Annotated in this window: 419 protein-coding genes, 4 tRNA genes, 1 other RNA gene, 2 pseudogenes and 1 CRISPR repeat array (1 of these 427 only partly in view); of the genes and pseudogenes, 226 read left to right on the top strand and 200 right to left on the bottom strand. The window is 33.8% G+C overall.

The window, feature by feature from the left end; translation table 11 throughout:
- The 13 genes from rpoN to CDH50_RS05900 all read right to left on the bottom strand — a co-directional run.
- Window positions 1–31, bottom strand: the beginning of a protein-coding gene (gene rpoN / locus CDH50_RS05960) for an RNA polymerase factor sigma-54 (protein WP_100611094.1). It extends 1,430 nt beyond the left edge of the window; 31 of the gene's 1,461 nt are visible here — the first part of the coding sequence; the start codon lies at window positions 29–31; its stop codon lies beyond the left edge, outside the window.
- 83 nt (window positions 32–114) lie between these two features.
- Window positions 115–1,548 (bottom strand): asparagine--tRNA ligase, encoded by a 1,434-nt coding sequence (gene asnS, locus CDH50_RS05955; RefSeq protein ID WP_100611093.1) that lies wholly within the window; start codon window positions 1,546–1,548, stop codon window positions 115–117.
- A gap of 103 nt (window positions 1,549–1,651) precedes the next feature.
- A complete protein-coding gene (locus tag CDH50_RS05950) occupies window positions 1,652–4,051 on the bottom strand; it encodes an efflux RND transporter permease subunit (protein WP_100611092.1) in 2,400 nt (799 codons plus the stop codon).
- A gap of 57 nt (window positions 4,052–4,108) precedes the next feature.
- A complete protein-coding gene (locus CDH50_RS05945) occupies window positions 4,109–5,380 on the bottom strand; it encodes a hypothetical protein (RefSeq protein ID WP_100611091.1) in 1,272 nt (423 codons plus the stop codon).
- A 64-nt stretch (window positions 5,381–5,444) separates the two neighbouring features.
- Window positions 5,445–6,002, bottom strand: a complete 558-nt coding sequence (frr, locus tag CDH50_RS05940) for a ribosome recycling factor (RefSeq protein WP_100611090.1) — start codon at window positions 6,000–6,002, stop codon at window positions 5,445–5,447.
- Between the two features lie 48 nt (window positions 6,003–6,050).
- On the bottom strand, window positions 6,051–6,758 hold the full coding sequence (pyrH, locus tag CDH50_RS05935; RefSeq protein ID WP_100611089.1) for a UMP kinase: 708 nt from the start codon (window positions 6,756–6,758) through the stop codon (window positions 6,051–6,053).
- Between the two features lie 127 nt (window positions 6,759–6,885).
- Complete coding sequence (gene tsf, locus CDH50_RS05930; protein WP_100611088.1) at window positions 6,886–7,860, bottom strand: translation elongation factor Ts; 975 nt, start codon at window positions 7,858–7,860, stop codon at window positions 6,886–6,888.
- 85 nt (window positions 7,861–7,945) lie between these two features.
- A complete protein-coding gene (rpsB, locus tag CDH50_RS05925) occupies window positions 7,946–8,734 on the bottom strand; it encodes a 30S ribosomal protein S2 (RefSeq protein ID WP_100611087.1) in 789 nt (262 codons plus the stop codon).
- Window positions 8,735–8,945: 211 nt separating this feature from the next.
- On the bottom strand, window positions 8,946–9,332 hold the full coding sequence (gene rpsI / locus CDH50_RS05920; RefSeq protein ID WP_100611086.1) for a 30S ribosomal protein S9: 387 nt from the start codon (window positions 9,330–9,332) through the stop codon (window positions 8,946–8,948).
- Complete coding sequence (gene rplM / locus CDH50_RS05915; protein WP_100611085.1) at window positions 9,332–9,787, bottom strand: 50S ribosomal protein L13; 456 nt, start codon at window positions 9,785–9,787, stop codon at window positions 9,332–9,334. Before rplM ends, rpsI begins: the two co-directional genes overlap by 1 nt.
- Window positions 9,788–10,023: 236 nt before the next feature.
- The gene (locus CDH50_RS05910; protein ID WP_100611084.1) at window positions 10,024–10,791 is read right to left on the bottom strand and encodes an abortive infection family protein; all 768 of its coding nucleotides are present in this window, start codon (window positions 10,789–10,791) and stop codon (window positions 10,024–10,026) included.
- 83 nt (window positions 10,792–10,874) lie between these two features.
- Window positions 10,875–12,506 (bottom strand): glycoside hydrolase family 9 protein, encoded by a 1,632-nt coding sequence (locus CDH50_RS05905; protein WP_100611083.1) that lies wholly within the window; start codon window positions 12,504–12,506, stop codon window positions 10,875–10,877.
- Window positions 12,507–12,674: 168 nt separating this feature from the next.
- Window positions 12,675–13,016, bottom strand: a complete 342-nt coding sequence (locus CDH50_RS05900) for a T9SS type A sorting domain-containing protein (RefSeq protein WP_100611082.1) — start codon at window positions 13,014–13,016, stop codon at window positions 12,675–12,677.
- A 199-nt stretch (window positions 13,017–13,215) separates the two neighbouring features.
- Here CDH50_RS05900 and CDH50_RS05895 point away from each other — a divergent pair, with 199 nt between their 5' ends.
- Together CDH50_RS05895 and CDH50_RS05890 are read left to right on the top strand one after the other, a co-directional pair.
- The gene (locus CDH50_RS05895) at window positions 13,216–13,896 is read left to right on the top strand and encodes a response regulator transcription factor (protein WP_100611081.1); all 681 of its coding nucleotides are present in this window, start codon (window positions 13,216–13,218) and stop codon (window positions 13,894–13,896) included.
- Window positions 13,897–13,899: 3 nt separating this feature from the next.
- The gene (locus tag CDH50_RS05890; RefSeq protein WP_100611080.1) at window positions 13,900–14,943 is read left to right on the top strand and encodes a sensor histidine kinase; all 1,044 of its coding nucleotides are present in this window, start codon (window positions 13,900–13,902) and stop codon (window positions 14,941–14,943) included.
- Here CDH50_RS05890 and CDH50_RS05885 read toward each other — a convergent pair.
- The gene (locus tag CDH50_RS05885; RefSeq protein ID WP_100611079.1) at window positions 14,917–15,972 is read right to left on the bottom strand and encodes a glycosyltransferase; all 1,056 of its coding nucleotides are present in this window, start codon (window positions 15,970–15,972) and stop codon (window positions 14,917–14,919) included. The genes CDH50_RS05890 and CDH50_RS05885 overlap by 27 nt on opposite strands.
- Before the next feature lie 198 nt (window positions 15,973–16,170).
- Here CDH50_RS05885 and trmB point away from each other — a divergent pair, with 198 nt between their 5' ends.
- From trmB to CDH50_RS05870, 3 genes are read left to right on the top strand one after another with little or no spacing between them, the layout of a single operon-like run.
- Window positions 16,171–16,845 (top strand): tRNA (guanosine(46)-N7)-methyltransferase TrmB, encoded by a 675-nt coding sequence (gene trmB / locus CDH50_RS05880; RefSeq protein WP_100611270.1) that lies wholly within the window; start codon window positions 16,171–16,173, stop codon window positions 16,843–16,845.
- 3 nt (window positions 16,846–16,848) lie between these two features.
- Window positions 16,849–17,478 (top strand): LysE family transporter, encoded by a 630-nt coding sequence (locus CDH50_RS05875; RefSeq protein ID WP_100611078.1) that lies wholly within the window; start codon window positions 16,849–16,851, stop codon window positions 17,476–17,478.
- Window positions 17,478–17,807 (top strand): MGMT family protein, encoded by a 330-nt coding sequence (locus tag CDH50_RS05870; RefSeq protein WP_100611077.1) that lies wholly within the window; start codon window positions 17,478–17,480, stop codon window positions 17,805–17,807. The genes CDH50_RS05875 and CDH50_RS05870 overlap by 1 nt, the downstream gene beginning before the upstream one ends.
- Here the strand turns inward: CDH50_RS05870 and CDH50_RS05865 are convergent.
- Window positions 17,802–19,100: a Fic family protein gene (locus tag CDH50_RS05865; RefSeq protein ID WP_100611076.1), complete on the bottom strand. Its 1,299-nt coding sequence runs from the start codon at window positions 19,098–19,100 to the stop codon at window positions 17,802–17,804. The two genes, CDH50_RS05870 and CDH50_RS05865, sit on opposite strands and share 6 nt — an antisense overlap.
- A gap of 217 nt (window positions 19,101–19,317) precedes the next feature.
- Here CDH50_RS05865 and CDH50_RS05860 point away from each other — a divergent pair, with 217 nt between their 5' ends.
- Both CDH50_RS05860 and CDH50_RS05855 read left to right on the top strand, forming a co-directional pair.
- Complete coding sequence (locus tag CDH50_RS05860) at window positions 19,318–20,454, top strand: Mrp/NBP35 family ATP-binding protein (protein WP_100611075.1); 1,137 nt, start codon at window positions 19,318–19,320, stop codon at window positions 20,452–20,454.
- Between the two features lie 3 nt (window positions 20,455–20,457).
- Window positions 20,458–20,700, top strand: coding sequence for a NifU family protein (locus CDH50_RS05855; RefSeq protein ID WP_100611074.1), 243 nt, complete (start codon window positions 20,458–20,460; stop codon window positions 20,698–20,700).
- Window positions 20,701–20,745: 45 nt separating this feature from the next.
- Here CDH50_RS05855 and CDH50_RS05850 read toward each other — a convergent pair whose 3' ends face one another.
- The 10 genes from CDH50_RS05850 to CDH50_RS05805 form a co-directional block, all read right to left on the bottom strand.
- Window positions 20,746–21,123, bottom strand: coding sequence for a HEPN domain-containing protein (locus tag CDH50_RS05850; protein WP_100611073.1), 378 nt, complete (start codon window positions 21,121–21,123; stop codon window positions 20,746–20,748).
- Window positions 21,124–21,223: 100 nt separating this feature from the next.
- A complete protein-coding gene (nifJ, locus tag CDH50_RS05845) occupies window positions 21,224–24,757 on the bottom strand; it encodes a pyruvate:ferredoxin (flavodoxin) oxidoreductase (RefSeq protein WP_100611072.1) in 3,534 nt (1,177 codons plus the stop codon).
- 241 nt (window positions 24,758–24,998) lie between these two features.
- Complete coding sequence (locus tag CDH50_RS05840) at window positions 24,999–25,349, bottom strand: 4Fe-4S dicluster domain-containing protein (RefSeq protein WP_100611269.1); 351 nt, start codon at window positions 25,347–25,349, stop codon at window positions 24,999–25,001.
- Between the two features lie 296 nt (window positions 25,350–25,645).
- A complete protein-coding gene (locus tag CDH50_RS05835; RefSeq protein ID WP_100611070.1) occupies window positions 25,646–26,221 on the bottom strand; it encodes an electron transport complex protein RnfA in 576 nt (191 codons plus the stop codon).
- 2 nt (window positions 26,222–26,223) lie between these two features.
- The gene (locus CDH50_RS05830; RefSeq protein ID WP_198513438.1) at window positions 26,224–26,826 is read right to left on the bottom strand and encodes an RnfABCDGE type electron transport complex subunit E; all 603 of its coding nucleotides are present in this window, start codon (window positions 26,824–26,826) and stop codon (window positions 26,224–26,226) included.
- 5 nt (window positions 26,827–26,831) lie between these two features.
- On the bottom strand, window positions 26,832–27,428 hold the full coding sequence (locus CDH50_RS05825; RefSeq protein ID WP_100611068.1) for an RnfABCDGE type electron transport complex subunit G: 597 nt from the start codon (window positions 27,426–27,428) through the stop codon (window positions 26,832–26,834).
- A gap of 2 nt (window positions 27,429–27,430) precedes the next feature.
- Window positions 27,431–28,441: an RnfABCDGE type electron transport complex subunit D gene (locus CDH50_RS05820; RefSeq protein WP_100611067.1), complete on the bottom strand. Its 1,011-nt coding sequence runs from the start codon at window positions 28,439–28,441 to the stop codon at window positions 27,431–27,433.
- 2 nt (window positions 28,442–28,443) lie between these two features.
- A complete protein-coding gene (gene rsxC / locus CDH50_RS05815; protein ID WP_100611065.1) occupies window positions 28,444–29,772 on the bottom strand; it encodes an electron transport complex subunit RsxC in 1,329 nt (442 codons plus the stop codon).
- Complete coding sequence (locus CDH50_RS05810; protein WP_100611063.1) at window positions 29,765–30,655, bottom strand: Fe-S cluster domain-containing protein; 891 nt, start codon at window positions 30,653–30,655, stop codon at window positions 29,765–29,767. The genes rsxC and CDH50_RS05810 overlap by 8 nt, the downstream gene beginning before the upstream one ends.
- Before the next feature lie 5 nt (window positions 30,656–30,660).
- Entirely contained in the window at window positions 30,661–31,089 is a 429-nt protein-coding gene (locus CDH50_RS05805; RefSeq protein ID WP_100611061.1) for a SoxR reducing system RseC family protein, read from the bottom strand.
- 228 nt (window positions 31,090–31,317) lie between these two features.
- On the opposite strand from CDH50_RS05805, the gene CDH50_RS05800 reads away from it, so the two are divergent.
- Window positions 31,318–31,647 carry a 2Fe-2S iron-sulfur cluster-binding family protein gene (locus tag CDH50_RS05800; protein ID WP_100611059.1) on the top strand — a complete coding sequence of 110 codons (330 nt, stop codon included), beginning with the start codon at window positions 31,318–31,320 and terminating at the stop codon, window positions 31,645–31,647.
- Here the strand turns inward: CDH50_RS05800 and CDH50_RS05795 are convergent.
- From CDH50_RS05795 to CDH50_RS05765, 7 genes are all read right to left on the bottom strand, one after another.
- The gene (locus CDH50_RS05795) at window positions 31,644–32,543 is read right to left on the bottom strand and encodes a metallophosphoesterase family protein (RefSeq protein WP_100611057.1); all 900 of its coding nucleotides are present in this window, start codon (window positions 32,541–32,543) and stop codon (window positions 31,644–31,646) included. The genes CDH50_RS05800 and CDH50_RS05795 overlap by 4 nt on opposite strands.
- Before the next feature lie 104 nt (window positions 32,544–32,647).
- A complete protein-coding gene (locus CDH50_RS05790) occupies window positions 32,648–33,826 on the bottom strand; it encodes an acyl-CoA dehydrogenase family protein (RefSeq protein WP_100611055.1) in 1,179 nt (392 codons plus the stop codon).
- Between the two features lie 108 nt (window positions 33,827–33,934).
- Window positions 33,935–34,645, bottom strand: coding sequence for a tRNA1(Val) (adenine(37)-N6)-methyltransferase (locus CDH50_RS05785; protein WP_100611054.1), 711 nt, complete (start codon window positions 34,643–34,645; stop codon window positions 33,935–33,937).
- A gap of 38 nt (window positions 34,646–34,683) precedes the next feature.
- Complete coding sequence (locus CDH50_RS05780) at window positions 34,684–35,034, bottom strand: four helix bundle protein (protein WP_100611052.1); 351 nt, start codon at window positions 35,032–35,034, stop codon at window positions 34,684–34,686.
- 59 nt (window positions 35,035–35,093) lie between these two features.
- Window positions 35,094–35,618, bottom strand: a complete 525-nt coding sequence (gene rimM / locus CDH50_RS05775) for a ribosome maturation factor RimM (RefSeq protein WP_100611050.1) — start codon at window positions 35,616–35,618, stop codon at window positions 35,094–35,096.
- A 157-nt stretch (window positions 35,619–35,775) separates the two neighbouring features.
- Entirely contained in the window at window positions 35,776–36,324 is a 549-nt protein-coding gene (locus tag CDH50_RS05770) for a 30S ribosomal protein S16 (RefSeq protein WP_100611049.1), read from the bottom strand.
- Window positions 36,325–36,419: 95 nt separating this feature from the next.
- Entirely contained in the window at window positions 36,420–37,481 is a 1,062-nt protein-coding gene (locus CDH50_RS05765; protein ID WP_100611047.1) for a lactonase family protein, read from the bottom strand.
- A 170-nt stretch (window positions 37,482–37,651) separates the two neighbouring features.
- Here CDH50_RS05765 and dnaE point away from each other — a divergent pair, with 170 nt between their 5' ends.
- Window positions 37,652–42,040: a DNA polymerase III subunit alpha gene (gene dnaE / locus CDH50_RS05760; protein WP_100611045.1), complete on the top strand. Its 4,389-nt coding sequence runs from the start codon at window positions 37,652–37,654 to the stop codon at window positions 42,038–42,040.
- On the opposite strand, the gene CDH50_RS05755 is transcribed toward dnaE, so the two are convergent.
- A complete protein-coding gene (locus CDH50_RS05755; protein WP_100611043.1) occupies window positions 42,037–42,642 on the bottom strand; it encodes a MarR family winged helix-turn-helix transcriptional regulator in 606 nt (201 codons plus the stop codon). The two genes, dnaE and CDH50_RS05755, sit on opposite strands and share 4 nt — an antisense overlap.
- A 68-nt stretch (window positions 42,643–42,710) precedes the next feature.
- A complete protein-coding gene (locus tag CDH50_RS05750; protein ID WP_100611041.1) occupies window positions 42,711–42,944 on the bottom strand; it encodes a thioredoxin family protein in 234 nt (77 codons plus the stop codon).
- A 321-nt stretch (window positions 42,945–43,265) separates the two neighbouring features.
- Between CDH50_RS05750 and trxA the strand changes: the two genes are divergently transcribed.
- The 5 genes from trxA (at window position 43,266) to cas9 (ending at window position 50,374) form a co-directional block, all read left to right on the top strand.
- On the top strand, window positions 43,266–43,583 hold the full coding sequence (gene trxA / locus CDH50_RS05745; RefSeq protein WP_100611039.1) for a thioredoxin: 318 nt from the start codon (window positions 43,266–43,268) through the stop codon (window positions 43,581–43,583).
- Between the two features lie 78 nt (window positions 43,584–43,661).
- Window positions 43,662–44,204 (top strand): ClpP family protease, encoded by a 543-nt coding sequence (locus CDH50_RS05740; RefSeq protein WP_394337007.1) that lies wholly within the window; start codon window positions 43,662–43,664, stop codon window positions 44,202–44,204.
- Between the two features lie 90 nt (window positions 44,205–44,294).
- On the top strand, window positions 44,295–45,224 hold the full coding sequence (locus tag CDH50_RS05735) for a DUF58 domain-containing protein (protein WP_100611036.1): 930 nt from the start codon (window positions 44,295–44,297) through the stop codon (window positions 45,222–45,224).
- An 81-nt stretch (window positions 45,225–45,305) separates the two neighbouring features.
- A tRNA-Asp gene (locus tag CDH50_RS05730) sits at window positions 45,306–45,379 on the top strand.
- A gap of 678 nt (window positions 45,380–46,057) precedes the next feature.
- Complete coding sequence (gene cas9, locus CDH50_RS05725; RefSeq protein ID WP_100611034.1) at window positions 46,058–50,374, top strand: type II CRISPR RNA-guided endonuclease Cas9; 4,317 nt, start codon at window positions 46,058–46,060, stop codon at window positions 50,372–50,374.
- A gap of 94 nt (window positions 50,375–50,468) precedes the next feature.
- Window positions 50,469–51,163: direct repeats of the CRISPR family, unit length 36 nt; unit sequence GTTGTGGTTTGATTAAAGATTAGAAAACACGATATT.
- A gap of 628 nt (window positions 51,164–51,791) precedes the next feature.
- Here the strand turns inward: cas9 and cas2 are convergent.
- Together cas2 and cas1 are read right to left on the bottom strand one after the other, a co-directional pair.
- The gene (gene cas2 / locus CDH50_RS05720) at window positions 51,792–52,121 is read right to left on the bottom strand and encodes a CRISPR-associated endonuclease Cas2 (RefSeq protein WP_100611031.1); all 330 of its coding nucleotides are present in this window, start codon (window positions 52,119–52,121) and stop codon (window positions 51,792–51,794) included.
- Window positions 52,112–52,996 carry a type II CRISPR-associated endonuclease Cas1 gene (gene cas1 / locus CDH50_RS05715; protein ID WP_100611029.1) on the bottom strand — a complete coding sequence of 295 codons (885 nt, stop codon included), beginning with the start codon at window positions 52,994–52,996 and terminating at the stop codon, window positions 52,112–52,114. The genes cas2 and cas1 overlap by 10 nt, the downstream gene beginning before the upstream one ends.
- 267 nt (window positions 52,997–53,263) lie before the next feature.
- On the opposite strand from cas1, the gene CDH50_RS05710 reads away from it, so the two are divergent.
- The 16 genes from CDH50_RS05710 to CDH50_RS05635 all read left to right on the top strand — a co-directional run bounded on the left by CDH50_RS05710 (window position 53,264) and on the right by CDH50_RS05635 (window position 73,048).
- Window positions 53,264–55,102: a T9SS type B sorting domain-containing protein gene (locus tag CDH50_RS05710; protein ID WP_100611027.1), complete on the top strand. Its 1,839-nt coding sequence runs from the start codon at window positions 53,264–53,266 to the stop codon at window positions 55,100–55,102.
- Window positions 55,103–55,483: 381 nt separating this feature from the next.
- Window positions 55,484–58,573 (top strand): sigma 54-interacting transcriptional regulator, encoded by a 3,090-nt coding sequence (locus CDH50_RS05700; protein ID WP_198513437.1) that lies wholly within the window; start codon window positions 55,484–55,486, stop codon window positions 58,571–58,573.
- Window positions 58,574–58,756: 183 nt separating this feature from the next.
- Window positions 58,757–59,173 carry a DUF7793 family protein gene (locus tag CDH50_RS05695; protein WP_100611021.1) on the top strand — a complete coding sequence of 139 codons (417 nt, stop codon included), beginning with the start codon at window positions 58,757–58,759 and terminating at the stop codon, window positions 59,171–59,173.
- Window positions 59,170–59,595 carry a DUF7793 family protein gene (locus CDH50_RS05690; RefSeq protein ID WP_100611019.1) on the top strand — a complete coding sequence of 142 codons (426 nt, stop codon included), beginning with the start codon at window positions 59,170–59,172 and terminating at the stop codon, window positions 59,593–59,595. Before CDH50_RS05695 ends, CDH50_RS05690 begins: the two co-directional genes overlap by 4 nt.
- Window positions 59,582–60,028 (top strand): PAS domain-containing protein, encoded by a 447-nt coding sequence (locus tag CDH50_RS05685; protein ID WP_100611017.1) that lies wholly within the window; start codon window positions 59,582–59,584, stop codon window positions 60,026–60,028. The genes CDH50_RS05690 and CDH50_RS05685 overlap by 14 nt, the downstream gene beginning before the upstream one ends.
- A 95-nt stretch (window positions 60,029–60,123) precedes the next feature.
- Window positions 60,124–61,986, top strand: a complete 1,863-nt coding sequence (locus tag CDH50_RS05680) for a PAS domain-containing protein (RefSeq protein ID WP_100611015.1) — start codon at window positions 60,124–60,126, stop codon at window positions 61,984–61,986.
- Window positions 61,983–62,435, top strand: coding sequence for a response regulator (locus tag CDH50_RS05675; RefSeq protein ID WP_100611013.1), 453 nt, complete (start codon window positions 61,983–61,985; stop codon window positions 62,433–62,435). Before CDH50_RS05680 ends, CDH50_RS05675 begins: the two co-directional genes overlap by 4 nt.
- Before the next feature lie 437 nt (window positions 62,436–62,872).
- Entirely contained in the window at window positions 62,873–64,417 is a 1,545-nt protein-coding gene (locus CDH50_RS05670; RefSeq protein WP_100611011.1) for an aldehyde dehydrogenase (NADP(+)), read from the top strand.
- A gap of 273 nt (window positions 64,418–64,690) precedes the next feature.
- Complete coding sequence (locus tag CDH50_RS15100; RefSeq protein ID WP_157804943.1) at window positions 64,691–64,834, top strand: DUF5679 domain-containing protein; 144 nt, start codon at window positions 64,691–64,693, stop codon at window positions 64,832–64,834.
- 622 nt (window positions 64,835–65,456) lie between these two features.
- Window positions 65,457–65,825: an Hpt domain-containing protein gene (locus tag CDH50_RS05665; RefSeq protein ID WP_100611009.1), complete on the top strand. Its 369-nt coding sequence runs from the start codon at window positions 65,457–65,459 to the stop codon at window positions 65,823–65,825.
- Complete coding sequence (locus tag CDH50_RS05660) at window positions 65,818–66,186, top strand: response regulator transcription factor (protein WP_100611007.1); 369 nt, start codon at window positions 65,818–65,820, stop codon at window positions 66,184–66,186. Before CDH50_RS05665 ends, CDH50_RS05660 begins: the two co-directional genes overlap by 8 nt.
- A gap of 43 nt (window positions 66,187–66,229) precedes the next feature.
- On the top strand, window positions 66,230–67,333 hold the full coding sequence (locus CDH50_RS05655) for a HEAT repeat domain-containing protein (RefSeq protein ID WP_100611005.1): 1,104 nt from the start codon (window positions 66,230–66,232) through the stop codon (window positions 67,331–67,333).
- 1 nt (window position 67,334) lies between these two features.
- Window positions 67,335–68,765 carry a glycosyltransferase family 2 protein gene (locus tag CDH50_RS05650; protein WP_100611003.1) on the top strand — a complete coding sequence of 477 codons (1,431 nt, stop codon included), beginning with the start codon at window positions 67,335–67,337 and terminating at the stop codon, window positions 68,763–68,765.
- A gap of 15 nt (window positions 68,766–68,780) precedes the next feature.
- Window positions 68,781–71,195, top strand: a complete 2,415-nt coding sequence (locus tag CDH50_RS05645) for a sulfatase-like hydrolase/transferase (protein WP_100611001.1) — start codon at window positions 68,781–68,783, stop codon at window positions 71,193–71,195.
- A gap of 10 nt (window positions 71,196–71,205) precedes the next feature.
- Window positions 71,206–72,459 (top strand): YaiO family outer membrane beta-barrel protein, encoded by a 1,254-nt coding sequence (locus CDH50_RS05640; RefSeq protein WP_100610999.1) that lies wholly within the window; start codon window positions 71,206–71,208, stop codon window positions 72,457–72,459.
- A gap of 31 nt (window positions 72,460–72,490) precedes the next feature.
- Entirely contained in the window at window positions 72,491–73,048 is a 558-nt protein-coding gene (locus CDH50_RS05635; protein WP_100610997.1) for a class I SAM-dependent methyltransferase, read from the top strand.
- A 50-nt stretch (window positions 73,049–73,098) separates the two neighbouring features.
- Here the strand turns inward: CDH50_RS05635 and pruA are convergent, their stop codons facing one another.
- Window positions 73,099–74,724 (bottom strand): L-glutamate gamma-semialdehyde dehydrogenase, encoded by a 1,626-nt coding sequence (gene pruA, locus CDH50_RS05630; RefSeq protein WP_100610995.1) that lies wholly within the window; start codon window positions 74,722–74,724, stop codon window positions 73,099–73,101.
- 150 nt (window positions 74,725–74,874) lie between these two features.
- Here pruA and CDH50_RS05625 point away from each other — a divergent pair, with 150 nt between their 5' ends.
- From CDH50_RS05625 to CDH50_RS15240, 3 genes and pseudogenes are all read left to right on the top strand, one after another.
- Window positions 74,875–75,600, top strand: coding sequence for an NRDE family protein (locus CDH50_RS05625; protein ID WP_100610993.1), 726 nt, complete (start codon window positions 74,875–74,877; stop codon window positions 75,598–75,600).
- Window positions 75,593–76,582 carry a DUF6695 family protein gene (locus CDH50_RS05620; RefSeq protein WP_100610991.1) on the top strand — a complete coding sequence of 330 codons (990 nt, stop codon included), beginning with the start codon at window positions 75,593–75,595 and terminating at the stop codon, window positions 76,580–76,582. Before CDH50_RS05625 ends, CDH50_RS05620 begins: the two co-directional genes overlap by 8 nt.
- Before the next feature lie 109 nt (window positions 76,583–76,691).
- Window positions 76,692–76,808, top strand: a pseudogene (locus CDH50_RS15240) (IS110 family transposase); the annotation flags it as partial.
- Window positions 76,809–76,868: 60 nt separating this feature from the next.
- Here the strand turns inward: CDH50_RS15240 and CDH50_RS05610 are convergent.
- From CDH50_RS05610 to CDH50_RS05595, 4 genes are all read right to left on the bottom strand, one after another.
- Window positions 76,869–77,240: a VOC family protein gene (locus CDH50_RS05610; protein WP_100611267.1), complete on the bottom strand. Its 372-nt coding sequence runs from the start codon at window positions 77,238–77,240 to the stop codon at window positions 76,869–76,871.
- Window positions 77,241–77,535: 295 nt separating this feature from the next.
- Window positions 77,536–78,105 (bottom strand): hypothetical protein, encoded by a 570-nt coding sequence (locus tag CDH50_RS05605; protein WP_100610990.1) that lies wholly within the window; start codon window positions 78,103–78,105, stop codon window positions 77,536–77,538.
- Window positions 78,106–78,391: 286 nt separating this feature from the next.
- Window positions 78,392–78,778, bottom strand: a complete 387-nt coding sequence (gene apaG / locus CDH50_RS05600) for a Co2+/Mg2+ efflux protein ApaG (protein WP_100610988.1) — start codon at window positions 78,776–78,778, stop codon at window positions 78,392–78,394.
- Window positions 78,779–78,885: 107 nt separating this feature from the next.
- The gene (locus tag CDH50_RS05595) at window positions 78,886–80,136 is read right to left on the bottom strand and encodes a type IX secretion system plug protein (protein WP_100610986.1); all 1,251 of its coding nucleotides are present in this window, start codon (window positions 80,134–80,136) and stop codon (window positions 78,886–78,888) included.
- Window positions 80,137–80,474: 338 nt separating this feature from the next.
- Between CDH50_RS05595 and CDH50_RS05590 the strand changes: the two genes are divergently transcribed.
- From CDH50_RS05590 to nqrF, 6 genes are all read left to right on the top strand, one after another.
- A complete protein-coding gene (locus CDH50_RS05590; protein WP_100610984.1) occupies window positions 80,475–81,833 on the top strand; it encodes a Na(+)-translocating NADH-quinone reductase subunit A in 1,359 nt (452 codons plus the stop codon).
- A complete protein-coding gene (locus CDH50_RS05585) occupies window positions 81,830–83,056 on the top strand; it encodes an NADH:ubiquinone reductase (Na(+)-transporting) subunit B (protein ID WP_100610982.1) in 1,227 nt (408 codons plus the stop codon). Before CDH50_RS05590 ends, CDH50_RS05585 begins: the two co-directional genes overlap by 4 nt.
- A 2-nt stretch (window positions 83,057–83,058) precedes the next feature.
- A complete protein-coding gene (locus CDH50_RS05580) occupies window positions 83,059–83,811 on the top strand; it encodes a Na(+)-translocating NADH-quinone reductase subunit C (RefSeq protein WP_100610980.1) in 753 nt (250 codons plus the stop codon).
- Between the two features lie 4 nt (window positions 83,812–83,815).
- Entirely contained in the window at window positions 83,816–84,460 is a 645-nt protein-coding gene (locus tag CDH50_RS05575; RefSeq protein WP_100610978.1) for an NADH:ubiquinone reductase (Na(+)-transporting) subunit D, read from the top strand.
- An 86-nt stretch (window positions 84,461–84,546) separates the two neighbouring features.
- Window positions 84,547–85,269, top strand: a complete 723-nt coding sequence (gene nqrE / locus CDH50_RS05570; RefSeq protein WP_100610976.1) for an NADH:ubiquinone reductase (Na(+)-transporting) subunit E — start codon at window positions 84,547–84,549, stop codon at window positions 85,267–85,269.
- An 8-nt stretch (window positions 85,270–85,277) separates the two neighbouring features.
- Entirely contained in the window at window positions 85,278–86,585 is a 1,308-nt protein-coding gene (gene nqrF / locus CDH50_RS05565) for an NADH:ubiquinone reductase (Na(+)-transporting) subunit F (protein WP_100610974.1), read from the top strand.
- Window positions 86,586–86,657: 72 nt separating this feature from the next.
- Here the strand turns inward: nqrF and CDH50_RS05560 are convergent, their stop codons facing one another.
- From CDH50_RS05560 to CDH50_RS05550, 3 genes are all read right to left on the bottom strand, one after another.
- The gene (locus CDH50_RS05560; protein ID WP_100610973.1) at window positions 86,658–87,119 is read right to left on the bottom strand and encodes a Na(+)-translocating NADH-quinone reductase subunit F; all 462 of its coding nucleotides are present in this window, start codon (window positions 87,117–87,119) and stop codon (window positions 86,658–86,660) included.
- A gap of 136 nt (window positions 87,120–87,255) precedes the next feature.
- Window positions 87,256–89,808 carry an ABC transporter permease gene (locus tag CDH50_RS05555; RefSeq protein ID WP_232731971.1) on the bottom strand — a complete coding sequence of 851 codons (2,553 nt, stop codon included), beginning with the start codon at window positions 89,806–89,808 and terminating at the stop codon, window positions 87,256–87,258.
- Window positions 89,808–90,491, bottom strand: coding sequence for an ABC transporter ATP-binding protein (locus tag CDH50_RS05550; RefSeq protein WP_100610972.1), 684 nt, complete (start codon window positions 90,489–90,491; stop codon window positions 89,808–89,810). The genes CDH50_RS05555 and CDH50_RS05550 overlap by 1 nt, the downstream gene beginning before the upstream one ends.
- 57 nt (window positions 90,492–90,548) lie before the next feature.
- Here CDH50_RS05550 and CDH50_RS05545 point away from each other — a divergent pair, with 57 nt between their 5' ends.
- Window positions 90,549–91,250 carry an arylesterase gene (locus CDH50_RS05545; protein WP_232731970.1) on the top strand — a complete coding sequence of 234 codons (702 nt, stop codon included), beginning with the start codon at window positions 90,549–90,551 and terminating at the stop codon, window positions 91,248–91,250.
- Window positions 91,251–91,277: 27 nt separating this feature from the next.
- Here the strand turns inward: CDH50_RS05545 and CDH50_RS05540 are convergent, their stop codons facing one another.
- Entirely contained in the window at window positions 91,278–92,717 is a 1,440-nt protein-coding gene (locus CDH50_RS05540) for an SLC13 family permease (protein WP_100610970.1), read from the bottom strand.
- 122 nt (window positions 92,718–92,839) lie between these two features.
- Between CDH50_RS05540 and CDH50_RS05535 the strand changes: the two genes are divergently transcribed.
- Window positions 92,840–93,217, top strand: coding sequence for a Na(+)-translocating NADH-quinone reductase subunit F (locus tag CDH50_RS05535; RefSeq protein ID WP_100610968.1), 378 nt, complete (start codon window positions 92,840–92,842; stop codon window positions 93,215–93,217).
- Window positions 93,218–93,291: 74 nt separating this feature from the next.
- Window positions 93,292–94,269 carry an FAD:protein FMN transferase gene (locus tag CDH50_RS05530; protein WP_100610966.1) on the top strand — a complete coding sequence of 326 codons (978 nt, stop codon included), beginning with the start codon at window positions 93,292–93,294 and terminating at the stop codon, window positions 94,267–94,269.
- Here CDH50_RS05530 and CDH50_RS05525 read toward each other — a convergent pair whose 3' ends face one another.
- The 9 genes from CDH50_RS05525 to tamL all read right to left on the bottom strand — a co-directional run bounded on the left by CDH50_RS05525 (window position 94,270) and on the right by tamL (window position 105,792).
- On the bottom strand, window positions 94,270–95,034 hold the full coding sequence (locus CDH50_RS05525) for a class I SAM-dependent methyltransferase (RefSeq protein ID WP_100610964.1): 765 nt from the start codon (window positions 95,032–95,034) through the stop codon (window positions 94,270–94,272).
- 1 nt (window position 95,035) lies between these two features.
- Window positions 95,036–95,854 (bottom strand): type I methionyl aminopeptidase, encoded by an 819-nt coding sequence (gene map, locus CDH50_RS05520; protein WP_100610962.1) that lies wholly within the window; start codon window positions 95,852–95,854, stop codon window positions 95,036–95,038.
- Window positions 95,855–95,945: 91 nt separating this feature from the next.
- On the bottom strand, window positions 95,946–96,356 hold the full coding sequence (locus tag CDH50_RS05515; RefSeq protein ID WP_100610960.1) for a BT0820 family HAD-type phosphatase: 411 nt from the start codon (window positions 96,354–96,356) through the stop codon (window positions 95,946–95,948).
- A gap of 49 nt (window positions 96,357–96,405) precedes the next feature.
- A complete protein-coding gene (gpmI, locus tag CDH50_RS05510) occupies window positions 96,406–97,923 on the bottom strand; it encodes a 2,3-bisphosphoglycerate-independent phosphoglycerate mutase (RefSeq protein WP_100610958.1) in 1,518 nt (505 codons plus the stop codon).
- 188 nt (window positions 97,924–98,111) lie between these two features.
- Window positions 98,112–100,376, bottom strand: a complete 2,265-nt coding sequence (locus CDH50_RS05505; protein WP_100610956.1) for a polyribonucleotide nucleotidyltransferase — start codon at window positions 100,374–100,376, stop codon at window positions 98,112–98,114.
- A gap of 155 nt (window positions 100,377–100,531) precedes the next feature.
- Window positions 100,532–100,801, bottom strand: coding sequence for a 30S ribosomal protein S15 (rpsO, locus tag CDH50_RS05500; RefSeq protein ID WP_100610954.1), 270 nt, complete (start codon window positions 100,799–100,801; stop codon window positions 100,532–100,534).
- 149 nt (window positions 100,802–100,950) lie between these two features.
- Window positions 100,951–101,808, bottom strand: a complete 858-nt coding sequence (accD, locus tag CDH50_RS05495; RefSeq protein WP_100610952.1) for an acetyl-CoA carboxylase, carboxyltransferase subunit beta — start codon at window positions 101,806–101,808, stop codon at window positions 100,951–100,953.
- A 268-nt stretch (window positions 101,809–102,076) separates the two neighbouring features.
- Window positions 102,077–103,144 (bottom strand): class II fructose-bisphosphate aldolase, encoded by a 1,068-nt coding sequence (gene fbaA / locus CDH50_RS05490; protein WP_100610950.1) that lies wholly within the window; start codon window positions 103,142–103,144, stop codon window positions 102,077–102,079.
- Between the two features lie 125 nt (window positions 103,145–103,269).
- Entirely contained in the window at window positions 103,270–105,792 is a 2,523-nt protein-coding gene (gene tamL / locus CDH50_RS05485) for a translocation and assembly module lipoprotein TamL (protein WP_100610948.1), read from the bottom strand.
- A 247-nt stretch (window positions 105,793–106,039) separates the two neighbouring features.
- Here tamL and CDH50_RS05480 point away from each other — a divergent pair, with 247 nt between their 5' ends.
- Window positions 106,040–106,792: a TrmH family RNA methyltransferase gene (locus CDH50_RS05480; RefSeq protein ID WP_100610946.1), complete on the top strand. Its 753-nt coding sequence runs from the start codon at window positions 106,040–106,042 to the stop codon at window positions 106,790–106,792.
- A gap of 57 nt (window positions 106,793–106,849) precedes the next feature.
- On the opposite strand, the gene porT is transcribed toward CDH50_RS05480, so the two are convergent.
- Together porT and ubiE are read right to left on the bottom strand one after the other, a co-directional pair.
- The gene (gene porT, locus CDH50_RS05475; protein WP_100611264.1) at window positions 106,850–107,575 is read right to left on the bottom strand and encodes a type IX secretion/gliding motility protein PorT/SprT; all 726 of its coding nucleotides are present in this window, start codon (window positions 107,573–107,575) and stop codon (window positions 106,850–106,852) included.
- A gap of 4 nt (window positions 107,576–107,579) precedes the next feature.
- Window positions 107,580–108,305 carry a bifunctional demethylmenaquinone methyltransferase/2-methoxy-6-polyprenyl-1,4-benzoquinol methylase UbiE gene (gene ubiE / locus CDH50_RS05470; protein ID WP_100610943.1) on the bottom strand — a complete coding sequence of 242 codons (726 nt, stop codon included), beginning with the start codon at window positions 108,303–108,305 and terminating at the stop codon, window positions 107,580–107,582.
- 187 nt (window positions 108,306–108,492) lie between these two features.
- Here ubiE and trkA point away from each other — a divergent pair, with 187 nt between their 5' ends.
- Window positions 108,493–109,842: a Trk system potassium transporter TrkA gene (gene trkA / locus CDH50_RS05465; protein WP_100610941.1), complete on the top strand. Its 1,350-nt coding sequence runs from the start codon at window positions 108,493–108,495 to the stop codon at window positions 109,840–109,842.
- A gap of 90 nt (window positions 109,843–109,932) precedes the next feature.
- Entirely contained in the window at window positions 109,933–111,426 is a 1,494-nt protein-coding gene (locus CDH50_RS05460; RefSeq protein ID WP_198513436.1) for a TrkH family potassium uptake protein, read from the top strand.
- A 19-nt stretch (window positions 111,427–111,445) separates the two neighbouring features.
- Here the strand turns inward: CDH50_RS05460 and CDH50_RS05455 are convergent, their stop codons facing one another.
- The 3 genes from CDH50_RS05455 to CDH50_RS05445 all read right to left on the bottom strand — a co-directional run bounded on the left by CDH50_RS05455 (window position 111,446) and on the right by CDH50_RS05445 (window position 117,004).
- Window positions 111,446–114,085, bottom strand: coding sequence for a T9SS type B sorting domain-containing protein (locus CDH50_RS05455; RefSeq protein ID WP_100610937.1), 2,640 nt, complete (start codon window positions 114,083–114,085; stop codon window positions 111,446–111,448).
- Between the two features lie 613 nt (window positions 114,086–114,698).
- Complete coding sequence (locus tag CDH50_RS05450) at window positions 114,699–115,883, bottom strand: pyridoxal phosphate-dependent aminotransferase (protein WP_100610935.1); 1,185 nt, start codon at window positions 115,881–115,883, stop codon at window positions 114,699–114,701.
- Window positions 115,884–115,903: 20 nt separating this feature from the next.
- A complete protein-coding gene (locus CDH50_RS05445; protein ID WP_100610933.1) occupies window positions 115,904–117,004 on the bottom strand; it encodes a fatty acid desaturase family protein in 1,101 nt (366 codons plus the stop codon).
- A gap of 141 nt (window positions 117,005–117,145) precedes the next feature.
- Between CDH50_RS05445 and rsmG the strand changes: the two genes are divergently transcribed.
- A complete protein-coding gene (gene rsmG, locus CDH50_RS05440) occupies window positions 117,146–117,775 on the top strand; it encodes a 16S rRNA (guanine(527)-N(7))-methyltransferase RsmG (protein ID WP_100610931.1) in 630 nt (209 codons plus the stop codon).
- 7 nt (window positions 117,776–117,782) lie between these two features.
- Here the strand turns inward: rsmG and CDH50_RS05435 are convergent, their stop codons facing one another.
- A complete protein-coding gene (locus CDH50_RS05435) occupies window positions 117,783–118,739 on the bottom strand; it encodes a tetratricopeptide repeat protein (RefSeq protein ID WP_100610929.1) in 957 nt (318 codons plus the stop codon).
- 52 nt (window positions 118,740–118,791) lie between these two features.
- Complete coding sequence (locus tag CDH50_RS05430; protein WP_100610926.1) at window positions 118,792–119,703, bottom strand: SMP-30/gluconolactonase/LRE family protein; 912 nt, start codon at window positions 119,701–119,703, stop codon at window positions 118,792–118,794.
- A gap of 306 nt (window positions 119,704–120,009) precedes the next feature.
- Here CDH50_RS05430 and CDH50_RS05425 point away from each other — a divergent pair, with 306 nt between their 5' ends.
- The 5 genes from CDH50_RS05425 (at window position 120,010) to CDH50_RS05410 (ending at window position 129,389) form a co-directional block, all read left to right on the top strand.
- On the top strand, window positions 120,010–124,743 hold the full coding sequence (locus CDH50_RS05425; protein ID WP_100610924.1) for a LamG-like jellyroll fold domain-containing protein: 4,734 nt from the start codon (window positions 120,010–120,012) through the stop codon (window positions 124,741–124,743).
- 275 nt (window positions 124,744–125,018) lie between these two features.
- A complete protein-coding gene (locus tag CDH50_RS05420; RefSeq protein WP_100610922.1) occupies window positions 125,019–126,023 on the top strand; it encodes a LacI family DNA-binding transcriptional regulator in 1,005 nt (334 codons plus the stop codon).
- Between the two features lie 371 nt (window positions 126,024–126,394).
- The gene (locus CDH50_RS15095; RefSeq protein ID WP_157804942.1) at window positions 126,395–126,544 is read left to right on the top strand and encodes a hypothetical protein; all 150 of its coding nucleotides are present in this window, start codon (window positions 126,395–126,397) and stop codon (window positions 126,542–126,544) included.
- A 108-nt stretch (window positions 126,545–126,652) separates the two neighbouring features.
- The gene (locus CDH50_RS05415; RefSeq protein ID WP_100610920.1) at window positions 126,653–128,698 is read left to right on the top strand and encodes a tetratricopeptide repeat-containing sensor histidine kinase; all 2,046 of its coding nucleotides are present in this window, start codon (window positions 126,653–126,655) and stop codon (window positions 128,696–128,698) included.
- A gap of 16 nt (window positions 128,699–128,714) precedes the next feature.
- Entirely contained in the window at window positions 128,715–129,389 is a 675-nt protein-coding gene (locus tag CDH50_RS05410; protein WP_100610919.1) for a response regulator, read from the top strand.
- Window positions 129,390–129,650: 261 nt separating this feature from the next.
- Here CDH50_RS05410 and CDH50_RS05405 read toward each other — a convergent pair whose 3' ends face one another.
- The gene (locus CDH50_RS05405) at window positions 129,651–130,154 is read right to left on the bottom strand and encodes a DUF456 domain-containing protein (RefSeq protein WP_100610917.1); all 504 of its coding nucleotides are present in this window, start codon (window positions 130,152–130,154) and stop codon (window positions 129,651–129,653) included.
- Between the two features lie 200 nt (window positions 130,155–130,354).
- Here CDH50_RS05405 and CDH50_RS05400 point away from each other — a divergent pair, with 200 nt between their 5' ends.
- The 4 genes from CDH50_RS05400 to CDH50_RS05385 are packed head-to-tail and all read left to right on the top strand — an operon-like array spanning window position 130,355 to window position 134,271.
- Window positions 130,355–130,714, top strand: a complete 360-nt coding sequence (locus CDH50_RS05400) for a BlaI/MecI/CopY family transcriptional regulator (protein WP_100610915.1) — start codon at window positions 130,355–130,357, stop codon at window positions 130,712–130,714.
- Window positions 130,715–130,716: 2 nt separating this feature from the next.
- Entirely contained in the window at window positions 130,717–132,585 is a 1,869-nt protein-coding gene (locus tag CDH50_RS05395; protein ID WP_232731969.1) for a M56 family metallopeptidase, read from the top strand.
- Between the two features lie 57 nt (window positions 132,586–132,642).
- Window positions 132,643–133,752 carry a tetratricopeptide repeat protein gene (locus CDH50_RS05390; RefSeq protein ID WP_232731968.1) on the top strand — a complete coding sequence of 370 codons (1,110 nt, stop codon included), beginning with the start codon at window positions 132,643–132,645 and terminating at the stop codon, window positions 133,750–133,752.
- Between the two features lie 42 nt (window positions 133,753–133,794).
- Window positions 133,795–134,271: a hypothetical protein gene (locus tag CDH50_RS05385; RefSeq protein ID WP_100610911.1), complete on the top strand. Its 477-nt coding sequence runs from the start codon at window positions 133,795–133,797 to the stop codon at window positions 134,269–134,271.
- Between the two features lies 1 nt (window position 134,272).
- Here CDH50_RS05385 and CDH50_RS05380 read toward each other — a convergent pair whose 3' ends face one another.
- Both CDH50_RS05380 and CDH50_RS05375 read right to left on the bottom strand, forming a co-directional pair.
- On the bottom strand, window positions 134,273–135,415 hold the full coding sequence (locus tag CDH50_RS05380; protein ID WP_100610909.1) for a glycosyltransferase family 2 protein: 1,143 nt from the start codon (window positions 135,413–135,415) through the stop codon (window positions 134,273–134,275).
- A 2-nt stretch (window positions 135,416–135,417) separates the two neighbouring features.
- Window positions 135,418–136,386 carry a lysylphosphatidylglycerol synthase domain-containing protein gene (locus tag CDH50_RS05375; RefSeq protein ID WP_100610907.1) on the bottom strand — a complete coding sequence of 323 codons (969 nt, stop codon included), beginning with the start codon at window positions 136,384–136,386 and terminating at the stop codon, window positions 135,418–135,420.
- Window positions 136,387–136,451: 65 nt separating this feature from the next.
- On the opposite strand from CDH50_RS05375, the gene ruvC reads away from it, so the two are divergent.
- From ruvC to CDH50_RS05330, 9 genes are all read left to right on the top strand, one after another.
- Window positions 136,452–137,003 (top strand): crossover junction endodeoxyribonuclease RuvC, encoded by a 552-nt coding sequence (gene ruvC, locus CDH50_RS05370; protein WP_100610906.1) that lies wholly within the window; start codon window positions 136,452–136,454, stop codon window positions 137,001–137,003.
- 41 nt (window positions 137,004–137,044) lie between these two features.
- Window positions 137,045–138,169, top strand: a complete 1,125-nt coding sequence (gene hemW, locus CDH50_RS05365) for a radical SAM family heme chaperone HemW (protein ID WP_100610904.1) — start codon at window positions 137,045–137,047, stop codon at window positions 138,167–138,169.
- A gap of 27 nt (window positions 138,170–138,196) precedes the next feature.
- Window positions 138,197–138,598, top strand: coding sequence for a GNAT family N-acetyltransferase (locus CDH50_RS05360; RefSeq protein WP_100610902.1), 402 nt, complete (start codon window positions 138,197–138,199; stop codon window positions 138,596–138,598).
- The gene (locus tag CDH50_RS05355; RefSeq protein WP_100610901.1) at window positions 138,595–138,960 is read left to right on the top strand and encodes an MmcQ/YjbR family DNA-binding protein; all 366 of its coding nucleotides are present in this window, start codon (window positions 138,595–138,597) and stop codon (window positions 138,958–138,960) included. The genes CDH50_RS05360 and CDH50_RS05355 overlap by 4 nt, the downstream gene beginning before the upstream one ends.
- A 154-nt stretch (window positions 138,961–139,114) precedes the next feature.
- The gene (locus CDH50_RS05350) at window positions 139,115–139,933 is read left to right on the top strand and encodes a hypothetical protein (protein WP_100610900.1); all 819 of its coding nucleotides are present in this window, start codon (window positions 139,115–139,117) and stop codon (window positions 139,931–139,933) included.
- A gap of 83 nt (window positions 139,934–140,016) precedes the next feature.
- Window positions 140,017–140,595, top strand: a complete 579-nt coding sequence (locus tag CDH50_RS05345; RefSeq protein WP_100610899.1) for a PhnA domain-containing protein — start codon at window positions 140,017–140,019, stop codon at window positions 140,593–140,595.
- A 346-nt stretch (window positions 140,596–140,941) separates the two neighbouring features.
- A complete protein-coding gene (locus CDH50_RS05340; RefSeq protein ID WP_232731966.1) occupies window positions 140,942–143,080 on the top strand; it encodes a histidine kinase in 2,139 nt (712 codons plus the stop codon).
- 2 nt (window positions 143,081–143,082) lie between these two features.
- A complete protein-coding gene (locus tag CDH50_RS05335) occupies window positions 143,083–143,817 on the top strand; it encodes a LytR/AlgR family response regulator transcription factor (protein WP_100610897.1) in 735 nt (244 codons plus the stop codon).
- A 73-nt stretch (window positions 143,818–143,890) separates the two neighbouring features.
- Window positions 143,891–144,406, top strand: coding sequence for a gamma carbonic anhydrase family protein (locus tag CDH50_RS05330; protein WP_100610896.1), 516 nt, complete (start codon window positions 143,891–143,893; stop codon window positions 144,404–144,406).
- 92 nt (window positions 144,407–144,498) lie between these two features.
- Here the strand turns inward: CDH50_RS05330 and murI are convergent, their stop codons facing one another.
- From murI to CDH50_RS05290, 8 genes are all read right to left on the bottom strand, one after another.
- Window positions 144,499–145,278: a glutamate racemase gene (gene murI, locus CDH50_RS05325; protein ID WP_100610895.1), complete on the bottom strand. Its 780-nt coding sequence runs from the start codon at window positions 145,276–145,278 to the stop codon at window positions 144,499–144,501.
- 69 nt (window positions 145,279–145,347) lie between these two features.
- Window positions 145,348–145,854: an OmpH family outer membrane protein gene (locus tag CDH50_RS05320; RefSeq protein WP_100610894.1), complete on the bottom strand. Its 507-nt coding sequence runs from the start codon at window positions 145,852–145,854 to the stop codon at window positions 145,348–145,350.
- A gap of 30 nt (window positions 145,855–145,884) precedes the next feature.
- Complete coding sequence (locus tag CDH50_RS05315) at window positions 145,885–146,877, bottom strand: OmpH family outer membrane protein (protein ID WP_100610893.1); 993 nt, start codon at window positions 146,875–146,877, stop codon at window positions 145,885–145,887.
- 274 nt (window positions 146,878–147,151) lie between these two features.
- Entirely contained in the window at window positions 147,152–149,824 is a 2,673-nt protein-coding gene (locus CDH50_RS05310) for a BamA/OMP85 family outer membrane protein (RefSeq protein WP_100610892.1), read from the bottom strand.
- Window positions 149,757–150,497, bottom strand: a complete 741-nt coding sequence (locus CDH50_RS05305) for an isoprenyl transferase (protein ID WP_100610891.1) — start codon at window positions 150,495–150,497, stop codon at window positions 149,757–149,759. The genes CDH50_RS05310 and CDH50_RS05305 overlap by 68 nt, the downstream gene beginning before the upstream one ends.
- A 3-nt stretch (window positions 150,498–150,500) precedes the next feature.
- Window positions 150,501–151,187, bottom strand: coding sequence for a type IX secretion system protein PorG (gene porG / locus CDH50_RS05300; RefSeq protein WP_100610890.1), 687 nt, complete (start codon window positions 151,185–151,187; stop codon window positions 150,501–150,503).
- 99 nt (window positions 151,188–151,286) lie between these two features.
- On the bottom strand, window positions 151,287–152,168 hold the full coding sequence (locus tag CDH50_RS05295) for an NAD kinase (protein WP_100610889.1): 882 nt from the start codon (window positions 152,166–152,168) through the stop codon (window positions 151,287–151,289).
- Between the two features lie 3 nt (window positions 152,169–152,171).
- Window positions 152,172–152,831, bottom strand: a complete 660-nt coding sequence (locus tag CDH50_RS05290; protein ID WP_100610888.1) for a CBS domain-containing protein — start codon at window positions 152,829–152,831, stop codon at window positions 152,172–152,174.
- A gap of 108 nt (window positions 152,832–152,939) precedes the next feature.
- On the opposite strand from CDH50_RS05290, the gene CDH50_RS05285 reads away from it, so the two are divergent.
- The 6 genes from CDH50_RS05285 (at window position 152,940) to clpX (ending at window position 158,409) form a co-directional block, all read left to right on the top strand.
- Window positions 152,940–153,653: a pyridoxine 5'-phosphate synthase gene (locus tag CDH50_RS05285; RefSeq protein ID WP_100610887.1), complete on the top strand. Its 714-nt coding sequence runs from the start codon at window positions 152,940–152,942 to the stop codon at window positions 153,651–153,653.
- Between the two features lie 28 nt (window positions 153,654–153,681).
- The gene (locus CDH50_RS05280; protein ID WP_100610886.1) at window positions 153,682–154,446 is read left to right on the top strand and encodes an alpha/beta fold hydrolase; all 765 of its coding nucleotides are present in this window, start codon (window positions 153,682–153,684) and stop codon (window positions 154,444–154,446) included.
- Window positions 154,447–154,481: 35 nt separating this feature from the next.
- Complete coding sequence (locus CDH50_RS05275) at window positions 154,482–154,835, top strand: phage holin family protein (protein ID WP_100610885.1); 354 nt, start codon at window positions 154,482–154,484, stop codon at window positions 154,833–154,835.
- A gap of 135 nt (window positions 154,836–154,970) precedes the next feature.
- The gene (tig, locus tag CDH50_RS05270) at window positions 154,971–156,299 is read left to right on the top strand and encodes a trigger factor (RefSeq protein WP_100610884.1); all 1,329 of its coding nucleotides are present in this window, start codon (window positions 154,971–154,973) and stop codon (window positions 156,297–156,299) included.
- Window positions 156,300–156,427: 128 nt separating this feature from the next.
- A complete protein-coding gene (gene clpP / locus CDH50_RS05265) occupies window positions 156,428–157,102 on the top strand; it encodes an ATP-dependent Clp endopeptidase proteolytic subunit ClpP (protein ID WP_100610883.1) in 675 nt (224 codons plus the stop codon).
- Window positions 157,103–157,176: 74 nt separating this feature from the next.
- A complete protein-coding gene (clpX, locus tag CDH50_RS05260; RefSeq protein WP_100610882.1) occupies window positions 157,177–158,409 on the top strand; it encodes an ATP-dependent Clp protease ATP-binding subunit ClpX in 1,233 nt (410 codons plus the stop codon).
- A gap of 8 nt (window positions 158,410–158,417) precedes the next feature.
- Here clpX and CDH50_RS05255 read toward each other — a convergent pair whose 3' ends face one another.
- Both CDH50_RS05255 and CDH50_RS05250 read right to left on the bottom strand, forming a co-directional pair.
- Window positions 158,418–160,913, bottom strand: a complete 2,496-nt coding sequence (locus CDH50_RS05255; protein WP_100610881.1) for a DUF5686 and carboxypeptidase-like regulatory domain-containing protein — start codon at window positions 160,911–160,913, stop codon at window positions 158,418–158,420.
- Between the two features lie 61 nt (window positions 160,914–160,974).
- Window positions 160,975–161,952: a pyruvate dehydrogenase complex E1 component subunit beta gene (locus tag CDH50_RS05250; RefSeq protein ID WP_100610880.1), complete on the bottom strand. Its 978-nt coding sequence runs from the start codon at window positions 161,950–161,952 to the stop codon at window positions 160,975–160,977.
- 289 nt (window positions 161,953–162,241) lie between these two features.
- Between CDH50_RS05250 and CDH50_RS05245 the strand changes: the two genes are divergently transcribed.
- The 5 genes from CDH50_RS05245 (at window position 162,242) to CDH50_RS05225 (ending at window position 167,328) form a co-directional block, all read left to right on the top strand.
- The gene (locus CDH50_RS05245; RefSeq protein WP_100610879.1) at window positions 162,242–162,988 is read left to right on the top strand and encodes an electron transfer flavoprotein subunit beta/FixA family protein; all 747 of its coding nucleotides are present in this window, start codon (window positions 162,242–162,244) and stop codon (window positions 162,986–162,988) included.
- A 121-nt stretch (window positions 162,989–163,109) separates the two neighbouring features.
- Entirely contained in the window at window positions 163,110–164,069 is a 960-nt protein-coding gene (locus tag CDH50_RS05240; RefSeq protein WP_100610878.1) for an electron transfer flavoprotein subunit alpha/FixB family protein, read from the top strand.
- Between the two features lie 121 nt (window positions 164,070–164,190).
- Window positions 164,191–164,808 (top strand): bifunctional nuclease family protein, encoded by a 618-nt coding sequence (locus CDH50_RS05235; protein WP_100610877.1) that lies wholly within the window; start codon window positions 164,191–164,193, stop codon window positions 164,806–164,808.
- A gap of 12 nt (window positions 164,809–164,820) precedes the next feature.
- Entirely contained in the window at window positions 164,821–166,344 is a 1,524-nt protein-coding gene (locus CDH50_RS05230) for a NupC/NupG family nucleoside CNT transporter (RefSeq protein ID WP_232731965.1), read from the top strand.
- 159 nt (window positions 166,345–166,503) lie between these two features.
- Window positions 166,504–167,328, top strand: a complete 825-nt coding sequence (locus CDH50_RS05225; RefSeq protein ID WP_100610876.1) for a thymidylate synthase — start codon at window positions 166,504–166,506, stop codon at window positions 167,326–167,328.
- A 51-nt stretch (window positions 167,329–167,379) separates the two neighbouring features.
- On the opposite strand, the gene CDH50_RS05220 is transcribed toward CDH50_RS05225, so the two are convergent.
- Window positions 167,380–167,670 carry an isoamylase early set domain-containing protein gene (locus CDH50_RS05220; RefSeq protein ID WP_100610875.1) on the bottom strand — a complete coding sequence of 97 codons (291 nt, stop codon included), beginning with the start codon at window positions 167,668–167,670 and terminating at the stop codon, window positions 167,380–167,382.
- A gap of 290 nt (window positions 167,671–167,960) precedes the next feature.
- Between CDH50_RS05220 and CDH50_RS05215 the strand changes: the two genes are divergently transcribed.
- The 6 genes from CDH50_RS05215 (at window position 167,961) to lspA (ending at window position 173,137) form a co-directional block, all read left to right on the top strand.
- A complete protein-coding gene (locus CDH50_RS05215) occupies window positions 167,961–168,848 on the top strand; it encodes a dihydrofolate reductase (protein ID WP_100610874.1) in 888 nt (295 codons plus the stop codon).
- A 65-nt stretch (window positions 168,849–168,913) separates the two neighbouring features.
- Complete coding sequence (locus CDH50_RS05210; protein ID WP_100610873.1) at window positions 168,914–169,477, top strand: DUF4256 domain-containing protein; 564 nt, start codon at window positions 168,914–168,916, stop codon at window positions 169,475–169,477.
- A gap of 89 nt (window positions 169,478–169,566) precedes the next feature.
- On the top strand, window positions 169,567–171,123 hold the full coding sequence (locus tag CDH50_RS05205; protein ID WP_100610872.1) for an NAD(P)/FAD-dependent oxidoreductase: 1,557 nt from the start codon (window positions 169,567–169,569) through the stop codon (window positions 171,121–171,123).
- 11 nt (window positions 171,124–171,134) lie between these two features.
- Window positions 171,135–171,695 carry a sugar O-acetyltransferase gene (locus CDH50_RS05200; protein ID WP_100610871.1) on the top strand — a complete coding sequence of 187 codons (561 nt, stop codon included), beginning with the start codon at window positions 171,135–171,137 and terminating at the stop codon, window positions 171,693–171,695.
- A 32-nt stretch (window positions 171,696–171,727) separates the two neighbouring features.
- Window positions 171,728–172,612 (top strand): ACP S-malonyltransferase, encoded by an 885-nt coding sequence (fabD, locus tag CDH50_RS05195; RefSeq protein ID WP_100610870.1) that lies wholly within the window; start codon window positions 171,728–171,730, stop codon window positions 172,610–172,612.
- Window positions 172,613–172,624: 12 nt separating this feature from the next.
- On the top strand, window positions 172,625–173,137 hold the full coding sequence (gene lspA, locus CDH50_RS05190; protein WP_100610869.1) for a signal peptidase II: 513 nt from the start codon (window positions 172,625–172,627) through the stop codon (window positions 173,135–173,137).
- 52 nt (window positions 173,138–173,189) lie between these two features.
- Here lspA and galE read toward each other — a convergent pair whose 3' ends face one another.
- Both galE and CDH50_RS05180 read right to left on the bottom strand, forming a co-directional pair.
- The gene (gene galE / locus CDH50_RS05185) at window positions 173,190–174,212 is read right to left on the bottom strand and encodes a UDP-glucose 4-epimerase GalE (RefSeq protein ID WP_100610868.1); all 1,023 of its coding nucleotides are present in this window, start codon (window positions 174,210–174,212) and stop codon (window positions 173,190–173,192) included.
- A complete protein-coding gene (locus CDH50_RS05180) occupies window positions 174,205–175,359 on the bottom strand; it encodes a DegT/DnrJ/EryC1/StrS family aminotransferase (protein ID WP_100610867.1) in 1,155 nt (384 codons plus the stop codon). Before CDH50_RS05180 ends, galE begins: the two co-directional genes overlap by 8 nt.
- 116 nt (window positions 175,360–175,475) lie before the next feature.
- On the opposite strand from CDH50_RS05180, the gene CDH50_RS05175 reads away from it, so the two are divergent.
- The 4 genes from CDH50_RS05175 (at window position 175,476) to CDH50_RS05160 (ending at window position 185,114) form a co-directional block, all read left to right on the top strand.
- Complete coding sequence (locus tag CDH50_RS05175; protein ID WP_232731964.1) at window positions 175,476–176,738, top strand: 3-deoxy-D-manno-octulosonic acid transferase; 1,263 nt, start codon at window positions 175,476–175,478, stop codon at window positions 176,736–176,738.
- 325 nt (window positions 176,739–177,063) lie between these two features.
- Entirely contained in the window at window positions 177,064–180,111 is a 3,048-nt protein-coding gene (locus CDH50_RS05170; RefSeq protein WP_100610866.1) for a SusC/RagA family TonB-linked outer membrane protein, read from the top strand.
- A gap of 18 nt (window positions 180,112–180,129) precedes the next feature.
- Entirely contained in the window at window positions 180,130–181,650 is a 1,521-nt protein-coding gene (locus CDH50_RS05165; protein WP_100611261.1) for a RagB/SusD family nutrient uptake outer membrane protein, read from the top strand.
- A 227-nt stretch (window positions 181,651–181,877) separates the two neighbouring features.
- The gene (locus CDH50_RS05160) at window positions 181,878–185,114 is read left to right on the top strand and encodes a VCBS repeat-containing protein (protein WP_232731963.1); all 3,237 of its coding nucleotides are present in this window, start codon (window positions 181,878–181,880) and stop codon (window positions 185,112–185,114) included.
- A gap of 70 nt (window positions 185,115–185,184) precedes the next feature.
- Here the strand turns inward: CDH50_RS05160 and CDH50_RS05155 are convergent, their stop codons facing one another.
- The 5 genes from CDH50_RS05155 to CDH50_RS05135 are packed head-to-tail and all read right to left on the bottom strand — an operon-like array spanning window position 185,185 to window position 192,133.
- On the bottom strand, window positions 185,185–186,222 hold the full coding sequence (locus tag CDH50_RS05155; protein ID WP_100610864.1) for a glycoside hydrolase family 43 protein: 1,038 nt from the start codon (window positions 186,220–186,222) through the stop codon (window positions 185,185–185,187).
- Between the two features lie 23 nt (window positions 186,223–186,245).
- Entirely contained in the window at window positions 186,246–187,682 is a 1,437-nt protein-coding gene (locus CDH50_RS05150; protein ID WP_100610863.1) for an MFS transporter, read from the bottom strand.
- Between the two features lie 8 nt (window positions 187,683–187,690).
- Entirely contained in the window at window positions 187,691–188,830 is a 1,140-nt protein-coding gene (locus CDH50_RS05145; RefSeq protein ID WP_100610862.1) for an endo-1,4-beta-xylanase, read from the bottom strand.
- A 17-nt stretch (window positions 188,831–188,847) separates the two neighbouring features.
- Complete coding sequence (locus CDH50_RS05140; protein ID WP_100610861.1) at window positions 188,848–189,945, bottom strand: endo-1,4-beta-xylanase; 1,098 nt, start codon at window positions 189,943–189,945, stop codon at window positions 188,848–188,850.
- Between the two features lie 31 nt (window positions 189,946–189,976).
- Window positions 189,977–192,133, bottom strand: coding sequence for an alpha-glucuronidase family glycosyl hydrolase (locus tag CDH50_RS05135; RefSeq protein WP_100610860.1), 2,157 nt, complete (start codon window positions 192,131–192,133; stop codon window positions 189,977–189,979).
- Between the two features lie 238 nt (window positions 192,134–192,371).
- Between CDH50_RS05135 and CDH50_RS05130 the strand changes: the two genes are divergently transcribed.
- Window positions 192,372–194,642: a glycoside hydrolase family 3 C-terminal domain-containing protein gene (locus CDH50_RS05130; protein WP_100610859.1), complete on the top strand. Its 2,271-nt coding sequence runs from the start codon at window positions 192,372–192,374 to the stop codon at window positions 194,640–194,642.
- 40 nt (window positions 194,643–194,682) lie between these two features.
- On the opposite strand, the gene CDH50_RS05125 is transcribed toward CDH50_RS05130, so the two are convergent.
- Window positions 194,683–195,714 (bottom strand): LacI family DNA-binding transcriptional regulator, encoded by a 1,032-nt coding sequence (locus tag CDH50_RS05125; RefSeq protein WP_100610858.1) that lies wholly within the window; start codon window positions 195,712–195,714, stop codon window positions 194,683–194,685.
- A gap of 172 nt (window positions 195,715–195,886) precedes the next feature.
- On the opposite strand from CDH50_RS05125, the gene CDH50_RS05120 reads away from it, so the two are divergent.
- Window positions 195,887–196,189, top strand: a complete 303-nt coding sequence (locus CDH50_RS05120) for a hypothetical protein (RefSeq protein ID WP_100610857.1) — start codon at window positions 195,887–195,889, stop codon at window positions 196,187–196,189.
- 76 nt (window positions 196,190–196,265) lie between these two features.
- Here CDH50_RS05120 and CDH50_RS05115 read toward each other — a convergent pair whose 3' ends face one another.
- The 4 genes from CDH50_RS05115 to CDH50_RS05100 all read right to left on the bottom strand — a co-directional run bounded on the left by CDH50_RS05115 (window position 196,266) and on the right by CDH50_RS05100 (window position 201,962).
- Window positions 196,266–197,936, bottom strand: a complete 1,671-nt coding sequence (locus tag CDH50_RS05115; protein ID WP_232731962.1) for a sodium:solute symporter — start codon at window positions 197,934–197,936, stop codon at window positions 196,266–196,268.
- Window positions 197,937–198,133: 197 nt separating this feature from the next.
- A complete protein-coding gene (gene xylA, locus CDH50_RS05110) occupies window positions 198,134–199,459 on the bottom strand; it encodes a xylose isomerase (RefSeq protein ID WP_100610855.1) in 1,326 nt (441 codons plus the stop codon).
- A gap of 24 nt (window positions 199,460–199,483) precedes the next feature.
- A complete protein-coding gene (locus CDH50_RS05105) occupies window positions 199,484–200,971 on the bottom strand; it encodes a xylulokinase (protein ID WP_100610853.1) in 1,488 nt (495 codons plus the stop codon).
- 4 nt (window positions 200,972–200,975) lie between these two features.
- Window positions 200,976–201,962: a GntR family transcriptional regulator gene (locus CDH50_RS05100; protein WP_100610851.1), complete on the bottom strand. Its 987-nt coding sequence runs from the start codon at window positions 201,960–201,962 to the stop codon at window positions 200,976–200,978.
- A gap of 172 nt (window positions 201,963–202,134) precedes the next feature.
- Between CDH50_RS05100 and CDH50_RS05095 the strand changes: the two genes are divergently transcribed.
- Entirely contained in the window at window positions 202,135–203,244 is a 1,110-nt protein-coding gene (locus tag CDH50_RS05095; protein ID WP_100610849.1) for an SH3 domain-containing protein, read from the top strand.
- Window positions 203,245–203,278: 34 nt separating this feature from the next.
- Here the strand turns inward: CDH50_RS05095 and CDH50_RS05090 are convergent.
- From CDH50_RS05090 to mutS, 3 genes are all read right to left on the bottom strand, one after another.
- A tRNA-Leu gene (locus CDH50_RS05090) sits at window positions 203,279–203,362 on the bottom strand.
- A gap of 22 nt (window positions 203,363–203,384) precedes the next feature.
- Window positions 203,385–203,457, bottom strand: a tRNA-Gly gene (locus CDH50_RS05085).
- A gap of 100 nt (window positions 203,458–203,557) precedes the next feature.
- The gene (mutS, locus tag CDH50_RS05080; RefSeq protein WP_100610847.1) at window positions 203,558–206,137 is read right to left on the bottom strand and encodes a DNA mismatch repair protein MutS; all 2,580 of its coding nucleotides are present in this window, start codon (window positions 206,135–206,137) and stop codon (window positions 203,558–203,560) included.
- Window positions 206,138–206,389: 252 nt separating this feature from the next.
- On the opposite strand from mutS, the gene CDH50_RS05075 reads away from it, so the two are divergent.
- The 6 genes from CDH50_RS05075 to CDH50_RS05055 all read left to right on the top strand — a co-directional run bounded on the left by CDH50_RS05075 (window position 206,390) and on the right by CDH50_RS05055 (window position 211,411).
- Window positions 206,390–206,932, top strand: a complete 543-nt coding sequence (locus CDH50_RS05075; protein WP_100610845.1) for an RNA methyltransferase — start codon at window positions 206,390–206,392, stop codon at window positions 206,930–206,932.
- A gap of 331 nt (window positions 206,933–207,263) precedes the next feature.
- A complete protein-coding gene (locus CDH50_RS05070) occupies window positions 207,264–207,992 on the top strand; it encodes a peptidase (RefSeq protein WP_100610843.1) in 729 nt (242 codons plus the stop codon).
- Window positions 207,993–208,001: 9 nt separating this feature from the next.
- Window positions 208,002–208,847, top strand: a complete 846-nt coding sequence (locus tag CDH50_RS05065) for a transglutaminase-like domain-containing protein (protein ID WP_100610841.1) — start codon at window positions 208,002–208,004, stop codon at window positions 208,845–208,847.
- Window positions 208,848–208,961: 114 nt separating this feature from the next.
- Window positions 208,962–209,597, top strand: coding sequence for a VTT domain-containing protein (locus tag CDH50_RS05060; RefSeq protein ID WP_100610840.1), 636 nt, complete (start codon window positions 208,962–208,964; stop codon window positions 209,595–209,597).
- Window positions 209,598–210,140: 543 nt separating this feature from the next.
- Window positions 210,141–210,677, top strand: coding sequence for an STM3941 family protein (locus CDH50_RS15090; protein ID WP_157804941.1), 537 nt, complete (start codon window positions 210,141–210,143; stop codon window positions 210,675–210,677).
- Between the two features lie 122 nt (window positions 210,678–210,799).
- On the top strand, window positions 210,800–211,411 hold the full coding sequence (locus tag CDH50_RS05055) for a hypothetical protein (protein ID WP_100610838.1): 612 nt from the start codon (window positions 210,800–210,802) through the stop codon (window positions 211,409–211,411).
- A gap of 57 nt (window positions 211,412–211,468) precedes the next feature.
- Here the strand turns inward: CDH50_RS05055 and folK are convergent, their stop codons facing one another.
- Complete coding sequence (folK, locus tag CDH50_RS05050) at window positions 211,469–212,611, bottom strand: 2-amino-4-hydroxy-6-hydroxymethyldihydropteridine diphosphokinase (protein ID WP_232731961.1); 1,143 nt, start codon at window positions 212,609–212,611, stop codon at window positions 211,469–211,471.
- A gap of 390 nt (window positions 212,612–213,001) precedes the next feature.
- Between folK and CDH50_RS05045 the strand changes: the two genes are divergently transcribed.
- Both CDH50_RS05045 and CDH50_RS05040 read left to right on the top strand, forming a co-directional pair.
- Window positions 213,002–213,706 (top strand): queuosine precursor transporter, encoded by a 705-nt coding sequence (locus CDH50_RS05045; protein WP_100611258.1) that lies wholly within the window; start codon window positions 213,002–213,004, stop codon window positions 213,704–213,706.
- A 270-nt stretch (window positions 213,707–213,976) separates the two neighbouring features.
- Window positions 213,977–216,673: an AsmA-like C-terminal region-containing protein gene (locus CDH50_RS05040; RefSeq protein ID WP_100610837.1), complete on the top strand. Its 2,697-nt coding sequence runs from the start codon at window positions 213,977–213,979 to the stop codon at window positions 216,671–216,673.
- Here the strand turns inward: CDH50_RS05040 and CDH50_RS05035 are convergent.
- Window positions 216,670–217,464, bottom strand: a complete 795-nt coding sequence (locus tag CDH50_RS05035; protein WP_100610835.1) for a DUF2797 domain-containing protein — start codon at window positions 217,462–217,464, stop codon at window positions 216,670–216,672. The two genes, CDH50_RS05040 and CDH50_RS05035, sit on opposite strands and share 4 nt — an antisense overlap.
- A 42-nt stretch (window positions 217,465–217,506) precedes the next feature.
- Between CDH50_RS05035 and CDH50_RS05030 the strand changes: the two genes are divergently transcribed.
- The 3 genes from CDH50_RS05030 to CDH50_RS05020 all read left to right on the top strand — a co-directional run bounded on the left by CDH50_RS05030 (window position 217,507) and on the right by CDH50_RS05020 (window position 222,521).
- Complete coding sequence (locus CDH50_RS05030; protein WP_100610833.1) at window positions 217,507–219,018, top strand: GH3 auxin-responsive promoter family protein; 1,512 nt, start codon at window positions 217,507–217,509, stop codon at window positions 219,016–219,018.
- 437 nt (window positions 219,019–219,455) lie between these two features.
- Entirely contained in the window at window positions 219,456–219,983 is a 528-nt protein-coding gene (locus tag CDH50_RS05025; RefSeq protein WP_100610832.1) for an inorganic diphosphatase, read from the top strand.
- 126 nt (window positions 219,984–220,109) lie between these two features.
- Complete coding sequence (locus CDH50_RS05020) at window positions 220,110–222,521, top strand: sodium-translocating pyrophosphatase (RefSeq protein WP_100610831.1); 2,412 nt, start codon at window positions 220,110–220,112, stop codon at window positions 222,519–222,521.
- A gap of 53 nt (window positions 222,522–222,574) precedes the next feature.
- Here the strand turns inward: CDH50_RS05020 and CDH50_RS05015 are convergent, their stop codons facing one another.
- Genes CDH50_RS05015 through CDH50_RS05005 form a run of 3 tightly spaced genes read right to left on the bottom strand, consistent with a single transcriptional unit; the run spans window position 222,575 to window position 224,852 of the window.
- Window positions 222,575–223,414: a phosphatase PAP2 family protein gene (locus CDH50_RS05015; protein ID WP_100610829.1), complete on the bottom strand. Its 840-nt coding sequence runs from the start codon at window positions 223,412–223,414 to the stop codon at window positions 222,575–222,577.
- A gap of 37 nt (window positions 223,415–223,451) precedes the next feature.
- A complete protein-coding gene (locus tag CDH50_RS05010) occupies window positions 223,452–224,066 on the bottom strand; it encodes a deoxynucleoside kinase (RefSeq protein ID WP_100610828.1) in 615 nt (204 codons plus the stop codon).
- A gap of 3 nt (window positions 224,067–224,069) precedes the next feature.
- Entirely contained in the window at window positions 224,070–224,852 is a 783-nt protein-coding gene (locus CDH50_RS05005) for a hypothetical protein (RefSeq protein ID WP_100610826.1), read from the bottom strand.
- 286 nt (window positions 224,853–225,138) lie between these two features.
- Here CDH50_RS05005 and CDH50_RS05000 point away from each other — a divergent pair, with 286 nt between their 5' ends.
- The 4 genes from CDH50_RS05000 to CDH50_RS04985 all read left to right on the top strand — a co-directional run bounded on the left by CDH50_RS05000 (window position 225,139) and on the right by CDH50_RS04985 (window position 231,562).
- On the top strand, window positions 225,139–225,981 hold the full coding sequence (locus tag CDH50_RS05000) for a GLPGLI family protein (protein WP_100610825.1): 843 nt from the start codon (window positions 225,139–225,141) through the stop codon (window positions 225,979–225,981).
- A 40-nt stretch (window positions 225,982–226,021) separates the two neighbouring features.
- The gene (locus CDH50_RS04995; protein ID WP_100610823.1) at window positions 226,022–228,751 is read left to right on the top strand and encodes a TonB-dependent receptor; all 2,730 of its coding nucleotides are present in this window, start codon (window positions 226,022–226,024) and stop codon (window positions 228,749–228,751) included.
- A gap of 57 nt (window positions 228,752–228,808) precedes the next feature.
- Window positions 228,809–228,890, top strand: a tRNA-Tyr gene (locus CDH50_RS04990).
- Window positions 228,891–229,192: 302 nt separating this feature from the next.
- A complete protein-coding gene (locus CDH50_RS04985; RefSeq protein WP_100610821.1) occupies window positions 229,193–231,562 on the top strand; it encodes a GAF domain-containing protein in 2,370 nt (789 codons plus the stop codon).
- Window positions 231,563–231,607: 45 nt separating this feature from the next.
- On the opposite strand, the gene CDH50_RS04980 is transcribed toward CDH50_RS04985, so the two are convergent.
- On the bottom strand, window positions 231,608–232,786 hold the full coding sequence (locus CDH50_RS04980) for a Pycsar system effector family protein (protein WP_100610819.1): 1,179 nt from the start codon (window positions 232,784–232,786) through the stop codon (window positions 231,608–231,610).
- 99 nt (window positions 232,787–232,885) lie between these two features.
- On the opposite strand from CDH50_RS04980, the gene CDH50_RS04975 reads away from it, so the two are divergent.
- Window positions 232,886–236,593, top strand: coding sequence for a metallophosphoesterase (locus tag CDH50_RS04975; RefSeq protein ID WP_100610818.1), 3,708 nt, complete (start codon window positions 232,886–232,888; stop codon window positions 236,591–236,593).
- Window positions 236,594–236,640: 47 nt separating this feature from the next.
- Here the strand turns inward: CDH50_RS04975 and CDH50_RS04970 are convergent, their stop codons facing one another.
- The 7 genes from CDH50_RS04970 to CDH50_RS04940 form a co-directional block, all read right to left on the bottom strand.
- On the bottom strand, window positions 236,641–237,084 hold the full coding sequence (locus CDH50_RS04970) for a DinB family protein (RefSeq protein ID WP_100610816.1): 444 nt from the start codon (window positions 237,082–237,084) through the stop codon (window positions 236,641–236,643).
- 80 nt (window positions 237,085–237,164) lie between these two features.
- The gene (locus tag CDH50_RS04965; RefSeq protein ID WP_100610814.1) at window positions 237,165–237,455 is read right to left on the bottom strand and encodes an antibiotic biosynthesis monooxygenase family protein; all 291 of its coding nucleotides are present in this window, start codon (window positions 237,453–237,455) and stop codon (window positions 237,165–237,167) included.
- Window positions 237,456–237,475: 20 nt separating this feature from the next.
- Window positions 237,476–237,928 (bottom strand): pyridoxamine 5'-phosphate oxidase family protein, encoded by a 453-nt coding sequence (locus CDH50_RS04960; protein ID WP_100610813.1) that lies wholly within the window; start codon window positions 237,926–237,928, stop codon window positions 237,476–237,478.
- 37 nt (window positions 237,929–237,965) lie between these two features.
- Window positions 237,966–238,310 (bottom strand): hypothetical protein, encoded by a 345-nt coding sequence (locus CDH50_RS04955; RefSeq protein WP_100610811.1) that lies wholly within the window; start codon window positions 238,308–238,310, stop codon window positions 237,966–237,968.
- Window positions 238,307–238,888, bottom strand: coding sequence for a GNAT family N-acetyltransferase (locus CDH50_RS04950; RefSeq protein WP_100610809.1), 582 nt, complete (start codon window positions 238,886–238,888; stop codon window positions 238,307–238,309). Before CDH50_RS04950 ends, CDH50_RS04955 begins: the two co-directional genes overlap by 4 nt.
- Window positions 238,885–239,394, bottom strand: coding sequence for a flavodoxin family protein (locus tag CDH50_RS04945; RefSeq protein WP_100610808.1), 510 nt, complete (start codon window positions 239,392–239,394; stop codon window positions 238,885–238,887). Before CDH50_RS04945 ends, CDH50_RS04950 begins: the two co-directional genes overlap by 4 nt.
- A 127-nt stretch (window positions 239,395–239,521) precedes the next feature.
- A complete protein-coding gene (locus tag CDH50_RS04940; RefSeq protein WP_100610806.1) occupies window positions 239,522–239,983 on the bottom strand; it encodes a VOC family protein in 462 nt (153 codons plus the stop codon).
- A 157-nt stretch (window positions 239,984–240,140) separates the two neighbouring features.
- On the opposite strand from CDH50_RS04940, the gene CDH50_RS04935 reads away from it, so the two are divergent.
- The 15 genes from CDH50_RS04935 to CDH50_RS04870 all read left to right on the top strand — a co-directional run bounded on the left by CDH50_RS04935 (window position 240,141) and on the right by CDH50_RS04870 (window position 252,182).
- Window positions 240,141–240,875, top strand: a complete 735-nt coding sequence (locus CDH50_RS04935; protein ID WP_232731960.1) for a glycerophosphodiester phosphodiesterase — start codon at window positions 240,141–240,143, stop codon at window positions 240,873–240,875.
- Complete coding sequence (locus CDH50_RS04930; RefSeq protein ID WP_100610804.1) at window positions 240,872–242,083, top strand: BaiN/RdsA family NAD(P)/FAD-dependent oxidoreductase; 1,212 nt, start codon at window positions 240,872–240,874, stop codon at window positions 242,081–242,083. The genes CDH50_RS04935 and CDH50_RS04930 overlap by 4 nt, the downstream gene beginning before the upstream one ends.
- Window positions 242,084–242,143: 60 nt before the next feature.
- Window positions 242,144–242,272: a DUF559 domain-containing protein gene (locus CDH50_RS15310; protein WP_262496102.1), complete on the top strand. Its 129-nt coding sequence runs from the start codon at window positions 242,144–242,146 to the stop codon at window positions 242,270–242,272.
- Window positions 242,273–242,295: 23 nt separating this feature from the next.
- Window positions 242,296–242,553, top strand: coding sequence for an endonuclease domain-containing protein (locus CDH50_RS15305; protein ID WP_262496101.1), 258 nt, complete (start codon window positions 242,296–242,298; stop codon window positions 242,551–242,553).
- Window positions 242,554–242,650: 97 nt separating this feature from the next.
- The gene (locus CDH50_RS04920; protein WP_100610803.1) at window positions 242,651–243,187 is read left to right on the top strand and encodes a DUF1697 domain-containing protein; all 537 of its coding nucleotides are present in this window, start codon (window positions 242,651–242,653) and stop codon (window positions 243,185–243,187) included.
- On the top strand, window positions 243,188–244,273 hold the full coding sequence (locus tag CDH50_RS04915; RefSeq protein ID WP_100610802.1) for a diphosphomevalonate/mevalonate 3,5-bisphosphate decarboxylase family protein: 1,086 nt from the start codon (window positions 243,188–243,190) through the stop codon (window positions 244,271–244,273). It begins immediately after the preceding gene.
- A 203-nt stretch (window positions 244,274–244,476) separates the two neighbouring features.
- Entirely contained in the window at window positions 244,477–245,406 is a 930-nt protein-coding gene (locus CDH50_RS04910) for a mevalonate kinase family protein (RefSeq protein WP_100610801.1), read from the top strand.
- 46 nt (window positions 245,407–245,452) lie between these two features.
- Window positions 245,453–246,355 carry a geranylgeranylglycerol-phosphate geranylgeranyltransferase gene (locus CDH50_RS04905; RefSeq protein WP_100610800.1) on the top strand — a complete coding sequence of 301 codons (903 nt, stop codon included), beginning with the start codon at window positions 245,453–245,455 and terminating at the stop codon, window positions 246,353–246,355.
- Between the two features lie 87 nt (window positions 246,356–246,442).
- Window positions 246,443–247,315, top strand: a complete 873-nt coding sequence (locus CDH50_RS04900; RefSeq protein WP_100610799.1) for a pseudouridine synthase — start codon at window positions 246,443–246,445, stop codon at window positions 247,313–247,315.
- A 332-nt stretch (window positions 247,316–247,647) separates the two neighbouring features.
- Window positions 247,648–249,111, top strand: coding sequence for an arginine decarboxylase (locus CDH50_RS04895; RefSeq protein WP_232731959.1), 1,464 nt, complete (start codon window positions 247,648–247,650; stop codon window positions 249,109–249,111).
- A 13-nt stretch (window positions 249,112–249,124) separates the two neighbouring features.
- On the top strand, window positions 249,125–250,063 hold the full coding sequence (gene speB / locus CDH50_RS04890) for an agmatinase (RefSeq protein ID WP_100610798.1): 939 nt from the start codon (window positions 249,125–249,127) through the stop codon (window positions 250,061–250,063).
- A complete protein-coding gene (locus CDH50_RS04885; RefSeq protein ID WP_100610797.1) occupies window positions 250,053–251,030 on the top strand; it encodes a deoxyhypusine synthase family protein in 978 nt (325 codons plus the stop codon). The genes speB and CDH50_RS04885 overlap by 11 nt, the downstream gene beginning before the upstream one ends.
- 46 nt (window positions 251,031–251,076) lie before the next feature.
- Complete coding sequence (locus CDH50_RS04880; RefSeq protein WP_100610796.1) at window positions 251,077–251,514, top strand: hypothetical protein; 438 nt, start codon at window positions 251,077–251,079, stop codon at window positions 251,512–251,514.
- Between the two features lie 14 nt (window positions 251,515–251,528).
- Window positions 251,529–251,759: a hypothetical protein gene (locus tag CDH50_RS04875; protein WP_100610795.1), complete on the top strand. Its 231-nt coding sequence runs from the start codon at window positions 251,529–251,531 to the stop codon at window positions 251,757–251,759.
- 12 nt (window positions 251,760–251,771) lie between these two features.
- Entirely contained in the window at window positions 251,772–252,182 is a 411-nt protein-coding gene (locus tag CDH50_RS04870; protein WP_100610794.1) for a VOC family protein, read from the top strand.
- Between the two features lie 22 nt (window positions 252,183–252,204).
- On the opposite strand, the gene CDH50_RS04865 is transcribed toward CDH50_RS04870, so the two are convergent.
- On the bottom strand, window positions 252,205–253,659 hold the full coding sequence (locus CDH50_RS04865) for a mannosyltransferase (protein WP_100610793.1): 1,455 nt from the start codon (window positions 253,657–253,659) through the stop codon (window positions 252,205–252,207).
- 181 nt (window positions 253,660–253,840) lie between these two features.
- Between CDH50_RS04865 and mce the strand changes: the two genes are divergently transcribed.
- The 8 genes from mce (at window position 253,841) to scpA (ending at window position 263,373) form a co-directional block, all read left to right on the top strand.
- A complete protein-coding gene (gene mce, locus CDH50_RS04860; protein ID WP_100610792.1) occupies window positions 253,841–254,245 on the top strand; it encodes a methylmalonyl-CoA epimerase in 405 nt (134 codons plus the stop codon).
- A 37-nt stretch (window positions 254,246–254,282) separates the two neighbouring features.
- Complete coding sequence (locus tag CDH50_RS04855; RefSeq protein WP_100610791.1) at window positions 254,283–255,842, top strand: acyl-CoA carboxylase subunit beta; 1,560 nt, start codon at window positions 254,283–254,285, stop codon at window positions 255,840–255,842.
- Window positions 255,842–256,204 (top strand): OadG family protein, encoded by a 363-nt coding sequence (locus CDH50_RS04850; protein ID WP_100610790.1) that lies wholly within the window; start codon window positions 255,842–255,844, stop codon window positions 256,202–256,204. Before CDH50_RS04855 ends, CDH50_RS04850 begins: the two co-directional genes overlap by 1 nt.
- Window positions 256,205–256,236: 32 nt before the next feature.
- Window positions 256,237–256,656 (top strand): biotin/lipoyl-containing protein, encoded by a 420-nt coding sequence (locus CDH50_RS04845; RefSeq protein WP_100610789.1) that lies wholly within the window; start codon window positions 256,237–256,239, stop codon window positions 256,654–256,656.
- 87 nt (window positions 256,657–256,743) lie between these two features.
- Complete coding sequence (locus tag CDH50_RS04840) at window positions 256,744–258,063, top strand: sodium ion-translocating decarboxylase subunit beta (RefSeq protein ID WP_100610788.1); 1,320 nt, start codon at window positions 256,744–256,746, stop codon at window positions 258,061–258,063.
- 45 nt (window positions 258,064–258,108) lie between these two features.
- A complete protein-coding gene (locus CDH50_RS04835) occupies window positions 258,109–259,395 on the top strand; it encodes an acetyl-CoA hydrolase/transferase family protein (RefSeq protein WP_100610787.1) in 1,287 nt (428 codons plus the stop codon).
- A gap of 31 nt (window positions 259,396–259,426) precedes the next feature.
- Entirely contained in the window at window positions 259,427–261,244 is a 1,818-nt protein-coding gene (locus CDH50_RS04830; protein WP_100610786.1) for a methylmalonyl-CoA mutase family protein, read from the top strand.
- Window positions 261,241–263,373, top strand: coding sequence for a methylmalonyl-CoA mutase (gene scpA / locus CDH50_RS04825; protein ID WP_100610785.1), 2,133 nt, complete (start codon window positions 261,241–261,243; stop codon window positions 263,371–263,373). The genes CDH50_RS04830 and scpA overlap by 4 nt, the downstream gene beginning before the upstream one ends.
- Window positions 263,374–263,536: 163 nt before the next feature.
- Here scpA and CDH50_RS04820 read toward each other — a convergent pair whose 3' ends face one another.
- Window positions 263,537–264,286 carry an acyl-[acyl-carrier-protein] thioesterase gene (locus CDH50_RS04820; protein ID WP_198513435.1) on the bottom strand — a complete coding sequence of 250 codons (750 nt, stop codon included), beginning with the start codon at window positions 264,284–264,286 and terminating at the stop codon, window positions 263,537–263,539.
- 32 nt (window positions 264,287–264,318) lie between these two features.
- Window positions 264,319–265,326, bottom strand: a complete 1,008-nt coding sequence (gene meaB / locus CDH50_RS04815) for a methylmalonyl Co-A mutase-associated GTPase MeaB (RefSeq protein ID WP_100610783.1) — start codon at window positions 265,324–265,326, stop codon at window positions 264,319–264,321.
- A gap of 221 nt (window positions 265,327–265,547) precedes the next feature.
- Between meaB and CDH50_RS04810 the strand changes: the two genes are divergently transcribed.
- A complete protein-coding gene (locus CDH50_RS04810) occupies window positions 265,548–268,172 on the top strand; it encodes an ATP-binding protein (RefSeq protein WP_100610782.1) in 2,625 nt (874 codons plus the stop codon).
- Here CDH50_RS04810 and CDH50_RS04805 read toward each other — a convergent pair.
- Window positions 268,156–268,836, bottom strand: coding sequence for a LytR/AlgR family response regulator transcription factor (locus CDH50_RS04805; RefSeq protein ID WP_100610781.1), 681 nt, complete (start codon window positions 268,834–268,836; stop codon window positions 268,156–268,158). The two genes, CDH50_RS04810 and CDH50_RS04805, sit on opposite strands and share 17 nt — an antisense overlap.
- A 109-nt stretch (window positions 268,837–268,945) precedes the next feature.
- On the opposite strand from CDH50_RS04805, the gene CDH50_RS04800 reads away from it, so the two are divergent.
- From CDH50_RS04800 to CDH50_RS04790, 3 genes are read left to right on the top strand one after another with little or no spacing between them, the layout of a single operon-like run.
- A complete protein-coding gene (locus tag CDH50_RS04800) occupies window positions 268,946–270,466 on the top strand; it encodes a vanadium-dependent haloperoxidase (RefSeq protein WP_100610780.1) in 1,521 nt (506 codons plus the stop codon).
- Window positions 270,467–270,475: 9 nt separating this feature from the next.
- Window positions 270,476–270,922: a doxx family protein gene (locus CDH50_RS04795; RefSeq protein ID WP_100610779.1), complete on the top strand. Its 447-nt coding sequence runs from the start codon at window positions 270,476–270,478 to the stop codon at window positions 270,920–270,922.
- Window positions 270,923–270,926: 4 nt separating this feature from the next.
- Window positions 270,927–272,069, top strand: a complete 1,143-nt coding sequence (locus tag CDH50_RS04790; protein WP_198513434.1) for a transporter — start codon at window positions 270,927–270,929, stop codon at window positions 272,067–272,069.
- A gap of 68 nt (window positions 272,070–272,137) precedes the next feature.
- On the opposite strand, the gene CDH50_RS04785 is transcribed toward CDH50_RS04790, so the two are convergent.
- The 8 genes from CDH50_RS04785 to rsfS form a co-directional block, all read right to left on the bottom strand.
- Window positions 272,138–273,628 (bottom strand): cellulose synthase family protein, encoded by a 1,491-nt coding sequence (locus tag CDH50_RS04785; protein WP_100610777.1) that lies wholly within the window; start codon window positions 273,626–273,628, stop codon window positions 272,138–272,140.
- A complete protein-coding gene (locus tag CDH50_RS04780; protein ID WP_100610776.1) occupies window positions 273,628–274,317 on the bottom strand; it encodes a glycosyltransferase family 2 protein in 690 nt (229 codons plus the stop codon). The genes CDH50_RS04785 and CDH50_RS04780 overlap by 1 nt, the downstream gene beginning before the upstream one ends.
- A gap of 20 nt (window positions 274,318–274,337) precedes the next feature.
- Entirely contained in the window at window positions 274,338–274,604 is a 267-nt protein-coding gene (locus CDH50_RS04775; protein WP_100610775.1) for an acyl-CoA-binding protein, read from the bottom strand.
- Window positions 274,601–275,251: a phosphatidylserine decarboxylase family protein gene (locus tag CDH50_RS04770; RefSeq protein ID WP_100610774.1), complete on the bottom strand. Its 651-nt coding sequence runs from the start codon at window positions 275,249–275,251 to the stop codon at window positions 274,601–274,603. Before CDH50_RS04770 ends, CDH50_RS04775 begins: the two co-directional genes overlap by 4 nt.
- Window positions 275,241–276,059, bottom strand: coding sequence for a phosphatidate cytidylyltransferase (locus CDH50_RS04765; protein ID WP_100610773.1), 819 nt, complete (start codon window positions 276,057–276,059; stop codon window positions 275,241–275,243). Before CDH50_RS04765 ends, CDH50_RS04770 begins: the two co-directional genes overlap by 11 nt.
- A 20-nt stretch (window positions 276,060–276,079) precedes the next feature.
- Window positions 276,080–276,691: an LUD domain-containing protein gene (locus CDH50_RS04760; protein WP_100610772.1), complete on the bottom strand. Its 612-nt coding sequence runs from the start codon at window positions 276,689–276,691 to the stop codon at window positions 276,080–276,082.
- 114 nt (window positions 276,692–276,805) lie between these two features.
- Entirely contained in the window at window positions 276,806–278,746 is a 1,941-nt protein-coding gene (gene ftsH / locus CDH50_RS04755) for an ATP-dependent zinc metalloprotease FtsH (RefSeq protein ID WP_100610771.1), read from the bottom strand.
- Window positions 278,747–278,753: 7 nt separating this feature from the next.
- Window positions 278,754–279,125, bottom strand: a complete 372-nt coding sequence (gene rsfS, locus CDH50_RS04750) for a ribosome silencing factor (protein ID WP_100610770.1) — start codon at window positions 279,123–279,125, stop codon at window positions 278,754–278,756.
- 93 nt (window positions 279,126–279,218) lie between these two features.
- On the opposite strand from rsfS, the gene CDH50_RS04745 reads away from it, so the two are divergent.
- Window positions 279,219–279,950 (top strand): biotin--[acetyl-CoA-carboxylase] ligase, encoded by a 732-nt coding sequence (locus CDH50_RS04745; RefSeq protein WP_100610769.1) that lies wholly within the window; start codon window positions 279,219–279,221, stop codon window positions 279,948–279,950.
- On the opposite strand, the gene CDH50_RS04740 is transcribed toward CDH50_RS04745, so the two are convergent.
- Window positions 279,947–280,342 (bottom strand): orotate phosphoribosyltransferase, encoded by a 396-nt coding sequence (locus tag CDH50_RS04740; protein ID WP_100611257.1) that lies wholly within the window; start codon window positions 280,340–280,342, stop codon window positions 279,947–279,949. The two genes, CDH50_RS04745 and CDH50_RS04740, sit on opposite strands and share 4 nt — an antisense overlap.
- An 88-nt stretch (window positions 280,343–280,430) precedes the next feature.
- On the bottom strand, window positions 280,431–281,075 hold the full coding sequence (gene pyrE / locus CDH50_RS04735; protein WP_100611256.1) for an orotate phosphoribosyltransferase: 645 nt from the start codon (window positions 281,073–281,075) through the stop codon (window positions 280,431–280,433).
- A gap of 129 nt (window positions 281,076–281,204) precedes the next feature.
- Between pyrE and CDH50_RS04730 the strand changes: the two genes are divergently transcribed.
- Together CDH50_RS04730 and CDH50_RS04725 are read left to right on the top strand one after the other, a co-directional pair.
- Window positions 281,205–281,786 (top strand): NUDIX hydrolase, encoded by a 582-nt coding sequence (locus CDH50_RS04730; protein WP_100610768.1) that lies wholly within the window; start codon window positions 281,205–281,207, stop codon window positions 281,784–281,786.
- A 189-nt stretch (window positions 281,787–281,975) separates the two neighbouring features.
- The gene (locus CDH50_RS04725) at window positions 281,976–282,362 is read left to right on the top strand and encodes a hypothetical protein (protein WP_100610767.1); all 387 of its coding nucleotides are present in this window, start codon (window positions 281,976–281,978) and stop codon (window positions 282,360–282,362) included.
- A 112-nt stretch (window positions 282,363–282,474) separates the two neighbouring features.
- On the opposite strand, the gene coaD is transcribed toward CDH50_RS04725, so the two are convergent.
- Window positions 282,475–282,930 carry a pantetheine-phosphate adenylyltransferase gene (gene coaD / locus CDH50_RS04720; protein WP_100610766.1) on the bottom strand — a complete coding sequence of 152 codons (456 nt, stop codon included), beginning with the start codon at window positions 282,928–282,930 and terminating at the stop codon, window positions 282,475–282,477.
- Between the two features lie 101 nt (window positions 282,931–283,031).
- Window positions 283,032–284,006 (bottom strand): D-alanine--D-alanine ligase, encoded by a 975-nt coding sequence (locus tag CDH50_RS04715; RefSeq protein ID WP_100610765.1) that lies wholly within the window; start codon window positions 284,004–284,006, stop codon window positions 283,032–283,034.
- Window positions 284,007–284,265: 259 nt separating this feature from the next.
- Between CDH50_RS04715 and CDH50_RS04710 the strand changes: the two genes are divergently transcribed.
- Both CDH50_RS04710 and CDH50_RS04705 read left to right on the top strand, forming a co-directional pair.
- Entirely contained in the window at window positions 284,266–284,892 is a 627-nt protein-coding gene (locus CDH50_RS04710) for a PASTA domain-containing protein (protein ID WP_100610764.1), read from the top strand.
- A 48-nt stretch (window positions 284,893–284,940) separates the two neighbouring features.
- On the top strand, window positions 284,941–285,987 hold the full coding sequence (locus tag CDH50_RS04705) for an RluA family pseudouridine synthase (RefSeq protein WP_100610763.1): 1,047 nt from the start codon (window positions 284,941–284,943) through the stop codon (window positions 285,985–285,987).
- Window positions 285,988–286,098: 111 nt separating this feature from the next.
- Here the strand turns inward: CDH50_RS04705 and CDH50_RS04700 are convergent, their stop codons facing one another.
- Window positions 286,099–286,854 carry an SDR family NAD(P)-dependent oxidoreductase gene (locus tag CDH50_RS04700; protein WP_100610762.1) on the bottom strand — a complete coding sequence of 252 codons (756 nt, stop codon included), beginning with the start codon at window positions 286,852–286,854 and terminating at the stop codon, window positions 286,099–286,101.
- Window positions 286,855–286,973: 119 nt separating this feature from the next.
- On the opposite strand from CDH50_RS04700, the gene CDH50_RS04695 reads away from it, so the two are divergent.
- Window positions 286,974–287,330: a winged helix-turn-helix transcriptional regulator gene (locus tag CDH50_RS04695; RefSeq protein ID WP_198513433.1), complete on the top strand. Its 357-nt coding sequence runs from the start codon at window positions 286,974–286,976 to the stop codon at window positions 287,328–287,330.
- 225 nt (window positions 287,331–287,555) lie between these two features.
- Here the strand turns inward: CDH50_RS04695 and CDH50_RS04690 are convergent, their stop codons facing one another.
- The 3 genes from CDH50_RS04690 to CDH50_RS04680 all read right to left on the bottom strand — a co-directional run bounded on the left by CDH50_RS04690 (window position 287,556) and on the right by CDH50_RS04680 (window position 290,711).
- Window positions 287,556–288,488, bottom strand: a complete 933-nt coding sequence (locus CDH50_RS04690) for an RraA family protein (RefSeq protein ID WP_100610761.1) — start codon at window positions 288,486–288,488, stop codon at window positions 287,556–287,558.
- A gap of 31 nt (window positions 288,489–288,519) precedes the next feature.
- On the bottom strand, window positions 288,520–290,019 hold the full coding sequence (locus CDH50_RS04685) for a mandelate racemase/muconate lactonizing enzyme family protein (protein ID WP_100610760.1): 1,500 nt from the start codon (window positions 290,017–290,019) through the stop codon (window positions 288,520–288,522).
- Between the two features lie 203 nt (window positions 290,020–290,222).
- Window positions 290,223–290,711, bottom strand: coding sequence for a hypothetical protein (locus CDH50_RS04680; protein ID WP_100610759.1), 489 nt, complete (start codon window positions 290,709–290,711; stop codon window positions 290,223–290,225).
- Between the two features lie 273 nt (window positions 290,712–290,984).
- Between CDH50_RS04680 and yaaA the strand changes: the two genes are divergently transcribed.
- Both yaaA and CDH50_RS04670 read left to right on the top strand, forming a co-directional pair.
- The gene (gene yaaA / locus CDH50_RS04675; RefSeq protein ID WP_100610758.1) at window positions 290,985–291,743 is read left to right on the top strand and encodes a peroxide stress protein YaaA; all 759 of its coding nucleotides are present in this window, start codon (window positions 290,985–290,987) and stop codon (window positions 291,741–291,743) included.
- Window positions 291,744–291,777: 34 nt separating this feature from the next.
- Window positions 291,778–292,500 carry a hypothetical protein gene (locus tag CDH50_RS04670; protein WP_100610757.1) on the top strand — a complete coding sequence of 241 codons (723 nt, stop codon included), beginning with the start codon at window positions 291,778–291,780 and terminating at the stop codon, window positions 292,498–292,500.
- Here CDH50_RS04670 and CDH50_RS04665 read toward each other — a convergent pair whose 3' ends face one another.
- Entirely contained in the window at window positions 292,501–292,635 is a 135-nt protein-coding gene (locus CDH50_RS04665; RefSeq protein ID WP_100610756.1) for a 30S ribosomal protein THX, read from the bottom strand.
- Between the two features lie 61 nt (window positions 292,636–292,696).
- On the opposite strand from CDH50_RS04665, the gene CDH50_RS04660 reads away from it, so the two are divergent.
- Window positions 292,697–293,380 carry a uracil-DNA glycosylase family protein gene (locus CDH50_RS04660; RefSeq protein ID WP_100610755.1) on the top strand — a complete coding sequence of 228 codons (684 nt, stop codon included), beginning with the start codon at window positions 292,697–292,699 and terminating at the stop codon, window positions 293,378–293,380.
- Window positions 293,381–293,596: 216 nt separating this feature from the next.
- Here the strand turns inward: CDH50_RS04660 and CDH50_RS04655 are convergent, their stop codons facing one another.
- From CDH50_RS04655 to CDH50_RS04625, 7 genes are all read right to left on the bottom strand, one after another.
- Window positions 293,597–294,580, bottom strand: a complete 984-nt coding sequence (locus tag CDH50_RS04655) for an SDR family oxidoreductase (protein WP_100610754.1) — start codon at window positions 294,578–294,580, stop codon at window positions 293,597–293,599.
- A gap of 147 nt (window positions 294,581–294,727) precedes the next feature.
- Window positions 294,728–295,111 (bottom strand): DUF3037 domain-containing protein, encoded by a 384-nt coding sequence (locus CDH50_RS04650; RefSeq protein ID WP_100610753.1) that lies wholly within the window; start codon window positions 295,109–295,111, stop codon window positions 294,728–294,730.
- Entirely contained in the window at window positions 295,101–295,880 is a 780-nt protein-coding gene (locus CDH50_RS04645; RefSeq protein ID WP_100610752.1) for a HipA family kinase, read from the bottom strand. The genes CDH50_RS04650 and CDH50_RS04645 overlap by 11 nt, the downstream gene beginning before the upstream one ends.
- 138 nt (window positions 295,881–296,018) lie before the next feature.
- The gene (locus CDH50_RS04640) at window positions 296,019–299,786 is read right to left on the bottom strand and encodes a beta-galactosidase small subunit-related protein (protein ID WP_100610751.1); all 3,768 of its coding nucleotides are present in this window, start codon (window positions 299,784–299,786) and stop codon (window positions 296,019–296,021) included.
- Window positions 299,787–299,995: 209 nt separating this feature from the next.
- Window positions 299,996–301,249: a phosphorylase family protein gene (locus CDH50_RS04635; protein WP_100610750.1), complete on the bottom strand. Its 1,254-nt coding sequence runs from the start codon at window positions 301,247–301,249 to the stop codon at window positions 299,996–299,998.
- The gene (locus tag CDH50_RS04630) at window positions 301,246–301,695 is read right to left on the bottom strand and encodes a response regulator (protein WP_100610749.1); all 450 of its coding nucleotides are present in this window, start codon (window positions 301,693–301,695) and stop codon (window positions 301,246–301,248) included. The genes CDH50_RS04635 and CDH50_RS04630 overlap by 4 nt, the downstream gene beginning before the upstream one ends.
- The gene (locus CDH50_RS04625; protein ID WP_100610748.1) at window positions 301,692–305,180 is read right to left on the bottom strand and encodes a tetratricopeptide repeat protein; all 3,489 of its coding nucleotides are present in this window, start codon (window positions 305,178–305,180) and stop codon (window positions 301,692–301,694) included. The genes CDH50_RS04630 and CDH50_RS04625 overlap by 4 nt, the downstream gene beginning before the upstream one ends.
- Before the next feature lie 454 nt (window positions 305,181–305,634).
- On the opposite strand from CDH50_RS04625, the gene CDH50_RS04620 reads away from it, so the two are divergent.
- Genes CDH50_RS04620 through CDH50_RS04610 form a run of 3 tightly spaced genes read left to right on the top strand, consistent with a single transcriptional unit; the run spans window position 305,635 to window position 307,384 of the window.
- Complete coding sequence (locus CDH50_RS04620) at window positions 305,635–306,939, top strand: DEAD/DEAH box helicase (protein WP_100610747.1); 1,305 nt, start codon at window positions 305,635–305,637, stop codon at window positions 306,937–306,939.
- Window positions 306,940–306,944: 5 nt separating this feature from the next.
- Window positions 306,945–307,160, top strand: a complete 216-nt coding sequence (locus CDH50_RS04615; protein ID WP_100610746.1) for a DUF6500 family protein — start codon at window positions 306,945–306,947, stop codon at window positions 307,158–307,160.
- The gene (locus CDH50_RS04610) at window positions 307,157–307,384 is read left to right on the top strand and encodes a VF530 family protein (protein WP_100610745.1); all 228 of its coding nucleotides are present in this window, start codon (window positions 307,157–307,159) and stop codon (window positions 307,382–307,384) included. Before CDH50_RS04615 ends, CDH50_RS04610 begins: the two co-directional genes overlap by 4 nt.
- Here CDH50_RS04610 and CDH50_RS04605 read toward each other — a convergent pair.
- The 15 genes from CDH50_RS04605 to CDH50_RS04540 all read right to left on the bottom strand — a co-directional run bounded on the left by CDH50_RS04605 (window position 307,381) and on the right by CDH50_RS04540 (window position 319,642).
- Window positions 307,381–308,394, bottom strand: coding sequence for a DUF3500 domain-containing protein (locus CDH50_RS04605; RefSeq protein ID WP_100610744.1), 1,014 nt, complete (start codon window positions 308,392–308,394; stop codon window positions 307,381–307,383). The genes CDH50_RS04610 and CDH50_RS04605 overlap by 4 nt on opposite strands.
- A 166-nt stretch (window positions 308,395–308,560) precedes the next feature.
- On the bottom strand, window positions 308,561–308,704 hold the full coding sequence (locus CDH50_RS15165) for a hypothetical protein (protein ID WP_198513432.1): 144 nt from the start codon (window positions 308,702–308,704) through the stop codon (window positions 308,561–308,563).
- A gap of 178 nt (window positions 308,705–308,882) precedes the next feature.
- On the bottom strand, window positions 308,883–309,842 hold the full coding sequence (locus CDH50_RS04600; protein WP_100610743.1) for a HaeIII family restriction endonuclease: 960 nt from the start codon (window positions 309,840–309,842) through the stop codon (window positions 308,883–308,885).
- A gap of 3 nt (window positions 309,843–309,845) precedes the next feature.
- The gene (locus tag CDH50_RS04595) at window positions 309,846–310,895 is read right to left on the bottom strand and encodes a DNA cytosine methyltransferase (RefSeq protein WP_100610742.1); all 1,050 of its coding nucleotides are present in this window, start codon (window positions 310,893–310,895) and stop codon (window positions 309,846–309,848) included.
- Window positions 310,892–311,221: a helix-turn-helix domain-containing protein gene (locus CDH50_RS04590; protein WP_157804940.1), complete on the bottom strand. Its 330-nt coding sequence runs from the start codon at window positions 311,219–311,221 to the stop codon at window positions 310,892–310,894. Before CDH50_RS04590 ends, CDH50_RS04595 begins: the two co-directional genes overlap by 4 nt.
- A gap of 68 nt (window positions 311,222–311,289) precedes the next feature.
- On the bottom strand, window positions 311,290–311,742 hold the full coding sequence (locus CDH50_RS04585; protein ID WP_100610740.1) for a tRNA (cytidine(34)-2'-O)-methyltransferase: 453 nt from the start codon (window positions 311,740–311,742) through the stop codon (window positions 311,290–311,292).
- On the bottom strand, window positions 311,742–312,506 hold the full coding sequence (gene trpA / locus CDH50_RS04580) for a tryptophan synthase subunit alpha (RefSeq protein ID WP_100610739.1): 765 nt from the start codon (window positions 312,504–312,506) through the stop codon (window positions 311,742–311,744). Before trpA ends, CDH50_RS04585 begins: the two co-directional genes overlap by 1 nt.
- Before the next feature lie 83 nt (window positions 312,507–312,589).
- On the bottom strand, window positions 312,590–313,771 hold the full coding sequence (gene trpB / locus CDH50_RS04575) for a tryptophan synthase subunit beta (RefSeq protein ID WP_100610738.1): 1,182 nt from the start codon (window positions 313,769–313,771) through the stop codon (window positions 312,590–312,592).
- Window positions 313,772–313,838: 67 nt separating this feature from the next.
- A complete protein-coding gene (locus tag CDH50_RS04570; protein ID WP_100610737.1) occupies window positions 313,839–314,480 on the bottom strand; it encodes a phosphoribosylanthranilate isomerase in 642 nt (213 codons plus the stop codon).
- A gap of 140 nt (window positions 314,481–314,620) precedes the next feature.
- Window positions 314,621–315,406, bottom strand: coding sequence for an indole-3-glycerol phosphate synthase TrpC (trpC, locus tag CDH50_RS04565; RefSeq protein WP_100610736.1), 786 nt, complete (start codon window positions 315,404–315,406; stop codon window positions 314,621–314,623).
- A 107-nt stretch (window positions 315,407–315,513) separates the two neighbouring features.
- The gene (gene trpD / locus CDH50_RS04560; protein WP_100610735.1) at window positions 315,514–316,506 is read right to left on the bottom strand and encodes an anthranilate phosphoribosyltransferase; all 993 of its coding nucleotides are present in this window, start codon (window positions 316,504–316,506) and stop codon (window positions 315,514–315,516) included.
- 19 nt (window positions 316,507–316,525) lie between these two features.
- Entirely contained in the window at window positions 316,526–316,882 is a 357-nt protein-coding gene (locus tag CDH50_RS04555; RefSeq protein WP_100610734.1) for a four helix bundle protein, read from the bottom strand.
- 59 nt (window positions 316,883–316,941) lie between these two features.
- Window positions 316,942–317,505, bottom strand: a complete 564-nt coding sequence (locus CDH50_RS04550) for an anthranilate synthase component II (RefSeq protein ID WP_100610733.1) — start codon at window positions 317,503–317,505, stop codon at window positions 316,942–316,944.
- A gap of 3 nt (window positions 317,506–317,508) precedes the next feature.
- The gene (locus CDH50_RS04545; protein WP_100610732.1) at window positions 317,509–318,912 is read right to left on the bottom strand and encodes an anthranilate synthase component I family protein; all 1,404 of its coding nucleotides are present in this window, start codon (window positions 318,910–318,912) and stop codon (window positions 317,509–317,511) included.
- A gap of 268 nt (window positions 318,913–319,180) precedes the next feature.
- A complete protein-coding gene (locus tag CDH50_RS04540; RefSeq protein ID WP_100610731.1) occupies window positions 319,181–319,642 on the bottom strand; it encodes a MarR family winged helix-turn-helix transcriptional regulator in 462 nt (153 codons plus the stop codon).
- Between the two features lie 136 nt (window positions 319,643–319,778).
- On the opposite strand from CDH50_RS04540, the gene CDH50_RS04535 reads away from it, so the two are divergent.
- From CDH50_RS04535 to CDH50_RS04515, 5 genes are all read left to right on the top strand, one after another.
- On the top strand, window positions 319,779–320,318 hold the full coding sequence (locus CDH50_RS04535) for a TlpA disulfide reductase family protein (RefSeq protein WP_100610730.1): 540 nt from the start codon (window positions 319,779–319,781) through the stop codon (window positions 320,316–320,318).
- A 7-nt stretch (window positions 320,319–320,325) separates the two neighbouring features.
- The gene (locus tag CDH50_RS04530) at window positions 320,326–320,943 is read left to right on the top strand and encodes a thioredoxin family protein (protein ID WP_100610729.1); all 618 of its coding nucleotides are present in this window, start codon (window positions 320,326–320,328) and stop codon (window positions 320,941–320,943) included.
- A 107-nt stretch (window positions 320,944–321,050) separates the two neighbouring features.
- Window positions 321,051–321,371 carry a rhodanese-like domain-containing protein gene (locus tag CDH50_RS04525; protein ID WP_100610728.1) on the top strand — a complete coding sequence of 107 codons (321 nt, stop codon included), beginning with the start codon at window positions 321,051–321,053 and terminating at the stop codon, window positions 321,369–321,371.
- A 10-nt stretch (window positions 321,372–321,381) separates the two neighbouring features.
- Complete coding sequence (locus CDH50_RS04520) at window positions 321,382–321,771, top strand: rhodanese-like domain-containing protein (RefSeq protein WP_100610727.1); 390 nt, start codon at window positions 321,382–321,384, stop codon at window positions 321,769–321,771.
- 227 nt (window positions 321,772–321,998) lie between these two features.
- Complete coding sequence (locus tag CDH50_RS04515; RefSeq protein WP_100610726.1) at window positions 321,999–322,325, top strand: hypothetical protein; 327 nt, start codon at window positions 321,999–322,001, stop codon at window positions 322,323–322,325.
- An 80-nt stretch (window positions 322,326–322,405) separates the two neighbouring features.
- Here CDH50_RS04515 and CDH50_RS04510 read toward each other — a convergent pair whose 3' ends face one another.
- Complete coding sequence (locus CDH50_RS04510) at window positions 322,406–323,086, bottom strand: hypothetical protein (protein WP_157804939.1); 681 nt, start codon at window positions 323,084–323,086, stop codon at window positions 322,406–322,408.
- 143 nt (window positions 323,087–323,229) lie between these two features.
- Window positions 323,230–324,261: a LacI family DNA-binding transcriptional regulator gene (locus CDH50_RS04505; protein ID WP_100610724.1), complete on the bottom strand. Its 1,032-nt coding sequence runs from the start codon at window positions 324,259–324,261 to the stop codon at window positions 323,230–323,232.
- Between the two features lie 191 nt (window positions 324,262–324,452).
- Here CDH50_RS04505 and CDH50_RS04500 point away from each other — a divergent pair, with 191 nt between their 5' ends.
- Window positions 324,453–325,493 carry a sugar kinase gene (locus tag CDH50_RS04500; RefSeq protein ID WP_100610723.1) on the top strand — a complete coding sequence of 347 codons (1,041 nt, stop codon included), beginning with the start codon at window positions 324,453–324,455 and terminating at the stop codon, window positions 325,491–325,493.
- Between the two features lie 83 nt (window positions 325,494–325,576).
- Window positions 325,577–326,245: a bifunctional 4-hydroxy-2-oxoglutarate aldolase/2-dehydro-3-deoxy-phosphogluconate aldolase gene (locus tag CDH50_RS04495; RefSeq protein ID WP_100610722.1), complete on the top strand. Its 669-nt coding sequence runs from the start codon at window positions 325,577–325,579 to the stop codon at window positions 326,243–326,245.
- A 172-nt stretch (window positions 326,246–326,417) separates the two neighbouring features.
- Here CDH50_RS04495 and CDH50_RS04490 read toward each other — a convergent pair whose 3' ends face one another.
- The 7 genes from CDH50_RS04490 to CDH50_RS04460 all read right to left on the bottom strand — a co-directional run bounded on the left by CDH50_RS04490 (window position 326,418) and on the right by CDH50_RS04460 (window position 336,266).
- Complete coding sequence (locus tag CDH50_RS04490; protein ID WP_100610721.1) at window positions 326,418–327,212, bottom strand: DUF4304 domain-containing protein; 795 nt, start codon at window positions 327,210–327,212, stop codon at window positions 326,418–326,420.
- Between the two features lie 34 nt (window positions 327,213–327,246).
- Window positions 327,247–328,857 carry a UxaA family hydrolase gene (locus CDH50_RS04485; RefSeq protein WP_100610720.1) on the bottom strand — a complete coding sequence of 537 codons (1,611 nt, stop codon included), beginning with the start codon at window positions 328,855–328,857 and terminating at the stop codon, window positions 327,247–327,249.
- Window positions 328,858–328,888: 31 nt separating this feature from the next.
- Window positions 328,889–330,334: a tagaturonate reductase gene (locus CDH50_RS04480; RefSeq protein WP_100610719.1), complete on the bottom strand. Its 1,446-nt coding sequence runs from the start codon at window positions 330,332–330,334 to the stop codon at window positions 328,889–328,891.
- A gap of 16 nt (window positions 330,335–330,350) precedes the next feature.
- Window positions 330,351–331,679 (bottom strand): MFS transporter, encoded by a 1,329-nt coding sequence (locus CDH50_RS04475; protein WP_100610718.1) that lies wholly within the window; start codon window positions 331,677–331,679, stop codon window positions 330,351–330,353.
- Window positions 331,680–331,721: 42 nt separating this feature from the next.
- Window positions 331,722–333,122 (bottom strand): glucuronate isomerase, encoded by a 1,401-nt coding sequence (uxaC, locus tag CDH50_RS04470; RefSeq protein ID WP_100610717.1) that lies wholly within the window; start codon window positions 333,120–333,122, stop codon window positions 331,722–331,724.
- 584 nt (window positions 333,123–333,706) lie between these two features.
- Window positions 333,707–334,966: a hypothetical protein gene (locus CDH50_RS04465; protein ID WP_157804938.1), complete on the bottom strand. Its 1,260-nt coding sequence runs from the start codon at window positions 334,964–334,966 to the stop codon at window positions 333,707–333,709.
- Window positions 334,956–336,266 carry a DUF4270 family protein gene (locus CDH50_RS04460; RefSeq protein ID WP_100610715.1) on the bottom strand — a complete coding sequence of 437 codons (1,311 nt, stop codon included), beginning with the start codon at window positions 336,264–336,266 and terminating at the stop codon, window positions 334,956–334,958. The genes CDH50_RS04465 and CDH50_RS04460 overlap by 11 nt, the downstream gene beginning before the upstream one ends.
- Window positions 336,267–336,491: 225 nt before the next feature.
- Here CDH50_RS04460 and CDH50_RS04455 point away from each other — a divergent pair, with 225 nt between their 5' ends.
- The 5 genes from CDH50_RS04455 to CDH50_RS04435 all read left to right on the top strand — a co-directional run bounded on the left by CDH50_RS04455 (window position 336,492) and on the right by CDH50_RS04435 (window position 340,586).
- Window positions 336,492–337,364: a DUF6268 family outer membrane beta-barrel protein gene (locus tag CDH50_RS04455; RefSeq protein WP_157804937.1), complete on the top strand. Its 873-nt coding sequence runs from the start codon at window positions 336,492–336,494 to the stop codon at window positions 337,362–337,364.
- A 5-nt stretch (window positions 337,365–337,369) separates the two neighbouring features.
- On the top strand, window positions 337,370–338,365 hold the full coding sequence (locus CDH50_RS04450; RefSeq protein ID WP_100610713.1) for a Kelch repeat-containing protein: 996 nt from the start codon (window positions 337,370–337,372) through the stop codon (window positions 338,363–338,365).
- A gap of 103 nt (window positions 338,366–338,468) precedes the next feature.
- Window positions 338,469–338,813 carry a DUF4907 domain-containing protein gene (locus CDH50_RS04445; RefSeq protein ID WP_157804936.1) on the top strand — a complete coding sequence of 115 codons (345 nt, stop codon included), beginning with the start codon at window positions 338,469–338,471 and terminating at the stop codon, window positions 338,811–338,813.
- Between the two features lie 4 nt (window positions 338,814–338,817).
- Window positions 338,818–339,861 carry a sensor histidine kinase gene (locus CDH50_RS04440; protein WP_100610711.1) on the top strand — a complete coding sequence of 348 codons (1,044 nt, stop codon included), beginning with the start codon at window positions 338,818–338,820 and terminating at the stop codon, window positions 339,859–339,861.
- Entirely contained in the window at window positions 339,861–340,586 is a 726-nt protein-coding gene (locus tag CDH50_RS04435; protein WP_100610710.1) for a LytR/AlgR family response regulator transcription factor, read from the top strand. The genes CDH50_RS04440 and CDH50_RS04435 overlap by 1 nt, the downstream gene beginning before the upstream one ends.
- A 103-nt stretch (window positions 340,587–340,689) precedes the next feature.
- On the opposite strand, the gene ssrA is transcribed toward CDH50_RS04435, so the two are convergent.
- The 8 genes from ssrA to CDH50_RS04395 form a co-directional block, all read right to left on the bottom strand.
- Window positions 340,690–341,082: a transfer-messenger RNA gene (ssrA, locus tag CDH50_RS04430) on the bottom strand.
- Between the two features lie 184 nt (window positions 341,083–341,266).
- A complete protein-coding gene (locus CDH50_RS04425; RefSeq protein WP_157804935.1) occupies window positions 341,267–341,836 on the bottom strand; it encodes a DUF1361 domain-containing protein in 570 nt (189 codons plus the stop codon).
- A gap of 83 nt (window positions 341,837–341,919) precedes the next feature.
- The gene (locus tag CDH50_RS15300) at window positions 341,920–342,303 is read right to left on the bottom strand and encodes a ribosomal maturation YjgA family protein (protein ID WP_100610708.1); all 384 of its coding nucleotides are present in this window, start codon (window positions 342,301–342,303) and stop codon (window positions 341,920–341,922) included.
- Window positions 342,304–342,697: 394 nt separating this feature from the next.
- Window positions 342,698–344,074: a cell envelope integrity protein CreD gene (gene creD / locus CDH50_RS04415; RefSeq protein WP_100610707.1), complete on the bottom strand. Its 1,377-nt coding sequence runs from the start codon at window positions 344,072–344,074 to the stop codon at window positions 342,698–342,700.
- Window positions 344,075–344,126: 52 nt separating this feature from the next.
- Window positions 344,127–344,420 carry a winged helix-turn-helix domain-containing protein gene (locus CDH50_RS04410; RefSeq protein WP_100610706.1) on the bottom strand — a complete coding sequence of 98 codons (294 nt, stop codon included), beginning with the start codon at window positions 344,418–344,420 and terminating at the stop codon, window positions 344,127–344,129.
- 6 nt (window positions 344,421–344,426) lie between these two features.
- Window positions 344,427–344,717 (bottom strand): hypothetical protein, encoded by a 291-nt coding sequence (locus CDH50_RS04405; protein WP_100610705.1) that lies wholly within the window; start codon window positions 344,715–344,717, stop codon window positions 344,427–344,429.
- A gap of 9 nt (window positions 344,718–344,726) precedes the next feature.
- The gene (locus tag CDH50_RS04400; RefSeq protein WP_100610704.1) at window positions 344,727–345,335 is read right to left on the bottom strand and encodes a hypothetical protein; all 609 of its coding nucleotides are present in this window, start codon (window positions 345,333–345,335) and stop codon (window positions 344,727–344,729) included.
- Between the two features lie 128 nt (window positions 345,336–345,463).
- The gene (locus tag CDH50_RS04395) at window positions 345,464–347,422 is read right to left on the bottom strand and encodes a TlpA family protein disulfide reductase (RefSeq protein ID WP_100610703.1); all 1,959 of its coding nucleotides are present in this window, start codon (window positions 347,420–347,422) and stop codon (window positions 345,464–345,466) included.
- Between the two features lie 199 nt (window positions 347,423–347,621).
- Between CDH50_RS04395 and CDH50_RS04390 the strand changes: the two genes are divergently transcribed.
- Window positions 347,622–347,999 carry a DUF1801 domain-containing protein gene (locus CDH50_RS04390; RefSeq protein WP_100610702.1) on the top strand — a complete coding sequence of 126 codons (378 nt, stop codon included), beginning with the start codon at window positions 347,622–347,624 and terminating at the stop codon, window positions 347,997–347,999.
- Here CDH50_RS04390 and kdsA read toward each other — a convergent pair.
- Entirely contained in the window at window positions 347,996–348,817 is an 822-nt protein-coding gene (kdsA, locus tag CDH50_RS04385; protein WP_100610701.1) for a 3-deoxy-8-phosphooctulonate synthase, read from the bottom strand. The genes CDH50_RS04390 and kdsA overlap by 4 nt on opposite strands.
- Before the next feature lie 215 nt (window positions 348,818–349,032).
- The gene (gene pckA, locus CDH50_RS04380; RefSeq protein WP_100610700.1) at window positions 349,033–350,682 is read right to left on the bottom strand and encodes a phosphoenolpyruvate carboxykinase (ATP); all 1,650 of its coding nucleotides are present in this window, start codon (window positions 350,680–350,682) and stop codon (window positions 349,033–349,035) included.
- A 446-nt stretch (window positions 350,683–351,128) separates the two neighbouring features.
- On the opposite strand from pckA, the gene typA reads away from it, so the two are divergent.
- The 5 genes from typA (at window position 351,129) to CDH50_RS04355 (ending at window position 358,548) form a co-directional block, all read left to right on the top strand.
- Entirely contained in the window at window positions 351,129–352,928 is a 1,800-nt protein-coding gene (gene typA / locus CDH50_RS04375) for a translational GTPase TypA (protein ID WP_100610699.1), read from the top strand.
- 266 nt (window positions 352,929–353,194) lie between these two features.
- Window positions 353,195–354,496 (top strand): O-antigen translocase, encoded by a 1,302-nt coding sequence (locus CDH50_RS04370; protein WP_100610698.1) that lies wholly within the window; start codon window positions 353,195–353,197, stop codon window positions 354,494–354,496.
- A gap of 30 nt (window positions 354,497–354,526) precedes the next feature.
- Window positions 354,527–355,810, top strand: a complete 1,284-nt coding sequence (locus tag CDH50_RS04365; protein ID WP_100610697.1) for an oligosaccharide flippase family protein — start codon at window positions 354,527–354,529, stop codon at window positions 355,808–355,810.
- Between the two features lie 495 nt (window positions 355,811–356,305).
- Window positions 356,306–357,448: a phosphoethanolamine transferase gene (locus tag CDH50_RS04360; protein ID WP_232731956.1), complete on the top strand. Its 1,143-nt coding sequence runs from the start codon at window positions 356,306–356,308 to the stop codon at window positions 357,446–357,448.
- A 2-nt stretch (window positions 357,449–357,450) separates the two neighbouring features.
- Window positions 357,451–358,548, top strand: a complete 1,098-nt coding sequence (locus CDH50_RS04355) for a glycosyltransferase (protein WP_100610695.1) — start codon at window positions 357,451–357,453, stop codon at window positions 358,546–358,548.
- Here the strand turns inward: CDH50_RS04355 and CDH50_RS04350 are convergent.
- From CDH50_RS04350 to CDH50_RS04340, 3 genes are all read right to left on the bottom strand, one after another.
- A complete protein-coding gene (locus tag CDH50_RS04350; RefSeq protein WP_100610694.1) occupies window positions 358,545–359,480 on the bottom strand; it encodes a glycosyltransferase family 2 protein in 936 nt (311 codons plus the stop codon). The genes CDH50_RS04355 and CDH50_RS04350 overlap by 4 nt on opposite strands.
- A gap of 226 nt (window positions 359,481–359,706) precedes the next feature.
- Complete coding sequence (locus CDH50_RS04345; protein WP_232731955.1) at window positions 359,707–360,471, bottom strand: methyltransferase domain-containing protein; 765 nt, start codon at window positions 360,469–360,471, stop codon at window positions 359,707–359,709.
- Window positions 360,446–361,129: a cell division ATP-binding protein FtsE gene (locus CDH50_RS04340; protein ID WP_100610692.1), complete on the bottom strand. Its 684-nt coding sequence runs from the start codon at window positions 361,127–361,129 to the stop codon at window positions 360,446–360,448. Before CDH50_RS04340 ends, CDH50_RS04345 begins: the two co-directional genes overlap by 26 nt.
- A gap of 251 nt (window positions 361,130–361,380) precedes the next feature.
- Here CDH50_RS04340 and CDH50_RS04335 point away from each other — a divergent pair, with 251 nt between their 5' ends.
- The 3 genes and pseudogenes from CDH50_RS04335 to CDH50_RS04325 all read left to right on the top strand — a co-directional run bounded on the left by CDH50_RS04335 (window position 361,381) and on the right by CDH50_RS04325 (window position 366,860).
- Complete coding sequence (locus tag CDH50_RS04335) at window positions 361,381–364,407, top strand: tetratricopeptide repeat protein (protein WP_100610691.1); 3,027 nt, start codon at window positions 361,381–361,383, stop codon at window positions 364,405–364,407.
- Between the two features lie 95 nt (window positions 364,408–364,502).
- Window positions 364,503–366,230: a TonB-dependent receptor gene (locus CDH50_RS04330; RefSeq protein ID WP_100610690.1), complete on the top strand. Its 1,728-nt coding sequence runs from the start codon at window positions 364,503–364,505 to the stop codon at window positions 366,228–366,230.
- 185 nt (window positions 366,231–366,415) lie between these two features.
- Window positions 366,416–366,860: pseudogene (locus CDH50_RS04325) on the top strand (DUF1287 domain-containing protein).
- Here CDH50_RS04325 and CDH50_RS04320 read toward each other — a convergent pair.
- Complete coding sequence (locus CDH50_RS04320) at window positions 366,847–367,542, bottom strand: class I SAM-dependent methyltransferase (protein ID WP_100611254.1); 696 nt, start codon at window positions 367,540–367,542, stop codon at window positions 366,847–366,849. The pseudogene CDH50_RS04325 and the gene CDH50_RS04320 overlap by 14 nt on opposite strands.
- A gap of 153 nt (window positions 367,543–367,695) precedes the next feature.
- On the opposite strand from CDH50_RS04320, the gene CDH50_RS04315 reads away from it, so the two are divergent.
- The gene (locus CDH50_RS04315; RefSeq protein ID WP_100611253.1) at window positions 367,696–368,190 is read left to right on the top strand and encodes a YkgJ family cysteine cluster protein; all 495 of its coding nucleotides are present in this window, start codon (window positions 367,696–367,698) and stop codon (window positions 368,188–368,190) included.
- A gap of 135 nt (window positions 368,191–368,325) precedes the next feature.
- Here the strand turns inward: CDH50_RS04315 and CDH50_RS04310 are convergent, their stop codons facing one another.
- Together CDH50_RS04310 and CDH50_RS04305 are read right to left on the bottom strand one after the other, a co-directional pair.
- Window positions 368,326–369,402 carry a serine hydrolase domain-containing protein gene (locus tag CDH50_RS04310; protein WP_100610689.1) on the bottom strand — a complete coding sequence of 359 codons (1,077 nt, stop codon included), beginning with the start codon at window positions 369,400–369,402 and terminating at the stop codon, window positions 368,326–368,328.
- Window positions 369,402–370,655 carry an exo-beta-N-acetylmuramidase NamZ family protein gene (locus tag CDH50_RS04305; RefSeq protein WP_100610688.1) on the bottom strand — a complete coding sequence of 418 codons (1,254 nt, stop codon included), beginning with the start codon at window positions 370,653–370,655 and terminating at the stop codon, window positions 369,402–369,404. The genes CDH50_RS04310 and CDH50_RS04305 overlap by 1 nt, the downstream gene beginning before the upstream one ends.
- A gap of 8 nt (window positions 370,656–370,663) precedes the next feature.
- Between CDH50_RS04305 and CDH50_RS04300 the strand changes: the two genes are divergently transcribed.
- The 3 genes from CDH50_RS04300 to CDH50_RS04290 all read left to right on the top strand — a co-directional run bounded on the left by CDH50_RS04300 (window position 370,664) and on the right by CDH50_RS04290 (window position 373,545).
- On the top strand, window positions 370,664–371,899 hold the full coding sequence (locus CDH50_RS04300) for an ABC transporter permease (RefSeq protein WP_100610687.1): 1,236 nt from the start codon (window positions 370,664–370,666) through the stop codon (window positions 371,897–371,899).
- Window positions 371,900–372,009: 110 nt separating this feature from the next.
- Window positions 372,010–373,251, top strand: coding sequence for a DNA (cytosine-5-)-methyltransferase (dcm, locus tag CDH50_RS04295; protein ID WP_100610686.1), 1,242 nt, complete (start codon window positions 372,010–372,012; stop codon window positions 373,249–373,251).
- A gap of 3 nt (window positions 373,252–373,254) precedes the next feature.
- Window positions 373,255–373,545, top strand: coding sequence for a hypothetical protein (locus CDH50_RS04290; protein WP_100610685.1), 291 nt, complete (start codon window positions 373,255–373,257; stop codon window positions 373,543–373,545).
- Here CDH50_RS04290 and CDH50_RS04285 read toward each other — a convergent pair.
- Entirely contained in the window at window positions 373,542–374,306 is a 765-nt protein-coding gene (locus CDH50_RS04285; RefSeq protein ID WP_100610684.1) for an Eco47II family restriction endonuclease, read from the bottom strand. The genes CDH50_RS04290 and CDH50_RS04285 overlap by 4 nt on opposite strands.
- Window positions 374,307–374,416: 110 nt before the next feature.
- Window positions 374,417–375,511 carry a DUF1499 domain-containing protein gene (locus CDH50_RS04280; RefSeq protein WP_100610683.1) on the bottom strand — a complete coding sequence of 365 codons (1,095 nt, stop codon included), beginning with the start codon at window positions 375,509–375,511 and terminating at the stop codon, window positions 374,417–374,419.
- Between the two features lie 163 nt (window positions 375,512–375,674).
- Here CDH50_RS04280 and CDH50_RS04275 point away from each other — a divergent pair, with 163 nt between their 5' ends.
- From CDH50_RS04275 to CDH50_RS04265, 3 genes are all read left to right on the top strand, one after another.
- Window positions 375,675–376,274, top strand: coding sequence for a SprT-like domain-containing protein (locus tag CDH50_RS04275; RefSeq protein WP_100610682.1), 600 nt, complete (start codon window positions 375,675–375,677; stop codon window positions 376,272–376,274).
- A 62-nt stretch (window positions 376,275–376,336) separates the two neighbouring features.
- Window positions 376,337–377,416 (top strand): mannose-1-phosphate guanylyltransferase, encoded by a 1,080-nt coding sequence (locus tag CDH50_RS04270; protein WP_100610681.1) that lies wholly within the window; start codon window positions 376,337–376,339, stop codon window positions 377,414–377,416.
- A gap of 66 nt (window positions 377,417–377,482) precedes the next feature.
- Entirely contained in the window at window positions 377,483–378,943 is a 1,461-nt protein-coding gene (locus CDH50_RS04265; RefSeq protein WP_100610680.1) for a DUF389 domain-containing protein, read from the top strand.
- Here CDH50_RS04265 and CDH50_RS04260 read toward each other — a convergent pair whose 3' ends face one another.
- Entirely contained in the window at window positions 378,944–379,711 is a 768-nt protein-coding gene (locus tag CDH50_RS04260; RefSeq protein WP_100610679.1) for an ABC transporter ATP-binding protein, read from the bottom strand.
- Window positions 379,711–380,448 carry an MlaE family ABC transporter permease gene (locus CDH50_RS04255; RefSeq protein ID WP_100610678.1) on the bottom strand — a complete coding sequence of 246 codons (738 nt, stop codon included), beginning with the start codon at window positions 380,446–380,448 and terminating at the stop codon, window positions 379,711–379,713. Before CDH50_RS04255 ends, CDH50_RS04260 begins: the two co-directional genes overlap by 1 nt.
- 109 nt (window positions 380,449–380,557) lie before the next feature.
- Between CDH50_RS04255 and pafA the strand changes: the two genes are divergently transcribed.
- A complete protein-coding gene (gene pafA, locus CDH50_RS04250; protein WP_100610677.1) occupies window positions 380,558–382,210 on the top strand; it encodes an alkaline phosphatase PafA in 1,653 nt (550 codons plus the stop codon).
- A gap of 1 nt (window position 382,211) precedes the next feature.
- Window positions 382,212–383,018 carry a DNA/RNA non-specific endonuclease gene (locus CDH50_RS04245; RefSeq protein WP_100610676.1) on the top strand — a complete coding sequence of 269 codons (807 nt, stop codon included), beginning with the start codon at window positions 382,212–382,214 and terminating at the stop codon, window positions 383,016–383,018.
- 158 nt (window positions 383,019–383,176) lie between these two features.
- Here the strand turns inward: CDH50_RS04245 and CDH50_RS04240 are convergent, their stop codons facing one another.
- Window positions 383,177–384,025 (bottom strand): glycosyltransferase family 2 protein, encoded by an 849-nt coding sequence (locus CDH50_RS04240; RefSeq protein WP_100610675.1) that lies wholly within the window; start codon window positions 384,023–384,025, stop codon window positions 383,177–383,179.
- A 56-nt stretch (window positions 384,026–384,081) separates the two neighbouring features.
- Here CDH50_RS04240 and CDH50_RS04235 point away from each other — a divergent pair, with 56 nt between their 5' ends.
- Window positions 384,082–384,954, top strand: coding sequence for a glycosyltransferase family 2 protein (locus tag CDH50_RS04235; protein WP_100611252.1), 873 nt, complete (start codon window positions 384,082–384,084; stop codon window positions 384,952–384,954).
- On the top strand, window positions 384,954–386,420 hold the full coding sequence (locus tag CDH50_RS04230) for a lipopolysaccharide biosynthesis protein (RefSeq protein ID WP_100610674.1): 1,467 nt from the start codon (window positions 384,954–384,956) through the stop codon (window positions 386,418–386,420). Before CDH50_RS04235 ends, CDH50_RS04230 begins: the two co-directional genes overlap by 1 nt.
- On the opposite strand, the gene CDH50_RS04225 is transcribed toward CDH50_RS04230, so the two are convergent.
- Together CDH50_RS04225 and gcvP are read right to left on the bottom strand one after the other, a co-directional pair.
- Complete coding sequence (locus tag CDH50_RS04225) at window positions 386,401–387,459, bottom strand: 3-oxoacyl-ACP synthase III family protein (RefSeq protein WP_100610673.1); 1,059 nt, start codon at window positions 387,457–387,459, stop codon at window positions 386,401–386,403. The two genes, CDH50_RS04230 and CDH50_RS04225, sit on opposite strands and share 20 nt — an antisense overlap.
- A 103-nt stretch (window positions 387,460–387,562) precedes the next feature.
- Window positions 387,563–390,412: an aminomethyl-transferring glycine dehydrogenase gene (gcvP, locus tag CDH50_RS04220; protein ID WP_100610672.1), complete on the bottom strand. Its 2,850-nt coding sequence runs from the start codon at window positions 390,410–390,412 to the stop codon at window positions 387,563–387,565.
- A gap of 116 nt (window positions 390,413–390,528) precedes the next feature.
- Here gcvP and CDH50_RS04215 point away from each other — a divergent pair, with 116 nt between their 5' ends.
- Window positions 390,529–391,371 carry a UbiA prenyltransferase family protein gene (locus tag CDH50_RS04215; protein ID WP_100610671.1) on the top strand — a complete coding sequence of 281 codons (843 nt, stop codon included), beginning with the start codon at window positions 390,529–390,531 and terminating at the stop codon, window positions 391,369–391,371.
- Here CDH50_RS04215 and CDH50_RS04210 read toward each other — a convergent pair.
- From CDH50_RS04210 to CDH50_RS04190, 5 genes are all read right to left on the bottom strand, one after another.
- A complete protein-coding gene (locus CDH50_RS04210; RefSeq protein WP_100611251.1) occupies window positions 391,359–391,610 on the bottom strand; it encodes a hypothetical protein in 252 nt (83 codons plus the stop codon). The genes CDH50_RS04215 and CDH50_RS04210 overlap by 13 nt on opposite strands.
- Window positions 391,611–391,624: 14 nt before the next feature.
- Window positions 391,625–392,176 (bottom strand): sigma-70 family RNA polymerase sigma factor, encoded by a 552-nt coding sequence (locus tag CDH50_RS04205; RefSeq protein ID WP_100610670.1) that lies wholly within the window; start codon window positions 392,174–392,176, stop codon window positions 391,625–391,627.
- 105 nt (window positions 392,177–392,281) lie between these two features.
- Window positions 392,282–394,315, bottom strand: a complete 2,034-nt coding sequence (locus CDH50_RS04200) for a M3 family metallopeptidase (protein ID WP_100610669.1) — start codon at window positions 394,313–394,315, stop codon at window positions 392,282–392,284.
- 145 nt (window positions 394,316–394,460) lie between these two features.
- Window positions 394,461–394,943, bottom strand: coding sequence for a 5-(carboxyamino)imidazole ribonucleotide mutase (gene purE / locus CDH50_RS04195; protein ID WP_100610668.1), 483 nt, complete (start codon window positions 394,941–394,943; stop codon window positions 394,461–394,463).
- A gap of 80 nt (window positions 394,944–395,023) precedes the next feature.
- Entirely contained in the window at window positions 395,024–396,181 is a 1,158-nt protein-coding gene (locus tag CDH50_RS04190; RefSeq protein ID WP_100610667.1) for a 5-(carboxyamino)imidazole ribonucleotide synthase, read from the bottom strand.
- Between the two features lie 126 nt (window positions 396,182–396,307).
- Between CDH50_RS04190 and CDH50_RS04185 the strand changes: the two genes are divergently transcribed.
- A complete protein-coding gene (locus tag CDH50_RS04185; protein WP_100611250.1) occupies window positions 396,308–397,417 on the top strand; it encodes an adenylate kinase in 1,110 nt (369 codons plus the stop codon).
- 135 nt (window positions 397,418–397,552) lie between these two features.
- Window positions 397,553–398,551, top strand: a complete 999-nt coding sequence (gene obgE, locus CDH50_RS04180; RefSeq protein WP_100610666.1) for a GTPase ObgE — start codon at window positions 397,553–397,555, stop codon at window positions 398,549–398,551.
- Here the strand turns inward: obgE and CDH50_RS04175 are convergent.
- Window positions 398,548–399,648, bottom strand: coding sequence for an alpha/beta hydrolase family protein (locus tag CDH50_RS04175; protein WP_100610665.1), 1,101 nt, complete (start codon window positions 399,646–399,648; stop codon window positions 398,548–398,550). The genes obgE and CDH50_RS04175 overlap by 4 nt on opposite strands.
- A 214-nt stretch (window positions 399,649–399,862) precedes the next feature.
- Here CDH50_RS04175 and CDH50_RS04170 point away from each other — a divergent pair, with 214 nt between their 5' ends.
- The 3 genes from CDH50_RS04170 to CDH50_RS04160 all read left to right on the top strand — a co-directional run bounded on the left by CDH50_RS04170 (window position 399,863) and on the right by CDH50_RS04160 (window position 401,754).
- Window positions 399,863–400,384, top strand: a complete 522-nt coding sequence (locus CDH50_RS04170; protein ID WP_100610664.1) for a DUF4136 domain-containing protein — start codon at window positions 399,863–399,865, stop codon at window positions 400,382–400,384.
- Between the two features lie 83 nt (window positions 400,385–400,467).
- Entirely contained in the window at window positions 400,468–401,019 is a 552-nt protein-coding gene (locus tag CDH50_RS04165; RefSeq protein WP_100610663.1) for a DinB family protein, read from the top strand.
- Between the two features lie 12 nt (window positions 401,020–401,031).
- Window positions 401,032–401,754 (top strand): SDR family oxidoreductase, encoded by a 723-nt coding sequence (locus CDH50_RS04160; protein WP_198513430.1) that lies wholly within the window; start codon window positions 401,032–401,034, stop codon window positions 401,752–401,754.
- Here CDH50_RS04160 and CDH50_RS04155 read toward each other — a convergent pair.
- The 4 genes from CDH50_RS04155 to CDH50_RS04140 form a co-directional block, all read right to left on the bottom strand.
- Window positions 401,751–403,166 carry a T9SS type A sorting domain-containing protein gene (locus tag CDH50_RS04155; protein ID WP_100610662.1) on the bottom strand — a complete coding sequence of 472 codons (1,416 nt, stop codon included), beginning with the start codon at window positions 403,164–403,166 and terminating at the stop codon, window positions 401,751–401,753. The two genes, CDH50_RS04160 and CDH50_RS04155, sit on opposite strands and share 4 nt — an antisense overlap.
- Window positions 403,167–403,168: 2 nt before the next feature.
- On the bottom strand, window positions 403,169–403,669 hold the full coding sequence (locus CDH50_RS04150) for a hypothetical protein (RefSeq protein WP_100610661.1): 501 nt from the start codon (window positions 403,667–403,669) through the stop codon (window positions 403,169–403,171).
- A 53-nt stretch (window positions 403,670–403,722) separates the two neighbouring features.
- Window positions 403,723–404,145: a GNAT family N-acetyltransferase gene (locus tag CDH50_RS04145; RefSeq protein WP_100610660.1), complete on the bottom strand. Its 423-nt coding sequence runs from the start codon at window positions 404,143–404,145 to the stop codon at window positions 403,723–403,725.
- Between the two features lie 75 nt (window positions 404,146–404,220).
- Complete coding sequence (locus tag CDH50_RS04140) at window positions 404,221–410,556, bottom strand: alpha-2-macroglobulin family protein (RefSeq protein ID WP_232731954.1); 6,336 nt, start codon at window positions 410,554–410,556, stop codon at window positions 404,221–404,223.
- Between the two features lie 229 nt (window positions 410,557–410,785).
- Between CDH50_RS04140 and CDH50_RS04135 the strand changes: the two genes are divergently transcribed.
- Together CDH50_RS04135 and CDH50_RS04130 are read left to right on the top strand one after the other, a co-directional pair.
- Window positions 410,786–411,742: a tetratricopeptide repeat protein gene (locus CDH50_RS04135; RefSeq protein WP_100610658.1), complete on the top strand. Its 957-nt coding sequence runs from the start codon at window positions 410,786–410,788 to the stop codon at window positions 411,740–411,742.
- A 131-nt stretch (window positions 411,743–411,873) separates the two neighbouring features.
- Window positions 411,874–413,229 (top strand): UDP-N-acetylmuramate--L-alanine ligase, encoded by a 1,356-nt coding sequence (locus tag CDH50_RS04130; protein ID WP_100610657.1) that lies wholly within the window; start codon window positions 411,874–411,876, stop codon window positions 413,227–413,229.
- A 56-nt stretch (window positions 413,230–413,285) separates the two neighbouring features.
- Here CDH50_RS04130 and CDH50_RS04125 read toward each other — a convergent pair whose 3' ends face one another.
- The 4 genes from CDH50_RS04125 to CDH50_RS04110 all read right to left on the bottom strand — a co-directional run bounded on the left by CDH50_RS04125 (window position 413,286) and on the right by CDH50_RS04110 (window position 417,362).
- The gene (locus CDH50_RS04125) at window positions 413,286–414,341 is read right to left on the bottom strand and encodes an alpha/beta hydrolase (RefSeq protein WP_100610656.1); all 1,056 of its coding nucleotides are present in this window, start codon (window positions 414,339–414,341) and stop codon (window positions 413,286–413,288) included.
- Window positions 414,342–414,358: 17 nt separating this feature from the next.
- Window positions 414,359–415,132, bottom strand: coding sequence for an NIPSNAP family protein (locus tag CDH50_RS04120; protein WP_100610655.1), 774 nt, complete (start codon window positions 415,130–415,132; stop codon window positions 414,359–414,361).
- Between the two features lie 24 nt (window positions 415,133–415,156).
- Window positions 415,157–416,374 carry a porin family protein gene (locus CDH50_RS04115; RefSeq protein WP_100610654.1) on the bottom strand — a complete coding sequence of 406 codons (1,218 nt, stop codon included), beginning with the start codon at window positions 416,372–416,374 and terminating at the stop codon, window positions 415,157–415,159.
- 100 nt (window positions 416,375–416,474) lie between these two features.
- On the bottom strand, window positions 416,475–417,362 hold the full coding sequence (locus tag CDH50_RS04110; RefSeq protein ID WP_100610653.1) for a dienelactone hydrolase family protein: 888 nt from the start codon (window positions 417,360–417,362) through the stop codon (window positions 416,475–416,477).
- Between the two features lie 153 nt (window positions 417,363–417,515).
- Between CDH50_RS04110 and radC the strand changes: the two genes are divergently transcribed.
- The 4 genes from radC to CDH50_RS04090 all read left to right on the top strand — a co-directional run bounded on the left by radC (window position 417,516) and on the right by CDH50_RS04090 (window position 421,217).
- Window positions 417,516–418,214: a RadC family protein gene (gene radC, locus CDH50_RS04105; RefSeq protein ID WP_100610652.1), complete on the top strand. Its 699-nt coding sequence runs from the start codon at window positions 417,516–417,518 to the stop codon at window positions 418,212–418,214.
- 83 nt (window positions 418,215–418,297) lie between these two features.
- Entirely contained in the window at window positions 418,298–419,599 is a 1,302-nt protein-coding gene (locus tag CDH50_RS04100) for a polysaccharide deacetylase family protein (protein ID WP_100610651.1), read from the top strand.
- Window positions 419,589–420,278 carry a YjjG family noncanonical pyrimidine nucleotidase gene (locus tag CDH50_RS04095; protein ID WP_100610650.1) on the top strand — a complete coding sequence of 230 codons (690 nt, stop codon included), beginning with the start codon at window positions 419,589–419,591 and terminating at the stop codon, window positions 420,276–420,278. The genes CDH50_RS04100 and CDH50_RS04095 overlap by 11 nt, the downstream gene beginning before the upstream one ends.
- 93 nt (window positions 420,279–420,371) lie before the next feature.
- Window positions 420,372–421,217, top strand: a complete 846-nt coding sequence (locus CDH50_RS04090) for a hypothetical protein (protein WP_100610649.1) — start codon at window positions 420,372–420,374, stop codon at window positions 421,215–421,217.
- A gap of 65 nt (window positions 421,218–421,282) precedes the next feature.
- Here CDH50_RS04090 and CDH50_RS04085 read toward each other — a convergent pair whose 3' ends face one another.
- Window positions 421,283–422,560, bottom strand: coding sequence for a replication-associated recombination protein A (locus CDH50_RS04085; protein ID WP_100610648.1), 1,278 nt, complete (start codon window positions 422,558–422,560; stop codon window positions 421,283–421,285).
- 145 nt (window positions 422,561–422,705) lie between these two features.
- Here CDH50_RS04085 and CDH50_RS04080 point away from each other — a divergent pair, with 145 nt between their 5' ends.
- A complete protein-coding gene (locus CDH50_RS04080) occupies window positions 422,706–423,431 on the top strand; it encodes a rhomboid family intramembrane serine protease (RefSeq protein WP_100610647.1) in 726 nt (241 codons plus the stop codon).
- Between the two features lie 151 nt (window positions 423,432–423,582).
- On the top strand, window positions 423,583–424,872 hold the full coding sequence (locus CDH50_RS04075; protein WP_100610646.1) for an aryl-sulfate sulfotransferase: 1,290 nt from the start codon (window positions 423,583–423,585) through the stop codon (window positions 424,870–424,872).
- 4 nt (window positions 424,873–424,876) lie between these two features.
- Here the strand turns inward: CDH50_RS04075 and rlmB are convergent, their stop codons facing one another.
- The 5 genes from rlmB to CDH50_RS04050 form a co-directional block, all read right to left on the bottom strand.
- Window positions 424,877–425,614, bottom strand: a complete 738-nt coding sequence (rlmB, locus tag CDH50_RS04070) for a 23S rRNA (guanosine(2251)-2'-O)-methyltransferase RlmB (RefSeq protein WP_100610645.1) — start codon at window positions 425,612–425,614, stop codon at window positions 424,877–424,879.
- A gap of 65 nt (window positions 425,615–425,679) precedes the next feature.
- Entirely contained in the window at window positions 425,680–426,414 is a 735-nt protein-coding gene (locus CDH50_RS04065; RefSeq protein WP_100610644.1) for a hypothetical protein, read from the bottom strand.
- 20 nt (window positions 426,415–426,434) lie between these two features.
- Window positions 426,435–427,943, bottom strand: a complete 1,509-nt coding sequence (locus CDH50_RS04060) for a RagB/SusD family nutrient uptake outer membrane protein (RefSeq protein ID WP_100610643.1) — start codon at window positions 427,941–427,943, stop codon at window positions 426,435–426,437.
- An 18-nt stretch (window positions 427,944–427,961) separates the two neighbouring features.
- Window positions 427,962–431,279, bottom strand: coding sequence for a SusC/RagA family TonB-linked outer membrane protein (locus CDH50_RS04055; protein WP_100610642.1), 3,318 nt, complete (start codon window positions 431,277–431,279; stop codon window positions 427,962–427,964).
- Window positions 431,280–431,397: 118 nt separating this feature from the next.
- Window positions 431,398–433,089, bottom strand: a complete 1,692-nt coding sequence (locus CDH50_RS04050; protein ID WP_100610641.1) for a POTRA domain-containing protein — start codon at window positions 433,087–433,089, stop codon at window positions 431,398–431,400.
- Window positions 433,090–433,268: 179 nt separating this feature from the next.
- Here CDH50_RS04050 and rpsL point away from each other — a divergent pair, with 179 nt between their 5' ends.
- From rpsL to CDH50_RS03870, 36 genes are all read left to right on the top strand, one after another.
- Window positions 433,269–433,682, top strand: a complete 414-nt coding sequence (gene rpsL, locus CDH50_RS04045) for a 30S ribosomal protein S12 (RefSeq protein ID WP_100610640.1) — start codon at window positions 433,269–433,271, stop codon at window positions 433,680–433,682.
- A gap of 22 nt (window positions 433,683–433,704) precedes the next feature.
- On the top strand, window positions 433,705–434,181 hold the full coding sequence (gene rpsG / locus CDH50_RS04040) for a 30S ribosomal protein S7 (RefSeq protein ID WP_100610639.1): 477 nt from the start codon (window positions 433,705–433,707) through the stop codon (window positions 434,179–434,181).
- A gap of 6 nt (window positions 434,182–434,187) precedes the next feature.
- A complete protein-coding gene (fusA, locus tag CDH50_RS04035) occupies window positions 434,188–436,314 on the top strand; it encodes an elongation factor G (protein ID WP_100610638.1) in 2,127 nt (708 codons plus the stop codon).
- 11 nt (window positions 436,315–436,325) lie between these two features.
- On the top strand, window positions 436,326–436,631 hold the full coding sequence (gene rpsJ, locus CDH50_RS04030) for a 30S ribosomal protein S10 (protein WP_100610637.1): 306 nt from the start codon (window positions 436,326–436,328) through the stop codon (window positions 436,629–436,631).
- A gap of 164 nt (window positions 436,632–436,795) precedes the next feature.
- A complete protein-coding gene (gene rplC, locus CDH50_RS04025; RefSeq protein WP_100610636.1) occupies window positions 436,796–437,413 on the top strand; it encodes a 50S ribosomal protein L3 in 618 nt (205 codons plus the stop codon).
- On the top strand, window positions 437,413–438,042 hold the full coding sequence (gene rplD, locus CDH50_RS04020) for a 50S ribosomal protein L4 (RefSeq protein ID WP_100610635.1): 630 nt from the start codon (window positions 437,413–437,415) through the stop codon (window positions 438,040–438,042). The genes rplC and rplD overlap by 1 nt, the downstream gene beginning before the upstream one ends.
- Before the next feature lie 5 nt (window positions 438,043–438,047).
- Window positions 438,048–438,338: a 50S ribosomal protein L23 gene (rplW, locus tag CDH50_RS04015; protein ID WP_100610634.1), complete on the top strand. Its 291-nt coding sequence runs from the start codon at window positions 438,048–438,050 to the stop codon at window positions 438,336–438,338.
- A 10-nt stretch (window positions 438,339–438,348) separates the two neighbouring features.
- Window positions 438,349–439,176 carry a 50S ribosomal protein L2 gene (gene rplB / locus CDH50_RS04010; RefSeq protein ID WP_100610633.1) on the top strand — a complete coding sequence of 276 codons (828 nt, stop codon included), beginning with the start codon at window positions 438,349–438,351 and terminating at the stop codon, window positions 439,174–439,176.
- A gap of 3 nt (window positions 439,177–439,179) precedes the next feature.
- A complete protein-coding gene (gene rpsS, locus CDH50_RS04005) occupies window positions 439,180–439,458 on the top strand; it encodes a 30S ribosomal protein S19 (protein WP_100610632.1) in 279 nt (92 codons plus the stop codon).
- Window positions 439,459–439,464: 6 nt separating this feature from the next.
- The gene (rplV, locus tag CDH50_RS04000) at window positions 439,465–439,872 is read left to right on the top strand and encodes a 50S ribosomal protein L22 (RefSeq protein WP_100610631.1); all 408 of its coding nucleotides are present in this window, start codon (window positions 439,465–439,467) and stop codon (window positions 439,870–439,872) included.
- Between the two features lie 9 nt (window positions 439,873–439,881).
- Window positions 439,882–440,622 carry a 30S ribosomal protein S3 gene (rpsC, locus tag CDH50_RS03995; RefSeq protein WP_100610630.1) on the top strand — a complete coding sequence of 247 codons (741 nt, stop codon included), beginning with the start codon at window positions 439,882–439,884 and terminating at the stop codon, window positions 440,620–440,622.
- A 21-nt stretch (window positions 440,623–440,643) separates the two neighbouring features.
- Complete coding sequence (gene rplP / locus CDH50_RS03990; RefSeq protein WP_100610629.1) at window positions 440,644–441,063, top strand: 50S ribosomal protein L16; 420 nt, start codon at window positions 440,644–440,646, stop codon at window positions 441,061–441,063.
- 13 nt (window positions 441,064–441,076) lie between these two features.
- On the top strand, window positions 441,077–441,268 hold the full coding sequence (gene rpmC / locus CDH50_RS03985) for a 50S ribosomal protein L29 (RefSeq protein WP_100610628.1): 192 nt from the start codon (window positions 441,077–441,079) through the stop codon (window positions 441,266–441,268).
- Between the two features lie 12 nt (window positions 441,269–441,280).
- A complete protein-coding gene (rpsQ, locus tag CDH50_RS03980; RefSeq protein ID WP_072399584.1) occupies window positions 441,281–441,538 on the top strand; it encodes a 30S ribosomal protein S17 in 258 nt (85 codons plus the stop codon).
- A gap of 2 nt (window positions 441,539–441,540) precedes the next feature.
- A complete protein-coding gene (gene rplN / locus CDH50_RS03975) occupies window positions 441,541–441,909 on the top strand; it encodes a 50S ribosomal protein L14 (protein ID WP_100610627.1) in 369 nt (122 codons plus the stop codon).
- A gap of 12 nt (window positions 441,910–441,921) precedes the next feature.
- Window positions 441,922–442,233 carry a 50S ribosomal protein L24 gene (rplX, locus tag CDH50_RS03970; protein ID WP_100610626.1) on the top strand — a complete coding sequence of 104 codons (312 nt, stop codon included), beginning with the start codon at window positions 441,922–441,924 and terminating at the stop codon, window positions 442,231–442,233.
- A 2-nt stretch (window positions 442,234–442,235) separates the two neighbouring features.
- Window positions 442,236–442,787: a 50S ribosomal protein L5 gene (rplE, locus tag CDH50_RS03965; RefSeq protein ID WP_100610625.1), complete on the top strand. Its 552-nt coding sequence runs from the start codon at window positions 442,236–442,238 to the stop codon at window positions 442,785–442,787.
- Window positions 442,788–442,790: 3 nt separating this feature from the next.
- Window positions 442,791–443,060: a 30S ribosomal protein S14 gene (gene rpsN / locus CDH50_RS03960; RefSeq protein ID WP_100610624.1), complete on the top strand. Its 270-nt coding sequence runs from the start codon at window positions 442,791–442,793 to the stop codon at window positions 443,058–443,060.
- A gap of 64 nt (window positions 443,061–443,124) precedes the next feature.
- A complete protein-coding gene (gene rpsH, locus CDH50_RS03955; protein WP_100610623.1) occupies window positions 443,125–443,523 on the top strand; it encodes a 30S ribosomal protein S8 in 399 nt (132 codons plus the stop codon).
- Window positions 443,524–443,534: 11 nt separating this feature from the next.
- Window positions 443,535–444,077, top strand: a complete 543-nt coding sequence (gene rplF, locus CDH50_RS03950) for a 50S ribosomal protein L6 (protein ID WP_100610622.1) — start codon at window positions 443,535–443,537, stop codon at window positions 444,075–444,077.
- 10 nt (window positions 444,078–444,087) lie between these two features.
- Window positions 444,088–444,444 (top strand): 50S ribosomal protein L18, encoded by a 357-nt coding sequence (gene rplR / locus CDH50_RS03945; protein WP_100610621.1) that lies wholly within the window; start codon window positions 444,088–444,090, stop codon window positions 444,442–444,444.
- Between the two features lie 6 nt (window positions 444,445–444,450).
- Window positions 444,451–444,975, top strand: coding sequence for a 30S ribosomal protein S5 (gene rpsE / locus CDH50_RS03940; RefSeq protein ID WP_100610620.1), 525 nt, complete (start codon window positions 444,451–444,453; stop codon window positions 444,973–444,975).
- A gap of 11 nt (window positions 444,976–444,986) precedes the next feature.
- Entirely contained in the window at window positions 444,987–445,169 is a 183-nt protein-coding gene (gene rpmD, locus CDH50_RS03935; RefSeq protein WP_100610619.1) for a 50S ribosomal protein L30, read from the top strand.
- A 15-nt stretch (window positions 445,170–445,184) separates the two neighbouring features.
- Window positions 445,185–445,637 (top strand): 50S ribosomal protein L15, encoded by a 453-nt coding sequence (gene rplO / locus CDH50_RS03930; RefSeq protein ID WP_100610618.1) that lies wholly within the window; start codon window positions 445,185–445,187, stop codon window positions 445,635–445,637.
- 15 nt (window positions 445,638–445,652) lie between these two features.
- Window positions 445,653–447,008 carry a preprotein translocase subunit SecY gene (gene secY, locus CDH50_RS03925; protein WP_100610617.1) on the top strand — a complete coding sequence of 452 codons (1,356 nt, stop codon included), beginning with the start codon at window positions 445,653–445,655 and terminating at the stop codon, window positions 447,006–447,008.
- Between the two features lie 4 nt (window positions 447,009–447,012).
- The gene (gene infA, locus CDH50_RS03920; protein ID WP_028289261.1) at window positions 447,013–447,228 is read left to right on the top strand and encodes a translation initiation factor IF-1; all 216 of its coding nucleotides are present in this window, start codon (window positions 447,013–447,015) and stop codon (window positions 447,226–447,228) included.
- A 61-nt stretch (window positions 447,229–447,289) separates the two neighbouring features.
- Window positions 447,290–447,406, top strand: coding sequence for a type B 50S ribosomal protein L36 (gene ykgO, locus CDH50_RS03915; protein WP_013305171.1), 117 nt, complete (start codon window positions 447,290–447,292; stop codon window positions 447,404–447,406).
- Between the two features lie 2 nt (window positions 447,407–447,408).
- The gene (gene rpsM / locus CDH50_RS03910) at window positions 447,409–447,783 is read left to right on the top strand and encodes a 30S ribosomal protein S13 (protein ID WP_100610616.1); all 375 of its coding nucleotides are present in this window, start codon (window positions 447,409–447,411) and stop codon (window positions 447,781–447,783) included.
- A 107-nt stretch (window positions 447,784–447,890) separates the two neighbouring features.
- Window positions 447,891–448,274: a 30S ribosomal protein S11 gene (gene rpsK, locus CDH50_RS03905; RefSeq protein WP_100610615.1), complete on the top strand. Its 384-nt coding sequence runs from the start codon at window positions 447,891–447,893 to the stop codon at window positions 448,272–448,274.
- A gap of 175 nt (window positions 448,275–448,449) precedes the next feature.
- Window positions 448,450–449,055: a 30S ribosomal protein S4 gene (gene rpsD / locus CDH50_RS03900; protein ID WP_100610614.1), complete on the top strand. Its 606-nt coding sequence runs from the start codon at window positions 448,450–448,452 to the stop codon at window positions 449,053–449,055.
- A 96-nt stretch (window positions 449,056–449,151) separates the two neighbouring features.
- On the top strand, window positions 449,152–450,144 hold the full coding sequence (locus CDH50_RS03895) for a DNA-directed RNA polymerase subunit alpha (protein ID WP_100610613.1): 993 nt from the start codon (window positions 449,152–449,154) through the stop codon (window positions 450,142–450,144).
- A 59-nt stretch (window positions 450,145–450,203) separates the two neighbouring features.
- A complete protein-coding gene (rplQ, locus tag CDH50_RS03890; protein ID WP_100610612.1) occupies window positions 450,204–450,680 on the top strand; it encodes a 50S ribosomal protein L17 in 477 nt (158 codons plus the stop codon).
- Between the two features lie 171 nt (window positions 450,681–450,851).
- Window positions 450,852–451,955 carry a glutamine-hydrolyzing carbamoyl-phosphate synthase small subunit gene (gene carA, locus CDH50_RS03885; RefSeq protein WP_100610611.1) on the top strand — a complete coding sequence of 368 codons (1,104 nt, stop codon included), beginning with the start codon at window positions 450,852–450,854 and terminating at the stop codon, window positions 451,953–451,955.
- Between the two features lie 143 nt (window positions 451,956–452,098).
- Window positions 452,099–453,391 (top strand): phosphopyruvate hydratase, encoded by a 1,293-nt coding sequence (gene eno, locus CDH50_RS03880; RefSeq protein ID WP_100610610.1) that lies wholly within the window; start codon window positions 452,099–452,101, stop codon window positions 453,389–453,391.
- A gap of 175 nt (window positions 453,392–453,566) precedes the next feature.
- A complete protein-coding gene (locus tag CDH50_RS03875) occupies window positions 453,567–454,853 on the top strand; it encodes a citrate synthase (protein ID WP_100610609.1) in 1,287 nt (428 codons plus the stop codon).
- Window positions 454,854–454,919: 66 nt separating this feature from the next.
- Window positions 454,920–455,834, top strand: a complete 915-nt coding sequence (locus CDH50_RS03870; RefSeq protein ID WP_100610608.1) for a dimethylarginine dimethylaminohydrolase family protein — start codon at window positions 454,920–454,922, stop codon at window positions 455,832–455,834.
- Window positions 455,835–455,975: 141 nt separating this feature from the next.
- Here CDH50_RS03870 and CDH50_RS03865 read toward each other — a convergent pair whose 3' ends face one another.
- Together CDH50_RS03865 and CDH50_RS03860 are read right to left on the bottom strand one after the other, a co-directional pair.
- On the bottom strand, window positions 455,976–456,515 hold the full coding sequence (locus CDH50_RS03865; RefSeq protein ID WP_100610607.1) for a hypothetical protein: 540 nt from the start codon (window positions 456,513–456,515) through the stop codon (window positions 455,976–455,978).
- A gap of 45 nt (window positions 456,516–456,560) precedes the next feature.
- On the bottom strand, window positions 456,561–459,683 hold the full coding sequence (locus tag CDH50_RS03860) for a glycoside hydrolase family 2 TIM barrel-domain containing protein (protein ID WP_100610606.1): 3,123 nt from the start codon (window positions 459,681–459,683) through the stop codon (window positions 456,561–456,563).
- Window positions 459,684–459,924: 241 nt separating this feature from the next.
- Between CDH50_RS03860 and CDH50_RS03855 the strand changes: the two genes are divergently transcribed.
- Window positions 459,925–461,373 (top strand): FG-GAP repeat domain-containing protein (locus tag CDH50_RS03855; protein WP_198513429.1); only part of this gene is annotated, 1,449 nt, incomplete at its 3' end.

Below are 461,373 nucleotides of genomic sequence, written 5' to 3'. Positions count from 1 at the left end.
ATAATTTAAATTGTAAATGTTGTTTGAGCATTTGTATGATTTGGTTTAAGATAAAAGTATAAAAATTATACTAACTATAGGATTTAACTTAGAAACATTTATCTTAAAATAATATTAAAACTCAGCATTCTGTGGTGTTCTAGGAAACGGTATAACATCCCTTATATTGCCCATTCCTGTTGCAAACATCACTAAACGTTCAAAACCCAGCCCGAAGCCAGAGTGCACAGCGGTTCCATATTTACGTAAATCTAAATACCACCATAAATCTTCTTCAGGAATATGAAGTGCCGCCATTTTTTTCTTTAAGATATCCAAACGTTCTTCGCGTTGAGCACCTCCTACAATTTCACCAATACCAGGGAATAGAATGTCCATGGCTCTAACGGTTTTACCATCGTCATTCAAACGCATGTAAAAGGCTTTAATGTTTGCTGGATAATCATATAATATCACAGGGCATTTAAAGTGTTTTTCAACTAAAAAGCGTTCGTGTTCACTTTGTAAATCGGCGCCCCATTCTTCAATAATATATTTGAATTTCTTTTTCTTGTTAGGGGTACTTTCTCTTAAAATATTAATGGCTTCGGTGTAACTCAAACGCATAAAATTGTTTTCTGTTACAAAATTTAATTTTTCAATTAAACTCATGTCGCTTCTTTCTGCTTGAGGTTTGGCTTTTTCCTCGTCTAAAAGACGCTGGTTTAAAAAGTCTAAATCATCTCGATTGTTATCTAAAACATATTTAATAACATACTTTAAAAAGCTTTCAGCCAAATCCATATTGCCAGCCAAATCCATGAAAGCAACTTCGGGTTCTATCATCCAGAATTCTGCTAAATGTCTGGATGTATTGGAATTTTCAGCTCGAAAAGTTGGACCAAATGTATATACTTTACCTAAAGACATGGCGTAAGTTTCCGCTTCCAATTGACCGGAAACCGTCAAATTAGTTTCTTTTCCAAAAAAGTCTTTAGAATAATCTATCTGGCCATCTTCTGTGAGTGGCGGATTTTTAGCATCTAAACTGCTCACACGAAACATTTCTCCAGCACCTTCGGCATCACTTCCTGTTATAATAGGTGCATGCATATAGTAAAAGCCATTATCATTAAAATACTTATGTATTGCGAAAGAAAGTGCAGAACGCAAGCGCATTACTGCACTAAATGTATTGGTTCTGGTACGCAAGTGGGCATTTTCCCTTAAAAACTCAAACGAATGTTTTTTAGGTTGTATGGGGTAGGTTTCCGGGTCTGAATCTCCTAAAACTTCAATGCTTTTTACATTAATTTCTACATTTTGTCCCTTACCAAGGCTTTCAACCAATTCGCCTTTTATATGAACCGCCGCACCTGTAGTAATACGTTTTAAAATGGTTTCATCTGTATTTTCAAAGTCTACTACACATTGAATATTGTTTATGGTAGAACCATCGTTTAACGCAATAAATCTATTAGCCCGGAAGGTTCTTACCCAACCTTTAATGTCTACTTCTGCAGGTGTTATTTTTTGCGATAACAAATCTGAAACAGTACGTGTTTGCATGTATATAAAATTTAAACGTAAATATAAAAAAGACTTTTGGCTTTCTAGTTAGAATGCCCAAAAAAGGAATTCCAATGATGCATTATAAATGATGGAATTCTAATTAAAAGTTGGTATTGTCATCATCGTCTTCTTCTGGAATGATGTTGATGGCGGGTTCTTTTAATACCTCTTTATTAGCGATGCTTCTTTCTAAAGATAATAAAAGAGAGGGGAGTAAAATTAAATTTGATAGCATAGCAAATAATAAAGTAGCCGAAACCAATGCTCCTAAAGCTACTGTACCACCAAAGCTTGAAATAGTGAATACGGAAAAGCCAAAAAATAAAACAATAGACGTATAGAACATACTAACTCCTGTTTCACGCAACGCGCCATAAACAGATGTTTTTATTTTCCAATTATTTGCCTGTAATTCTTGTCTGTATTTTGCCAAAAAGTGAATGGTGTCGTCTACCGAAATACCAAAAGCAATACTAAATACCAAAATGGTTGAAGGCTTTATTGGAACGCCTAAATAACCCATTAAACCCGCTGTAATTAATAATGGCAATAAGTTAGGTATGAGCGATACAATAATCATTCTAAATGATCTGAACATAAATGCCATAAACAATGATATCAGTAAAATAGCAAGCGATAAAGAAATAATTAAATTATCCACCAAGTATTTAGTCCCTTTTTGAAATACCAAAGCTTTACCGGTCATGGTAACAGTATATCTGTCCTTTGGAAATACCTTATCTATTTTGGTTTGAAGGTCTTCTTCAATGCGTTCCATTTTATCGGTTCCAATATCCTTCATGAAAGTGGTGATGCGGGCGTATTGACCCGTACTATCAACAAAATTATCAATCAGGTCAATGTTTGATGTTGAATTTTTAGCGTATGATAAAATAAAGTTATTTTCTTGAGATGTTGGTAATTGATAATATGACGGATTTCCGTTATAGTAAGCCTGTTTCGAGTATTTAACCAAGCCCACAACCGATATGGGTTTTGATAATTCGGGTATTTCTATAATTAGCTCTTCCAGTTCATTCATTCGTTTTAACGTTGGCAGCTTCATAACACCTTTTTTTTGTTTGGTGTCCACCATAATTTCCAATGGCATAATACCATTGAACTCACGTTCAAAAAATCGAATGTCTTCAAAAAATTCAGCATTCTTGGGCATATCTTCAATAAGACTCCCAGAAATTTTTATCTTGTAAATACCTATAATACTAACTATAAGTAAAATTACTGAAGTCCCATAAATAGCGATACGTCTGTGTTTTACTATTTGTTCGATCCAATTGACAAAACCACCAATCCATCTTTTATTTAAATGTTCTAAATGACGGTCTTTTGGTGAAGGTAAAAAGGAATAGATAATTGGGATGATGAGCAAGCATATTAGAAAAATACCAACAATACTTAACGAAGCAACTACGCCAAATTCTTTTAAAAGCTTACTTTCTGTTAGAATGAAGGTTGCAAACCCAGAAGCAGTCGTTAAATTAGTCATTAATGTGGCATTACCAATTTTTGTAATAACACGTTGTAATGATTTTACTTTATTACCATGTAATTTAACTTCATGCTGGTATTTATTGATTAAAAAAATGCAATTGGGAATACCTATGACTATGATTAGTGGCGGAATAAGTGCCGTTAAAACAGTAATCTCGTAGTTTAAAAACCCTATAATACCAAGCGTCCACATAACGCCAATACAAACCACAATAAGTGATATAAATGTGGCTCTTAATGACCTGAAAAAGAAAAAGAATATAAGTGATGTTACTAATAGTGCGGCAATAATAAACAATCCAATTTCATCAACAATGTTTTGCGCATTTAAGGTTCTTATATAGGGCATTCCAGAAATCCTAACATCTAACTTTGTATCGTTTTCAAAGGTTTCTGTTTGTGGCAATAAAACATCAAGGATAAAATCTTTTCTAGCAGATGTGTTTACTATATCCTTTTTTAGATAAATAGCTGTACGAACCGTTCTTGTTTTGTTATTGAATAGGAAATTGTCGTAAAAAGGATATTTATTGAAAAGCTCATCTTCTAATATTGCAATTTGTTTAGATGATGAAATAGAATCTTTTATAAACGGACTTAAAGTGAATTTTTCATTGAGGGTGTCTTTAACGAGTTTTTGTAAATCTTTAATAGAAATTACAGATTCTACAGCGTCGTAAGTTTTAAAACTGTCCGATAAATTGTTCCAAGCGTTTAATTTTTCAACAGAAAATAATGTGGGATCTTTTACTCCAATAACAATAAGGTTTCCTTCTTCACCGAAGGTTTTTAAAAAATTGTCGTAGGTAAGATTAATGGGGTCATCATCAGGTAATAAATTGGCTTCTGTATAGGTGAAGCGCATGTATTTCCATTGTGTACTGAATAAAACAGTGATGATTAAAATACCAACAAGAATAGCAATTTTATTACGCAATATAAGTCTTGCTGTAACCGACCAAAAATTTGTTGTAAAAAGCTTAAACATTCCTTAGTTTAAAGTTGGCAAAGGTAAAAAAAACAATGTATTAAGTAATTAATACATTTATAATGTTAAGTTAAATGTAAATTTAAAAGCAATATTATCATCAATATTAGGTAAATGGTAAGCGCCATACCGGTAAGCAAAGCTGAAACCGAAACCAAAAAGTAGTTTATTAATTTCAAAACCAGATTCTGTAAATCCTTTTTCTAGAGTTCCAAAAGTGATGTTTTGATGTCTATTGATGTTGTCCATATCCCCAATGGCAAACCTGCTTATCAAAACTAATTGAGGTTTATATTTTTCAGAAATATTAAAAGGTTTTAAAGCGTGTTTTACTTGAATGGTTGTAAATTTATCAGAGAAGAACTCATTAAAAAACATGGTTTCAAAACTGCTAGTTCCGGCAACTGAAAAACGTCTCAAAATCTTTTCCTTATTGATATTATTAGGATATGCGTGATACAAATGTGTTAAAGGTGTGTTACCATTGGAAATTCCTGAAACTATAGTAATTTCAGAAAGGCTCTCGTTTTTATGTTCTATTTGATGAATGGTCTTAAATTCGACATTCGAAAAGTTGAAATCTCCTTTAAAAACATCCTTAAAACTTTTAGTGTACTGAAACGTGAATTTAGGAAAACCGTCTTTTATTTGATTAACTCCTTTTTCAGCGAGTTCGAACTGACTAAAAGGGCTCCACTGTACGGCTATTTTTGCCATACTCAAATCGAATGAACTATAATTGTTGCCATCTAAAGCAAACTCATAGGCATAAGTTGGATTGATATCGTTTATGGATAATTGTGTTTCCGTTAAGATATTTGGACTTAATTGATACTCTAAAGAAATAGTTCTTGAGATAATTTTATGGAATAAACTAATGTTTAATAGTCTGGGTTCAAAGAGTTGAAAAAAACGTTTGTCGGTTAAAAAAGGATAACTGCCCGTTTCTTGTAAATCATCTGTATATGTAACGTCAAGCCATGTATTGGTTTTTTCTGCTATTCTGAAACCTGCACCTATACTATATTTAAATCTATGATCTTTAAAACCATAAACAACATAGCTGTTTATTCTAAATTTTTCTGAAAAGGCATCGTTTGTTATACCGCCCAAGCCTGTCCTTAAAGCTTCATATTGATTGTATTTAACCAGATATCTTAAATCAAAATTGAAGTATTTGGTTGGTAAATAACCATCTCCCAATTGTTTTAAAAACTGCCTTTCTTTAATGGAATCTTGAGTGGGCTCTGTACTCGTTTCAGTTGTAGATTGGGCTCGCACCAACCAAGAAAAAAGCAATAAAAACGAGAGGGAACATAATTTTGACATTAATGGCGGTGTGTAAAACTAAATTTATATAAAAGAAGCGACAAATTATTTGTCGCTTCCAGAATTATACGGTCATAATTTCTTTTTCTTTGAGCTCGAACATTTCGTCAATTTTCCTAACGTATTTATCCGTCATTTGTTGTATGTCTATCTCTGCGTTCTTTTTAAGGTCTTCAGAAATGTCATCCGATTTTTTAATTTCAGTATTAGCATCCTTACGGGCGCTTCTTACGCCAATTTTAGCATCTTCTGCTTCTGCCTTGGCTTGTTTTGCTAAATCACGACGGCGCTCTTCCGTTAAAGGCGGCACGTTAATAATAATGGTTTCGCCATTATTCATAGGATTAAACCCAAGATTAGCATACATGATGCCTCTTTCAATTTCTTGCAGCATGTTTCTTTCCCAAGGCTGAACAGTAATGGTTCTACCATCTGGGGTATTTATATTAGCGACTTGATTTATGGGTGTTTGATTGCCATAATAATTCACAAGCACACTCCCTAACATAGCAGGACTCGCTTTGCCAGCTCTAATATTTACCAATTGCTTTTCAAAATGCCTAATAGCATTATCCATGGATTCTTTTGCAGCATCTAGTATAAATTCTATTTCCTCGTTCATTGTTTTAAACTTTAATGGTAAGTTATTGTTCAAAAAATTATGTCAAACTTATATGTTTACTTCGGTACCTACTTTTTCTCCAGAAACCACTTTTAAAAGGTTTCCTTTTTTGTTCATATCAAACACGATAATAGGTAAATTATTTTCTTGACTCAGCGTAAATGCCGTGGTATCCATGACTTTTAGTCCTTTTTTCAAAACTTCATCAAAAGAGATAAAGTTAAATTTAACAGCAGTACTGTCTTTTTCGGGGTCTGCATTGTAAATACCATCTACTCTGGTGCCTTTTAAAATAACATCCGCTTCAATTTCTATGGCTCTTAAAACAGCCGCAGAGTCTGTTGTAAAATAAGGGTTTCCGGTACCACCTCCAAAAATAACCACGCGTCCTTTTTCTAAATGACGAATCGCTCTTCTACGTATAAAAGGTTCTGCCACTTCATTGATTTTGATGGCAGATTGTAATCTTGTTTGCATGCCGGCATTTTCCAAAGCACTTTGTAACGCTAATCCGTTGATGACGGTTGCCAACATACCCATGTGGTCTCCTTGCACACGGTCCATGCCCTTACTAGCTCCAGAAACACCTCTGAAAATGTTTCCACCACCAATAACGATGGCTACTTCAATACCTTTATCTATTATGGTTTTAATATCTTCAGCGTATTCGGCTAAACGCTCGGGATCTATACCGTATTGGCGATTTCCCATGAGGGCTTCACCAGATAACTTAAGAAGGATTCTTTTGTATTTCATTGTTGCTTTTGAAAGTTTAGCAAAGCTACATAAAAATTTTATTTTATGAATTTATATAAAAACTGAATTGCATAAAAAAAGCCACTATAAATTTATAGTGGCTTTCTGTTTATTTTATGTGTTTTTCTTATCCTAAAGAAACACGTTTAAAACCTGTAATGGCAACATCTCCATAAGATGCTACATATTTAGCAACGTTTATTTTATCATCTTTAATAAAGTTTTGATCTAATAAACATTGTTCTTGGTCTAAAGTTGTGTTGTCAGAAATAAAACGATCAATTTTACCTGGTAAAATCCTGTCCCAAATTTGCTCTGGTTTACCTTCAGCTTTCAATTCTGCTTTGGCAGCTTCTTCAGCTTTAGCTAATACTTCAGGAGTTAATTGAGCCATAGAAATGTATTGAGGTACATTTTTCAATGTTTTTCCTAAACGCGCTAATTCTTCATTTTCTTTTTCGATAACTGCGATTCTAGCCTCAAGTTCTGAAGCGATAAAAGCAGGATCAAAATCTTTATAAGATAATGTTGTAGCGCCCATAGATGCTATTTGCATAGCAACATCTTTAGCCAAGGTTTCTGCATTTTTAACGTTAGCAGATAAACCTACCAAAGCAGCAATTTTATTGATGTGAACATAGCTACCAACATAAGGAGCTTCTAATTTTTCAAAAGCATTGATATCTAATTTTTCACCAATAACACCTGTTTGCTCAACTAATTTGTCGGCAACAGTCATGCCTCCAAAATCCGCTGCCAAAAACTCTTCTTTGTTGTTGTAGTTAAAAGCCAAATCTGCTAATTGATTTGCCAAAGCCACAAAGTTTTCGTTTTTACCAACAAAATCAGTTTCGCAACCTAAAACAATCGCAACGCCAACAGTATTGTCTGCATTCACTTTTGCGATGGCAGCACCTTCAGACGATTCACGATCGGCTCTGTTTGCAGCAACTTTTTGTCCTTTTTTACGTAAAACATCAATGGCTTTATCAAAATCACCTTCAGCTTCCACTAAGGCTTTTTTGCAATCCATCATACCGGCACCGGTAGTTTGTCTTAATCTGTTTACTTCTGCTGCTGTTATTTGTACTTTAGCTTCCATATATTTTTTAAATTTAAAAAGTCGTTCAATAAATTTCCAACAAAGAAAATAACTAAACGACTTATTTATGTTGTATTTATGTTATTTATTCTTCTTCGTCCGCTGCAACTTTTATAGAGGTCGCTTTAGATTTTGTTTTTGTTACGATTTCTTCAGCATCCTCAGAATCCTCAAAACCGTCTTTTTCAGCTTTACGATCTGCTAAACCATTAGAGATAGCAGTAGTTACGTATGATAATACTTTATCAATCGATTTAGAAGCGTCATCATTTGCAGGTATTACATAATCAACTTGACGTGGATCGGAGTTGGTATCAACCATTGCAAATATTGGAATGTTTAATTTTTGAGCTTCTTTTATCGCGATGTGTTCACGTTTAATGTCAACAACAAATAAAGCACCTGGTAAGCGAGTCATATCTGCTATAGAACCTAAGTTTTTCTCTAACTTAGCTCTTAAACGGTCTACTTGTAAACGCTCTTTTTTAGATAAAGTTTGGAAAGTACCATCTTTCTTCATTCTATCGATTGAAGCCATTTTTTTAACAGCTTTTCTAATAGTAACAAAGTTGGTTAGCATACCACCAGGCCATCTTTCTGTAATGTATGGCATGTTGATAGCTCCTGCTTTTTCAGAAACAATATCTTTTGCTTGTTTTTTTGTTGCAACGAATAAAATTTTACGGCCAGAATTAGCAATTTTGCTTAACGCTTCACTTGCTTCTTCAATTTTTACCGCTGTTTTATATAGGTTAATAATATGGATACCGTTGCGTTCCATATATACGTAAGGAGCCATGTTTGGATCCCACTTACGTGTAAGGTGACCGAAGTGTACACCTGCTTCAAGTAATTCTTTTACTTCTACTGCCATGTTTGTGATAGTTTACGTTCTGTTGATTAGCAATGTTCCTTTTTAGGCTTTAGGCTTTAAGCGATATGCTTTAGACTATTGGCTTTAGGCTTCATTTAGATGCTTAACTAAATCCTGACTTTTAAGGGTCATGGACAACAATAACTGGTTTAAATTTTTTGTTTGAAATGCAAGTACTTCGACTAAGCTTAGCATGGCATTTCGGATACTATTAACGTTTAGAGAACTGGAATTTTTTACGCGCTTTTTTCTGTCCGAATTTTTTACGCTCAACCATTCTTGGGTCTCTAGTTAATAAACCTTCTGGTTTAAGAGTCAATCTGTTTTCTGCATCTACTTCGCACATAGCACGAGAGATTGCTAAACGAACAGCTTCTGCTTGACCAGTAATACCGCCACCTAATACACTTACTTTAATATCAAAGTTACCTTCGTTATTAGTCATTGCTAATGGTTGGTTAACTTTATACTGTAAAGTAGATGTTGTAAAGTAAGCGTTTAATTCCTTTTTGTTGACTGTGATGTTTCCTTTTCCTGGAGAAACATATACACGAGCAACCGCCGTTTTTCTACGGCCAATTTTGTGAATTACTTCCATTACTTGAATTCGTTTAAGTTAATTGTTTTTGGTTTTTGTGCAGCATGGGTATGTGCAGAACCAACAACAACATTTAAATTACGGAATAAATCTGCACCTAATTTGTTTTTAGGCAACATCCCTTTTACCGATTTTTCTACGACTCTTGCTGGATCTTTTCCAAACAATTCTGTAGCTGTTAAACTTCTTTGACCACCTGGATACCCTGTGTGACGAATGTATGTTTTATCATTCCACTTGTTTCCTGTTAAGTTGACTTTTTCAGAGTTGATAACAATTACGTTATCGCCGCAATCAACGTGTGGTGTGAAGCTAGGTTTGTGCTTACCTCTTAATAGTTTTGCAACTTTTGAAGCTAAGCGACCCAAAGATTGACCATCAGCATCAACTAAAACCCACTGCTTATCTGCAGTAGCTTTATTGGCTGAAATCGTTTTGTAGCTTAATGTGTCCACGTTATTAATTTTTTCTTATTAAACATTCCTCTCTCAAAAAGAGTTTGCAAATTTACAATTATATATTTGATTACCAAATACAGAGTAATATTATTTATAGTTAATTTATTGGTTGATTTTCAAGGTGTTTTTTATGGACGTTGAAAATTGGATGTAAATTTTATTGATGAGGTTATAATGCCTTTATCACTTTAGAAAGAACAGCTTATAATTGTTTGTTTTCTTTACAGTTTAAGTTAAAAAGGTAAATCATCATGTTCATTATCTATTTTTGTAGGTTGAGGAAACTTTGTTTTAAAATATGAATTTAAAAAAAGCCCAACAGTTGTAACTGAATTAATAACAAAATATGTAAAAACGGTATCATTTATTAAGTAATCATCCTTAGTTTTTCCATGAAAATCTGTTTTCTCACTTCTTAATTTTTCTATTGATTGGCTAATTGATAAAAGAGAACTTCCAATAGTTTTTATTTCTATTGGGTGATTGTTATCTAAAATATTAAATTCTTTTAAAATTATTGAAGTTAGCTTGTAAAGAGTTTCATTTCCTTTTACCTTACTATTGATTCGTTCATCTTTTAATATTTCTTTTATTATACTTTCCAATGCTGAATTTGCCAAGCCAACCGCAAGACTTGGGTCAGTCTCTATTTGTTTGAAAGCTTTTGTGAAAGTGTCATAAGCTGTTTTAAAATCAGATTTTAAAACATTCTTGAATGTTGGAATCATAGGAATAAAATCTGGTGTATCAACACCCATTTCAATAGCTACTTTCAACAAATCACTTCCAGACATAGAGTGTAAAGTGCGCAATAAGTCAATATCTCCGCTATCTTTTAGATATATATGAAAATTTTCCCAATTATTATTCCATTGGTCAGACTCGTACCATTTATCAATATATATGCCTACTTCTTTATAGGATTTATATTCTTCCCAAATAGCATCGTGAACTGATTTCACAAGTTTCATTTGGTATTTTCTTGAAATTAAGTCATTCATTTAATTTAAATCTTCAATTTTTCTATTTTCATCGCTTTTCAGCTTTTAATGAACTTATTTATATAATAAATTCCAACACACAATCAATCCACAAACCCCATCAAAGCATACACCAAAGCACCTTGCCAATTAATAGCGATTTCATTGTGGCTATAAGATTCTTGGTCGTCTATCCAATCGGTTGCTTTATGTCCACCGCCCACTAAATAACCTGGCCATGGTGCTTCAATACCATCAGCTCCAGAACGGCGATCGTGCGGATGCATCGGCGGGTTTATCCCCAAGCCCGTTACAAACGAACGGTTGTAAAAGTTGTTTCCAAAAATGTGGTCAATAATACCAATGGATGTTTCAATGTATTCTTTTTTCGGTTGCAATTTATTAGCAATTTGTAGATTCATGGTTTGGCGTGCTACCGTACCATTACAACCCCAAAAATAGGTGCCGCCAAGTGCACGGGCATACACATCGGTTTTGCCTTTTTCAACCAAGGCATCCGCATTTTGGATGATGTTGTTTTTTATCAAGTTGTCAATGTCTGGACTTTTATCTTTTCTTTTTGAAAGGGCATAGGTAAACATCCCCAAGTTTGAAACATTGCCCCAATCCCAATTTTCCTCAATTTTATACTCCATTTGAGCGGCTCTTTTTTCGAAATCGATCAAGACCGTTTTATCTCCTGTGGTTTCCCAAAGTTCTGCGGCTGCCCATAACTTGTCGTCGTTATCTCTGGTTTGATAACCACCCGTTTTAAAGTCGCCTTGCACAAAACGTTTTTCTTCAGGATTTTCCTGTAAAAAGCGATAGCTTACCCAAGCCGCATCCAAACATTTTTTGGCATAAGCCGCATCATAAGGTTCAAAATAGCGAGCGGCCATAGCCATCATGGCTACAAAATCGGCCGTAGCGGCAGAACTCCAATCTGTAAAATACCGTTTTTCTTCATCTGTATTTGCCATTACAAAACCCTCAAAATTAACTCTTGTTAATTTATGCGATACTTTTCCAGAGCCATCAGGATATTGCATTTTAAGAACCCAATCGGTTTCCCATTTCAATTCCTTAAGAAAATCAGGTAATTTTGAATCTGTATCTGGAAGATCTAACTGTAGTTTTTCAATTTGTGGTTTGAAATGATCCCAAGCCATAAAAAGCATACCGACTGTGATTCCGGCATTAACCGTGTATTTTCCGTAATCGCCAGCATCGTGCCACCCCTGTGTTCCGTCACGTTGTGAGTTTGGGTTGCCAATATAATCGTCAAAACCGTCCTTTAAATGGCAACTAGCTTGATGGTAATGTGTACCATTAAAAGTATCGTTGACTTCCATACCACAACGCCATAAATAGAACCCGCGCATACTTGTTTTGGCGGCAAAATTGAAAGCGTCATTGGTTATTTTAAATGGAGCGGATTTACCAACATTTGGGATGTCAATAATATACTCTCCAGTTTTTTTAAATTCAGAAAAATCAACTTTCCAAACGGTTTGATTGACATCTTCTTGAGCATACGGGCCCGTTGTTTTTCCTGAAAACACCACCTTGCCTTTTAAATCTAAAATATTAAAGGCTTCACATGCTTTTGAAATGGTAGCGGATTTGGTATGATCTGGTAAAAAACCAATGGAATTGAAATGGATATGGCTAGATTGAGCTTTTATGTAAAAAAATGAAATGCAGAATATTAGGGTAACTGTAATTTGTTTTTTCATGGTTGGTTTATATTAATGCGTTTATTCTATGGGTTTCATTTCAAATGAGTTATTCGACTAAGGTCGTGAACTTTTCAAAATAAAAAAACCGTTGAAACAAAATTCAACGGTTTAATTTAATTTTTTTTAAAATCTGTTCACCTAATTTTTAAAGGTGCAGTATTTTAATTATTTAATAACCAGTTTTCTGGTTTCACTTATTTTATTTTCCGTAATCTTTAAAATATAAACGCCTGTACTAAGAGAGGATATATTTAATTCCTTGCCGTTTAAAACGGTGGATAGTATTTGTTTCCCTAAAACATTATAGATTTCAATATTTTTGGCAAAGTTTTTCTTGGAAGTAATATAGATAATTTGCCTGCCTTCAGTCACTGGGTTTGGGTAAATAGATAGACCTTCTATGTTTTGTTGCATAGAATCATTACTAGTTTTGCTTTGAGAAAACCCTTGTTGGGTTATCAAAAAAGCTAAAAACAATAATGTAATTAAAATGTAGTTTTTCTTCATATTTACCTATCTAGTGTAAAAGTAATAAATTACTACAAAACATATACCAAAAAAATGTTAAAGATTTGAACAATTTATCGAAAGTTAATGTTATGTAAGTTGTAAGTTACCTTATTGTTATTTATTTAAGAATTTTAATAAATTTATGTTATTAGTTTTATCTTTACCTTACAATAAGGATTAAACTTATTTTTTAATAATGAATAAAAAAGATATAAAGATACTTTTGGTAGATGATGAACCAGATATACTAGAAATAGTAAGTTATAATCTATCAAATGAAGGTTACCAAGTTATTACCGCCGAAAATGGTATTGAAGCTGTTAAAAAGGCAAAAAAAGAACTTCCCCAATTAGTGATTCTTGATGTTATGATGCCTGAAATGGATGGTATCGAAGCTTGCGAATTGATTAGAAAAGATCCAAACCTAAAAGATGTTGTCATTACTTTTTTAACGGCGAGAGGTGAAGATTATTCCCAATTAGCAGGGTTTGATGCGGGAGCCGATGATTATATTACAAAACCTATAAAACCAAAGGTATTAATAAGTAAAGTAAAGGCACTGCTTAGACGTTTTAAGGAAGAAGAGGTTAAAGACACCGTAAAAATTGGGAATTTAGTTATAAACAGGGATGAGTATAAAATAGTTTTAAAAGGAAAAGAGATAATTTTACCAAGAAAAGAATTTGAATTATTATCTTTACTAGCCTCTAAGCCAGGTAAAGTTTTCAAACGTGATGAAATTCTAGATAAAGTTTGGGGAAATGAAGTGGTTGTTGGAGGTAGAACAATTGATGTGCACATCCGAAAATTACGCGAAAAAATTGGAGACGATTGTTTTAAAACCATTAAAGGAGTTGGCTATAAGTTTGTAGATTAATTAATGCAGGTAAAACTTAAAAAAACATACAAGTTCGCGATACGAACGTCGCTGTACATAACTATATTCATAACGCTCTTAATGAGTGTTTTTTTATATTGTTTTTTTGAACCGAAATGGCAACTTGTTTTAGCGTTTGCAATTAGTTGTTACATTTTTTCATTCATTGTCATACAATATAGGGTCGAAAGATTTATATACAAGCGTGTTAAAAAAATATACGACGATTTAACGCTTCTTGAATCAACAAATTTGTCCAGGGGTCCCATAAATACAGATATGGCCACCCTTACCCAAGAAATAGATAAATTTGCCCGCGATAAAAAACTAGAAATTGAAACTCTTAAGGTTAGGGAGCAGTATAGAAAAGAGTTTTTAGGAAACGTGTCGCACGAACTAAAAACACCTTTGTTCACCATTCAAGGCTATATTTTAACTTTGCTTGATGGTGCCATGAATGATAAAAACATTCGGGAAAAATACCTGCAACGTGCCAGTGAAGCTGTAGAAAGGCTCAGTTATATTGTTAGCGATTTGGATATGATTACCAAATTGGAAGTAGGTGATTTAAGATTAAACATTGAAACTTTTGATATTGTAGACCTGGCCAAAAATGTATTTGGGATGATGGAAATGAGGGCTGCCAAAAAGAAAATAACACTCACTTTTGATACTGATTATCATAACCCGATTATGGTAAGTGCCGATAAAGAACGCATCCAGCAAGTATTGGCGAATCTCATTATAAATTCCATAAAATATGGAAGGGAAAAAGGAACTACGGAAATAAGCATTGAAAACCTTATTAAAAACAAGGTCATAGTTAGGGTAACAGATAATGGTGAAGGTATAGAGAAAAAACATTTACCCCGTTTGTTCGAGCGTTTTTATAGGGTAGATAAAAGCGGCTCTCGAAAAGAAGGAGGTTCTGGATTGGGCCTATCCATAGTAAAACATATTATTGAGGCACACGACGAAAAAATTTATGTCGAAAGTGAATATGGTGTAGGCAGTGAGTTTTCATTCACGCTCGAAAAAGCTAAATAAATCTTTATAATCTGTTTCATAATTAAAGGATTCAAAACCTTTAAAGTGTTTTGATTGTTCAAGTTTATCCAATGTAAAATCATTTTGATTACAAAAAGGCACTATATTCAATTCCAATAATCGCTTTGCTAAATATTCCTGTTCGTATTGGCCTGGTGTTGGTATAAAAAATGCTTTTTTGCCGAGTTTGGCTAAATCCATTACCGTGGTGTAACCAGATCTGGAAATTATTAATTCACTTTCATTTATGGTTTTTTCAAGTTGGTTTGTGGTCATAAAATTATACAACGTTATGTTCCCAACTACCTGAACGGTTTGTTCATCTTCAATATTACCATTAACAAGAACGACTTTTTCTTTGTGTTTTTTTAGTTCTTCCAAAAGTTTTTCCCCTAGCAAAGTACGTTGCGGTTCGGGTCCAGAAAGAATTACCAAAAGGTTATTCAATATTTCAGAATCTTTTTTTAAGAATCTACTTAAAGGACCTATATATTTTATGGGGATTTCAATGGAATTATCATGTCCAAGTTTGCCACTCAAATTGTTATCATCTTCAAAATCTGGAACCCAACATGCATCAAAGTGCTTTATGAATTTTTTATGTAATAAAGTGCTTAACCATGTGGTATTGCCACTTAAAACATTTAGTTGATGCGTCATTATCACGCTAGGGACTTTTTTACTGTAAACACCTAAACGGTTATCAGAAATGATGCCGACAATATCATTTGTTTTTACAATATGTTTCGTTGCTTTTTTTTCAGCCTTTATGGCTTTTAAAATCTTAGGAGTGTCCTTGAGCAATTTCAATTTAAAATATGCTTTCTGTTTAGAGTAACTTATTTTATATGAAGGTAATTCAATGGAAAATAAATCAGGAAATTCTTTTTGCAATAATGCCAAAGCATCGCCATCACTTGCAATGATGGGTTCAAAACCAAAATTTAAAAGCGCATTTATAATGGGAATGCATCTGGTGGCATGGCCAAGTCCCCAATTTAAAGGAGCAACTAAAATTCTTTTTTTCATCAAGTACTTTTATGGTGTGCCTTTTGCGAACAAAAGTCGGGCTTTCGGCAGTCGCTTTAAATTATTTTTAAGCAAATAATTTAAGAGCTTCAACAAATGCCTCAATCCCTCACACAAAATCCTGCTAAATTCAAAGATAGTGATATTACTACTCTCACATATTTCCTTAATTTTACAAAAAATTTAGAATTAAACATATTGGGAAGCAAGAATAAACTTAGAAGATTCAGGGAAAACGAGACGTTTTCAAATGTATTTCAACCAAATAGAGACACACTTGTTAATAAAGAATTTACATTAAAAGGCCATTGGAACAAGACTTTCTTTAAAAATGAAAACCCTTTGGTTCTAGAGTTGGGGTGTGGAAAAGGCGAGTATTCCATAGCTTTGGCAAAGAGATATCCTAACAAAAATTTTATCGGTATCGATATAAAAGGCGCCCGTTTTTGGCGTGGTGCCAAAACAGCGGTTGAAGAACATATTCCCAATGTTGCTTTTTTGCGTACACAAATTGAATTGATAGATTTTGCATTCGCCCAAAATGAAGTAGACGAAATTTGGATTACCTTCCCCGACCCACAAATTAAATACAAACGCACCAAGCATAGAATGACGAATTCAGAATTCTTAAAGCGTTATAAACAAATCCTTAAACCAGAAGGTGTTGTTAATTTAAAAACAGATAGCGAGTTCATGCATGGTTACACGCTTGGCTTGTTACATGGTGAAGGTCATGAGGTTATTTATGCAAATCATAATATCTATAAACAAGAAGGCAGCCCAGATGAAGTTACAAGCATTCAAACTTTTTACGAATCCCAGTATTTGGAGATAAACAAACCAATTACGTATATTCGGTTTAAAATTAAATAGTTAGTGGATACATCGATTGTCTTTTTTCTAGGATTATTTGTAGCATTCATAGGGGTTGTGCCTCCAGGCTTGCTTAATATGACCGCTGCGAATATTAGTTTAAGGGAAGGGCATGTTAGGGGCATTATGTTTTCGGTAGGTGCTTGTGTCATTGTATTTGTACAAACCTATATAGCAGCTATTTTTGCTAGATATATTAGTAACCATCCAGAGATTATTGAAGTTCTTCAGCGAGTAGCATTTATCATTTTTATTTTAGTAACCATTTATTATTTATTTATCGCCAAGAAAAAACCAAAACCTTCATTAGAATTGAAGATAAGAAGTAAACACAGTCGGTTTTTTCAAGGCATGTTATTATCTGCTATTAATGTGCTTCCCATTCCATATCAAGCATATATGACTATTACTTTCGCATCTTTTGGCTGGCTGAAGTTTGATAAAATAAGTGTGATAAGTTATGTTTCTGGAGCTGTCATGGGAACATTTGTGATGCTTTACATGTATATTTTCTTTTTTGATAAAATCCGAAGCAAAACATTTACATCCCAAAAAAACATGAATTATGTTATAGGGACGGTTACAGGGGTTATTTCTATTATAACCTTAATAAATATTATCAAAGAATTATAATGCAGCAAGAAACCCTGAATTTTTTTGATAAAGTGTATGAAGTTGCAAAACTCATTCCTTACGGAAAAGTAACCAGTTATGGGGCGATTGCTAACTATATTGGAGCCACAAGAAGTGCGCGTATGGTAGGTTATGCCATGAATGGTTCTGTTGGTAAAGATGTGCCAGCTCATAGAGTGGTAAACCGCAACGGATTATTAACAGGCAAACATCATTTTGATGGCACTAATTTAATGCAACAACTTTTAGAAAGTGAAGGCATTAAAGTGATTGATAACCAAATTCAAGATTTTGAGAGGGTGTTTTGGGATCCTGCTAGAGAATTATAAAAAGGCATTATCAAACTTGTCTCCTTTCCAATAGTTGGAGGTTTTTTTATTGACAGCTATTTTCTTTAAAAACCCACGTGAAACCAATTCTTCAATATCTGTTCTTGCTGTTTGATTTGTAATACTGAATATATTCTCTATCTCCTTAACAGTAAAAAACCGATTATGGTCTTCTTCTATTTTTTGTAGAATTACAGCCTGTCTTTCATTTATATTCTCAAGTTTTAAGTATTTAGAAAGTTTTGATTGCTCTTTTTTCTTTTTGGCAACATAGGTTTTTAGCTCTTCAAAAGCTCGCAGTAATACTTTTACTTGATAATGGATAAAATAGGTGACATCCATGTCGTCAATTTCAGTATATAAATAGGCTTTTTCATATTGCGTTTTTGTTTTTAAAATGACTCTTGAAATGGATAAATATTCGGTTAACCAATAACCATTTTTAAGTAAATACCAATAAAATATGGCTCGCGCTGTTCTCCCATTACCATCAACAAATGGGTGTATATAACCTATTAAAAAGTGTAAAATGCTGCCTTTTACAATGGGGTGAATAAAATCTTCTTTTGGGTTGTTATTGAAAAAATGACAAAAGGAGCTCATCAATTCCTCCAGTTCTTCAAAATTTGGTGGCGTATGAACAATTTCTCCGGTAATTTCATTCACAACATTTACTTCATTGTTATCTCTAAAAACACCAATATTTTCATCTTCCAAAGTGTTTTCAGTAACCAATCTATGAATGTCATATAGTTTTTCTTTTGAAATAGCTTCATCTTGATGCTCGCTTATATATTGAATGGTTTTATAATTATTCAATATCATTTGCTCACTCTTATTTTTGGGCTTTTTGTTTTTTCGGAGCATATCTTTTGCTTTCACTCGCGTAGTCGTTGCTCCTTCAATCATTGATGAAAAAATAGATTCTTCCATCAAAGCATTTTTTAGATAATCTTGTTTGTCTAAATCTGTTAAAAGTTGTTCTTTTTGTAAGCCCGCCCCAAAGTTGAAGTCTAGGTAATGGAGTTTTTGTTGTAGAAAATCATTTGTGTTATATTCCAGTCGCAATGATTTTTGCGATTCTTCAATAAGAATAATTCTTTGATTTATTTTTCTCAATGTTTTAGTTATTGTCCAAAGATTTTCTGAATGTTGTAAATACTTAATTTTATCCCAGTATAAATATTCTTTTTGTATTTTTTTAAATTGTGAAGAAATTTGGTTTAGTGCATTAGCAACACGAATTAGTTCTTCTTGCTCATTTAATTCTATTTTTGGTGCTCTCTCAATCATAATCCACTAATATTTACTAATTTTTGAAAAATTTACAAATATCATCAAATATACAAAATATATTATTATTTCCTAATTTTGGAAAAATTTACAAATAATTACATATTTGGTTCTCCATAACAAAACCAAATGTACCCATAAATCATTTCAATAAAAGGACTTTAAATTCTAAACAATTCACAGTATATTTGCATATTAGAATAAATCTAAATTAAGCATGAAACTTAACAAGCAAGATATACTCAAAGCACTTGAATCCATTACTGTTCCTGGCGAAGGACAGAACATGGTAGAAAGTGGTGCAATAACAAACGTGGTGACTTTTGGAGACGAGGTTATTGTAGATATCACTATTAAAAATCCGAGCTTACAAGCTAAAAAACGTGCTGAAGTAGATATACTTAAAACCATACACGATTTAGTTTATGAAAAAGCCAAAATCACCGTGAATGTAAAAGTTGATGCGCCTGTAAAACCAAAAGTAAATGTTATAAAAGGGAATCCTATTCCAGGCATTCAAAATATAGTAGCTGTAGCATCTGGTAAAGGTGGTGTGGGAAAATCTACGGTGACAGCTAATTTAGCAGTAACGTTGGCTAAAATGGGATTTAAAGTCGGAGTGTTAGATGCCGATATTTACGGACCATCCATTCCAATCATGTTTGATGTTGAAAACGAAAGACCGCTAGCGGTGAATATTGATGGGAAATCCAAAATGAAACCTGTTGAAAATTATGGCGTTAAAGTCTTATCAATCGGGTTTTTTACACAACCAAACCAAGCGGTTGTTTGGCGAGGGCCCATGGCCGCCAAAGCATTAAACCAAATGATTTTTGATGCCCATTGGGGAGAACTTGACTTTATGTTGATAGATTTACCTCCAGGCACCGGCGATATTCACTTAAGTATTATGCAATCGCTTCCTATAACGGGTGCTGTTGTTGTTAGTACGCCGCAAAACGTAGCATTAGCCGATGCTAAAAAAGGGGTTGCCATGTTTCAACAAGAAAGTATTAGTGTGCCCGTTTTGGGAATTATAGAAAATATGGCTTATTTTACTCCAGAAGAGCTTCCAGACAATAAATATTATATATTTGGAAAAGAAGGGGCTAAAAATTTAGCAGAAGATTTGCAAATACCATTTTTAGGCGAAATCCCTTTGGTGCAAAGTATTCGTGAAGCAGGTGATGTGGGTCGTCCAGCAGCCTTACAAACAGCAACGCCATTAGAGCAGGCTTTTGAAAAACTGACTCAAAATGTGGTACAGGAAGTAGTAAGGCGTAATGAGGATTTACCACCAACCGAAGCAATAAAAATTACAACGATGGCTGGTTGTGCAGCAGTTAAGAAATAAGATATGACTACAGAAGAACTTAGAATTAATGTTGAAAAAGCATTGGATGAAATTCGTCCGTTTTTACAAAGTGATGGCGGTGATATTTCTTTGCTATCCATTGAAGACGATAAGCTTGTAAAAGTACAGTTGCAAGGTGCTTGTGTGGGTTGTAGCGTTAATCAAATGACCTTGAGATCGGGAGTGGAAATGACAATAAAAAAATATGCCCCACAAATTGAGCAGGTTATTAACATTCAAGTTTAATAGTTTCGCCTGCAAAAAAACGGTTTTGATGATATGTTCTGTTAATTAAATGATTTTTTGCTGTCTAAGAAACGTATCCAAACTATCTGCAGCATCAAAACATTTGTTAACTTTTGAAACATTGTTACAATATTTTGAGTCTAAATCAAGAGACGATTTACAATTAAATTCTGATAAATCTACTTTTTCAAAATCTTTATTTATTTTTTTACATTGCTCATAAAGACTATCAATAGTTTCGTGTTCATTAGGTTCAATACCCTTTCTTAAAAGATAGCCTTTTAAGTAATTTTCAATTGCATACTGAGAGTTTTTGCAAACTAAATAAGTTACAATATCTTCTTCTGGTTTGAATAACTCTTTGTTGGCTTGATCCAATTTTTGAGCTGCATTTACAAAGTATTTGATGGCTTCAGTTTCCATAATAAATTAATTAATAGTTATAATTAATAATATTCATTCTCCATACTTTTTTAATAGTATGGAGAATGATTTTTATATGTAAACATGGCCTAAAGCGTGTTTACATGTCTCTATAAAGTTCTAAACGTTCCCATTTAGTATCCACTTCCTCTTGCGCTTGATTAAGCAACGATTTACCTAACACCGCATCATCTTTTACAACTCTGGTGAAGCGGGTTTCATTGTACATAAAATCACTTAAGGGGATTGTTGGTTTTTTAGAATCTAACTTAAATTTTTTCCCTTTTGGTTGTAAGGGGTCAAATCTAAATAATGGCCAATATCCAGAATCTACCGCTTTTTCTTGTTGTTCAGGACCATGTTTTAAATCATATCCATGTTCACCACAATGAGAATATGCAATAATTACTGAAGGTCCAGGATAAGCAGCGGCTTCTTCTAAAGCTTTTAGTGTTTGTAAATCTTTGGCGCCTATGGCTACTTGGGCAACATAAACATTTTGATATGAAATTGCCTGTAATCCCAAGCTTTTTTTACTTGTTCGTTTTCCAGAAACCGAGAATTTAGCACTAGCTCCTAATGGGGTTGCTTTTGAAGTTTGTCCGCCGGTATTGGAGTAAACTTCCGTATCCAGTATTAAAATATTTATATCTTCACCTGAAGCTAATACATGATCAACACCGCCATAACCTATATCATAAGCCCAACCATCACCACCTATTATCCATACCGCTTTTTTACGAAGGTATTCGCTAAGGTTATTCAATTTAATGGCATCATCGTTCTTATCAAGCGTATGTAATATGGTTTTAAGTTCTTGAATGTCCGCTAATTTTTTAGATTTTTCAGTTTCAGTTACTTCTGGATTTGTTACTATTGATTCCACAATGTCACTGCCTACTAATGGCTCTAACGATTTTAATAAATCTACCGCAATTTCTTGTTTTTTGGTAAGCGCCAATCGCATACCCAAACCAAATTCTGCATTGTCTTCAAATAAGGAGTTTGCCCAAGCAGGACCTCTGCCAAAAGCATTGGTTTTATAAGGTGTTGTTGGCAAATTTCCACCGTAAATAGAAGAACATCCTGTAGCATTTGCAATTAAAATACTATCGCCATACAATTGAGTTAATAATTTGATATAAGGTGTTTCCCCACATCCTGAACAAGCACCAGAAAACTCGAATAAGGGTTCTAAAAATTGGGAACCTTTAATGTTGGTTATTTGAAGTTCGTTTCTATCGTAATAAGGAAGATTCACAAAATAATCCCAATTAGCAACTTCTTCGGTTATTACATCCAATTTTTTTCTCATGTTGATAGATTTAAAATCATCTATCTCTTTACTTACGGCAGGACAAACAGCCACACAAAGGTCGCAACCAGTACAATCTTCTGGGGACACTTGTAATACATAAGATTCTGTTACAGCATCAAATGGTCTTCCTTTGGCTGGAACGGATTTCAATGATTGTGGTGCATGAGCTAATAAATCATTTGAAACCACTTTTGAGCGGATGGCGGCATGCGGACAAATAACAACGCACTTGTTGCATTGTGTACACAAACTGGCATCATCCCATATGGGGATAAAATCTGCAATACCACGTTTTTCATATTGTGTTGTTCCTGTGGGGAATGTACCATCTACGGGGAAGGCGCTTACTGGAAGTTCATCACCAGCACCTGCTAATATTTTTTCTAAAACTTCTTTTACAAAACCATCAGGTGCATCAGTCATAGCAGACAATAATGGTTTTTCACTAGTTGATGATTTAGGATAGTCTACTTTTTGTAAATTTTCAATGGCTTTATCAACCGCATTAAAGTTCATTTTTATTACTTTTTCTCCTTTGTGCGAATACGATTTTACAATAGCATTCTTAATTTTTTGTATGGCTTCTTCTTTAGGTAAAATTCCTGATATGGCAAAGAAACATGTTTGTAAAACAGTGTTGGCCCGTTTGCCTAAATTGGCTTCTTGAGCAACTCTACTAGCATCAACGATATAAAATTCTGCTTCTTTTTTAATGATTTCTTTTTGAACCTTTTCAGGCAATACATCCCAAATCTCATCTTTTGAAAATGGGGAATTCAATAAAAAGGTGCCGCCTTGTTTAAGGTCGGATAGCATATTATATTTTTCAATAAAATTAAATTGATGGCTCGCAATAAAATCGGCTTTATCAATTAAATAGGTAGAATGAATGGGGTCTGGACCAAACCGTAAATGCGAAATGGTTTGGGCACCCGCTTTTTTAGAGTCGTAAACAAAGTATCCTTGCACATAATTATCGGTAGTTTCACCAATAATTTTAATGGAGTTTTTGTTGGCGCCTACGGTTCCATCAGAACCCAAACCGTAGAACATACAATTAATAGTAGTTCGTTTTATAGTAAAATCTTCATCAATGTCTAAGTTGGTGTAAGTCACGTCATCATTAATGCCAACAGTAAAATGGTTTTTAGGTTTTGCTTTTAATAATTCGTCATAAATACCTTTAACCATTCTTGGGGTAAATTCTTTAGAGGATAATCCATAGCGACCACCAATAACTTTTGGCATGTCAATACCACTTTCAGTTAATGCTGAAATAACGTCTAAATACAGTGGTTCGCCAATACTTCCAGGTTCTTTGGTTCTATCTAAAACAGCTATTTTTTTAACTGTTTTAGGAAGGACTTCGATAAATTTATCAATCGTGAACGGTCTGTACAATCTTACTAAAAGGGCACCTACTTTTTCGCCTCTTTCAATCAATTCATGTACGGTTTCCTTAACGGCGCCTTCGCCAGAACCCATAATGATAATAACACGTTCTGCTTCAGGATGGCCGATATAATCAAACAAATTATAGCGGCGTCCAGTATGATTATAAAATTCATCCATTGTTTTTTGAACAATATCTGGTACTCTTTCATAATATACATTTGCAGCTTCGCGCGCTTGAAAAAACACATCAGGGTTTTGTGATGTACCCCTAATTACTGGATGGTCAGGATCTAAAGAGCGTTTTTTGTGCTCCATAATTTTATCTTCTGGTATCATTGCTTTAATAATACTATCAGGGATGGCGTCTATTTTTGAAATTTCGTGTGATGTTCTAAACCCATCAAATATGTTTAGAAAAGGCACTCTGGATTTTAATGTTGCTACTTGTGATATTAAGGCAAAATCTTGGGCTTCTTGTACAGAACTTCCAAACAACATAGCAAAACCCGTTTGCCGTGTTGCCATAACGTCCGAATGGTCACCAAAAATGGATAAAGCATGTGTAGCAATTGTTCTTGCTGCCACATGAATAACACTTGGTAAGAGTTCTCCAGCTATTTTATACATATTGGGAATCATAAGGAGTAACCCTTGTGAAGCTGTGAATGTGGTGGTTAGTGCACCTGTTTGTAATGCACCATGAACGGCTCCAGCGGCACCGCCTTCACTCTGCATTTCAACAATTCTAGGAATATTGTTCCAAATATTTTTTTGTCCCTTTGAACTGTAAACATCTACGTGTTCACCCATGGGTGATGCAGGTGTTATTGGGTAAATAGCACATACTTCATTGGTTTTATGGGCTACTCTTGCTACGGCTTCATTTGCATCACATATGAGCTTTTCAAATACTTTTTCCATAATATTTTTAATTTGTTTCCGATAAAAAAGTCTAGTGAAATTAGGAACATTATATGATTAATTCTATGACTTATGTCAGGTAAATAAAAAACTATTTTTTAATAAACGATATAAAAGATTGCTGGCTTCATGGCATGAAAAAGGGTATAAAATCATTATGATTTTATACCCTTTTTGTTAATAAACCACAAAGTAGATTAATGATGCTGTTGTCAGGTTATTTACAAATTAAAAATATAGTTTATTCGCCGTGTAACCAAGCTTTTTTAGCTAATAGAGCATCTTCGGTTTCTACATGGCTTTCGTCTAAAACGCAACAATCTACCGGGCATACAGAAGCGCATTGCGGTTCGTCGTGGAATCCTTTACATTCTGTACACTTATCTGGAACAATAAAATAGAACTCGTTAGAAATTGGATCGTTTTCTGCATCTGCATCAACTTCCTTTCCATACGGAGTGGTGACTAATCCTTTTAGTGCAGTTTCATCAGAATAAGACCAATTTTGATCAGGCTCATAGATGGCGTTGTTTGGACATTCAGCTATACAAGCATCACAGTTTATACATTCCTCTGTTATTATTATAGCCATAATTTCTAAGTGTTTAAAGTACATACAATATTAATCCTAATTAAGCTTCTAGTAAATGATAAAAGTCATATTTAATCTTGAAAAGAGAAACTATATTTGATTGTGTTGTAGGCATATAGAAACAGAACTCCAATCAGAAACATTAGAAACGATGATTATTCGTTTTGAAGGTAAGTCAGGAGATGGTAAGCCGTGATGAATCCACTTTACAGCCTTAATCGGATATATTTGGTATTGTTATATTTCATAATCATCCACCCGAATTTAGAAGTCCATAAGTAAAATCGGATTAGATTTTACACCAGTGCCGTAAAACCTAAAAAAGCTAAAGATAAAAGCCCTGCAACCAATAAATTAATTGGTACCCCTTTCATGCCCTCAGGGATGTTGGCAAGTTCTAGTTGCTCCCTAATACTTGCAAAAACTACCAAAGCTAATCCAAATCCTAATGAGTTTGATATGGCAAAAAATACTGCTTTCACCAAACTGCCATTTTCCAAACCTAAAGCTAATATGGCAACTCCCAATACGGCACAATTGGTAGTTATTAAAGGCAGAAAAACTCCGAGTGCTTGGTATAATGGCGGGCTCGCTTTTTTTAGAATAATCTCTACCATTTGTACCAATGCGGCAATAACCAAAATAAAGGTAATGGTTCTTAAATAATCCAATCCAGCAGGAATTAAAACATATTGGTTTAATAAATAAGTAACGGTAGTTGCAATAGTCATAACGAACAAAACAGCTCCAGACATGCCCACAGATGTGGATACTTTGTTCGAAACACCTAAAAAAGGACAAATGCCCAAAAATTGTGATAAAACAATATTATTGACAAAAACGGCAGCTATAAGTATGATTATATAATCCATGACTACGTTGTTTTACTGGTTAATCTATTAAACATAACCGTTAAATAAGCGAGGGCAATAAAAGCTCCAGGGGGCAGAATAAATAATATAAACGTGTTGGCAGTTTCAGGAAGGAATGTTAGCCCAAATAAACTCCCGCTACCTAACATTTCACGAACAGAACCTAAAATGGTTAACGCTAATACAAAGCCAATTCCCATACCTAAAGCATCAAAAATTGAAGACAGCACATTATTTTTTGAAGCGAAGGCTTCGGCTCTTCCCAAGATGATGCAGTTGACGACTATCAATGGTATAAAAATGCCTAGTTGTTCATATAAAAGAGGAACAAACGCTTCTAAAATCATTTCAACAATGGTCACAAAAGAGGCTATGATGATGATAAAGGCGGGGATTCGGACTTTAGCTGGGATTAAATTTTTAACTAACGACACCACAATATTCGACATCAATAAAACAAATAACGTAGCAACGCCCATGCCTAACCCATTAAATGCAGATGAGGTAACTCCTAAAGTTGGGCACATACCCAAAAGCATGACGAAAATGGGGTTTTCTTTAATGATGCCTTTTAGGAAATTTTGTTTTTGATTCATTTCTGCCATAATCTTTATTGTTTAGATGAACTGATAGCATCAAGGTTTTTCAAAAATTCATCGAACGCTAATTGAGCCGATTCGGTAAAGGCTCTAGAACTAATGGTTGCTCCGGTTAAGGCGTCAACTTCCCCGCCATCTTTTTTAACTTCTAAATTAAATGTTGACGGATTTTTATCCCTGAATTGTTGTAAAAATGATTCGTCTTTAATTTTTGTTCCAAGACCAGGGGTTTCCTTTTGTTCTAAAACCACAATGTTTTGAATGGTGCCGTCTGGTTTAAAACCAACCATAATTTTAACCAAGCCACTGAATCCTTTTTCAGAAGAACCAATAACTGCGGCTCCAACAAATACATTGTTTTTATAGGCAGGGTAAATTTCTATACTGTCTTTTGCAAATTCAGACTTAACTAATTTTTGTGCTTCCACAGGGTTATTGTCGAATTCGGGCAATACTAATTTTATGGCATTTATTTTGTGCTCAAGTTTGGCTTTGGCTTTTGGTTCTATGGTTAAATCGTTTACAAACCCTAAAGCGAAACCAGAAAGGAGTGTTATCACTAAAAGAGACAGTGCCATGCTTATAAATGTTGATTCTTTTTTACTCATGATCACACGATTTTAGATTTTATTTTAGCACCAAATCTTCTGGGTTTAAAGAATTTATTGATTAAAGGCACAAAGGCATTCATAATTAAAATAGCAAACGAAATGCCTTCAGGATAAGCACCAAAAAGTCTTATAACAACTGTTATGACCCCAATGCCGATGGCAAAAATCACCATGCCTTTTTTGGTCATTGGGCTGGTTACTAAATCCGTCGCCATAAAAAAAGCACCCAGAATAGCACCTCCAGTTAGCAAGTGAATTAATGGATTGGCATAGTGTTCTGGGTTTGCCACCCAAAAAATAGCGGTCATAATAAAAATAGTTGCTAATAGTGTTACAGGAATATGCCACGAAATAACTTTCCGAAGTATTAAATAAAGACCTCCGAGTATTAATGCTAAAGCCGACATTTCTCCTAATGAACCACTTGTGAAACCAAACAGCATGTCTATGGAAGAAGGAATTCTAGCGCTGATTTCGGTCATGGTTTCGCCCATATTCAATCCTTCTTTTATAATGCCTAAAGAAGTAGCGCCTGTAACAGCATCAACAACACTCGTGTTGTTTACAAAAGCAGTTGGCCAACTCGTCATTTGCACGGGAAATGATATCAATAAAAACACACGACCCACCAACGCTGGGTTGAAAATATTAAACCCTAAACCTCCAAACGATAATTTAGCAACGCCTATAGCAACCAAACTTCCAATAATAATCATCCAGATAGGTAAGCCGGAAGGCAGGTTAAATGCCAATAAAATGCCGGTGATTAATGCGGAACCATCGGTTATGGTCACATCTGTTTTTAAGAGGTATTTCTGGATGATATATTCAAATACAATACAAGATATTATGGCAACCGAGGTTACTATTAAAGCACTAATTCCAAATACATAGATGGAAACTAAAAAAGCAGGTATTAATGCGATGACAACATCGTACATGAGTTTTTTTGATGTTCTGTCTGAATGAACATGTGGGGAGGCAGATACAATGATTGGTTGAGCGCTCATGTTTAATTTTTTGAGGTATTCATTTTTTTGACACTATTTTTTCCGAAGCGTATATAATCCAATAAAGGTCGGTGTGACGGGCAAACATAACTGCAAGAACCACATTCAATACAGGTCATAATGTCTTCTGCACTTGCTTTTTCATACATACCTTTTTCTGATAAATTCATTAATAGATGAGGTTCTAATCCCATAGGGCATACATCGACACATTCACCACATCTGATACAGTTTTTTGGTTCCCCTCTGCTGGCTTCGTCTTCAGAAATAACTAGAATTCCAGAAGTACCTTTAGTCACAGGAACGTCCATGTTTTTTATGGCCTTTCCCATCATGGGGCCACCATTCACAATTTTTCGAGTGCCTTCGGGCAAACCCCCAACTTCATTTACTAAATCTGTAATCGGTGTTCCTATTTTAACCCAATAATTTGATGGGTTTTCTAATTTTTTACCGGTTACGGTAACGACACGTTCTATTAAAGGGATATTATGCTGGATGGCTTGGTAAATGGCAAAAATGGTCCCTACATTATGAACAATGACACCAACATCTAAAGGCAATCCGTTTTTGGGGACTTCTCTTTTTAGTAAAGCTCGTACCAATTGTTTTTCACCCCCTTGTGGGTACTTTACTTTTAAAGCAGCAATCTTAATGTTGTCGTCTTTAGTTATTATCCTTTTAAATGTCTCAATGGCATCAGCTTTATTGTTTTCAATCCCAATGATAGCTTTGTTAATATGTAAAGCGAACATTAAAATCTTGATGCCGACTATAATTTCTTCTGCTTTTTCAAGCATCAATCGATGGTCTGCGGTTAAATAAGGTTCGCATTCCACACCATTAATGATGAGGTGGTCTAGTTTTGTGCCTTCTTTAATGCTTAATTTAACATGTGACGGAAACGTGGCGCCTCCTAAACCAACAATACCTGAATCATTTATTTTTTGTAAGATGTCTTTAGGTTCTAATGTGATGGTTGTTTTTAAAGGGTATGCTGTATCTTTAAAATTAGATTCATCTTTAAGATCGGTTCTTATTACAATACATTGTTTTTTGTAACCACTGGTATCAATTATTTTGTCTAGTTTGGTAACTGTGCCAGCCACTGGCGAATGTATGTTTGAAGACATAAATCCGCCTGATTTAGCTATTACTTGGCCAATGTCTACTTTGTCTTTTACATCCACTGTTATTTCTGCGGGAATACCAATGTGTTGCGATATGGGTACATAAACCACTTTAGGTAAGGTCATTTTTTTGATGCCTTTGGATGACGTGATTTTATTTTCTGGAGGATGAATGCCGCCTTTTGGAAATGTTTTAAGCATCGGTTTTTAAGTTTATGGATTCCACATTCGCTTCAGATTCTGACTCAACCTTTTTCACTTTTTTTGGAGGAAAGTTTGTTTCTATAATAGAATTTGTTGGACAAACTTCTACACATTTTCTGCAAAGGGTACATATTACAGGGTCTATATAGGCCAAATTATTTACCATTAAAACGGCGTCTTTAGGGCATATATCTTGGCATTTAGAGCATCCAATACAGGCCACGTCGCATGCTTTTTTAGCAATACCGGCCTTATCTTCATTTAGGCAACCAACAAAAATTTTTAAATCTCTTTTATGTTTTGGACGCATTTCAATGATGTCTCTAGGGCAAGCCTCAACACAAGCACCACACGAGGTACATTTATCTGTTATAATTACAGGCAAGCCAGTGGATTCATCCATGTACATGGCATCGAACTTGCAAACTTTAACACAATCGCCATCGCCTAAACAACCATATTGGCAATCGGTTTCCCCGCTATAAATCATGGCAGAAATGGCACAGGTTCTTGGTCCTTGGTATTCAGTGGTTTTTGGTCTCACATCACAGCCGCCTTGACAGCGTAAAACAGCAAGGGTAGGATCTTTTTCGGCAACTGCTTTACCTAAAACATAGGCTACTTGTTTCATGACCTCATTTCCTCCTACGGGGCAAAATAAATCTGAAATATCTTCCGTATTAACAAGTTTTTCAGCAAACGCTTTGCAACCAGGTGAACCACAGCCACCACAATTTGCCGATGGCAATAATTCTTCTACTTCCGTAATTAAAGGATTTTCAAATACATAGAATTTTTTAGAAACCACATACAACATAATGGCTGCGACCACCCCTAGAGAAGCTAATAAAAGAACACTATATAAAATGGAATCAGACATTTCAATTATGTTTTTAATATGGAGATTTTGAATATACTTTTAAAGGTATTTTTAAAAAAATACAGGATTAAATAATAAGGAAGTAATACCAAAAGAGATAGTATTCCCGCTGCCAATTCTTTTAAAATGTTAGAGCTTATTATTAGAGTAGCGAACATTAGAGTAAAAGGAATTATATAGGCCCATAAGATAGCTTTTAAACCCAATGTTTTTTTTAAAACCACACAAACTCGTTCTTTGGTTTTAAACGTATCGTTGGGGTTTGTTACTTCAATTTTCTTTGTTTCAGAGTCTGAAATACCACAAGTTCCTTTGGCATGGCAGGATTCACAATGTATATTTTGTTCTAAATTAACTGTAATGGAATCACCCACTATTTTAGAAATAATTCCATAGTGAACGAACGTGTTTTTATTAGTTAATTCCGAAAGCATATAATATTCCAATTACATAATAAATTACTATGTGAAAGTAGTATATTCATATAGGGAATAATATGATTTATATCAGGTTTAGAATGAACTTATTTTGTCCTTTTTAGAATTAAAATTCTTATAAAAAAAGAGTGTTTTTAGTATTAAAATAGTTAAGACACACAATTAGTCTATTAAATTAGTAGGAGTTATGGTTTTTTTGCTATTTTTGCCAAAAAAAAAATTTGCATGTCTGATATTACAATAAAAATAACTGATAGAGAAGGAATAGAGCACACCGTATTAGCACCAACAGATATGGCTATGAACCTTATGGAAGTAGTTAGGTCTTACGAATTGGCTCCTGAGGGAACCATTGGTGTTTGCGGCGGTATGGCGATGTGTGCATCTTGTCAGTGTTATGTTTTAAGTGATACGGAATTGCCAGAAATGGGCGATGATGAAGAAGCTATGTTATCTGAAGCATTTAATGTGAAGGATAATAGTAGATTGGGTTGTCAAATACAAATGACACCAGATATGGAAGGTTTGGAGGTTGCATTAGCTCCTGAGAGTTAATTGGTTTTATAATCCAATAGTTTTCTTGGACCTTCTAAAACATATCTAAAAATTTGAAGTACACCATCGTCATTGGTGTCTATTTCCCATTTTATAAGTGCTATTTCCCCATTTTCAATTTCTATACCAGTGATGCTTCTAGGGTGAACACAACTTCCAGCGTTAAAATATGCAATGTCTCCAGGCTCTGGAAAACGTGGTCTGTGCGTGTGTCCGGTAATGGTTATTAAATTATTATTTCCAATAATCCACCTTTTGGTTCTTCTTTCAACCCTTATAAGTTCTTTATAGTTTTTCGCGGGACTGGTAGGATCGGCAATGCCCATAACATTTAATGGTTTCCAAAGAACTCGAACCATAAAACGACTCCATTTCCAAAATAAATAATTCCACCAATCTGCTTGATGGCCATGGGTTAAAAATAGTTGCTGATTGGTTTCTGTATGTTTTAAAATGAGGCCTTCATGGTAATGGATGTTGGTAAACAGTGGGACATTTTCACCTGTTTTTGGGTCGAAATACGTTGATAAATGCTTTTTTACAAAATCTGGATTTCTGTAAACCATATCATGGTTTCCCCAAATCATGTGTAAGCGGTTTTGCTGATGAAAATCCTTCATCAACATATATACATTTTTGTGGGCTTCAAAAATGGATTTAAAAAACAGGTTTTCCCAGAGCTCATCGCCATCACCTATTTCGCAATATTGAAACCCTTCGGCATAATAATGTTTTAATGCATGAAAATATATGTTTCGATTATTTGCAAAATCATCGGCAAAGCTATTATCGCCACGATGGCAATCACTAAATAAAATGAATTTACTGGTATCATCAAAGGCGATGATTTTTGCATTTTTATAAGCGTTATCTAGTCTTTTTCTGGATGAAAGCATATGAGTAAAAATAAATAAATTTCAATAAAATGTTTCTCGAAAATATGAAGGAATTAATTTTTGATTTATCCATTCCAATAAGCCATTAGAACAGCTTATGATTTTCATTTAAACGCATTCAATCCAGTAATATCTAAACCTGTAATTAATAGATGGATGTCGTGTGTGCCTTCATAAGTAATCACGCTTTCAAGATTCATGGAGTGCCGCATGATGGAGTATTCGCCGGTAATTCCCATGCCACCGAGTATTTGTCTCGCTTCACGGGCAATGTTAATCGCCATATTCACATTATTACGTTTTGCCATTGATATTTGTGCCGAAGTTGCTTTGCCCTCATTACGCAACATACCCAAGCGCCATGTTAAAAGTTGGGCTTTGGTGATTTCAGTAATCATTTCAGCCAGTTTTTTTTGCTGAAGTTGAAATTGCCCAATGGGTTTTCCAAATTGCATACGTTCTTTACTGTAACGAAGAGCCGTATCATAACAATCCATCGCCGCACCAATTGCGCCCCAAGCAATACCATAACGAGCAGAATCCAAACACCCCAGAGGTGCGCCTAAACCAGATTTATTGGGCAATATATTTTCTTTAGGGACTTTGACATTATTAAAAATCAATTCGCCAGTTGAAGAAGCGCGAAGCGACCATTTATTATGAGTTTCGGGTGTTGAAAATCCTTCCATACCACGTTCTACTATCAAGCCATGAATGCGTGCGTTTTCATCTTTTGCCCAAACAATGGCTACTTGTGCAAACGGGGCGTTTGATATCCACATTTTTGCACCATTAAGTAAATAATGGTCGCCTTTATCTTTAAAATGGGTTACCATATCCGCAGGATTGCTGCCATGATCTGGCTCCGTTAATCCAAAACAGCCCATCCATTCACCACTTGCCAGTTTTGGTAGATATTTTTGGCGTTGTTCCTCATTGCCATATTTCCAAATAGGATACATAACCAATGAGGATTGCACAGAAGCTGTACTACGAATTCCCGAATCGCCACGTTCAATTTCCTGCATCATTAATCCATAAGAGATTTGGTCTAGGCCTGCACCGCCATATTCTACTGGAATATAAGGGCCAAATGCACCAATGTCTGCCAGTCCACTAATAATTTGCATTGGGAATTTGGCTTTTTGGGCATATTCTTCAATAATGGGAGATACGTCACGCTTCACCCAATCACGCGTAGCACTTCTTACCAATTTATGTTCATCAGTGAGTAAATCGTCAAGATGGTAATAGTCTGGAGATTCGAATAAATCTGGCTTCATAAAGATTAGGATTAAAGATTTTCAAAAGAAAATAATTAACAAATCATTGATTTTTTTGAAAAATCATCATTGTAATCTCTCAAATTTAATTAATCTATATCGATTTGATTACATTTTTAAATAGAAATCTTTCGTCAGTTTAATGTGATCTTCAGTGTATTGATGCCTTTCAGTCTCAATAATTAATTCACTTATTTTCGTATTGTTTTCACTGAAAGAAAACGCCATAAGGCTTCGTTTTATTTCGGAAGAAGGATTGCCTTTAACGTGCAATATCCGATTTGGAAAGAGATTATATTTTGAAGCCAGAGCAATAAATGTATCTTCTTCTTTGAAAGGAATTATTACTGAAAATACGCCTTCTTCAGAAAGTAATTTTGAGACGCTTTCAATTAAATGTTCAAAGGGCATAGCATCTTGAAAACGCGCCAAATCACGAGATGATTTTTCTGTTTTATAATCTTCACTATAGAACGGAGGATTACAGATGATTAAATCGTATTGCTCTTCCATGTCTTCAATAAATTCTTCTAATGACGCATGATAACAAAATAATCTATCTCCCCAAGGCGATTCCTCAAAATTATTGACACATTGTTCGTAGGCATTATCATCAATTTCAATAGCATCAATCGTTTCAGCAGAAGAACGTTGCGCTAACATCAAACTTAAAATACCAGTGCCTGCACCAATATCTAAAATGGAAAACGGATTATTTTCTATATAAGTCCAAGCACCAAGTAACACGGCATCGGTGCCAATTTTCATGGCACATTTATCTTGTTGTACTGTAAATTGTTTGAATTTGAATGGGTTCAAATAAATTCCAAATTTTAAATTATAAAATCCAAATGGTTTTAGGATTTATTGATTATTGCAGATAAAATTTTGCGCAATTCTTCTGCTTCATTTAATAGTATTTCTAATTCGCTAACAAAATTGTAGTTTAAATCTTTTAAAAGTTTTAACCAAAGTAAAGTCTCTTTGGCTTCTTTCCTAGCAATTCTCAGTCTAAATTTAAAGTCTTTTTCGCCAAGTTTTTCGTTAGCTTCAATGTAATTTGCTGCAATTGATGCAGATGAACGAATTAATTGTTTTCCGTCTTCAATATTGGATAGATTTTTTGGAAGCGATTGAATTAATAATCTACAATTTTTTGCAAATATATAAGTGCGTTCTTCCAAATCATATATTTTTTTATCTTCCATGAATAAATTGAAATTAGACTCTTAAGTTTTGGAATTTGTTGTTTTAAGTTTGGAATTTTCTATAGATATAAATCAATTAACCCCTCAGGCGTATCCACAATAATGGTTTTTGTTTTTCTATCCACTTTTACAATAAATTGATCATTCATGGGGATTAAGATTTCCTTACCATCATTTTCGACTTCAAAAAGAGCTTGCGCTGTGGTGTCGTTAATGGATTTAATAATGCCGACTTTACCATAGTTTTTGTCTTCCATGGTAAAACCAATCACTTCATGAAAATAAAATTTATTGCCTTCTAGTTTAGGTAAGAACTCCAAAGGTAAATATACCTCACTTTTTATGAGCGCATCGGCATCCGCTTCATTGGTAACATCCTCAAATAGCACACGTAGTAAATCGGATTTATGAAGTTGGGAATGTTCTATAAAAAATGGAATGAATGTGCCGCGAACGTCAACAAACATGGCATCTAAATTTTCATAAAGTTCGGGTTCGTCAGTATCTAGTTTTATAAGCAACTCCCCATTAAAACTATATTTTCTAACAATTTTACCTAAGTAAAAACAATCTTCTTTTTTCATTGAAAAACGGATATTTTTCATTTCCGCGAAGGCGGAAATCTTTCAATATTAAAAATAAGGAATTCTCTTCTTCAAGGGAATTTTCAAAATGGAAACTTTTATGCATAAAAAACTCCGATAGTTATATCGGAGTTTAAAAGTATAAAAATACTGTTTTTTATTCTTCTTCTTTAACTTCAGGAGCTGCTTCTTCAGTTGTAGCCTCTGCTGTTTCTTCAACAACAGCTTCTACTTCTTCTTCCGCTACTTCTTCAGCAACTGGAACTGCGGCAGCAATACGAGCTTCATTAGCAGCTTTTTCAGCTTCTAAAGCTTTTGCTTTAGCCTCCGCTTGCGCTTTTGCTAAACCATCTGTTTTTGCACCAACTTTTCCTGCTTTTTCATCTAACCAAGCAGTGAATTTTGCTTCAGCTTGTTCTTCTGTTAAAGCACCTTTTCTAACACCACCTACTAAATGATTTTTAAGTAAAGCACCTTTATAAGATAAAATAGCTTTAGCTGTATCTGTTGGCTGCGCACCATTTTGTAACCAAGTTACGGCACCATCAACATTTAAATCGATACTAGCTGGATTTGTGTTTGGGTTGTAAGTTCCTAATTTTTCTAGGTATTTACCATCTCTTTTTGAACGTGCATCGGCTGCTACGATCCAGTAAAAAGGTTTCCCTTTTTTACCATGTCTTTGTAATCTAATTTTTACAGGCATAATAATTAATTATTTGAGGTTCTCGACCTCGGTTATTAATAAGGGCGCAAAGATAATTAATAATTAATAATTAACAATTAATAATTGGACTTTTCTTAAAACAATAAACAAACAGGACTGGGCACTTTTACCTCGTTTAAAAAAGAGAGTTTTCCTGTTGGGGCGTCAATCCTAAAAACAGTGATATTATGACTTCTTTGATTGGCTACCAATAAAAATTTGCCTGTGGGGTCTAGCGTAAAGTTTCTTGGCCAATCACCATGAACGGGCATGGTTTGAACCTTTTTAATAGTACCATCTATTTTATTTCTTTTATAGACGACAATGGAATTTTCGCCTCTGTTGGAACCGTATAAGTAAAGTTCATTTTTTGACAAATGAATATCGGCACACGAATTTTCCCCTTTATAGTTTTCATCTAGGGTTGAATCGTAATCAATCTGTTCAAAACCAGTATCTGTTTTTTTAACCGAGGTTACCGAACTTCCATATTCATTAATAATATAGATAAATTGACCTGTTTTTGTCATGGCGAAATGGCGAGGCCCTGGGTTTCCTTCCATCTTAACAATGTTTGGTAAGGCTAATTCATACGTGTCATTTTTTAATTTGTATTGATATAAGGTATTCATGCCTAAATCGGCGATAAATAAGTCGTCTCTAAAAAATTGTGCTGAGTGCGCATGTGATTTCCTGTCTGCCGTATTAAAATCAAAAATCTGTGACGCTTCATTAAGTTTCCCATCCCTTGCAATGCTATAAATGGACGCAGTGCCTCCACTATAATTGGATACAACAGCTTTATTTCCTTGTTTGTTCAATGAAATATGACAAGGCGCTTTGCCGTTACTGGCTACTTTGTTTAAAAATTGCAACTGGCCATTTTCTTGAACTTTGTAGGCGGTAACAAAGCCCTCAAGACTTTCGTTGACGGCATACAAATACTTTTTGTTTGGTGAATAGGCTATAAATGATGGGCTTTGAGTAATTCCTGCTAATTGTAAATTACTAAGTTCCCCAGTTGCTGGGTTAAATTCTAATTTATAAATGCCTTCGCTGGTGCCATCTGTATAGGTGCCAATGTAGAGCGGAATGTTTTGTGCTTGATTGGTTAAAAACGACATTGCTATACCCAATGTTAAAAGTTTAATCTTCATGGTATTTCGTTTGATAGTTTCAAAAATAGGTGTTTTGAATTAAAAGATATTTGATTTTTGTTTAAAACTCTTGATAACTTCAAATCAAAAAAGTATAAATTCTATGTATTTTTAATGGCTAAGTCTTTGCCATTATAAACGACTCAACAACAAACAAATAAACTTTAAGGATGTATTTAATTTTCGACACCGAAACCACAGGATTGCCAAAACGCTGGGACGCGCCTATTACTGATGTTGATAATTGGCCCAGATGTATCCAGATAGCATGGCAATTGCATGATGCCATGGGGAACTGTATCGAACATCAAGATTATTTGGTGCAGCCAGACGGATTTAATATTCCCTATGATGCTGAAAAAGTACACGGTATTTCAACTGAATTAGCTCAAGAACAAGGCATTTCACTAGTTGAAGTTTTAAAAAAATTTAATGAAGCTTTAAGCAAAACAAAATTTGTTGTCGGACAAAATGTGACATTCGATTTGAACATTATGGGTGCGGAATTTGTGCGTGAAAATGTTGCCAATCCGCTACAAGAACTTCCGGTTTTGGATACTTGTACCGAGCACACAGCAAGTTTATGTCAAATCCCGGGCGGACGTTATGGGAAATTTAAATTACCGACTTTAACGGAATTACACGAGTTTTTATTTAATGAACCTTTTGCTGAAGCCCATAATGCTACGGCCGATGTGGAGGCTACCACACGTTGCTTTTTAGAGTTGGTTCGTTTGGGTGAATATACCAAAGAACAGCTCGATGTTCAGCCACATTATTTTAAGGATTTTAATGAAGCCAATCCGAAAACAATTCAATTAATCGGATTAAAGCATATCAACCTAAAACAAGAAAGTGCTAAAATTAAAGAGCGTCTTAAAAACGCTAAGGTTGAAACTATTTCTACTGAAGAAATAAAACAAAACATATCTGATTTAGCTGATGTCGATTTTGTGCATCTTCACAACCATTCCCAATTTTCAGTATTGCAATCCACCATAAGTATTGATGATTTGGTAGCCGCCGCCGCAGAGCATCACATGCCAGCAGTTGCCTTAACTGATCATGCCAATATGATGGGGGCATTTCACTTTGTGAAATCCGTGAGCAATCATAATAGAGCGGTAAAAGCAAAAAATGATGCGGCTATTGAAAAAGGCGAAACACCAACGGCAATAGAAATCAAGCCTATTTTAGGTTGTGAATTTTTTGTTTGTGAAGACCACACCGATAAAACCAGAAAAGACAACGGGTACCAAATCGTGTTTTTAGCAAAAAGCAAAAAAGGCTATCATAATCTAGCTAAATTATCATCACATGCTTTTGTGGATGGTTTTTATTATTTACCTAGAATCGATAGAAAACTTATTCAGCAATATAAAGAAGACCTGATTGTTTTAACGGGAAATTTATATGGTGAAGTGCCAAGCAAGGTTTTAAACGTTGGTGAAAATCAAGCAGAAGAAGCCTTGCTTTGGTGGAAAGAGCAGTTTGGTGAGGATTTATACATCGAACTCATGCGCCACAAACAGGAAGATGAAAATCGGGTCAATTCAGTATTAATTGAATTTTCAAAAAAGCATGGTATTAAATTAGTTGCGACCAATAATACGTATTATCGCAAAAAAGAAGATGCCAACGCCCACGATATTTTACTTTGTGTAAAAGATGGCGAAAAGCAGGCCACACCTATCGGTCGCGGTCGAGGATACCGATATGGTTTGCCAAATCAGGATTATTATTTTAAGTCTTCGGAAGAAATGAAAACCCTGTTCAAGGATTTGCCCGAAGCGATTACGAATATTCAGGAAGTTGTTGATAAGATAGAGATTTACAGTTTGGCGAGGGAAGTATTGCTTCCTGCCTTTGATATTCCCGAAGCATTTAAAAATAAAGAGGATTTAGTTGATGGCGGTAAACGTGGGGAGAATGCGTATTTACGCCATATAACCTATCAAGGTGCCAAAAAACGCTATGGAGAAGATATTCCTGAAGACATTAAAGAACGCATCGATTTCGAGTTAAGTGTTATTGAGAAAACAGGATATCCTGGCTACTTCCTTATTGTGGAAGATTTTATTCGCGAAGCCCGAAATATGGATGTGTCGGTGGGGCCGGGACGTGGTTCTGCGGCAGGTTCGGTGGTTGCTTATTGCCTTTGGATAACTAATATTGACCCGCTTAAATACGATTTGCTTTTTGAGAGATTCCTTAATCCAGACCGTATTAGCATGCCCGATATTGATATCGATTTTGATGATGAAGGCAGAAGCAGAGTGATGGATTATGTTATTAAAAAATACGGAAGCAATCAGGTAGCACAGATCATTACTTATGGTACCATGGCTGCTAAATCGTCCATTCGCGATACGGCACGTGTGCTTGATTTGCCATTATTTGATGCCGATAGAATTGCGAAATTGATTCCGACCATGTCCAAGCTAGATCGGATTTTCGGCTTGAGTGAAAAGGAATTGAGCAGTAAGTTTAGGTCTGAGGATTTAGAAAAAGTCAATCAATTATTAAATATTTCTGAAGGTGATGGTTTGGAGGCTGAAACCGTTAATTTGGCACGCATACTTGAGGGTTCTGTTAGGAATACCGGTATTCATGCCTGTGGTGTGATTATCACGCCTGATGACATTACCAAATTCGTTCCCGTAGCTACGGCTAAGGATTCCGATTTATATGTCACCCAATTTGATAACTCCGTCGTTGAAGAAGCCGGATTATTGAAAATGGATTTCTTGGGGCTAAAAACCTTGACCTTAATTAAGGATACGGTTAAGATTGTGAAGGCAAAACACGGCATTACTTTAGACCCCGATAACTTTCCATTGGATGATGAAAAAACCTACGAGTTATTCCAAAGAGGAGAAACTGTTGGTGTGTTCCAATACGAGTCACCTGGCATGCAAAAACACCTCAAGGATTTAAAGCCCACGGTTTTCGAAGATTTAATTGCCATGAATGCCCTCTATCGTCCGGGACCCATGGAGTATATCCCAAGTTTTGTCCGCAGAAAACATGGCGATGAAGCTATTGAATACGATTTGCCTGCCATGGAAGAATACCTTAAAGAAACCTATGGTATTACGGTATATCAAGAGCAGGTGATGCTTTTGTCCCAAAAACTCGCTGGATTTACAAAAGGTGAAGCCGATGTATTGCGTAAAGCCATGGGAAAAAAACAAATTGCGGTACTCGATAAAATGAAACCCAAATTTGTAGAGCAAGCCAGTGCGAATGGTCATGATGCCAAAATATTGGAGAAAGTTTGGAAAGATTGGGAAGCCTTTGCGAGTTATGCATTTAATAAATCGCATTCCACTTGTTATGCTTGGATAGCCTATCAAACGGCCTATTTAAAAGCACATTATCCTGCGGAATATATGGCGGCGGTTTTATCCAATAACATGAACGACATCAAGCAAGTTACGTTCTTTATGGAAGAATGTAAGCGTATGAAATTAAAAGTGCTTGGACCCGATGTAAACGAAAGTTATTATAAATTTTCGGTGAATAAGGATAATGCTGTGCGCTTTGGTATGGGTGCCATAAAAGGGGTTGGACATGGTGCTGTAGTCACTATTGTAGAGAACAGAAAAAAAGATGGTCCCTATAAATCCATTTTCGATTTTGCAAAGCGTATCGATTTACGGGCAGCCAATAAAAAAGCTTTTGAGAATTTGGCATTAGCAGGTGGTTTCGACGGATTTAAAGCAACACATCGTGCGCAATATTTTCACGATGATGGCGATGGCATAACCTTTTTGGAAAAAGCGATTCGCTATGGTGCCAAACATCAAGATAATGAAAGCTCGGCTCAGGTCAGTTTATTTGGTGATGCAAGTGATGTGCAAATAGCAGAACCACTAGTACCACCATGTGAAGAATGGGGTACGATGGAAAAATTGGCAAGGGAAAAAGAAGTGGTTGGGATTTATATTTCGGGTCACCCGCTGGATGATTTCAAAATTGAAATGAATACGTTCTGCAACGCTAGTTTGGCGTTGTTCAAGGATTTAAATGCCTATGTAAATAGAGAACTGGTTTTTGGTGGTGTGGTTACCGATGTGCAACACCGTGTAAGTAAACAAGGTAAAGGCTGGGCATCATTTACCGTTGAAGATTATACCGATAGTTTTGAGTTCAGGATTTTTGGTGAAGAATATCTAAAATTCAGACACTTTCTAATGAAAAACAATTTTGTGTTTGTTAAAACATTGATTCGTGAAGGTTGGGTAAACAAAGAAACAGGCAAAATGAGTGAACCTCGTTTACAATTTAACAGTTTTCAGTTATTGCATGATGTGATGGAAAACTATGCTAAAAAACTATCGATTCAACTTAATATTGAAGATTTAAAAGCAGACAAAATAGCACAGTTAAAAGATTTAATGCACATGCATCCGGGTAATCATATGCTTAATTTTGTAGTCTATGATCATAAAGAACAAATAAAGTTACAAATGCCCAGTAGAAAACAAAAAGTGAAAATATCTCAAGAATTACTTAATGAATTGGAAAATCAGGATGTGTATTTTAAGCTGAATTAACTTTTGTCCTCAAATTCATGACAATCAATTCTAATTTCAGAGGTTAATAATTCTTTTTCTAAAAGATTGCAATAGTGGGAGTTCAATTTGTTGTTGTAGAATTTACACGCATAACATGTTCTTTGTACGGTTAAAATACCATTTTTATTAAGTTGATAAATAAGAGTACTCAACGTTTTAAAAAGGTTTTCAAGCTCTGATGTATTAATGCTGCTTAATTGTTTTTTTAATGGATAAGCAAAGTTTTCGGTATTGGAAACTATGTTTATGCCTGTATCCGATAACTTAATGGTATAACTTCTGTTGTCTGATGATGAATAGTCCTTTTCAATAAATCCTTTTTTGTCCAAAGACCTAATGGCATCGCTAATGGTTGGTTTTGATACATTAAATTCTTTTGCTAAATGGCTCACATTGCATAATCCCGGTTTATGGTAAGCAATAAAAACAAGTATTTGTATCTGTATGGGGCTTATGCCCAATACGGTCGCTTTTTCCCATAACAATACCTTGAAAGCTTCAGAAATGCGTTCTAAGCCGGCAACTATTTTGCTTGAAAGGTCTGTTTCTTGATTCTTTGGGTCAAATACATTATTTTCCATAAAAAATGCCTGCCAACTTAATATTATTGACAGGCAAAGTTAGCAATCCTAACTTTAAAAAGCAAAAATTAACCTTTTACAGCCTCTAAAGAAGCTCCAAAGTTGAGATGTAACACATTCCCTTTTGGCGTAAGCAATGCTGGAACAGATTTAACACCTAATTTTTCAGCTTCAGCAATTTTTGAATTATTCTCCCCTAGATGGATAATTTCAACATTATCGGCACCTATTAATTCAACAATGTCTTGCTCAGCGCTAATACAAACAGGACAACCTGCATGATAAAAAATGGATTTTTTCATTGTAATAAAATTTAATTCGTTGCATTATTGCAATACAAATATAGTAAGGAATCCTAACTATAAAAATATTTTTTTTGGTTTTTTGATAAAATGATAAAAACTTTTATGATTTGCTCAATACAGTTGAATCTTTTTTTTTGCGAAAAAGAAAAGTATAAAACTAACAGCCTGATATATTTATAAAAAATAGATAGTCAAATTAGCATAACGCTAAACAATGGGGTTATAAGTAAAACAAATTGTTAGCTTGTAAGCTTTAGAGTTTTTTTTGACTAAATTTGTAGTTTAAATTAAAAGTCGAACGCGTAAAATATAAATATTATGGCATTAGAAATAACAGATGCAACATTTGAGGAAACAGTATTAAAAAGTAGTAAACCCGTATTGGTTGATTTTTGGGCAGCTTGGTGTGGACCATGTAGAATGGTTGGGCCAATCATTGAACAAATTAGTGAAGAATACGAAGGCAAAGCGGTTGTTGGGAAAGTAGATGTAGATGCAAACCAAGAATTTGCTGCAAAATATGGTGTGCGTAACATCCCAACGGTTTTGGTTTTTCAAAATGGAGAAGTTGTTGGCCGTCAAGTAGGTGTAGCTCCTAAAGCAGCTTACACTGAGGCTATAGACTCGCTTTTGTAATATAAATGAAAAAAGAAAATTGAAAAGGTTTGCCATTATGGTAAACCTTTTTTTATTTTAGTTAAAAATTAATACATTATGAGTAATAAAGTAAAAGTTCAAAACGCTATAGATAGTAAGTTATTAGAACAACGTAAAATATTCCTTTGGGGACAAGTAGATGATAAATCGGCAAAACATGTGATTGACAGATTATTGTATTTGGACGCTTTGGAAACAAAAGACATTCATTTATACATCAATAGCCCCGGTGGTTATGTCACTTCAGGCTTTTCGGTTTACGATTGTATCAAATCATTAAATAGTGATGTTTCAACCATTTGTACTGGATTTGCTGCATCCATGGGTTCCATTTTATTGTCCGTAGGAACGAAAGGCAAACGGTTTATACAACCTCATGCCCGAGTGATGATTCACCAACCAAGCGGTGGTGCACGTGGGCCAGCTAGTGATATTGAAATTACTGCAAAGGAAATTATATTGACCAAAGAATTAAGTGCTAGACTATTGGCTGAAAATTGCGGACAATCTTTTGAAAAAGTCATGAAAGATTTTAATAGAGACCATTGGATGAGCGCGCAAGAATCTGTTGCTTATGGTATCGTAGATAGAGTATTGTAAAAAGAGCCAAGAGATAAGAGCCAAGAATCAAGACAGATTATAAAATCTTGATTCTTGATTCTAAAAGCGAAGCGGTCTAGCTTCTATAACATGAACATACAAAACGAACTTAATAAAGCCGAAGGATTTAAAAACTTAGAATTGCTTGCAAAACAGGTAGTTGAAGGGTTTATTTCAGGTATGCATAAAAGTCCGTTTCATGGGTTTTCTGCCGAATTTGCCGAGCATAAAATGTACAATCAAGGCGAGAGCACACGCCATATCGATTGGAAATTATATGCTAAAACAGATAAGCTTTATACCAAGCGTTATGATGATGAAACCAATTTACGTTGCCACATCATCATTGATAACAGTAGTTCCATGCATTATCCCGAGCTATCCAATTTTTCAATACAGCATTTAAATAAAATCGCATTTTCAGCATTAGCGTCGGCTTCCTTAATGTACTTATTCAAAAAGCAACGTGATGCCATCGGATTAAGTATTTATAGTGATGATTATGATTTTTATGCACCGGAAAAAGGTAGTGAACGCCATCATCAAATGTTGTTAAATAGGTTGTCAAACGTGGTGGTTTCAAAACCAGTAAACAAACAAACGGACACGTATAAATATCTTCATGAAATTGCTGAAAAAATACACAAGCGTTCCATGATTTTTTTATTTACCGATATGTTCCAAACTACTCAAGAAGAAACCAAATTGTTTGAAGCCCTTAGACATTTAAAGTACAACAAACACGAAGTAATTCTATTTCATGTATTCGATAAAGAGAAAGAGTTCACTTTTAATTTTGATAATACACCAAAACGCTTTGTAGATGTAGAAACTGGTGACTATATTAATCTGTATGCCGATACCATTAAGGAAAATTATACAGCAGCCGTGAGTACGTATTTTGATGCATTGCGTTTAAAATGTGCGCAATATAAAATTAATTATGTTGAGGCGGATATTAATAAGGATTTCAATACCATCTTGACCACTTATATGATAGAGCGTCAAAAGTTTGTTTAAGCTAAAATAAAATTAAAAAACACAAAAAAACATTTGCCATATAAAAAAAGGCATGTATATTTGCAACCGCAATAAAGCAACGGTCTGGTAGTTCAGTTGGTTAGAATGTCGCCCTGTCACGGCGAAGGTCGCGGGTTCGAGTCCCGTCCAGACCGCTAAAATTGCTGAAAGCTCTAAGAGATTAGGGCTTTTTTTGGCACTTTAAAGAAGTTGTGTTGTTAGTAAACATCTAGTGTTTGCTAAAGGTTTAAGTAGTTAAACCAATGGAAAGCTTTCCTTTTTTCTTTATAGAAAATTGGGATGCTTTTTTGTTTTATGCCATTCCCTTTTATATTTTTCCTAAAATCATAATGCAAAAAAAAGTCCCACCGAAGCAGGACTAAAGATTTTCATCTACGGCATATAGCCTTATTGTGATAAGATTAAAGATTAGAAAGTTTAATCTGTGGTAAATATAACTTAAAAAGTGCTATTTTTGCACAATAAAAGATAAACAATTTGAGAGTTTTTAGTTTTTGTAAATGAGGCAAATTCTAATTTCTTTTCAACCAGCATTATTTGACTGGACATTTTAATCAAATCATTTATTAAAAACACCTTGGCAGAGGTGTTTTTCTTTTTTTTTATAATCTCTATCAAGCCACAACTTTATATTTAATGTACATATAAAAAGAAAAATCAAATTAGCTTTCTTTATATTTAATAAATTTAGCCTTGTTTATATTTTTTGTTACATATAAATATTTATATTTGATAAGCAAATTTAATTTTTAATTTTTTAAAAACTAGATTTTTTTAGATTATTTTTATTGTGAAATAAAATTTGTACAAATATGGCAAGAATTTTAGGATTGGATTTGGGGACTAATAGTATTGGTTGGGCAATTGTTGAAAAAGAGAATAATGATTTTTCTTTATTAGATAAAGGTGTTAGAATATTTTCTGAAGGAGTAAAATCTGAAAAAGGGATTGAAAGTTCACGTGCGGCTGAGCGTACCAGTTATAGAAGCGCAAGAAAAATTAAGTATCGTAGAAAGTTACGAAAATACGAAACACTCAAAGCTTTGTCTATAAATGGAATGTGTCCATTATCACTAGAAGAAGTTGAAGCGTGGAAAAAGTCAAGTTTTAAAGATTATCCATTGAATCCTGAATTTATATCATGGTTGCGAACAAATGATGATGAAAATATCAATCCATATTTTTTTAGAGATAGAGCAAGTAAACAAAAAGTAACTTTATATGAATTAGGGCGAGCTTTATATCACATTGCCCAAAGGCGCGGTTTTTTAAGTAATAGATTGGACCAATCAGCAGAAGGTGTTTTTGAAGAGCATAACCCTCAAATTCAGTCTTTAATTGAAGATTTAGATTCTGTAAATTCAATTTTTGATGAGCTAAAAGATTATTTTATTAATCTTGGAATCATTGATTTATCTGAAAAAGGAGGTTTTAAAAAAGATTTGGATGAAGGAGAAAAGAAATTAAAAACACTTTATAATTCACTGGTTGCAATAGCCAAAAGGAATGAAAATGATGTTGTAAAATGTAAAGAGGAACTTATTGTTCGATTAAATAAGAAAGAAGATTTAGGAAAGGTAAAAGGTGAAATTAAAGAAATTTCGCAAGCTATGCTTGATGGAAATTTTAAAACCTTAGGTCAATATTTTTATAGTTTATATAACAAAGGGAAAATCAGAAATCAATATACTTCTAGGGAGGAACATTATCTTGAAGAGTTTATAATTATATGTAAAGTTCAAGGAATTAATGGAATTGATGACAATGAAAAACTGCCCGAAAAGAAATTTACAGGTCTAGCAAAAGATTTATATCGAGCAATTTTTTTTCAAAGACCATTAAAATCACAAAAAGGATTAATAGGCAAATGTTCTTTTGAAAAAAGTAAATCGCGTTGTGCCATTTCGCATCCTGATTTTGAAGAATACAGAATGTGGACGTATTTGAATACCATAAAAGTAGGAACTCAAAGTGAAAAAACATTACGCTTTTTAACTCAAGAAGAAAAATCAAAGTTGGTTCCTAAATTCTACAGAAAGAACGACTTTAATTTTGAAATTTTAGCCAAAGAGTTAGTTGAAAAAGGAACAAGTGTTGGTTTTTATAAATCTTCAAAGAAGAACGAGTTTTTTTATTGGTTTAATTACAAGCCAACTGACACTGTTTCGGCTTGTCAAGTTTCAGCTTCTTTGAGAAATGTAATCGGAGAAGATTGGAAAACTAAAATATTCACTTATAAAACATTCAATTCAAAAAAAGAGGAAGTTTTAAAATCTGTAGATTATAAAGATTTATGGCATTTACTCTCAGTTGCAACTTCTGATATTTATCTGTTTGATTTTGCCAAAGAAAAATTAGGATTTGATGATAAAAACGCAAAAGCATTTAGTAAAACTAAATTGAAAAAAGATTTTGCCAGTTTAAGTTTGTCAGCAATTACAAAAATTCTACCCTATATTAAAGAAGGGTTACTTTATTCTCATGCGGTTTTTATGGCAAACATTGAAAATATTGTTGATAAAGACATTTGGCAAAATGATGAACAGCGTCATTATATTAAAAATCAAATTGCTGAAATAGTTGATAATTACACTTTTGAAAAAAATCAATTAGAAATAATTAACGGACTTATAAAAGAAAGTAAACTAAAAGAAGAATATTATTCCAAAGAAGCAGAATCCATTTATAAAAAAGATTTAGCCAATAAATTAGTTTCATTTTATAAAAACAATGCTGTTGAAAACGAATCGGAACAAAAAGAAATCTTCGATAGTTTATTCCCTATTTTTATAGGACAATTAAAAAAATATGAGTTTATAAAGATAAAGAGATTAGATGAAAAAGTTTTAGAATTTCTTTCAGGAGAAAACGAAGATGGAGAAGTTTTTTGTAGTAATCCAAAGCAATTAAAAAAATTATATCATCCATCAGATATTGACGTTTTCAAAAAGAAAATCATCAAAGATGAATTTGGGAATGAAAAAGTAGTGTTGGGAAGTCCTTTGACTAATTCAATTAAAAATCCAATGGCAATGCGTGCGCTACATCAACTGAGAAAAGTTTTGAATACGCTTATTCTTGATGGTCAAGTTGATGAAAATACTCGAATTCATATTGAAATGGCTCGTGAATTAAATGATGCTAACAAAAGAAAAGGAATTCAGGATTATCAGAATGAGAACAGAAAATTTAGAGAAGACGCAATCAAAGAAATAAAAAAGCTCTATTTTGAAGACTGTAAAAAAGAAGTGGAACCAACCGAAGAAGATATTTTACGTTACCAACTTTGGACAGAACAAGGAAAGTGCGAAATTTATGAGCAAGGAAATAATATTAGTATTTCTGATATTATAGGAAGTAACCCTGTTTATGATATTGAGCATACAATTCCAAGAAGCATATCCCAGGATAATTCTCAAATGAATAAAACTTTATGTAGTCAGCGTTTTAATAGAGAAGTTAAAAAGCAGAAAATGCCAATTGAGTTGAGTAATCATTCAGAAATTTTACCAAGAATAGCGCATTGGAAACAGGAAGCTGATAATTTATCAAGAGAAATTGATACAATTAGTCGCTCTATAAAAGCAGCGTCAACCAAAGAAGTTAAAGACAAGAAAATAAGAAGAAGGCATTTTCTGTCTTTAAAAAGAGATTATCTTAAAGGAAAGTACGATCGATTTATTTGGACCGAACCCAAAGTTGGCTTTAAAAATAGCCAAATTCCAGATACGGGGATTATTACGAAATACGCACAAGCTTATCTAAAATCATATTTTAAAAGAGTTGAAAGCGTAAAAGGAGGAATGGTTGCCGAGTTTAGAAAACAATGGGGAATTCAAGAAAGTTTTATTGATGAAAATGGTTTTAAACAATATAAAGAAAAAGATAGAAGTAAACACACACATCACACCATTGATGCTATAACAATTGCATGTATGACTAAAGATAAATATGATGTTTTAGCTTATGCTTGGAAATTGGAAGATGAACAAAATAAAAAAGAAGCGAAAGCCATTATAGAACAAGCGAAGCCTTGGAAAACCTTCAAAGAAGATTTGCTAAAAATTGAAGAAGAAATTTTGGTTTCTCATTATACGCCAGATAACGTAAAAAAACAGTCTAAAAAGATTATCAGAGTTCGGGGCAAAAAACAATATGTAGCCGAAATTGAAAGAGATGTAAACGGAAAAGCAGTTCCTAAAAAAGACAGTAATGGAAAGACGATTTACAAATTAGATAAACACGGAAAAAAACTTCCAAGATTACAACAAGGAGATACTATCAGAGGTTCGTTGCATCAAGACAGTATTTATGGAGCTATTAAAGACCCTTTAAATACAGAAGAGATTCGCTATGTTATTCGGAAAGATTTAGAAAGTTTAAAAGCCAATGATATTGAAAATATTGTTGATGAATCAGTAAAAGAAAAAATAAAAGAAGCTGTTGCAAATAAAGTGCTGTTACTTTCGTCAAATGCTCAACAGAAAAATAAATTAGACGGAAAAGTTTGGATGAATGAAGAAAAGCAGGTTCCAATCAATAAAGTTAGAATTTATGCCAATTCAGTAAAGAATCCATTAGAAATAAAAGAACATAGTTTATTTTCAAAATCTAGACACGAGCATAAACAGAAAGTTTATGGACAAAATGACGAGAATTATGGAATTGCCATTTATGAAGGAATAGATAAGAAAGGTAAAATAAAAAGAGCTTTTGAATCGATAAATAATAAAGAAGCGGGACAATACTTTAAATTAAGTAATAGAGAATTTAACCAAGAATATAGTATTGTTGAAAATCCTCATGGTAAGACAGGATTGCCTTTAAAATATATCCTTAAAAAAGGGATGATGGTTTTATTTTACAAAGATTCTGCTGATGAAATTTATGATATTAGTGTAAAAGATTTAAATAAAAGACTATATAGGTTATCAAAGTTTGACGCACAAGGTAGATTAACTTTTAGGTCTCATTTTGAAGCTAAACAAGCTAGTGAACTTAAAGAGTTTTATAATGTAGATTTTGAAAATCCTTTGGAACAAGTTAGACTACAAGTTAGCAAATTAGATATTTTAGTTGAAGGTTATGAGTTTATTATGACTTCGACAGGAAAAATTATTCTTAACTAAATTTGCTTTACGTTCTTTGACATAAGATTTTCATAATCTTAAACATCTCAAACCACAACGGAAAATCTCCCGATTTTCTGCCAACGGATTTTCTGTTGTGGTTTGATTAAAGATTAGAAAACACGATATTTTTCTTATAACAGTAATGGGTTTAAGTTAAGTTGTGGTTTGATTAAAGATTAGAAAACACGATATTATTGGCTGAAGTTCTTGGAAATGTTATCAAGTTGTGGTTTGATTAAAGATTAGAAAACACGATATTATGGGTCTAATGTAGTAGTTAGACATTTAGTTGTGGTTTGATTAAAGATTAGAAAACACGATATTGTTTTACGGTAACGTGATTGATAAACACTAGTTGTGGTTTGATTAAAGATTAGAAAACACGATATTAGCCCAATCGCTTATTAAAATTCGTCATCCGTTGTGGTTTGATTAAAGATTAGAAAACACGATATTTGTAGGCGTACTTAATGCTTACGCTATTATGTTGTGGTTTGATTAAAGATTAGAAAACACGATATTATTTACCCATTCTTGGGTTGCTGCTGTACCGTTGTGGTTTGATTAAAGATTAGAAAACACGATATTACTACATTACTCTTTATACATTGGGATCATGTTGTGGTTTGATTAAAGATTAGAAAACACGATATTAAACACTTCTTTTTCATCAAACGCTCAGTAGTTGTGGTTTGATTAAAGATTAGAAAACACGATATTAACTACCAGATATGGGATGCATGATAATATGTTGTGGTTTGATTAAAGATTAGAAAACACGATATTAGTTGGCTTGTTGCCTTCTGATAATCAAGGGAATATCGTAAAATGTCGTTAAAAAAAATGCTTCTTTTTAGCAGTGATAAAGCTAGATTGAGGCATTTTTTTTATTGAGGTGGTTTACAAACACATCACTTTTATTTTATTGGAGTGTTTGTGAATCGAAAAATAATGAACAGTTGTTTTCATAGTTAAATCCCGAATTTTTCGATTTGATTAAAGATTAGAAATCGAGGAACGAGATTCGGCATAGCCAAAACACGATATTAGCTGGCTCGTTACCTGCTAATAATCAAGAGAATATCATAAAATATCGTAATAAAAAATGCTTCTTTTTAGCAGTGATAAAGCTAGATTGAGGCATTTTTTTTATTGAGGTGGTTTACAAACACATCACTTTTATTTTATTGGAGTGTTTGTGAATCGAAAAATAATGAACAGTTGTTTTCATAGTTAAATCCCGAATTTTTCGATTTGATTAAAGATTAGAAATCGAGGAACGAGATTCGGCATAGCCAAAACACGATATTAGTTGGTTCGTTATCTTCTAATAATCAAGAGAATATCGTAAAATATCATAATAAAAAATGCTTCTTTTTTGCAGTGATAAGGCAAGATTGAGGCATTTTTTATTTTAAAACAATTCCAATTGTGTGGGTTGAGGTTCTTTGGGCACTTCAGAACGTCCCCAAAAGTTCATAATATTACCAAATTGTTTATCGGTTATTCGTAAAACGCTTACTTTTCCTAGCGGAGGGAGTAATTTTTTAAGCCGCTTTTCGTGTACATCGGCACTTTCACTACTGGCGCAATGGCGCATATAAACAGAATACTGCATCATAGTAAAACCATCTTTCATGATGTTTTTTCTAAAACCTGCGGCGTTTTTGCGGTCTTTTGCCGTATCGGTTGGTAAATCAAAAAATACAAATAACCACATAAGCCTATAACCGTTTAGTTCCATAATTTTGGATATTTTATTTTTTTGCGTTCGCCACTATAGGATTGTTGTAAAGAGCTTGCGGTTTTTTGTAAAGCCACCATTAACGGACTTTTTTCGGTTTTAAAATAAACCGTTCGGGTTAATATTTGTAGTAGTTCTGCTTTTATTTCAGTAGTTAAATCTTGGTCATCATAATGTTGCATAACATAATGTACAGCCTCATCAACAATGGGTCTGAAAGGTTCCATAATATCATCTGCCAAAGCAAAGGCATTGTATTTACTTTTATGATGAATTCCTAAAGTATTCAGCAATCCGCTTCCAGACAACGCTCTGGCAGTTGCGGCTCGCAAAATAGCATAACCATAATTTAGAAAGTTATTTGGGTAATCACCAAAACGTTCACGTTTAAAATCTATGTCAAAAAATGATTTCCAATAAAAGTTGGCTGCAACACCTTCCATATTTGAGGTATCACCACTCAATACTTTACTTGCCAAAAACTCAAAATTATTTTTATTGGATGTTATTTTCTCTAATAAAAGACCTTGATTTTTAATTTTTTCAATAACGGTTTGTTGCCATAATTGTTTTTTTAATGGAGCACTAGCTTCTATTTGTGTTTTAAATACTTCTTGTTGAATGTGGTGGCTATTCAAATTTAGGAACATGCCGTTTGGTAGGTGTGAGTTATTGCAAATAATAACAGATGCATTATTTTCAACAAGTAAATTTAGCGCAGGAATACTAATATAAATTTCAGGATGGTCTATAACAATAAAGCCAATATCTTCAATGGGAATGGTTTTGTTTGTGATTTCAGAATTTATAACAAGTTGTTCCAATTTTGAAGTAATGGAACATTTGTTTGAAAACAATAATGTTTTTTTTAGCATAGCTGATTGATTAGATTAAACTAAACCGCTATTAACCAGTTGCTAAATGACAGAAAATAAATGTAATAAATTTAGATTGTTGATTGCTATTTATCCGATAATCAGTTGTTTTGATATATAAAGAGCAATTTTTTGTTTTATGGTGTTCAATCTTCCTATTTAAATCTTTCCTTTTGACTTTAAATAGAATCAGATTGTCTAAAACAGATTCAAGTAGTAAAATATTATAGTTTAAATGGATATATTTAAATTTATAAATGATACCAATTGGACAAAATATTTAAACTTTCAGTTTTTATTTTACTATTTAGCCCATGGGTTTTTCATGCCCAAAAAGAGGCCAATATTTGGTATTTTGGTTATAATGCTGGTCTGGATTTTAATAGTGGTAGCCCCGTAGTTATAACAGATGGTAAATTGGTAACCGAAGAAGGTTGTGCCACCATATCCAATAAAGAAGGGCAATTATTGTTTTATACAGATGGAATGACGGTATGGAACAGAAATCATAATATCATGATGAATGGCACGGGATTAAAAGGCCATTTTTCCAGTACAAATTCAGCGATCATTGTACCAAAGCCAGATTTTCCAAATATCTATTATATTTTCACGGTCGATTCCGAAGCCCATCTTAATGGGTTGCAGTTTTCGGAAGTTGATATGTCTTTAGATAGAGGTATGGGAGGTGTTACATCAAGTAAAAATAATTTTTTGTTTGCCCGTACCACAGAACAAGTTACTGCCATAAAAAACCCATTGTCTAATTCTTATTGGGTAGTTTCACATAAATGGGAAAATAATGAATTTATAGCTTATGAGGTGACAAGTTCAGGCGTTAATACAACCCCTGTAATAAGTGCATTGGGAGGTACTACAAATGGAAACTATTTTGGTGCTATGAAAATCTCTCCAAACGGCAAGAAAATAGCTATTTCCAATGTAGCTGATTCACGTCTAGCATTATGTGATTTTAACCCAGTAACGGGACAGGTCTCCAATTATATGAATTTACAGATTGTTGTTTATGGACTCGAATTTTCGCCAAATAGCAAATTTCTATATGCGGCTGATATTGCAGAAGATAAAGCGTTAACTCAGTTTAACCTAGAATTTAATAATGAAACTGATATTTTTAATTCAAGGGTTCTAATAGCCACCGCAAAAGCCAATCAAAATTTTGGAGCCTTACAATTAGGACCCGATGGTAAAATTTATATTTCAAAATGGAATTTGGACCACATAGATGTTATTAATAATCCAAATCGTTTAGGATTAAGTTGCAATTACCAGGTTGAAGCCATTTATCTTGACGGGAAAATTTCAAAATTAGGACTTCCACCATTTATCCAATCTTATTTCAATCGAACTATCTCTTTTGAAAACATCTGTTTTGGTAGTGCAACCATGTTTGAATTATCGGATACGGTAGATTCTGCCGTTTGGGATTTTGGAGACCCCAGCTCTGGAATACATAATACTTCAACAAACTTGGAGCCAACACATGTTTTTTCAGCTCCCGGCATTTATGAAGTTACTGTGATATCTACTGATGATGGACAGACCACAAACAGCACTACTACCGTAATTATTTATGACCAGCATATAGTAAGTCTTCTTCCCGGCTTTTTGAATGATATAACGGTAGTTGATAGCTCGGATAATAATTCCATATCTATAGATGTGGCCAATCTAGAATCTGGTGATTATGAATTTGCACTTGACGACCAATTTTCCTTTTATCAAGATGAACCCTATTTTGAAAATGTAAAAGCTGGTATCCATACGCTTTATATCAGGGACCGAAATGATTGTGATGTTAGGTTCATTGATATATCTGTTATTGGATATCCAAAATATTTTACGCCCAATGGGGATGGTATCAACGATTTTTGGCGTTTTGAGGGTATAAATGGACAATTCCAAGCCAATAGTGATATTTTTATTTACGACCGTTATGGAAAGCTACTAAAACAATTGACAACTACCTCCAATGGTTGGGATGGAACTTTTAATGGATCAATGCTTCCTTCAGATGATTATTGGTTTCGTGTAAAATTGGAAGATGGGAGACAATTTAAAGGACATTTTGCTTTAAAAAGATAAAAGTCTAAATAAATGAAAAAAGCATCATTTAGTGTTCATTCATTTGTAGTTAAAATGCTGAAATAAAATTAGTTTGAACCAATGGAAAGCTTTCCTTTTTTCTTTATAGAAAATTGGGATGCTTTTTTGTTTAAAACAGAGTTCTGCTTTATATTTCTTGTGCTTTATAAAAAGCAAATACAAGATTCTTTTGTGGTTTTTTATGACGTAAAACTATATAAAACCGCATATTATTTATTTTTCCATTATTTTCTTACAAATCAAAATAAATTATTATATTTAGAGGTTATACTATAGCTTTCCAATACATCATAATCTTAGTAAATTGATTTTAAAATGAGAACTCCGCAAGGCCTAAATAAAATTTCTAAAATTGAAAAGATGAAATTATTTATTGGTCTTTTTAAAAATAGCCCCATACCAAAATCAATTTCAAGTTTAACTACTAAAAAAATTGAGTTTGTAAATTCAGCATGGGAAAAATTAACTGGTTACACAAAAAAAGAAGCAATTGGTAAAACAGTATACGATCTTGAATTGTTAAGTTTAGAGGATAGGGAATTCATAAGAAAAAAAATACTGAAAGAAAAGTCAGTTACTAACTATGAAAGTTCAATAAGATTAAAAAGCGGACTCGACAAGAAAATTTTAATGAGTTTTTATGTTATTACAATTAATGGTGAAGAGTTTGTTTTAAACTGGCTGAGTGATATAGAGGACTTACATTTACAAAAAGACGAGCACGAAAAGAGACTTATTAAAAATGTCGAAAATTTTTTATTTGCTCAAGACTTCATTATAGATTCCATTGAAAATATGACAGATGGATTTATATCGCTCAACAACGATTGGGTTTATACGTATGTTAACAAAAGGGCAGCCAAAATGTTTGGCAGAAAATCAGAAAATTTAATAGGAAAACATATTTGGACAGAATTTCCAGAAGGAATTGGGCAACCATTTTATAATAATTATCATAAAGCTCTAGAAACCCAAAAAACAATTTCATTTGAAGATTATTATCAACCATGGGATCGTTGGTACGAAAATCGTGTAGTTCCTTCTAAAGACGGAGTTTCAGTTTTTTTTCAAGATATAACACATCGTAAAAAAGCAGAAGAGCTTTTAATAAAAAAAGAAAGGTACCTCGATAACATTATTAATAATATTGGAGATCCCATGTTTGTAAAAGATAGTGAAAGCCGTTTACTTTTGGCCAATAATGCTTTTTGCTCTCTTTTTAATCTTTCTAGAGAAGATATCATTGGAAAAACATTGGCTGAAGATGTGCCCCCAGAAGAAAGAGAAAGTTTTTTAAGTATTGACAAACAAGTGCTTTCAACAGGCATTGAGAATATTAATGAAGAGAGCCTTACTGTTAGAGGAGAAAAACCCCGGATAATTTCTACAAAAAAAACCAGATTCATTGATGATGCTGGTAATAAATATCTAATAGGAGTAATTCGGGATATTACCGAACGGAAACAAGTAGAAATAGATTTAAAGCTTTCCAAAGAATTTACCGATAATCTAGTTATGTCCATGCAAGAAGGACTAATAATTGTAAATCTAGAAGGCAAAATTATAATGGTAAACGATTCAACCTGTAAAATTCTCGAATATTCTAAAGAAGAGTTAATTGGTATGGAGTTGCCATATCCTTTTGCCAAGATGGAAGATTTTGATAAAATTGGAAAAACAAACAAAAAAGTAGCTCATGGCGAGGCGCCATCGTTCAAATTTGAGTTCATTAAAAAAAGTGGTAAACCATTTTGGGCTTCATTTTTAACAGGTAATATAAAGAATGATAAAGGGGATGTTATTGCTTTGTTTGGCACCATGAAAGATATTTCAGAAGAATTAAAGGTTCAAGAGACCCTGGAAGATATAGCTAAAAAATCTACTCAAAAAAAGGCAGTTATATTAGAGTTGGCTGGACTTGTTGGGAGTGATTTTGAATTTTCTTTAGAAAAAATAACCTCTTTATCAGCTGAAACTTTAAATGTTGAAAGAGTAAGTATTTGGAGCTTTAATAAGGATAAAACAAAAATATTTTGTGAAAAACTATATACTTCAAAAAACAAATCATATTTGGATGGGTTAACAATTAAAAAAGCTGATAATTCTGCTTATTTTGATGCATTGGCAAAATTCAAAACCATAACGGTTAGCAATGCACTTAGCAATGATATTACTAAAGGTTTTAATAAAAGTTATCTAAAACCTAATGAAATATCTTCTATAATGGATTTATTTATTACTGGTGCCAATGGGCATTATGGTATTATTTGTTTTGAGCATATAGGTGAAGAAAGAACTTGGACTAGTGACGAAGAAGAGTTTGCTGCATCTATAGCTAGTATAGTGTCATTAATAGTTGAAAGCAATGAGCGAAAATTAGCTGAAAAGAATTTAGTCGATTTAAATTTAAAACTTTCTGAAACGGTTGCAAAATTAGATGATTTAAGTCATCAATTAGAACGTGAAAATATTTATTTAAGAAATGAAATCGATCTTGTTTTCAATTATGAAGAAATGGTATATGGAAGTGAAGCATTTAGTAATGTGCTAACAGAAATTGAAAAAGTGGCTCCAACAACCGCCACGGTACTTTTGCTTGGAGAATCTGGCACAGGGAAAGAATTACTTGCCAGAGCCGTTCACAATATAAGTTTAAGAAATAAGAAACCTTTAATCAAAATAAATTGTGCCGCGATACCAAGGGAGCTTATAGAAAGCGAATTGTTTGGGCATGTTAAAGGCTCGTTTACTGGTGCCGTAGCTGATAAAATAGGCAAATTTGAATTAGCTGATGGTGGCACATTATTTTTAGATGAATTAGGTGAAATGCCATTAGAAATGCAGCCTAAACTTCTGAGATTTCTGCAAGAAGGTGAAATTGAGGTTGTTGGAGGGAATAAAACCAAAAAGCTTGATGTTAGGATTATTGCCGCAACCAATAAAGATTTGAAAGAAGAAATTAAGCTTAAACGATTTAGGGAAGATTTGTTTTTTCGAATAAATGTTTTTCCAATAACAGTGCCAGCATTAAGGGATAGACGTGAAGATATACCTCTTTTAGTGGAGCATTTTATTAATAAGTTCAGTAAAGATTATGGCAAGAACATAAAATATGTATCAGATATTGCTATGCAAGAATTTCAAGACCATGATTGGCCAGGTAATATTAGGGAATTAGAAAACTTGATTGAAAGAGCAGTAATTTTATCTAATTCTGATTCATTAATGCTTTCAAGCATCAGTTCTCAAGAGGCTAATAAGGAACGACTTATTTCCATGTCTAATTTAACCCTTAATGAGGTACAGCGAAATCACATTCTTAAAATACTTGAAAAATGCGATTGGAAAATTGATGGGTCTAATGGTGCTTCAAAATTACTTGATATGAAGCCCAGTACTTTAAGAGACAGAATGAAAAAATTGGGCATAAATAAATCTTCTACAAACTAACGGTATTCCGTGAATTTCAATTTTTTATTCATTTTTACAACGGTATTCCGTGAGTATTTTTTAATCTTTATTTTTTTAAGCATATTTTAAATAGCTAAAAATCAAATAGTTGAATTAATTTTATTGTTACTTGAGGTGCTTTGGCACACCAATTGTCTTTCAGTTTTTAATCAAATAGAAGACATGTGCAATAAGATTAAATGTAAAAAAGCTAAATTTTGGATAGAAGATGGTGTGCTTATTTGTGAATTTTCAGATGATAATTGCATAAAAAAGTTTAGCGAATATTTTTCAGAAGAATATTTAAAAGCAATTACCAAGTTATCAAATGGTGGATATTTTCCATTACTTATAGATCTTAGGAAATTAGATAAGAACTATGCTTTTTCTATAGCTTTAATATTATCAAAAAGGCCAGAGCTTAAATTAGCTATACTATCAAAGTCTTTTGTTGTCAATTCCTATTTTTTAAAATTTGTACTTACCATATTTGGAAGAATCTATGACTCGATTATTCCCAATAGAATTTTCATGAACTATAATAAGGCCATTGAATATTCATTAGAAACCCATCAAAATTTTTATGCCCATACTAAATGATTACAGACAAAAGAATAATTATAATTAATAAGACTAGATTTTGGACAGACTCTAGAGGCATTCTTTTTTGCGAATTCCAAAATAAAGGTACTTATCTCACACTAGAAGTAGATGCTATAGAAAAATATGAAAAAGCTATTTCTGAATTGTCTCAAGGCAATCCAATGCCATTTTTAATTGATGTCAGAGATGTTCAAAGCAATTTTAGCATTGAGACGGCCAAATTGTTTGCTAATAATGTTGTTTTTAAAAAAATAAGAATTTCAGAAGCTTATGTAATTAATTCAATAAATACTAAATTATTAATAAACACGTACAAAAGAATTTATGAGCCAACTACTCCTTTTAAAATATTCAAGGATTATGATGAAGCATTAGAGTATTTAATTAAAGTTAAAAAAACATTAGATGGAGGCATTTAAATATTATATGTGGCGAACAAGCCCCGAGATCGCCATTTCAAAATTTATAGAAAGCAATGTGGCTATTTCAGTTTCAGATAATCTTGGACGTATAGTATACGCCAATGATCGTTTTTGCTCAATAATAGGTTGTGAAGAAAGAGAACTTATAGGTGTGAATAATAGTTTACTTAAATCGAATATTCATAAAGATCCTTTTTATAAAGAATTATGGATAACTATTAAGAATGGAAACATTTGGAAAGGCGTTTTATCTAATAAGACAAAAGAAGGAAAGTCATTTTGGTTAGAAACTACTATTGTGCCGTTAAAAGACAGCAAAGGTGTTGTAGAGAGTTTTGTGGCAATGTGTTTAGATATTACGAAGTTGAATGTTGAATATATTGAAACGGCCAATGTAGAACTTGATAAAATGATTTTAAAAAAGAATTAATAGAGTATTTATAAAATATTGAAGATTCTTCAATAAAATTTTTGACAACACTAAATGAAGACTTTGATTATTGTAATAAAGAGAAATAAAATTTAATGAAACTAATAAATCAACAAATCTGGAGAGATAATCCAGAAAATATTTTACTGGATTTTTTAAAGAGTCAGACGAGTATTTCCATTATGGATATTCTAGGGCGTATTATCTATGTAAATGCTCAATTTTGCAAGCTTGTAGAATCTTCTAATGAACAACTTGTAGGAGAGGTCAATTTGCTTTTAAAATCTGAGCGACATGTTAATCCATTGTATAAAGGTTTGTGGGCAACCATAAAACGGGGTCAAATTTGGAAAGGAATACTTTCCAGTTTTACAAGTTCTGGTAAAATGTTTTGGATGGAAGCTACAATAATTCCAGTAAGAAACAGCAAAGGCATGATAGATAAATATGTGGCTTTTTATCTTGATGTTACTCAAGAAACTGAAAAGAATTTAAAACTTGTAAATAGAGGAATTGAGTTTAAAACTTTTAAAGGTAATATTCCAGAAGTAATTCTGTCAATTAATGAGTTTGGTGATATTTTAAACATAAGCCAAGGGATAGATGGTTTTAGTATAGTAGAGATTGTTGGTAGTAGTTTATATAATTTTATTAATCCTATTTTTCATGAGAAGGTAAAGAATGTCGTTAAGAATGTTTTCAATAATGCTAAGCCAAATCGTTATGAAACTATGGATTTTAACAAAGAGGGAGTTCAAACCTTTTTTATATCACAAATTGTTCCAGTTCTTAATAGTAAAGGCTTAGTTATATCTGCCAGAATTTCTGTTCAAGAAGTAAAAAATATTAGGGATGTTAAACAAAAATTAATAGAGAATGAGTCAAGGTACCATAATCTTTTTCAATCTATGAAGGTAGGGATTATCGTTGTGGTTGATGATGAAGGAAAAATTACAGAATGGAACAAAGGTGCTGAGCTTGCTTTTGGATACGCAGAAAGTGAGATAATTGGTGAATACTTAACAAAATTAATAGCAAACAAAAGCAGAAAATCGAGTTTAATCGAATTGCTAAGTGCAGTAGGAAATCTTGAAGACTTTAGCACCAGCGATACTGTTGAAATGAAGGCGTTAAATAAAAACGGGTTAGAATTTCCTGTAGAATTTGCATTAAGCAAATGGAAAACACGGAATTCTACCTTTTATTGTGCCATGATGTTGGATATTACTAAACGAAAAAATTTAGAGAACAGATTAATAAGCAAAACAAAAGAATTGGAGTTATTTCTGTATCGGTCTGCACACGATCTTAAAGCCCCAATATCATCAGCAGAAGGGCTTGTAAATCTTATAAAACAAGAAAAGATAAATGATAGTGTATTAAATTTAACGTCCATGCTAGATGCCTCTCTCAATAGAGGCAAGGTGGTAGTTGAAAATTTAAGCCTTGCCTCTATGGTCTGTGAAAAAAGCAGGGAAATAAGTCGTATTGATTTCAATAAAATTATAAATAATGTTTTAAAATCCTTAAATGGGTTAGAAAATTTTAAATCTATTGATTTTAAAATTGATATTCCAGATTCAATTGAATACTACTCAAGTGTTGATTTGATGAATTCCTTATTTCAAAACCTAATTCAAAACGCTATTAAATATAGTATCTCAAAAAAATCTCAAGTTAGGTCAATTATTGAAATTAAAATTAATAATATCCAAGATGGCATTGTGTTTACCGTTAAAGACAATGGAATAGGCATTATAAAAAAGAATCTTTCTAAAATATTTGATTTGTATTACAGAGAAAATATTGAAGACACACCAGGTTCTGGTCTTGGATTGTATATTGTTAAAAACATTGTAGAAAATTTAAATGGAGAAATAAAAGTAACTAGTAAAGTTAATGAGGGGTCTTGCTTTAAAATAAAATTACAAAACTTTATATACATCAAAACAGCATGATACCAATTAGAAACATAATGTTAGTTGACGATAATAAAATTGATTTGTTTGTCAATAAAAAAGTAATTGAAACATATGATAAAAAAATAAGGGTTATACATTTTGAAAGGGCTTTATCTGCTCTAGAATACCTGAAAATTTCTTTACACGAAAAGAATCTTAACTACACAACAAGACCGAATGTTATGTTTTTAGACATTAATATGCCTCAGTGTAATGGGTTTGAATTTCTTGATGCACTCGAAAAGCAGGGGAGTTTAGAGGTTGAAAATTTAAGAATCATTATGCTTTCATCTTCATCTAGTCCAGATGATATATATAAAGCATTAAGGCATCCATTATGTTCAGGGTATATCAATAAAGCATTAACCGTTGAGAAACTTCACGAAATGATTAATATTGATAAAAAAGAATATCTAACTAAATATGATTTTTTAAATTTTAAATGAAGAATATCAAGAATGATATTTTTAAGTAAAAAATTAATAGAATAGATTATAGATGCTAAGGTAAAAATATAAAACAAACGTTTTGTTTGCAAAACAAAGTTGTTTTTATACAATAATTGGTTAAACCAATGGATAAGGATGCTTTTTTCTTTACAGAAAATTGGGATGCTTTTTTGTTTTATAAAAATTATAATACTATTTGGTTATCTAATTTAAGTACTATAAAATCATATCCTAAATTTAGTGTCAATAACTTATATTTAATAAATCATATTGTATCCAATTTTTTATAAAAGTTAATTAAACTTTAAACTATGTAATATGGCTACTATTAATTATATTTTTTTGTATTTTTAGTCTCTTTTCAAAACCTCGATTTTAATAATCTACTAGAAAAGAATATAATAATTTAGATAAAATATAAAAACCAAATATAAATGAGTAATCAAAGTACATTTTACGCAATAAATGCGGCAACTAATGAAGAATTAGAAGGATCATTTGAAAATGCAACCTTAGAACATATAAATTCGGTTGTTAATAAAGCTACAGCTGCTTTTGATATTTATAAAAAAATTGATAATAATAAAAAAGCTGCTTTTTTAGATCAGATTGCAGAAGAAATATTAAACTTAGGAGATGCCCTTTTAGAAAGGTGCCATTTAGAAACCGGTCTTCCTATAGCCAGATTACAAGGAGAAAGAGGCCGTACCATGGGTCAGCTAAAATTATTTGCAACCTTAGTGAGAGAAGGTTCTTGGGTTGATGCAAGAATTGATACCGCCATACCTGATAGGGCTCCTTTACCTAAGCCAGATATTAGACATATGTTAATGCCATTAGGTCCAGTGGTGGTTTTTGGAGCTAGTAATTTCCCTTTAGCATTTTCAACAGCTGGAGGTGATACGGCATCCGCTTTGGCTGCGGGTTGCCCTGTTATTGTAAAAGGTCATAAAGCACATCCTGGAACTTCTAAAATGGTAGCTGATGCTATTGCAAAAGCTATAGATATTTGTGGTATGCCAAAAGGCACATTTTCCTTAATTCTTGGAAACGCTAGATTTGTAGGTGAAGCTTTGGTTAAGCACCCAGGTGTAAAAGCGGTAGGATTTACAGGTTCTTATGGTGGAGGTAAAGCCTTATTTGATTACGCAAATGCACGCCCAGAACCTATTCCTGTATTTGCCGAAATGGGTAGTACAAATCCGGTTTTTATTTTGCCGGAAGCATTAAAAGAAAAAGGTGAAGAGATTGCTGCAGGTATGGCGGGATCTATTACGTTGGGAGTAGGACAATTTTGTACTAACCCTGGATTATCATTTGTACAGAAATCGGATGACCTTAGTAAATTTTATAACCAATTAAAACTTAAAATAAGTGAATCGCCAGCTGGGGTTATGTTGACACCAGAAATTAAAAAAGCTTACGATAAAGGTATTGAAAGAACCTTAGGCGTAGGGAATGTAGAAGAGTTTTCGGTTGGTTTGAATGGTGATTCTCCAAATGCCGGGACTCCAAGAGTGTTTAAAACATCCATAGAGAATTTTAACCAACATGAAGATTTATCTGAAGAGAACTTTGGGCCTTCAAGTGTTTTGGTAGAGGCTAATTCAAAAAGTGAAATTATTGAAGCAGCTAAAAATTTATCTGGACATCTTACAGCAACTGTTTTTGGAACAGATAAAGATTTAGTGGAATATAAAGAGTTGTTTGATATTTTGCCAAAAAAAGTTGGAAGAATTATTGTTAATGGATACCCAACAGGTGTGGAAGTTTGCCACTCTATGGTTCACGGAGGACCATATCCTTCAACAACAGCACCACAATCAACATCTGTAGGAACAGGAGCCATAAAACGTTTTGTTAGACCAGTTTGTTTTCAAAACTACCCTAATGCCATTTTACCAGACGAATTGAAAAATGAGAATCCACTAAATATTTGGAGATTGGTTGACGGTAATTTTAAAAATTCTAAAATTTAACGTTGATATAAGTAATATTTAAAAGAGCTCTAATTTTAGGGCTTTTTTTGTTTTTAATAAAATATTTTTATAGATACTAAAGTTTTTCAATTTGGGATTAAATCTCATTTTGCTCTAGTATATTATTGATTGGATTATAAAAATCTATAGAAAGAGTCATTTTAGGCTAAAAAGTAGAGTAAAAAATGATTTTTCATGGTTTTTATTTGTTGTCTTGTAAATTAAAACTATATTTAAATATAGTTTAATCAAACCAAAATCTAAATAGTTATTATGGAAGGATATTGTGTAAAATGTAAAGACAAAAAAGAAATCAAGGATGCTGCTGAAGTAACCATGAAAAATGGTAGAAAAGCAATGAAAGGCAAATGCCCAACTTGCGGAACTGGGATGTTCAGGATTTTAGGAAAGTCTTAAATTAAAAGTAAATAGTTTAAAGGGAGGTTAATAAACTTCCCTTTTTATTTTATTTCTCCAAAAACGGATATCTGTCCTATAGATGCCCGATAGTCTCTTTAATAAACCTTGGTAGTACTCAATGCATAAGTTTTGGGCATTATTATTATTGTCTTTAATGTAAAAATTCCCCTTACTATTTATATGCAAGTTGTTAATTGGGCTAAGGCATCTGTATCGGTTGCCAAAACAGTTTTACTAAAACCTTCCATTAGTTTTACCCACTCGTTTTGGAGTGTTTGAAATCCCCCCTTTAATAAATATAAATCGTAAGAACTGCTTCAAAAGCTTCTTAAACAAGGTTCTTTCTTTTGAATCTTTAGGAACAATAAGGGTTGGTTCAATAAAATAATCTTACTTTTTCTTATTACAAATAATAAAAATGTTTTTATTTAAGTCAACTCTTTTGGTACAATTCTCTTCATTTTTCATAAACTTTTTTAGTTAGCATCAAATAAAAGTAGTAATAATTATACGTTAAATATATTAATTTGCATTTTATCTTGTTTTTTATGCATTTTATCGATTTAATTTTTTATATTGCACCACTTTAAACCCCAAATAATACGATTAAAGCCTAGCTATGGTGAAAACGACTTATAATTACATAGACTTAACTTCATTAAGGGAAAATACATTTGGCAATGTGCCCATAGAAAAGGAAATCATGCATTTATTTATTGATATGGTTGATGATTACATTGCCATTATAGATAAGGAACTTCCCAACAAAAACTGGCAAGAACTTTACGATGCTACCCATAAGATTAAGCCCAATATTAGCATGTTTGGTATTTATAGTTTGGAGTCTACCATAGTAGAACTAGAAAATAGTTTTAGGAATGAAGTAAATCTAGAAAGCATCGAAGAAACAGTAAATGTAGTCTTGAACACTTTTAAGGAAGTAAAAAAAGAAATACTGTCAGAACTTAATTCAATGGGAAATGAATAAAAAGAAAATAGTTTTAGCCGAAGACAACTCCACGCTTTCATTGCTCCTCAAGTTCAGGTTGGAAAAAGAAGGCTATGAATTATTTGTTGCTACAGATGGTAAAGAAGCTTTAGAGCTTATAGAAAGTCAGAGTCCAGACCTAATTCTATCAGATATCATGATGCCTTTTGTAAGTGGTCTTGAAGTTATAAGCCATTTAAGAAATAAACTAAATTTAAGTACTCCTATTATTGTTTTTTCCTCTGCAGGACAAGAAGAAATGGTACTTAAGGCTTTTAATTTAGGAGCAAACGACTTTATGGGAAAACCATTTAGTCCAAATGAGTTAGTTATAAGAATAAAGCGGCTAATAGGAACTTAGCCATCAGTTAGTTTAATTTTTATCTGAAATTAATTTTGCCCCAATGGTTGATTATCAGTATATCTACGATTATTATAGTAATACCCCTCATCTAATTAAATGGGTATGGTGGGTTAGTGCGTTATTAGCTATATCAATAATTGTTCTAGCTGTTTATCTCAAATTCATTAGGCTTTCTCTAAGAAAAAAGAGTAATGAAACAGCAAAATTTAAAAGTGAATATGAAGCACTTTTGGTAGAATACTTGTATTCAGGAGACGAATCTGGTAAACTTACAGATTCCCAAAAATTGATTATCAATAGAATAAAGGACAGTATAAAAACCCCTTCCAAACGAAAAATAATAGTTTCGGTTTTATATAATTTAATGAATGAAGTTTCAGGAGAGATGTCTGATTCTATTAAGACGTTTTACTATGAAACCGGACTTATTTATTATGCTTTTGAAAGATTAAAAAGCAAAAAATGGAACATCATTGGAAAGGGGATAAGCGAATTGAGACGTTTTGGAATTGATGAAGCAAGTCATGTGATAGCGCCATTTATTAATCACCCTAAAAGCGAAGTGAGAAGCGAAACCCATCTTTATATGGTTAATTTGTTTCTTTTTGAAGGACTATCTTTTTTAGATAATTTGAAAGCGCCTCTTTCTGAATGGATTCAGATACAATTGCTAGAAACGTTACAAAGGTTTGATAATCAGGAAATATGTGACATACGTCCTTGGTTGAAGTCTGAAAACAATTCGGTCGTACTATTTGCTCTTAAATTGGCGCAAATCTATAATCAGTTTGAAGTTAAGGAAACATTAATGGATTTATTAGCTCATGAAAATAAGGAAATAAGGATTGAGACTATTGATGTACTGGCCCATTTATATGGTATAGAAGCAAAAGAAATGCTTAAAACAAACTTTAATGACCTAAGTTTAGAAGAACAGATAAGTTTCTTCAAGTTACTTGAAAAACTCGTTGTGCCAGATGACGAACCTTTTGTTGAAGCATATCTATTCCATAAGAATTTTGAAATTCAATTATTGGCACTTAAAATTTTGAAAGAAATTAATTTTGATAAATATATTGGTTTTACAAAATCGTCAAATAATAATAAAAGCTTAGCCATGGTCAAAGCTGTAAAGATGTTATAAAATGGATACAAGTTCGGTTAAAATAATATTACAAATACTTCATTACTTATTTTTTGGGTATGCTTTTGCCGCTATTATTTCCTATATTATTCTGTCCTTCATCTCCAGTAAAGAAACCATAGAATATATAAAAAAGAGAAGCTTTGTTAATTACAAAGATATATTGTCGTCTAAGATGTCTCCTTCTATAACCATAATAGCACCAGCATATAATGAAAGCTTGAATATCGTTGAAAATGTAAGGTCTTTATTGTCTAACCACTATGTAAACTACAACGTGGTTATTGTTAACGACGGCAGTAAAGACGATAGTTTGGAACGACTTATTAAAGCTTATGATTTAGAAAAAGTACATTATATAGTAAACGAAAAAATAACAACTAAACCATTGAGGGAAGGTATTTTTAAATCTAAAAATCCTGCATTTGAAAAACTTATGGTAGTTGATAAAGAGAATGGAGGAAAGGCAGATGCCTTAAACATGGGACTTAACATAAGTACTAGTAAGTATGTAGCTTGTATCGATGTGGACTGCTTATTGCTAGAAGATGCCCTTCAAAAAATGATAAAACCATTTTTAGAGGTTACGGATTCCAAGGTAATTGCAGCAGGAGGCGTGATAAGAATTGCCAATTCTTGTGAAATAAGAGGAGGCAAGCTTATAGATGTTAATTTACCTAAAAACTTATTGGTACAATCACAAATTCTAGAATATTTAAGAGCCTTTTTGTTAGGGCGTATGGCCTGGAGCAGGTTAAACGGTCTACTGGTAATCTCTGGAGCTTTTGGGATTTTCGATAAGGAAATTGCTATTGCTGTCGGCGGGTACGATACCAACACGGTTGGAGAAGACATGGAGATCATTGTGCGTATGCGCAGGTACATGGAAGAAAAAGGAGAAAAGTATAAAGTATCGTATATACCAGATCCCTTATGTTGGACAGAAGCACCCGATACTTATAAAGTATTTATTTCACAAAGAAACCGTTGGACCCGAGGAACTATTGAAACCTTAAGAAAACATCGTAAGATAGGTTTTAACCCAAAATATGGATGGTTTGGTTTAGTAAGTTATCCATATTGGTTAATTTTTGAACGTCTTGCACCTATTTTTGAAGCCATTGGCTTAGTTTATTTTATGATACTTATCGTGTTGCAAGAGGTACGGTGGGATTTTGCCATATCATTTTTTCTACTTGCCTATTTATTTTCAGTTGTTTTTTCAATTGTTGCACTGTATTCAGAGGAACTTACTTTTCACCAATATAAAAAGAAGGGTACAGGTTTTAAACTAGTATTGTTGAGCGCCATAGAGCCTTTTTTACTTCATCCCTTTGTGCTTTATGCAGCAATTCGTGGTAACTACGATTATTACTTTAATAAGAAAAAAAAGTGGGGCAATATGGTTAGAAAGGGATTGGTAAATAACTAGATAATATGTAAAGAAATGAAGATTAATTTAAAAACGGAACATTTTAATAATTACATCAAACTAACATTTGCATTAATAATTGCATTTTGGGTTTTAAGTGTTTATGAGGTTATTAATACCCAAACAAGTCAGGGATCATTTTTATTAACATTATTTTTAAAGTTTATAAATGATTTTTGGTGTGGCATTGTAATAGGCATAATTATTTTCCCATTGTTTTTTTTAATAAATAATTTTAAAGAAAAACTAGCCTTAAATGTTGTTATGACTTTATTTATCGTTTTGGTTCTAGGCCAGTTTTCATTAATAAAATATAGTTTAACAACATTACTAAATCTTGGGGCAGATTTGCTAGGGTATTCTTTTGATGATGTATCCAGTACCGTTTCAACTTCAGAATCGGTTACCATATTTTATTTTTTACCATTCATCATTTTTCCAGCATTACTGTTGGTTTCGTATGTAACTTTAAAAAAGTATGTGCAAAAACCGGTATTATTTATTTTAATGGCATCTGTTCTCCTGTTTGGAGTTTTAAAGCTCGTCTTGCCTAAATTGTCCAATGATATATATAAAAATAAATTGGCTTTTTTAACGTATGACATTATAAAATTTAAAAGAGAGCAACGTGCTTTAGGTTTGGTAAATCTTTACAATAGAGAAGATTTTCCACTTTTAAGAGCATCATCTGAAATCCCAGATGTATTATCGCCTTTCTTGAATAAAAATGAAGCTAAGCCAAACATCGTTTTTTTAGTGGTTGAAGGCTTAGGTGGCGAGTTTGTTGATAATGATATTTACAGTGGCTTTACACCTTACTTAGATTCATTAATTAATAAATCGTTGTATTGGGAAAATTTTGTCAGCACAACTGGTCGTTCTTTTGGCATACTTCCAGCTTTATTAGGGTCTTTGCCCTATGGGGAAAAAGGTTTTTTAGAGCTATCAAAAACACCATCGCATGTATCTCTAATAAGCTTGTTGAAAGCAAATGAGTATAATACATCTTATTATTCTGGGTGTCCTTCAAATTTTGACAGAAAAATAAATTTTTTGGAATATAATGGTATTGACCAACTTATTGATGAAAGCAAATATGGTCCAAGCTACACAAAAACAAGAACAGATGATGGTGGTTTTTCTTGGGGGTATCCTGACCATGAAATATTTAGAAAAGCATTAACAACAATGAATGCGGAAAAGCAACCAAGGTTGGATATTATAATGACGCTTTCTACCCATGAACCATTTGAGTACCCAGATAAGGAATTGTATAGGTCTAAGGTAAAAGAGCTTATGGAAAACTCAATTAAATCTGAAGACATAAAGAATACCATACTAAATAATAAAGATGTTTTTGGATGTTTGATCTATACAGACAATGCCATAAAAGAATTTATGGATGCCTATTCTAAAAGGCCAGAATATGAAAACACCATTTTTGTAATTACAGGAGACCATAGGTTAATACCTATTGCTCAAAAAGACAAGCTTTGTCGTTTCCATGTGCCCTTTTTGGTTTATAGTCCCATGCTTAAAAAGGCAGAACGCTTTAAAGCGGTGTCCTCCCATTGGGATGTTACGCCAACTTTGGTGAGTTATTTGTCAAATAATTTCAAGTTCAAATCTCCAGAAAAAACCTCTTGGGTGGGAACAGGGCTTGATACGGTTAAGCAATTTAGGAATTCAAAAATGATTCCGTTAATGCGTTATAAAGGAAGTTTGAATGAGGTAATCTATAAAGATTACTTTTATTCAGATGGAGAACTTTATAAAATTAAAAGTGATTTTGGTACCTATAGTGTTGTAGAGGAAGATATAAATAAAACGATTTTAGATTCCTTGATGGCGTTTAAAAAATTAAATGCCTATGTCACCCAAAGGAATAAAATATTTCCAGATTCATTAAATATTTATGTAACTCCTAAAAAAGAGTTCTCAGAACAAGAAATAAACACCATAAATAAGTTTGCCAAAAATAAAACATTTGATGAGGTTTTAGAAATTGCAAGGGAATTATCATTTAAAAAACAATATGAAACATCTAGATTGCTTTGTGATTTTATTCTTAACGAATACCCAAACTATACAGACGCACGCATATTAAAAGGCAGAAGTTTGGGTTGGCAAGGCGATTATGATAAAGCAAGAGTAGAACTATTGGATGCCATAAAACGTTCGCCCTATTATGATGATGCCTATATGGCATTGTTGGATGTTTACTGGTGGTCTAATCAAGAAAGTAAATCGGTAGCAATTTATTCTGAGGCGTTAAAAAATGAGATAATCAACCCATCCGTTAGTTTAAAGATGGCTCAGGCATATAAGCGTATCGGGAATGAAAACCTGGCAAAAAAAATAATGGATAGTATAGTTGATGTCCATCCAAATAATTCAGAATTTCTGGCTTTTAAAAATAGCTTGAACTAAAGTCCTGCGCATGAGAAAACACATTTTAATAATAGTTGTATTACTCAGTACTTATGCCATTGGGCAAGAAACCGAGTTTAAGGGAGACCCTGATACTTCTTTTGAAGTGGCAAGAAATTTAGCATTCAATTCCAAAAGGCAACAGGCGCAAGATACGCTTAGGTTTATTTTAACCAAATATCCAAATTACCATGATGTACGGTCATTTTTAGGAAGTACGTATTCTTGGGATGGGGAGTATAAAAAGGCAGCTGAGGAATTTAACTATGTTTTAGAGAAAAGCCCTGAACGTTTGGATACTTGGGAATCAGCAATCAATAATGAATTGTATAGAGAGGCACCTTATAATGCCATAAAAATGGTCGAAAAAGCATTCGGATATTTTCCCGAAAACGAAACGCTTTTGTATTTACAGGCAAGTGCCCAAAGCGCCACAAATAATAAAGAACAAGCACTTATTATTATTGATAAGATTTTAGTTAACAATCCTAATAATGAAAAAGCAATTGCATTTAAGCAATCGTTGCTAAACGATTTGAGACATAATATTATTGGCTTAATAACAGCAGTCGACTTGTATTCTGAAGTATTCGATCCCATGAAATATTACTCACTTAAATATGTGAGGAGAACCAAGTACGGCAGTATTCATGGTAGATTTAACTTTAGTGAGCGGTTTGGTTCTACGGGTTCTCAGGTCGAGGTAGATATGTACCCAACTATCTCGCAAGGGTTATATGCATATCTTAATTTTGGGGTATCGAATTCATACCTATATCCAGAAATACGTTACGGTGCCGAATTGTATAAATCGCTCCCGAAAGGATTTGAAGTATCTTTAGGATTTAGATCTTTAAAATATAGTGAGCAAACTAACATATACACAGGTTCTATCGGGTGGTACACTGGAAATAGTTATTTTTCGTTCAGACCTTATGTCACGCCTGGTGAGCCAAAAGCGAGTATGTCAGGAACTTTAATGTACCGCAAGTACCGACAAGATGCCAATAATTACTTTAGTATGGAAGCGGGAATGGGATTTTCCCCAGATATTTTCTATCGTTTAGGTTTTGAAGGTAATGAAGATGTTATTGTCAACCTGCAATCACAAAAATTTAACTTGGGATATTATTTTTCATCTAAGAATAATATAAATTATTGGGGGTTTCTAGCGGGGGTATCCCATCAGGAAATTAGTTTTAATCCCAGATCTTATTTTTGGATTTATTCATTTTCTGTATCTTGGGATTTTAACTTTAAATAGCTTTAACTTTGTTAAGTAAAGACATACACAAATGAATCAAAAACTAAAGACATCTTTTGCTTTTGCTAAAAACCTTATGGTTACTGGAGCTATATCGGAAACAAGTAGATATGTAGAGGTAAATATATGCAAGCATATTTCCAAAGAACCCAATAAAATTATTGTTGAATTTGGTACGGGACACGGCAACATTACTAGAGAAATACTCAGTACCATGTCTGATTCTTCCATTTTATACTCATTTGAAGTGAATGAAGATTTTTGCGAGTATGTTAGGGAAACCATTCAGGATGAGCGTTTGGTAATTATCAACGATGGCGCCGAGAATCTAAAAAAACATGTTAAAGCACCAATAAATGCGGTCATTTCGTCTATACCATTTACTTTTTTTAGTAAAGAAAAGGGAATGGATATTATTCAAAATGCTTACGACCTTTTAGAAGAAGATTGTTATTATAGCCAAGTTTTATATACCAAGTTTAATTTCAAAAAATTTCAAAAAATATTTGACCATTGCATTATAACAACTCATAAGAATTTAATAACGGAATATATTTATTACTGCAAAAAAATAAATAAAAAAGCATGACCAATTCTACTCAGTCATGCTGTGTTTTTTTAATTAAAAAAGTTATTGTATTATCCTAAAAACGGATACCTATAATCTGTTGGTGTTATAAACGTTTCTTTAATTAATCGTGGCGATACCCAACGCAATAGGTTTTGGGCACTGCCTGCCTTGTCGTTAGTTCCTGATGCTCTAGCACCACCAAATGGTTGCTGACCAACAACGGCACCAGTAGGTTTGTCGTTGATATAAAAATTCCCCGCACTATTTTGTAAGGCTGTTGTTGCTTCGGTAATGGCATATCTGTCAGTAGCTAAAACAGCACCGGTTAACGCATAGTCGCTGGTTTCATCAACGAGTTTTAAGGTTTCTGAAAACGCCTTATCTTCATAAATGTAAATGGTAATGACCGGTCCGAAAAGTTCGGTGCGCATGGTTTCGTATTTCGGATTGGTCGTTACAATAACGGTTGGTTCAATAAAATAACCTTTGCTTTTATCGTAATTACCACCAATGATAATCTCTGCATCGGCATCTTTTTTAGCTTGTTCAATATATTTCACAAGCTTATCAAAAGATCCTTCATGGATAACTGCCGTAATAAAATTGCCCATATCCTCAGGAGAACCCATTTTTAAGGATTTTACATCTGCAATCAGCTGTTTTTTTACATCTGTCCATAAACTTTTAGGTATATAGGCTCTTGAGGCAGCACTGCATTTCTGACCTTGAAATTCGAAAGCACCACGTACAATAGCGGTAGTAACTTGTTTTACATTTGCACTTTTGTGGGCTATAACGAAATCTTTACCACCGGTTTCGCCAACAATTCTTGGGTATGTTTTGTAATTATGGATGTTGTTTCCAATTTGTTTCCAAAGTTCTTTAAAAATAAACGTGGATCCCGTAAAGTGTAAGCCAGAGAAATCTGGACTGGATAAAACGGTATTTGTTATCATTACAGGGTCTCCGAAAACCACATTAATAACGCCGGCAGGAACACCTGCTTCTTCAAAAACGTCCATAATCACTTTGGCGGAATATATTTGGCTATCACTTGGTTTCCAAACCACCACATTGCCCATTAATGCCATACACGATGGTAAATTACCCGCAATAGCCGTAAAATTAAAAGGCGTTACAGCATACGTAAAACCTTCAAGCGGGCGATATTCCAATCGGTTCCAAACGTCGTTGGTGCTTTCAGGTTGCTCGGCGTAGATGTCCGCCATGAATTGTACATTGTATCTTAAAAAGTCAACAAATTCACAAGCAGCATCAATCTCAGCTTGATGTATGGTTTTAGACTGCGCTATCATGGTAGCGGCATTGATTTTGGCTCTATAAGGACCAGCGACTAATTCAGCAGCTTTTAAAAAGATAGCCGCGCGTTGTTCCCAAGGCATTTGCGACCATGTTTTTCTGGCTTCTAAAGCCGTCGAAATAGCAGCTTCAACATGCGATTTTTCAGCAAGATGGTAGGTGCCTACAATATGTTTATGGTCGTGTGGCGGTGACATGGTTTTAGTATTTCCTGTACTCACATGTTTTCCGTTAATGTATAAAGGCACATCAATTTTACTGTTGAACATATTTTTGTATGCTTTAAGAACCGCATCGCGCTCAGGACTTCCAGGAGCATACGTTTTTACAGGTTCGTTATAAGCAATTGGTACATTAAAAAAGCCTTTTCCCATGATAATCGATTTTTTGTTATTGAATTTTCAGTGAATAAGCCACAAATTTACGAATTATCTAAGGATTTTTTGGGGTGAAGCTTATTAAAACCTAGTTAAAATTTATTTATTTTTTGTAAGTTGGCTAGGTATTTTAAGACTAGATAGGTTATGTGTACAGTTACCATCATTCCGAAAGGTAAAAACAATTTTGTGATAACGTCCAATAGAGATGAAGACCCTAGTAGAACCTCTTTACCACCCTATTTCTATTCTATTGAAGAGGTTAAGATGTTATATCCAAAAGATGATCTATCTGGAGGTACATGGATTGGGATAAGCGAAAAAAATAGATTGGTATGTGTATTGAACGGCGGTTTTGTGTCTCATAAAAGGCAGTCCAGTTATAGATTAAGCAGAGGCGTTGTTGCGAAGGATTTTATGGTTTCTGAAGCTATAGAAACCACTATCCAAACCTATAAACTTACTAATATCGAACCGTTTACGATGGTTATAGCTGACTGGAATGATGCGCTTCGCTTCTTTGAGCTAGTTTGGGATGGCGAACAAAAACATGTTAAGGAATTGCCCTTAGAACCGCGAATTTGGTCGTCTGCAACTTTATATTCTGAAACGATGCGGAACGAGCGGTTGCAATGGTTCAATACCTTTAAATCTGAAAACAAATTAAAATCCGACACGCTTTTACAATTTCATAAAACGGCTGGAGCAGGAAATGAGGATTATGGTGTTATTATGAACCGAGGCTTTGTTAAAACGACTAGTATCACACAAGTGGAAAAGACCAACGATAGCCTGAAAATGCATTACGAAAATCTTCAAAATGAAATGGTAACGGATACTATTTTTAACCTTCCGCAAACCGTCAATGACTAATACGGGAATCATTTTAACGTTGGCGTATCCCGAAACGATTGTCATGGTTTCAAACGAATGGTTTTCTCCTTATTTACGATTTTTGGGTGTTGGAAAAAAGAATTATTTAATGGCGGGTCATGCTGCATTGGTGTTGATAAATAAAGAAACTGGGCTTTTAGAATACCATGATTTTGGCAGATATATCACCTCTGAACCTCACGGAAGAGTTAGAGGAAAAGATACCGATAATGAATTAGATTTTCCGTTAACAGCGAAAATAAAAGATGGGAACATTGAAAACTTGAACGAGATTTTAGAGTTTTTAGGAACGCACCCCAAATTAACGCATGGCGATGGAAAATTAGTAGCTTCTGTTTGTAACGCCATAGATTACCAAAAAGCGAGAACCCACATCACCCAAATGCAAGAGCAACATTTTATTAGATACGCCGCCTTTATAAAGGATGCCTGTAATTGTGCCCGATTTGTAACCGATACATTAATTGCTTCAGTAACGGATTTAAAAATTAAAAAGAAATTGGAGACCTCCAATTGGTTTACGCCCAGCACCGTTGGCAATGTGTTGTTGGCAAATACGGAAGCACATGCGTTTGAAGTTTCAGAAAAAGGGGTGATTTCTAAATATACAGGCTCTCAAAAAAGAGAAAACATGCGTTGTTTTTTAGATAAATTAGAAAACCATCAGCCCAATTTTATAGGAACCTTAGAGCCAAAACCAATTGCTGATTTACATGAAAACGCCCAGTGGTTATCTGGTATTGCTGCTGGTGCTTGGTTTGAACTTCATGAAACGTCTAGTAACTCACATTACAGATTTAGACGCATTTCACCGCATGGAAACGTAGATGTGGATGCTGAATATGTAGTTGATGATTCTGCATTTAATTACCATAAACCTTTTGAATTTGTGCATTATTCAAACTGCAAATTTTTTCATGTGAAGCAGGGTGAGGCGGTTTTTAGGTTTGAGAGGGTCTAATAATAATTTTTATTGGATTTTTGACATCTAAAATCGAAACCCAGCAAACAAGCAATCAACTTTGTGCCAGCTAAAACTAGCAATTTTTTATATAAGCATTGTGTCACAAGGAAAAAGTAAAAAGTTGGCTTTGTTGGCGGTTTGCAATAAACTGTTAAAACAGGCCTTTGCAATTGCTAAATCGGGAATGGTATATAATGAAAACTTTGTTTCAAAAATGGCTTAAAAAGATTTGTTTTTTAGCTCAGTTCTTTGTTACCTGCTGGCTTTTTTCGGTTGAATCTTTTTAACGATGTTGGTCAATTAAAATCGTATTTCCATCTGGGTCAGTCAGCATAATACTGGCAGGTCCGGAAGTTTTTTCATCTGCCTCGCTCATTAATTTAATTCCTGTATTTTTTAGCAGTTGCTGAATTTCTCTAACATCATCAAATTTTTCTATGTTATTGGCATTTTCATCCCATCCTGGATTAAACGTCAAAATGTTACCTTCAAACATTCCTTGGAATATTCCGATAAGTGCGTTTTCATTTTTCAATATTAGGTAATTCTGTTTCATGCTACCTGCAAAAACCTTAAACCCTAAATTTTCATAAAACTGCTTTGATGTTTCAAGATTCTTAACATTTAGACTAATAGAGAATGCGCCTAATTTCATATTGTTTTCTTCTTCTTTATTCATAATTATAAGTGATTGGTTATCCATTTTGTGTTGTTGTGCAAAAATAGTGTTGATGTAAAAACCGATTCCGAATGATGTGAGAATCGCTAATATTGTTAATGTAATGTTTCTGGTTTTCATATTTTCTGTTTTTTTTCAGCTTGCAGGTAACGTTTTTGTGTAAGGAACGTTGCGTGTTTGAGAGCGAGGATTTTCCGCAGGAAAATCAGAGCGGGCAAAAGTGCAACGACCAAACTGTTTAACTAAAATAAGCAATGTTTTTTACACGGTGTTATGCAACGTTATTATTTTCTCTTCCATTTAATTTATTCAATATTAGTATTAAGCCTAAAGCAAAAATCGTAACTCCCAATGCGGTATAAACTAAATTGCTAAAAAGAAAATAGCCTAATCCCATAAAAACTGCTCCAAATATTGTTAGTAAAAAACCAATTAAATTAGATTTTAAATAATTCATTGCGTGAATCGAAAGTCCTAGAAATAGTAAAGAAGGGCCGACATAAACAAAAGGAAAAGCAATTGCAGGTGTGTTTGCCAATCTATTGTAGAACTCATTTCGACCTTCGTTGTTATTTCCGAAACTCCACGAAATGAAGTCAATTGTATTTAGTCCAATAAATGCTATTACTCCTAAAATTGTTAATGTTGTAGCGATTTTTCCGATTCTGTTTTTTGGAAATATTTTATTAAAATTTAAAAGTAATACTGCTCCAATCAAGTTTAACCAATGAGCAAAATCAATTGGTTTTTGATTGTGAGCAAACTCATTTCCTTTTGTAAATATCCAATAGCTTATTACAAAGAGGGAAAGTCCAATTATACAATTAGTTTTTGATTTCAATGGTAGTTTTTAATGTTGCATAACTAGTTATATGTTGATAAATATAATCATTATCTCACAAATAATTCTGTATAATGGGAAATTCTATTCCTCATTTTATAACTAAGATAATTGGTTTGCTCTGTATTCGCGTTAGGGATTGCAGCGGCATCCTTTTCATTGTGATTCCTGCGAAAGCGGGAATCACAATGAAAAGATATAGCAAAAAGCCCGACCCGATAGGGTAACGCCAAAATTCTCAATAAAATTCAGCAGTTTGCTTCGTCGCTCACTCCTCGCAATGACGTTAGTTTATAGCAAAAGGAGCGCTTAACTTAAATGTAGGGATATTAACTTTAAAATTTTTAGCAGTTGTAAAGTTAATCATACTGTAATGTCCAGACATGGCACCAAAAGGAGAGGTTAGCAAACAACCAGACGTGTAGGTGTGCGATTCGCCAGGTTTTAAAACTGGTTTTTTACCAATAACGCCTTCACCAGAAACAATTTCTACATTGTTTAGGGCATCTAAAATTTCCCAATGACGGGCATTAAGCTGAACGGAATCTTTACTTTGGTTTTCAATAGTTACGGTATAACCAAAAGCGTACTGTATTTTATAGTTTTTATAAAACGAGCCTTCGAAGGTAGTTTCCACCGAAATTTTTATGCCTTTTGTTACTTGTTGAACCATATTTGTTAGTAATATGCCGTGTATTTAATGTTGCTAAATTAATAAATATTAATATGTTAGCCCAATTTTTAAACGTCTTTAAAATAAATTATAACGATTAATTAACTTTAATTGGAGATATTTATGGAACTGCCTTCGCCCAAGCCAATAATTTTATCGTATCGAGCGCCTAAATCCCTGTAATAAACAAGCACTTTATAATTGTTTTCGGTTTGATAAAAATTGCCGCTAACGGCACCTTCATCTAAAGTATTATCTGTATTCACAACCACATATTTATAATTATAGAAGCCTTGTTTTAGCAAGATCTCTTTTTTATAGACGTTATCTTGTTCGTCGTAAACCATTTTATTGCTCTCCTCTAGGGCATAATTATTATAATTGCCATATACATAAATATCCTTGTTTTTAAACGACGGGTCAGGTTGTAAAGAAAAATGTATCCAAACATAATCGGCTTCAATACCTGGGTTTTCAGCATCAATATTATTAATTACATAATTACCATTAATATCTGGATTATAGGTGTATGGCCTTTTCGCCCTAGAAAAATTGGTGAATAAATAATTGTGGTACAGTTCCTTTAAATCAACATATTGAACACCGGTACTGGCAGCTCTTACATCTTTATTTTCAAAATACAAATATTCGTTGCCGCCCCAAAAGCTGGTTTCATGGTCGTATTTATAAATTAACTGATTGCCAATGGTATATTGCGGTTTTAAGTTTGAAATAGCAGTATTTAAATTATTATTTTGAACAATAACCACATTCACATTTTCCTTTGGATTGTTAAGCTGTAAATTATTTGAAGTTATCACGATATCAACGCGTTGCTTGGCTTCTATAAACTCAATACTTCTGGAACGTTTGAGGCTAATACCCACATTGGCAGTATCTTCATAAATCATGAATTTTCTAGAAAAAACCAATTCATCATTATTATTAAATATTTGCATCATGTAATTCCCTGAAATCTTCAACCTTTTGGTTTGTTCATTGGGAATGGTAAGTTTATAGTGGGAATAAATTTGATAGGTGTTGAATGAGTTTTCGTAATTTCTAATGCGTTGGTTGTCAAAACCATCCATATATTCTGTTTTTACCAAAACAGAAGGTGTCCAATCGTAATTATAATGTTGGATTTTATAGTAGTAATCACTTTCATTACCATTTAACGCATCAAACTCCAAGACCAGATAGTCGCCAAGTCGTAACACAGGCAATTGGCTTTCGGCGGTATTTCCTTTAAAGTAAATGGTTTTTATAAAATCTGGTGGATTTACTTCATTAACTTGGCAAAAGGCACTAGTATATATAAATATAAAACAATATAAAAAGATGTGTTTAAGCGGCATTACAAAGCAGTTTTTTGTAAATATAAACAAAATTTAGGCCAGAAAATTATTAGAAAGGAAGACGTTTATTTCAAGTGATGGGATTATGAAGCTGTAAAAGACTGTAAATAACTACCAAAATGAATTGAAAGTATTTAAAAATTACCCACGTTGATAACATTTTTTTATCGAATTTTAAGACTTTTTTATTTGAAAATAAGGAAAAAATATCACCTTAGCAGTTTTGTTATTTAGAATCTTTATAAATAGTTAAAATTCTATATTAATAGCTTTTAAATGGCTATTTTTAATTTGTAAATTTGCCCCGATTTTTAGACAATAATTTCAATAAAAAAAATATGTCAAAAGACATTCTCATTAAAAAAGGTCTAGACATTAAACTTAAAGGTGAAGCTGAAAAAACCCTTGAAAAGGCAATTTTAAGCAACTTTTATACTTTAAGGCCTGAAGATTTCCACGGACTAACACCTAAATTAATTTCTAAAGTTGGATCAAAAGTAAATGCGGGAGACCCTGTATTTTATGATAAATCCAACGAAAACATTAAGTTTGTTTCCCCAGTTTCTGGAGAGATTTTAGAAATTAATCGTGGTGAAAAGCGAAGAATATTATCTGTAAAAATTCAAGCAGATAAAACTCAAACCTATAAAGATTATGGTATTATCAATCCAGATACAGCGAATGCCGAGGCTATCAAAGCGCGCTTATTGGAATCTGGATGTTGGGCATTTATCAAGCAACGTCCGTACGACGTGATTGCTAACCCAAACAAATCGCCAAAAGCCATCTTTATTTCTGGTTATGCAACAGCGCCGTTGGCAGCCGATTTGGATTTCACTCTAAAAGGTAAAGAAGCTGAATTGCAAGCAGCGGTTACCGCATTAGGGAAACTTACCGCAGGCAAAGTGCATGTGGGAATTGGAAAATCTTCAAACTCACCTTTAGCTGGGTTAAATGGTATTACCCTTCATAAAATTTCTGGGCCACATCCATCAGGAAATGTCGGTACATTAATCAATAAAATTGATCCTGTAAATAAAGGAGAGGTGGTTTGGACCGTTAATGCACAAGATTTAGTGATTATTGGCGAATTGCTTTTAACAGGGAAATTCAATGCAGAACGAATTGTAGCTTTAGTTGGGTCTTCTATTGAAAAACCAAGATATTTTGTTACAAAACTTGGTTGCGAAGTTGCTACCATTATTTATGATAAAGGCATTCCTCAAGATGCTCATGTGAGAATCATTTCTGGAAATGTATTAAGTGGTAAACATATTAAACCAGATGGTTATTTAGATTATTATAGCAATGTCATTACCGTCATTCCAGAAGGTGATGATTATGAATTGTTTGGTTGGAACAAACCGGTTTTCAATAAAATTTCAACTACAAGAGCGTTAACGTTTTCTTGGTTAAATCCTAAAAAGGAATACGAATTAGATACCAATACCAATGGTGAGCACCGTGCTTTTGTTACAACAGGTAATTATGAAGAAGTATTTCCTTTGGATATTTACCCAATGCAAATCTTAAAGGCATGTATGTATAAAGATTTAGATGAAATGGAAGCTTTAGGAATGTATGAAGTTGCTCCTGAGGATTTTGCGTTAACAGAATTTATTTGCGTGTCTAAACAACCACATCAAGATATTATAAGAAAGGGCTTAGACTTAATGCTTAAAGAGATAGGAGAATGAGTTTAAAAAGTAATTTACACAATTTAAAGGAAAAGTATAAGGGCACTAAAATGGCGCCTGCGTTTAATGCGTTACATACTTTTTTATATACGCCAAATGATACCACGCACAACGGTACACATATTAAGGCAGCAGACGATTTAAAGCGTACCATGAATACGGTTATCATGGCCATGTTGCCCTGTTTAATTTTTGGTATGTTCAATGCGGGTTATCAACATAACTTGGCAGTTGGCGATATTCAGGCGGTAACTTCGGGGTTTTTTAGTTCAGAGTTTTGGACATTGGATAACTTTATGATCGGTTTTTGGAAAATCATACCATTGGTTATCGTGTCTTACGGTGTTGGTTTAGGTGTTGAGTTTTTATTCGCTATCATTAAAAAACACGAGGTAGAAGAAGGTTATTTGGTAACAGGTATGCTTGTGCCTCTAATTGTACCTATTGATATTCCACTGTGGATGTTAGCCATTGCCGTTATATTCGGTGTTGTTATTGGGAAAGAAGTTTTTGGTGGTACCGGAATGAATATATTAAATCCGGCATTAACCATCAGAGCCTTTTTATTCTTTGCGTATCCAACTTGGATGAGTGGTGATAAAGTTTGGGTTGAAGGTGCTGTTCAGAGAACCAAAGATATTGCTGCAGGGGCCAATTTAGATGCCATCTCAGGAGAAACTATATTAGGAAGTTTGGCTCAAGGAAAAGACATGGCATACTCGGTATCAGATATGTTTTTCGGGTTTATTCCCGGTTCTATTGGAGAAACATCCACATTACTCATCATCTTAGGAGGATTATTTTTAATCTTTACCAAAATAGGAAGTTGGAGAATCATGCTGTCTTCTGTGCTTGGGGCAATAACCATGGGATTAATTTTCAATCAAGTGGTCAGCGCTGGTATTATTACGGAAAGCAGTAAATTTTATACGTTAATGAGTACGCCTTTTTGGCAACATTTAATTATAGGAGGTTTTGCTTTTGGGGTGGTGTTTATGGCAACCGATCCGGTAACGGCATCGCAAACCAATATAGGAAAATGGTATTACGGATTTTTTATAGGATTCATTTCTATATTAATTCGTGTGTTCAATCCTGCTTATCCAGAAGGTGTGATGTTGGCCATTCTATTAATGAATGTGTTTGCACCAACCATTGACCATTATGTCATTCAAGGAAACATCAAACAGAGATTGAAACGTTTAAAAGTTAAAACAGCGTAATTATGGAAAATAGAACAGATAAAAATTCATATACCATCATTTTTGCCATTGTTATGGTTTTAGTTGTGGGCTCTGTTTTAGCGTATGCAGCGTCTTCATTAAAAGGAAAAATTTCAGAAAACCAGCGTATTGAAAAGCAACAAAATATTTTGTATGCATTTGGTATTAATGAAAACGATGAAACCAGCGCCAATTTTGTGGCTGCTGATAAAGTTGCAGGAGAATTTTCAAAATATGTTACCAAGCAATTGGTAATTCAAGATGGAAATGTAACAGAAGACGATCAAGCTTATTTGATAGATGTTAAAAAAGAAAAATCAAACTCTAAAAGTGATGAGTCGAAAAGACGTTTACCATTGTTTGTTGGTGAGATTGATGGAAAAACAATGTATGTAGTGCCCATTTATGGTAAAGGACTTTGGGATGCCATTTGGGGTTATGTGGGCATGGATGAAAACATGGTGATACAAGGCGCTTATTTTGATCATAAAGGAGAAACACCAGGACTAGGAGCAAACATAAAAGAACGTTATTTTATGGACGATTTTATAGGTGAACACCTATTGGATGAATCAGGGGAATTTGTAGGTATTACTGTTGCAAAAGGAAATGCAGATCCAACAAATCAAAGAAAAACGGATAACGCTGTTGATGCCTTAGCAGGTGCAACGATTACAGGTGATGGTGTTACTGCGATGATACGAAGTGATTTGAAGCTTTATGCGCCTTATTTTAAATCTTTAAAAAATAATTAATAACATGGGACTTTTATCAAAAAAAGACAGTAAATTAATACTTGATCCATTAACTGATAATAATCCAATTACCATACAGGTTCTTGGTATATGTTCTGCATTGGCCATTACGGCACAGTTAAAAGCATCTATTGTAATGGCACTTTCTGTTATGGCAGTATTAGCGGTTGGTAACGTTGTTATTTCTTTAATGAGAAATATTATTCCTTCTAAAATCAGAATTATTACACAATTAGTGGTAGTAGCTGCTTTGGTTATTATAGTAGATCAAATTTTAAAGGCATTTTCATACGAACTAAGTAAAACATTATCGGTTTTTGTTGGATTGATTATTACAAACTGTATCATCATGGGACGTTTTGAAGCATTTGCTTTAGCCAATGGTCCTTGGAAATCATTTCTAGATGGAATTGGTAACGCTGCTGGATATGGTTTAATATTAGTCATCGTTGGCTTTTTTAGAGAATTATTAGGTTCAGGTACCTTATTAGGATTTAAAGTTTTAGGAGACCCCATTGAAAAAACAGGATTATATGCTTTAGGATATGAAAATAATGGTTTTATGTTACTATCTCCTATGGCTTTGATTGTTTTGGGCATTATCATCTGGATTCAACGTAGTAGAAATAAAGCTTTAATAGAAGATTAAATTTAGTTGATGGTTTATGGTTTTTAGGCGATAGTTTTCACCAACAACCAATAACCAACAACCAACAACCAACAACAAATGGAATTATGGAACACATAGAATTATTTTTCAAATCAATATTTATAGATAACATGGTATTTGCCACATTCTTGGGGATGTGTTCTTATCTTGCGGTATCTAAAAAAGTAGCCACAGCTGTTGGTTTAGGTGCAGCGGTTATTTTTGTTATGCTAATTACGGTACCATTAAACTGGTTGTTAGACCATTATCTTTTACAGCCGGGTGCATTAGCTTGGTTGGGCGAAGGTTATGCCGATTACGACTTAAGTTTCTTATCATTCATCATGTTTATTGCAACCATTGCAACCATGGTACAACTAGTAGAAATTGTTGTTGAAAAATTTTCACCTTCATTATATAATTCGTTAGGCATATTTTTACCACTTATTGCTGTAAACTGTGCAATTTTAGGAGGGTCGTTATTTATGCAATCCCGTGAAATTCCAACTTTAGGTTTGGCAACAGTTTACGGAGTTTCTTCAGGAATTGGATGGTTTTTGGCCATTTTAGCAATTGCTGCCATTCGTGAAAAAATTAGATACTCAAATGTACCTCCAGCATTAAGAGGATTAGGAATCACATTCATCATCACAGGTTTAATGGCGATTGGATTTATGAGCTTTGGTGGTATGTTAACTGGAGGCGATGAAGCTAAGAAGGAAACAACAAAAACAGTAAAGGTTGAAGAACCTTCTACAGATACAGATAAAGCAAAAAAGGAGTTAGCTAATAACACTGAAAATAATTAAGCAAGATGATGATTTTAGCAATAGGTACATTAGGAACAATTATAGCTACGGTAACCGTATTTTTAATAATTACCTTATTATTAGTGGCGTTGTTATTAGTAGTTAAACAAAAACTATCCCCTTCTGGGCCAGTAAAGATTACTATCAATGGTGAAAGGGAAATAGAAGTAAGTTCCGGAGGTTCTTTACTTTCTACTTTAGGAAATCAAAAAATATTTTTACCATCAGCTTGTGGAGGTGGTGGTACTTGTATTCAATGTGAATGCCACGTACTCTCTGGTGGTGGTGAAGCATTACCTACAGAAACGCCTCATTTTACACGTAAAGAATTACAGCATGGTGCGCGTTTGGCATGCCAGGTTAAAGTAAAACAAGACATGAATATTACCATTCCTGAAGAGGTATTTGGTATTAAGAAATGGGAAGCAACCGTTGTGCGTAATTATAATGTGGCGTCCTTTATTAAGGAGTTTGTTGTTGAAATTCCAGAAGATATGGGTTACAAAGCAGGGGGTTATATTCAAATTGAAATTCCACCTTGTGAAGTTAAATATTCTGATATTGATATTACTGCACATCCTGAAGAACATGAAACACCCGATAAATTCAAAGCAGAATGGGATAAATTTGGGTTGTGGTCTTTGGTTATGAAAAATAACGAAACGGTTGAAAGAGCTTATTCCATGGCGTCTTACCCAGCTGAAGGTAGAGAAATCATGTTAAACGTACGTATTGCAACCCCGCCTTGGGATAGAAATAAAAATGGCTGGATGGATGTTAATCCTGGAGTAGCCTCATCCTATATATTCAATCAGAAAAAAGGTGATAAAGTAACGATTTCTGGTCCTTACGGAGAGTTCTTTATTAATGAGTCTAATTCTGAAATGCTATATGTTGGTGGTGGTGCTGGTATGGCTCCTATGCGTTCACACTTATATCATTTATTCAAAACCTTAAAAACAGGAAGAAAAGTAACGTATTGGTATGGTGGACGTTCTAAACGTGAGTTGTTCTATTTAGATCATTTTAAGCAATTGGAGGATAGTTTCCCTAATTTTAAATTCTATTTGGCATTGTCTGAGCCTTTACCAGAAGATAACTGGAAAGTAAAGGCAGATATTGATGCGCCTGGAGATGGTTTTGTTGGGTTTATACATAATTGTGTGATTGATAATTATTTAAGCAAACACGAATCACCAGAAGATATTGAATTGTATTTCTGTGGGCCACCATTAATGAACAAAGCAGTTCAAAAAATGGGAGAAGATTTTGGTATCCCAGATGAACATATCCGTTTTGATGACTTTGGAGGATAATGCAAGTATATTTATAAATAAAAACCCAACAAATGTGTTGGGTTTTTTTGTTTGTAATAAAACTTATGAAAATTAAATTAAGATTCCTTTTAATCGATACCTAGGTCTGTCATTTTCAAATTCAAATAATTTGGTGTAATCCATAATATTGGAAACACCATCCAATTCACATAGAAAAGTAATGACTTCGGTTAAACCATCAAACAAAATATCTTTATTCTTAGGATTTTCAGGTTTGAAGTTTTTATGATGAATAGGTAATTGATAGCCACATGCTTTTAAAAAGATGGCTTCAATTTTCAATAATTCTAAAGGTGAATAGCCATTAAATTTTCTTCCAAACGATTCATGAACTTGTCCAACATAGTTTAGCTCCAAAGAGCCATGATGGTCTGAAAAATGTTTCCAATTATCCGTATTGTCTAACATATTGCCAACAGCACATTGTTTACAACATTCAGGATGTAGTTGATTGTTGTGAAATGCTGTATATAATTTTTTTATGGCCTGCTCTAAACGAATTGAAGTTTCCATTTTTTATTTCTAAGATATAAAAAAAATGACAATTTTTTATTTCGTAATGTCATTTATAACTTTCAAACCAAATTTTAGTTCTTTAAAACTGATACCTCCATTTAAGATTCCATTGTCATTTCAAAAGTGCTTCTAGCTAATTATTTTCTTTTCTTAATACCTCTAAAGGCGTATTATTAATAACACTTCTACTATTGGCTAGACCAATGCCCACGACTAAAAGTGTAATCAAAGGAAATAGAACAACAAATGGAATGATGGAAGGTGTAAAGGGTGTTTTAAAAATCCACAAAGCCAATAACTGACTGCTAACCAGAGATAGTAAAATGCCCGTTAAACTACCAATGATTCCCAAGTAAGTATATTCCAAGGCAATCATTTTAAGTATCTGATTGCTTTTGGCTCCAAGAGTTCTCAGTAATACACTTTCCCTTATTCGTTGGTGTTTGCTGGTACGCACGGCACCAATGAGTACAATGATTCCTGTAAGGATACTAAAGAATGCCATAAAGTTGATAATCCAACCAATTTTATCCAACAGTTTTTCGACCATATTTAATATTTGTCGCAAATCCAAAATAGAAACATTTGGGAACTTAGTTACCAGTTCCTGTTGTAAAATGGCAGAAGCCTGTTCATTCGGAACATTGGTTGTTATTACCCTAAATTGAGGCGCATTTTCCAATACACCTCGTGGGAACAACACCGTAAAATTTGGTTGCATTGTGCTCCAGTCTACCGCTCTGATACTGCCCACAACCGTATTGATTAAAACGCCTTGTACGTTAAAGGTAATGTTGTCGCCAATCGTTACATTGGTATCTTCCACAAAATTATCGCTTACCGAAATGGGAACTAAATTATTAGTGGTTACCTCAGGAGTAAATGTACCCGATTGTAATGTTTCTGATGCCGTAAGTGAATTGCGATAGGTTACCCTAAATTCGTGGCTTAATACCCATCTGCGTATTGTAGACGTCGTATCCTCTCGTATTTCATTTACTGTTTTTCCGTCAATGCTGTGAATGCGCATGGTTACAATAGGGATATTGTCTATCAATGGATATGAATTATCAGTAATGATGGAGGCAACTTGCTCTATTTGTTCATTTTGAATATCGAGCAATATCATATTGGCACTATTGGCTTTCCTTTCAATAGATGCTTGCGCCAACAATAGATTCTTGCTAAAATACAGTGTGCTAATCAAAAAAGTTCCAACGCCAATGGTCATTACCAATACTAGCGTTTGATTTTTTGGGCGATACAAATTGAGCATACTGGTTCGAGCCACAAATCCCCAAGAATGCGGGAAGAATTTTTTTATCGTTTTCATAAACCCATGAGCTATGCCACCAAGTATTAAAAAAGTTATGATGATACCAATAAGAAAGGCAAAAGCGAACGTAATGTCTTTTAATAAACAATAGGCAAACAAAAAAATAAAGGAGAATATGGCTGCCAAAACAAGTAATCCAGCTTTTGTTGATTTTGAATTGTTATTTTCCTCAATACGAAGAGTCTGTAATGGCGATGTATAAATAGTACCAATCAACGGATACAAGGCAAACAAAACAGACATAAAAACGCCTAGTAATATACCTGAATAAATGGCTGTTGGCACGAGTGTTATTTCAACTTCTACGGGCAATAAGCCTTCCAAAATCAAAGGGAACAATTGTTGCAAAAATAATCCAACCAATGCACCAATAAAACCACTTACTAACCCTACAAAACCAATTTGAAGGAGGTAGATTAAAAAGGTTTGTTTTTTGGTGGCTCCCAAACATTTTAAGATTGCTATAGATCGTAGTTTTTCTTTAATATAAATATGAACTGCACTGGCAATGCCCACACAACCCAATAATAAGGCTATAAAGGCGACAAGATTAAGAAACTTACCAAAATTGTCATAGCGCCTTCCCAGCCTTTCACTAGTCGAAGTATGAATGTCCAAATCAGCATCTATAGCATGTAGTTTCTCACTAAGGGCTTCGTTTAGGAGTTCTAAGTCAGTCCCAGGTTTAGCAACAAAATAAAACTCATAATCTAACCGGCTACCTGTTTGTACAAGTCCAGAAGCCTCGATATAGCTATAGGGAATAACAACAGGCGGCGCTATAGAACTGGACAATGAATTGCTGCCAGCGACAGATTTTAAGGCACCTCCAATTGGTAATGTGGCATTTCCTATTTTTATAGTGTCCCCAGGCTTGAGTCCAAATTGTAGCATTAACGTAGCATCAACCAATGCCGTTCTCTGTTCTTGGTAGGTAGTTGCTGCTAATACTGGTTCTGTTTCCATAGCACCATAAAAAGGAAAATCACCCTCAATACCACGTACTTGTGCCAACTTTGACCCTTCTTGATTTGGAAAAGCGACCATGGAAGCAAAACTAATTTCACGGGAATCAAAACCTCCCAAAGAATCCATAATGACAAGTAAGCTATCGCTAGGGGCTTTATCACTATCAATCTTAAAATCACTTCCCATTAAAGATTTGGACTGAGAGGCAATATTACGTTTTAGATTGTCGCTAAAGGATTGTATGGAAACAAGTGCGGCTATTCCCAATACAATCGACGCCATAAAAAGCATTAACTTTTTCCAGCTGGATTTTCCATCGCGCCATGCCATTTTTAACAGCCAAACCAGTCCTGCTTTTGAAACATTTGTTTTTTCAACCATTAAGATAATGTTGTGTTTTCTATAATGCTTCCACTCTTAAGTTTAAGAATATGATTGGTTTTTTGTGCCAATTCCATATCGTGGGTTATAATGACTAGGGTCGTGCCTAATTCTTTATTAAGTTCAAAAAGCAACTGAATCACCTTTTCTCCTGTTTCGGCATCGAGATTGCCAGTGGGTTCATCGGCAAATAGTATGGTAGGGTTATTGGAAAAGGCTCTTGCCAATGCCACCCGCTGTTGTTCTCCTCCTGATAATTGTGAAGGATAATGATCCAAGCGGTCGCCCAGTCCTACTTTTTCCAAAAGTTCTATAGCTTTTTTGCTGGCCAGTTTATTACCTTGAAGTTCAAGTGGTACTGCTACATTCTCTAAAGCCGTTAGCGTTGGCAACAATTGGAAGTCCTGAAAAATAAAGCCTACATTTTGATTTCGAAGCTGGGCAAGTTCATCTTCACTTAGATGGCCAGTTTGGGTGTTGCAAAGTTCTATGGTCCCAGAATCGGGTTTGTCCAAACCGGCGCATAAACCAAGTAATGTGGTTTTTCCACTTCCTGATGGCCCAACGATAGAAAAAGTATCCTTGGCTTCAACAGAAAAACTGATGTCCTTGAGAATAGTGAGTTTTTTTGAACCACTGAAATAACTTTTCCCTAAGTTATTAACGTTTAATATCTTTGTCATGAATTTTTTAGGGTGTATTTTGAATATATCCGACAAATTAGAAAAATGATTTTAAATATGTCTTCCAAAGCTATGCGAATCCTGTTAATGTTTTGTTATATTTTATTGCTGATAACGAGCACATCATGCCGTGAAACCAGCGATAAAAAGCTAAAAACTTCCAGGGATGCTATTGAGGTTGCCGATAGCTTGCAAGCTTCAATATCTAAAGATAAGCTTATTTTATTTTTCGGAAACAGTTTAACCGCAGGTATGGGTCTAGATGTGGAAGAAGCTTTTCCAGCAGTGATACAGCACAAATTGGACTCGTTGGGCTTATCCTATAAAGTTATAAACGCAGGTTTAAGTGGAGAAACTACAGCAAGTGGAAAAAATAGGGTAGAATGGATTTTGAATCAAAAAGTAGATGTTTTTGTGTTGGAACTTGGTGCCAATGACGGTTTACGAGGGATTCCTCCCAGCGAAACTAAAAACAATTTACAGGCTATTATTGATGTTGTTAGAGAAAAAAATACCGATACAAAGATTATTTTGGCAGGCATGCAAATGCCTCCAAACTTAGGAGAAGATTATACCACAGAATTCAAAAACATTTTTCCAGAATTAGCAGAGAAAAATAATATAGAACTTATTCCTTTTTTACTTGAAAATGTTGCGGGTATTCCTGAATTGAACCAAGGTGACGGAATCCATCCAACAGTAAAAGGGCAAAAAATACTGGCAGAAAATGTGTGGGTTGTTTTAAAAGATATACTATAAATTAATATTAATTATTCTTCATTTTAACTAGAACACCAAAGGCACAAAAAGCTTAAATACTAAAACCAACAACACTACCGAAATCAAATTTAAAACCAATCCTACTCTTGCCATGTCATTTATTTTAACATAACCACTTGCAAAAACAATGGCATTGGGGGGCGTTGCCATAGGTAACATAAAGGCACAACTACTGGCGATGGTTACTGGAATTAATAAATGAAGAAGCGGAATATTTAAACCAATGGCAATGCCAGCCACCACTGGAGCCAATACAGCTGTTAAAGCAACATTGCTCATTAATTCGGTCATAAACAACATTAAGGTTATTAGTAAGGTGGCCATTAAAAGGATGCTAATCTGACTAGTAGAAATGGAGGTTGCAATTATTTCTATGATGCCACTTTCCGACATACCATTTGCTAAGGCCAAACCACCTCCAAATAAAATTAAGATACCCCAAGATAGTTTTTGGGTATCATTCCAATTCAATATAAAATCGCCTTGTTTTAAATTAAAGGGAATTGTAAATAATGCTAAAGCTCCAAAAATACTTATCATGGTATCAGAGAGACCCAATCCAGGAATGAATGAATTAATTGGGACTCTAAAAATCCATAAAAAAACCATAAAGCTGAAGATTATAAGCACTTGTTTTTCTCTAGCCGATGTTTTTCCAAGTTTTATTAGCTCAGCATTAATAACATCTTTTGAAGCGTTAAAAACGAGTCCTTTACTGGGAAACATCCATTTAACCATCACAAAATAAATAACAGTAATTAAAATGATTGCAACCGGTAAACCTATAAGCATCCATTTAAAAAAGGAAACCTCAATATGGTATTCATTCTCCAATAAACCTATGAGAACGGAATTCGGTGGTGTTCCAATAACAGTAGCAATCCCACCAGCATTCGCTGAAAACGCAATGCCCAGCATGACGCTCAGTGCAAAATTTTGATCCTTTTTGGTAAACCCATCCGTATCATGCATCAATAAGGATATCACCGACATGGCAATGGGAAGCATAACTACCGTACAAGCGGTATTACTAATCCACATACTCATAAAACCAGTAGCAATCATAAAACCAAGAATCACTTTATTAGGCGTAGTTCCTGTTCTCTTTATAATAGTTAAGGCAATGCGTCTATGAAGATTTACTTTTTCTATAGCTAATGCCAGCACAAAACCACCAAAAAATAGGAACACAATGGGGCTTCCATAATTGGTGCCAACATCGTCAATGTTCATAACCTTAAATAATGGAAATAGTAAAAGTGGCAATAATGATGTTACAGAAATGGAAACGGCTTCTGTAATCCACCAGCAAACCATCCATGAACCAATGGCGATGACGGTATCTGCTTTTTCAGATAACATTTCAAAGGGTAAAAACTGAACAATTAAAAAGAGAAGTGGCCCTAAAAAAAGACCTATTTTTTTTGAAGTAGGGTGTTTTGACATGTACTTATTACGTTGGTTTAGCGTTTTTAAAGTTACACATTTCTAGCTTTCCCTAGTAAACAGCGATTCAATTTATTAATTCATGAGTAAAAAATAATAGTGGTTTATTGTATTTTTGTACAATGAGTAAACCACTTAATCAACAAGAATTACACAATCTTGCCATGAACCATGTTGGCAAAGATTTAGAATCTCGTGGATTTGAGTTTATTGCTATCAATAGTAAACTTAAAAAGCACCCACAGTTTGTTTGTATAGATAAAAACAAACAGTATTATTTTGTGATTGTAAGGGCTGTTATCCTACCTGAAAATCCAAATAATTACGATGTTGTTTGGATGGAATCCTTTAAAGAGCATGCTAGGGATAAAGATGCGAAAGTGTTATACGCAGGTGTTGGTGTTGGAAATCCTGATGGAGACCATTTGCCTATTTATTTAAATGAAGAATACTTAATAGAATACAACGGTATTCAAGTTTTAGAAACCAATTTGAACTAATTTATCATTGACTTTGTCGAATCTTCGATTTCCTGTGTAGGCAGGAATCCAATTAATTGAATCATAAAATTATAATGAGCAGAATCATAACTTTATTAATTTTTATATGCTGTTTTTCCTGTAAAAAAGACATTAAAAATACGAAACTTTCCGGAGCCGTTTTTGGTACATCGTACAATATCACGTATCATTCTGAAATTAATTTTGAAAGGCAATTTGATAGTTTGTTTTCAATTATCAATCAATCTATGTCAACATACATAAGCGATTCCGATATTTCAAAAATCAACAGAAATGAATCACTAAAAATTGACGAACATTTTATAAAAGTTTTTGAAGCTTCTAAAGTTATTCATCAATTTACGGAAGGGGTATTTGACCCAACTATTGGTGATGTGGTGAACGCATGGGATTTTGGACCAGAAGGTAAAATAGTGAATCTTGACAGTTTAAAAATAGATAGTTTAATGGTTTCGGTTGGATTTGATAGAATAAAACGAGCAGGGAACACCATCATTAAAGAAGACCCAAATGCTTTTATAGATTTCAATGCCATTGCAAAGGGTTATGGCGTTGACGTGATTGGTGAGTTTTTAGAACGTAAAGGTATTCACAATTATTTAGTTGAAATAGGTGGTGAAATAAGAGCTAAAGGTGTGAATGTTGAAAAAAACCAAGATTGGAAAGTTGGGGTTGAAATGCCTCATTTTGATGGTACACAATCCATTTTAAAAGCCATTTCGCTTAAAGATGAATCCATGGCAACTTCTGGCACGTACAGAAAATTTAAGATAGATGAAAATGGCAAACGTTATTCGCATATTATTGATACCAAAACGGGTTATCCAAGTGCGACTAATTTATTGAGTATTTCAGTAATTGCAGAGAATTGTATGATGGCAGATGGTTATGCAACGGCTTTCAAGGCTATGGGTATTGAAAAAGTAAAAGCGTTTTTACAACAGCATCCTGAGCTTAAGGTATTCTTGATTTTTGAAAATGATAAGCAAGAATTGGAGACGTTATCGCTGAATGGATTTCCTGAAAATTGATTACTTAAAACATACAGGAATAATTTCGCCTTTTGCCAAACAATATTTGGTAATATCTTCTCCTGAAAGTTTGGTGGTATAATCAACTTCCTCTACTTTAAAACCAATGGTTCTTAGTTTATCAAAATAATCAAGCCCATAGATGCGTACATGGTCGTACTGTCCAAAAATTTTAGCACGTTCTTTTTTATCTGTAATAGTATTATCTTCAAAAGTGGTCTTTCTAGATAAATCCTGCGGAATTTGAAAAATGCCCATACCGCCTACTTTCATAACTCTATACAGTTCTTGCATCGCTTTGGTGTCGTTTGGAATGTGTTCCAATACATGATTACAAAGTATGATGTCAAAACTATTGTCTTCAAAAGGGAGTTCACAGATGTCTGCTTTAACATCAGCCAGTGGCGAATTTAAATCGGTTGTGGTATAATCTAAATTTTTCATGGCTTTAAAACGTTTATAAAAAGCCTGTTCGGGAGCAAAGTGTAAAACCTTCTTCTTGGCAGTAAAGAAATCCGTTTCATTGTTTAAATATAGCCAAAGTAAGCGATGGCGTTCTAAACTTAATGTTGAAGGTGATAATACATTATTTCGTTGTTTCCCATAACCATAAGGTAAAAAAGACCTAAAACTTTTTCCATCAATGGGATCGGTGAATGTATTTCCTTTTAAAAAAAAAGCTAAAATAGGACGAATCAAATAACTCAACCTTATTAATAAAGGTCTTGGAATAAGGTTAAGAATTATTTTGAAGACCGTTTTCATTCTAAAGCACTAATGCTTTTTGTCTAAATTCATCTTCTTTGTTGGAAGTAATGCCCAAAGCATCATGAACATAGGCAAATGTGGAAAGTATTTCTGGATTTCCATCAATTATAGCGACATCGTGTTCAAAATGTACACTGGGTTTGCCATCTAAAGTCACTATGGTCCAACCATCTTTAAGTTGTTTTACGCGGTGGGTACCCATATTAATCATGGGTTCTATGGCAACCACCATGCCTTCAACGAATTTTTTGCCTTTGCCTCGTTTTCCGTAGTTTGGCATTTCAGGATCTTCATGCATTTTTCTGCCCAGACCATGACCCACCAATTCTTTTACTACACCATAACCATGATCTTCACAATGTTTTTGAATGGCATAGCCAACATCACCAACACGGTTATTTATTCTAAACTCCCTAATACCAACGTACAAAGATTCTTTAGTGACTTGAATGAGTTTTTTTGTTTCGGGAGCTACCTCGCCAATTTCAAAAGTGTAAGCATGGTCGCCGTAAAAGCCATTTTTTAAAGCACCACAGTCTATTGAAACAATGTCGCCATCTTTTAGTGGAACATTTGTAGGCAGCCCATGTACAACAGCTTCGTTAATACTGCATAAAAGAGTTGAAGGACAGTCATACAAACCCAAAAAACCTGGGAGTGCATCTTGGGCTCTAATAAAATCCTCGGCAAGCTTGTCTAGTTGCATGGTTGTAACTCCAGGTTTCACTTCTTTGGCGAGCATTCCTAAAGTTTTTGAGACGATTAAAGCACTTTCGCGCATTAATTCAATCTCTTCTCTTGTTTTTACTACAATCATCTTTTAAAAAATAATGGCAAAGATACTTAAAATTAAAATGGTGGGAATTTTGAATGTGTATTGGTTTATAATTCTTTTAAAAGTGTAGAAACTATTTTAAAAAATCGAAAAATCCTTTTTTCTTTTCTGTTGAAATGGGATTTTCATTAGAATTTATAAGCAAATGGTAAATTTCACCCCATCCTAAAAACCCACCAATATTTCTATCATCAATAAATAAATTGGCATGTATTTTTCTACTAAAAGAACCATCAAATTCTTCTTCAGGAAAACTTTTATTTACGGCATAAAAAAAGACGCCATGTTCTTCACAAAATGTGACAGCCTCATCTAGTTTATTACCGCTTCGATAGGTCCATAAAATAAGACGATGTCCTTCTTTTTGAAGTTTTTGCAACGTTTCAAAAGCGAAAAGCATAGGTTTACCGATTTTAGGATAGGCATCTTCAACGATGGTTCCATCAAAATCAACTGCTATTATAAGACCGCCATTAAAATTCATCAATTAAGATTTGATTTTATTGTAAAGTTATAAATTATTTACTTTAAAACTAAACTAATGAATGTCTTGTCATGGCTTTTGGTTGTTCAACACCCATTAATTTTAAAATAGTGGGCGCTATATCTCCCAAAACCCCATCTTGAATATGTTTCAAATCGTTATCAATTAATATAATTGGAACAGGGTTTGTTGTATGAGCCGTATTTGGAGAACCATCTGGATTAATCATGGTTTCGCAATTACCATGGTCTGCAATAAGCAAGGTGGTGTAGCCATTATTCAATGCCGTGGTTACAACTTCTTTAACGCAGGTGTCAACAGCTTCGCAGGCTTTAATAGCGGCTTCCATAACGCCTGTATGGCCAACCATATCACCATTGGCAAAGTTTAAGCATACAAAATCAACATTACCTTTTTCAAGTTCAGGAACTAAAGCATCTTTTAATTCAAAAGCGCTCATTTCAGGTTTTAAATCGTATGTTGCCACTTTTGGCGAATTTCTTAATATTCTGGTTTCGCCTTCAAACGGATTTTCTTGTCCGCCAGAAAAGAAAAACGTAACGTGCGGATATTTTTCTGTTTCGGCAATTCTAATTTGTTTTTTGTTGTTTTTTGATAACACTTCACCAAGCGTTTCAGTTAAATTATCTTTATTGAAAATAACCTTCACATTTTTATAAGCATCGTTATAATTGGTAAGCGTTACATAGTACAAATTAAGTTTGTGCATGTTATGCTCATGAAAATCTTGTTGAGATAAGGCTTCAGTAAGTTCACGACCACGATCGGTTCTAAAGTTGAAGAAAATAATAACATCGTCTTCTTTTACGGATGCAATCGGATTGTTGTTGGAATCAACAGCAATAATTGGTTTTATAAACTCATCCGTAATATCATTTTCATAATTCTTTTCAACTGAAGCTACCAAATCGGATGATTTTTCACCAACACTATTTACAATGGCATCATAGGCCAGCTTAACACGTTCCCAGCGTTTATCTCTGTCCATAGCGTAATAACGTCCAGTAACAGTTGCTAGTTTTGTAGGGGTATTTATTAAATGATTTTGCAAATCTGAAATAAAACTTGCCCCAGATTTTGGATCAACGTCACGACCATCTGTAAAGGCATGGATGTATGTTTTTTTCAGTCCGAAGTCTTTTGCAGCATCAACTAATCCATATAGATGCGAAAAATGGGAGTGTACCCCGCCATCACTTAGTAAACCAAGGAAATGAACACTTTTATCTTGGTCTTTCGCATATTGAAAGGCATCAACCAATACTTTTTCAGTATTTAAAGTCTTATTTTGGACAGCCAAATTAACTTTTACCAAATCTTGGTAAACAATACGTCCAGCACCTAGATTCATGTGACCAACTTCACTGTTTCCCATTTGTCCTTCAGGTAAACCGACATGTAAGCCATCGGTACGCAAAGAAGCATTTGGGTATTTGGTATATAAGGAATCTATAAAAGGTGTGTTGGCATTATCTATAGCCGATACTTTTGGGTCTGGTGATTTTCCCCAGCCATCAAGAATCATAAGGATGACTTTTTTGTTCATTTTTATTAAGATTTATAGTGCAAAAATACGGAAGTTTAGGAAGATAGCCTTAAAAAGTAACCATTAAAAAGACTGGCTTAGATGCTTTTTAAGAGTTAAATAAAATAAGGTTTTTTAAATTGATTTTTAACAAAAAAAGCTGCCAAAAATAAATTTGACAGCTTTTAAATTATAATAATAGTTAGAATTTAATCTTCTTTTCTATCGTCTCTTGGTCTTCTGTCATCACGACGGTTATCGCGTCCACGATTATCACGACTTCCACCTCTGTTATCACGTCCACCACCATTTCTGTTATCATCTCTAGGTGGTCTTGCAACATAACCTTCTGGTTTTTCCAATAAGGCTTTACGGGATACTTTTTCTTTGCGCGTTTTTGGATCAACTCCAAAATATTTCACATTAAAAACATCACCCATATTAACTACATCGGTCACATTTTCGGTACGTTCCCAAGCTAATTCACTTACGTGCAATAAAACTTCATTTCCTGGAGCTTGCGTATATTCAACAACAGCACCAAAATCTAACATTTTAATCACTTTTACTTCGTAAGTACCACCAACTTCAGGCTTGAACATTAAAGAGTCAATTTTTGCTAAAACAGCATCGATGCCTTCTTGGTTAGTACCTAAAATTTCAACAATACCTTCTTCAGTAATTGGATCTTCATTAATAACAATCGTCGTTTTAGTCGCTTTTTGTAATTCTTGAATCACTTTTCCACCAGGACCGATTAAGGCACCAATAAACGCATTAGGTATAACACGTGTAATCATTTTAGGAGCATGTGGTTTCACATCGGCATTTGGTTGCGCAATGGTTTCAATCAATTTTCCTAAAATATGTAAACGTCCGGCTTGTGCTTGTTTCAAAGCCTTTACTAAAATTTCATAAGAAAGACCTTTTACTTTAATGTCCATTTGGCAAGCAGTAATACCATCGGCAGTACCAGTTACTTTAAAGTCCATATCACCTAAATGATCTTCATCACCTAAAATATCAGATAACACAGCGTATTTTCCAGTTTCAGCATCAGAAATCAATCCCATGGCAATTCCAGAAACTGGTTTTTTCATTTGAACCCCAGCATCCATCAACGCCATAGTACCGGCACAAACCGTTGCCATAGAAGAAGAACCGTTAGATTCTAATACTTCCGATACTACTCTTACTGTATAAGGGCAATCAGCAGGCACCATATTTTTCAAGGCACGTTGCGCTAAATTTCCATGACCAACTTCACGACGCGACGTTCCTCTTAAAGGTTTCGCTTCACCTGTTGAAAAAGGAGGGAAGTTATAATGTAAATAGAAACGCTCTTCGCCTTCAAAAGACGGCATATCTATTTGGTTTGCTTCTCTAGAAGTCCCTAAGGTAACGGTTGCTAAAGCTTGAGTTTCCCCACGAGTAAATATGGAAGAGCCATGCACAGATGGTAAATAATCTACCTCACACCAAATTGGTCTGATGTCCGTTGTTTTTCTTCCATCTAAACGTAAACCTTCATTTAATGTTAAATCCCTAACCGCTTTCTTTTCAGCTTTGTAGAAATATTTAGAAACCAAATCTCCAAAATCTGCTAATTCTTCTTCAGTAAACGTTGCTTTTACTTCTTCTTTAATCGCTTGAAAAGCAGCACTACGTTCGTGTTTTGCTGAAGCTGCTCTTGCTACGGCATACACTTTATCATACGTTAAAGCTTCTACTTTTTTAGCTAAAGCCTCATCTTCACGTTCTGCTTCGTACTCACGGGTAGCTTTTTTACCAAAAGCTTCTGCTAATTTTATTTGAGCAGCACATTGTACTTTAATAGCATCATGTGCAAACTGAATAGCAGCAACCATGTCTTCTTCTGAAATCTCATGCATTTCACCTTCAACCATCATGACTGAATCTGCGGAAGCACCAATCACCATATCAATATCAGACTCTAATAATTGAGATTGTGTTGGGTTGATAATTAATTGACCGTTTACGCGACCCACTCTAACTTCAGAAATAGGGGTTTCAAAAGGAATATCAGATAGTTGAATGGCCGCCGATGCTGCTAATCCAGCTAAAGCATCTGGGATAACATTCTCATCATGAGACATTAACTGAATCATTACTTGTGTTTCAGCGTGGTAATCTTTTGGGAATAATGGACGCAATACACGGTCAACAAGGCGCATAGTTAATACTTCACCATCACTTGGTCTCGCTTCTCTTTTAAAGAAACCACCAGGGTAACGGCCTGAAGCAGCAAATTTTTCGCGATAATCTACCGTTAAAGGTAAAAAGTCTATACCTGGACTTGCATCATAGTTAGATACAACTGTACACAAAAGCATACATTTTCCTGATTGTACAACAACAGAACCATGAGCCTGTTTTGCTAATTTTCCGGTTTCGATGGAAATAGTACGTCCATCACCAAGGTCAATGACCTCTCTAAAAACTTTTGGAATCATAAATTTTTTAATTCTAATTAAACAATGGTCGTTGTGTTGTTGTGTGTAGTTGTTGAGTGACCAATGAAAAACTATAATAAGCTTCTTCAATACGGGTTTATACTCTGCGCAGAGTTATATCTAAAACAAAAAAGAGGCTAAAAAGCCTCTTTTTATTATTTTCTTAATCCTAATTCTTTTACTATCGCACGATATCTTAAGATATCTTTCTTAGTTAAATAATCTAGTAAGCTTCTTCTTTTACCTACTAATTTCACTAATGAACGCTCTGTATTATAATCTTTACGATTATTTTTTAAGTGTTCCGTTAAGTGATTAATTCTGTGCGTAAATAACGCAATTTGACCTTCAGCAGAACCAGTATCGTTTTTCCCTTTACCGTGTTTTGCGAAGATTTCTTCTTTTACTTCTTTTGCTAAATACATGCTAATATTATTGTAAATAATTGTTATGTAGACGAAAGTCTTTCTTTCGAGCGGCAAATATAGTAAATATAAATGATTTACAAACCTTTTAAATAAAAAGACCTGACTGGTTGAAAACCAATCAGGTCAATAAGTTACATTATTTATTTTTAAGCTCTTAAGGGCTGATTTAAAATTAAATCCAAGTATTGGTTCACTTTATCTTTAAGCTCTTTTCTAGGGGTAATAAAATCTAAGAAACCATGTTCTAATAAAAACTCAGAAGTTTGAAAACCTTCAGGCAATTCTTTTCCCGTAGTATCTCTAACAATTCTAGGGCCGGCGAAGCCTATTAAGGCACCAGGTTCTGCAATATTAATATCACCTAACATAGCGAAAGAAGCCGTTGTTCCTCCAGTTGTTGGGTCTGTGCACAAAGAAATGTATGGTATTCCTGCTTCTGCCAATTGTGCTAGTTTTACGGAAGTTTTAGCCAATTGCATTAGTGATAAAGCGGCTTCCATCATACGAGCACCACCAGATTTTGAAATGACTAATAAAGGAATGTTATTTTTTAAAGAATAATCTGCTGCTCGGGCAATTTTTTCGCCTACAACACTTCCCATGGAACCACCAATAAATGCAAAATCCATACAAGCTATCACCAAATCTTTTCCTTTAGATTTACCAACCGCAGCGCGAACGGCATCTTTCAATTTTGTTTTTTCTTGAGCGGCTTTTAACCTGTCTGGATATTTTTTGGTGTCGACAAATTTTAGTGGGTCCTTAGATTCTAAATTTGCATCTAATTCTTTAAAATTGTTATCATCAAAAAGAATCTCAAAATATTCGTGGCTTCCAATACGGACATGGTAACCATCTTCTGGGCTAACGTAAAAATTCTTTTCCAGTTCTTCTGCATCAACAATTTTACCTGTCGGAGATTTGTACCAAAGACCTTTTGGGGTGTCTTTTTTCTCTTCGGTTGTAGTAGTTATACCTTTTGTTTTTCTTTTAAACCAAGACATAGTGATTTATGATTTTAGATTTACGATTTTAGATTTAAAAAATCTTGTACATCGGTATTTTCGTTATGGATAGTTGCTAGATTATTTTTAAGAGACACGTAAGGTGTAAAATTAAAACAAAAAAGCAAAAAGCCTGACTACAAAATTAAAGCTTTATTTTAATTTAGTAGTCAGGCCATTCTTTTTTTATTAATTGATTTTTTTTATTTTAGATTGTATGAACGAAAAAATCCTGCTTCTAGCAGGATTTTTATACATAACGATCTTTTTATAGAGTATTTACATTGTTAAGATCTGCAAAGGCCTGTTTTAAACGCTCGACAAAGGTCACTTCACCAGCACGTAACCATACACGTGGGTCGTAGTATTTTTTGTTTGGTGAATCTGGGCCTTCAGGATTTCCTATTTGAGATTGTAGGTAGTCTTTTTTACTGCTCATATAATCGCGGATGCCACTCATAAAAGCGTATTGCATATCGGTATCGATATTCATTTTAACAACACCGTAGCTGATGCCTTCACGAATTTCTTCAACCGTAGAACCAGAACCGCCATGGAATACAAAATCTATGTGATTGTGTCCTACACCATATTTTTTTGAAACATAATCCTGGGAATTCTTTAATATTTTTGGTGTTAATTTTACGTTTCCGGGTTTGTAAACACCGTGTACGTTACCAAAAGCTGCTGCAATAGTAAATTGACTGCTTACTTTGCTTAATTCTTCGTAAGCATAAGCAACTTCTTCTGGTTGTGTGTAAAGTTTAGAATCATCTACATCGGTATTATCAACACCATCTTCTTCACCTCCAGTAACACCAAGCTCAATTTCTAAAGTCATGCCCATTTTGCTCATTCGGGCTAAATATTTTTTACAAATCTCTATGTTTTCTTCAATAGGCTCTTCTGATAAATCTATCATGTGGGAACTAAAAAGTGATTTACCTGTTTCGGCAAAATGTTTTTCACTGGCATCCAACATACCATCTACCCAAGGTAAAAGATTTTTAGCACAATGGTCTGTATGAAGAATAACAGGTACTCCATAAGCTTCGGATAATATATGTACATGTTTTGCCCCAGCAATAGCTCCAGCAATAGCTGCTTTTTGACCTTCATTACTTAAGCCTTTTCCAGCATTAAATTGTGCCCCACCGTTTGAAAATTGTATGATTACTGGTGCATTTAATGCCTTTGCGGTTTCTAATACACCATTTATAGTATTTGAACCAATAACGTTTACGGCTGGTAAAGCATAGCCATTTTCTTTTGCATGTTTAAAAATAGCTTGAACTTCGCTGCCTGTAGCAACACCTGGTTTTATGTTGTGTCCCATTTTTATTTTATTTTATTAATAATTAAGTCAAAAGTAATCATTTTTTGAATATATATTCTTGATTTTAGCCCATGAAAAGCTTAAAAAAGGCGAAAACGTTATAGTGTAAGTATTTAAAAAATAAGTTAAAAAGGGTAGTTTATACCTATGTTGTAAACAGCGTTGCCAAAATTATAATCTTTAAACCATCTATCACCACTTGGATAGGATGGATCATAAGTTTTAAAACCAACATCAAAACGAAATACAAAAAAGCTAAAATCGTAACGCAGGCCAAACCCAGAGCCAATGGCAATATCTTTTAAAGAGCTTAAGTTTTTAAAAGTGGCTCCTTCTGTCGTAACGTTGTCCATAACATTCCAAATGTTCCCAGTATCAACAAAAAAGGCACCATTCAAGCTTTCAAATAAGTTAAAGCGTTGCTCTACGCTAAAAGTAAATTTTAAATTTGCTTCGTTAAATTCATTTAAACTTTGAGAACTTCCAGGCCCTAAATTATAAGCTGTCCATGCTCTATTATCGTTAGGTCCCCCTGCAAAGAAACTTTTTGAAAAAGGAATGCTATTAGAATTCCCGTATGGGATGGCTATGCCAAAAAAGGTTCTCATGGCAAGAATATTCTTTTTACCTAAATTCCAATGTTTTACATAATCCAATTCTGTTTTCACAAATTGGGAATAGGCTACGTTGAAAATTTCATAATTGTTGTTTTCATTTTTTTCGAGACCTATAAGTTTTGAAGCAGTGGATAGCAGGTTTCCTGCCAACTCTAATTTAAATCTGAAAATTGAAAAGTCATCATCAAATAAGTTGGTTCTTTCATCATTAGTAAAACTAAAACTAGATGAAATAATCAAGTTGTTTTCGGTTAGCCTGTTTTTTCTTTCGCCTATATTGTTAATGGTTCTAAGCTGATTTTCTGAAATGCCACCCGGTGTTGGAGTTCCTAAAGCGTATGCGATAAATGTATCTGCTTCCTCAGTGATTAAATCCTCATCTGCACCAATGTAATTAACATCTTTTGCTATTTGATTTAACGAATTAAAGGATGTTCTGTAAACGTCAAAATATCTGCCTACATTTAAGTTTCTTACATATTGCAAATTAAAAACATCTAACCTGTTGGTTACTTTTGACGATGGCCTCCAGTTGAAACTTACAATACCATTAAAGGTCTGTTTGTCCAGTCCAATGTTGGTTTGACTGGTAGTAGATAAACTCATTCTAGTACTGGGCGACATATATTTTGGCACAATGCCTTCCGTATAAAAAGGCGTGAAAAATCTAGGTATGGTTAATTTTAAATCAACACCATATTCATTGATATCAAAAAACGGGTCATTGGGATTGTTTTTGTCTTTTGAAGAACCTATAGCTCCAATAGCAGAAATCTCAAAGGTTTCGGCACCTCTAAAAATATTTCTGATTAATAAGCTTGGATTTAATGACAATCCAATGGATTGAATATTACTTTGCGAGACTTCGGTACTAAAGCCTAAACTGAATTTTTTTAATGGTGTTAAACTAATGGTGGTGCTAAGTGTGTTATCGGAATTCTCTGTATATTCAATGTTTGGATATTTAAAAGTGCGTAATTCATTTAAATATGTATAAGTTCTCGTCCGGTCTAAATCCCTAAAAGTTTCTCCACGGGAGATAAACACGGCATCTGTTAGAGCCTTTGGGCGGTAACGCATTTTACCATAACTATATAACTTGAAACTGTTATAGGAAATAGAATCTTGATATGGTTTTCCTTCGTTTTCAAAAGTATAGTCTGTAATTATTTTTACCTCATCAATAGTGTAGACTTTAAAAGGAACCCTCACGGTGGTATCTTGAGTTCGTATGGCTCTGTCTTGTATTTGGATAGCAACATTCACTTTTTTATTGGTGCCTATGGTATCCATTTCCATGGTTATGTAATCTTGACCGAAATGAAATATGCCCATATTACGTAATTCAGTTGAGATCCTGTTGCGCTCCATTTCAAAATTTGCCGTTTTATATTGCTCGTTTTGCTTTATTAAAGAATTCTTTTTAATGGATTTTTTGTAAAGTGTATCTATTATTGGTGTTGAGATTTCTTCCGAAATAGAGTCAATAATGAATGCTTTGCCTGTTTCTACTTTATATTCTATATCGGCACTTTTATTTTCTTTTTTTTGAATATCGTAAGACGCTTCAACATCAAACCATCCGTTGTTTATGTGATAAGCTTCAAGTCTTTTAACCGAACTTATGGATTTGTTTTCATCAACGATTACTGGGGCTTGTCCTGTTTTTTTTATCCATTCATTAAAATTAGTACGAGACTGGATGTATTTATCCAATTGTTTTTTAGATAGAATATTTTCTAAGTTTTCCCGGTGCTTAGGGTTTTTGTCAAGATTTGCATTTAAAATGGAATCTATATTTGGTCTTGCCAGATTATAGAAGTGAAGTCGTAATGGAAATCCTAAAATTTTTTGATTTGGTTCTTGGGAAATTAGATTGGTTATGGTTTCGCTTTTGTCTTTTTTACCATTTACATAAATGGTATTGTTGGTAAGCAAATGCTCATTTTCAGCAACTCTTTTTGTACTATCACAAGATACTATGTATATTGTGACAATAAATAATGCTATTTTTGAGAGTTGATTTTTCATCTGCTAATTTCTGTTTTTTTTAAATTGGCAAGATGCAATTAGTATGCTGAACATGATGTTTATTTTTGAACTTTTCATTAGTCATTTTAAATGAAAAATTTTAATTAATTAAAGTTGAACGATTTCATTTTAAAACCCATTTAAAGGATTGTTAAATGATTTTATACAGATTCAAAAATACTAATATTTCATCTGTTTATGTCGATTTTTTAGGACTAGTCATATAAATTAAATTAAACCCAGTATTGTGGCGCAATCACTATCAAAAAACCAAATAAAATTAATAACTAGCTTAAAACAAAAAAAGTATAGATTGTTACATGGTTTTTTTGTGGTTGAAGGTATTAAAACGATTCGTGAATTGTTAAGCTCTAATATACAACTGGATACACTTTATACAACTGAAAGTTTCAATAATGGTGCCAACCCAGATATTTACAAAGATGAAATTTTAATTTCTGAAACCGATTTAAAACGGATTAGTTTTTTAACCACGCCAAATAAAGCGCTTGCTATTTTTAAAATACCAAAATCAAAACTCATTGATACAAATGAATTGATAGTAGCTTTAGATGATATAAGAGACCCTGGAAATTTAGGAACCATCATTAGGCTTTGTGATTGGTTCGGGATTAAAGATTTGGTTTGTAGTAATGAAACGGTTGATTGTTTTAATCCGAAAGTCGTTCAGGCAACTATGGGTTCCATATCAAGGGTAAATATTACTTATGTTGATTTGCCATCTTTTTTAAAAGAAGCTGAAGTGCCCATTTTTGGAACTTTTATGGATGGTGAGAATGTTTACAACAAAAGTTTGTCCAAAAACGGTGTTTTGGTTTTAGGCAACGAAGCCAATGGAATTTCTAAAGATATAGAAGGATTAATAAAAGAAAAAATAGCAATTCCTAGATTTGGTAATATTCAAGCTACCGAAAGTTTAAATGTTGCAACCGCAACCGCTATTTTACTAAGTGAATTCAGGAAAAAGTTTGTTGTTTAGTTTTTTTGTTGAGCTACAGTTTATCAACTAATCAACAAACAACATCACGACAAACAGTTATTGAAATGTGAAGTTTATAAAAACCGCTCTTGTTTTCATGCTGTTAATATTACTTGTCCATGGACTATTTGGGTCTTCGTCTGGCACAAGCTCATCATTAATGCTAAATGCGCCTCTAATGGAAGGGGTAAACTTAAAATTATACAAATAAAAATCAATACCAAACCCTAGCTCGTAGAATAGTGTGTTCTTTGTGGTTCTAAACTGTCCGTTACTGTTATCATCGGGGTTATTTTCATTACTGGAAAGATTCAGTGCTGTTGAAAACCCGCCAACGATGAAAGGCTTAAAGTTGTTAATGCGTTTGGTGGAAAATTTAACCAATAAAGGCAAATGGATGTATGTGGATTTCACTTCACGCATTAAATCAGAACTTGAAGGACTACCACTAAAATAAGTTTGACTGTAATATAACTCTCTTGTTGAAATTAATAAACCAGGTTCCATACGTAAATCGATATAGTCATTGATTCTTAAATTCCCAATAAGGCCAACATTAAAACCAGTACTCCGTTTAACATAAATATCCCTTAAATCTTGATTGTAGTCAAAATTGAAATCGTAGTTGTTAAAACCTAAAAAATAGCCCCACCTTAATAAATTATTATCTGTTGAGCCTCTTCCTTGATTCGCGTCATAACTCACTTTTTCTTTTCTGAATAACTGTGCGTTGGAAGTTTGCAAAATGAACAAAAACGATAATAATATAAAAAAGTGTTTCATATAATTATTTTGATGACACATATATGGTAGCCACGCCAAAGGTTTGCGGAAAATCTTTAACACTAATAAACCCAATTTTACGTAAAATATTGTTTAAAGCCTCTCCATATGGGAACATAGAAGCCGATTCGCATAAGTATGTGTAGGCACTTTTGTCTTTTGAAAACAGGCGTCCAATAACTGGCAATATGTTTTTTGTGTAAAAATTGTATCCTTGTTTATAAGGTGTTTTTGTTGGTATAGATGTTTCTAAAATAACAAAACAACCTCCAGGTTTTAAAACACGAAGAATTTCTTTTAAGCCATTTTCCAGGGTTTCAAAGTTTCTAACTCCAAAACTAACTGTAATGGCATCAAATGTATTATCCTCAAAAGGCATGTTTTCAGAATCACCTAAAACCATCTCAATTTTATTGTCTAGGCCTTGTTTTTTAATTTTTTCTTTTCCAATTTCTAGCATACCACTGCTAATATCCAAACCAATAATTTTAGTGGCATTGGTTTTGGCTAGGGCAATGGCTAAATCGCCAGTTCCCGTAGCTATGTCTAAAATGATTTTAGGATTGGTTTCTTTTACAATATGGACTACTTTTTTTCGCCATTTTATATCAATTCCAAAGGAAATAACTCGGTTTAAACCATCATAGTCACCAGAAATGGTATCAAACATTTTTGTAACCTGTTCTTTTTTCCCTAAATCGCTATTCTTATATGGTTTTATCTTTGACAAATCACTATTTTTTTGGCAAACCTACATAATTTATTTCATCTTTTAAATTTCTATTAAAATCAAAATAATTATTATGTATGTGGAAAATAAATTATTTATAAATATTAAACAACTCTGTGATAAATAATTGTAAAACGTAGTATTTAATTTATAGTATATTTGTTATACTTTTTATGATACTTAACAGATGAAAATAATTATTGCTGGTGCTGGTGAAGTAGGGTTCCATTTAGCCAAATTGTTGTCTTATGAATCCCAAGAGATAACTTTAATTGATCCAAACAAGGCAAGTTTAGCATACGCAGATACACATTTGGATATTCGGGTTATTAAAGGTGATGCCACATCTATTGCTATTTTAAAAGAAGCGCGTGTTGCTACCTGTGATTTATTTATTGCCGTAACATCAAGCGAAACAACAAATATTACGGTTTGCGTTTTGGCAAAACAATTGGGCTCTAAAAAAACCATTGCTAGAATCTCCAATACTGAATTTATAAAGCATAAAGAAGAAGTTGGATTTACAAAATTTGGCATTGATGAGTTGATTTCTCCAGAAGCCTTAGCGGCTTCAGAAATTGAATTGTCACTAAAACAATCGTCTTTCAACGAAAATTACGAGTTTGAAGGTGGAGCCCTTACTATGGCTGGTTTAACACTTTCTAGATCGGCTTCATTTGTTGGAAAAACCGTAAAGGAAGCCGCCGAAATATTTCCCGAATTACATTTTGTGCCTATCGCTATTCAGCGTTTTGGAACACAATTCACCATCATTCCTCGTGGTGATACTAAGTTTAAACGTGGTGATAGTGTGGTTTTTATTACTTCTGAAGGTGGTGCCGATGAACTTTGTAGACTTACAGGAAAAGTTAATAGGACGATTAAGAATGTTATGATTTTGGGCGGTACCCTAATTGGTTATAAAACAGCAAGGGATTTAAGCGAAAAAGATTTTAATGTTAAATTAATAGAAGAAAATAGGGATAGGGCATTTGAACTTGCGGAACAATTAACTAGGGTTTTGGTAATTAATAGTGATGGACGGAATGTTGATTTATTAGATGAAGAAAACATTTCAGAAATGGATGCTTTTATTGCGGTTGGAGCAAATTCTGAAACTAATATCATGTCTTGTTTGGTTGCCAAATCCAAAGGGGTGAAAAAAACCATTGCCTTGGTTGAAAATATGGATTATTTTGAACTGTCCCAATCCATAGGAATCGATACGTTAATTAATAAAAAATTGTTAGCAGCCAATAATATTTTTAGGTATATACGAAAAGGAGAGGTGGTCGCCATGACGAAACTCAGTAATTTAAATGCAGAGTTATTGGAATTTGAGGTGAAAGCAACATCGGCCGTATGTAATAAAACCATTAAATCCATTGATTTTCCTAGAACAGCTATTATTGGAGGCGTCATTAGAAATGGTGTTGGTATGATAGCACTTGGGAATTTTAAAATTCAAGAGGGTGATCGTGTTGTTGTTTGTTGTTTACTTCAATCTATAAAAAGAGTAGAGAAATTTTTCCTTTAGTAGATTAATTCGCCCTAAACTCAGAATTGTTTTTATATTTCAAAGATTTTAAAGATATAGGTATATCAGTGGCAAATAAAAATTATATAATTGAAACTTAACTACAAAATCATTTTTCATTTTCTAGGATTGCTATTATTGTTTAATGGTGGTTTTATGTTATTATCTGCCCTTATAAGTTTTATTTATAAAGATGGCGTAACATTTCAAATAAGCTTGGCAGGTATTGTAACCTCGGTTGTTGGGGTAGTAGTTATGCTACTTACTAGAAGCCATAAAAAAGAAATTAATAAACGCGAAGGTTATATTGTAGTTGCTTTTGGATGGGTTATTATGTCATTGTCTGGCACATTGCCATATGTTTTAACAGATAGTATTCCCAATTTTACAAATGCTTTTTTTGAAACCATTTCTGGTTATACAACAACCGGAGCTACTATTTTAAATGATATTGAAGTAATACCCAAAGGTGTTTTATTCTGGCGTAGCACCACACATTGGATTGGTGGCATGGGTATTATTGTCTTGGCAATAGCTATTTTACCTTTGTTAGGAATTGGAGGCATGCAACTTTTTGCAGCGGAAGCCCCTGGACCAAGTGGTGATAAATTGCATCCCAGAATTACTGATACCGCAAAACGTTTATGGTTAATTTATTTTGGTTATACCATTGCAGAAACGTTATTGCTCAATCTGGCAGGGATGTCTTTTTTTGATGCCGTCAATCATTCTATGGCAACTTTATCAACTGGAGGGTTTTCTACAAAAAATGCAAGCGTCGCTTATTGGAACCATCAACCAATTATCCAGTACATCATTGTTTTATTTATGTTTTTGGCAGGTTCTAATTTTGTTCTTAGTTATTTTGCATTTAAAGGAAAAATTCAAAAAATCATTCATGACGAAGAGTTTAAACTGTATTTTAAATTTGTACTTGTTTTTACAATAATTGCGGCTCTTATTATCTATTTTAGAGCAGATGTATCTATTTCGTCAATAGAGCACCCTATGGTTTGGGGAGAAGCCGAAAGTGCTTTTAGACATGCTTTGTTTCAAGTGCTATCAGTTGTAACTACTACAGGTTTTATAACCGCAGATTATACATTGTGGACACCCTTTCTGGTGGTTTTCTTCTTCGGACTTATGTTTTTGGGTGGCTCTGCAGGAAGTACGGCAGGTGGTGTGAAAGTAGTAAGGCATTTAATCCTTATTAAAAATGGCTTTTTGGAATTTAAAAGGACACTACATCCAAATGCCATCGTCCCCGTTCGTTATAATAATAAGGCCATTAATAGATTTATTGTTTTTAATATTTTGGCATTCTTTATTCTCTATATGATTTCCTTTATAATTGGCGCCCTGGTGTTTTCTATGTTTCAAATAGATTTTCAATCTTCAGTGGGCTTATCTGCTTCAAGTTTGGGCAATATTGGCCCTGCACTTGGTAATTTTGGCCCTGTTAATAATTATTCGGCATTACCGCCATTAGCAAAATGGTGGTCTTCTTTTTTAATGCTTATTGGCAGACTTGAGCTGTTTACGGTGCTTATTCTATTTACACCTTTCTTTTGGAGGAATAGGTAATTTTAATTTGGGATTTTATTTAATACTTCAAAGTAAAATGTCCCATTTTCACAAACGTTTTATTTTCAATATCTATTAAAGTGGCCTTATACCAATAGTCATTGGATTGAAGAATTTGGCCATTAAAAAGTCCGTTCCATCCATCTTGGTTTGAAGAGAGATCCATATAGCAAAGGACTTTTCCATATCTGTCAAAAATATAAATATCTGCCGATAGAAAAAAATCTTCAGAAATACCTTCTATCCTCCATGTGTCATTATAGCCGTCGCCATTAGGGGAAAAGAATTTAGGAAAACCAATAAAGTATGTTTTAGTGCTTATGGGATTTTCACAATCATTAATATCTTTAACATAAACAGTGTATAAGCCAGCATTTACATTATTAAACGTATGTGCTTTGCCATTGCCAAAATAGTTAATACCATCTATAGAATACTCGTAGCTACTATTTCCAGTCACAGAAACGTATATTTGGTTGTCTCCAGATTTTACTTCTTTAAAAACCACTGATTTAGGGGGGGTAATGCTGAAATTTTTAGTTAGAGTACACATCAAATCATTTTCGGTTTTGTATACGGTTACAGAATAATTTCCTGGTTCGGACAATTCTATTGTTTGATTTGTAGAAATAATATCTCCGCTACTGTTTAGCCATTCCCAGAAATCATTGCTCTCGTTTGCATCAAGTAAAATGGAAGGTTTTAGGGCACAAATAGTATATGTTTTTTCAATATCCAATTCAATGGAATCGTTAACAACTATTTCAAAAGAACCTATCCCAGCACAATCATTATTTTCGGTTTCAACTCTTACCCAAATAGTGGACGATGCGCTTTCATGGCTTATCCATAAAGGGTCTGTTTTGGTTTGGGCATCATTAGAGGATGCATAAAAGTTTATTTCAGAAGATGTAGGAATGTTGAATTGTACCCGAATCTCTTCAGCCTTCAATTTGAAATCGAAACGACCTTCTTGATTATCCCATTTGAAATCTGAATTTTCACACACGTATATCGGCAGGATGTTTGTCAGCTCATTATAAATGGCCTCAATGAAAAAATTGCTTATAGTATAACAGTCATTAGGAGTTGTAATTTTCACAAAAAGTTCCTCTAGGTTATTGCCATCAAAAGAAGTTGTGTAATTTTCTGGATTTTCTATTTCATTTGATTCATTTACAGCATCGTTATAGGAATGGAAAAATGAAAATTCAAAACCCCTCTCATAGTTTAAAACTTTATCTTCAATATTGTTTAGATTTATTAAAATGATGCCATCGTTATCAGTATCGCACTCTAAAAGTCTTTCGTTTGGAGCAATCTCAGGGACAGGATATGCTTCTACTTCCTTAAAGACTTCATTTGTTTGGTTGTTGAAATTTATGGTAGCTTTTACCATATAAGTTCCACTTGCGGTATATTGATGGGTTGGTTCAAAATCAGTTGATGTAGAGCCATCCCCAAACTCCCAAAGAATGGAGTCCAAGGGCGCATAGGTATCAGTTGTAAATTCAAATGGTTCATTGTAACATTTATTTTCAGTAATGATCCTGTTTCTTAAGAATGATGTCACAAAATTTGGGAGGCCTTTAAGGGAAGCATGGGGATTTAATCCAACAGAAAGATTTTCGAAACCAGAATTACCCACTAAATCTTCGGGATCATTAATAACACTTAACCTGTTGGCGGAAGTAGCTATATATATTTTGCCGTTTGTGGCCAATTGTAAATCACCATAACCTGAGTATCTGGATAGAAATTCTTTTTCATACATACGGTCATTATTGTTAAAATCATATTTAAACAGTAATCCACTAGCGGTGAAGTATAATAATTTTGAATCTTGTGAAAACTCTAAGCCATAAGGGTTCGCTCTGCTAAATGGTGTGTTTGGGTTAATAGTTGAATTATAGGCAATAGTGGAATTGCTAATGTTGTAATCATATAAATAGATGTAATTTCCACCAAAATCTGCTATAGCAATTTTTTCACCATTAGGAGAAATTTTTATGGCACCACCCAAAGAAACCAATTCTTTTTGCTTGGATTTAATCGGTGTTCTATCCACACCGTTTTCTGATACTTTAAAAATAAAAAAAGTATCTTTTGGGGCATTTGCTGAGTCTGATGCGAATGTAATTACTTTAATGGAATCAGCATGATGTATGGCGCTTACACGTTCACTCGAATTATGTATTAGCCTTATGTTTTTAATGGTTACGGACCCTAAAGGATTTGTATTAGAAAATTTAACTTCAGAAAAAAAGAAACCAGTCGTTAATATGGGATTTGTGGATGGAACAGATCTCGTGCAGAATATAAAATATGTGTCAGGATCATTTGGTTTAGGAACAATTAGGGATGATTGGACTCCATTTATGTCTCCAGCTAAATTTGTACCATTTTGCATGATCTCATGGTTTCTATTCCATACAGTTTGGCCATTTGTATAAAACAATAAGTTTCCATCGGTGTCTGATATAGTTGAACATCCTGCTGGGGTTACCATAGCTCCATCTGCTAAAACATTTACTAAGCCATCATTGAAATCAAGTCCTGCATTTTCTCCAAAATACCAGTTATTGGCTTCATTTTGAGAAAAGGAAGTTAATGAGCCAAATAAGACTAAAAGTAATAATGTAAATTTCAATAAACTCATTAATTTTATATGAATATGGTCACCTTTTAAGGTGTTAAATTACAATATGTCACCATATTATCAGAATTTATTGGGTCTTTTAACGTGTTTAGTCGTTGTATTTATTAACTCTTTAAATTTTAAATCAAGTTTTTGCGAAATTAAGCGAACATTTTAAGTGTATTTGTTTATTCATGTAAAAATAGCTTTTTGTTATTCATTAATAATTTTAGTGGAGTATTAATTAGTCGTTTAAATGTTTTTTGATGATGAGTTTTAAAGTTGATAGCCATCAAGAATGGATAGTACTGATGGTTTAATATGTAAAAGCAATTATTCTCAGGGTGTCTTGCCTTAAGCATTATTTAATAGAATCTTATAATAATTTGCAAGAATTGTATAATATAATATAAGCCAATTGATATTACTTTTGATTGAAGTTATATGAACTAAAAGAATAAACTGTCTAGAATTATTAAAGGCATGACTTGTATTAGTTTGGGAATTAAAAACACGTTAAAACCTCTAGGCAGTTTTTATTATAAATTGAATTTTTAAAACACAGTAAAGATTATCTTTATTACATAAAAAAGCCGCTAATATTATTAGCGGCTTTTTTATGTAATAAACTTTGTTAACTAACAGCTTCTTTTATTCGCTTAATGGCTTCAATAATTTGTTCTTGTGAAGCAGCGTAAGAAATTCTAATACAATCTGGATTTCCAAACGATTCTCCATCTACAGTAGCAACCAAGGCTTTTTCTAATAAAAACATGGAGAAATCAGAGGCATTGTTTATGGTCATGCCTTTTATTGTTTTTCCAAAGAAATAAGAAATATCTGGAAATACATAAAAAGCTCCTTCCGGTGTATTGGTTTTAAAACCTTCAATCTCACTAAGTAACCCAATGATTAAATCCCGACGTACTTTAAACTCATCTATCATATATTGTACTCTAGATGGTGGTTCATTTAAGGCAGTTATCGTCGCACGCTGGGCAATACAATTAGCACCACTAGTAATTTGTCCTTGCATTTTGTTGCAGGCACGGGCAATTTTTTCTGGGGCACCAATATATCCAATACGCCATCCCGTCATAGCAAATGCTTTGGATACACCGTTTACGGTAATTGTGCGGTCGTACATGTCTTCGAACTGAGCCATACTAGCATGCTCACCTACATAATTAATGTGTTCGTATATCTCATCAGAAACCACATAAATGTTAGGGTATTTTACCAACACATCAGCTAAAGCTCTTAACTCTTCTTTACTGTAAATAGATCCGCTTGGGTTGCAAGGCGAGCTAAACCAAATCATTTTAGTATTTGGTGTAATAGCAGCCTCCAACTGGGCTGGAGTCATTTTAAAATCCGTATCAATAGATGTTGGAACTTCAACAGGAATGCCGTCATTAAGTTTTATAAGATCGGCATAACTAACCCAATATGGGCAAGGGATAATCACTTCATCACCTTTGTTGGTCATCACTGCAGCAATATTTGCCAAAGATTGTTTAGCTCCAGTTGATACAACTATTTGTGCAGGTGTATATGTTAAGTTATTATCACGTTTAAACTTAGTGATAATAGCTTGTTTTAACTCTACATAGCCATCTACTGGCGAATAAGAATTATAATTTTCATTAATAGCCTGTATGGCGGCGTCTTTTATAAAATCGGGGATATGGAAATCTGGTTCGCCAAGGCTTAAACCAATAATGTCTTTTCCTTCAGTTCTAAGCTCTCTAGCTTTAGCGGCCATTGCTAAAGTTGCAGACGTAGCCATGTTTAAAATTCTATCGGATAGTAATTGCATTTAATAAATAATAATATTGGTTAGACTTGTAAAGCTGGTTTCATGCCCATGTCCCTTAGGTGTTTAAAATGGGCTACAATGGCTTTACGGGTTGTTTTATATTCGTTATATGGTAAGTCGAATTCTTTAGCTGTTTCCTTAACTATTTTAGATATTTTAGTATAATGAACATGGCTAATATTTGGAAAAATATGATGTTCTACCTGATGGTTTAAACCGCCAGTAAACCAATTGACGACTTTATTTTTTGTACTGAAGTTAATGGTTGTTTTAAGCTGGTGCACTGCCCAAGTATTTTTCATGGTGCCATCGGCTTCAGGTAAAGGCATTTCGGCCTCTTCCATTACATGTGCTAATTGGAACACTACACTCAAAATCAAGCCAGCTGTGTAATGCATTATAAAAAAGCCGATTAGTATTTTCCACCAGGCAATATTTAAAATAAGCATAGGGATAACAATCCAAATACTCACATAAATCACTTTTGAAATGACAAGTTTGCTCCAGTTCCAAGTCGGGTTAGGGAATTTGCCATATGAAAGTTTACGTTTCATATAACGCTTCATTTGCATAAAATCAGTAGTAATAGCCCAGTTAATGGTCAATAAACCATATAATAAAACGGAATAATAATGTTGAAATCTATGGTGCCATTTCCATTCAGAATGTTCGGTAAAACGTAAAATACGCCCAGCGTCTAAATCTTCATCATGTCCATGAATATTGGTATATGTGTGGTGTAAAACATTATGTTGTACTTTCCAGTTATAAGTGTTTCCAGCAAGAATGTAAATGCTGCTTCCCATCAAACGGTTTATCCAATCTTTATTAGAAAAAGAGCCATGGTTGCCATCGTGCATCACATTCATGCCAACACCTGCCATGCCAATACCCATTACAATGGTCAATAATAATTGCGCCCACCCAGGGATGTTTAATGTTAATAATAAAAAGTAAGGAGTTAAAAACAGCGAAAACATAACAATGGTTTTTACCCAAATTTTCCAATTTCCAGTACGTTTTATGTTATTCTCTTTAAAATAATCATTAACACGTTTGTTAAGCGTTCTAAAAAAATTTGCAGAATCTGTTCTTGAAAATGAAAGTGCTTGTTTACTCATGCTATTAATTTAATATGATATTCAGTTTTGGCGTTATACCATAGGCGATGCAAAGATAGGTATAAACCAGTTTATACTAATAACGTTTTTTATTAAATTTATGATTGTAAAAAGTATATTTTTGCTGAAAATTTGAAGTAAATGGAGCTTATTTTAAAATATTTCCCACATCTTACCGATGACCAAATAACCAAATTCAGAGTATTACAGTCGCTTTATGAAGATTGGAATTTAAAAATCAATGTGGTTTCAAGAAAAGATATTGATGAGCTTTATTTGCGGCATGTTTTACATTCGTTGGCCATTGCTAAATTCATCAGTTTTAATGATGGAAGCAAGATTTTAGATGTGGGTACTGGTGGCGGTTTTCCTGGTATTCCACTAGCCATTTTGTTTCCAGAATGTTCTTTTCATTTGGTTGATAGCATTGCAAAAAAAATTAAGGTTGTTGACGAGGTTGTTGAAGGATTGGACTTGAAAAACGTAAAAACAACCAATAGTCGTGTTGAAGATATTAATGACAATTATGACTTTATAATTAGTAGGGCCGTAGCAGCTATGCCAACTTTTGTTCATTGGACAAAAGAAAAAATAGCTAAAGAACAAAAACATGTCATTAAAAACGGTATTTTATATTTGAAGGGCGGCGACTTAGAAGATGAACTAAAAGATTATAGAAACATTCAGATTTTTAATTTAAGTGATTACTTTTCTGAAGAATTTTATAAAACCAAAAAACTAGTGTACCTGCCTTTAAAATTCAAAGGATAAAAGTGTATTACAAAGTATTTAGTTCTTTAAAAATATCATTAAAATAGAAAGATTGATTTTTATACCAATAGGTGTTACTAAATACTTCAGCACTATTATCATTGGGCGTATTCGGACTTATAATGTTTTTTGCCTTCTGAAAATTTATCTTGGCTTGTAATTTATCATTGGCCTTGTATTGTGTCATTGCTAATCCTAGATATGCATCAAAGTCTAAAGCATCAAATTTAATAGATTCTGTAAAAGCTGTAACGGCAGGAATAAATTCTCCCATAAAAAGATGGGTTACACCTACGTAAAAATAACATGGTAAATTATTTTTATCAAGTTCTATGGCCTTATAAAAATCGGCTTGGGCTTCTTTATAATAATTAATACTTAGCAGTGCGATGCCACGAGTGTAAAAGGCATTGCTATCTGGATTTAATAAAATGCTATTCGCAAAGTTGTTAAAGGCTTCTTTGTAATCTTTAAGTTGCATGTAGGCCATTCCTTTTTGGTTATAAACATTAGCATCACCAGGGAACATATTGGTAATTTTATCAAAATCGGTAATGGCATCCTTAAATTCTCCTAAATAAACTTTTGTTAGTGCTAAATTATAAATAGCTTCCAAAAGTTGTTTGTTTAATTCCAATGCTTTGGTGTAATCTTCTTTTGCTCCTTGATAATCTTGTAAAGCAAATTTACAATTGCCCCTATTATAATAAGTATCGGCATCTGGTTTGTAAAATATGACTTTTGTATAATCTAAGATAGCCCCATTGTATTCACCTAGATTATATTTTGCAAGACCTCTATAAAAATAAGCATCCAGATTTTTGGGTTCTAATTGAATGACTTGGGTAAAGAGTTCGATTTGCTCATTAAAATTTGTTGACTTTAAGCCTTGTCTTAATAACTTATTTGCTTGACCAAAAGATAGTAAAGGAAATATAATAGCAATAAGTATACATTTTCGCATGGCTTTTTTATTTATAAACGAATAACTAAATTAAAAATTATAATCTTTTAATTTATGCCTTGTCTACACCTTTTACATTCATTTTTAAGGTGTAATTAGTAGTTCTTGATGTAATAAAAAGAATATTTCGTTTTTTACCACCAAAACAAACATTGGTTGGTGCTTCTGGAATGGTGATTTCTTCTAATGTTTCCCCGTTAGGACTAACAATTATTACTTTGTTTGCAGTAGTAAAGTATATGTTTCCTTTATTGTCAATGGTCATTCCATCACTACCGTATTTGGCAAACAAAGTTTTATTGGATAACAAACCATTTGGCAGAATATCATACTTGAAAGTTTGCCTTGCTCCCATATCCGCAACATAAAGTGTTCTTCCGTCGGGAGTTCCAATAATACCATTAGGGATTCGGTAATCGTCTAAAACTCTGTATATGTCACCTTTAGGACATAAATAGTAAACTCCCTTTGTATCTTGTATTTCTTTATGGTCTTTGTCCCAAAAAGGTCTTTGCCAATAAGGATCTGTAAAATATATTCCATGCTTAGGGGATATCCATAAGTCATTTGGTCCATTAAGATGTTTGCCATCGAAATTTTCAAAAACAATATGAAAATTTTTGTTTTTATCAAAAAAACCTATTTGATTATTTTCTTCTGCACAAGCATATAATATTCCTTTATTGTCAAATGAAAGACCATTAGCTCTTTCGGCGTTATCCGTGTATAAAGAAACCCCTTTTTTTTCGTCCCAAATATAAATTTTGTTTTCAGGTTGATCTGAAAAATAAACATGACCTTTTTTATTAACGGAAGGCCCTTCTGTAAATGCAAATTTATAGTCAGATTTAACCAATTCTAATGTTGCATTAGGGGCAATTATTGATTCTTTTTTTTCAGATTGAGCAAAGCAATTAAGTAAAAGCGATAAGGCAATCGGTGTTGCGAATTTTAGTTTAATCATTTTTTTATCTATAAGTTTCAAGCAATAAAACTAATAAATTTTAGTGTTAGAATTTTACAAAAGTGTTTATATTCTTATTTGTTATGCGATAAAAATTTTTAATGAATAGAGATTTTTATTTAAATGTACCATTTTGATTGTAGTTACTCAATATGTAAACAGTTTTTTCATACAAGATTATAATAAATCTAACTATTTTATCGATGAACGGTAAATAATTTGTATTTTATCGTATTATTTTGCTTTTAATCGTTTATTTTAAAAATTAATTTTATTTTTGAAATGTAAAATGCTATAAATCTCTCGATGAAACATTTCATTATCCTACATTATTTTAGAATAATGTTGTTATGGTTTTTAATAGGTGTATCCAATGCCTACTCTCAGACCCCTGACTTTAAAGTACAACATATCCAAGACGATGTGCCAAGAATTGGAGGAACGAATACAACATTTACTCCAGTAGGCTCTTTAAACAATGCCATAGAGTTGGCCAATAGCAATCGTAAAACACATGCTGGCCCTCCAATTAATTCTGGAAATCATCATGGTGACGATATGGCTGGGGCTAGGCAACTCACAAGTGTTAATATGCTAAGTTACTATAGGGAAATAAATTCAGTGAATAGAGATATGCGCTTCAATACTTCTATTTGGGAGTATATTGGGCCTAGTGGAGGAGGTAATGAGCTTATTGTAAGAGGTAGATATGCTGTTAGTTTAAACGGAACAACTAATAGTGTAACCCAAGCATTAACAGGCATAACCAACGCTAACAAATGTATTCCTTTCATTACAGGTATAATGAATAATGCTACATCTCAAGATGCTGATTCTGGTACTGCTATAGCATATTTGGAAAATGCGACAACATTAAGGGTGCAAAAAGGTTCAAACGGTAATAACGTTACAGTTTATATTACTTTAGTTGAATTTACGGGAAGTAATTGGACTGTTTTACATGGTGATTCTGGTAATACAAATTCTGATACTGGTTCCATAACTATAAGAAATGGATCAGATGGTACAGGAACGGCAACCAATGTGCCTTCATGGAGTGATGCTGTTATCTTTAGTCATTTTAGAGCGGATACGAATGCTAGTGGCGTTAATGATGCCATTGCCGATTTATGGCCATTAATGAATCCAGGAAGCAATAATCAGACGGTTGATTGGTCTTTTCATGGTGATCATGATTCTGCTGGAAGCAATAGGCATTTTGTTCATGTTTTGGTTAATACGGGTTTAAATGTAACTCGTTTTCAAAATAACTCAGACGATGCTGGGGAAACTACCATAAACATCTCTAGTGCAGGACTTTCAGATATAAATCAGGCTTTTGTTGTAGGTTTTACTTCAACAAGTGGTAATGGAAATCAATATGGTAGAGGTTGGCGAAATTATTATTTAAAATCCACGACCCAAGCGGCTCATTGGTCCCATAGAAATAATAGTATGTTGTCACATGAAATACAAATTGTAGATTTAAGTGCATTGCAAACCCTTATTGTTGGGCCAGAAATTAATATAATCGGAAATGGCATTGATATTCCTGATGGAAATATGGACATATCTGCATCAGATGACACCGATTTTGGAGGCGTTTTAACATCTTCTGGTTCAGTTTCCCATACATTTACAATTCAAAATATAGGGAGTATGGATGTAAATTTAACGGATCCAAGTCCATATATTACCATAACGGGAGCTACTGCCGATTTTACATTAACAGCAAGTCCAAGTGCTACAATTTCTTCTGGAGGTAGTACAACATTTACCATTACTTATGACCCCACAACTGTTGGAATTCATACAGCGACCATATCCATTGCAAATAATGATTCTGACGAAAACCCATATACATTTACCATACAAGGAGTTGGTGATTATTGTGATTCTGAAGGAAATACCTCTTGGGATACTAGTGTAACTTATGTGTCCTTTAATACCATTAACAACGCAGACAACGAAATACCAAAGGATAATGCATATGAAGACTTTACGGGTTTATCTACCAACATATATAAAAGCTCAACACATAACTTAACAGTAAGAGTTAATACTGATGGTAATTATACCGTTTATACAAAAGTATGGATAGATTGGAATAGAGATGGCGATTTTAATGATTCAGAAGAAGAGTACGATATGGGATTTGCAACAAATGTTGTTGACCAGCCTACATCCAATTCGCCTATGGCCATTACACCTCCTGCGGGTGCCGTTATAGGTTCAACACGCATGCGCGTTGCTACAAGGTACTGGACTTATCCCTTGAGTTGTGATGCAGGTTATGACGGTGAAGTTGAAGATTATACCATCAATATTATTGATTACTTAATTAATTTTAATGGGACAAATGAATATGTTGATTTTGCAGATAATCATGATTTAACAGGCTCATTTTCGTTGGAATCTTGGGTGTTCCAAGAATCGACCGTAGCAACAGGAACGATACTTTCAAAAGGTAATATAGATGCTTCTTTAAGAACAGGATATCATTTAAGTTTAAAAAATAATTTTCCAAATTTAATATGGTATGATAACTCAAACAATGAGGTTGTAAATATCACATCCCCTTATGCCATTCCAAATAATGAATGGCACTATGTTTCCGTTACTTTCGACGGGGCTATTGTTAAGATGTTTATTGATGGCATTGAAGTTGTTTCGGTATCACCACTCTCAGCCCCAGTTAATACAACAAATGATTTTTTAATTGGTGCAGACACACGAAATTTCTCTACCTCACCTACCCAAATGAATTATTTTGATGGAGCTATACAAGAAGTCCGTATTTGGGATGTAGCCTTAAGCGAAGTTCAAATTAGGGAAATGATGAATCAACACATTCAACAAAATAGTATAAATGTTCAAGGATCAGTAACCAAACTTAATATATCTGGAGGATTGTTATGGGCCAATTTAATAGGGTATTATCCTTTAGACTCCAATACGGCATTTGATAGTTCTAGTTCTGGTGTTGATGGCATACCACAGAATATTACAGGTTCCCAAATTGTAACGGCACCACTGCCTTACGAAACAAATGGAGATAGTAGTTGGGATACAGCTACCACTTGGTTAAATAACAGTGATATATATATTCCAAATACTATTGGCATAGATGGGGTTACTCTTATTGATTGGAATATTATTGAATTAACCAATAATGTGAGTTCTGGAAATAGGGATATCACGGTTTCTGGTTTGATTTTAGAAACAGGAACTCTAACTATGAGTGGTACTACAAATATCGCTACAGGCACAGGTACAGGACACAGTTTGACCATAACTAATTATTTAGAGCTTGATGGTATTATAGATTTAGAAGGTGAATCACAACTTTTACAGCCCGAAGGAAGTATTATAGATGCCGATAGTGGAGGCTATATAGAAAGAGATCAACAGGGTACGGCAAATTCATTTAACTACAATTATTGGTCATCTTCTGTTGGTCCCATAGCTGGGGATTCGGGAAGTAGGGGCATAGGTGTGCCAAGTATAAATGCAAGTACTTCATTAACTGATTTTCTAAATGATGGTACAACATCATCAGCCTATCAACAATTAACGTTTAGCACATCGGCATTTGCGGCCGACTCAAATACGCCATCAACACCCAAAACGATAAGCACTTATTGGTTGTATAAATTTTATGGACCAAGCGATAGTTATAGTTCATGGACAAAGATAAACCAGATTAGCTCTTTGCTACCTGGAGAAGGGTTTACAATGAAAGGTACGTCCGGATCAACATTGATTACAAATAATCAAAACTATGTGTTTAAAGGTTTGCCAAACAATGGAGATATTACCTTGCCGTTGAATAATAGCTCTGGAGAAGTTGACAGGCTTATAGGTAACCCATATCCTTCGGCCATAGATGCTACAAAGTTTATACTGGACAATTTAAGTGTAGCGGATGGCGGAAACAATACCAATGGAACCGTTATCAACGGCGCATTGTATTTTTGGGATCATTTTGGAGAACAAAACTCCCATGTGTTAAAAGATTATGTAGGTGGTTATGCAACATACAGTTTAATTGGAGGAGCAGTTGCCATTTCGAATGATACAAGAATTGATGCTAATTTATCAACTGGGTCAAAAATTCCAGGGCAATATATCCCTGTAAACCAAGGTTTTTTTGTGTCAACAAATATTGAAGGCTTTAATAACGATAATGGGGTTCCTATTGCTACTGTTAATGGTGGGGATATCGTTTTCAAAAACAGCCAACGTGTTTTTGCTATGGAAGAGGGAGCGACATCTTTGTTTTTAAAACAAACAGATAGAAGAAAAGCGGCGACAAGAGAAAGGGGAACCGAAACTAATAAACAAATTACTGCCAATAATCCTATAATCCGATTGATGTACGATTCCCCACATGGCTATCACAGACAGCTTGTGCTTGGTACAAGCGAAAAAGCATCTAATAAATTTGATATAGGTTATGATGCTTTTATGGTTGATGTTAACCAAGAAGACATGTATTGGATTATTGAAGGGGGTAAATTTGTAATACAAGGGGTTGGTGATTTTGATAAATCCCAAGAATTATCGATGGGTCTAATTGTTAAAAAAGCTGGGATGGTACGAATTAAAGTGGATTCACTTGAAAACATAGATTCAAAACTAAACCTTTATATTAAAGACGAGGTTACCAAAGAAGTGATTGAGTTCACTGATAAGCCATTTGAGATTTATTTAGAGCCTGGAACCTATAACGATAGATTTAAACTCGTATTTCGGCCAGGTGAAGCAACTTCCACAACGGAAGCTTCGAGCGAAGTTGATATTGATAATACAATATCAGTATTTTATTACGCAGAAATATCTGAATTAAAAATCATTAACGAGCATAGTGTTAATATTTCAGAAGTCAGCTTATATAATATGCTTGGCCAGAACAAAAAAATAATTAAAGTTAACTCATCAAAAGATGTATCGATACCAATAACGCCTAGTTCGGGAATTCATATTGTAAAACTAAAGACTGCTAATGGAGTAATAAACAAGAAAATAATTATAAAATAATTATTTAAATCTATTTTTTTAACCTTTAACGTTATCATTTAATGTTATGTAACAAATGTTACATAACATTTTTTTTGATAATATGATATTTGTACCCTTCAAAATTTTCACTTGAAAATTTAGATAATTAATAGCAAGTTGGCGTATATTTATAATATGCGCCATTTTTTTTAATCAAAAAATACTTATTTCAATCATAATTGCAACTTCTTTGTTACTAATATACTAGGCTATCAGTAATTTTGTAAATTACAGGGTTTTTTATTAATGCTATTATGGTTACCCTTAAACAACTTGCCAAAGAATTAAATGTTTCGATATCAACCGTTTCCAAAGCGCTTAATAATAGCGAAGAAATAGGTGAAGATACGATTAAGCGCGTTAAAGAACTTGCCGCGCTTTATAATTACAAACCTAACAAGGTAGCTTTGAGCTTAAAGCAAAATAAAACCAAAACCATAGGGGTTATTATACCAGATATATTGAATTATTTTCTAGCCAAAGTTTTATTTGGAATTGAAATGGAAGCAGCATTATATGGTTATAATATTATTACCTGTATTTCTAACGAATCTCTTGAAAAGGAAAAGGAAAGTCTGCAACTTTTAGCTAATGGGAGTGTTGATGGTTTTATATTATCGATTGCACAAGAGACCCAAATAAAAAATGAAGTTGCACATTTTAAGAAGGCCATAGGCCAAGGATTGCCAATTGTTATGTTTGATAGGGTGGCACATGATGTGTTATGTGATAAAGTCATTGTTGACGATTTTGATGCCATTTATAATGCGACTAAATTATTATTGCTTGAAGGAAGAACTAAAATCGGTTTTATAAGTACCATTGATGACTTAAGTGTTGGAAAGCTAAGAGAGAGAGGTTATAATAAAGCGATATTGGAGAACAGCAATCAAAATCCTTTAGTTTTAAGAATATCCAAAACGGAAGATTCTCAATTTAAAATTAAAGCATTTTTTGAGACCAATCATGTCGATGGTGTTATAGCTGCAGATAGTGCATCTGGCGTTATAGCCATTAATACGGCCATTAATATTGGACTTCATGTTCCTAAAGATGTATCGGTAATTGGGTTTTCAAGTAATTATATCGCTAACCATTCCATTCCTAGATTAACAAGTATAAGGCAGCATGCTAGAGACATAGGTGCCAATGCGGTGCAGTTATTAATTAAGCGCTTACAACAAAAAAATGATGCTGATACTGATGTTTCCACTCGAATTATTAAGACTAGTTTCGTAAAGAACGGATCAACATTGTAGTTTTCCTAAAGAGTTATCAACAGGTAAAAGTTAATAACTATCTTTCAAAATAACACTTTATCGTTTAAATCATACATTTAATCGATTTTATTACAATTCACTCAATCGTTTGACATACATTTACATCATCTTATCGAACGCTCCAAATTTCCCCTCAGTTCAGTAAGATAGATTAATCCATTTTTTGACTTAACGGTCATTTCCCTCAAAAATTGAAATAATAAATCTGTGCCATTTTTTGTGCATTCGATTTTAAGTTAATTATCCATTTTTTCCCTCAGCAACGATTTTGGTTTCAAAATCCATGCAAACATTTTAAAATTTTTAAACATAATTAGAGAAAAACTGTATAACCTTAAAATTGAATACATATGAAAACCCTAAAATTTACCTTATTATTAGCCGTGCTTATTGGAACTTTATCATCTTGTACTAAACAAGACTTAAATGAAGACGATTTATTAGATGCCCCAGCTCCAATTGTTGTAATTGGTGGTGATGGTGATATTAAAAATAGATAATATCAAATTCACTTAATATAATGAAAGCCTTTATCTTTAAGATAAAGGCTTTCTCTTTTAAAAAAGAAAAATTATAGATACATTTGAGATACCTTATATGTCGTTGTATTGAATCTCAGAATTTTTATTTTAGCGATTTTTTTTTCATGTACTTCTTTTGCTCAAAAAGATAACAATAGAGCTGTTATTGACAGTATTATGCTTTATTTGAAACATTCAAATAGCAATGCATCGAATGTTGAATTCAGATTAAAAAATGCGATACGAGCTAAAACACTTTCCGAGCAATATGATTTAGATTCGCTTAAACTTAAAAGCTATTTAGTATTATCTTCTGTATACTTTGATAGTAATAGAGATTATCATTTTAGCCATTTAAAAACAAAATATAATAATACTATGTTTTTAAAGGATAACCACAAAGCGTTAAAATTGTCGGCTAAATTAAATGATTCTGTATCCCTAGCTGAAACAAATAAAAATCTAGGTTATTATTTTTACAACAAATCTATTGATAGCGCGTATTACTATGATTACAAAGCTGAAAAATTATATTCTGCCCTGAATGATAATTTTAACACAGCCGTAGTATTGCTCGACATAGCGTTACTTCAACAAGATGATAAGGATTATACAGGTAGCGAGATAACTTCTATAAGAGGTATATCTTTACTAGACCAATTGGATGAATCTAATGAGGTTATAAGATACAAGTCTTATTTCTATAACAACCTAGGCATTTTATTCAAAGAGCTTTCTCAATTCGATGAATCTATAAAATACAATCTAAAAGCCATCGATTTAAAAAAGCGATTAAAAGATAATAATGATTATCTCATTGATGACCAAATAAACAATTTGGCTAATGTTTATAAAAGTTCTAAAGACTACAATCTGGCAATTAAATACTATAACGAGATTTTCGAAAATAAAAATTTGAGACTTGAAAGGCCCGATTTTTATGCAGTTGTCCTTGACAACTATGCGCACACCCTATTTTTATCTAAAAATTATGAGCAACTTCCTGGGTTGTTTCTTAAAGCGTTGCGGATTTGTGATAGCATAGGAGATAGTTATAAAACCATCGTCATCAATCAGCATTTGGCAAAATATTATCACTTCAAAAATCAAAAGGATTCAGCTAAGTATTATGCGTATCGGGCAAAGGATATTGCTTACCCAAAGTACACAGATGATTTATTGGAATCGTATTCTGTTTTAGCCGAGGTTGAAGAAGATAGCATTGCCGTAAAGTATTATAGCGAGTACATAAAACTTAATGATAGCCTTTTAAAACACGAAAGGTCTATTAGAAACAAATTCACCAGAATTCAATACGAAACTGATAAAATTGAAGAAGAAAACATTAAAATAGCACGAGAGCGCATGTGGTTATTAATAACGTCTATCGTCCTTATAATAAGCTCATTTTTAATTTACATAGTTATAACCCAAAGAAATAAAAACAAAGAGTTAAAGTTTATTCAAAAGCAACAAGAAGCCAATGAAGAAATATATAACCTTATGTTAAATCAGAATGAAAGTGTTGAAGAGGCTAGAACCTTAGAGAAAAAACGTATTTCACAAGAATTGCATGATGGTATTTTGGGGCGTTTGTTTGGTACTAGATTAAGTCTTGATAGTTTAAATATGGGCACAACACCAGATGCCATTAAAACAAGGGGTCAATATATTAATGAACTTAAAACTATTGAGCATGATATTAGAAAAGTATCCCATGAGCTGAACACCGATTTTGTTGCAGGTTCAGGCTTTGTTGATATCATTAATACATTGGTAGAAACCCAAACTGCCGTTTATAATTTAAAGTATAAAATAGATCATGATGGCACTATTAATTGGGATGAGATTTCTAACAAAAATAAAATTCATATTTATAGAATTGTACAAGAGTCATTGCATAATATTTATAAGCATGCCAATGCCAAAAAGATTAAAATTAGCTTTAAATTAAAAAATGATGTAATTTGCTTATTGATTGTAGATGATGGTTCTGGATTTGATGTTAGTAAAGGAAAATCAGGAATCGGACTGAAAAATATAAATTCCCGTATCAAAGAAATTAATGGGACATTAAATATAGCTTCAGAAAAAAATAAAGGAACAACCATAAAAATTAATATACCCACTTAACCTGCCCATTTAAAACATGTCAGAAAAAATTAGAATATTGATGATTGATGATCACCCTATGATTATAGAAGGGTACCAAAATACGTTACAATTTACTAAAAAAACCAATCAAGAATTATATATAGATATTGCCAATAATTGCGATGAAGCTATAAAATTTATGGATAAATCCTTGGAAAAGGGCCTGCCTTACGATGTGTTATTTGTTGATATTAGTTTACCAGCATCTAAAGATGGTTTAATGCAATCTGGTGAAGATTTGGCAGAATATGCCCGTACTATTTTGCCCAAGGCCAAAATTATTATTCTAACCATGTTCAATGAGTCTTTCAGAATCCATAATATTATAAAAAACATTGACCCAGAAGGGTTTTTAATAAAAAGCGATTTAACATCTAGCGAATTGGCTAGCGCATTTCAAGCAGTCCTTAAAAATCCACCTTTTTATAGTGGCACTGTAAATAGCCATATTCGAAAATCCATTACCACAGACATTGTTATCGATGAAAAAAACAGAAAAATACTCCATTTGCTGTCACAAGGTGTAAAAACCAAAAATTTAGCATCGCATTTAGATATTTCCTTAAGTGCCGTTGAAAAGCGTAAAAAGCAACTTAAGGATTTGTTTATGGTCGAAGACGGACAAGACGAAACATTGCTCGAGGAAGCAAGAAAAAAAGGTTTTGTTTAGGTTAATGTAATATTTTTCATCTTATAGAATGTTAAAATTTTAATTTTAACATTTTTTTTATTTGAGGAAAATCAAAGCTCCGTCTAGCTTTTAGGTATTAACCGCAACTTGGTTACGGTTTTTCCGCATCTTAAACAAAAATTGAATAATTATCTTTGTGTTGTCAACACTTCAAAATTAATTGATCCCTCAATTTTTATGTTGATAATAGCAATTTACATAAGTCCCGTGGAGGTGAGAGACCCACGGGACTTCTTCTTTTTAGAAAGAAAAAATCACTTCTTTATGTTTCCAAATAATGGAGATAAATAGTCCCAAATAAATCACCGTCACTATAAATTTTATAAAGGTAGAGGCTAAAAAACCAATAAAACTTCCAAACGCTGCCTTTAATGCTGCTTTAGAATTACTTTTATTTATCAACTCACCAATAAATGCCCCAAGAAACGGGCCAATGATGATACCTCCGGGAATCGGAGCTAATAAACCGACAACCAATCCTACCGAAGTGCCAATAACTCCAGCTTTTGTACCTCCAAATCGTTTCGTACCCATGGATGGAATGATATAATCTAATACTGTTATTAGTACCGCAACAATAAATGTGATAATTATTAAGGTTAAATTAGTAGGAATGGCTTCGGTAAGATAGAGCAGCAGCAGACCAGCCCAACTGGAAAAGGGTCCCGGAATAACCGGCAGAAAGCTTCCTAAAATGCCCAGAATCATTAATAAAGCCGCTACGATGATTAAAATAATATCCATATAAAAATTTTATTGTTGAAATATTTTAACTAAAAAATTAGTTCAAACTAAAATTTTAGTTATATTTGTTTTGTTCAACTAAGTTATTAGTTGTAAAATTATATTAAAAAAAGACACATTCATGAACGAATATTTAATTGAATTTGAATATTAAAAATGAATGTTGCATCTGACAAAAATAGAACAATAAAAAATTATATATGAAACAGTTAACAAAAGCAGAAGAAGATATCATGCAAATACTTTGGCAATTAAAAAAGGCCAATGTAAAAGCTATTGTTGAAGAATTCCCAGAGCCCAAACCTGCTTATAATACGGTTTCTACCATCGTAAGGATTTTAGAAAACAAAGGTTTTGTAGATTATGAAAAAGAAGGTAAGGGACATGTGTATTTCCCTGTAATTCAACAGCAAGATTATAGTAACCAATCTATAAATAAATTGGTGGATAATTATTTTGAAGGATCATTTAAAAGCATGGTGTCCTTTTTCGTGAAGAAAAATGACATCAGTTTAAAGGATTTGGAATCTGTTTTAAAGGAAATCAATAAAAAAGAATAGTCATGGTACCATACATTATACAAGTTGCGGCATTTCAATTGGTGTTTTTAATGATTTATGATGCCTTTTTAAAAAAAGAAACCTTTTTTAATTGGAACCGAATTTATTTGCTTGCCACAGCGCTGCTGTCTGTTTTTATTCCATTCATTAGATTGGACGCATTTAAAAATACCATACCGCAACAATATATTGTAAACCTTCCTGAAGTTATCATTGGTAATACGCCAACAAACCAAAATACCATACAACTGGAAACGGTCATCATAGAATCGAAACCATTTTGGACTTGGGAAAACATATTATATTTAGGAATCACATTAGCGGCACTCTTATTTGCCTTTAAAATTGCAAAAGTAATTTTAATGCTTATCAAAAATCCAAAAAGCAAGTTTGGTAATTTGCTCATCATAAACCTTTTAAATAGTAATGCGGCGTTTTCTTTTTTCCATTATATATTTTTAGGGGAACGTTTAAATGAAAAAGATAAAGACGCCATTTTAAAGCATGAAATGGTACATGTAAAAGAAAAACACACCTTCGATTTATTGTTTTTTGAAGTCATGCGTATTCTCTATTGGTTTAATCCAATGGTTTATATGTACCAAAATAGAATTATGACGCTGCATGAGTTTATAGCCGACCAAGAAGCCGTGAAACATCAAGATAAATCACAATATTATCAAAACTTGTTATCACAAGTTTTTCAAACTCATAATATGTCATTCATCAATCCATTTTTTAAACAATCATTAATCAAAAAACGAATCGTTATGTTACAAAAATCAAAATCAAAACAAATCAATTTGCTGAAGTATATAATGCTCATTCCATTAGTTTTTGGGATGTTAATATATACATCATCTTTCGCTCAAAACGATGACAAAGTACCTCAGAAAGAAGAACAGAATTTAGAAGAATTGACACCGCCACCACCACCTCCACCTGAGGAAAGCGAAGAAACCAAAAAGGAAAAAGAAGAAAGACTTTTAAAATTAAAAGAGAAATACAAAGATGAATTAGAAGTTCCCTTCGCTGTTATAGATAAGGTGCCAGTATTCCCAGGTTGTGAAAATTTAGCTTCTAGGGATGAAAAAATGGACTGTACATCAAAAAGTATTACAGAACATATTGGCAAAAATTTTAATACAGATATGGCAGTTAAATTAGGTTTAAAAGGCAGGCAGCGCATAAACGTTATTTTTAAAATTGATGTTGATGGTAATATTGTAGGTGTACAATCAAGAGCGCCACATCCTTCTTTAGAAACAGAAGCCATTCGGGTTATTAATACCTTGCCGAAAATGGTGCCTGGAGAGCATAATGGTAAAAAAGTAATTGTTCCATATTCTTTACCTATTATGTTTATGGTAGCGGGCACAGATGAAACATCCAATACTAATAATACAAATATAAAACCTAGTATAACAGAGGGAGAGGACATATTAATGTTAAGTGAAACCGTTATAGTTGGTTACGATGAAATCGTTGAAGTGCCTTTTGCAGTTATAGAGCAAGTACCCGTATTTCCAGGTTGTGAAGATTTAGCTTCTAATGATGAAAAGAAAAGATGCACATCTGATAAGATTCAAGAATTTGTTAGTAAAAAATTCAATACAGACTTAGCAAGTGATTTAGGGTTATCTGGTAGACAACGTATTACCACCATGTTTAAGATTAATACAGAAGGTAATATTGTAGATGTAAAATCAAGAGCGTCTCACCCTGCATTAGAAGCCGAAACCATTCGAGTTATTAAATTATTACCAGCAATGCAACCCGGTAAACAAAAAGGATACCCCGTTATTGTACCATATTCTTTACCCATTGTTTTTGTGGTTCAAGGTGATGAACCTGAATCAGAAAAAAAATGATTTAATATTGCTTTTTAGTAAATGATAAGATCTGCTTTAATTTTTTTATTATTAATTATGTTTAGAACCGAAGCCCAAACTTCGGTTTTAAACCTTGCAGATAGTTTGTATGTTTTAGGAAACTATTCCAAAGCTATTGAACACTACAAGTTATATAAAACACCGAGCGAAGTGTATAATAAAATGGCAAAATCTTATGTCGCCATTGGTAATTACGATGAAGCACTAAAAAATTACGAGGCACATATTAGCGCTAACCCTACTGATGCCTTAACAACATTTGAATATGCCATATTACTTTCCCAAACAAAAAAGAATAAGGAGGCTTCAGTGGTTTTTAAGGATTTGGTAGCAATGGATAATAAAAATCCGAATTACCATTACCAATTGGGCTTAGCCTTAGAAAAAATGAATGATTCCACGGCTATTGGAAGTTACCATTCTACATTCCAATTAGATTCAACCCATCAAAAAGCCATATATAAAATTGCTAAATATTTTCTTCAAAAAGGCAAAAATCAATTAGCAGAAGACTATGCAGATATCGGTTTAAAAACCTATGAAAATAATTTGGAGCTCATCAGTTTAAAGGCCCAAAATTATTATTTGAAGAAAAATTATAGAAATGCAGCCATTTGGTTTGAAAAGTTGATTGCACTTGGGGAGTCATCGGAATTTGTTCATAAACAGCTTAGTGTGTGTTATGAGTATTTATACGAATTTGAGAAAGCTATTGAACAACGACAATTAGCTTTAGAATTTAATCCGGGAGATGCTAAATCCATTTATACCATTGGTACCTATTATTATAAAAATAATGATTTTGTCAATGCAGAAAAGTACATAAAAGACGCTTTGGATTTAATGGATAACCCCATGGATGCCGAATATGGCCAATTGGCAATCGTTTTAAACAGTCAGAAAAAACATGATGAAGCCATAGCCGCTTTAAAAAAGGCTATAAAAGAGAATCCTGAAAATATCGGAGCAGAATTTATGTTAGTATTGACTAAAGATAGGTATTATGCCGATATAGATTCTAAAATACAGGCTTATGAAGATTTCAAAAGAAGATTTCCTTCAGATAATTATGCCGAATACATAGATGCACGAATTAGCGAACTTAAAAATGAAAAATTCATCAAGGAAGGCGCTGTAAACGATTAAAATCTAAGAAAATATCGTACTTTTCGGCAACTGTTTTAATCCATGAAGCAATTTAGTACTTTTCTTTTATTAGTGATGCTCTGTTCGTGCGAGTATTTTAATGTGAAAAAAGTGTCTTCCGAAACCATTTTAAAGGAAGAGCTACAAACATTCAATTGGAATGATGTTGATGAATATCCCACGTTTTCTGTATGCGATTCAAGGTCTACAAAAGAAGAAAAAAAGACTTGTTTTGTACAAACATTAACAGGGTTTATTACCAACTATTTACAGAAAGATGCCATTATAGTCACCCAAGACATTCATGATACCATTAACTTGAATTTTAAAGTCACCGATACGGGCGACTTGATTCTGTTAGACACCAAAATAGATTCGTTAACGAATACTGAAATACCAAATATCAAGCAACTGCTTACTGAAAGCTTGGACTCTTTACCAAGAATATTCCCAGCAATAAAGCGCGGTCAACAAGTAACGACCGAGTTTAAATTGCCCATTATTATAAGTGTTAATTAAGTTATTTTTTAAACGTTCTGCCCTTCCAAGTATAGCCATTAAAAACGGACAAAAAAGCAACATACACACTAAAAAAAGGATATACTAAAAACCCCATTAAATAACTTCTTAAAATACTTTTTTGATTGAAAAAAGAAGCTGCTTTGTAGATAAGTAAAAAGTCTATATAGAGTTTAATGACTAAAATATAAAGCAAAATTTTGACATTGAAAATGTTGATTAAGGTGAGTAACAAAGTTACAACCACGAGTGCATTCATCAATAAAACGATAATTCCGATTAGTTTTCCAAAACCGTTATTATAAGCACTTGTTTTGGCAGCCCATCGAATGCGTTGCGAAACTAATTCCAGCCAAGACTCTTGAGGTTTTGTTGTTACAATGGCATGGTCGCATTTTAAATAATGGGTTTCTTTAGGGCATGATTTCACTATTTTTTCCAACAGAAAAATATCATCACCACTGGCAATATTGGTATTGCCTTCAAATCCGTTGAGTTCTTTAAAAATGGATTTTTGATACCCAAAATTAGCACCATTACACAAAAAAGGTTTATTAATACCAAATGCACCAACGGTTGCTCCTTGCAAACTTAAAATATCCAGCAATTGAAATCTGTTTAAAAAATTCGTTTCGTCATAATAAGTTACAGGCGCAACAATACATTTGGCAGTGGTTAGTTGAATAAATTCATCAAAGCTGTTTAGCCAAAATTCAGGAAGTTGACAGTCGGCATCGGTGGTGATAATCCATTCATATTTAGCCAAATTGATGGCTGAGGCAATGGCATCTTTCTTTGGCGATTTGGTTATGCGTTCATTTTTGATTATTGTGATGTCAGTTCGAGTGTCTTGATGTAATGAAGATGTATTAAGAACTTCATTGATGATTTTCACCGAATGATCTTCAGATTCATCATCAACAAAAATAACTTCATACAAATGTTTTGGATAGTCCAATTTGGAAAGAGATTCCAATAAAACTGGTAGATTTTCAGCTTCATTTCTAAAAGGAATAATAACCGAGAATGTTGTTTTTGAAACCGATTTTTCCAACTTAAAAACCTTTATTCTGTCAAAACCAATAACGAGGCTTCCAATTAAAAGCACATATAAAAGAGTTATTATAAAACCAGCTAAAACCATGTTTAATCGTTTTCCCTTGGATATTTAAAATTCAGAACAAAATAACTGCCAACCAAACTTGGTAATACAAAATTCAATAGCCACATAAGGGTTGTAATATTTAAAATAACAAGCTCGTCAACACCAACAAAACTAAACAGATAAAGTGCAACGCTTCCTTTTATAACCACATCAAAAAAGGAAATTGTTGGAATAATGGATGATAAAAAATACATGCTCGATATAACCATCATGGCATTTAAATAACTGATTTCCACTTTAAAGATATGCAGTAAAAAGTAAAACTGAAATGAAAACACCAAATAGCGTATCAGCGAAAATAAAAAACCTAGAAATATGGTTTTCTTATTGAAAATTTTAATGAAGACCTTTAATTTTTCTAATGAAAAGCCTTTAATGGTAAACTTGCTTTTTTTCATGATGTAAGCTCCTAAACTAAAAGCGAATATTATAAAAAGAAGCCCTAGCGTTAATTTATAGTAATCTAATTTCAGGGCATATTTTGATGTGAAAAACCAAAAACCAATAACTCCAAATATACAAGTCGTGCTCATTTGCATGACGTTACTCATTAAGTTGATGAGCAAAATACGTTTTCTAAATTCTTTGTTGTAGAATATGGCTTTGGCACCATACTCTCCAATTCTATTTGGGGTTAACAAAGACACTGTTAAAGCACCCAAACTTTGTTGCAACGCTGTTTTAAACTTGATTTTTTTGATTTCAGATACTAAGTATTGCCATTTCAATATTTCAAAAAACCAGTTAAAAATGCTTAAAACAATCAAAAAAAAGACATTTTTTGGTGAAAAAATCTTGTTTTTGATTAAAAATTGGCAAAAAACAGAAAAAATTAAATCATCATTTTTTATCAGTTTAGCATATATAAAATAAAATGCACCAACAACAATGCTTATTTTAATAAGTGCAAAAAAGATTTGTTTAGATTTGTATAGCAACGAATACATCATAAATTAAGACACAAAATAAATCATTAATATACTATAATGCGGTATAGTATGGATTTTAATATGTAATGGTCAAAGAAAAAATTATATTAGGGATAGACCCAGGAACGAGTATCATGGGTTTCGGACTCATAAAAGTAACCGGTAAATTTATGCAGTTTATTCAGCTTAATGAGTTGGATTTAAAAAAGTACGACGATCATTATTTAAAGTTGAAACTCATTTTTGAACGCACCATAGAACTTATTGAAACCCATCACCCCGATGAGATTGCTATTGAAGCACCCTTTTTTGGAAAGAACGTACAAAGTATGTTAAAACTTGGTAGAGCGCAAGGTGTTGCCATGGCTGCGGGTTTGTCAAGGCAAATTCCTATTACTGAATATTCGCCAAAAAAAATTAAAATGGCCATTACAGGAAACGGAAATGCTAGTAAAGAGCAGGTCGCAAAAATGCTTCAAAGTTTATTGGGACTTAAAACACTTCCAAAAAATTTGGATGCTACCGATGGTTTGGCAGCAGCAGTTTGCCATTTTTATAATGATGGTAAGGTTGAGGTTGGCAAAAATTATACAGGTTGGGATGCGTTTGTGAAGCAGAATCCAAAGAAAATTGGGTAATATTTTTAGTAAAAAATAGTTGAATTTTTAAATTTAGAATCATCGCAGGCATCTACATCCATATCCCATTTTGCAAGCAAGCATGTTTTTATTGCGATTTCCATTTTTCTACATCATTAAAGAAAAAGACGGAACTTATTGATGCGCTTATTAAAGAATTGGAACTCCGTAAAAATGAGTTTCAAGGACAATTTATTGAAACCATTTATTTTGGAGGCGGTACGCCAAGTCTTTTAAAAGACTACGAATTACAATCGATTCTCGATGCTATTTATAAAAATTATAAAGTTGTTAAAAATCCGGAAATAACTTTGGAAGCCAACCCAGATGATTTATCGGAAGACGTCATAAAAGAACTTTCAAAAAGTAAAATCAACCGACTCAGTATAGGAATCCAATCGTTTTTTGAGGACGATTTAAAAGGCATGAATCGTGCCCACAATGCCGATGAAGCGAAAGCGTGTTTATCTTTAGCAACCCAATATTTTGATAACATTACAGTTGATTTGATTTATGGCATCCCCAACATGAGTTTGGAAAAATGGAACGAAAATTTAGAAACGGTATTTAGTTTCGGAATTAATCATATTTCCAGTTACGCATTAACGGTCGAAACCAATACGGCATTGGATAATTTTATAAAAAAAGGAAATTATCCAGCAATTGATGAAGATTTGGCACTTCAGCATTTCAATCATTTAATTGAAAAAACGGCAGAACAAGGTTTTGTGCATTATGAAATTTCAAATTTTGGCAAACCAAATTATTTTTCAAAGCACAACACTAGTTATTGGCAAGGAAAACCCTATTTAGGCATCGGCCCCTCGGCACATTCTTTCAATGGAAATGAGCGTAGTTGGAATGTGAGGAATAATTCCATTTATATCAATTCACTATCTTATGGCGTGTTACCCATGGAAACGGAAACGCTTTCCCTTGAAAATAAATATAACGAATATATCATGACTGGTTTGCGCACTATTTGGGGCGTTTCTTTTGATAAAATTGAAAATGAATTCGGAAAAGATTATTTAAAAAATCTAAAAAAATCATCTGAAAAATTTATTGAAGAAGGATTATTAATTATTGATGAACATATTTTAAAAACAACCCAAAAAGGAAAATTTTTAGTTGATGGCATGGCTTCAGAATTGTTTATTGTTTAAATTTATTCAGGTTAAAATTGGGCATATATGATAGAAATTTCCACGGATAAAAGTAAACTTCAAATTGAGGTGATTCATCAGTTTTTAACTAATTCTTATTGGGCAAAAGGAAGAACGGTAGATGATGTTAAAAAAACAATTGAGCATTGTTTATGTTTTGGGGTGTATTTGGAAGATAAACAAATTGGATTTGCCAGAATAGCAACCGATTATACTGTTTTTGCTTACTTAATGGATGTGTTTATATCGCCCGAATATAGGGGCAAAGGGTATTCAAAAAAGTTAGTTCAGACCATTATAGAAAATCCAGAATTACAATCTTGCACAGTTTGGATGCTTAAAACTGCTGATGCCCATGGATTATATAAACAATTTGGATACACAGAATTAAAATACCCTGAAAAACTTATGGAAAGGCTTTTAAAATGAACATAGAACAACTTTATCAATATTGCCTAAACAAAAAAGGGGTTACAGAAGATTTTCCTTTTGATGAAGATACTTTGGTGTTTAAAGTGTTAGGAAAGATTTTTTTATTGGTATCATTAAAAAGTTGGGAGTCTGGAAATGCAACTATTAATTTAAAAGCCGACCCTGAGTATTCTGAAGAACTTCGTGCAGCATATGAAAGTATACAACCAGGATTTCATATGAATAAAAGGCATTGGAATACCGTAAACATTCACAAAGGCGAATTATCACAAAAATTCATTTTAGAACTCATAGATCATTCTTATGATATGGTTGTTAAAAGCATGCCCAAAAAGCTAAAAGATACATTACAGAAATAAAAATTTAAATTGCTGAAAGTCAGTATTTTTTGTATATTTACTTAATTCAGAATCTCTCTCCCCATAATTTATTGTTAGCATAATCGAGGTTGCCCCAAATCTTGAAGTAGTATTTAATTTTAATTATTATAACTAACTTTAATTTTAACAGATTATGAAAACAACCAATCTATTTATTACAGCAATAGTTATGATGCTATTGTTTTTAAGCACTTCTTCCGTATTATCTCAAGAAGAAAAAGCAGCAAAGTATTATACTGTGACCTCAATGCATTTTAATTTAGAAAATGATTCAGATGCCGATTGGTATGATGTGGAAAAAGAATATCTAGACAAAGTCACCATGAAAAATGAATATGTCATGGGAGCATCCTTTTTCACACATCTTTATACTGAAAATAGTACAGATGTAATTTATGTTCAAACGTATTCCAGTTGGGAAGATATAGACAAAGCGTCTGCGAGAACAGGAGAACTTGAAAAAGAAGCATGGACAGACGAGACAGCAAGAAAGGCATTTTTAAAAACACGAGGAGACTTTTACACAAGTAATCACTCTGATGAAATTTATAGCGTTGCTGTAGGGACAAAAATGGTGACAGAAACCCCAACAGATGATTGGGTTCTCTATGTAAGAACAAATTATTTGGCGTATCCAGAAGATAGCCCAGAAGGCGAAATTGGACAATTAAGAAAAGAAATAATTGATAATGTTGTTAATAAAAATGAGTACATTAAAGGCTATTATCCACATCGCCATTTTTGGGGACATAACAGTACTGAATTTATTGAAGCTATCTTTGTAGATTCTTTTGAGAGTTTAGCTAAAATGAATGATAGAAATCGTGAATTAATGAATGAGCATTGGGCAGATGAAAATGCAGGAAAAGAGTTTTTCAAAAAATATAACAAATACTTTACTGGAGTTCATGGAGATAAAGTATATGCGGTAATTTCAGGTTTAAATAAATAAAGATTTAAATTCGAAATAAAAAGGATGCCAAACGGCATCCTTTTTATTTCAAAGCAGTATTTTCGCAACAATAAATATTAATTATGAGTCTGCTGCAATTATTACAAATAAGAAGTCATTCAACTTGCGAATTATGTACTTCAATCAATGGGTTAAAGCCATATATCATTCCTCCTTCTACAAATGAATCCCTTGATAGTAGTCTTCTAGTTTGTTCAACCTGTTTAAGTCAAATTGAAGGTAGCCAAGACATGGATGCAAACCACTGGCGATGTTTAAACGATAGCATGTGGAGCGAACACAGAGCAGTACAAGTTATGGTTTGGAGATTATTATCCCGTTTAAAAGCTGAAGGATGGCCACAAGATTTATTGGATATGTTATATTTAGATGAAGACACATTAACTTTTGCAAAAGCCACATATGAAGGTTTGGATGATAGCGAAAAAATCATTCATAGAGATGTGAACGGTGTTATTTTAGAAACAGGGGATTCTGTGGTTTTGATAAAAGATTTAAAAGTTAAAGGCTCCAGTATGGTCGCTAAACAAGGAACTGCCGTTAGAAACATTCGCTTAGACCATGAAAATGCAGAATACATTGAAGGGAAGGTTGATGGACAGCAAATTGTGATTATTACCAAGTATGTAAAGAAAGTATAAACAAAACCCCGAAAATCTCGGGGTTTTGCTTTATTATTCAATTTGAGGCAAATCGGTTTAATACGGTAGCTTTTACAGTAATTGATTTTAGATTTAAGTTAAATCTTCATAATATATTTTATTACTCTAAATCTAAGAGCAACTTTTTTCTTAAAAAATGAATAATGAGTAAAACAAAAGGGTTGGTGAGTGAACCATCTTTATTAATGAGTGAAGACCTATTTTTAGCATGTAAATGTGAGTAAATAATAAAATCAGCATTTTATTATACCAAGTAAAGTGCGTAAGTTTATCTGCTTTTGAGTTGTGTATGAAACTATTTGCTAATTACTTAGGTGTATTTTTTATGCTGTGCTTCAGTACTGTTTTACAAGCGCAGAACAATCCTTTTAATAATACCGAAAGATTTACGGTAAGAGGTTCTGTTGTAGAAAAAGATACCCGTAACCCCATTAAAAATGTAAATATTGAGGTTAACGGCGGTTCTTATACTACTACAGATATGTTTGGGGAGTTTAAAATTGAAGCCAAAAAAGGAGATGAACTTATTATAAAGCATCAAGATTTTGAAACGGTTTATTATACCATACAAGATAATGAACGTATTATGGTTTTGGTAGAATCAACCAGTATGGAAGATTCTAGAACAAATGTAGCTTCAAAATCGAGAAACACCCAAATATTCAAATCACTTATTGATTCAGCGGAAACGTATTTAAAAAAGGATGCAAAAAAGAGTTTGCAATTTATTACCGACGCTTTGGCAAAGAGTAGTTCTGCAAAAGAAAATGCCGAGGTTTATGATGTTATTGGTGATATTTACATGTATTGGAAACAATATGATTTGGCGGTTTCGAATTATCGTATAAGTATTCAAAATATTCCATCGAATGAAACCAAATTGAAACTTGCCAAAGCGTTTCAGTTCAATAAAAATTACCAGGAAAGTATTCAAACCTATAATAGTGTTTCAAAAAAAGACCTTTCAAAATGGCAATTGGTGTCCCTTAATGAAGGGTTGGGCGATGTTAATCTGTTGACGAAAAATTATAAAGCTTCCATCGATTTTTATAAGGAAGGATTAAAAGTAGCGGAGGCCAACAAAATTTCAGCAAAAATTACCGATTTGAATTCCAAAATAGGCGAAGCCTATAGTGCCAGTGGAAATAACGAAGCTGCAAAGGATTATTTTAGTAAATCATTAAAATTAGCAACTACCGAAAATAAGAAAAGAGCTGCTGAAGAAAAAGTGAAGGTGGCCGATTTCCAAAATAATGTCAGTAATTATTCCAGTGAAATTCAGTTAAGAAAAGAAGCCTTAAAAGACATTGAAAAAGTGGGTGCACAAAATCAAGCCATTATAGACAATGAAAGTGCTTTAACACCACAAAAGCAAAACTATAAAATTGGAAGCGCTTTAGCCTTGCTAGGGGATTATCAAAACGCGATTCTGTTTCTTGAAAAAAGTATTGCTGAAGCTGATAAAAAGGAAGATCTTATCGTGCAAAAAGATGCGACTAGAAGACTTTCTGATGTGCATAGAGATGCCGGCGATTATAAAAAAGCACTGAGCGTTTATCAAGACTATGTCGATTTGGTAGATAAGGTTTATATTAAAAAGGAACAGGAAATTTCACAAGCGGCTCGTTTTAGCAAAGAATTGGCAGCAAAACAAAATAGGATTGTAAGCTTGGAAAGTGATAGGGAACTTTCTGAAAGTAAATACCAACTCACTAACGAACAAACAAAACGGCAACAGCTTGTTATTTACTCGCTTATCGGTGGCGTTTTATTATTGTTGGTTGCCGCTTATTTTATGTTTAAATACATTAAGCAACAACGGTTGGCAAATAATTTGCTCGCTTTAAAAACGTTGAGGAGCCAAATGAATCCGCATTTTATTTTCAATGCGTTGAATTCGGTGAATAGTTTTATAGCATCTAATGACGAACGAACGGCTAATAAATACCTTTCAGATTTTTCATTGTTGATGCGAGCCGTTTTAGAGAACAGTGAAGAAGATTTTATTCCGTTGAAAAAGGAAATTGAGCTTTTAGAGTTATACACCAAATTGGAGCATTTTAGGTTTAAGGATAAGTTTGATTACACGATTGATGTAGATGAAAATATCACCATTGAAGATTTTATAATTCCACCCATGTTATTGCAGCCGTACATTGAAAATGCAGTTTGGCACGGATTGCGTTATAAAAAGGATAAAGGACATTTGTCTATTTCAATTGCACAAACCAAGAATGATGAAATTACCATTACCATTGCTGATGATGGTATAGGCAGGGAACAATCGAAAGCTTTAAAAACCAAAAATCAACAAAAGCAAAATTCAAAAGGTATGGGAAATATTAAAAAGCGGGTTTCTATTTTAAACGCCATGTATAAAGATAAAGTAGATGTTTTTATTGAAGATTTTCAAAATGAAGGAGACACAGGAACTAAAGTTATGGTAACACTTAAAAAGGATTAAACATGAAATTGAACGCCATCATCGTAGAAGACGAAGAAACCAGTAGGAACATTCTAAAGAATTATCTAGAAAAATACTGTCCGAATGTGACTGTTTTAGGAGAAGCTGCCAATATTAATGAAGCGCTTATTTTGATAAATGACAATGATTTGGATTTAGTGTTTCTTGATGTGGAAATGCCTTATGGCAATGCTTTCGATTTATTGGATAAGCTTGAAGATATTAACTTTGAAACGGTATTTGTTACCGCCTACAATCATTATGCTATGGAAGCGTTGAATGCCCATGCCTCTTATTATTTGATGAAACCTATTTCTATTGACGAACTTATAAAGGCGGTTGACTATGTTTCCGAAATTAGGGTCAAAGAAAACGCCCTTCAAGACCACGTATTAATTCCCAGAACAAATACTGTAAACGGAAAAATAACACTCCCAGTTCAAGATGGGTTTGAAGTTATTAATACAGCGGATATTTTATATTGTAAAGCAGACGACAATTACACTGAAATTTATTTAACCAATAATAAAAAGAAATTGGTAAGCAAAACACTTAAATATTTTGAAGATGCCTTAAATGGTGGTAATTTTGCACGTGTACATAAATCGTATTTAATTAATGTGAATGAAGTGGTTAAATATTTAAAAGGAAAAGGTGGAAGTGTGGTGCTTAGTAATGGAAAAGAAATCATGGTTTCGGCTTCTAAAAAATCAGAGTTATTGGATTTTTTTAAGTAATGATTAAGAACAACTAATTTTTTTTTTTAGCTTAAGTAATATTCAATAGTAAATAGAAAATAATCAATTCGATATGCCAATTATAAAACCAGTAAACGGAAAATCCCCTCAAATACCTGAAGATTGTTACATAGCCGAAAATGCTACCATTGTAGGCGATGTGGTTATGGGAACTCAATGCAGTGTTTGGTTTAACGCTGTCATTCGTGGTGATGTTCACTTTATCAAAATGGGAAATAAAGTAAATGTTCAAGACGGTGCCGTTATTCACGCAACTTATAAAATTTCGCCTACTACTATTGGAAATAACGTGTCTATTGGTCATAATGCTATTGTACATGGGTGTACCATTCATGATAATGTTTTGGTGGGCATGGGTAGTATTATAATGGACGATTGCGTGGTAGAAAGCAACAGTATTATTGCCGCTGGCGCAGTTGTTACTAAAAACACTAGGGTAGAAGCGGGTAGTATTTATGCAGGTGTTCCGGCAAAGAAAGTTAAGGATATTAGTAAAGAACTTATTTCTGGTGAGATAGACCGTATAGCCAATAATTATATTAAATATTCAAGTTGGTTTAAAGAGTAAATATTCCTGTGCAGGCAGGAATCTATTAATTAAACCTTTAAAAAAGTATTACGTTTCTTTAGGATTCCTGCTTTCGTAGGAATTACAGACAGCTAAAAATCTAAATATTCAACTTTAAATTTAGAATCTAAAAGCGATTGCATCACTTTTGGATTTCCATTAGTGAAAAACTGATTTATAGGATGCGTTGTTTGTATATCAAGCAAATTATTCTTTTCTAAGATAGCTTTTGTCTGCCTTGCAACGGCTTCACCAGAATCTATGATTTTCACATGCTTAGGTAGTAAATCAACCAATATTGGGATTAAATAAGGGTAGTGTGTACAACCTAAAACTAAATAATCAATATTGGCAGCTATCATGGGTTTTAAATAGATTTTCAACAACACTTTCATGTCTTCAGAATCTAACTGGCCACTTTCAATAAGCTCTACAATACCTTCGCCAATACGTTCTATCACTTTAATATTGCTGGCGAATAAATTAGTGGTTTTATGGAATAAGTCGCTTGTTAGCGTTCCTTTGGTGGCCAAGATACCGATAGCTTTAGTTTGCGTATTTAATGCAGCAGGTTTAATGGCAGGTTCAATACCTATAAAAGAGATGTCATAGGTTTCCCTTAAAACATGGATGGCATTAGTTGTGGCAGTGTTGCAGGCCACAACAATAATTTTACAGCCTTTATCAATCAAGTATTCTGTATTTTTAATGCTTAAATTGATAATGGTTTCTTTTCCTTTTAATCCGTAGGGCGCATTAGCACTATCAGCTAAATAAATGGTGTTTTCATTTGGCAAAAGCCTATGGATTTCTTTCCAAATGGAAGTCCCACCAACACCAGAATCAAAAATACCAATAGGTTGTGTGCTCATAGTGTAACAAAAATAAAAAAGCTGTCTTGTAAAAGACAGCTTTAAGTAAATTTATTTATTCTAAAAAAATTAGATGCCTAATTCTTTTTTTACATCATTAAGTAAATCTTTACCATCTGCTACGATGGTTACGCCTACACCAGAATCCAAAACATACTCAAAACCTTGGGCTCTACCTACTTTTAAGATAGCAGCTCTCGCTTTTTCGGTAATGGGTTTAAATAGAATATCTCTTTTTTCTTCTATTTCTTGTTGTGCTTTAGTTCTAAATTGAATAGCATTTTGCTCCATGGTCATTAATTCTTCTTGTCTTTTAGCATTCTCTTCTTGAGTTTTAGTAGCTGCTTCAGCATTATATTGCTCCGATTTTTTCTGTAATTCGGTACCTAAGGCTTGCAAATCTGTTTGATATTGTTTTGAAAGCGTCTCAAGTTCAGTTTGAGCGGCTTTCATCTCTGGCATAGCAGTAATTAAATCATTCGTATTTATATGCGCAACTTTGCTTTGGGCGTATGTAAAACTTACGGCTCCAATACATAATACAGTTGCTAATAATAGGGTTTTTAATTGTTTCATTTTAAGTGTATTTTAATGTGTTATAAATTATTAATTATTGTTTATACTATCTTTTGTTTTTTGTCTGTCTTCTAAAATTTGTTTCTTTTTAGCCTCTAGTTCTTTAATTCTAGCTTCTCGTTCTGCTAATTTTTTCTGTCTATTTTCTTCTATAAGTTGTTCTCTTGTTTTGGTTTCTACCTGTTTTGCATCGGTAGCGGTAGTTGTTCCAGTTTCACTTTCTGAATTTGATGCGGTATTGTTTCTCGCATCCAGTTTTTCTTGTTTAGCTTTTTCACGCTCTTCTAAAATCTGTTGACGCTTTGCTTCTGCTTCTTTTTGCTTGGCTTCACGAGCTTCTAAAATTTCTTGTCTACGTTTTTCTATGGCACTTTCACGTTCAGCTTTCTTTTCTTCCAATGCTTGTTCCCGTGCTTCTAGTTCTTCATTTATCTCAGGGATCAATTCTTCTTCTTCAGCAGCTCTTTGTTCGGCTTTAGTTTCTGCCTGAGTTCGTTTGGATGCTCTTGTAATACTTCTTAAAACCTGTTCACTTAAATCAAACTGTTTTGCCGAATACAGCATCATGGCATCTGATGATTTATCAAAAATGAAATCGTACTTTCGGCTAGCTGCTAAATCTTGAACGGCTGAAAATACCTGATCCTGAATGGGTTGCATCAATTGTTTTTTTTGAATCATTAAATCACCATTGGGACCAAACCGTTTTTGCTGATAATCTAATATTTCATTTTCCTCAAAAGCAATATCTTCTTCGCGTTCATCTATAAGTTCCTTTGTCAACAATGCTTTTTCGTTGCTTAAATCTTTCCTTTTTTGTTCAATTGCTAGAAGTTTAGTTTGAATTTCATTTTTCCAGTCTTGGGCTTTATTATCAAGTTGCACCATGGATTCTTGATATTCCGGAACGTTTTCTAGAATATATTCGGTATCAATATAAGCGATTCTTACGCCACGTTGCGCGTTAGAATACAAGCTACACATGAGAACTAATGTCAATAAAAAAAGAACGTTATGCTTCATCTGTTTAAATATTTTTATAATTTATTGTCGTTAAATTCTAAAAAGACAAATGATTTTATTTGAAACCTATACCTTTTTTTGAATCTTAATTTTCGTCTGATTATTTTATTGATTTTTATTATCAGATGCCATTCGCAACGTAAAATATTTTTTAACCTTGTGAATATTTTATATTGCTCATTTCAAAATTAACGAAATTAAATCTTAAAAATTTTAATTATTGGTTCAAATAATTAAACTGTTAATAGAAAATATCGTGCCAAAAAAAATTCCCTTAAAATTGTTGTCCAATAATAAAGTGGGTTTCCCATCCATGACTACCAGTTTCTCCAAATAAAGGATCGAAGCCATGACCGAAATCTATTCCCAATAAACCAAATGCAGGCATAAAAATACGAACGCCAAAACCAGCTGAGCGGTATAGGTTAAAAGGATTGTAATCTCTAAAACTATTATAAGCCGATCCACCTTCCATAAAAGCTAATGCGTAAATTTTAGCAGATGCTTTTAGCGTAATTGGATAACGCAATTCTAATGAAAATTTATTGTAAATAGTGGCACCATCATTAGTGGTATTGCCTTCTCTGTCCAAAGGTTGTATGGATTGGTTTGGATATCCTCTTAATTGAATGACTTCTCTACCGTCCATCGCAAAATTGGCTAAACCGTCACCTCCTACGAAGTAACGTTCGAAAGGTATCACACCTCTATCATTATTGTAGGCTCCTAAAAAGCCAAACTCCACATTTGGTCTTAAAACCAAATCTTTAGTGATTTGGGTGAACCATTCCCCTTTAAAATTCACTTTATAAAATTCCAACCATTTGAAACGTTCTTGGTCAATTTCTGCAATTCTATCAGAAGCATCTTGTCTTATATTATCGGGATTTGTAGGGTTGTCCCTTATAATTTCAGAATTGTCCCTTTCTATTTTTAAAGCCGAATAATCAACGTCATTAAACAAAGAATATGGGATTGATAATTTTCCTGTAATACCAAAACGAGAACCTCCTGTGGGGTAAATAGGGTCTATATTGGTATCATCCCTACTTAAACCAATAGTGTAAGCCAAGTTTTTTGAACTACCATTGCCAAAAGTAAATAGCCCCGTATTGTAGTTGTTCAAGTCATAAATTTGAAAACTAAGCGCTTGAGATAATGTGAAATAATCATCGGGTACAGATAAACGTCTTGCTAAACCAACAGAAACACCAGTAATATTAAAGCTTTGATTTTTATCAGCCCTACGGGTTTGATAGTTATAAAGAAATTGTTTTGTTTGCGATAAAGATGTAGAAAATTGTACAGGTCTTTTGCCGCCTAGCCAAGGTTCAGAAAATGAAAAACTATAGGTTTGGAAAAATTGGCTTGCTTGTAAACGTAATGCTAATTTTTGTCCATCACCCATTGGAATAGGCTTATAAGCATCCTTATTGAAAAGATCTTTTATAGAAAAATTATTAAATGATAGACCAAGCGTTCCAATAAAACCACCGCCACCATAACCACCTTGAAGTTCAATTTGGCTTGACCCTGTTTCCTTGACAGAATATTCCATGTCTATAGTGCCTTCAAGCGGATTTACATTTTTAAAATTCGGAGAAATTTCTTGAGCATCAAAAAAGCCCAATTGGCCAAGTTCCCTAACGGTACGTACCACATTGGCTTTGCTATATATTTGACCAGGAAGTGTACGTAACATTCTGTAAACAACATGATCGTTGGTTTTGTCGTTACCAACTACAGATACGTTGTTAAAATAGGCGGGCTTCCCTTCAACGATTCTTATTTCTAAGTCAATAACATTATTGTCTGCACTTACTTCAACGGGGTCTATTTTCGAAAACAAATAACCGTAGTTTTGGTAAAGATTAGCGATATCATCCGAATCAGGTTTTGAATCATCTTGGATGCGTTTTTGTAATAAAACACCGTTGTAGGTATCACCTTTATTGATACGTAGCATCCTGCTTAACTGTTGGTTCGTGTAAATAGTGTTGCCAATAAATGTAATATCTCCAAACTTATATAGTTCACCTTCCTCTAAGTTTATTTGAAGGGAAATGGTTTTATCGTCATTTACAATTAAACTGTCAGATATAACACGCGCATCTCTATAGCCGTTTTCCTTATAGGCATCTATAAGTTTTGTTAAGTCTTCTTTATAATCTTTTTCTACGTATTTTGAACGTTTTAAAATGCGTATAGGATTTATTTGTTTGGTTTTTTTCATGCTCTTTCTAAGCTTTTTATCACTTAAAGCTTCATTTCCAGCAATAACAATATCCTTTATTTTTACTTTTTTTCCTTTATCAATGTTAACAACCATATTAACACGTGGTATTTGAAGAGAGTCTTTTACCTCCACAGTATTTATATTGACTTTGGTGTTGTAAAAGCCTTCTTTTTGATACTTAGTAGTTAAATAATTTTTTGTTGTGGCTTTAAGGTTTTCGGTTACTTTGGTGCCCTTTTCTAATTTGTTTTCCTTTATAATGGCTTCTATTTTTCCTTTTTTTACACCATTGATTTTAACTTCGTTAAGCTGTGGTAAATCTGAAAGACGAATTTCTAAATAGGCAACATTGCCTTCAATTTTTGTGACATAAATTTCTACATCGCTAAAAAGTTTTGACTCCCAAAGTTTTTTAATGGCAGTAACAGTTTCTTCACCCGGAATAGTGATTTCTTGGCCCTTAGTTAATCTAGAAGCTGCTACAACTGTTTGTTCGTTAAATGTTTTGCTTCCAGAAACGGAAACCCCTCCTATGGTGTATTTTTTACCAGTATCGTATGGGTCTTGAGCAGTTACATTAAAACTGATTGTAATTATAAATAATACAATGCATTGTTTTATAAGTGTTTTTATAGGTAGTTTATTAGCTAAGTTGTTCACTAGTTTTCCCAAATCGTCTTTCTCTTTTTTGATATTCAATAATAGCTTCATGCAAATGTTGCTTAGTAAAATCAGGCCAAAGTGTATCCGTAAAATACAATTCAGCATAAGCTATTTGCCATAGTAAAAAGTTACTTATTCGTTGCTCCCCGCTTGTTCTTATAAGTAAATCTACGTCTGGTAAATTTCGCGTGTAAAGATGCTCATTTATAATTGATTCATCAATTTTTTCGGCCGAAATTATATTATTTTTAACTTTAAAACTAATTTCTTTTACTGTATTAATAAGTTCTTCCCTCGAACCATAGCTTAGAGCAATGGTTAAAGTCATTCTATTGTTGTTTTTGGTTTTTTCAATAACTTCCAATAATTCTTTGTGCACCTTGGCAGGAAGTGTATCTAAGGTGCCTATGGCACATAGTTTTATGTTGTTTTCATGAAGTGATTTAATTTCTTTTCTTAAAGAAGAGATTAATAACTTCATAAGTGTGTCCACTTCAAACTTTGGTCGGTTCCAATTTTCTGTAGAAAATGCATAAAGCGTTAGGTTTTCTATGCCAATTTCCGCACTGCCTTCAACGACTTGTTTAACGGCTTTAGCACCATTTTCATGACCAAAAGTACGCATCATGCCATGTTGTTTTGCCCAACGGCCATTGCCATCCATAATAATGGCAATATGCTTTGGTAATTTTTTGGCTTGTATGCTTTCTGGTAAGTTCATTTTTTAATTTATACAATAACAAGGGTTTTGTCCAAAAGAATAGGTTAACATAATACCTGAAAAGACATACCAATCGTTATTATTAATGTTACCGAATCTATTTGCTAAATGGTTTGTATTGTTTGGAAGGCTTCCGTCAATGGCATCAGTGAATGTATAACGCGCACCAACTTCAACACTTAAAACAAAATTATCAATAAATGTGGTTTTAAAGCCTATAGCCATGGGGATACCAAAAGCCCAGCTTGATGCATTTTCAGATGTTTGAACACCATTTTGGAAATAATAATCATCATAATTGGCAACCGTTATTCCAGAATATAAATAAGGTGTTGATAATTTTTCTCCAGAGTGTAAATCGAAATCAAAAAAAGTAAGCTCCATGCCAACTGAAGCTTCAACAATTTTATTGGTAAAATTATAACCTCTTTGTGTACGTCTTGGATCATCAGATTTTAAATCATCGCCTTGTAAATCTGTAAAAATCAAAGCCGCTCTGTATGAATGCCTTGTGCTTCTGTTCCATCTATAAACGGCTCCAAATGCCAATTGGTTAGGCGATATATAATTAGTAGCGCCAACATCACCAATAAAATTACTGCCACCAACATAAATGCCAAGCTCATTGATTTGAGAGTGACTGTATTGGATGGTTAAAATGCTTATAATAATTATGGTTATATACCTCATAAGAATTTAAAAGTTTGCAAATATAATAAATAAGATTACCCCAAAGCAATTTGAGTTGATTTGTATGAGTTTAAAACAACATTTACTAAAAATTATTGTTTAATTACGCGTATCTTCTCCCCAAAGAAGTTTTTTACGAAGGGTATCTAAAAAGCTTTCATTTAATAAATCAATCATTTTAATTTTAAATGGGGCTTTTTTAATTTTTATGAGGGTATTATTGTCTAAAGTTGCAATGCGAGAGTCCAGCGATATTAAATGATTATCTTCCCTACCCGCAACTTTAAGATGTATTTCTGTAGAATCTGGAATAACTAAAGGGCGCGCACTTAAATTATGCGGGGCTATAGGCGTTAATACAAAGCTATTGGTATCGGGAGTTATTACAGGGCCTCCACAACTTAGGGAATATCCTGTTGAGCCAGTTGGCGAAGATACTATAAGACCATCACTCCAGTACGATGTTAAGTATTCCCCATTTAAATAAGTTTCTACCGATATCATAGAGGTGGTATTTTTTCTATTAACGGCTATTTCATTCAATGCAAAGTTAAGTGAAGTGATATCTTTGTTTTCTGGAATAGTTTCTACTGATAATAATGTGCGCTCTGAAATGGTATATTTACCGTCGATAATATCTTGAATGGCACTTTCTATCCCATCAACTTGAATAGTTGCCAAAAAACCCAAACGGCCAGTGTTAATTCCAATAATAGGAATATCAATGTCTTTAACAAAGGTAATAGCCCTTAAAATGGTGCCATCGCCACCAACGCTAACAAGCAAATCGAAGGATTTATCTAAGTCATCGAATGTTTTAAAGTTAGAATAGTTGTTATTGGGAGCTGCCGCTTTAATGATGTTATAAAATTCGGTTTCTATATAGGCATCAACATCTTTTTTTAATAAATAATTAAATAATGTTTCAACAGAACTAGATGTGGTTTTATTGTAAAATCTTCCGAAAACGGCAACCTTCATAAACTAAATATTTAAGTATTTATTCAAATAATCCGATCGTTCCTTAAGGCTCTCTATATAGCTATCTTCCTCATGTCCAGATACAACATTATAACTATAGCGCCTAAACGTTTGAATGATGGAACTTAGTCCAACATTGCCAATTTTAATGGTTATTTGTACAACATCATTTTTTATTCTGGACACAAAAGCACCTAGTATTTTTCCGTTATTTGATTCAACAATCTGGCTAATTTCACTCATAGAATAATCATTAATACCTTTTTCTATAACCAAAATGCCACCAGGAGCCGTAAAAAATGGAGAATCGCCAAATAAACTTATAATATCATTTAGTTCGTAATAGCCTAAATATTTGTTTTTTTCATCAAGAACAGGCATAATGTTGGCAGAGTTTCTAGCAAACGCTTCTAGAACGTCTAGCCAAAGGGTGGTATTTCTAACGAAAAAATCCTCAAAGGCATGGCTAAACTCACTTAACGGTTTGTCACTTTCAAAACAATGTGCATCCGTTTCAGAAAAGCAACCTAAATAGATGTGGTCATCATTTTCAATGGGAATGTGTGAATAAGTAAGCTGATTGAACATCATCTGCAAATCACTTATTTTACTATTCCTATTTAAAGGTTTAATGTCGTTAATAATGTATTCTGAAAGTTTCATCGGTAGATGTTTACTTTATTTTCACATGTTTTATAAGTGTGCAAATTAATCAAAAAAAAAGTATGTATGCCTGTTCTACTTTGTATTTTTGCGTTTTAAAACGGATTCATGACAAAGTTAAGTGTAAATATTAATAAGATAGCTACATTAAGAAATTCTAGAGGAGGCAATGTGCCCAATGTGGTGCAGTTTGCAAAAGATGTACAGCGATTTGGGGCAGAAGGAGTTACCATACACCCAAGGCCAGATGAGCGGCATATTCGTTATCAAGATGCCCGCGATTTAAAGCCTGTTGTTTATACGGAATATAATATTGAAGGCAATCCCGTTGATTCATTCATGAAACTAGTTTTAGAAGTGAAACCAACACAAGTGACTTTGGTTCCTGATGCCGAGGATGCCATAACATCCAACGCAGGGTGGGACACCATTAAGCATAAAGATTTTTTGGCTGATGTGATTAAAGAGTTTCAACAAAATGGGATTAGGACGTCGATTTTTGTAGATCCCGTTTTAAAGCAAATTGAAGGTGCCAAAGAAACAGGAACGGACAGAATTGAATTGTATACCGAAAGTTTTGCGCATCAATATAGCTTGGGCAACAAAAATGCCGTAAAGCCTTTTACTGAAAGCGCTGAATTAGCCCATGAATTAGGTTTAGGAATTAATGCAGGGCATGATTTGTCTCTTGAAAACATTAAATTTTTTAAAGACCATATTCCCAATTTGTTGGAGGTTTCCATTGGTCATGCATTAATTGCAGAAAGCTTATATTTAGGTATTGAGAATGTTGTTCAAATGTATCTTCAAAGGTTGAAGTGAATCGTAAATCAAAAATCGTAAATCAAAAATGCTTTTACATTCAAATATATTAGGCGAAGGCAAACCATTTGTTATTCTTCATGGATTTTTGGGAATGAGTGATAATTGGAAAACCATGGGTCAAAAATTTAGTGAAAATGGATTTCAAGTACATTTGCTAGATCAGAGAAACCACGGGCATAGTTTCCATAGTAATGAATTTAATTACGAGGTTCTTGTAAAAGATTTAAAAACTTATTGTGAAGCAAATAATTTGAATGATATTGTTTTATTGGGTCATTCCATGGGCGGAAAAACGGCGATGTTGTTTGCTACTAAGTATCCAAATATGGTTTCAAAACTATTAGTAGCCGATATTTCCCCTCGATTTTATCCAGTGCATCATGACGGTATTTTAAACGGTTTAAGTGCTCTAAATTTTGATATTATTAAAAGCAGAGGAGAAGCCGATGACTTATTAAGCAGGTATGTATCTGATTTTGGCACCAGACAATTTTTACTGAAAAATCTGTATTGGATTGAAAAAGGCAAATTGGCGTTGCGGATGAATTTAGATATTTTAAAAGAAGAAGTTGCAGAAATAGGAGAGCCGCTTCCAAGCCAAGCTAGATTTGAAAAAGAAACGCTTTTTTTAAAAGGTGATCGGTCAGAATATATTGGAGATGAAGATGAAAACATCATTCAAAATCATTTCCCAAATGTTCAAATAGTAACCATAGCAAATGCTGGACATTGGTTGCATGCCGAAAATCCAGAAGATTTTTTTGACGCTGTAATTAAATTCATTAAATAAATAATTTTTGTACTTTTATTGAAAATCCATTAAAAATGAATCTAATTATCAAACTTTTATTAAATGCCTTAGCCGTATTTATATTGGCTTATTTCTTGCCCGGTGTTGAATTATCTGGAGATAAATTTGTTACAGCAATTATAGTCGCCATCGTGTTATCGGTTTTAAACTTGTTGGTAAAACCAATCCTTGTTATTCTTACACTGCCCATAACCATTCTCACTTTGGGATTGTTTTTGCTCATTATAAATGCCTTGATTATTCTTTTGGTAGATAGACTTATAGATGGTTTTTCTGTAAGTAGTATATGGGTAGCCATTCTGTTTAGTATCTTATTATCGGTGCTTCAATCCATCTTACATTCGCTTTTAAAAGAAGGCAACAACTAGTCTAAATACAGTATATTAAAACTTTGTTAGGATGTAAAAAAGTTATATTTTTGCATCCCGATTTCAGTTACAAAAAATTCAAGCTTTAAAAAGGCTTTTTGTTAAATCCCCTATTAGGGTTTTATATCATTTAAAATGAATATTACAAGAGAAAACGTTGATGCATTAAATGCTGTAGTAAAAGTAGATATTGCTAAAGAAGATTACATTACCAAAGTAGAGAAAATCTTAACAGATTATCGTAAAACTGCCAACATTCCAGGATTCAGAAAAGGACATGTGCCTATGGGAATGGTTAAAAAACAGTATGGAAAAGCCGTTTTGGTTGATGAGGTAAATAAGTTGTTGCAAGATGCTTTAAATAAGTATTTAACTGAAGAAAAACTAGATGTTTTAGGGCAGCCGTTACCAAAACCTCAAGATAATATTGATTGGGATGCTGATGGGTTTTCATTTGAATTTGAGTTGGGCTTAGCTCCAGAATTTGAAGTTAATTTAGATAGCAAAAAACCAATCGATCAATATATTATCGTTGCTGACGACAAAATGATTGACGAGCAAGTGGAGCGTATTCAAAAGCAATATGGGAAATTAATATCTCAAAGTGAAGTTGAAGCAGATAGTAATATTACAGGTGTTTACAAAAATGAAGAACGCGAGATTGAAAGCACAGTAACTTTAACTTTAGATAAATTTAAAAATAAAGCGACTCAAAAACAGTTTATTGGTGCTAAAGTTGGTGATGTTATTGCCTTAAATACAAAAGGACTTTATGAGGATGAACATGATTTGATGCACGCCTTAAAATTAGGCCATGATGATGTCCACGGTTTGGCTATTGATGTGACATTCACAATTACAGAAATAAGTAAAAGTGAATTGGCAGATTTAGATCAAGAGTTGTTTGATAGATTATTTGGGAAAGGCAATGTTAATTCGGTAACCGAATTAAAAGAGAAGATAAAAGAGGATGCAGAAAAGCAATTCAAACAACAAGCCGATCAAAAATTATTGAACGATGTTACCGAATATTTAGTTGAAAATACCAAGTTTGACTTACCTGCAAAATTTTTACAAAAATGGATGCAAACTGCTGGTGAAAAACCTATGGATAGCGATCAAGCTCAAGAAGAGTATGAGAAGTCTGAAAAAAGTTTACGTTACCAATTGATTGAAGGTAAATTGATAACTGATAATAATATTCAAGTAACTTTAGAAGATATCAAAGGTCATGCAAGAGAAATGATTCGAGTTCAAATGGCGCAATTCGGGCAATTAAATCCTACTGATAAGGAATTGGATGATATTGCAGCCCGTGTACTGTCAAACCAAGATGAAGCCCGTAGAATTTCTGAACAACTTATAAGTCAAAAACTTATAACCTTATACAAAGAAAAAGCAAATTTAAAGGTTAAGGAATTGACTTATGAAAACTTCATCAAAGAAGTTTACGGAGACAAATAAACCTTAAATTTAAATAATTATTCATTATATTTAGGCGCTTTAATTTATACATTAAGGCGCTTTTCATTAAGTAAAAAAGCTCGAGTTTATACTACAAGGGTTTAATTAAAGTTATAATAATAATCACTATGGATTACGCAAAGGAATTTGAAAAATTCGCTATAAAAGATCAAGGTATTAGCAGTACATATTACAATAAAATTATCAGTAGTATGTATCCAGCAAATATGACACCTTATATTATTGAAGAACGTCAATTGAATATTTCACAATTAGATGTTTTTTCACGTTTAATGATGGACCGCATTCTGTTTTTAGGAACAGGAATTAATGATAATGTTGCTAATATTGTTCAAGCACAATTATTGTTTTTAGAAAGTGTTGATGCATCAAAAGATATTCAAATGTATATTAATTCTCCAGGCGGCGGTGTGTATGCTGGTTTGGGAATTTATGATACTATGCAGTTTATAAAACCCGATGTAGCAACTATTTGCACAGGTATGGCTGCATCAATGGGCGCTGTATTGTTATGTGCGGGAGCCAAAGGAAAAAGAAGTGGATTAACACATTCCCGTGTTATGATTCATCAGCCACTTGGTGGTGCTCAAGGACAAGCTAGTGATATAGAAATTACTGCCAGAGAAATATTGATTTTAAAAGAAGAACTTTATAAAATCATCAGTAAGCATTCCGGTCAACCATACGACAAAGTGTATGAAGATAGTGATAGGGATTATTGGATGAAAGCTGATAAAGCGAAACAATATGGTATGATTGACGAGGTTTTAGCTCGTAGTTAAACATTTTTTTGTAATTTTATAAATTCTAATAAGAGAATTAATATCATTTTTCTCTCATTTTAAATAAATGATTAATGGCAAAAGAACAATTAGAATGCTCGTTTTGTGGTAGAAAAAAACCCGAGACGAATCTGTTAATAGCAGGATTAGATGCCCATATATGCGATAGATGTATTGAGCAAGCGCACGGCATTGTTATTGAAGAATCTAAACAAAGTGATAGCAGTGACTTATCTGCTGAACTAAAGTTACGGAAACCTTTACAGATTAAAGAATTTTTAGACCAATACATTATTGGTCAGGATGCCACCAAAAAAGTGATGTCTGTAGCGGTTTATAATCATTACAAGCGTTTATTACAACCTGCAACAACAGATGATATTGATATTCAAAAGAGTAATATCGTTATGGTTGGTCAAACAGGTACTGGTAAAACGTTGATAGCCAAAACGATTGCTAAAATGCTTAATGTGCCTTTAGCCATTGTTGATGCTACTGTTTTAACTGAAGCAGGTTATGTAGGTGAAGATGTTGAAAGTATTTTAACAAGATTGTTGCAGGCAGCTGATTATAATCTTGAAAAAGCTGAAAAAGGTATTGTGTTTATTGACGAAATAGACAAAATCGCCCGAAAAAGTGATAATCCTTCCATAACACGAGATGTATCTGGTGAAGGTGTACAACAAGCCCTTTTAAAATTATTGGAAGGAACCGTTGTTAATGTGCCACCAAAAGGAGGTAGAAAACATCCAGACCAAAAATTTATTGAAGTCAATACCGAAAATATTTTGTTTATTGCTGGTGGTGCGTTTGATGGCATTGAGCGAATTATATCCAGACGCTTGAACATGCAAGCGGTTGGTTACAGTGCTTCCATATCTGATGATGTTGTAGACCAAAACAATTTATTGCAGTATATCATTCCTAAAGATTTAAAGGATTTTGGTTTAATTCCTGAAATTATTGGAAGATTACCTGTATTAACATATATGGATCCTTTGGATGCTGAAACATTAAGAGCCATTCTAACAGAGCCTAAAAATGCTATCATTAAACAATATAAAAAGTTGTTTAATATGGATAATGTAGAGTTTACCATTACAGATGGTGCTTTAGATTATATTGTTGGCAAAGCGGTTGAGTATAAACTTGGGGCAAGGGGCTTACGTTCCTTATGTGAAGAAATTTTAACAGATGCGATGTTTGAATTGCCTAGTAGCGATGAGAAAAAATTGAACGTTACTAAAATGTACGCAGAAGATAAATTATCAAAGACCACTTTGAAAAAGTTAAAAGCAGTTTCGTAAAGTTTTGTTTAAAAATAAAATCCGAAGGTGCCCGTAATTCCAAATTTGCGGGCATTTTCATTTTCTAGATAATTGCCTCTAAAGTTAAAGTCAATTCTAAAGACTTTAAATATATTACCAATTCCAAAGCTATATTCATAGTACACTTTATCATTAGGAGCTACTAAAGGAATGCTGTTAGGATTGCTTGTTGTACTTAATGCCACATTTGCATCTGAAATGTCTCCCCAAACACCACGTAAACTGACAATCTCCCTAAGATTATATTTTCTTAAAAAAGGGATTCTTGAAAAGATGCGACCATTGAAATTATGCTCCAAATGAAAAGATGTATAGGTATCTGAAACAAACTCATAAAAATCTAGTTGAGGAAAGGTGTTATAGATTGAAAAATACGATTGATTTCCGGGTATAACGCTTAATAATCCTAGAGGAACTTCGCCAAAGGTTTTTCCGGCTTCTACGGTCGTGGTTAATCTGCCATAACCACCAACTTGCCAAGGTTGAATATAAGAAAGCTGAACTTTAGTATAATCGAAATCGCTATCCAATACACCTTTATCGCCACGACTTACTTGAGCAAAAAGGCTGGCAAAATTATCATTAGCAATTTTACGTTCTACACCAAATCCTGTCATTTTTCTACCGGGAAAATAAGAAACAGAGACTGAAGATTCAAATTGTTTGATTTCAGACTCAATACCATCAGGGGTGTTATAATCTAAACTAAACGTTGGTGAAGCCGATTCCAGGGTTCTGTAATTTCCTCCTAATCTTATTATAAAATTACGCCAAGGCTCAAGCTCAATAGCTAGACTAGTTAGGTTTATGGATGTTAATTTATCATTGGCTCCAGTTCCTACTACAGAGGAAGAAGCAAAACTACGCCCCAGCACATCTGTAGAGGTGGTTAAACTAGCCCCAATTTGCTCAACATCGCGCCGATTTCCTCCGGAAATAATGAATCTGCTTTTTTTGTCTAAAAGCCATTTTCCTGAAAAACCATATTTAAATTTGTCGTCTTTGAATCCGTAAGCTAAAAATCCTTCCAATCGCCATAAATCGTTTTTTCCAAAATAGGTACGCCCGCCTGTCCGCAATCTCAACCCTTCCACTTCATTAAAACCAAACGTTGAAAATATGGGGCCATAATCTAATGGCAAGGCATTAAACTCAATATAACCAGAAGCTAGTATACTTCCTAGATTATATAAACGTTTGAATTTTTTGACCGTCTTTAAAGTGTCCAACATTTTGTAAACACCTTTCTCATCCTGATTTAAAGCTTCCAGACGATTTTCAGCCCAAAAATCATCATCCCTATCATAAACATCCTCATTATAATTGTAAACGTCTTCATCGTAGAATTTTTTTTCCTTAAGGTTATCAAACACATAATTATCATACAATGTGGTGCGTTTGCCATAAATACCATGGGATGTTTCTTTTTTGTTAAAAGCGAAATCAGACATCATATAATCCCGTTTTATAAGAAAAACGGAATCATTAAGTACTTCAAATTCTTGTTCAATATAAATGTCTTTTACCCAGTTAATATTAGCGCTTTTTGATGCCTGTAGATTAATTTCTTTAATGGCATACGTGGTATCGGCTACCCAAAAATCCCCTTTAAAAGTTAATTCATTTTTACGTCTAGGATAGTAAATAATATTATAGCACCATTTATTATCTATAAATGAGCTATCGGCTAATACATAATTATAAGTGTTAATGCCCGTTCTCGATAAGGGGCTTACAAAACCTTTATCAAAAAATTGCAAGTAATTATCATAAATATCAAAATCGGGATACAATTCACCAACAAAATCTATAATGGTTTGATTATCGCTAAAGCCAGAATTTTTATTTCCTTTTAAAACTTCTTTTTTCTTGTTAATAAGATTGTCACCATACACCTGCGAAACGGCTTCGTTGATAAACATAGGCAAATATGTTTTTCCAGTAACACTTGAGGTATCTACCTGATCGAAAACAAATTCCATACCTCTAAAAAGCTTACTTTTCATCAGCGAGCTATCAATGGTATTGATATCAAACTCTACTTTTTCGTATTTACTGTATTCGTATTGATTGAATTTTTTTAAGCCGTTTTTACGCTTGTGTTCCCATATTTTTCTGAGGATATCTATAGCAGGATTGTCTTTTTTGGACTGCTTGCCGGCAGTAATAAAAACTTGGTCAAGTTGAGAGGCTTCTTCTTTAAGCGTGAATTTTAAATCGTAATTCACTTTTTTATCTAAGGTAATTTCGAGAGTTTGGTAACCAATAAAAGATACAATCAAGGTATTCCAAGTTTGATTGGATTCTAAATAAAATTTTCCGTTTTCATCTGTAATGGTTCCTTGGGAAGAACCCTTAAACAAAACATTGGCAAATGGAACAGATTGGTTATATTCATCAAAAACGTAACCGCTTACTTTAGTTTGAGCAAGTAGATTTAGAATTCCGAATAAAAATAGGGCAATAGTTAATTTTATCTTCATATAAAAAAAACTTCATCAACAAGTGTGCTAATGAAGTTTATATAACGTAAAATGTTTTATTTTATTTATATAAAACTTTTTTTACCGCTTTAATAACATCCTTGCTATTTGGCAACCATTCTGCAAATAGAACGGGTGAGTATGGCGCTGGTGTATCAGCGGTATTGATTTTTACAATGGGAGCATCCAAATAATCAAATGCTTCAGACTGTACAATATAGGTAATTTCAGTAGCTACATTTCCAAAAGGCCATGCTTCTTCTAAAACGACTAAACGATTTGTTTTTCTAACTGATTTCAAGATAGCTTCTTTGTCCATAGGTTTTACGGTACGCAAATCTATGATTTCACAAGAAATACCTTCTTTAGCTAATTCGTCGGCTGCTATATAAGCTTCTTTAATAATTTTTCCAAAAGAGACAATAGTGACATCGGTACCCTCACGCTTTATATCTGCAACTCCCAATGGAATAACATATTCGCCTTCTGGAACTTCTCCTTTATCACCATACATTTGCTCGCTTTCCATAAAAATAACAGGGTCATCGTCACGAATAGCCGCTTTTAAAAGTCCTTTGGCATCATAAGGATTTGAGGGGACTACCACTTTTAATCCAGGTGTATTGGCAAACCAACTTTCAAATGCTTGAGAATGCGTAGCACCTAATTGACCAGCAGATGCTGTTGGTCCACGGAATACAATGGGGCATTTAAATTGACCGCCAGACATTTGTCTTATTTTGGCAGCATTATTTATAATTTGATCAATTCCAACAAGAGAAAAGTTGAACGTCATATACTCAACAATGGGTCGGCAGCCTGTCATGGTGGAGCCAATCGCAATACCAGCAAAACCAAGTTCTGCAATAGGCGTATCAATTACTCGTTTTGCTCCAAATTCGTCTAGCATGCCCTTCGATGCTTTATAAGCACCATTATATTCTGCAACTTCTTCACCCATTAAATAAATGCTTTCGTCCCTTCGCATTTCTTCGCTCATGGCTTCGCAAATAGCTTCTCTAAATTGAATTGTCTTCATTCGCTTATTTTATCTTCCCCAATAAAGGAATTTCTTAATACTTATCTTGAATACCTTTTGTAAATTCAATTGCAAAAATAGGAATAAAAGGTGTACTATTTTTAAAAGAATTATTTAAATTTATTATGCATGCATAATAATTATTTAGAATAAAATAATTAACTTCGTAGCTTAAAGTCTATGAAATTTTTGATGGACTTTAAGTTGATTGTATTTGGTTGTAATATGCTATTTTATGCTAGTTATATCCATTACAGACAAAATATTAATATGCTTTAAATTATTGATAATGAAAATACTTGTATGCATAAGTCATGTGCCAGACACGACATCAAAAATTAATTTTTCAGATAATAATACCAAATTTGATACCAACGGAGTGCAATTTGTAATTAACCCAAATGATGAATTTGGTTTAACAAGAGCCATGTGGTTTAAGGAAAAACAAGGAGCAACGGTCACTGTTGTAAATGTTGGCGGACCAGAAACAGAGCCGACACTTCGCAAGGCTTTAGCGATAGGGGCAGATGCTGCCATTAGAGTAAATACGGTTGCTACGGATGGTTTTTCAGTAGCTAAACAATTGGCAAATGTGGTGAAAGATGGTGGTTACGATTTAGTTATAGCAGGCCGTGAATCAATTGATTATAATGGCGGGATGGTGCCAGGTATGATTGCAGGTTTAACAAGCGCTAATTTTATCAACAATTGTATTGGTTTAGAAATTGAAGGTACTTCGGTTAAAGCCATAAGAGAGATTGATGGTGGTAAAGAGACACTTTCTACGTCGTTGCCGTTAGTCATTGGTGGACAAAAAGGCTTGGTTGAAGAAAGCGATTTACGCATACCAAATATGAGAGGCATTATGATGGCACGCCAAAAGGCATTAAATGTTTTAGAACCTATTGATGCCAACGCTGAAACTACTTCCACTAAATTTGAAAAACCAGCACCAAAAGGGGCTATTAAATTAGTATCTCCAGATAATTTAGATGAATTAATAAACTTACTTCATAACGAAGCGAAAGTGATTTAGATTCGATAGACAAACTTCAAATTCAAGACGGGATAATTGGAATTTGGTGCTTGGTAAAATATAAAGTTAATATGAAATCATGAGATTCCCGCTTTCGTGGGAATGAAAAAACAAGAAGATTATGTCAGTTTTAGTATATACAGAATCAGAACAAGGAAAATTTAAAAAAGTAGCTTTTGAAGTGGCTTCCTATGCCAAAGCAGTTGCCAATCAATTGGGAACGACGGTTACAGCCATAGCAATGAATGTTAATGATACATCTCAATTAGCAATGTATGGTGTAGATAAAGTATTAAATGTTACCAATACGCAGTTGGATAATTTTAATGCCAAAATCTATGCAAACATCATAAAACAAGCTGCCGAAAAAGAAAGCACTAAAGTAGTTATTATTGGCTCAAGTGCCAATAGCAAGTATTTAGCACCCTTATTGGCAGTAGAGCTTAATGCTGGTTATGCGTCCAATGTTATTGAAGCACCTTCAAATATATCCCCATTTACGGTTAAACGTACCGCATTTACAAACAAAGCGTTTGAGTTTACGCAAATTAATACCGATGTGAAAATAGTTGGGGTTTCAAACAATTCGTTCGGTTTAGTAGAATCTTCAGGTAGTGCTACTGCCGAAGCATTTTCTCCTTCACTTTCTGAATCAGGGATTAACATAGAATCAGTTGATAAAGTAACTGGTAAAGTAAGTATAGCCGATGCTGAGATTGTTGTTTCAGCTGGGAGAGGTTTAAAAGGACCTGAAAATTGGGGCATGATTGAAGAATTGGCATCCGTTTTAGGTGCTGCTACTGCTTGTTCCAAACCAGTTTCAGATTTGGGTTGGAGGCCACACGGTGAACACGTTGGACAAACAGGAAAACCTGTTGCTGCAAATTTATACATAGCTATTGGAATTTCTGGGGCCATTCAGCATTTAGCAGGAATTAACGCCTCAAAGGTTAAGGTGGTTATTAATACAGATTCTGAAGCGCCATTCTTTAAAGCGGCCGACTATGGTGTAATTGGAGATGCTTTTGAAGTGGTTCCGCGGCTTGTAGAAAAATTAAAAGCATTTAAAGCACAACAATAAATTATTTTTTATAAATTGTATTAGCAAAAAAAGGCTGTTAAATACGGTTTTTATAGACAAATCTGCGTCAGGCGGTTTGGTAAAGTCCTAATTTAAACAGTTCTTTGCGTTTTTATAAATTATGAGTCTAGTTAGATTAAATATAAAAGGGATATCTTATAGCCAAACCCAGAATGGTGCATATGCATTAATATTGAATGAGGTTGATGGAGACCGCAAGCTTCCTATTGTTATTGGAGCATTTGAAGCCCAATCTATTGCCATTGCTTTAGAAAAGGAAATAAAACCACCAAGGCCTTTAACTCACGATTTATTCAAAAATTTTGCCGATAGGTTTGATATTGTCATCAAACAGGTCATCATCCATAAATTGGTTGATGGAGTTTTCTATTCCAGTTTAATATGCGAACGCGATAAAATTGAAGAAATTATCGATGCTAGAACCAGCGATGCCATTGCTTTAGCACTTCGCTTCGATGCTCCTATTTTTACTTACAAAAATATATTGGATAAGGCAGGCATTTATCTGAAAGTGGAGTCAAAAAAACCGAAGGAAGACGAACATGAGAATAGCGTTTTAATGGATGAATTATTAGAAACTAATCTTGAGCCAAGTACACCTAAAGAAAATTATTCAACAAAAACATTAGAAGAGCTCCATAATTTGTTAGATGAAGCCGTAAGTAACGAAGATTATGAAAAAGCGGCCCATATAAGGGACGAAATTTCCAAGCGATAATACTCAAAACGTATGAAGCATATTTTTTTGTCTGTTTTTGTTATTTTATTTAGTGTATCAACACTATTAGCACAAGAGCCAGGCCTAAAAGATACTCCAGAAATAGAGCAAGTACGGGACAAATCGCAATTAACATTAGTCAATTCAGATACTACTGAGTCGATCTTACTTCAAAATAAAGAGGCACAAAGCACTCCACAATCTTCAGAAAAAAACACCATTATTCCAAGTCAAGGGGTTTCAATAGATAGTTTATGGCGCGGTATTTTAGGGATGGTTTTTTTAATATTTATAGCTTATATATTCAGCAAAAATAGGAAGGCTATAGATTGGAAAATAGTAGGTTTGGGACTTGCATTTCAATTACTCATAGCCATCGGGGTTTTAAAGGTTGAATTTATTAAAACCATATTCGAATTTGTTGGAAGCCTATTTGTAAGTGTCTTAGAATTCACAAGAGCAGGAAGCCAATTTTTGTTTGAAGGTTTGGTGGTAGATCAAGAAAAATTTGGATACATTTTTGCATTTCAAGTATTACCAACCATCATATTCTTTTCAGCATTAACATCTGTTCTTTTTTACTTAGGAATTATACAAAAAGTAGTAAAAGCAATGGCTTGGTTATTGTCAAAATTCTTGAAAGTTTCAGGAGCCGAAAGTTTAAGTGTCGCAGGTAATATTTTCTTAGGTCAGACAGAAGCACCATTATTGATTAAGGCATATTTGGAAAAAATGAATAAGTCTGAAATGCTATTGGTTATGATTGGTGGTATGGCAACAGTTGCAGGAGCTGTATTGGCTGCATATATAGGCTTTTTAGGTGGTGAAGACCCAGAATTAAGACTATTTTATGCAAAGCACCTTTTAGCAGCCTCGGTTATGGCAGCTCCGGGAGCCATTGTCATTTCAAAAATATTATATCCACAAACCGAAGAAGTGAATAACGATGTAAGTGTTTCGCAAGACGTTATTGGAACTAACTTTTTAGATGCTATAGCCAATGGGACTACCGAAGGTCTAAAATTAGCGGTTAATGTTGGTGGGATGCTTTTGGTTTTTGTCGCTTTTATAGCCATGATGAATGGTATGTTAGGTTGGATTGGTGATGTTACCACTATCAACGATTGGGTTTTGAATCACACCGTATATAAAAGTCTGTCCCTCGAACTTATCTTAGGCTATATTTTCGCCCCACTTATGTGGATTATTGGAGTAGCAAAAGAAGATATGGCACTTATGGGGCAGCTTTTAGGTATCAAGCTAGCGGCGAGTGAATTTGTGGGATATATTCAATTGGCAGAACTTAAAAATGTAGCCAGTGTTACACATCTAAAATTTGAGAAATCTATTATTATTGCTACTTATATGCTATGCGGTTTTGCCAATTTTGCATCCATAGGCATTCAAATAGGAGGTATTGGTTCTTTGGCACCTGGACAGCGAAAAACCCTTTCGGAATTTGGTATGAGGGCCTTACTTGGCGGCACCATTGCCTCTTTAATTTCCGCAACGATTGCAGGTATGATTATTGGGTAATATATTCCTATAAAAGCAGGAATCTTGTCAATCTTAGTTAATAACTTTGTAATATATTTTGAAACTCTAACTATTAGGGGTTGTCACTTTTTCATATTTTTAATCATTCAAAAAGTTTAATTTAAATAGTTTCTTCCATTTGGGAAGACGGAAGATGGGATGAAGCAATATCACGACCTAGTAAAGCATGTTTTAGAAAATGGGAATGAAAAAGGAGACCGTACCGGCACGGGTACAAAAAGTGTTTTCGGTTACCAAATGCGATTTGATTTAAGCGAAGGTTTCCCAATGCTAACTACCAAAAAACTGCATTTAAAATCCATTGTTTATGAATTACTTTGGTTTTTGAAAGGCGATACCAATATTCATTATTTAACCGAAAATGGCGTTCGTATTTGGAATGAATGGGCTGATGAAAATGGCGATTTAGGTCCCGTTTATGGACATCAATGGCGCAACTGGAACAGTGATGACATTGACCAAATAAAAGAAGTAGTAGAAACGTTGAAAAAAAATCCAAATAGCAGACGTATGTTGGTGTCTGCTTGGAATCCTTCAGTATTGCCAGATACTTCGAAATCCTTCAGTGAAAATGTGGCAAATGGAAAAGCTGCTTTGCCACCTTGCCATGCTTTTTTTCAGTTTTATGTAGCTGATGGAAAACTGTCTTGCCAACTGTATCAACGTAGTGCTGATATTTTTTTAGGGGTGCCTTTCAATATAGCGTCATATGCACTATTTACTATGATGATGGCTCAAGTTTGTGGCTACCAAGCAGGTGATTTTATCCATACTTTTGGTGATGCACATATATATAGCAATCATTACGAACAATTGGAATTACAACTTTCCAGGGAGCTGAGACCATTGCCAAAAATGATATTAAATCCAGAAGTTAAAGATATTTTCGATTTTAAATTTGAAGACTTTACGTTGGTAGATTATAATCCGCATCCGCATATAAAAGGAGCTGTTGCCATATAAAAAAAGTGCTTTCATTTGAAAGCACTTTTTTGTTTAATTTTTCGGATTCAACTAAACATTTACAACGCTATTAGTAGCAGCGGCAAAATCATTCCATACATAATTGTCGGCAGCATCATCGTTAACATAAGTGCCATCAACAATGTATTTAAATTCGTAAGAACTCTCGGTATCTAAATCAACAGTTCCTTTGAAAGTTCCATTTTTTAATTTTTTTAAAGGCGTCGCTTTCCATTTATTAAAACTTCCTGCAAGTCCAACTTTTTTAGCATCTTCAGCAAGTATTGAAAAGGTTACTTTACAAATAGGTTTGCTTTTAAGATATTGTTTTGTAATAGCCATAAATATAATGTGTTGTGTTGTTTGTTATTGCAAATTTAGGAAACAATTTCCTAAGCTTTAGAGATTAATCTACATCCCAACAAAGAATTATCAATTTGATAATATGAGTTCTTATTAATCTTAACTGAATAAAAAATTATTGATTAAATTGTAGAATTGTCAGTAATATAAATTTTGTTTTTATCTGATTTTAAATGTTTTAACATAATCTTAATTTTTAAGATAACATGGTTGGGATTGATGGGTTCTCATTAAAAAGCATTAATTTTACATGATATAATTATTACAATATGTTTGGAAATAGTAGGGCGCCACAGCACATAGATAAAGACCAATTAGAACTGCTAAAAAATGCCCAAAAGCGTATAAAACAAAAGAAAAGGTTATACATTCATTTTGTTGTTTTTTTAATTGGAGCCGTGTTTTTAATCATTGCAAATGTCTTCATCGGTGTTGGGAAAGGCTTGACCTTATTTGGTAAAAATTGGTTTGTATTTGCCATTTTAATTTGGCTTTTTTTATTGCTATATCATGTTTTTAATGTGTTTATTACCCATAAATTTATGGGTAAGGCATGGGAAGAAGAGCAATTGCAAAAACTAATGTCTAAACAAAAAGAACGAATAGGTGAATTGGAGCAAAAATTGGAAGAGGGAGTTGGCCATGAAGGTTTAGAAAAAAAAAAGTCTGAACTAACCCTGATTGTTGCTGCTGCCGAGAATAATGCCATTGGTAAGGACAATAATCTTATTTGGCATTTAAGTGACGATTTAAAACGCTTCAAGACACTTACTAACGGGCATCATGTCATTATGGGCAGGAAAACTTTTGAAAGTTTCCCGAAACCATTGCCAAATAGAACGCATATTGTAATTACCAGACAAGCTAATTATAAAGCTCCAGAAGGCGTTATTATTGTAAATACACTAATAGATGCCATCAATATTGCGAAAAATGACACGCAGCCATTTGTAATTGGTGGAGGCGAAATATATAAACAAGCAATTGCTATTGCCGATAAAATTGAAATAACCCGTGTTCACGAAGCGTTTGAAGCTGATACGTTCTTTCCAGAAATAGACATAACTGTTTGGAAAGAAATAACCAATGAATTTCATGAAAAAGATGCGAACAACGAGTATGATTTTTCATTCATCACTTATGTTAGAAACCAATAGTTTCTTGATTATACAGAATAATTCTACTAATTTAGTTTCCAAATTTTAATAAAAACATTCTAGAATTGGGAACTATAAAAGCATTATCTCCAGAACAAGCACAAGAGCTTGTAAAAATTTTAAAAGCACGTTTTGAAAAAAATATAAACCGCCATAAAGATATTAATTGGGCGAACGTTCAAACAAAACTGGAAGCAAATCCTGAGAAACTTTGGTCGCTTAATGAAATGGAAAAAACAGGTGGAGAACCTGATGTTGTTGATTTTGATATGAAAACAGGTGAGTATGTTTTTTATGATTGTTCGGCAGAAAGTCCTAAAGGGCGTAGAAGTGTATGTTACGACCATGAAGCACTAGAAAAAAGAAAAGAATACAAACCAGCAGATAGTGCTGTAAATTTGGCAACAGCCATGGGTGTTGACCTTTTAAACGAAGAACAATACAGAGCATTACAAAAACTCGGAAATTTTGATACCAAAACATCGAGTTGGCTAAAAACTCCCAATGATATAAGGAAACTAGGTGGTGCTATTTTTGGGGATTACCGCTACGCAACTGTTTTTATTTACCACAATGGAGCGGAATCTTACTATGCTGCTAGGGGATTTCGGGGGTTATTGAAGGTTTGATCAATTCGAACAATTATGTAACACATAGAACCGAATTAATCTCCAAATTCTTTTCAAATGCATGTCCTAAATTTCAGTAATTTTGCGGTATGATAGAAGAACTACAGCTTCGTGTAACGCTTAAAGAAGAAGAACGCAGCGATATTTTAGTAATAAAATCGGCCCAAGCTTTAAATATTGATAAAGAAGATATTACAGGCGTAAAAGTGCTTCGTAAATCTATTGATGCACGCAAAGCGAAAATTATTTTAAACTATAAAGTAGCTGTTTATATTAGGGAAATGTTGCCCAAAACATCTGATTATAAATTCGATTATAAAGATGTTTCAAAAGAAAAAGCTATTCACATCATTGGTTTTGGCCCTGCCGGTATGTATGCTGCTTTACGTTGTATTGAATTAGGCTTTAAGCCTATTGTTTTAGAGCGCGGCAAAAATGTACAAGACCGTCGGCGTGATTTAAGAGCCATCAATCAAGACCATTTTGTAAATGAAGATTCTAATTATTGTTTTGGTGAAGGAGGTGCAGGAACTTACAGTGATGGCAAATTATACACCAGAAGTTTAAAGCGTGGTGATGTTCGCCGTATTTTTGAAAATTTAGTATTTCACGGGGCTACCGACCAAATTTTGGTCGATGCACATCCACATATTGGTACCAATAAACTTCCAAAAGTGGTACAGAATATTCGGGAAACCATTTTGAAATATGGAGGCGAGATTTATTTTGAGACCCGTGTTACCGATTTCATTATAAAAAACAACAAGCTGCAAGCCATTCAATTGCAAAATGGCGAGGAAATGCCTGTGAACCGCGTTATTTTGGCAACAGGACATTCGGCTAGGGATATTTTTTATTTACTTCATAAAAAGGAGATTGCTTTAGAAGCCAAATCGTTTGCCATGGGCGTTCGGGTGGAGCATCCACAGCATATTATTGATGCCATTCAATACCATTGTGAAGGCAAGCGTCACGAACTGTTGTCCGCGGCTTCCTATAGTTTGGTGCAGCAAGTCAATGACCGTGGCGTGTATTCTTTTTGTATGTGTCCGGGCGGATTCATTGTGCCTGCCGCAACGACAAATGGCGAAGTGGTTGTGAATGGGATGTCACCTTCTAAACGAAATAATTTATTTGCCAATTCAGGAATTGTGGTCGAAATTAATGTTGATAGAGACTTACATAAGTATGAACATTTCGGAGCATTAAAAGGCTTGGAATACCAAAAAAACTTAGAGAAAATGGCATTTACGGCAGGTGGCAGAAGTCAAGTGGCGCCAGCACAACGCTTAACTGATTTCGTGGAAGGTAAACTGTCAACAGATTTGAATCCTTCATCCTACCAACCAGGATTAAATTCTGCGCCTTTACATTCCTTATTGCCAAAATTAATAGGAAGTAATTTACGGAAAGGGTTTCAGGCTTTCGGACAAAAAATGAAAGGCTATTATACTTCAGAAGCTAATGTTGTCGGCGTAGAATCTAGAACATCATCGCCAGTTTGTATCCCAAGAAATGAAAAGCTAGAACATCCTCAAATACAAGGCTTATTTCCTTGTGGTGAAGGTGGTGGTTATGCTGGAGGCATTGTATCAGCAGCTATGGATGGCGAACGTTGTGCTGAAGCAGCTATTGTTGGTTTATAAAATTTAAGTGTATGACAGAAAAACAAAAAATGTTAGCGGGTGGGATGTATAATCCGTCCGATCCAGAATTAATGAAAGAGCGCCATCGCGTACGTTTATTGTTCCATAAATTCAATAGCATGAGTGAAGAATACATGGAGGAACGTACTAAAGTTTTATATGAAATTTTTAAGGAAGCAGGAGAAAACTTATTTGTAGAACCACCGTTTCATTGTGATTATGGTAGTAATATTAAAGTAGGAAACAATGTATTCATGAATTTTAATTGCTGTATTTTAGATGTAGCCACCGTAACGATTGGCGATAATTGCATGTTTGCTCCAAACGTTCAAATTTATACGGCTACACATCCTTTAGAGCATAAATTAAGGAACAGTGGTAAAGAATACGCAAAACCGATAACCATAGGTAATAATGTATGGATTGGAGGGGGTGCTATCATTTGTCCGGGTGTGACTTTAGGCAATAACACGGTTGTTGGGGCAGGTGCCGTTGTTACTAAAAGTTTTCCAAATGATGTTGTTATTGTAGGAAATCCTGCTAAAGTAATTAAGACCATTAATAATAATTAATTCTTATTTTTGCACAACTAAAAAACAACTACATGAATGCATATATATTTCCAGGTCAGGGCGCACAATTTTCCGGAATGGGCTTAGACCTTTATACAAATTCACCTTTCGCCAAGGAATTATTCGAACAAGCTAATGATATTCTTGGTTTTAGGATTACAGATATTATGTTTGAAGGGTCTGCCGAAGACCTAAAAGAAACGAAAGTAACCCAACCAGCCATATTTTTGCACTCGGTTATTTTAGCAAAAACATTAGGAGATAGTTTTAAGCCAGATATGGTTGCGGGGCATTCCCTTGGTGAATTTTCAGCCTTAGTTGCCAATGGCACTTTAAATTTTGAAGATGGATTGAAATTGGTTTCCCAACGTGCATTGGCTATGCAAAAAGCTTGTGATTTACAGCCAAGTACGATGGCTGCTGTTTTAGGTTTGGAAGATAGTATGGTTGAAAAAATATGTGCTTCAACCGAAGGTGTTGTTGTTGCGGCAAACTATAATTGTCCAGGTCAACTAGTAATTTCCGGCGACATTGATGCTGTTAACAAAGCTTGCGAATCTTTAAAAGCAGCTGGAGCCAAACGCGCTTTAGTATTGCCTGTTGGTGGTGCTTTTCATTCACCATTAATGGAACCAGCTAGGGAAGAATTAGCAGCGGCTATTGAAAACACCATGTTTAGTAAACCAAACTGCCCAATTTATCAGAATGTAACGGCTCAAGCTGTCATTAATGAAAACGACATCAAAGCAAATTTAATTTCGCAATTAACAGCACCCGTACGTTGGACTCAGTCTGTGCAACAAATGATTTACGACGGTGCTACTTTATTTACAGAAGTTGGTCCTGGAAACGTTTTGCAAGGTTTGGTGAAGAAGATTTATAGAGATGCGGAAACGACTTCGGCAACCTTGTCTTAATAAAAAAGATACATGACATTATCTAAACGTTCTATCTATATTGTATTTGTAATTGTGTTGACAATTGCCGTTGACCAAATGTCCAAAATACTTGTCAGAGCTCATATAGAACCGCAAACAACCATACAGCGTGGTGAACGCATATCATTAATTGGAGATGCATTCATAATGATGAATGTTGAAAATGAGGGTGCGTTTTTAGGTATGGGCAGTGATTTAAATCCGACACTCAGACTCATCTTTTTACTTATTTTACCAATTGTTGTTTTAGGATTTGTGTTGCGTTATATTCTGAAAGATAAATTGTTGGATAACCTGTCTCTTTTTGCTTTTTCAAGTATTATTGGTGGTGGAATAGCGAATGTTTTTGACCGCATTGTGTATGGTTCTGTAACCGATTTTTTCTTTATTGATTTAGGAGGCGTTTTCAAAACGGGCATTTTTAATATGGCAGATTTATCAGTAACAACAGGTATGATTATACTTGTATTACTAAGTTTCAAAAAGAAAAAAGTTGTGGAATAAAAAAGTGCAGCTAATTTAATTTATTAGCTGCACTTTTTTATGTAATGAGATATTATTTTCCTCTTACAACTTGTTCCCATTTCCAAGCAGAACGCATAGCGTCATCTAATGTTAATTCTGATTTCCAGCCTAATTCATCATTGGCTTTCTTGGTGTCTGCATAAGCAGAAATAACATCGCCTTCGCGTCTACCAACGATTTTATAATTCAGTTTTTCACCAGACACTTTTTCAAAAGAATGAATGACTTCCAATACAGAACTTCCTTTTCCAGTACCTAAATTGAAAGTTTCATAATTGGATTTATGCTTGTTTTCTAAAAGACGTTTTAAGGCTATAACATGAGCTTTAGCCAAATCAACTACGTGAATATAATCTCTAATACAGGTACCATCAGGTGTTGGATAATCATTGCCAAAAACAGACAGTTGTTCTCGGATTCCTATAGCGGTTTGGGTAATAAACGGCACTAAATTTTGAGGCACACCAATGGGTAATTCCCCAATTTTAGCAGATTCATGTGACCCTACTGGATTAAAATAACGTAGCGCAATAGCTTTAATATTGGGTGCTATTTTGCAAGTGTCTTTTATAATTTCTTCACCTATTTGCTTGGTATTTCCGTATGGAGATTCTGCAGGCTTTATAGGAGCGTTTTCAGTAATTGGTAATTCATCTGCTTGTCCGTAAACTGTACAAGACGAACTAAATATAAAATTAGATGAAGACATTTTTTTTAATTCCTTTAGAATATAAACCAAGGTACTTATATTATTTTCATAATATAATAGAGGTTCTTGTACACTTTCACCAACTGCTTTACTGGCAGCAAAATGGATTATACCTTTTATATCTTCGTGTTTTTTGAAAAACCCTTCAACATGTTCCTTATCTTTTAAATCCAATTTTTCAAAAAATGGTTTTTTACCAGTGATGGACGTAATACCCTCTAATACATCTAGAGAAGAATTTGATAAATTATCAATGATTACGACTTCATAGCCTTCATTTTGCAATTCAACGACTGTATGAGAACCAATAAAACCCAATCCGCCGGTAACTAATATTCTATCCATTTATAAAACTTATAATTGTTGAGGTAATGTAGTCAATCTGTTCATCATCTAATTCTGTGTGCATAGGCAATGAAATGACTTCTTTAACCAATTGATTTGTTACCGGAAAATCAGCTTCATCATATCTTGAATCTTCGTATGCTTTTTGCTTATGAAGTGGAATGGGATAATAAACACCACAAGGAATAGATTTTTCATTTAAATGCTTAACTAATGCGTCTCTGTCAACACCTTTTAATCTAAGCGTATATTGATGAAATACATGGCAATCGCATGTATCACAAATCTCTGAACAACCATTACTGACTTTTGGGGTAAGTATGGCATCCATGTTTTTAAAAGCATTGTTGTATTTTTTTGCAGCAGTTTGTCTAGCTTTATTGTAGTCATTCAAATATGGTAATTTGGCATTTAATACGGCAGCTTGAATGCTATCTAAACGGGAATTAACGCCAACCACATCATGATGGTAACGTTCATACATACCATGATTCACTATGCCTCTGAGCGTATGTGCTAAACTGTCATCATTTGTAAAAATAGCACCACCGTCTCCGTAACATCCTAGATTTTTTGAAGGGAAAAATGAGGTTGCGCCAACATGACCAATAGTTCCGGCTTTTGTTTTTTCGCCATTTTTAAAAGTGTAATTAGCGCCAATAGCTTGGGCGTTATCTTCTATAACATATAAATTATGAGCTTTCGCAAGTTCCATAATCGCTTCCATATTAGCGCATTGTCCGAACAAATGAACAGGCACTATGGCTTTGGTTTTAGGAGTTATAGCTTTTTTAATAGCCTCGATATTAATGTTAAAATCATCTTCATTAACATCAACCAAAACAGGGGTCAATTGTAATAATGCAATCACTTCAACAGTTGCGGCAAAGGTAAAATCGGCGGTAATAACTTCATCGCCAGGTTTTAACCCCAAGCCCATCATGGCAATTTGTAAAGCATCTGTTCCGTTAGCACATGGAATAACATGCTTAACATTTAAATACAGTTCCAAATTTTTTTGAAATTCATGAACTTTTGGGCCGTTAATAAATGCTGTGGTTTCAATAACCTCTTGGATAGAAAGATTTACAGCATCTTTAATTTGGGTATATTGACCTTTTAGGTCAACCATTTGAATTTTATTCATCTAAAAAAATTACAGACCATTTAGGCATGGTCAATTTTAATAACTCCTAAATTTGGTTTAGTGATATACAAAATTACAAAATTCATTGAAGCAATTGATTAATTTATTTTAAAGAAATGTATTTTAGCATCAAAGAAAAAGAATTGGGTTTTATTTATAATATTGGTATTCATCTAGTGCATTTTGGTTTAAAATGTGCATCAACTTTTAATGAAAAGATTAAGAAAGGTATTGTTGGTCGACAAAATACCTTTACCATTCTTCAAGACAATATAAAAGCCAACGATAAAACACTTTGGTTTCATTGTGCCTCTTTAGGGGAATATGAACAAGGGCTTCCTGTATTTAAAGTGATTAGGGAATATTATATAAGTCATAAAATTGTACTTAGTTTTTTTTCACCATCGGGTTATGAAATAAGGAAAGATTCACCCATTGCAGATGTTGTCGTTTATTTACCCTTAGACACAAAAAAAAATGCCAAACATTTTTTAGATATAGTTAGGCCAGAACTTACGGTTTTTGTTAAGTACGATATTTGGCCGAATTTTTTAAATGAATTAAAGAAACGAAAATTAAGAGCCATACTCATTTCGGCAAATTTTAGAGACAATCAATCATTTTTTAAATTTTACGGAAAACCACGACGAGAGGCATTGTTTGCTTTTGAACATATTTTTGTCCAAAATCAAGGGTCTAAAGAATTGCTCCAATCCATACACTATAATAATATTACTGTGTCTGGTGATACGCGTTTTGATAGGGTTTCAAGTCAGTTAAAACAAGATAATCATTTAGATTTTATAGAAACCTTTAAGCAAAATAAATTATGCATTGTTGCAGGAAGTACCTGGCCAGAAGATGAAGATCTTCTTATCAAGTTTATAAATCACTATGCTACAAAAGAGGTGAAGTTTATTATTGCACCTCATAATATTAAGTCTCAACAAATAAAAAATATTATAGAAAGCCTAATTGTAGATGTTGTTTTGTTTTCTGGAATGAATGCTAAGGAACTCAAATCAGCAAGCGTGTTTATAGTTGATACCATTGGGATTCTTTCAAAAATTTACAGTTACGCTGATATTGCTTATGTTGGTGGGGCAGTAGGTACAACAGGATTACATAATACTTTAGAACCGGCCGTTTTTGGCGTACCTATTATTATAGGAAACAATTACTCTAAATTTCCTGAAGCTAAAGAAATGATTCTGAATGAAGGTGTCTTTTCAATTTCGAACCAAAAAGAATTAAACTTAATTTTAACTGAATTGATCGAAAATCCAAAAAAGCGTTCCCTTTCCGGAAATAGCAATTCAGATTACATTAAAAGAAATAAAGGTGCTTTAAATACAATACTCAAGTATTTAGGTTTGTAGTTTTTTTTTAAAAGAACTAAAAGGCGACATCCATGTTAATAGCTATGTTTTATATTTTCAAGAAAACTCTAAGGAAATAAAAATCTTCTAAAGCCTAACCTAAAATCAAACTTACAAAAGAATACTCAATTCATTATTTGAGTTATAAACTGATTTGAAATTTAACAAAATATTAATAAGAAAAAAAAAACTGAAAAATTAACGCAATCGGTTGTTTCATTTAAAATATTTTCTATATTTGACAAAATAAAACATGTTTCGGTTAAAATAGGACATATTTTATTATATAAAAACTAATTTTAATTACTAAAACTAACTAAATTTTATGACAAAATTTTTATTTTTTAAAAAGGAAGGCATTAAGCATTTAGGATTCCTTGTGCTTGTGTTTGTATTTTGTTCAAGTATGAATGCGCAAATTAGGGTTTCCGGTACTGTGTCTGATCAAAATGGACCATTACCTGGAGTAACGGTCATCGTTGACGGTACCTCAAATGGTGTTGCTACTGATTTTGATGGGAAGTACACATTATCCAATGTAGCTTCCAATGCAACGCTTGTAATCAGTTATGTTGGGTTTGTTACTCAAAGAATAGCTGTAAATGGTCAAACAACCATTAACATTACATTAGCCGAAGATTTACAAGCTCTAGATGAGGTTGTTGTTGTAGGTTATGGTTCTCAAAGTAGGGCAGCGGTAACCGGTGCTATTTCAACTGTTAAAACAGAAGAGATTGCTGCAGTTCCTGTGGCGAATGCTGTTGAGGCATTGCAAGGTCGTGCAGCTGGTGTTTTGGTCATAAACACTGGTGGTCCAGGTACAGAGCCTCAAGTAAGCATTAGGGGTTTAGGTACTTTTGGTAATAATACTCCTTTATATGTTATAGATGGTGTTATCGTGGGTAACCTTTCTGGAATCAGTCAAAATGATATTGAATCCATAAACATTTTAAAAGACGCCTCTACTACAGCTGTTTATGGTGCGCAAGGGTCTAATGGTGTTGTTTTGGTAACTACTAAAAAAGGTAAAAGTGGTAAAACTCAGTTGACGTTTAATGCGTTTACAGGTTTTCAAACACAAAACCAAAGATATGATTTATTAAATACGGCTCAGTATTTACAATATGCGCAAGAAGCGTTTGGTATTGTGCCAACTACACCAGCATCTCAGTCAGGAACAAATACAAACTGGCAAGATGAATTGTATACTACAGGTCTGGTTCAGAATTACGATTTTGGTGCATCAGGGGGTAGTGAAAATAGTACTTTTAGAATTTCTGGAGGTTATTCAGAGAAAGAAGGTGTAATTGTAAACACTGGTTTTGAGAAATATGCTTTTAGAGCAAATGGTGATTTTAATTTAGGTAAATTAAAAATAGGGCAAAGTATTTCTGTTAACTTTAATAAGCAAAAACCAGAAGTTGGCGCGGGTGGTCGTTCATTATTGGAACACGCTATAAAAATGGCACCTTACTACAATGTTTATAATCCGAATAACCCAGGTGGTTTTCAAGGCCCAAATAGTTCAGCTGACGGGCAGGACGCTGAAAACCCTGTAAGAATCATGAAACTTAGTGATAGGGTTAATAATTCATTTGCCTTAATCGGAAATATTTATGCAGAGTACGAGATAATAGAAGGTTTAAAATTCAAATCTCAAATAGGTTTAGATTATTTTAGTAATGTGAATAGTGCTTTTACACCATCATTTAATGATGATGGTTATAATGGGGGCGCTACGCATAGTCAAAATTTCGCTACTATCAATAAAAGTAGATCTTCAGGACAAACTATCATTTACACCAATAGTTTAACATATAATAAAACGGTAGCTGAGGATCATAATTTTGAATTATTGTTGTTATCAGAGCAGTACAATAATAAATTTAGCAGTATCAACGCAAGTAGTAGAAACTTAGTATCTAATGAGGTTAATAATATTGGTACTACAGATGATGCCAGAGATGTAACTACTAATTCTAATGAATACAATAGATTAGGGTTTTTGGCAAGGTTGAACTATAATTATCAAGATAAATACTTAGCTGCAGCTTCTATTAGACGTGATGCTTCTTCAAGATTTGGTGCTAACAATCGTTGGGGAACATTTACATCCTATGCTTTAGGATGGAATATTGCCAAGGAAGATTTCATGAGTGATTCTGCGTTTAGTACTCTAAAATTAAGAGGAACTTATGGTACATCTGGTAATGATAAAATTCCCAACTACGCATATCTAGCTACACTAACAAGTAACTTTGGATATCCAATAGGAGGCGGATTAGCAGGAGGAACTACAGCTGACGGTTTATCAAATTTAGATTTAAAATGGGAAGAGACTATTCAAAAGAACATAGGTTTAGATTTTGGTCTTTTTAATGAGAAAATCACTGGTGCTATAGAGTATTATGTGAATAGAAGTGATGATTTATTAGTTTCATTGCCATTATCACCATCATTAGGTATTAACGCAGGGTCTCAAACTTTAAATGCGGGGTCTGTAGAAGTTAGTGGTTTTGAGTTTACTTTAGGTTACAACGATCGTGATGGAGATTTTAAATGGTCTGCAAATATAAATTTAGGAACCAGTAAAAGTGAGGCTTTAAGTTTGGGAGGTAGAGCTTTCTTAGAAGGTGCTGGTTTTGAGAGTGAACAAATTACTAGAGTTTCTGTTGGTCAACCTTTAGGTTACTATTATGGTTATATAATGGATGGTATTTACCAAACCCAAGCAGAGGTAGATGCTGTATTTAGTGCGAATCCTGCACAAACTGTAGTAAGACCTGGAGATGTTAGATATGTGGATATAAATGGGGATGGCAACATCACTGAGGCTGATAGAACTAATATTGGAAATGGAATTCCTGATTTCACATATGGTTTAAATTTTGATGCTACTTACAAAAATTGGGATTTTAATGTGTTCTTTACAGGTGTTCAAGGAAGAGATTTAATTAATACCAATATTTATGATCTTGAAGGGATGCCAAGGTTATTTAATGCAGGTGTTGCTGTATTGAACAGATGGAATGGACCAGGAACATCCAACTCAGTTCCTAGAGCAGGACTATCTGGAGGTGCAAATAGTGGAGCGCCATTAAATGCTAGAATATCTACACGTTATTTAGAAGATGGTTCTTTTATGAGGCTTAAAAACTTATCGATAGGCTATACATTGCCAAATGATATTTTTGGTCAAAATTTGTTTTCTAAATTTAGAATATACTTCAGTGGTCAAAACTTATTCACCATAACTGACTATTCAGGTTTAGATCCTGAAATTGGTAGTGGAAGTATATTTGAGACAGGTATTGATAGGGGAGCTTATCCGCAACCTAAAACATATTTAGTAGGCCTTCAAGTTACATTTTAATTGCAAAAAAAAATAATTATGAAAACAAACAGAATAATATTTTCAATCTTTACTGTATTCACAACCATTGTGATTATAGGAGCTTGTAGTGAAAAGGATTTAGAATTGGTAAATCCAAATCAATTATCACCTGAAACCTTTTTTACAACAAATGCTCAGGTAACATCTGCAGTAAATGCAGTGTATACGAATCTTCAAACGATTCCTTTATTTACTCGTGCGTATTTTTTTATGCATGATTTGATGGGAGGCGATGCTCAAGGAAATCCACAATTGGAGGCTGATAAAGTGCAGTATTACAACTTCTCTTTCGATGCTAGTCATGGAGATATGTCAGGCTATTGGAATAGTTGTTACAGAGGTATCAATAAAGCAAATTTTGTTATTGGTAATCAAGAAAAAATCAATAGCCTTATTACAATGAACCAAACTACCAAGGATAAATATATTGGTGAGGCTAAATTCATGAGAGCTTTTTATAACTTTCTTTTAGTAATAAGATATGGTGACATTCCTTTATTATCTGAGATACCAACAAGTTCAGAAGGTAAGCCTAAATCTCCAAAGGCAGAGGTTTATGCCTTAATTGAATCAGATTTACAGGATGCTTCTGCGGTTTTATTAGATAAATCTGTTGAAGCTAATGGTAGAGCTAATAAACAAGCTGCCATCGCTTTATTAGGAAAAGTTTATTTGTATCAAGAGAAGTATGATTTGGCATTAGCTGAATTTGTGAAATTAAATGGTCAATTCACATTAGAGGATGATTACTTTGATAATTTTATGGATGAAACAGAACATGGACCAGAGTCTATATTTGAAATAGAATATGATCAAACTCTTGGTGCAAATGGTTTATGGGGAGCTGGTAATGCTGGTTCTGGAGCCAATGAATCTACTTTAAGAGGACAAGAATATGGTTGGAATGATTGGTTTAATACCTATCCTGCGGATGACTTACTTGCTGAGTACGAAGTTGATGACAAAAGATTTGAAGAAACATTTTATACAGATGGAGATTTATTTGAAGGGGATCCTGACCAGCGTACAATTCGTACGGGTGTAGCTCCTTCTCCAGTTCCTGCAACAGAAATATACATTCCTTTACAACGCCAAGCTGCTTGGAGAAAATATCAAAATTACTACAAAAGGCGAAATGAGAATATAGATTCTAGTATTAACATGAAGTATATGAGATATGCAGATGTGTTGTTAATGATGGCTGAGTGTGAAAACAAGAGACCAGGAGGCAATCAACTTGCTGCTAAAGGCTATATAGACCAAGTAAGAGCAAGAGCTGGATTATTACCTACAACTGCAGTAACACAAGCACAAATTTTTGAAGCTATAGTTCATGAAAGACGTGTTGAGTTAGCTGGTGAGCAATCTCGTTTTAGTGACCTTATTAGATGGGGAAGAGCTGCAACTGAGTTATCAGGTCAAGGATTTGCTAGTAGAAATGTATTATGGCCTATTCCAGCTAATGAGTTCTCTACGAATAAATCATTAACGCCAGCAGATCAAAATCCTGGTTATTAATATTTGGATATTATTAGTTAATTTATATTGAGTTAGTTTGATAAAAGCAGCGTAATTTAATACGCTGCTTTTTATCTTTATTTTATTTTACAAATACAAACATTTCTATGAAAGCAATAACATTATATAGACCGAAATCTATATATTTTATCAAATTTTGTATTGGAATTTTCTTATCATGCACTTTGCAAAACTGTTCCAAAGAGAAAGAATCAACTACTGCTAAAATGGACGAGAAGATATTTAGTAAACTAGATGTTTCTAAAACAGGAATTGATTTTGTTAACACACTCACAGAGAGTGATACTTTAAATTATTTCACATATGGCTATCTTTATATGGGTGGTGGTGTAGCTGTTGGCGATATAAATAATGATGGTTTAGTAGATATTTATTTAACAGGAAATCAAGTTAAAAATAAATTGTACTTAAATAAAGGCAACCTTCTGTTTGAGGATATAACAGACAAGGCTAATGTAGGTGGAGATAATCGTTGGTATACAGGGGTCACCATGGCAGATGTTAATAATGATGGACTATTGGATATTTACTGTTCCGTTAGTGGCCAATCTGGTTCAAAACAAAATCAATTATTTATTAATAATGGCGATTTAACTTTTACTGAAAGAGCTGCGGAGTATGGACTAAACGATATGGGCAATAGTGTTCAAGCTACTTTTTTTGATTATGATAATGATGGTGATTTAGATGTATATGTAGCTAATTATCCGCCAACGCCATTTTCAGCTCCAGTGCTAGTTTATAAATACGCTATGACTAATGTTAAAGATATTGAATCAGATCATTTATATAGAAATGATAATGGAAAGTTTACAGATGTAACTAGTGAGGCTGGGGTTAAAAATTTCGGACTTTCTTTAAGTGCTACAGTAGGCGATGTAAATAACGATGGTTGGGCAGATATATATGTATCTAATGATTTTAGTTCTCCTGACTTTTTTTACATCAATAATCAAGATGGTACGTTCAAAGAAGTTAACGGGCAAGCATCTCCTCACACAGCATTTTATGGTATGGGAGCCGATATAGCCGATATAAATAATGATGGTCATCTAGATATATTTCAAGTGGATATGGATGCCAATAACAATCGTCGTAAAAAGGCTAATATGGCCAGCATGAACCCTCAATTATTTTGGGATGTTGTTGATGCTGGATTTCATTACCAATATATGAATAATGTGATGCAGATTAATACAGGGCATCATTCAGATGACGGAATCCCTTATTTTACAAATGTATCAGGAATTACAGGAACTACTTCAACAGATTGGAGCTGGGGACCATTATTTGCCGATTTTGATAATGATGGTAAAAAAGATTTATACATTACCAATGGTACTCGTAAAGAAATAAACCATAATGACTATTTCAAAAGTTTAGATAATGAAAGAAAAGATTTGTCTATCCTAGAAAAAAGCCTAGGAATTCCTTCTGAGAAAATTGATAATTTCATGTTTAAAAATAATGGAGATCTTAATTTTGAAAAGGTAAATGAGAAATGGGGCATTGAAATAAAAGGGTTTTCCAACGGTGTTGCTTATGCCGATTTAGATAACGATGGTGATTTAGAAGTAGTAATAAGCAATATAGACGATAACGCTACCCTTTTTGAAAATAAAAGCTCTGAAAGGACTAATTACATTGCAGTAAATTTTGAAGGAAAAGATGGGAATAAATTTGGACTAGGAAATAAAGTTTATATTACTAACAATAATGAAACCCAAATGCAAGAGCTAACCCTAACTCGTGGATTTCAATCGTCGGTTGCTCCAGAATTACATTTTGGAGTTGGGGAATCCCAAACCATTGAAAAACTAAAAGTAGTTTGGGGAGACGGTAAAATTCAAGAACTTAGTAATGTAAAAGCTAATCAAAAATTAAGATTAAAATATACCGATGCCACGATACAAAATGTTTTCGATAAACAATTAAACGATAATGCTTTATTTAAAACAGTATCAGAAACTTCACAAATATTTCCAGCATTTAAGCACCAAGAAAATGTATTTGATGATTTTGAAACACAGGTTTTATTACCTCACAAAATGTCAAATTTTGGTCCGGCACTTGCTGTGGGAGATTTAAATAATGATGGATTAGATGATTATTTTATTGGAGGAGCTTCCGGTTTTGAAGGACAACTATTTTATCAAACTTCAAAGGGTACTTTTGAAAAACAAACGCAAAGTTTTTTCGCTGAAGATAAAGTTTCAGAAGAATTAGGAGCTTTGATTCTTGATGTGGATAATGATGGAGATAACGACTTGTATATAGTTAGTGGAGGCTACGAGTTTTTAAATGATAATAGTGCAAAAAACTTGCAAGACAGATTGTATTTAAATGATGGAAAAGGAAACTTTAGTAAAGCAAATAATGCCCTTCCCAAAATGATTACTAGTGGTTCAAGAGCTTATTCCGCCGATTTCAACAAAGATGGGAAACCAGATATTTTAACTCTGGGAAGACAAATACCAGGGAATTATCCATCACCTGCTGATAGTTATGTGCTAATAAACAAAAGTGATAAAAGTTCAGTAAAATTCAATGTTATTTCTCCAGATGTTTTTAAAGATTTAGGAATGGCAACAAGTGCTATTATTACTGATATAGATAATGATACATGGCCAGATATTATTATAGTTGGTGAATGGATGCCAATTCGTGTATTTAAGAATGTAAAGACAGGATTCAAAGAAGTATCAAAATCTATGGGGTTAGGAGAAGACTCAGCAGGTTGGTGGTGGAGCATCAATCAAGGTGATTTTGATAAGGATGGCGATATGGATTATATATTAGGCAACAACGGCTTAAACTATAAATACAAAGCTGAAGGAGATGAAACTTTCGATATTTATGCCAATGATTTTGACGGAAACAATAAAATAGATATTGTATTAAGTTATTACAATGAGGGCATACAATACCCCGTAAGGGGAAGAGGTTGCTCTTCCCAACAAATACCTTCAATTAAAGAGAAATTTGAAAATTATGAAACCTTCGCAGAAGCCTCTTTGGTTGACGTGTATTCAAAAAAGGATTTAGAAAATTCCTTACATTATCAAGTTAAATCGTTTGCAAGTATATATTTGGAAAATAAAGATGGAAAATTCATTATTCATAAATTACCAAATCTGGCCCAAATATCAAGTATCAATCAGATATTAATTGATGATTATGATAAAGATGGCCATTTAGATGCTTTAATAGCAGGAAATTTATATGCTTCAGAAGTTGAAACCCCTCGTAATGATGCTGGGTATGGTCTTTTTCTAAAAGGAAATGGAAAAGGAAATTTTAACGCTGTTCCAGTTACTAAAAGTGGTTTCTTTGTTCCTGGTGATGTAAAGGATATGGCTACAATAAAAGTTGGCTTTAAATCTTATATTATTGCCGCTAAGAACAATGATTATTTACAATTTATAGAGTATGTAAAACCTTAAAGTAATAAGGAAAATATTAGACAAAGAGACCCTCAATTGAGGGTCTCTTTGTTTAATTAAATGTGATGAATCAATCCTTATAAGGATTTAAAGTATTAATAGTGCCATCGTCATTATAAGTGATTTCGGCTACTTTAATAGATCTTAAATGTGTTACACCTTTTGATAGGCTAGAGTCATGATAGAATAAATACCATTTCCCATTTACTTCACAAATGGAATGGTGCGAAGTCCATCCAACCACAGGATTTAAAATTTTACCTTTATAAGTAAAAGGCCCATAAGGATTATCCCCTATGGCATAGCATATTAAATGAGTGTCTCCAGTTGAATAAGAGAAATAATATTTGCCATTATATTTATGTACCCAAGGTCCTTCAAAAAAGCGTCTTTCATTATCACCGGCTAATATGGGGTTCCCTTTTTCATCTAAAATAACAACATCTTTTGGAGTTTCGGAAAACTCTAATAAATCATCAGTCATTTTTGCTACTTTTGCGGTTAGTGCAGGTTCATTATCCTTTGGTAAATGTGCAGTTGGATTTTCAGGATGTTCCGCATTGAATGTTCCAGTTCTCCATCGTTGCAATTGTCCGCCCCAAATACCGCCAAAATACATGTAATAACTTCCATCATTTTCTTCAAGAACAGCAGGATCTATGGAAAAACTTCCTTTTATGGCTTCTGGTTGTGGCTTAAATGGGCCAATAGGAGAGTCACTTACTGCTACTCCTATTCTAAAAATACCATCATATCCTTTTGCAGGGAAAAACAAGTAATATTTTCCATTTTTATGTGCGGCGTCAGGTGCCCACATTTGTTTTTCAGCCCATGGAACATCGTTTACATGCAATGCTAAACCATTATCAACAGCAACACTGTCAATACTATCCATTGAAATTACATGGTAATCTTCCATGGCAAAATGGCTTCCTAGGTCATCAAATGCTTCTCCCGCATCCACATCATGGGATGGATATATATAAATTTTATTATTAAAAACATGAGCTGATGGATCAGCTGTATAGATATGAGATACCAAAGGTTTGGAGAGAGCTTTTTTATTTAAAGTCTCAAAATCAATATGGTCAATGGCTTGTTCTGGCATTGTTGTATTATTTTATTTGTTATTTATTGTCTTCTTACTTTTAAATCGACTTCTATTTGAGTCTCCATTTTTTTGTTGATTTCATAGAAAAACAACAAACCTACACCAATTAAAAATGGGATTGCAGGAAAAATACTTACGAGCATTCTAGTTCCTTGTATAGCAGATTCTGGTTGTACTGTTGCTATTCCAGCTACAGCAGCTTCCTTAGTGATGTATCCATACACACCTAAAAACCATGATACCAAAGCACTTCCTATACTTAAACCGCCTTTTAGACCAACCATCATTGCTGAAAATATAATAGCTGTAGCACGACGATTGTTTTTCCATTCAGAATAATCGGCAACATCCGCAATCATAGCCCATAAAATAGGTGTGCTGATTCCATAGAAAAACATGTGCAAAATTTGAGATGCAAAAATTATTTCAATGGCTTTGGGAGGATAAAAATAAAAAGCAATTATAAACAATGTTGAAATAAATAAAGAGGCTCCAAAAACATTACGTTTTCCATATTTGTCTGCAAACCTTTTAGAAAGTGCTATACCAATTAATCCAATAAGAATACCGCCTCCATTAAAAACACCCAATCCTAAAGATGTTTCATTTTCAAAAGTTGGTAAAAAACTTTTTAATGGGTTTAGGAATGATTTTAATGCATTTTGATCCACATAATTTTCAAAGTAATAAACATAAGATCCACCTTTCATAGCCAAAGTTATGAAGACTAATGTTGTTAAACTTAACATTATAATCCAAGGCCTGTTTTTTACTAAATCACCTAAATCTTCCTTTATACTGGATTTTTGGTCTAGATTAGGAATAACTCGTTCTCGTGTTGTAAAGAATGTGATTAGTAACATAACCGTACCTATAATGGCTAGCCAAGTCATAACCGTTTCCATTCCCGCAGCTTTATTACCACTACCAGCTTTCAAAATAAAGTCGTACATAAAAACTTGTACAAAAAACTGAGCACCCATAACAGCTATAAAACGATAAGCCGATAAGCTATTTCGTTCTTTCATATCTCCCGTTATAACACCGCTTAAAGCCGAATAAGGCAAATTATTTGCAGCATATAGTAAAAGAAGTAATGTATAAGTAATGACAGCATAAATAACTTTTCCTTTGTAGGCAAAGTCTGGGGTACTAAATGCCAACATGGAAGCTACACCTAAAGGGATTGCTGTCCATAAAATCCAAGGTCTGAATTTCCCCCATTTGGTAGTAGTTCTATCTGCTATGACACCCATAATTGGATTAAAAGCAAAGGCGGCAATGAGTCCAACAATCAATGTAACAGCAGAAGCGTCATTAGCTTTGAGCCCATAGATGTCCGTATAAAAATAGGCTAAATAAGTAACTAATGTTTGGAATACCAAGTTTGCCGCAAGGTCTCCTAGGCTGTATCCAATTTTTTCTTTTATGGATAGTTTGTGTGAATCTAAACTCATGTGATTAGTTAGTTGGATTGTTTATCTTGTTTTTGTTTTAATGCAATGATACTATCATAAGCACTTTTTGGTTTTAATTCTCTATCGAAAAGTAAAGGATGATTGGTTCTTCCTCTTACAGGGAAACCATTAAGCCATGACTGTCCGTCGTTAACACCCCAAAAGGTAACTCTACTTATCTTATCTTTATGTTTTAAAAATATTTTAAAAATATCGGTATAACGATTAGCTAGTTTTACTTGAATGGAATCAGGCATTCCTTTAGTATAAGGATTCATAGCTTCACTATTCTGAAAATTTTGGGTGATTTCAGCTCCAACTAAATCTTCAGGATTTGGTAAAACACTGATGTCAAGTTCAGTAATAGCTACTTTTACACCAAGTGCAGCATATTCTACAATGCTTTTTTCAATTTCTTCTAGTGAAGGTGTATTTAAATGCCAATGGCCTTGCATACCAATACCATCTACTTTAATACCTTTATCCATGATATTTTTAACTAGCCGTATAGCACCTTGTCTTTTTTCTGGGTTAGCCATATTATAATCATTATAGTATAAATCTGCTTTTGGATCTATTTCAGAAGTCCATTTAAATGCCAAAGCTAAATAATCTTCTCCCATAACTTCTAAGAATACAGACTTTCTTAAGCTACCATCTTCATTTAATGCTTCATTAACAACATCCCAAGAGTTCACTCTGCCTTTATATCTACTAACGATTGTTTTTATATGGCTTTCAAGCGCTTCAGCCATTTCCGTACTGTCTTTTATATTTCTTATCCAAGGAGATAATTGACTGTGCCAAACTAAAGTATGCCCATGTATGAACATGTTATATTTTTCACCAAGAGCGACAAATTTGTCTGGATATTCAAAATTAAAAGTATCCCTTGCTGGATGGATTTGGATGGACTTCATTTCGTTTTCAGCAGTAATACTGCTAAATTCTCTACCTACGATACCCGCCATTATAGAATCTGTTTCATCTATTTGAAATGTATTAAGTGCAGTGCCAATATAAAAAGCATCTTCGTAAACGTTTCTAAGCGTTACGGGTTTTGTTGGCGTTACTTCACTTGCTTGTTTACAACCAATGACTAATACTAGTATGGCTATAATGAATAGAAATTGTTTTTTTATTTTCATGATTTTAAATATTTAGTTTAGTTGTTTAATCCTTCTAAAAAGCCAATAAATGCTTGTTTATAGTTGTAATTTGAATCGAATAAAAGAGGCCATTCATTTTGATTATTAAGAAAATTAATAAGCCAACTATCATTATCCCTCATTCCCCAAAAAGTGATGCCAAATCTTTGCGCTTCAGTTATTGTTTTATACAAAATGGCAACTTGTTTATATCTTTCTTTTTGAGCATTGGCTCTGCTAGACGTTAACGTGGTTAATACTTTGTCCTTGTTAACGGTCATATCCAATTCAGAAAAATGAATTAATAATCCCGTGTTTTTAAGCAGCGTTAGGTTATTTGATAATGCAGATAAATTTGGATATTGGTAATCGATATGCATTTGCATTCCGATGCCATCTATAGGTGTAGAATTTGCTTTAAATGTATTTACCATATCTACAACCTGAGCCGCTTTAGAATCCTGGCTTTCTAAATTATAATCGTTATAAAATAACTTCACATCAGCATCAGCTTCACGTGCCCACACAAAACATTTAGAAACATAATCGCTTCCTATTCTAGTGTTAAAAACGGCAACAGCGGCATCACTTGTAAAGTGTTCATTAACAACATCCCAGCTCTCAACTACCGATTGTCCTCCAGTTGTTTTTATTGCAGCAAAATGTGCGACCGTTGCTTTGATATAGCCTTTTACCTGTGCTTCAAATTCAGCATCAGTACCAGCATAATTTTTTAACCAATTGGGTATCGATGCATGCCAAACCAAGGCGTGGCCATGGACTCTAAGCCCATTTGCTTTCGCATAATTAACAATGACATCTGCTTTACTAAAGTCATAAGTGTCAGGGCCTGTGAACATAGCCCCCATTTTCATGTCGTTTTCGGCAGTAATACTATTAAATTCTTTGTTTAATAAAGTTCTGAAGTAAGTATCTGTGCCAGATAACCTACTCGCAGAAACAATATTTCCTATGGGGAAGTCAGCAGATTCTTTTAGCGTTGCCAAAGGTGTAGGTGATGGAGTTGGACTTGCATTAGGGTCGTCATCTCCAGAACCTGAGCAACTCATTAAAAGTGTTGCAATGATTATAATTAAATAATTAGTTAATTTCATTTACTAAAATTATTTTTTACAATGTCCCATTTTAATTTCCAGGAGCAAAAGGAAATTTTAATGATTGAAAATATTCTAAAGTTTGTGATGGTTTTTCGACGCCTTCGGGCAATGGTCTTTTGGAGTATTGTTGAAAATACAATAAACAGGCATCTCGCCACCATTTTGCTTCTTTGTACTGGATATTTAATAACATTTTAATATTGTTATATCTTTCAGTATCAACATAACTTTCCATTTGGTTCCATGTTTTAATCATAGATGCAACTTGGTCAACACCTTCTTGATATTTTAATGCCATACCATCCCAAAGGGTCTTACCATTTTTAAGTTTATAATCCCAAGTTACATGATGAAACCACAATAAGTCTTTTTCTGAAATAGATTTTAAATCATTATAAACTTTAGCAACTTCAGGAGCATATTGTTCGGTGGCATTACTACCAGTAGGCGTTCTATCGAAACCAATACCGAGTGAATCCGCTTTATGATAATAAACTGGATTCCATTCTGGTCTTGAAAGATTGGATACCCACGGCCCTGGCCCATAGTGATGTCCTGTATCCATAATATGATGTAAGCCTAAAGGGGTCATATAATTAACAACAGCTTCCCTAGAATTTAACATCATTTCTTTTACGGGTTCAATAAAATTTTTGTTGTTGCTGAATGTTAATCTCAACCATTCATCAGCAATGCTTTCAGCACTTAAGTAGGGATCCCAAGCGAGTCTGCCGTACCCATACCAATTGGCTTGTAGCATTGGGTTACCTGTCCAATTAATATCATTACCTATATTGCTAACCCCCGCCATACCAGTTAACCTTTTATTGTGCAAAGTGCCATCCAAATCTTTAGCTACTATTGAACCTTTACCTTTTCTGTAAGTATCTGATTGTAAAGTTTCTTCATACATAGTAGGCAGAAAAACGGAATGGGTGCTAAAACCCAAATATTCTTGTGTTATTTGAAACTCCATCATTATGGGAGTTTTAGGCATCGCACCAAACATAGGATGGAAAGGTTCTCGAGGTTGAAAATCGATAGCACCATTTTTTACCTGAATAATCACATTGTCTTTAAATTGCCCATCATAGGGTACAAATTCTGGATATGCTTGTTTGGCTCTATCAGTTGTGTCGTGTTCTGAATATACAAAGGCTCTCCACATAATAATGCCATTAAAAGGAGCTAGGGCATCTGCCAACATATTGGCTCCATCAACATGATTTCTGTTATAATCTTGAGGTCCAGGTTGCCCTTCGGAGTTTGCTTTAACTACAAAGCCTCCAAAATCAGGAATCCTTTTATAAATTTCAGTGGTTTTTTCTTTCCACCATTTTATAACATCGGCATCCAATGGATCAGCTGTTTTTAATCCGCCAATTTCAATTGGTGCAGAAAAACGGGCGGTTAAATATACCTTAATACCATAGGGTCTAAAAACGTTGGCAAGTGCCTCTACTTTTTCTAGGTATTGTGGAGTTAAAATAAGGGCGTTGGCATTTACATTGTTTAATACGGTGCCATTGATGCCTACTGATGCATTTGCCCTAGCATAATCTGTGTATCTAGGATCTAAGTAATCGGGCAAACGATGCCAATCCCATATAGAGAAACCAGCATAACCTCTTTCAACTGTTCTGTCTAAATTATCCCAATGATTTAAAATACGGACTTTAATTTTAGGCGAATCAATAATATTTAACTTTTCTATAGATTTGTTTGTCTGTAATAATTTTAAAAAATTATAAACACCATATAAAACCCCAATATCAGAATTACCCGTAATAACAATATGATTTTTGCCTTTAAGCGAATATGACCTTATAACGTATCCTTCTTCGTTTATTTCATTAAAAGCGTTTCCTAATTGCAGAATGACATCTTCGGGCAGGTTGGCTTTTGCACCAAAAATTAAGGTGTTTCCGTTGTTATTAGTTGAAGTAGATGAAAACTCAGATCCTAGCATGCTGCTAAGTCCTTTATCGAGTTCCTTTAATGCGATGTTTATGGTTTCAGAATTTCCTGAAGGCGATAATTTTTCTAAGGCTTTTAAATATTCTTCTCTTAAGGAAGCATTTTCTATAAATCTATATTGTAGCCATAAATTATAGCCATCATTTGCTGAAATATTATTGCAAAAAACAATTGAAAAAGTAAGAAAAAAGATAATTTTTTTAAACATAAATTTTGTTTGAAAGATAAATAAATTTCATGTGTATAGCAGTATCAATTTTTTTTTAAAGTGCTTAAAAATGCGGAATTAATATATTTATTAATACTGCCACCATTAAAATGTGGAAGATTTATTTAAAGCGTGATTTAATTCGTAAAACTAAAACAATCAAATTTAAAATAAAAATTTTTCAATATATTTACTGTATTGCAATACTTTCAAATTTAACTAAATAAGGCCAATCATCATGAGAAAAAGAATATTTCCTGTTATTTTAATTATTCTATCATTTTTAATCAATAGTTCGTGTAATAATAAGACTGAAAATGCATCGCAAGATGTAACTGAAACGTCTATAAATATTTATGATTCTCTCCCTTTTTATAATCCTTCACTATCCATTGATGAAAGAATTGAGGATTTGATATCAAGATTAACAATTGAAGAAAAAATAAGCCAAATGATGAATGGCACACCCTCTATTGAAAGGTTGCAAATTCCACCTTATGATTATTGGAATGAAGCGTTGCATGGCGTTGGTCGTACATGCGCTGCCACCGTTTTTCCACAAGCTATTGGTTTGGGAGCTACTTTTGATGCCGATTTAGCATTTAGAGTGTCATCTGCCATTTCAGATGAGGCAAGGGCTATATATAATGCCACCAGTGAAAAAGGGTATTATAAACAATATAATGGCTTGACCTTTTGGACGCCTAATATTAATATTTTTAGAGATCCTAGATGGGGGCGTGGGCAAGAAACTTATGGTGAGGACACATATTTAACCTCTGTGCTAGGTGTCGCTTTCGTTAAAGGGTTGCAAGGCGATAATCCAGATTATCTTAAAACAGCGGCTTGTGCCAAACATTTCGCAGTACATAGTGGTCCTGAGCAAGTACGCCATGAATTTAATGCAGAAGTAAGCCAAAAAGATTTATGGGAAACGTATTTGCCAGCATTTGAGGCCTTGGTTAATGCCAATGTTGAATCCGTCATGTGTGCTTATAATAGAACCAATGGAGAACCGTGTTGTTCAAGCAATTATTTAATTACCGATGTGCTTAGAAATAAATGGCATTTTAAAGGTCACGTTTTAACCGATTGTGGAGCGTTAGAGGATTTTTACAAGCAAGTTAATGAAGGTGGTCACGGGGTTGTTAATACACCAGTAGAGGCAGCGGCATTGGCACTTAAAAGTGGTGTAAGCCTTAATTGCGGCGTTGTTTATGAGCATCTACTCGATGCCATTAAAGAGGGTTTAATAACTGAAAAAGACATTGATACGCAATTAGCTGTTTTATTAAAAACTAGGTTTAAATTAGGGTTATTCGATCCTAAAGGAAGTAACCCTTACGATGCCATTTCTATGGATGTAGTAAATGGAGAAGTCAATAGAGCTTTAGCTAAAGAAGCAGCTCAAAAAAGTATGGTTCTTTTAAAAAACAATGGGATTTTACCTTTAAAAAATGACCTTTCAAAATATTTCGTTACAGGGCCTAATGCATCTAACATTGAAGTGCTTTTAGGAAATTATTATGGTGTAAATTCAAATATGGTCACCATTTTAGAGGGCGTAAGTGCAGCTATTAGTCCTGCAAGTCAATTACAATATAGGTTAGGTGCTATGCTAAATCAGAAATCCATAAACCCTATAAATTATGCTATTGGTCATGCAGGCAGTAGCGATGTAACCATTGTGGTATTGGGTTTATCGAGCACATTACAAGGAGAAGAAGGAGATTCCATTGATTCTTCAACAGCAGGGGATAGGCTGGACTATGATTTACCAAAAAACCAAGTCGATTATCTTAAACAATTACGAGAAACAGCCGATAAAAACCCTGAAGACAAAAAACCGATTGTAGCCGTAATTACTGGTGGAAGCCCTATGAATTTAGCTGAAGTACAAGAATTGGCAGACGCTGTTTTATTAGTATGGTATCCTGGGGAAGAAGGTGGTACGGCTGTAGCAGATATTCTTTTTGGAAACGTATCGCCTTCAGGCAGATTGCCCATTACATTTCCTAAATCTTTAGATCAATTGCCAGCTTTTGATGATTATTCCATGAAAGGTAGAACTTATAAATACATGAATGAAGAACCTTTATATCCATTTGGGTTTGGATTAAGTTATACCAAATTTACTTATAGTGATATAAAAGCCACTAGTACAACAATTTCAAAAAGCAATAACCTTAAGATACAAGTGAAAATCACAAATTCTGGAAAAGTAAAGTCAGATGAGGTTGCCCAAATATATGTATCAGATTTAGAAGCATCAGTATCAGTTCCCAATTTTCAACTTGTCAATGCAAAAAGAGTTACTTTGGAGCCGGGAGAGTCCAAAAGCCTAGAATTTGAGCTTTCCCCAAAAGATTTTGAAATTGTAAAAAAAGATGGTACAAGAATTGTAGAATCTGGGGAATTTAAAATTTATGTTGGTGGTTCAAGTCCAATGAAACGTAGTTTTGAACTAGGAGCGCCAAAAATGTCGGAGGTTTTAATTGCTGTAAAATAATCAAAGGGTAAGTAAGGGGAATATAGCGATATAAAATAAATTAATTCCTTTTTGAAGAATCACGGACAAGTACTTCAGTATTTAAAACCGTGATGTCTTTAATATCATTTTTTGAAGATTGTTCTAGATTTTTTAAAATAATTTCAGCGGAAGCTTGTCCCATTTTTTCAGCAGGGTGTGAAATGGTTGATAAATTGGGTTCTATAATTCTAGAATTGGGGTCGTTATTGAAACCAATCACGGCAATTTCCTTAGGGATTTTAATGCCCCTTTTTTTAACACATTGAATAGCGCTAATTGCCATCATGTCTCCTGCAGCAAAAATACCATCGGGTGGGTTTTTCAAGTTAAGCAGTTTGTTGGTAGCCGTTTCTGTTTCTTCGTAGCTTACAGATTTAAGATTTACTATAAGTTTGTTATCAACTTGCAGGTTATTTTCTTTTAAGGCATCTATATAGCCTTTTTTCCTTTCACTATAAATATTCCCAAATTCGGAAGCTCTAGTAATATGTGCAATGTTTTTGCATCCTTGGTCTATAAGATGCTTAGTTGCTTTATAGCCTGCAGCATAATTATCAATCATCACTCGGTAAGTATCTGCATGGTTTGGTACTCTATCTACAAAAACTAAAGGAATGTCATTGTCAGTGAATATCTTGAAATGTTTGGTGTCTTGAGTTTCCATCGCTAAGCAACAAATAACACCACTAACCCTGCTACTATACAATGATTGGGTTAAATTTACTTCTTCCTCATAGGAGTCGTGCGATTGCATGATAACCACATTGTATCCTGCTTCTTGAGCTGTAATCTCAACACCACTAATTAATGATGAAAGAAAAGGCTGAGCAATGGTAGGGAGCAAAACTCCTATAGTCTTTGTTTTTTTATTTCTTAAACTAGCGGCCAAATTATTTGGGCGATATCCCATTTCAGTGGCTGTTCTTTTTACCTTATCAATGGTTCTTTGACTAATACTATGATGACCATTTAATGCCCTTGAAATAGTTGAAGTTGCTAAATTCAACTTTTTTGCTAAATCGTAAATAGTAACTTCCGTGTTTTTTTTCATATTACTAAAAAAATAATTCAAATATACATTTTTAAAAACAAATTACATTTCTTTATTTAAATATCAATTTAAACTAAAATTTTAAGTAAATATCATCTAATTATGTAATTCTCAACGTATATAAAAAATCTAATTGTTAGTTTATAATTAATTAATAACTAAAAACAATACAATGAAAAAATTCTTATTCTTATTGATTTCCGTTTTAGTATTTGTTCTAAGTTTGACTTTTTCGTCTTGTAGGGATAATAAAAAAGCTGATTCTGTAGAAGAAGTTCTTGAAAATGCGGGAGATGCTATAGAAGAGGCAGTAGATGACGCGGCAAAAGCAACAGAAGGCGCATTAGATGAGGCTGGTAAAGCTATTGATAATGCCGTAGATGCTACGGATGATGCTGTAAAATCTACTGAAGAAGCTATTAAAACAGCAGGTGAAGCTGTGGATAAAAAGGTAGATGAGATAAAAAAAGATTAATTTAGAAATTTGAGTATAAAAAAGGAGGCTTTCTATTGAGCCTCCTTTTTTATTTGGTTATTTCAAAACTACTATGCTATGTAAAATAACTAAGTACACCTATTACTATTAAAACTAGTATAACAGATAAAACAACATCTATAGTATCATAACTATCTTTATTGGCAGCTTTTTGTTCTTCAGAGAGTGTTCCGAAAGCTAAACCTTTTATGTGTTCATAATTAGGAGCTCGAGATACTAAACTAACCGTAATACAGAATATTACCGAAAATATAAACATAAATATCGCCATGTGTGCGAAGTTGATAGTGGCAAAACTAAAAGCAATATTATTAACTATCTCACCAGACACTATTTGAGGTTGATAGTAAATTTCACTTCCCAATCTTAAGATTAAAAGCACTAATCCGACCATTAATGTTGAAATGGCTGCGGTAGCATTCACACGCTTCCAAATAATTCCCAATAAGAAAACAGCAGTCACAGGAGGTGCAATATAAGATTGCACATTTTGAAGGTACTGATACATAACACCACCACCAATTTTCTCCATAATAGGAATCCAAATAATACCTAAAACAACAATAAAACCGGTTGCTATTTTGCCGGTTTGCACCAATACTTTTTCGGTTTTTTCTGGATGTAATTTTTTATAGATATCAATCGTAAAAATGGTAGAACATGAATTAAAAACAGATGCTAAAGAACTCATTAAAGCAGCCATTAAACCTCCGGCAACCAACCCCTTTAAACCTACTGGTAATAAAGTTTTTACAAGCATAGGGAATGCTCTATCTGCTTTTTCTACAAAATAAACATCTGGATTTTGAATAGTTAAAGCAAATGCTATAATACCAGGGATTAAAAATATTAATATAGGTAGTAATTTTAAATAAGCACCAAAAATAGCGCCTCGTCTACCTATTTTAATATTATTAGCAGCTAAAGTACGCTGTACAATATATTGGTCTGTACACCAATACCAAACACCTACTACGGTTCCACCAAATAATAATCCCGTCCATGGAAATTGTGGATCATTCATAGACCGCCACATATTAAAATGGTTTGGGCTTACAGCTGTTACGGTTTCATGTAATTGCGACCATCCACCTACTTCTTTCAGGCCTAGATATGTTATAATGACCGATCCTAAAATTAGAATAACCGTTTGCAAAGTTTCAGTGTAGATTACGGCTTTCATACCGCCAACAACCGTATATATTCCTGTGAAAACCACAATACCGATGGCTCCATACCAAAATGGAATCCCTAATAATTCAGACACAACAATACCTCCAGCATAAATGGTGACTGATACTTTAGTAAGTACATAAGCTACTAACGAAAATAAAGATAAAAACCATCGCGAACGACTGTCGAACCTTTTTTCTAAAAACTCGGGCATGGTAAACGCACCACTTCTAATATAGAAGGGTAGAAATAACCATCCCAGAAGCAATACAATCCATGCGTGCAACTCATAATGCGCCATAGGTGTACCCGATTCAAAACCAGTTCCAGCGAGACCCACAACATGTTCGGATCCAATGTTTGAAGCAAAAATGGATGCCCCAATAACAAACCATCCTACATTTCTGCCTGCTAGAAAATAATCTTCGGTGTTTTTATCTTTTTGAAGAACCACCCAAACAGCTACAGCTATCAACGCAAGGAAATAAATACCTAAAACCACCCAATCCAGATTTTCCATAACGGATTGCATAGCTAAAAAAGAATGTTTCATATTTAAATTGATTAAGTTTAGTTGGCTATAAATATATATAAATATTATTGATTAATAATGTTACAAATAACTCTTACTTAGTTGTATATATATATATATATTGATGGGAATACACTAAAAACAAAAAGAGAGACTTTTGGCCTCTCTTTAATTATTTAAACACAAATGTGTTATTAATTGTTTCTGAAAAGTAACAATTATATATATTGATTAATGATATTTTCAAACAACTCTTGTTTACCACTTTGTAAAGATAGTTCACCATTTTCTTGAGCTATTTTGTATAAATCTTGTAAACTTAATTTTCCGTTTTCAAAATCTTTTCCTTTACCAGAATCAAAAGAAGCATAACGCTCTTTTCTTAGTTTCTCGTAAGGAGAAGACGTGATGATTTTATCAGCAATCAATAAGGCTCTAGCAAAAGTATCTGCACCACCAATGTGCGCTAAAAATACATCTTCTAAATCGGTTGAGTTTCTTCTGATTTTAGCGTCAAAGTTAACACCACCACCTTGTAAACCACCAGCTTTTAAGAAAACCAACATCGCTTCAGTAGTTTCTTGAATGTTATTTGGGAATTGGTCTGTATCCCATCCATTTTGGTAATCACCACGGTTAGCATCTAAACTTCCTAACATACCAGCTTTTGCAGCTACTTCCAATTCATGTTGGAATGTGTGTTGTGCTAAAGTAGCATGGTTAACTTCAATATTGATTTTGAAATCTTTATCTAAACCATATTCTTTTAAGAAACCGATAGCGGTAGCACTATCAAAATCATATTGATGTTTAGATGGCTCCATTGGTTTTGGTTCAATGAAGAAATTTCCTTTAAATCCTTTAGAACGTGCATAGTCTCTACACATAGCTAAAAATTGTCCCATGTGGTCTAACTCGCGACCCATATCGGTATTCAACAACGTCATGTAACCTTCACGACCACCCCAGAATACGTAGTTTTCACCATTTAAAGCGATTGTAGCATCTAAAGCCAATTTTATTTGTCCACCCGCTCTAGCAACCACATTAAAATCAGGGTTTGTAGAAGCACCATTCATGTAACGAGGGTTAGAGAAACAGTTTGCAGTACCCCAAAGTAATTTTACACCAGAAGCAGCTTGTTTTTCTTTTAAGTATTCAGTGATTGTTGCTAATCTAGATTCAGATTCTGCAAACGTTGCACCTTCTCTAATTAAATCGAAATCATGGAAACAATAGTATCCAAATCCCATTTTAGTTGTAAATTCAAATGCAGCATCTGCTTTATCTTTTGCTGCTTGAACAGCGTCAGAAGATTTATCCCATTCAAAATTTTGTGTTCCAGGACCGAATGGATCAGCACCTGTTCCGCAGAATGTATGCCAGTAAGCTACTGAAAATTTAAAATGATCACGCATGGTTTTACCAGCAACCACTTGATCTGGGTTGTAGTATTTAAACGCTAACGGGTTGTCTGATTCTTTTCCTTCAAACTTGATGTCTCCAATACCTTTGTAGTACTCTTTGTTTCCTATAATTGCCATTGTAATTATAATTTAATTAATTGTTTATTTGTTATTTAATATGATTTCTAATTCGTTTTTCCAATTTTGATAAGCATCAAGATACGGTTTTTTATCTTTAAAAGGCATAAAAGTCATCACATGATCGTTATCAATGATGGCTTTTCCAAAGCTTTCAAAATCGCCTTTGTGTAAGTCGGCCGCACGTGCAGCACCTATAGCTCCTGTTGTGTTGTATATTTCTATTTCTTGCTCAATTAATGTGGCTACCGTATTTGCAAAGATATCTGAACGGAATAAATTATCATTACCCGCTCTAATAACTTTAGCTTCAATACCATCAGATTTTAATATTTCCATACCATATACAAATGAAAATGCAATCCCTTCTAAAGCTGCTCTGCAAATATGTGCTTTTGTATGATTATTTAAGTTGAGGTTCACAATTCTAGTGCCTATTTCCTTATTGTTAAGCATGCGTTCTGCTCCGTTTCCAAAAGGAATTAAACAAACACCATCAGACCCAACCGCAATACTAGATGCCAAGTTATTCATTTCTTCATATGAATTTACAGCTAGATTATTTAATAACCATCTGTATTGAATACCTGCACCATTAATGCATAATAATTTGCCAATTCTAGCCGCTTCATCTTTTTTATAGTTAACGTGGGCGAAATTGTTAACACGTGCACTTTCTTTAACAGATAAACTATCGGTTACAGCATAAACAACACCAGAGGTTCCTCCTGTAGCGGCTACTTCGCCTGGGTTAAAAACGTTTAAGGATAAGGCATTGTTTGGTTGATCGCCTGCTCTGTAATAAATAGGTGTGCCCGCTGCAATACCGCTTTCGGTTTCCCCTTTTTCATCTACAACAGATTGTAAACCAAAGGTATCAACAATATCTGGAACTAACGACTTATCGATGCCATAATATTCCAAAAGAAAATCGGCAACGGAATTATTTTTAAAATCCCAAAAAATGCCTTCTGAAAGTCCAGAAATAGTAGTGTTTATAACGTTTGAAAACTTGTAAGCAATATAATCGCCTGGTAGCATGAATTTATAAATGTTTTTATAAACCTCTGGTTCATTGTCTTTCACCCATTTTAATTTGGATGCCGTAAAGTTTGCTGGTGAATTTAGTAATTGCGATGAACATTTGTCTTCACCTATTCCTTCAAAAGCCTTATTGCCAATTTCTACAGCTCTACTATCGCACCAAATGATGCTTTTGCGAAGTGGTTTCCCATTTTTATCAACAATCACCAACCCATGCATTTGATAAGAAATACCAATGCCCTTTATTTGGGTTCTTGAAATATTATATTGTTTTTTTAAACGGGTAATGGCATTGCATATATGCAACCACCAATCTTCTGGTTTTTGTTCTGCCCAGCCATTTTTTTGAGCAAACATGCCCATTTCTTGTTCTGGTTCTTGAACAACGCCTATGCTCTTTCCTGTGGCTATTTCAACGATAGCTGCTTTAATGGAAGAACTTCCTATATCTAATCCTAAATAATACATAAATTTATAATGATTCTCTTAATATTAATTTTGTTGGCAAATAACTTTGTAATGGTTTATCTTGTTTTATAAATGAGGCTGCTTGAGCGCCTAATTCTTTAAAATCGGTTGAAATAACAGAAATGCCTTTATATATAAATTGCTTCATAGGTGTTTCATTATAAGATAAAAAGCCTACGTCTGTTCCGGGTTCAAAATTTTTACTACGGCATTGCTCTAAAAACATCCCTAAAACTCTATCACTCACGCTAATATAAGCCTCTCCTTTTGCGACATTAAATTCATTTATATTGGTAATAATTTTATATTTAAAATTATAGGTTTCACAAAATGTTTTAAAATAAGTGAGCGATTCTATTGGATGATTGGTAAATGCTGGATAAACAAAAACGAGTTTCTTATATTTTTTAAACGGTGATATGGCTTCTTTTAAAGCTTCGTAAAACGATTTCCCAAAGTCTTGAAACACAAAATTTTTGGTGTCATTTGAATGGATATTCCAATCAATTAACAGTAGTTTTTCATTATCAAATTCAGATAATACCATTGGCACCTCTTTATGATCAAAACTCATAACCACATATTTATAATATTTGCCCTTGCCATTATTTAAAATGGTTTTGAAATTATTGATGTTGTAATGATGAAACTGAACATCTACAATCACATTTTTAAGTAAATTATTTACGAACGAATGATATAATACTTCTTTATAAGCTTTAAAGGTATCTAATACCAAAAGCACTTTACGTGTGTCATTGGTAACATAATAACCTTTGTTTGGTACAGACTCTATAACGCTACTTTCCTTTAAAATGCTGTAAGCCTTAAAAACTGTGTCCCTGGAAAGGTTATAACTATTGCATATGCTATTAACAGAAGGCAAAGCATCTCCACTGGTCAGTGTATTATTAGAAAGCGCATCATTAATGGCATTTACTAATTGCTGATATTTTGGAATATCGCTATTGAAATTAATATTCAAATTCATTAAACCGTTCTGTTCTGTTCTGGTATGCAAAAATAAATATAAATTCTAATTTAACAATAATAATTTTCCGTTTTTTTTATAAACATTTGTTTGCTAATTTTATACTTGTAATATTTTCATTAATGGTGAATATTTCTCTTAAGTAGAAAAAGGTTCCAATAAATGTGTTCTTATGTTTAAATATTTTTCTTTTCTTTTTCTCTATTTAAGTCTCATACAAAATTTATTTTCACAAGAAATAACAATTACTACAGAATTTTCACAGAATGGAAATTTATACGAAAATCCAAGTGATAATTCTCAAACTTTAACCGAATTCAGAGAAAATGAAGAATGCACTATTGTTGATTATCTGGGAAATGATGTTTATAAAATAAATTACAAGCAATTATTAGGGTTTGTTAAAGCTGAATATCTATTTGTTAATGACAATATGATAGAATTGGTTATAGATTATGAAGATAAAATAAAAATTGAAGCTATTGAAAAAGAGAAAATGCGAAAGCAAGAAGTAGATGCGCTTATAGCAAAAAGTGAAAAGGAAAAACAAAGGCAAGAAGCTTTAGAGCTTAAAAGAAAAAATGAAGAATCACTAAATAAAAAGCTTGAGGATTCAATAGCGAAGGTTCGAACAGAGGAGAAGCAGAATCAAGAAGCTTTGGAACTTAAGAAAAAAAGTGAAGAAGAATTGAATAAAAGACGAGAAGATTCAATTGTTAAAATTAGAGAAGAGATAAAAAAGAAAGAAGAAGGGCTACTTATAAAAAAACGGGAAGAAATACTAAAGAAAGCTAAGGAAGATTCGGTTTTTATAGCAAGTCAAGAAAAAGAGATAGAAAATGAAGTGCCTGAGAAAAGCGAATTCAGGAGTGTATGCCATTATAGTATAGATGAATTTGATCAATTTTATGGAATAAGAATCGTTAGAACATCTCCATACACACTTGCTAAAAATTTAATGGTTGAATTATATAGACAAGCGCAAAGAACAAATGTTTTTTTTAATTTATCCGAAGATTTGGGTTGTTCTAGTTACATTCCAAGTAATAGATCTAGTGTAAAAGTTATGCTTGAAAATGATACCGTGGTAACGTTTTATCATTCTTGGGATATTGATTGTGGAAACTTCAGCTTTAAAGGAAATTTATCAAATTCGGATATTGAAAAGTTAAAAAAATCATCAATTAAATCAATAAGACTCAAAGGTACTGAAGGTTTCTACGAAATTACTAATGTAGATTATAAAGAATTTTTTATTGACAAATTAAAATGTATTGAATAAAAAAGCCTCTACAAAAACATTGTAAAGGCTTTAGTACTGAGGACGGGACTTGAACCCGTACAGCCTAATGGCCATTGGATTTTAAGTCCAACGTGTCTACCAATTCCACCACCTCAGCATGGAATTTTTATAAATTTCAGAGCGAAAAACGGGATTCGAACCCGCGACCTCCACCTTGGCAAGGTGGCGCTCTACCAACTGAGCTATTTTCGCGTATGTAGTTATGAACGTGCTAATCTTTCGATAGCGGATGCAAATTTAAAATTTTTATACTAAAACCAAAGGCTTTTTATTAAAATAATATTTTTTATTTCTAAGCTCTTTTTTTCTTGACCAGCATGCGCTTAATTTCATTCAATTTCATAAGTGCTTCTACGGGTGTAAGTGTGTCAATATCAATATGTAATATTTCTTCTTTGATATTTTCAAGGATAGGATCGTCTAAATTGAAAAAGCTTAATTGCATGTCATTATTTAAAGATTTTACCTTATCCGTAAGTGCTTCACTGGAGTGTGATTTCTCTAATTTCTTTAAAACTTGATTGGCACGATGCAAAACTTGTTGCGGCATGCCCGCCATTTTAGCCACATGAATACCAAAACTATGTTCACTGCCACCTTCAACCAATTTCCGTAAAAAAAGCACATTGTCCTTTAATTCTTTTACAGAGACGTTGAAGTTTTTAATACGACCAAACGTTTCGGTCATTTCATTAAGTTCATGGTAATGCGTTGCAAATAATGTTTTTGGTTTTGAAGGATGTTCATGTAAATATTCACTAATGGCCCAAGCAATGGAAATCCCATCATACGTACTGGTGCCACGTCCAATTTCATCAAGCAATACCAAACTTCTGTCTGATATATTATTTAAAATAGATGCCGTTTCATTCATCTCTACCATAAACGTCGATTCACCCATAGAAATATTATCACTAGCACCAACCCTGGTGAAAATTTTATCTACTAGACCAATCCGTGCCGATTCCGCAGGTACAAAACTTCCCATTTGAGCCAATAATACAATGAGGGCGGTCTGACGTAAAATAGCCGATTTACCAGACATATTGGGTCCCGTAATCATGATAATTTGCTGGGTGCTTCGGTCTAAAAACACATTGTTTGTTATATAAGTCTCGCCAATTGGCAATTGTTTTTCAATGACAGGATGACGACCTTCTTTAATATCTAAATCGAAGGAATCATCTATAGTTGGACGCACATATGTATTGTCTTTTGCCAATTGGGCAAAGCCGCACAAACAATCCAATTGTCCAATTAAATAGGCATTTTGCTGTATGGGTTTGATATACTGGTTCAGCCACATAACAAGTTCAGAAAATAATTGTTGTTCTATAGCTAGAATTCTATCTTCAGCACCTAAAATTTTAGATTCATATTCTTTAAGTTCTTCAGTGATATAACGCTCCGCACTTACCAAGGTTTGTTTGCGAATCCACTCCGTAGGGACTTTATCTTTATGTGTGTTTCTGACTTCAATATAATACCCAAAAACATTATTGGAGTCAATTTTAAGAGATGTAATACCTGTGCGCTCAGTTTCGCGCTGCAACATGGTATCCAAATAATCTTTTCCCGATTTTGATAAACCACGTAACTCATCCAATTCGGCCGAAAATCCAGCCGCGATCGTATGTCCTTTTAAAACATTTACGGGCGCATCTTCATTAAGCATTTCCTTTATTTTCGCTCGAAGTACATCACAATTTTGCAGGGTGTCGCCAATAATTTTAAGCGATTCATTAGTGCAATCACTAGATAATGCTTTTATGGGAACAATCGCTTCCAAAGAATTTTTAAGCTGGATGACTTCTCTTGGATTCACTTTTGCTGTAGCCACTTTAGAAATCAATCGTTCTAAATCGCCAATATGTTTGATATGATTCTGGATTTTTTGAAGAACGGTTTTTTCATTCAAAAAATAACCAACCACATCGTGTCTTTGCTTGATTTTATCAAGGTTTTTTAAGGGTAGAGCCAACCAGCGTTTTAACATACGTCCGCCCATAGGCGAAATGGTTTTATCAATCACACTTAAAAGTGTCACGGCATTGTTGTTTGTAGAATTATAAAGCTCTAAATTCCTGATGGTAAATTTATCCATCCAAACATAATCGTCTTCAGCAATTCTGGAAATGGAAGCAATGTGCTGCAGTTTATGGTGCTGCGTTTCATTTAAATAATGAAGAATGGAACCCGAAGCAATAATGCCTTCATACAAATCTTCAATTCCAAAACCTTTCAGTGTTTTTGTATTGAAATGTTTTGTAAGCGTTTCATAGGCATAATCGGCTTGATACACCCAATCTTCCATATAAAAGGTGTGGAAGTTTTTCCCAAAAGTGTCATTAAATAGTGTGCGTTTTTGTTTGGAAACTAAGACTTCACTCGGACTGAAATTCTGTAATAGTTTATCAATGTATTCTGCGTTACCTTGTGAGGTTAGAAACTCACCCGTAGAAATATCTAAAAAAGACACCCCAATATATTTTTTATCAAAATATACCGAACATAAAAAGTTATTGGATTTTGATATTAAAACTTCGTCATTCAAAGCCACGCCAGGTGTTACCAATTCGGTCACACCACGTTTTACAATATCTTTTGTCAGTTTCGGGTCTTCAAGCTGGTCGCATATAGCCACACGCTCACCGGCTTTTACAAGTTTGGGCAAATAGTTGTTTATGGAGTGGTGCGGAAAGCCTGCCAACTCAATTTCACTGTCGCTACCAGCACCACGCTTGGTTAAGATAATGCCTAAAATACCAGCTGTTTTTATAGCATCTTCACCAAAGGTTTCATAAAAATCGCCCACACGAAACAGCAATAAAGCATCCGGATACTTTGCTTTAATGGCATTGTATTGTTTCATTAAAGGGGTTTCTTTTTTTGACAAGGTAAAGTGGTTTTTTAGTATTATTTTTGTCCCAATAGTTATCAGGATTGTAAGGTTGCTAATGTAAATATTATTTGATATTTTTTGAAATTGAGATATTAGAAGTTATCTACAATTATTAACAATGTACTCGTCATTGCGAGGAGGCACGACGAAGCAATCTGCTTAAATGTAGTTCTACTTCATGAGATTGCTTCTTTACACTTGCAATGACGGAAAACGACAAATATGCGTAAACTAAAAAATAGCGAATTAGACCGATTGAGCGTCAACGACTTTAAGCAAGTTGCTAAAACGCCACTCATCATCATTCTTGATAATATAAGAAGCCTAAATAATATTGGTTCGGTATTCAGAACCAGTGATGCCTTTTTAATTGAAAAGATTTATCTCTGCGGCATTACCGCTACACCCCCACATAAAGATATTCATAAAACAGCTTTGGGAAGTACCGAAACCGTTGCTTGGGAATATGTTGAAAACACCATGGACTTAGTAAACAAGTTAAAAGCCGATGGTGTAAAAATTTGTTCCATAGAACAAGCTGAAAACGCCACCATGCTAAACGATTTCACGCCTAAACCACAAACAACCTACGCCCTCGTTTTTGGCAATGAGGTAAAAGGCGTTGCTCAAGATGTTGTAAATGCGAGTGATGTAGTAATTGAAATTCCGCAATACGGCACCAAACATTCATTGAATATTTCGGTGAGCGTTGGGGTGGTTATTTGGGATTTGTTTATTAAGTTAAAAGTGAATAATGAAAAGTGAAAAGTGAATAGTGAAAAGTTTCTTTATTATTAACTTCTTGAGAAGGTATTCATATTTTGCTTTCCTCACTATACCTAAAACTCCGAATGGTTACAATATTCAGCAATAAAAACAGGGCTTTTAGCAAGCCTCTTGTTAAGCTAAGTTGTAAGGCATCAATATTTAGAACTATTCACTACTCACGATTCACCACTCACATTTATAAACCACGCCATTTTCTTACTGGAAATCATGCTATATTCTTTGAAAATTATATAAATAGTAACACTTCCTATATACATACATTTGGCACTAAATAAAGTCTGTAAAATAAGACTTGAAATTTAATGTTATGACGTATTGCTTAGGGATTAAAACTAAAGAAGGATTGGTTGCCATTGCCGACACAAGAATAACTTCTGGAACCAATAAATCCACTAAAAAAAAGATATATGTGCAACAAAGACATAAACATTCTTTGTTTATCATGACCAGCGGATTGAGGTCTGTTCGTGACAAGGCTGTGGTTTATTTTGAAGAACTGTTTAATGGAGGCACAAATTACAATAAAATGTATAAGGCAGTGAATGCCTTTGGCGAACAAATAAAACGGGTCGCAGCAGAAGACGAACTGGCACTTGAAAAAGCAGGTTTTAAATTTAATCTCAATACCATTATTGGCGGTCAGTTAGAAGATGATGAAGAGCATAAACTATTTTTAATCTATTCACAAGGGAACTGGGTGGAAGTGAACGATGACTCGCCATTCGTCATCATTGGAAATTCAGGTTTTGGTAAAACATTGTTAAATAGGGTTTTAGATAGCGATTTCACAATCAAACAAGCATTAAAAGCAGGCTTTCTTTCCTTTGATTCTACACGATTAAGCTCTAACGATGTGGGTTTTCCCATTGATGTTGTACTCTATGAAAAAGACGCTTATCACATGAGTGAAAACAGATATACGGCAAGCGATATGAAAGAGATGTCCCAGTTATGGGACACCAAATTGAAAGAAGTATTAAATGAGCTTCCAGAAGATTGGATGAAAGATTCCAACAATAACACACCAATTAAATAATAGTTGCACATGAAATTCAATGTAAACAGTTTACTTTCTTATGTTGTAAATGGCCCCACAACCTTCATTTTTAATATTCAAGCATTAAACACCAATAGCCAAAGGGTTTTAGAGGAAAATCTTGTAATTGAGCCACCAATGAATTTAGAAACTTACACCTCACACGATGGTAATTCTAGATTTCTTCGTCTTAAAGTACAACAAGCCACTAATTTTACACTCACCTATTCTGCAGCGGTAGAGATGAATTATACCATTATTGATGAAAGCAGTTCAGCTAAAACAATACCTGTAGTAGAATTGGATAGTTATATTGCATCATTTCTTTACCCAAGTAGATATTGCCAGTCCGATCAATTAATGAAGTTTGCCTATAAGGAATTCGGACATTATGGTTCGGTTTACGAAACAGTTATGGCAATAACAGATTGGATTTACAATAACATTGAATACACTTTAGGAAGCACCAATTCACAAACTTCTGCCATAAATACCATTACAGAACGTGTAGGCGTGTGCCGAGATTTTGCCCATTTGGGCATTGCTTTGTGCAGGGCGTTATCCATTCCAGCAAGATATTTTACGGGCTATGCCTATCAATTAAATCCGCAAGATTTTCATGCCTGTATGGAAGTGTATATAGATGGTAATTGGATTATTTTTGATTCTACCAAGCTAGCACCACTAAACGGATTGGTAAAAATTTCCAATGGTAGGGATGCGGCAGACTCTGCTGTGGCGAGCATTTTTGGTAATGCCATAGGCACCAATGTGAATGTCAATTGTCAAGTAGTGGGAGACTATTTTGAACCCTTTCAATACGGTAATCATCAAAGAGGGATTTCTTTTAAATAGAGTTTTTTGTAATTCCAGCAACAAAATTAAACCCACATTTTTTTTAGATTCCTATTCTTTAAATATCTAAATTCGTTTAGCTAGTATGTTCTATTTTTTTAAATAATCCCAATCATGTTAAACGACTTAATCGAAATAATAGTTCATACGGATGATGCCCTTTTAGCTCTAGTCGCAGAAAATATATTATTAGCATATTCAGTGCTTTTTTTGATTATCATGTTGGAAACCGGATTAATAGTTTTTCCTTTTTTGCCCGGAGATGGTTTGTTATTTTCAGCGGGAGTTGTTGCGGCATCTACAGATTTAAATGTTTGGATATTACTTATTGCCCTTATGATTGCGGCAACAATCGGAAATATTGTAAATTATTATGTAGGGAAATTGCTGGGAGAAAGATTTAAACAAAGCAATAATTATTTTGTAAAAAACTACTTGATTAAGCATTTGCCTAAGGCACAAGAATTTTATGATAAACATGGTGAAAGAGCCATTATCTTTGGACGCTTTTTACCCATTGTGAGAACCTATATTCCTTTTTTGGCAGGCGTTGTTAGCATGGAAAAGCAATTATTTATAAAGAACACGATTTTTGGAGCCGTTGCCTGGATATCCATATTTCTATTACTCGGTTTTTTTGTTGGTGAGATACCATGGGTAAAGAACAATTATGGACTCATTTTTATAGGGCTCATCATTATTACACTACTTCCTTTGGTGTTTTCAGTATTCAAAAAAATTAAAAACTAAGACACTAGCTATCGGTGAGCTTTTCTTAGTGCGATTTTTGAGTAATTCTAAATGCGTTAATTCTAAAAACTATTCACTTTTAATCCTTCAATTTTCATTATTACGGCTTTTTAACGTAACAACCTATAAAATAGCATATTGTAATCATATTTCCAAATGATGAGACACATTGGGACGATTTGGGACGATTTGACACAATTTGGGACGATTTGGGACACTTGCCAAAAAAGTAGGGGTTTTGTTCGAGTGTTGCTCGAGATTCGTTCGAGGATGGGTTTGGTGTATTTTTTAAAAATGGGGCTTTGTCCGAGCATAGGTGGAACCAAACTAAAACAGAGGTAGCACAAAACCATTAATTACCTGAAAAGAAATACGAAGCCTAATAAAATAGTAATGGCTTATTTGGATATTATGTAAGAAAAGGTTATGTTTGGTTCTATTAAAATAAAATATAAAGGAGAACGAAAAGCCCTATTATCCCGAAATTTTTAATGAATAATGAATATATTTACCCACATATAGCCAGTTGGGCAACATTAGAGAATGACCGAAATCAAATTATATAAATCAAACAAAAAAGTTCTGAAATTATTTCTACTTGCTATACCGTTGATTGCAGCTGGAATATGGATGATTAATAGAGATGGTGGAACTGAAACTGACCGAATAATGGGCTGGATTGGAACTTGCTTTTTTAGTTTAGCAATTCCGGTTGGACTTTTCCATTTGTTTGACAAAAGACCACAAGTAATAATTAATGAAATCGGAATTTATGACAGAACGACCCACGATGAATTTATAAATTGGGAAATTATTAAAGATGCTTATCCAGTTAATGTGTATGGACAACATTTTATTTGTTTATTAGTTCCAGATGATTTTAAACCTTCAAAAAAGAAAGGGAAATTTCATAAAACTATGGCTAAACTAAATGAATCTCTTGATTTTCAGGAATTAAATATACAACTCGGACAATTAGAAATCGATACTTTAAAATTGACTGAATTTATAATCGCAATGACACACGCGGAAAAAAGCAAAAAAGCGGAATTAATAAAAACGTTGCCCAACACCGTATAAAAAAAATTGCTAGTTTTAGCTAAACCAAAGTTAGTTGCTAGTTTGCTAGCTTCTGATTTTCCTTCGGAAAATCCTCGCACACAAACACGCAACTTTTCTTATACATAAACGTTGGGCATAATATGAGAAAAACGATATTATTGATATTCGCAATTACATTCTTACAATTGAATTTCTCTTGTAAATCTCAATATTCTGCAACTGAATTGAATAATAACTTTTCCAATGAACAAATATCGGACTTAAATAAAATAACTGAATTCTTTAAAAATCAAATGTGTCATAACACAAATTCTGACTTCAAAAAATGCTGCAAACAAATCCCTCATGAATATTTACAAGCAACGGGAAGCGGATTTTGGACAAATATTGACTTTGAAAAACAAAAGGAATTATATGAAAATATTTCAAAATCAACTTTTGATGAAATTTGGATGTTTTGTAAGTCAACTGAACTTCCAAGCGGAAAAGAATCAAAAAAACTTTGCGCTGTTACAAACGGAAAGTACCAAAAATTCTTGTCGGATTTCGGAAATGAAAATCCAAGAATTGCAGAATATGCGAATAAAATAGCTTCCGTCGGAGATTTTAATGGGTTAGATATTCATTATCAAGAAATTTTAAAAAATAAAGATTTTGATTTAAATGACCCAAATGTACAGCTGATTTTAGCAATTCATTATTTATCGTTAAATGACCACGAAAAGAGAAAAGAAGAATGGATTTCGGAATAAAAAATACTATGCCCAACAAAGAACTGAGCTAAACGCAAGTATATTTAACTAATTTTATCACCCACAAATCTCCTCCAAAACCCATAAATAATCCGCTCTATTTTCAACAAAATCTTTATTGGAGATATCAATAATCTTAACGTTAAAATCTTGTTGGCTTTTTAAAAACTCTAAATAGCCAGCATTTATTTTTTCTAGGTAGTCGTTTTTAATGTTGAGTTCGTAATCGCGCCCACGGTTTTTAATGTTTTCCTGCAAACGTTCGGTGCTTTGGTGCAAAAACACATAGAGATCAGGTTTCCGTAAGTCTTTGTACATGAGGTAAAACAGTTTTCTATACAAATTAAACTCATCTTCTTGTAGCGTAATTTTCGAGAAAATAAGCGATTTAAACACATCGTAATCGCTAATAATAAAGTCCTTAAACAAATCAAGCTGCGATAAATCGTCGGTGATTTGTTGGTAGCGGTCAGCCAAAAAACTCATTTCCAAAGTAAAGGCATAGCGTTTGGGTTCCTCGTAAAACTTGGCTAAAAACGGGTTGTCCGCAAAGCGTTCCAAAATAAGTTTGGCATTAAAATCGTGCGCAATTTGTGTTGATAAACTGGTTTTGCCCACACCAATATTCCCTTCAATAGCGATGTAATTGTATTTAGAAAAATTATAGGCCTTACTGGGGTTTTTCAACCAGATATTAATGAACTCTAAAACGGTTTTATCGTCACAGTTGTTAAGCAATTCCGAAATCTCTTGACCGTTTTCAGGATGCTTCATTTTGGGGTCCACATCATTCAGCGGCTGCAATACAAAACGGCGTTTCCCAAGTTCTGGATGCGGCACTTTTAATGTTTTGGTGTTTATAATGTGGTTTTCGGCAAAAATAATATCCAAGTCTATCGGGCGGGCTTCATAAACACCTTTGTTGTTCCGTATGCGCCCCAAGCTTTTTTCAATGGCTAACAAGTCTTTTAATAAATCTTCTGGCAATAACTGACTTTCCACAACCAACACGGCATTTAAAAAGTCGTCACCTTCAAAACCAAAGGCGGGCGATTTGTAAACCCTAGAAATGTGTTTTATTTGCCCAATGCGTTCATGAATGGCATTTACAGCATCCTGTAGGTTTTTAAATTTATCACCTTTATTACTTCCTAAAGCAATATAAAATGTTGTGGGTAGATTCATAAGTCTTGAACTCATCTTAACTTTTTCTATTTCCTAAAAAATGGCTAAAATTAGCCCATATATCGTTCCTTTTTTTGTGCGTAGCGGTGCTATGCACTTCTAAAAGCAACTCATCTGAACAAATTTTATCTCATTTTCGTTTAAAAACAAAAAGTTAAAATGAGTTCAGTACCAAAATAATGAAAAGTAAACGGTTTCCTTTATATTTACAAGGCGTATTTATTCACAATTTGTTCTCGATACACTTCAAAGAAAGTTTTGAAGCACTCGAACTGAAAATCTAACAATAAATAAACAGCAAACCTAAATGTCACTTCGAGTGAATTTGTGAAGGGCAACGTAACAAATTTGTATCGAGAAGCATCACGAGAAGAACTTTTAAAAATGACAGAAAACAATATTGCTATGACCTTGAAAGACAAACTTGCCGCCCAACGCATTTACATGCTTTTGGGGGCATTATTTATAACCTCGCTGGTGGTTTCCAATTTAATATTTCAAAAGTTTTTTTATTGGTATCCGCTCAACATAGAGATTTTTGGAACGAAGCTTTTTGAGATTTCGGTTGGTATTTTGCCTTACCCAATCACGTTTTTAATAACGGATTTAATAAGTGAAATCTATGGTAAAAAGCGCGCCAATCAAGTAGTAATTGCCGGTATATTTGCGTCTATTTTTTCTTTGGGCATTGTGTTGGTATCCAATGCCGTGCCAGCAACCAGTTGGTCGCCCGTAACAGATGGCATGTTTAAAACGGTTTTTGGAAGTACTTCCATCGCCGTAACTGCCAGTATGCTCGCTTATCTATTTGCCCAATTTATAGATATTCAAATTTACCATTTCTGGAAGAATTTAACTAAAGGGAAACACTTGTGGTTACGTAATAATGCATCAACATTCTTTTCGCAATTTATAGATACATTCACTATAGTGTTACTATTATGTTCTTTTGATATTATTAAGTGGGAACAATTTAATGGCTTATTAATAAGTGGTGTGGTATTTAAATGGTTGATTGCTTTTTGCGATACGCCTTTTATGTATTTGGGCGTTTATCTTTTTAGAAAAAGATTTAAATTGCAGGTGAACGAAGAAATTGAGTTATTGTAAAATTTAGAATACAGTATTTTTACTAAACTTAACATTCATATGATAAAAATTGAAGAATGTCACATTGAGCGCAGTCGAAATGTTATTAAAATTAATATTTCTAATGTCTTCGACTGCGCTCAGACTGACATCAGAATATATTTTGATTTTTATCATGTACTAAACTTAACATAAAATGCTATGGGATTTCATCTTTAAATATGAATTTTGCGTATATTATCTTAGATATGTTTTTCTTGACCCCAATAAAAAAACAATAAATAGTTTCAAATGAAAAAAGGATTAAAGATTACCGGTATTACCTTACTTATCATCATAGCCATTTTAATTGCAGCGCCTTTTGTGTTTCAATCACAAATAAAGAACATGATAAAGCGTGCCATCAACGAAAACTTGAACGCCCATGTGGAGTTTAGTGATGTTGATTTAAGTTTTATAAAAAGTTTTCCGCAAGCCAATGTCAATGTAAGCGATTTGGTAATTACCAATTTTGAACCTTTTAAAGACGAAATGTTAACGACTGTGAAGAGTATTTCATTCACCATGTCTGTGAAAGAATTGTTTAAAAAGGATGGTGACCCCATTGTTATTAATTCTATATATGTAGATGAGGCCTTGCTAACCTTGAAAACCAATAAAAACGGCGCTAGTAATTATGACATAACAAAAGAAGATGCCAATAAACCTGAGGCTGAGAGTAGTAATTTTTCTTTTGATATTAAAGATTATAAAATAACAAATAGCGCTTTAACGTATTTAAGTGAAGAATCTAATATAGAATTTCACCTTACTGAGTTGAACCATGAAGGAAAAGGTGTTTTTTCGGGAGATAAATCGGAGTTAGACACTAAAACCGAAGGTCATTTGAGCTTAACTATGGATAGCACCAATTACCTCAATAATAACCTTATAAAGTTAGATGCCTTGATTGGTATGGACTTACCAAACAGTAAATACACCTTTAAAGATAACACCGGTTACATCAATAAATTACCGATTCAATTTAAAGGCTATGTGCAACTTATAGAAGAAGGGCAGGATATAGACATCACTTTTGAAAACCCAGAATCGTCTTTTAAAAACTTTTTGGCGGTGATTCCTGAAGCTTACTCTAAAAACATTGAAAATGTAGAGACTACGGGCGATTTTAAAGTCAAAGGCATCATTAAAGGAAAAGTCACTGAGGAAACCATCCCGACTTTAGATATCAATATCGCCTCAAACAACGCTTCGTTTAAATATCCAGACTTACCAAAAAAAGTGGAAGATATTGTGATTAATATGTCCATAAAAAACACCACTGGTATTGCCGATGATACGTATGTAGATATTAAAGCATTGAATTTTAAAATTGATAATGATGTTTTTAAATCGTCTATACTTCTTAATAACATCACAGGCAACATGTTTGTAAACGCCGTGATAGATGGTGTTTTAAACCTTGGGAATCTAACTAAAGCCTATCCGTTGGAATTAGATACCCCTTTAAGCGGGATTTTAAGAGCGAATATCAATACCTCTTTTGATATGGAAGCTATTGACACGAATGCCTTTGAGCGTATTAAAGCCTCTGGGAATATGAATCTTACCAATTTTGTGTTTACTTCTGATGCGATGAATCAGCCCTTGAACATTTCAAAATTGGATATGACTTTTAATCCGGCAACCGTAACGCTTAATGATTTTGATGCAAAAACAGGCAAAAGTGATATCAGTGCCAAAGGAACGATTCAAAATTTATTAGGATTTGTCATGAGTGACAAAACCTTGCAAGGTAATTTTAATTTGTATTCAAACAATTTTGTGGTGAATGATTTCATGACAGATGAAGAACCTGCAGAAACCACAAAAACAGAGACAAAAACCTCAAATTCAAAAAGTACCACGACTGAAACTTTGCAAATCCCAAAGTTTTTAGATTGTACTATTAGCGCCGTGGCAAAAACCGTTGTGTACGATAATTTGAATTTAAAAGATGTTTCAGGAACACTTTTGATAAAAGACCAACAAGCCACTTTAAAAGATGTAACCTCAAGTTTGTTTAACGGAAAGTTGGCTGTGAACGGTTCAGTATCTACAAAAAATGCGACACCTACATTTAGCTTTAATTTGGGAGCTAATGGATTTGATATTGCCGAAGCTTTTAAAGGTTTGGATTTACTTCAAAATTTAGCGCCCATTGCCAAGTTTTTACAAGGAAAATTAAATACGACGATTGCTTTATCGGGAGATTTAAACAAAGAATTCACGCCAAATTTAAGTACCCTTTCTGGAAATCTTTTAGCAGAATTATTTGGTGCCGAGGTAAAAGCTGACCAAAGTCCATTGTTAACAAAACTTGATGGGGCATTGTCATTTATTGATTTTAATAAATTAGATTTAAAGGATTTAAAATCTAAAATAGAGTTTGCCAACGGAAAAGTAAGCGTAAAGCCCTTTCAAGTAAAATATCAAGACATTACCATTGATGTGTCTGGTTCTCATGGTTTTGATAAAGCCATAGGCTACAATGCGGTGTTTAATGTGCCTGCAAAATATTTAGGAAGTGATGTCAACCGACTTATCGGGAAAATAGATAGCCAACAAGCAAATAACTTGACCATTCCTGTGACGGCTAATATTGGTGGGACTTTTACTGCGCCAACAGTTAAAACCGATTTGACAAGTGGCGTTAGCAATTTAACCAAGCAACTGGTTGAGATTGAAAAACAAAAAATGTTAAATCAAGGAAAAGACAAAGTACAGGACATGCTTGGAAATCTAATAAATGGTAATAAATCTAAAACAGATTCTCTTAAAACGCAACAAAATAATGCGGTTAAAGATGTTTTGGGAGGTATTATTGTTGGAGGTAATAAAACCACAACACCAACAGATACTACAAAGACAAAAACCACCACCAAAGATGCTGTTAAAAATGTCTTGGGCGGATTTTTAAATAAGAAAAAGAAAGATACGGTTAATTAGTTTACCTGAATACCAACAAACAAGCCTTCGTTTCCACGAATATTAAAAACGGTATCGTCATCAAACATGAGGTACTGTCCTTTTATGCCGACTAATTTTCCTGTATAGCTTTGTTCTTTTTCTAAGTTCAAACTTTTTGGGTTTGTTGGATATTTATTAACCGGGAATTCCAAATTAGTTTCAGAGTTTCTGGCAATAAAATAGTCTTTGGCTTCATCAGGGATGTATTGTTTTAAACGCTCGCGCCACGCCACCAAATCTTCATCTTTTATGTCGTTTTTAAGCATACTGCGCCAATTGGTTTTATCACTCACGTAGTCTTTTAAAGCAACTTCGGTGATGCCCGCTAAATACCTGTTTGGGACTTCAACAATTTCAATGGCTTCGTGTGCGCCTTGGTCTATCCATCGTGTGGGCACTTGGCTCTTTCTGGTAACACCCACTTTTACATTGCTGGAATTTGCCAAATACACAATATGTGGTTGTAATTGTACTTTCTTTTCATACTCTAAATTGCGGTCTTCTTGATTTAAGTGGGCGGTGCTTAACTCTGGGCGCATGACCCAATCTGCTGCTTGTGGAATTTCATAAAAACAACTTTTACAAAAACCTTGTCTGTAAATGGCTTTGTCTAATCCACAGTTTAAGCATTGGTATTTAATAAATTGAATGGTTATGGTTTTATCAAGTAACTGGTTCATACTCAAAAAATCAGATTCAAAAACCAAATAATATTGTATGGGATGCGAAAATTCACTTTCCATTTTTGTTAAAACACCTTCAAAAGTCATGAAAAAAAGTATTATTTTTAAAAACTTAAAGATAAAATAAATATGTCGAATCCTTTAGTAAATTCTATTGCTTCTTGGTTCTTAAAAAAGCGATTTCATCAAATAGAATTGTTTTTAAAATACCCCAATGAAGTACAAAACGAATTACTTTTAAGTTTAATTGATGTTGCTAAGGATACTTATTTTGGAAAGCAATATGATTTTGCTTCCATTCATAACTACAGAACATTTGCAGAACGCATACCAATAACCAATTATGAAGAATGCCAACATATTATTGAACGCACCAGAAATGGTGAAAACAATATTTTTTGGCCAACACCTATAAAATGGTTTGCGAAATCTAGCGGCACCACAAAATCTAAAAGCAAGTTTATTCCTGTGAGTGCCGAATCTTTAGAGGATTGTCATTATGCAGCCAGCAAGGATTTGTTATGCATGTACTTAAATAACAATGAAAATTCTCAATTATTTACAGGCAAAAGTTTGAGGCTAGGGGGCAGCAAAGAATTATATAAAGAAAATGGGACGGTATTTGGTGATTTGTCCGCTATTTTAATAGATAATATGCCTTTTTGGGCAGAGTTTAGCAGTACTCCGAGCAACAAAGTATCTTTAATGAGCGATTGGGAGCATAAAATGCAAGCTATTGTAGATGAAACCGTTCTTGAGAATGTCACCAGTTTAGCTGGCGTCCCATCTTGGATGTTGGTACTGCTTAACAATGTTTTGGTAACTACAGGAAAGCAAAATTTATTTGAAGTTTGGCCGAATCTAGAGGTATATTTTCATGGAGGCGTAAGCTTTACCCCATATGCCAATCAATATAAGACACTATTACCTAAAAAGGGATTTAGATATTATGAGATTTATAATGCTTCGGAAGGATTTTTTGCTATTCAGGACCAAAATAATTCCAATGAATTATTATTGATGTTGGATTATGGTATTTTCTATGAGTTTATTCCCATGGAATTATATGGAACGGCTGAAGAAAAAGCCATACCCTTAAGCGAGGTGGAGTTGCATAAAAATTACGCCATAATCATTACAACCAATGCGGGACTTTGGCGCTATAAAGTGGGCGATACGGTTAGGTTTACATCATTAAATCCGTACCGAATTAAAATAACAGGGAGAACCAGGAGCCATATTAATGTGTTTGGTGAAGAACTTATTATTGAAAATGCCGAACAGGCTTTAAAAAAGGTTTGTAAACTTACCAAAGCCGAAATTGTAGATTACACCGCAGCACCTATTTTTATGGAAGGTAAAGAGAAGGGAGGGCACGAGTGGCTCATTGAATTTAAAACACCACCAGAAGATATTAATTATTTTAATGAGTTATTCGACAATGCTTTGAAGGCATTAAATTCCGATTATGAAGCAAAGCGTTATAATAATATAACACTTAACAAACCCATTATACATATAGCAAGAGAACATTTGTTTTACGATTGGTTAAAACAAAATAACAAATTGGGAGGCCAGCATAAAATATCTAGGCTTTCCAACAATCGTGATTATTTAGAAGCTTTGTTGCATTTAGATTAAAGAAGACTTAAATATCTTACATAAATTTGTATGCAAAAAAATTTAACAAGAATTTGTTAAGTTCCATTTTACCGACCAAATGTAATCCCTTGAGTTTTTAAACGAGTATTTCATCTTATAATCTAAAATACAGTAAAATCGTTTGTGTAGATTTTAATTAAATATACTTTTACCAAAGTTTTTAATTACCATATGAATAATTATCATAATGACTATTATTAATTAACATCCATAAAAATAGAAAAAACACCCATTTTGGGTGTTTTTTTTATATATAAGTCAATAATGTAGTACAAGAATTGACACATTGTCAACTAACAATAATAATACAGAAAACAAGTTCTTTTTGTTGTTAAACGTATAAGTCTTCAGTAAATTTGCAGTCTTAAAATATAGGTCACCATAATTTAATAGTAAAGAAGTAAAAAATATCAGCTATGAGCGAAAATAAAACAGTAACTTTTGATGTGTTAATAGAAATACCAAAAGGAAGTAGAAATAAATATGAATACGATTTCACATTACATAAAATAAGATTTGACCGTATGTTGTTTTCGTCAATGATGTATCCAGGAGATTATGGATTTATACCAGAGACATTGGCGTTAGATCAAGATCCATTGGATGTTTTAGTATTAGGGCATCAACCAACCTATCCTATGGTAGTTATGGAAGTAAGACCCATTGGCGTATTTCATATGACAGATGAAAAAGGACCGGATGAAAAAATCATTTGTGTACCTGTATCAGACCCTATTTGGAGTAAAAATCATGATATAAGCGATTTAAATCCGCATAGATTAAAAGAAATAGAGCATTTCTTTCAAGTATATAAAGATCTAGAAAAGAAAAAAGTTGATACCGGTGGATGGGGCAATGCCGAAGAAGCCATAGAAATTTATCATAAGTGTGTAAGGAGATATGATGAGAGTGAACATAAGAAAAAAAGAACATTTACCATCTAAATGAAGGATTAATAATAAATCATCAAAAAAATGAACCATCTTAAATTTAAGGTGGTTTTTTTTATCACTTATATTTTACTATTTTTAGCCACATTAAAAAAATATTTATAAACTAACTAAACTAATATGGAATTAATAGTGAACTTTTTACCGCTTTTTGGTGTTTTAGGACTTTTGTTTGTTTTTGTGAAAAGCGCATGGGTAACCAAGCAAGAACAAGGTAATGAAAGAATGATTAGGATTGCCAAAAGTATAGCCGATGGCGCGATGTCCTTTCTTAAAGCAGAGTATAAAATTTTAGCAGTTTTTGTAGTTGCTGTAGCTATTTTGTTGTTTTTTAAAGGAAGCAATGAAGATGGTTCAAACGGTATGGTTGCAGTATCATTTATAGTTGGTGCCATTTGCTCGGCACTGGCAGGTTTTATTGGTATGAAAGTGGCAACCAAGGCCAACGTGAGAACCACGCAAGCCGCTAGAACCTCATTAGGGAAAGCTCTTGAAGTCGCTTTTGCTGGAGGTGCCGTTATGGGATTAGGTGTTGTTGGTTTAGGTGTTTTAGGCTTAAGTGGATTATTTGCTATTTATCAAGTAATATGGCCTGGAGCAGATAATTTAAGTTTGGTTTTAAATGTACTTTCTGGATTTTCTTTAGGTGCATCATCTATTGCATTATTTGCACGTGTTGGTGGTGGTATTTATACGAAAGCAGCCGATGTTGGAGCTGATTTAGTTGGAAAAGTTGAAGCTGGAATTCCAGAAGACCACCCTTTAAATCCTGCTACTATTGCAGATAATGTGGGCGATAACGTGGGTGATGTTGCTGGTATGGGAGCCGATTTATTTGAATCGTATGTTGGTTCTATTATAGGAACGATGGTATTAGGGGCTTTTATAATAACACCAGATTTTGCTGGTCTAGGTGCCGTTTATTTGCCACTGGTATTATCGGCTATTGGTATCGTTATGTCTATTATTGGGACATTTTTCGTTAAAGTTAAAGATGGTGGGAATCCGCAAACAGCCTTAAATATTGGTGAGTTTGGTTCTGCAGGATTAATGGTTATAGCTTCCTATTTTATTATTGATGCATTAATTCCTGAAACATGGGTTTATAATGGTGTTGAATATACATCATTAGGTGTTTTTTTAGCGACCCTTGCAGGGCTAATCGCAGGGTTGGCTGTTGGTAAAATAACCGAATATTACACAGGAACAGGAACGAAACCAGTTAGCAGTATTGTAAAGCAATCTGAAACGGGGGCGGCCACAAATATTATTGCCGGTTTAGGCGTTGGTATGATGTCCACCATGTTTCCAATATTATTTATTGCTGCGGCTATTTTGGTGTCTTATCATTTTGCAGGACTTTATGGTATTGCAATTGCTGCCGTTGGGATGTTAGCTAATACAGGCATTCAATTAGCGGTTGATGCATATGGTCCAATTTCTGACAATGCGGGTGGGATTGCTGAAATGGCTGAATTGCCTCATGAAGTTCGTGAGCGTACCGATAAATTGGATGCCGTTGGTAACACAACTGCTGCCATTGGTAAAGGTTTTGCTATTGCATCTGCCGCATTAACAGCTTTGGCTTTGTTTGCTGCGTTTATGCAAGTGGCAAATGTGACTTCTATTGATGTGTCTAAACCTACCGTTATGGCCGGGTTGTTAGTTGGTAGTATGTTGCCTTTTGTGTTCTCTGCGTTATCTATGAATGCTGTAGGTAGAGCTGCTATGGCCATGATTGAAGAAGTTCGTCGCCAATTTAGGGATATTCCACAGTTAAAAGCGGCTTTAGCTGTTATGCGTAAATATGATTCTGATATGAGTAAAGCAACTCCTGAAGATAGAGCTATTTTTGATGCTGCTGATGGTTATGCTGAATATGAAAAATGTGTTGCCATTTCAACCAAAGCATCTATTAGAGAAATGGTATTGCCGGGATTATTGGCAATTGCTGTTCCTGTTGCAGTTGGATTTATTGGTCGTGCAGAAATGCTAGGAGGTTTATTAGCAGGTGTTACTGCTTCTGGAGTACTAATGGCTATTTTTCAATCAAATGCTGGGGGTGCTTGGGATAACGCTAAAAAAATGATTGAGGCTGACGGACGTAAAGGTACCGATGCACATAAAGCAGCTGTGGTAGGCGATACTGTTGGAGATCCATTTAAAGATACTTCAGGACCTTCATTAAATATCTTATTAAAATTAATGTCGGTTGTAGCCTTAGTAATAGCACCAAGTATTGCATTGCCTTCAGATGAGGTTATGACTGCTTATGTTTCTAATAATGACATAGAAACAGAAATGGTTTCTAAGGAAATTAAAGTGGATATGATGGAAAATGAAGATGGGACTTATAAAGCCGTGGTAACAACAGTTATTACTAAAAATGGCGAAACGTCTACCAGTTATGAAAACTTTACAGGAACAGAAGCTGAAGTGAAAGCCAATGTTGAAACTTTTAAAAATAAAGATAACGCCGTTAAATCTAAAACAGCAAATTTGCAAATTACTGAAGACGTCATTATTAAATAAAAAATATTCCTTAAAAACAAAAAACCACGCTATTAGCGTGGTTTTTTGTTTTTTTAAAATGTGCCAACAAAGCCAATTGTGCCATATCCTGCTTTTAATTGCCAGTTTACTTGTTTAGGTTTTGAATAATTATAGGCATTTTTCTTCTTCATAAAATTATCAACACCATCAACTATCACAATGCTTAAAGCAATACCAAGACCAACATCACTCAGCCAATGGGCGTCTGCCCATAATCTAGAAATAGGAGCAATGGAACCCACAGTATAAATACCAGCTTTTACCCAAAAGTTATCGAACTGTTTAGCAATAGCATGTGCCATTGAAAATGATAAAATAGCATGACCTGATGGGAATGAATGATATTCAGCGGTACCATCAAAAGGTTTAAAGTCATCTCGGTTTCCAGACATGGGGCGAGCACGTCCTGCCGCGGTTTTAGAGATGGATTGAATAATGCCCGATGTCACTGCCGACGCAATAATTAAAACACCCGTATGTCGTACTTTTTCGTTATCAGTTATGAGTCCGAAACCATAAATTCCAGCGGTAATCATAAAGAAATTTTGCGGACTTCCAAAATACCAACCCATATCTTTTACGACTTGTGGAACATCATTTTGATGGTTTTGAAAAAAAGTTCGTGCGTCGTTGTCTGCTAGATAAAGAATCCCAGTGCCAGCAATAATAACACCTGCAGTTATAAAATCATCTTTTTGCCAACGCAAAGGTTGCGTAAATCCGTTACCAACACTTTGCAAAGTGAATTTGCCATCATAGGCAAGTTGTTTCCAGATGCTATTTTTTGTCACTGTGCTGTCTCCTTGGGCAAGACTAATATTTGAAAATAATAAACAAGTAAATAGGGCTATTAAAGTTTTAAAATTCAGCATGTATTAAAATGTAAGTAACAAGTTTATTGTGAAACTTCTAAAACAACCCATTTATTTCGGCATCAATGGTGTTGATGACATGCCCTAAATCTTCTGGTTTGTCAACAAAATCAAGTTTGTCAACATCAATAATCAAGAGTTTTCCCTTATTGTATCCATGAATCCAAGCTTCATACCGTTCATTCAATCGGCTTAAATAATCTATGCTAATCGAATTTTCATAATCACGACCACGCTTGTGGATTTGAGCTACCAAGTTAGGGATGGAGCTTCGCAAATAAATCAATACATCAGGACCTTGAACTAGTGATTCCATTAAATCAAAAAGTGATTTGTAATTTTCGTAATCACGATTGGTCATCAAACCCATAGCATGCAAATTGGGCGCAAAAATATGGGCATCTTCATAAATAGTTCTATCTTGAATAATATCTTTACCACTTTTTCTAATTTGCAATACCTGCCGGAATCTGCTGTTTAAAAAGTAAACTTGTAAATTAAAACTCCAACGTTCCATTTGGTTATAAAAATCATCTAAATAAGGATTATCTACAACATCTTCTAGCTGTGCTTCCCATTTATAATGTTTTGCTAATAATCTAGTAAGCGTGGTTTTTCCGGCACCTATGTTTCCGGCAATTGCAATGTGCATGTTTTAATTTATTTTAAATTTATGAAGATATTCACCATCGTAAATATACAAGGTTTCATTGGTTACAAAAAACTGATTTATTAACAAATTAGGGAGTTTTATAGCGTTGGGTGTTTCTGTTCCATCTTTCAAATAAAACAACTCTTTATCTGTTTTTAAAATTAGATTTCCATTGTTCTCAACTATTTGGGTATAACCATCATTATCTATTTTTTTTAACAAACTTCCAAAATAATTATACACATATAAGTAGTCTTTAGTAAGTAACCAGCAGGTGTTATAATTGCTTTTTAAATCTAAAACAGGGCCTTTAATTGGTAACGTTTTGGCACGAGTAGTATTGGTTTTATAATCATAAAGCTCTAAATCTTGTATGTCTTGATTAAAAATCCAAAGGGTATTATCAAATCCAGTAGATACATGCGTTACGTTTTTATATGGCTGAAGCGTGTTAAAATCAATTTTAAATATTTCGGCAAGTCTGTTGTCCAAAATAACAACCGAATTGAAATCTTTGTAAAAAACATTAATTTTTAAAGGATTAAATGTATTTACCGATGTAATAGCCCCTAATTGAAAGTTGTTATAGCCAATATCAATGCCTTTTATGTCTTCACTTTTTTTGAATAGGATATTTTCTACAATATAAAACGTCGTATTAAAGTCATTGACGCTTACCAAAGTATCGGCTGTAAATTCCGTTTTCTCTATAAATGTTGGCTCCATAGAATCTTGGAGAACTATTGATAAAGAGAAAAATGCGATAATGTAATATAGGTGTTTCATAGTGGGTTTGAAAATACAAAAACCTAATCAAATTCTTGAAAAAAAGTTTCAGTTCAAAAAAAATATAAAAAATTAATGGTGTGTAATTAAACTAATTGAATTCGTAGTAGTCTAATTGTCATTAAAGTATAATACAAAGGAAAACGGTTTAGTAGTGAAAAATATCGTTTTGGGATATTGAAACACCTTTTTCGTATAACACATTTTTAATAAAGCAAAAACGTAATTAATTTCGCTGAAAATTTAATTTTAAAACAAATGTTATATCACATAAAATAATAAAATTATGAATATTATATCTTCAAGAATAGTTATTGCAGTCACATTAGTTTTTGCTACAGTTTTATCTTATGCTCAAAAAGATTTTCAAGGACAGGCTTATTACCAAACCAAGACATCGGTCGATATGAATTTTGGTGGTAGACAAATGAGTGAGGAGCAAAAAAAGCAAATCGCGGAACGTATGAGAAGTTCATTGGAGAAAACCTTTATTCTTACATTTAACCAATCAGAATCTTTTTATAAGGAAGAAGAAAAGTTAGAAGCGCCTACACAAGGAGGAGGAAATATGCGTTTTAGAATGATGGGGGCCGGAGGTGGTGAATATTATAAAAATGTGAAGGAGGAAAAATTAATCCAACAAGCGGATTTATATGGTAAACAATTTTTAATAGTAGATAGTTTGCCAAAATTAAATTGGGACATGGGGACAGAATCTAAAATGATAGGCCAATATTTATGTTTTAAAGCTACTGCAGTTAGAAAAGTTATTGGTGGAACAGCTATGCCTTTTGGAAGAAACAACACCGAAACTCCAGTAGAAGCTCCAACCGAATATACTGTTACTGCTTGGTACACACCACAAATACCTGTTAGCCAAGGGCCAAGTGATTATTGGGGTTTGCCAGGTTTGATATTAGAACTTCATGATAACAACACGGTTATTTTATGTTCTAAGATTGTTATAAATCCAACCGAGAAGGAAAAATTAAAAGTCCCATCTAAGGGAAAAGTAGTCACTTCTGCTGAGTATGAAAAAATAGCTCAAGAAAAAGAAGCGGAAATGCGTGAAAGCTCTGGAGGAAGACCTGGAGGTGGCGGATTTGGTGGAGGAAGAGGGCCTTTCTAAAAAAAACATATTACCAACTAACAAATCATAAGATAATTTAATGAAAAAATTAATTTTTTTAGCAACTGTTTTAGTTGCATGCTCTACGTATGCACAAGTAAAACTAGAAGGGATTGTAAAGGATAGTATTGGAACACCTTTAGAATTGGCAAATGTGATTGCCCTTAACCAACAAACCCAAAAGTTGGATTCTTACGGAATTACTAGCGCTGACGGTCGTTATAGAGTGGATCTAGAAAAAAATACCAGTTACAAAATACAGGTGAGTTATATTGGTATGAAAACTTTTCAAAAGGACATAACCACAACAGATCAAAACATTTATTTAGATTTTAATTTAGAAAACGATAATAGTCTGGATGAAATTGAATTGATTTATGAAATGCCGGTAACCATTAAAGGAGATACCATTGCTTATAATGCCGATTCTTTTAATACAGGAACAGAAAGAAAACTTGGTGATGTACTTAAAAATTTACCTGGAGTAGAGATTAATGATGACGGTCAAATAGAGATAGAAGGTAAAGTGGTTTCTAAAATCATGGTTGATGGTAAAGAGTTTTTTGATGGTGATACTAAATTGGCCACCCAAAACATACCATCCAATGTTGTTGATAAGGTACAAGTACTTAAAAATTATGCCGAGGTTGGTCAGTTAAGTGGCGTAACCAACAACCAAGACAACGTAGCTATTAATATTAAATTAAAAGAAGGTAAAACAAATTTCTGGTTTGGAACCGTAACTGCTGGTGGTGGGTATTCAAATCAAGATGGATTATATTTATTACAACCCAAATTATTTTATTACAGTCCAACTTATAGTATCAATCTTATAACCGATTTGAACAATTTAGGTGAGGTTGCTTTTACACGTCGAGATTATTTTAACTTCACGGGAGGGTTTAACAATCCTAGCCAGCAAAGTGGTACCAATATCAATTTGGGATCAAACAATTTAGCTTTTTTAACCGCCCAAAATAATAGAGCTAAAAATATTGTTTCAAAACTAGCCGCAGCTAATTTTAGTTGGTCTCCTAAAAAGACATTGGATTTAAGTGGGTTCGCCATTTTTTCTAATAATAAAACCGAAATGCAAGAAAATAGATTTGTCCAATATTTAGCCCCTGACTCTGCCATACCTGACGAGAGTACGGAGAGTAACACAGTACAACGCAGTGATTTAGGGATGTTAAAATTGTCGGCTAAATATAAACCCAATGGCAGTAATCAACTAGATTATGACATTATGGGCCGCTTATCTAAAGAATCTCAAGACCAAGGGTATTTCTCAAGTATAAATGGTGACATTGTTCAGTTGGAAGGCTCAAGTCCTTACAGTCTTAACCAAAACTTAAAATACTATTATACGCTTAACGATACCAATATTTTTGCTTTAGAAGTTTTGCATTTATTGCAGGATGAAGACCCATTCTATAATGCCATTTTAGCGAATGACCCAACAAATAACGATGATAATAATGCGGATCCTTATGATGATACAGCTTTAAGTCTGGGATTGGATAGAGATCAGTTAAGTTATAACCTTAATCAAAATAAACGTGTAAAAAGCAATCAAATTGATGCCAAAGTAGATTATTGGAATATTTTAAACAATACAAGTAACATCAATGTTACTTTCGGAACTATATTGAGCACACAAAAATTCAATTCAAATATCTTTCAGTTTCTAGATAACGATTCTATGTTCAACCCTACGCCAACAATAAATGGTGGACTTGATGATAATATAATTAAGTATAATTTTAGTGATATTTATTTAGGATTTCACTACAGATTAAAATCTGGTATTTTCACACTAACACCAGGTTTTTCGGCACATGCCTATAGTACTAAAAATACACAATTGGGCACAACTGTTACCGATAACTTCTTTAGGGTACTACCAGACGTAAATGTGCTGATGCAAATAAAAAACAGTGAACAAATTACCTTAAATTATGGAGTTCAAACCCAATTTACCGATGTGTCCCAATTTGCCGCTGGTTTGGTTTTAAATGGTTATAGCTCATTGTTTACTGGTAATCCATATTTGGAAAGTGCTTTGTCCCATAATGTAAGTTTAAATTATAATAGTTTCAGTATGTTTAATTTCACAAACGTTACTGCTAGGCTTAACTATAACAAAAGCATTGATAACATAAGAAACCAAATAGACCAAACAGCTTCAAATAATGTGATATTTGTAAATACGCCCTTTAATTCTCCATTTGCTGATGAAAGTGCCAGTGCCAATGGTAGGTATCAAAGAACATTTGGTAAAATTACAGCGTCTGTAAATGGTACTTTTAATTACTCAAAATTCAATCAATTTTTTAATGGTGTACAATCTGTAAATGAGAGCTTCACTCAAACTTATGGAGGTGAGTTAAGGACCAATTTTAAAACGGCTCCCAATGTTGAAATTGCATACCGTCACAGTATTCAAGAAAACAACAATAACACATTCTATACAAAATCGCCATCTATACAGTTAGATGCCCTTATTTTAAAGACATTTACTTTTAAAACCGATTTTTCTTATAACAATTATAGCGATGGCGTAAAAACGCTTAATAATTTTAAGTTTTGGAACGCGTCATTATCTTATAGAAAAGACGCGGATTCTAAGCTGGAATATGAAGTTAGAGCTACGAACTTGTTTAATACTAAATCGCAAAGTAATACCAATACAAGTAATATTTCCATTAGTGCCACAGAGTATTTTATACAACCACTATTCGTGTCTTTTAGATTGATATATCAGTTGTAAAATACATGTTTTTATTTTGCATAATTAGGGAAGAGTAATATATTTGCCCTCGGTTTTGGGGAGATACTCAAGCGGCCAACGAGGGCAGACTGTAAATCTGCTGACTACGTCTTCGTAGGTTCGAATCCTACTCTCCCCACTTAAACTCGAAAAGTCTGCATGAAAATGCAGACTTTTTTAATTCCAGAATGTTATTCGAATTTATTTATAATTCCATTTTGAATTAAAAAAGCGTTTGCGATAGTAAGGTGACTTTTTCATTTTCATGAAGCAGTACAAAGGAGATTTAATCCTGCTCTCCCCGCATATTTAAAGACAAGAGGAGTTTGCTTTTCAAAATTAAACACAAAAAGTTCACTTTTTCTGTAATAAAAACGAGTTACAGTCGTCTATTGTATATTATTTGTATTTTTATAATCATAAAAAAATCGATTACCTGTTATGTATCAACCTGTTGAATCACCAATGCTCTTGCAAATAAGCTTTAAAAAATTATTAGAGCAGTATGAAACAATGTTAGATAGTAGTGACGATTTTATGATTGCAAAAGCAAAACATATTTTAGAGTTTCAAGAAAAGCACCCTGTACTAAGGGATGGTTTTACCGATTTTTCATTGTTGGAAGCATATAAAGAACAAATAGAAACCATATTACAAGATTCATTTAGCCCCCTCCTAACACGAAACGAAATTAAAACGGCTTCGGTTCCTTTTCAAAATATTATATTCAATGCTTCCGAAAGGTTTAAAAATATTATTAAGACAGCTGGAAAGGATTTTGAGCTTAAAATTAAAAATATGCCGGAGGATGACACTTACATTATTGCTTGTACGGTCATCTTAAATTTATGCTATGGTTACAATTTAAGTTTAAAACGCCCCATGTTTTACGAGATACCAGATGCCGATGGTATTAAGCGATATTATAAAATATTGTACAACGCCGATTTTTGTGAAATCGTGCCAACAGACAAGGCTATAAAAATTACGCACCAAGATTATGAAGAATTATTAGATAATTTTGGAAATATAGAACTATGGAAAAAGAAGTTCCCACCCAATAGTTACATTTTCAAAGGGTTTGTTATATCCAATATTTTTGATGTAACGGATGATCAATCTATTTCAAACATAAAATCGAGTTTAATTGGTGAGGTAAAACAAAAAGATGAAAATTTTATCAAAGAGTTTCAAAATGTTTTTCAATCGCTATTGGGTTTAAAAGATTTAAGAGTTGGGTTTTCGGTTTATAACAAAGAAGAAGATAGCTTCGAGCGCGTTGTGGGAGAGGGTATGGTCAGTTTTCTTGTCAATAAAAATGAGGGCTTACTTTGCGAATCATCTTTATGCCATGAGTCGTATGATATGCTTCTTAATGAAAAAAAATTCTATTCCATATCCGATGTTGAAAAGTTTGAAGAACTTTATTGTAGTCCTCAATTTAAAATTTTAAAAGATCAAGGTATTAAAAGTGCCATTTTAGCGCCCATTTCCAGTAATGGTGAATTGTTGGGTATTTTAGAACTTGTATCTGCCACACCCAAAGCTTTAAATAGTATTAATGCTAATAAACTGGTAGATATCATGCCATTTATAGTATCTACGGTAGAGCGATCTAAAAAGGAAGAACATAATTTGATAGAGGCTGTCATTCAACGAGAATGTACTTCAATACATCCTAGCGTATCGTGGAAATTTAAAAAAGCCGCAAAAAAATTTTTATTTGATAGACAAAAACAAGCGGGTAGTGCAACCTTCAGCAAAATAGTATTCGAAAATGTATATCCTTTATTTGGTCAAATGGATATTAAAGGATCGTCTGATGCCAGAAATAAAGCTACCCAAAGAGATTTAACCTTGCAGCTGAGTTTGACGGAAAAAATACTTGAAAAAATAGAAAAAGAAAAAGAGCTGCCTATTTACAGTCAAATTCGATTTCAAATTGAAAACTTTAAGGAAGAATTGAAATCTAATTTTAAAGTGGATAGTGAATTGGTGCTTTCTGGGTTCTTTAAAAATGAAATAGAGCCGTTGTTCAAGTTTCTTTTAAAACAAGATGGCTCATTTACGGAAGCTATTAACGACTATTTTAGTAAACTAGATGAAAATCTGGGACTTGTATACCATTACCGTAAAAATTATGATGACACCGTAGCGTTAATCAATAAAAATATGGCTAGGCTGTTGGATGAAAAGCAAGTAGAAGCACAAAAAATGTACCCACATTTTTTTGAACGTTTTAAAACCGATGGCGTAGAACATAATATGTATATAGGAGAAACTATTACAAAGGAGGATAGTTTTAACATCATATATCTATACAACCTTAGGTTATGGCAACTTCAGGTAATGTGTGAAATGGAGAATGCCTATTATAGCAACCAAGATAGCTACCCATTAAGTCTAGATATTGTTTCCATGATTTTGGTTTTTAATCAACCCCTATCCATACGATTTAGAATGGATGAGAAAAAATTTGATGTGGATGGCACTTACAATGCCAGATATGAGGTCGTTAAAAAAAGAGTTGATAAAGCCTTTATTAAAGGAACAGAAGAACGTATAACAGGTAAAGGTAAAATTGCTATTGTTTACTCACATAAAGAAGACGAAATTGAATATTTACGTTATATCAAGTTTTTGCAATCCAAAAAAATGCTTGATACAGATGAAGAAATTGTAGAGTTGGAAAACCTTCAAGGTGTTACTGGCTTAAAGGCTATTAGGGTAAGTTTGCTTTATAAAGACAAAGGAAAAAATAGTAAGGACTTCTTCACATACAATGATTTAATGAACGAAATTAAAGCTTAAGCATTTTGATTAAGGTAGAGTTTCTGTTCAATTTCAACAGTAAAACTAACCTTTACTCATTTTAAAAGCGACAACAAAGGCAATAACAGATATAATCATGCCTGTCATAAATATGTTGTAGGTAATTCTTAGGATTCTATATTTTCTATCTAAAACTTTTCCTAAAAAATATAAGTCCTTGGTCATAGAATCATATAGATACGCTTTGTCTTTTATAAGCTCTGAAATGGCCCACTGGTATTCTTTTAATTCCATTTTATGGAAATTTCCAAAAAAGGTTAAATTAACCCGTTTTTGCTCCACATCTTCTTTGGTAAATGATCCGCTAGTAATGTTCGGCCTTGTGGCAATAATGGACAAGACCATAGATATAACACTTGATACAGTAAAAATAAGCGTTGGAATTATTAAATAACTATTAGAAGGGCTGTCTAATTTTGAAAGCAAGTTAGAAAGAACAAGAGAAATGATGATGGCATTAACCGATAATAAAATATTGGCTTTAGTATCGGCAATATCACTAAGTTTTATGTGGTTTTTTAAAGCTACCCTAAAAAATGTTTGAACACCACGGTCTGGATTTTCGTTTTTCAGTTTGTTTTTTAGGTCTTCAGTTTTTGACTTTAGTGCTAACTTTTCTTTTTTCTTTATAAGCTTATTTAGGTTTATTTCTTTTTTTGGCTGCCAGTTTTTTATAGCATAATCCGTATAAAATTGATGTTTTTCAGAAAGCAATTGTATATTTTCATCCAACCATTCATTTGTTGAGTAGTTTTTTATGCCCAATATCTCAAGCTCTTTTCTTAAAAATTCGCTAACATCATTAAAATTGTCCTTTCCAAAATGGAATGTATCCGCATCCCTCATTATTTTTTCTAATAATGTATTTGGTTTATTATCAAGTTTTGTTGCCAAAATACAAAGGTTCACATTGTGTATAATTATGTCATCAACACCCTGTCCCTTTAAAAAATCAGTCGCTATTTTTACGCTTTCATCTTCATGCCCTTGAATGGTTTTCGTATATCCTGTGTCATGTAATAGCGCTGCTAATTTTAATGCCAAGCGATCTTCACCGTTAAGATTGGTATTTTCAATAATTTCGTCCACGCCATTACAAACACATTCGGTATGGTTATAATTATGGTATAAAAATGTACTTGGAAGTTTTTCTTTAAATAAATTAAAAACGAATTCCTGCGTTATTTTTAAAATATCTGGCATATTTTGCATTTGTATATAATAATACAAATTACTGAAAAATTTATTAAAAAAGATGATTTGCTAATTTGTATATTTATGTTAGAATAGAAGCATCATGACATGAAGTTGCCGTTTAGATTAATCCCTCTTTTTTTAGTTTTATTGCTTGTTGATGCTTGTGCAACCTACAAAGTACAATATGCCCATGAAGACTTAATTGGCAATAAATCCCCAAACAAAGAAGTTGATAAAATATTTTATTTAATAGGTGATGCGGGTCTGTCGCCTGACATCGGATTCTCCGATGGCTTACAAGCATTCCAAAATCATATTTCAAATAAAAATACAGAAGACGATTATGTCATTTTTTTAGGCGATAATATTTATCCCTCAGGTATGCCAGATGTTGGGAAAAATAGCAGGGCAAATGCTGAAAATAGTTTAAATGCCCAAATAAAATCAGTAAAGGATTTCAAAGGGAAAACGGTTTTTATTCCTGGAAACCATGATTGGTATTCTAACGGATTAAAAGGCTTAAAACGGGAAGAGCAGTATATTGAAGAAGCTTTAGGAAAGAATACCTTTTTGCCAGAAAATGGTTGTCCTTTGGAAAGTATTGATATTAGCAACACCATCCAATTAATCATCATCGATACCCAATGGTATTTAGAAAATTGGGATCATTCACCAACTATTAATGACGATTGTGAGATAAAAACTAGGGAACGTTTTTTTGAAGAAATAGAAGGAGAAATAAAAAAAGCCCAGAATAAAACCGTGGTCTTTGCTATGCACCATCCCATGTACACGAATGGTTCCCACGGCGGTCATGTGGCGGCAAGCAAGCATATATTTCCGTTTCAACAAAAAATTCCATTACCAATTATAGGCTCTTTAATTACGCAAATAAGAACTCAAGGAGGTGTTTCGCCTCAAGATCTTTACAATGAGCGTTACCATGAATTGATGAGCCGTTTGGAAACTATGGCATTAGGTGAAAACAATCTTGTTTTTGTTTCTGGACATGAGCATGCTTTACAATACGTGGAGAATAAATCGATTAAGCAAATTGTATCGGGTTCAGGTTCTAAAGAATCGGCTGTGTCATTGAGGGAAAATGGCTTGTTTTCTTATGGCAAACAAGGTTTTGCTGAGTTAGTCATTTACAAAGACGGAAGCAGCTGGGTTAACATGTTTGCTTCGGAAAACGGACAAGCCAAGTTGGTATTTCAGAAAGAAGTGCAAAAAATTAATCAGGTTTTTGATTATTCCAAACTCCCTGAAAGCTTTTCCCAAGACATTGAAACATCTATTTATGCCAAAGAAGAAACCGATAAAACAGGTTTTTTTGAAACGGTTTGGGGTGGACATTATAGAGACGTTTATAGTACAAACATAAAGGTTAAAGTCACGACTTTAGATACATTGTATGGTGGCTTGGAAGTTATTAGAAAAGGAGGAGGCCACCAAACACGTTCTTTGCGATTAAAGACCAAAGATGGTAAAGAATTAAGCATGAGGGCACTGCGTAAAAGCGCCACCCAATATCTTCAAACGGTGTTGTTTAAAGATACTTATATTGTAGATGAATTTGAGAAGACCGCTGTTGAAAATCTGGTTCTCGATTTTTATACCGCTGCTCATCCTTATGCATTTACAGTAATTCCAGATTTGTCAAGTGCTGCCAAAATAATGCATACCAATCCGAAATTATTTTACATTCCCAAGCACAAAGCCTTGGAGAATTATAATGATGAATTCGGTGACGAATTGTATATGGTTGAAGAACGTCCGGAAGATATTTCGTTTAATGACCAAAATCTGGAAACGCCAAAGGATATTAAAAACACCTACGATGTCATTAAAAAAGTTCAGGAGGATGAGAAATATAAAATAGATGAACAGGCTTTTATAAAAGCGCGTCTTTTTGATATGTTGGTGGGCGATTGGGATAGGCATCAAGACCAGTGGAAATGGGCTGAGTTTGAAACGGAGAATGGCGATAACATATTTAGACCCATACCGCGAGATAGAGATCAAGCGTTTTCAAATTTTGATGGTGCTTTATTGGATGTCATGAAAATTATATCTGGTTCAACAAAACAGTTGCAAGTCTATGATTCAGAATTAAAGGATATCAACTGGATGAATAGTGCCGGGATTAAATTAGATAGAATATTAATCCAAAAAGCCGATGAATCTGATTGGTTAAAACAAGCACTGTTTTTACAAGAACATATCACTGATGCTGTGATTGTTGAGGCATTTTCAAAAGTCCCAAAAGAAGTTCAGGACGAAACCTTGAATGCCATTAAAGCAAATCTAAAAGCAAGACGAAGTAATCTTTTGGATATTGCCACCAGATATTACAAACATTTGAATGAACTGGTCATTTTAATGGGAACAGATAAAGATGATTACATTGAAATTACTAGAACAAGCAATAAAGAAACACATATAAAAATATCACGTATTAAATCGGGTGAAAAAGCCGATGTGTTAGTTGATAAGACTTTTAATAGAGAGATTACTAAAGAAATTTGGTTGTATGGCTTGGATGATAAGGATGTTTTTAAGGTTGAAGGTGAAGCAAATAATATGATTTATACGCGCCTTATTGGTGGGCAAGGAGAAGATACTTATATCATTGAAAATGGTAAACGCATTAAGGTTTATGACCATAAATCCAAAAAAAATACCATCGAAAAAAATCAAGGCGCCAGCATAAAATTCACCGATGTTTATAATTTAAATCTCTTTGATTTTCAAAAAAACATCACCAAAACAGGCACCATCACGCCCAGTTTCGGATTTAACCCCGATGATGGTTTTAAATTAGGTGCTTCTTATGTGCATACCGTAAAAGGCTTTCAACGGAATCCGTTTTCCCAACAACACCATTTTAAAGGTGGGTATTTTTTTGCTACGAATGGTTATGAACTTAATTATGAAGGTGAGTTTGCCAACATCCATCAAGATTGGAATTTGCAAGTTTCTGGACGATTTACATCCGAAAACTTTACCAATAATTTCTTTGGCTTTGGAAATGAAACCGCTAATGATGATGATAATTTCGGATTGGATTATAACCGAGTGAAAACAGGTATTTATGCACTGAATTTAGGCATGATTAAAAAAGGAAGTTACGGAAGTGATTATGGTTTTAAAGCCCTTTTTGAAGGGATTGAGATTGAAGATACTCCAGATCGTTATATTTCCAGTTTTATGCCTCTTGTCAACAATGATTTTTATACAAGACGTTTTTTTGGTGGACTTCAAGCACAATACCATTATAAAAGTTTTGATAATGCCATAAATCCGGCTCGTGGGATGACATTCCTTTTAAATGTCGGTGGAAAAACAGAGTTTAAGGAAACCAAAAACACCTATGGTTTTGTGAATTCCGAATTGGATTTTTATAACGCGTTGACCACAAACAAAAAGTTAGTTCTTAAAACAGATGTGAGAGGTCAGCTTAGGTTTGGTGACAATCTCATCTTTTACCAAGCAGCCAATATTGGCGGTAATAATGGGTTGAGAGGGTATAGAACCGAACGTTTTACAGGTAAAAATGCGCTAACTGGTAGTGCCGACTTACGTTACAGTTTCCCATCTTTCAAAACTAGCGTTTTGCCTTTGCAGTTTGGTGTTTTTGGTGGTGTAGATATTGGTAGGGTTTGGTTGGAAAACGATACTTCAAAAAGATGGCACAACGATTATGGTGGCGGTTTTTGGGTAACGGCAGCACAGACGCTATCCGGTACTTTTAATGTGTTTCAAGGCGCAGAAGGCCTCCGGTTTTCGTTTGGTTTTGGATTGAATTTTTAGTTTAAAAAGGAATAATATTTTGCTGCTTCAGTAAACCAATTTGATAATCATCGTTTATAAAATATGTAATCTGTGACCAAAGGATCAATTCCATTTGATTTAAATTCAGTAGCGATTTGTCCTCTATGATAAGTAGAATGATTGATAACATGAAAAAGCGTGTCGCGAATACTGTTGCTAAAAGCGAGACCGTTGCTAGTTTTATAATTGATGATAGTGTTTAAGTCAAATTTGTCAAGTATAAGCAATGAGTTATCGTAGTTAGTTTTATCAATTTCCAAACAGTTTTTAATAGGATGTTTGTCCCAAACGCCATACCTATTTTGAATTTGGTTAATTCTGCTATTCCAAATATGGTGGGCATTCAACATGTGGCTAAATAGTATAATCGATTTTTCAGAAGTTTTATCTGAATGTTCATTAAAAACAGTCCATAATTTTTGGTTGGAGTGATGGTTGTATTCAAATAATTCATTAAAAAATGGTTTCATTTTTGTGTGGTTTAAAAACTAAGATATTTTTGATGATAGTATCATTTGATAGTATCAGAGGTAAGATAGTTTATTAATTTTTAAATTATGGTTTCATAATGTTCAACTAAAGGAAAAGGGTCGTAGTAATGATGTAATAAATTTTTCCATCCTAAATACTGTGAAGATTGCCTAAATCCAATAGTATGATCTTCGAGTTTTTCCCAATTAGCAAGTAGAATATATTGATTGTCTTGTTCAATACATTTTTTAAGTGAGTGATTCACATAGCCTTTTATAGAGCTAATGTATTGTCCAGCTTTTGCAAAATCTAATTCAAATTGCTTTTCTTGACCTTTTTTTACGTTCAATATTGCTACTTCTAAAATCATATTCTTTGAATTTACTTTTTTTAAACTCCATAAGTTTTTCTCGCATTTTCAATCTGTTCAGCTTCTGTTGTTTCTGGATAGAGAATATATTTAGGTGCAATAATTGGTTTAACGCGTTCTATAGTAATTTCTGTAATAGTTGAAAAAGGAAAATTTACTCCGGTCATAGTAGTCAATATTTTTTCCATTTCGGAAAATCTTGAATCTATTTTGCCAATAATTTTAGCTTTTCCTTTTACTTGAAATCCTTTTTGTACCAGTATGTCGATAAAGCTAATACAAACATTTGCGTTGTGCTTAATATTTCGAACAGTTTGTGGTGAAGCTATATTTGCGACAATTATTTTGTCAGTTCCATAATAATTGAAAATTTCTTTTGGTGAGACATTGGGTACGTTTTCGATCGATGCTGTGGCAAGCCAACATAAAACACTTCTGTTTATGTATTCCTTTAGTTCTGTTGTTAATTCCATTTTTCCAGCTTATTATGCTCACTATTATTCATTCAGGTTATTCAATTTCTATGTATTCTGATGCCCCTTTTTCATTTCCGTTTGTCAGCCATTCCCAATTTAAATTCATTTTCATTTTTCCTGTGTCTGTTACTGAAATTTTAGCTGTTGCTTTTCCTGCTTTCAATTCGTTATCTGTCGTCAAACATTGATATAGCATATTTAATTCATCGTCTTTCAATGCCGCTATAATTTTTCCATATCGAATCGTTCCGCCAAAATAATCTGCGGTCACTAAATTTCCATCTTGTTTGTATTCAAAAACAGTTTCTGAGTTTACTTGTCCGCTATCGGAGTTTTGAATAAGTGCAAATCTTTTATTGTTGAAATTAAATTTGGTCATGTATTTGTATCATCTAATTTTTTCCATTCTTCTTTAAGAATACTGTAAACGTAAGCTCCTTCACTTTCTCCGTAAGATTGAATACTATAATTTCTTAAAAGTCCTTCTTTAATGGCTCCAATCTTTTCAACTGCTTTTTGGGATTTGAGGTTATTTATATCTATTTTAAATTCTACCCTTCTTAGGTTTAAATTATCAAAACAATAATCTAGAAGAAGCCCTTTGCAAATGGCATTAATACCGGTTCCTTGAAATTTTTCACCTATCCATGTCCATCCTATTTCCAATCTTCTATTCTGAAAACTAATATTTCCAAACATGGTTATTCCTATTGGATTGTTAGTTTCCTTGCTTATGATTATTAATGGGTATAGTTCTTTTTCTTTTTTTGAATTTAGACAGAAGTTAAAATAATCAGTTAAATCATTTCTGTTTTTTACTCTTGCTCCAAATTCTCCTAATTCTTTATGATAACTTATTTTTTCTATTTTGTCAATATCATTAATAGATAATGGGCGCAATAAAATTACCTCGTTTTCAAGAATCAATTCAGTTGAGAAAAATTTTTCTAAGGTCATTTATGGGTTGCTGTTTTTAATTCTATAATTCGTTTAAATTCGGCAATCTTATCGTTTTCATTTTTACCTTCATAAGTATGCAAATCAGTTATATAATTCAAGCCTAAATACTCTGCTGATTTTTTGAATGGAATCCAAAAATTATCTCCTAAGTTGTCGCCATTCGAGCAACTAATAACGGCCATGTGTTTATTTCGTAATTTTCGACCAATATCTTTTTCAATACGTAGTAAATCTGTTATCCTATCGAAAAAAACTTTCATGATGCCACTCATTGAATACCAATAAACTGGCGTTGCAAAAATCAATACGTCGTAATCTTCAGTTATTCTTTTTAATAAATTGATGAAGTCATCATTTCGATTTAAATGTTCATAATCAAAATGAGAAATTTTAAAATCAGACAAGTCAATTAAGTCCCAATTGGATATCCGTATAAATTCTGCAACAACTTTTTTAGTTTCGCCATTGTTTCTTGAACTTCCTATGATAATTACTTTTTTCAATTCATAGAGGGTTTTTCAAATGCATCGCAACTTTTATATGTACCAACTGGATAGAAAATCCACGAGGATTTTCGTAAGTAAGCTTGAACTAGCAATTAATTTAATACGGCTTGTTGTATGGCGTTTTTTATTTGTCATTTTTTTCTAATTCTTTCCATTTCTCATAAGAAACAATTCCGTTTTCAGGTTTGGATTTTCCTTCTAAAATTCCAATGTATTCGAGTGAATGTCCATCTGGGTCTTCAAAATATATTGATATTGCTGGCATCCAAGCAAAAACCATTGGTTTTTCAGTTCCATCATTAAGAAAATTACGACACTTAATATTCCGCTTTTTTAAATATTCGACAGACTCATTTAAAACCCAATCAGGTTCGCATTCAAACGCAAAATGTCTAATGTCAATTTCCTTTTTTGGTTTTTCCCATAATCCTAACATAAACTGTTTAGGTTTTCCAATCCAAAAAAATGCAGCTCGTCTTTCATCTTCATAATGACATTGCTCTAATTTCATTTTTTTTGAATAAAACTCAATAGAACGTTCTAGATTTTCTACAAATAAATGTGTTTCATAAAGTCCTTTAATCATCTATATTTCGTTTTTCAAATGACATACAACTAATTATATTAGGAATAAATCCCTCTTTATTCCTAGATCTTTTTGAAGATAATATAGGAATTTTTGTTCTTTATCATACGTTTACTATTACATCAAATCTAGCATATTTTTAAACAAATTAAAAATAATGCAGTGCGTATTAAAAAATGCTGCTCAAAACCTCTGGCGATATTCGTATTTTTACAACATGAAAAAAATAGGACATCGCGGCGCCAAAGGGCATCTATCAGAGAATACCTTAGAATCCATTAAAAAGGCATTGCAATTAGGAGTGGATGGTATTGAGATTGATGTGCACCGATGTGCGTCTGGTGAGTTGGTGGTTTTTCATGATTTTACCTTAGATAGAATGACCAATACCTCTGGTGAAGTTTCAAAATTCACTTTAAAACAGTTGAAAAAAGTAGAAGTGAAGGGGCATTGCCAAATCCCCACCTTATCGGAAGTGATGGCGTTTGTAAACAATAAATGCTTGTTGAACATCGAGTTAAAAGGTCAAGACACACCCAAAGAAGCAAGCAGACTCATCGATTTTTATGTTGAGAAAAAAGGGTGGGATTATAGCAATATCATTGTGTCCAGTTTTCAATACAATTTATTACAAACGGTTTATAGCGTCAATAAAAAAATCCAATTAGGTGTGCTTACCGATACCAATCTGGAAGAAGCGGTTAATTTCGCCAAAACCATAAATGCCTATTCCATACACCCAGATTATACCATGTTAACCGAAGAGATTGTTGCCAATTTAAAGGAACAATTTAAAGTGTTTACATGGACGGTGAACAACTTGAAGCCCATAAAACGCATCAAATCGTATGGGGTTGATGGTATTATTTCCGATTTTCCCGATAGGTTATGATTGAAAAAGACGTGCTTGTCATTGGCGGAGGTGCTGCCGGTTTTTTTGCTGCCATTAATGTAGCAGAACAAAACCCAAAGCTAAAAGTGGCTATTTTAGAGCGCGGAAAAGAGGTGTTGACTAAAGTAAAAGTGTCTGGTGGTGGCAGGTGCAACGTGACACATTCAGAATTTATTCCACAAGAATTGGTATTGAATTATCCCAGAGGCGAAAAAGAATTACTAGGACCGTTTCATCAATTCATGACGGGCGATACCATAGACTGGTTCGAAAAACGAGGCGTTCCTTTAAAAATCGAAGCCGACGGACGCATGTTTCCCACAACCGATTCTTCACAAACGATTATTGATTGTTTTTTAAAGGAAGCCAATAAACATAAGGTTGAGGTATTAATTAATCATTCCGTAAAATCCATTCAAAAAAAAGCGGATTCATTTGAAATTGAAACAACAGAAGGTATTTTTTCATCAAAAAAAGTATTGATAGCCACTGGAAGCAATCCAAAAATATGGAAGCTTTTGGAAGATTTAGGGCATTCCATTTCCAATCCAGTACCATCATTATTCACTTTCAACATTAAAGATGAACGTATTCAAGACATCCCAGGAGTAGTGGTTAATAATGTTTTGGTAAATGTTGTAGATAGTCATTTAGAAAGTAGCGGGCCATTATTAATAACACATTGGGGCATGAGTGCACCAGCGATTTTAAAATTATCGGCTTTTGGTGCTTTGGAATTGGCAAAACGGAATTATAAATTTGATATTAAAATCAATTTTATAAATAAATCTTTTGAAGATGTTTTGGATGTTTTAAAGGAATTAAAACAAACCTTGGCTAAAAAAACAGTTTATAAATCCACGCAATTTGATGTCCCTAAACGTCTTTGGCAGAACTTGATTTTGGCTTCTAAAATGAACCAAGAAACCCGTTGGGCAGATTTGAATAAAGAACAATTGGACATGTTAGCATCTCAATTAACGCAAGCCATTTTTACTGTAGAAGGCAAAAGCACATTTAAAGAAGAGTTTGTAACGGCAGGCGGTGTTGAACTGAAAGAAGTTAATTTTAAAACCTTTGAAAGTAAACTTATTCCCAATTTGTATTTTGCTGGCGAAGTATTAAATATTGATGCCGTTACGGGAGGTTTTAATTTTCAACATGCATGGACGAGTGCTTACCTTGCCGCTCAAAATATATCACGCTAAGTTTTCCCCTCTAATAAGAGGGGATTAAGGGGTGTGTTCTTATAAATTATTTGTTTAAAAATGAAAATATACTATAATCCAAAACTTAAAGAGTTAGCAAGACAACTTCGTAATAATGCAACAAAGTCTGAAATTAAATTATGGACCTTTTTGAGAAGAAATCAAATGCATGGTTATGATTTTCACTGACAAAAACCTATTATGAATATATTGTGGATTTTTTTTGTAACCAACTGCAATTAGCTATTGAATGTGATGGGTATTCTCATGAAATTCTAGAAGTTTTTGAGAAAGATGTTAAGAAAACCAATCGCTTAAACGAGTTAGGAATTCATGTTTTGAGATTTTCTGGTTATCAAATAATGAATGATATGGACAATGTTTTAAGGGCGATTGAAGATTATATTTTAGATTTGAGGAGAATGGTGGTACACCTCCCTCAGTCCCTCCTTGTTAGGAGGGATGCCTAAATATGGATATGTTCATGTAAAGATTATATTTTTAGATTTGAGGAGAATGATTTTACACCTCCCTCAATCCCTCATTTTTTAGGAGGGAAGCAAAAAAATGAAAACATATATCGCACTTTTAAGAGGTATTAATGTGGGCGGACACAAAAAAGTGCCCATGGAGACATTACGTGAATTGCTCACTAAATGTGGACTTAAAAGCGTTCAAACCTACATACAAAGTGGTAATGTTATTTTTCAATCTTCAAAAGAAGCTACCGAATTAGAAGAAATCATTAAAAAAAATATTCAGGATTATTTCGGATTTGAAGTTTCGATAATAGTAAAAACACCATCAGAATTACAAACCATTTTGGACGATTGTCCGTTTCAACAAAATGAAAAGGAGCATAGTTTTTTTATTATTTTAAATAAAATCCCCGATGCGGAATTAGTTGCCGAAGTTCAACAAATATCTTATGAAAATGAGGAAATTATTATCAAAAATGATGCGCTGTATTTTTATTGTTCAACAGGTTATGGAAAATCAAAATTCAGCATGAATACCTTTGAACGAAAATTAAAAGTGATAGGAACCGCTAGAAATTACAACACCATGATAAAGTTATTATCTTTGTCAGCTGAAATTGATTAAATGACCGAACAACAATTCATTCCGAATCTGTACACTAAAACTGTTGAAACAGGTAAAATTACTTGGGAATCTCCCAGCAACATTGCCTTGGTAAAATATTGGGGAAAAAAGAATGACCAAATCCCTGAAAATCCATCCATCAGTTTTACGCTGACGGATTGTAAAACCATTACTACTTTGTATTATTCTAAAAAGGAAAATAATGATGAATTTTCTTTTGAGGTGTTTTTAGATAATGAAAAGAAAGGCGATTTTAAACCAAAAATTGAAACCTTTTTCAAAAGAATAGAGGTTTATTTGCCCTTTTTAAAGGAGTATCATTTTAAAATTGAAACCACTAATACGTTTCCACATAGTTCAGGAATTGCATCCTCTGCTTCCGGGATGAGTGCCTTGGCTTTGTGCTTAATGAGTTTAGAAAAGCAGCTGATTGACAACATGGATGAAAATTACTTCAATAAAAAAGCATCTTTCCTGGCAAGATTAGGTTCAGGAAGTGCGTGTAGAAGTGTTGAAGGCGATTTGGTTGTTTGGGGCAAACACGAAAACATTGAGGGAAGTAGTGATTTATTCGGAATAAAATATCCGTATAAAGTCCATGGGAATTTCAGGAATTACCAAGATACCATTTTGCTGGTTGATAAAGGAGAAAAGCAGGTTAGTAGCACTGTTGGTCATAATTTAATGCACAACCATCCATTTGCTGAAGAACGATTTAAGCAAGCGCAACAAAATTTAAGTACATTGATGGGTATTATAGAGTCTGGTGACTTAAATTCATTTATAGAGATTGTAGAAAGTGAAGCCTTAACATTGCACGCCATGATGATGACCAGCATGCCGTACTTTATCTTAATGAAACCCAATACACTCGAAATTATTAATAAAATTTGGGCGTTTAGAAAAGAAACAGGTCTACACGTTGGGTTTACTTTAGACGCTGGAGCGAATGTACATATGCTCTATCCAGAAAAAGAAATGAAACCGATTCTGGAATTTATTAATAATGAGTTAGTTGCATATATCGAGAATGCGCATTATATTGTCGATAAAATTGGTTTAGGAGCTAGCCAAATAATAATTTAGGCGAATTATTAATAATTGTTAATTGTTAATTAAGAAAGATAATAGAGCCAAACCAAATGTTATATCTTTGCAATCAAATTTATTTAAAGAAACAGGTTGTTTAAATAATTCGGAGTATCTTAGTATTCAGATAGATATTAGAGCATTGTTAAAACTGAAAGTGTCAAAAAAATAATCGTTAATCGCTCATTACTAATTAATTTATGAAGGGACCTTTATTTTACTCAAAAATTTTACTCTTTGGAGAATATGGAATCATTAAAGATTCCAAAGGTTTATCAATTCCTTATAATTTTTATAATGGAGCCTTAAAAGTAGATGAGCATCCTTCAGAAATTGCTATAAAATCCAATGAAAGTTTAAAACGTTTTGTTGCCTATTTAGAGAACTTGGATTCTGAGTTAGTGCAATTCGATATGGAGCAGCTCAAACAGGATGTTAGTAAAGGCATGTATTTTGATTCTTCCATTCCGCAAGGGTATGGCGTTGGGAGTAGTGGTGCTTTGGTTGCTGCTATTTATGATAAATATGCCCAAAATAAGATTACGGTTTTAGAGAATCTAACGCGAGAAAAACTGTTAACACTGAAAGCTATTTTTTCGGCCATGGAATCTTTTTTCCACGGAAAATCTTCTGGTTTGGATCCTTTAAACAGTTATTTAAGCATTCCTATACTTATTAATTCCCAAGATAATATTGAAGCAACTGGTATTCCTTCGCAAAAAAGTGAAGGTAAAAATGCCGTGTTTTTATTAGATAGTGGTATTATTGGGGAAACTGCCCCAATGGTGAGTATTTTTATGGAAAACATGAAACAGGAAGGTTTCCGTAATATGCTGAAAGACCAATTTATAAAGCATACGGATGCTTGTGTGGATGATTTTTTAAATGGCGACATCAAATCCTTATTTAAAAATACCAAACGATTATCAAAAGTGGTTCTTAATAATTTTAAACCCATGATTCCACAAGAATTTCATGAACTTTGGGAAAAAGGCATTAAGACCAATGACTACTATTTAAAGCTTTGCGGTTCTGGCGGTGGCGGTTATATACTTGGCTTTACTGAAGATATCGATAAAGCAAAACAAGCCCTTAAAGATTATAAATTAGAAGTAGTTTACAACTTCTAAAGGCCTATCGCCCTGAACACGTTTCAGAATTTCATTATATATTTTTATGTTAAACCGAAGACAGAAACATATTCTACTTAAATTTTTTAGTATGTTTTCTGTGGTAAGAGGCTATAATATACTTGTGGTTGTTGTGGCCCAATACATCACATCTATTTACATTTTTGCACACGATAAGTCCGTACGCCAAGTTGTTTTCGATGTTAATTTATTAATGTTGGTTTTAGCATCGGCAGCTACTATAGCTGGTGGTTATATTATTAATAATTTTTATGATTCGGAAAAGGATTTGATTAATAGACCGCAAAAATCAATGATTGACAGGTTGGTGAGTCAAAACACAAAATTATCGCTCTATTTTGTTTTAAATTTTGTGGCTGTGGTCATGGCAAGTTATGTATCCTTTAATGCTGTTATTTTCTTTTCGGCGTATATTTTTGGTATTTGGTTTTACTCTCACAAATTAAAAAAAATGCCTTTTATTGGTAACATCACTTCAGCTATTTTAACGATTACGCCTTTTTTCGTCATATTTATTTATTACAAAAATTTTGAGACTGTTATTTTCGTGCATGCCATGTTCTTGTTTTTAATCATTTCCATGAGAGAGTTAACTAAGGATTTAGAAAACCTAAAAGGAGATTTGGCACTCGATTATAAAACAATTCCCATTGTGTATGGTGAAAAGGCATCAAAAATAATGCTCACTATTTTGACCTGCTTGACCTTAGTTCCAATATATCTTTTAGTGTATAAATTTGAAGTAGGGCGTATGTACATTTACTTTTATTTAAGCTTTATTTTATTGTTGTTTTTTATGCTATTGGTATGGAAATCTAAAACGAAAATACATTATTTAATACTTCACAATATTTTAAAACTTATTATTCTTTCAGGTGTTTTTAGTATTTTATTGATAGATGTTAATTTGATTTTAAAACATATATAAGATGTATTTTTTTTCAATTAACAAATCATCAATTCAAAAATCGTCAATCATAAATTTAAGCATATCTTTGCAAAAAATAATTACGTTATGAGTAGGCATCAAGGAGATAAAGGCAATGAAAAGAGTTCAGGAAGAGGAGGTGAAACTAGTCGCAAAAATAGTTATTCAAGAGGCAATGCCCCTTTAAAAAATCAAGGTGGATTCACAAAACCATCTAGCTCAACAAAGGCGACATCGGTCCATAAATCCAACCCGAATGAAATCCGTTTAAATAAATACATTGCGAATTCCGGTATTTGTTCTAGAAGGGAAGCCGATGTGCACATAGCTACGGGTTTGGTGTCTGTAAATGGCAAGGTAGTAACCGAAATGGGTTATAAAGTGAAACTTGATGATGAAGTTAGATATGATGGGGCACGTGTAAATCCAGAAAAAAAAGCCTATGTGTTGCTTAATAAGCCTAAAGGCTTTGCCACAACAACCAGCGAAGGCAAAGGAAGAACCGTTATGGATTTGGTTGCCAATGCCACTACATCGCGTATAAAACCTATAGGGCGTTTGGGTAGAAACTCATTAGGCTTGATATTGTTCACCAATGATGACGCTATTGTGGAAAAATTTACAAACTCCAAAAATGGGATTGCTAGATTATTTCATATAGAGCTTGATAAAAATTTGAAGTTGGAGGACTTGAAAAAGATTCAAACCGGTTTTAAAATTGAAGGAAAACTGATAGCGGTTGAGGAAATCAGTTATATAGATGGTGCTTCAAAAAATGAAATCGGCTTAAAAATAAAAAACACTGGTAATACCATTATACGATCCATATTTGATTACTTAAAATATGAGATTGTGAGTTTAGATTGTGTTGCCATAGGGCATCTTACCAAAAAAGACCTTCCCCGTGGACATTGGAAACACCTAACCGAGCAAGAGTTGAACACACTCAAAATGCTTTAAATAATGATGATAAAAAATAACATTTTTTTAAAAAAAAATAAAAAAAATGTATTTCATTTGTAAAGTAAATGCTGAACAAATTGAAACGTGTTTGTATGTTCGGGCTTTTGGAAATTAAGAAGTTGTTTTCAAAGGCTGCTTACAGGAAAAGTAACCGAAATTTAAAGCTAACTTCTGTGTATACTATTGTTGGTAGCCAACATATATACGCCTTTATTCCTACGACCCAAAGTCAGATTCAGATTTGATAAATAGAAAATATTATTTGATTAGAAACATATGTTTCATAACTTTAAAAAAATTAATATTAATCTATGATATCCAAATAGAGAATGAATACTAAATATTTCGATTTAATAAATCAATCATTTTATTTTCCGCAAGAAGAATTTACGCTTGATGATAAGAATTTACAATTTCATGGCATTGACTTAATGCAGTTGGTAGAAGAGTACGGAACGCCATTGAAGTTTACCTATTTGCCGCAAATTTCAAATAATATAAATAGAGCAAAAAAGTGGTTTGCCTCTGCCATTAAAAAGCATCATTATAAAGGCAAGTACAATTATTGCTACTGTACAAAAAGTTCGCATTTTAAACATGTTTTGAATGAAGCTCTTAAAAATGATATTCATATTGAAACATCATCGGCTTTTGATATTGATATTGTTCAGAATTTAAAGAAAGAAGGCAAAATAACAGATAAAACTTACGTTATCAGTAATGGTTTTAAAAGAGAGCAGTACATCACAAATATTGCCAATTTAATAAACGGCGGCCATAAAAACTGCATTCCTATTATTGATAATTATGAAGAAATTGACTTGTTATCAAAAGAAATAAAAGGAAAATTTAATATAGGTATCAGAATAGCTTCTGAAGAAGAGCCAAAATTCGAGTTTTATACTTCGCGTTTAGGTATTGGCTATAAAAACATAGTGCCATTTTATAGAGCTCAAATAAAAGACAACAAAAAAGTAAAACTTAAAATGCTTCATTTTTTTATAAATACAGGTATTAGAGATAATGCCTATTATTGGAATGAGCTTATAAAATGTTTGAAGGTTTATACCAGTTTGAAACGCATTTGTCCATCTTTAGATAGTTTGAATATTGGTGGGGGATTCCCAATAAAAAATTCTTTGGCTTTTGATTTTGATTATGAATATATGGTTAATGAAATTATTAACCAGATAAAATTGATGTGTGAAGAGGAAGAAGTAGATGTGCCAAATATTTTCACAGAGTTTGGTAGTTTTACGGTAGGTGAAAGTGGTGGTGCCATATATGAAGTGCTTTACCAAAAGCAGCAAAATGATAGGGAGAAATGGAATATGATCAATTCTTCTTTCATAACAACTTTGCCTGATACTTGGGCTATTAACAAACGTTTTGTTATGCTACCGGTTAATAGATGGAATGATAGTTATGAACGTGTTTTATTGGGCGGATTAACCTGTGATAGTGATGATTATTACAATAGCGAGCAACACATGAACGCGATTTATTTACCCAAGTACAATAAAGATAAACCGTTGTACATAGGTTTTTTTAATACTGGAGCTTATCAAGAAACCATTGGAGGTTTTGGAGGATTGCAACACTGCTTAATTCCATCACCAAAGCATATTTTAATTGATAGAGATGAAGAAGGAAATATTACGACGCAATTATTTAGTGAACAACAAAAAAGTGAAGACTTACTTAAGATATTAGGTTACGAGACAAATCAAAATAGTGTAGTTGACGTATCAACTACACCGGTTAATGGTGAAATGCAACTGACCAAAAAATAATAATTATTAAAAAATGAAAATCAGAACCTACGCTGGAATTCCAGAAGAATTCTCAAAATTAGAAAGCGCAAAAGTGGTGCTTATTCCAGTTCCTTATGAGGGAACAAGTACAGGGCAAGGAACAAAACAAGGGCCAGAAGCATTTTTGGAAGCTTCAGAAAATATGGGTCTTTATGATATTGAGACTGCTACCGAAGTTTATAAGCAAGGAATATATTTAGCTGATGCCATTACTGAAAATAGTTCAGCAGAAGCTATGGTAAAAACCGTACACGAAACCACTAAAAAATATATCAAAAGAAACAAGTTTGTTACTATTTTTGGTGGTAGTCATGCTGTATCTATAGGAACCATTCGTGCCTTTAATGAAACCTTCAATAATTTGACGGTTTTGCATTTAGATGCCCACGCCAATTTAAGTAAATCATACAAAGGTTCTTCATTCAGCAGTGCTTGTGCCGCTTACGAAGCTAGTCAAACAACCAATTTAATCCAAGTTGGTATTCGTTCTATGGATGCCATGGAAAAAACGGTTATTGATGAGGAAAAAACATATTTCGCACATGAAATGGCAGTAGATGATACGTGGATGGATAGTGCTATCGACCAAATGACCGAGAATGTTTTTATTACTTTTGATTTATCTGCATTGGATATTTCCATCATGCCAAATAGTGGAAATCCAGAACCTGGTGGCTTGTTTTGGTATGAAACATTGGATTTTTTGAAACAGGTTTTTGCTGAAAAAAATGTGGTAGGGTTCGATATTATGGAGTTTTGTCCGAATGAGAATAACAAAGCATCCAATGCTTTAGTGGCTAGACTTTATAGTAAAATGATTAGTTACAAATTTCAAGATGAAGATGCAGGAGATAGTTATGATAATTCCTTTGATAATACATTTGTAAATAAAAACAGCAATTCTAAATTTGAAGAAGACGATGACTACTAAAGGCCCTATATCACAATTCATAGAACATCATTATTTGCATTTTAATGCAGCCGCTTTGGTTGATGCAGCAAAGGGTTATGAAACGCATTTGCTAGAAGGTGGAAAAATGATGGTAACCTTGGCAGGTGCTATGAGTACGGCTGAGTTAGGGAAGTCGTTGGCAGAAATGATTCGTCAAAATAAAATTCATATCATATCTTGTACTGGTGCAAATCTTGAAGAAGATATTATGAATTTAGTGGCACACAACTCCTACAAACGCGTGCCTAATTACAGGGATTTATCACCACAGGAGGAATGGGATTTATTGGAAAACCATTACAATCGTGTTACAGATACTTGTATCCCAGAGGAAGAAGCGTTTAGAAGATTACAGTCACATTTATATGATGTTTGGAATAAGGCAGATAAGTCAGGCGAGCGTTATTTTCCGCATGAGTTCATGTACCAAATGTTAAATTCTGGTGTTTTAGAGCAATATTATGAAATCGATCCAAAAGATTCTTGGATGATTGCCGCTGCTGAAAAAAACCTGCCTATTATAGTTCCGGGATGGGAAGATAGTACCATGGGAAATATTTTTGCTTCATACTGCATCAAAGGTGAGTTTAAGGCAACAACAACCAAAGGTGGAATAGAGTATATGATGTGGTTAGCAGATTGGTATCCAAAAAAATCAACAGGAAAAGGAGTTGGTTTCTTTCAAATTGGTGGTGGTATCGCTGGTGATTTTCCAATATGTGTGGTGCCCATGCTTTATCAAGATATGGAAATGCACGACATCCCTTTTTGGAGTTATTTTTGCCAAATTAGTGACTCTACAACAAGTTATGGATCTTATTCTGGAGCAGTACCAAATGAAAAAATCACATGGGGAAAACTTGATATTAATACCCCAAAATTTATAATAGAAAGTGATGCCACTATTGTGGCACCTTTAATATTTGCTTACCTTTTGGGTATGTAAAAAATGCTATATTGGAACTTTTGAAAAAATTGAAACTTTTGAATAAATGAAAAATAAAAACGACAATTTAAAACGAGTTATCGTAGACTTTAAAAAGCTAACCCCAGAAATCTTGGCTTTATTGGTTGAAAAATATCCTGATGGGTATGATGAAGACCAAATTATATCATTCAGAAATGCCAATAATGAAATAATTGAAGCCGTAGAAGTAACTACCAAAGATACCAAGTATTTAGTAAAAGTTAGTAAGAAACTAGCCATTACCATGGAAAATTATGATGAAGATGATTATGGCGATTTTGCGACTGATGATCCAGATGCTATTCAAGACCCTGAAATTGGTATCGAAGTAGAAGACGACGATGATGATGAAGTAGTTAAAAAAGCAGACGATGTTGATGATTCAGATGGTGAAGATGATGATGAAGACTATGAAGATGAGCCCATTGATGAAGATGATGATGACGATGAGGATTTAGATTAATTTTTTTCAGTAAAATGGAAACAGCTGTTTTTAAGTCTTACGAAAACGGTTATTATACGTTTTTGTTTGATAATGGTGAGGATATGGTTTTTGAAGAAGTTCATCCTCGTGTTTTAAAACAATTTGATTTAAAAAATGATTCATCTCTAGTTGGGAAGGAATTTAGAGTATCTTTTGTAGAGGTTTTTGATGATGGGGACGAAGATTTTTTAATTTACAGAATAGAAAGTTTAAAACCACTTTAAATATTAAGATTTATGGTTACACTATTTCACATGTCATTGCCTTGCCTGAGCGTAAGAGATACCAAAAAATTTTATACGAGTATAGGGGCTTCCATAGGAAGATCAACCCAAAGTTGGGTAGATATTAATTTATTTGGTCACCAAATAACGTTTATAAAAGCTGGGAAATTCAACTTTAATAGTCCTAACTATGTGTTTGAAGGTAAAATTTTGCCATCATTTCACTTTGGTGTTGTTATTGGTTTAGATGCATGGAATGAGGTTTACGCAAAACTTAAAGAGCAAGATTTGGAATTGGTGGACAAAACCACATTTTTAAAAGATAATCTTGGGGAACACACGTCCTTTTTTGTAAACGATCCTAACGATTATATGCTGGAATTTAAAAGTTTTAAAAATCCATCAGATGTCTTTAAATCCTAGCAAATAGGTTATTTGTTATAAATCAAGCTGCCTTTATGGTGGCTTTTTTTATGAATATTTCCCAAATAAATACACTATAAACGATTATATATTCTAAAGCTATTATCCATAAATTCTCTGTCTCATTTGGATTGCTGTAAGCTAAATAACTAAGAATAATAGCAAAACTCCAAACCAAAGGAAATTTATATGTTGTGAAAATGGATAATATTAAAAGCGTAGCAACGTACCAGGGATGTACGGTTGTTGCCGTGAAATAGTAGAAAGATAATACTAACAACATCGACGTAATAAGGTCGATTGTTGTCCTGTTTTTTCTGAAAAAAGTCAAAATTATAACAAATAGAATAACAATAATTGGTGTTATTTTTCCAATGGCATCAATTTCATTATAGCCTCTAAATGTATAGCCAATCTCTCTGGCTATATAATACAAACTAGCATTAAATTCAAATTGATGGAACCACAGACCAATTGTTTTTGTATAGTTATTTATAAATCCTGAAAAATAAAATGGGATAAAAAACAGGAGTGTTGTAAAGCCAATAACTAAATAAAAGGAAATCAGTTTTGTCAATTTTTTAAAATCAGGAATCCATTTTTTATCGTCATTGCGAGGAGGCAACGACGAAGCAAACGCACTATTAAAAACAGTTTGCTTAGTTATATTTGCAATGATATTTTGTTTGGTGAACCACTGATAAAACAAAGGCAAGAACATTAAAGGAATCAATTTTACGGAAACTGAAAGGGCTAAAACAAAAGCAGACAATAGCCATTTTCCTGACTGCAGTAAATACAAACTCCAAACCAAAAAGAAAATCATAACGCCTTCAAAATGAAGATTGCCAGTTAATTCAATAATAATAAATGGATTTAAAATATACCAGAAAATATTGTAAACCGGTAGCTCTAACCTTTTAAGTAGTTTTTTTCCAAAATAAAGAGTTCCAAAATCGGCACAAATAATAATCAATCGTAAAATAATAGTCGAACCTAAAATGCTTTTTCCTGCAAATAAAGCCGCCAAGGCAAAGCAAAGTTGATTGACTGGAGGATAATTAGAAAAATGATTTCCATTTAATTCACCCATCCCAAGATATAATTCTTGAGCATGTGCTACAGGAAATTCCCCTTTTTGAATAAAGAATTCTACGGTGTCTGCATACGGATTAATGCCTTCAACAAGCAATCTGCCATCCCAAATAAATCTATAAAAATCTTGTGATAAATTGGGAATAGCCAATATAAAAATGGCTCTAAATCCAAACGCCATCAAAGTTAGAACCCTTATATCATTTTTAAATATATTGACAAATTTGTAAAACAGAAAAAATAATGCTGTGTAAAGCATGATGAGCTTTGTGAAATCTGTCCTTTTTAAATCGTAAGCAAAAGAAACATAGAATAAAAAACTCGATAATACCAACAATGAAGGTATTTTGTAAGACTTAAAAAAGGAACTATTTAATGCCATTTTCAAATATAAGATTATTTGTTTGGGATTAATATTTAAAATAAATGCTACTAAAACGTTGTAGTTTAAATTTATTGGAAATATTCAGTATTACATGACTTCTGTCATAATTTAGGAAGTACCCTTACTTTAATTTTGACATACTTTATTAATGATAATATTCAATAAAAAATTATAAATCATGAATATTTCCCACATAGAACATATAGGAATCGCCGTTGAAAATTTAGAACAAGCCATTACATATTATGAAGATGTCTTAGGCATGAGATGCTATGCAGTTGAAGAGGTTGTCGATCAAAAAGTGAAGACAGCCTTTTTTTTGGTAGGTACTACAAAAATTGAATTGCTTGAAAGTACTTCGCCCGATGGACCCATTGGAAAATTTATAGAGAAAAAGGGACCGGGTATCCATCACATCGCTTTTGCCGTTAAAAATGCCACTGATGCATTAAAACTTGCCGAGGAAAAAGGTGTAACGCTTATTGACAAGACATCCAGAAAAGGCGCAGAGGGATTAGATATCGGGTTTTTACATCCTAAATCTACATTGGGCGTACTAACGGAATTATGTTCAAAAGAGTAAAATAGAATAACAAAATAGCTAAGAAAATAATATACAAATGGCAAATCAAGATAAAATTAATGAGCTCATTGAAAAACGAGTAAAAGCAAAGTTGGGTGGAGGTATAAAACGTATAGACTCCCAACATGCTAAAGGAAAACTAACTGCCCGTGAAAGAATCAATATTCTTTTAGACGATGATAGTTTTGAAGAGTTTGACATGTTTGTGACGCACAGAACAAAGTCTTTTGGATTGGATAAAGAAATCTATCTATCTGATGGTGTGGTCACAGGGCATGGTACTATTGATGGTAGAATTGTTTATGTATTCTCCCAAGATTTTACTGTATTTGGAGGATCACTTTCAGAAACCTATGCTTTAAAAATTTGTAAGGTTATGGATATGGCCATGAAAATTGGTGTGCCTGTAATCGGACTCAACGATAGTGGTGGAGCAAGAATTCAGGAAGGCGTTCGTTCGCTTGCTGGTTATGCTGAAATTTTCCAAAGAAACATCATGGCTTCTGGAGTTATTCCACAAATATCTTCCATTTTAGGGCCTTGTGCCGGTGGTGCTGTATATTCTCCAGCCTTAACGGATTTCACAATTATGACCGATAAAACAAGCTATATGTTTGTTACGGGACCAAAAGTCGTGCAAGCTGTAACGGGCGAAGTAGTAACTGCAGAACAATTGGGAGGGGCTCATATTCATTCAACTAAATCGGGAGTATCCCATTTTTTGGCGGAAAACGATGAAGAAAATTTATTGCTTATTAGAAAATTACTAAGCTATCTACCATCAAATAATCTGGAAGAGCCACCTATCATCGCAACTTCAGATCCTATTGACAGATTGGAAGATTCGTTGAATGCCATCATTCCAGAAAATTCAAATCAGGCGTATGATATGATTGATGTCATTTCAACTATTACAGATAATGGCGAATTTTTAGAAGTCCATAGAAATTATGCTCGAAATATTGTTGTAGGATTTGCGCGCTTTAATGGACGTTCGGTTGGTATTGTTGCCAATCAACCAAAATATTATGCTGGTGTATTAGATAGTGAATCGTCTAGAAAAGCGGCCAGATTTGTTCGTTTTTGTGATGCTTTTAATATTCCCATCGTAACCTTGGTAGATGTTCCAGGATTCTTGCCGGGTACTGGACAAGAATACGGTGGTATTATTTTACATGGTGCCAAATTATTGTTCGCTTATGGTGAAGCAACCGTTCCAAAAGTAACCATCACACTTCGTAAATCGTATGGTGGAGCCCATGATGTTATGAGCTGTAAACAATTACGCGGTGACTTAAATTATGCTTGGCCAACGGCGGAAATAGCTGTTATGGGAGCCAAAGGAGCCGTAGAAGTTTTAGAAGGTTCTAATATTAGTAAAATTGAGGATGAAGTTGAAAAACTTCATTACATCGAGGAAAAAGAAAATGAATATAATGCCAAGTTCGCCAATCCTTATGTGGCTGCTAAATATGGATTTATTGATGATGTTATAGAACCAAGAAACACACGTTTCAGAATTGTTAGAGCTTTAGAATTATTGGCTAATAAAAAAGAGGTAAATCCACCTAAAAAACACTCAAATATCCCATTATAATGATACGCGTACTATTATATACAGATACATTAGTTGAAGGATACATCATCCTAATAACAGGTTTATTAATTGTTTTTGGAGGGTTAATTCTTTTAACCGTATTTTTTAAATACGGTTTGCCAATTATGCTCTACATCTATAAAATAATTACTAGGGGAAGGGACAAAAAAGTTAAGGATATTTCACCAAAAGTTAATCAGGATTTTACAGGAGAAATAGCGGCAGCCATTTCTGTGGCTATTCATTTGTACCTAGACGAACAACACGATGAAGAAAATGCCATTTTAACCATTAAGCAAGCCAGAAAATTATATTCTCCTTGGAGTTCTAAGATATACAGTGCTTATAGAAATAGACTTTAGCTCAAGAATTTTTAAATTTTATAAATAAAACCATGAAAAATTTCACATTCAGGATAAACGAAAATAATTACGGAGTTAAGATTCTTTCGCACGAAAATAGTACGATAGAGTTGGAAGTTAACGGAACTTCCTATTCTGTAAAAATGAAGGAAGAAATAAAAAAGATAAAAACACCAACATTGGTTCGTAAGCCAGTGAATGCTGCTATTGAACCAGTAAAAATAAATCCTGTGTCATCACGGGCTAAAATAATAGCACCTATTCCAGGTACGATATTGTCCATTAATGTAAAAGTAGGCGATACGGTTCAAGAGAACGATTTATTATTGGTTCTTGAAGCCATGAAAATGGAGAATAGTATTGCTTCAGAAAAATCTGGAGTAGTTACTGCTATCAATGTGGCCGTCGGGCAGCAAGTGTTACAAGGTGAAGTAATGATAGAATTGGAGTAAAACAGTAATATCATTTCGAATAAAATGAAGATGCTCTAAAGGATTATCAATTCATTTTTATACTTCGAAATGACTAAACAAAAGACAATGAAAAAAGTAATATTAATATTTGGAGTTCTATCACTGCTGATTTTTATAAAACCTCTTTTAGGATTTAGTGCAAATACTGCAAGCGCAACAGAATCAACTTTAATTTCCCAAACAGATAGCATCGTTGAAAAAACATTTGTTGATGAGGCATTTGATGGCATGAAACAGTTTTATCATTTCACGGGCTTTGCAAATGCACAATCTGGGAATTTAATAATGATTTTAATAGGTATTGTTTTTATATATCTCGGAATCAAATTTGATTATGAACCTTTGCTTTTAATCCCCATAGGTACTGGCGTTATGCTTGGTAATATCCCTTTTGTTGCCGGATATCAAACAGGCATTTATGAAGAAGGATCTGTGTTAAACTACCTATATTTTGGAGTAGTTAAAGGGATTTATCCACCACTTATTTTCTTAGGTATCGGTGCCATGACCGATTTCTCATCGCTTATTGCTAATCCCAAATTAATGCTTCTAGGGGCTGCGGCACAAATCGGCGTATTTGCAACATTTTTAGGCGCACTTTACTTAGGTTTCAACCTTCCAGAAGCTGGTGCGATTGGAATTATTGGAGGAGCCGATGGACCAACGGCTATTTTCCTATCTTCCAAATTAGCAAATGGTATTAATGTGTTGGCAGATGGAACAACGGTTAAAAATTTAATCGGACCCATAGCCATAGCGGCCTATTCATACATGGCATTAGTGCCTGTGATTCAACCGCCAATCATGAAATTGTTAGTTTCAAAAAAAGAGCGATTAATACGCATGAAGCCTCCTAGAGCCGTGTCGCAAAAAGAAAAAATGATTTTCCCAATAGTTGCTTTGCTATTAACCACTTTTATATCACCAAGTGCTTTGCCTTTATTAGGAATGTTATTCTTTGGAAACTTATTAAAAGAATCTGGTAGAACCGAACGTCTTGCAGAAACTGCACGTACTAAACTCATTGATATTGTTACTATTATTTTGGGTGTTACCGTTGGCGCATCAACACAAGCTGATATTTTTATTACTAAGGATTCCATGATGATATTTGGTTTGGGTGCGCTATCATTTGTAATCGCAACGGCAGGTGGATTGCTTTTTGCGAAATTTATGAATCTATTCCTTAAAGGCGATGATAAAATAAACCCACTTATTGGTGCAGCAGGTGTTTCTGCCGTTCCAGATAGTGCCAGGGTTGTTCATGCGGAAGGTCTTAAATCAGATCCTCATAATTACTTACTTATGCACGCTATGGCACCAAATGTTGCTGGCGTTATTGGTTCAGCAATTGCTGCGGGTATTATTTTAAGCTTTTTAGGATAGTTAAAAATATTGGGTTAAAAAAGAAAATTTTAAAGTTTAGAAATAATGAACTTACCAAATAAAATGACAGCCGAAGATGCTGTAAAATTGATAAAGTCAGGAAATAGGGTATTAATTCAAGGCGGTTCTGCAACACCACAAACGCTTATTAGAGCGATGGTTGCAAGAGCTTCAGAGTTGAGAGGTGTAAAAATTGTACATCTGCATACCGAAGGTGAATGTGGGTATACAGCTCCAGAATTAAGGGATAGTTTTAATACCAGTGCCTTTTTTATAGGAGGCAATATCAGAAAAATGATTGGTGATACAGCCGATTATATTCCTATTTTTTTAAGTGATATTCCCAGTTTATTCCGTGAAGGATATATGAATTTGGATGTGGTTTTAGTAAATGTGTCACCACCAGATAAACACGGGTTTTGCTCTTTAGGGGTTTCTGTCGATATTGTCATATCCGGGATTGAACAGGGGAAAAAAGTAATCGCGCAAATTAATCCTAAAATGCCACGCACGTTTGGTGATGCCATTGTGCATATTAAAAATTTTGATGCTTGCGTTGAGGTTGATGACGATATTTATGAAATGAAATTGGCAGCTCCTTCTGAAGAAGAAAGAGCGATTGGTAAGCACATTGCTGGGATTATTGATGATGGCGCCACATTACAAATGGGTATTGGTGGTATTCCCAATGCCGTTTTATCATATTTAATGAATCACAAAAATTTAGGGGTTCATACCGAAATGTTTTCCGAAGGCATTGTAGATTTAGTTGAAAAAGGTATCGTAAATGGTTCTCAAAAAAAAGTAAACCCCTATAAAATAGTATCAGGATTTGCTATGGGAACCAGACGCTTATATGATTTTATGGATGACAATCCGGAAATTGAAATGTTGGATATTGCTTATGTGAACGACACCTCCATCATTCGTCAAAATCCGAAAGTAACAGCCATTAATTCCGCTATAGAAATTGATGTTACTGGGCAAGTTTGCGCCGATTCCATTGGTACAAAAATGTTCTCAGGCGTAGGAGGGCAAATGGATTTTATGCGTGGGGCGGCCTTATCTAAAGGCGGAAAACCCATCATAGCAGTGACTTCCACAACATTGAAAGGCGTCTCTAAAATTGTACCAACATTAAAAGTCGGTGCCGGCGTTGTGACAACCCGTGCCCATGCCAGATTTGTGGTAACGGAATACGGCGTAGCCGAATTATTTGGAAAAACCTTAAAACAACGAGCAGAATCTTTGAGGGATATTGCACATCCCGATCATAGGGAATCATTGGACATCGCTATTTTCGAAAGATTTGGAAGTAGCGTCATCGTCTGAAAATATAGCATATAACTTAATATAAATAGTTATGGAAACTAAAAATAACATCCTTTTTTCCGATTTCACACCTGTTTCCAAGCAGGAATGGATGGATAAAGTGAATATAGATTTAAAGGGAGAGGATTTCAATAGAAAATTGGTTTGGAAGCCCATAAAAGGAATCGATTTTCAACCATTTTATTGTGCGGAAGATGCATCAAAACATCTTACCAACACAGGTGAGAATGCTGGAAGTTTAATTAATTATAGAACCATTCAAGTAATATCAGCTGAAAGCGGAAACAAACAAGCTTTAAAAGCTATTTGTGAAGGTGTTACTGGGCTTATTTTCGATTTAAAAGAAAATGTGTCCGTAACCAAACTTTTAAATAAGATTAATATCAATGAGGTAGGGGTGTCTTTTATTTTAACAGAGAACGCTATTGGTTTTGTGAAAGATTTCTTTGATTTTTCCGATCAGAACATCACCAATAATAAAAACCTTAGAGGGTATTTTGATTTGGGAATAATCTCTAATTATATAACAACGGGACATTACAATATACTTCACTTCGAAACGCTGAAGCATTTGGTAAACTTGTCGAAAGAGTACCCTAATTTTAAGGCCATCACTATTTCGGGTACGGCGTATTTAGATTCGGGGTCTAATCAGGTTCAAGAAGTGGCTTACACGTTGAATTCCTTAATTTATGTGATAGAACACTGTTTGGAAAGGGATATTGATATAGAAAGCGTTTTTAATAATCTTCATGTAGAATTAGCGATAGGTTCAGAATATTTTATTGAAATAGGCAAGTTTAGAGCTTTTAATAGCTTGTTGCACGAGATCGCTAAAACCTATGGGGTTTCAAATTTTAAACATACCTTAACAGCTAAAACATCAGTTTGGACTAAATCGGTTACCGATGCACATACTAATTTATTGCGCGCCACTACCGAAGCCATGTCAGCCATCTTAGGGAATGTTGATGGCGTTTTAATTGATGCTTACGATAAGGAGTTTAATAATCCATCTGATTTTTCAACTAGAATAGCTGGAAATATTATAACCATTTTAAAAGAGGAATCTTATTTTGGTAAAGTGGCAAATCCTGTGGATGGATCGTATTATATTGAAGAAGTCAGCACAAAAATAGCAGAAAAGTCTTTAGAGCTATTCAAATTTATTGAAGCACAGGGTGGATTTTATAAAGCTTTTGAAGCGGAATTGATTCAACAGCAAATTGCCGAAATACGTCAAGAAAAAATAAAATTAATTAGCCAAAGACGCTTGCCCATGGTTGGGGTTAATAAATACCCAAACCTTATGGAAACAGTGCTGTCCAAAGTACTTTCGGCTGGATTCAACGTTAGTTCTAAAGTGTTGATTCCTAGAAGGGCTTCTTTAGAAATTGAAGCCATAAGAAAGGTTACGGAACAAATCGTTGAAGAAACAGGCAAAAGGCCTACCGTTGAACTCGTAAGTTTCGGTAATTTAACCATGCGTAAAGCCAGGGCTGCTTTTTCTTATGATTTTATGGGCGTTTCTGGGTTTCAAGTTTGGCAAGAGCAAAGCTATGAGGATTTTGAACTAGCTGCAGAGCGGAGTGCTTTATCCGAATCCGATGTGGTTGTTATTTGTAGCTCAGACCCCGATTATACAGAAAGTGCTTTATTATTTGTAGAAACATTTAGGGATATTAATACAGATAAAGTACTTTTATTAGCAGGAAATCCTGTGGATATCATGAGTGCATTAACCGCTGCCGGTTTAGATGGATGCATTCATTTAAAATCGGATGTGATACACACCATTTCAGGTGTTCAGGAGAAAGTTCAAAAAAACATTAAATCATTACAGTTATGAGACGTGATTTTTCAGATCTAAAATTACATACTGTTACAAAACAACAGTCAACATTTTCAGATCATCAAGATATATGGAATACACCAGAAGGCATTCCTGTAAAAAAACATTTTTCAAAAGAAGATATTCAAGATGCGGAACATTTAAATTTTGTTGCTGGCTTGCCCCCATTCACACGAGGACCTTATAGCACCATGTATGTATCTCAGCCTTGGACGATTCGTCAGTATGCAGGTTTTTCAACAGCCGAAGAGTCCAATGCATTTTATAGAAGAAACTTGGCTGCGGGTCAAAAAGGATTATCCGTTGCATTTGATTTAGCGACGCATAGAGGTTATGATTCCGACCATCCACGTGTGACCGGCGATGTTGGAAAAGCAGGTGTTGCCATCGATTCTATTTTGGATATGGAGATTTTATTCGACCAAATTCCGTTAGATAAAATGTCCGTTTCCATGACCATGAACGGTGCCGTTTTGCCCATCATGGCGTTTTACATTGCAGCAGCAAAAAAACAGGGAGTTGCAATAGACCATTTGAGCGGTACCATTCAAAATGATATTCTAAAGGAATTTATGGTTCGTAATACGTATATTTATCCACCATTACCATCCATGAAAATTATAGGCGATATTTTTGAATACACCACCAAATATATGCCTAAGTTCAACTCTATTTCCATTAGTGGCTACCACATGCAAGAAGCTGGGGCGACGGCCGATATTGAGTTGGCATACACCTTGGCAGATGGCATGGAATATATTAGAACGGGATTGGCATCAGGTTTAAAAATTGATGAATTCGCCCCTAGATTGTCCTTTTTCTGGGCTGTAGGCATGAACCATTTTATGGAAATTGCAAAAATGCGTGCAGCACGTATGCTTTGGGCAAAAATCATTAAACAGTTCAATCCCCAAAACCCAAAATCCATGGCATTGCGTACGCATAGTCAAACCTCCGGTTGGAGTTTGAGTGAGCAAGATCCTTTTAATAATGTAGCCAGAACCTGTATTGAAGCAATGGCCGCAGGTTTGGGAGGCACGCAATCGTTACACACCAATGCGTTGGATGAAGCCATTGCATTACCAACGGATTTTTCTGCAAGGATTGCACGTAATACCCAAATTTATATTCAGGAAGAAACACAGATTACGAAGTCCGTTGATCCTTGGGCTGGGTCTTATTATGTGGAATACCTCACCCAGGAAATTGCCAAAAAAGCTTGGACATTAATTGAAGAAGTTGAAGCGTTGGGAGGTATGGCAAAAGCCATTGAAACCGGTGTTCCTAAAATGCGTATTGAAGAAGCTTCGGCTCGTAAACAAGCACGACTGGATTCCGGACATGATATTTTAGTCGGGGTTAATAAATTCAGAACTAACGAAAAATCGAATATCGAGATTTTAGAAGTTGATAATTCTTCAGTGAGATTGTCCCAAATAGAACGTTTAAAAAAATTGAAAGCCAATAGAAATCAGGATGTAGTTGATGCTAATTTAAAGGCTTTATCGACTTGTGCCGAAACAGGCAAGGGTAATTTATTGGAATTAGCTGTTGAAGCTGCCGAAAATTTTGCAACTTTAGGGGAAATATCCGATGCTTTAGAGGTTCATTTTGGTCGTCATAAAGCAGATACTAAATTAATAAGTGGCGTGTATAGTAAAGAAGTAAACAACGATCAAACATTTGTGAAAGCACAACAAATGGCCGATAAATTTGCAGAGATCGAAGGGCGTCGTCCAAGGGTCATGATTGCAAAAATGGGACAAGATGGGCACGATAGAGGTGCCAAAGTAGTTGCTTCCAGTTTTGCGGATTTAGGCTTTGATGTCGATATGGGGCCCTTATTTCAAACACCTGAGGAAGTCGCAAAACAAGCCATTGAAAACGATGTGCATTTTGTGGGAGCTTCTAGTTTGGCTGCCGGACATAAAACCTTGATCCCGCAATTAATAGACGAATTAGCAAAATTGGGCAGACCAGATATTATGGTATTTGCAGGTGGCGTGATACCAGAACAGGATTATAATTATTTATTTGAACGTAAAGTGGCTGCCATTTTTGGCCCTGGAACTGTTATCTCCAAAGCTGCTATATCCATCATGGAAAAATACTTAGAACAAGATTAATAGCTTAACACGTTCAACTTAAAAGCCCTGTTGTGTATTTTCATAACAGGGCTTTTTATTGTTTGTAATATGGCTAAGTTAAAAGCATTGTTAACGTCATGACGAGGAACGAAGCCATCTCATGAAGCTTGTTCCAAAACATGTTCATAATTAAAAGGTTTTTTTAATTTTTTCTCCAATATGTTTTGGCATTGCCACAAATTCTATCGCTCCCTTCAATTTTTATGGTATGCATAAAAGAATGATCCTTCATATCATTTGTTAAAGAGATAATACTGTCACCATATTTCGCTTCAGCAATAAACCGACCATCTATAATATGTAAGGAATAATCATCAACAATATCTTCAGGCATGGATTCAATGACCCATTGTAAATACCGAATGTTGTTCACATGTTTGTTCATGTCGGTATCATAACTATTGACTTTAAATTTTTTTATATAGCTTGCTGTGTGTATCGTTTCTATTTTTTTCTTGATGTTTTTTACAATGGATTCTTCGCTGTAATAGGACCATTTTTCTTTAATGTCATTAAAAATAGGAATTGGTTTTCTTTTTTCAATATCGAAGAAAATCCATAAACCTTTGGCACGACCAATGATGTTGCGCTGCTCATCAAAAATAATATTCTCTCGATAACCTTTAATAGAAGAATAGCTTGATAACCAGGTTCGAATAGTGATTTTTTCTTTGTAGTAAGGATAACGGTCTATTTGTAAAATACCAGATACCAATACCCATCCAACATTTTTTTTATTAAGGTCAAATAAACTATGATTTATGCAGTAACAATGGTCTGCGGCTGTTTCTTCTAATAATGCTAAAATGATGGTAGGCGTTGCCAAGCCCAATGAATTCATTTCAAAATATCTTAGCTCAAATTGTTTGTCAAAATAATGTTCAAACATCATTTTTATATACTTTCAAACGAGAGAATGTTCTTTTATTCAAAAGATTTTTTAAATGTTTCAATAATGTCTTGTGCCGCTTTTACGGGCGATATTTCCGAAGAAATGATTTGTTTTTCTAAAGTAGAAAGTTGGAGTGCAATATCTTTTGAGCCATAAAAAAGCTGTTTTAATGCTTCGTTGATATTGTTATACATCCAACGAATTTTTTGATGGTTTCTGTTTTTATCGAAATACCCATTTTTGGTAACCAATTCTTTATATTTTGTAATTTCATCCCAAACAATATCAACCCCAATATTTTTTGTGGAAGACGCTGTGGTGACTACTGGCATCCAACCTGATTCCGATTGTGGAAAAATATGCAACGCATTTTGGTATTGTAAACGTGCCAACTCACTTTTTTTAATATTATCGCCATCAGCTTTATTAATCACCACCATGTCAGCCATTTCCATGATGCCTTTTTTAATCCCTTGAAGTTCGTCACCCGCACCTGCCAACATTAAAAGAAGGAAAAAATCGGTCATACCATGAACGGCGGTTTCAGATTGTCCCACACCAACGGTTTCAATTAAAACAACATCATAACCTGCCGCTTCGCAAAGCAACATGCTTTCGGCCGTTTTGTTGGCAACGCCGCCAAGTGTATCGCCTGAAGCTGACGGACGTATATAGGCACTCTCTAAATTGCTCAATGCTTCCATACGGGTTTTATCACCCAAAATACTGCCTTTAGAACGTTGGCTGCTTGGGTCGATGGAAAGAATTGCAACTTTATGTCCCTGATTAATAATGTGTTTCCCAAAAACTTCAATAAATGTGCTTTTGCCCACGCCAGGAACACCTGTTACTCCAATGCGAACAGAATTCCCAGAGGCAGGTAAAATAGCTTGAATGATGTCTTTTGCAAGCAGTTTATCGCTCTCTAAATTGCTTTCTACAATGGTAATAGCTCTAGACAGAATAACCCGATCACCACTTAAAACACCATCAATATAGGCTTGCGCGGTGAGTCTGTTTTTGGCTCTGTAGTGTTTCATTTAGTGAAAAAAATTACAGATATAAAGATACTGATAAAGTAAAAAAATGTCATGTAAAAAAGGGTATTTTTTAATCAATATGATACTGATAAAAACTATAAATAAGGTATGAAAATAGGTTTGTTAGTCAATTATTGGTTTGCTTGACAAAGTTTCCTGAAAAATCTTTACTTTAACATGATTTTTAAAATTTGCAATACAAATAGCTTAAATATATTTAAATGAAAATCAGGCATTCCATAGTGACCCGTTTCGCCTTATTTTTTACGGGGTTAATTATATTTTCCATATTACTTTCTGGATATTTGGTTTTCACGAATGCTTCTAGGGTTATTGTTGACTATTCTAAGGAGCGTATTATGCACACATCCGAATTGGCAGAGCAATCGTTTTATGCCTTGTTGAATGAGGTTTCCAACGATATTGCCGTAATATCCAATAGTCCAACTCTTAAAAACTACATCGCTGAAAATTCCAATAAGACAACCGATGATGTTCATGAGCTGTTTGAGGTCACACTCAAAAATAAAGCGTCATATTTTCAAATTCGATTGATTGGTAGTGAAAATAACGGCAGGGAAATCATCCGATTGGATAAAATAAATCAGCAAGTTATTATCTCCAATAACCTTCAGGAAAAGGGTAGCCAAGAGTATTTTAAGGAAGCCATAAAAATGAACAAAGGGGATTTTTATTTCTCTGAAATAAATTTGAATGAAGAATATGGTCTTATTAGCGAGCCTTACATACCCACTTTAAGAGCGGCAAGTCCCATTTTTGATACCAAAAATGCCGTTATAGGAATTGTTATCATCAATGTAGATTTAACAAAACTGTTTGCAACATTAAATAATATATCTGGTAACGAATTTAAGCTTTACTTAATAGACCACAACGGACAATATTTATATTCACCCGTAAAAACACAACAATTTGGAGTTCAAACAAAAACCAACTTTAATTTTTATGACGATTTTAATTTAAATCCAAACCTTGCTTTAAATGATGGGTTTAGCCAATTAAACGAAAAAACTAAAGGTGAGTTGCTAAGTTATATTAAAGAATTAACCCATTTTAAAGGTTTAAGAACATTGTATTTGGTTTCTACAATTGAAGATAATGTGCTTATGGAAAGTGCATCCCTTGTTCGCAAAAATAGTATACAAACATTGCTTGGTGTTTGTTTGCTTTCAATTCTTATTTCATGGTTTTTTGTTAGATTCTTCTCTAAAAAAATCAATAAAATCACAGAAGCCATTAGCAATTATGATAAAGGAATTGATAATTCCATAGAACTTCCTATAAATAGAAAAGATGAAATTGGTGCTTTGGCATTGACTTTTTATAAAATGAAAACTAAGATAGACTCGCAAGTTCATGCCTTGCAAACATCACTTAAAAAAGAAAAGGAAGCGAGAAACGAACGTGATGAATTTTTGCAAAACATGAGTCATGAAATGCGTACACCGCTGAATGCTATTTTAGGACTCACCAAATTATTGCATAAAAACGCTCCCACGGATGCACAATTACCTATTATAAATACCTTGGAAAGAACTTCAAATAGTTTGGCTGGATTGGTTTATGATGTATTAGACCATAAAAAACTTACTGAAGGTAAAGTGCATATTACCCACGAACCGACCAATATTGAGGATCTTTTAAAAGATATTTACGCAACTTATCAATATGAAGCCATTCAGAAAGGATTAACATTTACTTTGAATATTGATGAAAAGCTTAAGAGACAATCTTTTTTAACAGACCCTTTAAGATTGTCGCAAATTGTTATAAACTTGGTAGTAAATGCCATTAAATATACCCAAGAAGGCACGATTCGTCTTTCTGCCAAATTGATTGATGAAAAAGCGCCACTGTTGGAAATAAAAGTAACAGATACGGGCATCGGTATACTCCCTGAGAATATTGAAAAAATAAACGATCGTTTTTTTAGGGAAAAAGATGATTTGTCTGGAAGATACGGTAGTTATGGATTAGGCTTATCGATAGTGAAACAGTTAACTATCTTGTTTGGTGGTACTTTAAAAGCGGTATCAGAAAAAGGAAAGGGCTCAGAATTCTGCGTTAAAGTTCCTGTAATTTCTGCTTTAAAAACAGAAACAAAAGTAGTTGATAAACCTATAGTGTATCCAAAACTAAATAAGCAATATAAGATGCTCCATGTTGAGGACGACTTATCGACTTTAGAATTAATATCATACATTTTTGATGAGGATAATATCCAGCTAATTCAACTAAATAAATGGCATTTGGTTATTGAAAGTATAAATCAAAATAGACCAGATATTATCATCAGTGATTTAATGCTCGAAAACGAAAATCTATCGCCTAAGCTTCTTGATTGGATTTCAACTAAAAAAGTAACATGCCCTATTTTATTGGTTTCAGCTACCGAGCCAGAAATGATGTCCGCAATAAGTACCTTATACTTTCAAAAACCATTTAACATTGATTACTTAAAAGATACCGTATTTAAATTATTAGCAAGCCATGAATATTCGGCTCCCGACTTTTCAAGTATTTACAGTAATTATGATCATAATTCCACTAAAATCATTAAAGTATTGAAACTTCTTGAAGAAGAGTTTGAAACCTATATAAAACGAATGGATGCGGTTTTTAAAAGCAAGGATGAACATGAATGGGAAGCTATTTTGCACAAACTGATAGCCCACATTAATAATTTAAAGTTACTGTCGCTTTCTGATGCTTTACCGAAAAAAGTTAAGGCGGTATCAACTGAAGATTTAGAAAATATCCGCAATGCGTTTGCTTACTATTTGTGCTGTATTCGGGTTGAAATTCAAATTAATTTAAAAGATTGATTTTTGTTAGCAATTCTTTTTCATAACTCTGGCTAACAGGAATGTAATCTTTACCCATTTCAATAACGTTATTATTTATAAAATCTATCTTGTTTAAATTCACAATGTAAGAACGGTGAACACGCAGGAAAAATTCTGGAAGTTTAGACTCCAGATCTTTTAGGGTCATTAATGTCAATATTTTTTTATCTTGAAGAACAACCGAGATATAATTTGCTTCAGACTTAAAATAAATGACTTCACTCAATTCAATTTTCACTAGTTTATTTCCATCTTTTATAAATAATCTGGATTCCTTTTCCTTTTGCTTGGAAACATAATTTTTAGCTTTTTGAAAAGCTTTAAAGAAGCGAGGAAAATCTACAGGTTTTACCAAAAAATCTACAATTTGGTTGTAATTATAAGATTCGGCCCCAAAAGCTTGATATGAGGTTATCATGATGACAGCCGAATTTACGCCAATAATGTCTAATATGTCTTTACCAGTTATATCGGGTAAATTAAAGTCCAAAAAAATCAAATCAAAAGCATGCCTATTAATAAGATTGATACATTCAAAACCAGAAGTAGTTGTCGTAACACTTGTTATATCATCAATTTTACTACAAAAATGTTCAATCAAATCACAAATTAAAGGGTCGTCATCAACAATTAGGCATTTCATAATTCATCCAGTAAAATACATATTTCGTCAAGCAATATACTTAATTCGTATAAAAAATAGGTTTCGTTCTTAATTAAAGTTTAATATTGATTACTAAACTAAAACTAAAATGAAATTAAAACTAACATTTTCAGTTATTACTGCTGTTTTCTTATTGGCAGTTATAAGCTGTAAAACTCCACAAAAAGAATCTTTATCTCTTGTAGAAAATCAAAAAGCTATTCATGGCGAACCAAAAGGAGAAGATAATATTGCGTATCAATGGGCATTTATGGTCATTGAAGGTACTGCGAATGATACCGAAATGTTTAAACCAAGGCCTACCGTTTCATCTAGGTTTTTAGGCTTAATATTTACGTCTATTTTTGATGCTTGGACACGATTTGATGATAAAGCTACACCGCTATATTTAAAGAATGTTGAACGTCGTCCTGAAAACGAAAGAACTCTAAAAAATAAAGAAATTGCCGTTAGCTATGCTGCTTACAGAGCCTTAAGAGAATACTATTATTCAGACAGCTTGATGTTCATTAATAAAATGAAAGAACTAGGCTTAGACCCCAATAATAAATCTTTAGACCCCAATACTCCAGAAGGGATTGGAAATTTGGCTGCAAAAACGGTTATTGAGGCAAGAATGCACGACGGCTCTAATCAAATAGGTGACATGGAAGGTTCTAATGGCAAACCTTATTCTGATTATACGGGCTATAAACCTGTAAATGATGCTGATACCAATGTTGATATTGATAGATGGCAACCAAAATATTTTTCTGATGGTAAAGGTGGAAAATTTGCTCCTGGGTGTTTAACCCCATTTTGGCAAAAAGTAAAACCTCTTTTATTAAATACGTCCGATCAATTTCGACCAGGTCCCCCACCAATGGTTGGTTCAAAACAAATGGCATTAGAAGTAAAAGAGGTTGTTGAATTGCAGTCAAATTTAACCCCTGAAAATAAAGCATTGGTTGAATTTATGCGAGATGGACCAAAGTCTGTTCAACAAGCTGGGCACTGGCTTAAATTTTCGCAAGAAGTTTCAAAAAGGGATAATCATACCATTGATGATGATGTTAAAATGTATTTTTTGGTAGAATCAGTAGCGATGGATGGTTTTATAGCGTGTTGGGATGCTAAAATGTTTTATGACTCTGCAAGACCTTATGCTTTAGTGCATCATTATTATAAAGATGAAGATATTACAGGTTGGGGAGGTCCAGATAAAGGCATAGGAACAATGAAAGGTCAAGATTGGCGTCCATATTCTCCAGATGTGTTTTTATGCCCACCATTTCCAAGTTATGTATCTGGTCACAGTACTATAAGTGGTGGATGTGCTGAAGCATTAAAACTTTTTAAAGGCGATGATACGTTTGGGTCTGAAGTAGAATTAATCCCAGGAGCCTTAACCGAACCAAATAATTTGGGTGCCCCAATTACCCTTAAATTTCCAACATTTACCAAAACTGCTGAAATGGCTGGAATATCTAGAGTGATGGGTGGATATCATATCCAAGCTGATAATATTGAAGGTTTGGAATTAGGTAGAAAAGTGGCCCGTAATAATTATAAAAAATATCTTGAGCTAATAGGCGAAAAAAATGAAAATCTAGCCCAATTAAACCAATAGGATATTAAAATGGCACGTATTTTATTAAGCATTAATAGGGGCAGATTGCTTGCTATTAGTATCGGTATTATATATCTGTGGTTTGGATTATTGAAATTTTTCCCAGAATTAAGTCCAGCTGATGGTCTTGCAAAACATACCATAACTTTTTTGACTTTTGGATTGATTCCCGAGAGCATCAGCATTGTAATGCTTGCTGTTATCGAAGTTGGTATTGGATTGTGTTTGATATGTAATTTTCAGCTTAAAACAGTAGTTAGTGTCGCCATCATTCATCTAATATTAACTTTTATTCCTGTATTGTTTTTTCCTGAAGTGTCTTTTGCCAAAGCACCTTTTGTACTAACATTGGTTGGGCAATATATCATTAAAAATATTGTGATTATAAGTGCCTTGCTTTTTGTTTACCCTATTAATGATTACACTAAAAACATTCCATTAAATAAAAACATCTAAAACTTTGAAAACATTTAAACTATATAAAAACTTATATATAATAGGAATTCTTTTTTTCCTATTTGGAAAATACAAGGTAAATGCCCAAGGCTGTGTGGCTATTCGTGGTTTTTCTTCATGTAATGGTTTTATGGAACAGGGTGGAATGATCATGAAAGGTGATTTTTCTGTGGGAACAAACTTTAGATATTTTCAGTCTTTCAGACATTTTAGAGGAACTCATGAAGAAACTCATAGGGTTGAAAATGGCACGCAAGTTATAAACGATTCTTATTTTGTGGATATTGTGTTTAATTATGCCATTTCAGATAGATTATATGCTACAGTATTGCTTCCTTTTGCATCTCATGTTAGGTCTTCTATGTATGAACATGGCGGGAATCCTCCAAACGGTCTAGGTGAAAGACATATTACACGTTCAAGTGGATTATCGGACATGAGATTAGGTTTAGGCTATTGGCTATTTAAACATGATAAAAGGGGTTATAATTTTGCTCTAGGTGCTGGTATAAAATTGCCTACTGGGGATTATAGTTATATGGATACATTTTATAACCAAGGACCTAATAGAGACCAAGATATTGAAAGTGTGGTAGATCAATCCATTCAATTGGGAGACGGTGGTGTTGGGTTTAATCTTGATTTTCAAGGGTATTATATGCTGTCACACAGTTTTACCCTTACAACATCACTCTTCTATTTATTTAATCCTGAAGTGACTAATGGAGTATTAGCCAGAGGAAGTACAACTAACGAGTTTTCCGTACCCGATCAATTTGCAGTACAATTGGGAACTTTATATTCACCAAATATTAAAGGTGTTAATTTTTATTTAGGAGGAAGAATTGAAGGTGTTCCGTCATCAGATTTAATAGGAAGTAGCGAGGGGTATAGAAGACCAGGGTATGCTATTTCTGTTGACCCAGGAATAAGTTACAACACAAACAATTTATCGTTAAATCTTAATGTTCCTATTGCTCTGGAAAGAAATAGAACCCAAAGTTTTTTAGATAAAAAACGCACGGCAGAAACGGGGGTTTTTACACAAGGAGATGCAGCTTTCGCTGATTATCTTATAAATTTCAACCTGACTTACAGATTTAGAAACAATAAAAATAAAGCTGTAGATTTTAATGTGGTTCATTAAAAACTACTATTGAAGAATCATAAAAAAGCATTCATGGTTTGATTAAAACCATGAATGCTTTTTTTGTGTTAGACTTTAGAGGTTAATGATTGGATAAATACATATCCAAAGCCTAAGAATAGCATTAGATGAAATGGGAACAATCCAAAATCGCCTCCTTGATTACCTACAATAAAGGCACTATACATACCAAAAGCAAAATAGAGCATTAATAAACCTTCAAAAATAACGTGAAGTGATACTGTTTTTTTAATGTATTTATTATTTTTCCAACTGTCTTTAATGGAGCTGATATTAAATTTAGGAGTGCGCACAAATTCACTCTTTTTACCAAAATGACCTTCTAAAACAGCTATGGAGTTATGAAGGGAAAATCCCATAGCAATGGTAAAAAACACAAAGAACATGCCTATGTAGCTAATGAAATTTTTTATACCTGCGCCATGTATCCTTTTGTACATAATCCAATAGCATATAAAAAATATCACTGTACTTAAAACAAAAAAGCTCATCACATAAAAGTAGGGTTTTAAATGAGCGTATTGATTTTTAATATAAAGCATAGGAATACTTAATATGGCAACCGTAAGAATATTTAAAAACATGGTACTATTTAATAAATGCAGAACACCATGTAATTTTGTTTTTGGTGAAATGTTTTTACTTCTCAAAACGCGGCCGAGCATTTTTTTGAAATTTTCAGCACCTCCTTTATTCCATCGAAATTGTTGAGATCTTGCGGCGCTAATAACTACTGGTAATTCAGCAGGCGTTTCAACATCTTCCAAGTATTTAAATTTCCAATTTTTTAATTGGGCTCTGTAGCTTAAGTCTAAGTCTTCAGTAAGCGTATCACCTTCCCAATTTCCAGCATCGATGATACATGTTTTTCTCCAAACCCCGGCAGTTCCATTGAAATTTATAAAATGCCCTTTACTATTTCTGCCAACTTGTTCTAAAGTGAAATGGGCATCTAAAGCAAATGCTTGTATTTTAGTAAGTATGGAATAGTCTCTGTTGATATGTGACCAACGTGTTTGAACAACGCCTATGCTTTTGTCTTTAAAATAGGGGATGGTACGTTTTAACCAGTTTTCTTGAGGAAGAAAGTCGGCATCAAAAATGGCAATAAACTCACCTTTGGCAATTTTAAGTCCTTCTTTTAAGGCCCCAGCTTTAAAGCCACTTCTGTCGGTTCTGGTAATATGTTTGATGTCTAAACCGGTTGCGCTTAAACTTTCAACGTGTTTCCGAGTTGTTTCTACAGTTTCGTCGGTAGAATCATCCAATACTTGAATCTCTAATTTATCGTGGGGATAATCAATTTTAGCAATGTTATCCAACAATCTTTCCATAACATACATTTCATTATAAACAGGAAGTTGTATGGTTATGAATGGGATTTCATCTGGATTTGAAAAATCAAAAGACTCACAATCCGTCTTTTTCCTTTTTGATCTTAAGTAGTTGAATAATAAATTTAATTGTGCTACCGCATACATGAAAATAAGCAAAAGCGATATGGTGTAAACAACAATAATTATGGTTTCGACAATCATTATTTAAAACTGTATTTAAAAATCCAACTTAGTATTTTTATGCCTGCAAATATACTACCTTTTATGGTTCCTGAAACTTTTGACACACCAATTCTGCGTCTATATTTTATAGGAACCTCTGCATAACTCAATTTTTGTTTTAAGACCTTTAATTGCATCTCTACAGTCCATCCATATGTTTTGTCTTGCATATCAAGCCCTAGTAAAACATCATATTTAATAGCTCTAAACGGACCAAGATCTGTGAATTTGGACCCAAACATATACTTCATTAAAAAAGTCGCCAACCAATTTCCGAAAATTTGTTGAGGTTCCATGGAACCTTGTTCTCTTAATTCCTTAACTCTAGCCCCGATAACAAAATCTATGTTATTATTTAAAATAGGCTCTATAATTTTGGTTAGTTCTTCGGGATAATCACTGTAATCACCATCAAGAAACACAACAACATCAGGTTTTTCTTGTTGATTTACAAGATAATCAATTCCTTTTAAACAAGCGTATCCATAGCCTTTTTTACTTTCGGTTAAAACTATGGCACCTGCTTTTTTTGCATTATTTTCAGTATCATCTGTCGAGTTATTATTTACAACAATAATGTTTTTAACCGTAGTAGGAATGTCATTAATAACGTTTGCTATGGAGCCTGCCTCGTTATAAGCTGGAATGATAACTGCTATTTTGGTCATGTAAAGTTGCTTTCTAATAATTACTTTCTGTACAGAAAGTAATTATTAACCAAGTCAATATAGCTTTGTTTAGCTTCATCTTCACTGATGTCTTTAGCTTGAAACAAAGCATTGATTTTAAATGCATTTATAATTGGCTTTTTGCTTTTGGGCTGGCTAAAATTATTAGTCGCTTTTTTATAATAAGCATAAAGCTTAAGCAAAGTATCAGCAGGGAATGGCTCTGTGTGTGCATTTACCCTTTCAACAGCTTCTTGAAATAATATGTCTAAATCTTTATTACTCATAATTCAGCAATAATGCTTTCGCCTCCGCGAACTTTTTGATTTAATGTTACTTTTACTTTAGTGTCTATAGGTAGGAACAAATCAACTCTAGATCCAAATTTAATAAAACCTGAGTCCGAACCTTGTATCACCATATCATCTATTTTGCAATAGTTAACGATGCGCTTGGCCAAAGCTCCCGCTATTTGCCTATATAATACTTTACCATAGGTATTGTTTTCGACAACAACTGTGGTACGTTCATTTTCTTCGCTGGCTTTAGGATGCCATGCTACTAGATATTTTCCGGGATGGTATTTACTAAAAATAACAGTTCCACTTATAGGATGCCTAGTTACATGTACATTTATAGGAGACATGAAAACACTAACTTGTAGGCGTTTATCTTTAAAAAATTCATTTTCAAATACTTCTTCAATAACAACTACTTTGCCATCTACTGGAGAAACCACTTGTTTATCATTTAAAGTTGTGTGCCGTTTTGGGTTTCTAAAGAATTGAAGTATTAGTACTAAAAAACATAATAAAACAATCGTAAGGACGGTTTTAAGCCAATGGATTGTAATTAATTTATCTATGAGTAAAATTGATATAATAACAAAAGCGAAAGTAGCTAATATAATTTTATATCCTTCTTTATGAAACATACAGTAAAATTCTTAAAAATAAATATATAATTGGCGCAGCAAAAATGATGCTATCTAAACGGTCTAGCAATCCGCCATGCCCCGGCATAATGGCGCCACTATCTTTAACGTTTGCCTGTCGTTTAAATTTAGATTCTATTAAATCGCCCAAGGTTCCAAAAACACTAACAATGATACTTAAAATAAGCCAACTTGTAAAGCTTAAAGTTTGCGTAAAGGTAGCAATAAAATAACTTGCAATGCATGAAAAAAATAAGCCGCCTAAAAATCCTTCGACTGTTTTTTTTGGTGAAATTTTTTCAAAAAGCTTTTGCTTTCCAAATTTCTTTCCAATTAAAAAAGCAAAAGTATCATTGGTCCAAACTAAAACAAACGAGCCCAGCAATATATAAGGATTATATTCTTTATGGAAATGGGCTATTAAAATTAAAAAAACAAAAGCACTAGATATGTAGAAAGTGGTTAATATAAATCGTTTGGAACTGAAAAGCGGAATGGTTTTTTCTGAAAATAAATCTTTTATTAAAAACAGATTCACAAAAATGCTTAAAACCATTAAAATTTGGGTAGATTCATCTAATCCTCTAGAATTAGAAGCCAATTGCCAATAACCAAAAATGGTATAAAGCACAATAAAAATGATATAAGGAACTCGGCTTTTGAGTTGAATAAGCTTATTAAATTCAACCAAGCATATCATGCCAAAAATGAATAACGCAATAATTAATGCAATTTGAAACTTAAAGGATATCAATAAGAGTAAAACGTAAAGCAAACCAGAAAAGGAACGTACTATTATTTCTTTCATTTAGAGATTATGTTTGCTTATTATAGGTCTTCTAAAAGCAATAAATATAGGTTTTTAGAACTACTACCATAGCTTAAAAAATCTTTCTCATCTATACTGGATTTGAAATGCTTTATGGTTGTTATGTTGGTAGGAATACGTTGTTTATTTTTAGATTTTATACCTCTTAAGCCTTCACCTATATTCTCGGTAATTTGGCTGGTTGTAGCAAACACAATAAAATTTACAGGAAGTTCAGGAAGTTTTTTTTCAAATATTTGATTCGAACTAATTAATAAAGAGCCATCGTTCGCAATTAAACTTTCGCAAGTTGTTAGGAAAATGAAGGCTTCGCTTGGGGAGTTTGTAGATTCTAAATTTGCCTCTTTAAATTTATCTTTTAAATTTTTATCAAGAACAAGTACTTTTTTTTCTTCCCATTTATTTTCTTCGATAATATTATATAAGTTTTCAAAAATTTCATCTAAACTATCACAATACAAAAACTTGCCACCATTTGCTTTAAAGTTTATGGTAAACTTTTCATCAATGGGTAGCTTAATTTCGGGCATATACTTGCCCCTTTGATTGGCTTTTAACTCGCTTTCTGTTTGATCAGATTTTGAACCAAAAAATTTTTTAAAAAGACTCATTCAGATTATTGCTATTAACTCAATTATATTGGGCTTCATCAAATATAAAAAATCTTAAATTAACCATACGATTAATTTAAGATTTTTAATAAAAACGTTAACAAATATTTAAAATTATTTAGAGGAACCCTCTCTGTCTTCAACAATAAAAGGTCGACTTCCAAATATCTTTTCAAGATTGTCCTTAAAAATAACTTCTTTTTCAAGAAGCACTTCGGCTAATTCAATCAATTTATCTTTGTTGTCTTTAAGCAATTTTATAGCTCTTTGGTATTGATTTTCAATAATATCTGAAATCTCTTTATCGATTAATTCGGCAGTCTTTTCGCTATAAGGTTTGGTAAAACCATATTCGTTTTGTCCAGAAGAATCGTAATAGGTTAAATTTCCAACTTTATCACTTAAGCCATAAATGGTAACCATGGCTCTAGCTTGTTTGGTCACTTTTTCCAAATCACTCAAAGCTCCAGTTGATATTTTATTGAACATGACCTTTTCGGCAGCTCGTCCGCCAAGTGCGGCACACATTTCGTCCAACATTTGTTCTGGATGAACAATTAAGCGCTCTTCAGGCAAATACCAGGCCGCTCCTAAAGACCGTCCACGAGGCACGATCGTTACTTTTACCAATGGTGCAGCATGTTCTAGCATCCAACTAACGGTAGCATGACCAGCTTCATGATAAGCTACAGCTCTTTTTTCACTTGGGGTAATGATCTTATTTTTCTTTTCTAATCCGCCTATAATTCTATCAACAGCATCCAGAAAATCTTGCTTATCAACTACTTTTTTACCATTTCTGGCAGCAATTAAAGCCGCTTCGTTACAAACATTGGCAATATCAGCTCCAGAGAATCCTGGCGTTTGTCTTGATAGGAAATCTAGGTCTAAATCTTTTTCTTTTTTAAGAGGTCTTAAATGAACCTCAAAAATTTCTTTACGTTCCCTAATATCTGGTAAATCAACAAAAATTTGTCTATCAAAACGACCAGCCCGCATCAAGGCTTTATCTAAAATATCAGCTCTATTGGTAGCTGCGATAACAATCACGTTGGTATTGGTCCCAAAACCGTCCATTTCAGTCAATAGCTGATTCAGTGTATTTTCACGTTCATCATTACTGCCAGACATGGCGTTTTTTCCTCGGGCACGACCAATGGCATCTATTTCATCAATAAAAATAATGGAAGGCGATTTTTCTTTGGCCTGTTTAAATAAATCTCGTACCCTTGAAGCGCCTACGCCTACAAACATTTCTACGAAATCGGAGCCAGATAATGAGAAGAAAGGTACTTTTGCTTCACCAGCTACGGCTCTTGCCAACAAGGTTTTTCCGGTTCCTGGAGGGCCAACAAGTAAAGCGCCTTTCGGAATTTTTCCGCCAAGCGTGGTATATTTTTCAGGGAATTTAAGAAAATCTACAATTTCCTGTACTTCTTCTTTGGCGCCTTCAAGACCTGCAACATCCTTAAAAGTGGTTTTTACTTCGGTGTTTTGGTCAAAAAGTTTTGCTTTAGATTTGCCAATATTAAAAATCTGTCCACCAGCACCTCCTCCGGCACCGCCAGACATACGTCGCATAATGAATATCCAAACTCCAATCAGCAGTATAAATGGTAATAAGCCTAAAAGGAAATCAGTTAAATGATTTTCTTCAGTAATATATACAGGTTCTAGGTTAAGATTGTTATCCTCAATAACCTTGTTTAATTTATTCTGGAAAATCTCAAGCTCACCAAACTCAAACTTGTAATTAGGCAATTTTGTTGCCGTAGGTAACAGTGTGTTTGGCTTGGATTTTTTATGGATTTCTTTTTCTTCAGCCGTTTTGGTAAGATAAACTTTTGCTATTTTTTGGTTTACAATCTCTACTTTATCGACATCGCCGTTTTCAACAAACTTGAAAAATTCTGTTGGGTTGGTTTTGCTGCCATCTTCATAACCACTGCTATTAAATATTTGAAAGCCAATAAAAATGGCTAGTGCAATGCCATAAATCCAATACGGATTGAATTTAGGTTTGTTTTCTTTTATGTTTTTCTTTTCGCTTGCCATGTATTTTTTAGTAACTAGTTTTTATTACTGTTGATTTTGCATCACCCCAAAGCCCTTCAATATCGTAATATTCCCTGATGTGTTTTTGAAAAACATGTACAGCGATGTTTACGTAATCTATTAAAACCCATTCGGCATTATCTGCGCCTTCAACATGCCATGGGTGGTCTTTGAGTTCTTTGCTTACTTTTTTTTGAATGGAATTTACTATAGCGTTAACTTGCGTATTTGAAGTGCCTTCGCAAATTATAAAATAGTCACAAACCGTGTTTTCAATATCTCTTAAGTCTAAAATATTTATTTCCTTGCCCTTAACGTCTTCAATACCACTTACTATTGTAGATATTAATTGGTCTGCGCTTACATTTTTTTTCGCCATTAATTATATTTAATTTGTGCAAAGTTATTATTTTTTTAGTTCTTTATGCTTTAAAATAATCATAAGATTTTATCTCAATAAAATAACTTCTGAATGCGTATAATCAAACTTAATGCCATCGATTCTACAAACAGCTTCATGCGTAGGTTAAGTAGCGAAGAAAATCTGGAAGATTATACCATTGTTATGGCTAAACATCAAACACAGGGTAGGGGGCAAATGGGTACGGTTTGGAGTTCTGAAAATTCAAAAAACCTCATGTTTAGTGTGTTTAAAGATACTTCTAAGTTCAATTTGGAATATCCTTTTTTAATAAGCATGGTCACATCTTTGGCGATATTAAGAACGCTTCAAAGTTTTTCAATAACTAAATTATCCATTAAATGGCCTAACGACATTTTGTCAGAAGATAAAAAAATTTGCGGTATTTTGATTGAGAATGTCATAAAACAGAACAGTCTAAGCAATACAATCATTGGCATTGGATTAAATGTCAATCAAACCGAATTCAATAATTTGCCCAAAGCATCCTCATTAAAATTGATAACCGGAAACGTGTTTGATTTGGAAGAAGTTCTGTTCGAAACCATAAAAAATTTAAAGCATTATTTTAAGATTTTAAAGAGAACAGATTACGACACCTTAAAGGCGGGTTATGAAACCTATCTTTTTAGAAAAGATAAACCCTCTACGTTTAAAGATAGCGAAGGGTTGGTGTTTTCTGGATATATCAAAAACGTGACTTTATTTGGAAACCTTCAAGTGCTTCTTGAAGATGATATAGTAAGGGAATTCGACTTAAAAGATATTACCCTAATGTATTAAATGGCTTTAGGAATGCTTGTAGCAAGTGTTTCAATAAATTTACCAATAGGGCCTTTTATCATCATGGCCATCATGGGGTTGAAATCACCATTAAAATGCAATTGAACATCACTTGAGGTTTCAGAAATCGTATCAATATTCGCTGTTAGGGAGAAATCCAATTTGCCACCAGCGGCACCTAGAACAATTTTATTTGGAGCAATCACTTCTTTCTTTTGTAGGATGATTTCTGGCATACCTTTTAAGGCAAACAAAAAAGTATCATCGCTTAAAACCTCAAATTTACTGATGCTTTCGGGCATTAAAGATTCAAAATTCTTAATGTTTGATAAAAAATTAAAAACATCTTCTGATGATTTTCCAATAGTTACTTTAGGCGATTCTAAATTCATGATGTCGGTAAGCTGTTTGTCGTTAAGTCGTTTGTTGTTAAGCTGATAGTCGGCTAAACGACTTAACAACTCAACAACAAACACTTTATTATTTTACATCCCATTCACTCGGGTTGGCATTCCATTCCGATAGGGTTTTTAATTCTTTTTCAGAAATATATTTCGTTGCCAGGGCTTGATCAAGCAAGCTTTCGTAATTGCTTAATGTATAAAGATTGACGTTTTCTTTTTTAAAATTTTCAGTAGCCACGTCAAATCCGTAAGTAAAAATAGCAATCATGCCTTTTACATTAATTTTTGCTTCTTTTAAAGCCATAACGGCATTTAAACTACTTTTTCCAGTACTGATTAAATCTTCAACTACCACCACATTTTGCCCTTTTTCAATAAACCCTTCAATTTGGTTTTGTCTTCCATGACCTTTGGCTTCTGGCCTTACATAAATAAAAGGTAATCCCATATATTCTGCAACCAATATGCCAATACCAATAGCTCCTGTAGCAACGCCAGCAATTACATCTGGTTTGCCAAATTGTTTTTCAATTTGGTGGCTCATGGTTTCGCGAATATAATTTCGAATGGGAGGAAACGATAATATGATTCGATTATCGCAATATATGGGGGATTTCCATCCTGAAGCCCATGTGAAAGGCTTTTTAGGGCTAAGTTTTATGGCATTAATTTGCAATAATACCTCAGCTGTTTTTCTGGCTGTTTCTTTGTTAAAAATCATAGGCGTAAAAATACACATAAATTTAATTTCACATATATGTAAGTTATGAACAAAATATTTTTTTAAGTTTTGTTGATTTGAAATGAAAAATGATATTTTTACAAAAGTTGAATTTGTTAAATACAAAGCATGTACAAAGTTTTTGTTAATGATAAGCCCATTATTTTAACCACTATTGAAGAACCCGAAACGTACTTCAAAAACTTCAACCTCAAACTTGTTAAGTTGAACAAGGTTATAAGGGAGCTTAATACAACTAACTTGCAAGAAGCACGGTTTATTCATAAAAATGAGGATAAATTGCTGAAAAAATTCTTGAAAAAATTGCCAAATGTTATAGCTGGTGGTGGGAAGGTTTATAATGATAAAGGAGATGTTTTGTTTATTTACAGAAATGATAAATGGGATTTGCCAAAAGGTAAAATTGAAGGCGTTGAAAGTATTGAAGAAACCGCCATACGTGAAGTGATGGAAGAAACTGGTGTTGCCGGACTGGAAATTATAAAGCCATTGGAAACCACCTATCACATTTTTAAGCGAAACGGACGCTACAAGCTAAAAATAACCTACTGGTTTGAGATGAAAACGAGTTTTTCAGGTGATTTATATGCCCAAGAATTTGAAGGTATCACTAAAGTAGCTTGGTTAAACCAAGAACAAATAAAAGAAGCGCTAAAAAATTCCTACGCTAATATTAAGTTATTGATATGATTCTTAATGTTTTAACTTAAACGTTAAAAATTATTCAAAAAATGCAAGCTAATTTCACATTTAAATTAAAAAAAACAACTAATTTGTAACCAGTAAATTGTCTATTTATTGAACGAAATGCTCTATAGTTTTATATAATTAAAACTGTTTTGCGATTTTTTTATAAATCTCTCAAACATAAAATTATATATGAAGAGTTATAGACTGTCGTTTGCTACCATTTCAATACTTGAAAAAAACTTAGCTGAAGTTATCATTGATGAAGGCGTTATAATGGATGAAATTATGGTAGATGCCTATCATGATTTTTTACTGAGTAATTTATCGGCGCCCTTTTCTTTATTAATCAATAAAAAGAACTGCTACTCCTATACATTTGAAGCTCAAAAAACAATTTGTAATTTAAAGGAAATTCATCTTATAGCTGTGGTCGTTACTACAAATGGCGGTTTATTATCCACCCAAACATTGATAAAACTAAATGAAAATAGCAATTGGAACATTGAATTGTTTCAAGAAAGAGATTTGGCACTGGAATGGATATATAGTTTTAATAGTTATTCACGTATTGTTTAGGTTCTAAGGCGAAAGACTATAGATAAAAGACAATAGGCATAAGACGATAGAAAGAAGATAAAGAATAATAGTAAAGGGCCAATAACCATCAACCAACAACTAACAACCAAAACTACTTCACCCGGACACTCTCAGGAACAAGCACTGTATAATCGCCATTATTTTTAATAACATCTCTCACAATACTAGAGCTAATGTATGATGTGCTGGCGGCAGTTAATAAAAATACGGTTTCAATCTTAGAAAGTTTTCTGTTGGTATGCGCTATGGCTTTTTCAAATTCAAAATCGGCAGGATTTCTAAGGCCACGTAAAATAAAAGGTACTTTGATTTCTTTACAAAACTGGACTGTTAAACCTTCGTAAGTCATCACTTTTACTTTTGGCTCATTTTTAAAAGCATCTTCAATGAATTTTTTCCGATCCTCTAAAGAGAACATGTATTTCTTTTCAGAATTAATTCCGATGGAGACAATAACTTCATCGAACAATTCTATACCACGTTTAATAATATCGTAGTGCCCTAGCGTAATGGGGTCAAAAGACCCTGGAAATATGGCTCGTTTCATTTTTTGTCATTCCTGCGAAGGCAGGAATCTTTTTAATTTTTAATGGATTCCGCATCAAGTGCGGAATGACAGTTCATTTAAAGATACTCAAATATAACCAATTATTTCAAAGCCTCCTCAATCGCATTATCAAACAATTCAGCTAAACTAATACCAGCTGCTTTGGCTTGTTGGGGCAAAATACTTTCTTTGGTCAGACCAGGAATGGTATTGACTTCCAACAAATGGGGTTCACCATTTTTAAAAATATATTCACTTCTAGAAAATCCTTTCATTTTCAAGGCTTCATAAACTTGTTTGGCGACTTTATTGACTTTGTCTTCTTCCTCTTTGGTTAATCTGGCTGGCGTTATTTCTTGTGATTTTCCTTGGTATTTAGCTTCGTAATCAAAAAAATCATTCTCGCTAACAATTTCGGTAATAGGCAACACTTTTGTTTCTCCTTTATAAGTTATCACACCCACAGAAACTTCTTTACCATCCAAAAAAGATTCTATAATAATTTCATCATCTTCCTTAAATGATACTGCAATAGCTTGTTGCAGCTCCTCTTTTTTATACACTTTACTCACGCCAAAACTGCTGCCTGCTTTGTTAGCTTTCACAAAACAAGGCAACCCCACTTTGTTTATAATGGCGTCTTCATCAATAACATCACCAAGATTTATATAATATGACTCCGCTGTTTTTATGCCATAAGGTTTTAGAACGCTTAAGCAATCACGTTTGTTAAAAGTAATTGTTGCTTGATGCATGTCGCAAGCTGTTTGTGGAATGTTTAGCAGTTTAAAATACGCTTGCATATGGCCATCTTCTCCAGGTGAGCCGTGTATGGCGTTAAACACGCAATCAAACGTAATTTTTTGCCCGTTTACGGTAACCGAAAAATCATTTTTATCAATAGGGAATTCAGCATCATTGCCATCAACATACACCCATTTATCTTTAAAAATATGAATGCGATAGGCATTGTATTTTGATGAATCCAGTGTTTCATAAACTACGGTTCCACTTATCAAAGAGATTTTATATTCGCTGGAGTAGCCCCCCATAATGATGGCAATATTCTTTTTCATGTGTAGATGTTTACTGTTTTTTATTGGTCTTATGCAATTCTCGTATTTTTATTGATAGTTGCTTTTAAATAAATAATAGGGCTCAACCGTTTTGTAAAAATATCATTTATTTTTTCTAAAAGGAATTAAGAAAGATGAAATAATTGCAACAAATACAAACCTTTTTATTTTCGATAAACGTATATACAAAACCGAAAATTGAACGAATGGGATTTTTGAATCATATAATTTGTTTAGTTTTGTTAAATATTTTCAATCCATGAGCATTATTAAATTTCTGTCCAGTAAAACGTTTTTAAAGCAAATAGGAATAGCCGTTGGTGCTATTATTGTACTTACTATTATTTTAATGAAATGGTTAAATATTTCTACCAACCATGGTGAATTTGAAACCGTGCCCAATCTTACCGGTAAATCCATAAGTGTTGTTGAAATGGAACTGAAAAACAATAATTTGGTGATGCAAATTCAAGATTCTGCAAATTACAATCCTGATTATCCCAAGTTTTCGGTGATTGAACAGGAACCAGTTGCAGGAACCAAAGTGAAGGAAGATCGAAAAATATACATCACACTTAACCCATCGGGTTACAGAAAAATGCAGGTGCCAAATTTAACCGAGAAAACCCTAAGACAAGCCCTGCCAACACTAGAAGCAGTGGGGTTTCAATTGGGGAACCGCACTTATGTTGACAATATTGGTAAAGATGTTGTGCTAAAAATGCTTCATAATGGAAAGGAAATCCATGCCGACACCAGACTGCCAAAGATGTCTAAAATAGATTTGGTACTTGGTAATGGTAATCGTCCGGGCATGTCTGCTGAACAAGACAGTTTAGCTCCAATCAGTTCCGAAGACATTGATCTTCCTTCAGACTTAAACTAATTTTTTAAAGTAATAAATGCCTCTGGTTAATCCCAGTTACTATACTACATGGAAGACTATATACCAGAATTCATTGATGAAGAAAGTGATCTTTACGAACATTATGCCTTTACTGTTGATAAGGGTCAAGGGCCACTTCGAATCGATAAATATTTAATGAACCGTATTGAAAATGCGACTCGGAATAAAATTCAGGCAGGTGCTAAAAACGGTAGTATTTTCGTTAATGATGTTCCTGTAAAATCCAATTACAAAGTAAAACCTTATGATTCTATCAGGGTTTTGTTTACCCATCCACCACATGAAAATTTATTGGTAGGTGAAAATATACCTTTAGATGTTGTTTATGAAGATGATGAACTTTTAGTAGTCAATAAACCTGCAGGTATGGTGGTGCATCCCGGTCATGGTAATTATTCTGGAACCTTAATAAATGCCTTGATTTACAGATTTGATAATCTGCCAAATAACTCCAGCGACCGTCCCGGATTGGTTCATAGAATAGATAAAGACACTAGCGGACTTTTGGTTATTGCCAAAACCGAACAAGCCATGGCGCACCTAGCTTTACAATTTGCCGAAAAAACCAGTGAACGCGAATATGTTGCTTTGGTTTGGGGAAATATGGAAGAGGAGGAAGGCACCGTTGAAGGTCATATTGGCAGACATCCAAAAAACAGATTGCAAAATACCGTTTATTTAGGTGATGATGCAGATGATAAAGGTAAACCTGCCGTCACCCATTATAAAGTATTGGAACGTTTGGGTTATGTCACTTTAGTATCGTGCAAGTTGGAAACGGGACGTACGCACCAAATACGGGTGCACATGAAACACATTGGGCACACCTTGTTTAACGACGAACGTTATGGTGGCGATCTCATTTTAAAAGGTACGACATTTACCAAATACAAACAGTTTGTAGATAACTGTTTTAAAATCTTGCCACGCCAAGCATTGCACGCCAAAACCTTAGGATTTATGCATCCCAGAACAGGGGAGTTTATGCGCTTTAATTCTGAGATTCCAGAAGATATGCAACAATGCATCGAAAAATGGCGCACATATTCTAAATATCAGGAGTTGGAGGAGTAAAGTCCTGTTTTGTCATTTATACGGATCTTGAATTTATATAAATAAAAAAGGACTGAAGTTTATCAAAGTGCTTCAGTCCCATTTAAAATATGCTATTAAAGTCCGTGTTTTTTACAAACCATACACCCCTCCAGAAGCGGTAATTTTCTCTCCATGAATCCAAGCGGAATCGTCTGAAGCTAGAAAAACAGCTGCTTTTGCAATATCATCTGGATGTCCAATGCGACCCAATGGCGTATTGGCAATGATGGTTTTTTCTAATTCACTACCTGTAATTCCCGCCATTCTAGTGCCTTCTGTCTCCACGCCGCCAGGCAAAAGCGAGTTGATTCGGATGTTTCTACCGCTAAATTCTTTTGATAAAGAAACAGTAATGGCATCTAAAGCCGCTTTTGTAGCGGAATATTCAGCTATCATAGCCATTGGTGTTGTGCTAACCCCAGAGCTAATATTAATGATGACCCCGCCTTTATTTTCAAACAATTTAACAGCTTCCTTAATGGTTAATAGCGGGCCTAATACGTTAATATTAAATAATCTGTGAAAAGAGTCTTCTGTAACCTCTTCAATTGAAGCTGATGGATAAATACCCGCATTGTTTACTAAAATATCCAGAGTACCAAACACTTTTTTTGTTTCTTCAAAAAGTCTAATAACATCCGATGTTTTTGATACATCGCCCTGCACTGAAATAGCTGTTCCACCATGTTCTGTTATGGCTTTCACCACCTTATCCGCATCTTCTTTACTTGATGCATAATTCACAATTACTTTGGCGCCTTCAGTAGCATAATGTTTAGCGATAGAGGCGCCTATTCCTTTGGATGCCCCTGTTACGATGGCTACTTTGTTTTCTAATCTATTCATTTTAAATTTCTTTAAGTTTAAGTGTCAAAATTATAACACTTAAATTTATTTTAGTAACTTTGTTACTAAAAGTAACTATAACATACGAGTAACGAAGTAACCTTTAAGTAACAAGAAACATGAAGAATTGTGCCGAATTCCAAACAGACGAACATAAAAAGAAAATGATGGCTGTTCAAGATTCCATGGATGTGCTCAGTGGAAAATGGAAAATAGCCATTATTTCCTCTATTTGCTATTATAACAAAAGACGGTTTTCTGATATTTTAAATGATGTGGTTGGCATTTCCAATAAAATGTTGAGCAAGGAATTGAAAGAGTTGGAAATAAATAAAATAGTAAAACGAACGGTTCTGGACACACAACCCATAACTGTTCAATATGAACTCACGCAACATGGTTTAACATTAAGAACTATCATCAACAATCTCACAGATTGGGGACTTGAACACCGAAAGGTTGTTGTGGGAAGGTAGTTTGTTTATATAGTATTGTACTTTTAGGTTTACACCAGAAAGTAAACAACAATTCATTGAAAAATGGCTAACCAATTCTAACTATCAGGGATTAGAATAAGTATGTTTTAATTGATTTTTCACAAAAAACAATCCCGTCACTGTGAGGAACAAAGCAGTCTCTTTATTTGAAATTACCGCTACTTTTTTTAAAATTTCACAATGATGGGATTATTTTATTATCAACTAAAATTTTCTGGCTTTCATATAATCATTCAATTCTTGGCGTGTCATAGGTAATTTGCTGTCTGGGTATTTTTGCAACCAATCTTTAAAATCATTCTTGATTTCTTGAGTCCATTGGCTATCAATTTGTCCTGCCAAGTATTTTTTTTCACGCAATCGTTGAAAACCAAATTCATCCTGTAATGCCACAAATTCCGAAGAAATAACCAATTCGTCCACCAAATGCGCAGGAATGAAAATAGTGCCGTGACGGTTTGCCAATACCACATCGCCAGGTAATACCGTGGTTCTTCCAATACGGATGGGCATATTAATAGTGGTTAGCATTTCTTGTTGAAGGTACGATGGGTCTTCGCCACGGTACCAACCATTAAAGCCTTCAATTTCTAATAATCCACCCAAATCGCGAATGCCACCATCAAAAACAACGCCGTTTTTGGAATTGGCATAAATGGCATTCCCTAGGTTAGAGCCTATTAGGGTACCATCCACAATGCGTCCGTAACCATCGGCAACATATATATCGCCTGGTTTTAGTATTTCAATAGGCCAAGAATTACTGCCACCAATAGTGTCACGTTTTTCCAAACCACCTTGTTTTTTAATCACCTGCTGAAAGTCGGGACGTAACGGCATGTATTGGGCAGTAAGTACGCGACCTGTCATGACATCTTCTGGATGGATGATTTGCCAATTGCCTTCATGTTGGTTATTGAATCCTTTATTCCGTAAAAACCCCCACGCTTCTTCAATGCGGATTTTCTTTAATCGTTGTAAAACGGCATCTGAGACTTTGGGTCTGCCATCTTCTAAACGCTCACCATTCCATTTAGAAGTAAGCATTTTAATATATTCTGGAGTTGCAGCAACTTCTTGCGCCTGAATCGTATAAAACGTAAACAAGCTCAAGGTTGCTAAAATTATTTTTTTCATGTTATGATTTGTTTAATTTAGTTGAGGTTGATTAACTGTAAGTTCTATCGTGTGAGCGTCTTTCGTTCCATTCGTCGGTAGATTTGAAATAACTTTTATCCCTTGGGTGTAAATGTTCTTTCAATACATCTTCGTTTAACTCGATACCCAAACCAGGAGCTGTTAATGGTACGGTAGCAAACCCTTTATCTATCATTTTAAACCCACCAACGGTTTTAACTAAACTTTCCCACCATGGTAAATCTACCGAATGATGCTCTAGTGCTAAGAAATTTTGTGTTGCAGCAGCGCAATGTACACTCGCCATGAAAGATACTGGCGTACCTGCTTGATGCATGGCCATGGCTACACCAAATTCCTCTGCATAATCTCCTATGCGTTTGGTTTCCAATAAACCTCCCGAAGAGGCTAAGTCTGGATGGATGATATCAACGGCACGTTCATGGATTAATGGTTTAAAATCTTTTAATAAATAAATATCCTCGCCAGTGGTGGTAGGTGTTTCAATAGCTGTGGTAATGGTTTTCCATTGTTCAGTATATTGCCAGGGCACCATATCTTCAAACCAAGCTAATCGGTATTTATCCAATGCTTTTGCCAAACGAATTCCATTATTTAAGTCAAAATGCCCATAGTGGTCAGTAGATATAGGCACTTCATAACCCACCATACTACGAACATTTTCTACAATGCTAGCTAATTCTTCCAAGCCTTTTTCGGTAATCTGTATTTGTGTAAAGGGGTGCATGGTGTTGGCATAGGACATGGAATTTGCTTGGTCTCCCCATTGTGCTAAATTACCTCTAGCATCTTCCCAGAATTTGCCATTCACAACGGTTCCTGGTTTTCCTTTTAATTCAGTAATGGATACATCCATTTTCAACCAAGTATAACCTTGGTCTTTCATACGGAATTCTATTAATTTTTTTTGTTCTTCAGGAGAACTAGCTTCGGGCGTATCAGCATACATTCTTATTTTATCTCTGTATCGTCCACCTAATAATTGCCAAGCTGGCACATTATAGGCTTTTCCGCATAAATCCCACAAGGCCATTTCAACAGCGCAAACACCACCTGCTTGTCTTGCAGGACCTCCGAATTGTTTGATGGTTTTAAATATTTTTTCAACGTTACAGGGGTTTTCTCCAAGAATACGGCTTTTTAAAAATAGAGCATAACGTACATCGGCAGCATCCCTCACTTCTCCCAAACCATAAATACCTTGATTGGTGTCTATTCTAATAATGGCTGTACCACCCATAACATTGGTTAGTGCATAGCGCATGTCGGTTATTTTTAAGTCGGAAGGCGCAGAAAAACGATTGACTTTAGAGGTGGTTTGCGCTAGGGTGTCTTCCATAGATAAACCTACAAGACTTGTTAATGCCATGCCACCTAAAGCTGTTTTTTTTAGGAATGTTCTTCTGTCATCACCCGTTTTCGGGCTATCAATTTCTGCCTGTCTGGAGGTTGTATAGATTTTTTCTTCCTCTTTGTTTTTTGCGATGAGTTCCTTTAGTACGGTTTTCATAGAGTGGTTTTTAGTTAGTGGATTTTAGATAAAAACATTAATTCAAAAAATAAAAATATATTCTATTTTAACTGAAATATGTTTTATTTTATCAAAAATAGATTTTTTTTCAAATGAAACAACCGATTGCGTGAATTTTTAAACTTTTAATGCGAGATAATTTTAGTTTATTTTGATTCAGCAAAGGTGCTTTTAATAGATTCTTAAAATTTAGCAACCAACCAATCCAATACTTTGGTAGCAACCTCTACATCTTGCTCACCAGTAGCCCCAGAAAACGTTGCTAATAAATAACCGGAATCTATTTTTTTGATAACACCACCAATATATCCAAATTCGCCTGTTTTTATTTCTCTGATGTTACTACCGCTATTGATTAGGGTTTCGGCCATTTCAGCAGCTTTAGAGTGTGCTACGGCTATAAAGTTTTGCTTTGGGGTGCCCGTGGTTTTTACTACAATCATTTTAGATATCCAAGATTTTGTTTCATTACCAGGAATGTAACAAACGATGCCCACGCCTTTTATGTCCATCTTTAGAGCTTCTTGTGTCATGAGTTTTAAGGCTTCATCGGCATATTTAATGAATGTTTTTTCTGATTTTTTCTGGTCTTTTGTCATAGTTTGTGCGTTGGTGTTAAGGGTGAATATGGATACCATGGTAAGTGCTAATAAAGTGCGTAATGTTCTCATTTTATTAATGTTTAGTTTTAGTTGTAAACGAAGTTAATTATTTTTATGATTACATTTATTTAAATCATCAATTAGAATTATAAGTCCATTACAAATAACTGTTGGTTTGGATTTTAAAAGTGGGATAGTAGTTGTAGATTTGAAATGATTTAATTTAAACAGCTAAAACAATAAAAATTATCTGATGAAATGCGTGTTCAGTTTAAGATTTCAAACAAATGGATTTTAATAAAAAGGCATGGCATCAGACCCCTAAAACAATAAAATTATCTGATGAAATTAGTATTATCGCCAGCAAAGTCTTTGGATTTTGAAAGTAAATTGCCAAATAATAGTGTTACGGAAGCTCGGTTTTTAAAGGATTCAGAGCGCATCAATAAACTTCTTAAAAAGAAATCCGCTAAAAGTTTATCGAAACTTATGAGTATTTCTGATGCGTTGGGGCAGCTAAATTATGAGCGTAATCAACAATGGGAATTACCTTTTACAACGGATAATGCCCGACAAGCTATTTATGCGTTTAGTGGTGATGTGTATCGCGGACTTGATGCCTATACCATTCCAGAAGATAAATTTGAAAAACTTAACAACACCGTTCGTATTATTTCTGGTTTGTACGGCTTATTGAAACCAACGGATTTAATACAACCCTACCGTTTGGAAATGGGGACCAGTTTTCCAGTTGGTAAAAACAAAAACCTTTATGAATTTTGGAGCAAAACCATTACAAAAGCCCTTAATGATGAATTGGAAAACGGTGAATTGTTTTTAAATCTTGCCAGTAACGAATATTTTAAGGCCATAAACACCAAATTATTAAAAGTGCCTGTGGTGACTTGTAGTTTCAAAGACTTTAAAAATGGGGAGTATAAAATGATTATGACCTTTGCCAAATTAGCCAGAGGGTATATGACGCGCTATATTATTGATAGCAATGCCAAAACCTTAGATGATGTTAGAGGATTTAATTATGAAGGTTATCAGTTTAGCGAACCTATGTCAACCGAAACCGAATTAGTATTCATTAGGTGATACTTATTTTGTATCATTGTAAAAACGGTTTTTAATGTATTATTACTTTATTATTGCCTTACAAGCGTATTGTATTTACCATCTCTTCAAGAATAGAAATCCGTATTATTGGGTGTTTGCTATTTTATTCCTACCGCTCATTGGTTCTGTCATTTATTTAATTACCCAAGTTTATAATAAACGTGATGCCAATAAAATTCAAGAGAATATAGTGTCTATTATAAATCCAACTAAAAGGATAAAGGATTTGGAAAAGAAGCTTCAGTTTTCTGAAACCTACCAAAACCGTGTTAATTTGGCAGACGCTTATCTAGAAAACAAAGATTTTACGAATGCCATTCCGCATTATTTGGACGCATTAGATGATAATTTACAAAACGATTTCTATGCCACTAAGCAACTCATAGAGTGTTATTTTAACGTTGAAGATTACAACAACATTATTTTGTATGCGGAAAAGATTAAGGATAGTTCAGAATTCCTAAAATCCAAATCGCAATTCTTTTACGGATTGGCATTGGAAAAATTAGGCAGACTTGAGGAAGCTGAAACGAATTTAAAACAAATAGACATCCGATATTCGTTTTACGAAGAGCGTTTTATTCTGGCAAAGTTTTTATTAAATAGAGACAAAAAGGAAGAAGCCAAAGCCATATTAGATGAAATTTATTTGGAATCCCAAAATATGACCAAACAAAACCAACGTATTTATAGAAACACCATTGCTGAAGTTGAAAAGCTGAAAAGCAGCCTTTAATTATTTAATGGTTGCTTTGTTGCCGATATCAATCTTACTTTCTGCAGAGCGTTTTTTCTTAATTCGGGGTCTCCTTGTACCAAAAGTGCCATGGTGTATTTTCCCGCGTTTCGTTTTTTTATCACCTTTTCCCATAGTTTTGATGTATTTTATAATCTTAATAATACGAAAATTAACTTAAAAATCCTAGTAAATTGTGTTTAAACACAAGCATCCATATAAACCATTCATACACGAAACCACTACAAAATTAATAGTGGGCACCTTACCGCCACCACGCTTTTCAACAGGAAATTTATTGGAAAAGGATGTCGATTTTTGTTACGGCAGTTATTACAATTCCCTTTGGTTGTTTATCGACAATATCTATAACCTCAGTTTAAGATATGACAATTCTGAAGAAGCCATAGAACAACGAAAACAGTTTTTAATAAATCACAACATCGGTGTTTGCGATATCGTAGAAAGCTGCGAACGCGAAAAAATAGATGCATCGGATTTGGGAATGAAAAACATTCAGCTTCGTAACTTAATTGGTTATTTAAACCAATTTCCCAATATAGACACTTTGCTATTTACTGGCGGAAATAGCAAAAACGGTCCCGAATATTTCTTCAGAAAACATATTAAAGATTATAGCATTACATTGGAATTAGTATCTGATGAAATTCCAAGAATCCACCAATTCAATCTACCCACAATTGCGAGCAAAGCGAAGCAATCTATTTTCAGAACCATAAAAACCGTGTCTTTAACGTCGGCATCAGGTTCCGCAAATAGGGCCATTGGAAGTATGCCCTTGTTTAAGCAACTTAAGCAGAACAATCCAAAATTTACGGCTTTCGATTTTAGAGTGATGCAGTATCGTGAGTTTTTTTAAACATCATTAAATGTCAGTTCGAGTGAAATGCCGAGGAACGAGGTATTTTGTATCGTGAACCTCAGTTAAATAAGCTTCTCGATACAATTTTCTCATGCTTCGAAAATCACTCGAAGTGACATTTAAGGTCATTGAATATGCTTATAGTTAGCCTGTCAGTTCGAGTGAAATGCCGAGGAACGGGGTATTTTGTATCGAGAACAAATCAATTAATAGTTATAACCACTTACAATCTCCTAAAATCCGCTCCGTTAAATCATTAAAATCTTTATCAAATTTTTGACGGGAGACATCGGCTTCATACCACGCAACAATCTCTTTAACGCCGTCGCTAAAAGGGATTTTCGGATTAAAATCTGGCACGATACTTCTAATTTTAGCATTGTCAAATAGCATGCTATGGGTTTTGTCACCTAATAAACCATCACCAATCTCTTTATTGTATGTAGCTATTATTTTTGATGGCACATGAACTAATTTAGGTTCCACACCCAGTTCTTTGGCAAACAAAGTATAAATTTGGTTCCAAGTAAGCTTTTCATCATTTGTAATGTGGTACGCTTCATTGATGGCTTTTGGGTTTCCTAAAAGGCCCACAAATCCAACCGCAAAATCCTTATGGTGCGTCAACGTCCAAATAGACGTACCATCGCCATGAACAATCACGGGCAAGCCTTGTTTCATTCTATGTAAAGTGGTGTAACCACCTGTAATGGGGATGCTGGTTTTATCGTAGGTGTGTGATGGACGAACAATGGTATAAGGAAATCCTGTTTTTTTGTAGGCGTCCCGCAACAGGTTTTCGCAAGTAATTTTATTTCTGGAATATTCCCAAAACGGATTGTCTAAAATCGTGTCTTCGGTTACGGGAAGTTTTTCTGGAGGTGTTTGGTAAATAGACGCCGAACTGATAAAAACAAATTGTTTTGTTTTGCCAGAAAATAGCTCAATATCATTTTGTAAGTGTTCTGGCTCAAAAGCAATCCAATCTACTACGGCATCAAAATGGTGGTTTTCAATGGCTTTTTTGGTTTCTTCAATATTTCTAATGTCCGCAATAATTGTTTTTACACCTTCAATCGGTCTTATTTCAGAAGTTTTACCTCTGTTTAAGTGATATAAATCAATACCTCTGGAAATGGCTAATTCAGAACATGCCGAACTGATGTTGCCGGTACCACCAATAAATAATACTTTCATCTGTTTATATTATTTTAAATTTCTGTCAGATGCAACACCCAGAATAATCATCCTCGCGTATGAATGTTATTCTCATAGGTGTTTCATTTTTTTATTTTAGTTAGATGCTAAAAATAGTAAATTAAATAGTTGTGCATGAATCAAACTTTACAAAACATGCCTATTAAATATATCCTCTAAGGCTTTTTGTGGGTCGCTATCCAAACCAGAATAGGTTTTAGAACTTTGAATGATGGTACTTCTACAAGCTGTGAGCCATCCAAACCGTTCTGATAATTCTAAAGCACCTATTTTTCCGCCAGAAGCATCGCCTTGGCAAATGAGCTTCCATGCATTCAAATAGTCATTTAAGACGTCCAATTCTATTTCAGAGGAAAACGCTTTTAGTTTAGCTTCGCTGATGTGGTACTTGAGGTCTAAAAACTTTTTGCGTTTGCAAAACAGGATGACACCCACATTAAAGAACTCCTCGCGCTCCACTTTAGGGACCAATCTAATAATGGCATATTTAAATGTGAATTTATCTAGCATCGGCGGCTTCTTTAACTAGTAAATCGATGTTGGAAAGTTTGGTCATCATATATTCCATATAGGCGGCTCTCATGTCGTTTGGACTCGTAATTTCAGATTCGTTTTGCAACCAATCTTCTGGAATGGACGACACAATATCCCTAATAATATCCTCTGTCAGCAAGCGTTTAATCTCTTTTGCTGCCTCGGGTAGCTGGTCCGCTTTTTTTAAAAGCACATGGTCTTTAATAAGCGGAAAGGTTCTAGTAAGGTGGTCTCTCCATTGTGGCCAATTATGATGAAAATAAAAACTAGCCCCATTGTCTATCACCCATAATTCCTTGTTCCAATACAATAAATTGGTATTTTTATCGGTACGGTCAATGTTGCTGATAAGGCTATCCAACAGCACTATTTTTGATGCTGTCAAACCATCAACCGTGGTCACTAAAGGATCGAAGGTGATGGCGCTCGATAAAAAATGCAAGCCCAGATTCAAGCCGACACTAAATTTAAGCAAGTCTTGTATTTCTTCATCGGGTTGGGTTTTGCTAAAGGATTCATCCAGATTCATAAATACCAATTCAGGCACTTTTAAGCCTATGGCTCTTGCCAGTTCGCCACCCATAAATTCTGCAATCAATGCCATTTTACCTTGCCCGGCACCTCTAAATTTTAGCACATACAAAAACCCATCATCTGCTTTCACAATAGCAGGCAACGAGCCACCTTCTCGTAAAGGTTGCAAATATTGAATAACATCTACTGTTCTAATGTCTAGTTTTTGCATCATTACAAAAGTGATAAAAATATCGTTTGCGAACTATGGATTGGTTATTTATTTATGGGAGCAGGCAAACAAGCAACCAACTTTGTGCTAGCTAAAACTAGCAATTTTTTATACTGTTGTTACCGGTTATTTATCAGCCTACTCATTGATTTTAAATGGTTTTATAGAACTTGTGAACTTTATGGCTTGAGGAATGGTTTGATAGTTATTGAGCACCCCAATGGCCGTGCCTCCTACACCGGTGGTCTGGTAGTCAAAATTGAATGTGACACCATCCGATTTAATCAATTGATAATTATATTTTGCCTTTGACAAATTTTCGGTACTGTAATTATAGGCATTAAAATTGAATGGTTTATCTGCCGAAAACTCAATTCCGATGCCTTCAGCATTTGTCAGTCGCACATAGTGGTTGTCAGTGCGCAAGCCAGTATCCTGAGGAATCAAGTACGGTACAAACATCGCATCAACCGTTGACTGATAAAGCCCAATACGATACCCAGTTTTGCGATCGGGATAATTCTCCTGCGGCCCACGTCCAAACCATTCTACATGTTGCATTTGGTTATTGAATACCCATGTTGTTCCGATGCGCGGCAACATCATGGGCATTCTTCCATGCGGATTAATCGTGTGCTGTAAACTAATGTCGCCGTCGGGCGAAATGGTGTAAATCATCTCATTGTCGAAGCCTGCCCTGCCTGAATTTCCAAAAAGAGCAATGTCGCGAACACTTACAATGACATTGCCATCTTTATTTTCAACCCGAAATGATTCCAATTTTGAATTCATATTATCTAGACCGATAGCATACCATGAAGCAGCAACCATCGTTCCGTAGCCCTGCGTTCTGGCTGAACCAGCGGTCCAGTCGTCCAATTCGTTTGCCACAGGCGCACGCCAAACATTGAGTTGCGCTCCCTGTTTCAACAATTCTGTACCCATGTATTTCATGGAGTACAATTGTCCATCGGCTTTATTAAAGGTATAATCAAAATTTACTCCGGATACCATCAAATGTTGCTCATTATCAATCACTTTCAACGAAATGGTCTCGTGCTGTGCCAATTTTTCCTCGGCAGGAATAATCCATGGCATCTCCAATTGATCCCAATACAGCTCAAAACCTTTCGGCGCCCATTGTGTAGCTTCTTTTGAATGAAAACTAACGGTTACCAAATAGGTGGCGCTGGCTTTTAGCTGAAGCTTTGGGATAGGAAGCACATAGGTTTTTTTTGATTCTGGTTCCACATCCACCTCCAATGTTCCGGAAGCTATTGATATGCCGTTTTCCTCCAGATTCCAACGTGCTTCAAAAGCATTCGTATTGGTAAAAAAGTGTCGGTTGTGCACTTCAATTTCCATTTTTTCGGCATGGCTCCATGTTACGGAAATGGGTTGAGCCGACTTTTTTATTTGCCACATTTCAGGCTGCGGAACCCGATCGGGAAAAATACTTCCATAGGTACGCGCGCCAATGCCATAGCTGAAAAATTCGCCTTCGTTTTGCTCTTGTTCAAAATCGAGCCACAAAGCTGCCCGATTTTTCAAGTCTAGTTTTGATGCATATAAATCATTGATTTCTATGGCTTCTGGGAAAATACCCACCTGATCGATAATGGCATCGCACAAATAATTGGTGGTATGCTGACCATGTGTCTCGGCATTCTTGCCCACATTAAGAGGAAAAGGAAAATTGGTAATGTTCCCAGTGACAGGTTCTTCAGCCACCTTTTTATTGTCTATATATAGTGAGATGGTTTTCCCATCATAAATACCTGCCACATGATGCCATTTTTGTGTCCAATCGCTTGGTAATGCAGCACTGACGACTGTTTTTCTCGAATTGTAAATTCTCGCAGTGTTGATGTAGAACTCGATCGACTTGTCACCGTTTTGCTGTAACCCAAATTGATAATTTCCTTTGGTGAGCAGTGTGCCGCCCATTTTCATTAAATCGCGTGGAAAAACCCAAAGCGAAACCGTTAATTTATCTCCTGAGATTTCAATATTTTTATCCTGATAAACTTCCACCCATTGGTCGTGACCATTCAAATCAATGCCTTTTCCATCGTGTCCGGCAACTAGTTTGGCGCGTCCCATGATGTGGGTTTGGATTTTGTTTGGTGAAGCATCCGTTAATTTGCGAACCGGCTCAAGCAAACCTGGACTCACGAAATCCCAAATGGCTCCGCCCATGATGCGTGGATACTGGTAAATCACATCCCAATACTCATCCAGTCCGCCACCAGCATTTCCGGCCACCGACAGGTATTCGTCCATAAACGATGGTCGCGAATCAACACTTTCAGGAACCATCCCCACCTGATTTTTGAGTTCAAAAGGTGTTGGGTAACGTGGCCCAATAATCTCTTCGCAGTCATGCGCAAAAGCATTTCCGCCATACATCCAATATCTTGTAGTATCGTATTTCCGTCCTTCATCAATCACGTTACAAATATTTTTCCCTTCGCCACTTTCGTTGCCGGCGCTCCAGAAAAGAATGGATGGATGATTGCGATCGTGCAACACCATTTTGCGAACCCGCTCGCGGTACATGGGTTCCCAGTCCAGATTATCGCTAAGGTATTCAGTGGCATGTGCTTCAACGCCTGCTTCGTCAATAATATAGAATCCATATTCGTCTGCCAGTTCCAGATAATGTTTTACAGGTGGATAGTGTGATATGCGTACACAATTGATGTTGAATTGTTTAAACAGTTCAAAATCTTTTCTGATGGTGGCTTCGTCCATAGTATGCCCCAAAGTAGGGTGTTGCATGTGTGTATTGATGCCGTTCAATTTTATGGCCTTGCCATTGAGGTAGAAAACCTGATTGCGGATTTCAGTCTCTTTAAAACCAATACGACCCGTAATGACTTCTTCGGTTCTTCCTTCGGCATTAATTAATTCCATGGTTAGCCGATAAAGATTGGGCGTTTCTGCGGTCCACTTTTTAGGATTTAATACGTCTGATGACATAGTAATAATGTGCTTATTATCAGCAGTTATTTGAACAGCATCAGAAGTAAAATTCTGAACCAATGCATTGTTTGCATCAAACAGCGACGTGCGAACTTTGTAATTCTGTTTATTGGTTTTAGATTGGTTATTTACCGTAATCTGCAAATTCAGTTTTGCGTTCTTATAGTTTTCGTCCAAGTCGGTAGTGGCATACCAGTCGAAGAGATGCACATCCTCTTTTGCATACAACCAAACATCATCGAAAATACCAGCCAGTCGCCAATAGTCCTGACTTTCGAGATACACACCATCTGAATATTTAATGACGTTCACGGCAATGGTATTTTTCCCTGGTTTTAGGAAACTGGTAATATCATACTCAGCGGGTTCTTGTGCACCTTCGTTGTAGCCCACTTCCTGTCCGTTGATCCAGACAAAGGATGCCGAAGCGGTTTTTTCCATGCGCAAAAAAATGCGTTTGCTTTTCCAATTTGCGGGTAGGGTAAATGTTTTGCGATACGAGCCAGTCGGGTTGTATTCGCGGGGAACAAAAGGCGGATTGGATTTAAATGGGTGTGCCACATTTCGGAACAAAGGATCGCCAAAACCCTGCATTTCCCAGTTGGAGGGAACGGTGATGTCAGACCATTTCTGATCATTAAAATTTGATGTAAAAAAGTTGTTGGGTGTACCTTCTGGCGTATTGGCAAAATGGAATTTCCAGGTTCCATTCAAAGAAAGCACGTTATCTGACTTCGATTTCTGAAGATTTAATGCGTCGCCAACCGATTTAAAAGGAATACAAACCGTGTGACCTTCCGTCTGGTTCATTTCAAATACTGCTGTATTTTCGATGAAAGGATAAATGTTCTCAAATTTAGGTTGCTGTGCTGACATTGTAAAACTTGCCAGAGTGATAATTAAACCAACTATTTTTTTCATGCTTGATTGCGTTTTTATCTTGATGGAAGACTATTTTCAAAAATAGACAAAAAGCTATTGCTTTATCTGTTTTGATTCAGAAATCTGCACAATCGTTTGCACTAAGGTTTGCGCTCGTAAAACATGATTAGGAACATGCTTTTGCAGCAGAAATTCAGGAGAATTTGTTAGGTGCGAAGTTACAAACTTCGCACAGCAGGGGTGATAGTTTATAATTCTGTCATAATAAATTGATAAATAAAATTTGCACTGGTGTATGCTGCATACTTTTGGAATTTGTCATTTTTTGTGCCATCACCATAGTCAGAAACTGATTTTATAGAAATTGCTTTTGTTTTTGGCTCTGGACTATGTTCAGCAGCATAATAAACTCCAAAAGTTTCCATCTCTATACCTAGTAGTTTTCTTTGATGTTCTTTAATATCTTTCAGTGTTAATTCGCTTGAAATAACATAAGACCCACTTCCAATTGGTCCTAAATGAAGTTGCAATTTAGTTGAAGGAGAATCACCTTGCCATTCATTTTGTATTTTGTCTAGAATCATACCTCTAGAAAGTTTGAAATTTGAAATTTTAGCTTTCAAGTCAGCACTTAATTGAATGTCTCTAGTGTCAGGTAGAAACTTAATATCCGAGAGCTCAGATTCGTTTTTTTTATCCATTTCAATAATTTTACCACTTCCATAATCCCATGATTGCTCTGCAACAAGTATGTCTCCATATCCTAATCCTCTATCTTTTATACCTGCCGCAATGCCACTCATAATTAAATATTTTGGTTTGAAATATAAAATCATTTTTGTTGATAAATGACTTGCAGCAGTCATCCCCATTTGGTCAGCAGTTGCAGCAATGATTGTTTTAATTGTGCCTCCTTCTACAAATGTAGATTTGTAGTACTTTATAAAATCATTTTCAACCTCTACCGGCTCCCATTTACCATTATTTAATCTGAGTATTGCCTCAAATTCTGGATGCGGAAGTGCTGTTATTATTGCTACATCATAACTGTGTTTTTTTACCGAAGATTGAATAAATCTCTGTCTAGTTTTTACAAGATGAAATATTATTGTCTTCAATTGATCATGCCAAGCAGTTGAGTCCGCTCTGTAATCTATTAAATTCCATAGTTTTTTACTAAACTGTTCATGATATTCTGCAACCATATCACTAAATCCTGAAAGACCTACAATATGAATTGGAGGTTTAATCATAGGACTAGAATGAATATCTTCTAAAAATTGGACACCATTTTTTGCACTTGCTTCAAGTCCAGTTTCAATTGGAAGAACTAAATCCAAAATAAGTAAGTCATAATAATGTTCATATAAGAGTTTTTTTGCTTCCTTTATACATGAAACAATTTGCAAATCATTTTCTTTAATATTGCTGTTGTCTAAAATAATTTGCTTGATATTACTTTGCTTGTGTTCGTTGTCTTCAACAACTAATATTTGAATCATTTCTTGATTTTATTTATAAGGTTTTCTAATTGATTTTTCCATTCAGTGCTAACAGCTGAGAAGTATACATATCCAATATAATTCTCTGAAAATTCAGTTTTCAGAATATTATCAAGATCAATCATTTTTGTTCCGTCTTCAAAGCTGCCATGCATAGTAACAACAATTGCTTTGGTTGGTATCTCTCTTAAATACATTTCTTTTAAAATCAACTTGCCAGCTAGTGGTAAAAAATCTCCACCACTTTCTTCTGCCGATATGTCGTAATTAGGCATACTTATATCTAACAATACCAAATCATACGAGTCACTATTTTCTTTTAACTCTTTTAGCCCACTATTATAAGAGTTTTTTGTAGTAATTATAGTGGAAGGATATTTTTCGTTTAAAAAGCCTAACACTTGACCTTGTTTATATGGGTGGTCTTCTATAAATAAGATTCTCATGATAATAATTCGTTAAGATTAATAATTAATAGAACTGAGAACACATCTTCACTTTCATTAAGTGAAGTAACAAGGTAATTATCTTCATTAAGCAAATCATATTTAAGTATTTTAAAGGCTTTATGATATCCGGATTTACCTTCACTTATTAATTTGGTTATATCAATTTTCTTATTGACCCAAATATTCTTTAAAGCGTCTAAACTAGATTTATTCGTTATCTCGTTTTCAATATTTATTTCAAGAACATCATCAATTCTATTTGTAGATATTTTTGCATTGATTTTTATCGCCTTTTCATCAGCATGTTTTAAAATGTTCTCCGTGAAAATCCAAAGCATATCTGCAAAGTGCTTGAGGTAGATTCCCTTTATAGTACAATTACATTCAATTGATTTTGTTAAAATTATCCGATGGTTTTTGTCAGCATAGCCCATTACAATATCTATGACACTTTCAAGTTGGAAGTCAGAAGCGGACGTACCGCTTCTTTTAAACCAACTACTTATTCTCGTTATTACTGTTTGTGTTTCAGTAGAACATGTTTTTATTGCAGAAATAATTGGTTGGCTTTGTTCAGAACCAATTTTATGTATTAAATCACTTTCCAATTTATCAAATAACTCATTGAATTGTTGTAGTACACTTGTTTGAATTTTACTGCGAATCTGAGTTAGGTTATCGTCAGTTCTGTCCCATAATATTTCAAAAACCTGTTGGACAAAATGAGAATAATCAATAGACTTTAAAGATTTAATTGAATGCCAAAATAGTATATCCTCATCAAAATCATAATTGAACCAACCTTCCTTGTTTTTTTCTGAATCATAGACCTGAAGGTGTGTTTTTATTAAGTCAAAGATTAACCCATCAATGCTATAAGAAAAATCTTTTAGTAAATCTTGAATTATCGCTTGCGTATATGCACTTTCATTTTTATAAATGTTATCCCAATAATAATTTCTTCTATAAATGGAAGAATCCCCTTCTTTTTGGGTAATTAATTTAAATTTTTCAAATACGGGTCTAATTTCACCTAAGAGAACTCCATGTCTAATTCTTGTACTCAAATAAGCCACAATACCATCTTTACTAAATAGAAATTTCTCTTTAATTGCTTCAAACATTTCTATGTATATATCATAAACAGGATTGTTAGAATATTCAATTTTTTCAGACTCAACACTTTCTTCACTATAGTTTAATTGAGTCAACTTGCCGTTTTTCATAAACAGTAATGACTTGTTTTTTTCTGTAAGACCAGCTATAACTTGAAATCTATTAAAATAAGCCTCATATTCTTTCAATTCATTATTTAATATTCCCTGTTCATTCACATATATTTTCCCATCATCTAAATCTATAAGCCCTTTTTGAATTACGAGAATATTAGATATATATTTTATTTCTGAATCATAAAGTTCCTTGTCAGTTGAATCCTTTTCCTTTAAAAACTGAATTATAGATAATCTTTCCTCTAATCTCTCACGAGAGCCGTTAATATTTGTTGAGTGCCTTAAAATATCTAATCCACAAGTATGCTTCAAATAAAACACCATTTTTGTAAAATCAAAACTTTCGAAGCAAGGAATAAATTCACTTGGCTTGCATATTTTATTAGTTAAATTGAATTTTTCAAAGGTTGTATGAAGTTCATTTTCATCAGCATTTGCAATTGTGTAAAATATAGGAAGTTCAATTTTAGGTTGAACAACTCTAAATCTGTTTTCCTTTATTCTTTTTAAAAGAGATTCTACTTCAATTTTTGTTACCAGAAAAGTATTGGCTAAATAACTATTAACATATAATTCAATACAGTCGTCATATCTTTTTAATTCCTCATAGCAATAATATAGATTTTTTATTGCAGTTTCTAAAAAAGGAATTGTATCATTATAATTCTTGATTATAAACTCCCAAACCTTTGAGGCTTCGTCATATCTTTTATTTGCTTGAAGTCCCTTTGCTAATTCAGTTTTATATTTTGCGGTAGGTAAAAGATTTTCGAATTTGGAGATGCTGTTTACATCAAGGAGTTTACTAAGTAAAAATTCAATTGAGATAGAATTTGGAAATTTATTTTTTAAGAATTTCAAGTAATTTATTTTCGATTCTTGTTCATTTAATACTTCATAAATTATAGGATTAGAAGCATTGTAACTTAGTTTTGCGAATAAGCGTCTTTCATCTTTTCCTTTTGTTCTATGATTAACAAAATCTATTATGCCATAGCTAATTACAACGTTTGTTAGGTTGTTTGCTATTCTTAATAAATTTAATGCTGAGTCATTTGGATTTCCTGTGGCGGAGATTATTTTGTGAATTTCACCTAAAATCTGATTTTGAATGCTTTTTGAATTACCAATTGGAGCAAAATTCTTTTTTTGATATATTAGTGATTTAACATAAAGGATGTAAAGATCGAATTGACCAGGCTTTGTAATTAAATATTCTTTTAATTCATTTTCCACTTCTTGGTATAGTCCTGTGGTGTATTTGTCTATGATTAGTATTTCATATTTGCTTTCAGTTTCATTAAATGCTGGAAATAATTTATCACTTGCGAATAATTTTAGTTTACTTAAAATGGGATCATTTAGTTTTTTTAGCAAATAATTAATTCTATTTAAAATGTATTCACGTATTGATTTACCTTCTTCGAAGCTATCAAGTTTTGAATTGACAGTTGTTAAAAGTACCGATAAGACTTTTCGTAAATTTAGATACCTATCGATAATAGAATGTTCAAAATCATATGATATTATTTCACTGAAATTTGTAAAATTTAAGTGATTAAGGAAGGAGAGTTTAAAAAGATAATAGTTTGAATGTTCTTTTCTTTTAGTTCCAGTCATCTTACTTAACGCAAATTCTAAGTCAGAATGAAATCTATTAACAGATAAAGTTCTTTCTGCCCTAATACTCAAGTAATTTGCTATAGATTTTGTGTAATTCTCTGACTTGTTTATTAAATTAAAATGATTGAGGAAATCTTTGTTTTCGGAACTTTTGTTTTCTAGTTCCTTTAATAAAAACCTATTTTCTAACGTCCACAATGAAAAACATATTTCGCTTTCTATTTTTTCTAAAAATTTCTCAGCATCTTTGTAATTGCCAGTCAGTAGGTTTCTTTCAAAGTCCTCTTTGTACAGAATAAATAGATTAATTTGGTATGAATATTTTCTTATTGAAATTAAAGTCCAATTAATTTCATTTATAAAATGTTTAGCAGTGCTTGAAAACTCGCAAACACCCAATTCTTCATAATTTTTTGGCAAAGGATTGCCAAAAAGCAAATCCTTATATTTTGAGTAAACATTTTTATCAATGAAATCTGCCGCTTGACATAAATCAGGATAGTTCAGTAAGTTTTTTATTCTGAAGTATGAACTACGCCTTTCTTTAATCTTTCCATTTAGAAATGAAAACTGTGTTCTAGCATACCTTTTTCCGAAATCTATATCTTCTTTTGGGGTGTTCTTCATTTACTATTTATTGAAAAAGTTTTTAATCTATTTACAGTTGGCATAAAATGGTCTTTTGGTTTTGCGAAGTGTGCATTTTTTGTGAAAACAAACCAATATTAGCCTTTTCTTACAAATAAACCAAGTAATTCATTATTTTTTGCAATCACCCTTAAAATCGCCCTTGGTATTGGGTTAAAAAGCTGGTAAACGTTTACTGATATTTTCATGCTTTTTTACGCATCATGTAGTGAGTAAGTCCATAGTAAGTCCATAATAAGTCCATAGCAAGTCCATAACAACTATGGACTTGTTATATATTTACTATGGATTTTATATGTATTTGATAAGAACAAAGCGCGGTGATGCTTCACAAAACCAACAAACCATCAATTATCCTAAAATTAGCCGTATATTTGCACGAAATTAAAGGAGTAACCTAAATGAAATAGTGTTTGCTTCATAAAAACAAACTATGTCATTTACCAATTTAGGCTTATCTCAAGCCTTGCTAAAAGCTATTAGCAAAAAGGGATATTCAACTCCAAGTCCTATTCAACAAAAAGCCATTCCGCATATATTACAAGGCAAAGATATCTTGGCATCTGCCCAAACAGGTACCGGAAAAACAGCGGGGTTTACCTTGCCGCTTTTGCATTTGTTATCTGAAAACCCGAAAGAGAAATTCAGTCCCATTCGTGCCTTGATACTCACGCCCACCCGCGAGTTGGCAGCCCAAGTATATGCCAACGTAAAGGAGTACAGCGAGTTTGTAAACATACGCAGTGCCGTTATTTTTGGCGGCGTAAACCAAAAACCTCAAATAGCCACCATGCGCCAAGGGATTGATGTGTTGGTAGCCACTCCAGGGCGTTTGTTGGATTTAATCAATCAGAATCACATTTCCTTAAAACGTGTGGAGATTTTGGTATTGGATGAAGCCGACCGCATGCTCGATATGGGTTTTTTACGGGATATAGAACGCATTATAAAAATGATGCCTGAAAAACGCCAAAACTTAATGTTTTCGGCAACGTTCTCGGCAGATATTAAGAAATTAGCACATGGTATTTTAAATAATCCCGTGCAGGTGGAGGCGACTCCAGAAAATACGACGGTAGATGCCATTAGCCAAAAAGTATATAGGGTTTCCAAAAACTTAAAATCGGATTTGATTATTAAATTAATCTCTGAAGGGAATTGGAAACAGGTTTTGGTTTTCGGACGTACCAAACATGGTGCCAACAAATTGGCTGAAAAATTAGCAAAAGCGGGCATTACAACGGCTGCCATACATGGTAATAAAAGTCAGGGTGCACGAACCAAAGCTTTGGAAGGATTTAAAAAAGGAAGCGTGCGTGTGTTGGTTGCGACCGATATTGCGGCACGTGGTTTGGATATTCCGTTGTTGCCACATGTTATTAATTTTGAAATACCGAACATTCCAGAAGATTACGTCCATAGAATTGGTAGAACGGGCAGGGCAGGTGCTGTGGGAGAAGCCATATCGTTGGTGAGTCCAGATGAAACCACGTTTTTACGAGATATTGAAAAACTGGTCGGCATGAAAATCCCCTCTGAACTGATAGCTGGTTTTGAACCCGACCCGAATGCGTCCACCGAACCTGAGAAAAGAGAGCAACGCCAAGGAGGAAACCGTTCTAGAAATAATAATGCAAGTCCGAAACCTGCAAACACTCAAAAAACCAATAATTCCAGGCGGCCAAAACGTAGTAACGAACGTAACAATGAACGTTCCAGAAACGATAGAAGAAATTAAGTATTATGTCACCCATTTTAAAAGCTAAGATTTTAGAAGTTTGTGATAAGAAAATAAAGGAAAAAGGGGAAGCCGTTGGTGTCTCCTTTTATGCTTTTTTTGAAAATAAAAATACGCAACCCGAGTTATTAATGGAAGTGGCCACGTGGTGGATTCAAGAACATACCTTAGACCATTTTGAAAAGGCTCCAAAAATTAAAAAAATGGTTGAATTGTTATGAGTATACAACCCAACAATCCGCTACATGGTATCACCTTAGAACAAATCATCAACGATTTGGTGGCACATTATGGTTGGGAATATATGGGCTATAATATAAAAATAAAATGCTTTACGGATAATCCTTCAGTAAAATCCAGTTTAACGTTTTTACGCAAAACACCTTGGGCGAGAACCAAAGTGGAAGTGATGTATTTGCAGATGCTTAAGAAACGCAAGTCTTAATGTTTGTGGTGGTCTGCATTTTTGTAATGTTCCTTAATTAAATCCTTTCCAAAGTCACCGTCGAAATCCCGCCATACTGAATGGATGTGGTTGGCATTGTCTTGCGTATTGTCAAATTCAATTAAAAACGATTTTCCTTGAATTCTATAGTAGTGTCCTTTGCCTAATTCTGTAGCTCCTGCCCACCCAAATCGTAGCATATCCAAATCTTCTTTCTGAATACGTTCTAGTCTTTTGTTGGCTTGTTCCAAAGGTAAAGTAGCGAGATATTCATTAATAAGTTTTAAGAAAATGTTTTGTTGGTCATCATTCAAATCTCCAAAAGAGATACCAACTGGACTTAAAGGCTTCACTTCTGGTGCATTTCCCGTAGCAATGTCATAAGGAGATCTGTCTTGAAATATGGCCACTTTTTTTTCTTCATCCGTTAAGGAATGAATCAGTTGAAAACCTAAATCTTCTTCTTTGTCAAGCGTTCGTTCTCCTTGTCGTTTTCCAGACAAAATAGTGGCTGGATTGGCTCCTAAAAATCTTGGACTGGCAGAAATCGTTCCATTAAGAACGGTAAAGTTTAATGATATGTGATGCCCTTCAAACGACCAAGCCCATAAGCTATCGGTTTCAGGATTGCCATAAAAAGCAATGGCGTATTTTTCGGGATGTCTCATAATGCTATCTCCAGTAGCTTCCAGCAAAATGTTTTCTAAATCTATGATTTTTTGGGTTTTAATATAGCCGGTTTCCGAAAGAAAAGATTGTAATAGGTTGTTGAATAACTGTTTTTGAGTGGTGTTTAATTCCATTAATTGAATACCCGCTCTTGGTGTCATGGAAGCAGGGAAATAATGCCAAAATGTTTTTGAAGTATCGTCAAATAAAAATTGCACTTTTGCTCGCTGCTCTTGGTTTAGGGAGTTTAAAAATTCGACTGCCGGTGTTTTTATAAATGGCTGAAAAGCCAATAAGATGAACACCAAAAGAGATGACAATAAAAGTGCAATTTTTTTCATTTTGACCGGTATAAATAAAGTAATGCATTGAAAATTAGTAACTAACCATGTTTAACGAATGTAGTTAAATTTTCCAATAAAACTAAAGCTGTAACGTTACTTTAACGTTGTTACTGTTACTTATACTTTAACCGTTTTGTAATGCTAAAACAAATAATTTAAGCAACTATTTTTTGTTCTGTTGCTTTTTGATGGTTTTCTCATCAATATCAAACTTATTTGTGTTCTGATTTGTATTCCCATTCGGATTTGTGGGATAAGTCTGTTCTTTTGTTGTTTTAAATTTCTTTTTATCTTCTATAATTCCCATGATTTCTGTTTTTAAGGTTATTCTCTAAGTTAAGGAATTAATAGCGGAATGGTCTTAAAATGGTCTTAAAATTCTCCTAAAAGTATCTTAAAGCATGGAAATAGAAGATGTTATTATGAGTTTCTGCTTAGTAAGTTTCGCTGCGTTTGACATTCAGCCTATGGTTATTGCGTTCGTTTTATCCAATTAAAATGTGATTGGTAAATAAAGTATGAGGGGCACTTACAAGATTGATGTCGAATTTCAATGATGGTTCAACCCTAGAACTCGCATTATGAATTCTGAAAGATATTTGCCAACCTTCATTTAATGAAACCAATAGGGTTGTAGATGAATTGTTTTGATAAACGATTTCAATTAATCTTGATGGTAATTTTAGTTTCGGTATTTTTGCTTTAGGCTTAATATTTTCAAAAGGTAAATTCAAACTTCCATTTAAATTATAAGCTTGAATTTCTACTTTTTTGTTGCCTTTTATTACCTTATAAAAATCTTGATTTCCAATTAAATATTGTACAAGGTTTTCGGCAACGATGTTAGGGTTTTCTTTGTCAAGGCTCAACAATTCTTTACGGAAAGCGTTTAAAATTGGGATGTAAACTACTTCGTGCATATTCTCTATTGAAGTCCATTTAGTGGATTTGTCATTTGCTTTGAGATTTGCTAACATATCAAATATAGGCTTAATTTCAGCAAAATAATTTTGTGAGCAGGGAACTCCTAACCACTTTTCGCCGAAATCAATATTAAAGGATAACCGAGAATGTTTAACAGCTCTATGATTATTCTTAGCAGAAATACCAATTTCCCATTTTTGAAGTGAACGAATGATTAAAACATCACGGACATCTCCTGACTGACCTGCTTGGTCACTAACAATTTCAAGAACCAAAATATCACTTTGGTTGATGCCATTAGACAATTTTGGCTCAATATCAATCAAAAAATTAATGGCTGCGCTTGCTGTAATTCTAAAGGTGTCTTGTTCATCCTCTACAAAACTGTCAAAACACCCTTTTGCATTTTGATAAGGTTCATTTATGGTAATTGAAACGCTCGTAACAATTTTTAAACGCTCATAAAATTCTAAAAGCAAAGCATATTCAAATGCTTTTCCGTTTATTGTTTGAGTTGCCATGCTTTATAATAAAGTGTTTTCTAATTCCAATTTTTTCTTATTATTTTTTATGAATTTATTTTCGGCGTTTTCAATTTGAGATTTGATACTCAAAGCCATGTGTTTTGCAAGATTAACAGGAACTGCGTTCCCAATCATTTTGTAACCTGCTGCTATATGTTTATAGTGAAATGTAAAATTATCTGGAAACGTTTGGATTCTTGCACATTCTCTTACACTCAATCTTCTGTATAAATCTTCTTTGCCTTTTACAAATTCACGAACGTTTTGTTCTATAAACTTCATTTTTGGAGCTTGTGGATGAATGGGTGCATGACGACCGCCTGCTTGTATTGTAAACGATTGTTCGTCCCAAGCTCTCACACGATTTCTGGACATAAACATTGAAGAAAATCCTCCAATCATGTATTCATGATTTGAAATTTTGCAATTTTCTACGTTGGTTTTATTTCCTTCTTTTGCTGGTACAACACTATCTTTTAAGTCAAAAATAGCATCTTCAAGTGTGATTTTATCTTTTACTGGTTTAGGGAATTGGAATTTAAAATTCAAATCTTTACGAATTCCAACGAAAAAAATTCTCTTTCTATCTTGTGGTACATCAAAATCCGAAGCATTTAATAACTGAAAGGATAATTCATATCCAACACCTGCGTTTTTAAATAATTCCTTGATATTTGTTAATGCTTCGCTATGTCTGTTTAAAAGCATACCACTTACGTTTTCCGCAAGAAAAAACTTTGGTTGTTTGGCTTCTAAGATTCTAATAAAATCAAAAAATAACTGTCCTCGTTTGTCGTTTATCCCACGCAAAGAACCTGCTTCACTCCAACTTTGACAAGGTGGACCGCCTATGATTCCATCACATTCAGGAACTTCGTTAGATTTAATATCTATAATACTCCTTTTGTCCAAAGTTGTTTTAGAATGATTTCTTTCATAAGTTTCCCAAATTTCCTTGTCATATTCGTTTGCCCAAATCACATCAAAACCTGCTTTCTGGAATCCTAAATCTAATCCCCCTGCTCCTGCAAAAAATGATACTATTTTCATACTGTTTTTTCTGTTTGAAGGTTTTTATTTCGTATTCTGCGATATTCAGCTTTTTCTTCAGCTACTTTTAAAAGTTGTTTAGAACAATTCGTTTCGTAAATTTTTTTACCAAGCAGGTCGGTTATATATTCTTCTCTCAAATCTTTGATATTCAGACCAAATATTCTTGCCAATTTTGGAAGTCTTTTTTCATCAAAATCTCGAATTCCGTTCTCTATTTTGCTCAAATTTGCAGAATCTAAATTCAGTTTGGCCGCAAGTTGGGTGAGGGTTAAATCCTTTTCTGTTCGTAAATGTCGGATATATTCGCCAAATGTTGTTTTCATAAGACTTGTCATTTTTTGACAAATTTATAATATTTTGATCAATTTCAAAATTGTTTGACAGGAAAATTTTACCTCAATTGCCTCAACCCTTCATACACGACGATGCCAACGGCATTGGCTAAATTCAAGCTTCTTACGTGATGGCTATATAACGGAATTTTATAAAGGCTTTCAGCATGTTTTTCGGTGATGGTTTTTGGCAATCCTACAGACTCTTTTCCGAAAACTAAGAATAGATTGTCTTCAAAAGGGATGTCCCAATGGGTTTTATGGCCGTGACTCGACAAAAACACCATGTTTTTGTCTTTGTGGATGTTGAAAAAGTTGTCCACGCTTTCGTAATAAGTGATGGCGACGTGTTGCCAATAATCCAACCCAGCACGTTTTAACTTGGTATCGTCTATTTGAAATCCGAACGGTTTTACAAGGTGTAAATGAGAACCAGAAGCCAAGGCCAACCTGCCAATATTGCCGGTGTTGTTGGGGATTTCCGGTTCGATTAAAACAATGTTTAAAGGCATTAGTTTTTAATGGCTTTTACAAATTCATGAATGGCGTTTACGGAGGTATCACTTAAAAACTTTATAAACGCACTACCAATTATCGCCCCTTTGGCATATTCTGTAGCTTGTGTAAATGTTTTATTATCCGAAATGCCAAAACCAATAATCTGCGGATTTTTTAGATTCATATTTGCAATGCGTTTAAAATACGCTGTGTTTTCGTCTCCAAAACCAGACTGACTGCCCGTAACACTGGCACTGCTTACCATGTAAATAAAGCCGTTAGAGACGGAATCAATAAAATGAATGCGGTCATCGGAGGTTTGTGGCGTGATTAAAAACACATTGATTAAGCCGTATGTTTCAAACGTGGTTTTATAATCATCATGATACACATCTACAGGTAAATCGGGGATAATGAGTCCGTCAATACCAACTTCTTGACATTTTTTACAAAAGGCTTCCACACCGTATTGAAGTATGGGATTAAAATAGCCCATGATGATTAACGGAATGTTCACCGTTTTACGGATGTCTTTCAATTGATTGAAAAGTACTTCGGAAGTCATGCCGTTTTTTAAAGCTTGGGTGGAGCTCGCTTGAATGGTTGGGCCATCGGCCAATGGGTCGCTAAAAGGCAAGCCGATTTCAATCATATCAACGCCACTTTTTTCTAAATCCTGAATGATGGTTACGGTATCGTTCAAACTAGGATACCCCGCCGTAAAATATATGGATAGAAGTTTTTTGTCTTCTTGTAGTTTATTTTGAATTCGATTCATAATTATGAGGTTTTCGTCATTGCGGGGAACGAAGTGACGTGGCAATCTTTTTATGAGATTCCTTCACTACGTTCGGAATGACGTTACAGTTTAAAATATTTTATATAAGTATCTAAATCCTTATCCCCACGCCCCGATAAACTCACGACAATAACATCATCTGCTTTAAAGGTTTTTTGCTCAAAAATAGCAAGTGCATGAGAAGTTTCAATGGCAGGAATGATGCCCTCCAATTGGCATAGCTCTAATCCAGCGGTCATGGCTTCATCATCGGTGATGGCCATAAATTCGGCACGTCCCGTTTTTGCTAAATGCGCATGCATCGGGCCAACACCGGGATAGTCCAACCCAGCGGAAATAGAATAAGGTTCTGTAATTTGTCCGTCGACAGTTTGCATCAACAGTGTTTTACAACCATGAATGATGCCTTCTTTTCCTAAAACAGACGTGGCGGCACTTTCACCGGAATTCACCCCCAATCCAGCAGCCTCCACAGCGATAATCTTCACATCTGGTTCGTGTAAAAAATGGTAATACGTACCAGCAGCATTACTGCCACCGCCAATACAAGCGACCACGTAATTGGGGTTTTCCCTACCTTCCTGTTCTTTTAATTGCCATTTGATTTCTTCGGAAATAACCGATTGAAACCGTGTAACCATATCTGGATACGGATGTGGTCCAATAGCCGATCCAATGATATAATGCGTATTTACGGGATTGTTAATCCAATCGCGAATGGCCTCGTTGGTCGCATCTTTAAGCGTTCTGCTACCTGATAAGGCAGGCACTACTTTAGCACCTAACATTTTCATACGGGCCACGTTTGGAGCTTGACGGGCAATATCAATTTCGCCCATATACACAATACATTCCAATCCCATTAAAGCACAAACCGTCGCTGTGGCCACACCGTGTTGTCCCGCACCTGTTTCGGCAATAATTCTGGTTTTTCCAAGACGTTTTGCCATGAGAATCTGACCAATGGTGTTGTTGATTTTATGTGCGCCCGTATGGTTTAAATCTTCACGCTTTAAATAGATTTTGGTATTGTATTTTTTTGAAAGTCGTTTGGCAAAATAGAGTGGAGACGGACGACCCACATAATCTTTCAGCAATTGGTTGAATTCCTTTTTAAAGTCAGGTTCTGCCATCACTTCCAAATATTTTTGGCGTAATTCTTCTACATTGGGGTAGAGCATTTCTGGGATAAATGCCCCTCCAAATGTTCCATAATAGCCTTTTTGGTTTACGTTGTAATTCATATTATTTTAATTACCGTCATTGCGAAACTTTTGAAAAAGTTGTGGCAATCTGTTTCTTTTGATGGGATTACTTCGTCGTTTCTCTCCTCGTAATGACGTTATGTTTAAACTCTTTTAATTTCTCAATATCTTTTAATCCTGCTTCTATTTCAAATTTACTATTCACATCGATGGCATAACAATATTTTGATTCTGGCTTTTCTAGGAATGACAACAAACTTTCAACCTCATTTAAACCAATACCACCACTTAAAAAGAACGGTTTTGTTGAAGGATACTTATTTAAAATAGTCCAGTCAAACGTGTATCCGTTACCTCCTGGTAATTTGCCTTTTGTGTCAAATAAAAAGTAATCACAAACAGGTTCGTATGGTTTTAAATCATCAAAATTGAAATGCTTGTCTATTGAAAATGCTTTGATGATTTCAATATTATATGTTTTTAATTGTTTGCAATATTCAGGTGATTCATGCCCATGCAATTGAGCTGCATGCAAATGATAAAAGTTAATTTTATCAATAACGTCATGAAGTTCAGCATCCACAAAAACCCCTGTCTTTTTTATGGAATGTGGTATCTGGGGCATGTCGTTTTTACCGAAATTCCGAATGGATTTTTCGTGAAAAATAAAGCCAAGATAATCTGGTTGCAATGTTGCAACGTGTTCTATATTATCTTGGTATTTCATACCGCAAATTTTAAGCTTCATATTTTGTCATTGACTTTGTTGAATCTTCGATTTCCTGCTGAGGCAGGAATCTTTTTGTTTTTACCGTCATTGCGAAAAGCGTGAAGCAATCTGTTTCTTTTTGACAGGATTACTTCGTCGTTGCTCTCCTCGTAATGACGTTACTTGTTTAATTCATTTATAAATTGCCTAGCACTTTCCCCAGGATTATCCGTTTTCATAAAGTTCTCCCCAATTAAAAAGCCTTGGAACCCAAAAGGCTGTAATTCTTTAATGGCTTCAATGGTACTAATACCGCTTTCAGAGACTTTTACAAACTCATTTGGAATCATATTGCTTAGTGTTTTACTAATGTTTAAGCTGACTTCAAAAGTTTTTAAGTTTCTATTGTTTACGCCCAACATATCCAAACTTGGCATGATGGATTTATGTAATTCTTCTTCGTTATGGACTTCTAAAAGTACATCCAGTTGTAAACTCTTGGCAAACTCTGAATATTGTTTGATTTCCGTTCTCGTTAAAATCGCAGCTATCAACAAAATAACATCGGCACCATAGGCTTTGGCTTCCAATATTTGGTATTCGTCAATAATAAATTCCTTTCTTAACAAAGGTAGGTTACAACTAGCTCTGGCTAATAATAAATCGTCCAAAGCGCCACCAAAATATTTTAAATCGGTTAAAACGGACATCCCACATACACCAGCCTCTTCATATCCTCTTGCCACATCTTGTACGTTTAAATTCTGATTGATGGTCGATTTTGAAGGCGAGCGTCTTTTGTGCTCGGCAATAATGCCTGAGCTACTGTTTTTTAATTTATGGGCTAAAGACGTTGTTTTACGTTCAAATAAAACAGATTGTTCTAATTGGGAAACTGGAATTAACGATTTTTTTAAATCGACTTCGTTACGTTTATCAGCGACTATGTTATCTAATATATTCATTTTTCTTTTTTTCATTCGTCATTGCGAATCACATTTTTTTGTGTGATGTGGCAATCTTTTTATCAGGAAGAGATTACTTCGTCTTTTCTCTCCTCGTAATGACGTTTTTATTTACTCAATGCAATTAATGTCTCTAAACTTGTTTTGGCTTTCCCAGAAAATAAAGACTCTTTGGCCAGTTCAAATCCTTGTTTGTGACTGATTTGCTTTGCGGTCGCAATCGCTAAACCTGCGTTGGCACAAACCACATTGTTTTGTGCTTCGGTGCCTTTTCCTTGAATGACCTCCATAAAGATTTTAGCGGATGCCTCCACAGTATCTCCACCATAAATGGCCTCTTGTTTTATTTGCGAAAGTCCCAAATCTTCGGGTGAAAATAATAGTTCACTGTCGTTGGAAATCACTTTTGTTTTTCCTGTCAAAGATATTTCATCATAGCCATCTAAGGCATGCACAATGCTATAATTTTTATCGGTGTTCTGATATAAATAACCGTAAAGCCGAAGCAATTCTAAATTAAACACCCCAACCATTTGATTTTTTGGAAATGATGGATTTACCATGGGGCCCAAGATGTTGAAAAACGTTTTTACGCCCAATTCACGACGAATGGGAGCGACATGTTTCATGGCTGGATGAAATAAGGGTGCGTGCAACACGCAAATGCCTGCTTTGTCTATGGAGCGTTTTAAAAAATCCTCGTCATTCGAGAATTTAATGCCTAAAAACTCCATAACATTTGATGAGCCACAAGATGAAGACACACCATAATTACCGTGCTTAGCCACATGGACACCCGCACCAGCAGTGACAAATGAGGCCAATGTTGAAATGTTAAAGGTGTCTTTACCATCACCACCAGTACCGCATAAATCAATGGCATTAAAATCGTTTAAATGGATGGGGACACAAAGTTCCAACAGGGCATTTCTAAACCCTTTAAGTTCTTCAAGTGTAATGCTTCGTACCATAAAAATTGTCAGAAAGGAAGCAATTTGACTTTGGTTGTACATTTGGTTGGAAATGTTTACCAAAATCTGTTTTGCCTCTTCGCTTGCCAAGGTTTCGTGGTTTATGAGTCTGTTTAATATGTTTTTCATAGACTATAGACTTAAGATATTAGAAATTAGAAAATTTTTTAATTAAGGTGAAATTCATCTTTTGGATTTCAGTGATCAGATTAAAAATATCCTCTAATTCGTTTTCTTTTACATAACCGATTCTAATTGAAAGTGTTAATTGTGTTGCTAATTCATTAATGGAGCCATTGGCGATTCCCAGAAAGTTTCTAAATTCTTTATTTGAATTCCTTCCAGCACCTTCAGCAATGTTTGATGGGATGGAAATGACACTTCTTTGAATTTGGCTAATCAACCCATATTTTTCTTCTTTTGGATACGTAGTTGATAAAATATAAACTTTTTCAGCCAAGTCCATTGATTTTTGCCAAACCTTTAAATCCTTATAATTGTTCATAATCTCTTATCTTAAGTCTGTAATCTAAAATCTCTTGTCTATCGTCTATCATCTGTATTCTAGCTATCAATCCAGTTCTTCAATATTTGTTTTCCAAAAGGTGTCAATACAGATTCTGGATGGTATTGCACACCTCTCACATCATAGACTTTATGGCGTAAAGACATCACTTGACCGTTTGCATCAAAAGATGTAGCTTCCAAACTTTCAGGTAAATTGGCATCAACCACCCAAGAATGGTAGCGACCAACTTCAATTTCTTTTTCAAGGCCTTTAAATAACGATTCGTCATCTACCGTAATCGTGACTTTAGTGGCAACACCATGATACACCTCGTCTAAATTGATAAGCGTACCGCCAAAAACCTCTCCAATAGCTTGTTGACCCAAACAGACTCCTAGAATACTTTTAGTTGGCGCATATTTTTTAATGATAGGTTTTAATAAACCAGCTTCATCTGGAATGCCTGGGCCCGGTGATAATACGATTTTATCAAACGGCTCCACATCTTCTAAGGTTAATTTATCATTTCTTAATACGGTTACATCACAGTTTAAATCTTCTAAATAATGAACGAGATTATAAGTGAAACTGTCGTAATTATCTATAACTAGTATCTTCATTTTTTATATGTCTTCCGCTAATTTAATGGCTTTTGTTAATGCACCTAATTTATTATAAACTTCTTGTAATTCGTGTTCTGGATTTGATTTTGAAACCAAACCAGCACCCGCTTGCCAATGCAATTTATGGTCTTTACTTAAAAAAGTCCTAATCATAATAGCGTGGTTAAAATTGCCATCAAAATCCATAAAACCAATAGCGCCACCATAAAAACCGCGACTTGTTTTTTCGTATTGTTCAATCAGTTGCATGGCTCTGTGTTTTGGGGCACCACTGAGAGTTCCAGCAGGAAACGTGTCGGCAACGACTTGCATGGTCGGTGTTTCTTTATGCTTTTGTCCGGTCACTTTACTCACCAAATGGATGACATGTGAAAAAAACTGAACTTCACGATAGGTATTTACGGTTACTTGGCTACCATGTCTGCTTAAATCATTTCTTGCCAAATCTACCAGCATCACATGCTCGGCATTTTCTTTACTGTCGATTTTTAGAGCTTCAGCCAATTCGGCATCTTTTAAATCATCACCGGTGCGTTTAAAAGTTCCTGCAATGGGGTGGATTTCGGCTTTGCCATCACTTACAATCAGTTGGGCTTCAGGCGAACTTCCAAAGATTTTAAAATTACCATAGTCAAAATAAAATAGGTAAGGAGACGGATTGATACTTCTTAAAGCCCTGTAAACGTTAAATTCATCGCCTTTAAATTCCTGAGTGAAACTTTTTGATAATACCAATTGAAACACATCGCCACGCGCGCAATGTTTTTTTGCTAGTTCTACGTGTGATTTATAGTCTTCATCAGATAGGTTTGATTTGATGTCTCCTGATGCGGTAAACTTATAAGATGCAAAATTTTGAATATTTATTAAGGAATCAATGGCATCAATATTATTTTCTGTATTAAAGCAATGTGCAAAAATATAAGCCTCGTTTTTAAAGTGATTGATGGCAATAATATTTTGATAAACAGCATAATACATATCAGGAATGTTTATGGAGCCTTCTTTTATGCCAATCTCTATATCCTCAAAATATCTTACGGCATCATAAGCTGTGTAACCAAAAATGCCATTATGTATGAACTTAAAATCTTCCTCTTTATTTGTTTTGAAGCGTTTGGTGAAAAGATGGATTTCATTTGCCAAATTAATCGTTTTATCTATTGGTTTTGATGTGATACTTCGGTCAGGAAATGTTTCAGAAATAACATTATTCTCAACTTTTATAGATGCAATGGGATTAAAACATATATAGGAGAAGTTTTTTTGGCTCGCATGGTAGTCGCCACTTTCCAATAGAATGCTATTAGGGTATTTGTCCCTTATTTTATAGTAAACGGTAACTGGCGTAATGGTATCGGTTAATATTTTTTTGTGGTACGTATGTAAATTAAATGTCATCATAAATAGTTTCATAAAAAAAGGCCTGTCGTGAATGACAAGCCTTTTTGATATTTTGAGTTTTAAATATACTAGGTTTTACTTCACGAAATTTAAGTTTCTAAAGCTCCACCACCAAGTATTATTTAAAATTGTATTCATTAATATTGTTTTAACTGTGCCAAATATAGAAATGAAAATATAATTACACAATACTTTCACGTGTTTTTTTAAACAAAAAACTACCATAGGTCATATGGTAGTTTATGCTGATCATCAGGGATAGAGAGAGTTAGTTTGCTATTAATCTTACCTTGCCTAATAATCGAATGAATTCTTGTGTTTCTTCATCGGTTAGAGAACTGATGATTTTTTTCTCTGTGCTATCAATCAATGTGTCTATTACATCAAGGAGTTTTAATCCTTCTTGGGTAATAGTAATATCTATTTTTCTTCGATTGGTTTTGTTAACATTCTTTTTGACATATTTTTTTATGATAAGCTTATCAATCAACCTTGTGGTATTACTCATTTTGTTAATCATGAGTTCTTGTATAGTTTCTAAACTAATCGGTTTTTCATGCTGGCCACGTAAAATTCTAAGCACATTGAATTGCTGAATGGATATATCAAAAGGTTTAAGAACGTCGTTTAATATTTTATTTACAATGCCATAAGTATATAATAAATTTATTATGGCTTTTTTTGATAATGATAAATCTGAACTTATTTTTAAGATGGATTCAATATACATCTTTGACTGTTGTATATACAAATGTATGTAATTAGTTTTAAAAAATTTATATAATTATAAAATTTTGTTAAACAATCACAGACAAGTTTAGTATTATCTAAATTTATAGCTACGTATTTATTAAAAAAATAAATTAATGAAAATTATAAAGCTATTGGTATTTGCGCTTATTATTTTTTCTTGTAATGACAAAAAAACTAAGGATGCTTCAAATGTTGTTAAGACAGTAGAAAAAAACACAGTCGAAGATGCGAGAACAGATCTTGAAGTGTACGATTTTAATGGCTTTCAAAAGTTTTTACAGAAAAAAGATGGCAAGGTGTATGTTGTTAATTTTTGGGCGACTTGGTGTGCCCCTTGTGTTAAGGAAATGCCTTATTTTGAAAAATTGAATCAAGAATATAAAAGCAACAATGTTGAAGTGCTTTTTGTAAGCTTGGACTTTCCCCATTTATACGATTCTAAATTAAAACCTTTTATTAAAAACAAGAATATAAAATCTAAAGTAGTTGCATTGAATGATGTGGATATGAACACTTGGATTCCGAAAGTGGATGAAAATTGGTCAGGTTCCATTCCCGCGACCATCATTTACAAAAATGATACAAGCAAATTTTATGAGCAATCGTTTACCTACGAATCATTAGAAAGCGAATTAAAACAATTTTTAAAATAATCAATCTATGAAAACAATCAAAATTTTATCATTAGTAACGCTCGTGGTAGTTATGAGTGCTTTTACTGTTAATAAAATAGCAGTAGCTGACGGTTATAAAGTGGGCGATGTTGCCGAAGACTTTAAATTAATGAATGTTGATGGCAAAATGGTTTCTCTTTCCAATTATAAAGATGCCAAAGGCTTTATAGTTACTTTTACCTGTAACACCTGTCCGTATGCTGTAGGATATGAGGATAGAATCATTGCGCTTAATAATAAATATGCTTCATTAGGTTATCCAGTCATTGCCATTATGCCTAACAATCCAGATGTGCAACCCGGTGATAGTATGGAAGCCATGAAAAAAAGAGCAAAAGAAAAAGGGTTTACTTTCCCTTATTTAATGGACGATGGCCAAAATATTTACCCTAAATATGGAGCAACCAAAACGCCACATGTATTTATTTTACAAAAAACAGCTAAAGGACATATTGTAAAATATATTGGAGCCATTGATGACAATTATCAAGATGCTTCAGCAGTGAAAACCAAATATGTAGAGAATGCGGTAAATGCCTTACTCAAAGGAAATGAAGTTCCTGAGAAAGAAACTAAGGCTATTGGATGTACCATTAAAGTTTAGTTTGTCAAAAAAGCATAGAAAAAATCTGAAGTTTATAATACTTCGGATTTTTTTTCGTTCATATTCAAATTAGAAATATTAAGTTTGTAATTATTTAATTTTAGTTTATGATAGAAGATTTATCCCAGGAGGATTGGGCTGAACAATTGGCGAGTGATGACAATGCTGTAGTACTTGATGTTAGAACTGATGCCGAAGTTGCAGAAGGAATCATACCTAATTCAATTCATATAGATTTTTATAAAGGACAAGATTTTATAAATGAAGTGGAGGCTTTAGATAAAAGCAAAAATTATTATGTGTATTGCAGGTCTGGTAACAGAAGCGGACAAACTTGCCAAATTATGGAGGAATTAGGATTTAAAAATGCCTATAACCTTGAAGGAGGTATGTTGCAATGGACTGGTGATATTGTTGATATAGACTAACCCAAATAAAATGAAGAAATTACCATTATTATGTTTATTGTTTCTTATAACTTTTTCGAGTTGTAAACAAGTAGAAGATCCAAAAATTACGGTTGTCACTCCAGAAGAAATGCAAACGTTTTTGGAAGCGGATAATGTTCAATTGATAGATGTAAGAACTCAAGAAGAATATAATAAAGGCCATATTGAGGGTGCTCAAAATATCAATTTTTTTTCGCCTACATTTTTTGATGATATTAGTAAATTGGATAAAGATAAACCAGTGTATCTTTATTGTAATTCGGGTAAAAGAAGTGCCAAATGTGCCGAAAAAATGATTGAAATAGGTTTCATTAAAATTTATGATTTAGAAGGTGGTTTTTCAAAATGGAAACACGAAGGTTTAGATATCAAAAACTAAGTGCACCTCTTATAATAATTAAGTGACAAACACCTTAGTCTCAAATTTAACTAGATATCTTTTTCTTTCTTTGGATTATTAGAGGTTTATTATTCGTTTTTTTTATTTTATCTTTTTTTTAAGCGGTTTGGCTTGTTATTTTTTTATATATAACCTTTTTATTTACTTTTAGTTTCTAATTGTTTTTTTATTAATAAAAAAACTAATATTTTTAATTTTAAGCATTTATGGAACACGGTTTTTTGATTTTAGCAATATTGGCTTTACTGTTTATAAGCATGTATGGGTATTCTTATATACCTGTAATTTTGGAAAAGAGAAAAGAAAAGCAATTAAAAATGGAACAAGAAGAGCTTGAAGAAGCAAGGAAAAAACAAAATTTGGTAAAGCAAGAACTTAGAGATGAAAAGTTGAACAAGTCTTTAAAAAGAAGTGCAGAAATTAGAATGGAATTGCAACGATTAGAGCAAATAAAGAAAAATGGAACAGGCCTTTTTCAAGAAGAATTAAACCAGATGAAAGTTGATAAAATGAAAAAGCAACAAGCAGGATAAAACATAATACACATAAAAAATAGCCCCTAGAAAATTTAATTCTCTAGGGGCTATTTTTTATGTGTAATTAGAATAGATTTTTATTCATGTAAAAAATCAGTCTTGCCCCTTTTCTTTCTGTATATTTTTATCATATAAATTACAATGCCAACAAGCATTAAACTCAAGAAAAAATAAGTAGCAACAACATAGCCTATTCTATATTTTGGCGGCTTTCCTAAATACTGACTTATCTCTTGATTTGTGTTTATTTTAACAGAATTAAAAAGTTCAGCTACAACATCTTTGTCAAAATGTGTATCACTGGCATAGAAAAATGTATATAAATTTTTATTTAATAAATAAAACTCAGCCTCATAGGTTGGTGTATTTAAATCGTTAGCAAATTTTAAATTATAACCAGTAAAGCCTTCTTTTTTAACAAGTGTTGTAGTCTTTAAATAATAAGGTACTCTGTATCTCATTCTGGCTATAACACGGTTGTATTCGTCAATTAAACTCGTATAATCGTATGGCAGCCTAGAAAGACTTTCTTTTTGGTCTTCGTTTTCAAAAAGTACTTTTTGGGCAATAAAATGATAGGTGTTTGTTTTGAATCTTATCTGATGGATTTTTACGCCATCAACAATGGTATCTGATTCAAAAAAGGTATTAGGAACGTCTAAAGAAACAATGGGATCGAAAGCGTAAGTTCTACTTTCATCATTTTGAGAGTATCCTAGAAAACTAAATAGAACAAAAAGCGGTATAAATTTTTTCATAAATGTCATTTTGGTTAAAATCAACACTGATTTTTTTTAAAATTTGGACTAGCCTAAATTAGGCATTTTTTTAACTCGATAGATATATATTAACACTTTTAGTAAAGAGCTGTTTTTATGTATTTTATATGAATTAAAATATACTATATATTAACTTTTTTAGACGACGATCTAATAATAAGCTCCGCCGGGAGAATCAATTTATTTAATGATACTTTTTCATTAGGGGAACCCAATCGTTTTAAAAGTGTTTCAGCTGCTACTTTTCCAATTTGTTCACTATGCTGCTCAACAGAAGTAATGGATGGTGTCACCAAAGATGTAAAAGGTTCATTGGTAAAACCAACCAAAGCAATATCTTTAGGGGCATCTATATGGTTTTCCTGCAATACTTGAAGTGCTCCCAAGGCCGCGTAATCTCCAGCGGCATAAACGGCATCAGGTTTGTTTTTTAGTTCTAAAAGTTGTCTCATAATACGTCTGCCATCTTCAATGCCTAAATTGCTTTCTATGATTAAAGATTCTTCTATGGGTAAGCCAAATTTCTCTAAGGCATCTCTATAGCCTCTAATCCTGTTTTTATAAATTCTAGTATGACTGAAACCGGCAATATGGGCTATTCTTTTACAACCTTGTTCAACAAGATGTTCAATAACCATGTGACTGCTTAAATAATCGTCAATACCAACATAATCAACATTTAAATCGTTTTCACCTCTGTCAAATAAAATTAAAGGAATGCCTTTAGACTTGATTTTCTCATAATAATCCAATTTAACAGTTTCATTCGCCATGGAAGCAATGATGCCATCTACTTGGGTATATAATAAAGCGTCAATACTTTTGCACTCTTTTTTATAAGATTCGTTTGATTGGGCTATAATGACATTATAACCTTTTTCATTTAAAACATCTTCAATTTTTTCTATGATGGAAGAAAAAAAATGGCTGTTGGCTTTTGGTATGATAACACCCACCAAATTGCTTTTTCCTTTTCTTAAAGCACTGGCTAAATGGTTAGGTTGGTAGTTTAAGTTTTGGGCTATTTGCAAAACGGCCGTTTTGGTTTTATCGCTTATTCGGGGATGGTTGCTTAATGCTTTTGAAACTGCCGAAGGTGTAATGCCCAATACATTAGCAATATCTTTTATGGTCGTTTTTTTTTTGCTAGCCAATTTTTGTATATATTTGTTTCAACGTTTGAACAAAAATAATCTTTTTTGTTTAGATACCGTTTTAATTCAGGATTATCCTTTAAAAATCTATATATTTAAAATATTCAACTTCTGAACAACACGTTTTAGGAGTCATTTTTAAAGTATGTTCAAACGATTAACCAAAAAATAATTAATAAAAAATTTATTAAATGAGTAGAGTTGTAACATTTGGAGAAATCATGCTGAGATTAGCTCCTCAAGGATTTTTAAGATTTTCTCAAGCAGACAATTTTGAGGTTGTTTACGGTGGAGGAGAATCTAACGTAGCGGTTTCATTGGCGAATTATGGCATTTCAGTAGATTTTGTAACGCGATTGCCCAAAAACGATATTGGTCAATGTGCTATGATGGAATTGCGTAAAAGAGGTGTTGGCGTTGATAAAATTGTTTGGGGTGGTGACCGTTTGGGCATTTACTTTTTAGAAACTGGAGCGGTATCAAGAGGTAGTAAGGTGGTTTACGATAGGTCACATTCCGCAATGTCCGAAATCCAACCAGGCATGGTTAATTGGAATGAAGTTTTTAAAGGTGTAGAATGGTTTCATTGGACAGGAATTACACCGGCTATTTCACAAAGTTCGGCTGATGCTTGTTTGGAAGCGGTTAAAGTAGCCAGTAAGTTGGGTATTACCATTTCAACAGACTTAAATTATAGAGCAAAACTTTGGAAATATGGTGGCGATCGTGAAGCTATCATGACTGAATTAACATCCTACTGCGATATTATTTTAGGAAATGAAGAAGATGCTGAAATGCACTTCGGAATCAAACCAGAAGGTTTGGATGTTCAAACGCATGGGCATGATGTAAAGGCAGAAGCTTTTTTGTCTGTTTGCCAACAAATGATGAAAAAATTCCCAAGAGCTAAAAAAGTCATTACAACATTAAGAGGTTCTATTTCTGCATCTCACAACACATGGGCAGGTGTTTTATACGATGGTAAAAAAATGTATGAAACCCGTCAGTATCAAATTACCGATATCGTTGATAGAGTAGGTGGTGGTGACAGTTTTATGGGTGGATTAATTTATGGGTTGTTAACGTATCCAGACAACGACCAAAATGCCTTGGATTTTGCAGTGGCAGCATCATGTTTAAAACACACTATTAAAGGGGATGCCAATTTGGTAACTGTAGAAGAAGTTACAAAATTAATGGGCGGCGATGCCTCTGGTAGAGTAGCAAGATAAATTAGTTTATTTGTTGAATTGTGTAATTGTTTAATCGGTTATCCAGTTCAACAAATCAACGATTAAACGAATAAACATATATTATGGCACAATTTTCAAGATTAGAAGTAGCACAAGCTATGAAAGATACTGGGATGATTCCTTTGTTTTTTCATAGTGATATAGAATTAAGCAAAAACGTATTAAAAGCGTGTTATGATGGCGGCGCGAGATTAATGGAGTTTACCGCTCGTGGTGATTTTGCTCATGAAGTTTTTGGCGAATTAACAAAATATGCCATTAAAGAACTTCCGGGAATGATTATGGGCGTTGGTTCTGTTACCGATGCAGCAGCGGCCTCTTTATACATGGCATTAGGCGCAAATTTTGTTGTAACACCCGTATTGAGAGAAGATATCGCCATCGTTTGTAACAGAAGAAAAGTATTATGGTCACCAGGCTGTGGCTCTGTAACCGAAATTGCCAAAGCAGAAGAATTGGGTTGCGAAATAGTAAAATTATTTCCGGGGGATTTATACGGGCCAAATTTTGTGAAAGGTGTTAAAGGGCCACAACCATGGACGAGCATTATGCCTACAGGCGGTGTATCTCCAACGGAAGACAATCTAAAAGGATGGTTTGATGCAGGTGTCACTTGTGTGGGAATGGGTTCTCAATTAATATCAAAAGACATCATAGCGAATAAAGATTATGCTAAGTTAGAGCAGGATGTTAAAAATGCTTTGGATATTATAAAATCTGTTAGAAAGTAAAAAGAACAGTAATTGTTATAAAACAGAAAAGCTTAGATTTAATCTAAGCTTTTTTTGTATAAACGTGTTTGTATAAGGAAATTTGTGTGGTTAAGCACTGAATATAGCAAATAAAAACCGAATAGAAAATACGTAAGTATTTTCGTAATCAGGATTGCACTGGCAATTAATTTTATAGGGTGTTGGCAACTGGCTTTATTTTCAGTTTGTTCAATTCTTTTCGCTCATTTTCGGCTAATATTTTATCAATTTCAGTCCATTTTTTTTTGTTAATCAACTCTTTGAGTTTTCCCCATTGGGTTACTATTTCCACATTTTCTAACCGCTTGTGAAGTTCGATTTCATTTTCCAAAATTTCAATTGCTTTACTTGCTTCATGTTGTTTAAGTTCCGAGAATAAAATTAGGAATTGAGATTTGGAAATGTCATTTCCACCACATTTTGAATAAAATGGAAAAACATATGGTTGGCTCGTTATTTTTTTTGTCGAATTGTATTTTTCAAAAAATGGTAAAGCATTTGCAATTAATTTTTCTGAAAGATAATCGGCTAAAATTAAATACTCTTCTGAAATTCTAAAGTGCTTTCTGATTGTCTCATCGATTTCCTCGATTTTTTTTGAACCAATCAAATGGTATTCATTTGTAAGTCCTTCCCAACAGTAAGGAACTAATCCAATTCGGATTTCAATATCGTCTTTCGCTCCAGTCCAACTTCCACGATTATCAATGTCAATAACTTCAAGCAAATCATTTGTCAGTCGATAATGTTTTCTACCTTTCTTTTTAAATCCGTATTTTTTAAGGTTTTCGCCAATTATATTATTCAGTTCGTTGTAAGCTGGTTTCCATTGCTCTTTTGGTAAGCTCTTAAAAACCTTGATTTGCTCAAATTCCGATATTTCAGATTTAGAATTTAAGCTCTGTTCTTTGGTTTTTCCGAAAAGTTTGAAGTTCTTCCAGGTCATTTTTTAGCTTGTTGCCAACTGCTATTAATATGAATCACAAAGAAACCCCTCTACGCCAAGGAATAAAATCATTCTGATTTAATAATTTGGCTTTGGTTTGAATTTTTCCGCTGGCGACATCAATAATAAAAGATAGCATTTCATCTGCCATTTCTTCAATGGTTTTTTCACCACGAATAACAGCCCCTGTTTCTATATCAATAATATCTGGCATCCTTTCTGCCAATTCCGTATTAGAAGATACCTTAATTATGGGTGCAATTGGATTTCCTGTTGGTGTGCCCAAACCAGTAGTGAACAGCACCACATTGGCTCCAGCACCCACCATGGCAGTTGTGCTTTCCACATCATTGCCGGGTGTACATAATAAATTAAGTCCGGGCTTGGTAATGTATTCACCATAATCCAAAACATCTTGTACAGGTGATGTACCTCCTTTTTTGGCAGCTCCGGCCGATTTCATGGCATCGGTAATTAAACCATCTTTTATATTTCCGGGAGACGGATTCATGTCAAATCCGGAACCAGCATCAACAACGGTTTTTTCGTAAGCTTTCATCAATTTTAAAAACTTTTCACCTTTTTCATCTTCAACACATCTGTTTACCAATTCTTGCTCTACACCACATAATTCTGGGAATTCTGATAAAATAGCGGTTCCGTTTAAAGCAGCTAACATATCTGAAACGGCTCCCAAGGTTGGGTTTGCTGAAATTCCTGAAAACCCATCTGAACCACCGCACTCCAAACCTACTTTTAATTTTGATAAAGGTGCTGGTTCTCGCTTTGCATCATTAGCTTTTCTAATGGCTTCAAAAGACTCTTTTACAACGGTGGTTAACATATTATCAATAGTTCCCATTTGTTGCTGTTCAAAAATAAGAACTGGCTTGTTTAGGTTTGGATTGATGGCATTCATCGCATTTTTAAAAGTACTTATCTGAAGATTTTGGCATCCCAAACTCAAAACCGTTGCACCAGCTACATTTGGGTTGTTTACATAACCTGCCAATAGTTTTGCTAAGCTTTCGGAATCTTGTCTTATAGCTCCACAACCACCTGGATGTGTCACGAATTTTACATCAATATTATCAAATACATTTACTGAATCGTTACTAACTAAAGCTTCTTCACCTCCATTATTCACCAAGGAACGAAGCAACATTTGATAAGGATTTGCTTTTTGTTTTAAAAGTTCTTTTTCAAAAACGTCTTTTAAAATTTCGATATTTCTGTTTTCACAAAAAACCAATGGAAAAAATAACCATACATTTTCAGTGCCTACTTGGCCATCTTCCCTATGGTAGCCCAAAAAGGTTTTGTCTTTCCATTTATCAACATTTGGTGGTGTCCAACTAAAAGTCTCGGTTCTACCATATACTTTTTCACTTTGATGTTTTACGTTTTCGGTGGTTAATACATCGCCTTTTTTAATGGTATTATTAGCACTCCCCACCAAAACGCCATACATGATAATTCTGCCGCCAACCTTAAATGTTTCCAATGCAATTTTGTGCTTGGCTTTGGTATCGGATAATATGTCTATTTCTTCTCCTTCAAAAGATACTACATCACCCGCTTTTAAATTCACCAGTGCTACGGCTACATTATCTGTAGGATGGACTTTTATGAGTTTTTTTTGCATGTTTAAATGTATTATAGTTCTTTAATAAAATCTAGAACTTTTTACTGTAATTATTATATCCTGCTTCGATGCCATTGGTGTCAATCTCTTTCAAGGCTAAAGCAACGGCTTCTTTAAACGAGTCAATTTTTGTCAAATCTTCTCCCCAATAATCTTTATTGCTTAATGTGTTTTTAGCAATTTCTAAATAATCATTGGATTTCCAAATTTCGGCAAATGTAGCAACAATATCTTCACTATCTTGAACAGGTAAGATTTCTCCGTTCCAAGTGCCTTTATAAAAACGTATTAAAGCTGCTAAAGCAAAGGTTAAGTTAGTCGGTAATTTTTTATGGATTTTTACATATTCCAACAAACTTGGCAATACTCTTACCCTGAATTTTGAAATAGAATTTAAAGCAATACTTGATAAGTTATGGATGATGAATGGATTTCTAAAACGATCAAAAACTTCATCGGCAAAACTATGAAGTTCGGCTTTATCCATATCCAAAGTGTCTATAATTTCATTGAAAACAGCTTTGTTTATAAGCTCGCCAGTAAATGCATTGTCAACAGATTGTTTAACGGTTTTATTTCCGTAAAGAATGGAAAAAGGCACCATAGCGGTATGTGCACCATTTAAAATCCTAACTTTTCTGGTGCGGTAAGGTTGCATGTCATCAACAATCTTCACATCTAAATCGGTTTTGTTAAACGGCAATTTTGCTTTTAAATCGGAACCACCTTCAATAACCCAAAGAAAGAATGCTTCAGCAGCAACAATCAAATTATCTTGATAATTTAATTGACTGTTGTAATTTTCAATCTCATCTTTTGGATAACCAGGCACAATTCTATCTACTAATGTGCTGTGGAACGCATTGCTTTCCAATAACCAAGTTTTAAAATCATTCCCTAAATTCCAATCCAATACATATTTTAAAATGATATCTTTTAAAGTTTCAGCATTATGATTGATAAGTTCGCAAGGAATGATTGTTAAACCTTTATTGGCATCACCATTAAAATATTTGAACCTTTCATGCAAAAGCAGTGTTAATTTAGCAGGAAACGAACTTGGTGGTTGCATAGTTGGAGTATCGGAATCTACATAGGCAATACCTGCTTCTGTTGTATTTGATATAATGAATTCCAATGACTCTTCTTTAGCTAGGCTTAGATAATCATTAAAATTAGCATAAGGGTCAACTGCTTTAACAATGTTGGAAATAAGCTCTATATTTTGAATTTCCTCGCCTTTTTTAACGCCTTTCATAAATAAGGTGTACAAACCATCTTGATCGTTTAGCATAGTTACCAAACCTTTATCTATGGGTTGTACCACGGCAATGCCTGCATTAAAATCTGTTACTTTATTTAATTCTTGGAACGCATATCCAACAAATGCCCTTAAAAAATTACCTTCACCGAATTGTACTATCTTTATTGGAAGCTTAGTTTCCAATCCAACATTTTTTCTATTTAATTTTTTCATTTATATGCTACAATCTTTAATCTAAACTATAAACTGATTTTAAATTCTCATCTAAAGGTGTCATTTTCGGCATTAACAAGTGCACTAATCCAAGGATGATTAAATAACTGGAACCTGCCACTAAAAAAGCCCAAAAGAAACCGGTGTTACCGGCGTTATCTAGTACAGAACCTAAAATAAAACTACTTATAATTCCTGATACTGCCCCTACCATACCACCAATGCCTACTACTGAGGCCGTTGCTTTTTTGGGAAATACATCAGAGACTAAAGTAAATATATTTGCAGACCAAGCTTGATGTCCAGCAGCGCCTAATCCAATCAAGACAATGGCAAGCCACTTATTATCCGTAATGGCGACAAAGGCAACTGGTAAAATAATTAAAGCACAGATTAGCAAGGTTGTTTTTCTTGCCCTGTTGATAGACCAGCCTTTTCTGATAAAGGCTCCAGAAAGCCATCCGCCAAAAATACTTCCCACATCGGCTAAAAGATAAATGACCAGAAATGGTAATCCCATATTTTTAATATCAACCTCAAACTTATCAGCAAGGAAAATAGCGCCCCAGAAAAGATAAAACCACCAAACGGCATCGGTCACTTTAGCTAAAGCAAACGCCCAAGTTTCTTTTTTGGGAAGCACACGTGCCCAAGCAATCTTTTCTTGATTTTCAATGACCGAATCACTGTTTATATAGGCCATTTCTTCTGCAGAAACCTTTGGATGCCCTTCGGGCTTATGGTAGGTTTTCCACCAAAAAAATACCCATATAGCACTTAATACCCCTGTAATTAAAAATGGAATTTGCCAATTTACCAAATCTCCCACACCTCTTTCACCACCAGACCAATATACAATAGCAGCAATAACAAATGGTGCTGCAATGGCACCAACACTGGTGGCTGCATTAAAAATACCCGTTGCAAAAGCACGATCTTTTTTTGGAAACCATTCTGCAGTGGTTTTTATGGCGGCAGGAAAATTTCCAGATTCTCCATAACCTAAGCCGAAACGTGCCAGTACAAACCCTACAAAACTAAAACTTTTGCCTACTGCAGCATGTAACATCCCGAAAATACTCCAGATACCAATGGAAACAATATATCCCTTTTTTGTCCCCAAACGGTCTATCAAACCTCCCATACTAAGCAAACCAATGGCATATGCCGTTTGAAAAGACATTATTATTAATGAATAATCTTGTTTTGTCCACCCAAACCATTCGATTAAATCGGGCGACATCACTCCCATCAAACTTCGGTCAAAATAGTTAATGGAGGTTGCTGCAAATAATAATGCTAAAATTCGGTAGCGGTAGGTTCCTACCTTTTTGGTGTCATTCATAATTATTTAGTTTATCTTGGTGTTTGTTGGCCTGTCTAAAATTTATAAATCAAAATATTCTTTAGCATTATGGTAACTGATATCTGAAACCAATTTGCCTATCCATTCCATATCATTTGGCAATTCACCTTTCCTTATTTCATCACCTAACAGATTGCAAAGAATGCGTCTAAAATATTCGTGTCTTGGGAACGATAAAAAACTACGGGAATCTGTTAACATACCTATAAAACAGCTTATTAATCCCATACTGGAAAGCGTATTTATTTGTTTGGTCATACCGTCTTTTTGATCTAAAAACCACCAACCAGAACCCCATTGTACTTTGCCTTTTACGCTTCCGTCATTAAAGTTGCCTATCATGGTTGCCATAACTTCATTATCGGCTGGATTTAAGTTGTAAATAATGGTTTTGCACAATTTATCTTTACTATCCAAGGCATTTAAAAAGGCAGACAATTTTTGGGCTTGCGGATAATCGCCAATAGAATCCCAACCGGTATCTGGGCCTAAAATGCGGTGCATACGTGCATTGTTATTTCTTAATGCACCTAAATGAAATTGTTGTACCCATCCATATTCATGATAGGTTTCGCATAAAAACAATAATAGGGCACTTTGGAATTTTGATGCTTCTTCGTTGCTTATATCTTTATTTTCTCGTTTCTTTTTGAATATGGCATTGACTTCATTTTCGGTGAAATTTTCATAATACAAATGACTTAATCCATGGTCGCAAATTCTACAGCCATTTTTATGGAAAAAGTCGATTCTGTTCTTTAAGGCATCACACAAATCGGTATAATTATTAATAGCCGTACCAACAACATTTTCTAAGGTATTTATGTAATCATTATAGCCATGGTTGGAAATTAAAATGGCTTTGTCTGGCCTAAAAGCTGTGTCTACTTTAATTGAAAAATCACTTTTTACTAGTTGTTGATGGTATTGTAAATTATCTGTAGGATCTTCTGTGGTACAAACAAATTCAACATTTGCCTTTTTTAGTAATTGTCGGCATGTATAATCTCCCGAATGAAGTTTTTCAGAAGTAATTTGATAAATTTTTTCTGCTGAAATCTCGTTTAGCAAATCATAAATATCAAAATATCGGGCTAATTCTAAATGCGTCCAATGATACAATGGGTTACGCATGGCGTAAGGCACTGTTTTCGCCCAACTCAAAAATTTATCTTTGTCAGATGCCCCTCCGGTAATAAATTTCTCCTTAATACCTAAAGTACGCATGGCGCGCCATTTGTAGTGGTCACCGTTTATCCAAACATCCGTAATATTTTCAAAGGTTTTATCCTGAGCTATTTGTTGTGGCGGTAGGTGATTGTGGTAATCTATAATTGGTAGGTTTTTCGAATAATTATGGTATAATTCTTCAGCATACTTATTTTCCAACAAAAAGTTGTCATGGATAAATTTTGAGCTCATTTATGATTATAATGTATATATTATTTTGAAAGTGTGATGATTTTCAAAATTAACTTTTATAAATGTAAATACAATAATAATCACTTATAAATTTAATTGATATTGAATAAATGAATAGTTTATCTAAATTCTTGAGGGTTCAAATTAGTCTCAATTTTTTAAAAATGACTTTCTCTTTTCAGTCTTGTTAAGCATCAACTAAAACCGTGTAATTTTTACCCAACAGATTTCGTAATTCCCCAATTTTACACATTATAATATTAATAAATTAAAAAGCTTAAATATCTTGTTGTTTCAGTTCTGTAAAGTTCTTATCTCAGAAAGCACCAAAGTTCCTGAAATAGTTGCCAAAATCCCTAGAATGATATAGCCTATTAAAACTTTAAAGGTGATTTTATGTTTGAATGATTTCATAAAAGAAAATGAAACCTATAAGATAAGTAATTAATTGCGCTTCTTTTAGAAAACGGTTTGATTTATATGTTGTTGTTTATTGGCTCAATTTTAAATAGAAATTTTTTATATCCGTAATCTTTTTTCGAATTTACTGCGATTTACTGTGTGATAAACCATTAAAATTGATGTTACTCAAACTTGCTTTTTTGAAACCATAAAGCTTCCAAACTTAAATTTATTGAAAACAAATGATAGTTTTCTTTAATCAATCCATTAGTAACTTGACCTTTATTTCCATAGGAATAGGCAATATTTATCATTGAATTAGAGTAATTATTCAAAGGTATTCCCATACCAAAATTTATATCATGATTTTTAACACGTTGTTTGTTTACTTCTAAGTTGCCATTATCATAATTAAAACCTACTCTATACTCTAGATTATTAAAAAACTTAGGGTTTTTGTTTTTAGGTGCATACTCAAACCCCAATCCAAAAAAATCCTGATTGACATACGTGCCAAGCTGATCTGATTGATTGGTACTGTCCCAAAAATTCTTTTTATAATCTAAATTAATTATAAAGTGTTCTTTAAGCTTGGACTGAAATCCGAAACCAATTTCCAAAGGCATTTGAAAATCTGCAATATTGCTGCTATTGGATACTTGTAATTTTTCGGTCGATGAGTTTGCTCTTCTATCTTTGTCTCCGTTTAATATGGCGGGTAAATTCATGATAGCCCCAACAGATATATTGTTTGACACGTCATATTGTATGCCAGTACCTAAACGAACACCCGAATAATAATTTTCATCATATAAACTAATAATACTTGTAGATAAGGTATTATTGGCGATGACAGGTATGGAGTTGATTTCAGTTTGGATTATTTGCCCAAATAGTACAGAGCCTGTTAATCCTAATCTCAGTCTATTATTTAAAGCATATCCATAATCTACTTTAAGATTGTTAATGCCACCTTTGCCTTCAATATTGGTGTAGTAAGAATAAATGCTTCCTTCAATATTGGTTTTAATATTGTCGAAAGTATACCCAACACTACTAAATGGGATTAATATGATTCCCAATCCAGATTTTTGAGATAGGGGAAAAGCAATCGCAATGTTAGAAAAATTACCTGTGATATTAGAATCTTTCTGACCATTTTTGGTGACAAAATTTGTTTCTGTTTTGAAACCAAAATCAAAATAAAAATGTTCTAAGGGCATGTTTCCCAAAGACGCTGGATTCGAATTATTTATAAAAGTATCGGATGTCATGGCTATGCCAGATTTCCCTAATCCATTAATTTTCCCTGTAGTGGTTTTATTTATTTGCCCTAGTCCATATAATGAATATGGGGAACCTGATAAAGAATTACTTTGAGCTATTATTTTGGTTGAAAATAACACCAAAAAGAAATACAGTATAATAGGTTTATTTATCATAAATGGCATAGGTTAATTCTAGTTTAAGCTTTAAATCATCTGAGGCTTTTTCCCCGTTAAGAATATATCTCTCTAAGGATTTATCATAATTTTGCGAGTAAATAGCTAAAAACAAATTGTCATCATTTACACTGCTTAATTTTAAGTCTAAAAAATCTTTTAACGGGATAGAGTATGTTATGATATTGTATTCAGTGTTTATGGTTTCAATACGCCCATAAACAGTTTCACCCTCTGCATCTGTAAGACCACTAATTACATCCCCATTCTTATTGCAGATATATAGATTTAAAGAATCTTTGGTAAACAGATTCTTTGTACTGGAATTCTGTTTTATGGAAAGTTTAAGGTTGGCATTGATAATGGTTCCCGTACCTGGTATGTCATTAATTTTTTCCAGATAAGGTATTTCAATTCTGGTGGCTATTCCCGTTCCGGCTTGAATGTAACTAGAGTTGTTTGAGTTGTAGCTAGGTAAATAGGTATCTTGATTAGTTAATGCCTCAAAATAGGTGCCTCGAACATCACTGGATATATTGTTAAAACTATTTGTAGCATTGAAAGGGATATCAAATTCATAGCCATCGCTATCTACTTCATCTTTAATGGAATAATAGATTCTTAAAAAACTACTATTTGTAAATCCTAGAATAGCCGTATTATTAGGATCGGCTTCAATTAAAAGACCCTTGTATTTATAAAGAAATGCCTCACTGTCGTTTATATCATTGTTTTTAATGTCATCGAATATCGATTTCCCAAAAGTATGGTTTAAAGAGAGGTGTAACGAATCTTCTTTTTTTGGATAGGCCTTGAAACTTTTGCTAGCTAAAGGATTGGTGTCGAAATTGAAATTAGTTGTGTTGTAAAAGGCGTCACTATCGCCATCGTATTTTATTTTTTCAGTTACCCTATAAACATTGAATTTTTGGATGGGGATGGTGTCGCTATAAAAGTAATTATCATACTTTAAAATTAAGGCAACGGAGTCATAAACAGCATCTCTATCAATCGTATATACAGAATTAGAAAGTTGCACGTAACTTTTACTTTTTGAAATGCCAAACACAGAATCGGTATAGGCTCCAATTAACAAGCGGCTAGCATCAGATAAAATGATGGAATCAAACTTAAAAGTCGTTGATTTTACGGTAATGGAATCAGTAAAATATACTTTGGTATTTACATCTATCCAGTCTTCTCCAACAGGTTGTGTGGTGTCTTTTTCACAAGAAACCAAGCACAGGATGAAAGCAACAAAAGAAAATAGATGGAAGGTAATCGCTTGCTTTACAGTCATAAATAATAAATTTTGGCGAACTTAATTATACGCTTGATGTATTAAAAATGAGTTATACGGAAAAGGGGTTTTAACATCCCAAACCGATATTTTTTTCTACCAAACCTATGTTAAGGTGTTTGTCTTAAAAAATGCCTTGTTAGTATAGACTAATTACTGGAACAGCCATTATTTTTTTTAAGAACAGATCATGCCAATACATTTGCTTAAATTTTTAACTTAATAATGAGGGGAATTATAATGATAGCTTTTATCATTTCTGTTGCTAATAAATCTATAGGACAATCAAACGGCACAACATTTTCGTTTGATTATACAATAGCACCCATTACAAATGACGGCATTGATTTTAATAAGACAGGTTTTAAAATGTCTATCCCTGTTAAACTTAAAAATGGTTTATTGTTACATGCGCTAAGTACAGATATTTATCAGTTTAATTATACTAATAATTATGGTTTTTCAACTACCGATTTATCTATTGTCAATGATATAAACTATACATTAAAATACACGCATTCGTTCTCAGATACTTGGAGATTGAATTCACAAACAGGGATATCCATAGTTTCAAACTTAGCAGCTGATATAAGTTATAATGATTTGCTTTTAAGTGCAGAGGTATCCATTACTAAAATTATTAAAAAGCATACACCTGAAGCATTAACAGTAGGGTTGAATTATTCGACAATAACAGGTAGGCCGAGAATATTGCCTATAATTAACTACATAAAGCAGGTTAGCGAAAAATTTTCGTATGGAATTGGATTCCCAAAGACATTTGTAGAATATAAAGTTACCGATTTGAGTACACTAAAGTCGTCACTATCTGTAGATGGCTTTTATTCAAATTTAAGTCATTCAATTTTTGTTAACGTCACAGATGAAGCAAATAGAGCATCATTTTCATCAACATTATTGTCATTAGAATATGAATACAAAATGGATAATTATTGGAACATAGTATTTAAAGGAGGGTATGCGCTTTCAAATACCTATAAGCTGGTTGATTATGAGGATAATACCATATTTAATTTCAACACAAAACCAGAACCATTTTTTTCCGCAGGGATTAAATTCAATATAAAAACAAAATAAAGATTATGAAAAAACACAAAATGAAATATTTATTGGGGATAATACTTCTTTCGGTTACACTTTTAAATTGCTCAAAAGATGATGATTATGAAAGAGGGAATTGGGTGTCTCGCTCCATCTTCGATGGGGTTCCAAGGAGTAATGCCGTTAGTTTTGTTATCGATAATATGGGATATGCAGGTACAGGTTATGATGGTGACGATTACCTAAATGATTTTTGGCAATATAATATAGATGGCGATTATTGGGTGCAAAAAGCCACTTTTCCGGGTGTTCCAAGAACTTCTGCATCGGCATTTTCAATAGACGGGAAAGGCTATGTGGGTATAGGTTATGATGGACTGGATGAGTTAAGCGATTTTTGGGAGTACGATCCAATAACAAATGCATGGACACAAAAGGCAGATTTTGCAGGTGGCCCCAGAATGTCGGCTGTGGAGTTTGCCGTTAACGGGATAGGTTATATTGGGACAGGCTATGATGGAGCTAATGAAAGAAAGGATTTTTGGAAGTATGATCCAACCATAGGCGAAGATGGAGAATGGACAGAGATTCCTGGCTTTGGAGGGAACAAAAGAAGGGATGGTGCCACTTTTGTTATAGCTGATAAAGTATACTTAGGGACAGGAGTTAGTAATAATGTTTATGTGACGGATTTTTGGATGTTTGATCCTGCTACTGAAGTTTGGACAAAAAAAATGGATTTAGATGAAGAAGATGACTACTCTATAGTCAGATCAAACGCGGTGGGATTAAGTATTAATGGTTTAGGTTATATAGCTACAGGTTATTCTGGAGGTGCCGTGGCTACTTTATGGGAATACGATCCATCGATAGATGCATGGGAAAATATCACGAGTCTAGAAGGATCTGCAAGACAAGATGCTGTTGGCTTTTCTACAACAGATAGAGGGTTTGTTCTGTTTGGTCGTAGTGGTAGTTATTATTTAGATGATATTTTTGAGTTATTACCACAGCAGGAATATGATGATGAAGATTAGTTGGTTTGAATTGGTTTGATTAATAGTTGTTTTTAATCCAAAGTATTAATTAATGTTTGCTCATAGAGTAAATAAATACTTTGGATTTTTTAAAATGAAACAAATGAATGTTAAAAGTAAATACCTTATTTTATTTGTTCTAATTTTGAGTACGTCTTTAATTAGCTTTATAGTTTTAAAAACGGACATTAGTACAAAAACCAAAGTTTATAAAGCAAGCATATATAAATACAATGAGGGCTATGGGTATAGTATAAGTTATGACAACAAACTTTTTATTAAGCAAGATGCCATTCCGGTTATAGAAACAAACCAACCGTTTTGTAATTTTAATGATGCGCAAAAAGTGGCGAATTTGGTGAAAGAAAAATTGAATAATAAAGAGAATCCAAACGTTTCTTTACAGGAATTAAAAAGTCTTAATATTCAATTAAAATGCTCAAATTAAAATCATGATAAAAAAAATCTTCCAAGATAATAGATTACAGAAACAAATACTTCTGCATATATCTATTTGGTCTGTATTTATTGTGTTTAATTTAATGCAGCCTCACTTTGAGTCAAATATCATCACAAAGCAAATTATAGGGCTGCTCATTGGAAATATGGTTCTTTTCTATATTAACTACTCCTATTTGGTAACCCATTTTCTGCTTAAAAACAAAACAGGTTTATATGTTTCCTGTATTGTGGTGCTTATCATAATTTCATCTATTATTTTTAAGGAATATGTACCGGAATTTAAGCCTAGACCAAACGATTTGCCTCCTTTTCCAGATAATAAGCCAGAGCCCATACTGCGATTTAAGTTAATTGGTCCAATTGCTTTTAATATTTTGTTGGTTGTAACGGGAACTGCATTACGTGTATATACCGAGTGGAACAGGAATGAACGTAAAAAGAAGGAAATTGAAGTGCAAAAATCTTCAACAGAACTCCATTTTTTAAAACACCAATTGAGTCCCCATTTTTTATTTAATTCTTTAAATAGCATTTATTCACTTACCACAAAAAAGTCAAATGATGCTCCTGAAGCTGTAATAACACTTTCAGAATTAATGAGATATATGTTATATGAAACAAATAACGAGTTTGTACCATTAAAAAGCGAATTACATTATATTCAAAATTATTTAAAACTGCAACGCTTAAGGATAGCTAATAACGAAAACGTGACTTTAAATATCCATGGGTCTATTCTAAATCAAAAAATACGTCCCTTATTGCTTATTTCATTTATTGAAAATGCTTTTAAGTATGGTACGGATTTTAAGGGCAATACCGAGGTTAAAATAGAAATTAACATTTTAGGGAATGAGTTGCAATTCAACTGTATTAATTTAATAGGAAATAGAAAAACGGATAAAGATAGCTCTGGCATTGGTTTGCAAAACACAAAAGAGCGATTGGAACTTTTATACCCAGAAAAGCATGAGCTCTTAATAGCAGAGAGTCCTAATAAATTTACCGTAAACCTAACGCTAAAATTAGACTGATGAAATGTGTAATTATAGACGATGAGCCATTGGCAATAGATGTTATTGAGTCTTATATTAAACAAATTGGTGGATTGGAAATAGTTGCCAAATGTACCAATCCTTTAGATGCTATTACCTTATTGAACAAACATAAAATTGATCTTGTTTTTTTAGATATAGAAATGCCAAACCTTACGGGAATAGATTTGGTTAAGGCCATCAATAATATTCCCCAATTTATTTTTACAACGGCATATCCCGAATATGCATTAGAAGGATTTAATTTAAATGCTACAGATTATTTGGTTAAACCAATTCCATTTCACCGTTTTTTAACAGCCATTTCGAAAGCTAAAGAAAAATATGAGTTTGAACAAAATAGTCTGTCAAATGTATCTCCTGCAGGCATTGTAGCAACAAAGGCTTTTGACGATTTTATTTTTGTGAAATCTGAATATGAAAAAATAAAAATAAATATAGACTCAATCAAATATATTCAGGGTTTGAATGATTATATCAAGATTTATTCTGCCAATTCCCCTAAAGCTGTTTTAACCTTATCAAGCTTTAAGGATATTATGGATAAACTTCCCTCTTCACAATTCATAAGAATTCATAGATCCTATATCGTTAACGTTGGCTTCATAGATGCCTTACAAAAAACAAAAGTAATTATTGATAAAATTAAAATCCCCATAGGAGAAACTTATAAAGATGATGTTCTGAAAAGATTAGGGGTTTAGTAATTCTGATTTGTAAGTGGATGATTATTATACCTGATTATAACAGGATAAAACCCTGTAAGTTTATGCTTTACAGGGTTTTTGTTTTTACTTGGTAGTCATTTAGTGGAGCCGGAGAGAATCGAACTCTCGTCCAAACAAGTAACCAAAAGGCTTTCTACACGTTTATTCTTTTCTTGTTTTTTCGATTATAAACTGGTTAAAGACAACCTATTTATAACTTAGCTTTTTAATTTCGAAAGTGCGCCAAAGCACCACACCATCTATGTTAACTTTTACGATGCCTCACAAAAGAACGCCGTTAACCAAGGCTTTCAGGAGACATTTAGCTTGCACACCTGGTGTGCCGAGGCTTATCTTACTTTATTCAGATTAAGCAGCTAAAGCGTAGTTATTCTCGCCGTTTAAATTTTGACCTAGTCTTTAACGTGTTTCAAAGTCATTACACGACGTGCTTACCATTCAATTAATCTCGCTGTCAAAACCAGTCGACCCCTTAATGAAATAGTAATAATGGCGTTCCCTTTCGGGTCAGGTTTTACGCTATATCTTTTGCAAAAAAGCAAAAGGATGCCGCTTCAATCCTTAACGCGGGCAGCAAAGATACCAAAAACTTTCAGATTTTGCTGTATACGTACAAATACAACAAAAATTATTCCAATGCTATGATGTCAGTAAAACTATTTAGATGTATTGACTTGAAGTTGCTTAAAAATCCAAAATCCAATAACTAAAAAACTTCCAAAAATGAATGTGAATAACCAAGCTTCAAAATGTAAATTTGGGTTAATAACAATATCTAAGATGTCATTTAGTAAATTAATGGGATTTTGAATGATTTCCCAAGAATTGTATCTTAAAAATCTACCCAAGTAAACTCCAAATCCACTCAGAAAAGGAATAAAAACATATATGATATTTAAATATTTCATATTTATATAGTTGGCTATTATCTCTTTCATATCTAAAAGCGAAAGATAGAATAATAACAATCCGTTAAGAGCAAAGGATGTCACCACTAAAATATCTAACCATAACAAGTGATAGGAACCCTTCTTTAAATGCAACAAATCCGTAATTATATAAGGCGCATTTGGTAAAAATAGCAGCCAAACGCCAAACCACAAAAGCAAACTGAATTTATTGAGTTTTGGGGTGCTTAATAAATACGTTGTTATGGCAAAGGGAATGACTGCTAAAAATAGATTCCATATTAAAAACGAGAAAAAGAACGACTGGTTTAACTTCATTCGTATCATTAAAAGCACAACGCTTAAAAGCATTGATAAACTGACCAATGAGAATGTTTTAAACCGGCTAAATAATAATTGTTTTAGATAATCCATAGTTTGTAAATTTTATATTCAATAATTAAAACGGTAATAATACCAAGTGTATAAGCAACCAAATCTGATATATGAAATGTGCTTCCTAAAATGAGTTTTGCTAAATGATTGTTTTCTAAACTTAATATCTCGAGCAGATTCATCAGTTGTAAAAATTCTATAGCATACGCAAAGAGCAATACATAAATAGCTATGTAAAATGAACTTGCGTTTATAAAACTTTTCAAAAAGCAGTAGATTAAAATGACTACTAAAAAATCCCCAAATGTGTATCTTATAAAACCGTGGGTTAAGAATTTAGCTATCAGTATTTCAATAAGTAAAATTGAAATGAAAAGCAGGGTATATATTTTGTTGAATTTTAGAAACATAGATTATTCTTGAGTTGAGAATTAAAAAAATAAAATTATGCGTACATAAAATATTACTATAGGAATGTTTAACAGCATGATTCCGCATGTTTTTATATGATTTATTCTATTTTCGGCATATATCATGGACAATAATAAATTAGAAAAAAATAAAATGGTATTGACTGCAAAAGCTGTAATTACAAATTTAAGCCCTACCATAATACTTGCTTCAGCCTTCCTTGATAGAGGAATAATGAGAATAATACAGTTCCTATTAAAAAGCTAATTAGTGCTACAATCTTACTTACTTGTATTAAATTAAACATAGTCTGCAATTTTAAAATTTAGTGTTAAACCTCACTCGTATCTTGTAAGGGAATCGGAGTGAGGCAACACACAACTAACCAATAAATTAACCGTTATTCCAGTCTATTTTTCTTGATACATACATAACAATCGCTAAGATTAAAAACAGACCGATACTGCCCACAATAAGTGCATAATTTTCTAATTGAATGATGACATAAATAAAAGTGTATAAAGCCGTTAATGAAAGCCCTATAAATACAGGAAACTTAAAGGTTTTTAATATAGATTTTGAATATAAAGTGATGAGAATAATCACCGAAATGCCTGCTATTAAATAAGCCTTTAAGAAATTACTGTGTTCAGATATTGAAACCAATAAGGTGTAAAACATAGTAAGTGCCAATCCTATCATTAAATATTGAAACGGGTGGATATCTATTTTGCTTAAAGTCTGAATTAAAAAGAAAATCAAAAAGGTTAATGCAATAACCAAAAAACCATATTTGGCAGAACGTTCGCTTTTTTGGTATTCGTCAACTGGAATCATAAAATTGACTCCTGAAGCAAATTCGGTTAAATCGGGAATGACTTTTTTATATTCTTGGGAAAAAGGTCTGTTAAGTTCAAGGATTTTCCATTTAGCATCAAACCCTTTTTCCTTTATTTTATCATCATTATAAGGTAAAAATTCCCCAATAAAGTTAGCTGTTTTCCAATTAGACGTTATTTCGGCTTCCGTGGTTTTTCCAATAGGAACAAAACGTATTTGTTCACTTCCCTTAATTTTTAAATCTATATTAAAGGACATATTATTTAGGTTTGAAGCATTTATTTCATCAATATGTTTAGTTTCAAGTGTGTGTAAGTTTAATGATAATGGATTATCAATTTTCGATTTATTGTACTTAGATGTTATAGGATAGTTTTTATTTAAAAATGACACTTCGGCTCCATAAACGCCCTTAACATTGGAAGATTGAATAATTAGTTTCACTTTATCCCAAATAATATTTTTTGAATCTATTTCAAGATTATTAAAGTCGGGGTTGCTAAAGGTTCCATTAATTTTTATATTGCTATTGTAAACCGCAGTTCCATAAATACCGCGCTTTTTTTCTTCAGGATTTATGCTTGAATTTATTTTTAAGCTTTCCGGGAAGAAATAAGCGTACTCTATGTTTTCAACCGTTTCGGTATAAACGCTTTTGGTTGTTCTATCTGTTACCGTTTTCTCAGTAAAGGTTTTGTAAGGAATTTCAAGAATGGGTCCATAAATGAGTAACTCGTTGCCCCATTGCTGGTTTATTTCACTCAATGCCGTTTCTTTTCTTAAGGAACGTTCACGAATAAGTTCGCCTATAAATGCTAAAGGAATCAATAAAATAATAATTAAAAATCCGACCATGAGCATTCTAGCTGTGATGGATTTTTTTAACCAATTTCCAAATTTGTTTTGCTGTGGTGTGTCTGTGTTTTCCATGATTATAGATTTAAAGTACTTTGTATTTCAAAGTATGAGATTAAAAAAAATGTTAGTGCTTATTTATTATTTTTTCGAGTGCGTCAATATGCTTTTTAAATTCCAATTCACCTAATTTTGTGCAACTGTAACGTGTGTTTGGCTTTCTGCCAATAAATTGTTTTTCAACTTTAATATAGTCGGCAGCTTCCAATGCTTTGGTGTGGCTTGCCAAATTTCCGTCAGTGACATCTAATAATTCTTTTAGCATATTAAAATCGGCGTACTCGTTCACCATTAAAATAGACATAATGCCTAATCTAATACGGTGATCGAATACTTTATTTATATTGTTTATGATGCTCATAATTTTTTAACTTCCAGCGAAAGGTGTTCCAAAAATGCCAACCGCAAGTTCAACCCATGTTACAAATAATAGGACTAAAATAATGAATAACAAAACGAATCGATTTTGTTTTTTGCTTACTTTCCTCAGAACAAGTTCTATGGCAAGACCTGTACCCAATAACAATAATGCAGCTGCGATAAAATCCCTAAAGGACCAATTTACTTCATTGGTAAACTGCATAGCAGTCAATGGTATTAAAAGTAAAAGTACAACGGTACTTATAATTGCGGTTAATCGTTTGTTTTTTAAAACCATAGTGATAAATTATTTAGTGTCATATTTAAAATGCATCAAAGTGCCGTAAATAATATGCATGATTCCGAAACCAATGACCCAAAGCCAAAATCCATATACTGGAAGCATGGCACAGATTAGCCCTAAAACTATTTGGATATAACCCAAATATCTAATATCACCAATACTGTATTTTGAGGCATTAACTAAAGCTAAGCCATAAAATATAAGCATTAACGCGCCAGATTGCCCATACTTTTGTTGGTCTAAAATGATTAGAATATAAAGTCCGCCCACAATTAACGGAATCAAAAAATTAATAATCAAACGCTTTGATGTGGCATCCCAGATTTTAGTGCCATTTTTCTTTGCTTTTTTGGTTGTTAAGTAAATACCTGTAATAGCACTTAAAAAGGCAACCAAAAATAGTATTAAAACGCAAAGTCTGAATATGTAATCGTCAAGAGTTAAAGTTCCATAACTAAATTCAGTAACCAACCAATAGGCAATGGCGGCACCAATTAAGGCATAGGTTCCTGCCAATATACCCGATAAACCACTTAATGAAATAAAGCGAGAGGATTTATTCATTAAATCTTTAATCTCGCTGAGGTCTTTTAAATAATCTTTTGATTCCATATTAAAGTACTTTGAAATGCAAAGTAAATAAATTTAATTGAAATAGAATAATTTATTTATAATAAAAAAAGCAATCTTTTTTAGATTGCTTTTTAAATATGGTTATACCAGTGGTATTTGAATGATTTTTAAGATTTTAAGGGTTTAAAAGATTGGTTAAATTTGATCATTTGATCCAATTCGGAAACCAAACCATCTACACTTCCTCCATAACCAACAGATTTAAATTTTATTTTTCCATCTGTTCCTATTATGAATTTTGTTGGAATGCCACTAACCTTATAGTCTTCTACTACTTTATATGGGCTGTCTGGTTCATCAGAAGTTTTTGTGTCAAATAATACATTAAATGAATATTTGTTGTTCTTAATAAAATTGGTCACATTTTTAGTATTTTGTTCTGGTGTTCCATTTTCCCAAGTGTCAACAAAAAGAAATACCACATTTGGGTCGTCTTTATATTTGTTTACCGCAGTTTGCATGGCTGGGAAAGATTGTATACAGGGGCCACACCAAGTTGCCCAAAAATCTATTATTACCGTTTTGCCTTTTAAACTGGACAATGTGACTTCTTCATTGTTTAAGTTTGTTAAGGTGAAATCAGGTGCTTCTTCATCAATCATTTTTTTTCTTAATTCTGCAATTATGCTTTCTTCTGCTACTTTTTCTAAACCGCTTAAATAATCATTAAAACCTTTGTCAGAACCTTTATTGGCAACATACGCTTGTTTTAGATATTCTTTAGTTTTTGCCGAACCATTACCATCTTTTATAAAATTAGCGGCTTTGGTTTCCACATCATCGTATTGTTTGTTTTTTAATAAAAACTCCACATATCTTTCAATAACTCCATTGTCGCCTTTTCCTTTTTTTATGGAATAAGCAACCGGTTCCTGGTATTTGATTGCTTCCTCCATTTTTCCCTGTTTGAAAAGAATGTAAGCATAAGTGTCAGCAAACGTGAAGTAGGCTGATTCAGTATTTTTTTTATGCTGACTTTCAGTTGTAAAAGGGCTTTTTTCCGATTCTTTAATTAACTCTAGGGACTTATTTGAAATATTAGATGCAAAATCTAAATCTTGATTTTTTAAAACTAACCCCCAAGCTGTATTGTTATACAACATGGCAAGATTCGATTTGTTAGAAATGAGGGCGGAATATTTAAAAAAGTTATCTTTATCTTTATTTTCAAAAAATTTATTGGCAATTGTTTGTGCCATGTAATCTTTTATACTTAAGTCATTTTTGCTTTTTGCTTTCGTTGAAAACGCTTCAAAAATTGTAACCATCTTTTCTAAATCTTTTTCTTCAAAAAATGAATTTAAAAATTTACTATTAGCGATATTTCCATTTGGGAATCTTTCAATTGCTATATTTGTAATGGAATCTGCTTTTCCCCTTTCCCTTAAAATTCCATAAAAATTGATAAGCGTAGAATAATCTTTTTCCGTTAGTTCAGTTTTGCTTTTAAGTTTGTCAATTTCTTCATTAATTACCATTTTACCGGAAACATTATCTTGTCTAATCAGTTCATTAAAATAGACGAAACCCAATTTATCTTTTACTTCTGGATATTCATCTATATCAGTTTTTAATAATGCAAGAATCTTTTCTTTATCAATATTAATCCCATGACTATCAGCATATCTTAAATAATAGTAGCCTAAGCTAGCATTGCTTCCAGCAATTTGTTTTTGGTTTTCGTCATATAGAAAGATTGTGTAGCCGCTATTTTTATTGTTATAATAAGTTTCCCCAGATTTAAAATTAAAAGCTAATGCTTTTGCGGAATCTGGTATTTTAATGTACCCTTCCCAGTTTCCGTTATCTGCTTTTTTTAGGTTAATGTCTTCTGGATACATGTTTTCATTAACTAGATAATAGAAAAGCGATTGAAATTCACTGTCATCCTCTAGAGAATTTTCATCAAGGGAATAACTTAATTTTAAAGAATCGCCTGGCTTTGGAAATGTTTTGGAGATATGAAGTTCCCCAATATCCAATCCTAAGTCTTCTTTTTCTTTTTGGCAGGAAACCAATAGCAAGATTAATAATAGTACGGTAGTTGGTAAATGTAATGTTTTCATAATAAATAGTTTAGATTGATGATTAAAGTCTTCAATGTAGTCAAAAAAAAAATAAAAGTAAGAAAATTTAACATATTATTTTGATGCCCGTAAAATTTAGAAAGATTGTTTTTTTAAAATAGATGGGCTTATTTGGATGTTAAGCAATAGTTTTGTAGCTATGCTTTTTTAATCACAATAATTTAAATAACGTTTTACCGTGAAACCCGTAGAGCACTATTTTCTTAATCAAAAAGAGCCATACCAATCCATTATGCTTTATGTAAGAAGCATTATTTTAAACACGTTGCCAGAAGCTGAAGAACGCTACAGCTATAAAATTCCGTTTTATAATTGCCATAAAAAGCCCATGTTATATTTGAATGTTTTAAAAGGTACAAACTATGTAGATGTTGCTTTTGTTCAGGGCATATTATTGGAAAAGCAGTTCCCAATTTTAAAAAATGATAACAAACGTAAGCAAGTGCGTTCTATCCAGCTAAAGACGTTAGAGGATTTAGATCATGATAATTTCGTGCAATTATTGCATGAAGCATCCGCTTTGTTAGGAAGAAGTAAAAAAGCCTGGTTTATTTAACCAAGTTTATTGACGGTTTTTCTAATGGCTACCAAATTGGTTAATAATTTTTCCAAAAGATCTAAATGTAGCATATTGGCACCATCGCTTTTGGCATTTGCCGGATCGAAATGGGTTTCAATAAACAAGCCATCTACATTATTTACAATACCGGCACGGGCAATCGTTTCAATCATATCTGGTCTTCCACCCGTAACGCCGCTCGATTGGTTTGGTTGTTGCAAAGAATGGGTTACATCCAAAATAGTTGGAGCATATTGGCGCATGGTTGGTATGCCACGAAAATCCACTATCATATCTTGATAGCCAAACATGGTGCCTCTATCAGTAATCCATGATTTGTCATTGCCAGAATCCTTAACTTTTTGAACGGCGTGTTTCATGGCTTCCGGACTCATGAATTGACCTTTTTTTAAATTAACCACTTTACCAGTTTCGGCAGCAGCCACAAGTAAATCCGTTTGGCGCACCAAAAAAGCAGGGATTTGCAAAACGTCAACATATTGAGCTGCTAAATGCGCGTCCGAAATTTCATGAATATCGGTTACCGTTGGGATTCCAAATGTATCGGATACTTTTTTTAAGATTTTCAAAGCCTTTTCATCACCAATACCTGTAAAACTATCCACTCTGCTACGGTTCGCTTTTTTAAAACTGCCTTTAAAAACATAAGGTATTTCCAATTTATTGGTAATGCTTACTACTTTTTCAGCAATTCTTAAAGCCATGTCTTCACCTTCAATGGCACAAGGGCCACAAAGTAAAAAGAAATTGTTAGCGTTTAAATGGTTTAGTTTTGGTACGTCTTGAAGATTCATAAGCTTACTGTTTTCATGAAATTTAAGGGTACAAAGATACTATTAATGCACTTACTTAGAACAAAATTTATTCGATTGTAAAAACATCTAAAGGAATTGCTAAATCGTTTTAGGGTTTATATTAATAATAACCAAATTCAAAAAAACCATTTTGCATTATGCAATTTTTAAATTTAAAATCACATAATGCAAATGGCTAGGTAGTGTGTCTGGATTTAGTTTGGGCTAAACAAGACTGTTTCTTCAACTAATGATGGTCCAGATTTAACTAAACGTTTTCCCTCGTCATCGTTTGTATATTGTTCGAAGTATTTAATGTAACGAGTGGCTAAATCTTTAGCTTTTTCAGTCCATAAATCTTCTTTTGCGTAAGTAAATCTTGGGTCAAGAATACCTTCACTTACATTTGGCAACGCTGTTGGAAATGTTAAATTTAAATATGGAATTGTTTTGTATTCTGCTTTGTCAATATCGCCATTTATAATAGCATCTATAATAGCTCTTGTGTTTTTTAAAGAAATACGTTTTCCAGTACCATTCCAACCAGTGTTTACTAAATATGCTTTAGCATTGTGTTCTTTCATTTTTCCAATTAATGTTTTAGAATACATTGTTGGATGTAATGTTAAGAATGCTTCACCAAAAGCTGGAGAGAATGATGGCTCTGGAGCAGTGATTCCACGTTCTGTTCCAGCTAATTTAGAAGTATATCCACATAAAAAATGGTACGCAGCTTGATCGTCAGTTAATACGGATACTGGAGGCAATACGCCAAAGGCATCAGCTGAAAGGTAAATAATTTTGCTAGCGTGTCCAGCTTTTGATGGTAATACAATTTTGCTAATATGGTAAATGGGGTAAGAAACTCTTGAGTTTTCAGTAATAGAATGATCATAATAATTGATTTCACCATACTCGTCAACAATCACATTTTCCAATAAAGCATCTCTTTTGATAGCTCTCCAAATGTCTGGCTCATTGTTTTCGCTTAAGTCAATTACTTTGGCATAACAACCACCTTCATAATTAAAAACGCCATTGTTATCCCAACCATGTTCGTCATCACCAATTAAATAACGTTTTGGATCAGCTGATAAAGTTGTTTTTCCAGTGCCTGAAAGTCCGAAGAAAACAGCAACATCACCATCTTCACCTACGTTTGCAGAACAATGCATAGAGGCCATGCCCTTTAATGGTAGGTAGTAGTTCATCATAGCAAACATTCCTTTTTTCATTTCGCCACCATACCAAGTACCTCCAATAATTTGAATTTTTTCGGTTAAATTAAATAACACATAATTTTCAGAGTTTAAACCATGTTCTTTCCAATTTGGGTTTGTTGCTTTTGATGCGTTCATTACAATAAAATCTGGTTTACCAAAGTTTTCCAATTCATAAATGGATGGTCTAATAAACATATTTGTAACAAAGTGTGCTTGCCAAGCAACTTCCATGACGAAACGAACTTTTAGTCTTGTATCGGCATTTGTGCCACAAAAGGCATCAACAACATACAGTTTAGGGGATGTTGAAAGTTGTTCTAATGTTAAGGCTTTTAAATCATCCCAAACGGCTTTAGTTGTTGGGTAATTTGGAGTGCTAATGCCGTATTCTTTATCCCAACAAATAGTGTCTTTAGTAATCTCATCTTTTACAATATACCTGTCTTTAGGTGAGCGACCTGTAAAAACACCAGTTTTAACAGCAATGCTGCCTGTATCAGTTAAGGCGCCTTTTTCATATCCTTTTCGTTTATGAGATATTTCGGCTTGAAATAATTCTTCGTAGGAGGGGTTGTAAGATACCTCATGATATCCAGTAATTCCTAAATCGTGCAACTCCTGAATGATTTTAATATTTTTCATTTTTAAAATTGTTTATGGTTTTTATTATTATGTTTTGTTATCGGAAATCTTTTATTTATTCTTCTTCAAAGGTAGCTACACCAATCTTTTATAAAAATGACAAATGTCATGTGCTAATTTTTTATGTAATCTTTGAAATAGAAACCTAAATGTTTGCTGTTTATCTTGAAATGTTTTTAAAATACTATATAAAAAGATGTGTTATATTTTATGTTATTAAAGTTATATTTTTTATAAGCAGAAGTATACTTAGGAAAATTTAGTTTTTAAATAATTTGTTGATATATAGAGAGATTATGATATATTCTATTATTGCTGAATTATAATAAAAAACTTAGTTGTTAATAGAATAATAGTGTATTAACTATGACTTTCCAAAATAAAATTATTATAATATAAATTAAATTATTATGGTTACCTTTGCACGCTTAAAATATGGCACCTATATGGCTAACATCAAAAACATTGCAATTATTGCACACGTAGACCACGGTAAAACCACGTTGGTTGATAAAATTATGTACCATTGTCAGCTATTTCGTGAAAACGAAAATACGGGCGATTTAATTCTGGATAATAACGATTTAGAGCGTGAAAGAGGTATTACGATTACCTCTAAAAACGTGTCTGTAATTTATAAAGATACCAAGATTAATATTATTGATACTCCTGGTCACGCCGATTTTGGTGGGGAAGTGGAGCGTGTACTTAATATGGCAGATGGTGTGTTGTTATTGGTTGATGCTTTTGAAGGCCCTATGCCACAAACCCGTTTTGTATTGCAAAAAGCAATTGATTTAGGGTTGAAACCTTGCGTGGTTATTAATAAAGTGGATAAAGAAAACTGTACCCCAGAAGAAGTACATGAAAAGGTGTTCGATTTAATGTTTGAATTGGGTGCAGAAGAATGGCAATTAGATTTTCCAACGGTGTATGGTTCGGCAAAAAATAACTGGATGAGTGATGATTGGAAAAACCAAACATCCAATATAGAACCATTATTGGATATGGTTATAGAGCATATCCCAGCTCCTAAAATTGAGGAAGGAACCACTCAAATGTTGATTACCTCTTTAGATTTTTCTTCATTTACAGGTCGAATTGCTATCGGACGTTTAACAAGAGGCGGATTAAAAACCGGTCAAAATATTTCTTTGGTAAAAAGAGATGGAAGTATTGTAAAATCTAAAATTAAAGAAGTTCATATTTTTGAAGGCTTAGGGCGTAAAAAAGTAGATGAAGTTCAAACAGGAGATATTTGTGCACTTGTTGGTTTGGAAGGTTTTGAAATTGGTGATACTGTTGCCGATTTTGAAAACCCTCAAGGATTGAAAACAATCGCTATCGATGAGCCAACCATGAGTATGTTGTTTACTATTAACGATTCACCTTTCTTTGGAAAAGATGGAAAGTTTGTAACATCGCGACATATTAAAGACCGCTTGAAAAAGGAATTGGAGAAAAACTTAGCTCTTAGAGTTGAAGAAACCGATAGTGCCGATAAATTTATGGTTTATGGTCGTGGTGTACTGCACTTATCCGTTTTAATAGAAACCATGAGACGTGAAGGTTATGAACTTCAAATTGGGCAGCCACAAGTAATTATTAAAGAAATTGATGGTGTTAAATGCGAGCCGGTTGAAGAAATGACCATTGATTTACCAGAAGCAGTATCAGGAAAAGCGATTGAAATGGTTAGCTTACGTAAAGGAGAAATGACCAGTATGGAAGCCAAAGGCGAACGTATGGTTTGTCAGTTTTTAATGCCTTCCAGAGGGATTATAGGATTGCGTAATCAGTTATTAACCGCTACTGCTGGAGAGGCTATTATGGCACATCGCTTTAAAGAATATCAACCTCTAAAAGGAGGTATTCCTGAACGTCAAAACGGTTCTTTGGTGTCCATGGAAAAAGGTCAGGCCATTCCTTATTCAATAGATAAATTACAAGAACGAGGTAAGTTTTTTATTGATCCGGGAGAAGATATTTATGAAGGACAAGTTATTGGAGAAAACTCACGTGGTGACGATATGGCCGTTAACGTAACTAAAACCAAGAAATTAAGTAACGTGCGTTCCTCTGGCGCAGATGATAAAGCCAAAATTGTACCGGCTATTAAATTTTCGTTAGAAGAAGCCCTGGAATACATACAAAAGGATGAGTACGTTGAAGTAACTCCAAATCATATCAGATTACGTAAAATCTACCTGACTGAGGTAGAAAGAAAACGTAACAAAGGCATGTAAAAATTATTGAAATTGAAATGGTATAATGGATTAATTGTTTTAACCCTTCCATCGTTTTAATCATTAAGTATAAAAATAGTAAACATCTTTGGGTGTTTACTATTTTTTTTAATGGTATTTCCTCAACTAATATCTAAGTCCATATATTATTACCAATATAGCTTTTTGTATATTTGATTTCTCTTAAATATTTTAATCTAAACTTATTGTTTTTTGTTTAGCATTAGAAAAACAAAAATCATCAACCAAAAGTAAATTGTTATTAATTGAAAAAATTAATAGATTATATAAATAATAATGTTTTAATAAAGATTACTTCATTAAAAGCAGCTTCAGTAATTACTAGAATAGTTACTGGCATGTTAACATCAAAAGCAATTGCTGTTTTTATTGGAGCGGAAGGCTTGGCTTCAATAGGCAACTTGCGAAATTTTGTAGGGTCAGCACAGTCTTTAGCAACCCTTGGTTTTTATAACGGTATTGTTAAGTACGTTTCAAGATTTAAAGAAGATTTGCAGAATCTTAGCAAAACACTTTCAACCGTTTTTTACTTTGGATTTATTTCCACAATTCTAATATCCTTTTTTTGTTATTTTAAAGCGGGCTTAATCAATGATATCATTTTCCCGACCTACAACAATTATGCTTACATTATTAAAATTTTTGCTATTGTACTTCCATTTTATTCATTGAATATGTTTTCGTTTTCCATAATGAATGGATTTTCAAAATATAAAATCCTTATCATTATAAATATCATTGGGCAGATTTTAGGAGTTTCGATAGCTGTTCTTTTAATTTATCAGAATAAGATAGATGGTGCTTTAATATCTGTAGTCATAGCAGAATCCATTATATTTTTAATCACTTTGGTAGGTATAATCAATAGGAGAAGCTTGGCGCCATTAATACAAGTAAAGCAAGTTAGTTGGGATTTTTTAAAGAAAATGGGGCCTTATTCGGTGATGGCGTTATTTTCAGCAGTTATTCTTCCGATTGTTACATTGGTAATTCGGTCTTATATTATTGAAAACGTTGGCTATAAAGATGCAGGCTTTTGGGAGGCTATGACACGTATTTCTAAGTATTATTTAATGCTAGTAACCTCATTAATGGCCGTATACATACTACCTAGGTTTTCTGAGATTGATAGCATAAAGGAATTCAGGAAAGAAGTGTTGAGTTTTTATAAAATAGTAATGCCTTCATTTATTATAGGGTTGTTTGTTATTTATTTACTAAGATCATACATCGTGGTATTTATATTTTCAAAAGAATTTGAACCCGTAGAGAATTTGTTTTTATGGCAATTGTTAGGCGATCTTTTAAAGGTTTTATCTATGGTTATTGTATATCAATTTTTAGCAAAAAAGATGTTTTGGCATTATGTAGTAACCGAGATTTTCTTTTTGCTAGTGCTTTATCTTTTAAGTATTTATTTTGTTGATATATATGGTGTTAAAGGAGCCGTTATTGGTCATTTTGTTAGTTATTTAATATATTATGCCATTATTTTATTGATATTTGGAAGCTCTATTTTTGGGGTGGATTCAAATAAAGAGGATTAAGTAAACAACTAAAAAGTCTATTAAAAAAATTTGAATAAGATTTTTAATCACATATTAAATAATAACTTAATCAAGTTAGGGCTTTTTAATTCTTTTTCAATTACTATAAAAATTATAGCAAGTATTATATCTTCAAAAGCGCTTGCTTTTTTTTTAGGACCCCCAGGATTGGCAATCGTTGGTATCTACAAAGAATTTTTTAATATGACTACAAATATGTCATCATTAGGTCTTCAAAGAGGTATTATTAGATATGCTTCGGAATTAAAGTCGAAACCTAACGAATCAAAAGTATTTATAAATACAGTCAATTTAATTGGATTGCTCGCTAGTATTTTAATGGCTTTTTTTTTATTTCTTTTCTCTAATTTCATAAATGTGAATTTATTTCCAAATGACGACTTCAGTTTGGTAATTAAAATTTTAGCTTTTTTAATGCCTATAAGTGTGTTTAGTGTATTTTATTTATCATTTCTTAATGGGCTTGGTTATGTAAACCATATTGTTAAAATAAACATTTCACTATACATACTTAATATGATTATATTGGTGATTCTAACTTGTTTTTATAATACTGTTGGTGCTCTTTTGGGAATTAGCCTTGTATATGTGCTTCAATTAATTTCTATTTTTATGTTTAAACCAAATGCTTTTTCATTTGGAACGTTTAGTTTGGGGATATTTTCAAATAATTATGTTAGAAAATTAATGGGTTATACCCTTATGACTATTTTTTCGCTGATGCTTTTCCCTTTTATTTCTATATTAATCAGAAGCGAAATAATTGATTTGTTAGGTAAAGATGCAGCCGGATTTTGGGAGGCCATGAAAAGAATCTCAGAAAATTATTTACTATTTGCTTCTTCATTGGTTATGCTTTCGGTTTTGCCACAATTATCCAAATCTGATAGTGATTTTAAAAACATTGTTTTGCATTTTTATAAATCCATTTTACCCTTATTTGTCATTGGATTGTTTTTTGTATTTGTTTTAAAAGACTTTATCATGCAATTGTTCTACTCTAAAGATTTTTTGCCTACTACAGTTTTGTTTAAATGGTATACAATTGGCGATTTATTCAGGATTTCTGGTATTGTTTTGGCCGCAAATTTTTATGCTACTAGGGATATTAAAGGCTATATTTTTACTGATATGTTTTTAGCTTTAGTGATGTATGTTTCAACCATTCTGTTGTTGAGAAGTTATGGATTAGTTGGTGGGGCTTTTGCCTATTTTGTTTCATACTTTACATACTTTATTTTACTTATTATAGTGTTCAGAAAAAAATTATTTACAGTAAAAGCGCAAAGTTAGCTTAATACCTTATCTTTAAATATGGACAAAAAAAATGTAAATACATCTTTAGTTTTTTTACTTCCTATAATTATCTTTTTCTTATTTGAACTTTTTTTAAAAGCCATAACAATTGAAAGAGTTTATAATCTTATTGAAAATGTTCTGTTTGCCTATTTAATAATAACACTCTCATTTTTAATTAATAGCCTATGGTTTAAAAAGTTCTTTTTAAAAATGGGATTTATAATTTTTAACTTATGTCTCTTTTTTGAAACTTTTTATTATTATCATTTTGAAAGCATTTTTAGTGCTTCGGCCATATTTGTAATTTTGGAAACAAATAGTATTGAAACAAAAGAGTTCTTAGCTTCATACTTTACAAAAACTGTATTATTCTTAATTATTTTAGCAGTATTTATTATAGTTTATGGTTTAAAATTTATTAGTAAAAGTCCATGTCAAAGCATTACAAAAAGAGGACATAAATTAAAATATCTTTTAATTTTTTTGATATTGGTTTTTTTAAAAATCACAAATCTTATTGTTTATAATGTGCCTTATTTAGCTATAAAAACACCTATTACTTATTTTCAGGAAACAAATAAGTTAAACATTTATGGTAATGGCAATCAACTAGGAGATTTCACTGGTATAAAGCACATTAAGTCAAAGGACAATAAAGAACTCTATATTATTGTAATAGGGGAATCTGCAAGTAAAGTACATTTCCAATTATATAATTATTATAGAAAAACAACTCCTTTACTGAATAGCATAAAAGATGAACTTATAATTTTAAATGATGTGATTAGTCCACATGCTTACACAATTGGGTCATTAACAAAAGGACTTACCTTGGGAAATGTAGAAAATCCAGAAGGGAAGTATCAAGGTTCAATAATTCAATTATTAAATCAAGTAGGTTTTAAAACTTATTGGATATCAAACCAAAGACCAGTTGGTGTGTCAGATACCCAAGTTACTCAAATTGCAAAAGGAGCAAGAAAATCTATTTTTTTAAATATTAAGCATACTAGTGAAAATACGCCTTATGATGAAGTATTACTTCCTGAGTTGAATAAAATAGCTCAAGAGAAAGGAAATAAGAAAGTCGTTTTTTTACACATGATTGGTGAGCATTTTTATTATGAAAAGCGTTATCCACCGGAATTTGATTATTTTAAAGATATTCCTATTACAAAATTTGATAGGGATGATGTTTATAAAACCATAAATGCTTACGACAATGCCATCCGATATACGGATAGTATTTTAAATGAGGTTATAAAAACTGCTAGAAGACAAAACACGGATAGTTTTGTTCTATATTTTTCGGATCATGGGCAGGAAGTTTATGATGATATTGATTTTTTTGGACAAACCATAGATCAAATGGTAACAAAAAGTATGTACGAAATACCTATGTTCCTATGGATGTCTGAGAGTTATAAATTGAAAAATCAAATTGCTTTAAATCTAAATAAAAAGTATATGACAGATGATGTGATACATTCAATTGCAGATTTGTGTAATGTAACGAGTAACGAAATTGATTCTACTCGAAGCATATTCAATGAACATTTTAAACAAAGAAAAAGAATCATAAAAAACAATATAGATTTTGATGCTTCCTTTTACTTGAATGAAAATCAATAGAATTGGAAACTTTTAAAAAAAAAATTTGTATAGTTTGTACCTCTCTAGATTATGGTGGAGCAGAAAGGGCTTCTGCAACACAATCCATAATTTTTCATAAATTGGGGTTTGATGTTTATGTGGTCACTGTTAACTCTGGTGTTGCTTATCATTATGAAGGATCACATTTTGATTTAGGGGCGTTAAAAAATGAAAGTGACTCATCTTTGGGTAGAATCAAACGACTCTTAGCATTTAAAAAATTTCTTAACAGAAATAAATTTGATTTTATTGTAGATAACAGACCAAGAAATCAAGTATATCGAGAATTCATTATCACAAAATTTATTTATAATCTCCCCACTATTTATGTAATTCATTCGTTTGAAGAATCTTTAGCATTTACAAAATACAAATGGCTAAACACTTTTTTGTATCGAAACAAAGCCATGGTATGTGTCTCTAAAATTGGAGCTGATAAATTTAAAAATCTATACAACCTAAACAAAATAACTACAATTTATAATGCGTTTGATTTTGATGAGATTATAAAACAATCAAATGAAGAAATAAGTAACCTAAACATTGGGGATTATATTATTTTTTATGGTAGAATACATGATAAATCAAAAAACCTAAAACTTCTTTTAGATGCTTATAACATTTCAAGACTTAGAGACAGGCATATTAAATTGCTCATTCTTGGTGACGGTCCAGATTTAGATTTAATTCAATCCTACTCAAATGAATTGCATTTGCAAAATGATGTGGTTTTTAAAGCATTTTCTAAAAATCCATTTCCGTATGTAAAACAAGCCAAGTTTTTAGTTTTAACAAGCCGATCAGAAGGGTTTGCCATGGTAATACCTGAATCATTATCGTTAGGGGTTCCAGTTATATCGGTTGATTGCAAAGCGGGTCCGAAAGAAATTATAATAAATGGTTATAATGGATTCTTAGTTAAGAATTATGATAAAGTAGCATTAGCAGAAGAAATGAATGGATTTATTGAAGAAACTGACAGATATATTAATTGTAAACATAATACAGTAAAAAGTATAAACAAATTTTCTTTAAACGAAATCTCAAATGAATGGAAAACTTATTTTTCAAAGTTTTAACGATAAGAAGTTAGGTAGATACCTCTCTTAATTGAAAACTTATGGAACCATTTCATGAATTTCAATAAAAAGACAGGAGATTTTAAAATGAATCTTTGCTTTTTATTCAAATTAGATTTTTTAATCTCTTTTTCAAGTTTTTTATAAACCCATTCTGGGCCATATATTTTACTTCTTAACGCAACGGCATATCGATTCACATCTAAATAAATTTTTAAGGAAGGGTTAAGCTTTTCTTCTTTTGAATAATTATTAATAAAATCATAGCGAATAGTATTTAGTTCATTTTTGGATAAGCTGTTGTCAATAAATAATCTATAAGACATAGTAATAGTTGGGTTAAAACATACTTTGTAATTAAGAGCAAACCGAATCCATAAGTCTAAATCTTGAGCGGTTTTTAAAGCTGGGTTAAATTCTCCTAAATATTTAAATTTTTCTTTTGAAAAAGCAACAGCAGAAGTCCAAGCCACAGAATTTATAATACTAGCTTTAAAAAAGTCTTCTATTATCAAACAATCTTTATTATAATCAAAATTAAATTGTGCATTTCTGCTAAAATTTTTTCTATAAAAAATTTCGTAGTTGTTGCAAAACAAACCAGCATCAGTAAATAAATCAATCTGTTTTTTTAGCTCAATAAGATGGTTCTTGTGCCATAAGTCATCAGCATCAAGCAATGCTATATATTTAGAGGTTGCATAATCGATTCCTTTATTCCTGGCTATTGAAACCCCTTGATTATCTTGTTTTAATAATTTGATTTTTTCAGATTTAAATGATACCGCCATTTTATAGCTGCTATCCGTGCTCCCATCATCAACAATGATAACCTCAAAATCTTGAAAAGACTGGTTTAGAACACTTTTAATAGTTTCTTCTATATAAGCTTCTTTGTTGTATAGCGGAATTATAACAGAAAAAAAAGGCATTGTTTTTTGGTTTTTAATTGACAAAGATACCCTATTCTATGCATGTCGTACAATGATAAAGAAGTATAATTGGAGTTTAAAAATAAGACTATTAGTTTTTTTAGAATATTAAAGCTTTGGTAAAAAGTTCTAACTAGTTTTAGTCTTTTATATTTATATAATGCTTAAATACTTTAGAATCTTCCTTTGTTAATTTAATTGTAATTTGGGATTAAAATGGAAGGCATTATTTTGTAGCGATTAAAATGGTTTCAGGAGATTTTAATCCATAATATGAATCACCATCTGTTTCGTTTAATGTTTTTGCTGAAACATTAAAACCATTATTCATAAGCCTGTTTTTCAAGCCTTCAATAGAGTATATTCTAACATGGTTGTCTTGCCCAAAATGCTTTTTTCTTTCTTCTGGGGCAATGATAGAATAATCTTCATAAATATCGCCTTCTTTAAAAGGAGTTTGGATGTAAACAGATCCCTTAGGTTTTAAAACTCGATAAAGTTCAGATATAGCTTTGTGGTCATCAATAATATGTTCCAAAATATGATAGCAAATAATGGTATCAAACTTTTCGCTTTCTTGATTTATATTGGTAATATCGAACTTGTAATCGGCTAAAAACTCATTTTCAAAATCAGAACTATAATAAGTGATGGCTTTGTTTTTTCTTAAAATTCTATAAAGACTGCGTGATGGCGAAAAATGTAGAAGGTTACCATTTAAAACATTATTATGGTTTAGTAAATGCCAAAGTCTTCGCTTTCTTGATAAACTTCCACAAAAAGGGCATAGTAAATCATCGTTTTTTAATAAAATAAATGAGCGTAGTTTTTTTTGGCAAATATTGCATTTATGGTTGTTCCCAATAAAGAAAATGGCATACGGGAAACGGAAAATTTGCTCATTTTTAAATAAAAAATCTTTAGGAATTAAAGCTTTGATGGTTTCTTTAATAAAAATGTACATATCAACCCTTCCTTTGCACAACCTCATAAACCTGATTGTCGTCGCACTTCAATGTTTTACTGGGATATTTTAACAGCAAAGCATAATCGTGTGTGGCCATCAGTATGGTGTTGCCATTTTTGTTTATTTCTTGCAACACTTCCATCACCTCAATGCTGGTTTGCGGATCAAGGTTTCCTGTAGGTTCATCAGCTAAAATGAGCTCTGGGTTATTAAGTAAGGCTCTGGCAATGGCGACGCGTTGTTGTTCACCACCAGAAAGCTCATGTGGATATTTAAAACCTTTGGTTTTCATGTCAACCTTTGTTAAAACAGCTTCTACACGCGCATCCATTTCTGTTTTATCTTTCCAACCGGTTGCTTTTAAAACAAATAATAAATTTTCATTCACGGTTCTATCCGTCAGTAATTTAAAGTCTTGAAAAACAACCCCAAGTTTTCGTCTTAAAAAAGGAATATCATCTTCCTTTAGGGTTTTTAAATCGTATTCAACGATGTGTCCTTCGCCTTCAGTTAATGTTAAATCGCCATAAAGTGTTTTCATAAAACTACTTTTTCCAGAGCCCGTTTTGCCTATCAAATAAACAAAATCACCTTTATTAACTTCAACATTAACATTAGAAAGTACCAAGCTATCGCCTTGATAAATAGAGGCGTTTTTTAATTGCAGAACAGGTTTAGACATAAAATAAATGAATTTTTTAATCGTGTTGTAAATGTATTATTTAAAAGTTGAAAGTTAAAAGTTAAAAGGTAAAAGTTGAATTTAAGCATCATTTTTTTTGAATTCTTCAGTCTCCTATCTTCCGTCTTTCGTCTTCGGCCTCCCATCTTTTTTCAACTTTTAATAAGTCGGTTTATAATTCTATCCCAATTGTTGCGTTATAGGGTTTATATTAAATTATCTTTGATTTTTAAATTAAAAACGAATTGTCAATGACAAAAAATAATCATATGTCCCTCTTGATTGCTTTCATTTTTTGCTATCAGGTTATAGCACAGCAATCTGCAACATACACCAATGATTTGGTAGATTTTCAAAAAGCATTAACGTTATATAACAATCAGCAATATTTAGCTTCACAATCCTTATTTAGCACCGTTCAAAAAACAGCTAAAGAAGACGTTTTAAAGTCAGATTGCGCCTATTATATTGCCAATTGTGCCGTACGGTTGAACCAACAAAATGCCGATAGATTGGTAGAGGATTTTGTTGAAGAATATCCAACAAGTACCAAGCGAAATACAGCTTTTGTAGATGTAGCCGATTATTATTTCGTGAACGGAAAATTTCCGCATGCATTAAAATGGTATGCGAAGGTTGATGAAGATGCTTTAAGTAGAAAAGAAAAGGAAAAATTCAATTTTAATTATGGGTATTCCGCTTTTTCGGCTAAACAATATAAAGAAGCTAAACAATATTTGGCCAAGGTTGAAAATTCCCAAGAATATGGTTCCCAAGCTAAATATTATATTGGTTTTATGGCTTATGAAGGTAATGATTATGAAACCGCAAACCAGTATTTTGACCAAGTAACCGATCAAGAGCGTTACAAAGAAAAACTGTCTTATTATCAAGCGGATTTAAACTTCAGACTTGGTAAATTTGAAGAAGCCATCAAACTCGCCAAAGAGCAATTGGCTAAAGGTGATGAAAGTGAAGTGTCCGAACTTTCAAAAATCATTGGTGAAAGTTATTTCAATTTAAAAGATTATGCTGCGGCTCTTCCATATTTAAAAGCTTATAAAGGCAAAAATGGCAAGTGGAACAATATTGATTTTTACCAATTAGGCTATGCGCATTACAAGCAAGGCGATTATGAAAATGCTATTTCAGAATTCAATAAAATAGTTGGAGGAAACGATGCTACGGCTCAAAACGCCTATTATCATTTGGGTGAAAGCTATATTAAACTTGGCAAAAAGCCAGAAGCTTTAAATGCGTTTAGAAATGCATCGCAAATGACATACGATTTAAAGATTCAGGAAGATGCTTGGCTAAATTATGCTAAGATTAGTTATGAAATCGGGAATCCATACCAATCGGCGCCTCAAGTTTTGGCGGAATATTTAAACAAGTATCCGAAAACCAGTTACAAGGAAGAAATTGAGACGCTTTTAATCGATTCTTACATCACGTCTAAAAATTATAAAGAAGCCCTTAGACTTTTAGAAGGTAAAAATAGTTTTGAAAACAAAGTAGCTTTGCAAAAAGTAGCGTTTTATAGAGGTTTGGAAGTTTATAATGAAGGTAACTATTTAGAGGCTAAATCGCTTTTTGATAGATCTTTGAAAGAACAAAGAGATAACAATTACACTGCTAGAGCCACCTTTTGGAAAGCTGAAACGGATTATAATTTAAATAATTATAATGATGCTTTGGTTGGGTTTAAACAATTTGCGCAACAATCATCAGCTTCAACAACGCCTGAAAATATCAACATTGATTATAATCTGGCTTATACTTATTTTAAACTTAAAAATTATCCACAAGCAAGTCAACATTTCAATCAATTCATCAATAAAAGAAAAGATGATAAAGTAAGATTGAACGATGCTTATCTACGTTTGGGTGATACCTACTTTGTTTCTAGCGATTATAATGATGCTGCTAAAGCTTATGATAATGCGATTAAATTAAACGAAATAGATTCCGATTATCCGTTTTTTCAAAAAGCCATTAGTACGGGTTATGGAGGAAATGATTCCAAAAAAATATCAGATTTAGAACAATTTATTTCAAAATATCCAACGTCTAAACTTCGTGATGATGCCATGTACGAGTTGGGTAATTCGTATGTAAAAGCGAATCAAAATGATAAAGCTATGGCCATGTATGACAGATTGGCAAGTGAATATAGAATGAGTTCCTTCGTGCCAAAAGGATTATTGCGTCAAGGCTTGGTGTATTACAACGGTAGCAACAACGAACAAGCTTTAACGAAGTTTAAAAAAGTAGCAACTGATTATGCTGGAACTCCAGAAGCTGTTCAGGCAGTATCTACGGCTAGACTTATTTATATTGATATGGGACGTGTAGATGAATATGCTGCTTGGGCCAAAACATTGGATTTTGTGAATGTGACGGACTCCGATTTAGATAACGCGACTTATGAGGCGGCCGAAAAACAGTATTTGGATAATAACACGGATAAAGCAATTAAACAATTTAATGGGTATTTAACGCAATTCCCTAACGGACAACATGCGTTACAAGCGCATTTTTATGTGGCTCAAATGTATTATAAGCAAGGATTGACCGAGAATGCCGCACCACACTATAAGTACGTCGTGGAGACATCACAAAGTGAATTTACCGAAGAAGCGTTGGCTCGTTTGTCCCAACATTATTTGGAAGCAAAAAATTGGAATGCAGCTATTCCGTTGTTAAAACGTTTGGAGCAGGATGCCAGTTTGCCTCAAAACGTCGTGTTTGCACAGTCGAATTTAATGAAAGCGCAATACCAATTGGAAAAATATACTGATGCGATTGCTTATGCTGAGAAAGTATTGGCGAATTCAAAAATTGATAATAAAATCAAGAGTGATGCCCATGTTATTATTGCACGTTCTGCCATAAAAATGAATGATGAAGCTAGAGCTAAAACAGCTTTTGCTAAAGTGGAAGAAGTAGCAACGGGAGAAACAGCTGCCGAAGCACTTTATTACAACGCCTATTTTAAAAACAAGGAAGGCAAGTTTGAAGCATCAAATACTGCCGTTCAAAAGCTAGCTAAAGATTTTTCAGGATATAAATATTATAGTGCCAAAGGGTTGGTGCTTATGGCTAAGAATTTTTATGCCTTAAAAGATGCGTTCCAAGCCACTTATATTTTAGAAAGCGTCATTCAGAATTTCCCGGAATTTACCGATGTGGTTTCTGAAGCTAAAGCTGAATTAACCAAAATTAAAGCTGAAGAATCTAAAACAAATTCATCGGTTAGAACAGAAGAAGGCAATTAGTTTTTTTAGTCGTGAATCGTGAAATGTGAAACGTGAAATGGCAATCGTAAATCAAAAATTGTAAATCGTAAATCAAAAATCGTAATTCAAAACATATGCGTAAGCACATAAAAAATATCATATTACTAGCGGTAACTTTAAATATAACAGTGGTGTTTTCTCAAGATAGGGATACTATAAGAACAGGCGTTATAGATGTTGTGAAACCATATACCCCTTCTATTTCTGATGCTTTTAAAGTGAAAGAAATTCCTAATTTAGATGATGAGGTTACTGCCAATAAAAAGGAAATAAAATACAATATATTTTCAATTCCTGTGGCATCAACGTTTACACCAGCCAAAGGAAAAGCGGCAGTTGTGGAACAGAAAGCACCAGAAAAAATATTTGATAATTATGCGACGGTCGGCGTTGGCACGTACACGACTATTTTGGGTGAAGTGTATGTGAGTCATGCGTTAAGCAGAACGGAAAGTTTTGGTGGTTATATAAGCCATCATTCGTCACAAGGCGGTATTGAAAATTTACTGCTTGATGACAACTTTTCTAATTCAAAACTTAATTTAAATTATGGATCTCGCCTAAGGGATTTAACATGGAATGTGGAGGCTGGAGCTCAGCAGCAGACTTATAATTGGTATGGTGTGCCAGAATTTCAATTGGATGAAGCTGAAGCAGATCAAATTGGTGTGGGGCATTCCTTTTTTGGAGCGCATTTGGGCAGTGATATTACTTTTAACGATACCTATATAAATTCCGCCAATGTATTTTTTAGACACTTTGGAGATAATCAAGAGTCTAGGGAAAATAGATTTACAGCTCAAGTTAAAGCCGATATTCCTATTAATAGTGACGAAGAATTGGCTACGGTTTTAAAGTTTGATTATTTAGGAGGTAATTTTGATAGAAGTTTCGAAATTGATGAAGAATTAAAATATGGAAACTTTTTTGTGGGATTATCATCTGCTTATGAAATGAAACGAGATGATTTAACCGTTAATTTAGGAGCCTCGGTTTTTTATTTAAATGATACACATGGTGGTGATAACAAAATTTTTGTCTATCCAAATGTTACGGCGACCTACCGATTGGTGAATGATATTTTAATTGCGTATGGTGGTATTCAAGGTGACTTAATCCAGAATTCCTATTATGGTTTTGCTACTGAAAATCCGTTTGTGTCACCAACATTATTCATTCAGCCAACCGACCAATTATATAATGCATTTATTGGTTTGAAAGGAAAAGTGTCCAGTCATATGAGTTATAATTTTAGTGGAAGATATATTTCCGATAGAGATAAAGCCTTATTTAGAAATAATGAAATAACCTCTAATAATTTACAGAATTACTCGTATGGAAACTCATTTGGAATTGTATATGATGATGTGAAAACATACAGTATCGCGGGTGAAATTAATGTAGATGTAAACCGAAATTTCACATTAGGAATAAAATTAGAATATTTTGATTATTCGTCTGATACACAAGCGGAAGCTTGGAACTTGCCAGATACTAAGGGTTCTGTGTTTTTAGATTACCAAATAAGTGATAAATGGTATGCAGGGGCTAATTTATTTTACATTGGGGAACGTAAAGACCAACTATATTTAAATGACGGTATTACTGTGGCTTCACCATTTACAGTAACTTTAGATAGCTATTTTGATGCCAATGCGCATTTAGGGTATCATATTAATGACCAGTTATCGGTATTTGCTAAAGGCAATAACTTAGCGAATCAAGGGTATCAACGTTGGCAAAATTTCCCAGTACAAAGTATGCAGTTTTTAGCTGGAGCGACTTATAAATTTGATTTTTAATTCCCGCGAAGGAGTGAATCTCATCAATTGAAATTCATATTTAAATGAAAAAGATATTCTTTATCATTTTATTTCTATGCTTTAGTTTTTGTTTTTCACAAAACGTTATTCAAAAATTAAACCTTTCTGAAGCTGCTTTAGAATTAACTAAACATAAAGTAGTTTACGACCCAAGTTATTTTTCAATTAATTATCCCAATGGAGATGTTCCAAGTGATAAGGGCGTTTGCACTGATGTTATAATTAGAGCTTATAGAAAACTGGGTATTGATTTACAAAAAGAAGTTCATGAAGATATGAAAGCTCATTTCAATATATATCCAAAAAAAATGGGGTTTGAAAACAACAGATAAGAATATTGATCATAGACGTGTTCCAAATTTGATGACTTATTTTGAGCGCCAAGGGGCTACTAAACCAATAACAAATGATTCAAAAGATTATATGCCTGGAGATATAGTTTGTTGGAATCTTGGCGGTGCCATAACACATATTGGCATTGTAGTCAATAGGAAATCAAGCGATGGAAAAAGATATTTGATTGTTCACAATATTGGTAGTGGACAAGTTTTAGAAGATTGTTTGTTTAAGTTTAAAATAATTGGTCATTTTAGATTTATGCCAACCTAGCCAAATAATCAAAATGTTTCCCTTCCAAAACCAATTCACATCTCAAACCAACAGTCTCACAAGCGAGTTTTAAAGTATCAAAATCCAAATACAACCATTTCATAGGGGTTTCTTCTTCGCCTTTGTAGCTTAAATAATAATCGAGTTCACCATAATAATTGGCGTGTGCATCCATCCAAAAACCGCCATCCTCGTCTTCGTACATGTATTTAATATCCGAAGAATCCATTAAAATCTGGCCGTTTGGTTTCAACAGACTTTTTAGATGGGTTAGATATTTAGATACTTGAGAAAGTTCCTGAAAGATGCCTGTGCCATTCATCAACAACAAAATAGTATCGAATGTTTCTGTTTCATCTAAAAGACTTTTCACTTCCACATTGTTAAGGCCTCGAAGTTTAGAAACTTCAACAGCACCTTTTGAAATATCAATCGCTTTAACGTCAAAGCCTTTTTTCTGTAGATATAAACTATGGTTTCCTGCGCCACAACCCACATCCAAAATAGAACCTTTAGCCAATTGCAAGGCTTTTTTTTCCAGCTTGGGCATGTCTTTAAAATCCCGAAACAGATAGGGAAGTGGCAACTCATCTTCTTCAGAAATGTTGGTGGACGTAATGAGGTCTTCGGTATAATGTCCGTTTTGGTAATCCAATAAAGCACGTCCAAATAAGTCTTTCATATTTATCGTTATTGCTTCTCGATACAATTTTCTCATACTTCAAAAATCACTCGAAGTGACATTTGAGTTGTTAAAGGTGTTTTTAGTTAGCCTGTCAGTTCGAGTGTCCCGATTTTTATCGGGATGTATCGAGAACTTTATTATTTTTACACCATGCAAAACACCATCAATAATCTTCCAAAGCTTGCCAAAGATAAGCATAACGAGAACAAAAAATTCTTTGGGAAGCTAAAAAACAAGCCGCCAAAGAATTTGGATTATGTGATGGAAGAATTACATGAAGCAGAGTTTAGAAAAACAGATTGTTTGCAATGTGCCAATTGCTGCAAAACTACGGGACCTTTGTTTACGGATAAGGATATTGAACGCATTGCCAAACATTTTAAGCTAAAGCCACAACAATTCATCAATCAGTATTTACGCATTGATGAAGACAATGATTATGTGTTGCAAAGTGTACCCTGTACTTTTTTGGGAGCAGATAATTATTGTTCCATTTACAGTGTCCGACCAAAAGCCTGCCAAGAATTTCCGCATACGGACAGGAAAAAGTTTCAACAAATTTCAAATCTCACATTAAAAAATGTGGCTATTTGTCCAGCAGCTTTTAATATTGTTGAGGAGATGAAAAGACGGATTAAGCTTTAAACAAATGTTGTCACTTCGAGTGGATTTGCGAAGTATAACGTAGCAAATTTGTATCGAGAAGCTAACTTAACTACAATTTTATTTACTGACTTCGACTGCGTTCAGTCTGACAGAATATTGGATTTAAATAAGATTTTAATTTTCAGTAGTACCAACAAAAACCGCCTCCAATTCCAATCCAAAAGGTTTCATATCAACACCAGATTTATTGGTCAACACCGTTATAACAATATCTTCTTGAGGGAAAATCATTAATATGGTTGAAGCGCCAACTCCTCCTCCAGTGTGATAGTATCTTGGAGTGTTCTGTTTTGTTTTTTCTACTGAAAATCCTATACCATAACCCGTTAGGTTACCATTTTTTAATCGTTGCGAGGTTACCAGTTGTGCCAATGATTCTTTGGAAATAAGCGTTGGCGAAATAAGTTCATGACCAAACCTCACGATATCTTCTGAAGTGGATAAAAAACCACCGCCAGCTATTTTATATTCGTTGGCAACAGGATTGGATAAAATGCGCTTTGTTCTATAAAAATTAGTAGTGTTTGGAGGGATGGCATTAGAGGCATCTATGGTGGTATTGTCCATTTTTAAAGGAATTAAAATAGAATCCCTTACCATGTCATAAAATTCTTTTTTGGCAGCTTTTTGCATCACTTCACTTAGCAATACATACCCCAAAGAGTTGTAATGAAAACTGGTTGAGGGTTCAAATAAAAGCGGGTCATTCTTAAAAATGTCCAATCCCTCGGTAATGGTCATTCGTTTATTTGATTTGAATTCATCATCCGTAGTATGCCTAATACCAGCTAAGTGCCCACCTAATTGCCTAGCCGTAAAGTCGTATTCTTTTTTAGGGTAATCTGGTAAATAATTGTATATGCTGGTATCTAAATCAATTAGCTTATCTTCAGCCAATTTAGCAAGCATCACTGCCGTTATTGTCTTGGAAATACTGGCGATTCTAAATAAGGTTTTACTAGGGTTTATAGGCACAGTTGGTTTGCGTTTGCCATAGCCAAATCCTTCCGACCAAATAATCTCTCCATTTTTTGACACAGAAATCGCCATGCCAGGAATGTGTTGGCTCTTTAAAAATTTCTTAGCCTTTTTCTTGGCCGTGGTTATTTTTTGCTGTGTTGGATTTTCAATATTCTGACTAAAACCCATCGAGGTTAATAGTAGCATAAGAGAGGCAATAATTCGCTTCATTATTTATAAATTAAATATTTTTTACGTGTGTTTTTAAAGGTTTCAATTCCTTTTTGCCAAGTGGCTTTAATTTGCTCTTCAGTTAAACCTGCTTCAATTTGTTTTTGAAGTTTATCTGTGCCAGCATGTTTTGTGAAATTAGCAGTATTAAAAACTTTCGATTTATCGGTGGCATTGTTATAAGCTTTAATAAGCCATTTCAAACTCACTTGATTTGTTGTTTTGTCGTTTTTTAAATCTTCACCATAACAAAGTTTGCCTTTGTGTTTCGGATTTTTAGCTCCAAAATTTTCAACAGGCGTATAAGTAAAGTTAAACACTTTTTTATCCAAAAAAGGAGCGCCATATCTCTGAAATTGAAACTCGGTACCTCTTCCTGCATTAATATCCGTGCCTTCAAACAAACCAAGACTGGGGTATAATCTTATGGATTGATCGTTTGGTAAGTTCGGCGAAGGTCTGATGGGTAAACTGTATGGCATACTGTGGTTGTAATTTTTAACAGGAATCACGGTCATTTGGCATTGCACACCATTTTTTAACCATGTTTCGCCATTAATCATTTTAGCATATTCACCAATTGTCATGCCATGAACTAACGGAATGGGGTGCATTCCTAAAAAACTTTGGTTTTCTATTTCTAATGTTGGACCATCAATGTAACTGCCATTCGGGTTGGGTCGGTCTAAGATAATCAATGGAATCTTGGCTTCTGCACAGGCTTCCATAACGTAATGTAAAGTTGAGATATAGGTGTAAAAACGAACGCCAACATCTTGCAAATCAAAAACCATCACATCAATATTTGCTAAGTCTTCCAATTTTGGTTTTCTGTGTTCGCCATGAAGTGATACAATCGATAATCCTGTTTTGGCATCTTTACTATCATTAATAAGTTCGCCAGCATCTGCAGTTCCCCGAAACCCATGTTCAGGAGAAAATACTTTGGAAATTTTAATCTTTAATGCCAATAATGAATCCACTAAATGTGTATAGTTTTTAATATTTGCTTTAAATATCACACTTGTTGGATTTGCGACAATTCCAATGCGTTTTCCTTTAAGTAAGGATATGTATGTTTCTGTTTGATTGGCACCTACCGCTATGGGTCTTGGGTCTTGGGTTTTTGGTGTTAGGTTTTGGGTCTTGGGTATTCCGTCTCCCGTCTTTCCCGTGTTCCCACAAGAAATAAGTACCAAAACAATTCCGATAGTTATCGGGAAAACTGTATTTTTGAGAACATTAAACCACATATCTAAATTTGAATTACGAATATTTTATAGCTAAACGCATTATAGGCAATAAAGCGTATAAAAGTAGTATTTCGGCACCAATAATAAAAATTGGTATCGCAGCAATTGCAATTGGTATTGTGGTGATGATGGTGGCTATCGCTACAGGCATTGGTTTACAGCAAAAAATACGCGATAAAGTGGTGGCGTTTAATGGACATGTTACCATTACGAATTACGATAGCAACAATTCGCAAGAAAGTGTATTCCCTATTTCTACAAAGCAAGAATTTTATCCAGAATTCAAGTCCGTTGAAGGGGTGAGACATATTCAAGCAGTCGCAACCAAATTCGGAGTGATTCGTACCGAAACCGATTTTGAAGGTCTCGTTCTAAAAGGTGTGGGTGGTGATTATGATTGGAGCTATTTTAAGGATTTTTTAGTGGAAGGCCGTGTGCCAGATTATACCCAAAAGCGGAATGAAGAGGTGTTAATGTCTCAATACATCGCTAACCGATTGGGTTTTAAATTGGGTGATACCTTCCAAATGTTTTTTAAAAAAGTTGACCCTGAAAAACTGCCCAATATTATTACTTACAACATAGTGGGCATTTACAATTCTGGGTTTCAGGATTTTGATGCCACCTATATTATTGGTGATATCCGTCATTTACAGCGTATTAATAATTGGGAAGATGATCAAGTAGGGAATTTTGAAGTTTTTATAGATAATTACAGTGACCTTGACAACAAAGGGGTTGAAATATTTAAAGCCATTCCTTCTACATTGGATGCCAAAACCATTAGTGAAAGCTATTATTCCATTTTTGAATGGATTAAAATATTTGATAAAAATATTTACGGCATTATAGGCATCATGATCTTGGTGGCAGGCATTAACATGATCACCGCTTTGTTGGTACTTATTTTAGAGCGTACCCAAATGATTGGTATTCTAAAAGCCTTGGGCAGTAACAATTGGAGCATACGCAAGCTATTTTTATACAACGCAGGCTATTTGATTTTGTTGGGCTTATTCTGGGGAAATCTCTTAGGTCTCGGTTTGCTATTTGCACAGAAGTACTTTAAACTCTTTCCCTTAGACCCAAGCGTTTATTATGTGACTGAAGCTCCAGTGTATATAAATTTTGGTTACATTATGGCTTTAAATATTGGCACTCTGGTATTGTGTTTATTGATGCTTTTGGTGCCTTCGTATATTATTACGAAAATATCTCCGGTGAAGGCAATTAGGTTTGAGTAGATTATAAATCTTAGTCTAAATTTTATTTTTATACATATTTTTTATTGACTTGTTTATCTCATTTTTTCTTTTAAATTTGTAACCATTGTGTAAGGTTAAATAATTTGGTTATGAATGAATATATGACACTCTCAGAAACTGCAGAATACATCGGTAAAAGTAAAGAAACTTTGAGGCGTTGGGATAAAGAGGGTAAATTAACTGCAGTTCGTGAACCAATGAGTAATTATAGGGTTTATAGAAAATCGGATATTGATACCTTATTTGCTGATTTTCTAGATGATGATATTCAAGAAACCACTTCCAATTACGTGGAGCCTCATAATGAATATACCGTTTTAGAACTTTTTGCCGGGGCAGGTGGTTTAGCTGTTGGCATGGAGAAGGCAGGACTAAAATGTGTTGCCTTAAATGAAATTGATAAATGGGCTTGTCAAACTTTAAGAAATAATCGTCCGAATTGGAATGTGTTAGAAGGCGATATTAAATCTTTCAGTTTTAGTGAATATGAAAATAAAGTCGATGTGGTGACTGGCGGATTTCCTTGTCAAGCATTTAGTTATGCTGGAAAGAAATTAGGATTAGCGGATGCTAGAGGTACCTTATTTTATGAATTTGCAAGAGTTGTGAAGGAAGTAAATCCTCCAATTTGTATTGGTGAAAATGTTCGAGGTTTATTAAGTCATGAAAACGGCAAAACGCTTCAAGGTATGATTTCCATTTTAGATGAAATTGGTTATAACGTTGTTCCTGTTGAAGTTCTAAAAGCGATTAATTTTAATGTTCCCCAAAAAAGAGAACGATTGATATTAGTTGGCATTAGAAAAGACATTGATTTGAAATATGAATATCCGAAGCCTTATAAAAAGATATACAATTTAAAAGATGCTCTAAAAAAAGGAGATTTATTTAATAATGATGTTCCGAAATCAGAAGGTTCAAAATATCCAAAAAGCAAAATAGATGTTTTAAAATTAGTGCCTCAAAAAGGCTATTGGAGAGATTTGCCTTTAGATATTCAAAAAGAATTTATGGGCGGAAGTTTCCATCTTGGCGGTGGAAAAACGGGCATTGCAAGAAGAATAGGTTGGGATGAACCGTGTTTAACACTCACTTGCAGTCCAGCGCAAAAGCAAACAGAAAGATGTCATCCTGAAGAAACAAGACCGTTTACAGTTCGAGAATATGCTAGAATACAAACATTTCCAGATGATTGGAAATTTGAAGGTTCTATTGCTCAACAGTATAAACAAATAGGAAATGCAGTCCCTGTGAATCTTGGGAAAGAAGTTGGTTATTCTATTGTGAAATTTTTGAATAGTTATTATAATTTGTCAAGTAAAACAAAGTAGTTTATGAGAAGGAATATATCAGGAGTTGCTAAATCGGGACAACTAAAAAGAATAGAAGCCGTTTTACATAGGAATTATAAGTCATTAAATAGATTTGAAAACCGAAATTGGGAAGAAGAAATTAAGTTTATCCGAAAAGGTCGGGGAGGATTTATACCTTTTACTATTTCAATAGATTTTTGTGAAGAGGATTTAATGTCGTTTTTTAAGAAAGAATCTTCAAATTCAAATATCATAGAAGCAAAGCGTAGAATCGAAAACGCACTAAAATTATCTGTTCTTGAAATATATTAAAACTTATCAAAACCCAAATAGTAACTGTAGTTTTCAAAAGTTATTTGGTCTAAAATAGTTCTTTTTGAAGTTTCAGTTTCAGATTGAATTTCATCCAATGCAGAGTTTTCTTTTATCAATTCGCTTTTTTCAATCGAATTAAGATAATAATTTATGGCAATAGGAAGATTTTTATATAGTTGAAAAAGTGCGTCCTGTTTACCTGAAAGCAATGTATAAAATTGGTCGCCAGAAATTTTATAAACACGACTATGACTATATTCTTTTCCGTTAATTTCTCCTTTCCAAAGTTCACAGAAACTACTTTTTGCTAAAACTTGAACCCAATAACATTTTGAACTTTTATAAGTGTCAGCGTACCTCGCTAATTTTTGAAAAAGAGCTTCGGCTGAACTGCTATTCATGGTGTTATGTTTGTTTTTTATATCAGCAAACATGGTATCGTCTGTAGCTTTAATATCAAAACCACTAAAATTACCAACTTCAAAACCTTTAATACCACTTAGTATTTGCTCGTGAAACGTTCCAATGGAGTTGTTTATGGATTTATCAATTTGCCTTAATATTTCGGCTTGAATTAAACTTTCTTCGTCGATTTCATTAAACTTGGCATCAAAAGTGAGTTTTATGGTGTCCACTTTATTTGAGTAGAAATTCTTCTTTGTAATGTTATTTTTAGCTTTGGTATAGGCTTTATGAAGATTAGCTACACAGTTTAAAAAGTGTTCATCCGAAATAAAATCTACATACTTATTTTTCATGATTTATTGATGTCTGTTTTCGCTTACTAAAATATAGTTTTTATTCTATTTTTTGAGATTTTAATTTTTCGTAAGGGTTGCACATCGACACCTTTGTTAATAAGTAGTATTTATTTCATCCTATTAATTTCTGTCGCACCATGAATAGCTCCAATTGCCTCAAAAACCTCGTCTTGATTTTGTTTGTCAGTCCAACCTTTTAAAGATAATTCTTTTCTAACATCATCTTCAGTTTTGTTTTTTACAAAATTATAAAAGGCAAAATCTACAACTTCAATAGGAACTCTTTCTAATTGGTAAGATGTGATTCCTGTAATTAACCTTAAAATTGCAACATAATAAGTTATCACGAATTGTAACCCCCAGCTAACTACTAATCCAATCCAACCAGTATTCAATTTTTTTATTGTCAATCCAGCTTCTAATCTTAGTTTTAAGAATTCAAAGAAACCGATTCTGTCATAATTGTTCTCTCTTAAGATTATTTCATATTGCAAATATTGATTTAGAACATAAATTAGTATGATCATTCCAATTAATAGATATTGGAGTTTTTTAAATTCGGTGAAATTTGAAATCTTAATTAAATATTTCATTAAAAAACCAATTGCTAAAGCAACCAAAAACTCAAATAAGCCTATAATATAAATACCGTTAACAGATAATATTGCAATAACAGAGCTCAACAAAATAGAAATAATTAATCCTCCAACAATTGGAATTGCAAAGTTTGGTGTCTTATTCAATATTGGTTTTGGTAGATTTTCAGGAATAATATAATCGTCCCAGTTATTTTTTTTGTCGACTTCTATTTCTAATTTTTCCAGAGACACTTTATCAAAGCTGTTTTCAGTTTCTTTAAAAACATGAATGAATAATTTAACTCTTTTGGAATTTCGTCCATTATCCCAAATTTCGTTTCCTAAAGATTCACTTTTAACATTAATTTTTCCATGATTGTAACTAATTGTTATAGATTCTGTCCATTTATCAAAACCAAAATTATTTTCTTTTCTTTTGGCTTCAATATTTTTTTTGTCTTTAAAAACTAAATCCCAACCTAATTTTTCAATTGTTTTTTCCACAATTGGAACAAAAGTTTTTTCGCTTAAATTTGTTCTAAATTCTTCTTCAAATTTTGGAGTCCATCCAAAACTGTGTTTTTTTTCAATCGTTTTTTCGTAAGTTTTAAAACTTTCTTCCATGAAATGTGTTTTTTTGTTTTTTGGATAATATCACAGCCAATACTATAAACATGAAATCATTTTAATGTTTTCAAGTCAGAAGCAAACGAATGTAGTTGTATTTTTTACAAAACCAATAGCTGTGTTTTATTTTTTCAATAAAGAATAATTGTATTTTTGTGCCATGCAAAATACGCTTCAAGATTTTATACCTATACAAGCACTAAACCCTGTTTTAGAACTCTTAAAGCATGAAAATTTAACGGTTACCGTGAAGAATGAGCGTAAAACACGTCATGGGGATTACAGGCGGTTGCCGAATGGGAAGCATCAAATAACAGTGAATTCCAATTTAAATCATTACCGATTTTTAATTACCCTAATTCATGAAATCGCTCATTTTGAAGCTTATAAAACCTATGGTAAGTTTATAAAACCTCACGGCATTGAATGGAAACGTACCTTTCAGCATTTAATGTTACCGTTTTTAAATCCAGATATTTTTCCTTCCGAATTATTGCCATTATTGGCAAAACATTTTAAAAATCCCAAAGCAACTAGCGATACCGATGCTAAATTAGCGTTGGCATTAAAGCAATTCGACCAACCTAATGATAAAACATTTATTTTTGATGTGCCTTTTGGAACCTTGTTCAAATTATACAACGGCAAGGTTTTTAAAATGGGACCATTGCGTGTAAAACGCTATGAGTGTTTGGAGATTAAAACAGGAAAGTTGTATCTTTTCAATCCGAATGCAGAAGTAGAATTAATTGCTTCATAAATAGAGAATCAAATAAACTTATATAAACACATTCCATTGTTAGGAATGAGAATACATTCAAAATGAACAAAAATTATTATGCTATATTAATGGCAGGCGGAGTAGGATCTCGATTTTGGCCTGTAAGTACTGAAAATTTTCCAAAACAGTTTCATGATATGTTAGGAACGGGCGATACGCTTATCCAAAAAACTTTTCATAGGTTGGCACATTTAATTCCGAAAGAAAACATTTTCATTTTAACCAATGAAAAGTACAACGATTTGGTTTTGGAACAACTTCCTGAAGTAACCCAACGCCAAGTGGTTTTAGAACCGGCTATGAGAAATACAGCACCTTGTATTTTGTATGCGTCATTAAAAATACAAAAGGAAAACCCAGATGCAGTGATGATTGTTGCGCCAAGCGACCATTGGATTGAAGATGAAGTAACCTTTTCAAAAAATGTGCAACAGGCTTTTGATTTTTGTTCAAAAAATGATGCGCTTGTAACGCTTGGTATTCAGCCAACGTTTCCAAACACAGGTTTTGGTTATATCGAGTTTGATAAAAACACCTCTGATACTATCAAATCTGTTAATCAGTTTAGGGAAAAACCAGATTATGAAACGGCTAAATCGTTTATACAACAAGGTAATTTTCTTTGGAATGCCGGTATTTTTATGTGGAGTGTTACAAGTGTAGTGGAAGCTTTTAAAACCAAACAACCTCGTTTGTATGATCTTTTTGAAAACGGCATGCATGCTTATAACACAGATGGTGAGGACGAATTCATTCTAAGGAATTATCCCAATGCTGAAAATATTTCGGTAGATTATGCCATTATGGAGAAATCCAACAATGTCTATGTTATAGGGGCAGAATTTGATTGGAACGACTTAGGAACTTGGGGAAGTTTATATGATAAATTAGATAAAGATAGTAGTGGCAATGCTGTTGTTAATGCTAGAACTTTAACAGAAGATACCTCAGGAAATATGATTAGAACCAAAAACAATAAAATAGTGGTTGTTGATGGTTTAAAAGATTACATTATTGTAGATAAAGAAGATGTGTTGCTTATTTATCCGAAATCAAAAGAACAGGATATTAAAAAAGTGCTTCAAAAAGTAAAAGATACTTTTGGTGCAGAACATGGATAAAATTCAAGTAAATACTAAGTGAATTATTCTTATATTAGTTTATTACTAGCAACTAAACCACTTTAAATGGAAGAAAATAAATCCACTATTTCTGATGATGAAGCCAGAAAAGAAACATCAGTCGAGCAATCTAAAGAAGACGTAAAAAAAGATGCACAAGGCTTATTTAGAAGCGTTATAAAATTTTTAAAGGATTTATTGGATTTTAGGGAAGATACCGATAGAGACGCTACAATTCAAGCCATAAAAAATGACATTTCTTTTAAAGGTGCCACAGCATGGATTTTAGTGTGTTCTATTTTTGTGGCATCTATTGGGCTCAATGCCAATTCTACTGCTGTTGTTATTGGTGCCATGTTAATATCACCACTTATGGGACCTATTTTAGGGGCTGGGCTATCTATAGCCATTAATGATATTGATACATTGAAACGCTCCCTTATCAATCTAGGGATTATGATTGGTCTTAGTTTGCTAACGGCGTTTTTATTCTTTTATTTATTTCCGTTAAGCGAAGATACCTCAGAACTTTTAGGTCGTGTTAAACCAGATATTCGTGATGTACTTATTGCCTTTTTTGGTGGGTCTGCACTCATCATTGCCAGAACTAAAAGGGGGACTATAGCATCTGTTATTTTTGGGGTGGCTATAGCTACCGCTTTAATGCCGCCATTATGTACGGCAGGTTATGGTTTGGCAAAAGGCAATTGGCAATATTTTGGCGGTGCTATGTATTTGTTTACAATCAATACTATTTTTATTGCCCTTGCAACTTTCATTGTTTTAAAGGTATTACGCTTCCCAATGCTTAAGTATGCAAATTCCGCAAGGCGAAAACGAACAGCAAGGTTTGCTTCCTTATTGGCAATTGTGGTCATGGTTCCAGCTATTTGGACGTTTATAAATGTATTGCGGGAAAGTAATTTTATGAGAGATGCTAAAGCATTTGTTAATAATGAATTAACCGCATTGCCACATTCTGAATATATTAAAAAGAATGCTAATTATAATTATTCAGATAGTAAAACAACCATAGAACTAAATACATTTGGTTTGGATGATGTTCCTGAAACTACCATAGCATTGCTTCAGGCAAGAATGACTAATTATGTAGCATTAAAAAATACGGAGTTAATATTTAATCAGAATAAATCTAAGAATTTTGATAATCTTAAATATATGGAAGAGCTTCGTTATAGAGATTCCTTGGATTTATTATCCCAAACCCAAAAAATTACTTTTCTTGAAGCAAAGTTAAAACAACTATCAAAATACGAGCGTAACCAAATTCCTTTTGATGATATTGCAAAAGAAGTAAAAATAAATTACACCAATTTAGAGCAGTTTTCTTATGCTATTGAAATAAAAACCAATTTTACTAAAATTGATACCATTCCTGTTTTTGAAGTAAAATGGAATAAATCATTAGAGAGAGAGGATGCCATTTTGAAGGAAAAGGAAAAATTGGAAAAATGGTTAAAACAACGTTTGTCATTAGACACGATATTACTTAAGCGCGTGTATTAATCACTGCTTTTCTTCAATATACATTTGGCGTACTTTTTTCATCAATTCTGAAGAATACACAAAATCGGTAACCACCTCGTTATCAGTTTTAAATATGGTGTCTTTCGAGCCTTCCCAAGCTTTTAATCCATCTTTTAAGAACACAATTTTTTCACCAATTTCCATAACTGAGTTCATATCATGTGAATTGATAACAGTTGTAATATCGTATTCATCTGTGATTTCCTTAATCAGATTATCAATGATGATTGCCGTTTTTGGGTCTAGACCGGAGTTTGGTTCATCGCAAAATAAATATTTAGGATTATTTACTATAGCACGCGCAATGGCAACACGTTTTTGCATTCCACCAGAAGCCTCACTAGGCATTTTATTGTGAGCATCAATGAGGTTAACGCGTTTTAAAACAAAATCGACCCTATCTTCCATTTCACTTTTGCTTTGTTTGGTAAACATTTTCAAGGGAAACATCACATTTTGCGCGATGGTTAATGAATCAAATAAGGCACTGCCTTGAAACACCATGCCAATATCGCCCCTTAAATCACGTTTTTGGTCTTCCGTTAATTCTGAAAATATTTTGCCATCATAAGAAATACAGCCATTTTCATAAGGGAAAAGACCTAATAAACATTTTATGAAAACTGTTTTTCCAGAGCCGCTTTGCCCAATAATAAGATTGGTCATCCCTTTTTCAAAAGTGGTGCTGATGCCTTTTAAAACTTCAATGCCACCAAATGATTTATGTAAATCTTTAACCTCTATCATTAGCTCAGCAACATTTGGGTTAGTAAATAATTTAAAAGAATAATAACCACACTGGTCCAAACAAACGATGTGGTACTGGCCTTACCCACTTCAAGTGCACCACCCTTCATATAAAAGCCATGAAAGGAAGGAATGGTTGCTAAAATAAAAGCAAACACAGAGGTTTTAATAAAAGCGTAGGCAACATGAAAAGGTTTAAAATCAAGCTGGATACCAGCAATATAGTCTTCAGCAGTACTAAAACCACCGTATACACTGGCAATCATACCTCCTACAATTCCTAAAAACATCGCTATGGAGATAACAAAAGGGTATAACAGTAAGGAAATAAATTTTGGAAACACCAAATAGTTTAAAGAATTTATACCCATCACTTCCAAAGCATCAATTTGTTCTGTAACACGCATGGTGCCAATGCTAGAGGTAATGAACGATCCCACTTTTCCTGCCATGATTATGGATATAAACGTAGGGCCAAATTCCAAAACGATGGATTGTCTGGTAGCAAAGCCTACTAGATTTTTAGGGATTAAAGGATTGCTAATGTTTAATGCCGTTTGAATGGCAACCACACCACCAACAAAAAATGATATAAAAGCAACAATGCCTAAAGAGCCAATGATTAAATCGTCTATATCTTTTAAAATCAATTGTTTCATAACCCCCCATTTGGTAGGTTTTCGAAACATTTCAACAATCATTAAAAAATAAGTGCCAATATTGTGTAGGTATAACATATCAAAATTTAATAGTGCTAAAGTAAAAAAAAGTTAGAGGTATTTAACCTTAATTTTAAATTAAGATATTTTTAAAACTGTATTTTTGACAATCGAATAATAAGTAGATATGAAAAACAGTTTTTACCTGATAGTTGTTTTTGTTTTGAGCCTGTCCTGCAAAGCTCAAAATAACGTTTCTAAAGTAGAGGAAACAAATAGATCAAATCCCAAATTAGTGGTTGGCATTGTTGTAGACCAAATGCGTTATGATTATTTAACTCGTTTTTACAATAAATATGGAGAGGGTGGTTTTAAGCGTATGATGGATGAAGGGTTTAATTGTAAAAACAACCATTTTAATTATGTGCCAACCTATACCGGACCTGGTCACGCATCCGTTTACACTGGGACAACGCCAAAATATCACGGTATTATAGGCAATGATTGGTATGATAAAGAACAGAAAAAATCTGTGTATTGTGCGGGTGATGAGACAGTAGAATCAATTGGTACGACAGATAAAGCTGGGAAAATGTCCCCTCATAGAATGAAAACCACCTCTTTTGCAGATGAAAACAGACTGTTTACTCAAATGCAAGGCAAAACAATCGGCATTGCCTTAAAAGATAGAGGTTCTATTTTGCCTGCAGGTCATACGGCAAACGCAGCATATTGGTTTCATGGAAAAGATGAAGGTAACTGGATTTCGAGTTCTTTTTATATGAATGAGTTACCAAAATGGGTTTCAGATTTTAATAATAATAAATCGGTTGCTACCTATTTTAAAGAATGGAACACTTTATATGATATTAATACGTATAATGAAAGCGGTAGCGATTTAAACAACTTTGAAGAAGGTTATAAAGGAAAGGAAACGGCTACCTTCCCATATGATTTAGAAGCTTTAAAGGTAGATAACGGTAATTTCGACATTATCAAATTGTCGCCTTATGGGAATGATATTACGACCGATTTTGCTCTTGCTGCTATTGAAGGAGAGCAATTGGGGAAAGATAATTTTACGGATGTTTTGGCTATCAGTTACTCTACACCAGATTATATAGGGCATAATTTTGGTGTAAATTCAAAGGAAATACAAGATACTTATATTCGTTTAGATAAAGATTTAGAGCGATTGTTTAATTATTTGGATGTGAATGTTGGTAAAAATCAATACACAGTATTTTTAACCGCAGACCATGCTGCTGTTGAGGTCCCAGCTTATTTACAAAGTAATAGAATTCCAGCGGGCTATTTTGATAATAATGAGTTTAGGAAGAAGATTAGCCAATTTTTAGTAACTAAATTTGGTGTTTCAGATTTGATAGAAAACATTTCTAACAATCAGATATTTTTGAATAGGAATAAACTTTTAGAAATGAATTTAATACTAGAAGATGTGCAACAAGTCATCGTCAATGAAATTGTTACTTACAAGCATATTGATAAAGCATATACAGGCTCAAGTTTAACGAACTCTGTATTTTTAAGTGGTATTGAATCCTTATTGCAAATGGGTTATAATCAAAAACGGTCAGGTGATGTTGTTTTTGTTTTAGATCCTTCTGTTATTTCTTATAGCGAAAAAGGTTCTACACATGGTTCCTCATTTAATTACGATACCCACGTGCCTCTTTTGTTTTTTGGTAAGGGGATTAAACACGGTGAGACACTTCAAAAAACAGAGATAATCGATATTGCGCCAACCATGTCGGCATTTTTAGGAATAAGCTTCCCTAATGCGTCAACAGGTAAACCTTTAGAATTTGTTTTAGAATAATTTGAGTAAGAAAACCATATATTCTTTAATTGCCATTGGCCTTATTTTAAGCATATATGGCTATGAACATTTTTTAAAAGATGAAGAAAAAACCGTATTGGTTGATTCTGGTAAAAACCCTAAAAGTGATACTAATGAATATTTTCTTCCAACAAGTACAACAGGACAAATAATTCATCATCAAGGATACTCTTTGTCGTATAGTGAACCGCACGAGCAAGCCGAATGGGTGGCCTACGAATTAAAAAAGGAGCATCTTTCCAATAGCAATTTTAAGCGTCCTTATTTTGAAATTGATACCGCTGTAAAAACGGGTGCGGCCGATTGGAGAAACTATAAAAATTCTGGTTATGACCGCGGACATTTGTGTCCAGCAGGCGATAGAAACTACAATCAGTCTGCCCACGACGAAACTTTTTTAACCAGTAATATTAGCCCGCAAGAGCATGATTTTAATTCTGGAATTTGGAACCGATTAGAACAAAAAGTACGTTATTGGGCTAGTAAATATGATGGTGTTTTTGTGGTTACTGGTGGTGTTTTAAAAGGACAGATGAAAACTATTGGTGAGGAACAAGTTGCTGTGCCGAAACAGTTTTATAAAGTATTAATTGATAATACAGGAGAAGCCAAAATGATTGCTTTTTTAATACCACATGAAACATCCAATAAACCATTATATGAGTTTGTGGTGTCGGTCGATTCCATTGAAGCATTAACAGGCATTGATTTTTTTCCACAATTAGAGGATAGTTTGGAAAATAAACTGGAAGCAACTAGTAATTACAAGGATTGGAGTTTTAATTAATTTTGTTAGTTGTTAGTTGTTAGTTGTTAGTTGTTAGTTGTTAGTTGTTAGTTGTTAGTTGTGTTAGTTGTTAGTTGTTAGTTGTTAGCTGTTAGCTGTTGGTTGTTAGTTGTTGGTGTCATGCTGAGCGCAGTCGAAGCATCTCATAACTCATGTTTTTATTTTAATAACTTCAACATCCCTTGCCAACGTAAATTTCTAATGAATTTGCCTTCTTCTTCCGTAACTAAAAAGTCTATGTTATTTATTTTCGCTTCAAAATAGCCAACCATATAATCCTTAAACAAATCAAACCGTCGTTTTTTGTAAGCTAGTTTTATGGCAGAAATTAGGGTAATTATAAAACCATACCGCATTTTGTACATGGCTTCACCCTGCAAATATTTTGAGGCTTTGTTATAGCTTATTCCAGTAGGTTTTAAGTGTTTCACCTGCAAAGAGTCGTCGGTTAAAAGTTCCCAGCCATAATATTTGGCTAGCAGTTCGTCTACCGTATCCCAACCCATGGAGGGTTTTAATTTCCCGATTTGTAGAAAACATTCTTTTTTATAGGCTTTTAATGCGCCACGAATGTGGTCTTTTCTGGTTAGATTTTCTAAAATCCAATTCCCGTTTTTTTCAATATAACAAAATCCAGCCGCCATGCCTAGTTTATCATTTTTCCTAAAATGCATGGAAAGTTGTTCAAGATAATTATTAGGAAAAATTAAATCGGCATCAAACTTACAAATCACATCATAATTGGTGTCTAAAACGGCATATCCTTTGTAAAACGCATTAATGATTTTAGTTCCAGGTAAATGTTCGTTTGTAGATTTAGAATTAATTAATTCAATCCATGAATGTTTGGTACGATAAGCTTCTACAATATCTTGAGTATTGTCTGTAGAATTATCATTCACCACCACAATACGTTTTGGCTTTAATGTTTGTTTCACCAAAGAATCGAGTGTCAAACCAATCGAGCTTTCTTCGTTATGTGCCGGGATGATGATGTAAAAGTTCATGTTACATACAAATTACATACAAATATCCTTATTTTTGTTTGGGTAAAACAGGAAATTTGCAAAAAAAGGTTTTTATAATCATTGTTACTTATAATGGAGAACGTTGGATTCAAAAAAATTTAGAATCTTTAAAGCATTCTATTTATCCAGTTAATACTATTGTAGTAGATAATGGTTCATCTGATGAAACCCTATCCATAATAAAGCCGTTTTCTGATGTTCAATTGATATCATTAAATGAAAATTTAGGTTTTGGAAAAGCAAATAATATAGCTATTCGCAAAGCTTTAGACCAAGAAGCCGATTATGTTTTTCTATTAAATCAAGATACTTGGATCTTTCCAGAAACGATTGGGAATTTAATTTTAGTTGCTGAAAAAAACAAAGATTATGGAATTGTAAGTCCATTGCATTTTTCTGGGGATGGAACTACTTTGGATGAAAATTTTGTAACATATTGGAATAGAAAAACCAATGTTGTCTCTGAAAATATAGACGAAGTTCCATTTATAAATGCTGCTGCTTGGTTAATTCCGAAAGCCGTTCTCCATAAAGTCGGTTTTTTTGAGCCGATGTTTAGTCACTATGGAGAAGATAGGAATTTTGTCTGCCGAGTGTTATTCCATCATTTTAAAATAGTGGTAGTAAAGGATGCTAAAATTTGTCATGACAGACTAATTAAAAGACACTTTAAAAAGGATATTACACAATCAAAATTCAAGATTTTAACTGACGTTTTGAATGTAAATGACTCTCTTGTTATGGCTTATTTAAAAGGATTTCGTTCTGTTTTAGGATTGCCAAAATACTTTAGGAAGTTTTACTCATTTTCGAAAGTTATTAAACTTTTTTTAATCCTTATGGGTTATTTCATTCAATTAAAATTAAGCATTTTTAAAATTTATAAAGTTCGTTCAAGTTATAGATAATGGAAACCAATAAAACACATAAACAAGTCTTTTGGTTCACCATAATTAATTATGTTGGCGCAGCCATAGGCGTGATTTCTACAGTGTTTATTTATCCATATGACAAGGAGTTTTTAGGTATTGTTAGGTATGTTGATAGCATCGCGCAAATGCTTTTTCCTGTTATGGTTTTTGGTGGAGCACAAGCGCTCATTCATTTTTATCCTTCGCTTACAGAACAAAATAAAAGTCAGCTTTTTAAATATGGTATTATTACTGTTTTGGGTGTAAGTTTGGCGATTTTGGCCTTAATTTTATTTGGAAAGACTTTTGTTGATTGGGAAAATTACAAATATTTGTTTTATGCGTTTCCTTTGGCATTTTCCTTGGCTTTTGTTGAATTATTTAGAAGGCAGGCTACCAATATTGAGAAACTGGAAATACCTACCCTTTATGAAAAAATAATTCCGAAAGTTACTTTACCTATTATATTTTTGCTTTTAATATGTGAGCATTTAAATAGAATAAGTGGCTTAGTGGCATTTATTGGTTCTTATTTTATATTGCTTTTCTTGATGGCCATGTATGTTTTTAGGCATTTTAGATTACATAGCGGTTACAATTTTAAATCGCTTTTTAGAGAAGTGTCCAAAAAGGAATATTATAAATACAGTTTTTATAGTTTTTTAGGAAGTTTTGGTTCACTTTTAGCTTTTAGGATTGATGCTTTTATGATTCCAGAGTTTTTATCTTTTGAAGCTAACGGAACGTTTAATATTGGAGTAGCGCTAGCAACCTCATTAGCCATTCCAGCTCTTGGTATGTTTACCATTTATGCTCCTAAAATTTCGGCTTATTTAAAAAATGATGGTATAATTGAGTTAGGTAAAAAATATATAGAAACAGCTAAATTATTGTTTTTTATCGGTGCGATTTTATACACTTCTGTAGTTTTGGGAATTGATTCGTTTTTTAAAATGTTGCCTACTTACGACAAGTTGGTAGATTCCATTCCCATCATAATGCTCCTTGGTTTCAATGTGCTTTTTAATATGTCCACAGGGTTTAATTCCGAAATCATTTCTTATTCAAGGTATTACAAGTTTAATATCATAGCGATATTTCTTTTGTCCACATTAAACATATGTTTAAATCTATTCTTTTTAACACAAACCAATTTGGGAATCATAGGTGTTGCTTATGCCTCTTTAATTGCTATGATAAGTTTTAACTGTTTCAAACTGATTTTTATTTATAAGAAATTTGGAATTTTGCCATTCGACAAAAACTATTTAAAACTTATTGGAATGGTTGGTTTGGTATTTTTTGTTTGTTATTTACTGCCTGAAAATACCAATACAATTTTAAACCTATTCTTGAAAGTAGGTATAAATGCGAGTGTCATTATTTTTATAACCTATAAAATGAAGTGGGTTTATAGCTTGAATTATTGGGTAGATACATTCATCAAACCTGATAAACAATAGCATTAATATTCATGCCGGCACCCACACTTGCAAACATAATAACATCACCTTTACTAATAGTTTGGTTTTCAAGTTCGCCTTTCAAAATGCGATCAAACAACGTGGGAATGGTTGCCACACTAGAATTACCTAGTTCATTGATGGTCATGGGCATGATCCCTTTTGGGGTCTCCATACCATGTAATTTGAAAAAACGCTGAACAATAGCTTCGTCCATTTTTTCATTAGCTTGATGTATGAGTATTTTTTTAAGATCTTTAATATCAATACCACTTGCGTCCAAACAGGATTTCATAGCGGCAGGAACGTTTGTAATGGCGAATTCATAAATCTTTCTACCATACATTTTTATATAACGCCTTTTGCTTTTTGATTCTTGATTATTGGTTTCACCAAAATAAATATAGTGGGCTTCATCAAACGCATACGTAGCCGTTTCATGAGCAAGGATACCGCCTTCCAAATTGGTGGATTCTACTATAACGGCACCAGCACCATCACTATAAATCATGGAATCCCTGTCATGCGGATCAAGAACTCTGGATAATGTTTCAGAACCTATAACTAAACATTTTTTTGCCATGCCGGCCTTGATATAAGCCGAAGCTTGGATTACAGCTTCAACCCATCCCGGACAACCAAACAAAATATCATATCCAACGCATTTAGGATTTTTAATTCCCAATAAATGTTTCACTCTAGAGGCAATACTTGGCACGGTGTCACTTTGGTGGGAATCCGTCGTAACATCACCATAATTATGGGCAACAATAATATAATCTAACTCTTCTGGATTTATCTTAGAATCTACAATGGCACGTTCAGCAGCAAAAAACGCCATGTCTGATGAGTTCAAATGAGGCTTGGCGTAGCGTCTTTCTCTTATGCCAGTGATTGCTTTGAATTTCTCAATAATAACATCATTGGAATGATTTATGGTTGAACCATCGCTATTTAAGAATTCATGATTTTGGAAATTTTCGTTTTTTTCGATAATGTCTGGAATGTAACTTCCTGTTCCGGTTATTTTGATATTCATAAAATAGAATTTGCCTAAAATAATTTATTGTTGTCCCAAGATAGTTTCTTTCAATTTAAAGTAAATTCAATCTCATTTTATTTTACGATGTTCAAAGTCCGTTTTAAGCTTCCATATAAGCCTCAATAGGGGCACAGGTACAGATTAAATTTCGGTCTCCATAGGCATCATCCACACGTCTCACACTCGGCCAAAACTTATTGCTTTTTACATAGTCTAGAGGATAGGCAGCCGTTTCACGGGAATAAGGATAAAACCATTCATTGGCGGTTAACATCTCTAAAGTATGCGGCGCATTTTTAAGGACGTTATTATCATCATCTTTAGAAGCATTATCGATTTCTTTTCTGATGGAAATCATGGCATCACAAAATCTGTCAATTTCAGCTTTACTTTCGCTTTCGGTCGGTTCAATCATTAAGGTGCCAGCGACAGGAAACGATACAGTTGGCGCATGAAATCCATAATCCATCAAACGTTTGGCTATATCAGTTACTTCAATACCATTGGCTTTAAAAGCTCTACAATCAACAATCATTTCATGGGCTGCACGTCCGTTTTCACCAGAATATAAGGTGTCAAAATAGCCTTCCAATCGGCGTTTGATGTAATTAGCGTTTAATATGGCGATTTTAGTCGCTTGCGTTAATCCTTCCGCCCCCAACATTTTTATATAACCATAGGATATTAAACATGCTAAAGCCGACCCAAAAGGTGCTGCTGAAATGGCTGTAATGGCTTTTTCGCCACCGACTTTTTTAACAGGATTACCCGGTAAAAAAGGAGCCAATTGTTTTGCTACACATATAGGCCCAACACCTGGGCCACCACCGCCATGAGGAATAGCAAAAGTTTTATGCAAGTTTAAATGGCAAACGTCTGCGCCAATGTTTCCCGGATTTGTTAATCCAACTTGCGCATTCATATTGGCGCCGTCCATATACACTTGACCGCCATGGTCATGGATGATTTTTGTAATATCCTTGATGGCTGATTCATAAACTCCGTGAGTTGATGGGTAAGTAACCATCAAACATGACAGATTGTCTTTATGAAGTTCTGCCTTTTCTCTTAAGTCTTCAACATCGATATTCCCTTCTGGAGTCGATTTTGTAACCACCACCTGCATGCCTGCCATAACGGCGCTGGCTGGATTGGTACCATGGGCGGATGATGGAATTAAACAAATATTTCTATGATAATCACCTCTGGATTCGTGATACGCTTTTATGACCATCAATCCTGCAAACTCACCTTGTGCTCCCGAATTTGGTTGTAATGATGTGGCTGCAAAACCCGTAATTTCTGTTAGTTGATCTTCTAGTTCCTTTAAAACCGTTAAATAACCCTGTGCTTGTTTTGAGGGTGCAAATGGGTGAATATTGGTCCATTTGAACCAACTCAACGGCAACATTTCAGAAGCAGCATTTAATTTCATCGTGCAAGAGCCTAATGAAATCATAGAATGGTTCAATGATAAATCTTTACGCTCCAACGACTTAATATAACGCATCAATTCTGTTTCAGAATGATAGGTGTTAAAGATATCTAGTGTTAAAAAATCGGATTGACGTTGTAAAGATTCAGCAATATTATTAGCTTCAGTGATGGATGAAATGACGATGGTTTCTTTTTTAGCAGCTTCCGCAAAGATTGAAATCAAATAATTAATATCCCTTATCGCTGTCGTTTCATTGATGGAAATGGTCACTGTTTCGCTGTCTGGATAATAAAGATTTACTTTCTTTTCTTTAGCAACTCTCTTTATTTTTTTAGCATTGGTTTTTATTTGAAGCGTATCAAAATAAGACGTGTTTATTTGATTATAACCTAATTTTTCTAAGGCATTTGCCAAAGTGGTTGCTTTATTGTGAATTTTGTCCGCAATAAATTTCAAGCCTTTCGGACCATGATAAACCGCATACATACTTGCCATGACTGCCAACAACACTTGCGCTGTACAAATATTAGACGTTGCTTTATCACGTTTAATATGTTGTTCTCTGGTTTGCAATGCCATACGCAACGCCCTATTGCCATCAAGATCTTTTGTAACGCCGATGATGCGTCCCGGTAAATCACGTTTATAAGCATCTTTTGTAGCGAAGTAAGCGGCGTGTGGGCCGCCATAACCCATTGGGATTCCGAAACGTTGGGTAGTTCCTAAAACGACATCAGCTCCGAATTTCCCGGGCGCTTCCAGTTTGATTAAACTTAAAATATCGGCAGCTACGGCGACTTTAATTTGAGCATTTTGGGCCTTACCTATAAAGGTTTTAATGTCCGTTACTTGTCCGTCCTTTCCCGGATATTGTAAAATAGCACCAAAAAATTCCGAAGAAAAATCAAAATCAGCTTCATTACCAACAATTAATTTAATACCGATTGGAATGGCTCTCGTTTCAAGTAACGACAAAGTTTGTGGTAATATATTTTCCGATACAAAAAACTTATTAGTTCCTGCTTTTTTTTGGTCACGCTCGCGAACAGCAAATAACAAATTCATAGCTTCGGCAGCGGCCGTACTTTCATCTAATAAAGAGGCGTTAGCGATTTCCATGCCCGTTAAATCCGTAATCATGGTTTGGAAATTAAGCAAGGCTTCCAATCGTCCTTGGGCAATTTCAGCTTGATAGGGCGTATAAGCCGTGTACCAGCCCGGGTTTTCCAAGATATTCCTTTGGATAACAGCCGGTAGAATGGTTGGGTGATATCCTAAACCAATATAGGTTTTGTATGCTTTGTTCTTTTTGGATAATTCGTGAATATGAAGCAAATACTCATGCTCTGTCATCGGTTCATCCAAATGCAGACCTTTTTTTAAACGAATATCGTTTGGAACGGTTTCGTTAATAAGTTGGTCTAGAGAGTCTACTCCAATGGTTTTTAACATGATGTTTTGGTCGTCTTCATTCGGACCAATATGACGCAGGGCAAAAGCGTTTGTGTTCATATAATTTGATAAAATTAAGTGGCAAAATTACGTAAATAATGACGCTTTTTTGGTTCAAAAAATGAAAGTTTTTAACCATTTAAAAGCGTTATTAACAGTTTGCTTATTTTTGTAAAATGAAGCTATTAAAACAGCTCTTTCAGTTTTATATAAACAGTAGTATTCATGTGGCACTATCTGTATTTTCTTTGTCATGGATTTCATTGATTGAATTCCAAATTTCTTATGATGCAGATGTGCTCTATTTTATATTTTTCTCATCAATAACTGGTTATAATTTTGTGAAGTATTTTGGGATTGCCAAATTTCACCACAGAAGATTGGCAAAATCGTTAAAAGCCATTCAGGTATTTTCTTTTTTTAGTTTTTTAATGTTGTGTTACTTCACATTAAAATTGAACACGGTGAGCTTGCTTTATATTTTAGGTTTTGGATTGGTGACGTTTTTTTACGCCATCCCTTTTTTGCCAAAGCGATTTTTTATTGATAATCAGTATAATTTAAGAAGCATCAGTGGTTTAAAAGTGTATCTCATTGCTTTGGTTTGGAGCGGTGTGACCGTATTTCTGCCATTAATAAACAATGATCATTCTATTAATTTAGATGTTGTATTAACTGGTATTCAACGGTTTGTATTTATAGTAGTCTTAATGTTTCCTTTTGAAATAAGGGATTTGCAATATGATAGTTTGAAGTTGGGGACGATTCCGCAGAAAATAGGCGTTCGGTGGACTAAATTTATTGGGGTGCTGCTTTTAGTCTGTTTTTGGATTTTGGAATTTTTTAAAAACAACTTAATTTTAAATAACCTTATTGTTTTGGGAGTGATTATGGTGATAACGATGTTGTTTTTAATACTATCTAAAAAAGAACAAGGACCGTATTTTAGTTCTTTTTTTGTGGAAGGAATACCAATATTATGGCTTGTGATTTTGTTGCTTTTTAATTATTTCAATTGATCTTTTAAAGCTTTTTCGAATTCTTGTTTCATAGCTTCCTTGCACTTTTTGTCTAGACATTCTACTTTTGCTTTATGGATGGTGCTGGAAAGCTTTTTATTTTTTTTTGTATATTTTCTGCATGCCTTGCAATACATCAAATGGATATAAAGCTTTAACTTTTCCCAAAAAGAACTTTCTTTATATTGGGTTTTATCGCAAACATGATGAGCTTCATCACAAGGAACCATTATTTTCATTTTTATACTCATAATTAAAACCAATTTTCTTCTAAGCAACTAGCCATAGCCGTTCTAGCACGGTGAATTATAACCCAAAGGTTAGACGCATTGATGTTCAATTCTTTACAAATATCTTCAGTTTCATAGCCTTCAATGGTTTTCATTCTGAAAACTTGGGCTTGTTTTTCGGGTAATTTGCTGAGGCATTCAAAAATAGCATCACCAAGTTCACTATTCTGCATGAGGTCTTCGGCCGTTTTATCAAAGGGGTCTGCGACACGTTCTTCGAGCCAATCACCTTCGCTTTCATCATCGGAATATGTAATTCTAACTTCAGCTTTTCCTTTGTTGGAGTTTATTTTTCGGTAATGGTCTATGATTTTTCTCTTTAAAATGGAAATCAGCCAAGTGCGTTCACTGGCTTCCCCTTTAAAATTCTTCATGGATTTCAAGCCAGCCAAAAAGGTGTCTTGCACTAAATCTTGTGCCAAATCCCTATCACTTACACGCGTTATGGTATAATTGAAAAGGTAATCGGAATATAAATCAATCCATTTACTAGGATTTATTTCATGCTCTGGCATTATGGTGCAATTTTTTGTAAATCAAAAATAAGGTAAAAATTTATATTCTTTGTTATTTAATAGTCTACCAATCTAATTAGTCTAACCATCTAAAAGTCAAAAAATCTAAATCAATCCCGCCCGCTTCAACAACGCCTCTGGTTTAGGTTCTTGGCCTCTAAAACGTTTGTAAAGTACCATCGGGTCTTCTGTACCACCTTGCGATAAGACATTATCTTTGAATTTGGTTGCGACTTCTTTATTGAAAATACCAGATTCTTTAAAGTATTCAAAGGCATCAGCATCCAGCACTTCAGCCCATTTGTAACTGTAATACCCAGATGAATAGCCACCTTGAAAAATATGGGAAAAGGATGTACTCATACAATTTTCAGGAACATCTGGGTAGAGTTGTGTGCCAGCAAAGGCGTTATTTTCAAATTCCTTTACGGATTTTATGGCCACTGGCGATTCACCACCATGCCAGCTCATATCCAATAATCCGAAACTGATTTGTCGTAAGGTTTGCATGCCTTGTAAAAAGGTGGCTGATTCTTTTATTTTTTCAACCAAATCCATGGGAATGACTTCGCCAGTTTCATAATGTGTGGCAAATAATTCCAAAGCCTCTTTTTCGTAACACCAATTTTCCATAACCTGACTTGGTAATTCAACAAAATCCCAATACACGCTGGTGCCAGACAAACTAGGGTAGGTGGTGTTGGCTAACATGCCATGTAAAGCGTGACCAAATTCATGGAACAATGTAGTCACTTCATTAAACGTTAAAAGTGAAGGTTTGCTTTTGGTTGGCTTGGTGAAGTTACAAACTATGGAAATATGTGGTCTTTCTTGTTGGCCATTTTTCATATATTGAGGTTTATAGGAAGTCATCCACGCACCATTTCGTTTGCCCTTTCTAGGGAAGAAATCAGCGTAAAAAATCGCAATAAACTCGCCATTACTGTTTGTGACTTTATAGGTTAAAACATCCTCATGGTATTTGTCTATAGTTTGAATTTTTTCAAAACGCAAATTGAATAATTTGTTGGCAACCGTAAAAGCACCGTTTATCACGTTTTCTAGTTTGAAATACGGTTTGAGTTTTTCATCATCTAAACTGAATAATTTTTGTTTTAATTTTTCAGAATAATAGGTGCCATCCCACTTTTCAAGGTGTTGAATGCCATCTGATTCTTTGGCAAAATCTTGAAGATTTTTAAATTCTCTTTCAGCAGCTGGTTTTGCTTTAACAAGTAACTCATTTAAAAAGCTCTTAACTTTTTCGGGTGTTTTTGCCATGCGCTCTTCCAAAACAAAATGTGCATGGGTTTTGTAACCTAACAGATTGGCACGTTCATGTCTTAGCGTTGTAATTTGTAAAACAATGTTTTGGTTATCTAATTCGTCATTATGAAAGCCTTTTTTCCCAGCAGCAATGGTTATTTTTTTACGAAGTTCTCTATGATTGGCATACGTTACAAAAGGAATATAGCTCGGGTAATCTAAAGTGAATAACCAACCGCCTTTTTCTTTGGATTCTGCCAATTGTTTGGCGGCTTCAATCGCGCCTTCAGGTAAACCAGACAAATCCGCTTCATCAGTAATCAGCATTTCAAATTTATTGGTTTCAGCCAATACATTTTCACCGAATTTTAATGTCAGCTGACTTAGTTTTTTGTCAATCTCGCGTAATTTTTCTTTTTTATCTTCTGGCAAATTAGCCCCATTCCTAGAAAAACTTTTATATTTTTTATCGAGCAGTGTTTGTTGCTCGGTTGTTAAATTCAATGTGTCTTTTGAATCGTAAACAGATTTTATACGTTTGAAAAGCGCCTCATTTAAAGTGATGTCATTACCGAATTCCGATAAAAGCGGCGATACTTCTTGCGCTATTTTTTGAATGATTTCATTGGTTTCAGCGGAATTCAAATTAAAGAAAATACTGGAAATTCTATCTAATTGCTCACCAGAAAACTCTAAAGCTTCAATAGTATTTTCAAAAGTTGGTTGTTCAGAAGTATTTACGATGGCATCAATTTCAATTTTAGCATTTTCAATAGCTTTTTTAAAGGCGCGAAGAAAATCATTATTACTAATTTTTGAAAAAGGAGCGGTATTATATGGAGTTTGGTAATTTTTTAATAATATATTTTCCATTTCGATAAAAAATGTGTTAAAAAATAAAATTTATTATGTATGCATAATAAATTTTTTATATTTTTGTAGTCTAAATTAGTTTTTAAAGAGTGACTAGCTCAAATAATTACTTGATAGTAAACCTCGAATTTATATTCGGGGTTTTTTATTTTAAATTTTTAGCCGATGTATGTACGGCTTCTTTAAGTCCGTTTTTGTAATCAATCACTTTGTTTAAAATATCAGGATTAGAAGTGCCAAGAATTTGGGCTGCTAAAATACCAGCATTTTTTGCGCCATTCAACGCCACGGTTGCTACTGGTACACCACCCGGCATTTGAAGAATGGAAAGCACAGAATCCCAGCCATCAATAGAATTACTACTTTTTATAGGAACACCAATCACAGGTAATGGTGATAAGGATGCAATCATACCTGGTAAATGGGCTGCGCCACCAGCACCGGCAATTATAACCGAGAAGCCTCTGGTGTGGGCATTTTTGCCATAATCAAATAATTTTTCGGGTGTTCTGTGTGCCGAAACAATATCAACTTCCACATCAATATTAAAATCTTTTAAAATATCAACGGCGTCTTGCATCACTGGCAAATCGCTTTTGCTTCCCATGATTACTGCTACTTTATTCATAAAATTCCAAATTTTAAATTCAAATACCAACTTTAGAATTAATCTGAAATAATTGGAATTTGGTTCTTGTTTTTTGTGATTTATTCACTTATAACTTTAATAGTGTTTTTAACTTGTTCTGCTATTTTTCTAGCTTCATTTAAATCTTCGTTCACAATCGTTACATGGCCCATTTTTCTAAACGGACGGGTTTGTTTTTTGCCATAGATATGTGGCGTTACCCCATCCATTTTCATGATGGTTTCAATATGTTGATAAACCACATTCCCAGAATGCCCTTCCGCACCTACCAAATTTACCATGACGCCACCAACTTTACTATCGGTTCTTCCCAAAGGTAAATTTAAAATAGCGCGAATATGCTGTTCAAATTGCGAGGTGTAACTAGCTTCTATAGTTTGGTGTCCCGAATTGTGGGGTCTTGGTGCGACTTCATTTATTAAAATCTCATCATCTTCTGTTTGAAACATTTCCACTGCCAATAAACCAACATGATTGAATGCTTTTGAAGTTTTTAAAGCAATATCCGTTGCTTTTTTTGCGACGTCTTCCGAAATCCGCGCAGGGCAAATAACATATTCTACTTGGTTCGCTTCTGGGTGGAATTCCATTTCAACAACCGGATATGTTTTTATGTCTCCAGAGGCATTTCGAGCCACAATAACCGCCAATTCATTTTTAAAAGGCACCAAGGTTTCAGCAATACATTCCACATTTGGTAAGCCTTCTAAATCTGTAAAGGATTTTACAATTTTCACGCCTGTGCCATCATAGCCAAACTGGGCACATTTCCACACAAAAGGAAATGACAGACTTTCACGTTCAATGGCTTCAGTTATTTCAGAAGTAAACGCAAAACGGGTAAATGCTGATGTAGGCAAATCATTATCAACATAAAATAATTTTTGCGTTGCTTTATTTTGAATGGTTCGTAAGGTGTTTGAAGCAGGATAAACTTTCACACCTTCTTTTTCAAGAGCTTCTAGCGCATCCACATTCACGTTTTCAATTTCAATAGTGAGCACATTCACTTGTTTTCCAAAATTGTAAACGGCATCATAATCCATTAAGTTGCCTAAATGAAATTCATTGCATGCCATTTTACAGGGCGCATCGTCGCTGGCTTCTAAAACACAGGTGTAAATGTCAAATTTTCTGGTATCATAAAGCAGCATTTTTCCTAATTGACCACCACCAAGAATACCAAGTTTAAAATTTGAAGAAAAGTAATTTGCCATGTTATAAGTTACAGAAACTAGTTTTAGATACGCAAAAATACATTTAATATCCTAAATCATAAATCAAAAAATGGGTATTCGTTAATCTATTGATTATCTTTGCGTCTTTAAAAAATTTAAATGAGCCTGATAAAGCTGCACCATAAAGAGTTTAAACCATTTATTTCATCTGAAGACATTGAAAATGCCATTAATAAGATGGTTGACAAAATATCTAAAGATGCTGGAGATGATATTCCTGTGTTTGTTGGGATTTTGAATGGGTCGTTTATGTTTGTCAGTGATTTTGTAAAAAAGTATCCGAAACCTTGTGAAGTCACTTTTATAAAATTGGCATCTTATGAAGGCGTGAAATCTACTGAGGATATTCAGCGTTTAATAGGGCTTACCCAAAATTTAGAAGGTCGAACCGTTGTCGTTTTAGAGGATATTATTGATACAGGGAATACGCTGGCAGAGGTTCACAGAATTTTTAAAAACGAAAAAGTCAAATCACTCAAGATAGCAACGCTTTTTTACAAGCCAGAGGCCTATAAAAAGGATTTCAAAATACATTATGTGGGCATGAAAATCCCTAATAAATTTATTGTTGGCTATGGTTTGGATTACGACGGATTAGGAAGAAATTTACCAGAAATATATCAAATAAAAGAAACACAATTCATGACAAATTTAGTATTATTTGGGCCTCCAGGAGCAGGAAAAGGAACGCAAGCAGAGTTTTTAAAGACAAAATATAATCTAGTTCATATCTCTACTGGCGATGTTTTTAGATTCAATATTAAAAATGAAACTGCTTTAGGAATGTTGGCCAAATCTTATATGGACAAAGGCGAGTTAGTTCCAGACCAAGTTACGATTGATATGTTGGAAGCTGAAGTTGAAAAAAATGCCTCAGCAAATGGATTTATTTTTGATGGATTTCCACGTACAAGTGCACAAGCAAAGGCCTTAGATATTTTATTGGAAAGTAAAGATTCATCTATTAGTGCTATGATTGCATTGGAAGTAGATGATGATATTTTAGTTAAACGCCTAGTAAAAAGAGGTGAGACTAGTGGAAGAGCCGATGATGCCGATGAATCCATTATAAGAAATCGAATTACGGAATATTACAATAAAACAGCCATTTTAAAAGACTACTATTCGGCTCAAAATAAATATTTTGGTGTTGATGGCGTTGGAAGTGTTGAGGATATTACGGGTCGTTTAAGTAAAGTCATCGACAATCTTTAATTTGTCGTTTTTGCGGAGGCAGTAATCTTATTGCTAAATCTGTCCAAATGGATTCCTGCTTTTGCAGAAATGACAAAGAGATTAAAAGTAAAGAGAGAAACTTTTAACTTTTAACTTTTAATTTTTAACTTTTTTATGACTGAAGGAAATTTTGTTGATTATGTAAAAATGTTTGTTACTTCTGGAAATGGAGGCAAAGGCTCTGCGCATTTACATCGTGAAAAATTTATAGAAAAAGGTGGCCCAGATGGCGGTGACGGTGGTCGCGGTGGACATGTGATTCTTCGTGGGAATTCAAATCTTTGGACTTTATTACATCTGAAGTTTAAAAAACACATTAGGGCTGGACATGGGGAACATGGCGGAAGCAGTAGAAGTACAGGTGCCGATGGTGAAGATTTTTATGTAGAAGTGCCTTTAGGGACCGTGGTTAGAGATACGGAAACTGATGATGTTATTTTTGAAATCACTGAACACGGTGAAGAAAAAATCATTGCACAAGGCGGGAAGGGCGGACTCGGGAACTGGCATTTTAGAACGGCAACCAATCAAACGCCGCGTTATGCACAACCAGGTATGCCACATGAAGAAAAACATATTACTTTAGAATTAAAAGTATTGGCAGATGTGGGTTTGGTAGGCTTTCCGAATGCTGGTAAATCGACTTTGTTATCTGTTATTACTTCTGCAAAACCAAAAATAGCGGATTACGAATTCACCACTTTAAAACCAAATTTGGGAATTGTAGAATATCGTGATTTTCAAACCTTTGTGATGGCTGATATTCCCGGAATTATTGAAGGCGCTGCGGAAGGTAAAGGCTTGGGACATTATTTTTTAAGACATATTGAACGGAATTCTATTCTATTATTTTTAATTCCAGCGGATGCCAAGGATATTAAAAAACAATATGATATTCTGTTGGATGAACTTCGTAGATACAATCCAGAAATGTTGGATAAAGATCGCTTGATTGCTATTTCAAAATGCGATATGTTGGATGATGAACTCAAAGCAGAACTCAAAGCAGAGTTGGATAATGAGTTGCCGATTCCATTTCTGTTTATTTCTTCGGTTGCCCAACAAGGCATCACGCAGCTTAAAGATGTGCTGTGGAAAATGTTGAATGGTTAAAACCGTTCTAAAATCCAATTTTTAATGATTTCTAATGCCATAGGAGAGAAGGTTTCTTCAATTTTGTTGTATTCTTGCATGCTACCAGTTTCTGCAGTTTGGAATAAATGGTTCAATCCTTCAATTTCTTTTATAGTAACATCTTTGTTGCCTGCTTTTTCTAGCCCATTTTTAATGCCTTCCAAATTAATGTCAGGAATCACTTGAAAATCTTTGCTGCCGTTTAAAGCCAATACTGGGCATGTGGTTTTTTCTAAATAATCTTTTGGCTCAATTCTAATGAAATTACAAATCCATACCGATTTTAAAATGCTTAATTGTTGTTCAATCATAACAGGCGTTATGTAAGGAGCAATCACGGACATGGGATTATTTGTTTTATAATCGTTAAGCGCTTTAGTGATTTTTGTCTTTATGATATCTTCATCAGTATTCGTTCTAATAATATCATATATAATGCTTGCTAATCTTTCGTTTTCATCTAAAAAGCCTTCTGGTGTTCCCGCTAATTCTCCAGCTTTTCTTGCTTGGGTTTTTAGAATGTCAGCCCCATTGATTCCTGGTCCTGCAAGTAATATTATAAAAGCAATATCTTTATTTCTAGAAGCCACCATAGGCGCAATTAATCCGCCCTCGCTATGTCCAATCAGTCCTATTTTTGAAGCATCAATATCCTTTCTGGATTTTAAATAATCAATGGCTGCTTCAACATCCGTAGCAAAATCAAACGTAGTAGCCGTTTGAAAATTTCCTTTAGATTCTCCAACTCCTCTATCATCATAACGTAAAACAGCCATGCCATTTTTAGTTAAATAGTCGGCTATTACCAAAAAAGGTTTATGCCCCATTAACTCCTCATTTCTATTTTGCGCGCCAGAACCAGAAATTAAAATGGCGACTGGTGGATTTTTTATGTGTTTTGGTAACGTAAGCGTGCCTGCTAACGGGATGCTATCCGCAGTATAATTAATAAAAGTAATGTCTTCAGAAGTATAATTAAATGGTTCTTTTGGTTCTTGAGGTCTGTTGTTTTGAGACCATAATATCAATGAAAAAAAAAAGAAAATGGCACTTAAAATACGAGTGAATGGTTTCAAATTACTATGATTTTTATAGTTAATAAATGTACGGATATTAAAATACACTTCAAAACATTTAATCAATAGCTATATGTTCATGGAATAAATTTTCATTAACTTTAATGAAAAATTACTCCAAATGAAATCCCCAAGATCTAACAATCACAAATTCCAATGAAAATTTTCTTCATGGGATAACATATGACCATTTAAAAAAAATAAAAATCTACAAATGAAACGATACTTATTAATTGGAATAGCGCTACTTATCATGTCTTGTGCTCCTATTCGTGTGAATTACGACTACGAAAAAGGTACAGATTTTACCAAATACAAAACCTATGAATATTATGGCGATATGGAAACGGGTTTGAGTCAATTGGACACCAAACGCCTTTTGGATGCCATTGATTTAAAAATGAAAGAAAAAGGATTTACGATTTCTGAAAACCCCGATTTTTTGATTGATATAAAAAGCAGTGAATATAAAGAAGTGCAACGCAATAATGTGGGCGTTGGATTAGGTGGCGGAGGTGGTAACATGGGTGGTGGTATTTCCATTGGATTGCCGATTGGTCAAGCGAATGTGAATCGTCAAATTACCATTGATTTTGTTGATGAAAAAGGCAAAGGTCTTTTTTGGCAAGCCGTAAGTGAATCTGTTTTTACACCAAATGCAACACCAGAAAAACGTGAAGCACAATTACAAGCAGTCACTGAAAAAGTATTGGCACAATATCCGCCAAAACTTTAAATTTTTAAATAGAGTTAAGTCTATGTTAATCGTCTTATAACCTCGATTTTTATGTATTTTAGTAGAAACTAATCAATTTTAAAATGAAAAGCAAAATATGTATCCTAGCTCTGGCCTTAATTAGTCTTACTTTAAACGCTCAATACGACATTAAACCATCCAAAGATTATACTAATGATATTGGAAATATGGTATCCATGCTAGATGATTTAAAGTCTCGTGTTGAAAGACTAGTTGTAAATCTTAATCAAGAACAAACCGATTATTTAATTGATGACGATGCCAACAGCGCTGGAGCTATAATTTATCATTTGGCTGCAACCGAAGCATACTATCAATTATATACATTTGAGAATAGAGAATTTAATGAAGAAGAAGAAAAAAAATGGATGACGGCTTTAAGTTTAGGTGACAAGGGACGAGAAGAATTAAAAGGAAAACCTATTAAATATTATTTAGATATTTATGATGAAGTTCGTTCAAAAACGAAGGAACTTTTAAAAGAAAAAGATGATGCATGGTTTTCTAATAAAAATGGACAAATGAATAATCATTGGGCTTGGTTTCATGTTATGGAACATCAAGCCAATCACATGGGTCAATTAGCTTATTTATTAAAGCGATTGCCAAAATAAAAACGACATATAATGAATTCAATACAAAATAAAGTCGCTCTTATAACAGGCGGTACTAAAGGCATAGGTTACGGAGTAGCAGAATCTTTAATGAAAGAAGGCGTTCATGTAGCCATCACCAGTAGAAGCGTATCATCTGCGGAAGAAGTAGCCAAACAACTTAATTCCAATTCAACCACTGGCGCAAAAGCCATTGGTATTGAAGCAGATGTTAAAGATTTTGAGAGTCATCAACATGCTGTTAAAACAGTTTTAAAGCACTTTAATCAGCTCGATATCGTGGTTGCCAATGCAGGTTTGGCACATTTTGTTAGCATTGAAGATATGACACTAGAGCAATGGCATGAAACCATAGATACCAATCTTACAGGCGTGTTTTATTCTATAAAATCGAGTGTAGAGGCCTTAAAAAATTCTAAGGGATATTTTATAAGTATTTCAAGTTTGGCTGGCACCAATTTCTTTGCCAAAGGCTCTGCTTATAATGCCAGTAAATTTGGCGTTACAGGATTCACGCAAGCTGTGATGCTCGATTTACGTAAATATGATATTAAAGTCAGCACCATTATGCCGGGCTCTGTGGCGACACACTTTAACGGACATACGCCAAATGAGAATGACACTTGGAAAATCCAAAAAGAAGATATTGGCGAATTGGTAGTAGATTTAATTAAAATGAATCCAAGAACCTTACCAAGTAAAATTGAAGTGAGGCCGACGATGCCTCCGAGTTAGTTTTTAACCACTTTTTTATAGGCAATCAACACATTGTTGGCGTAGAAATTTGCAATGTAAATACCTTGGCTCAAATAACTAATGTCAATATTTTGAGTTTCGTAATTTGATATAATAATTGTTTTTATTTTTTTGCCTTCCAGACTTATTAAATCAACTTTTAAATCGGTATTTAATGTATTTTCAACTTTGATGGTAATGACATCGTTAGACGGATTTGGGTATAAAGAAATACTAAAATCATTAGTTTCACTGGTAATATCATCAATACCTAAAGAAGAATTATCAATACTCCAAGTAACCGTTGAAACATGAAACGACTCGTGATTATCAACTCTTAAAAGTACTGTAGCATCGGTTACGGCAACGGTTAATGTGTTCATTCCCGTATTTAAGTCCGTATCTAAAAGTGAAATTGCATCTACATTAGTGGCAAATTCAACGGTATTTAGTGTCCATGTACTTTCTAATGTATTCGGAATGGGATGTATTAAATCCAATTGAAAATCAATAGGGAACGTTGGATTGTTTATAGAATTTGAAATAGGCGTGTATGAATCAATTGGAGAAACCAAACTATGAATTTTTTCAACCATACCTTCTTTACAAACCGAGCAAAAGGGTTTTTCGATACTTTCCATGATACAGTTTTGGTGTGGTTTATACCAATCGGCACAATTGCCAGTTACGCAGGTATATTGATAAATGCCCACATTATTGCTCCCTAACCAATTTTTCCATTTAACGGTACTCGGATTATCATCTTGGGTCATGTTGATGGCTTCGGCAGCTAAAATATCACCGGCATAATATTCATCTTTCAAATTAAATAAGGAATGTCCCAATTCATGTATCATAACTCTTGGCCCCCAAAAACCAGTGTAAGTCATTGGGAATAAACCACCACTTCCACCGTATTCAGAGGAATTAACCAAAATCATTGCTTGGTCGTATGTTGGGAAATTTGTTGCCAACACATTCATTATTTTGGCTTGCGTATTATTGGCACTGAAACCATCAATTTCATAATATATTAATCTATGGTTTCCAAAAGAATCGTAGGTGGCATTGAAATAGGTATCTACATTTCGAATAGGAGATGCTGGTTCCGTAACATTTGTCGCCGTTCCCGGATGATCGGCGCCACTTTCATTGGATGGTACTTTTATAATATGGACATTAAAATAATTGGCGTATTCTTTAAAAGGTGATTGGTTGAACATGGCATTGGTGAAATTAATAGCATCGGTTTTAAATTGTTCTAATTCACTAGCTTGATAACCTTCACTTAAAATAACCAGATTGATACGTTTCTCATCGCCATTAAAATTTTTAATGGTTTCCACTTCAAATACTTGAGCGTGTATACATTGTAAACTAAAAAATAAAACGATGGGTAAAATATGTTTCATTTTCAATCCAATTCGGTGGTAATTAATGGTCGACTATTTTGCAACGAATCTATGATGTGGCTAATGGTGATGTACTTCGTTTTGTCATGCAAAGCTAACCTTAACGACAGCGGCGCGCTTTTTAGTTCTATTTTTTTGCTTTCAAAGATAAGGGAATCATTAACGTATTCAATTATTTTCGATAAAGGGTTTTGTATAATAACGGTTTTAATTTCTGTGGAATCTTTATCGAGTTGACTGCATTTTAAGTCGCCCACAGCACCCGTTTTAAGATATGTTTCGGTGTTATTTTTAAGTTTACCGTCGGTGATGATTTTGTTTATAAACTGAATTTGTTTGTTGCCTTTAGCATCTTGAGAAATAGTATAATTTAAAAAAATGAGTTTTGGCGGTAGTGCTTCGATGACTGTTTCCTTTACCGCTATGTTTTTTTTTGAAGCGCAGGAGATTTGTAGCGCTAGTAGCGCTAGTAGTAAAAAGATATGGAGGTGGTTTTTTTGCAATGGTTTTTTTAACTTTGGTTTAGCAATTCTTTAATGGTGTTGGTAGGAGTCTTTTATATTTTTTTGCGATAATAATATTTTTCAAATCCTTTAGGGAAGTCGGTTTCCGTACCAATTTTTACAAATCCGCATTTTTCATAAAAATTTGGTGCTTGGAATGAAAATGTATCTAAACTAATGAATCTACAATTCCGTTTCTTTGCTTCTTTTTCCGCTTCGTTTATTAATTTTTGTCCGATTCCCTCATTTCTGTTTTCTGCTTTAACAACAAGAGTTTTTATTTCTAATGTTCCCCAAAGAGAACGTCCATAAAGTCCACCTATTATTTCATTTTTGGTGTTTCGAGCAATTATTTCAATCGGTTTATTAATCTCATTTACGTGTTGTTGTGTTTTACTTGAATTGTAGTCAATCAGTAATTCAACAATTTTGTCATAAGATTCTTGGTCTATTTTGTCCGTTACTTTTATGTTCATTATTCAATTGTAGCTATTATATTAAAGCAAAGTTAATCATAAAAAAAAGAGGCTTTTAAGCCTCTTTTAAAAAATCTATTTAACCAACAACCGTACACCCTCACTATGGCTACTAAATTCTGGCGCATACATACTTTGAATGGTGGTGATACCATTGCTCATATTCCCAGCATTATTGACTCGTAAATCGTATTCAAATACAAAAATACCTTTTGGTAAATAATCGAAAAAGAAGTTTGTCGATGCATCTTTGGTGCTTTCATAATAGCCCAATCCGTCTTGCCATTTGTATTGGGACATGACGTTTACAGGTTCTAATCCAGCGGCGCGCATGTCTTTCATGTGGACAAATTCCATAGGTCTGTCGCTTTGTAATTCAATGCGAATACGAACCAAATCACCGACTTTTAAATGAGTATTTTCATTAATTTCAGAAATCTGCTCGCCCATATCCGTATTCTTTTTAAGGAACAGCTTTTTCTTTAATTTAAGTGGTGTTTCAGATGAGGTAATCTTATCTAAATCCTCAAAATATTGCCAATATAAACCGCCCCAAGCAATGCCTTCTCCTTTTTTGGTAAGCGAAACTTCAGCCATTTCTGGTTTAATTTCAGAAGAATTCCAAGATGTTTTATAATACCCTGTTCCAGCTTCAACTTTGACATTTTCGAGTTTTGAAGGTTCTATTTTTTGTCCGCCTAAAACCACGTCAATCGCATCGGTTAAAGAAAGCCAATTGTTACCTTGAAGCAACAAGGCATAAACGGCTTCGGTCGTTGCTTTGGTGGTGTTCCACTGATTGGTTTGTTTATTTTTTAGCAACCAGATTTTTAGATTATCAATGGTTTTATTGTCTTTTTCAATTTCCGCAAATGCTTCAATTAGCAACGCTTGCGTTTCAATAGGTGCTTGATACCAATACCAAGAAGCGGTGTTTTCTTTCCAATACATCCCCAATTCTTCTGAAGTAATACTGGTTTCTTTCAATGATTTTAAAATTTTAGCGGACGTTGATTTGTCATTCAATCGTTCTGAAATCAACGCCATCAATCCTTTGGAATACAAGGAACGAGGTAACCAATATTTTTGGATTTGCGTTTGGTAATATTTGGTAATATCTTCAACTTCTTTCGATTTTTTAACGTCAGGAAAGAAGCTTCGCATGTATAGATAATGCAATTGGGTGTGACTTAAATGATCTTTACTTAAATCGACTTTAGCATCATACTTCCTGATGTCTTTATATTCTTTTACAAATTCGGCATCTAAATAGTTGATGGCTTTTTCAAGCATTTTTGCGTTTTCAGTAGCAGTCACACCAAGTTTATTCAAATGTCCAAAACCGGTAATAATATGTTGCGTGATGTATCTGTTTTCTCGTCCGCCATTAAACCACGCCCATGCGCCATTAGATAGTTGATTGTTCTCCAATTTACGCATAGCAGATTGCAATTCGTTAGTCATTTTATTCAAATCGAATAATAAAGCGATGCGTTTTTTCTGTTCGATTTCACTTTGGGCATCACGTAACCAAGGTGTTTCTTGGATGAGAATGGATTTTAATTCCTCATTCTTTTCAAGATTACTCATCAGTACATCTTGAGACGCCCATTGATTAAAAACTTCCTGAATTCTTGGGTTTGAATTCGCAATATGACTCGCCAAAGCATTCGCATAATAACGCGAGAAGGTTTGCTCGTTACAATCGTACGGATATTCCATTAAATAAGGCAAGGCTTGCACCGCATACCACGCTGGATTGGACGTGATTTCCAAAGTTAATTTATGGTTTTTTAGTGTTGTTGAAGTATTAGTTTTTAGCTTGTCTAATGTAAACGTTTTGGTTTCGTTACTGCGAATCCACATCGGCAACGTTTCAGTAACTAACATGCGGTTACTTAAAACTGGAAGTGCATTTTGTTCGCCATCGCTAAATGCATCCGATTTCGCTATGATTTTGTATTGAACGGCATCAACATCATCTGGAATTGTTAAATTCCAAGTGACTTGTGTGTTTCCTTTAACATCCACCATAAAAGGTTTATTGCTATCTGAATTTCCAAGTTTTGAATCCACCTCTTTTCCCGTAACAGCATCTGTTAAAACTAAAACGGCTTGTCCAGATAGTTGTTTGTCTGTTAAGTTGGCGATTTTGGTGCTGATGCTTATTTGGTCACCTTGGCGTAAAAAACGAGGTGCATTGGGAATCACCATCAATTCTTTTTGGGTAACGGTTGTTAATGTTTTGGTCGTACTTTCCAAGGTTTTGGTATGCGCTAATAATTGTAATTTCCATTGGGTTAAGGCTTCTGGTGTGGTGAAACTGAAACTCACATTCCCATCTTTATCCGTTTGTAACTGCGGAAAGAAAAATACTGTTTCTTGCAGGTTTTTTCGAATTTGAACGGCATCGAAGTTTGGTTTTTGGATTGAATTTTTACCACCTGTAGAGTCTTTAGTAATTTCAATACCAATACCTGCAACTTTTCCTTCTAAAGCAAATGAAATGTCTTCTGCTTCAACGGAAACAACAGCTCCAGTTACTGATGCTTTTCTCATTTTTCCATAGCCCATAACAACAACTTCATCCAGATGAGAACTATCTTCAGCTAAAGAAATACTTAAACTATTGTTATTAGCTATATTAATTTCCCTAGAAATATAGCCAATGTAGCTGAATACTAATTGGTCTTTAGAATTGGCTTGTAATGAAAAATTGCCATCAAAATCTGTAGTTGTTCCTGTTGAAGTTCCTTTTACGATAACAGTAACCCCTGGTATAGGTGTTCCGCTTTCATCAAAAACAGTTCCAGACACAAAACCTTTTTTTATGGAATCATCATATTTCGACTCACTTTTTAATCGTAAAGATTTAATATAATTATCGTACTGTCTCTTATTGAAATTAAAGCTAAAACCAAACCAATTCAATTGGTCATAATATTGTTGCGGATAGTTTGAAATTAGATACGGTTTATTATAAACCCTGAAATTTTTTGTTCCAAAACTTTGGTAGGCATTGCCACGGTTGTAAGCGTAGTAAGAAGGTTTATCAATAGGATTAAAATCCCAAGTATGTGGTTTAAACTGGTCTAAAGACGCATCATACATACTTGCCAATAATTCCGCAGATACTTTGTCGCCTTCTGGGCCTTTAATTTTAAAACTCCAAGTTTCGTCGGTTCCAGGTTGTAGTTTGTCACGGAATGTGGTGGTTTCAATATCTAAATCCGTTTTTGGATAAGGAACCATAATGCCTACTGCACCTGATTGAAAACCATTAAAAGCAGCGAAACTGTAATTAATGACAAATCCTCCGACATCTTCTGAATTAATAGGAATGGAAATCGTTTTTTTATTATTGTTTAATGAAATGATTTGAGTTTGAACAATCTTATGATTTTTTTCAATAGAAACTGTAATTTTTAAATCTTCAGCAGCAGAAGCAAACGTCACCAAAGCGGTTTCACCAACTTTATAAGTCGGTTTATTCGTAGTAACGCTCAATAATTGATTGTCCGCCAATGTTTTATCATCATCACTATATAATGTGGTTTTGATTTCATCTTTAACCAACTGGTCAAATTTATCTTTACTTTCCAAAGTGATAATATATTGCCCTGATTCCCATTTTTTGAGGTTTCCTAATTCAAGTTCCTTAGATGTTTTGGTGTCAAAGGATTTTTCAAAAACCAAATCGCCTTTTTCCCAATTATTTGAGTCATGTTCATCTTTATAAGCATCGTGCGGAAAAAGATTTTTAAAAGCTTCTTCTGAAAAATCCTGATAATCTGGAGCCGCCCAAGGTCTGGTTCTTAAAACGGACTTTGGTGCTTGTAATTTATATATTTTAATAAGGCCTGTTGCAGGCACGAATTCGCCATTTAGGTTTTTGGTGTCGATGTTTATTTTTTGGTCTTTTTCGTTTTTATCTAATTTATCTGCAATGGACATTGTTGCTACCAACGCATGGTAACCAACATTTACAATGGTTGTGGCACTTCGGGTTTCACCATTTAAATCGGTGACATCTGCCGTAATTTCATAATTAAAAATGGGCAAACTGGTTTTATCCACACTTGTGTCAGGGATGGCTTTAAAGGTGATTTCAAATTCACCTTTTTCATTGGTGGTGCTTTCGCCATGCGCGATTTCTTGTGGTTCGCTATTAAACCAAGGTCTTGACCAAAAATACCAACGTGGATATTCCACTTTTCTATGTACACGGTACACCACTTTGGCATCGGTAATGTTGCTGCCTGCATAAGCCAAAGCAGTTCCTTTTACGGTTACGGAATCGTTGATTTTATAGGTTTCAGTAACAGGATTGAATTTGGTTTCAAACTTCGGACGTTTGTATTCTTCAACGGAAAAATAATGTTCTAAGAAAAAATCCTCTTCATCACCATCAAACTCGATGTAATATTCACCATTTAATCCTGAATTTGGTAATATAAATTCACCAGAAACGGAACCAAATTCATTAGTTTTAAATTCAAGTTCTCCAATTTCGTCATCGTTCACATCATATAGCGTAGCATACACAGGTTCATTTGCTACCACTTCAGATTTCCCAGTATTCGGATTTGTTTTAATAGCAATAGCTTTAAAATAAACCGTTTGTCCAGGGCGATAAATACTTCTGTCGGTAAACAAAAAGGCTTTATACTCACTATCTTGTTTTTCTTTTTTATAATATTGATTGATATAATAATCTCCAAAATAAGCGGTATCGCTGCCATACTTAACTTTTGCATTCAGGTTTCTATAACGGTCTTTGGTTTTCTCAATTTTGATTTGGCCAAACACGTTTGTTTTAAAATTTTCCTTTTGAGTGCTTCTATTGTTGTTTTCAGTAAAACTCAATTCTACATCAGCATCCACCATCGGTTTTCCGTTATTTCTATCAATAACTTGAAAGATTTTATGTTCTTCGGTTTCAGTTTCAACCAATGCCAGATTGGTCACTTGAATGGTAGAAAATGCGAATGTTTCAGCATCATTTTCTGTTGAAGAAAAGATTAGATATGTGCCATTGTTAAGTTTTGGTATGGCAATTTCTGTGGCATGATTTTGATAATCATGCTCGTTTCTAAGTTTGCTTTCCCATTGGTTAAGAACCGCTAGTTTTTTAATAAAAGTCAGTTGCTCTTCTTTCTGGTAAACTTTATTGAATTGCTCTAATTGGTTTTGTGACAGTTTGAAAATTTTAAATTGAAGCGTGTCTAAATTTTTATAACGGACCAATAAACGCGCATTTTGCTGGATTGGTAAAAAATTCTCTGTAGTAATATCTAAGGCTTGTTGCTCGATTTGCTGTTTTAAAATGGCACATTTTTCCGCAGCTTTGCTTTTCGGGAATTTTTCAATCACGGCATTGCAAATAGCCATGGCGTCTTTTGCTTTCCAACGTTTATCTTCGTTCGTTTTTAGTTGATATTGTTGACTTTGTTGGTAATATAAAGAAGCGATTTCAAAATCGTATAAACCAGAAACTTCGTGTTCTTTTAGTTTGTTTTTTTCAGTTGTAAGTGCTTGCAATAAAAGCGTTTCCTTATCACTAAAAGCGCCATGTTCATAAACGAATTTTAAACGTTCTATATTCACATCCGCAAAGGCGAAAGGTTCTTTATCCTTTAAATGGAATTTAATGAGGTCTTGATAAATTTTTAAGGCATGTAGTTGCAAAGACGTACTATCTTTAGACTTTAATTCTATTTTTAAAAGCGTGAAAGCATCACCTAAAAACTGCGGATTATCAATTTCAAATTTATAAGCGGGTTTGGTGATGTTGGTTTCATTGGTTTTGTAAAAACCCAAGGCTTCATGATTTAAAAAATCAAATAAAGTCGGTCGGTAAATCTTGGAGTCTTTTTGAATATTTAAAATCGCATCATATGTTTCTAAAGGCTCCAATTGAAGCATCGATCCGTTTTGTAACGAGTTTTGATAGTGTAGATGTATTTCATTAAAAAGCGTTTGCAAATCCCAAGTTCTAAAGTCTTCAGTATTTACTTTTTCAGAAGTTTTGGTTCTATTATAAAACTGCCAGCGATTTTGGTTAAAATATTGCCAGTACATGTTGGCGAGCAAACTTTCTAATATGTTTTTTGTTGGAAATGCGCTAATGTCGATTTGTTTCTTAAAATCGTTTATGATTTTTAACTGGGCATCTTCTTCTAAAACCAAGGCAAATTTGCTTTTGTAAAACATGGTTTTTATGAGTTGCGGCTCATTTTTATCTTTTGCCGCTTGTTTTGCTATGTCTTCAACGATTTTTAAAGCCGATTTTGGCAAACCATCTATTTCAAATTTTTCTACTTGGGACCATAAATTCTCATAATTTGGCGTTTGTGCTTGCGAAAAATTAGCGAAAAGGATCATCATTAATATAGTTGTGTAAGTCTTCATATTTCAAATTTTGCTACAAGTTACTTTCAAAAGTTATTCCAAAAAACAATAAATGTGGCAAAGTTATTGTTGGATGAGTGAAGATAGCTATTTTAACAGTGAAGTGGCTATCTTAAAATTTATCATTTTATTAATAATTTATAATGGTTTAAAGCGTTAAATTGCATTGATTAATAAGATGAATTTATCTGATAAAGATTTAAACGACGAATGACTAAAATGTTTGCACATGAAAAAATATTTATACCTACTCTTATTTTTACCGACCCTAGCGTTTAGCCAAACGACAAAAGACAGCATTACCAAACTTCTTGCTAAAAAGCAATATACCGAAGCAGAGCATACCGCATATAATTATCTTAAAACGAATCCGCATGATATGCAGGTTAAGGAATTGTTGGGAGATGCTTACGGTTATCAAAAAAAATGGGATCAAGCGATTTCTGTTTACAAACAACTTGTAGATTACAAAAAAAGTAATGCCGAATATCATTATAAATATGGTGGTGCCATGGGTATGAAAGCCTTAGGTGTAAATAAAATTGAGGCGTTAGGCATGGTAAGCGATATTAGGGAGGCCTTTTTAAAAGCGGCTGAATTAGACCCAAAACATACCAATACACGTTGGGCTCTGGTTGAATTTTATATGCAAATTCCGGGAATTATAGGTGGAAGTCAGGCTAAGGCACTTAAATATGCTGACGAACTTTACAATCTTTCTAAAGTTGATGGCTACTTGGCAAAAGGCTATATTTATGAAACTGACAATGAACCAAATTTGGCTGAAAAATATTATAAATTGGCCATTAAAGAAGGTGGCTCTTTGTGGTGTTATGATAAATTGACAACGTTTTACGAAAAGCAGAAACAGCCAGAAAAAGCCCTAAATAATTTAGAAGAAGCTAAAAATAAGCACAAACGTAATGCACTTCACTATCAAATAGGTAAGGTCGCTGCGGAATATAATATTGAGTTGCATAAAGGCGAACAATGTTTAATCACTTATATTGAAAACTATTCACCAAATGATGGTGTTCCAAAAGCTTGGGCATACTACCGTTTGGCTCAAATTTATTTGCTTAAAAAGGATAAAAGAGAAGCATTAAAACACATTGATTTAGCTATTTCTGAATATCCTAAAATGAAACCCTTCAACGAAGAGAAGCAGAAAATTTTAAAACTTTAATTTTTTGGCGTTACCATTCCCGATAGCTATTGGGAGGTAACGCTTTTTCATATCAAACAGCCGTTTTCATCAAAAAAACATTCGTGTATTCGTGGCAAAAAAAGTATATTTGAGTCATTCAAAATAGATACATGAACGTACATTTTATAGCTATTGGTGGCTCTGCTATGCACAATTTAGCCCTTGCATTACATAATAAAGGTTATCAAGTTACAGGAAGCGACGACGAAATTTTTGAACCCTCAAAATCCAGATTACAAGCGAAAGGGTTGTTGCCAGAAACCTATGGTTGGTTTCCTGAAAAAATCAATGCAACTATTGATGCTATTGTGTTGGGGATGCATGCCAAAGCCGATAACCCCGAGTTGTTAAAAGCCCAAGAATTAGGCTTGAAAATTTACAGTTATCCAGAGTTTTTATACGAACAATCCAAAAACAAAACCCGAGTCGTTATCGGCGGAAGCCACGGGAAAACCACGATTACTTCTATGATTCTTCATGTGATGCATTATCACGATAAAGATGTAGATTATATGGTGGGTGCGCAATTGGAAGGTTTTGATGTGATGGTGAAATTGACAGAGGAAAACGACTTTATGGTGCTTGAAGGGGATGAATATTTAAGTTCTCCAATTGACAGACGACCAAAATTTCATTTGTACAAACCCAATATCGCCTTGCTAAGCGGTATTGCTTGGGATCATATTAATGTGTTCCCAACGTATGATAATTATGTGGAGCAGTTTCGCATTTTTGTAGATTCCATTGTAAGTGGAGGCAGTATTACTTATAACGAAGAAGATCTTGAAGTAAAGCGAGTGGTAGAAGCTAGTGTCAATGCCATTAGGAAATTACCTTATAAAACGCCGAACTATACGGTTGAAAACGGACAAACACTTTTAGAAACTCCCGAAGGGCCTTTGCCGATTGAGGTTTTTGGCAAACACAATTTAAACAATCTTGCTGGAGCCAAATGGATTTGCCAACACATGGGCATTGATGAAGATGATTTTTATGAAGCCATCGCCACCTTCAAAGGAGCCAGCAAACGTTTGGAAAAAATCGCTGAAAGTAAAACGGGTGTTGCTTATAAAGATTTTGCACATTCACCAAGTAAAGTCGAAGCTACTACTAAAGCCGTAAAAGAACAATACAGACATAGAACTTTGGTAGCTTGTTTGGAATTGCATACCTACAGCAGTTTAAATGCTGAATTTTTGAAAGAATACAAAGGCACGTTAGATGCTGCCGATGTTGCCGTGGTGTTTTACTCGCCTCATGCCGTTGAAATTAAAAAACTTAAGGAAGTCACCCACGAGCAAATTGCTAACGCTTTCGAGCGTGACGATTTAATTATTTATACCAATCCAGACGATTTCAAGCGATTTTTGTTCTCGCAAGATTTCAATAATAAAGCCTTATTGTTAATGAGTTCTGGCAATTATGGCGGACTTAATTTTGATGAGGTCAAAGGGTTGATTGAGTGATTTTGTTTTGTCATGCCTGCGAAGGCAGGCATCCAGTTTATTAGGTAATTAATATATTATTGCTTAACCTTATTTAAAGTTTGTGTCCCACCATAAGTCATTAAATCAAAACCTTCAACGGTATTATTGGTTTCCTTAAAGTGAATATTAAAGAACTGAGAAGTTGAATAAAAATGTGTTTCTGAATTCGCTAAAAGTGGCATACTAGAACCTTGCGCATATAATTTCAACTGATTATTTTCATTTTTCATTTCCACTTTACCGTTTCCTAGTTCATAAGTTCCCACATACTTGTTTAAAATAGCATCACTTAGTTTTAATTGATTTCTTTCAAAAACATATTGTAGTCCTCGCGAATAGGTTTCACTTTTTGTTCCTGAATGTCCTGTGTTCTCCAGTACTTTAGAATGTAATCTCACATTTTTATATTGGTTACTTTTCATTTTATTAGCAAATGCTTCAAAATCAGATTTGCCATTTTCTACATCACCAACCGTCATATAAACACTTACAGGTTTGGTTAATTGTTTTTCGGAAAATGCTTTTTCATGAGTATTTAAATACCCGCCCAAGGCAGGACTCGCTGCTACGTAACCCGTAAACATATCGGTATGTGTGAATAATGTGTATAAAGTAAACAATCCTCCTAAAGAGCAACCCATAAGCGTTCGGTGGTTATCTGCTTTATAATTAGTTTCAATAAAAGGGAAAAGTTCTGTTTTCATAAAATCTAGAAACAAATCCGCACCTCCCGAGGCGTTTGTTGGCACATAATCTCTCCCACGAAGTATATTCGGATTCGGATTTTCACCACCCCAAGTAACACCAACAATAATAGCTTCAGGAATAAAACCATCATAATATTGCTGACCATAAATGGCGGTTGCTAGAGTAAAATCCCATTGGGAATCCATTAAATAAATAACAGGATATTTCTTTGTGCTATTTTCATAACCAGAAGGCAGCATAATTTGTAGCTCGTATTCTTGTCCGGAAACCATATTAGAAGTCAATTTCCTTACTTCAGAACCAGCTATTTTCACTTCTGGATATTGCTGCGCATGTAGCGATGAAGCAAAAATTAAAATCAGGATGATTATAAATTTTTTCATTATTGGTTGAAATTTAATTAATAATCAGAATAGTCGGTTGGCGTTAAAAACATAATCTCAGATTTAGACACATTGTTTTTATATTCAGTTTTAGCACTTAATACTTTCCATTCTGGAGACGAAAAGAAAGCTTTCCAAAGGTCGTCGCGACTAGCTTGATTTGAGAAAGTCGTCATATACATCAGGTTTGGCATTTTATTACCAGAAATGACTTCTCCATAAAATACGGCATTGAATTTAAGGCTGTCAAAAAGTTTGACTTCGCCACCTTTATTGAACATCTCAATTTTATTTTTTAGAATCGCTTCGGTGGAAGCTTCATAGCTTCTTAATTCATAAACTCTATCTTTTCTAGGTTCAGTAAGAGAAGTTGGTGTTAAATTGGGATGGTCTGTAAATGCTTGTAATAAAGTAGATTCAATACGCAAATAAGGCTTTTGATTATAAGGAGCGTTTAAATAATTAGCTCCAGCAGTTAAATAAGCGCTGTCATTTGACAATTGGCTATCTAAACCAGAGAATTGTTCCAATGATGAAAACGGAATCAAAACCATCACTTTTTTAATAGAATCAGCATCGATTGTTTTTGGTTTAAAAACACCAACAGATTTTATCCCCAATCTTTTTAAAGCAGGTAAATAAGCATCTTTCAGGAAACTTTCGGTGGTTTCCATTTGCTGCTGTGTATTCATCAAATAGGTTTTTATTTGATAGATGTCTCTATTTTGAGCATTGTGTTTGCTGCTTAAAAGAATGATTGGAATAATAAGAAGGATTGTTATTTTTTTCATTTTTGTTAGATAAGTTTATTGCTTTTAGAATATGGTATATCCGAATATTATAGATAGCGAATTGTTATAACTTGATTTTCGATTCACGTAGTTCTCTAAAATATCTCGGCTTGTTTGATGTCTTAATTCTAAGATATATTTATTGGAATATTTACAGCCAATACCAAAAGCAAGGTTGCTTCCATTGCTTAATTGAAGAGAATCTTCTGTTACTCCATTTTCTCTTTTATATTCTAGTTTTGATTTAAAGAGAAGATCTATAGTAAATAGGCCATTGATGAAGATTTTAGATTTATTATTAAGAAAAAAATAATGTCTAACACCAACAGGTATTTCAATAGATTTATAATCTACATTGGCAATAATTGTTTGGCTTTTTCTCTTTTCACTTTTAAAATTTTGATAAGTTGGTTCAATTGTTATCCCCCATTTGTTTTTGTTAAATGGTAAAATTAACTCTAACTCAATGCCAAAACCAAAATTTAGGTTATTTCCAAAATCAATAGCGTATAGTGTACTTGCTGGATAAAATGTTTGTATTTCTAATGATGAATTGTTTAAACGAGGTCTAAGGCTTAGATTAAACATGTCTCCTTTTTCCTTTGATTGATAATTGACAAATTCAGATTGATTGCATTTATTATACTTTTCAAAGATGTTGATTAAATCATTTTTATTAAAATCAATATTATTGACATCATCCATTGAGATGTCGTTACATTTTAAGTTTAGCCACAATTGCTGTTTGTAATATTGGTTTAATTTAATATCACTATTCTCCGTTTTATATTTAATAAAGATAAGCTGTTCAATAGTAGAACCATCAACATTAAAAAAGTACTTGGTTAAGTTGCCATCTGAAAAAGAATATAAATTAGATTTCCCTTCAATTAATACTTTTAAAAAAAGTTCTTCTTCGTTAAACACAGGTTCCCCACTTGTGCCCAATGCGTTTGTGGAATTAGAAATGGACCTTTCGATATTTACTTTTGCTCTAACATATTTTGACTGTTCAAAAATTGAGAATTCTTTAACGGAATTTATATCCAATTTTTCTGTTTCAGAATCATCAGACAATTTATATTCAAATTCAGTAGGATTATTTTTCCAATCGACATTTTTTATCAAACAATCAATTTTTTGGTTGGAGTTATCTATATAATAACCCTTTTCAAAAGAGATTTGTGAGAATGAATAAATGCTTATAAGTAAAGTAAAAATAAATAATAAATTTTTTCTCATTTTGGTTAGTTGGTTTTAATTACAATGTGAATATAGATATTTATTTTAATTGTAAAATAATTTCAACTAAACAAAATATATTTCTTACATAAAGGTTTTATTACTTCAACTTCTCCTTAAAAAAAGCAATCGTTCTACTCCAAGCTAAATCGGCTGCCTCTTTATCAAATCGTGGCGTTGAGTTGTTATGAAATCCATGGTTAACATTTGGGTAAAAATGTACAGTATATTCAACATTATTTGCTTTTAAAACGTCTTCATAAGCTGGCCAACCGGCATTCACTCTAGTGTCTAACTCTGCATATTGCAACAATAAAGGTGCTTTAACTTGAGCTGCTTCTTCAGCAGTTGGTTGTCCGCCATAAAAAGGCACAGCAGCTTTTAGTGTTGGTACTTTTACGGCCATCATATTAGCAATCCAGCCGCCAAAACAAAAGCCAACCACGCCAATATTGCCATCACAGTTTTCATGGTTTTTTAAATAATCAAAAGCAGCTATAAAATCTTCAAGCATTTCATTACGGTCGCGTTTACTTTGCATTTCCCTTCCGGCGTCATCATTTCCGGGGTAACCGCCCAGAGGCGATAAAGCATCAGGAGCCAAAGAAATAAAACCATCTAGAGCGGCACGTCTTCCAACATCTTCGATATAAGGGTTTAATCCTCTATTTTCGTGTACCACAATAATACCTGGCAATTTGCCTGTTGTGCCATCTGGTTTTGATAAAAGTCCTTTTATGGCACCACCGCCTCTTGGTGATTGGTAGGTGATATACCCAGAATCTAAATTTGGGTCGTCTGGTTTCACCATCAAATTATCAAGATAATTAGGCGTTAAAAAGCTTAAAAGGGAAGAAACAGTTAAACCACCTATAGCATAAAGAGATAGTTTTTCAACAAATTGGCTGCGGTTAATTTTATTATGAGCATAATAATCGTATAAATCAAAAACTTCTTGACTTATGTCTTCTTTTTTTAACGGGTTCATATGTAATAGTTTTTATCTTAGATTGTTCTTTTATAAAAATACATTATTTATGCTTTGATAAATGTTAAATTAAAATAAGTTGAATGAAAGAATATACTTTAAAATTTGTAGTTTTATAAGTGTTAATATACAACTTTAATTTAGGCTAGTTAGATGCAAGAAAGACCAACTTCGTTTTCCATAAAAAATTGGAGCCAAGACGATCAACCAAGAGAAAAACTATTATATAAAGGCAAAGCTACATTAAGCGATGCCGAGTTATTGGCCATTTTAATTGGCTCTGGTAACAGGGAAGAAAGTGCCGTTGCCTTATGTAAGCGCATTTTCGCAAGTGTTGATAATAATTTAAGTGAGTTGGGGAAATTATCCATCTCTCAATTAATGGAGTATAAAGGTATTGGGGAAGCTAAAGCCATAACCATTGCTGCGGCTTTAGAATTGGGAAGACGAAGAAGAGGCGAGGAAGCTTTGGAAAAGAAAAAAATAAGCTCAAGCAATTCTGTTTTTGAATTGATGCAGCCGATTATTGGAGAATTGGAACATGAAGAATTTTGGATTATTTTTTTAAATAACTCCAATAAAGTCATTCAAAAAAAACAGCTTAGCAAAGGAGGTATAACGGGCACTTTGGTTGATGTGCGTTTGGTACTTAAAAGCGCTTTGGAAGTTGGCGCCACAGGATTGATATTAGCACACAATCATCCATCCGGCACATTGAAGCCTAGTGAAGCCGATAAGCAATTGACAAATAAATTGAAAACGGCCTCAGAAAGTTTGGATATTAAGGTTTTGGATCACTTAATTGTCACTGAGAAAGCATACTTTAGTTTTGCTGATGAAAACGTTCTTTAAGTAATTTAAGCAAACAAAAATAAACGCTTATGTCTTATTAATACATAAGTTGATTACTTTTGATATTCAGATTTTAATGTTTAATGCTGCTAGTTTACACACATAAAATAACACCCAGAGTAAGATATATTTTTAAACATATTTGTACAAGGGTTCTTGGTATAGATGTTTCTTTTACATCTGTTATAGAAGAATTTATTGCACACGATAGTTTAAAAATGTCTTATACCAAACAACCGTTGGGAAGCGAATTTTTTATAAAAAGCCACGATATTTTATTTGAGCAAGGGTTGTCGGATATAGATTTTCATGTGTATAAGTGGGATACAACAAAAGGCTTTTTTTTAAATGGAGAAAAAGGGGCATTGCCGTTTGATATTTTTGCGTCATCATTTTATTTGTTATCCAGATACGAAGAGTATTTGCCACATGTACAAGATGAATACGGTCGGTTTTTAGCAACTGAAAGCGTTGCTTATAAACATGGCTTTTTGCACCAACCCATTGTCGACATTTGGGCATATAAATTTAAAGACGCCCTACAAAATTTTTTTCCAGAATTTCAATTCCCGATAAAAACATACAGTATAAGACCTATTATAGATGTTCCTTCAGCTTATCTTTATAGGCTAAAAGGGATTATGCGAACTATAGGTGGCGCTTTTAAGGATGTGTTCCAGTTTAATTTTAAAGGCTTGTACACTAGGTTTATGGTGCTTTTCGGATTAATGCACGATCCATTTGACACCTTTAAATATATTATAAACAAACAAAAGCAAACCAAGCATAAATTTTTATTCTTCTTTTTAATCGGTGCTTATTCAACCTACGATAAAGGCATAAGTGTTAATAAAAAGAAGTTTGTTTCTCTAATAAAACAAGTGGCAGATTATTGCAAAGTGGGTTTAAAAACATCCTTTTTTTCAACGGAGGATATTTCCATTTTAAAGAAAGAAAAACTGCAAATGGAAGCTATTATACATACAACTTTAGTGGCTACTCGGCAATCTTTTTCGAAACTTAATTTGCCTGAATCTTATAGAAATTTGATAGATTTGGAAATACAGGAAGATTACACGATGGGTTATGTAAATCATATTGGCTTTAGGGCAGGATCTTGTACGCCTTTTTTGTTTTACGATTTAGATTATGAGATACAAACACCTTTAAAAGTGTACTCGTACCATTTAATGGACTATTCGCTTTTAAAAACCCAATCGCTTTTAGATAAAAAGAAAGTGTTGAATGATATTATTTCTGAAATAAAAAAGGTAAACGGTGAGTTTGTTCCTGTATTTCATAATTATGCATTTAGCGATATAGATACATGGAAAGGATTTAAGGAATTGTTTAATATTATTTTAGATTCCGCCGATGAAGCTTAAAGGTATTACCGATATTTTTTTTGATTTGGACCATACGCTATGGGATTTTGATAAAAATTCGGCTTTAACTTTTTATAAAATATTTAAAATCAATCAGATAGAAATTGATTTGGATGATTTTTTGGTTCATTATAAGGCCATTAATTTACAATACTGGAAGCTTTATAGAGACGAAAAAATAGATAAAGACGTATTGCGTTTTGGAAGGTTAAACGATACGTTTTCAGCATTAAATTACGGTATTGAAAAAGAGATTGTTAAAAAGCTATCTATAGATTATATAACCTATCTTACAGATAATAATTACTTGTACGATGATGCTATTACCATTTTAGAGTATTTGCATAAAAGTTATAATCTGCATATTTTGTCTAATGGTTTTGAAGAAGTTCAATCTAAAAAATTGACAAAGTCTAATATTTTGCATTACTTTAAAACAATTACCAATGGTGAAGATATTGGTGTGAAAAAACCCCATCCACAAATTTTTCATTATGCCATTGAAAAAGCAAACACAAGCATATCAAAAAGTATTATGATAGGGGATGGCTATGAAGCTGATATTTTAGGGGCCTTAAACATTGGAATGGATGTTATTTTTTTTGATGAATTCCGAAAGCCTGTAGAATCGCACATTAAAAAAATCAATAGTTTAATTGAGTTAAAAAAGTATTTATAACCAATTCGGCATAAATTTTTTAACTTCACAAAACATAAATACCATACAAAGTGTATATTTACAAATTAGGTTATAACTATATATTTAATAAAAATGAAAACTAAATATTTATCACTACTTGTTGTCTGTTTCTTGGTTACAAGTGTATTTTCCCAGTCAAACATAAACAACTATAAATATGTTATTATTCCAAAAAAATATGGTTTTTTAAAGCAAGATGATCAATTTCAATTGAATTCATTAACAGAATTTTTATTCAATAAATATGGTTTTGTGGCTTTTATGGAAGGAGAAAATTACCCAGATGATTTAAATTCAGACAGATGTTTGGCATTAACTTCGGACCTTATAAAAGATTCAAGCATGTTTAAAACCAAATTGCAAATAGAATTAAAAAATTGCAATGGCTTAGCTGTTTATACAACTCAAGTTGGGGAGAGTCGTGAAAAAGATTATGATAAGGCATATAATGAAGCTTTGAGAAATGCATTCAAAGAATTGGAAACTATAAACTATAAGTATGTTCCAGTTGCAAATACTTCTGAGTTACCAGCCAAACAAGCAGGTCCAACCCAAAATGAAGTCGTTAAGGAGATTGCTCAGTTGAAAGCCGAAATAGAAAATCTTAAACAAGAAAAGGAAACTCCAGTTGTTATAGCCGAGCAGTCCAAAGTAACTGAGGCAGTGGTTGAAGTTTCAAAAAATGTTTCTTCAAGTCAAAATGTTTCAGGTATTTTATATGCCCAAGCTATAGAGAATGGATTTCAATTAGTTGATAGTTCTCCAAAAGTGGTTTATAAAATAAAGAATACGTCTATGGAAAATATGTTTCTAGTAGAAGGAAGAAATGCCACATTATACAAAAAAGGCGATCAGTGGATTATGGAATATTATGAAAATAATGTTTTAAAACAAGACGTCTTGAATATTAAATTTTAATCATATGTTAAGTCGTTTGTTGTTTGGTTGTTAAGATATAAAACAAATCAGCTAAACAACAAACTTTAATACCCATATTTATCTTTCCAACGTTGTTTTAAAAAATTGCGATCAGCATTTTCTCTGGAGTTGTTTCCGGGGTCATATAATTTCGTATTTTTTATCTCATCTGGCATAAACTCCTGATTAGCAAAATTATTTTCATAATTATGGGCATACTGGTAATTTTCTCCATAACCTAATTCTTTCATTAATTTGGTCGGGGCATTTCTAATCTCCAAGGGAACAGATAAATCTCCCGTTTCTTTCACCAATTGCTGTGCTTTGCCAATAGCCAGATATGAGGCGTTACTTTTTGGTGAACACGCCAAATAGGTAGCGCATTGGCTTAATATAATCCTAGACTCTGGATACCCAATAATTGAAACTGCTTGAAACGTATTGTTGGCAATAACTAATGCTGTTGGGTTGGCATTTCCAATATCTTCACTCGCCAGAATAAGCATTCTTCTGGCAATAAATTTAACATCTTCACCACCTTCTACCATTCGAGCTAACCAATAAACAGCTGCATTTGGGTCGCTACCACGAATGGATTTTATGAATGCCGAAATAATATCGTAATGCTGTTCGCCAGTTTTATCGTATCTCACTGTATTATTTTGGACTTTTTCCAAAACCAATGTGTCTGTTATTACAATGCTATCTGATTCTTCAGAATTTACAATCAATTCAAAAATATTAAGCAGTTTTCTACCATCACCCCCAGAAAGCCTTAAAAGCGCTGTGGTTTCTTTTAGTTTTATACTTTTTTTAGACAGATAGTCATCATTTTCAATAGCGCGCTTTAAAAGTGTCTCTAAATCGTTTTTTTCAAAAGCATTTAAAATATATACTTGGCAACGCGACAAAAGTGCAGGAATAACCTCGAAACTCGGGTTTTCTGTAGTTGCTCCAATTAATGTAATCCAACCTTTTTCAACAGCTTGTAATAAGGAATCTTGTTGCGATTTACTAAACCTATGGATTTCATCAATAAATAAAATAGGGTTTTTGGTAGTAAACAAACCACCACTTTGTTTCGCTTTATCAATAACATCCCGAATGTCCTTCACACCAGAATTTATGGCACTTAATGTGTAAAATGGTCTGCCAGATTCATTGGCAATAATATTGGCAAGCGTAGTTTTTCCGGTTCCTGGGGGTCCCCAAAATATCATGGACGGAATCAAACCTTGTTTTATATGCTGCGTTAAAGCGCCATGTTTGCCAACTAAATGTGATTGGCTCACATAATCATCTAAAGTTTTGGGTCTTAAACGTTCAGCTAAAGGTTCATTCATAAACGTAAAATTAATTAATTCCTTTATAAAAGGGAATGTCTATGCTATTAACTTTTTTGTTTTTTTGAGTTCTCAATCTTTCAAGCTCGTATCTGACAATTTAGCATCAATAGAAATTTGGTTAACTATTTGTTATCTTTAAATTATGAATCAGAATGAACATTTTAAGTTTTCAACAGGAGTGGTGGCGTATCCATTACTTTTTTTGCTATTCATATGGATGGTATTTTGGTTTGAAATCCGTTTTGGTTTTGATTTCTCAAATTATGGTATTTTTCCACAAACTATAAAAGGTTTGAGAGGTATTGTTTTATGGCCATTTATTCATGGAAGTATTCAACATATTTATCATAATAGCATTCCATCCATTGTTTTGTTGATGGCGCTTTTTTATTTCTACAGACCTATCGCTTGGAAGGTTATTGTATTCGGAATTCTTACATCTGGCTTTTTAACTTGGTGCATTGGTAGGCCATCCTATCATATAGGAGCAAGTGGGCTGATTTATGTATTGATAAGTTTTACTTTTTTTAAAGGTATTTTTTCAAAATATTATCGCTTGGTAGCCTTGTCTTTATTAGTTGTTTTTCTTTATGGTAGTATGATTTGGTACACATTGCCTATTGATGAAGGTGTTTCTTGGGAGGGGCATTTATCGGGACTTGTCACAGGGTTTTTATTTGCCATACTTTTTAAGAGGGAAATTGTTAAACCAAAAAAATATATTTGGGAGCATGAAGACTATAATGAATCAGAAGACCCATTTTTAAAACATTTCGATAAAGATGGAAACTTTATTGAAAATATTGCGCCAAAAATAGAAGAGGAGCAACCTATTGTTAATTATATGTTGAAAGAAAAGAAAGAATAATTTCTGAATTTTCAATAGTCTAAAAATCTAGTAAGCCTAAAAATTTAAGAAAGTCTTAGTCTAACCGCTTTATAATAACAAGAAACACATATAAAGATATTTCAATCTTCCTTATGTTTACTTAGATTTCATTATTTTTATAAAAAAAAGAATGAAAAAGAAATTTTATCCTATCTACATATTATTATTATTATGCTTTTTGGCGAATGTTTCATGTAACAACGATGATAGCCAGATAGAACCACCTGTAGAAGAAGTTGTTTTATCTGAAGAAGTGGAAGTATATAAGGCCGACAAATTAGAGAATAGTTTAACTCTAGCAGTTATAAATGGAGGGAAGTCTTCTTATTTGGTTGATAAAAAAGGAGAAATACTTAAAGTTTGGGATTTCGATATTGCATTGGGAAACGATTTGGAATTGTTGCCAGATGGGAAATTACTTGGTATTTTTAAAGCAGCAAATCTTAGTTTTTCTTTTGGAGGATTTGGAGGAATAGTTAGAATTATTAATCTTGATGGTTCCATAGATTGGGAATTTAATTACCATTCTGAAAATTATTTAGCACATCATGATGTTGAAATGTTGCCAAATGGAAATGTTTTAATTATAGCTTGGGAACGTATTTTGGCTTTGGATGCTAAAAATATGGGCATTGATGTAAACCATGATGTTTTCACAGAATCTTTAATAGAGGTAAACCCAAGTAATGACCAAATAGTTTGGGAGTGGCACACTAAAGACCATTTGGTTCAGGATATAGATATTAATCTTCCAAATTATGGAGTTGTGAAAGACAATCCTCAGCTTATCAATCATAATTATACAAAAAGTGCAGATGGAAATCTAATGCATATTAATGGGATAGATTATGATCCTATTAAGGATGTCATTTATATGAGTGTCAATTTTTATAGCGAAGTTTGGGTTATCGATCATTCAACGACAGCCATCGAATCTTCATTACATGAGGGAGGGACTTATAATAGAGGTGGTGATTTAATTTATAGATTTGGAAATCCAGAGGCATACAATAATACATTAGGGAAAAGATTGTTTTACAATAATCATTTTCCGAACTTTTTGGAATCGGATGAATTAGGCGCAGGCAATGTACTAATTTTTAATAATAATTATAATGCTGGACAATCAACTGTTCATGAGTTTCAAATGCCAGCAAATTTTGAACTTAACCCAAATGAAGACAATGAACCATTGGAAGTTTGGAGTTTTACTGACACCAATTTATATAATCCTCGAATATCAGGAGCAGTTAGACTTAAAAATGGTAATACTTTAATTTGTGAAGGGGACTATGGTTTATGGGAAGTAACTCCTCAAAAGGAGATTGTATGGAAGTATAATGGTAATAATAAGGGCAATTTTTGGAGAGCTTATAACTATTCGTTAACTGATTCTGAAATCATTAATTTAAAACTTTAAATACTCATTTTAATCTCTGTCTAACTGCTTCATATAAAAATGCCCCACAAGCCACAGATACATTTAAAGATTCAATGTCTCCTAAAAGCGGAAGTTTAGCCTTAGCATCTACAACTTTAAGGATTGAAGGATTTATCCCTTTATCTTCCGATCCCATAATGATAGCGCAAGGTTCTTTAAATGAGACATCAAATAAAGTATCTTCAGTTTTTTCAGTCGCAGCAATAACTTTAATACCTGACGCCTGCATATAAAACACAGCATCTTTAATATGGTCCACTTTGCAAAGCGGAATTTTAAATACAGCACCAGCACTGGTTTTAATAGTATCGCCATTTACTGGAGCACCACCTTTTTTTTGGATAATAATACCATTTACACCAGTACATTCGGCGGTACGTATTATGGCTCCAAAATTACGAACATCACTTAATTGGTCCAACAATAAAAATAAAGGTATTTTACCAGATTCTATAACAGTTGTTACTAATTGCTCTAAATCATGGAATTCAATAGGTGATATTTGAGCAACAACTCCCTGATGATTACCTTTTGTAAGTCTATTTAATTTCTCAACAGGTACATAAGATGAGTTTATGGAATGTTGTCTTAAAGCTGCTTCCAATTCTCCAAATAAATCACCTTTCAATCCTTTTTGAAGGAATACTTTATCAATAGTTTCACCTGCATTTACTGCTTCAATTACAGCGCGTATTCCAAAAATTTGTGTTTGTTCTTGCATGTGGTAAAGGTATAAAAAAAGAGGTTGCAACAGCAACCTCTTTTTAGTGTTATAAACTGATATTTTTAATTCGTATCGAATTCAGTAGATTCTTCTGAACCAAAATCTCCACCTCCAGTTGCTTTAATGTCACCTCCAATAGTTAAGGTATAACTTCCATTAGCTGGGAAACTTAATCCATCACCATAATCATCATATATAGTAAAGGTATAATTTCTACCTTGGCAAAGTGTTATGTTTTCTATTGCACTTGCTTGACCCCTAGTATAAGTCCCTAATGCTTTGGAAACTACAACACCACCTAATTCATCCGTTATTTCCCAAGATGTTTCGTCACCATAACCGTCAAATACTATATTTAGAGATCCGGTTATCTCTGTACAGTTTTGGATATATGATAACCTTGTCGATGCACCAGTAAAATAATCATCCCCTTTCTCAAAATTAAGTATCAGGTTGTTAACCCCTATGCCTAAATTTGTGTCAGTTAAGGTTACTGTTAGTATGCCTTCATTAGATCCAGAAGGAATGGTTACAGAGCTAGGTACTGTATAAGATCCAGAAGCGGCATTTGAGTTTGGAGCAACAATTACATTATAGCTTCTATCTGAAGACGTAATGTTAGCGGTATAAACAGTAATATCAAATTCTGTACTACCTCCAGGATCGACACCAGTTGAATATGTGCTTTTTGCAAACGTTACATAATTTACGCCTGTTGGCTCTGGTGTGTCTTCTTCACAACTTACCACAAGAAAAAATGCAGCAAATAAAAAGAATAGGTTATATATTTTTTTCATAATCGGATAGATTTATTTTATTAATTGTTTTGATCTCCAATAAATGGATTATTTTGAATTTCATCTAGAGGAATCTCAAATTGCATTCTTTCATCATTATAAGGTATTGGTACACCAACAAAGGATAAATGATTTGTGCCTCTTACAGTAGTAGCCTTGTTTCGTTTCATAGCTAAGTAACTTTTTCCTTCACCCCACAATTCGATACGGGTTTGTAAATAAATCTCATTTTGTAAAGCTTGTCCACTTAAAGCATCTACATAAGAAACATCAGGAATTCTATTTGCCAATACCGCCTTTAAACTAGTTCTTGCAGCAAAATCATTTCCTGATTTAGCATTAGCTTCGGCATTTAATAAGTATATTTCTTCGATACGCATATAAACATAATCAGCGGTAACTACCTGAGAAGCGCCACCTATGGTATTTGATGCAAAGAATTTAAATAGTGGCTGTAAGTATCTTCCACTAGCAGGATTATTTAGAAATTGGCCTTTTCTAGCATCATTAGCAGGAATAGCGTCAAATAAAGATTTATCAATGGCTTTATAGTCCCCTGCCCAAGCATAACTATATGAAAAAGCATCTATTTGTCCCCACCAAGAAATTAAATCTAATCCGTTGTTCTCGGTAATATCAATACCCCACATCCAGCTGGAAGTATTAACGTCGCAAAAGCAATTAGTGGCAACTTCTCCAGAAGTTAGCATAGAATAACCACCTGCATCAATAACTTGTTGGGTTAGTGTAGCAACTTCAGTATCTCTACCACCTTTAGCTCCTAAAACATAAGCTAATAAAGCTTTTGCTATATCTTGGTTTACTTCATTTTTAGCTGTTCTATTAAAACCATCTAGCAAGGAGATGGCATCCACAAGGTCGCTTTCCATTAATTCATAAACTTCAGCCGCAGTAGATTTAGGTAAGTTTGTATTAATGGGTTCCTTGTACAATGGTAAAATAGGTTCAGAAGCAACATACTCTTTTTGGAAATATTGTGCTAAGTAAAAATAAGAATGGGCACGCATAGCTTTTGCTTGACCCATAGCAAATTTATTAGCATCATTTTCAGGTACGGCATCATTACCTCCTAAGTTTTGTATTACAGTATTGGCCGATCTAACAATTCTATAATAATATCTCCAAACCATTCTGTTTCTACTAAATGTATAATCTAGCGGTGCTTGGAACTCAGTGATATCAGAACGATACCATCCATAGGTACTGACACTAAGAGCCATATCTCCTGATAACATGTCTCCAAATATGTCATAACCTTTTTGTCCAAAATCATCGTGATTGGTTGTGCCACCTGATTCCACTTGAATCATTTGTGCATAAATACCTCCTACGAAAGCCGCAGGAATTCCTAGATTGGTTGAAGCAGCTTCTTCTAGTTGAGCTGATGTAAGAAATTGAGTGGGTTGACTACTTCCAGAAACCCCACTATTATCAAGCAAGTCATCAGCGCAACTGTTGATACAAAGTACCATAACTGTTACAAATGTAATTTTTATTAAATTTTTCATAATCATATTTTTTTTAATTTAAAACTTAACTCGTGCCCCTAGAGTAATTGTAGTTGCAGGAGCATAAATTTGACGAGCTGAATTTCCTACTTCTGTAACAGTGGGGTTAAATCCTTTTCTAACACTGTTAATAAAAAGATTGTCACCAGAAACCCAAAGGTTAACGGAGTTAAGTCCAGCTCTAGAAGCAAATTTGCTAGGGAGAGTATACCCTATTCTAGCATTGTTAAGCGCTATAAAGTCTGTACTTGTTATGAATCGTGTTGAGGTAGATGTTGAGTTTATAACAGCATTATCTGATAGTAAAGGAACATTAGTCACATCACCAGGTTGTTGCCACCTGTTAGCAATATCTTTGTGGTAATTATTACCAGCAGCACCAAAACGATCACTCATTAATTCAGCATATTGTGCATCGTAAGCATAGCCCCCAATACTGTAAGTGAATTGGGTAGAGAAATCAAAGTTTTTTATTTGGCCTGAAATTCTAAAAGCACCCCTTAAATCGGGTATAAACGATTTGTTTATATATGTTTGTGTTGCATTAGCATATGTTTTAGTTACAGTTTTCTTGATGTTAGTATTAGAGGCTCGTTGTTGGTATTCAAACAATGATCCTGAAAGATTGGCATTTCCATTATTTCCATTATCTATGAAAAACGTGCCTTCACCAGAATCTAATGTATTATTATTATTGACATCATCATAATATTGGTACCACATTGGACGACCATCAGCAGGGTCAACACCAGCCCATTCCCTCATCCAGATATCAAATATTGATTTGCCTTCAGCATATGCATAAAAAGCAGCATCTGTACTTGAACCAGAATCAATAATTTTAGGCAAGCCATTAGATGGATCTAGAGGCATTTCAAGCATCTTGTTTGATAGGATTTCACCATTCATAGATATATCCAATTTAAAGTCTTCTTTATTAATAATGTGTCCAGTCAAATCAAATTCTAAACCAGAATTTAAAACTACACCATCATTAACTGTTATAGTAGCTATACCAGCAGAAGGTCCTCTTCTTTGTTGAAAGAATAAATTATCAGTGTTTTTTCTATAATAGTCAATATTGACATCTAAATAATTACCTAAACTCATTTCCAAACCGGCTTGAAACATTTTTGAGGTTTCCCAGGTTAATCCAGCAGCACCAGTATTACGCAAATCGATTGCTAATGCCCCACCAACAAAATTAGCATTAAAGGTGTCAAACCCTAAAACTGTAGAAACTCCTTGTTGATCACCTGTTATACCATACGATGCTTTGGCCTTTAAATATGAGATAAAGCTATCTGCCATGAAGTCCTCTTCACTAACAACCCAAGCAGCACCAACCGATCCAAAAACACCCCATTGGTCATCAACAAAACGTGAAGAACCATCGGTTCTAATTGAACCTGTTAGGTAGTACTTATCTGCATAACTATAGTTTACTTGCCCAAAATAAGACTCTAAACCAGAACCATCTTCATAACCGTCAGGTGGACTTGAACTTTCTAGATAATTATTCAATCTATAAACCCCAGGTAATATGACATTTTGTTTAAATGCTCTTGATTGTATAAAACTTTGCTCAAATGTTTCATGGGCGGCTAACGCTTCGATGGTGTGTAGTCCAAATGATTTGTTAAATCGTAATAATTGTAAAAAGGTTTGTGTCCATCTTACTTGATCGGTAACAGTAATATTTCCATTGGTATTAGCACCTGTACCATAAACATGATTACTTGCATTATTTCTTCTTAAGAAAGAATATTGACCACCAAAAGTATTCTCAAGAGTTAAAAAATCTGTTAATTTGATGTTAGCTGATAAATTACCATTTATGGCATTGGTTTGCCTACCATCAAAATCCAACAAAGCAGAACCAATTGGGTTAAGAAGATTGGCGTTTGGTCGGTTTCTTGTGAATGCCCTAGAAGGGTCGGGAGTTGTTCCACCTGTTGGAGAGCCATAGTCGTATTGAAAACCACCATAAATTGGATCGGCAATTAACTCACCTGAATTTGGGTATCTGGCATAAACAGGATAAATAGGGGCCATTTTATCAGCAAATTCAAAAAGATTCTCAGCACCATCAATTTGTCCATTATTTGTGCTTTCAGAATAAGCATAAGCAAAATTCGCGCTTAATTCTAACCAATCTTTAACATCAGAGTTTAAATTTAATCTAGCAGTATATCTTTTGTAATCTGAATTAATAGAATAACCTTTATCATCAAGATATCCTAATGAAACAAAATATTTGGATTTTTCCGAACCACCACCCATTCTAAGATTCGTTTCCGTTCTAAAACCAGTTCCAAAAGCTAAATCAGCGTATTTTTCTGGGGTAAACAATCTACTCACACCAGTTCTAACCGTTCTTGTAACTGGGTCAATTAAAGCTGCGCCTGTAGCTGCGTTCCACATATTATAACCAGCACCAATACCATTATCACCTAAAAGTCTATTATTGGCATAATCTATTGGGTTGGCCTGACCTGTTACAACACCTCTATTATAAATACCTTCCCAAACATAACCAATATATTCTTCAGGAGAGGAAACAACTTGATACCTAGGTATAATTTGAGTATTCACACCTGTTTTTACATCAACTTCAATGTAGCCAGCCTCAGCAGAAGAACCGCTTTTAGTTGTTAATAAAACAACACCATTAGCACCTCTAGAACCATAAATGGCAGTTGCTGTAGCATCTTTAAGCACAGTTGTACTTTTAATATCTGCAGGGTTTATGGAGTTTAACTCAAAATTTCCCGCAAGAGGAATCCCATCCACTACATATAAAGGTGAACGGTTCCCTAATGGCGAACCATAACCCCTTACGCGCACCGTAGCCACAGTTCCAGGTTGTCCGGAAGTGTTTATAACAGTAACACCTGCTACTTCACCAGCCAACGCTTGAGTAACGTTAGAAAATGATTTGGCTTCTAGGTTTTCTGCACTAATAGTTGCCGCAGTACCAGCGTATGATTTTTTTGTTGAGGTACCATAACCTACAATTAACACTTCTTCCAGAGCTTGCACGTCTTCATTAAGCGATACATTGATCGTGTTAGATGTACCAACAGCAACCTCTTTGGTAACATAACCAACAAAGCTAAACACCAAAGTAGCTCCTTGGTTAGCTCTAATTGAATAATTACCATCGAAATCAGATGAAGTACCAGTAGAAGTACCTTTTACTAAGACGGTTGCTCCAGGAATTGGTAAACCACTACCATCAATTACTGTTCCTGAGACTGTCTTTTCTTGTGCGAACGTTAGTTGCACGACAAACGCTAGTAATAGCGTTAGAATTCCACTAAACTTTGTTTTCATTTTATAAATATTTGAATTAGTCATGTCAAAAATCTTAAAATAAAGTTAATAAAACAATATTTTGGAGTTAAATTTTCAAGGTTTTTTAAAAATCACTGAGAATTCAATAATGTTAATCTTAAAAATTAGCCGTAAGACTGATGTGTATTTTGGAATTGGATAATTTAAATTTCTGATTTTCGCTTTTGCCATTGGCATAATTAAGTTTTAATAAGCCAGAATTTGTTAGAATTCCAAAACCAAAACCATACCCAATTAGTTTCTCTTTGGCATTCGTTATTTTATTTTCAAAATAGGCGAGATCTGTAATAGTGTGGATATATATGGTGTTATTAAGTTGAAATCTATATTCGGAATTTAAAACGCCATAAGAAGCTGCCAATAAACTATTTTCTTCGAAACCTCTTATGGAGTTAATGCCTCCAAATCTTAATAATTCATTTTCAAAATAAGTATCAGAAATTAATGTTTTGCTGTCAATTTTTATAAAAACACTATTTCTATTATTGAAATTAAAAATCTTAAAACTATTTAGGCTTACTTGTGTTTGTTTTTCTGATAATGAAATCGTTTTTCTTTTTCCAAAATTTGTTTCAAAGTAAAAGTAAGTATTTATTGGGAATAATAAGTTGTAAGATTGTGGATTAATATATCCATAAGCTGATGTGAAAAAACTCGAATCAAAATCTGTGATGAAGTTTGAAGTGCTACCATTCAATAAATTGTTTGATTGTGTAGATGCAATACCAGCATAAATTTTATGTTTTGAATTTATTTGATAATGTAATTTTGCAAATTGGTTTACGGTTGTAAATGATGAATCTCTCCTAAAAATATATAATTGTAAATCTAAACCCACTGGGGAGGAAAAAATATACGGAAGCGTTAATTCGCTTTGAAATGTTTTCTGGTCATTTTCGTCACTTTTATACATGAGCCTAAAAGATTCTCCGTAGTTTAGGTTATTGGTTAAATTTAAATTTAAATAGCCATCAAATTGTAATTTATTGGTGTCTTCGTTGTTGCCGAATCCTAAAAAACCATCAAACGAATTACCTTTAGACTTTTCTACATATATATATAAGGTGGTTGAATCTTTAGAAAATAAGACTTCGGGCGATTTAATTTGATTAGCAAATCTTAAATCATTGAGTTGTTCAGTTTTGCTTTTAATTTTATTGAGATCGAAAATTTGATTGCGCTTAATTTTTAAGTAATGCTTTAAGTAAGATAAAGGGAATTTTTCATATCCTTTAATAATGATATTGTTAATGATTCTTTTTTCTGAATCAGATTCAATTACCAAGTGGGCTTTTAAGTTATTATCCCAGACTTCAATATCTGATAATTTCAATTTTGAAAAAGGTAACCCGGCCGATATAATTTGAGAATTAATAATATTTAATTTGTCTTCAACATCTTTTAATGGTAAAATAAAGCAAGAATCATTTACACGTTTAGAAACCAAGTTAAGTAAAGGCTTCTCCAGTAAATTTTTATCATAATATATAAATATTGTGTGATACCTTTTTTTTAAGTGAATTTCAGCTAAGAATGAGGAATCGTTTATCTTGGTTACATTGCCTAATTTGTTTTCAATATAACCAAGCTTTAAGAGTGTTTTTTGAATGGAATCCAGTTCAGATGATATGGATTGATAATCTGTATGTGTTTTTAAATAATTTAAGGAATCAATCACTTGATTTTCAATATCTGAATCTCCCTCAATGTTTAGTTTTAAATTTTGGCTAAAAACTTCCGAAGAAAAAAGTATATATATAATAAGGAGTAATAAGCGGATTCTCTTCACGGTAGAAATCAGATGTATTAATATGTAAATCTAAAAGAAAAACAACACTTATAATATAGAGAAGATTATTATTTTTAAAATCTATTGAAAATTAATCTTTTAACATTTGAATAATACATTTTTATTTTTACCTTTGCAGCCCTCTTAACTGAGGATTTTAAAATTTATATAGAATATATATGCCAACAATTTCACAATTAGTACGAATAGGAAGAGCCAAAATAACCAAGAAGAGTAAATCGGCTGCTTTAGATTCGTGTCCACAAAGACGTGGGGTTTGTACGCGTGTTTACACTACAACACCTAAAAAACCTAACTCTGCAATGCGTAAAGTAGCAAGGGTAAGGTTAACAAATGGTAATGAGGTAAATGCATACATCCCAGGTGAAGGACACAATCTACAAGAGCACTCGATAGTATTGGTTAGAGGTGGAAGAGTAAAAGACTTACCTGGAGTTAGGTATCATATCGTTCGTGGCGCTTTAGACACCGCTGGTGTTGCAGGTAGAACACAACGTAGGTCTAAGTATGGAGCTAAACGTCCTAAACCAGGACAAGTAGCTGCGGCTCCAACAAAAGGTAAGAAAAAGTAATTAAAACTTTTAAGAAGAAGACATGAGAAAAAGACAAGCGAAAAAAAGACCGCTTTTACCAGATCCGCGATTTAATGATCAGTTAGTGACACGTTTCGTTAACATGATGATGTGGGATGGTAAGAAATCTGTTGCTTTCAAAGTGTTTTACGATGCCATTGACATTGTAGAAGCTAAAAAAGGAGATGCAGAGAAAACAGCGTTAGATACTTGGAAAGATGCTTTATCAAACGTAATGCCTCACGTAGAAGTACGTAGTCGTCGTGTTGGTGGTGCTACATTTCAAATACCAATGCAAATTAGACCAGACCGTAAAGTTTCAACTGCAATGAAATGGCTTATCAGTTATTCACGTAAAAGAAACGAGAAATCTATGTCACAGCGTTTAGCTTCAGAAATTTTAGCTGCGGCTAAAGAAGAAGGAGCTGCTGTTAAGAAAAGAGTAGACACTCATAAAATGGCAGAAGCTAATAAAGCATTCTCTCACTTTAGATTTTAATAGGACATGGCAAGAGATTTAAAATATACAAGAAATATAGGTATTGCTGCACACATTGATGCTGGTAAGACCACAACTACAGAACGTATTCTTTATTATACAGGAGTTTCTCATAAAATAGGTGAAGTACATGATGGTGCTGCGACTATGGACTGGATGGAGCAAGAGCAAGAACGTGGTATTACTATCACATCTGCTGCTACAACCTGTGAGTGGGTTTTCCCAAAAGAAAATGGTGAGCCAACTCCTGATGCGATGTCTTACCATTTTAATATCATTGATACCCCAGGTCACGTTGATTTTACGGTTGAAGTAAACCGTTCATTACGTGTACTTGATGGATTGGTGTTCTTATTTAGTGCGGTTGATGGTGTTGAGCCTCAATCTGAAACTAACTGGAGATTAGCTGATAACTATAAAGTGCCACGTATTGGCTTCGTAAATAAAATGGACCGTCAAGGTGCTAATTTTATGGAAGTATGCCAACAAGTAAAAGACATGTTGAAATCTAATGCAGTGCCAATCGTTTTAAACATTGGTGACGAAATAGATTTTAAAGGTGTTGTAGACTTAGTTAAAAACAGAGCTATTGTTTGGCATGACGAAACTCAAGGGTCAACTTTTGATGTTATCGAAATTCCAGAAGATCTTAAAGCTGAAGCAAAATTACTTCGTGGTAAACTTATTGAAGAAGTTGCTGCTTATGATGAAAATTTGCTTGAAAAATATATGGAGGATGAGGATTCTATTACAGAAGACGAAGTGCATGCTGCACTTAGAGCTGCTGTGATGGATATGTCAATCATCCCAATGATCTGTGGTTCTTCATTTAAAAATAAAGGAGTACAGTTCTTGTTAGATGCTGTATGCCGTTACTTGCCTTCTCCAATGGATAAGGAAGGTATTATAGGTGTTAATCCTGATACTGATAAAGAAGAAATCCGTAAACCTAGTGTTAATGAGCCATTCGCTGCATTAGCATTTAAAATTGCGACTGATCCTTATGTTGGTCGTTTAGCATTCTTCCGTGCATATTCCGGTCGTTTAGATGCAGGTTCTTATGTATTGAATAACCGTTCAGGTAATAAAGAACGTATTTCTAGAATTTATCAAATGCATGCTAATAAGCAAAATGCTATCGATTTTATTGAGGCAGGAGATATTGGTGCGGCTGTTGGATTTAAAGATATAAAAACAGGTGATACGCTTTCTGCGGAAAAACATCCAATTGTTTTAGAAAGTATGAATTTCCCTGATCCAGTAATTGGTATTGCAGTTGAGCCTAAAACAAAAGCTGACGTTGATAAATTAGGTATGTCTTTGGCTAAATTAGCTGAAGAAGATCCAACATTTACTGTTAGAACTGATGAGGCTTCTGGACAAACCATTATTTCTGGAATGGGTGAGCTTCACTTAGATATTATTGTTGATCGTTTACGTCGTGAATTTAAAGTTGAGGTAAACCAAGGTGCTCCTCAAGTTGAGTACAAAGAAGCCATTACTAAAGTTGCGCAACACAGAGAGGTTTATAAAAAACAATCTGGTGGACGTGGTAAATTTGCTGATATTGTATTTACGCTTGGACCTGCAGATGAAGGAAAAACTGGTTTAGAGTTTATTTCTGAAATCAAAGGGGGTAATGTTCCTAAGGAATATGTGCCTTCTATTGAGAAAGGATTCAGACTTGCCATGGTAAATGGACCGCTAGCTGGATATGAAGTAGATGCTATGAAAGTAACGTTGCTTGATGGATCTTACCATGATGTGGATTCTGATGCATTATCATTTGAATTGGCTGCTAAATTAGGATTTAAAGCTGCTGCAAAAGCTGCAAAAGCTGTAATCATGGAGCCAATTATGAAACTAGAGGTAATTACTCCAGAAGAAAACATGGGTGATATTGTTGGCGATTTGAATAGACGTCGCGGACAAGTAAATGATATGGGAGACAGAGCTGGAGCTAAAACGGTAAAAGCAACTGTGCCATTATCTGAAATGTTTGGTTATGTAACAACATTAAGAACATTATCATCTGGTCGTGCAACATCAACTATGGAATTTTCACATTATGCTGAAACTCCTTCAAATATATCTGAGGCAGTTATTAAAGCAGCAAAAGGCGTTGAAGCTTAAAATTTAAGAAAATGAGTCAAAAAATCAGAATAAAATTAAAGTCTTACGATCACAATTTAGTAGACAAGTCTGCTGATAAGATTGTAAAAACAGTAAAAAGTACAGGTGCTGTTGTAACTGGACCAATTCCATTACCAACACACAAGAAAATTTTCACTGTATTGCGTTCTCCGCACGTAAATAAAAAGGCAAGAGAGCAATTTCAATTAAGCTCATACAAGAGATTACTTGATATCTACTCTTCGTCTTCAAAAACAATTGATGCCTTAATGAAACTTGAATTGCCAAGTGGAGTTGAAGTAGAGATTAAAGTATAGTGTCATTCCTGCGAAGGCAGGATTTCATGATAAGAAACTAAAGTTTCAATACATGTCCTAAGCTGCGAGCGAAGGAAAAACGGTAAAATACAATTCAAGGTTGAAATGTATTTTTCGACCTTGTATTTTTAATAACAAATAGTAATAACAAATAAATAATAATTATGTCTGGGTTAATTGGAAAAAAAATCGGTATGACCAGCATCTTCGATGAAAATGGAAAGAACATTCCATGTACAGTAATCGAAGCTGGACCATGTATCGTTACCCAAGTCAGAACCGAAGAAGTTGATGGCTACAAAGCCATTCAGCTTGGTTTCGATGACGCGACAGAAAAAAGTGCTACTAAAGCTGACTTAGGTCATGCTAAAAAAGCAGGGACTTCTGTAAAACGCAAAATCGTTGAGTTTAAAGGTTTTGATGCGGAGTACAAATTAGGTGATGCTATCACAGTTGAACATTTTGCTGAAGGTGAATTTGTTGATATCTCTGGTGTATCAAAAGGAAAAGGATTTCAAGGTGTTGTTAAACGTCACGGTTTTGGTGGTGTAGGTCAATCTACTCACGGTCAACATAACCGTTTAAGAGCCCCTGGTTCTGTTGGAGCTGCTTCGTATCCTGCTAGAGTTTTTAAAGGAATTCGTATGGCAGGTAGAATGGGTGGAGATTCTGTAAAAGTTGAAAATTTAAGAGTTTTAAAAGTGGTTGCTGATAAGAACCTACTAGTTGTTAAAGGTTGTGTACCTGGGCATAAAAATTCTTATGTAATTATTAGAAAATAATGAAAGTAGCAGTTTTAGATATAAACGGAAAAGATACAGGTAGAAAGGCAGACCTTTCTAAAGATGTATTTGCTATAGAGCCTAATAATCATGCAGTTTATTTGGATGTTAAACAATATTTAGCAAACCAAAGACAAGGAACGCACAAATCGAAAGAGAGAGCCGAAGTTTCTGGAAGTACACGCAAGATTAAAAAACAAAAAGGTACAGGTACTGCTAGAGCAGGAAGTATCAAATCTGGAGTTTTTGTTGGTGGTGGTCGTATGTTTGGTCCTCGACCAAGAAATTACAGCTTCAAACTTAATAAAAATGTAAAGCGTTTGGCACGTAAATCTGCATTAAGTATTAAAGCTAGCGAGCAGTCTATTTTAGTATTGGAAGACTTCAGTTTTGACACAGTAAAAACTAAGAATTTTACAGCTATTTTAAAGGCTCTAAACATAGAAAACAAAAAATCTCTCTTTGTGTTGGGTGGGTCAAATAATAATGTATATTTGTCATCGCGCAATTTAAAAAGCTCTGAGGTTGTAACCAACTCAGAATTAAACACTTATAAAATTTTAAATGCAAATCAAATAGTGTTTTTAGAAGGAGCTTTAGAAGGAATTGAATCAAATTTAAGTAAATAGAAACCATGAATATCTTAATTAAACCTATAATCACAGAAAAAGCGACAGCTAATAGCGAGTTAAGAAACTGCTATACTTTCGAAGTGAATACTAAGGCGAACAAGATAGAAATAAAAAAAGCGGTTGAGGCTGCTTATGGTGTTTCTGTTGAAAAAGTTCGTACAATGAATGTCCGTCCAGATAGAAGAACCCGTTTTACAAAAACAGGTATTCAACATGGTAAAACAAATGCTGTTAAAAAAGCACTTGTACAACTGGCGGAAGGTGAAGTGATTGATTTATACAGTAACATGTAATTAGACAAAAATGTCAGTAAGAAAATTAAAACCAATCACACCAGGACAGCGATTTAGAGTAGTAAATGGATTTGACGCCATAACTACTGATAAGCCGGAGAAAAGTTTAATTGCTCCGCATAAAAAGTCTGGTGGTAGAAACAGTCAAGGAAAAATGACCATGCGTTATGTAGGTGGTGGTCATAAAAGAAAGTATCGTATTATTGATTTCAAAAGAAACAAAACTGGAATTCCAGCTGAAGTAAAATCAATAGAATACGATCCAAACAGAACAGCTTTCATCGCATTATTGAACTATCAAGATGGCGAGAAAAGATATATTGTTGCTCAAAATGGGTTACAAGTTGGTCAAACTGTAGTGTCAGGACAAGAAGGAATTGCTCCAGAAATCGGAAATGCCATGCCTTTAAGTCAAATTCCATTAGGAACTATTATTTCTTGTGTTGAACTTAGACCGGGACAAGGAGCGATTATGGCTCGTAGTGCTGGAGCCTTTGCTCAACTAATGGCAAGAGATGGTAAATTTGCTACTATTAAATTACCTTCTGGTGAAACAAGATTAGTGCTTGTAAATTGTTTAGCAACTGTAGGCGTTGTATCTAATTCAGATCATCAATTGTTAGTGTCTGGTAAAGCAGGTAGAACAAGATGGTTAGGAAGAAGACCACGTACTAGAGCCGTAGTAATGAATCCTGTTGATCACCCTATGGGAGGTGGTGAAGGAAAATCATCAGGAGGACATCCACGTTCTAGAAAAGGTATTCCAGCTAAAGGATATAGAACTCGTTCTAAAAAGAATGCAAGTAATAAATATATTGTAGAACGTAGAAAGAAATAAGACATGGCAAGATCACTAAAAAAAGGACCTTACGTTCATTATAAACTAGAGAAAAAGGTAGCTGTAAACATTGAAACTAGCAAAAAAACGGTTATTAAAACTTGGTCAAGAGCCAGTATGATAACTCCGGATTTTGTTGGACAAACAATAGCAGTACACAATGGCCGTCAATTTGTACCAGTATATGTTACTGAAAACATGGTAGGCCATAAATTAGGAGAATTTTCACCAACAAGATCATTTAGAGGTCATGCAGGTGCTAAAAATAAAGGTAAAAAATAGTAAGCAATGGGAAGTCGTAAAAAACAAATGGCAGACGCTATTAAGGAAGATAAAAAGCAAGTTGCTTTTGCTAAACTTAATAACTGTCCTACATCACCAAGAAAAATGCGTTTAGTAGCCGATTTGGTAAGAGGTGAACGCGTAGAAAAAGCGCTTAGTATTTTGAAATTCAATCAAAAAGAAGCTTCAGGTAAGTTAGAGAAATTGTTATTGTCTGCAATTGCAAACTGGCAATCTAAAAACGAAGCTGCAAGCATTGAAGATGCAGAATTAATTGTAAAAGAGATTAGAGTCGATGGCGGAGCCATGTTAAAAAGGTTACGTCCAGCACCTCAAGGTCGCGCACACAGAATTAGAAAACGTTCTAACCACGTTACATTAGTAGTTGGAGCTAACAATAACACACAAAGCTAAGATAGAAGTATGGGACAAAAAACAAATCCAATCGGAAATCGCTTAGGAATTATCAGAGGATGGGAGTCTAATTGGTACGGAGGTAATGATTATGGAGATAAGCTTGCCGAAGACGATAAAATTAGAAAATACGTACATGTACGTTTATCTAAAGCTAGTGTTTCCAGAGTAATTATTGAAAGAACTCTAAAACTTGTAACCGTTACTATCACAACAGCTCGTCCAGGTATCATTATCGGGAAAGCGGGCCAAGAGGTAGACAAGTTAAAAGAAGAGCTTAAAAAAATTACAGGAAAAGAAGTTCAGATTAACATCTTTGAAATTAAGAGACCTGAACTAGATGCATTTTTAGTAGGATCAAGCATTGCTCGTCAAATTGAAAACAGAATTTCATACAGACGTGCTATAAAAATGGCTATTGCTGCTACAATGCGAATGAATGCTGAAGGAATTAAAGTTCAGATAAGTGGACGTTTAAATGGTGCTGAAATGGCACGATCTGAGCACTACAAAGAAGGACGTATTCCTTTATCAACCTTTAGAGCCGATATTGACTATGCTTTAGTTGAAGCACATACTACTTATGGTAGATTAGGTGTGAAAGTATGGATCATGAAAGGTGAAGTATACGGTAAAAGAGAACTTTCTCCACTTGTTGGAATGTCCAAAAAGCAAGGAAAAAGTGGTGGCTCAAGTAGTGGTTCAGAGCGTCCTGAAAAAGGTGCGGCTAAACCTCGTCGTAGAAAGTAATTTTTTATAAAGAAAAGAAAAATGTTACAGCCTAAAAGAACAAAATTTCGTAAAATGCAAACAGGACGTATGAAGGGGATCTCTCAAAGAGGGCATCAACTTTCAAACGGTACTTTTGGTATAAAATCGATCGATTCAAGTTTTTTAACATCACGTCAAATAGAAGCTGCACGTATTGCCGCTACACGTTACATGAAAAGAGAAGGGCAACTTTGGATTAAAATATTTCCAGATAAGCCAATTACGAAGAAACCTCTTGAAGTACGTATGGGTAAAGGTAAAGGTGCCGTTGAATATTGGGTAGCTGTTGTAAAACCAGGTAGAATACTATTTGAAGTGGGAGGTGTGCCACTAGATATCGCTAAAGAAGCGTTACGTTTAGCAGCACAAAAACTACCAGTTAAAACTAAGTTTTTAATCGCTAGAGATTACGAAGCATAATTTATTTGATATTATGAAACAATCAGAGATTAAAGAATTATCCGTAGCTGAGTTACAAGAGAAACTTAGTGAAACAAAAAAGAGTTATTCAGACCTAAAATTGGCTCATGCAATATCTCCTTTAGAAAATCCAATCCAGTTACGTGGTATCAGACGTACCGTGGCTAGAATTGCGACAGAATTAACTAAAAGAGAATTACAATAATTCTGCTGAAAGATGGAAACAAGAAACTTAAGAAAAGAACGTATAGGAGTAGTTACTAGCAACAAAATGCAAAAATCAATTGTAGTTGCTGAGGTAAAAAAAGTAAAACACCCTATGTATGGAAAGTTCGTGTTGAAAACAAAAAAATATGTTGCACACGACGAAACAAACGATTGTAATATTGGAGATACAGTAAAGATCATGGAAACAAGACCTTTAAGTAAATCTAAATGTTGGAGATTAGTTGAAATAATTGAAAGAGCTAAGTAATTATGGTACAACAAGAATCAAGACTTAAAGTCGCAGATAACACTGGAGCAAAAGAAGTATTAACCATACGTGTTCTCGGTGGTACTAAAAGAAGATACGCTTCTGTAGGAGACAAAATAGTGGTTTCTATTAAAGATGCTACACCTAATGGTAACATTAAAAAAGGTGCTGTTTCTACAGCGGTAGTAGTTCGTACTGTAAAAGAAGTAAGAAGACCGGACGGATCTTATATTAGATTCGACGACAACGCATGTGTGCTTTTAAACGCCCAAGGTGAGATGAGAGGAACACGTGTTTTTGGTCCAGTTGCTAGAGAACTTCGTGATAAACAATTCATGAAAATTGTATCATTGGCACCTGAAGTGCTTTAATGAATTTATAAGATGACAAAGCTTAAGATAAAATCGGGAGATACTGTAAAAGTCATTGCTGGAGATCACAAAGGATCTGAAGGTAAAGTACAAAAGGTATTAATAGATAAGAACAAAGCCATCGTTGAAGGTGTTAACTTGGTTAAGAAACATACGAAACCAAGTGCTAAAAACCCTCAAGGAGGCATCGTAGAGAAAGAAGCTGCTATTCACATATCAAACCTATCATTGTTAACTTCAAAAGGAGAAACAACTAGAGTTGGATACAGAGTAGAAGGCGATAAGAAAGTAAGATTTTCAAAAAAATCTAATGAAGTAATATAGTTATGGCATATTCACCTAGACTTAAAGAAGAGTATAAAAGCAAAGTAATTGCTGCTCTTACAAACGAATTTGGTTATAAAAATGTGATGCAAGTACCTAAGCTTGAAAAGATAGTAATATCTAAAGGTGTTGGTGCTGCGGTAGCAGATAAAAAACTAATTGATTACGCTCTAGAGGAGTTGGCAAGCATCACTGGTCAAAAACCAGTTGCTACCATATCTAAAAAAGACGTTGCATCTTTTAAATTACGTAAAGGGATGCCTATTGGGGCGAAAGTAACTTTACGTGGAGAGAGAATGTATGAGTTTTTAGACCGTTTAGTAACATCTGCTTTACCACGTGTAAGGGATTTTAACGGTATAAAAGCGACAGGATTTGATGGAAGGGGTAATTACAATTTAGGAATTACCGAACAAATTATATTCCCAGAGATAAACATTGATAAAGTGAATAAAATCTCAGGTATGGATATTACATTTGTAACTTCTGCTGAAACTGACAAAGAAGCAAAATCATTATTAACCGAATTAGGATTACCTTTTCAAAAGAACTAAGTTATGGCTAAAGAATCAATGAAAGCCCGTGAGGTAAAGAGATCTAAAACAGTAGCTAAATATGCAGCTAAACGTAAAGCTTTAAAAGAAGCTGGAGATTATGAGGCATTGCAAAAGTTACCAAAAAATGCATCTCCTATCCGTCAACATAACCGTTGTAAACTAACAGGTAGACCAAGAGGTTATATGAGAACATTTGGTATTTCTCGTGTAACATTTAGAGAGATGGCTAACCAAGGTTTAATACCTGGTGTAACAAAAGCTAGCTGGTAAAAAAGAGTTTTAACTGGTATAAGGTTCAATAAATTTTGAAAACCAATACCGCAAATTAATAAATATGTATACAGATCCAATAGCGGATTATCTTACAAGAGTTAGAAATGCAATCCGTGCAAACCACAGAGTGGTTGAGATACCTGCATCTAACTTGAAAAAAGACATCACAAAAATATTATTCGAGCAAGGATATATTTTAAGTTACAAGTTTGACGATTCAACTGTACAAGGCACCATCAAAATTGCCCTTAAGTACAATAAGGAAACCAAAGAGCCTGTAATTAAAAAGATTGAAAGAATAAGTAAACCAGGTTTACGTAAATATGCTAGTTCTAAAGAACTACCTAGAATTCTTAATGGTCTTGGTATTGCCATCGTTTCTACTTCTCATGGTGTAATGACAGGTAAACAAGCAAAGCAAGAGAATGTAGGTGGAGAAATATTATGTTACGTTTACTAAAAAGATAAGATATGTCAAGAATAGGTAATAACCCAGTAGTAATTCCACAAGGCGTTACAGTTGATATAAAAGACGGAATAGTTACGGTAAAAGGAAAATTAGGGGAATTAACCCAAAATTTCGATTCTGTAGATATTAAAGTTGAAGATGGTAATGTTTTAGTAACACGTTCTTCTGATACAAAAGATCAAAAAGCTAAGCATGGTTTATATAGAGCTTTAATGCTTAATATGATTAAAGGTGTTTCTCAAGGATGGACTAAAGAATTAGAATTGGTTGGTGTAGGTTACAGAGCATCAAACCAAGGACAAAAATTGGATTTAGCCTTAGGGTTTTCCCATAATATTGTTCTAGAAGTAGCTCCAGAAGTTGTTGTTGAAACAGTTTCAGAAAAAGGAAAGAATCCAATAATAAAACTAACATCGTTTGATAAACAACTTGTTGGTCAAGTAGCTGGAAAAATTCGTGATTTTAGAAGACCAGAACCATACAAAGGAAAAGGAATTAAGTTTGTAGGCGAGGTATTGAGAAGAAAAGCAGGTAAATCAGCTTAATAATTTAGTTATGGCATTGACAAAACACAAAAGAAGGATAAGAATTAAAAACAGAATTCGTAAAATAGTTTCTGGTACAGAAGCTAGACCAAGATTATCTGTTTTTAGAAGTAATAATGAGATTTATGCTCAAATAGTAGATGATGTTTCTGGTAAAACTATCAGCGCAGCATCTTCAAGAGATAAAGATATTAATACAGCTAAGGTTAATAAAACTGAAGCAGCTGCATTAGTAGGTAAAGCTCTTGCTGAAAAAGCTTTAAAGGCAGGTGTAGAAACTATTTCTTTCGATAGAGGTGGTTATTTATATCATGGTAGAGTAAAATCGTTAGCTGAAGGAGCTAGAGAAGCAGGACTTAAATTCTAAGAAATTATGTATCGTAAATACAAAAGCGCAGAGTTAGTAAAACCAGGTGGATTAGATCTTAAGGATCGTTTAGTTGGTGTACAAAGAGTTACAAAAGTAACTAAAGGTGGTAGAGCATTTGGTTTTTCAGCAATCGTTGTGGTTGGTGATGAAGCTGGTGTTGTAGGACAAGGTTTAGGAAAGTCTAAAGACGTAGCAAGTGCTATAGCAAAAGCTGTTGAAGATGCTAAGAAAAACCTTGTTAGAATTCCTTTAAAAGGAAAATCATTACCACATGAGCAAAAAGGTAAATTTGGTGGAGCAAGAGTTAATATCATTCCTGCTGCTGCCGGTACAGGTGTAATTGCTGGGGGAGCTGTAAGAACAGTTCTTGAAGCAGTTGGAGTTCATGATGTACTATCAAAATCTCAAGGATCTTCAAATCCTCACAATGTGGTAAAAGCAACTTTTGATGCCTTATTACAATTAAGAGATGCTAGTGTTATAGCTAGAGATAGAGGTATTTCACTTGAAAAAGTTTTTAACGGTTAATAAACGATAAGATGGCAAAGATTAGAGTAACAAAGATAAAAAGCGCAATCAATCGTCCGCTAAGACAAAAAAGAATATTAGAGTCTTTAGGTCTTAGAAAAATTGGTCAAGTTGTTGAGCATGAAGCCTCTCCAAGTGTACTTGGTATGGTAAACAAATTAAATCACTTAGTTTCTGTTGAAGAAATTAAATAATAATAAATACTGAAAATGGATTTAAGTAATTTAAAACCTGCAGAAGGTTCAGTTAAAAATCAAGGTAAAAGAATAGGTAGAGGACAAGGTTCTGGAAAAGGTGGTACTGCAACAAAAGGCCACAAAGGAGCTAAATCCCGTTCTGGTTATGCTAAGAAAGTAGGATTTGAAGGAGGACAAATGCCACTTCAAAGACGTGTGCCTAAATTTGGTTTTACTAATGTTAACCGTGTTGAGTATCAGGGAATCAATTTAGATACCTTACAACAATTAGTTGATGATAAAAAGATTAAAGATACTGTAGATTTTGAGGTTTTTTTCTCAAATAGATTAGCTAGTAAAAATGATCTAGTTAAGATATTAGGAAGAGGAGAATTGAAAGCTAAATTAAAAGTATCTGCTCATAAATTTACTGCTTCAGCAAAAGCTGCTATCGAAGCTGCAGGTGGAGAAGTTGTAACTTTATAAGACTTAACTACGCATATGAAATTTATAGAATCAATAAAAAATGTTTGGAAAATAGAAGAACTAAGAAACAGAATCATGGTTACCCTTGGTCTGTTATTAGTTTACCGTTTTGGAGCTCAAGTAGTTCTGCCAGGTATAGATGCTGCTCAATTAGGAGGGTTAGCAGATAGTACAGATGGTGGTTTATTAGGGTTGCTTAATGCCTTTACAGGTGGTGCTTTTGCAAATGCTTCGATATTTGCATTAGGTATTATGCCTTACATTTCTGCTTCTATTGTTGTTCAGTTAATGGGAATAGCGATTCCATATTTGCAAAAACTACAAAAAGAAGGTGCTAGTGGTCAAAAAAAGATAAATCAAATTACCCGTTGGTTAACTATTGGTATCTGTTTGTTACAAGCACCAGGCTATTTGGCAAGTTTACCAGCATTAGGAATTCCTCAAAGTGCCTTTTTATTAGGTACAGGTTTTTCATTTTATTTTTCATCAGTGACAATTTTAGTAACAGGATGTATTTTTGCCATGTGGTTAGGAGAAAAAATTACTGATAAAGGTATTGGTAACGGTATTTCTTTGTTAATTATGGTAGGTATCATTGCTAGAATGCCAGCATCATTTGTTCAAAACTATGCTTCTAGAATTGAAGGTGGAGGAAATGGTGGATTAATGATGGTATTAATTGAACTTGTCGTTTGGTTTGCTGTTATATTGGCTGCCATCATGCTTGTTATGGCCGTTAGAAAAATTGCTGTTCAATATGCAAGAAGAACTGCAACAGGTAGCTATGAGAAAAATGTTATGGCTGGTTCAAGACAATACATTCCATTAAAACTAAATGCTTCTGGAGTTATGCCAATTATATTTGCCCAAGCTATTATGTTTGTGCCTGGATTGGTTGGAGGATCATCATTTCTTAAGGAAAGTGCTGTTGGTGGATGGTTGCAAACTAACTATGCCGATATGTTTGGATTAGTTTATAATATTACATTCGCAATTCTAATTATAATATTTACATATTTTTATACAGCAATTACTGTTCCAACAAATAAAATGGCAGACGATTTAAAACGTAGTGGCGGTTTTATTCCAGGAATTCGACCAGGTACTGAAACTTCAGAATATCTAGATAAAATTATGTCTCAAATAACCTTACCAGGTTCTATTTTCTTAGCGTTTTTAGCTGTTTTTCCAGCATTTATCGTTAAGCTAATGGGAGTTCAACAAGGATGGGCATTATTTTTTGGAGGTACTTCATTGATAATTTTGGTTGGTGTAGCAATAGATACTATGCAACAAGTAAATTCTTATTTGTTAAATAGGCATTATGATGGCTTGATGAAAACAGGTAAGAATAGAAAAGCATTAGCTTAATACTATGGCAAAGCAAGCAGCAATTGAGCAAGATGGAACTATTATAGAAGCATTATCAAATGCGATGTTCCGTGTTGAATTAGAAAATGGTCATATTGTGACTGCGCATATTTCTGGTAAGATGCGTATGCATTACATTAAATTATTGCCAGGAGACAAAGTAAAATTAGAAATGAGTCCTTACGATTTATCTAAGGCTCGTATAACTTATAGGTACTAATATACAGATACGATGAAACCAAAGGTTGCATCTGACAGTTAAAAAAAATAAATATCAGCAGATGAAAGTAAGAGCATCAGTTAAAAAAAGAAGCGCCGATTGTAAAATAGTGCGCAGAAAAGGTAGACTTTACGTAATAAACAAAAAGAATCCTAGATTCAAACAAAGACAAGGGTAATTATGGCAAGAATTGCAGGTGTAGACATACCAAAAAACAAAAGAGGAGTTATCGCTTTAACTTATATCTACGGAATAGGTAAAAGCAGAGCTCAAGAGATTTTAGCAACAGCTAAAGTAGACGAGAGTATCAAAGTTCAGGATTGGAACGACGATCAAATTGGAAACATTCGTGACGCTGTATCTGCCTTTACTATTGAAGGTGAATTACGTTCAGAAACCCAATTAAACATCAAACGTTTAATGGATATTGGATGTTACAGAGGAATCCGTCATAGATCGGGTCTTCCTTTAAGAGGACAACGTACAAAAAACAATTCCAGAACAAGAAAAGGAAGAAGAAAAACAGTTGCTAACAAGAAAAAAGCAACTAAATAATTAATTAATATTTAGTCTTTAGTATTAGACGTTGGAAGGAATCTGTTTGAAATTATAAAGGTTTAGGATTCTAGCGACTATCAACTAACAACTGAAAACTAGAAAATATGGCAAAAGCAAGTACAAAAAAACGTAAAGTTATTGTAGATTCTGTTGGTGAAGCACACGTTAATGCATCATTCAATAACATCATTATCTCACTTACCAATAAAAAAGGCGATGTTATTGCATGGTCTTCAGCTGGTAAAATGGGATTTAAAGGTTCTAAGAAAAACACGCCTTACGCAGCACAATTAGCAGCAGAAGATGCAGCAGCAGTAGCACAAGAAGCTGGTTTGAAAAAAGTAAAAGTATACGTTAAAGGTCCAGGAAACGGTAGAGAATCTGCTATTCGTTCTATCCATAATGCAGGTATTGAAGTAACAGAAATTATAGATGTTACTCCGTTGCCACATAATGGTTGTAGACCTCCAAAACGTAGAAGAGTATAATTTATATGCGATAAAATAAATAAAAATAATATCAACTGTTTTAGGCAGTTGATATTATTTTTATGTGTAAATTTGCAAACTGAAAAAATAAAAACAAGTATCAACAAGAGATCAACGATTATCGAAGGATAAGATTAAGACCTTAATTCATAATCACTCTTAAAAACAATTTAAAATGGCAAGATATACTGGTCCTAAAACTAAAATAGCTCGTAAATTTGGTGAAGCTATTTTCGGAGAAGATAAATCTTTTGAGAAAAGAAATTATCCTCCTGGTCAACACGGTGCAAACAAGCGTCGTGGAAAAAAATCTGAATATGCAATTCAATTACAAGAAAAGCAAAAAGCTAAATATACTTATGGTGTATTAGAGCGTCAATTCAGAAATATGTTTAAAAAAGCTAGAGCAGCACAAGGTATCACAGGTGAGGTTTTATTACAACTTTGTGAATCTAGATTGGATAATGTGGTTTATAGAATGGGAATAGCTCCTTCTAGAAGCGGTGCAAGACAATTAGTATCTCACAGACACATTACAGTAAATGGTGAATTGGTAAATATACCTTCTTATCAATTACACGCTGGTGATGTTGTTGCTGTAAGAGAAAAATCAAAATCACTTGAAGCTATCGATAAATCTTTATCTAACTCAAGTCAAGTATACGAGTGGATTACTTGGAATAACGACACTAAGCAAGGGACTTATGTTTCTGTTCCTGCAAGAATTCAAATTCCAGAAAACATAAACGAACAATTCATCGTCGAATTATATTCTAAATAATAAATTAATAACATTGGTATTTAGCCAAAGGGTTTATTTGTACTTCTTCAAACTTATAATCCGCGCAACTAAATAACAATTAAAACGAAGAAAAACATGGCAGTATTTAATTTTCAGAAGCCCGATAAAGTAATCATGATTGATTCAACAGATTTTGAAGGCAAATTCGAATTTCGCCCTTTAGAACCTGGATACGGATTAACAGTAGGTAACGCATTAAGAAGAGTTTTACTTTCTTCTTTAGAAGGATTCGCCATTACATCAGTTAGAATTGAAGGTGTAGATCATGAATTTTCAGCAATTTCAGGAGTCGTTGAAGATGTTACGGAAATCATATTAAACTTAAAACAAGTTCGTTTTAAAAGACAAATTGAAGATATCGATAACGAATCTATTTCTATATCAATTTCTGGTCAAGAACAAATATTAGCTGGAGATTTCCAAAAATTTATTTCAGGATTCCAAGTATTGAATACAGAATTAGTAATCTGTAATTTAGATCCTAAAGTGAACTTTAACATGGAAATCACCATAGAAAAAGGTAGAGGTTACGTACCTGCGGAAGAAAACAAAAAAGCTGCTGCACCAATTGGTACTATCTTTACAGATTCTATCTATACACCAATAAAAAATGTAAAGTATAGTATTGAAAACTATCGTGTTGAACAAAAAACCGATTACGAAAAACTGGTTTTTGAAATCATTACAGATGGTTCTATAACACCTCAAGACGCTTTAACGGAAGCTGCTAAAACATTAATTCACCACTTTATGTTATTCTCTGATGAGCGTATTACATTAGAAGCTGATGAAATTGCACAAACTGAAACTTATGATGAAGAATCTCTTCACATGAGACAGTTGCTTAAAACGAAGTTAATCGATATGGATTTATCTGTTCGTGCTCTTAACTGTTTAAAAGCAGCAGAAGTTGATACTTTGGGAGATTTAGTATCTTTCAACAAAAACGATTTGATGAAATTCAGAAACTTTGGTAAAAAATCTTTAACAGAACTTGAAGAACTTGTTCATATTAAAGGTTTAAACTTCGGAATGGATTTAAGTAAATACAAATTAGATAAAGATTAATTAATCATATTTTGCTCCTCGACAGTCGAGTTTGGTAGCAAGATGATAAAACAAATGTCATGAGACACGGAAAAAAAATAAACCACTTAGGCAGACAAACTGCTCACAGAAAATCAATGTTGGCAAATATGGCTTGTTCTTTAATAGAGCACAAACGTATAAACACAACTGTTGCAAAAGCAAAAGCATTAAAGCTATTTGTTGAGCCAATGATTACTAAATCTAAAGAAGACACTACACACAACAGACGTATTGTTTTCAGTAGACTAAGACAAAAAGAGGCTGTAGCAGAATTATTTAGAGATGTTGCTGCTAAAGTTGGTGACAGACCAGGAGGTTACACAAGAATTATTAAACTTGGTAATCGTTTAGGGGATAATGCTGATATGGCTATGATCGAGCTTGTAGATTACAACGAAATCTACAATGCTGGTAAACCAGAGAAGAAAACAACCAGAAGAAGTAGAAGAGGTGGTGCTAAGCCTGCCGCTGCTCCAGTTGTTGATACTAAAGCATCAAAAGAAGAAGAGGAATAGATGTTAAAAACATTTAAAATATAAAGGATAAACTATTTTAGTTTATCCTTTTTTTTATGCAATTTTGTAAAACTTTTTTAGGAATGAAACCTTCCATAACTCATATAATATTATAAAAGCAATCATTGTATGAGGGTCACATGTGACAATTTAAAAAAAAAAATCTAACACATGAAATATCAAAAACGACAAAAAGCCATCATTCTTCTAGCAGATGGTACTATTTTTTACGGCAAAGCAGTTGGAAATAAACAAGGATCCGCATTTGGAGAAGTGTGTTTCAATACGGGCATGACTGGTTACCAAGAAATTTTTACCGACCCATCATATTACGGTCAATTAATGGTGACTACCAATGCGCACATTGGAAATTATGGTGTAAATGACGAAGAAATTGAGTCAGATTCCATAAAAATAGCAGGACTAATTTGCAAAAATTTTAGTTATGAATATTCAAGAATAGATTCCGATGGTTCCTTGGAATCATTTCTAGATAAAAATAATCTGTTAGCAATATCTGATGTAGATACTAGAGCTTTGGTAAGTTATATTAGAGATAATGGTGCCATGAATGCAGTTATTTCTACAGAAGTTGATAATATTGAAGGATTAAAGAAACAATTGGCAGATGTTCCAGATATGAATGGTTTAGAGTTGGCTTCAAAAGTATCAACCAAAGAGCCTTATTATTTTGGTAATGAAAACGCCACTTATAAAGTAGCCGCTTTAGATATTGGAATTAAGAAAAACATTCTTCGAAACATCGCAAAAAGAGATGCTTACATAAAAGTGTTTCCATACAATGCTAAATTTGAAGATTTAGAAGCATTCAAACCAGATGGTTATTTTTTATCTAACGGTCCTGGAGATCCAGAGCCTCTAGTAGAAGCTCAAACATTAGCAAAAGAAATAATTAAACGCGATTTACCTTTATTTGGTATCTGCCTTGGCCACCAAATTATAGCTCTGGCAAATGGGGTGTCAACTTATAAAATGCATAATGGACATAGAGGCATCAATCACCCAGTTAAAAACCTAAGGACTGGGAAAGGCGAAATAACGTCCCAAAACCATGGTTTTGCTGTCAATAGGGAAGAGGCAGAAGCTCATCCAGATTTAGAAGTAACACACGTGCATTTGAATGATCATACCGTTGCAGGCTTAGCTATGAAATCTAAAAATTGCTTTTCGGTACAGTACCATCCAGAAGCGAGTCCTGGCCCACATGATGCTTCTTATTTGTTCGATCAATTCATCGAAAATATAAAAAAATAAATCTCTAAAATGTGTTTACTCTTGGTATTAGAAGTTACTAAAACGTTGTAGGCATAATTTTAATAAATTCTTTAAAAACATCATTAATTAAAGGCGATTTAACCGTAAATTTGACATATTAAAAAGTTTAAAAATAACCAATTATGAGTGCAATAATAAATATACACGCAAGACAAATCCTTGATTCAAGAGGAAACCCAACTGTAGAAGTTGATGTAGTAACAGAAAATGATGTTTTAGGAAGAGCAGCAGTGCCGTCTGGAGCATCAACAGGAGAGCATGAAGCCGTAGAGCTTCGTGATGGAGGAAAGGCTTACATGGGTAAGGGTGTTTTAAAAGCGGTTGATAATGTAAACTCAATTATTGCTCAAGAATTATTGGGAGTATCAGTTTTCGAACAAAATTTGATTGATAAAATCATGATTGATTTAGATGGAACTCCAAATAAATCAAAATTAGGAGCTAATGCTATTTTAGGTGTTTCTCTAGCGGTTGCTAAGGCAGCAGCTGCAGAGTTAAATATGCCATTGTACAGATATGTAGGTGGTGTGTCTGCAAATACGCTTCCAGTGCCTATGATGAATATCATTAATGGTGGTTCCCATAGTGATGCGCCTATAGCATTTCAAGAATTTATGATTATGCCTGTAAAAGCTAAAAGTTTTACACACGCTATGCAAATGGGTACAGAGATTTTCCATAATCTTAAAAAAGTATTACACGATAGAGGTTTAAGTACGGCTGTTGGTGATGAAGGCGGTTTTGCTCCAAATTTAGCTGGTGGAACAGAAGATGCTTTAGATTCTATTAAATTAGCAGTTGAGAAAGCAGGATATACGTTTGGTGGTGATGTTATGATTGCGTTAGATTGTGCTTCGGCAGAATTTTATATAGATGGAAAATACGATTACACCAAATTTGAAGGTGATAAAGGTAAGGTAAGAACATCTGCAGAACAAGCTGAATACTTGGCTGAATTATCAGCAAAATATCCAATAATCTCAATCGAAGATGGTATGGACCAAAACGATTGGGAAGGGTGGAAATTATTAACCAATAAAATTGGTAAAAAAGTACAATTGGTAGGTGATGATTTGTTCGTAACGAATGTACAACGTTTATCACGTGGTATTGAAGAAGGTATCGCTAATTCCATTCTTGTTAAAGTTAACCAAATAGGTTCTTTAACAGAAACCATCGCAGCAGTAAATATGGCTAAAAATGCAGGTTATACTTCTGTTATGTCTCACCGTTCTGGAGAAACTGAAGATAACACGATTGCAGATTTAGCTGTAGCTTTAAACTGTGGACAAATTAAAACAGGTTCTGCTTCAAGAAGTGACCGTATGGCAAAATATAATCAATTACTTCGTATTGAAGAAGAATTAGGAGAAACAGCTTATTTTCCACAGGAAAAAGCATTTAAAATTAAGTAATATTACGTATTGAATATTATCAAAAAGGCGATTATTTTTTAATAATCGCCTTTTTTTATTCGTCATTTTTAATAATATAATAATTGATAAATCCTAGTGTAGATAAGCTTTATTAATCATGAGATATTTTGTAAATTAGCGAATCAAAATAAATATTAAACATTAAGTATATAACATGGCACATACTGCTAGCATAGAAGTCAACGGAAAGAAAATAAACCTCCCAGTAATTGAAGGAACAGAAAATGAATTAGCGATAGACATTTCTAATTTTAGAAGCGAATCAGATGGCGTAATAACTATTGATCCAGGATTCAAAAATACGGGTTCTTGCGAAAGTGGTATTACTTTTTTAGATGGTGAAAAGGGCATTTTAAGATACAGGGGTTACTCGATAGAAGAATTAGCTGAGAAAGCTGACTTTTTAGAAGTTGCCTATCTTTTGATTTTTGGAGAATTGCCTACAAAAGAGCAAAATGATAAATTCCATAATGATATTAAAGCTCAAGCTGTTGTGGATGAAGATGTTAAAAAAATAGTGGACGCTTTTCCAAAAACGGCTCATCCAATGGGCGTCATATCTTCGTTAACCAGTGCCTTAACAGCATTTAATCCAACCTCGGTTAATGTGAATTCTGAGGCTGATATGTATAGGGCCATTGTTAAAATTATGGGTAAATTTCCTGTGTTGGTAGCTTGGACGTATAGAAAAAGACTTGGATTACCATTAGACTATGGTGATGATTCTTTGGGGTATGTTGAAAATATCTTAAAAATGATGTTTAGACAGCCTAATGCCAACTATGTTCAAAACAAAATTTTAGTGGATGCTTTAGATAAACTTTTAATTTTACACGCAGACCATGAACAAAACTGTTCTACGTCCACAGTTAGGATTGTTGGTTCTTCGCATGCAGGATTATTTGCATCATTATCTGCGGGAATCTCTGCACTTTGGGGTCCACTTCATGGTGGTGCTAACCAAGCAGTGTTAGAAATGTTGGAAGCCATTAAAGAAGATGGTGGCGATACTAAAAAGTACATGGCTAAAGCAAAAGATAAACAAGATCCATTCAGATTAATGGGCTTTGGTCACCGAGTTTATAAAAACTTCGACCCAAGAGCTAAAATCATAAAAAAGGCAGCTGACGAAGTATTAGGTAATCTAGGTATTGAGGATCCGATTTTAGACATTGCCAAAGGTCTTGAGAAAGAAGCTTTAGAAGATCCATACTTTGTAGATAGAAAATTGTATCCTAACGTAGATTTCTATTCTGGAATCATTTACAGAGGCATGGGCATTCCAACCGATATGTTTACGGTTATGTTTGCTTTAGGACGTTTACCGGGCTGGATAGCACAATGGCGTGAAATGCGTTTAAATAAAGAGCCAATAGGCAGACCGAGACAAATATATACTGGAGCAACGCTAAGGTCGTTTGTTCCATTAGAAAATAGATAACACATCGTTAAAATAAATTATCAGAGCTTCATAAGTTTACTTGTGGAGCTTTTTTATATTTACATCATGCTAAAACTTAATGTAAAAAACGAAACGTCAAGATTGCGGGTAGTCATTTTAGGAACTGCCAAAAGCAATGGCCCAGTGCCAAGTGTTGCAGATTGTTACGACCCTAAAAGTATTGAAAGTGTGCTGGATGGAACCTATCCAAAGGAAGAGGATATGATTCTTGAAATGGATGCAGTCGAAACTGTTTTAAGAAAATATGACGTAAAGGTTTATAGACCAAATATCATTAAAGACTGTAACCAAATATTTTCACGAGATATCGCTTTTGTTATCGAAGATAAAATAATAAGAGCCAATATTTTACCAGATAGAGAACGTGAAATTGAAGCTATACGGTATGTTTGGAATCAGGTAGATAGAGAGAACAGAATAGTTTTGCCAAAAGAATGCCATGTTGAAGGGGGAGATGTAATGTTGTGGGACGACTATATTTTTATGGGGACGTATTCTGGTGAAGACTATGCCGATTATATCACGGCTAGAACCAATATGGATGCTGTTATTGCCATACAGGAATTATTTCCAGAGAAAACGGTTAAGGCTTTTGAGTTGCGAAAATCGAATACAAACCCCAAAGAAAATGCCTTGCATTTAGATTGTTGTTTTCAACCCATAGGAAAAGGCAAAGCCATTATTTATAAAGCCGGTTTTTTAATAGAACGCGAATACCAATGGTTGGTTGATTTTTTTGGAGAAGAAAACATATTTGAAATCACTCAAGACGAAATGTATAACATGAACAGCAATATTTTTTCTATTTCTGATGATGTTATTATTTCTGAAAAAAACTTTACCAGATTAAATGCATGGCTACACAATGAAGGTTTTATTGTGGAAGAAGTGCCTTATGCTGAAATTGGTAAACAAGGAGGCTTGCTGCGTTGTACAACCATGCCTTTGATCAGGGATTAGGTTTTGAAATTTGGTTTATTCTTAATGGTTTTCAGCTATTTTTGATGATTTATTACTGATGATTCCAAAGACAAAACTCCTTTACGATTCCGCTACGGAATCGAGTAGATGCCCAAGTCTTGTAATTTATATAAACCGCTGTTAGCTTGAGGTTTTCTTATCAATTCGATATAAAACTTGTCTAAAATATTTATTCAACATACCCTTTCCTTTAAATACTTCTAAGACAGTTGGCGCAGCATCAATTTCTGTTTTTTTGTATTCTTCTTTGTCAACTTTTTGTAAGCTTCCCAAAAAAACGAGTTTATAAATTAAGTTTTCAGTGTCAATTTCAGTTGCTTTTTTTAGCATTTTTTTAGCTTCAATTTCCAAGTCATCATAATCTCCATATTCATAAGGAAATATTGAAACAGTATATCCAGTGATAAAATTAAAGTTGGCCAAATCGGAAAAATTTCTTTTGCCTTCTTCAAACATTTTTTGCATTAATTCACGAAGGTTAATTTTTTCGTTAAATTCTCTTGGAGCATCTTCAATTGCTAACCACAAGAAAAAATAAAAATGTTTCCAAATTTCATATTCGGATTTATATTTAGAATATAAATCCGAATAAATTTCAAAGACTTTTTTAAATTCTCCCGCTTCTTCTAATTCAAATATGTTTTGAAATGATAATTTCATTGTATGAGACATTAAACAAATTTGATATTATTATTCTAACAAAACTTATAATTCAGGTCGTATAGTAAAACTATAATTATACACTTGATCTGTATAATATATATAAGGCTTATGTGGTTTGGCACCCCAGCTATCATCACCGCCAACGCCCATCATTTTGTGGTCTATGTGCACTTCAACAAAATCCCTTTTCTTAACATCAATCGGAGTCCTAAAACTCTTTTTCTTGCCTTCGTCAAAATCTTCGATGCTATGGTGCAAGGTGTTAAATTCGATGGGTTTACCGTTTGTTTCTATTTTAAAACCCAATCCAGATTGATTTTTTAAGGTAAGCCACCTGGTATCTGTTTTATGTCCGTTTTCCTGTGGCCTGCCATACACCACATATTGGTCAGCAACTTTAGATTGATAGATGCCAACAAAAGCAGCCGTATTCCTGTCTATATAGTTTTCCCAAGGACCACGGCCATAATATTCTAGATTATCAAATTCTTTGGGCATTCTAAACACCACCCCTATACGTGGAATTTCTGGTAAATCGGTTTTGCTCGATTTAAAAGTATAGTCCACTTTAATTTCTCCATTACCGTAGATGGTATAAGCCATATCTATGGTGCCTTCCACCGTTGGCAATTTTAATGTTGAATTGATGGTTAATTCTGTTGCGGACACGATGTTATGATTGATGCTTTCTAAAGTGGCGTTGTTCATGGCTTCTTTCCAAACTTCAGCTCTTAGCTGCAATCTATTACCAAAATCGTTATCCGTTGGGGCACGCCAAAACGTTGGTGCTAAAGGTTCATTCATCAATTCGTAGTTATTCAATTTATACGAAGTGATGGTGCCTGTTTTTTTGGAAACATTCACTGTGAAATTTTTACCGGTAATTAAAATAGCCTCAGGAGCATCCTTAACAACTACATCATTTGAAACTATTGGCTTAATATCCATTTTCTCAAAAGCGGTTAAAGCAAACTGTTCTGAAGCAACTTCATGTCCAAAAGGAACTAGTTCAGTTTCTTTTCCTTGCAATGCATAAATATTTAAGAAATATTCTTTGCCTTTTTCAACATTGAAATCCTTTATGCCAAGATGGACTGTTTTTTCGGTCTGTGGCAAAATATCCGTTGGTGTGAATGTACCTGTTTGGATGGCTTTGCCGTTTTCCATCAATTCCCAACGAACCAAATAAGTATCCAAATTCGAGAAGAAATGCTCGTTCATGATGGTAATGGTTCCATCAGAAATTTTAAAATCCTTAAAATGAATGTTCTGATAGACTTTTTTTACTTCAAACAGACCAGCGTGTGGCGTAAGGTCTGGGTTTACCAATCCATTAAAACAAAAATTACCATCTGTATAAATGCCTTCTGGCTCAAAGTGCCCTCCATAAGCCCAGTACTTGGTGCCATCATCACTGTATTTTACAATACCCTGATCCATCCAATCCCAAATGAACCCACCTTGTATTTGTCTGTTCCCACGAACCAAGTCCCAGTATTCCTTAAAGTTGCCAGAACTATTGCCCATGGCATGGGAGTACTCGCACCATATAAATGGACGTTCAGTATCGGTTCCGACCCAACCTTTTTCAATCCAATTAATCGGGGCATACATATTTCCAATAATATCAGTATGACGCTCTGTAATGTCTGTTTCTTTTTCGGCACGTTCGTAGTGTACAGGTCGGTACTTGTCACGCTCATTAATGGCTTTATAGGCCTCTAAAAAATTTGGACCCGTTCCAGCTTCATTTCCCATACTCCATACAATGATGGATGGATGGTTTTTGTCGCGCTCTACCATATTTAATATGCGTTCTACATGCGCCGCTTTCCATTCGGGTTTATTTGCCAAAGTTTCTGATGGCTTATAGCCCATACCATGCGATTCCACATTCGCCTCATCATAAAGGTACAGGCCATATTGGTCGCACAATTTGTACCAAAGCGGATCGTTGGGATAGTGGCTGGTTCGAACGGCATTAATGTTGTTCAGTTTCATCATTTTAATGTCTGCCACCATGTCTTCTTCATTCACGACATGGCCATGATATTGGTTATGTTCATGGCGGTTCACGCCTTTTAAAAGAATGGGCTTCCCATTTACCAATAGCTGGCCACCTTTAATCTCTGTGGTTCTAAAACCAATTTTGATGGAAGTGGCCTCTATGGTATTTGCTTTACTGTCCTTTAGATTTAATACCAAAGTATATAAGTATGGATTTTCCGCAGACCATGCATGCACTTTATTGATGTCGCCGGAAAAGCTCAATGTATGTATGCTTGAAGCTTTAATACTAAATGTACTTTCATTTGATAAAACTTCTTTACCCTGAACATCTAAAACTTGATATTGCAATTTTAAATTGGATACTTTTTTAGTGGATGTGTTCTTTACTTCAGTTTCTAAAGTAAATACACCATTTTCATAATTCGCATCTAATAAGGCCTTTGAAAAGAAATCACTTATGCGGGTTTTTGGTCTAGCATACAGAAAAACATCGCGTTGGATCCCCGATAACCTCCAAAAATCCTGATCTTCCAGGTAGCTGCCATCGGTGAACTTAAAGACTTTAACGGCCAATTTATTTTTCCCTTTTTTCAAATAGGGCGTGATGTTGAACTCAGCTGGGAGTTTAGAATCTTGGTTGTAACCGACTTTAGTTCCGTTTATCCATAGGTAATAACCAGATTTTACAGAGCCTAATTGAATGTAAACTTCACGGTTCAACCAGCTTTCATCAACTTCAAAATAGGTTATATAAGAGCCAACTGAGTTTTGCGACGCTTTTATAAATGGAGGGTTTTTCTCAAAAGGATACACCACATTCGTGTAATGCGGATAGCCATAACCATACATTTCCCAGTTTCCTGGCACAGGGATTTCGTCCCAGTTACTGTCATCAAAACCTGTTTTTTCAAAATTTGGGACTCCTTTATCGGAATGGTCCGTGAAATTAAATTTCCATTTTCCATTTAAGCACTTAATAAAGCTTTCATCTTTTGGATTGTCGAGCATGGCTTTCCCAACAGTTGTGTATGAATAAAAAGTGGCACGTGCCTTTTCCCTGTTTTGTTGGAACATCTGAGGGTTTTCCCAATCGTTTTGGCTGAACGTGTTTTGACAAAAGATTATTGCTAGTAGATAGAAAATTATTTTTTTCATTTTTAGTTAAATTTAAAGAAACGAAGTTCGGTTATTTTTATTAATTATTCAATCCCTTTTAAGTTTTTAAGAGCTAATATTTTAGATGAATATCTCAGTATTTAGCCAGAAACTATTAATTTATTAACTAAATTAAGTTTTGTAAAATCTTTTTGTGTAACCATTCGATTTTTTTACATTTGGAGACCAACCAAGCAACTTTAATAAGATATTTATCGGACGGCTGAACCGAACCAAAACTATGATGCGCATATCCAAGATCCAGATACTGGCCATTCTTTTGATCCTATCCCATTCATGTAAAGATGATAGTGTGGAGAAGAAGGAGACGGCCTCAAAGACACTTTTTACCCTGTTGGACAGTGAACGGACCAACATCCATTTCAACAATACCGTAGTGGAGACGGCAGATTTTCATGCGCTAAGCTATCCTTATGTATACAATGGCGGGGGAGTTGCGATAGCGGATGTGAATAACGACGGTCTGGATGACATCTACTTCACATCGAACCAAGGTTCCAACAAGCTTTACCTTAACAAGGGCGATCTTAGATTTGAGGACATCACGGACAGGGCTGGGGTTTCGGATATGGGCGGCTGGACCACGGGCGCCAACATGATCGACATCAACAACGATGGGTGGATGGATATCTATGTGTGCAAATCGGCGTCCCTTGACAGCGATGCGCTAAGGCGCAACAAACTGTTCGTTAACCAAAAGGATGGCACGTTTAGGGAAGAGGCTCAAAAATGGGGCCTGGACGATGATGGGTTCTCGATCCAATCCTATTTTTTTGACTATGACAGGGATGGCGACCTGGACATGTTCCTTGTCAACCATCGGAACGATTTCATTAACTCCATCAATCTTGATAATATTCTAAAAGATAAAAATTTTTATCCCCAAACCTCCGATCACCTTTACAGGAACGATGGCACTAAGTTCACCGATGTCACTATGGAAAGTGGTATGATAAATAAGGAGTTCAGTTTAAGTGCTTCCATAGGCGATTACAACAATGATGGTTGGTTGGACGTATTCGTCGCCAACGATTTTATTACTCCAGATAAATTGTATATCAACAATAAAAATGGCACGTTTACAAACCAAGCAAATACTAAGTTTAAGCATACATCATACAGTAGTATGGGGTCTGATTACGCCGATGTGAACAACGATTTTCTTCCTGATTTATTTGTTGTAGATATGTCCGCTGAAGACCATCGTAGGGGGAAAGAAAATATGGCTACTATGAATACGAATGGTTTTTGGAAAACCGTCCGTTCAGGATTCCATTATAACTATATGTCCAATATCCTTAATCTTAATAATGGCAATGGCTATTTTACGGATGTGGCACAGTTTTCGGGCATATCCAAGACCGATTGGAGCTGGGCACCGTTGATTGCCGATTTTGACAACGATGGCCTGAAGGATATCTTTGTCACCAATGGTATCAAAAGGGAACTTGCAAATCAGGATTTTGGTCGTTTTATTAATGATCCAAAAAATGATTCTATTCAAAACTTATCTATTAATCAAGTATTAGATTATATACCTTCAAATAAATTGCAGAACTATGCCTTTAGGAACGATGGCGATCTATCGTTCACGAAGGTGATATCAGAATGGGGCTTCGAAAGGGAAGTGAACTCCAACGGTGTTGCCTATGCCGATCTGGACAACGAC

This window comes from Confluentibacter lentus (assembly GCF_002806995.1).
In the GTDB taxonomy this organism is placed as follows: domain Bacteria; phylum Bacteroidota; class Bacteroidia; order Flavobacteriales; family Flavobacteriaceae; genus Confluentibacter; species Confluentibacter lentus.
The sequence above is the reverse complement of the archived record's forward strand: the minus strand, read 5'-3'. Positions and strand labels throughout refer to the sequence as shown.

Coding starts and splice junctions, on each gene's coding strand:
- asnS (WP_100611093.1), bottom strand. CDS start 1,548: ATGCAAACACGTACTGTTTCAGATTTGTTATCGCAAAAAATAACACCT.
- CDH50_RS05950 (WP_100611092.1), bottom strand. CDS start 4,051: ATGTTTAAGCTTTTTACAACAAATTTTTGGTCGGTTACAGCAAGACTT.
- CDH50_RS05945 (WP_100611091.1), bottom strand. CDS start 5,380: ATGTCAAAATTATGTTCCCTCTCGTTTTTATTGCTTTTTTCTTGGTTG.
- frr (WP_100611090.1), bottom strand. CDS start 6,002: ATGAACGAGGAAATAGAATTTATACTAGATGCTGCAAAAGAATCCATG.
- pyrH (WP_100611089.1), bottom strand. CDS start 6,758: ATGAAATACAAAAGAATCCTTCTTAAGTTATCTGGTGAAGCCCTCATG.
- tsf (WP_100611088.1), bottom strand. CDS start 7,860: ATGGAAGCTAAAGTACAAATAACAGCAGCAGAAGTAAACAGATTAAGA.
- rpsB (WP_100611087.1), bottom strand. CDS start 8,734: ATGGCAGTAGAAGTAAAAGAATTACTTGAAGCAGGTGTACACTTCGGT.
- rpsI (WP_100611086.1), bottom strand. CDS start 9,332: ATGGAAGTAATTCACAAAATTGGCCGTAGAAAAACGGCGGTTGCTCGT.
- CDH50_RS05910 (WP_100611084.1), bottom strand. CDS start 10,791: ATGAATGACTTAATTTCAAGAAAATACCAAATGAAACTTGTGAAATCA.
- CDH50_RS05905 (WP_100611083.1), bottom strand. CDS start 12,506: ATGAAAAAACAAATTACAGTTACCCTAATATTCTGCATTTCATTTTTT.
- CDH50_RS05900 (WP_100611082.1), bottom strand. CDS start 13,016: ATGAAGAAAAACTACATTTTAATTACATTATTGTTTTTAGCTTTTTTG.
- CDH50_RS05895 (WP_100611081.1), top strand. CDS start 13,216: ATGAATAAAAAAGATATAAAGATACTTTTGGTAGATGATGAACCAGAT.
- CDH50_RS05890 (WP_100611080.1), top strand. CDS start 13,900: ATGCAGGTAAAACTTAAAAAAACATACAAGTTCGCGATACGAACGTCG.
- CDH50_RS05885 (WP_100611079.1), bottom strand. CDS start 15,972: ATGAAAAAAAGAATTTTAGTTGCTCCTTTAAATTGGGGACTTGGCCAT.
- CDH50_RS05870 (WP_100611077.1), top strand. CDS start 17,478: ATGCAGCAAGAAACCCTGAATTTTTTTGATAAAGTGTATGAAGTTGCA.
- CDH50_RS05865 (WP_100611076.1), bottom strand. CDS start 19,100: ATGATTGAGAGAGCACCAAAAATAGAATTAAATGAGCAAGAAGAACTA.
- CDH50_RS05860 (WP_100611075.1), top strand. CDS start 19,318: ATGAAACTTAACAAGCAAGATATACTCAAAGCACTTGAATCCATTACT.
- CDH50_RS05855 (WP_100611074.1), top strand. CDS start 20,458: ATGACTACAGAAGAACTTAGAATTAATGTTGAAAAAGCATTGGATGAA.
- CDH50_RS05850 (WP_100611073.1), bottom strand. CDS start 21,123: ATGGAAACTGAAGCCATCAAATACTTTGTAAATGCAGCTCAAAAATTG.
- nifJ (WP_100611072.1), bottom strand. CDS start 24,757: ATGGAAAAAGTATTTGAAAAGCTCATATGTGATGCAAATGAAGCCGTA.
- CDH50_RS05840 (WP_100611269.1), bottom strand. CDS start 25,349: ATGGCTATAATAATAACAGAGGAATGTATAAACTGTGATGCTTGTATA.
- CDH50_RS05835 (WP_100611070.1), bottom strand. CDS start 26,221: ATGGATTATATAATCATACTTATAGCTGCCGTTTTTGTCAATAATATT.
- CDH50_RS05830 (WP_198513438.1), bottom strand. CDS start 26,826: ATGGCAGAAATGAATCAAAAACAAAATTTCCTAAAAGGCATCATTAAA.
- CDH50_RS05825 (WP_100611068.1), bottom strand. CDS start 27,428: ATGAGTAAAAAAGAATCAACATTTATAAGCATGGCACTGTCTCTTTTA.
- CDH50_RS05820 (WP_100611067.1), bottom strand. CDS start 28,441: ATGAGCGCTCAACCAATCATTGTATCTGCCTCCCCACATGTTCATTCA.
- rsxC (WP_100611065.1), bottom strand. CDS start 29,772: ATGCTTAAAACATTTCCAAAAGGCGGCATTCATCCTCCAGAAAATAAA.
- CDH50_RS05810 (WP_100611063.1), bottom strand. CDS start 30,655: ATGTCTGATTCCATTTTATATAGTGTTCTTTTATTAGCTTCTCTAGGG.
- CDH50_RS05805 (WP_100611061.1), bottom strand. CDS start 31,089: ATGCTTTCGGAATTAACTAATAAAAACACGTTCGTTCACTATGGAATT.
- CDH50_RS05800 (WP_100611059.1), top strand. CDS start 31,318: ATGTCTGATATTACAATAAAAATAACTGATAGAGAAGGAATAGAGCAC.
- CDH50_RS05795 (WP_100611057.1), bottom strand. CDS start 32,543: ATGCTTTCATCCAGAAAAAGACTAGATAACGCTTATAAAAATGCAAAA.
- CDH50_RS05790 (WP_100611055.1), bottom strand. CDS start 33,826: ATGAAGCCAGATTTATTCGAATCTCCAGACTATTACCATCTTGACGAT.
- CDH50_RS05780 (WP_100611052.1), bottom strand. CDS start 35,034: ATGGAAGATAAAAAAATATATGATTTGGAAGAACGCACTTATATATTT.
- rimM (WP_100611050.1), bottom strand. CDS start 35,618: ATGAAAAAAGAAGATTGTTTTTACTTAGGTAAAATTGTTAGAAAATAT.
- CDH50_RS05770 (WP_100611049.1), bottom strand. CDS start 36,324: ATGCCTGTAAAAATTAGATTACAAAGACATGGTAAAAAAGGGAAACCT.
- CDH50_RS05765 (WP_100611047.1), bottom strand. CDS start 37,481: ATGAAGATTAAACTTTTAACATTGGGTATAGCAATGTCGTTTTTAACC.
- dnaE (WP_100611045.1), top strand. CDS start 37,652: ATGTATTTAATTTTCGACACCGAAACCACAGGATTGCCAAAACGCTGG.
- CDH50_RS05755 (WP_100611043.1), bottom strand. CDS start 42,642: ATGGAAAATAATGTATTTGACCCAAAGAATCAAGAAACAGACCTTTCA.
- CDH50_RS05750 (WP_100611041.1), bottom strand. CDS start 42,944: ATGAAAAAATCCATTTTTTATCATGCAGGTTGTCCTGTTTGTATTAGC.
- trxA (WP_100611039.1), top strand. CDS start 43,266: ATGGCATTAGAAATAACAGATGCAACATTTGAGGAAACAGTATTAAAA.
- CDH50_RS05740 (WP_394337007.1), top strand. CDS start 43,662: ATGAGTAATAAAGTAAAAGTTCAAAACGCTATAGATAGTAAGTTATTA.
- CDH50_RS05735 (WP_100611036.1), top strand. CDS start 44,295: ATGAACATACAAAACGAACTTAATAAAGCCGAAGGATTTAAAAACTTA.
- cas9 (WP_100611034.1), top strand. CDS start 46,058: ATGGCAAGAATTTTAGGATTGGATTTGGGGACTAATAGTATTGGTTGG.
- cas2 (WP_100611031.1), bottom strand. CDS start 52,121: ATGGAACTAAACGGTTATAGGCTTATGTGGTTATTTGTATTTTTTGAT.
- cas1 (WP_100611029.1), bottom strand. CDS start 52,996: ATGCTAAAAAAAACATTATTGTTTTCAAACAAATGTTCCATTACTTCA.
- CDH50_RS05700 (WP_198513437.1), top strand. CDS start 55,484: ATGAAATTATTTATTGGTCTTTTTAAAAATAGCCCCATACCAAAATCA.
- CDH50_RS05695 (WP_100611021.1), top strand. CDS start 58,757: ATGTGCAATAAGATTAAATGTAAAAAAGCTAAATTTTGGATAGAAGAT.
- CDH50_RS05690 (WP_100611019.1), top strand. CDS start 59,170: ATGATTACAGACAAAAGAATAATTATAATTAATAAGACTAGATTTTGG.
- CDH50_RS05685 (WP_100611017.1), top strand. CDS start 59,582: ATGGAGGCATTTAAATATTATATGTGGCGAACAAGCCCCGAGATCGCC.
- CDH50_RS05680 (WP_100611015.1), top strand. CDS start 60,124: ATGAAACTAATAAATCAACAAATCTGGAGAGATAATCCAGAAAATATT.
- CDH50_RS05675 (WP_100611013.1), top strand. CDS start 61,983: ATGATACCAATTAGAAACATAATGTTAGTTGACGATAATAAAATTGAT.
- CDH50_RS05670 (WP_100611011.1), top strand. CDS start 62,873: ATGAGTAATCAAAGTACATTTTACGCAATAAATGCGGCAACTAATGAA.
- CDH50_RS15100 (WP_157804943.1), top strand. CDS start 64,691: ATGGAAGGATATTGTGTAAAATGTAAAGACAAAAAAGAAATCAAGGAT.
- CDH50_RS05665 (WP_100611009.1), top strand. CDS start 65,457: ATGGTGAAAACGACTTATAATTACATAGACTTAACTTCATTAAGGGAA.
- CDH50_RS05660 (WP_100611007.1), top strand. CDS start 65,818: ATGAATAAAAAGAAAATAGTTTTAGCCGAAGACAACTCCACGCTTTCA.
- CDH50_RS05655 (WP_100611005.1), top strand. CDS start 66,230: ATGGTTGATTATCAGTATATCTACGATTATTATAGTAATACCCCTCAT.
- CDH50_RS05650 (WP_100611003.1), top strand. CDS start 67,335: ATGGATACAAGTTCGGTTAAAATAATATTACAAATACTTCATTACTTA.
- CDH50_RS05645 (WP_100611001.1), top strand. CDS start 68,781: ATGAAGATTAATTTAAAAACGGAACATTTTAATAATTACATCAAACTA.
- CDH50_RS05640 (WP_100610999.1), top strand. CDS start 71,206: ATGAGAAAACACATTTTAATAATAGTTGTATTACTCAGTACTTATGCC.
- CDH50_RS05635 (WP_100610997.1), top strand. CDS start 72,491: ATGAATCAAAAACTAAAGACATCTTTTGCTTTTGCTAAAAACCTTATG.
- pruA (WP_100610995.1), bottom strand. CDS start 74,724: ATGGGAAAAGGCTTTTTTAATGTACCAATTGCTTATAACGAACCTGTA.
- CDH50_RS05625 (WP_100610993.1), top strand. CDS start 74,875: ATGTGTACAGTTACCATCATTCCGAAAGGTAAAAACAATTTTGTGATA.
- CDH50_RS05620 (WP_100610991.1), top strand. CDS start 75,593: ATGACTAATACGGGAATCATTTTAACGTTGGCGTATCCCGAAACGATT.
- CDH50_RS05610 (WP_100611267.1), bottom strand. CDS start 77,240: ATGAAATTAGGCGCATTCTCTATTAGTCTAAATGTTAAGAATCTTGAA.
- apaG (WP_100610988.1), bottom strand. CDS start 78,778: ATGGTTCAACAAGTAACAAAAGGCATAAAAATTTCGGTGGAAACTACC.
- CDH50_RS05595 (WP_100610986.1), bottom strand. CDS start 80,136: ATGCCGCTTAAACACATCTTTTTATATTGTTTTATATTTATATATACT.
- CDH50_RS05590 (WP_100610984.1), top strand. CDS start 80,475: ATGTCAAAAGACATTCTCATTAAAAAAGGTCTAGACATTAAACTTAAA.
- CDH50_RS05585 (WP_100610982.1), top strand. CDS start 81,830: ATGAGTTTAAAAAGTAATTTACACAATTTAAAGGAAAAGTATAAGGGC.
- CDH50_RS05580 (WP_100610980.1), top strand. CDS start 83,059: ATGGAAAATAGAACAGATAAAAATTCATATACCATCATTTTTGCCATT.
- CDH50_RS05575 (WP_100610978.1), top strand. CDS start 83,816: ATGGGACTTTTATCAAAAAAAGACAGTAAATTAATACTTGATCCATTA.
- nqrE (WP_100610976.1), top strand. CDS start 84,547: ATGGAACACATAGAATTATTTTTCAAATCAATATTTATAGATAACATG.
- nqrF (WP_100610974.1), top strand. CDS start 85,278: ATGATTTTAGCAATAGGTACATTAGGAACAATTATAGCTACGGTAACC.
- CDH50_RS05560 (WP_100610973.1), bottom strand. CDS start 87,119: ATGGAAACTTCAATTCGTTTAGAGCAGGCCATAAAAAAATTATATACA.
- CDH50_RS05555 (WP_232731971.1), bottom strand. CDS start 89,808: ATGGTTGAAAAAACAAATGTTTCAAAAGCAGGACTGGTTTGGCTGTTA.
- CDH50_RS05550 (WP_100610972.1), bottom strand. CDS start 90,491: ATGACAAAGATATTAAACGTTAATAACTTAGGGAAAAGTTATTTCAGT.
- CDH50_RS05545 (WP_232731970.1), top strand. CDS start 90,549: ATGTCTTCCAAAGCTATGCGAATCCTGTTAATGTTTTGTTATATTTTA.
- CDH50_RS05540 (WP_100610970.1), bottom strand. CDS start 92,717: ATGTCAAAACACCCTACTTCAAAAAAAATAGGTCTTTTTTTAGGGCCA.
- CDH50_RS05535 (WP_100610968.1), top strand. CDS start 92,840: ATGAGTAAACCACTTAATCAACAAGAATTACACAATCTTGCCATGAAC.
- CDH50_RS05530 (WP_100610966.1), top strand. CDS start 93,292: ATGAGCAGAATCATAACTTTATTAATTTTTATATGCTGTTTTTCCTGT.
- CDH50_RS05525 (WP_100610964.1), bottom strand. CDS start 95,034: ATGAAAACGGTCTTCAAAATAATTCTTAACCTTATTCCAAGACCTTTA.
- map (WP_100610962.1), bottom strand. CDS start 95,854: ATGATTGTAGTAAAAACAAGAGAAGAGATTGAATTAATGCGCGAAAGT.
- CDH50_RS05515 (WP_100610960.1), bottom strand. CDS start 96,356: ATGAATTTTAATGGCGGTCTTATAATAGCAGTTGATTTTGATGGAACC.
- gpmI (WP_100610958.1), bottom strand. CDS start 97,923: ATGAACAAAAAAGTCATCCTTATGATTCTTGATGGCTGGGGAAAATCA.
- CDH50_RS05505 (WP_100610956.1), bottom strand. CDS start 100,376: ATGATTCCAAAAGTTTTTAGAGAGGTCATTGACCTTGGTGATGGACGT.
- rpsO (WP_100610954.1), bottom strand. CDS start 100,801: ATGTATTTAGCAAAAGAAGTAAAAGAAGAAATCTTCGCAAAACACGGT.
- accD (WP_100610952.1), bottom strand. CDS start 101,808: ATGTCTTGGTTTAAAAGAAAAACAAAAGGTATAACTACTACAACCGAA.
- fbaA (WP_100610950.1), bottom strand. CDS start 103,144: ATGGGACACAACATAAAACCAGGTGTTGCTACAGGCAGCGAAGTTCAA.
- tamL (WP_100610948.1), bottom strand. CDS start 105,792: ATGAAAAATCAACTCTCAAAAATAGCATTATTTATTGTCACAATATAC.
- porT (WP_100611264.1), bottom strand. CDS start 107,575: ATGAAACACTTTTTTATATTATTATCGTTTTTGTTCATTTTGCAAACT.
- trkA (WP_100610941.1), top strand. CDS start 108,493: ATGAAAATAATTATTGCTGGTGCTGGTGAAGTAGGGTTCCATTTAGCC.
- CDH50_RS05455 (WP_100610937.1), bottom strand. CDS start 114,085: ATGAGTTTATTGAAATTTACATTATTACTTTTAGTCTTATTTGGCTCA.
- CDH50_RS05450 (WP_100610935.1), bottom strand. CDS start 115,883: ATGCAATTACTATCCGATAGAATTTTAAACATGGCTACGTCTGCAACT.
- CDH50_RS05445 (WP_100610933.1), bottom strand. CDS start 117,004: ATGAGTAAACAAGCACTTTCATTTTCAAGAACAGATTCTGCAAATTTT.
- rsmG (WP_100610931.1), top strand. CDS start 117,146: ATGGAGCTTATTTTAAAATATTTCCCACATCTTACCGATGACCAAATA.
- CDH50_RS05435 (WP_100610929.1), bottom strand. CDS start 118,739: ATGCGAAAATGTATACTTATTGCTATTATATTTCCTTTACTATCTTTT.
- CDH50_RS05430 (WP_100610926.1), bottom strand. CDS start 119,703: ATGATTAAACTAAAATTCGCAACACCGATTGCCTTATCGCTTTTACTT.
- CDH50_RS05425 (WP_100610924.1), top strand. CDS start 120,010: ATGAAACATTTCATTATCCTACATTATTTTAGAATAATGTTGTTATGG.
- CDH50_RS05420 (WP_100610922.1), top strand. CDS start 125,019: ATGGTTACCCTTAAACAACTTGCCAAAGAATTAAATGTTTCGATATCA.
- CDH50_RS15095 (WP_157804942.1), top strand. CDS start 126,395: ATGAAAACCCTAAAATTTACCTTATTATTAGCCGTGCTTATTGGAACT.
- CDH50_RS05410 (WP_100610919.1), top strand. CDS start 128,715: ATGTCAGAAAAAATTAGAATATTGATGATTGATGATCACCCTATGATT.
- CDH50_RS05405 (WP_100610917.1), bottom strand. CDS start 130,154: ATGGATATTATTTTAATCATCGTAGCGGCTTTATTAATGATTCTGGGC.
- CDH50_RS05400 (WP_100610915.1), top strand. CDS start 130,355: ATGAAACAGTTAACAAAAGCAGAAGAAGATATCATGCAAATACTTTGG.
- CDH50_RS05395 (WP_232731969.1), top strand. CDS start 130,717: ATGGTACCATACATTATACAAGTTGCGGCATTTCAATTGGTGTTTTTA.
- CDH50_RS05390 (WP_232731968.1), top strand. CDS start 132,643: ATGTTTAGAACCGAAGCCCAAACTTCGGTTTTAAACCTTGCAGATAGT.
- CDH50_RS05385 (WP_100610911.1), top strand. CDS start 133,795: ATGAAGCAATTTAGTACTTTTCTTTTATTAGTGATGCTCTGTTCGTGC.
- CDH50_RS05380 (WP_100610909.1), bottom strand. CDS start 135,415: ATGGTTTTAGCTGGTTTTATAATAACTCTTTTATATGTGCTTTTAATT.
- CDH50_RS05375 (WP_100610907.1), bottom strand. CDS start 136,386: ATGATGTATTCGTTGCTATACAAATCTAAACAAATCTTTTTTGCACTT.
- ruvC (WP_100610906.1), top strand. CDS start 136,452: ATGGTCAAAGAAAAAATTATATTAGGGATAGACCCAGGAACGAGTATC.
- CDH50_RS05360 (WP_100610902.1), top strand. CDS start 138,197: ATGATAGAAATTTCCACGGATAAAAGTAAACTTCAAATTGAGGTGATT.
- CDH50_RS05355 (WP_100610901.1), top strand. CDS start 138,595: ATGAACATAGAACAACTTTATCAATATTGCCTAAACAAAAAAGGGGTT.
- CDH50_RS05350 (WP_100610900.1), top strand. CDS start 139,115: ATGAAAACAACCAATCTATTTATTACAGCAATAGTTATGATGCTATTG.
- CDH50_RS05345 (WP_100610899.1), top strand. CDS start 140,017: ATGAGTCTGCTGCAATTATTACAAATAAGAAGTCATTCAACTTGCGAA.
- CDH50_RS05340 (WP_232731966.1), top strand. CDS start 140,942: ATGCTGTGCTTCAGTACTGTTTTACAAGCGCAGAACAATCCTTTTAAT.
- CDH50_RS05335 (WP_100610897.1), top strand. CDS start 143,083: ATGAAATTGAACGCCATCATCGTAGAAGACGAAGAAACCAGTAGGAAC.
- CDH50_RS05330 (WP_100610896.1), top strand. CDS start 143,891: ATGCCAATTATAAAACCAGTAAACGGAAAATCCCCTCAAATACCTGAA.
- murI (WP_100610895.1), bottom strand. CDS start 145,278: ATGAGCACACAACCTATTGGTATTTTTGATTCTGGTGTTGGTGGGACT.
- CDH50_RS05320 (WP_100610894.1), bottom strand. CDS start 145,854: ATGAAACAATTAAAAACCCTATTATTAGCAACTGTATTATGTATTGGA.
- CDH50_RS05315 (WP_100610893.1), bottom strand. CDS start 146,877: ATGAAGCATAACGTTCTTTTTTTATTGACATTAGTTCTCATGTGTAGC.
- CDH50_RS05310 (WP_100610892.1), bottom strand. CDS start 149,824: ATGAAGCTATTATTGAATATCAAAAAAGAGAAAGACGATTTGGGAAAA.
- CDH50_RS05305 (WP_100610891.1), bottom strand. CDS start 150,497: ATGAACTTACCAGAAAGCATACAAGCCAAAAAATTACCAAAGCATATT.
- porG (WP_100610890.1), bottom strand. CDS start 151,187: ATGAGGTATATAACCATAATTATTATAAGCATTTTAACCATCCAATAC.
- CDH50_RS05295 (WP_100610889.1), bottom strand. CDS start 152,168: ATGAAGGTTGCCGTTTTCGGAAGATTTTACAATAAAACCACATCTAGT.
- CDH50_RS05290 (WP_100610888.1), bottom strand. CDS start 152,831: ATGAAACTTTCAGAATACATTATTAACGACATTAAACCTTTAAATAGG.
- CDH50_RS05285 (WP_100610887.1), top strand. CDS start 152,940: ATGACAAAGTTAAGTGTAAATATTAATAAGATAGCTACATTAAGAAAT.
- CDH50_RS05280 (WP_100610886.1), top strand. CDS start 153,682: ATGCTTTTACATTCAAATATATTAGGCGAAGGCAAACCATTTGTTATT.
- CDH50_RS05275 (WP_100610885.1), top strand. CDS start 154,482: ATGAATCTAATTATCAAACTTTTATTAAATGCCTTAGCCGTATTTATA.
- tig (WP_100610884.1), top strand. CDS start 154,971: ATGAATATTACAAGAGAAAACGTTGATGCATTAAATGCTGTAGTAAAA.
- clpP (WP_100610883.1), top strand. CDS start 156,428: ATGGATTACGCAAAGGAATTTGAAAAATTCGCTATAAAAGATCAAGGT.
- clpX (WP_100610882.1), top strand. CDS start 157,177: ATGGCAAAAGAACAATTAGAATGCTCGTTTTGTGGTAGAAAAAAACCC.
- CDH50_RS05255 (WP_100610881.1), bottom strand. CDS start 160,913: ATGAAGATAAAATTAACTATTGCCCTATTTTTATTCGGAATTCTAAAT.
- CDH50_RS05250 (WP_100610880.1), bottom strand. CDS start 161,952: ATGAAGACAATTCAATTTAGAGAAGCTATTTGCGAAGCCATGAGCGAA.
- CDH50_RS05245 (WP_100610879.1), top strand. CDS start 162,242: ATGAAAATACTTGTATGCATAAGTCATGTGCCAGACACGACATCAAAA.
- CDH50_RS05240 (WP_100610878.1), top strand. CDS start 163,110: ATGTCAGTTTTAGTATATACAGAATCAGAACAAGGAAAATTTAAAAAA.
- CDH50_RS05235 (WP_100610877.1), top strand. CDS start 164,191: ATGAGTCTAGTTAGATTAAATATAAAAGGGATATCTTATAGCCAAACC.
- CDH50_RS05230 (WP_232731965.1), top strand. CDS start 164,821: ATGAAGCATATTTTTTTGTCTGTTTTTGTTATTTTATTTAGTGTATCA.
- CDH50_RS05225 (WP_100610876.1), top strand. CDS start 166,504: ATGAAGCAATATCACGACCTAGTAAAGCATGTTTTAGAAAATGGGAAT.
- CDH50_RS05220 (WP_100610875.1), bottom strand. CDS start 167,670: ATGGCTATTACAAAACAATATCTTAAAAGCAAACCTATTTGTAAAGTA.
- CDH50_RS05215 (WP_100610874.1), top strand. CDS start 167,961: ATGTTTGGAAATAGTAGGGCGCCACAGCACATAGATAAAGACCAATTA.
- CDH50_RS05205 (WP_100610872.1), top strand. CDS start 169,567: ATGATAGAAGAACTACAGCTTCGTGTAACGCTTAAAGAAGAAGAACGC.
- CDH50_RS05200 (WP_100610871.1), top strand. CDS start 171,135: ATGACAGAAAAACAAAAAATGTTAGCGGGTGGGATGTATAATCCGTCC.
- fabD (WP_100610870.1), top strand. CDS start 171,728: ATGAATGCATATATATTTCCAGGTCAGGGCGCACAATTTTCCGGAATG.
- lspA (WP_100610869.1), top strand. CDS start 172,625: ATGACATTATCTAAACGTTCTATCTATATTGTATTTGTAATTGTGTTG.
- galE (WP_100610868.1), bottom strand. CDS start 174,212: ATGGATAGAATATTAGTTACCGGCGGATTGGGTTTTATTGGTTCTCAT.
- CDH50_RS05180 (WP_100610867.1), bottom strand. CDS start 175,359: ATGAATAAAATTCAAATGGTTGACCTAAAAGGTCAATATACCCAAATT.
- CDH50_RS05175 (WP_232731964.1), top strand. CDS start 175,476: ATGTATTTTAGCATCAAAGAAAAAGAATTGGGTTTTATTTATAATATT.
- CDH50_RS05170 (WP_100610866.1), top strand. CDS start 177,064: ATGACAAAATTTTTATTTTTTAAAAAGGAAGGCATTAAGCATTTAGGA.
- CDH50_RS05165 (WP_100611261.1), top strand. CDS start 180,130: ATGAAAACAAACAGAATAATATTTTCAATCTTTACTGTATTCACAACC.
- CDH50_RS05160 (WP_232731963.1), top strand. CDS start 181,878: ATGGACGAGAAGATATTTAGTAAACTAGATGTTTCTAAAACAGGAATT.
- CDH50_RS05155 (WP_100610864.1), bottom strand. CDS start 186,222: ATGCCAGAACAAGCCATTGACCATATTGATTTTGAGACTTTAAATAAA.
- CDH50_RS05150 (WP_100610863.1), bottom strand. CDS start 187,682: ATGAGTTTAGATTCACACAAACTATCCATAAAAGAAAAAATTGGATAC.
- CDH50_RS05145 (WP_100610862.1), bottom strand. CDS start 188,830: ATGAAAATAAAAAAACAATTTCTATTCATTATAGCCATACTAGTATTA.
- CDH50_RS05140 (WP_100610861.1), bottom strand. CDS start 189,945: ATGAAATTAACTAATTATTTAATTATAATCATTGCAACACTTTTAATG.
- CDH50_RS05135 (WP_100610860.1), bottom strand. CDS start 192,133: ATGTTTAAAAAAATTATCTTTTTTCTTACTTTTTCAATTGTTTTTTGC.
- CDH50_RS05130 (WP_100610859.1), top strand. CDS start 192,372: ATGAGAAAAAGAATATTTCCTGTTATTTTAATTATTCTATCATTTTTA.
- CDH50_RS05125 (WP_100610858.1), bottom strand. CDS start 195,714: ATGAAAAAAAACACGGAAGTTACTATTTACGATTTAGCAAAAAAGTTG.
- CDH50_RS05120 (WP_100610857.1), top strand. CDS start 195,887: ATGAAAAAATTCTTATTCTTATTGATTTCCGTTTTAGTATTTGTTCTA.
- CDH50_RS05115 (WP_232731962.1), bottom strand. CDS start 197,936: ATGAAACATTCTTTTTTAGCTATGCAATCCGTTATGGAAAATCTGGAT.
- xylA (WP_100610855.1), bottom strand. CDS start 199,459: ATGGCAATTATAGGAAACAAAGAGTACTACAAAGGTATTGGAGACATC.
- CDH50_RS05105 (WP_100610853.1), bottom strand. CDS start 200,971: ATGTATTATTTAGGATTAGATATAGGAAGTTCTTCCATTAAAGCAGCT.
- CDH50_RS05100 (WP_100610851.1), bottom strand. CDS start 201,962: ATGAATTTGAATATTAATTTCAATAGCGATATTCCAAAATATCAGCAA.
- CDH50_RS05095 (WP_100610849.1), top strand. CDS start 202,135: ATGTTTAAATATTTTTCTTTTCTTTTTCTCTATTTAAGTCTCATACAA.
- mutS (WP_100610847.1), bottom strand. CDS start 206,137: ATGAAACAATACAATGCCATTAAAGCAAAGTATCCGGATGCTTTATTG.
- CDH50_RS05075 (WP_100610845.1), top strand. CDS start 206,390: ATGCGTAAACTAAAAAATAGCGAATTAGACCGATTGAGCGTCAACGAC.
- CDH50_RS05070 (WP_100610843.1), top strand. CDS start 207,264: ATGACGTATTGCTTAGGGATTAAAACTAAAGAAGGATTGGTTGCCATT.
- CDH50_RS05065 (WP_100610841.1), top strand. CDS start 208,002: ATGAAATTCAATGTAAACAGTTTACTTTCTTATGTTGTAAATGGCCCC.
- CDH50_RS05060 (WP_100610840.1), top strand. CDS start 208,962: ATGTTAAACGACTTAATCGAAATAATAGTTCATACGGATGATGCCCTT.
- CDH50_RS15090 (WP_157804941.1), top strand. CDS start 210,141: ATGACCGAAATCAAATTATATAAATCAAACAAAAAAGTTCTGAAATTA.
- CDH50_RS05055 (WP_100610838.1), top strand. CDS start 210,800: ATGAGAAAAACGATATTATTGATATTCGCAATTACATTCTTACAATTG.
- folK (WP_232731961.1), bottom strand. CDS start 212,611: ATGAGTTCAAGACTTATGAATCTACCCACAACATTTTATATTGCTTTA.
- CDH50_RS05045 (WP_100611258.1), top strand. CDS start 213,002: ATGACCTTGAAAGACAAACTTGCCGCCCAACGCATTTACATGCTTTTG.
- CDH50_RS05040 (WP_100610837.1), top strand. CDS start 213,977: ATGAAAAAAGGATTAAAGATTACCGGTATTACCTTACTTATCATCATA.
- CDH50_RS05035 (WP_100610835.1), bottom strand. CDS start 217,464: ATGACTTTTGAAGGTGTTTTAACAAAAATGGAAAGTGAATTTTCGCAT.
- CDH50_RS05030 (WP_100610833.1), top strand. CDS start 217,507: ATGTCGAATCCTTTAGTAAATTCTATTGCTTCTTGGTTCTTAAAAAAG.
- CDH50_RS05025 (WP_100610832.1), top strand. CDS start 219,456: ATGAGCGAAAATAAAACAGTAACTTTTGATGTGTTAATAGAAATACCA.
- CDH50_RS05020 (WP_100610831.1), top strand. CDS start 220,110: ATGGAATTAATAGTGAACTTTTTACCGCTTTTTGGTGTTTTAGGACTT.
- CDH50_RS05015 (WP_100610829.1), bottom strand. CDS start 223,414: ATGCTGAATTTTAAAACTTTAATAGCCCTATTTACTTGTTTATTATTT.
- CDH50_RS05010 (WP_100610828.1), bottom strand. CDS start 224,066: ATGCACATTGCAATTGCCGGAAACATAGGTGCCGGAAAAACCACGCTT.
- CDH50_RS05005 (WP_100610826.1), bottom strand. CDS start 224,852: ATGAAACACCTATATTACATTATCGCATTTTTCTCTTTATCAATAGTT.
- CDH50_RS05000 (WP_100610825.1), top strand. CDS start 225,139: ATGAATATTATATCTTCAAGAATAGTTATTGCAGTCACATTAGTTTTT.
- CDH50_RS04995 (WP_100610823.1), top strand. CDS start 226,022: ATGAAAAAATTAATTTTTTTAGCAACTGTTTTAGTTGCATGCTCTACG.
- CDH50_RS04985 (WP_100610821.1), top strand. CDS start 229,193: ATGTATCAACCTGTTGAATCACCAATGCTCTTGCAAATAAGCTTTAAA.
- CDH50_RS04980 (WP_100610819.1), bottom strand. CDS start 232,786: ATGCCAGATATTTTAAAAATAACGCAGGAATTCGTTTTTAATTTATTT.
- CDH50_RS04975 (WP_100610818.1), top strand. CDS start 232,886: ATGAAGTTGCCGTTTAGATTAATCCCTCTTTTTTTAGTTTTATTGCTT.
- CDH50_RS04970 (WP_100610816.1), bottom strand. CDS start 237,084: ATGAAACCATTTTTTAATGAATTATTTGAATACAACCATCACTCCAAC.
- CDH50_RS04965 (WP_100610814.1), bottom strand. CDS start 237,455: ATGATTTTAGAAGTAGCAATATTGAACGTAAAAAAAGGTCAAGAAAAG.
- CDH50_RS04960 (WP_100610813.1), bottom strand. CDS start 237,928: ATGGAATTAACAACAGAACTAAAGGAATACATAAACAGAAGTGTTTTA.
- CDH50_RS04955 (WP_100610811.1), bottom strand. CDS start 238,310: ATGACCAAATTTAATTTCAACAATAAAAGATTTGCACTTATTCAAAAC.
- CDH50_RS04950 (WP_100610809.1), bottom strand. CDS start 238,888: ATGACCTTAGAAAAATTTTTCTCAACTGAATTGATTCTTGAAAACGAG.
- CDH50_RS04940 (WP_100610806.1), bottom strand. CDS start 239,983: ATGATTAAAGGACTTTATGAAACACATTTATTTGTAGAAAATCTAGAA.
- CDH50_RS04935 (WP_232731960.1), top strand. CDS start 240,141: ATGCAGTGCGTATTAAAAAATGCTGCTCAAAACCTCTGGCGATATTCG.
- CDH50_RS04930 (WP_100610804.1), top strand. CDS start 240,872: ATGATTGAAAAAGACGTGCTTGTCATTGGCGGAGGTGCTGCCGGTTTT.
- CDH50_RS15310 (WP_262496102.1), top strand. CDS start 242,144: ATGAAAATATACTATAATCCAAAACTTAAAGAGTTAGCAAGACAACTT.
- CDH50_RS04920 (WP_100610803.1), top strand. CDS start 242,651: ATGAAAACATATATCGCACTTTTAAGAGGTATTAATGTGGGCGGACAC.
- CDH50_RS04915 (WP_100610802.1), top strand. CDS start 243,188: ATGACCGAACAACAATTCATTCCGAATCTGTACACTAAAACTGTTGAA.
- CDH50_RS04910 (WP_100610801.1), top strand. CDS start 244,477: ATGAAGGGACCTTTATTTTACTCAAAAATTTTACTCTTTGGAGAATAT.
- CDH50_RS04905 (WP_100610800.1), top strand. CDS start 245,453: ATGTTAAACCGAAGACAGAAACATATTCTACTTAAATTTTTTAGTATG.
- CDH50_RS04900 (WP_100610799.1), top strand. CDS start 246,443: ATGAGTAGGCATCAAGGAGATAAAGGCAATGAAAAGAGTTCAGGAAGA.
- CDH50_RS04895 (WP_232731959.1), top strand. CDS start 247,648: ATGAATACTAAATATTTCGATTTAATAAATCAATCATTTTATTTTCCG.
- speB (WP_100610798.1), top strand. CDS start 249,125: ATGAAAATCAGAACCTACGCTGGAATTCCAGAAGAATTCTCAAAATTA.
- CDH50_RS04885 (WP_100610797.1), top strand. CDS start 250,053: ATGACTACTAAAGGCCCTATATCACAATTCATAGAACATCATTATTTG.
- CDH50_RS04880 (WP_100610796.1), top strand. CDS start 251,077: ATGAAAAATAAAAACGACAATTTAAAACGAGTTATCGTAGACTTTAAA.
- CDH50_RS04875 (WP_100610795.1), top strand. CDS start 251,529: ATGGAAACAGCTGTTTTTAAGTCTTACGAAAACGGTTATTATACGTTT.
- CDH50_RS04870 (WP_100610794.1), top strand. CDS start 251,772: ATGGTTACACTATTTCACATGTCATTGCCTTGCCTGAGCGTAAGAGAT.
- CDH50_RS04865 (WP_100610793.1), bottom strand. CDS start 253,659: ATGGCATTAAATAGTTCCTTTTTTAAGTCTTACAAAATACCTTCATTG.
- mce (WP_100610792.1), top strand. CDS start 253,841: ATGAATATTTCCCACATAGAACATATAGGAATCGCCGTTGAAAATTTA.
- CDH50_RS04855 (WP_100610791.1), top strand. CDS start 254,283: ATGGCAAATCAAGATAAAATTAATGAGCTCATTGAAAAACGAGTAAAA.
- CDH50_RS04850 (WP_100610790.1), top strand. CDS start 255,842: ATGATACGCGTACTATTATATACAGATACATTAGTTGAAGGATACATC.
- CDH50_RS04845 (WP_100610789.1), top strand. CDS start 256,237: ATGAAAAATTTCACATTCAGGATAAACGAAAATAATTACGGAGTTAAG.
- CDH50_RS04840 (WP_100610788.1), top strand. CDS start 256,744: ATGAAAAAAGTAATATTAATATTTGGAGTTCTATCACTGCTGATTTTT.
- CDH50_RS04835 (WP_100610787.1), top strand. CDS start 258,109: ATGAACTTACCAAATAAAATGACAGCCGAAGATGCTGTAAAATTGATA.
- CDH50_RS04830 (WP_100610786.1), top strand. CDS start 259,427: ATGGAAACTAAAAATAACATCCTTTTTTCCGATTTCACACCTGTTTCC.
- scpA (WP_100610785.1), top strand. CDS start 261,241: ATGAGACGTGATTTTTCAGATCTAAAATTACATACTGTTACAAAACAA.
- CDH50_RS04820 (WP_198513435.1), bottom strand. CDS start 264,286: ATGATGTTTGAACATTATTTTGACAAACAATTTGAGCTAAGATATTTT.
- meaB (WP_100610783.1), bottom strand. CDS start 265,326: ATGAAACACTACAGAGCCAAAAACAGACTCACCGCGCAAGCCTATATT.
- CDH50_RS04810 (WP_100610782.1), top strand. CDS start 265,548: ATGAAAATCAGGCATTCCATAGTGACCCGTTTCGCCTTATTTTTTACG.
- CDH50_RS04805 (WP_100610781.1), bottom strand. CDS start 268,836: ATGAAATGCCTAATTGTTGATGACGACCCTTTAATTTGTGATTTGATT.
- CDH50_RS04800 (WP_100610780.1), top strand. CDS start 268,946: ATGAAATTAAAACTAACATTTTCAGTTATTACTGCTGTTTTCTTATTG.
- CDH50_RS04795 (WP_100610779.1), top strand. CDS start 270,476: ATGGCACGTATTTTATTAAGCATTAATAGGGGCAGATTGCTTGCTATT.
- CDH50_RS04785 (WP_100610777.1), bottom strand. CDS start 273,628: ATGATTGTCGAAACCATAATTATTGTTGTTTACACCATATCGCTTTTG.
- CDH50_RS04780 (WP_100610776.1), bottom strand. CDS start 274,317: ATGACCAAAATAGCAGTTATCATTCCAGCTTATAACGAGGCAGGCTCC.
- CDH50_RS04775 (WP_100610775.1), bottom strand. CDS start 274,604: ATGAGTAATAAAGATTTAGACATATTATTTCAAGAAGCTGTTGAAAGG.
- CDH50_RS04770 (WP_100610774.1), bottom strand. CDS start 275,251: ATGTTTCATAAAGAAGGATATAAAATTATATTAGCTACTTTCGCTTTT.
- CDH50_RS04765 (WP_100610773.1), bottom strand. CDS start 276,059: ATGAAAGAAATAATAGTACGTTCCTTTTCTGGTTTGCTTTACGTTTTA.
- CDH50_RS04760 (WP_100610772.1), bottom strand. CDS start 276,691: ATGAGTCTTTTTAAAAAATTTTTTGGTTCAAAATCTGATCAAACAGAA.
- ftsH (WP_100610771.1), bottom strand. CDS start 278,746: ATGGCAAGCGAAAAGAAAAACATAAAAGAAAACAAACCTAAATTCAAT.
- rsfS (WP_100610770.1), bottom strand. CDS start 279,125: ATGGCGAAAAAAAATGTAAGCGCAGACCAATTAATATCTACAATAGTA.
- CDH50_RS04745 (WP_100610769.1), top strand. CDS start 279,219: ATGCGTATAATCAAACTTAATGCCATCGATTCTACAAACAGCTTCATG.
- CDH50_RS04740 (WP_100611257.1), bottom strand. CDS start 280,342: ATGAATTTAGAATCGCCTAAAGTAACTATTGGAAAATCATCAGAAGAT.
- pyrE (WP_100611256.1), bottom strand. CDS start 281,075: ATGATTTTTAACAAAGAAACAGCCAGAAAAACAGCTGAGGTATTATTG.
- CDH50_RS04730 (WP_100610768.1), top strand. CDS start 281,205: ATGTACAAAGTTTTTGTTAATGATAAGCCCATTATTTTAACCACTATT.
- CDH50_RS04725 (WP_100610767.1), top strand. CDS start 281,976: ATGAAGAGTTATAGACTGTCGTTTGCTACCATTTCAATACTTGAAAAA.
- coaD (WP_100610766.1), bottom strand. CDS start 282,930: ATGAAACGAGCCATATTTCCAGGGTCTTTTGACCCCATTACGCTAGGG.
- CDH50_RS04715 (WP_100610765.1), bottom strand. CDS start 284,006: ATGAAAAAGAATATTGCCATCATTATGGGGGGCTACTCCAGCGAATAT.
- CDH50_RS04710 (WP_100610764.1), top strand. CDS start 284,266: ATGAGCATTATTAAATTTCTGTCCAGTAAAACGTTTTTAAAGCAAATA.
- CDH50_RS04705 (WP_100610763.1), top strand. CDS start 284,941: ATGGAAGACTATATACCAGAATTCATTGATGAAGAAAGTGATCTTTAC.
- CDH50_RS04700 (WP_100610762.1), bottom strand. CDS start 286,854: ATGAATAGATTAGAAAACAAAGTAGCCATCGTAACAGGGGCATCCAAA.
- CDH50_RS04695 (WP_198513433.1), top strand. CDS start 286,974: ATGAAGAATTGTGCCGAATTCCAAACAGACGAACATAAAAAGAAAATG.
- CDH50_RS04690 (WP_100610761.1), bottom strand. CDS start 288,488: ATGAAAAAAATAATTTTAGCAACCTTGAGCTTGTTTACGTTTTATACG.
- CDH50_RS04685 (WP_100610760.1), bottom strand. CDS start 290,019: ATGAAAACCGTACTAAAGGAACTCATCGCAAAAAACAAAGAGGAAGAA.
- CDH50_RS04680 (WP_100610759.1), bottom strand. CDS start 290,711: ATGAGAACATTACGCACTTTATTAGCACTTACCATGGTATCCATATTC.
- yaaA (WP_100610758.1), top strand. CDS start 290,985: ATGAAATTAGTATTATCGCCAGCAAAGTCTTTGGATTTTGAAAGTAAA.
- CDH50_RS04670 (WP_100610757.1), top strand. CDS start 291,778: ATGTATTATTACTTTATTATTGCCTTACAAGCGTATTGTATTTACCAT.
- CDH50_RS04665 (WP_100610756.1), bottom strand. CDS start 292,635: ATGGGAAAAGGTGATAAAAAAACGAAACGCGGGAAAATACACCATGGC.
- CDH50_RS04655 (WP_100610754.1), bottom strand. CDS start 294,580: ATGAAAGTATTATTTATTGGTGGTACCGGCAACATCAGTTCGGCATGT.
- CDH50_RS04650 (WP_100610753.1), bottom strand. CDS start 295,111: ATGCTAGATAAATTCACATTTAAATATGCCATTATTAGATTGGTCCCT.
- CDH50_RS04645 (WP_100610752.1), bottom strand. CDS start 295,880: ATGCAAAAACTAGACATTAGAACAGTAGATGTTATTCAATATTTGCAA.
- CDH50_RS04640 (WP_100610751.1), bottom strand. CDS start 299,786: ATGAAAAAAATAGTTGGTTTAATTATCACTCTGGCAAGTTTTACAATG.
- CDH50_RS04635 (WP_100610750.1), bottom strand. CDS start 301,249: ATGATTCAAATATTAGTTGTTGAAGACAACGAACACAAGCAAAGTAAT.
- CDH50_RS04630 (WP_100610749.1), bottom strand. CDS start 301,695: ATGAGAATCTTATTTATAGAAGACCACCCATATAAACAAGGTCAAGTG.
- CDH50_RS04625 (WP_100610748.1), bottom strand. CDS start 305,180: ATGAAGAACACCCCAAAAGAAGATATAGATTTCGGAAAAAGGTATGCT.
- CDH50_RS04620 (WP_100610747.1), top strand. CDS start 305,635: ATGTCATTTACCAATTTAGGCTTATCTCAAGCCTTGCTAAAAGCTATT.
- CDH50_RS04615 (WP_100610746.1), top strand. CDS start 306,945: ATGTCACCCATTTTAAAAGCTAAGATTTTAGAAGTTTGTGATAAGAAA.
- CDH50_RS04610 (WP_100610745.1), top strand. CDS start 307,157: ATGAGTATACAACCCAACAATCCGCTACATGGTATCACCTTAGAACAA.
- CDH50_RS04605 (WP_100610744.1), bottom strand. CDS start 308,394: ATGAAAAAAATTGCACTTTTATTGTCATCTCTTTTGGTGTTCATCTTA.
- CDH50_RS15165 (WP_198513432.1), bottom strand. CDS start 308,704: ATGGGAATTATAGAAGATAAAAAGAAATTTAAAACAACAAAAGAACAG.
- CDH50_RS04600 (WP_100610743.1), bottom strand. CDS start 309,842: ATGGCAACTCAAACAATAAACGGAAAAGCATTTGAATATGCTTTGCTT.
- CDH50_RS04595 (WP_100610742.1), bottom strand. CDS start 310,895: ATGAAAATAGTATCATTTTTTGCAGGAGCAGGGGGATTAGATTTAGGA.
- CDH50_RS04590 (WP_157804940.1), bottom strand. CDS start 311,221: ATGAAAACAACATTTGGCGAATATATCCGACATTTACGAACAGAAAAG.
- CDH50_RS04585 (WP_100610740.1), bottom strand. CDS start 311,742: ATGCCTTTAAACATTGTTTTAATCGAACCGGAAATCCCCAACAACACC.
- trpA (WP_100610739.1), bottom strand. CDS start 312,506: ATGAATCGAATTCAAAATAAACTACAAGAAGACAAAAAACTTCTATCC.
- trpB (WP_100610738.1), bottom strand. CDS start 313,771: ATGAATTACAACGTAAACCAAAAAGGCTATTATGGAACATTTGGAGGG.
- CDH50_RS04570 (WP_100610737.1), bottom strand. CDS start 314,480: ATGAAGCTTAAAATTTGCGGTATGAAATACCAAGATAATATAGAACAC.
- trpC (WP_100610736.1), bottom strand. CDS start 315,406: ATGAATATATTAGATAACATAGTCGCTGATAAACGTAACGAAGTCGAT.
- trpD (WP_100610735.1), bottom strand. CDS start 316,506: ATGAAAAACATATTAAACAGACTCATAAACCACGAAACCTTGGCAAGC.
- CDH50_RS04555 (WP_100610734.1), bottom strand. CDS start 316,882: ATGAACAATTATAAGGATTTAAAGGTTTGGCAAAAATCAATGGACTTG.
- CDH50_RS04550 (WP_100610733.1), bottom strand. CDS start 317,505: ATGAAGATACTAGTTATAGATAATTACGACAGTTTCACTTATAATCTC.
- CDH50_RS04545 (WP_100610732.1), bottom strand. CDS start 318,912: ATGATGACATTTAATTTACATACGTACCACAAAAAAATATTAACCGAT.
- CDH50_RS04540 (WP_100610731.1), bottom strand. CDS start 319,642: ATGTATATTGAATCCATCTTAAAAATAAGTTCAGATTTATCATTATCA.
- CDH50_RS04535 (WP_100610730.1), top strand. CDS start 319,779: ATGAAAATTATAAAGCTATTGGTATTTGCGCTTATTATTTTTTCTTGT.
- CDH50_RS04530 (WP_100610729.1), top strand. CDS start 320,326: ATGAAAACAATCAAAATTTTATCATTAGTAACGCTCGTGGTAGTTATG.
- CDH50_RS04525 (WP_100610728.1), top strand. CDS start 321,051: ATGATAGAAGATTTATCCCAGGAGGATTGGGCTGAACAATTGGCGAGT.
- CDH50_RS04520 (WP_100610727.1), top strand. CDS start 321,382: ATGAAGAAATTACCATTATTATGTTTATTGTTTCTTATAACTTTTTCG.
- CDH50_RS04515 (WP_100610726.1), top strand. CDS start 321,999: ATGGAACACGGTTTTTTGATTTTAGCAATATTGGCTTTACTGTTTATA.
- CDH50_RS04510 (WP_157804939.1), bottom strand. CDS start 323,086: ATGAAAAAATTTATACCGCTTTTTGTTCTATTTAGTTTTCTAGGATAC.
- CDH50_RS04500 (WP_100610723.1), top strand. CDS start 324,453: ATGAGTAGAGTTGTAACATTTGGAGAAATCATGCTGAGATTAGCTCCT.
- CDH50_RS04495 (WP_100610722.1), top strand. CDS start 325,577: ATGGCACAATTTTCAAGATTAGAAGTAGCACAAGCTATGAAAGATACT.
- CDH50_RS04490 (WP_100610721.1), bottom strand. CDS start 327,212: ATGACCTGGAAGAACTTCAAACTTTTCGGAAAAACCAAAGAACAGAGC.
- CDH50_RS04485 (WP_100610720.1), bottom strand. CDS start 328,857: ATGCAAAAAAAACTCATAAAAGTCCATCCTACAGATAATGTAGCCGTA.
- CDH50_RS04480 (WP_100610719.1), bottom strand. CDS start 330,334: ATGAAAAAATTAAATAGAAAAAATGTTGGATTGGAAACTAAGCTTCCA.
- CDH50_RS04475 (WP_100610718.1), bottom strand. CDS start 331,679: ATGAATGACACCAAAAAGGTAGGAACCTACCGCTACCGAATTTTAGCA.
- uxaC (WP_100610717.1), bottom strand. CDS start 333,122: ATGAGCTCAAAATTTATCCATGACAACTTTTTGTTGGAAAATAAGTAT.
- CDH50_RS04465 (WP_157804938.1), bottom strand. CDS start 334,966: ATGATAAATAAACCTATTATACTGTATTTCTTTTTGGTGTTATTTTCA.
- CDH50_RS04460 (WP_100610715.1), bottom strand. CDS start 336,266: ATGACTGTAAAGCAAGCGATTACCTTCCATCTATTTTCTTTTGTTGCT.
- CDH50_RS04455 (WP_157804937.1), top strand. CDS start 336,492: ATGAGGGGAATTATAATGATAGCTTTTATCATTTCTGTTGCTAATAAA.
- CDH50_RS04450 (WP_100610713.1), top strand. CDS start 337,370: ATGAAAAAACACAAAATGAAATATTTATTGGGGATAATACTTCTTTCG.
- CDH50_RS04445 (WP_157804936.1), top strand. CDS start 338,469: ATGAATGTTAAAAGTAAATACCTTATTTTATTTGTTCTAATTTTGAGT.
- CDH50_RS04440 (WP_100610711.1), top strand. CDS start 338,818: ATGATAAAAAAAATCTTCCAAGATAATAGATTACAGAAACAAATACTT.
- CDH50_RS04435 (WP_100610710.1), top strand. CDS start 339,861: ATGAAATGTGTAATTATAGACGATGAGCCATTGGCAATAGATGTTATT.
- CDH50_RS04425 (WP_157804935.1), bottom strand. CDS start 341,836: ATGAAGTTAAACCAGTCGTTCTTTTTCTCGTTTTTAATATGGAATCTA.
- CDH50_RS15300 (WP_100610708.1), bottom strand. CDS start 342,303: ATGTTTCTAAAATTCAACAAAATATATACCCTGCTTTTCATTTCAATT.
- creD (WP_100610707.1), bottom strand. CDS start 344,074: ATGGAAAACACAGACACACCACAGCAAAACAAATTTGGAAATTGGTTA.
- CDH50_RS04410 (WP_100610706.1), bottom strand. CDS start 344,420: ATGAGCATCATAAACAATATAAATAAAGTATTCGATCACCGTATTAGA.
- CDH50_RS04405 (WP_100610705.1), bottom strand. CDS start 344,717: ATGGTTTTAAAAAACAAACGATTAACCGCAATTATAAGTACCGTTGTA.
- CDH50_RS04400 (WP_100610704.1), bottom strand. CDS start 345,335: ATGGAATCAAAAGATTATTTAAAAGACCTCAGCGAGATTAAAGATTTA.
- CDH50_RS04395 (WP_100610703.1), bottom strand. CDS start 347,422: ATGAAAACATTACATTTACCAACTACCGTACTATTATTAATCTTGCTA.
- kdsA (WP_100610701.1), bottom strand. CDS start 348,817: ATGAATCTTCAAGACGTACCAAAACTAAACCATTTAAACGCTAACAAT.
- pckA (WP_100610700.1), bottom strand. CDS start 350,682: ATGAAAAATATTAAAATCATTCAGGAGTTGCACGATTTAGGAATTACT.
- typA (WP_100610699.1), top strand. CDS start 351,129: ATGGCTAACATCAAAAACATTGCAATTATTGCACACGTAGACCACGGT.
- CDH50_RS04350 (WP_100610694.1), bottom strand. CDS start 359,480: ATGCCTTTTTTTTCTGTTATAATTCCGCTATACAACAAAGAAGCTTAT.
- CDH50_RS04345 (WP_232731955.1), bottom strand. CDS start 360,471: ATGAGGTTGTGCAAAGGAAGGGTTGATATGTACATTTTTATTAAAGAA.
- CDH50_RS04340 (WP_100610692.1), bottom strand. CDS start 361,129: ATGTCTAAACCTGTTCTGCAATTAAAAAACGCCTCTATTTATCAAGGC.
- CDH50_RS04335 (WP_100610691.1), top strand. CDS start 361,381: ATGACAAAAAATAATCATATGTCCCTCTTGATTGCTTTCATTTTTTGC.
- CDH50_RS04330 (WP_100610690.1), top strand. CDS start 364,503: ATGCGTAAGCACATAAAAAATATCATATTACTAGCGGTAACTTTAAAT.
- CDH50_RS04320 (WP_100611254.1), bottom strand. CDS start 367,542: ATGAAAGACTTATTTGGACGTGCTTTATTGGATTACCAAAACGGACAT.
- CDH50_RS04315 (WP_100611253.1), top strand. CDS start 367,696: ATGCAAAACACCATCAATAATCTTCCAAAGCTTGCCAAAGATAAGCAT.
- CDH50_RS04310 (WP_100610689.1), bottom strand. CDS start 369,402: ATGAAGCGAATTATTGCCTCTCTTATGCTACTATTAACCTCGATGGGT.
- CDH50_RS04305 (WP_100610688.1), bottom strand. CDS start 370,655: ATGTGGTTTAATGTTCTCAAAAATACAGTTTTCCCGATAACTATCGGA.
- dcm (WP_100610686.1), top strand. CDS start 372,010: ATGAATGAATATATGACACTCTCAGAAACTGCAGAATACATCGGTAAA.
- CDH50_RS04290 (WP_100610685.1), top strand. CDS start 373,255: ATGAGAAGGAATATATCAGGAGTTGCTAAATCGGGACAACTAAAAAGA.
- CDH50_RS04285 (WP_100610684.1), bottom strand. CDS start 374,306: ATGAAAAATAAGTATGTAGATTTTATTTCGGATGAACACTTTTTAAAC.
- CDH50_RS04280 (WP_100610683.1), bottom strand. CDS start 375,511: ATGGAAGAAAGTTTTAAAACTTACGAAAAAACGATTGAAAAAAAACAC.
- CDH50_RS04275 (WP_100610682.1), top strand. CDS start 375,675: ATGCAAAATACGCTTCAAGATTTTATACCTATACAAGCACTAAACCCT.
- CDH50_RS04270 (WP_100610681.1), top strand. CDS start 376,337: ATGAACAAAAATTATTATGCTATATTAATGGCAGGCGGAGTAGGATCT.
- CDH50_RS04265 (WP_100610680.1), top strand. CDS start 377,483: ATGGAAGAAAATAAATCCACTATTTCTGATGATGAAGCCAGAAAAGAA.
- CDH50_RS04260 (WP_100610679.1), bottom strand. CDS start 379,711: ATGATAGAGGTTAAAGATTTACATAAATCATTTGGTGGCATTGAAGTT.
- CDH50_RS04255 (WP_100610678.1), bottom strand. CDS start 380,448: ATGTTATACCTACACAATATTGGCACTTATTTTTTAATGATTGTTGAA.
- pafA (WP_100610677.1), top strand. CDS start 380,558: ATGAAAAACAGTTTTTACCTGATAGTTGTTTTTGTTTTGAGCCTGTCC.
- CDH50_RS04240 (WP_100610675.1), bottom strand. CDS start 384,025: ATGAACTTTTACATCATCATCCCGGCACATAACGAAGAAAGCTCGATT.
- CDH50_RS04230 (WP_100610674.1), top strand. CDS start 384,954: ATGGAAACCAATAAAACACATAAACAAGTCTTTTGGTTCACCATAATT.
- CDH50_RS04225 (WP_100610673.1), bottom strand. CDS start 387,459: ATGAATATCAAAATAACCGGAACAGGAAGTTACATTCCAGACATTATC.
- gcvP (WP_100610672.1), bottom strand. CDS start 390,412: ATGAACACAAACGCTTTTGCCCTGCGTCATATTGGTCCGAATGAAGAC.
- CDH50_RS04215 (WP_100610671.1), top strand. CDS start 390,529: ATGAAGCTATTAAAACAGCTCTTTCAGTTTTATATAAACAGTAGTATT.
- CDH50_RS04210 (WP_100611251.1), bottom strand. CDS start 391,610: ATGAAAATAATGGTTCCTTGTGATGAAGCTCATCATGTTTGCGATAAA.
- CDH50_RS04205 (WP_100610670.1), bottom strand. CDS start 392,176: ATGCCAGAGCATGAAATAAATCCTAGTAAATGGATTGATTTATATTCC.
- CDH50_RS04200 (WP_100610669.1), bottom strand. CDS start 394,315: ATGGAAAATATATTATTAAAAAATTACCAAACTCCATATAATACCGCT.
- purE (WP_100610668.1), bottom strand. CDS start 394,943: ATGAATAAAGTAGCAGTAATCATGGGAAGCAAAAGCGATTTGCCAGTG.
- CDH50_RS04190 (WP_100610667.1), bottom strand. CDS start 396,181: ATGGCAAATTACTTTTCTTCAAATTTTAAACTTGGTATTCTTGGTGGT.
- obgE (WP_100610666.1), top strand. CDS start 397,553: ATGACTGAAGGAAATTTTGTTGATTATGTAAAAATGTTTGTTACTTCT.
- CDH50_RS04170 (WP_100610664.1), top strand. CDS start 399,863: ATGAAACGATACTTATTAATTGGAATAGCGCTACTTATCATGTCTTGT.
- CDH50_RS04165 (WP_100610663.1), top strand. CDS start 400,468: ATGAAAAGCAAAATATGTATCCTAGCTCTGGCCTTAATTAGTCTTACT.
- CDH50_RS04160 (WP_198513430.1), top strand. CDS start 401,032: ATGAATTCAATACAAAATAAAGTCGCTCTTATAACAGGCGGTACTAAA.
- CDH50_RS04155 (WP_100610662.1), bottom strand. CDS start 403,166: ATGAAACATATTTTACCCATCGTTTTATTTTTTAGTTTACAATGTATA.
- CDH50_RS04145 (WP_100610660.1), bottom strand. CDS start 404,145: ATGAACATAAAAGTAACGGACAAAATAGACCAAGAATCTTATGACAAA.
- CDH50_RS04140 (WP_232731954.1), bottom strand. CDS start 410,556: ATGAAGACTTACACAACTATATTAATGATGATCCTTTTCGCTAATTTT.
- CDH50_RS04135 (WP_100610658.1), top strand. CDS start 410,786: ATGAAAAAATATTTATACCTACTCTTATTTTTACCGACCCTAGCGTTT.
- CDH50_RS04130 (WP_100610657.1), top strand. CDS start 411,874: ATGAACGTACATTTTATAGCTATTGGTGGCTCTGCTATGCACAATTTA.
- CDH50_RS04125 (WP_100610656.1), bottom strand. CDS start 414,341: ATGAAAAAATTTATAATCATCCTGATTTTAATTTTTGCTTCATCGCTA.
- CDH50_RS04120 (WP_100610655.1), bottom strand. CDS start 415,132: ATGAAAAAAATAACAATCCTTCTTATTATTCCAATCATTCTTTTAAGC.
- CDH50_RS04115 (WP_100610654.1), bottom strand. CDS start 416,374: ATGAGAAAAAATTTATTATTTATTTTTACTTTACTTATAAGCATTTAT.
- CDH50_RS04110 (WP_100610653.1), bottom strand. CDS start 417,362: ATGAACCCGTTAAAAAAAGAAGACATAAGTCAAGAAGTTTTTGATTTA.
- radC (WP_100610652.1), top strand. CDS start 417,516: ATGCAAGAAAGACCAACTTCGTTTTCCATAAAAAATTGGAGCCAAGAC.
- CDH50_RS04100 (WP_100610651.1), top strand. CDS start 418,298: ATGCTGCTAGTTTACACACATAAAATAACACCCAGAGTAAGATATATT.
- CDH50_RS04095 (WP_100610650.1), top strand. CDS start 419,589: ATGAAGCTTAAAGGTATTACCGATATTTTTTTTGATTTGGACCATACG.
- CDH50_RS04090 (WP_100610649.1), top strand. CDS start 420,372: ATGAAAACTAAATATTTATCACTACTTGTTGTCTGTTTCTTGGTTACA.
- CDH50_RS04085 (WP_100610648.1), bottom strand. CDS start 422,560: ATGAATGAACCTTTAGCTGAACGTTTAAGACCCAAAACTTTAGATGAT.
- CDH50_RS04080 (WP_100610647.1), top strand. CDS start 422,706: ATGAATCAGAATGAACATTTTAAGTTTTCAACAGGAGTGGTGGCGTAT.
- CDH50_RS04075 (WP_100610646.1), top strand. CDS start 423,583: ATGAAAAAGAAATTTTATCCTATCTACATATTATTATTATTATGCTTT.
- rlmB (WP_100610645.1), bottom strand. CDS start 425,614: ATGCAAGAACAAACACAAATTTTTGGAATACGCGCTGTAATTGAAGCA.
- CDH50_RS04065 (WP_100610644.1), bottom strand. CDS start 426,414: ATGAAAAAAATATATAACCTATTCTTTTTATTTGCTGCATTTTTTCTT.
- CDH50_RS04060 (WP_100610643.1), bottom strand. CDS start 427,943: ATGAAAAATTTAATAAAAATTACATTTGTAACAGTTATGGTACTTTGT.
- CDH50_RS04055 (WP_100610642.1), bottom strand. CDS start 431,279: ATGAAAACAAAGTTTAGTGGAATTCTAACGCTATTACTAGCGTTTGTC.
- rpsL (WP_100610640.1), top strand. CDS start 433,269: ATGCCAACAATTTCACAATTAGTACGAATAGGAAGAGCCAAAATAACC.
- rpsG (WP_100610639.1), top strand. CDS start 433,705: ATGAGAAAAAGACAAGCGAAAAAAAGACCGCTTTTACCAGATCCGCGA.
- fusA (WP_100610638.1), top strand. CDS start 434,188: ATGGCAAGAGATTTAAAATATACAAGAAATATAGGTATTGCTGCACAC.
- rpsJ (WP_100610637.1), top strand. CDS start 436,326: ATGAGTCAAAAAATCAGAATAAAATTAAAGTCTTACGATCACAATTTA.
- rplC (WP_100610636.1), top strand. CDS start 436,796: ATGTCTGGGTTAATTGGAAAAAAAATCGGTATGACCAGCATCTTCGAT.
- rplD (WP_100610635.1), top strand. CDS start 437,413: ATGAAAGTAGCAGTTTTAGATATAAACGGAAAAGATACAGGTAGAAAG.
- rplW (WP_100610634.1), top strand. CDS start 438,048: ATGAATATCTTAATTAAACCTATAATCACAGAAAAAGCGACAGCTAAT.
- rplB (WP_100610633.1), top strand. CDS start 438,349: ATGTCAGTAAGAAAATTAAAACCAATCACACCAGGACAGCGATTTAGA.
- rpsS (WP_100610632.1), top strand. CDS start 439,180: ATGGCAAGATCACTAAAAAAAGGACCTTACGTTCATTATAAACTAGAG.
- rplV (WP_100610631.1), top strand. CDS start 439,465: ATGGGAAGTCGTAAAAAACAAATGGCAGACGCTATTAAGGAAGATAAA.
- rpsC (WP_100610630.1), top strand. CDS start 439,882: ATGGGACAAAAAACAAATCCAATCGGAAATCGCTTAGGAATTATCAGA.
- rplP (WP_100610629.1), top strand. CDS start 440,644: ATGTTACAGCCTAAAAGAACAAAATTTCGTAAAATGCAAACAGGACGT.
- rpmC (WP_100610628.1), top strand. CDS start 441,077: ATGAAACAATCAGAGATTAAAGAATTATCCGTAGCTGAGTTACAAGAG.
- rpsQ (WP_072399584.1), top strand. CDS start 441,281: ATGGAAACAAGAAACTTAAGAAAAGAACGTATAGGAGTAGTTACTAGC.
- rplN (WP_100610627.1), top strand. CDS start 441,541: ATGGTACAACAAGAATCAAGACTTAAAGTCGCAGATAACACTGGAGCA.
- rplX (WP_100610626.1), top strand. CDS start 441,922: ATGACAAAGCTTAAGATAAAATCGGGAGATACTGTAAAAGTCATTGCT.
- rplE (WP_100610625.1), top strand. CDS start 442,236: ATGGCATATTCACCTAGACTTAAAGAAGAGTATAAAAGCAAAGTAATT.
- rpsN (WP_100610624.1), top strand. CDS start 442,791: ATGGCTAAAGAATCAATGAAAGCCCGTGAGGTAAAGAGATCTAAAACA.
- rpsH (WP_100610623.1), top strand. CDS start 443,125: ATGTATACAGATCCAATAGCGGATTATCTTACAAGAGTTAGAAATGCA.
- rplF (WP_100610622.1), top strand. CDS start 443,535: ATGTCAAGAATAGGTAATAACCCAGTAGTAATTCCACAAGGCGTTACA.
- rplR (WP_100610621.1), top strand. CDS start 444,088: ATGGCATTGACAAAACACAAAAGAAGGATAAGAATTAAAAACAGAATT.
- rpsE (WP_100610620.1), top strand. CDS start 444,451: ATGTATCGTAAATACAAAAGCGCAGAGTTAGTAAAACCAGGTGGATTA.
- rpmD (WP_100610619.1), top strand. CDS start 444,987: ATGGCAAAGATTAGAGTAACAAAGATAAAAAGCGCAATCAATCGTCCG.
- rplO (WP_100610618.1), top strand. CDS start 445,185: ATGGATTTAAGTAATTTAAAACCTGCAGAAGGTTCAGTTAAAAATCAA.
- secY (WP_100610617.1), top strand. CDS start 445,653: ATGAAATTTATAGAATCAATAAAAAATGTTTGGAAAATAGAAGAACTA.
- infA (WP_028289261.1), top strand. CDS start 447,013: ATGGCAAAGCAAGCAGCAATTGAGCAAGATGGAACTATTATAGAAGCA.
- ykgO (WP_013305171.1), top strand. CDS start 447,290: ATGAAAGTAAGAGCATCAGTTAAAAAAAGAAGCGCCGATTGTAAAATA.
- rpsM (WP_100610616.1), top strand. CDS start 447,409: ATGGCAAGAATTGCAGGTGTAGACATACCAAAAAACAAAAGAGGAGTT.
- rpsK (WP_100610615.1), top strand. CDS start 447,891: ATGGCAAAAGCAAGTACAAAAAAACGTAAAGTTATTGTAGATTCTGTT.
- rpsD (WP_100610614.1), top strand. CDS start 448,450: ATGGCAAGATATACTGGTCCTAAAACTAAAATAGCTCGTAAATTTGGT.
- CDH50_RS03895 (WP_100610613.1), top strand. CDS start 449,152: ATGGCAGTATTTAATTTTCAGAAGCCCGATAAAGTAATCATGATTGAT.
- rplQ (WP_100610612.1), top strand. CDS start 450,204: ATGAGACACGGAAAAAAAATAAACCACTTAGGCAGACAAACTGCTCAC.
- carA (WP_100610611.1), top strand. CDS start 450,852: ATGAAATATCAAAAACGACAAAAAGCCATCATTCTTCTAGCAGATGGT.
- eno (WP_100610610.1), top strand. CDS start 452,099: ATGAGTGCAATAATAAATATACACGCAAGACAAATCCTTGATTCAAGA.
- CDH50_RS03875 (WP_100610609.1), top strand. CDS start 453,567: ATGGCACATACTGCTAGCATAGAAGTCAACGGAAAGAAAATAAACCTC.
- CDH50_RS03870 (WP_100610608.1), top strand. CDS start 454,920: ATGCTAAAACTTAATGTAAAAAACGAAACGTCAAGATTGCGGGTAGTC.
- CDH50_RS03865 (WP_100610607.1), bottom strand. CDS start 456,515: ATGAAATTATCATTTCAAAACATATTTGAATTAGAAGAAGCGGGAGAA.
- CDH50_RS03860 (WP_100610606.1), bottom strand. CDS start 459,683: ATGAAAAAAATAATTTTCTATCTACTAGCAATAATCTTTTGTCAAAAC.